The organism is Micromonospora pattaloongensis, from assembly GCF_900107255.1.
In the GTDB taxonomy this organism is placed as follows: domain Bacteria; phylum Actinomycetota; class Actinomycetes; order Mycobacteriales; family Micromonosporaceae; genus Micromonospora_I; species Micromonospora_I pattaloongensis.
The window spans coordinates 287664-631108 of sequence record NZ_FNPH01000003.1 but is presented as its reverse complement, the minus strand read 5'-3'; the positions used below and the strand labels follow the sequence as shown (position 1 = coordinate 631108).

General features: G+C 72.3%; 337 protein-coding genes, 5 tRNA genes, 4 pseudogenes and 2 riboswitches (1 of these 348 only partly in view). Of the genes and pseudogenes, 242 read left to right on the top strand and 104 right to left on the bottom strand.

What is annotated here, in order from left to right; all coding sequences use genetic code 11:
• Nucleotides 1-576, top strand: a 576-nt coding sequence (locus BLW47_RS12465) for a hypothetical protein (RefSeq protein WP_217634830.1), incomplete at its 5' end; no start/stop codon positions are given.
• A 123-nt stretch (nucleotides 577-699) separates the two neighbouring features.
• Nucleotides 700-888, top strand: a complete 189-nt coding sequence (locus BLW47_RS24685) for a hypothetical protein (RefSeq protein WP_139307260.1) — start codon at nucleotides 700-702, stop codon at nucleotides 886-888.
• A gap of 183 nt (nucleotides 889-1071) precedes the next feature.
• On the opposite strand, the gene BLW47_RS12460 is transcribed toward BLW47_RS24685, so the two are convergent.
• Nucleotides 1072-1728 (bottom strand): FMN-dependent NADH-azoreductase, encoded by a 657-nt coding sequence (locus tag BLW47_RS12460; RefSeq protein WP_091555864.1) that lies wholly within the window; start codon nucleotides 1726-1728, stop codon nucleotides 1072-1074.
• 107 nt (nucleotides 1729-1835) lie between these two features.
• On the opposite strand from BLW47_RS12460, the gene BLW47_RS12455 reads away from it, so the two are divergent.
• Together BLW47_RS12455 and BLW47_RS12450 are read left to right on the top strand one after the other, a co-directional pair.
• Entirely contained in the window at nucleotides 1836-2342 is a 507-nt protein-coding gene (locus BLW47_RS12455; protein ID WP_091555681.1) for a MarR family winged helix-turn-helix transcriptional regulator, read from the top strand.
• Between the two features lie 145 nt (nucleotides 2343-2487).
• Complete coding sequence (locus BLW47_RS12450; protein ID WP_091555679.1) at nucleotides 2488-2973, top strand: CAP domain-containing protein; 486 nt, start codon at nucleotides 2488-2490, stop codon at nucleotides 2971-2973.
• A gap of 8 nt (nucleotides 2974-2981) precedes the next feature.
• Here the strand turns inward: BLW47_RS12450 and BLW47_RS12445 are convergent, their stop codons facing one another.
• On the bottom strand, nucleotides 2982-4049 hold the full coding sequence (locus BLW47_RS12445; protein ID WP_091555677.1) for a sensor histidine kinase: 1068 nt from the start codon (nucleotides 4047-4049) through the stop codon (nucleotides 2982-2984).
• Between the two features lie 165 nt (nucleotides 4050-4214).
• On the opposite strand from BLW47_RS12445, the gene BLW47_RS12440 reads away from it, so the two are divergent.
• The 17 genes from BLW47_RS12440 to BLW47_RS12365 all read left to right on the top strand — a co-directional run bounded on the left by BLW47_RS12440 (nucleotide 4215) and on the right by BLW47_RS12365 (nucleotide 22632).
• Nucleotides 4215-4916 (top strand): response regulator transcription factor, encoded by a 702-nt coding sequence (locus tag BLW47_RS12440; RefSeq protein WP_245736595.1) that lies wholly within the window; start codon nucleotides 4215-4217, stop codon nucleotides 4914-4916.
• A 254-nt stretch (nucleotides 4917-5170) separates the two neighbouring features.
• Nucleotides 5171-6028, top strand: coding sequence for a hydrolase (locus BLW47_RS12435; RefSeq protein WP_245736594.1), 858 nt, complete (start codon nucleotides 5171-5173; stop codon nucleotides 6026-6028).
• Nucleotides 6029-6130: 102 nt separating this feature from the next.
• A complete protein-coding gene (locus BLW47_RS12430; RefSeq protein ID WP_091555673.1) occupies nucleotides 6131-8512 on the top strand; it encodes a chemotaxis protein CheW in 2382 nt (793 codons plus the stop codon).
• A 1-nt stretch (nucleotide 8513) separates the two neighbouring features.
• The gene (locus BLW47_RS12425) at nucleotides 8514-8951 is read left to right on the top strand and encodes a chemotaxis protein CheW (RefSeq protein ID WP_091555670.1); all 438 of its coding nucleotides are present in this window, start codon (nucleotides 8514-8516) and stop codon (nucleotides 8949-8951) included.
• 153 nt (nucleotides 8952-9104) lie between these two features.
• Nucleotides 9105-9980, top strand: a complete 876-nt coding sequence (locus BLW47_RS12420) for a hypothetical protein (protein ID WP_091555668.1) — start codon at nucleotides 9105-9107, stop codon at nucleotides 9978-9980.
• 125 nt (nucleotides 9981-10105) lie between these two features.
• Nucleotides 10106-11224 carry a chemotaxis-specific protein-glutamate methyltransferase CheB gene (cheB, locus tag BLW47_RS12415; protein WP_091555665.1) on the top strand — a complete coding sequence of 373 codons (1119 nt, stop codon included), beginning with the start codon at nucleotides 10106-10108 and terminating at the stop codon, nucleotides 11222-11224.
• Entirely contained in the window at nucleotides 11221-12066 is an 846-nt protein-coding gene (locus BLW47_RS12410; protein WP_091555663.1) for a CheR family methyltransferase, read from the top strand. The genes cheB and BLW47_RS12410 overlap by 4 nt, the downstream gene beginning before the upstream one ends.
• A gap of 6 nt (nucleotides 12067-12072) precedes the next feature.
• Nucleotides 12073-12459: a response regulator gene (locus BLW47_RS12405; protein ID WP_091555660.1), complete on the top strand. Its 387-nt coding sequence runs from the start codon at nucleotides 12073-12075 to the stop codon at nucleotides 12457-12459.
• Nucleotides 12456-12941 (top strand): chemotaxis protein CheX, encoded by a 486-nt coding sequence (locus BLW47_RS12400; protein ID WP_091555658.1) that lies wholly within the window; start codon nucleotides 12456-12458, stop codon nucleotides 12939-12941. Before BLW47_RS12405 ends, BLW47_RS12400 begins: the two co-directional genes overlap by 4 nt.
• Nucleotides 12938-13300, top strand: a complete 363-nt coding sequence (locus BLW47_RS12395) for a response regulator (protein WP_091555656.1) — start codon at nucleotides 12938-12940, stop codon at nucleotides 13298-13300. Before BLW47_RS12400 ends, BLW47_RS12395 begins: the two co-directional genes overlap by 4 nt.
• Nucleotides 13301-13347: 47 nt before the next feature.
• Nucleotides 13348-13794, top strand: coding sequence for a hypothetical protein (locus tag BLW47_RS12390; RefSeq protein WP_245736593.1), 447 nt, complete (start codon nucleotides 13348-13350; stop codon nucleotides 13792-13794).
• 34 nt (nucleotides 13795-13828) lie between these two features.
• Nucleotides 13829-15109: an EAL domain-containing protein gene (locus BLW47_RS12385; protein WP_091555652.1), complete on the top strand. Its 1281-nt coding sequence runs from the start codon at nucleotides 13829-13831 to the stop codon at nucleotides 15107-15109.
• Nucleotides 15110-15255: 146 nt separating this feature from the next.
• The gene (gene gsmA, locus BLW47_RS12380; protein WP_091555649.1) at nucleotides 15256-16347 is read left to right on the top strand and encodes a sporangiospore maturation cell wall hydrolase GsmA; all 1092 of its coding nucleotides are present in this window, start codon (nucleotides 15256-15258) and stop codon (nucleotides 16345-16347) included.
• A gap of 192 nt (nucleotides 16348-16539) precedes the next feature.
• Complete coding sequence (locus tag BLW47_RS25090) at nucleotides 16540-16710, top strand: hypothetical protein (RefSeq protein ID WP_175543570.1); 171 nt, start codon at nucleotides 16540-16542, stop codon at nucleotides 16708-16710.
• A 9-nt stretch (nucleotides 16711-16719) separates the two neighbouring features.
• The gene (locus BLW47_RS12375; protein WP_091555647.1) at nucleotides 16720-17346 is read left to right on the top strand and encodes a LysE family translocator; all 627 of its coding nucleotides are present in this window, start codon (nucleotides 16720-16722) and stop codon (nucleotides 17344-17346) included.
• A gap of 167 nt (nucleotides 17347-17513) precedes the next feature.
• Nucleotides 17514-21047, top strand: coding sequence for a DNA polymerase III subunit alpha (gene dnaE / locus BLW47_RS12370; RefSeq protein WP_091555860.1), 3534 nt, complete (start codon nucleotides 17514-17516; stop codon nucleotides 21045-21047).
• A gap of 127 nt (nucleotides 21048-21174) precedes the next feature.
• On the top strand, nucleotides 21175-22632 hold the full coding sequence (locus BLW47_RS12365; protein WP_175543597.1) for a GGDEF domain-containing protein: 1458 nt from the start codon (nucleotides 21175-21177) through the stop codon (nucleotides 22630-22632).
• A gap of 91 nt (nucleotides 22633-22723) precedes the next feature.
• Here the strand turns inward: BLW47_RS12365 and BLW47_RS12360 are convergent, their stop codons facing one another.
• The 31 genes from BLW47_RS12360 to BLW47_RS12210 all read right to left on the bottom strand — a co-directional run bounded on the left by BLW47_RS12360 (nucleotide 22724) and on the right by BLW47_RS12210 (nucleotide 49392).
• Nucleotides 22724-22984 carry a hypothetical protein gene (locus BLW47_RS12360; RefSeq protein WP_175543596.1) on the bottom strand — a complete coding sequence of 87 codons (261 nt, stop codon included), beginning with the start codon at nucleotides 22982-22984 and terminating at the stop codon, nucleotides 22724-22726.
• On the bottom strand, nucleotides 22971-24479 hold the full coding sequence (locus BLW47_RS12355; protein WP_091555642.1) for a hypothetical protein: 1509 nt from the start codon (nucleotides 24477-24479) through the stop codon (nucleotides 22971-22973). Before BLW47_RS12355 ends, BLW47_RS12360 begins: the two co-directional genes overlap by 14 nt.
• Nucleotides 24469-26508, bottom strand: a complete 2040-nt coding sequence (gene flhA / locus BLW47_RS12350) for a flagellar biosynthesis protein FlhA (protein ID WP_091555640.1) — start codon at nucleotides 26506-26508, stop codon at nucleotides 24469-24471. Before flhA ends, BLW47_RS12355 begins: the two co-directional genes overlap by 11 nt.
• Nucleotides 26509-26611: 103 nt before the next feature.
• A complete protein-coding gene (locus BLW47_RS12345; protein ID WP_091555638.1) occupies nucleotides 26612-27703 on the bottom strand; it encodes an EscU/YscU/HrcU family type III secretion system export apparatus switch protein in 1092 nt (363 codons plus the stop codon).
• Nucleotides 27704-27710: 7 nt separating this feature from the next.
• On the bottom strand, nucleotides 27711-28475 hold the full coding sequence (gene fliR, locus BLW47_RS12340; protein ID WP_091555637.1) for a flagellar biosynthetic protein FliR: 765 nt from the start codon (nucleotides 28473-28475) through the stop codon (nucleotides 27711-27713).
• Between the two features lie 3 nt (nucleotides 28476-28478).
• Nucleotides 28479-28754, bottom strand: a complete 276-nt coding sequence (gene fliQ / locus BLW47_RS12335) for a flagellar biosynthesis protein FliQ (protein WP_091555634.1) — start codon at nucleotides 28752-28754, stop codon at nucleotides 28479-28481.
• A 61-nt stretch (nucleotides 28755-28815) separates the two neighbouring features.
• Complete coding sequence (gene fliP, locus BLW47_RS12330) at nucleotides 28816-29712, bottom strand: flagellar type III secretion system pore protein FliP (protein WP_091555632.1); 897 nt, start codon at nucleotides 29710-29712, stop codon at nucleotides 28816-28818.
• On the bottom strand, nucleotides 29712-30122 hold the full coding sequence (locus BLW47_RS12325; RefSeq protein WP_091555631.1) for a FliO/MopB family protein: 411 nt from the start codon (nucleotides 30120-30122) through the stop codon (nucleotides 29712-29714). Before BLW47_RS12325 ends, fliP begins: the two co-directional genes overlap by 1 nt.
• Nucleotides 30123-30131: 9 nt before the next feature.
• Entirely contained in the window at nucleotides 30132-30899 is a 768-nt protein-coding gene (gene fliN, locus BLW47_RS12320; RefSeq protein WP_091555629.1) for a flagellar motor switch protein FliN, read from the bottom strand.
• Complete coding sequence (locus tag BLW47_RS12315) at nucleotides 30896-31852, bottom strand: flagellar motor switch protein FliM (protein WP_245736592.1); 957 nt, start codon at nucleotides 31850-31852, stop codon at nucleotides 30896-30898. The genes fliN and BLW47_RS12315 overlap by 4 nt, the downstream gene beginning before the upstream one ends.
• Nucleotides 31853-31928: 76 nt before the next feature.
• Nucleotides 31929-32375, bottom strand: coding sequence for a flagellar basal body-associated FliL family protein (locus tag BLW47_RS12310; protein WP_091555627.1), 447 nt, complete (start codon nucleotides 32373-32375; stop codon nucleotides 31929-31931).
• A 46-nt stretch (nucleotides 32376-32421) separates the two neighbouring features.
• Nucleotides 32422-33318 (bottom strand): flagellar motor protein MotB, encoded by an 897-nt coding sequence (locus tag BLW47_RS12305; RefSeq protein WP_091555625.1) that lies wholly within the window; start codon nucleotides 33316-33318, stop codon nucleotides 32422-32424.
• 1 nt (nucleotide 33319) lies between these two features.
• Nucleotides 33320-34105, bottom strand: coding sequence for a flagellar motor protein (locus BLW47_RS12300; RefSeq protein ID WP_091555623.1), 786 nt, complete (start codon nucleotides 34103-34105; stop codon nucleotides 33320-33322).
• On the bottom strand, nucleotides 34105-34449 hold the full coding sequence (locus BLW47_RS12295) for a flagellar FlbD family protein (RefSeq protein WP_245736591.1): 345 nt from the start codon (nucleotides 34447-34449) through the stop codon (nucleotides 34105-34107). The genes BLW47_RS12300 and BLW47_RS12295 overlap by 1 nt, the downstream gene beginning before the upstream one ends.
• 79 nt (nucleotides 34450-34528) lie before the next feature.
• On the bottom strand, nucleotides 34529-35728 hold the full coding sequence (locus tag BLW47_RS12290; RefSeq protein WP_091555619.1) for a flagellar hook protein FlgE: 1200 nt from the start codon (nucleotides 35726-35728) through the stop codon (nucleotides 34529-34531).
• 42 nt (nucleotides 35729-35770) lie between these two features.
• Complete coding sequence (locus tag BLW47_RS12285; RefSeq protein ID WP_091555617.1) at nucleotides 35771-36205, bottom strand: flagellar hook capping FlgD N-terminal domain-containing protein; 435 nt, start codon at nucleotides 36203-36205, stop codon at nucleotides 35771-35773.
• A gap of 12 nt (nucleotides 36206-36217) precedes the next feature.
• Entirely contained in the window at nucleotides 36218-37525 is a 1308-nt protein-coding gene (locus BLW47_RS12280; RefSeq protein ID WP_139307256.1) for a flagellar hook-length control protein FliK, read from the bottom strand.
• Between the two features lie 13 nt (nucleotides 37526-37538).
• Entirely contained in the window at nucleotides 37539-38495 is a 957-nt protein-coding gene (locus BLW47_RS12275; RefSeq protein ID WP_091555613.1) for a transglycosylase SLT domain-containing protein, read from the bottom strand.
• Nucleotides 38492-38929: a flagellar FliJ family protein gene (locus BLW47_RS12270; protein WP_139307254.1), complete on the bottom strand. Its 438-nt coding sequence runs from the start codon at nucleotides 38927-38929 to the stop codon at nucleotides 38492-38494. The genes BLW47_RS12275 and BLW47_RS12270 overlap by 4 nt, the downstream gene beginning before the upstream one ends.
• Nucleotides 38926-40251, bottom strand: coding sequence for a FliI/YscN family ATPase (locus BLW47_RS12265; protein ID WP_091555609.1), 1326 nt, complete (start codon nucleotides 40249-40251; stop codon nucleotides 38926-38928). Before BLW47_RS12265 ends, BLW47_RS12270 begins: the two co-directional genes overlap by 4 nt.
• A complete protein-coding gene (locus BLW47_RS12260) occupies nucleotides 40248-40931 on the bottom strand; it encodes a FliH/SctL family protein (RefSeq protein WP_091555607.1) in 684 nt (227 codons plus the stop codon). The genes BLW47_RS12265 and BLW47_RS12260 overlap by 4 nt, the downstream gene beginning before the upstream one ends.
• Nucleotides 40915-41934 (bottom strand): flagellar motor switch protein FliG, encoded by a 1020-nt coding sequence (gene fliG / locus BLW47_RS12255; RefSeq protein ID WP_091555606.1) that lies wholly within the window; start codon nucleotides 41932-41934, stop codon nucleotides 40915-40917. The genes BLW47_RS12260 and fliG overlap by 17 nt, the downstream gene beginning before the upstream one ends.
• A gap of 55 nt (nucleotides 41935-41989) precedes the next feature.
• Nucleotides 41990-43600 carry a flagellar basal-body MS-ring/collar protein FliF gene (fliF, locus tag BLW47_RS12250; RefSeq protein WP_091555605.1) on the bottom strand — a complete coding sequence of 537 codons (1611 nt, stop codon included), beginning with the start codon at nucleotides 43598-43600 and terminating at the stop codon, nucleotides 41990-41992.
• 1 nt (nucleotide 43601) lies between these two features.
• Entirely contained in the window at nucleotides 43602-43910 is a 309-nt protein-coding gene (gene fliE, locus BLW47_RS12245) for a flagellar hook-basal body complex protein FliE (RefSeq protein WP_091555603.1), read from the bottom strand.
• Entirely contained in the window at nucleotides 43910-44305 is a 396-nt protein-coding gene (locus BLW47_RS12240) for a flagellar basal body rod protein FlgC (protein ID WP_091555601.1), read from the bottom strand. Before BLW47_RS12240 ends, fliE begins: the two co-directional genes overlap by 1 nt.
• 2 nt (nucleotides 44306-44307) lie before the next feature.
• Nucleotides 44308-44655 (bottom strand): flagellar basal body rod protein FlgB, encoded by a 348-nt coding sequence (gene flgB, locus BLW47_RS12235; RefSeq protein WP_091555599.1) that lies wholly within the window; start codon nucleotides 44653-44655, stop codon nucleotides 44308-44310.
• Nucleotides 44656-44782: 127 nt separating this feature from the next.
• Nucleotides 44783-45103, bottom strand: a complete 321-nt coding sequence (locus BLW47_RS12230) for a hypothetical protein (protein ID WP_091555857.1) — start codon at nucleotides 45101-45103, stop codon at nucleotides 44783-44785.
• A gap of 5 nt (nucleotides 45104-45108) precedes the next feature.
• On the bottom strand, nucleotides 45109-45516 hold the full coding sequence (gene fliS / locus BLW47_RS12225; protein ID WP_091555597.1) for a flagellar export chaperone FliS: 408 nt from the start codon (nucleotides 45514-45516) through the stop codon (nucleotides 45109-45111).
• A gap of 12 nt (nucleotides 45517-45528) precedes the next feature.
• Nucleotides 45529-47028, bottom strand: coding sequence for a flagellar filament capping protein FliD (gene fliD, locus BLW47_RS12220; RefSeq protein ID WP_091555595.1), 1500 nt, complete (start codon nucleotides 47026-47028; stop codon nucleotides 45529-45531).
• 132 nt (nucleotides 47029-47160) lie between these two features.
• Nucleotides 47161-48405: a flagellin N-terminal helical domain-containing protein gene (locus BLW47_RS25790; RefSeq protein WP_091555593.1), complete on the bottom strand. Its 1245-nt coding sequence runs from the start codon at nucleotides 48403-48405 to the stop codon at nucleotides 47161-47163.
• Nucleotides 48406-48528: 123 nt separating this feature from the next.
• Nucleotides 48529-49392: a sigma-70 family RNA polymerase sigma factor gene (locus BLW47_RS12210; RefSeq protein ID WP_091555591.1), complete on the bottom strand. Its 864-nt coding sequence runs from the start codon at nucleotides 49390-49392 to the stop codon at nucleotides 48529-48531.
• 235 nt (nucleotides 49393-49627) lie between these two features.
• Between BLW47_RS12210 and flgN the strand changes: the two genes are divergently transcribed.
• From flgN to csrA, 5 genes are read left to right on the top strand one after another with little or no spacing between them, the layout of a single operon-like run.
• Nucleotides 49628-50110: a flagellar export chaperone FlgN gene (gene flgN, locus BLW47_RS12205; protein WP_091555589.1), complete on the top strand. Its 483-nt coding sequence runs from the start codon at nucleotides 49628-49630 to the stop codon at nucleotides 50108-50110.
• Nucleotides 50110-51507 carry a flagellar hook-associated protein FlgK gene (gene flgK / locus BLW47_RS12200; RefSeq protein ID WP_091555587.1) on the top strand — a complete coding sequence of 466 codons (1398 nt, stop codon included), beginning with the start codon at nucleotides 50110-50112 and terminating at the stop codon, nucleotides 51505-51507. The genes flgN and flgK overlap by 1 nt, the downstream gene beginning before the upstream one ends.
• 2 nt (nucleotides 51508-51509) lie before the next feature.
• Entirely contained in the window at nucleotides 51510-52403 is an 894-nt protein-coding gene (locus BLW47_RS12195) for a flagellin N-terminal helical domain-containing protein (RefSeq protein ID WP_091555585.1), read from the top strand.
• A gap of 7 nt (nucleotides 52404-52410) precedes the next feature.
• Nucleotides 52411-52869, top strand: a complete 459-nt coding sequence (fliW, locus tag BLW47_RS12190) for a flagellar assembly protein FliW (RefSeq protein WP_091555584.1) — start codon at nucleotides 52411-52413, stop codon at nucleotides 52867-52869.
• A gap of 52 nt (nucleotides 52870-52921) precedes the next feature.
• Nucleotides 52922-53164, top strand: a complete 243-nt coding sequence (csrA, locus tag BLW47_RS12185; protein ID WP_091555581.1) for a carbon storage regulator CsrA — start codon at nucleotides 52922-52924, stop codon at nucleotides 53162-53164.
• Between the two features lie 66 nt (nucleotides 53165-53230).
• On the opposite strand, the gene BLW47_RS25585 is transcribed toward csrA, so the two are convergent.
• Complete coding sequence (locus BLW47_RS25585) at nucleotides 53231-54637, bottom strand: peptidoglycan DD-metalloendopeptidase family protein (RefSeq protein WP_245736590.1); 1407 nt, start codon at nucleotides 54635-54637, stop codon at nucleotides 53231-53233.
• Between the two features lie 205 nt (nucleotides 54638-54842).
• Here BLW47_RS25585 and BLW47_RS12175 point away from each other — a divergent pair, with 205 nt between their 5' ends.
• Both BLW47_RS12175 and BLW47_RS12170 read left to right on the top strand, forming a co-directional pair.
• Nucleotides 54843-56414 carry a methyl-accepting chemotaxis protein gene (locus BLW47_RS12175; protein ID WP_091555579.1) on the top strand — a complete coding sequence of 524 codons (1572 nt, stop codon included), beginning with the start codon at nucleotides 54843-54845 and terminating at the stop codon, nucleotides 56412-56414.
• Nucleotides 56415-56529: 115 nt separating this feature from the next.
• Nucleotides 56530-56796 carry a hypothetical protein gene (locus tag BLW47_RS12170; RefSeq protein ID WP_091555577.1) on the top strand — a complete coding sequence of 89 codons (267 nt, stop codon included), beginning with the start codon at nucleotides 56530-56532 and terminating at the stop codon, nucleotides 56794-56796.
• Here the strand turns inward: BLW47_RS12170 and BLW47_RS12165 are convergent.
• Together BLW47_RS12165 and BLW47_RS12160 are read right to left on the bottom strand one after the other, a co-directional pair.
• Nucleotides 56793-58754, bottom strand: coding sequence for a sensor histidine kinase (locus BLW47_RS12165; protein WP_091555576.1), 1962 nt, complete (start codon nucleotides 58752-58754; stop codon nucleotides 56793-56795). The genes BLW47_RS12170 and BLW47_RS12165 overlap by 4 nt on opposite strands.
• Nucleotides 58755-58870: 116 nt before the next feature.
• Nucleotides 58871-59104, bottom strand: a complete 234-nt coding sequence (locus tag BLW47_RS12160) for a DUF7455 domain-containing protein (protein ID WP_091555574.1) — start codon at nucleotides 59102-59104, stop codon at nucleotides 58871-58873.
• Between the two features lie 220 nt (nucleotides 59105-59324).
• On the opposite strand from BLW47_RS12160, the gene BLW47_RS12155 reads away from it, so the two are divergent.
• From BLW47_RS12155 to BLW47_RS12125, 7 genes are all read left to right on the top strand, one after another.
• Nucleotides 59325-60929, top strand: a complete 1605-nt coding sequence (locus BLW47_RS12155) for a S8 family peptidase (protein WP_091555572.1) — start codon at nucleotides 59325-59327, stop codon at nucleotides 60927-60929.
• Nucleotides 60930-61199: 270 nt separating this feature from the next.
• Nucleotides 61200-63689, top strand: coding sequence for a putative bifunctional diguanylate cyclase/phosphodiesterase (locus BLW47_RS12150; RefSeq protein ID WP_139307252.1), 2490 nt, complete (start codon nucleotides 61200-61202; stop codon nucleotides 63687-63689).
• Nucleotides 63690-63718: 29 nt separating this feature from the next.
• Nucleotides 63719-64147 (top strand): response regulator, encoded by a 429-nt coding sequence (locus tag BLW47_RS12145; protein WP_091555567.1) that lies wholly within the window; start codon nucleotides 63719-63721, stop codon nucleotides 64145-64147.
• A 142-nt stretch (nucleotides 64148-64289) separates the two neighbouring features.
• On the top strand, nucleotides 64290-65996 hold the full coding sequence (locus BLW47_RS12140; protein ID WP_091555565.1) for a sensor histidine kinase: 1707 nt from the start codon (nucleotides 64290-64292) through the stop codon (nucleotides 65994-65996).
• Between the two features lie 91 nt (nucleotides 65997-66087).
• Complete coding sequence (gene nhaA, locus BLW47_RS12135; protein ID WP_091555563.1) at nucleotides 66088-67404, top strand: Na+/H+ antiporter NhaA; 1317 nt, start codon at nucleotides 66088-66090, stop codon at nucleotides 67402-67404.
• 53 nt (nucleotides 67405-67457) lie between these two features.
• Nucleotides 67458-67946: a hypothetical protein gene (locus tag BLW47_RS12130; protein WP_091555561.1), complete on the top strand. Its 489-nt coding sequence runs from the start codon at nucleotides 67458-67460 to the stop codon at nucleotides 67944-67946.
• Nucleotides 67943-69112 carry a zinc-dependent alcohol dehydrogenase gene (locus tag BLW47_RS12125; protein ID WP_091555560.1) on the top strand — a complete coding sequence of 390 codons (1170 nt, stop codon included), beginning with the start codon at nucleotides 67943-67945 and terminating at the stop codon, nucleotides 69110-69112. The genes BLW47_RS12130 and BLW47_RS12125 overlap by 4 nt, the downstream gene beginning before the upstream one ends.
• 110 nt (nucleotides 69113-69222) lie before the next feature.
• Here BLW47_RS12125 and BLW47_RS12120 read toward each other — a convergent pair whose 3' ends face one another.
• On the bottom strand, nucleotides 69223-70854 hold the full coding sequence (locus BLW47_RS12120) for an ABC-F family ATP-binding cassette domain-containing protein (RefSeq protein ID WP_091555558.1): 1632 nt from the start codon (nucleotides 70852-70854) through the stop codon (nucleotides 69223-69225).
• Between the two features lie 45 nt (nucleotides 70855-70899).
• On the opposite strand from BLW47_RS12120, the gene BLW47_RS12115 reads away from it, so the two are divergent.
• The 3 genes from BLW47_RS12115 to BLW47_RS12105 are packed head-to-tail and all read left to right on the top strand — an operon-like array spanning nucleotide 70900 to nucleotide 72357.
• Complete coding sequence (locus BLW47_RS12115; RefSeq protein WP_091555556.1) at nucleotides 70900-71649, top strand: ROK family protein; 750 nt, start codon at nucleotides 70900-70902, stop codon at nucleotides 71647-71649.
• 32 nt (nucleotides 71650-71681) lie between these two features.
• Entirely contained in the window at nucleotides 71682-72053 is a 372-nt protein-coding gene (locus BLW47_RS12110; protein WP_091555554.1) for a tetratricopeptide repeat protein, read from the top strand.
• Nucleotides 72054-72102: 49 nt separating this feature from the next.
• Nucleotides 72103-72357, top strand: a complete 255-nt coding sequence (locus tag BLW47_RS12105; protein WP_013736060.1) for a Smr/MutS family protein — start codon at nucleotides 72103-72105, stop codon at nucleotides 72355-72357.
• A gap of 980 nt (nucleotides 72358-73337) precedes the next feature.
• Here the strand turns inward: BLW47_RS12105 and BLW47_RS12095 are convergent.
• From BLW47_RS12095 to BLW47_RS12080, 4 genes are all read right to left on the bottom strand, one after another.
• On the bottom strand, nucleotides 73338-74279 hold the full coding sequence (locus BLW47_RS12095; protein WP_245736589.1) for an MOSC domain-containing protein: 942 nt from the start codon (nucleotides 74277-74279) through the stop codon (nucleotides 73338-73340).
• A gap of 322 nt (nucleotides 74280-74601) precedes the next feature.
• A complete protein-coding gene (locus BLW47_RS25085) occupies nucleotides 74602-74847 on the bottom strand; it encodes a hypothetical protein (RefSeq protein WP_091555552.1) in 246 nt (81 codons plus the stop codon).
• Nucleotides 74848-75649: 802 nt separating this feature from the next.
• Entirely contained in the window at nucleotides 75650-75862 is a 213-nt protein-coding gene (locus tag BLW47_RS12085; RefSeq protein ID WP_091555850.1) for a winged helix-turn-helix domain-containing protein, read from the bottom strand.
• Nucleotides 75863-76032: 170 nt separating this feature from the next.
• Nucleotides 76033-76278 (bottom strand): winged helix-turn-helix domain-containing protein, encoded by a 246-nt coding sequence (locus tag BLW47_RS12080; RefSeq protein ID WP_091555551.1) that lies wholly within the window; start codon nucleotides 76276-76278, stop codon nucleotides 76033-76035.
• A gap of 275 nt (nucleotides 76279-76553) precedes the next feature.
• Between BLW47_RS12080 and BLW47_RS12075 the strand changes: the two genes are divergently transcribed.
• Together BLW47_RS12075 and BLW47_RS12070 are read left to right on the top strand one after the other, a co-directional pair.
• Complete coding sequence (locus BLW47_RS12075) at nucleotides 76554-76814, top strand: hypothetical protein (protein WP_091555550.1); 261 nt, start codon at nucleotides 76554-76556, stop codon at nucleotides 76812-76814.
• 97 nt (nucleotides 76815-76911) lie between these two features.
• Nucleotides 76912-77124: a hypothetical protein gene (locus tag BLW47_RS12070; RefSeq protein ID WP_091555548.1), complete on the top strand. Its 213-nt coding sequence runs from the start codon at nucleotides 76912-76914 to the stop codon at nucleotides 77122-77124.
• Nucleotides 77125-77132: 8 nt separating this feature from the next.
• On the opposite strand, the gene BLW47_RS12065 is transcribed toward BLW47_RS12070, so the two are convergent.
• Nucleotides 77133-78707 (bottom strand): methyl-accepting chemotaxis protein, encoded by a 1575-nt coding sequence (locus BLW47_RS12065; protein ID WP_091555546.1) that lies wholly within the window; start codon nucleotides 78705-78707, stop codon nucleotides 77133-77135.
• A gap of 153 nt (nucleotides 78708-78860) precedes the next feature.
• Here BLW47_RS12065 and BLW47_RS12060 point away from each other — a divergent pair, with 153 nt between their 5' ends.
• Complete coding sequence (locus BLW47_RS12060; protein ID WP_091555544.1) at nucleotides 78861-79214, top strand: hypothetical protein; 354 nt, start codon at nucleotides 78861-78863, stop codon at nucleotides 79212-79214.
• Nucleotides 79211-79534, top strand: a complete 324-nt coding sequence (locus BLW47_RS12055; protein ID WP_139307249.1) for a hypothetical protein — start codon at nucleotides 79211-79213, stop codon at nucleotides 79532-79534. Before BLW47_RS12060 ends, BLW47_RS12055 begins: the two co-directional genes overlap by 4 nt.
• Nucleotides 79535-79571: 37 nt before the next feature.
• On the opposite strand, the gene BLW47_RS12050 is transcribed toward BLW47_RS12055, so the two are convergent.
• Complete coding sequence (locus BLW47_RS12050; protein ID WP_091555539.1) at nucleotides 79572-80243, bottom strand: enoyl-CoA hydratase-related protein; 672 nt, start codon at nucleotides 80241-80243, stop codon at nucleotides 79572-79574.
• Nucleotides 80244-80287: 44 nt separating this feature from the next.
• On the bottom strand, nucleotides 80288-80896 hold the full coding sequence (locus BLW47_RS12045; RefSeq protein WP_091555537.1) for a helix-turn-helix domain-containing protein: 609 nt from the start codon (nucleotides 80894-80896) through the stop codon (nucleotides 80288-80290).
• A gap of 168 nt (nucleotides 80897-81064) precedes the next feature.
• Between BLW47_RS12045 and BLW47_RS12040 the strand changes: the two genes are divergently transcribed.
• From BLW47_RS12040 to BLW47_RS12005, 8 genes are all read left to right on the top strand, one after another.
• Nucleotides 81065-83398 carry a glycoside hydrolase family 9 protein gene (locus BLW47_RS12040; RefSeq protein WP_091555535.1) on the top strand — a complete coding sequence of 778 codons (2334 nt, stop codon included), beginning with the start codon at nucleotides 81065-81067 and terminating at the stop codon, nucleotides 83396-83398.
• 334 nt (nucleotides 83399-83732) lie between these two features.
• On the top strand, nucleotides 83733-84959 hold the full coding sequence (locus BLW47_RS12035) for a PP2C family protein-serine/threonine phosphatase (protein ID WP_425435387.1): 1227 nt from the start codon (nucleotides 83733-83735) through the stop codon (nucleotides 84957-84959).
• Nucleotides 84956-86584 (top strand): sensor histidine kinase, encoded by a 1629-nt coding sequence (locus BLW47_RS12030; RefSeq protein WP_425435386.1) that lies wholly within the window; start codon nucleotides 84956-84958, stop codon nucleotides 86582-86584. The genes BLW47_RS12035 and BLW47_RS12030 overlap by 4 nt, the downstream gene beginning before the upstream one ends.
• 13 nt (nucleotides 86585-86597) lie before the next feature.
• Nucleotides 86598-87053: a response regulator gene (locus BLW47_RS12025; protein WP_091555533.1), complete on the top strand. Its 456-nt coding sequence runs from the start codon at nucleotides 86598-86600 to the stop codon at nucleotides 87051-87053.
• Nucleotides 87050-87859, top strand: coding sequence for an inositol monophosphatase family protein (locus BLW47_RS12020; RefSeq protein ID WP_091555531.1), 810 nt, complete (start codon nucleotides 87050-87052; stop codon nucleotides 87857-87859). Before BLW47_RS12025 ends, BLW47_RS12020 begins: the two co-directional genes overlap by 4 nt.
• A 210-nt stretch (nucleotides 87860-88069) precedes the next feature.
• Nucleotides 88070-88201: riboswitch (cyclic di-AMP (ydaO/yuaA leader) on the top strand.
• Nucleotides 88202-88207: 6 nt separating this feature from the next.
• The gene (locus tag BLW47_RS12015; protein WP_091555843.1) at nucleotides 88208-89233 is read left to right on the top strand and encodes a VldE C-terminal domain-containing protein; all 1026 of its coding nucleotides are present in this window, start codon (nucleotides 88208-88210) and stop codon (nucleotides 89231-89233) included.
• A 39-nt stretch (nucleotides 89234-89272) separates the two neighbouring features.
• Nucleotides 89273-90805 (top strand): fused MFS/spermidine synthase, encoded by a 1533-nt coding sequence (locus tag BLW47_RS12010; RefSeq protein ID WP_091555529.1) that lies wholly within the window; start codon nucleotides 89273-89275, stop codon nucleotides 90803-90805.
• A 75-nt stretch (nucleotides 90806-90880) separates the two neighbouring features.
• The gene (locus BLW47_RS12005; RefSeq protein WP_091555527.1) at nucleotides 90881-92521 is read left to right on the top strand and encodes a serine/threonine-protein kinase; all 1641 of its coding nucleotides are present in this window, start codon (nucleotides 90881-90883) and stop codon (nucleotides 92519-92521) included.
• A 9-nt stretch (nucleotides 92522-92530) separates the two neighbouring features.
• Here BLW47_RS12005 and BLW47_RS12000 read toward each other — a convergent pair whose 3' ends face one another.
• Together BLW47_RS12000 and BLW47_RS11995 are read right to left on the bottom strand one after the other, a co-directional pair.
• Nucleotides 92531-93199, bottom strand: a complete 669-nt coding sequence (locus BLW47_RS12000; RefSeq protein WP_425435385.1) for a potassium channel family protein — start codon at nucleotides 93197-93199, stop codon at nucleotides 92531-92533.
• A complete protein-coding gene (locus BLW47_RS11995; RefSeq protein ID WP_091555842.1) occupies nucleotides 93192-94526 on the bottom strand; it encodes a TrkH family potassium uptake protein in 1335 nt (444 codons plus the stop codon). Before BLW47_RS11995 ends, BLW47_RS12000 begins: the two co-directional genes overlap by 8 nt.
• 143 nt (nucleotides 94527-94669) lie before the next feature.
• Between BLW47_RS11995 and BLW47_RS11990 the strand changes: the two genes are divergently transcribed.
• The 10 genes from BLW47_RS11990 (at nucleotide 94670) to BLW47_RS11945 (ending at nucleotide 104227) form a co-directional block, all read left to right on the top strand.
• Nucleotides 94670-95779: a glycerophosphodiester phosphodiesterase gene (locus BLW47_RS11990; RefSeq protein ID WP_091555839.1), complete on the top strand. Its 1110-nt coding sequence runs from the start codon at nucleotides 94670-94672 to the stop codon at nucleotides 95777-95779.
• 193 nt (nucleotides 95780-95972) lie between these two features.
• Nucleotides 95973-96395, top strand: coding sequence for a hypothetical protein (locus BLW47_RS11985; protein WP_091555523.1), 423 nt, complete (start codon nucleotides 95973-95975; stop codon nucleotides 96393-96395).
• The gene (locus BLW47_RS11980) at nucleotides 96392-96733 is read left to right on the top strand and encodes a winged helix-turn-helix domain-containing protein (RefSeq protein ID WP_091555521.1); all 342 of its coding nucleotides are present in this window, start codon (nucleotides 96392-96394) and stop codon (nucleotides 96731-96733) included. Before BLW47_RS11985 ends, BLW47_RS11980 begins: the two co-directional genes overlap by 4 nt.
• A 79-nt stretch (nucleotides 96734-96812) precedes the next feature.
• Nucleotides 96813-97070 (top strand): glutaredoxin family protein, encoded by a 258-nt coding sequence (locus BLW47_RS11975; RefSeq protein ID WP_091555519.1) that lies wholly within the window; start codon nucleotides 96813-96815, stop codon nucleotides 97068-97070.
• 160 nt (nucleotides 97071-97230) lie between these two features.
• Nucleotides 97231-98430 (top strand): substrate-binding domain-containing protein, encoded by a 1200-nt coding sequence (locus tag BLW47_RS11970; protein ID WP_091555517.1) that lies wholly within the window; start codon nucleotides 97231-97233, stop codon nucleotides 98428-98430.
• 11 nt (nucleotides 98431-98441) lie between these two features.
• Nucleotides 98442-99185: an ABC transporter ATP-binding protein gene (locus BLW47_RS11965; RefSeq protein WP_091555837.1), complete on the top strand. Its 744-nt coding sequence runs from the start codon at nucleotides 98442-98444 to the stop codon at nucleotides 99183-99185.
• Nucleotides 99182-99913: an ABC transporter ATP-binding protein gene (locus BLW47_RS11960; RefSeq protein ID WP_091555515.1), complete on the top strand. Its 732-nt coding sequence runs from the start codon at nucleotides 99182-99184 to the stop codon at nucleotides 99911-99913. The genes BLW47_RS11965 and BLW47_RS11960 overlap by 4 nt, the downstream gene beginning before the upstream one ends.
• Entirely contained in the window at nucleotides 99910-100800 is an 891-nt protein-coding gene (locus BLW47_RS11955; protein ID WP_091555513.1) for a branched-chain amino acid ABC transporter permease, read from the top strand. The genes BLW47_RS11960 and BLW47_RS11955 overlap by 4 nt, the downstream gene beginning before the upstream one ends.
• Entirely contained in the window at nucleotides 100797-101897 is a 1101-nt protein-coding gene (locus tag BLW47_RS11950; protein ID WP_091555511.1) for a branched-chain amino acid ABC transporter permease, read from the top strand. The genes BLW47_RS11955 and BLW47_RS11950 overlap by 4 nt, the downstream gene beginning before the upstream one ends.
• 170 nt (nucleotides 101898-102067) lie before the next feature.
• Nucleotides 102068-104227, top strand: a complete 2160-nt coding sequence (locus BLW47_RS11945) for a RecQ family ATP-dependent DNA helicase (protein ID WP_091555510.1) — start codon at nucleotides 102068-102070, stop codon at nucleotides 104225-104227.
• A gap of 20 nt (nucleotides 104228-104247) precedes the next feature.
• Here BLW47_RS11945 and BLW47_RS11940 read toward each other — a convergent pair whose 3' ends face one another.
• Nucleotides 104248-105219, bottom strand: a complete 972-nt coding sequence (locus tag BLW47_RS11940; protein WP_091555509.1) for a C40 family peptidase — start codon at nucleotides 105217-105219, stop codon at nucleotides 104248-104250.
• 85 nt (nucleotides 105220-105304) lie between these two features.
• Between BLW47_RS11940 and BLW47_RS11935 the strand changes: the two genes are divergently transcribed.
• Nucleotides 105305-105634 carry a metal-sensitive transcriptional regulator gene (locus BLW47_RS11935; RefSeq protein WP_091555508.1) on the top strand — a complete coding sequence of 110 codons (330 nt, stop codon included), beginning with the start codon at nucleotides 105305-105307 and terminating at the stop codon, nucleotides 105632-105634.
• 11 nt (nucleotides 105635-105645) lie between these two features.
• Nucleotides 105646-106620, top strand: a complete 975-nt coding sequence (locus BLW47_RS11930; protein WP_245736588.1) for a hypothetical protein — start codon at nucleotides 105646-105648, stop codon at nucleotides 106618-106620.
• Between the two features lie 10 nt (nucleotides 106621-106630).
• Here BLW47_RS11930 and BLW47_RS11925 read toward each other — a convergent pair whose 3' ends face one another.
• Complete coding sequence (locus BLW47_RS11925) at nucleotides 106631-107044, bottom strand: helix-turn-helix domain-containing protein (RefSeq protein WP_091555833.1); 414 nt, start codon at nucleotides 107042-107044, stop codon at nucleotides 106631-106633.
• A gap of 355 nt (nucleotides 107045-107399) precedes the next feature.
• Between BLW47_RS11925 and BLW47_RS11920 the strand changes: the two genes are divergently transcribed.
• A complete protein-coding gene (locus tag BLW47_RS11920; protein ID WP_091555507.1) occupies nucleotides 107400-107783 on the top strand; it encodes a hypothetical protein in 384 nt (127 codons plus the stop codon).
• A 54-nt stretch (nucleotides 107784-107837) separates the two neighbouring features.
• Here BLW47_RS11920 and BLW47_RS11915 read toward each other — a convergent pair whose 3' ends face one another.
• The 3 genes from BLW47_RS11915 to BLW47_RS11905 all read right to left on the bottom strand — a co-directional run bounded on the left by BLW47_RS11915 (nucleotide 107838) and on the right by BLW47_RS11905 (nucleotide 111869).
• Nucleotides 107838-108998, bottom strand: a complete 1161-nt coding sequence (locus tag BLW47_RS11915; protein WP_091555505.1) for a class I SAM-dependent methyltransferase — start codon at nucleotides 108996-108998, stop codon at nucleotides 107838-107840.
• A gap of 2 nt (nucleotides 108999-109000) precedes the next feature.
• Nucleotides 109001-109996, bottom strand: coding sequence for an MBL fold metallo-hydrolase (locus BLW47_RS11910; RefSeq protein ID WP_091555503.1), 996 nt, complete (start codon nucleotides 109994-109996; stop codon nucleotides 109001-109003).
• Nucleotides 109997-110219: 223 nt separating this feature from the next.
• Nucleotides 110220-111869: a DEAD/DEAH box helicase gene (locus tag BLW47_RS11905; RefSeq protein WP_091555502.1), complete on the bottom strand. Its 1650-nt coding sequence runs from the start codon at nucleotides 111867-111869 to the stop codon at nucleotides 110220-110222.
• 303 nt (nucleotides 111870-112172) lie between these two features.
• On the opposite strand from BLW47_RS11905, the gene BLW47_RS11900 reads away from it, so the two are divergent.
• A complete protein-coding gene (locus tag BLW47_RS11900; protein ID WP_245736587.1) occupies nucleotides 112173-112832 on the top strand; it encodes a ferritin-like fold-containing protein in 660 nt (219 codons plus the stop codon).
• A gap of 66 nt (nucleotides 112833-112898) precedes the next feature.
• Here the strand turns inward: BLW47_RS11900 and BLW47_RS11895 are convergent, their stop codons facing one another.
• Together BLW47_RS11895 and BLW47_RS11890 are read right to left on the bottom strand one after the other, a co-directional pair.
• Nucleotides 112899-113123, bottom strand: a complete 225-nt coding sequence (locus BLW47_RS11895; protein ID WP_091555500.1) for a DUF3107 domain-containing protein — start codon at nucleotides 113121-113123, stop codon at nucleotides 112899-112901.
• Between the two features lie 66 nt (nucleotides 113124-113189).
• Nucleotides 113190-113816: a TetR/AcrR family transcriptional regulator gene (locus tag BLW47_RS11890; protein WP_091555498.1), complete on the bottom strand. Its 627-nt coding sequence runs from the start codon at nucleotides 113814-113816 to the stop codon at nucleotides 113190-113192.
• Nucleotides 113817-113968: 152 nt separating this feature from the next.
• Here BLW47_RS11890 and BLW47_RS11885 point away from each other — a divergent pair, with 152 nt between their 5' ends.
• The 3 genes from BLW47_RS11885 (at nucleotide 113969) to moeZ (ending at nucleotide 118480) form a co-directional block, all read left to right on the top strand.
• Complete coding sequence (locus tag BLW47_RS11885; protein ID WP_091555496.1) at nucleotides 113969-115975, top strand: hypothetical protein; 2007 nt, start codon at nucleotides 113969-113971, stop codon at nucleotides 115973-115975.
• A 345-nt stretch (nucleotides 115976-116320) separates the two neighbouring features.
• Complete coding sequence (locus tag BLW47_RS11880) at nucleotides 116321-117190, top strand: DUF3152 domain-containing protein (protein ID WP_245736586.1); 870 nt, start codon at nucleotides 116321-116323, stop codon at nucleotides 117188-117190.
• Nucleotides 117191-117259: 69 nt separating this feature from the next.
• Nucleotides 117260-118480: an adenylyltransferase/sulfurtransferase MoeZ gene (gene moeZ / locus BLW47_RS11875; RefSeq protein WP_175543594.1), complete on the top strand. Its 1221-nt coding sequence runs from the start codon at nucleotides 117260-117262 to the stop codon at nucleotides 118478-118480.
• Nucleotides 118481-118537: 57 nt separating this feature from the next.
• Here moeZ and BLW47_RS11870 read toward each other — a convergent pair whose 3' ends face one another.
• The gene (locus BLW47_RS11870) at nucleotides 118538-119782 is read right to left on the bottom strand and encodes a glutamate-5-semialdehyde dehydrogenase (RefSeq protein WP_091555494.1); all 1245 of its coding nucleotides are present in this window, start codon (nucleotides 119780-119782) and stop codon (nucleotides 118538-118540) included.
• 10 nt (nucleotides 119783-119792) lie between these two features.
• Nucleotides 119793-120902, bottom strand: coding sequence for a glutamate 5-kinase (proB, locus tag BLW47_RS11865; RefSeq protein WP_175543593.1), 1110 nt, complete (start codon nucleotides 120900-120902; stop codon nucleotides 119793-119795).
• Between the two features lie 61 nt (nucleotides 120903-120963).
• Between proB and BLW47_RS11860 the strand changes: the two genes are divergently transcribed.
• Both BLW47_RS11860 and BLW47_RS11855 read left to right on the top strand, forming a co-directional pair.
• Nucleotides 120964-121272, top strand: coding sequence for an MGMT family protein (locus BLW47_RS11860; protein ID WP_091555490.1), 309 nt, complete (start codon nucleotides 120964-120966; stop codon nucleotides 121270-121272).
• Between the two features lie 51 nt (nucleotides 121273-121323).
• Complete coding sequence (locus BLW47_RS11855; RefSeq protein WP_091555489.1) at nucleotides 121324-121890, top strand: NADH-quinone oxidoreductase subunit B; 567 nt, start codon at nucleotides 121324-121326, stop codon at nucleotides 121888-121890.
• On the opposite strand, the gene BLW47_RS11850 is transcribed toward BLW47_RS11855, so the two are convergent.
• Nucleotides 121887-122942, bottom strand: a complete 1056-nt coding sequence (locus tag BLW47_RS11850; RefSeq protein ID WP_091555487.1) for a glucose 1-dehydrogenase — start codon at nucleotides 122940-122942, stop codon at nucleotides 121887-121889. The two genes, BLW47_RS11855 and BLW47_RS11850, sit on opposite strands and share 4 nt — an antisense overlap.
• Before the next feature lie 125 nt (nucleotides 122943-123067).
• On the opposite strand from BLW47_RS11850, the gene BLW47_RS11845 reads away from it, so the two are divergent.
• The 10 genes from BLW47_RS11845 to BLW47_RS11800 all read left to right on the top strand — a co-directional run bounded on the left by BLW47_RS11845 (nucleotide 123068) and on the right by BLW47_RS11800 (nucleotide 133616).
• Nucleotides 123068-123673, top strand: a complete 606-nt coding sequence (locus BLW47_RS11845; RefSeq protein WP_091555485.1) for an NADH-quinone oxidoreductase subunit C — start codon at nucleotides 123068-123070, stop codon at nucleotides 123671-123673.
• Nucleotides 123673-124635, top strand: a complete 963-nt coding sequence (locus tag BLW47_RS11840) for a complex I subunit 1/NuoH family protein (protein ID WP_091555826.1) — start codon at nucleotides 123673-123675, stop codon at nucleotides 124633-124635. The genes BLW47_RS11845 and BLW47_RS11840 overlap by 1 nt, the downstream gene beginning before the upstream one ends.
• 90 nt (nucleotides 124636-124725) lie before the next feature.
• Entirely contained in the window at nucleotides 124726-125328 is a 603-nt protein-coding gene (locus BLW47_RS11835) for a NuoI/complex I 23 kDa subunit family protein (protein WP_245736585.1), read from the top strand.
• Nucleotides 125325-125843 (top strand): NADH-quinone oxidoreductase subunit J family protein, encoded by a 519-nt coding sequence (locus tag BLW47_RS11830; protein WP_091555483.1) that lies wholly within the window; start codon nucleotides 125325-125327, stop codon nucleotides 125841-125843. The genes BLW47_RS11835 and BLW47_RS11830 overlap by 4 nt, the downstream gene beginning before the upstream one ends.
• On the top strand, nucleotides 125843-126214 hold the full coding sequence (nuoK, locus tag BLW47_RS11825) for an NADH-quinone oxidoreductase subunit NuoK (protein ID WP_091555824.1): 372 nt from the start codon (nucleotides 125843-125845) through the stop codon (nucleotides 126212-126214). Before BLW47_RS11830 ends, nuoK begins: the two co-directional genes overlap by 1 nt.
• Before the next feature lie 8 nt (nucleotides 126215-126222).
• Nucleotides 126223-128100, top strand: a complete 1878-nt coding sequence (gene nuoL / locus BLW47_RS11820; protein ID WP_091555822.1) for an NADH-quinone oxidoreductase subunit L — start codon at nucleotides 126223-126225, stop codon at nucleotides 128098-128100.
• Complete coding sequence (locus BLW47_RS11815; protein WP_091555481.1) at nucleotides 128097-129638, top strand: complex I subunit 4 family protein; 1542 nt, start codon at nucleotides 128097-128099, stop codon at nucleotides 129636-129638. Before nuoL ends, BLW47_RS11815 begins: the two co-directional genes overlap by 4 nt.
• 28 nt (nucleotides 129639-129666) lie before the next feature.
• Nucleotides 129667-131166: an NADH-quinone oxidoreductase subunit N gene (locus tag BLW47_RS11810; protein ID WP_091555479.1), complete on the top strand. Its 1500-nt coding sequence runs from the start codon at nucleotides 129667-129669 to the stop codon at nucleotides 131164-131166.
• A gap of 112 nt (nucleotides 131167-131278) precedes the next feature.
• A complete protein-coding gene (gene htpX, locus BLW47_RS11805; protein ID WP_091555477.1) occupies nucleotides 131279-132160 on the top strand; it encodes a zinc metalloprotease HtpX in 882 nt (293 codons plus the stop codon).
• 184 nt (nucleotides 132161-132344) lie between these two features.
• The gene (locus BLW47_RS11800) at nucleotides 132345-133616 is read left to right on the top strand and encodes an MFS transporter (protein WP_091555475.1); all 1272 of its coding nucleotides are present in this window, start codon (nucleotides 132345-132347) and stop codon (nucleotides 133614-133616) included.
• A gap of 80 nt (nucleotides 133617-133696) precedes the next feature.
• On the opposite strand, the gene BLW47_RS11795 is transcribed toward BLW47_RS11800, so the two are convergent.
• Nucleotides 133697-134500 carry a hypothetical protein gene (locus tag BLW47_RS11795; protein ID WP_091555472.1) on the bottom strand — a complete coding sequence of 268 codons (804 nt, stop codon included), beginning with the start codon at nucleotides 134498-134500 and terminating at the stop codon, nucleotides 133697-133699.
• A gap of 317 nt (nucleotides 134501-134817) precedes the next feature.
• Nucleotides 134818-135312 (bottom strand): YajQ family cyclic di-GMP-binding protein, encoded by a 495-nt coding sequence (locus BLW47_RS11790; RefSeq protein WP_091555819.1) that lies wholly within the window; start codon nucleotides 135310-135312, stop codon nucleotides 134818-134820.
• Between the two features lie 145 nt (nucleotides 135313-135457).
• Here BLW47_RS11790 and BLW47_RS11785 point away from each other — a divergent pair.
• The 59 genes from BLW47_RS11785 (at nucleotide 135458) to truA (ending at nucleotide 179312) form a co-directional block, all read left to right on the top strand.
• Nucleotides 135458-135541, top strand: a tRNA-Tyr gene (locus tag BLW47_RS11785).
• A 218-nt stretch (nucleotides 135542-135759) separates the two neighbouring features.
• Nucleotides 135760-136035 carry a hypothetical protein gene (locus BLW47_RS11780; protein WP_139307247.1) on the top strand — a complete coding sequence of 92 codons (276 nt, stop codon included), beginning with the start codon at nucleotides 135760-135762 and terminating at the stop codon, nucleotides 136033-136035.
• Between the two features lie 326 nt (nucleotides 136036-136361).
• On the top strand, nucleotides 136362-136565 hold the full coding sequence (locus BLW47_RS11775) for a hypothetical protein (protein ID WP_139307245.1): 204 nt from the start codon (nucleotides 136362-136364) through the stop codon (nucleotides 136563-136565).
• A 147-nt stretch (nucleotides 136566-136712) separates the two neighbouring features.
• Nucleotides 136713-139139 carry a putative bifunctional diguanylate cyclase/phosphodiesterase gene (locus BLW47_RS11770; RefSeq protein WP_091555817.1) on the top strand — a complete coding sequence of 809 codons (2427 nt, stop codon included), beginning with the start codon at nucleotides 136713-136715 and terminating at the stop codon, nucleotides 139137-139139.
• 92 nt (nucleotides 139140-139231) lie between these two features.
• Nucleotides 139232-139304 (top strand) — tRNA-Thr (locus BLW47_RS11765).
• A 26-nt stretch (nucleotides 139305-139330) separates the two neighbouring features.
• Nucleotides 139331-139403: transfer RNA gene (locus BLW47_RS11760), tRNA-Met, on the top strand.
• A gap of 131 nt (nucleotides 139404-139534) precedes the next feature.
• The gene (gene rpmG / locus BLW47_RS11755; RefSeq protein WP_067301359.1) at nucleotides 139535-139702 is read left to right on the top strand and encodes a 50S ribosomal protein L33; all 168 of its coding nucleotides are present in this window, start codon (nucleotides 139535-139537) and stop codon (nucleotides 139700-139702) included.
• A gap of 119 nt (nucleotides 139703-139821) precedes the next feature.
• The gene (locus BLW47_RS11750; protein WP_091555466.1) at nucleotides 139822-140268 is read left to right on the top strand and encodes a MaoC family dehydratase N-terminal domain-containing protein; all 447 of its coding nucleotides are present in this window, start codon (nucleotides 139822-139824) and stop codon (nucleotides 140266-140268) included.
• Between the two features lies 1 nt (nucleotide 140269).
• Complete coding sequence (locus BLW47_RS11745; RefSeq protein ID WP_091555464.1) at nucleotides 140270-140659, top strand: MaoC family dehydratase; 390 nt, start codon at nucleotides 140270-140272, stop codon at nucleotides 140657-140659.
• Between the two features lie 152 nt (nucleotides 140660-140811).
• Nucleotides 140812-140884 (top strand) — tRNA-Trp (locus tag BLW47_RS11740).
• A 227-nt stretch (nucleotides 140885-141111) separates the two neighbouring features.
• The gene (gene secE, locus BLW47_RS11735; RefSeq protein ID WP_091555462.1) at nucleotides 141112-141498 is read left to right on the top strand and encodes a preprotein translocase subunit SecE; all 387 of its coding nucleotides are present in this window, start codon (nucleotides 141112-141114) and stop codon (nucleotides 141496-141498) included.
• A gap of 19 nt (nucleotides 141499-141517) precedes the next feature.
• On the top strand, nucleotides 141518-142246 hold the full coding sequence (nusG, locus tag BLW47_RS11730; protein ID WP_091555460.1) for a transcription termination/antitermination protein NusG: 729 nt from the start codon (nucleotides 141518-141520) through the stop codon (nucleotides 142244-142246).
• 156 nt (nucleotides 142247-142402) lie between these two features.
• Complete coding sequence (gene rplK / locus BLW47_RS11725; RefSeq protein WP_091555459.1) at nucleotides 142403-142834, top strand: 50S ribosomal protein L11; 432 nt, start codon at nucleotides 142403-142405, stop codon at nucleotides 142832-142834.
• Nucleotides 142835-142930: 96 nt separating this feature from the next.
• On the top strand, nucleotides 142931-143641 hold the full coding sequence (gene rplA / locus BLW47_RS11720; RefSeq protein ID WP_091555457.1) for a 50S ribosomal protein L1: 711 nt from the start codon (nucleotides 142931-142933) through the stop codon (nucleotides 143639-143641).
• A gap of 83 nt (nucleotides 143642-143724) precedes the next feature.
• On the top strand, nucleotides 143725-144462 hold the full coding sequence (locus tag BLW47_RS11715; protein WP_091555455.1) for an ATP-binding cassette domain-containing protein: 738 nt from the start codon (nucleotides 143725-143727) through the stop codon (nucleotides 144460-144462).
• Nucleotides 144459-145148, top strand: a complete 690-nt coding sequence (locus BLW47_RS11710; RefSeq protein ID WP_091555452.1) for a hypothetical protein — start codon at nucleotides 144459-144461, stop codon at nucleotides 145146-145148. The genes BLW47_RS11715 and BLW47_RS11710 overlap by 4 nt, the downstream gene beginning before the upstream one ends.
• A gap of 335 nt (nucleotides 145149-145483) precedes the next feature.
• Nucleotides 145484-146029, top strand: coding sequence for a 50S ribosomal protein L10 (rplJ, locus tag BLW47_RS11705; RefSeq protein ID WP_091555450.1), 546 nt, complete (start codon nucleotides 145484-145486; stop codon nucleotides 146027-146029).
• A 60-nt stretch (nucleotides 146030-146089) separates the two neighbouring features.
• Nucleotides 146090-146479 (top strand): 50S ribosomal protein L7/L12, encoded by a 390-nt coding sequence (gene rplL / locus BLW47_RS11700; protein WP_091555448.1) that lies wholly within the window; start codon nucleotides 146090-146092, stop codon nucleotides 146477-146479.
• A 535-nt stretch (nucleotides 146480-147014) separates the two neighbouring features.
• On the top strand, nucleotides 147015-150446 hold the full coding sequence (rpoB, locus tag BLW47_RS11695) for a DNA-directed RNA polymerase subunit beta (protein WP_091555445.1): 3432 nt from the start codon (nucleotides 147015-147017) through the stop codon (nucleotides 150444-150446).
• Nucleotides 150447-150573: 127 nt separating this feature from the next.
• Nucleotides 150574-154461 carry a DNA-directed RNA polymerase subunit beta' gene (locus BLW47_RS11690; RefSeq protein WP_091555443.1) on the top strand — a complete coding sequence of 1296 codons (3888 nt, stop codon included), beginning with the start codon at nucleotides 150574-150576 and terminating at the stop codon, nucleotides 154459-154461.
• A gap of 81 nt (nucleotides 154462-154542) precedes the next feature.
• Complete coding sequence (locus tag BLW47_RS11685; protein ID WP_091555441.1) at nucleotides 154543-154902, top strand: hypothetical protein; 360 nt, start codon at nucleotides 154543-154545, stop codon at nucleotides 154900-154902.
• Nucleotides 154903-155365: 463 nt separating this feature from the next.
• Entirely contained in the window at nucleotides 155366-155749 is a 384-nt protein-coding gene (locus BLW47_RS11680; protein ID WP_091555815.1) for a hypothetical protein, read from the top strand.
• 482 nt (nucleotides 155750-156231) lie between these two features.
• On the top strand, nucleotides 156232-156606 hold the full coding sequence (rpsL, locus tag BLW47_RS11675) for a 30S ribosomal protein S12 (protein WP_007465318.1): 375 nt from the start codon (nucleotides 156232-156234) through the stop codon (nucleotides 156604-156606).
• Between the two features lies 1 nt (nucleotide 156607).
• On the top strand, nucleotides 156608-157078 hold the full coding sequence (gene rpsG / locus BLW47_RS11670) for a 30S ribosomal protein S7 (RefSeq protein ID WP_091555439.1): 471 nt from the start codon (nucleotides 156608-156610) through the stop codon (nucleotides 157076-157078).
• A gap of 113 nt (nucleotides 157079-157191) precedes the next feature.
• Nucleotides 157192-159288, top strand: coding sequence for an elongation factor G (gene fusA, locus BLW47_RS11665; RefSeq protein WP_091555437.1), 2097 nt, complete (start codon nucleotides 157192-157194; stop codon nucleotides 159286-159288).
• A gap of 169 nt (nucleotides 159289-159457) precedes the next feature.
• On the top strand, nucleotides 159458-160651 hold the full coding sequence (gene tuf / locus BLW47_RS11660; RefSeq protein ID WP_091555435.1) for an elongation factor Tu: 1194 nt from the start codon (nucleotides 159458-159460) through the stop codon (nucleotides 160649-160651).
• 370 nt (nucleotides 160652-161021) lie between these two features.
• A complete protein-coding gene (rpsJ, locus tag BLW47_RS11655; RefSeq protein ID WP_007073037.1) occupies nucleotides 161022-161330 on the top strand; it encodes a 30S ribosomal protein S10 in 309 nt (102 codons plus the stop codon).
• A gap of 11 nt (nucleotides 161331-161341) precedes the next feature.
• Nucleotides 161342-161995, top strand: a complete 654-nt coding sequence (rplC, locus tag BLW47_RS11650; protein WP_091555433.1) for a 50S ribosomal protein L3 — start codon at nucleotides 161342-161344, stop codon at nucleotides 161993-161995.
• On the top strand, nucleotides 161992-162654 hold the full coding sequence (gene rplD, locus BLW47_RS11645; protein WP_091555431.1) for a 50S ribosomal protein L4: 663 nt from the start codon (nucleotides 161992-161994) through the stop codon (nucleotides 162652-162654). The genes rplC and rplD overlap by 4 nt, the downstream gene beginning before the upstream one ends.
• Entirely contained in the window at nucleotides 162651-162953 is a 303-nt protein-coding gene (gene rplW / locus BLW47_RS11640; protein WP_091555429.1) for a 50S ribosomal protein L23, read from the top strand. Before rplD ends, rplW begins: the two co-directional genes overlap by 4 nt.
• A 12-nt stretch (nucleotides 162954-162965) precedes the next feature.
• A complete protein-coding gene (gene rplB / locus BLW47_RS11635; protein WP_091555427.1) occupies nucleotides 162966-163805 on the top strand; it encodes a 50S ribosomal protein L2 in 840 nt (279 codons plus the stop codon).
• 12 nt (nucleotides 163806-163817) lie between these two features.
• The gene (rpsS, locus tag BLW47_RS11630) at nucleotides 163818-164099 is read left to right on the top strand and encodes a 30S ribosomal protein S19 (protein WP_020520478.1); all 282 of its coding nucleotides are present in this window, start codon (nucleotides 163818-163820) and stop codon (nucleotides 164097-164099) included.
• Nucleotides 164100-164135: 36 nt separating this feature from the next.
• The gene (gene rplV / locus BLW47_RS11625; protein ID WP_091555425.1) at nucleotides 164136-164603 is read left to right on the top strand and encodes a 50S ribosomal protein L22; all 468 of its coding nucleotides are present in this window, start codon (nucleotides 164136-164138) and stop codon (nucleotides 164601-164603) included.
• Nucleotides 164603-165451, top strand: a complete 849-nt coding sequence (gene rpsC, locus BLW47_RS11620) for a 30S ribosomal protein S3 (RefSeq protein ID WP_091555423.1) — start codon at nucleotides 164603-164605, stop codon at nucleotides 165449-165451. The genes rplV and rpsC overlap by 1 nt, the downstream gene beginning before the upstream one ends.
• A gap of 5 nt (nucleotides 165452-165456) precedes the next feature.
• Complete coding sequence (gene rplP, locus BLW47_RS11615) at nucleotides 165457-165882, top strand: 50S ribosomal protein L16 (RefSeq protein WP_088976120.1); 426 nt, start codon at nucleotides 165457-165459, stop codon at nucleotides 165880-165882.
• Entirely contained in the window at nucleotides 165882-166118 is a 237-nt protein-coding gene (gene rpmC, locus BLW47_RS11610) for a 50S ribosomal protein L29 (RefSeq protein ID WP_091555421.1), read from the top strand. The genes rplP and rpmC overlap by 1 nt, the downstream gene beginning before the upstream one ends.
• The gene (gene rpsQ / locus BLW47_RS11605; RefSeq protein ID WP_091555418.1) at nucleotides 166115-166387 is read left to right on the top strand and encodes a 30S ribosomal protein S17; all 273 of its coding nucleotides are present in this window, start codon (nucleotides 166115-166117) and stop codon (nucleotides 166385-166387) included. The genes rpmC and rpsQ overlap by 4 nt, the downstream gene beginning before the upstream one ends.
• A gap of 55 nt (nucleotides 166388-166442) precedes the next feature.
• Nucleotides 166443-166811: a 50S ribosomal protein L14 gene (gene rplN / locus BLW47_RS11600; protein ID WP_091555416.1), complete on the top strand. Its 369-nt coding sequence runs from the start codon at nucleotides 166443-166445 to the stop codon at nucleotides 166809-166811.
• A 3-nt stretch (nucleotides 166812-166814) separates the two neighbouring features.
• Nucleotides 166815-167129 carry a 50S ribosomal protein L24 gene (gene rplX, locus BLW47_RS11595; RefSeq protein ID WP_091555414.1) on the top strand — a complete coding sequence of 105 codons (315 nt, stop codon included), beginning with the start codon at nucleotides 166815-166817 and terminating at the stop codon, nucleotides 167127-167129.
• The gene (rplE, locus tag BLW47_RS11590) at nucleotides 167129-167698 is read left to right on the top strand and encodes a 50S ribosomal protein L5 (protein ID WP_091555412.1); all 570 of its coding nucleotides are present in this window, start codon (nucleotides 167129-167131) and stop codon (nucleotides 167696-167698) included. The genes rplX and rplE overlap by 1 nt, the downstream gene beginning before the upstream one ends.
• A gap of 1 nt (nucleotide 167699) precedes the next feature.
• Entirely contained in the window at nucleotides 167700-167885 is a 186-nt protein-coding gene (locus BLW47_RS11585) for a type Z 30S ribosomal protein S14 (RefSeq protein ID WP_007073023.1), read from the top strand.
• A gap of 62 nt (nucleotides 167886-167947) precedes the next feature.
• Complete coding sequence (rpsH, locus tag BLW47_RS11580) at nucleotides 167948-168355, top strand: 30S ribosomal protein S8 (protein WP_091555410.1); 408 nt, start codon at nucleotides 167948-167950, stop codon at nucleotides 168353-168355.
• 16 nt (nucleotides 168356-168371) lie between these two features.
• The gene (gene rplF / locus BLW47_RS11575) at nucleotides 168372-168914 is read left to right on the top strand and encodes a 50S ribosomal protein L6 (RefSeq protein ID WP_091555408.1); all 543 of its coding nucleotides are present in this window, start codon (nucleotides 168372-168374) and stop codon (nucleotides 168912-168914) included.
• Nucleotides 168911-169300 (top strand): 50S ribosomal protein L18, encoded by a 390-nt coding sequence (gene rplR / locus BLW47_RS11570; RefSeq protein ID WP_091555405.1) that lies wholly within the window; start codon nucleotides 168911-168913, stop codon nucleotides 169298-169300. The genes rplF and rplR overlap by 4 nt, the downstream gene beginning before the upstream one ends.
• Before the next feature lie 30 nt (nucleotides 169301-169330).
• Nucleotides 169331-169945, top strand: a complete 615-nt coding sequence (gene rpsE / locus BLW47_RS11565; RefSeq protein WP_091555403.1) for a 30S ribosomal protein S5 — start codon at nucleotides 169331-169333, stop codon at nucleotides 169943-169945.
• 2 nt (nucleotides 169946-169947) lie between these two features.
• Nucleotides 169948-170130: a 50S ribosomal protein L30 gene (gene rpmD, locus BLW47_RS11560; protein WP_091555401.1), complete on the top strand. Its 183-nt coding sequence runs from the start codon at nucleotides 169948-169950 to the stop codon at nucleotides 170128-170130.
• The gene (rplO, locus tag BLW47_RS11555; protein WP_091555399.1) at nucleotides 170130-170573 is read left to right on the top strand and encodes a 50S ribosomal protein L15; all 444 of its coding nucleotides are present in this window, start codon (nucleotides 170130-170132) and stop codon (nucleotides 170571-170573) included. The genes rpmD and rplO overlap by 1 nt, the downstream gene beginning before the upstream one ends.
• Nucleotides 170574-170806: 233 nt before the next feature.
• The gene (gene secY, locus BLW47_RS11550) at nucleotides 170807-172132 is read left to right on the top strand and encodes a preprotein translocase subunit SecY (protein WP_091555397.1); all 1326 of its coding nucleotides are present in this window, start codon (nucleotides 170807-170809) and stop codon (nucleotides 172130-172132) included.
• The gene (locus BLW47_RS11545; protein ID WP_091555395.1) at nucleotides 172133-172786 is read left to right on the top strand and encodes an adenylate kinase; all 654 of its coding nucleotides are present in this window, start codon (nucleotides 172133-172135) and stop codon (nucleotides 172784-172786) included. It abuts the gene before it with no gap.
• A 96-nt stretch (nucleotides 172787-172882) separates the two neighbouring features.
• A complete protein-coding gene (gene map / locus BLW47_RS11540; RefSeq protein WP_091555393.1) occupies nucleotides 172883-173731 on the top strand; it encodes a type I methionyl aminopeptidase in 849 nt (282 codons plus the stop codon).
• A gap of 48 nt (nucleotides 173732-173779) precedes the next feature.
• Complete coding sequence (locus BLW47_RS11535) at nucleotides 173780-174319, top strand: DUF1707 SHOCT-like domain-containing protein (protein WP_245736584.1); 540 nt, start codon at nucleotides 173780-173782, stop codon at nucleotides 174317-174319.
• A gap of 219 nt (nucleotides 174320-174538) precedes the next feature.
• Entirely contained in the window at nucleotides 174539-174760 is a 222-nt protein-coding gene (gene infA / locus BLW47_RS11530; RefSeq protein ID WP_007073013.1) for a translation initiation factor IF-1, read from the top strand.
• A gap of 93 nt (nucleotides 174761-174853) precedes the next feature.
• Complete coding sequence (rpmJ, locus tag BLW47_RS11525) at nucleotides 174854-174967, top strand: 50S ribosomal protein L36 (protein WP_091555391.1); 114 nt, start codon at nucleotides 174854-174856, stop codon at nucleotides 174965-174967.
• A 196-nt stretch (nucleotides 174968-175163) separates the two neighbouring features.
• Nucleotides 175164-175544 carry a 30S ribosomal protein S13 gene (gene rpsM, locus BLW47_RS11520; protein WP_091555389.1) on the top strand — a complete coding sequence of 127 codons (381 nt, stop codon included), beginning with the start codon at nucleotides 175164-175166 and terminating at the stop codon, nucleotides 175542-175544.
• Between the two features lie 17 nt (nucleotides 175545-175561).
• Nucleotides 175562-175969 (top strand): 30S ribosomal protein S11, encoded by a 408-nt coding sequence (rpsK, locus tag BLW47_RS11515; protein ID WP_014440747.1) that lies wholly within the window; start codon nucleotides 175562-175564, stop codon nucleotides 175967-175969.
• A gap of 17 nt (nucleotides 175970-175986) precedes the next feature.
• On the top strand, nucleotides 175987-176613 hold the full coding sequence (rpsD, locus tag BLW47_RS11510) for a 30S ribosomal protein S4 (protein WP_091555387.1): 627 nt from the start codon (nucleotides 175987-175989) through the stop codon (nucleotides 176611-176613).
• Between the two features lie 151 nt (nucleotides 176614-176764).
• On the top strand, nucleotides 176765-177787 hold the full coding sequence (locus BLW47_RS11505) for a DNA-directed RNA polymerase subunit alpha (protein WP_091555385.1): 1023 nt from the start codon (nucleotides 176765-176767) through the stop codon (nucleotides 177785-177787).
• A 54-nt stretch (nucleotides 177788-177841) separates the two neighbouring features.
• Nucleotides 177842-178408 (top strand): 50S ribosomal protein L17, encoded by a 567-nt coding sequence (gene rplQ / locus BLW47_RS11500; RefSeq protein WP_091555383.1) that lies wholly within the window; start codon nucleotides 177842-177844, stop codon nucleotides 178406-178408.
• 73 nt (nucleotides 178409-178481) lie between these two features.
• On the top strand, nucleotides 178482-179312 hold the full coding sequence (truA, locus tag BLW47_RS11495) for a tRNA pseudouridine(38-40) synthase TruA (protein ID WP_091555382.1): 831 nt from the start codon (nucleotides 178482-178484) through the stop codon (nucleotides 179310-179312).
• A 110-nt stretch (nucleotides 179313-179422) separates the two neighbouring features.
• On the opposite strand, the gene BLW47_RS11490 is transcribed toward truA, so the two are convergent.
• Nucleotides 179423-180343, bottom strand: a complete 921-nt coding sequence (locus BLW47_RS11490) for a hypothetical protein (protein WP_091555380.1) — start codon at nucleotides 180341-180343, stop codon at nucleotides 179423-179425.
• A gap of 925 nt (nucleotides 180344-181268) precedes the next feature.
• On the opposite strand from BLW47_RS11490, the gene BLW47_RS11485 reads away from it, so the two are divergent.
• From BLW47_RS11485 to BLW47_RS11430, 12 genes and pseudogenes are all read left to right on the top strand, one after another.
• Nucleotides 181269-181880, top strand: a complete 612-nt coding sequence (locus BLW47_RS11485) for a class I SAM-dependent methyltransferase (RefSeq protein WP_091555811.1) — start codon at nucleotides 181269-181271, stop codon at nucleotides 181878-181880.
• 45 nt (nucleotides 181881-181925) lie between these two features.
• Nucleotides 181926-183605, top strand: coding sequence for an ABC-F family ATP-binding cassette domain-containing protein (locus BLW47_RS11480; protein ID WP_091555377.1), 1680 nt, complete (start codon nucleotides 181926-181928; stop codon nucleotides 183603-183605).
• 51 nt (nucleotides 183606-183656) lie between these two features.
• A complete protein-coding gene (locus tag BLW47_RS11475) occupies nucleotides 183657-184601 on the top strand; it encodes an aldo/keto reductase (RefSeq protein ID WP_091555376.1) in 945 nt (314 codons plus the stop codon).
• 82 nt (nucleotides 184602-184683) lie between these two features.
• The gene (locus BLW47_RS11470) at nucleotides 184684-185304 is read left to right on the top strand and encodes a Uma2 family endonuclease (protein ID WP_091555374.1); all 621 of its coding nucleotides are present in this window, start codon (nucleotides 184684-184686) and stop codon (nucleotides 185302-185304) included.
• 58 nt (nucleotides 185305-185362) lie between these two features.
• Nucleotides 185363-185471, top strand: a riboswitch (TPP riboswitch).
• Nucleotides 185464-186114, top strand: a pseudogene (locus BLW47_RS11465) (thiamine phosphate synthase); the annotation flags it as partial. Its footprint overlaps the riboswitch before it by 8 nt.
• A 65-nt stretch (nucleotides 186115-186179) precedes the next feature.
• Nucleotides 186180-187277 (top strand): glycine oxidase ThiO, encoded by a 1098-nt coding sequence (gene thiO, locus BLW47_RS11460; protein ID WP_245736583.1) that lies wholly within the window; start codon nucleotides 186180-186182, stop codon nucleotides 187275-187277.
• A complete protein-coding gene (gene thiS, locus BLW47_RS11455; RefSeq protein ID WP_091555370.1) occupies nucleotides 187268-187468 on the top strand; it encodes a sulfur carrier protein ThiS in 201 nt (66 codons plus the stop codon). The genes thiO and thiS overlap by 10 nt, the downstream gene beginning before the upstream one ends.
• Before the next feature lie 5 nt (nucleotides 187469-187473).
• On the top strand, nucleotides 187474-188244 hold the full coding sequence (locus BLW47_RS11450; protein ID WP_175543604.1) for a thiazole synthase: 771 nt from the start codon (nucleotides 187474-187476) through the stop codon (nucleotides 188242-188244).
• Entirely contained in the window at nucleotides 188241-188900 is a 660-nt protein-coding gene (locus tag BLW47_RS11445) for a thiamine phosphate synthase (RefSeq protein WP_245736582.1), read from the top strand. The genes BLW47_RS11450 and BLW47_RS11445 overlap by 4 nt, the downstream gene beginning before the upstream one ends.
• Entirely contained in the window at nucleotides 188897-189688 is a 792-nt protein-coding gene (gene thiD / locus BLW47_RS11440) for a bifunctional hydroxymethylpyrimidine kinase/phosphomethylpyrimidine kinase (protein ID WP_091555364.1), read from the top strand. The genes BLW47_RS11445 and thiD overlap by 4 nt, the downstream gene beginning before the upstream one ends.
• Nucleotides 189689-189730: 42 nt before the next feature.
• Nucleotides 189731-191314, top strand: coding sequence for a phosphomethylpyrimidine synthase ThiC (thiC, locus tag BLW47_RS11435; protein ID WP_091555362.1), 1584 nt, complete (start codon nucleotides 189731-189733; stop codon nucleotides 191312-191314).
• Nucleotides 191315-191664: 350 nt separating this feature from the next.
• Nucleotides 191665-192075 carry a roadblock/LC7 domain-containing protein gene (locus BLW47_RS11430; protein ID WP_091555360.1) on the top strand — a complete coding sequence of 137 codons (411 nt, stop codon included), beginning with the start codon at nucleotides 191665-191667 and terminating at the stop codon, nucleotides 192073-192075.
• Between the two features lie 21 nt (nucleotides 192076-192096).
• Here the strand turns inward: BLW47_RS11430 and BLW47_RS11425 are convergent, their stop codons facing one another.
• Entirely contained in the window at nucleotides 192097-193191 is a 1095-nt protein-coding gene (locus BLW47_RS11425; RefSeq protein WP_091555358.1) for a uroporphyrinogen-III synthase, read from the bottom strand.
• 341 nt (nucleotides 193192-193532) lie between these two features.
• Between BLW47_RS11425 and rplM the strand changes: the two genes are divergently transcribed.
• From rplM to glmM, 3 genes are all read left to right on the top strand, one after another.
• Nucleotides 193533-193976: a 50S ribosomal protein L13 gene (rplM, locus tag BLW47_RS11420; RefSeq protein WP_091555355.1), complete on the top strand. Its 444-nt coding sequence runs from the start codon at nucleotides 193533-193535 to the stop codon at nucleotides 193974-193976.
• A gap of 20 nt (nucleotides 193977-193996) precedes the next feature.
• Nucleotides 193997-194476, top strand: a complete 480-nt coding sequence (gene rpsI, locus BLW47_RS11415; protein ID WP_091555353.1) for a 30S ribosomal protein S9 — start codon at nucleotides 193997-193999, stop codon at nucleotides 194474-194476.
• Between the two features lie 130 nt (nucleotides 194477-194606).
• Nucleotides 194607-195965 carry a phosphoglucosamine mutase gene (glmM, locus tag BLW47_RS11410; RefSeq protein WP_091555351.1) on the top strand — a complete coding sequence of 453 codons (1359 nt, stop codon included), beginning with the start codon at nucleotides 194607-194609 and terminating at the stop codon, nucleotides 195963-195965.
• Between the two features lie 22 nt (nucleotides 195966-195987).
• On the opposite strand, the gene BLW47_RS11405 is transcribed toward glmM, so the two are convergent.
• The gene (locus BLW47_RS11405) at nucleotides 195988-197169 is read right to left on the bottom strand and encodes a pyridoxal phosphate-dependent aminotransferase (RefSeq protein WP_091555349.1); all 1182 of its coding nucleotides are present in this window, start codon (nucleotides 197167-197169) and stop codon (nucleotides 195988-195990) included.
• A 194-nt stretch (nucleotides 197170-197363) separates the two neighbouring features.
• On the opposite strand from BLW47_RS11405, the gene glmS reads away from it, so the two are divergent.
• Nucleotides 197364-199277 (top strand): glutamine--fructose-6-phosphate transaminase (isomerizing), encoded by a 1914-nt coding sequence (glmS, locus tag BLW47_RS11400; RefSeq protein WP_091555347.1) that lies wholly within the window; start codon nucleotides 197364-197366, stop codon nucleotides 199275-199277.
• A gap of 87 nt (nucleotides 199278-199364) precedes the next feature.
• Here glmS and BLW47_RS11395 read toward each other — a convergent pair whose 3' ends face one another.
• A complete protein-coding gene (locus tag BLW47_RS11395) occupies nucleotides 199365-200927 on the bottom strand; it encodes an alpha/beta hydrolase (RefSeq protein WP_245736581.1) in 1563 nt (520 codons plus the stop codon).
• A gap of 43 nt (nucleotides 200928-200970) precedes the next feature.
• Entirely contained in the window at nucleotides 200971-201264 is a 294-nt protein-coding gene (locus tag BLW47_RS11390) for a type VII secretion target (protein ID WP_091555345.1), read from the bottom strand.
• A 172-nt stretch (nucleotides 201265-201436) separates the two neighbouring features.
• Between BLW47_RS11390 and BLW47_RS11385 the strand changes: the two genes are divergently transcribed.
• From BLW47_RS11385 to ung, 6 genes are all read left to right on the top strand, one after another.
• Nucleotides 201437-201805: a holo-ACP synthase gene (locus BLW47_RS11385; RefSeq protein WP_091555343.1), complete on the top strand. Its 369-nt coding sequence runs from the start codon at nucleotides 201437-201439 to the stop codon at nucleotides 201803-201805.
• Between the two features lie 25 nt (nucleotides 201806-201830).
• Complete coding sequence (locus BLW47_RS11380) at nucleotides 201831-203324, top strand: NAD(P)H-hydrate dehydratase (protein ID WP_091555341.1); 1494 nt, start codon at nucleotides 201831-201833, stop codon at nucleotides 203322-203324.
• 69 nt (nucleotides 203325-203393) lie between these two features.
• The gene (alr, locus tag BLW47_RS11375; protein ID WP_091555339.1) at nucleotides 203394-204512 is read left to right on the top strand and encodes an alanine racemase; all 1119 of its coding nucleotides are present in this window, start codon (nucleotides 203394-203396) and stop codon (nucleotides 204510-204512) included.
• Nucleotides 204509-205663 carry an alpha/beta fold hydrolase gene (locus BLW47_RS11370; RefSeq protein ID WP_091555337.1) on the top strand — a complete coding sequence of 385 codons (1155 nt, stop codon included), beginning with the start codon at nucleotides 204509-204511 and terminating at the stop codon, nucleotides 205661-205663. Before alr ends, BLW47_RS11370 begins: the two co-directional genes overlap by 4 nt.
• On the top strand, nucleotides 205660-206142 hold the full coding sequence (tsaE, locus tag BLW47_RS11365; protein ID WP_091555335.1) for a tRNA (adenosine(37)-N6)-threonylcarbamoyltransferase complex ATPase subunit type 1 TsaE: 483 nt from the start codon (nucleotides 205660-205662) through the stop codon (nucleotides 206140-206142). The genes BLW47_RS11370 and tsaE overlap by 4 nt, the downstream gene beginning before the upstream one ends.
• A gap of 65 nt (nucleotides 206143-206207) precedes the next feature.
• On the top strand, nucleotides 206208-206909 hold the full coding sequence (gene ung, locus BLW47_RS11360) for a uracil-DNA glycosylase (RefSeq protein WP_091555333.1): 702 nt from the start codon (nucleotides 206208-206210) through the stop codon (nucleotides 206907-206909).
• 5 nt (nucleotides 206910-206914) lie between these two features.
• Here ung and BLW47_RS11355 read toward each other — a convergent pair whose 3' ends face one another.
• Nucleotides 206915-207619 (bottom strand): helix-turn-helix domain-containing protein, encoded by a 705-nt coding sequence (locus BLW47_RS11355; RefSeq protein WP_091555331.1) that lies wholly within the window; start codon nucleotides 207617-207619, stop codon nucleotides 206915-206917.
• 135 nt (nucleotides 207620-207754) lie between these two features.
• Here BLW47_RS11355 and tsaB point away from each other — a divergent pair, with 135 nt between their 5' ends.
• From tsaB to BLW47_RS11335, 4 genes are read left to right on the top strand one after another with little or no spacing between them, the layout of a single operon-like run.
• The gene (tsaB, locus tag BLW47_RS11350; protein WP_091555329.1) at nucleotides 207755-208465 is read left to right on the top strand and encodes a tRNA (adenosine(37)-N6)-threonylcarbamoyltransferase complex dimerization subunit type 1 TsaB; all 711 of its coding nucleotides are present in this window, start codon (nucleotides 207755-207757) and stop codon (nucleotides 208463-208465) included.
• Entirely contained in the window at nucleotides 208462-208920 is a 459-nt protein-coding gene (gene rimI, locus BLW47_RS11345; RefSeq protein ID WP_091555327.1) for a ribosomal protein S18-alanine N-acetyltransferase, read from the top strand. Before tsaB ends, rimI begins: the two co-directional genes overlap by 4 nt.
• A complete protein-coding gene (gene tsaD / locus BLW47_RS11340; protein WP_091555325.1) occupies nucleotides 208913-209959 on the top strand; it encodes a tRNA (adenosine(37)-N6)-threonylcarbamoyltransferase complex transferase subunit TsaD in 1047 nt (348 codons plus the stop codon). The genes rimI and tsaD overlap by 8 nt, the downstream gene beginning before the upstream one ends.
• 11 nt (nucleotides 209960-209970) lie before the next feature.
• The gene (locus tag BLW47_RS11335; RefSeq protein WP_091555803.1) at nucleotides 209971-210225 is read left to right on the top strand and encodes a hypothetical protein; all 255 of its coding nucleotides are present in this window, start codon (nucleotides 209971-209973) and stop codon (nucleotides 210223-210225) included.
• Between the two features lie 21 nt (nucleotides 210226-210246).
• On the opposite strand, the gene BLW47_RS11330 is transcribed toward BLW47_RS11335, so the two are convergent.
• The 6 genes from BLW47_RS11330 to BLW47_RS11305 all read right to left on the bottom strand — a co-directional run bounded on the left by BLW47_RS11330 (nucleotide 210247) and on the right by BLW47_RS11305 (nucleotide 216769).
• Nucleotides 210247-211431 carry an ROK family transcriptional regulator gene (locus tag BLW47_RS11330; protein WP_091555324.1) on the bottom strand — a complete coding sequence of 395 codons (1185 nt, stop codon included), beginning with the start codon at nucleotides 211429-211431 and terminating at the stop codon, nucleotides 210247-210249.
• A 32-nt stretch (nucleotides 211432-211463) separates the two neighbouring features.
• On the bottom strand, nucleotides 211464-212726 hold the full coding sequence (locus BLW47_RS11325) for a sugar ABC transporter permease (RefSeq protein WP_091555322.1): 1263 nt from the start codon (nucleotides 212724-212726) through the stop codon (nucleotides 211464-211466).
• On the bottom strand, nucleotides 212723-213541 hold the full coding sequence (locus BLW47_RS11320) for an ATP-binding cassette domain-containing protein (protein ID WP_091555321.1): 819 nt from the start codon (nucleotides 213539-213541) through the stop codon (nucleotides 212723-212725). The genes BLW47_RS11325 and BLW47_RS11320 overlap by 4 nt, the downstream gene beginning before the upstream one ends.
• Before the next feature lie 147 nt (nucleotides 213542-213688).
• A complete protein-coding gene (locus tag BLW47_RS11315; RefSeq protein WP_091555319.1) occupies nucleotides 213689-214783 on the bottom strand; it encodes a sugar ABC transporter substrate-binding protein in 1095 nt (364 codons plus the stop codon).
• A 280-nt stretch (nucleotides 214784-215063) separates the two neighbouring features.
• The gene (gene ybaK, locus BLW47_RS11310) at nucleotides 215064-215543 is read right to left on the bottom strand and encodes a Cys-tRNA(Pro) deacylase (protein ID WP_091555318.1); all 480 of its coding nucleotides are present in this window, start codon (nucleotides 215541-215543) and stop codon (nucleotides 215064-215066) included.
• 11 nt (nucleotides 215544-215554) lie between these two features.
• Nucleotides 215555-216769, bottom strand: coding sequence for a THUMP-like domain-containing protein (locus BLW47_RS11305; protein WP_091555316.1), 1215 nt, complete (start codon nucleotides 216767-216769; stop codon nucleotides 215555-215557).
• 257 nt (nucleotides 216770-217026) lie between these two features.
• Here BLW47_RS11305 and groES point away from each other — a divergent pair, with 257 nt between their 5' ends.
• Both groES and groL read left to right on the top strand, forming a co-directional pair.
• On the top strand, nucleotides 217027-217341 hold the full coding sequence (gene groES / locus BLW47_RS11300; protein WP_091555314.1) for a co-chaperone GroES: 315 nt from the start codon (nucleotides 217027-217029) through the stop codon (nucleotides 217339-217341).
• 72 nt (nucleotides 217342-217413) lie between these two features.
• Nucleotides 217414-219060, top strand: coding sequence for a chaperonin GroEL (groL, locus tag BLW47_RS11295; RefSeq protein WP_091555312.1), 1647 nt, complete (start codon nucleotides 217414-217416; stop codon nucleotides 219058-219060).
• Nucleotides 219061-219174: 114 nt separating this feature from the next.
• Here groL and BLW47_RS11290 read toward each other — a convergent pair whose 3' ends face one another.
• A complete protein-coding gene (locus BLW47_RS11290) occupies nucleotides 219175-219558 on the bottom strand; it encodes a WhiB family transcriptional regulator (protein ID WP_091555801.1) in 384 nt (127 codons plus the stop codon).
• A gap of 261 nt (nucleotides 219559-219819) precedes the next feature.
• Between BLW47_RS11290 and BLW47_RS11285 the strand changes: the two genes are divergently transcribed.
• On the top strand, nucleotides 219820-220794 hold the full coding sequence (locus BLW47_RS11285) for a response regulator transcription factor (protein ID WP_091555310.1): 975 nt from the start codon (nucleotides 219820-219822) through the stop codon (nucleotides 220792-220794).
• A gap of 34 nt (nucleotides 220795-220828) precedes the next feature.
• Here the strand turns inward: BLW47_RS11285 and BLW47_RS11280 are convergent, their stop codons facing one another.
• Nucleotides 220829-221230, bottom strand: a complete 402-nt coding sequence (locus tag BLW47_RS11280; protein WP_091555308.1) for a DUF5319 domain-containing protein — start codon at nucleotides 221228-221230, stop codon at nucleotides 220829-220831.
• Between the two features lie 212 nt (nucleotides 221231-221442).
• On the opposite strand from BLW47_RS11280, the gene guaB reads away from it, so the two are divergent.
• From guaB to BLW47_RS11265, 3 genes are all read left to right on the top strand, one after another.
• A complete protein-coding gene (guaB, locus tag BLW47_RS11275; RefSeq protein WP_425435384.1) occupies nucleotides 221443-223011 on the top strand; it encodes an IMP dehydrogenase in 1569 nt (522 codons plus the stop codon).
• A gap of 74 nt (nucleotides 223012-223085) precedes the next feature.
• A complete protein-coding gene (locus BLW47_RS11270; RefSeq protein ID WP_091555306.1) occupies nucleotides 223086-224204 on the top strand; it encodes a GuaB3 family IMP dehydrogenase-related protein in 1119 nt (372 codons plus the stop codon).
• A gap of 2 nt (nucleotides 224205-224206) precedes the next feature.
• Nucleotides 224207-225619: a M1 family metallopeptidase gene (locus BLW47_RS11265; protein ID WP_425435383.1), complete on the top strand. Its 1413-nt coding sequence runs from the start codon at nucleotides 224207-224209 to the stop codon at nucleotides 225617-225619.
• A 4-nt stretch (nucleotides 225620-225623) separates the two neighbouring features.
• On the opposite strand, the gene BLW47_RS11260 is transcribed toward BLW47_RS11265, so the two are convergent.
• A complete protein-coding gene (locus BLW47_RS11260; protein ID WP_091555301.1) occupies nucleotides 225624-226754 on the bottom strand; it encodes an LCP family protein in 1131 nt (376 codons plus the stop codon).
• 137 nt (nucleotides 226755-226891) lie between these two features.
• Here BLW47_RS11260 and BLW47_RS11255 point away from each other — a divergent pair, with 137 nt between their 5' ends.
• The gene (locus BLW47_RS11255; protein ID WP_091555299.1) at nucleotides 226892-228604 is read left to right on the top strand and encodes an FAD-dependent oxidoreductase; all 1713 of its coding nucleotides are present in this window, start codon (nucleotides 226892-226894) and stop codon (nucleotides 228602-228604) included.
• A 62-nt stretch (nucleotides 228605-228666) separates the two neighbouring features.
• A complete protein-coding gene (gene guaA / locus BLW47_RS11250; RefSeq protein ID WP_091555297.1) occupies nucleotides 228667-230220 on the top strand; it encodes a glutamine-hydrolyzing GMP synthase in 1554 nt (517 codons plus the stop codon).
• A gap of 6 nt (nucleotides 230221-230226) precedes the next feature.
• Here guaA and BLW47_RS11245 read toward each other — a convergent pair whose 3' ends face one another.
• Complete coding sequence (locus BLW47_RS11245) at nucleotides 230227-230493, bottom strand: PspC domain-containing protein (protein ID WP_091555295.1); 267 nt, start codon at nucleotides 230491-230493, stop codon at nucleotides 230227-230229.
• A 167-nt stretch (nucleotides 230494-230660) separates the two neighbouring features.
• On the opposite strand from BLW47_RS11245, the gene BLW47_RS11240 reads away from it, so the two are divergent.
• The 3 genes from BLW47_RS11240 to BLW47_RS11230 all read left to right on the top strand — a co-directional run bounded on the left by BLW47_RS11240 (nucleotide 230661) and on the right by BLW47_RS11230 (nucleotide 233968).
• Entirely contained in the window at nucleotides 230661-231608 is a 948-nt protein-coding gene (locus BLW47_RS11240; RefSeq protein ID WP_091555293.1) for an NUDIX domain-containing protein, read from the top strand.
• Between the two features lie 21 nt (nucleotides 231609-231629).
• Nucleotides 231630-232598, top strand: coding sequence for an NUDIX hydrolase (locus tag BLW47_RS11235; protein WP_175543591.1), 969 nt, complete (start codon nucleotides 231630-231632; stop codon nucleotides 232596-232598).
• A gap of 368 nt (nucleotides 232599-232966) precedes the next feature.
• Nucleotides 232967-233968: a CDP-alcohol phosphatidyltransferase family protein gene (locus tag BLW47_RS11230; protein ID WP_425435382.1), complete on the top strand. Its 1002-nt coding sequence runs from the start codon at nucleotides 232967-232969 to the stop codon at nucleotides 233966-233968.
• An 88-nt stretch (nucleotides 233969-234056) separates the two neighbouring features.
• Here BLW47_RS11230 and BLW47_RS11225 read toward each other — a convergent pair whose 3' ends face one another.
• The 3 genes from BLW47_RS11225 to BLW47_RS11215 form a co-directional block, all read right to left on the bottom strand.
• Nucleotides 234057-235310: a phosphatidylserine decarboxylase gene (locus tag BLW47_RS11225; protein ID WP_091555289.1), complete on the bottom strand. Its 1254-nt coding sequence runs from the start codon at nucleotides 235308-235310 to the stop codon at nucleotides 234057-234059.
• Nucleotides 235311-235479: 169 nt separating this feature from the next.
• Entirely contained in the window at nucleotides 235480-235764 is a 285-nt protein-coding gene (locus BLW47_RS11220; RefSeq protein WP_091555287.1) for a hypothetical protein, read from the bottom strand.
• On the bottom strand, nucleotides 235761-237608 hold the full coding sequence (locus BLW47_RS11215) for a PspC domain-containing protein (RefSeq protein WP_091555285.1): 1848 nt from the start codon (nucleotides 237606-237608) through the stop codon (nucleotides 235761-235763). Before BLW47_RS11215 ends, BLW47_RS11220 begins: the two co-directional genes overlap by 4 nt.
• Before the next feature lie 209 nt (nucleotides 237609-237817).
• On the opposite strand from BLW47_RS11215, the gene BLW47_RS11210 reads away from it, so the two are divergent.
• The 8 genes and pseudogenes from BLW47_RS11210 (at nucleotide 237818) to BLW47_RS11180 (ending at nucleotide 246031) form a co-directional block, all read left to right on the top strand.
• A complete protein-coding gene (locus BLW47_RS11210) occupies nucleotides 237818-239056 on the top strand; it encodes a sensor histidine kinase (protein WP_091555794.1) in 1239 nt (412 codons plus the stop codon).
• Nucleotides 239057-239058: 2 nt separating this feature from the next.
• Nucleotides 239059-239314: pseudogene (locus BLW47_RS26055) on the top strand (response regulator transcription factor); the annotation flags it as partial.
• Between the two features lie 65 nt (nucleotides 239315-239379).
• A pseudogene (locus BLW47_RS26050) lies at nucleotides 239380-239799 on the top strand (LuxR C-terminal-related transcriptional regulator); the annotation flags it as partial.
• Nucleotides 239800-240339: 540 nt separating this feature from the next.
• Nucleotides 240340-241947 (top strand): peptide ABC transporter substrate-binding protein, encoded by a 1608-nt coding sequence (locus BLW47_RS11200; protein WP_245736580.1) that lies wholly within the window; start codon nucleotides 240340-240342, stop codon nucleotides 241945-241947.
• Nucleotides 241948-242084: 137 nt separating this feature from the next.
• Entirely contained in the window at nucleotides 242085-243011 is a 927-nt protein-coding gene (locus BLW47_RS11195; RefSeq protein WP_091555281.1) for an ABC transporter permease, read from the top strand.
• A gap of 16 nt (nucleotides 243012-243027) precedes the next feature.
• Nucleotides 243028-243978, top strand: a complete 951-nt coding sequence (locus BLW47_RS11190) for an ABC transporter permease (RefSeq protein ID WP_245736579.1) — start codon at nucleotides 243028-243030, stop codon at nucleotides 243976-243978.
• Between the two features lie 9 nt (nucleotides 243979-243987).
• On the top strand, nucleotides 243988-245022 hold the full coding sequence (locus tag BLW47_RS11185; protein ID WP_245736578.1) for an ABC transporter ATP-binding protein: 1035 nt from the start codon (nucleotides 243988-243990) through the stop codon (nucleotides 245020-245022).
• Nucleotides 245015-246031, top strand: a complete 1017-nt coding sequence (locus BLW47_RS11180) for an ABC transporter ATP-binding protein (RefSeq protein ID WP_091555276.1) — start codon at nucleotides 245015-245017, stop codon at nucleotides 246029-246031. Before BLW47_RS11185 ends, BLW47_RS11180 begins: the two co-directional genes overlap by 8 nt.
• Before the next feature lie 135 nt (nucleotides 246032-246166).
• Here BLW47_RS11180 and BLW47_RS11175 read toward each other — a convergent pair whose 3' ends face one another.
• Together BLW47_RS11175 and BLW47_RS11170 are read right to left on the bottom strand one after the other, a co-directional pair.
• Nucleotides 246167-246472: a chorismate mutase gene (locus tag BLW47_RS11175; RefSeq protein ID WP_091555274.1), complete on the bottom strand. Its 306-nt coding sequence runs from the start codon at nucleotides 246470-246472 to the stop codon at nucleotides 246167-246169.
• Between the two features lie 303 nt (nucleotides 246473-246775).
• Nucleotides 246776-248611 (bottom strand): bifunctional metallophosphatase/5'-nucleotidase, encoded by a 1836-nt coding sequence (locus BLW47_RS11170; protein ID WP_091555273.1) that lies wholly within the window; start codon nucleotides 248609-248611, stop codon nucleotides 246776-246778.
• Nucleotides 248612-248824: 213 nt separating this feature from the next.
• Here BLW47_RS11170 and pcrA point away from each other — a divergent pair, with 213 nt between their 5' ends.
• Complete coding sequence (pcrA, locus tag BLW47_RS11165) at nucleotides 248825-251230, top strand: DNA helicase PcrA (RefSeq protein ID WP_091555271.1); 2406 nt, start codon at nucleotides 248825-248827, stop codon at nucleotides 251228-251230.
• Between the two features lie 128 nt (nucleotides 251231-251358).
• Here the strand turns inward: pcrA and BLW47_RS11160 are convergent, their stop codons facing one another.
• Nucleotides 251359-252078 (bottom strand): M23 family metallopeptidase, encoded by a 720-nt coding sequence (locus BLW47_RS11160; protein ID WP_091555269.1) that lies wholly within the window; start codon nucleotides 252076-252078, stop codon nucleotides 251359-251361.
• Between the two features lie 390 nt (nucleotides 252079-252468).
• On the opposite strand from BLW47_RS11160, the gene icmB reads away from it, so the two are divergent.
• The 3 genes from icmB to sucD all read left to right on the top strand — a co-directional run bounded on the left by icmB (nucleotide 252469) and on the right by sucD (nucleotide 255664).
• Nucleotides 252469-252873 carry a coenzyme B12-dependent isobutyryl CoA mutase small subunit gene (icmB, locus tag BLW47_RS11155; RefSeq protein ID WP_091555268.1) on the top strand — a complete coding sequence of 135 codons (405 nt, stop codon included), beginning with the start codon at nucleotides 252469-252471 and terminating at the stop codon, nucleotides 252871-252873.
• Nucleotides 252874-253573: 700 nt separating this feature from the next.
• Nucleotides 253574-254770 (top strand): ADP-forming succinate--CoA ligase subunit beta, encoded by a 1197-nt coding sequence (gene sucC, locus BLW47_RS11150; protein WP_091555266.1) that lies wholly within the window; start codon nucleotides 253574-253576, stop codon nucleotides 254768-254770.
• A 6-nt stretch (nucleotides 254771-254776) separates the two neighbouring features.
• Nucleotides 254777-255664 (top strand): succinate--CoA ligase subunit alpha, encoded by an 888-nt coding sequence (gene sucD, locus BLW47_RS11145; RefSeq protein ID WP_091555264.1) that lies wholly within the window; start codon nucleotides 254777-254779, stop codon nucleotides 255662-255664.
• A gap of 57 nt (nucleotides 255665-255721) precedes the next feature.
• Here the strand turns inward: sucD and BLW47_RS11140 are convergent, their stop codons facing one another.
• Nucleotides 255722-255973, bottom strand: a complete 252-nt coding sequence (locus BLW47_RS11140) for a hypothetical protein (RefSeq protein WP_091555262.1) — start codon at nucleotides 255971-255973, stop codon at nucleotides 255722-255724.
• Between the two features lie 161 nt (nucleotides 255974-256134).
• On the opposite strand from BLW47_RS11140, the gene BLW47_RS11135 reads away from it, so the two are divergent.
• Complete coding sequence (locus tag BLW47_RS11135) at nucleotides 256135-257592, top strand: cell division protein PerM (RefSeq protein WP_245736577.1); 1458 nt, start codon at nucleotides 256135-256137, stop codon at nucleotides 257590-257592.
• An 82-nt stretch (nucleotides 257593-257674) separates the two neighbouring features.
• Here BLW47_RS11135 and BLW47_RS11130 read toward each other — a convergent pair whose 3' ends face one another.
• Together BLW47_RS11130 and BLW47_RS11125 are read right to left on the bottom strand one after the other, a co-directional pair.
• Nucleotides 257675-257941, bottom strand: a complete 267-nt coding sequence (locus BLW47_RS11130; RefSeq protein WP_091555260.1) for a hypothetical protein — start codon at nucleotides 257939-257941, stop codon at nucleotides 257675-257677.
• Between the two features lie 78 nt (nucleotides 257942-258019).
• Nucleotides 258020-258496 carry a DUF4190 domain-containing protein gene (locus BLW47_RS11125; RefSeq protein ID WP_091555258.1) on the bottom strand — a complete coding sequence of 159 codons (477 nt, stop codon included), beginning with the start codon at nucleotides 258494-258496 and terminating at the stop codon, nucleotides 258020-258022.
• A 196-nt stretch (nucleotides 258497-258692) separates the two neighbouring features.
• Here BLW47_RS11125 and purN point away from each other — a divergent pair, with 196 nt between their 5' ends.
• The 5 genes from purN to BLW47_RS11100 all read left to right on the top strand — a co-directional run bounded on the left by purN (nucleotide 258693) and on the right by BLW47_RS11100 (nucleotide 264500).
• Nucleotides 258693-259307 carry a phosphoribosylglycinamide formyltransferase gene (gene purN / locus BLW47_RS11120; protein WP_091555256.1) on the top strand — a complete coding sequence of 205 codons (615 nt, stop codon included), beginning with the start codon at nucleotides 258693-258695 and terminating at the stop codon, nucleotides 259305-259307.
• Nucleotides 259304-260872: a bifunctional phosphoribosylaminoimidazolecarboxamide formyltransferase/IMP cyclohydrolase gene (gene purH, locus BLW47_RS11115; RefSeq protein ID WP_091555254.1), complete on the top strand. Its 1569-nt coding sequence runs from the start codon at nucleotides 259304-259306 to the stop codon at nucleotides 260870-260872. Before purN ends, purH begins: the two co-directional genes overlap by 4 nt.
• Nucleotides 260873-261023: 151 nt before the next feature.
• Nucleotides 261024-261884, top strand: a complete 861-nt coding sequence (locus BLW47_RS11110) for a bifunctional methylenetetrahydrofolate dehydrogenase/methenyltetrahydrofolate cyclohydrolase (protein ID WP_091555251.1) — start codon at nucleotides 261024-261026, stop codon at nucleotides 261882-261884.
• A 194-nt stretch (nucleotides 261885-262078) separates the two neighbouring features.
• Nucleotides 262079-263029, top strand: a complete 951-nt coding sequence (gene mdh / locus BLW47_RS11105) for a malate dehydrogenase (protein ID WP_091555249.1) — start codon at nucleotides 262079-262081, stop codon at nucleotides 263027-263029.
• Nucleotides 263030-263282: 253 nt separating this feature from the next.
• The gene (locus BLW47_RS11100; protein ID WP_091555246.1) at nucleotides 263283-264500 is read left to right on the top strand and encodes an NADP-dependent isocitrate dehydrogenase; all 1218 of its coding nucleotides are present in this window, start codon (nucleotides 263283-263285) and stop codon (nucleotides 264498-264500) included.
• Between the two features lie 355 nt (nucleotides 264501-264855).
• Here BLW47_RS11100 and cysC read toward each other — a convergent pair whose 3' ends face one another.
• Nucleotides 264856-266385, bottom strand: coding sequence for an adenylyl-sulfate kinase (cysC, locus tag BLW47_RS11095; protein WP_091555244.1), 1530 nt, complete (start codon nucleotides 266383-266385; stop codon nucleotides 264856-264858).
• A 200-nt stretch (nucleotides 266386-266585) separates the two neighbouring features.
• Between cysC and BLW47_RS11090 the strand changes: the two genes are divergently transcribed.
• From BLW47_RS11090 to BLW47_RS11075, 4 genes are read left to right on the top strand one after another with little or no spacing between them, the layout of a single operon-like run.
• Entirely contained in the window at nucleotides 266586-267503 is a 918-nt protein-coding gene (locus tag BLW47_RS11090; protein ID WP_091555242.1) for an ABC transporter ATP-binding protein, read from the top strand.
• On the top strand, nucleotides 267493-268392 hold the full coding sequence (locus tag BLW47_RS11085) for an ABC transporter permease (protein WP_091555240.1): 900 nt from the start codon (nucleotides 267493-267495) through the stop codon (nucleotides 268390-268392). The genes BLW47_RS11090 and BLW47_RS11085 overlap by 11 nt, the downstream gene beginning before the upstream one ends.
• Entirely contained in the window at nucleotides 268389-269300 is a 912-nt protein-coding gene (locus BLW47_RS11080) for an ABC transporter ATP-binding protein (RefSeq protein ID WP_091555238.1), read from the top strand. Before BLW47_RS11085 ends, BLW47_RS11080 begins: the two co-directional genes overlap by 4 nt.
• Nucleotides 269300-270010 (top strand): ABC transporter permease, encoded by a 711-nt coding sequence (locus BLW47_RS11075; protein ID WP_091555236.1) that lies wholly within the window; start codon nucleotides 269300-269302, stop codon nucleotides 270008-270010. Before BLW47_RS11080 ends, BLW47_RS11075 begins: the two co-directional genes overlap by 1 nt.
• A 117-nt stretch (nucleotides 270011-270127) precedes the next feature.
• Here BLW47_RS11075 and ppc read toward each other — a convergent pair whose 3' ends face one another.
• Complete coding sequence (ppc, locus tag BLW47_RS11070) at nucleotides 270128-272914, bottom strand: phosphoenolpyruvate carboxylase (RefSeq protein ID WP_091555234.1); 2787 nt, start codon at nucleotides 272912-272914, stop codon at nucleotides 270128-270130.
• A gap of 171 nt (nucleotides 272915-273085) precedes the next feature.
• Between ppc and BLW47_RS11065 the strand changes: the two genes are divergently transcribed.
• The 4 genes from BLW47_RS11065 (at nucleotide 273086) to BLW47_RS11050 (ending at nucleotide 279740) form a co-directional block, all read left to right on the top strand.
• Nucleotides 273086-274126, top strand: coding sequence for a S66 family peptidase (locus tag BLW47_RS11065; protein WP_091555232.1), 1041 nt, complete (start codon nucleotides 273086-273088; stop codon nucleotides 274124-274126).
• Nucleotides 274127-274314: 188 nt separating this feature from the next.
• Nucleotides 274315-277953, top strand: coding sequence for a transcription-repair coupling factor (mfd, locus tag BLW47_RS11060; RefSeq protein WP_091555229.1), 3639 nt, complete (start codon nucleotides 274315-274317; stop codon nucleotides 277951-277953).
• Nucleotides 277954-278049: 96 nt separating this feature from the next.
• Complete coding sequence (locus BLW47_RS11055) at nucleotides 278050-278733, top strand: hypothetical protein (protein WP_091555785.1); 684 nt, start codon at nucleotides 278050-278052, stop codon at nucleotides 278731-278733.
• Between the two features lie 14 nt (nucleotides 278734-278747).
• Nucleotides 278748-279740, top strand: a complete 993-nt coding sequence (locus BLW47_RS11050) for a nucleoside triphosphate pyrophosphohydrolase (protein WP_091555227.1) — start codon at nucleotides 278748-278750, stop codon at nucleotides 279738-279740.
• On the opposite strand, the gene BLW47_RS11045 is transcribed toward BLW47_RS11050, so the two are convergent.
• On the bottom strand, nucleotides 279698-280693 hold the full coding sequence (locus BLW47_RS11045) for a DMT family transporter (protein WP_091555225.1): 996 nt from the start codon (nucleotides 280691-280693) through the stop codon (nucleotides 279698-279700). The two genes, BLW47_RS11050 and BLW47_RS11045, sit on opposite strands and share 43 nt — an antisense overlap.
• Nucleotides 280694-280760: 67 nt before the next feature.
• Here BLW47_RS11045 and pdxR point away from each other — a divergent pair, with 67 nt between their 5' ends.
• Both pdxR and BLW47_RS11035 read left to right on the top strand, forming a co-directional pair.
• On the top strand, nucleotides 280761-282158 hold the full coding sequence (gene pdxR / locus BLW47_RS11040; RefSeq protein ID WP_091555224.1) for a MocR-like pyridoxine biosynthesis transcription factor PdxR: 1398 nt from the start codon (nucleotides 280761-280763) through the stop codon (nucleotides 282156-282158).
• A gap of 9 nt (nucleotides 282159-282167) precedes the next feature.
• On the top strand, nucleotides 282168-283784 hold the full coding sequence (locus tag BLW47_RS11035) for a DUF885 domain-containing protein (protein WP_091555221.1): 1617 nt from the start codon (nucleotides 282168-282170) through the stop codon (nucleotides 283782-283784).
• A 3-nt stretch (nucleotides 283785-283787) separates the two neighbouring features.
• On the opposite strand, the gene BLW47_RS11030 is transcribed toward BLW47_RS11035, so the two are convergent.
• Nucleotides 283788-284501 (bottom strand): hypothetical protein, encoded by a 714-nt coding sequence (locus BLW47_RS11030; RefSeq protein ID WP_091555218.1) that lies wholly within the window; start codon nucleotides 284499-284501, stop codon nucleotides 283788-283790.
• Between the two features lie 213 nt (nucleotides 284502-284714).
• Between BLW47_RS11030 and eno the strand changes: the two genes are divergently transcribed.
• The 18 genes and pseudogenes from eno (at nucleotide 284715) to BLW47_RS10940 (ending at nucleotide 298997) form a co-directional block, all read left to right on the top strand.
• Nucleotides 284715-285998 (top strand): phosphopyruvate hydratase, encoded by a 1284-nt coding sequence (gene eno, locus BLW47_RS11025; RefSeq protein ID WP_091555216.1) that lies wholly within the window; start codon nucleotides 284715-284717, stop codon nucleotides 285996-285998.
• A gap of 31 nt (nucleotides 285999-286029) precedes the next feature.
• Nucleotides 286030-286653 carry an FtsB family cell division protein gene (locus BLW47_RS11020; protein WP_091555215.1) on the top strand — a complete coding sequence of 208 codons (624 nt, stop codon included), beginning with the start codon at nucleotides 286030-286032 and terminating at the stop codon, nucleotides 286651-286653.
• 58 nt (nucleotides 286654-286711) lie between these two features.
• Nucleotides 286712-287260 carry a DUF501 domain-containing protein gene (locus tag BLW47_RS11015; protein WP_091555213.1) on the top strand — a complete coding sequence of 183 codons (549 nt, stop codon included), beginning with the start codon at nucleotides 286712-286714 and terminating at the stop codon, nucleotides 287258-287260.
• Nucleotides 287260-287772, top strand: coding sequence for an amino-acid N-acetyltransferase (locus tag BLW47_RS11010; protein ID WP_091555211.1), 513 nt, complete (start codon nucleotides 287260-287262; stop codon nucleotides 287770-287772). Before BLW47_RS11015 ends, BLW47_RS11010 begins: the two co-directional genes overlap by 1 nt.
• Nucleotides 287773-287810: 38 nt before the next feature.
• Complete coding sequence (locus tag BLW47_RS11005) at nucleotides 287811-288746, top strand: Ppx/GppA phosphatase family protein (RefSeq protein ID WP_091555209.1); 936 nt, start codon at nucleotides 287811-287813, stop codon at nucleotides 288744-288746.
• A gap of 36 nt (nucleotides 288747-288782) precedes the next feature.
• Nucleotides 288783-288986 (top strand): FitA-like ribbon-helix-helix domain-containing protein, encoded by a 204-nt coding sequence (locus BLW47_RS11000; RefSeq protein ID WP_091555207.1) that lies wholly within the window; start codon nucleotides 288783-288785, stop codon nucleotides 288984-288986.
• Nucleotides 288983-289360: a type II toxin-antitoxin system death-on-curing family toxin gene (locus BLW47_RS10995; RefSeq protein WP_091555205.1), complete on the top strand. Its 378-nt coding sequence runs from the start codon at nucleotides 288983-288985 to the stop codon at nucleotides 289358-289360. The genes BLW47_RS11000 and BLW47_RS10995 overlap by 4 nt, the downstream gene beginning before the upstream one ends.
• A 204-nt stretch (nucleotides 289361-289564) precedes the next feature.
• The gene (locus tag BLW47_RS10990; RefSeq protein ID WP_091555781.1) at nucleotides 289565-289897 is read left to right on the top strand and encodes a PadR family transcriptional regulator; all 333 of its coding nucleotides are present in this window, start codon (nucleotides 289565-289567) and stop codon (nucleotides 289895-289897) included.
• On the top strand, nucleotides 289894-290892 hold the full coding sequence (locus BLW47_RS10985) for an HAAS signaling domain-containing protein (RefSeq protein ID WP_091555203.1): 999 nt from the start codon (nucleotides 289894-289896) through the stop codon (nucleotides 290890-290892). Before BLW47_RS10990 ends, BLW47_RS10985 begins: the two co-directional genes overlap by 4 nt.
• 77 nt (nucleotides 290893-290969) lie before the next feature.
• Entirely contained in the window at nucleotides 290970-291524 is a 555-nt protein-coding gene (locus BLW47_RS10980; RefSeq protein WP_139307243.1) for an LppU/SCO3897 family protein, read from the top strand.
• Between the two features lie 165 nt (nucleotides 291525-291689).
• A complete protein-coding gene (locus BLW47_RS10975) occupies nucleotides 291690-292382 on the top strand; it encodes a dienelactone hydrolase family protein (RefSeq protein ID WP_091555200.1) in 693 nt (230 codons plus the stop codon).
• Nucleotides 292383-292458: 76 nt separating this feature from the next.
• Nucleotides 292459-293193, top strand: coding sequence for a uracil-DNA glycosylase (locus tag BLW47_RS10970; protein WP_091555198.1), 735 nt, complete (start codon nucleotides 292459-292461; stop codon nucleotides 293191-293193).
• Nucleotides 293194-293237: 44 nt separating this feature from the next.
• Nucleotides 293238-293948, top strand: a complete 711-nt coding sequence (locus BLW47_RS10965; RefSeq protein ID WP_091555197.1) for a DUF4129 domain-containing protein — start codon at nucleotides 293238-293240, stop codon at nucleotides 293946-293948.
• A 22-nt stretch (nucleotides 293949-293970) separates the two neighbouring features.
• Nucleotides 293971-294555: a hypothetical protein gene (locus BLW47_RS10960; protein WP_091555195.1), complete on the top strand. Its 585-nt coding sequence runs from the start codon at nucleotides 293971-293973 to the stop codon at nucleotides 294553-294555.
• Nucleotides 294552-295541 (top strand): annotated as a pseudogene (locus BLW47_RS10955) (AAA family ATPase); the annotation flags it as partial. The gene BLW47_RS10960 and the pseudogene BLW47_RS10955, both read left to right, overlap by 4 nt.
• 68 nt (nucleotides 295542-295609) lie before the next feature.
• Nucleotides 295610-297016 carry a DUF58 domain-containing protein gene (locus BLW47_RS10950; protein WP_091555192.1) on the top strand — a complete coding sequence of 469 codons (1407 nt, stop codon included), beginning with the start codon at nucleotides 295610-295612 and terminating at the stop codon, nucleotides 297014-297016.
• On the top strand, nucleotides 297013-297564 hold the full coding sequence (locus BLW47_RS10945) for a hypothetical protein (protein ID WP_091555190.1): 552 nt from the start codon (nucleotides 297013-297015) through the stop codon (nucleotides 297562-297564). Before BLW47_RS10950 ends, BLW47_RS10945 begins: the two co-directional genes overlap by 4 nt.
• A gap of 92 nt (nucleotides 297565-297656) precedes the next feature.
• A complete protein-coding gene (locus tag BLW47_RS10940; RefSeq protein ID WP_091555777.1) occupies nucleotides 297657-298997 on the top strand; it encodes an NAD(P)/FAD-dependent oxidoreductase in 1341 nt (446 codons plus the stop codon).
• Here the strand turns inward: BLW47_RS10940 and BLW47_RS10935 are convergent.
• A complete protein-coding gene (locus BLW47_RS10935) occupies nucleotides 298994-300835 on the bottom strand; it encodes a hypothetical protein (protein WP_091555187.1) in 1842 nt (613 codons plus the stop codon). The two genes, BLW47_RS10940 and BLW47_RS10935, sit on opposite strands and share 4 nt — an antisense overlap.
• Nucleotides 300836-300968: 133 nt before the next feature.
• Here BLW47_RS10935 and BLW47_RS10930 point away from each other — a divergent pair.
• The 3 genes from BLW47_RS10930 to BLW47_RS10920 all read left to right on the top strand — a co-directional run bounded on the left by BLW47_RS10930 (nucleotide 300969) and on the right by BLW47_RS10920 (nucleotide 302436).
• Nucleotides 300969-301049, top strand: a tRNA-Leu gene (locus tag BLW47_RS10930).
• 116 nt (nucleotides 301050-301165) lie between these two features.
• The gene (locus BLW47_RS10925; protein WP_091555185.1) at nucleotides 301166-302008 is read left to right on the top strand and encodes a Bax inhibitor-1/YccA family protein; all 843 of its coding nucleotides are present in this window, start codon (nucleotides 301166-301168) and stop codon (nucleotides 302006-302008) included.
• Between the two features lie 107 nt (nucleotides 302009-302115).
• A complete protein-coding gene (locus BLW47_RS10920) occupies nucleotides 302116-302436 on the top strand; it encodes a hypothetical protein (RefSeq protein WP_091555183.1) in 321 nt (106 codons plus the stop codon).
• Nucleotides 302437-302533: 97 nt separating this feature from the next.
• On the opposite strand, the gene BLW47_RS10915 is transcribed toward BLW47_RS10920, so the two are convergent.
• The 3 genes from BLW47_RS10915 to BLW47_RS10905 are packed head-to-tail and all read right to left on the bottom strand — an operon-like array spanning nucleotide 302534 to nucleotide 305755.
• A complete protein-coding gene (locus tag BLW47_RS10915) occupies nucleotides 302534-303796 on the bottom strand; it encodes an acetyl-CoA C-acetyltransferase (RefSeq protein WP_091555181.1) in 1263 nt (420 codons plus the stop codon).
• 55 nt (nucleotides 303797-303851) lie between these two features.
• The gene (locus tag BLW47_RS10910; protein WP_091555179.1) at nucleotides 303852-304640 is read right to left on the bottom strand and encodes an SGNH/GDSL hydrolase family protein; all 789 of its coding nucleotides are present in this window, start codon (nucleotides 304638-304640) and stop codon (nucleotides 303852-303854) included.
• Nucleotides 304637-305755, bottom strand: a complete 1119-nt coding sequence (locus BLW47_RS10905) for an SGNH/GDSL hydrolase family protein (protein WP_425435391.1) — start codon at nucleotides 305753-305755, stop codon at nucleotides 304637-304639. The genes BLW47_RS10910 and BLW47_RS10905 overlap by 4 nt, the downstream gene beginning before the upstream one ends.
• A gap of 270 nt (nucleotides 305756-306025) precedes the next feature.
• Between BLW47_RS10905 and BLW47_RS10900 the strand changes: the two genes are divergently transcribed.
• Nucleotides 306026-306382: a YkvA family protein gene (locus tag BLW47_RS10900; RefSeq protein WP_091555773.1), complete on the top strand. Its 357-nt coding sequence runs from the start codon at nucleotides 306026-306028 to the stop codon at nucleotides 306380-306382.
• Nucleotides 306383-306497: 115 nt separating this feature from the next.
• Nucleotides 306498-307868, top strand: coding sequence for a cystathionine beta-synthase (locus BLW47_RS10895; RefSeq protein ID WP_091555176.1), 1371 nt, complete (start codon nucleotides 306498-306500; stop codon nucleotides 307866-307868).
• 371 nt (nucleotides 307869-308239) lie between these two features.
• Here BLW47_RS10895 and BLW47_RS10890 read toward each other — a convergent pair whose 3' ends face one another.
• From BLW47_RS10890 to BLW47_RS10875, 4 genes are all read right to left on the bottom strand, one after another.
• Nucleotides 308240-308749, bottom strand: a complete 510-nt coding sequence (locus BLW47_RS10890; protein ID WP_091555174.1) for a GNAT family N-acetyltransferase — start codon at nucleotides 308747-308749, stop codon at nucleotides 308240-308242.
• Nucleotides 308750-308759: 10 nt separating this feature from the next.
• The gene (locus BLW47_RS10885; RefSeq protein ID WP_091555172.1) at nucleotides 308760-309722 is read right to left on the bottom strand and encodes a ribonuclease Z; all 963 of its coding nucleotides are present in this window, start codon (nucleotides 309720-309722) and stop codon (nucleotides 308760-308762) included.
• A gap of 312 nt (nucleotides 309723-310034) precedes the next feature.
• A complete protein-coding gene (gene msrA / locus BLW47_RS10880) occupies nucleotides 310035-310691 on the bottom strand; it encodes a peptide-methionine (S)-S-oxide reductase MsrA (protein ID WP_091555170.1) in 657 nt (218 codons plus the stop codon).
• Between the two features lie 68 nt (nucleotides 310692-310759).
• The gene (locus tag BLW47_RS10875; RefSeq protein ID WP_091555168.1) at nucleotides 310760-311233 is read right to left on the bottom strand and encodes an HIT family protein; all 474 of its coding nucleotides are present in this window, start codon (nucleotides 311231-311233) and stop codon (nucleotides 310760-310762) included.
• Between the two features lie 61 nt (nucleotides 311234-311294).
• On the opposite strand from BLW47_RS10875, the gene BLW47_RS10870 reads away from it, so the two are divergent.
• From BLW47_RS10870 to ilvA, 3 genes are all read left to right on the top strand, one after another.
• Nucleotides 311295-312437: a cystathionine gamma-synthase gene (locus BLW47_RS10870; RefSeq protein WP_091555166.1), complete on the top strand. Its 1143-nt coding sequence runs from the start codon at nucleotides 311295-311297 to the stop codon at nucleotides 312435-312437.
• A 76-nt stretch (nucleotides 312438-312513) separates the two neighbouring features.
• Complete coding sequence (locus tag BLW47_RS10865; RefSeq protein WP_091555164.1) at nucleotides 312514-313914, top strand: amidase; 1401 nt, start codon at nucleotides 312514-312516, stop codon at nucleotides 313912-313914.
• A gap of 61 nt (nucleotides 313915-313975) precedes the next feature.
• A complete protein-coding gene (gene ilvA, locus BLW47_RS10860) occupies nucleotides 313976-315199 on the top strand; it encodes a threonine ammonia-lyase (RefSeq protein ID WP_091555161.1) in 1224 nt (407 codons plus the stop codon).
• A 154-nt stretch (nucleotides 315200-315353) separates the two neighbouring features.
• Here the strand turns inward: ilvA and greA are convergent, their stop codons facing one another.
• Nucleotides 315354-315869 carry a transcription elongation factor GreA gene (gene greA, locus BLW47_RS10855; protein WP_091555158.1) on the bottom strand — a complete coding sequence of 172 codons (516 nt, stop codon included), beginning with the start codon at nucleotides 315867-315869 and terminating at the stop codon, nucleotides 315354-315356.
• Nucleotides 315870-315964: 95 nt separating this feature from the next.
• Nucleotides 315965-316399 (bottom strand): DUF4307 domain-containing protein, encoded by a 435-nt coding sequence (locus BLW47_RS10850; protein WP_091555156.1) that lies wholly within the window; start codon nucleotides 316397-316399, stop codon nucleotides 315965-315967.
• 195 nt (nucleotides 316400-316594) lie between these two features.
• On the opposite strand from BLW47_RS10850, the gene mca reads away from it, so the two are divergent.
• From mca to purE, 6 genes are all read left to right on the top strand, one after another.
• The gene (mca, locus tag BLW47_RS10845) at nucleotides 316595-317476 is read left to right on the top strand and encodes a mycothiol conjugate amidase Mca (protein WP_091555154.1); all 882 of its coding nucleotides are present in this window, start codon (nucleotides 316595-316597) and stop codon (nucleotides 317474-317476) included.
• A 106-nt stretch (nucleotides 317477-317582) separates the two neighbouring features.
• Nucleotides 317583-317816, top strand: a complete 234-nt coding sequence (locus BLW47_RS10840; protein ID WP_091555152.1) for a hypothetical protein — start codon at nucleotides 317583-317585, stop codon at nucleotides 317814-317816.
• A 157-nt stretch (nucleotides 317817-317973) separates the two neighbouring features.
• The gene (locus tag BLW47_RS10835; protein WP_091555149.1) at nucleotides 317974-320559 is read left to right on the top strand and encodes a putative bifunctional diguanylate cyclase/phosphodiesterase; all 2586 of its coding nucleotides are present in this window, start codon (nucleotides 317974-317976) and stop codon (nucleotides 320557-320559) included.
• Between the two features lie 165 nt (nucleotides 320560-320724).
• On the top strand, nucleotides 320725-322752 hold the full coding sequence (locus BLW47_RS10830) for a thioredoxin domain-containing protein (protein ID WP_091555148.1): 2028 nt from the start codon (nucleotides 320725-320727) through the stop codon (nucleotides 322750-322752).
• 46 nt (nucleotides 322753-322798) lie between these two features.
• Nucleotides 322799-323950: a 5-(carboxyamino)imidazole ribonucleotide synthase gene (locus BLW47_RS10825; protein ID WP_091555146.1), complete on the top strand. Its 1152-nt coding sequence runs from the start codon at nucleotides 322799-322801 to the stop codon at nucleotides 323948-323950.
• 10 nt (nucleotides 323951-323960) lie between these two features.
• The gene (gene purE, locus BLW47_RS10820) at nucleotides 323961-324461 is read left to right on the top strand and encodes a 5-(carboxyamino)imidazole ribonucleotide mutase (protein ID WP_091555144.1); all 501 of its coding nucleotides are present in this window, start codon (nucleotides 323961-323963) and stop codon (nucleotides 324459-324461) included.
• Between the two features lie 5 nt (nucleotides 324462-324466).
• On the opposite strand, the gene BLW47_RS10815 is transcribed toward purE, so the two are convergent.
• Both BLW47_RS10815 and BLW47_RS10810 read right to left on the bottom strand, forming a co-directional pair.
• Nucleotides 324467-329479, bottom strand: coding sequence for an SCO7613 C-terminal domain-containing membrane protein (locus BLW47_RS10815; protein ID WP_091555141.1), 5013 nt, complete (start codon nucleotides 329477-329479; stop codon nucleotides 324467-324469).
• A gap of 163 nt (nucleotides 329480-329642) precedes the next feature.
• Nucleotides 329643-331070, bottom strand: coding sequence for a UDP-glucose dehydrogenase family protein (locus tag BLW47_RS10810; protein WP_091555140.1), 1428 nt, complete (start codon nucleotides 331068-331070; stop codon nucleotides 329643-329645).
• Between the two features lie 244 nt (nucleotides 331071-331314).
• Between BLW47_RS10810 and BLW47_RS10805 the strand changes: the two genes are divergently transcribed.
• Entirely contained in the window at nucleotides 331315-332478 is a 1164-nt protein-coding gene (locus BLW47_RS10805) for an acyl-CoA dehydrogenase family protein (RefSeq protein ID WP_091555138.1), read from the top strand.
• Between the two features lie 44 nt (nucleotides 332479-332522).
• On the opposite strand, the gene BLW47_RS26045 is transcribed toward BLW47_RS10805, so the two are convergent.
• Nucleotides 332523-333329, bottom strand: coding sequence for a hypothetical protein (locus BLW47_RS26045; protein WP_091555135.1), 807 nt, complete (start codon nucleotides 333327-333329; stop codon nucleotides 332523-332525).
• Nucleotides 333330-333352: 23 nt separating this feature from the next.
• Between BLW47_RS26045 and BLW47_RS10795 the strand changes: the two genes are divergently transcribed.
• The 3 genes from BLW47_RS10795 (at nucleotide 333353) to BLW47_RS10785 (ending at nucleotide 336727) form a co-directional block, all read left to right on the top strand.
• Nucleotides 333353-333874: an acyl-CoA thioesterase gene (locus BLW47_RS10795; RefSeq protein ID WP_091555133.1), complete on the top strand. Its 522-nt coding sequence runs from the start codon at nucleotides 333353-333355 to the stop codon at nucleotides 333872-333874.
• A gap of 410 nt (nucleotides 333875-334284) precedes the next feature.
• Complete coding sequence (locus tag BLW47_RS10790) at nucleotides 334285-336285, top strand: acetoacetate--CoA ligase (RefSeq protein ID WP_091555131.1); 2001 nt, start codon at nucleotides 334285-334287, stop codon at nucleotides 336283-336285.
• A gap of 85 nt (nucleotides 336286-336370) precedes the next feature.
• Entirely contained in the window at nucleotides 336371-336727 is a 357-nt protein-coding gene (locus BLW47_RS10785; protein WP_091555129.1) for a hypothetical protein, read from the top strand.
• On the opposite strand, the gene BLW47_RS10780 is transcribed toward BLW47_RS10785, so the two are convergent.
• On the bottom strand, nucleotides 336722-337414 hold the full coding sequence (locus tag BLW47_RS10780) for a TIGR03089 family protein (RefSeq protein ID WP_091555126.1): 693 nt from the start codon (nucleotides 337412-337414) through the stop codon (nucleotides 336722-336724). The genes BLW47_RS10785 and BLW47_RS10780 overlap by 6 nt on opposite strands.
• Before the next feature lie 186 nt (nucleotides 337415-337600).
• Between BLW47_RS10780 and BLW47_RS10775 the strand changes: the two genes are divergently transcribed.
• On the top strand, nucleotides 337601-338746 hold the full coding sequence (locus BLW47_RS10775; RefSeq protein ID WP_091555124.1) for a glycosyltransferase family 4 protein: 1146 nt from the start codon (nucleotides 337601-337603) through the stop codon (nucleotides 338744-338746).
• Between the two features lie 48 nt (nucleotides 338747-338794).
• A complete protein-coding gene (locus BLW47_RS10770; RefSeq protein ID WP_091555121.1) occupies nucleotides 338795-339895 on the top strand; it encodes a mannose-1-phosphate guanylyltransferase in 1101 nt (366 codons plus the stop codon).
• Here the strand turns inward: BLW47_RS10770 and BLW47_RS10765 are convergent.
• A complete protein-coding gene (locus BLW47_RS10765; protein WP_245736576.1) occupies nucleotides 339864-340430 on the bottom strand; it encodes an NUDIX hydrolase in 567 nt (188 codons plus the stop codon). The two genes, BLW47_RS10770 and BLW47_RS10765, sit on opposite strands and share 32 nt — an antisense overlap.
• Nucleotides 340431-340698: 268 nt before the next feature.
• Here BLW47_RS10765 and BLW47_RS10760 point away from each other — a divergent pair, with 268 nt between their 5' ends.
• Nucleotides 340699-341706 (top strand): ArsR/SmtB family transcription factor, encoded by a 1008-nt coding sequence (locus BLW47_RS10760; protein ID WP_091555767.1) that lies wholly within the window; start codon nucleotides 340699-340701, stop codon nucleotides 341704-341706.
• A 49-nt stretch (nucleotides 341707-341755) separates the two neighbouring features.
• Here the strand turns inward: BLW47_RS10760 and BLW47_RS10755 are convergent, their stop codons facing one another.
• Both BLW47_RS10755 and cofD read right to left on the bottom strand, forming a co-directional pair.
• A complete protein-coding gene (locus tag BLW47_RS10755; protein WP_091555119.1) occupies nucleotides 341756-342892 on the bottom strand; it encodes a coenzyme F420-0:L-glutamate ligase in 1137 nt (378 codons plus the stop codon).
• Nucleotides 342889-343445 carry the 3' portion of a 2-phospho-L-lactate transferase gene (cofD, locus tag BLW47_RS10750; protein WP_091555765.1) on the bottom strand. It continues 394 nt past the right edge of the window, so only the last 557 of its 951 coding nucleotides appear in the window; the start codon falls outside the window, past its right edge — the gene reads right to left on this strand; the stop codon is at nucleotides 342889-342891. The genes BLW47_RS10755 and cofD overlap by 4 nt, the downstream gene beginning before the upstream one ends.

Genomic DNA, 343445 nt, shown 5'->3' with positions numbered 1-343445 from the left:
CCGGCCTCGGCCGCGCACGGCGCCACCGAGGCGCCGGCGGTGACCAACGTTGCCGTCGCCCAGCAGGTCGTCGCCCAGGCCGAGAACAAGGAAGCCGCGCCGTCGGTCGAGCAGCTGATGACCAACGGCATGCCGGCTGACCAGTCGACGTATGAGATGACGCCGGAGCGGATGGCGAATGCGAAGGCGATCATCGAGGCGGGTAAGCAGATGAACCTGCCGCCGCGGGCGTGGGTGATCGCGATCGCGACGTCGCTGCAGGAGTCGAAGCTGGACAACCTGGGTCACCTCGGTGACCGTAACGACCATGACTCGCTGGGGCTGTTCCAGCAGCGTCCGAGTTCGGGTTGGGGTAGCCCGGAGCAGATCACCGACCCGAACTACTCGGCGAAGGCCTTCTACGCGGGTCTGAAGAACGTCGAGGGCTACGAGAAGATGCCGCTGACGGTGGCGGCGCAGACGGTGCAGGTCTCGGCGTTCCCGAACCACTACGCGCAGTGGGAGAAGATGGCCGCTGAGATCGTGCAGGGCACCTACGGTGTCGGCCCGTACGCCGGCCTGGCCGCCCAGCACTGACACCGCTGAACAACAGCACAGACACACGCCACGTGGGCGCCTTCCCGACCGGGAAGGCGCCCACCGGCATATCCAGGGTGTTTGTGGGGCCCGAGTGGGTATGGGCGGGAGGTGGGCGAGCCCGTGCGGCAAGACGATGAGCCACCGGGACCGGTGCTGCCGGCCGGCGCGATCGACGCGACCCTTCCCGGCGACGATCGGGACCGGCCGGTGGACGAGCGTCCGCCGCGGCCGGGGCAGACGCGGGCGGAGATGCGGGCGCCCACACCCGGCGGCGAGCCCGGCGAGACCGGGCGCGGGCAGTCCGGCTGATCAGGCGGGCGTCGGCGCGCGCTGACCCCGCCCGGCCGGACCTCCGCCGTCCGCCCCCGTCGGATCAGACGGTGGGTTCCCGACCGGGCGCCGGTCGCCCTCTCCACGGCGGAACCGTAACGGCCCGGTACGACAGAGCAGGGATCCCGGGGAGGGATCCCTGCTGACAGTCGAGTGGCGGCGTCAGGCCGCGTCGCGTACCCGCTTGCCGATGCTGCGGCCGTGCGTCTCGGCGGTGCCGTGCGCGTCGTTGAGCGACTGCTCCGCGAGGCCGCGCAGCTCCGCCATCGCCGGGTTGACCCCGGCGAGGGTCAGCTCGGCCGCCGTCACGTGCAGGTCGAGGCCGAGCACGTCGCCGAAGATGCGCCGCAGGTACGGCGTCGCGTGGTCCCATCCCTCGCGCGGCGTCCCCGGCCCGTAGCCGCCGCCGCGGGCGAGCACGAGGACGGCGGGACGCCCCGCGAGCGGCTGGTCGCCGCCGGGGCCGAGCCGCGGGTCGGTGAGCAGCAGGTCGATCCACGCCTTGACGTGGTGCGGCACGCCGAAGTTGTAGAGCGGGACAGCGAACAGGTACGCGTCGGCCGCGATCAGTTCGTCGGCAAGCGTGGTCGCGAGCCGGGTCGCCTCCAGCTGCGCGCCGCTGCGCTGTTCCGCGGGGGACATTCCCGCGGAGACCGCGGTCAGCCAGGCGTCCGCGGGCAGCGGCTCGGTGCCGAGGTCGCGCCGGTTGACGGCGCCGCCGGGGTGTTCCGCGTGCCAGGCGGCCTCGACGGTGTCGGCGACCTGCCGGGTCACCGAGCCTTCGCGGCGGATGCTGGCGTCGAGTCGGAAGAGGGACATCACGGCTCCTTGGCTCACGGTTTAGGGGGGTGGGCAGAACGTCTGCCGTACAGAACATATACCCGCTTAACCTTCGGTGATGCGGCCGGTCGCCGTACGATGGCGAGGTGACCAGCGCCTCAGGCCCGACCGCCGACGCGGCGGCGGTCTGCCGCGCGCTCGACACCGACCTCGGGTGGGCACTGGGGGTGGTTTTCCGCTCCTACTGCAAGGCCTTCGCGACGGTGGTCGACGATCTTCCTGGCGGGCATCGCGGCTACCAGGTCCTCGCCGCGGCCGTGGGCGACCTGCCCAACACCCAGTTGGCCCTGGCGCAGCAGCTCGGCGTCGACCGGACCGTGATGACGTACCTCCTCGACGACCTGGAGCGGGCGGAGCTGGTCGCGCGCCGGCCGGATCCGAACGACCGGCGCGCGCGCCGGGTGACGGCGACCGATCGGGGGCGTGCCCTGCTGGCCGAGCTCGACGAGCGGCTGCGGCGGGCGGAGGAGCAGGTGCTGTCCGCGCTCTCGGGCGACGACCGGGCGACCTTCCGGACGCTGCTGCAGCGGGTCGCGACGCGCGCCGAGTCGCTGGAGCCGCGCGCCGGCGCGTACGACGCCCCGGCGCGCTGACCGGAACGGGGAGATTCGCCCGTACCGGTGAACCGGGACTCCGGCGGCGAATAGATCTTGGTCGGTGGCCGCGTACGCCGATGGGGAGGGCACAGCCGGCGTTTCGAAGCGCGCCGGCGTGACCACCCCGGAAGGTGTTTCCCCCATGATCGCTGCCCGCCGTCGGGCCACGCTGCTCGCGATGGTCCCCGCCGTCGTGCTCGCCCTCACGCTGACCAGCGCGCCGGCGAGCGCCGCGGTGACCTCCACCGACACGCTGGAGGTCCAGCTGGCGAAGCTGACCAATGCGACCCGCGCCCAGCACGGTTGCAAGCCGGTTCGGGGCGACGCGCGTCTCCGGAAGGCGGCCCGCGCGCACACCGCCGACATGATCCGCAAGAACTTCTTCAGCCACCGCGGCAGCGACGGTAGTCGCTTCACCACCCGGGCCAAGCGTGCCGGCTACACCCCCGCGCTGAGCGAGAACATCGCGTGGGGCTACCGGAGCGCGAACGAGGTCTTCACGGCCCTGATGAAGAGCCCCGGACACCGCCGCAACATCCTGAACTGCTCGGCGAAGGCGGTCGGTGTCGGCGTCGGCCGCAAGGCCGACGGGACGCTGATGTGGACGCAGGACTTCGGTCGGGTCTGACCGGCGGGTCAGATCAGCGGGAGCTGGACCCGCACCCGCGTGCCCTCGCTCGGCTCCGCCGAGGTGGTGACGACGCCCTGATGGCGCATCGCGATGGCGTGCGCGATCAGCAGCCAGAGCGCCACGCTGCGCCGCCGCGCCTCGGCGTCGAGCGTCGGCAGCGTCGCGGCGAGCAGGTACTCGTCGGTCAGCGGCGTGGCGGCCGGCGCCGATGCGGTGACGGTCCAGCCGTTCTGGTCGACATGGGTGGAGACCGAGACGGAGCCCTGGGTGGCCGCGACGATGCCGGCGACCGCGTACAGCAGTTGCCGTAGCAGCCTCTCGTCGCCGTTGAGCAGCGGACCGGCGCCGGGCGCGATCCGGGCGGGAGCCTGGGGGAGCAGCTCACGGAGCCGCGTGCCGGTGTCCTGCACGAGCCGGGCCAGGTCGACCGGCGTGGGTTCCAGTCGCAGGTCCCCGGACTCGATCCGCGACAGCAGCGTCAGATCGTCGACGAGCAGCAGCATCCGCTGCGAGTTGCGCTGGATCGCGTCGACGGTGGTGGCGAGCTCCTGGTGGCTCGGCAGACCGTCGCCGAGCATCTGGGCCAGGGTCGAGATGGTGGTGAGCGGGGTGCGGAGCTCGTGGGAGGCGGTCGCGATGAACCGTGCCTTCAGCTCCGCCAACCGCTGCCGCTCCCGGTCGACCTCGCGGCGCGCGTGCACGTCGGCGGTCACGTCGCGGAACGTCCACAGCTCACCCGGCGCGGCGCCGTCCAGCGGCACGGTGCGATGGCTGCCGTGCACGACGCGCCCGTCGGGCAGGTGCAGCTCCGTGCTGGCGGCCGGCAGCTCCGGCGTGCCCGCCTCGAACATCTCGGCGAAGGCGGCGTTGGCGAGCAGCGGGTTGCGGTCGGCGTCCTCGACGAGGATGCCGATGTCGAGCGAGTGGATCACGTCGGCCATCGCCGCGGCCGGCACGTCGCCGGCCGCGGTCGCGCCGGCCGGGGTGCCCGTTGTTGCTGGTCGCGGGGATTGAGGGCCGGTGACGGCGTCGGTCGGGCGCGGTGGTGTCGCCTTCGCCGGGGGCACCGCCATTTAGTTCCTCCCGGATCGACACGCACGATCAAATCCCACGCTAAAGTATAGCCCTTGCGGCGAAGCGGGATAGAGCACTCAAACCTCCTATTACGAGTGCCCTGCCCGCTGCCGTGGTAAACGGGGGCACCGGAGGGGGGCGGGCTCGTGAGCCGGCTACTGGTAGTGGAAGACGATCCCGACATCACGCTGGCGCTGAAGTTGCTCTTCACGCGGGCCGGCTACGAGGTCGCGCACGCCGGGAGTGGCCGGACGGGTCTGCGGGAGGCGTACGCCGAACGGCCGGATCTCGTGGTGCTCGACGTCGGGCTGCCCGAGATGGACGGTTGGCAGGTGCTGGAGCGGCTGCGCGACATCAGCGACGTGCCGGTGCTGATGCTGACCGCCCACGGACAGGAGACGGAAAAGGTGCGCGGCCTGCGCGCCGGCGCCGACGACTACCTGACCAAGCCCTTCGCCAACGCGGAACTGCTGGCGCGGGTGGAGGCGCTGCTGCGCCGGTCCAGCAACGCCGCGAGCTGGGCGAGTCAGGTGTACGACGACGGCCTGGTGCACCTGGATCCGGTGCAGCGCCGGGTCTACGTGAGCGGCGAGGAGGTGCGGCTGACGCCTACCGAGTTCCGGCTGCTCAACGTGCTGGTGCGGCACGCCGGCGCGGTGCTGAGCCCCAACCAGCTGCTCAGCCAGGCGTGGGACGACCCGACCGGGATCGGCCAGGAGCGGGTGAAGTTCGCGGTCCTGCGGCTGCGGCGCAAGCTCGGGTGGTCGGACCCGGAGGCGTCGCCGGTGCAGTCCGTGCGGGGCTTCGGTTACCGCTACAGCCGGCCGCCCGCCCCGGACCGTCGCGAGGACGCCGCGGCCGGCTAGCACCGCCCTCGGCGTGGCGTCGATCACCCGGCCGGGTGACACCCGTCCGGGGGATCGCCGGCCGCTGCGAGGCGCCCGGCCGGCTCAGGTCGGGCGCAGAGAGTCACCCGCCCGCTGCGCATGGTGACGCAACCATGCCGCACCCGTCCGGCACTGGCCCGGACGCCCCGCAGGACCCATCGTGGGGGCAGGACCATTCGGTGCCCGCGGGGCCGGCCGCCACGGCCGTTCCGGGCATGGCGGTAGGAGCACGCGTGGGGGTGGAGACCGGCATGGAGCGCGGGAACGGCGGAACCGTCGGCGACACCGCGGGCGTGCCCGGGCCGGCGGAGACGTCGGCCATGGCCGAGCCCATGCCGTGGGAGCGGACGCTCGACCTCATGCCGCCGCTCGACCCGGCCGCCGACGCGCACGTGCACTCCGGATTCGCCGCGGGACACGACAGCATCGACCGGATCGTCACCGCCGCCGGCCTGGCCGGACTCCGCCAGGTGACCTTCGCCGACCAGGTCGACTCCGAGACCCCCTGGCTGGCCGCGTACCGCGAGTCGGTGCTGCGCGCCCAGCGGCGCACCGAGCTGGACCTGCGGATCTCGACCGAGGTCGAGGTGATCCGCGCAGACGGCTGGCTCGGATTCCCGCCGGACCTCGCCGGCCTGGACGCCGTCACCGTCGCCGTCTCGCGACTTCCGCTCGGCGAGCGTTTGGTGGGTGCGGCAGAGGCGCGCAAGATGCTCGCGGCCGGGACGCTGCGGGCCACCGACGCGGTGGAGCTCGTCGTCCACGCCACGATCATGGGCGTGGAGCGGGCCAGCCGGTACGCCCCGACGCAGCTGGCCCGGCCGCTGAGCCTGCTGGCCGAGCTCGGCATCGACGACGGCGACATCGACGAGGCGCTGCTGCGCGAGTGCGTCGAGGGCTGCCGCGTCACGAACACCACCGTCGAGGTCAGCGAGGCGTGGCATCGTCCGTCCGTACGCCTGGCCCAGATGTTCGCCGCCTCGGGCGTCGCGCTCGCGGCCGCGAGTGACGCCCGCTACGCCAACCAGGTCGGCCGCTGGCGCTACGTCCGCCAGCTCGCGCCGCAGCTGCGCCTCGCGTCGCACGCCTGACGGCCGGCCGCGCCTTTCATCGCGGCAACTGCGATCCCGCTTTTCTCAGGTCAGGTGCCGGATGGCCGATGAGGGGGGTGGATGAAAGCAGGGAGGTAGCCGGTGGAAGAGCTGGGGGAGATCGTCCACGAGTTCCTGATGGAGAGCCACGAAAATCTCGATCAACTGGATCGCGATCTGGTGGCGCTCGAGCAGGAGCCCGGATCGCGTGAGCTGATCTCACGCATTTTCCGGACGATCCATACGATCAAGGGAACCAGCGGATTTCTCGCTTTCTCCCGGCTGGAGACGCTGACCCACGCGGGTGAGTCGCTGCTCTCCCGGCTGCGCGACGGTGTGCAGCCGGTGACCCCGGAGACCATCACCACGCTGTTGGCGATGCTCGACGGCGTCCGCGCGCTGCTCGCCACGATCGAGGAGAGCGGCGCCGAGGGCGACATCAACGTCGAGGGCGTCATCGCGAGCGTGCACCGGCAGATGTCGGACGCCACGGGGGAGTCCGACGCCGCCGCGCCGCAGCTCGACGCGCCGACCGCCGTGCCGGCACCGGAGTCGTTCGAGTCCGACGACGCCGAGCCGCGGGTGTCGCTCGACGCCCCGCCGGCCCCGACCCGGGAGCTGCCGGACGACAAGTCGGGTCGACGCCCGCTCGGCGAGATGCTCATCGAGAGCGGCGCGATCTCGCAGTCCGATGTGACCTGGGCGGTGCAGCGCCAGGTGGAGGGCGACGAGCGCAAGCTCGGCACCATCCTGCTCGAGGAAGGCAAGGCCGCGCCCGCGGCCGTGGGCGAGGCGCTGCAGGCGCAGAACAAGCGCAGCGTCGCCGACTCCGCCATCCGGGTCGACGTCGATCTGCTCGACACGCTGATGAACCTGGTCGGCGAGCTCGTCCTCGCCCGTAACCAGCTCGTCCGGGGGGTGGCCGAGACCGCCGACCCGGCGCTGATGCGTACCACGCAGCGGCTCAACCTGATCACGAGCGAGCTGCAAGAGGGCATCATGAAGACCCGGATGCAGCCGATCGAGCACCTCTGGTCGAAGCTGCCGCGCGTCGTCCGCGACCTCGCCAACGCCTGCGGCAAGCAGGTGAAGCTGGTCATGGAGGGCAAGGAGACGGAGCTCGACCGCAGCCTGCTGGAGGCGGTCAAGGACCCGCTGACGCACCTGGTGCGCAACGCGGTCGACCACGGCGTGGAGACCGCCGCGGAGCGGCTGGCGGCCGGCAAGGACCCGGAGGGCACGCTCACGCTGCGCGCGTACCACGAGGGCGGGCACGTCACGGTCGAGGTCGCGGACGACGGCTGCGGCATCAACGTCGACCGGGTGGCGCGCACCGCGGTGGAGCGCGGGCTGCTCCGGCCCGAGCAGCTGACCAACATGGACCCGCGCGAGATCATGATGCTGATCTTCCAGCCGGGCTTCTCCACCGCCGCGAAGGTCACCAACGTCTCCGGGCGCGGCGTCGGGATGGACGTCGTCAAGACCAACATCGAGCGGATCGGCGGCGCCGTGGAGGTCGACTCCACGCCGGGCGCCGGGACCACGCTGCGGCTGACCATCCCGCTCACCCTGGCGATCATCCAGGCGTTGACCGTGGAGTGCGCGGGGGAGCGGTACGTGGTGCCGCAGGTCGCGGTCCACGAGCTCGTCTACATCGATGGACAGACCACCAAGATCGAGTACGCCTCCGGCGCCCCGGTCTACCGGCTGCGCGGCAAGCTTCTGCCGCTGGTCCGCCTCGACCGGGCGCTCGACCTGCCCGTCGGCGGCGACCAGAACGCGTACGTCATCGTGCTGCAGGCCGACGGCCGCCGGTTCGGCATGGTCGTCGACCGCGTCCTCAACACCGAAGAGGTCGTGGTCAAGGCGCTGACCGCGCGGTTCAAGGACATCGGCCTCTACGCGGGGGCGACCATCCTCGGCGACGGCAAGGTCGCGCTGATCCTCGACGTGGCGTCGCTCGCCCGCCGGTCGCACCTGGCCGCGGGCCCGGCCGAACGCCACGCCGCGGCGAGCGCCCTGGAGGCGGCGGCCAAGACCGGCCCCGTGGATCGGCTGCTCATCGCCGGCGTCGGCGATCGGCGCGTGGCCATCCCGCTGGACACGGTGACCCGACTCGAGGAGTTCACCGTCGACCGCATCGAGCGGGCCGGCATGCGCGAGGTCGTGCAGTACCGCGACCAGATCCTGCCGCTGGCTCGGCTCTCGCACCTGCTCGGCGTGATGACCGAGCTGGACGAGGAGCGGATCTCGGTGGTGGTCTACACGGAGCGCGGCCGCAGCGTGGCCCTCGTGGTCGACAAGATCGTCGACATCGTCGAGGACACCGTCACCGCCCGCCGCGAGGTGGACGACGACGGCCTGCTCGGTACCGCGGTCGTCCAGCAGCGCGTCACGGAGCTGCTCGACGTGCGCCGGGCGATCCTCGCCGCCGACCCGAACTTCTACACCGAGCTGCCCGACCCGATGTTGGTGGAGGCCTGATATGGCAAGCCGTCAGTACGCCACGTTCGAGGTGGCCGACCAGCTCTTCGGGGTGGAGGTGGAACTCGTCCAGGAGGTGCTCTCCTTCCACGAGTACACGTCCGTGCCGCTCGCGCCCTCGGCGGTCGGCGGGCTGTTCAACCTCCGCGGTCAGGTCATCGCCGCCGTCGACCTGCGGGTCCAGCTCGGGCTGGACCGGCACGTCCTCGACGGTCCGGTGATGAACGTGATCCTGCGCGGCGACGACGAGCCCGTCAGCCTGCTCGTGGACCGGATCGGCGAGGTGATCGACCTCGACGAGTCGGCCTTCGAGCCGCCGCCGGACACGCTCAGCGGCCCGACCCGCGACCTGGTCGTCGGCACCTTCAAGCTCGACGGCCGGCTGATGCTCGCGCTCGACGTGCGCACCGCGGTCGACACCTACCGCGTCCCGGCCTGATCGGCCGCACGCTCATCGCCGTGCTCGTGCGGGGAACCGCCGACCCGGCCCGCCCGGATCACCAGAACTCTGCGCCGGTGTGCCGCCTCTCGGGGCGGCCCACCGGCGCACGGGTGTCAGCGGAGAGAGGATGTCCGGCATGGACGTGATCCCGTGTACAGCCTCGTCAGCGCGCCGGTTCTAGGGTTCGACCTGACCCGGCTGGGCGGCGGGTCGGCGACGGCCGAGGTGCTGCTGCGCGCGCTGTGCCTGAGCCCGCAGGACCTGCCGATCCTCGCCGGCTACCTGCCGGACGAGGGCGTCCGCGGGCCGTTGTGGGTCGCGGTCGAGCAGGCGGCGCTGCGGATGCCGACGCTGCGCGGGGTGGCCGACGCCGCGGACCCGCAGCGGTCGCTCTCGCTGGTCGAACGCGCCCCCATCGGATCCCTGGACGCGTTGCTGCGTTGCGTGCGCTACGACGTGATGTCCTGGACCTGGAGCGGGCAGGGACGCGCCGCGCGGCAGGACCCGGTGGCCGAGCGCGCGACCGCGCTGCTCTGCGACGCGACCGTCGCCAGCTACCTGCGCGACGTGCTCGCCGACACCACCCGGCGGGGGCTGGCCGCCGGCTGGGTCGCGGCGATGCGCAAGCTGCCGGCCGGGCGTCCCGTCGACCTCGGACCGCACCATTACGCGATCTCCCGGCTCCTCGACCGGCTCCGCACGCTGCGCGAGTCCGAGGCGCGCCGGCTGGTGCGCGTCGCCCACGAGGCCCGGGAACAGCGCACCGGGTGGGCGACCGCCGTGCACTCCGCGTCCTGGGGCGCGTACCTCTCCGACCGGGTCCGCACGGCGGCCGCCGCGCAGCTGTTGCTGGTGCAGGCGATGGACACCTCCGCGGTGCCGTTGGCCGACCGGGCGGGCGGGGTGTGGAACCTGCTCAGCGGCGCGGTGCAGGCGCTGGTCGTCCGGGATCTGTTGGACGAGGCGACCGCGCACCGGCTCCTCGCGCCGGTGATCGGGGCGCTCGGGCCCGCGTGGCTCAGCTGACGCCACCGCACCGCGAAACCCGACCCGACCGGTTTGTCCGCACTTCTCAGGTCCGCTCCCATCCGGGCGATAGGGAGTGCGCGACGCCGGCGGCGTCGGGTCCCCGGTTCAGGAAGGCGACGGAAGTGATCTCAGTTCTGGTGGTAGACGACTCCGTCGTCGTCCGTCGCCTGATCGTCGACGCCCTCTCCGGACTACCCGACATCCGGGTCGTCGGAACGGCGGCCAACGGCCGGATCGCGCTGGCCAAGGTCGACCAGCTCACCCCGGACGTGGTGACGATGGACATCGAGATGCCGGACATGGACGGCATCACCGCGGTACGGGCGCTGCGCAAGGTCCACCGCACGTTACCGGTCATCATGTTCAGCACGCTCAGCTCCGCCGGCGCCGCCGCCACCCTGGACGCGCTGGCCGCCGGAGCCACCGACTACGTGACGAAGCCGGCCAACGTCGGCAGCGTCGCGGCCTCGATCCAGGCGGTCCGCGAGCAGCTGGTGCCGAGGATGCGCGCGCTCACCGGCCACGGTCGCACGGCCCCGCCGTCGCGTACCCGACCGGCCGCCGCGCCGCCGCCCACCCGCCCGGCCCCCCACGCCGCGTCCCGGCCGATCGCCCGCACGGCGCCGCCGCGGACCACCATCGACGTCATCGCGATCGGCGCCTCGACCGGTGGACCCGACGCCCTGGCCCGGGTGATCGGCGCGTTCCCGGCGGACCTGCCCGTGCCCGTGGTGGTCGTGCAGCACATGCCGCCGGTCTTCACCCGGATGTTCGCCGAACGGCTGAACCGGATGGCCGCGGTGCGGGTCGTCGAGGCCGAGGACGACATGCCGGTCACCCCCGGCGTGGTCTACATCGCGCCCGGCGACCGCCACCTGGAGGTGCTGCAGCGCGGGACGGCCCGGCTCACCCGGCTGACCGGCGCCCCGCCGGAGAACTCCTGTCGTCCCGCCGTCGACGTGCTGTTCCGGTCGGTGGACCGGGTCTACGGCGCCTCCGCGCTCGCGGTGGTGCTGACCGGGATGGGCCATGACGGGCGCCGCGGCTGCGAGGTGCTGCACGCCGCCGGCGCAGAAGTGATCGCTCAGGACGAGGCGAGCTCGGTGGTGTGGGGAATGCCCGGCGCCGTCGTGGAGGCCGGCCTCGCGCACACCGTGCTGCCGCTCGCGGAGATCGGCACATACCTCAATACCCGAATGACCGCCGGGCGGCAGGCCCGGCCGAAGGTGGTGACCCGATGACTCTTTCCGCTGCGGATTTCGCATTCGTCTCCGCGCTGGTACGCCGCGAGTCCTCCATTGTCCTGGGCCCGGGTAAGGAGTATCTGGTCGAGGCCAGGCTCATCCCGGTCGCCCGCCAGACCGGCGCGGCGAGCGTCGCCGAGTTCCTCGCCGCGATCCAGCGGCATCCGGATCCGGTGGGGCAGAGCCGGATCGTCGACGCGCTCACCACGAACGAGACCTCGTGGTTCCGTGACCAGGATCCGTTCACCGCGCTGACCACTCAGGTGCTGCCCGAACTGATCGCCAATCGGGCGGCCAACCGGCACATCCGGGTCTGGTCGGCCGCCTGCTCCAGCGGCCAGGAGCCGTACAGCCTGGCCATCGCGCTGCGCGAGACGCTGCCGGCGGGGTGGACGTACGAGATTCTCGGCACGGACATCTCCGGCGAGATGATCGAGCGGGCCGAACGGGGTGAGTTCAGCCAGGTCGAGGTGAACCGCGGCCTGCCGGTACAGAAGTTGGTGCACAACTTCGAACGGGTGGGCGCGCACTGGCGAGTGATGCCGGCGCTGCGTCGCACCGTGACGTTCCAGCGGATGAACCTCACCGCGCCGCTGCCGGCGCTGCCGCCGTTCGACGTGATCTTCCTGCGGAACGTTCTCATCTATTTCGACGTCGAGACGAAGCGGTCCGTGCTGCGCAGCATGGGCCGGCTGCTGCGCCCCGACGGGTGGCTGTTCCTGGGCGCGGCCGAGACCACCATCGGCGTGGATGACAACTACGAGCGGGTCGTGGCCGGACGGACGTCGGCGTACCGACTCAGAGCGGCGGTGCCGGTCGGCACCGCGGGAAAGGGGTGATGTCCGGTGCACGCCATCGTGATCGACGACTCCCGGGCCATGCGGCTGATTCTGCGCCGGATCCTCGGGCAGCTCGGCTTCGACGTGGTCGAGGCCGAGGATGGTCAGGCCGCGCTCAACGTCCTTGAGGGGATGGAGCAGAAGCCGGATCTGGCGCTGGTCGACTGGAACATGCCGAACATGAACGGCCTCGAGTTCGTCACGGCGGCCCGTGACAACCCGCAGCTGCGGGAGATGACCCTGGTCATGGTCACCACGGAGAGCGAGCAGAGCCAGATCGTGCGGGCGCTCGCCGCCGGAGCCCACGAATACGTGATCAAGCCGTTCACGTCGGGCGCCATGGTCGAGAAATTGGCCCTACTGGGCCTCGTACCAAGCGGAGCGAGTCTATGAGCGTGCAGTACGTACCCACCGTCGCGGACCTGAACGAGATCGTCGAGCAGGTCTGGGCGTCCTACCTCGACCCGGAGGGCGTCAACCCGCTGATCCCGGTGGAGAGCGCGGCGGACGCGAGCGACATCCACGCGTCGGTGTCGATCACCGGCTCCTGGCACGGTCACGTCGTGGTCGCGTGCTCCAACGCGGCCGGCAAGCTCGCCGCCGCGGCCTTCCTGGCGATGGAGCCCGAGGAGGTCACCGAGGCCGACCTGATCGACGTGCTGGGCGAGCTGGCGAACATCGTGGGCGGCAACGTCAAGAGCATGCTGCCGGCCGGGTGCTTCGTCTCGCTGCCGCACGTGGTGAGCGCGCCCGCGCAGGCCAACCACTGGCCGGCGGCCGTGCAGGTCTGCGAGCTGGCGGGGCTCTGGTCGGGGGAGTCGATCGCGTTCAGCATGTGGCAGAGCCGTGAGCTGACCGGGGAGGCGGCGGCATGAAGATCCTGATCGCCGACGACAGCCGGGTGATGCGTCAGATCGTCACCCGTACGCTGCGTCAGGCCGGCTTCGACGGGCACGACCTCGTCGAGGCGGCCGATGGCCGGCAGGCGTACGACAAGGCCGTGGAGGAGCAGCCCGACCTGGTCATCTCGGACTGGAACATGCCGGAGATGACCGGGATCGAGGTGCTGCGCGCACTGCGCGGCGGCGGCAATGACGTGAAGTTCGGCTTCGTGACGTCGGAATGCACGCAGGAGATGCAGGACCAGGCCGAGGCGGCGGGCGCGCATTTCTTCATCATCAAACCGTTCACGGCCGAGCGTTTCTCCGAGGTATTCACCCCGCTTATCGGATAAAAAGGACCATGCCCCAAAATCTCCCGCCACTGCTGGCAATTCGGAACATGCTGGAAGACCTTCTCGGCCGAGAGGTGACCGTCGCCGACGCCGTTCCCCTGGTTCGTGAGGATCTCCCCACCACCGTCGTCGCGTTGTACGTCGACAACACGTCGCGGATCTCCGGCGTGCTCGGGCTCGATCTGTCGCTGGCCGCGTACGCCGGCGCCGCGCTCGGGCTGCTGCCGCCGGGCGGCGCGCAGGACTGCATCGAGGACAAGGAGCTGTCCCCGGTGCTGGCGGAGAACGTGACCGAGCTGTGCAACATCCTGACCGGCCTGCTCAACCGGGGGGAGGGAACCCCGCGCTCCAAGCTGCACCAGGTCTTCCTCCCCGGTCAGCCGCTCCCGGCCGACGCGCAGGCCCAGCTGCTCGCGCTCGGGCGCCGGGTCGACCTGCGGGTCGACGTGGCCCGGTACGGCGGGGGACGGTTCTCGCTGTCGCTGGCCAACTGAGCGGCCGTAACAACAACATGGGAAAGGGCGTGACGTGGTCGTACTGTTTCAGCGCCGCTTCGCGCCGGGTGACGACGGGGCGGACCTGACGATCGAGGAACTGGTTCGGGGCCGGATGGTCGCGACCCAGTTCCAACCGGTCGTCCGGCTCGACACCCGCGAGGTGGTCGGCTACGAGGCGTTGGTCCGCGGGCCGGCGGGAACCGCGTTCGAGACGCCCGCCCAGATGTTCGCCGCCGCCGAGGCCGCCGGGCTGACCTGGGAGCTCGACCTGGTCGCCGTGGCCTCCGCCTTCACCGCCGCGGTCGAGGCGGGGCTGCCGCCACAGATGTCGCTGTTCATCAACGTCGACCCCACCACGCTGGGCCGGCCGCTCCCCGATGACCTCGCGCGCGCGCTCGTGGGGGCGCACGGCCGGTTCAAGGTGTTCCTGGAGTTCTCCGAACAGGCGCTGCTGGACGACCCGCACGCGACGGTGGCGAGCATCGACAAGGCGCGCGCCTCGGGGTGGGGAGTGTCGCTGGACCACATCGGCGTGGCGCCCCCCGCCCTGGCGCTGATGCCGTTCGCGCGCCCCGACGTGACCAAGATCGACGTATCGCTGGTGCACCGGGACACGCATCCGCACGCGGCGCAGGTGATGAACGCGGTCACGGCGCACGCCGAGCGGACGAAGGCGTCGATCCTGGCGGTCGGCATCGAGAGCGAGGGGCAGCTGCGCACCGCGCGCAGCCTCGGCGCCGTGCTCGGCCAGGGCTACCTCTTCGGGGCGCCCGGCGCGTTGCCGCCCACCTCGTCGCCGCCGGCGAACCCGCTGCCGTTGATCGAGCCGCTGCCGCCCGCCAAGTTCGCCGAGACCCCGTTCCGGCTGGCGACCGCGGCCGAACCGGCGCTGCCGGCCAGCGAGTCGATGCTGGCGGCGCTCGCCGCGCACCTGGAGCGGCGGGTGGCCGCCGACCCGGACCCGATCATGTTCCTGGCCTGTCTGCCCGGCAACAAGCTGCTCTCCGGGGCGCCGCTGACCGAGCTGGAGTCCGTCACCGCCGGCGCCAGCTACGCGGGCGTGCTGCTGCGCCGACCACCCGGTCAGCGGATCCGTGGCGTCCACCTGGCCGCCATGGAGCGCGACGACCCGCTCCAGGACGAACTCTGCGTCATCCTGATCGGTCCGCACTACGCGGCCCTGCTCGCCGCGCAGGAGCGACTCCCGGGGCGCCCGGCCGGCGGGTACGAGTACCGGCTGCTCTACGACCGGATGACGGTGGCGCGTGCCGCGCGCGTCATCCTGCACCGGATCCGCGCCGCCGGCCACTGAGCCCGCCGACCGGCCGCGGGCCGGCATCGCGGCGGCCACCGCCGGGCGCTGCCCGTGCAACCGATCCGCAACCGTCCGACTCCTGGATCGGGACCATGCCCCGCCGATGGTGTTGCTTGACATCGCCATCTGGGGGGCATTTCACCATGCAGCACATCGCACGACGTCGGCTCGTCGCGCCACTCGTGGCATTTCTCGCGATCGGCGTCGGCGTGGTCGTCGCGCCGCCGGCCGCCGAGGCCGCGGTGACCGGGACCATCAAGGTCAGCGGAACCCTGAACGTGCGCGCCGGCGCCACGACCTCCTCGAAGGCGGTCGGGAAACTGCGCAACGGCGCGCGGATCAGCATCGCCTGCCAGGTCATCGGGCAGTCCGTCAAGGGAAACGTGCGCAGGACGACGGCGTGGAACCGGCTGACCAACGGCCGGTACGTCTCGCACGCGTACGTGGTGTCCGCGGCCGTCCCGCCGTGCCCCGTCGCCGGAACGATCAAGGTGAGCGGCAGCGTGAACGTGCGCGTGAGCTCCACGACGGTTGCGAGGACGGTCGGCGCGCTGGGGAACAAGGCGAAGGTCAGCATCGTGTGCCAGATCCCCGGTCAGTACGTCCGGGGCGACGTCCGGGCCACGGCCGCCTGGGACCGGTTGACCAACGGCCGGTACGTCTCGCACGCGTACGTGCTCTCCGGCGCGATCCCGCGGTGCACCACGCCCGCGCCGAAGGTGACGTCCCCGCCGGTGGCGCCGCCGGCGCCGGCCATGACGAACGCCGAGTTCATCGCCGCCTCGGTCGCGGGGGCGCAGCGGGGCTGGCGTGAGCACCAGGTGCCCGCCTCGGTCACGATCGCGCAGGCCATCCTCGAGTCGGGCTGGGGCCGCAGCAAGCTCTCCGCCAACGACCGCAACTACTTCGGGATCAAGTGCTTCAACAACGATCCCGGCCGGTACGCGATCGGCTGCCGCAGCTACCAGACGCAGGAGTGCGACAAGGCCGGCAAGTGCTTCACCACCTCCGCGACGTTCCGGGTCTACGCGTCGATGGCCGACTCGTACCGCGACCACGGCTACTTCCTCCGGAGCAACAGCCGGTACGCGGCGTCGTTCGCGTACAACCGCAACCCGAACAAGTTCATCGACATGGTGTGGAAGGCCGGGTACGCGACCGATCCGGCGTACTACACGAAGATCACCGGCATCATGAAGACCTACAACCTCTATCAATACGACATCTGGCGCTGAAACCGCGTCGATTTCGGCCGCGCCAATTCCCTCATGCGGGGGCCGGAATCGCCGAACGTGACAGTGAGGCCGGCACGGATATACGGGAGTCGGCGGCGCGATTCGGGGCCCGAGCCGCCGTTTGTGCCCGGCCTTCCCGTGTCTGGCGTCGCCGTCCAAGGGGGACGGGCGGCGGCGCCAGGCATCCCCGGCGTGCCCGCCGTCGACGTGCGCTACCTCGACGTGCTCCCGTTGCCCGACGGCGGATACCGGCTGTACTGCGAGGCCCCGCTGCCGGACGGCAGCCACGAGCTGCGTACCGAATTGATCGATCGGTGGACCGTCGCCGGCGTTGTGGATCTTGGTGCCGGGGCCGGCCGGTAGGATCGCACCGTGCTCGCGTTGCTGCCTCTGCTCGGGGTCTGGGTGTTGGCGATCATCAGCCCCGGCCCCGACTTCGTCGTCACGGTGCAGTACGCGTCAGCGCGCTCCCGGCGGCACGGCGTCGCCGTCGGGCTCGGGGTGAGCTGCGCGATCCTCGTCTGGGCGGTCGGCAGCCTGTTGGGGCTGGCGGTGCTCTTCGCTCGGGTCTCCTGGCTGTACGACGTGGTCCGGCTGGCGGGCGCGGCCTACCTGCTCTACCTCGGCGTGCGTACCCTCTGGTCGACCCGCGGCGCCGCGCCGGCGGCCGACCCCGGTCCGGCGCGGGCCGGCGGGCGCCCCGGCGGGCTGGTGCGCGCCTGGCGGGTGGGTTTCCTCACCAACATCGGCAACCCGAAGGCGGCCGTCTTCTTTGGGAGTCTCTTCAGCGCGCTGCTGCCCGTCGACGCCGGCGTGGGCCTACGCGCCGCGGCGGTCGCGCTGATGGTGGCCGTGGCGGTGGTCTGGTTCACCGTCGTGGCCACGGTCTTCGGCCTCGACCCGGTGGCCCGGGCGTACGCGCGGACGCGGCGCTGGATCGACCGGGTGATGGGCGCGGTGCTCGTGGCGCTGGCCGGCCGCCTCGCGTTCGAGCGCTGACGCCGGTTCGCGCAAGATCACCCTGGTGGGCCGGCCGGCGCGCCGGAAACCGTCGATCCCGTGCAGGCCGTCACCCGACCGGAGCGGCGTGAGCCGCGGCCGTCCGGACCTCGATAGTCTGGACCTCCGCCGCCGCAAAACATGATCAAAAAGGGGTGATCGCCGCCATGGGCGACTCGTTCGTGCACCTGCACGTCCACACCGAGTACTCCATGCTTGACGGCGCCGCCCGACTGAAGGACCTGTTCGCGGAGGCGAAGCGGCTCGGGATGCCGGCGGTCGCGATCACCGACCACGGCAACATGCACGGCGCGAACGACTTCTACAAGCAGGCGATGGCGCACGACATCACCCCGCTGCTCGGCGTCGAGGCGTACGTCGCGCCGGAGTCGCGCTTCCACAAGCAGCGGGTGAAGTGGGGCCGACCCGAGCAGAAGAGCGACGACGTCTCCGGTAACGGCGCGATCACCCACATGACCATGTGGGCCCGGAACAAGACCGGCCTGCACAACCTCTTCACGCTCAACTCGCGCGCCTCCATGGAGGGCCACTACGTGAAGTGGCCGCGGATGGACATGGAGCTGATCTCCGAGCACGCCGAGGGGATCATGGCGACCACCGGCTGCCCCTCGGGCGCGGTGCAGACCCGGCTGCGTCTCGGCCAGTTCGACGAGGCGCTCAAGACCGCCGCCGCGTACCAGGACATCTTCGGCAAGGAGCACTACTTCCTGGAGCTGATGGACCACGGCCTCGACATCGAGCGCCGGGTCCGGGAGGACCTCGTCGAGATCGGGCGGCGGCTGGGCATCCCGCCGGTGGTCACCAACGACTCGCACTACACCCACGAGGCGCAGGCCGAGGCGCACGACGTGCTGCTCTGCGTGCAGACCGGCAGCAACGTCTCCGACCCGAACCGCTTCCGCTTCGACGGCGCCGGCTACTTCGTGAAGTCGGCCGACCAGATGCGGGCGGTGGACAGCTCCGACATCTGGCTGGAGGGGTGCCGCAACACGCTGCTGGTGGCCGAGAAGGTCGACACCACCGGGATGTTCGAGTTCCGGAACCTGATGCCGCGCTTCCCCGTGCCGGAGGGGGAGACCGAGGAGTCGTGGTTCCGCAAGGAGACGTTCGCCGGGCTGGCGCGCCGCTTCCCGAACGGCGTGCCGGAGACGCACGTCAAGCAGGCGGAGTACGAGCTCGGCGTCATCATCCAGATGGGCTTCCCGTCGTACTTCCTCGTGGTGGCGGACTTCATCCAGTGGGCCAAGAGCCAGGGCATCGCGGTCGGCCCGGGACGTGGCTCCGCCGCCGGGTCGCTGGTCGCCTACGCGCTGGGGATCACCGACCTCGACCCGCTGCCGCACGGACTGATCTTCGAGCGGTTCCTCAACCCCGAGCGGGTGTCGATGCCCGATGTCGACATCGACTTCGACGAGCGCCGGCGCGGCGACGTGATCCGGTACGTCACGCAGAAGTGGGGCGAGGACAAGGTCGCCCAGATCGCCACGTTCGGGACGATCAAGGCGAAGGCCGCGATCAAGGACTCGGCGCGGGTGCTCGGCTACCCGTACGCGGTGGGGGACCGGATCACCAAGGCGATGCCGCCGGCGGTGATGGGCAAGGACATCCCGCTCTCCGGCATCTTCGACCCGTCGCACCCGCGCCACTCGGAGGCCACCGAGATCCGCGCCCTCTACGAGTCCGACCCGGACGTCAAGAAGGTCATCGACACCGCGCGGGGGATCGAGGGGCTGATCCGGCAGACCGGCGTGCACGCCGCCGGCGTCATCATGTCCGCCGAGCCGATCATCGACCACATCCCGCTGATGCGCCGCGACGCCGACGGGGCGATCATCACGCAGTTCGACTATCCGACCTGCGAGTCGCTCGGGCTGCTGAAGATGGACTTCCTCGGCCTGCGCAACCTGACGATCATCGACGACGCGGTCAAGAACATCGAGATCAACCACGGCAAGAAGGTTGATCTGCTGGCGCTGCCGCTGGACGACAAGCCCACGTACGAGCTGCTGTCCCGCGGTGACACGCTCGGCGTCTTCCAGCTCGACGGCGGCCCGATGCGCTCGCTGCTGCGGCTGATGAAGCCGGACAGCTTCGAGGACATCTCCGCCGTGCTGGCGCTCTACCGGCCGGGTCCGATGGGCGCCAACTCGCACACCAACTACGCGCTGCGCAAGAACGGCCAGCAGGAGATCATCCCGATCCACCCGGAGCTGGAGGAACCGCTCGCTGAGATCCTCGGTCCCACCTACGGCCTGATCGTCTACCAGGAGCAGGTGCAGCGCGCCGCCCAGAAGCTCGCCGGCTACAGCCTCGGCCAGGCCGACCTGCTGCGCCGGGCGATGGGTAAGAAGAAGAAGGAGGTCCTCGACAAGGAGTACATCCCGTTCCGCGACGGCATGCGGAACAACGGCTACTCCGACGAGGCCATCAAGAAGCTCTGGGACATCCTCGTCCCGTTCGCCGACTACGCCTTCAACAAGGCCCACACCGCGGGCTACGGTCTGGTCTCCTACTGGACCGGCTACCTGAAGGCCAACTACCCGGCCGAGTACATGGCGGCGCTGCTGACCAGCGTCGGCGACGACAAGGACAAGATGGCGATGTACCTGGCCGAGTGCCGGCGCATGGGCATCCAGGTCCTGCCGCCGGACGTCAACACCTCCGCCGGCCCGTTCACCCCGGTCGGCTCCGACATCCGGTTCGGCCTGGCCGCGATCCGCAACGTCGGCACCAACGTCGTCGAGGCGATCATGCGGTGCCGCAAGGAGAAGGGCGACTACGCCGACTTCTACGACTTCCTGTCCAAGGTGGACGCGGTGGTCTGCAACAAGAAGACCATCGAATCGCTGATCAAAGCCGGGGCGTTCGACTCGATGGGGCACGCCCGCAAGGGGCTGCTCGCGGTGCACGCGGAGGCCATCGACGCGTACGCGGACGTCAAGCGCAACGAGGCCGCCGGCCAGTACGACCTGTTCGGCGCCGGGTTCGGCGACGACAACGGCGGCGGCACCACGCTGGTGATGCCGCAGATCGGCACCGGCGAGTGGGACAAGCGCGACCGGCTGGCGTTCGAGCGCGAGATGCTGGGTCTCTACGTCTCCGACCACCCGCTCTTCGGCATCGAGCATGTGCTGTCGTCGGCGGCCGACACCACGATCGCCGCCCTCTCCGAGGAGGGCACCGTGCCCGACGGCGCGGTCGTCACGCTCGCCGGCATCCTCTCCGGGGTGCAGCGGCGCGTGACCAAGCAGGGCCGCGCCTGGGCGTCGGCGACCCTGGAGGACCTCGCCGGCGGTGTGGAGACGCTGTTCTTCCCGAACACGTACGAGCTGGTCGGGCAGTACATCGCGGAGGACGCGATCGTCATCGTCAAGGGTCGGGTCGACCGGCGCGACGACACGCCGCGGATCATGGCGATGGACATGTCGGTGCCGGAGATCACGGCACCCGGCACGACCAAGCCGGTGACGCTGACCGTGCCGATCACGCGGTGCACGCCGCCGCTGGTCGACAGCCTCAAGGAGGTGCTCACCCGGCACCCCGGCGACGCCGAGGTGCACGTACGGCTCCTCAACGGCAGCCGCGCCACGCTGCTGCGCCTCAACGCCGTACGGGTCGCGACCAGCACCGCGCTGATGGCCGACCTCAAGACCGTGCTCGGAGCCAGCAACGTCGGCTGACCCCCGTTAACCTCATGTCCAACCCCCACCGACCGATCATGACGTTGCGAACCTATGGGTGACGGCGTGTTCACGGCTGTCCGGCAGCGGCCGGTCCGGTGCCGGGTCGCCGCTGATGGAGGACGGGATGACGGCGAGGTCGGTGGAGGCGCGGCGGCTGCAGGCCGTCGTGGACATCGCCCGCACCATGACGGGTGTGGCGCCGGACCAGCGGCAGGTGTCGGAGGCCGCGGCCCGCGCGGTGACCGAGCTCCTCGGTGACGGCTGCAGCGTCTGGCTGACGGTGCCGGGGGAGCGGACCGGGCTTGCCCGGGCCGGCGCGGCGCACCGCGACCCGCGGGCCGAGCGGCTGCTGCGGCACGGCGGCGACCTGATCGAGGACTCCTGGGGCGCCGACCTGCTCTACGCGGTGCTGGAGGCGGGAATCGACGCGATCCTGGGGCCGGCGGAGGTGGCCGCGCACCTCGACGGTCCGGAACTCGGGGCCGCGCCGTGGAACGCGGTCGACGGCCTCGGCGCCGTGGCGGTCGTCCCGCTCGGCGGTGACGGCTCGGTACGCGGGGTGCTGGTCGCGACGCGCGAGGCGGGGAAACCGACGTACGCCGACGGCGACGTGGCGTTCCTGCACGCGGTCGCCGACACCGCCGCCGCCACGCTGGTGGCGATCGATCGGCTGGCATTCTCCACCGCCGCGGTCGACGACATGCGCCGGCAGGCGGAGCTGGTGGACCAGGTTTCGGACGTGATCATCGCGTGGGACGCCGAGGACCGGGTGGTCAACTGGAACAGCGCCGCGGAACGCGTCTACCTCTACTCGGCGGCCGAGGCGCTCGGCTGCGACGCGCAGGCGCTGCTCGCCACCCAGTTCATCTCAACGGCGACGGGGGAGGCGGTCAGCCGCGCCGACCTGCTCGCGGAGCTCGGCCGGACCGGGGTGTGGAACGGCGAGCTGCGGCAGCGGCGCGCGGACGGCGACGAGGTCCAGCTGCTCTGCTCGATGACCGCGATGACCGACCAGTTCGGTCACGTCTCGGGCGCGATCGCGATCAACCGGGACGTCACGGAGCATCGGCGCGAGGAGAAGCTGGCGTTGCACGATGCGCTCACCGGCCTGCCCAACCGGCGCTTCCTCCTGGATCACCTGGCCCAGGTGCTCAACCGCTGCGCGGCGGGGGCCGGGCTGGTCGCGGTCCTCTTCCTCGATCTCGACGGCTTCAAGCGGATCAACGACGATCTCGGGCACGAGGCCGGCGACGAGGTGCTGCGGGTGACCGCCGAGCGGCTCTGGTCGTCGGTGCGCCGGCACGACGTCGCCGCCCGGCTCGGTGGCGACGAGTTCGTGGTGGTCGCCGAGCAGGTGCGGGATCGCTGGAACGCCGAGGAGCTGGGTCGGCGATTGATCGCCGCGATCGGCGAACCCGTCGTGGTCGCCGGTCGCACCGTGCGGGTCACCCCGAGCATCGGCGTCACGCTGGTCGACGCGGCGTCGGCCCCGCTGCGCGGCCCGGACGAGGTGATCCGGTCCGCCGACGCCGCCATGTACACCGCCAAGCGCGGCCGCTCCGGCGTCTCCTTCGCCGCCTGACCCTCTTTACCCGCCGATCTTGTAGTTGTGGCCCCGTCATATGCCCTTAAAAAGGGGCATAAGCGGGGCCACAACTGCAAGATCGCGAGGATCAGGGGGTGGGTGTGGGGTCGGTGGGGGTGGGGGTGGGCTGGGTTTGGGCTTGTAGTTCGGCGAAGAGGCGCGGGCGTCGACGGTAGCTCTCGGTGATGATGCGCAGCGCGGCGAGCATGATGGCCGCGATCGGCACGGCGATCAGAAAGCGCGTCAGCGCGCTCTGCACGTCCAGGGTCTGGGTGACGAACGCGCGCCACAGGGCCGGACCGGCCATCAGCGTGGCCAGTCCGAGCGCGGCGGGCCTAATGAGTGACATAGCTAACCTCCAACCGGTTCGTGAGCTGTCCCGCGGCGGCGCGCAGGCGTTCGCACAGCAGCGTCGCCCACGCCATAGCCGTGGCAGGGCGGCGCTCCAGCAGCGCCACCGGCACGTTCAGCCCGAGCACCGCGGCCGGGTCCGAGCAGGCGGCCGTGGCGTAGACCGCGGTGGCGTCCACCCGGCCCATGAGCTGCAGGTGCCGCGCCGTATCCGCGAGTTTGCGGGTGGCGTCGACGGCCGCCCAGACCGCGGTCGCGCCGAGCGCGTCGGAGATCGAGCGCACCCAGCCGTCGTCCGAGCTGGTGATCGGGGCGTCGACGACGACGACGTGCGGCACCTCGGCGCGGTGCATGGTCCGGGCACGTCGGTGCGCCTCCGCCGGCCCGGAGATCCGGCGCGATGCGTGCAGACCGGTTCCGCCGGTGGTGGGGGCGACGAGCAGGAGCTTCGCGGGGTCGAGATGCAGCCCCTGGGCGACCTCGCGGGCGATCGGCAAGGCGTGCGCGAGCTCGCCGGCGATCACCAGCACGTCCCCGGCGCGCTTCGGGGCGCGCGGCGGCGCCGGCAGCGCGGCGAGCGCGTCGAGGATCTCCTGGTACGGATCGCCGCCGGTCACGCGTGCGGCGAGCGGCTCGGGCACCCCGAGGTCCACCAGCCGGGCGACGGCCGGAGGGCGCGTGGCCACCGCGGACGAGGCGACCACGGCGGGCGTGGTCACGGCGGATGAGGTGACCACGGCGGGCGTGGTCACGGCGGACGAGGTGACCACGGCGGGCGTCGCCGGGGCGGGCGCGGCCACCGGGGGCGTCGCTACGGCCGGCGCGGCCTGCGGCCGCAGTGCCAGGGAAGCGGCCGTGGTGAGGTTGGCGGAGTTCAGGTCGGCCATCACGTCGGCGAACGCCGGACCGGCCGTGGAGACCAGCGAGGCGCGCGGCACGGGCGGGGTGGACGGGACCGGCCGCGTCAGCGGGATGCCCGCCGTCGCCGGGGTCGCCGCCGGCGGGGCCGGCGTGTCGGCCGCCGGCCTGACCGCCGCGGTTCGGGTGGCGGTGACCGTGGGCGGGACGAACGGGGTGAACCCGCTCGCGCCGGCGCTCGACGGAGCGCCCGGCGTGCGGACGGGTGCCTTCGCCGGCCCCGACGTTCCGGCGGGCGACGTGGCGAGGCCGGGAACGGGCGTGGACTGGCTGGGCGTGATCGTGGACGGCGTCACGGCCGGCTGCTGTTCCTCCTTCGCCTCGGCCAGGTTGAGCAGGTCATCGAGCGACCGCGGAGCGATCGGCCCCGCGCCGGCGGCGTCGGCCGGCGTCGCCGGGGCGGGGGTGGCCACCCCGTCCGGCACCTCGACCGACAGCTCGAAGTGCTCCCGGGCGAAGAAGCCCCCGACGCCACCGACCCGGACCTTCTCGGCGTTGACGATCCGTGCCCCGGCGCCGTACTCCTCGCGGACCTGTGCCAGCAGCGGCTCGATCTCCGGACCCTCAAGCAGCACCCGCGTAGGCACCGTTCACCACTCCCATCGTCTCGATGTGCGACACAGAACCGGAGATCTCCGAGTAGGACAGGACCGGCACCCGCCGGGCCCCGGCGTGCAGCAGACGGCTCAGCGGCGCGCGTAGCTGCGGTGAGCAGGCCACCACCGGGGTGGTGCCGGCCTGTTCGGCCGCCTCGGCGAGGCGGCCGATCTGGCTGACGATCGTCTCGGCGCGGGCGCCGTCGATCGCGAGGAACGCCCCGGTTTCCGCCGGGCGCAGCGCCTCCAACAGCGACTGTTCGAGCTGGGGATCGAGCGTGATCACGGGGAGCGCGCCGCCGATGGCGCGCTGCGCCGCGATCGCCGGGCCGAGGGCGGTCCGGGCGGCCTCGACGAGGCCGTCGGCGTCCGTCGACACCTTGGCGCGCAGCGAGAGCGCCTCGAAGATGCGGACCAGGTCGCGGATCGGCACGCCCTCGTCGAGCAGGGACTGCAGCACCTTCTGGATCTGACCGAGGCTCAGCAGCGCCGGCGTGAGCTCCTCGACGACGACCGGGTGGGTCCGCTTGGTCATCTCCGTCAGCGCCCGTACGTCCTCGCGGCCCAGCAGCCGGCTCGCGTTGCTCCGGACCACCTCGGCCAGGTGCGTGATGATCACGGAGGCGCGGTCCACGACCGTCGCGCCGGTCAACTCGGCCTGGTACTGCAGCTCGGTGGGAACCCATTTGCCGGTGAGTCCGAAGACCGGCTCGGTGCCGGCCCGGCCGGGCAGCGCCTGCAGCCCTTCGCCGATCGCGAGCACCGTGCCCGGCGGTGCCTGACCCCGTCCGACCTCGACCCCGCTGATTCGGATGACGTACGTGGACAGCGGCAGGTCGAGATCGTCGTGGGTGCGCACCGGGGGCATCACCATGCCCAGTTCGAGCGCCATCTTGCGGCGCAGCGCCCGTACCCGGTCGAGCAGGTCCCCGGTCGTGGGGTCGACCAGGTCGACCAGGTCGGGGGAGAGCGCCAACTCGAGCGGGTCGACGCGCATCTCGCCGATCAGCGACTCGGTCGAGTCCGGGGCGGGCCCGGCCACGGTCTCGGTCGGCTCGTCGGCGGTGGCCTCGCGGTTCGGCAGCCGCTGGGCGATCAGCAGCACGGCGCCGCCCACCAGCAGGAACGGCAGCTTGGGCAGGCCGGGGATGACGCAGAGCGCCACGGCCGCGCCGCCGCCGATCTGCAGCGCGCGCTTGTGCTGGCCGAGCTGCTGGCTGACGTTGCTGCCCATGTCGCCGTCGGTGGCGGACCGGGTGACGATCAGACCGGTCGCGACCGACAGCAGCAGCGCGGGGATCTGCGAGACGAGGCCGTCACCGACGCTGAGCAGGCTGTACGTCTGGATGGCCTCGCCGGCCGACATGCCGCGCTGCATCATGCCGATGATGAAGCCGCCGATCAGGTTGACCAGCGTGATGATGATGGCGGCGATCGCGTCGCCCTTGACGAACTTCGAGGCGCCGTCCATCGCGCCGTAGAAGTCGGCCTCGGCCGCGACCTCGGCGCGCCGGCGGCGCGCCTCCGCCTCGTCGATCAGGCCCGCGTTGAGGTCCGCGTCGATCGCCATCTGCTTGCCGGGCATGGCGTCGAGGGTGAACCGCGCGCCCACCTCGGCGACCCGCTCGGAGCCCTTGGTGACCACGACGATCTGCACGATGATCAGGATCAGGAAGATCACCATGCCGACGACGAGCGAGCCGCCGACGACGAAGTGCCCGAACGCCTCGATGACGTTGCCGGCGAAGCCGTCCAGCAGGACGAGCCGGGTGGCGCTGATGTTGAGGGCCAGCCGGAAGAGGGTGGCGACCAGCAGCAGCGCCGGGAGAATCGAGAAGTCGAGTGGGCGCTGCACGAACATGCTCACGAGCAGGATCAGCAGCGCGCCGGTGATGTTCAACGCGATCAGAAGGTCGAGCAGCAGGGTCGGCAACGGCACGACCATCATTACGATGATCATGATTACGCCGACCGGCACCACGAGCTGGCTCAGTCGCCTCGGGTTCACGGCACCTTCCACAGGTGGGAGTTATGCCGGGCCTGTCCATGCCCTCTGCGCTGCCGTCCTGGCGCCCCACCTATCGGACGGCGCGACGGCGAGGTGAGAACTTTTACGACACGGCGGGGGACTCGGCGAATGGCCGGTGCAGGCCGGCCGCGGAACCCCGCGCCTTGAGCCCCATCACGAACGCCAGCACCTTCGCGACCGCGCCGTACAGCTCCGGCGGGACCTCGTCGCCCAGCTCGCAGCTCGCGTGCAGCGCCCGGGCCAGCGGCACGTCCTGCACGAGCGGGATCCGCTGGCCGGCCGCGACCTCGCGGATCTTCGCCGCGACGGCGCCGGCGCCCTTCGCGATCACCCGCGGCGCGCCCTTGGCCGGGTCGTAGCGCAGCGCCACGGCGACGTGGGTGGGGTTGACCACCACGACGTCGGCCTTGGGTAGCTCCGCCATCATCCGGTTGCGGCCCATCGCCAACTGCCGCGCCCGGATCTGCCCCTTGATGAACGGGTCGCCCTCGGACCGCTTGTGCTCGTCCTTGACCTCCTGTTTCGACATCTTGATCTGCTTGTCGGTCCGGCGCCGGACCACGATGTAGTCGACGGCCGCCATGACCAGGCCGGCGACCGCGGCGGTGCGGATCAGCGTGAGCACGGTGCCACCGACGATCCCCATCAGCGTGCTGAGCGGCAGCTGGCCGGCGGTCATGAGCAGCGGGAGCAGGTCCTTGATGGTCCAGTAGAGAACGCCGGCCAGGACGCCGGTCTTGATCGTCGCCTTCGTCGCCTCCCACCAGGCCTGCGGGCCGAGGGTCCGCTTGAACCCCTGCAGCGGGTTGAGCCGGGAGAACTTCGGGATGAACAGTTTGGTGGCGACGTGGATGCCGCCCTGGACGCCCGCCGCGGCGATGCCGATGACCAGCATCGCCCCGGCGAGCGGGGCGACCGCGAGCGCGGCGCCGATCAGGCCGGTCCGGAGCACGGCCATCGCGGCGGCCGGGTCCGGGTTCTCGATCACCGAGGGGACGCGTTCCATCAGCGTCCGCATCGTGCCGGTCGCCATCCGCAGCGTGATCGGCAGCAGGACGGTCGCTGCCAGCATCCCGGCCCACGCCCCCACGTCGGCGGAACGGGCGACCTGCCCTTCCTTCCGGGCCTGCTTCCGCTTCTGCGGGGTGGGCTTCTCGGTCTTCTCCCCGCTCATGCGCTGCTCATCCGCCCGACAGCCCGACGACGGCCTGGACGGCCTTGCGGATCAGGTTGTCCAGCGCGTTCGGCAGCACGGCGATCGCCGTGCCGGCCAGCGCCACGGTCAGGAAGATCTTCAAGGGGAAGCCGAGCGCGAACGCGTTCAGCGCGGGCGCCACCCGGTTGAGCAGGCCCAACGCGATGTCGGTGATGAAGAGTACGGCGATCAGCGGGCCGGCGATCTGCAGGCCCGCCATGAACATGTCGCCCATGCCCTCGGTCAGCAGCCGGCTCAGGTTGGCCAGTGACAGCGTTCCGTCCAGCGGCAGCGTCCGGTAGGACTGCAGGAATCCGCGGAGCACCATCTGGTGTCCGTCGCTGGCGAAGAGCAGGGTGACCGCGACCAGGTTGTAGAAGCGCCCGAAGACGGAGCTGCTCGCGTTGGACATCGGGTCGAACGCGAACGCCACCGAGAAGCCGCCGAACAGGTCGATCAGGTCGCCGGCGAGCTGGATCGCGGCGAAGAAGAGGGCGGTGAGAAAGCCCAGCGCCACGCCGACCACGACCTGTTCGGCCGTGCTGACCAGCAGCGCCGGCGCCGTCGCGGCGGGCGCCTGGTCGACCAGGTCGGGGGTGACCGGCAGCGCCAGCGCCAGCGCGAGCAGCGGCTTGACCTGCGCCGGGATCACCCGCCCCTGGAACGGCGGGCAGACGACCAGCCAGGCCGAGGCGCGTACGGTGGCGAGCAGCAGGGCCAGCAGGCTGGCGGTCGGGACCTGCCAGGTCATGGCTTACGCGGTGCCCAGCAGGCGGGGAATCTGGTCGAACAGGCCGGTGGTGAACGAGACCAGCTCGTGCAGCATCCAGTTGCCGCTGACCAGCAGGGCGATCGCGATCCCGACCGCCTTCGGCACGAAGGAGAGCGTGGCCTCCTGGATCTGCGTCACGGACTGGAACAGCGAGATCGCGAAACCCACGAGCAGCGCGGTCAGCAGGACCGGCGCGCCGAGCTTGGCTGTCATGGTCATCGCCTGCAGGCCGATGTGGAGGACCTGGGTGTCGGTCATCGGGGAACCTTTTCGTGGTTAATTGCCGGAGGTTCGTGGTTAATGGCTTGGATATTCGTGGTCAATAGCTGGCGACGAGGGCGGTGATGATCAGTCCCCAGCCGTTGACCAGCACGAAGAGCAGCAGCTTGAACGGGAGCGAAACGGTGACCGGCGGCAGCATCATCATGCCCAGCGACATCAGCGAGGCGGCGACGACCATGTCGATCACCAGGAACGGCACGAAGATCACGAAGCCGATGATGAACGCCGCGCGCAGCTCGGAGAGGACGAACGCCGGCACGAGCGTGGTGAGCGGCACATCGTCCGGCGTGGCCGGCTGCGGGTCGTTCGCCGCCTTCGTCAGCAGCGCGATCTCGTCCTTGCGGGTGTGCTGCAACATGAACTCGCGCAGCGGCTCGACCCCGTCGTTGAAGGCCTGCGACTGGGTCTTCTCACCCTTGAGATAGGGCTGCACGCCCTGGCTGTTCATGTCGGACAGCACCGGGCCCATGATGAACAGGCTCAGGAAGAGCGCGAGCCCGGCGAGGACCTGGTTCGGCGGCGTGGTGGCGAGGCCCAGGGCGTTCCGGGTGATGCCCAGCACCACGAAGATCTTGGTGAAGCTCGTGCAGAGCAGCAGCAGCGCCGGGGCGACCGAGAGCACGGTCATCCCGAGCAGGATCACGATCGAGCTGCTGGGCTTGCCGTTGCCGCCGCCGACGTTGATCGAGATGTCGTCCGGGTCGGCCGGCGGCACCGGCGCGGCCGGCAGCGCCAGGAAGGAGACCGGGCGGGCGGGCAACGCCGTGACGGGGGCCGGGCCCGGGACTGCGGCGGTCACCGTCGAGGGTCCGACGGTCGTGGTCGTCACGGTCGCGGGGCCGGCGAGCGCCGGCGCCGCGGTCGCGAGGCCGCCGAGGAGCACGGCCAGCATCAGCCCCGCTCCGAGCAGGAGCGTCGTGAGAATCCGGCGCATCAGCGGCGCACCGTCCGCTCGCGCAGGAAGTTCACGGTCCGTGACCAGGTGGCGGGGGAGAGGATCGACCCGTCCAGGCGGCCGGGGGTGACCGGGGCGACCGGGTCGCCCGGCGCGACCTCGACCGCGGAGCGCTGCTCCGCCGGCTCCTGGAGGTGCCGCTCCACGGAGGCCAGGTCGGTCTCGGCGAGCAGGGTCACCTGGTTGTCGGTGATGCCGACGACCAGCGCCCGGTCGACCACGCGCAGCAGCGCCACCGAGGAGCCGCGGGTGAGCTGCTGGCGGGAGATGACGGCGAGCGCCGCCCCGCCCCGGCCGGAGAGCGGGCGACGGGCGAGCCGTGCCAGCCCCCACATCAGGCCGAGGACGATCAGGAGGGAGAGCGTGATCCGGAGGACTAGTTCGATCACACCGATCCCCTAGGCGTGTTCGTTGCCCGGCGCCACGAGCTCGGTGATCCGCAGCCCGAAGTTCTCGTCGATGACGACGACCTCGCCGCGGGCGATGAGCCGCCCGTTGACCAGCAGGTCCGCCGGGGTCCCGGCGCCCCGGTCCAGCTCGATGATCGCGCCGGGGGTGAGGGAGAGCAGCTCCCGGACGCTCATCCGGGTCCGGCCGAGTTCGGCCGAGACCTCCATCTCCACGTCGTGCAGCAGCTCGAGTCCGCCGCGCGGTGCGCTCGCCGCCTTCGGCGGGGTCGGCGCGGGGCTCCAGCCGGCCGGCGCCGGGGCCGACGGCTCGCCGGGCCACGGCTCCAGGCGGAGCGCGACCAGCGCGCGGATCTCGGCACCGTCGGTGAGCGGCACGAGGACGGCGTTGCCCTTGGCGGTCAGCGCGCTCAGCGCCACCGACGGCTCCATCGCCAGGCCGGGGTCGAGCACGACCGGGCCGAACGTGCCGGCGGCGGCCTCCAGCGCCGGACGGACCGCGGTGGTCAGGTCCAGCTCGCCGAGCGGGCTCTCCCGCAGGGCGTCGGCGAGATCCTGGCCGACCACGACCACGACCTCACCCGTGGCGGAGCCGGTGAACCGGGCGGTCACGGCCTGTCCGCGCGGCAGCGGCTGCGGGGTGTCGCCGCGCGGCTCGTCGGCCTGCAGGGCTTCGCTCGTCGGCAGCACGGCCAGCGCCGCGCGGGCGGCGGCCCGGACGAGGTCGAGCTGGGCGTCGGCGAGGGTAGGGGACGTCATGCGTGGTTCTCCTCGGTGGACGAAGGCACGATCAGGCAGGCCAGGCGGGAGCCCTGGTTGCCGGGTACGGCGTGGGCGAAGACGGTGTCGTTGACGGTGACGGCCAGCGGGCGACTGACCGCGTGACCGAGCGGCACGACGTCGCCGGGGCGGAGCCGGACGATGTCGTCGGTCCGCATCCGCACGGGCTGGAAGCGCACCGCCACGTCGAGCGGCGCCGCCGAGAGTCCCTCGGTGAGGTTGCGCCGGGCGGAGCGGCGGGCGGTCTGCTCCTTCTCGGAGAGCACGGCCTCGCCGCCCTCGGCCTCCAGCACGGGCAGGATCGAGGCGAACGGCAGGCAGATGCTCGCCACGCACTCCTCCTGGCCCACCTTCAGCTCGAAAGAGGCGACCACGACGGCGTCGCCGGGGGAGTGGCTGCGGACGAACTGGGGGTTGTACTCGATCGCGCCGATCTTCGGCTGAATCTCGACGAGCTGCTCGAAGGCGTACTGGAGCTCGTCCAGCAGGCGGTCCATCAGGCCACGCAGCAGCGGCAGCTCGATGTCGGTCAGCGGCCGCTCCGGCTGGGGGCCGCCCGGACCGCCGAGCATGTGGTCGATCGCGGCCATCGCCGTGGAGAGCGAGAGCTCGAACAGGATGGAGCCGGGCAGCGGCTCCAGGGTGACGGCGGCGATCACCGTCGGGTTGTTCAGGGACGCGACGTACTCCTCGTACGTCAGCTGCTCGATCGCGAGCAGGTTCATGTTCGAGACGGTCCGCAGCCGGGTGGTCAGCAGCGTGCTGCCGCTCCGGGCGTACGTCTCGAACGCGATCTGCAGCGTCCGGACGTGTTCACGGGAGAGCTTGATGGGCCGGCGGAAGTCGTAGGGCTGCGGGCCGCCGGCCCCGGCGCGGCGCGTCATGGCGCCACGGGTACGGGTGGTCGAGACCGCGGACGGGGACTTGGTCACGGCGTATCCATCGGCGTGGCCGATGGCGGTGTGAGGAAACCAGGCGGGTAAACCGCCATAGTTCATGCTGACGCGGTCACTGCATCACGAACTCCGTGAAGTAGACGTCCATGATCTCGCCGTCGTACGCCTCTTTGATCTTCGCCAGCAGCTCGGCCTTCGCCTTCGCCCGGCCCGCCGCCGAGGAGAGCTCGCCGATCTGCATGTCGGTGTACTTCGTGATCGCCAGGTCCAGCGCCTTGCTCCCGTCGGGCTCGGCGTGCGCGTCCGCGGTGGCCTGCAGCGCGATCCTCATCTTGAGGTAGTGCCCGTCGGCCAGGTTCACCGTCACCGCGTCCATCGCGACCACCGCGCCCGGCTCCGGCGGCGGCGGTGTGTCCGACCCGGAGGCCGGGCCGGCCAGCATGAAGTAGCCGCCGGCAGCGCCGGCGAGCAGCAGCACCACTGCCAGCAGCAGCATCAGCAACTTCTTGGACTTCTTCGGCGTCGCCTCGTCGGCGTCGGACTTGTCGTTCTTGCTCATCGGAACCTCGACTGCTGATCGTGTGGAACGGACGGGGCGCGCCGGGTCAGTTGGCTGCCGACGGCAGCAACGCGCTCTGCTCAGGGGGGAGGGACGACATGATCACGATGTCGACCCGGCGGTTCATGGTCACCGAGCGTGGGTCGTCCGGCGGGATGAGCGGGCGGGTGCCCGCGTAGCCGGCGGCCGCCAGCCGCTTCTGCGGCACGCCCTTCGCGTTCAGGTAGCGGACGACCGTGGAGGCGCGGGCGGTGGAGAGCTCCCACGCGCTCGGGTAGTTGATGGTTGGCGCCGGAAGCTGGTTGGTGTGCCCGTCGACCTGGATGGTGTTGGAGAGCGGCAGCAGCGGCGGCGCGACGGCGTCCATGATCTTCCGGCCGGCCGTCAACAGGTCGGCCCGGTCGCCCGCGAAGACCACCTCGCTGGTCACGACCGTGACGTGCAGGCCCCGCTCGTCGATCGTGAACTGCACGCTCTCCTGCAGCCCGGCGCGCACGAGAGCGTTCCTGATCTCCTTTTCGATCTCCTTGAGGTTTTTCGCCTCCCGGGCGGCGGCCCGCGCGTTCGCCGAGGCCCGCGCGCGTTCCGCGGCGGCCGCCCCGGCCTCCCGGGCGCGCTGCTCCGCGGTGGGCGGCACCCCCCGGCTGACCGCCTGCTCCAGGCCGGGATTGGCGCCCGGGTCGATCGGGAAGACGTTGGAGTCGTTGCCGGAGCCCTCCAGCGGCGCGCTCTGGCCGGAGAAGGCGGCGCTGCGGGAGCCGAAGCCGTCGGCGAGGCTGCTGGCGAGCTTCTCGAACTTCGCCTTGTCGACGTTGCTCATCGAGAACAGCACCACGAAGAGCACGAAGAGCAGCGTCAGCATGTCCGCGTACGACACGAGCCACCGCTCGTGGTTGACGTGTTCCTCTTCCTCGTGGTGCCCGCCGCGCTTCTTGTGCGACATGTCAGGCCGCCTTCTTGGCCTTGTCGCCGTCGGCCTTGGCGGCGTCCGGCGGCAGCAGGCTGCGCAGTTTCTGCGCGACCAGGCGCGGGTTGGAACCCGCCTGGATCGCCAGCACGCCCTCGATGGCGAGCTCCATCTGATCGCACTCCAGCTCGCTGATCCGCTTCAGGCGGGCCGCGATCGGCAGCCAGATGACGTTCGCGCTCATGATGCCCCAGAGCGTCGCGAGGAAGGCGACGGCGATCGAGTGCCCGAGCGTCTCCGGCTTGTCGAGGTTCTCCAGCACGTTCACGAGGCCCATCACCGTGCCGACGATGCCGATGGTCGGCGCGTAGCCGCCCATGGCTTCGAAGATCTTGGCGCTCGTCTTGTCGGCCTTGCGCTTCGCGCTCACCTCCGCGTAGAGGATCTCGCTGAGCTCCTCCGGGTCGGTGCCGTCGATGGCGAGCTGCAGGCCGCGCTTGAGGAACGGGTCGTTGACCTCCTTGACCGTGTCCTCCAGCGCCAGCAGCCCTTCCCGCCGTGCCCGCTCGGCGAGCTTCACCACGCCGTCCACGAGCTCGTTCGGCGGCGTCACCTTGGCGGTGAAGGCCCGCTTGATCTGGCCGAACACGCCGAGGCTGTCCTTCATGACGCCGCCGAGCATGGCGGCGCCGAAGCTGCCCAGGAAGACCAGGACCAGCGGCGGCAGCAGGAAGAGCGAGGCGGGGTTGCCGCCCTCGAGGAGCTGTGCGGTGAAGATCGCGCCGAAGGCGACCACAAGGCCGATGATCGCGGCGAGATCCATCAGCGTTCCTTCCGGTGCAGCCGCAGAACGGTCGCGTCCATGTCCTGCGCGGCGGGGTGCTCCCGCATCGTGGGGGGCTCGGTTTCCATGCGGTGCGCCTGTGCGATCACGGACGCCCGGTACTCGCGCACGAGTTCGATGAAGGTCGGCACCGATTCCGAGATCACGTACTTGGTGCCGTCGACGAGGGTGATGACCGTGTCGGGCGTGCAGTCGGCACGCTCGACCAGGTCCGGGTTCAGAGCGAACGCGGCACCGTTGAGGCGCGTCACGAGTATCACGACTATCCGTCCTTGGGTCGTCACGGCGGCGGGAGCCGTCCGTGGCCCCGTCGCTTTTTCCATCGACCCGGAGTGGGGTTAATTGAGGAGAAAACGCCCGGGGGCGGGTGGCCGAAGCCACCCGCCCCCGCCGGTTCCGCGATCAGCGCTTGAGGTTGACCAGGTCCTGCAGCAGCTCGTCCGAGGTCGTGATGACCCGGGAGTTGGCCTGGAAGCCGCGCTGCGCGATGACCAGGTTGGTGAACTCCTGCGCAAGGTCCACGTTGGACATCTCCAGCGCCATGCCCTGCAGCGCGCCCCGCCCGCCGGTGCCGGCGACGCCGACCTGCGCGACGCCCGAGTTCACCGAGGTGCGGTACATCGAGTCGCCGACCTTCTCCAGGCCGGGCGGGTTGTTGAAGTTGGCCAGGGCGACCTGTCCCAGCGGCTGCTTCTGCCCGTTGGAGAAGACACCGACCAGGGCGCCGTCCGGCGCGATCGTGTACGCCTGCAGCGTGCCGGCCTGCGAGCCGTTCTGGCCGGTGACCGTGAGCGTCTTCTCGCCGGCGTAGCTGCTGACCCCGGCCAGCTCGACGTCGACGGCGAGCCCGTTGACGGTGATGGGGACGGTGCCGCCGGCCGTCGGGGCGCTGCCGTTCGCGGCGAACGTGACGGACTGGGTCACCGGCGCGTCGCCGCCGGTCACCGTCACGTCCCACGTCGGGTTCGGGGCGGTGGCGGTCCGCGTGAACGACGCGGTGAACGTGCGCGTGTTGCCCAGCGCGTCGTACCCGTCGATCGAAACCTGGTACGGGCCGGCGCTCGTCGCGTCCAGCGGCAGGTTGCCGCCGACGGTCACCGTCGACGTGGGGGTGGCCGGCACCGTGGCGCCGAGCGGCAGCCGGATGTCCGCCATCGGACCGCTGGTGTTGATCACACCGTTGACCGCCATCCAGCCCCGCACGACCCGGCCGCCGCTGGCCGTCAGCCGGCCGTCGGTGTCGAAGTTGAACGCGCCGGACCGGGTGTAGAGCTCCTCGTTGCCGGAGCGGACGACGAAGAAACCGTCGCCCTGGATCATCAGGTCGGTGCCGCGGCCGGTGCTCTGCACGCCGCCCTGCGAGAAATTGGTGTTGATGCCGCCGAGCCGCACGCCGAGCCCGACCTGGGCCGGGTTGGTGCCGCCGTTGCCGCCGCCGGGCGCGCCGGCCGCCTGCACGAGCTGGCTGAGCGTGTCCTGGAAGGTCGTCTGGCTGGCCTTGAAGCCGGCGGTGTTGACGTTGGCGATGTTGTTGCCGGTCACGTCCATCATCTGCTGGTGGGCCCGCAGGCCGCTGATGCTGGAGAAGAGGGAGCGGAGCATGCGTTCTTCCTTCTGATCTGTGGGGTCGGTGGTCGGGCGTCGTTACGCCGTACGGCGGATCTCGGTGACGGCGAAGAGCGGGACATCCGTGTCCCCGATCCGCAGGGTCGGTGCGCCGCCGGTGAACGAGGCGGCCGTGACCACCCCGGTGATCGGCTGGCCGTCCGGGCCCGGGTAGCTGACGGTGCGGCCGATGAGGCTGCTGGCGTTGAGCATCAGTTGCCCGTGCAGCAGGTTCTCCTGGTCGGCGGCGATCTGACCCAGCTTCTCGACCTGCGTGAACTGGGCCGTCTGGGCCAGGAACGCCGTGCCGTCGGCCGGGTTGGTCGGGTCCTGGTAGCGCAGCTGCGCGACGAGCAGCTTGAGGAAGGCGTCCTGGCCGAGGCTGTTGCCGCCGCTGCTCTTCGTGGCGCCGGTGGTGGTCGGCATCGTGCCGGTCACCGGTGTGTAGGTCTGCGGCGGAATCGGGCTGGTCATCGTCGTCTCCTGTTACAGGTGCAGGTCGAGTCGGCGGGCGCTGTTCCGGCCGGTGGCGGGCGGCGGCGTGGGCTCCGGCGGCGGGGCGCCGGCTGCGGACCCGCTGCCCCGTTCCGCCTCCGCCGGCGCGGCGGTCGGCGGGCGGAACGCGTGACCGCCGTGCGGCGTGTCCTGCCGCAGGTCCAGCGAGCAGTTCGCGAAGCCCGCCTGCTGCAGTTCCCGGCGCAGGTCCGACAGCGCGCCGCGCAGCGCCTCCCGGCCCGCCTCGGTGGCGCCGGCCAGCTGCAGCTGGATGCCGCCGTCCCGGATCTCCGCGAGCACGGTCACCGGACCGAGGTCGGCCGGGTGCAGGTGGACGGTGAGCCGGTGCACCCCGTCCGCCTCCCGGCGCAGCGGCACGATGTGCATCGCGATCTGGCTCGCCGGCGGCGCGGGCGGGTCCGCCGGTGGCGTGGCCGCGGCGGCGGTCGGCGCGCCGGCGGCCGGGGCGGCCACGGCCGGCGCCGCGTGCACCGTCGTCGGCTCGCCGGCCGGCCCGGCCGGGCGCGTCGCCGCCTCCGGCGCGGTCGTCGGGGACGTCGTCGCGGCGGGGATGCCCTCGCCGGCCGGCTCCCCGTTCGCCGGCGTGCCGGTCGTCGCGGTGGTGGCCGGTGCGGTCTCCTGCGACCCCGCCGTCGCCGGAACCGTGGTCGAAGCGGGAGTGGTCGGCGACATCACGGGCGGCTGCGCCGGGGTCGGGACCGGGGTGAACCCGGCCGGCAGGCCGAACGCGGCGGGCGTGGGGCCCGCGGTCGCGCGCGCGCCGGCGGTGGGCGCCGCCGCCGCGACAGCGCCGGGCAGCGCCGGATCGGCCGGCACGGTGCCGGACGGCGACGCGTTCGGCAGCGCGGCGCCGGCGGGCACGGCTTCGGCGGACACGACACCGGTGGACACGACAACGGTGGACACGGCACCGGTGGACACAACGTCGGCGGGGACGGCGGCCGGCATGGGCAGACCGGCCGGCAACGCGACCGCCGTCGTGCCGGGCGCGGTGACGGCGGCGGGCGCCGCCACCGGAGCGCCGCCGGGCGGGGTCTCGCCGCCCGCGGGCGCGGCGAGCGCGACCGGGACCGTCGGGACGGCGCCGCCGTTGACGAGCATCGCGAGGATCGCGGTGAACTCCTCCGCCGCGCCGCCCTCGCCGCGCTCGCCGTTCTCGGGCGCGCGCCCGGTCACGCCGTCTGCGGCGCCGGCCGTGCCGGGGCCACCGCCGCCGACGCGGACGGTCTCGGGCGCGCCGGCCCGGATCGCCGGGGGCAGCATCGTGGGCATGGTCATGGGGTGCCTTCTCCTAACCGAGGGCGGCCAGCGCCGCCTGCACCTTCGGGACGTAGGCCTGGGTCTCGGCGTACGGCGGGATGCCGCCGTACCGCCGCACCGCGCCACCGCCGGCGTTGTACGCGGCGAGCGCCAGTGGCACGGAGTCGAACTCCTTGAGCAGGCTGGCGAGCATCCGGGCCGCCCCGTCGACCGCCTGCGTCGGGTCGAACGCGTTCGTGACGCCGAGCCCCTTGGCCGTGGCCGGCATCAGCTGCATCAGGCCCTGTGCGCCGGCCGGGCTGACCGCCCGCGGGTTGTAACCCGACTCGACCTTGGCGACCGCGGCGAGCAGCTTCGCGGAGACGCCGTGCTTCGCGCCGGCCCGGCTGAACAGCTCGGCGTACGGGACGCCGGCCAGATCGGTGGCGGTGCGCAGCGCCGCGGGGCGGACGCCCGCCGCGCCGCCCACCGCGGGCACGTCGGGGATGATGCGCCGGATGGTGACCGGCTTCTGGTAGACGTCCTGGATCTTGACGTTCTCGCCCGGCTGCGGCGCCGCGATCATCTTGCCGTCGCCGATGTAGATGGCGATGTGGTCGACCGGGCTGTTGAAGGCCAGCAGGTCGCCCGGTTTCGCCTGCGCCAGGCTCGGCACCTCGGTGCCCACCTTCGCCTGGTCGGCGGCGATCCGCGGCAGCGTGATGCCGAGGTCGCGGTAGGCCCGCTGCACGAGGCCGGAGCAGTCGAGGCCGGTCGCCGGGTCGGTGCCGCCGAAGACGTACGGCACGCCGAGGTACTTGCGGGCGGCCGCGACCACGTCGTTGCCGGTTGCCGCCCCGGTCGCGACGGTCGTGCCGGTCGCGGAGCGGGCCGCGCTGAGCTCGCTGGCGAAGGCGCCGGCGCTGCCGGAAACCGTCCGGCCGGCGACGACACCGAGCTGCTGTTGAATCTGCTGGACCCGGGAGACCAGCTCGACGAGCGCCGTCACGACACCGGCTCCTGCACGACGACCCGCTGCGGGCCCGTCGCGGCCAGCTCGTCGAGGACGCGCTGCTCGGCGGCCTCCGCCAGCCGCCGTTCCTCGGCCGCCTGCCGCTCCACGAGTCGTTCGACAGCCCGGCGGCCCTTCGCCTTCTCGGCCAGCTCGTTGACCCGCTCGGCGGTCTCCCGCTCGGCGTCGGCCACCATCCGCCGCGCCAGCGACAGGTCGGCCGCGAGCGCCTGCCGGGCGGCCAGCGCCGCCGCGACGGCCCGCGCCGTCCCGCCCGGGATCTCGCTGTCGCGCAGCGCCGACTCCCGCTGGTCGGCCAGCTCGGTCGCGTCGCTCGCGGCCCGCCGGACCCGTACGACCTCGGCCTTGGCCGCGTCCTCCTGTGCCTGGCGTGCGCGCAGCACGGCGCCGAGCCGGAACATTCGGCTCATGACAGCCCCTCGTGTGTCGGGTGGACCAGCGCGGTGAGCGCTGCCCAGGAATCGGCGGAGTCCGACCGCTCGTCGAGGCCCTGCCGCAGGAAGGACTCGATGCGCGGCCACAGCGCCTGGGCGCGGTCGGCGTCCGGGTTGGTTCCGGGCACGTACGCGCCGATCTCCACCAGCTCGCGGACGTCGCGGTGCGCGGCGAGCAGCCGGCGCAGCGTGGTGGCGGCGGCCCGCTGGTCCGGCGTGGTGACCGTGTTCGCGAGCCGCGAGATCGATTCGAGCGCGTCGATGCTGGGGAAGTGCCCGGCGGTCGCGAGTCGCCGGTCGAGCGTGATGTGTCCGTCCAGGATGGAGCGGGCGGTGTCGGCGATGGGCTCGTTGTGGTCGTCGCCCTCGACCAGGACCGTGTAGAGCCCGGTGATGCTGCCGTTGGGGCCGGGTCCGGCGCGCTCCATCAGCGCGGCGAGCATCGCGAAGACCGACGGCGGGTAGCCGCGGGTCGCCGGCGGCTCTCCGACGGAGAGGCCGACCTCGCGCTGCGCCATCGCGGCGCGCGTCACGCTGTCCATCATCAGCAGCACGTCGGCGCCGGCGTCGCGGAACGATTCGGCGATCCGGGTGGCGACGAAGCCGGCCCGGAGCCGGACCAGCGGCGGCTGGTCGGCGGTGGCCACGACCACGACCGACCGCGCCAATCCCTCCGGGCCCAGGTCGTTCTCCAGGAACTCGCGCACCTCGCGGCCGCGCTCGCCGATCAGCGCGACGACGTTGACCTCTGCCGCGGTGCCGCGCGTGATCATCGACATCAGCGTCGACTTGCCGACGCCGGATCCGGCGAAGATGCCGATGCGTTGTCCGCGGCCGCACGGCACGAGCGTGTCCAGCGCCCGGACGCCGAGCGACATCGGCGCGACGATCCGCTGCCGGTCCAGCGCCGACGGGGCGGCGGCGTCCACGCCGGCCCATTCGAAGTCGCGCAGCGGGCCCCGGCCGTCCATCGGACGGCCCAGCCCGTCGAGCACCCGGCCGCGCAGGCCCGGGCCGACCGGGATCTGCAGGGGAGCGCCGGTGCTGACCACCGGGCTGCCCGCGGCGATCCCCGCGAGCGGGCCAAGCGGCAGACAGCTCAGCCGGTCACCGTCGATGGCCACGACCTCGGCGAGCACCCGGGACGGTCCGTCCCCGATGTGCACCAGGTCGCCGACGCGCGCGGTGAGGCCCTCGGCAGTCACCCGCAGGCCGACCGCGCTGGTCACCCGGCCGCAGACCCGGGGGCGGGCGGCCTGAATCGCCGCCGTGAGGCGGTTGCGGAGCGTGGTGGTCACTGGCCGAGCACCTCTTTGACCCGCGCCAGCGCCGCGGGGAGCGTGGCGTCGATGGTCGTCGACCCGGCCTCGGCGACGGCGTCGCCGGGCTCGAGCGTCGGGTCGGGGCGCAGCTGTACGGTCCGCCCGTCGATGTGGAACTCCTCGCTCCAGTCGTCGGCGAGCAGGGTCTGGTAGTCGTCGGGGTGGAGCCGGACGGTCACCGGCTCGGCCGGCGGTGTCAGCGACATCGCCCGGGCCAGCGCGTCGCGCGCCCGTGAGTCGACGGCCGCGAGTTCACGACCGAGGAGGGACTGGGTGAGCTCCACGGCGGCGGCGAGGATCAGCTCCTCCATCATGGCGATGGTCGGCGCGCTCCGCTGTTCCAGCTGCGCGGCGGCGCGGCCGAGCGCTTCGAGGGCGCGGGCGAGCTTCATCTCCGCCGCCGCCTCGGCCTCCCTCCGGGCCGCCGCGGCCTGGTCGGCCGCGGCCCGGGCCGCGATCCCGGCCGCCCGCTGGCCCTGGGCCCAACCCTCGGCGTAGCCGGCGGCGCGGGCGCTCTCCCGGGTGCTCGCCGTGGTGTCGGCGGGGGAGTTGGCGGTGCCGCGCAGGTCGGTGTCGAAGCGCGCCGGGGTCACGCCCCGGGCGTGCGTTCCGCGCAGCACCGGGTCGAGCCGGCGCGGATCACGCGACGAACTCATCCTCGTCACCGCCCCGCTGGATCTCGATCTGGCCGGACTGCTCGAGGGAGCGGATCACCTGGACGATCTTGGCCTGCGCCTCCTCGACCATGCGCAGCCGCACGGGCCCGAGCAGCTCGATCTCCTCCATGAGGTTCTCCCGGGCCCGCTCGGAGAGGTTGCGCACGACCTTGTCGCGCACCTCCTCGGCGACACCCTTGAGCGCGGTCGCGAGGTCCGCCATCTCGACCTGCCGCAGCACGAGCTGCACGGCGCGGTCCTCGAGCATCTTGATGTCCTCGAACATGAACATCCGCCGACGCACCTCCTCGGCGAGCTCGGGGCTGCGCCCCTCCAGCCCCTCGAGGATGAGACGTTCGGTGCCGCGGTCCGCGCGGTTGATGATGTCGACCAGCGGCTGCAGGCCACCGACGGTGGAGAGCTCGTTGGGCTGCAACACCGAGGAGAGCTTGCGCTCCAGCGCCGCCTCGACCTGCCGGATGATCTCGGGGGAGGTGCGGTCCATCACCGCGATCCGGTGCGCGACGTCGGACTGCAGGTCCGGCGCGAGGCCGGAGAGGATCGGGGAGGCGAGCGTCGCGGGCATGTGGGCGAGGACGAGCGCGATGATCTGCGGGTGCTCGTGCTGCACGTACGAGAGGACCTGTCGCGGGTCGGCGTGGCCGAGGAACCCGAACGGCATGTCGGTCATGGAGACGGCGAGCCGCTCCAGGATCGCCTTCGCCGCCTCCGGCCCCATCGAGGCCTCCAGCAGGTCGCGCGCGTAGTCCATGCCGCCCTGGCCGACGTAGCGGTGGGTGGTGGCGAGGGTGTGGAACTCCTCCAGGACCTGGTCCGCGAGGCCGACGTCCAACGCGCCCAGCCGGGCGATCTCGGCGGACAGCTCCTCCACCTCGTTCTCCCGGAGGTGGGCCATCAGCCGTACCGAGTCCTCCTTGCCCATCTGCACCATGAGCATCGCGGCCTTGCGCAGGCCGCTGATCGTCGCCGTCGGCGCCGTCATCGGGTCACCTCCCTGGGGTCGGGGTGTCGGTGGGTGATCGGGGTGCGGGGGCGGATCAACGTCGCTCCGCCAGCCAGCCGCGCAGCAGGTTCGCCACGTCCTCCGGCTGCTCCGCCACCATCTCGGTCAGCTCCTTGCGCCGCGCGTCGCGCTGTTCGTCCTCGAAGGTGGGGCCGTTGCGCCCCGGCGCCGGCGGCAGCGCCGCCGTCTCCGCCTCGGCGGCGGCGATCGCCTGGAGCCGCGTCTGCTCCAGCGCGGCCTGCATCTCCTCCAGCTGCGCCAGCTCCTCGGGGGAGAGCCCCGAGCGCTTCGACTTCCGGCTCGCCCGCCAGGCCATGAAGAGCAGGACCAGCACGACCAGGACCAGTGCGGCGGTCTTGGCGTACGAGATCAGCTCCGCCTGCCGGTCCGCCGCCGCCGCGTCCTCCTCGGCCTTGTTCGCCTTGTCCGCGACCGCGGTGTCGAACGGCAGCGCGGTGACCGACATGCCGTCGCCGCGCGCGGTGTTCAGGCCAGCGGCGGCGGTCACCATCTGCTCCACCTGGGCGTTGTCGACGCCGGTCGCCGTCTTGCTGTTGATCAAAACGGAGACGCTGAGCCGCCGGACGTTGCCGGGGGCGGACTTGCGGGTCTCGGTGACCATTCCGACCGCGTTGTTCCGGGTCTCCTTGGTCGAGTTGTAGTTTCCGGTGCCGTTGCCGGCGCCGCCCGGCACCTGGATGTTGTCGGGGCCGAGGACGCCGCCGTTCGCGCCGCCGGTGCCGGTGTAGGTCTCCCGGGAGGTGCTCTGGGACAGCGGCGGGACCGCGGGATCCGCGGTGTAGCGCTGGGTCTTCGTCTCGGTCTGGTCGAAGTCGAGGTCCGCGGTGGTCTGCACCACCGCGTTGCCGGGGCCGACCACGCTGTCCAGCATCCGCTGCAGCGCACCGTTCATGCGCTGCTCGAACTGCGCGGTCTGCTGTGAGCGAAGGTCGCTGTCCGCGGCGAGCGTCTCGCCGCCGCCGGCCGACAGCACCTTGCCGTCCGCGCCCGCGACCGTCACCTCGTCGGGGTTCAGCCCCTCGACGCTGGAGGCGACGAGGTGGACGATCGCCTGAACCTGGCCGTGCGCCAGTGAGCGACCGCTCTCGGAGGCGACCAGCACGGAGGCGGTCGGCTTCTGCTGGTCGTTGGAGAAGATGTCCTTCTGCGGGATGACCAGGTGCACCGTGGCCGCCTTGACGCCCTCGATCGACTTGATCGTCTTGCTCAGCTCGCCCTCCAGCGCCCGCTGGTAGCCGACGTGCTGCATGAACTCCGACGTCGTGATCCCCTGCTTGTCCAGCAGCGAGTAGCCGGTGTCGGCCTGCGCGGGGAGCCCTTCGCCGCTCATCTGCAGGCGAAGGTCGTACACCTGGTCCTGCGGCACCATGATCGTCTGTCCGCCGTCGGCGAGCTCGTACGGGGTGCCGGCGGCGGTGAGCTTCTCGGTGATCGCGGCCGCGTCGCTCGCCGCGAGATTGTTGAACAGCGGGACGTACGCCGGCGTGGCCGCCCAGTTGGCGAAGAGCGTGCCGCCGACGACCAGCGCCAGCACGGCGAAGACCGTGACGGCCTTCTGCCCCGGGGTGAACGAGGCGAAGATGTCGAGGGGACGCCGGAGAACTCGGGGGATCCGGTTTCGCATGTCAGGCCTGCATCCTCATGATTTCCTGGAACGCCTCGACGGCCTTGTTACGGATCGCGGTGGTGAGCTGGACCGCGAGGCCCGCCTCGGTGCTGGCGATCGTGTAGTCGTGCACGTCGGTGAGGGTCCCGGTGGCCGCCTGCACCGCGAGATCGCTGGCCCGGTTCTGCAGGTCCTGGACGTGCTGCAGGCCCTCCGCCAGCTTGGCGGCGAAATCCTCGCCGGAGCCGGCGGCGCCGGTGGCCGGCGTCAGCGACGGCATGGGAAGGGCCGGCAGCGCGGCGCTGATCGGCTCGATCGGTGCGGTCATCAGGCCCTCCCGAGCTGGATCGCGGCCTGGTAGGCGTCCTTGGCGCGGTCGACCACCGCGAGGTTCGCCTGGTAACCGCGCTGCGCCATGATCAGCTGGCTCATCTGGCCGCTGAGGTCGATGTCCGGGTAACGCACGTAGCCCTCGGCGTCGGCCAGCGGGTGCTCCGGCTCGTAGACGAGCCGCCCATCGGGGTTGCCGAGCACGATGCCGCCGACCTGCGCCCCGTTGCCGTCGGCCGCCTCGCGCGCGATGACGTACCGGGCCCGGAACGCCTCCGCGGCGGTCGAGCTGGCGTTGTTGATGTTGGAGATGTTGTCGGAGACCGCGTCCAGCCACTTGCGGTGCACGGTCACGCCGGTGCCCGCGATGCCGATGGCGCCGAAGATCGTCATGATCAGTTCCCCCGGATCACGGTGCGCAGCGTGTCGTACCGGCCGTCGAGGGCGCGCAACGCGAGCTGGTAGCGCAGGCCGGTGTCGATGTTGGAGAGCGTCTCCTGATCGAGGTTCACGTTGTTCCCGTTCAGCCGCGTGGGCTCCAGGGACTGCTCGACCGTGGGCTGCGCCTCGAAGGGGGAACGGCCGGCGGAGATCGCGGTGGAGAGCGCGGCCTCGAACTTCACCTTCCGGGCCCGGTAGCCCGGGGTCTCCACGTTGGCGATGTTGTCCGCGATGGCGCGCTGGCGCATCGCCAACCCGTCCAACGCCACGCGCATGGCCGCCGACGAGACGTCGTCGAACACGGCAGCTCCCTTCAGCTTGTTGCCGGCCGCCGGTCCGTGGCGTGAAGTGAGCGCTCCGTGCTCGTATCCACCGATCGGCGGCCGGAATGGTGTGTTGAGTTTTTTCGGGCCGATTCGGTAGAGCGGGTCAGATCGCGCAGTCGACGTACGCCGGCCCGGTCTGCGACCCGCCGGTCTCGAAGCGCGCCACCATCGCGGTCTGCTGCCGGTTCATGACCATCTGGCGCGCCAACGCCTGCGCGGCGGCGGTCTGCCGGGCGAGGATCGCCTCGGCGCGGGGGCGCAGGTCGAGCGGGAGCGGGCCGATCCCGCCCGGCGGTCGCCACGGGTCGGGCAGCGCGTTGTCGCTGGCGCGGTGCGTCTCCGCGAGCAGCGCCTCGGCGGCCGCGACGTCCAGCTCCAGCGCGTCCAGCGCCGCCGTCCAGGCCTCGTGCCAGTCGACGGACACGGCGATCACGCGACGCGGGCAGGTGCCGCGTTCGCCGCCTCGGCCGCTGCCGCCTCCCGCCACGCGTCACGCAACGGCTCGATCACCTGGCGGACGCCGGCCACCCGCTCGGCGTCGCCGCGGACATTCGCGGCGACCAGCTCGGTGAGGACGAAGCCGTAGAGGCTGGCCAGCCCGGGGGCGCCGTCCCACGCCGACGTGTCCAGCGTGGTGCGCAGCTCCAACACGATCTCCTGGGCGTGGAACAGCTCCGCGGCGGCGGCGGCCCGGTCGCCGCCGGACAACGCCTGCTCGGCGCGGGTGAGGTCGAGCAGGAGCCGGTCGTAGAGCATCAGGAGCAGCTTGGCCGGCGACGCGGTGGCGACCGAGTCGGCGAGGTAGCGCTCGCGCAGGGTGGGGTTCATGGGCGTCATCGGCTCACTCGCTTACTGGGCGGACGGGCTGGGGAGGCTGGCGAGCTGGCCGGAGAGCCACGAGGACTGCTGGCGGAGTTTGCCGAGGGTGACCTCGAAGCCGGAAAACTGCTTCTTCAGGGCCGCCTCGCGCTTGTCCAGCCGCAGGTCCCAGCTCTCGACCTGCTTGTTGAGGTCCTTCACGAAATCGTTACGCCGCTGGATCAGGCCGGTGAGCAGGCCTTCCTTGGGCGTGTTGATCGGATCGGTCGGCAGCGCGATGCCCTCGGTCGCCTTGAGTCCGATGACCTCCAGCTTCCGTGCCAACCCGTGCGCGGTGTCGTGGCCCGGCTCGAAGAGCGTGCTCGCGCGGCCACCGGCGACGTTGTCGTACGAGTCGAAGAACTTCTGCGTCTTGACCGGGTCGGCGGCGTACGAGTCGAGGAACTTCTGCTTGTCGAAGCTGAGGTTGCCCTTCTTGTCGAGCTCGATGCCGACGCTCTTGAAGCTGCCCAGCGCCCCGGCGCCGCGGCCGACCGCGCTGAGGATGTCCTGGGTGAGCTGGCGCACCGCGGGGTCGCCGACCAGCGTCCCCGCCGACGTGGTCTCCGTCTTGGTGGCGCTCTGCATCTTCATCTCGCCGAGCGCGACGTTGATGGACTCGAACAGCGCCTGGACCTTGGCGGCGATGCCGTCCTTGTCGGCCCCGACGCTGACCGTCACGGGTGCGTCCGTGGCGGACTGGACCCGGGTCGCGGTGACGGTGACCCCGGGGATGATGTCGGTGAACGTGTTGCTGGTCGACGTCATCGTGTACGTCGTCGCCGTGCCGACCGTGAGCTTGGCGTCCACGCCCTGCGTGGTGATCGAGGTGCTGCCGAGCTCGTCGAGGCCGGTGAGGACGTACGTGCCGCCGCCATCGGCATCAGCATCGGCGGCGGCGGCCGCGGAGGCGTTGGCGAAGGCCGAGGTGCCGCCGGTCGTGGCGGCGGTCAACTGGAGCGAGTACTGCCCGGGGGCGACCTGCACGGCCGCTGCCTTGTAGGCCGCGTTCGCGGTGCCGTTGATCGCGTTGACCACCGACTGCAGCGACGCGTCCGTGGGGGTGACGGTCGTGGTGGTGCCGTCCGCGCGCAGCACGTCGATGGTGCTGCCCGACATCACGGGCGCCGCCGTCGCGTCGGTGAGCGAGGAGACGCGCCCGCCGTAGGTCATGGTGTGCGCGGCGGCGAGCCGGTCGACCTTGAAGGTCAGGGCGCCGGCCGTGGCTCCCGGTGCGGCGGTGACCGCGGCGGCGTCCGAGGTGGAGGTCGCCTTCATCGCGGTCCAGGTCTTCGGGTCGCTGGCGGCCTTGGCCGCGTTGAGCAGCGACGCCATCTTCGTGTTCACGGCCTGGTACGAGGCGACCGCCTTGTTCTGCACGGCGACCTTGTTCTTCAGCGCCGTCCGCGGCATCGCCTCGATCTGCATGAGCTGCTGAATCAGGCCAGTGGTGTCCATGCCGCTGACGAGGCCGTCGAGACTCAGGGCCATCGGTCGTCCTTCTCTCCGTGGGTGGGGCAAAAAAGCGGTGGGGCGACCGGCCGTTCGCCAGCCGCCCCACCTATTCAGTTGTGGATCCGGTATTCAGTTGTTGTTCTGCTCATGAAGTTGTGTGTGCGGTTATCAGCGGAGGAGCGAGAGCACCGACTGCGGCGCCTGGTTGGCCTGCGCCAGCATCGAGGTGCCGGCCTGGGACAGGATCTGGGCCCGGGTGAACGAGACCATCTCCTGCGCCATGTCGGTGTCACGGATGCGCGACTCCGACGCCGACAGGTTCTCGACCGCCACGTTCAGGTTGTTGATCGTGTGCTCGAACCGGTTCTGGTAGGCACCCAGCGTGGCCCGCTGGGTGGAGACCTGACCGATCGCGGTGTCGAGGAGGTCGATCGCCCCCGACGCGTTGTTCACCAGGTCGACCCCGCCGAGACCGAGCGCGGAAGCGTCGACCTTCGCGATCGAGATCCGGATCTGCTCGGCGGAGTTGTTGTTGGCACCCACCTGGAACGTTCCGCCACCGGTACCGGTGGTGGTCGAGGTGCCACCGTTGGCCATGCCGATCGCGTTAGCGCCCGTGGCGATGATGAACTCCCCGCCGGTGTTGGCGGCGGTCAGCGCCTTGTCCGAGGTGAGCTCGATCTTCCAGACCCCGCCACCGTTGTCGGTGACGTTCGCCTTCATCGTGCCGGCCGAGAACCCGTCGGCGGTGAGCGCCGCGTCCAGTCCGTCCTGCACGGCCTTCTGGTAGGCACCGGCGGAGCTGTAGGTGCCGGCCGCGACGGTGACGGTGAGGTCGCCGCTCGGCGCGGCGAACGTGCCGTCGGACTTCTGGAAGCTGGTGCCGGTCGCCGTGATGGTGAACTCGTCGTCCGTGCCCGCCACGACCGTCACGCCGCTGGTGGCGCCGGTGATCGCGCCGGAGAGGCTCGCCGACGTGTTGCCGTAGGTGCCGTCGAGCAGCTTCGACTTGCCGAACGAGGTGGTCGAACCGATCCGGTCCAGCTCCGAGGAGAGCTGGTTGAACTCGGTCTGAGCCGCCGTGCGGGCCTCGGTGTTCTGCGAACCGGTGTTGTTCGCCTGAACGCCCAGGTCACGCATACGCTGCAGGATCGCGTGCACCTCGGTGAGCGCGCCTTCAGCCGTCTGCACGACGCTGACACCCTCCTGCGCGTTGCGAACGGCGACCTTGAGGCCACCGATCTGGGCGCGCAGGCCCTCGCTGATGGACAGACCCGCCGCGTCGTCGGCCGCCCGGTTGATCCGGAAGCCGCTGGAGAGCTTCTCCAGGGACTTGGACATCTGGCCGTCGGTGACGGACAGGTTCCGGTAGGCGTTCTGAGCGGCGATGTTCTGGTTAATGCGCAGACCCATGGAATTTTCCTCCTTGATTTCGGGTCCCTGCCGGCCCATCCGTGAGCCGTACGCCGAATGAATCGGCGGCAGGTGGTCTGGCTGTAGAAATCTGTGCGGACTTCTTTGCGATCGCGGTCGGCGTCAGGCCGAGACCGCGACCGGGAGCCCGAACTGGTCGGTCATGGCCAGCCGGCTGCGCAGGTCACCGCGGGCGGCGATCTGCGCGTAGTAGGCGGTGCGGCGCCGCGCGACGCAGCCGTCCGGACGCTCCTGCTCGCCGACGAGGTCCGGGTCGAGCTGGGTGTTGAGGCCGTCCCGGAGCAGCTGCAGCGCCTCGGCCCGCAGCTGCGAGACGCGCGAGCCGGTCACCCCGAGCTCCTCGGCGATCTCCGCCATCGGGCGCTCCAGCAGGAAGTACTGCTGGACCACGTACTTCAGCCGCTCCGGCAGCGCCTCGATCGCGTCGTGCAGGTAGCCGACCCGCTCCCGGTGCAGCAGCAGCTCCTCCGGGCCCGAGGTCCGCTCGATCACCATCTCCTCGGCGGCGCCGGCGGTGAAGCCCTGCAGGCTCAGCACCACGGCGCGCTGCACGTCCTCCTCGACCGCCTCGAGCTCGTCCACCCCGATCCCGAGGTACGCGGCCAGCTCGCCCGGCTCCGGCGTGCGGCCCAGCGCCGCGGTCAGCTCCTGGCGGGCGGTCTCGGCGCGGCGGGCGCGGTGCCGTACGGAGCGGCTGGCCCAGTCCAGGCCGCGCAGCTCGTCGAGGAGGCCGCCGCGGATCCGGGTGGTGGCGAAGCGGGCGAAGGGGATGCCGCGCTCCGGGTCGTACGCCCGGGCGGCGGAGACCAGCGCGGCCAGGCCGGCAGAGGTCAGGTCGTCGCGGTTGACGTGTGCCGGCAGCCGGTGGAGCAGCTCGCGGACCAGATGTCCGACAAGAGGCATGTGCGAACGGATCAACTCTTCCCGTTCGCGGTCGATGGGGGTGGCGGCCGAGACAGCGGTCATGGGTTTCCCTCCGTGGCGGGCGACCCGTTTTCGCGGGGCGCACCGAACCTGACTGGGGAAACCCTCGGTGACCGTGGGTTCTAGTCGGTTTCACGTTCCGTTGCCGATGGGTTGCCGTTGTTCACCCGATCCGTGCCCGGACCCGACGAAGTCCTCATAACGGAGGACCGGCTGCCGACCAGAAGCACGACGGAGGGCGCGCGAGTGGGCGCGCCCGTGGCGGCGGAGGCTAAGCGTGAGCCTGACGGAACTGTCCAGCGTTCTGTGGCGTACCCGGGAGCTGTTGGAACTGCTCCTGTTCAAGCTGGAGGAGGAGCAGTTGCTGCTCGCCTCCGGCCGGTCCCGGTGGTTGGCGCACGCCACCCGGGAGGTGGAGCTGGTGCTGGACCAGATCCGGCAGGTGGAGGTGCTGCGTGCCACGCACGCGCAGGCCGCCGCGCTGGAGCTCGGCCTGGACGCGTACGCCAGCCTCGGCCAGCTCGCCGACACCGCGCCGATGCCGTGGTCGGAGATGCTGCACCAGCACCGCAAGGCGTTCCTGACCCTCACCGCGGAGATCTCCGGTCTCGCCGAGACGAACCGCGAGCTGATCACCGTCGGGCAGCGGGCCGTCCGGGAGACGATGCTCGCCGTCGCCGGCTCCGTCGAGACCTACGGCCCGCAGGGCCAGACCGTTCCCGGGGCGCGCCGCGCCCACCTGGTGGATGAGGCGATCTGATGAGCAGCACTTTCTCGGGCATCTCCGGCGCGCTCAGCGCCCTGCACGCCGCGCGGCGCGGACTGGACACCGCCGGGCAGAACATCGCGAACGCCAACACCGCGGGTTACAGCCGGCAGCGCGTCGACCTGCAGGCGGTCGGCGGACAGACCGTCCCGGCCCTCTTCGCCACCGACCCGGGCACGACCGGCGGGGTCGCCGTGCGCGGCGTGGTCCGGCTGCGCAACGACTTCCTGGAGACCCGGGCGCGCGTCGAGCACACCCAGAGCGCCTACCTGGACGCGAAGCGCCAGGTGTACGCCCGGATCGAGGACGTCTTCGCGGAGCCCAGCGACACCGCGCTGCAGTCGCAGCTCGCCGACTTCTGGGCGGGCTGGGACGACGTCGCCAACCACCCCGGTGACCAGGCGGCGCGTACGCAGCTGATCCAGCGCGGCTCGGTCGTCGCGGACGGGCTGCGGTCGGCGCACGAGGGGCTGGAGTCGCAGTGGCGCACGATCCGCACCCAGGGCGACGCCTACGTCCGGGACGTCAACGACAGCGCCGCGACCGTCGCCGGGCTCAACCGGACGATCCAGCGGGCCCAGGCCGCCGGGGTGCCGGTGAACGAGCTCGCCGACGAGCGCGACCTGCACCTGCTCAAGCTCGCCCAGCTGGTCGGCGCCACCGCGACGGCCCGTCCGGACGGCACGGTTGACGTGATCCTGGACGGCTCGGCGCTGGTCAGCGGCGCGAACTCCCGCCGGATCGAGATGGTCGGCGCCGGCCAGCTCGCCGACGCGACCGCCAGCCCGGTGCAGGTGCGCTGGGCCGACACCCAGGGCACCGTCGTTCCGGGCGGCACGATCGCGGCCACCACGGAGATCCTCAACGACATCCTGCCCGGCTACGCCAAGGGGCTGGACGACGTGGCGTTCAAGCTCGCCGACCTGATCAACACGCAGCACCAGGCCGGCTTCGACGTCGACGGCGCCGCCGGCAAGCCGTTCTACACCGGCACCACCGCGGCCACGCTGCGCGTGGGGGTCACCCAGCGCGAGGTGGCGATCGCCAGCTCGTCGGCGGCGGTCCCGGCGGGCGCCCGGCTGGACGGGTCGAACGCCGACAAGCTCAGCGAGATCGGCCGGCGGATCGACGGGGCGGACGCGCTCTACCGCGAGCTCGTGGTCGGCCTCGGGGTCGCCGCCGTCGCCACCGAGCGACGTTCCGAGATCCAGGCCAGCGTGACGGCCAACGTCGACGCCGCCCGCGTGGCCGAGTCCGGGGTGAACCTCGACGAGGAGATGACCAACCTGCTGGGCCACCAGCGGGCGTACGAAGCGGCGTCCCGGGTGCTCACCACCCTCGACGGGATGCTCGACACCCTCATCAACCGCACCGGCCTGGTCGGAAGGTAGTCATGGCCATTAATTTGCGCGTCACCCAGCAGTCCATCGCGACCCGGGTGATGACCGGCCTGCAGGGCAACCTCGGCCGCATCGGCGACCTGCAACAGCAGCTCTCCAGCGGCAAGATCCTGTCGCGCCCCTCCGACTCGCCCACCGGCACCGTCTCGGCGATGCAGTTGCGCGGCGAGATGCGCGCGACCCAGCAGCACGCCCGGAACGCGGAGGACGGCCTGGGCTGGCTGAACACCATCGACTCCACGCTGACCAGCGTTTCGACGCAGGTGAACCGCGTCCGCGACCTGACGCTGCAGGCCAACTCGGCGGGCGCGTCGAGTGCGCCCGAGGCGCGCGAGGCGCTCGCGGTCGAGGTGGAGAACATCCGCGAGGCGCTGATCGCGTTGGCCAACACCCGCTACCTGGACCGTCCCGTGTTCGGCGGTACCACGGCGGGCGGCGCCGCGTACGACGCGAACGGGGCGTACGTGGGCGACGCCGGCCGGGTCTACCGTACGGTCGGGGACGGCACCAAGGTGCGCGTCGACGCCAACGGGCCGGAGGCGTTCGGCACCGGGCCGCAGCAGCTGTTCAACGTGCTCACGTCGATCGCGACGAACATGAGGGAAAACGCGGGATCTCTTGGCGGGGACCTGGACAATCTGGACGGCGTTATTAGTAGCATCAGGACGCAACTCGCCGACGTCGGCGCCCGGGCCAACCGGGTGACCAACATGCGCCAGACCGCGGAGGACAGGCTATTGACGCTCAAGACCCAGCTGTCCGACGTCGAGGACATCGACCTGCCGGAGACCATCATGCAGCTCAAGCTGCAGGAGGTGGCGTACCAGGCGGCGCTGGCCGCGACCGCGAAGGTCGTGCAGCCGTCGCTGATGGATTTCCTACGGTGAGCCGCCCATGGTGATCCCCGCCGCCGCATCCGACCGGTCCGGTGACGTGCCGGTGCAGTCCGGCGCGGCCCCGGCCGCGGACACGCTGCCGACGATCGAGCTGGTCCGTCCGATGCCGGGATTCCCCGGCCACCGCAGGTTCGTCCTCGTCCGCTTGGACGCGGACGGCCTGCTGTACGCGTTCACCTCGGCGGACGATCCGCAGCTGCGCTTCATGGTGGTGCCGCCGCCGGCGTTCTTCCCGGACTACGCGCCGGAGATCGATGATGAGACCATGCACCTGCTCGGGGTCGACGACCCCGAGCAGGTGCTCGTGCTGCTGGTGGTGACGGTCGGGGAGTCGCCCAGCGACGCGACCGCCAACCTGATGGCGCCGATCCTCGTTGACCAGATCAACCGGCGGGCGGTCCAGGCGGTCCTGACCGGGAGCGGGCTGCCGGTCCGCGCGCCGCTCACGACGAGCTGACGGCAAACGGGCCGGGGCGCTCGCGTCCCACGATGCAAGGGGGGGAGCCGTCGTGCTCGTACTGACCCGCCGTACGGGCGAGAGCGTGATGATCGGCGATGACGTCGTCGTCACCGTGCTCGAGGTGCGCGGCGACGTGATCCGGCTCGGGATCCGCGCGCCGCGCGACATCCAGGTGCACCGCGAAGAGGTCTACCGGGAGCTGCAGGCGGCCAATCAGGAGGCGGCGTCGCCGAGCGAGGACGCGGTGCGCAACCTGACCCAGCTGCTGCGCCCACCATCCGCCGGTCGCTGATCCGGCTCTCCAACGACATGGGCCGCACCCGATTTCTCGGGTGCGGCCCATGTCGCGTGGCTCGGATCAGAAGTAGACGCCCCGGGGCGCGAGGAACGTGCGCGGGTTGACCGCGTTCGCCCGCGTCGCCGGCGCGGCGCCGGTGTGCACCTCGAAGTGCAGGTGCGGCCCGGACGAGTTGCCGGAGCTGCCGACGTAGCCGATGACCTGGCCGGCGTTGACCCACTGGCCCACCCGCACCGCGGGCTTACGGACCATGTGGCAGTAGCGGGTCACGACCCGGTTGGCGTGCTGAATCTCCATGTACCACCCGCAGCCGTACACGCTCGGTGAGCCGTCGACGTCGCAGGTCCGACCGGAGGTGTTGCACTCGACCAGGATGACCGTGCCGCTGGCCGCGGCCAGGATCGGCGTGTTGCGCCGGACCGAGAAGTCGACGCCGTCGTGGGTGGGGCGCTCTTTGGTGCGGTACCCGCTGCCGCCCGGCCCCGGCACCGGGTTGACCCAACCTCGCAGGGAGGCGGGCAGCGGTGCGCACTTCGGCGGGGTGTAGTTCCGCTCGACGTACGCGTCCGAGATGTATGTGCCGTTGCTGAGCCGGTCCCAGAGGTCGGTGTTCCGGACGCTGCCGTTGATCTGCTGCCCGACCAGCTGGCACGAGATCGTGACCGAGCTGCCGTCGGGCAGGCTCCCGGTCACCGGCGCGTTGGTGGTGGGTCCGTACCGGACGTTCAGCGTCACGCCGTCGGTGTCGATCTTCGCGGCCGCGGGCGTCCGTGTCGCGGTCGGCGTCGGAGTCGGGGTCGGAGTCGGGGTGGGCGTGGGGGTCGGGGTGGGCTTCGCCACCACGGGCTGGGTGCACGAGGGCGGGGTCACGGAGCGCTTCACGAACGCGTCCGCCACGTAGGCGCCGTTCGGCATCCGGTTCCACATCCTGCTCGTCCGGACGTCGCCCCGGACGTTCTGCCCGGCCTGCTGACAGACCAGCGTGATCCGGCTGCCGTCGCGCAGCGTTCCCTTCTTGAGCGATGTCGTGGTCGCCCCGGCGCGCACGTTGAGCAGGGCCCCCCGCGTGTAGATCTGTCCCACCGTGCTCGCACTCGGGCTGGGGGTGGGGGTGGCAACCTTCTGGTCGCACCGCGGCGGGGTCAGCGAACGGCGGATGAAGGCGTCCGCGACGTATCTGCCGTTCGTCAGCCGGTTCCACATCGTGCTCGTCCGGACGTCGCCGCGGACGTTCTGCCCCGGCTGCTGACAGACGATCGTGACGGTGGCGCCGTGCCGCAGGGTGCCCTTCGCGGCGGTGCCGCTCGACGTCCCGGTTCGAATGTTGAGCAACGCGCCCTTCGTGTTGACCTGGCCGGTGACGTTGCCGGCCGCGACGGCGGCCGGCGCCGCGGCCACGATGCCACCCCCCACGATCGGCCCCGCCATCACGAGCAGGCCGAGGAGGCTCTGATGTCGACGTTTCATGGAGTACGTCCCCTCAATTGCGCGTCCGGTGCGCGCCACAGGGGGACAGGCTGCCGAGCGAGGGCTGACAGTCCGGGTGCCCGACGGTCGCAGGGCGGTTGCAGCGTTGTCCCCGTACGGGTGGTGTGCGGCGAAACGCTCGAAATGCGCTTGACCTGTCCGAATTCATGAGGTGTATCCACTAGCTCCCGTACGGAGGTTTCCCATGAGGCGACTGGCCGATCTCGGTGTCGCGAGGCGGTTGTCACTGATCGTGGCCACCGGTGCGCTCACGGCGGCCACGGTCGCCGCGACGGGCATGTTCTCCCAGCAGTCGCTCACCAACCAGGCGGAGCACGTCCGCAACCTGGAGGCCGCGAAGGGTGCGCTCAACCACCTGGACACGCGGCAGAGCGAGCTCAAGGTCGACGCGTACCGGGCGGTGATCGGCGGGGCGATGGCGACGGTCGTCGGTGAAACCCCGAACGACGTGGCGTCGGCGGCAGCGGCGTTGGCCGCGGTCGAGGCGCTGCCGCTCCCGGCCGCCGTGCGCACGCGGCTCGACGCCGTAAAGCCGGACGTGCAGGACTTCGGCCAGTTCGTCCAGGAGTTCGTCACCGCCGCGCAGACCGACCGGGCGGCGGTGCGGGAGCGGATGGCCGCGATCGCCGAGCGCAACCGCAAGGTCGACGATGAGCTCGGCTCGCTGCGCGAGGCCCTGGACGCGGAGATCGCGCAGGCGCGCGCCGAAATGAGCAGCACGGTCTCGACGGCCCGGATCACCGCGGTCGTTGTCTTCGTCGCCGGAATCGCGCTGCTCCTGCTGCTCTCGGTCCCGCTGACCCGATCGATCATCCGGCCGGTGCGACGGGTCGGCCACGTCGTCGCCGGGCTCGCCGAGGGCGACCTGACCCGGCGGACCGGCGTGTCCAGCCGGGACGAGCTGGGACGGATGGCGGCCGGACTCGATCAGGCGATGGAGCGGCTGAGCTCCTCGTTCCACGAGATGGGCGGCAACGCCGACACGCTGGCCAGCGCGGCGACTCAGCTCTCCGCCGTCAACGCCCAGATCGTCGGCGCGGTGCAGGAGACCAACGCGCAGACCACGTCGGCGTCGGCGCAGGCGGACGAGATCTCGCGGCACGTGCAGACGGTCGCGGCCGGCTCGGAGGAGATGGGGCTGTCGATCCGGGAGATCTCCCGGAGCACCAACGAGGCGGCCGAGATCGCCGGCGTCGCGGTGACCGAGGCGGCACGGGCGACCGGGACGGTGGAGCAGCTCGGCACGTCGTCGGCCGAGATCGGGAACGTGCTGAAGCTGATCACCTCCATCGCCGAGCAGACGAACCTGCTGGCGCTGAACGCGACGATCGAGGCCGCTCGCGCCGGCGACGCCGGTAAGGGCTTCGCCGTGGTCGCGAGCGAGGTGAAGGACCTGGCCCAGGAGACCGCGCGGGCCACCGAGGACATCAGCGCGCGCGTCACCGCGATCCAGAACGACACCGGCGAGGCGGTCGAGGTGATCAAGCGGATCAGCGAGGTCATCGGAAAGATCCACGAGTACCAGACGACGATCGCCAGCGCCGTGGAGGAGCAGACCGCCACCACCCAGGAGATGAGCCGCAGCATCGCCGAGGTGGCATCGGGATCCGCCCGGATCGCCGGCAACATCTCGCAGGTGGCGAGCACGAGTGAGGCCTCGCTGGGTGGGGTCGGTCAGGCCGGCCACGCCAGCGGCGAGGTCGCGCGGACCGCGGAGCAACTGCGGATGCTGGTCAGTCAGTTCCGGGTGGGGTGAGCCGGGGCGGCGGCGTCGGTGCGGCTCGGGTGTTCTGCACCCGAGCCGCACCTTTCCCATACCGCCGGGGAAACGGCCGGGCCGTTGAGTGGTGGGTATCACCAGAGGAGGTCCGATGTCCCGCACGATGCTGTTCACTGCCCGTGCCGAGGCTCTGTGCGCCTCTTCCGCCCCGACCGGCGCCGCCCTCGACCGCACCGCCGCCGACGCCGCGATCGAGGAGGCCGTGCGCGCTCACGGCGTGCGCGGGTGCGCGGCGGAGATGGCGTACGAATACGGCGAGCATCCGGAAATCACCATGCGGCGGATGCGGTGGGCGCTGGAGCTCGTCAACGCGCTCTACGGGCCGGCCGCGGTCGGGGAGCGCCCGCCGGCGTCCTAGCCGAGCGGGCGCGTCCCGGCCGCCGGCTCCAGCCGCAGCACCAGCCGCGCGCCGTGCGGCTCGGCCGCCTCGTACCGGATGGTCCCGCCGTTGGCCTCCACCAGGTGCCGGGCGATGAAGAGCCCGAGCCCGCCGCCGCGACCGAACCGGTCGAACAGCCGGGACTCGGCGTCGGCCGGGACACCCGGGCCGTGGTCCCGCACGCTGAGCGCCACCGTCTCGCCGTGCCGCCGCGCGGTGATCTCGACCGGCGGCTCCCCGTGCCGGAGCGCGTTCGAGACGAGGTGCCGCACGATCTGGTAGAGATGCGATCGGTCGCCGAGCGCGTAGAGCTCCGGGTCGACGGTGACGGAGATCGGGGGAGTGGGCGCGGCGAGCGCCCCGACAACGCTCTCGACGACGTCGGCGACCGGGACGGGGGCGCGCCGGGCGGTGACCGCGCCGGCCTCGAGCTGGAAGAGCAGCGTCAGATCCTGGACCATCGTGGTCAGTCGGCGGGTGTTCTTATCGATCTTCACCGCGAGCTCGAAGCGGGTGTCGTCGGGCAGCTCCGGCCAGTCCGCGGCGAGCAGCTCCGCCAGGCTCGCCATCGAGCTGAGCGGCTGCGAGATCTCGTGCGACACCATCGCCATCAGGTCGGACTTGAAGGCCGTGCCCCGCTCGAGCCGTCGGTTCGCGTGCCGTAGCTCGTCGTTGACCTGCTCCAGCGCGCTCGCGTGCGCGGCGAGGAAGTCCTCGGCGCGCTTCCGATCCGTGATGTCCACATAGGTGGCGACGTAGGCGCGCGGCCGGCCGTCCTCGCCGGGCACCTCGGCGCTCGCCGCGAGCACCGGCAGCGTGGTGCCGTCGGGGCGTACCACCAGCTCGTCCGAGCCGCTCGCGACCTCGGGCTCCCACGGATACGGCGGGCGCTGTCCGATGAGCTCGGTCCGCGACCGCCCGGAGAGCTCGCACCAGCGCCGGTTCACCTCGATGACCGCCCGGTCGGCGTCGAACACCACCACGCCCTCGTTCAGCGACTGCAGCAGCGTCCGGGTGAAGTCCCGCTCGTCGGCGAGGTCGGCGAGGAGCTGCCGGCGGCGGGCGTCGGTTTCGTTCAGCGCCCGCACCGTGCCGGCCACGATGAAGACCAGGATCAGGATGGTCAGCACGGTGCTGATGGTGATCGCGGCGCCCGGGCCGAGCCCGGCCCGGACGGCCGCCATGCTGAGCATGCCGGTACCGAACGGCAGCAGGATCAGCGCGGGGGCGAGCCGGCGCGCGACGACGTTGCCCGGGCCGCCGCCGAAGAACGCCTTCAGCGGGCCCTGCTCGGGGCGGGCGAACATGATGCCCAGCGAAAGCTCGAGCATGGTGAACGAGGTGAGCAGGGGCATCGCGGCCAGCGCCCCCGCGTCGGGCTGGTACGCCTGCTCGAAGACGTACCCCAGCATGGCGACCAGGGCGACACCGGCGGCGGCGGTGAGCAGCGCGCCGGTGAGCAGGACCCGCCACCGCGGTTCGGTGTGGAGGGCGACCAGCGCCGCCCCGTTGAGCAGGAGCGCGACGGAGGCGGCCGCGCCGAGCTGGTCATGCGCGGTCGCGGACGGCCCCAGCAGCCAGCCGGCCGCGGCGTCCGTGGCGGCGTGCGCGACCGGCTGGGCGAGACCGAGCAGGCCGATCGCCGCGGTCAGGGCGCCGCAGACCCGGCCGGCCGATCGTCGCGCGAGGCCGGGGCGCGGCGTGGCCAGCAGCAGCAGGGCGACACCGCCGAGGAGGAGACCGACGGCCACGGACGGGGCCAGCGGAACGACGGTCGGCATGCCGGGGAGCTGTGCCGCGTGGACGGTGCGCCACTCGGCGAGGGCCATCAGACCGATCAGCGCCACGGCGATGCCGGCGCCGATCGACAGCACGGTGCGGAGTCGGGCGTAATCCGCCCAGAAACCGGCCACCGTGGTGCCCTCAGTCCGGGCCACGGGATGTAATTGGGGTCCGATCGCCCGAAACGGCACGAAGTTGATCGTAACAGCGAAAGTCAAAAATAAGCGTTATTGACGTTTTACTTCGACTGTCGCCATTTCCGGCGCCGCGCCTAGCGCGGCGCCGGCTTCGCGCCCGCCCACTCGAAACCGTCCTCCACGCGGACCTGCCGCGCGACGCCCAGGATCCGCACGGCGTGCCGGTTCGCGTGATGCCCACAGAACGCCAGCTCGCCGCCGCTGGTCAGCTGCAGGCTGAGCCGGGCCGCGGCCCCGCACCCGTCGCAGGAGTCCGGTACGGACGCGACCACCTCGACCCGCAGCGACGGCACCAGCACCGGTCTCATGGGCGGCCTCCTTGGCGTACCGATTCAACTCACGGGGCAGATCGGCCGTACCGGCACCGGCGTTAGTGATTGGCGCGGGAACCGACGTGGCGAAGAACTCGTGGACCGGCCCGGCGCCGGGCGGCGGCGTCGGCAACCCCGCGGCAACCGCCAGGCACCCGCGCGGCTCCCGGCGCCCCGCACGATCGGGGCACCGAATCCTCGCCGCGAAGGGAAGCCGATGCTCCACGACCGACGCGTCCGGCCCGCCGCCCGCGCCGTGCTCACCGGCACGGTCACGCTACTGGCCCTGACCGCAGCCCCGGTTCCCGCGCAGGCCCGTCCGGCCGACGGCGTCATCCTGGGCGAGAATGCGCCCGGTGCGGTGAGCGACAGCTACATCGTGGTGTTCCGGGCCGACGCTCCGGAATCGCGCCGCGCGGCCGCCGCGGCGGGGGAGCTGACCCGCCGGTACGGCGGCAGCGTGCGCTCGTCGTTCACCGCGACCGTCCGTGGCTTCTCCGCGCGCATGCCCGCGACCGCCGCCCGGCGGTTGGCCGCCGATCCCGCGGTGGCCTACGTGGAGCAGGACCGGGTGGCCCGGGTCGCGCAGGTGCAGACGGACCCGCCGTGGGGGCTCGACCGGCTCGACCAGACCGGGCTGCCGCTGTCCGGCACGTACGATCCGCCCGGCTCGGACGGTGTGACGGTGTACGTGCTCGACACCGGCGTGCGGATCAGCCACCAGGATTTCGGCGGCCGGGCGCGGCACGGCTGGGACTTCATCGACAACGACGCGGACGCCAGCGACTGCCACGGCCACGGCACGCACGTCGCGGGCACGGTCGGCGGCACGACGTACGGCGTCGCCAAGCAGGCACGGCTGGTCGGGGTCCGGGTGCTCAACTGCAGCGGCTCCGGTCTCTACTCCCAGATCATCGCGGGGGTGGACTGGGTCACCGCGAACGCCGTGAAGCCCGCGGTGGCGAACATGAGCCTGGGCGGTCCGGCCAGCGCCGCCCTCGACGACGCCGTGCGTCGCTCCATCGAGTCCGGCGTCACGTACGCGGTCGCGGCCGGCAACGACAATGTCGACGCCTGCGACCAGTCGCCGGCCCGCGCGCCGCTCGCCATCACCGTCGGCGCGTCGGACCGCACCGACGTACGCGCCTCGTTCTCCAACTACGGGACGTGCCTCGACCTGTTCGCCCCGGGCGTGTCCGTCGTGTCGGCGGGACATGCGGACGACTCCGCGGCCGTGACGAAGAGCGGCACCTCGATGGCGTCACCGCACGTCGCCGGCGTCGCCGCGCTGGTGCTCGCGGCGAATCCCGCCGCGACGCCGGCGCAGGTGCGGCAGGCGTTGGTCGGCGGGGCGACCGCCGGGAAGGTGGGGCAGGCGGGGACGGGGTCGCCGAACCTGTTGCTCCGCGCCGTGACCGAGGTGCCGCCGCCCCCGGTGACGGTCCCCGCCCCGAAGCCGGCCGCGGCGCCGGCGCGCTGCCGGCCGTTCATCGTCGCGCCGAGGAGCAGCATCCGGGACCACCGCACGACCACGAGCGCGCTGCGGGTGTCGAACTGCGCCGGCCGCGCGTCGAAGAGCACAAAGGTCTACGTGCGGATCAAGCACACGCACCGGGGGAGCCTGCAGCTCGACCTGATCGCCCCGGACGGGTCGACGTACCGCCTGAAGAACGTGCGGCGCGGCGACTCCGCCAACAACATCGCCTCCACCTTCACCGTCAACGCGTCGCGGGAGGTCCGCACCGGCGTCTGGCGGCTGCGGGTGCGGGACACCTCGTGGCGGGACCACGGACAGCTGCTCTCCTGGACCTTCACCCCGTAACCAGGGTCGTCCTGCGGCGGCACCGGCGCGGGATAGTGACTTTGCAGCCTGCGGTTCGACTTTCACCGTCCTCGACTGGACTTTCGCGCGGCGCGCCGGGCCGTTCAGTTGATGATCTCAGACCGGAGGTGTGATCCTGATCTGCACCTGAATGCCCAAAATTGACACGCTGACCGTGATTTCCTGTTACCCGGACGTCACGTCCGGCGTTCGCCGACTGATCACTGCGCGCTGCCCCCGGCCGCCGCATCAGTGGCCGTAGGAGGAAGCATGGTTGTCGCGGCATCCGGTCGGCGGGTGCGGGCGGTGACCCGTTGGGCGGTCCCCTCCGGGCCGGTTCGCCGGCTGCTCGCCGTCGAGGCGCTGCTGGGTCTCGTGGCGCTGCTCGTACCGCGGGGGCCGCGGGACCTCCTCGCCCTGACCATGGCCGTGATCGGCATCGTGGCGATGGGTTTCGGTCTCCGGCGGCATCGCCCTACTCCGCTCATCGGCTGGTGGGTGCTGTTCGCCAGCGCGATGACCACCTTCGCCGCGGCGTGCGCCGTGCACGCGCTGCCGCGTGGATCCGCCGTACCCGGCGCACTCTTCATGGTCACGCACGTGCTGGTCATCGCCGGGCTGGCGTTGGTCGGGCGGCCCGCCGGGCGCAACCGCGGTTGCGCCGACCTGCTGGACGCGGCCGTGGTCGCCGCGGCCCTCTTCCCGCTGCTCTGGGTCCTGGTGATCGCGCCGGCGCTCTCCGCCGAGGGTGTCTCGATGACCTGGGCGCTGGTCTTCCCGTTCGCGAACCTCCTGACGATGATCCTGGCCGTCCGACTGGTCTTCGCCGGCGGTCTGCGGCACCGCGCCGCCGTCTGGCTGCTGCTCGGCGCGGGTTCGCTGCTGGCGTTGAACATCAGCCTGCTCGTCGGCCCGCTGCTGCACGGCGCGGCCCAGCCCAACATCGCGGCCGCCCTGTTCTGGGTGGGGCATCCGGTCGCGTTCGGACTCGCCGGGCTGCGCCCGTCGCACGCCACGTCGGCGACCGGTTCGACCGACACGCCGCAGCCGCAGACCGCGATCTCGCTGCCCCGGCTGGTGTTGCTGGGCGCGCTGGCGATGGTGGTGCCGCTGGTCTGCGTGGTCGCGTACTACCGCTCGCCGCGCGGCGGCCTGACCTGGGCCGATTACAACGCGCTGGCGTTCCTCGGCCCGCTGGTGCTGGTGGCGTTCGTGCTGGTGGGCCGGCTGGCCATCATCGCTCGCCTGGCGCAGCGGCGGGCCACCGAGCTCGGCCGGCAGGCGCGCGCGTTGGCCGAGGCCGCCCAGGCCCAGGAGACGCTGCAGCAGCAGCTCACCTACCGGGCGCTGCACGACCCGCTCACCGGCTTGGCCAACCGCGTCGTGCTGGCCGAGCGCGTGGAGTGGGCGCTGTCCCGGCGCACCGGCACCGGCCAGCACGCGCTGCTCCTGCTCGACTTGGACGAGTTCAAGGACGTCAACGACGACCTCGGGCACCCGATCGGCGACGAGGTGCTGATCGCGGCCGCGCACCGGCTGCTCGGCCTGGTGTCGCACGGTGGCACGGTGGCGCGGCTCGGCGGCGACGAGTTCGCGGTGCTGCTGGAGGACGTGGACGGCGCCCAGGCGGCGGCCGCCGCCGAGGAGATTCTCGCGGCCATGCGCCGCCCCTTCGACATCTCGGCCGGACAGCTCTTCCTGACCACCAGCATCGGGTTGTTGCTGGCCGAGACCGCCGACGGCCAGACGACGGCGTCCACCGCGCTGCGCGACGCGGACCTGGCGCTCAACGCGGCGAAGCGCGCCGGCAAGGACCGGATCGTCGCCTTCCAGTCTGCGTTGCGGGAGGCGCGGCTGGGCCACAGCCGGCTCAGCGCCGGGCTGCGACGCGCGATCACCAACGGCGAGTTCACCGTCCATTACCAGCCGCTGGTGGACCTCACGACCCGGCAGACCCACGCGGTCGAGGCCCTGGTGCGGTGGATCCCGCCGGAGGGAACGCCGGTCTCGCCCGCGGACTTCATCCCGGTCGCCGAGGAGACGGGGCTGATCCGCGAGATCGGGGCCTGGGTGCTGCGGCGCGCGTGCCAGGACGCGCGCGCCTGGTACGCCGCGGCCGGCGTCGCGGTCTCCGTGAACGTGTCCGGTCGCCAGCTGGTGGAGCCCGGCTTCGCCGACACCGTCATCGACGCGATCGCGGAGGCCGGTCTGCCGGGGCCGGCGCTGATTCTGGAGATCACGGAGACCAGCCTGATCGCGGCGGCGACGGTCTCGACCGCGGCGGCGCAGCTCAACGAGTTGCGCAAGCGCGGTATCCGGGTCGCGATCGACGACTTCGGCACGGGTTATTCGTCGCTGTCCTACCTCGCACAGCTGCCCGTGGACATCCTCAAGATCGACAGCTCGTTCACCCGGCACGGCGAGCGGCTCGACTTCGGCCCCGACGACTGGCCGTTCGCGCGGGCGATCGTCGCGCTCGGTCACGGTCTCAACCTCACCACGGTGGCCGAGGGGATCGAGACCGTCGAGCAGGCCGAGGCGCTGCGCGGGCTGCGGTGCCAGTTGGCGCAGGGGTACCTGTTCTCCCGGCCGGTCCCCGCCGAGGCGATCGACGCGCTGATCTCGGTGCCGCTGCCGCCGGATCCGGAGACCGCGCCGCAGTTCCGGATCGCGCCGCACGCGCGGCCGGCGCACCGCGTCGGCGACGCAAATGGGAACGATGTTGTGAAAACGCCAGATTCCCTGCTCCGGGGGGCTTAACGTCGTCAGGTATGACCGAAGGAGGGTCGATGCCTGAATCCGCGACTGCCCCGTTCCCGGCGACCGTGCTGGTCGTCGACGACGAGGAGGATCTGCGCGAAGTGATGCGCCGCATGCTGGAGCGGCGGGGCTATCGCACGCTGACCGCCGCGGGACCCGCGGAGGCCGAGGTGCTCTGCGAGCACCATGACGGGGTCATCGACCTCCTGTTGACCGACCTCGGCATGCCGGACGCCTCCGGCGGTGACCTGGCCCGCACCCTGACCCGGATGCGTCCCGACCTGCGCGTGGTCTTCGTGTCCGGGCTGCCGGCGGAGGTGGCGGTCGGCAAGGGGCTGCTCTCCATCGACGATCACCTCGTGCAGAAGCCGTTCACCTCGGAGGCGTTGGTCAGCGCCGTGCGGGACACCCTGCTCGCCGGGGCGCCGCTGACCGAGGGGGTGCTGGAACCGAGCTGACGCGTCCACCACCGGTCCGGCGGGGTGTCGGGTAACGGGTTAGCGCGGATAACGTGGTTATTCTTCGGATGTGCCCCTTCCCGCCAGCCTGAGGCGTATTCGCCCGGAATCGCGTGTCCCGCGTAACTGGGTCGCGTACGGCGTGACCAGCGCGGTCGCCGTGGTGGGACTGGTGGCCTCCGGCGCGCTGGCCGTGGTCCTCCAGCAACAGCAGGACCGGTACGTCGCCCACACGCTGGCCCGGCGCGCCGAGCTCGTCCAGGCGACCGTCGCCGCCCAGACCGAGCGGTACGTGGACATGCTGCAGGACCTCGCCGTCGCCGTGGCCGCGCAGAGCCAGCTGACCGCCACCGACTTCGCGCAGATCACCTCGACGGTCACCCCGCACCGACTCTCGGGGGTGATCGGCGTGTCGCTCGTGGTGCCGGCGGCCGGCGACGAGGTCGCGCAGGTGCAGGCGCGGTGGCGCAGGTGGGGTGCGAAGGGGCTCGTGCTGCGGCCCGCGCTCAACACGGGGCGCCAGCACCGGTTCGTGGTGCTGAGCCGGAACCTGGACGGGGCGTCCACCTCCGCGGGCCAGGACCTGGCCGAGGCGCCGGAGTCCTATGAGGCCATGGACCGGGCGACCCGGACCGGAGAGGTCGCGGTCACCCGCACGTACGTCTTCCTCCGTGACCGCGGGCTCCCGCCCGAGCAGCAGCAGCTCTCCTTCGGCTTCGCCGCCCCGATCTACAACCGCAGCACCGACGAGCTGCGCGGCTGGCTCGTGATGGGCATGCGGGGCCAGGACTTCCTCTCCCAGGCGCTGGAGCGCATCTCGCAGGGTCTGGTCGCCGTGACTCTCTTCGACCGGTCCACCCCGCAGGTGGACGTCCCCGTGGCGCGGTGGCCGAAGGCCCGGATCGAGGACCCGGAGCGCGCGCACACCGTCTCGGTCCAGGTCGCGCAGCGCAACTGGGAACTCGTGACGTACGGGACGGAGCAGCTGACGGACCGGGACTACCGCCCGGTCGCCGCGGGAGCCACCGGTGGTCTGATCACGCTGTTGCTGAGCGGCCTGGTGCTGATCCTGGCGACGTCCCGGCACCGCGCGCTCGCCGGCGTCGAGACCGCGACCGCGGCACTGCGCGCCGACATCGAGCGCCGCCAGGAGACCGAGCAGCAGTTGCGCCAGCGGGACGCGGAACTGCGCGGCTTCATCGCGATGGCCACCCACGACCTCCGCGGGCCGCTGGCCAGCGCGACCGCGCACACCGAACTCCTGACCGACCAGGTGGGCGCCGCGCTCGACGACGACGGCCGCGAGGATCTGCGGCGGATCAAACGGAACCTCGGCCGGATGCGCGAGCTGATCGAGGACCTGCTGATCTACGCGACCGCGGACGTCGCGCCGCTGCGCCGCGCCGAGGTGGACCTCACCGCGCTGGCGCGCGAGGTGGTGCAGGACCGGATCGGCGGCACCGTGCTCCCGGCCGCGCACGTCCGGATCGGCCGGCTGCCCACGGTCGTGGGGGACCCCGGGTTGCTGCGGCAGCTGCTCGACAACCTCGTCGGGAACGCGATCAAGTACTCGCCGGACGGCCACGTGCCGTACATCGAGATCGCGGCTCGGCGCGAACTGGACGGCGGCTACCGGATCGAGATCGCGGACCGCGGCATCGGCATCCCCGAGGCCGAGCGGTCGAGCGTCTTCGACGCCTTCCACCGCGCCCCGGGCAGCGAGCACCGGTCGGGCACCGGGCTGGGGCTCGCGATCTGCCGCCGGGTGGTCACCCGACACGGCGGCGCGATCGGCGTCACCGCCAACGACGGCGGCGGCACGCGGATCTGGTTCACCCTTCCGGCGTGACCCGGCGCGCGGCGGATAGTGTGATCACAGGTGTGCCGGGAAGTCTGGTCGGCGAGAGTCCATGCTGCCCAGTGACGAGGTGCCCCCTGCCGTGAGCGACCCGACCCCGCGCCTGCCCGGACCCGTGCGCCGACTGTTCGCGCGTCCGTCCCTGTCGGAAGCCCGGTACGTCGCCGACATTCTGCGCACCGAGACCGTCGGCGGCGGGCTGCTGCTGCTCGGCGCGGTCGCCGCGCTGATCTGGGCCAACTCGCCGTGGTCCGGGGGCTACGAAGCGCTGGGCCGGTTCGTGCCGTGGCCGGGGGGTGAGCGCTTTCACCTCGACCTCAGCCTGGCGACGTGGGCCGCCGACGGGCTGCTGGCGATCTTCTTCTTCGTCGTCGGGCTGGAGCTCAAGCGCGAGTTCGTCGCCGGTGATCTGCGGGAGCCACGCCGTGCGGTGCTGCCGATCATCGCCGCGGTCGGCGGCATGACCATGCCGGCGGTGATCTACGTGCTGATCAACCTCGGCAGCGGCGGGGACGCGCTGCGGGGCTGGGCGATCCCGACCGCCACGGACATCGCGTTCGCGCTCGCGGTGCTCGCCGTGATCGGCTCGCACCTCCCGCCCGCGCTCCGCGCCTTCCTGCTCACCCTCGCCGTCGTCGACGACCTGCTCGCGATCACCATCATCGCGGTCTTCTACACCACCCATCTCGAGGTGCTGCCGCTGCTCGGCGCGCTCGTGCCGATCGCGCTGTTCGCGCTGCTGGTCCGGCGCGGCCGGACCCGGTGGTGGCTGCTGGTCCCACTGGCGCTGCTCGCCTGGGCCCTGGTGCACGCCTCCGGGGTGCACGCCACCGTCGCCGGGGTGCTGCTCGGGTTCACGGTGCCGGTGCGGCCCCGCCCCGGCGAGTCGACCGGGCGGGCGGAGCACTTCGAACACGTCTGGCGTCCGCTCTCGGCCGGCGTGGCCGTGCCGATCTTCGCGTTCTTCGCGGCCGGGGTCTCACTGCGGGAGGGTGGGCTCGGCGCGGTGCTCACCGATCCGGTGGCGATCGGGGTGGTGGCCGGGCTCGTCGTCGGCAAGCTGGTGGGCGTGCTCGGCTCCACCTATCTGGTGGCCCGGTTCACCCGCGCACAGCTCGCCGAGGATCTCACCTGGACCGACATGCTCGGCCTCGCGCTGCTGGCCGGCATCGGCTTCACCGTCTCCCTGCTGATCGGCGACCTCGCGTTCGGCGCGGGCAGCGGTCGCGACGCGCACGTCAAGGCCGCCGTCCTCATCGGCTCGCTCACCTCGGCGGTGCTGGCCGCGCTCGTCCTCGTCCGACGCAACGCGGTCTACCGCCGCCTGCACGAGGCGGAGACCGCCGACGCCGACGGCGACGGTATCCCCGACGTCTACCAGCGCCCCGGGCACGCGTAAGAAAATCTTGAGCGCGCGCGGTTTGCCGTCCGGCCAGCCCGGTACCCAGCGGCATGAAGTTGGTCAACTGGGGCACCGCGGCGGCCGTCGTCGCGGCGGGCGGGGCCGTGGCGCGTCGATTGCTCGGTGGGGACGGCCAGTGGCCGCCGCGGTCGGTGGCGCCCGCCCGCGCATCCCGCTGGCACGTCGTCACGATCAACCGCCCTATCGACCAGGTGGCGCCGGGCGGTGGCATCCCGGAGCCGCTGGCCCAGCTCGGCGACGCCGTCGAGGTGCAGCTGCGGCCCGCGCCGGGCGGGCGGGGGACGGAGCTCGCCGTGCGGCTGCGACACGGCGAGTCGGCCGGGGTGGCCGGCGGCGCGGCCCGAATCAGCGGCACGGACCCGCGGCGCGCCGTACGCGCGGCGCTGCGGCAGGCCAAGCAGGTCGCCGAGACCGGTGAGGTACTCAGCCCGGATGCGCCCCCGACCGCCCGCGAGACGCTGTTGAACAGCCCGCTGGAGTACGCCACCCGGCACGGACGCGAGGAGGGACGGCTGTGAAGGCGCTCTGCTGGGAAGGGGTGAACGAGGTCGCGGTGGAGCAGGTGCCGGACCCGCAGCTGCTCAACGCGCAGGACGCGATCGTGCGGGTGCGGCGCAGCGTCACCTGCGGATCGGACCTGCACCTGCTCGGCGGCTACATCCCGTTCATGAAGCAGGGCGACGTCCTCGGCCACGAGTTCCTCGGCGAGGTTGTCGAGGTCGGCTCCGAGGTGCGCAAGCACAAGGTGGGGGACCGGGTCGTCGTCTGCTCGTTCGTCTCCTGCGGTCGCTGCTGGTTCTGCGAGCAGGGGCTCTTCTCGTGCTGCGACAACGGCAACACGAACCCCGCGATCACCGAGACGCTCTGGGGCTTCGCCCCGGGCGGCTGCTACGGCTACTCGCACGCGTTGGGCGGCTTGGCCGGCAGCCACGCCGAGTACATCCGGGTGCCCTTCGCCGACCAGGGCGCGTTCGCCGTGCCGGACGGGGTCAGCGATGAGCGTGCCCTGTTCGCCTCGGATGCCGCCCCGACGGGCTGGATGGGGGCGGACATGGCGGGCATCCGCCCGGACGACGTGGTCGCGGTCTGGGGCTGCGGCGGGGTCGGCCAGATGGCGGCGCGCGCGGCGATGCTGCTCGGCGCCGGGCGGGTGATCGTGATCGACCGGTTCGACTACCGGCTGCAGATGGCCGAGCGGGTGCTCGGGGTGGAGACGCTCAACTACGAACGCACCGACGTGGGGGCCGAGCTGCTGGAACGCAGCGGCGGCCGCGGCCCGGACGTCTGCATCGAGGCGGTCGGGATGGAGGCGCACAGCCCGGGCCCGCAGTTCATCTACGACCAGATCAAGCAGCAGTTGCGGATCGAGTCGGATCGCTCGATCGCCGTACGCGACGCGATCTACAACTGCCGCAAGGGCGGGAGCGTGTTCATCCTCGGCGTCTTCGGCGGGTTGGTCGACAAGTTCCCGCTCGGCGCGGTGATGAACAAGGGGCTGACGATCCGCAGCGCCCAGCAGCACGGCCAGCGCTACATCCCGATGCTGCTGGAACGGATGGCGAGAGACGAGCTGATCACCGAGCACCTGGCCACCCACGTGATGCCGCTGAGCGAGGCCCCCCGCGGCTACGACCTGTTCAAGAACAAGAAGGAAGACTGCGTCCGCGCCGTCTTCACCCCCTAACCCTCCCCCCGGATGCTTCTCGTCGATCTTGCAGTTATGGCCGCGACATACTCGCCCACAACCAGACAAAAGCACGGCCAGAACTGCAAGATCGCGGGGGCGAGCGGGTGCTAACGGAGCTGGCCGGCCTTGAGGTGTAGGTGGCGGGTGGTGGGGACGGCGTTGAGCATGCGGCGGTCGTGGGTGACCAGCAGCAGAGTTCCGGGGTACGACGACAGCGCCGACTCCAGCTGCTCGATCGCGGGCAGATCCAGATGGTTCGTCGGTTCGTCGAGGACCAGCAGGTTCACGCCCTTCGCCTGCAACAGCGCGAGCGCCGCGCGGGTGCGTTCGCCGGGGGAGAGGGTCGCGGCCGGGCGCAGCACGTGCGCGGCGCGCAGCCCGAACTTCGCCAGCAGGGTCCGCGCGTCGGCCGGGGCGAGCTCCGGGGTGGCCGCCCGGAACGCGTCGAGCAGCGGCTCGTCCCCGACGAACAGCCCGCGCGCCTGATCCACCTCGCCGACCACCACGCCCGGCCCGAGCGACGCGTGCCCCTCGTCCAGCGGCAGCCGCCCGAGCAGCGCCGCCAGCAGCGTTGATTTCCCGGAGCCGTTCGCCCCGGTGATCGCCACCCGGTCCGCCCAGTCGATCTGCAGGTCGACCGGTCCGAGCGTGAAGCCGCCGCGACGTACCACCGCGCCGCGCAGCGCCGCGACCACCGCGCCGGCCCGCGGCGCGACCGCGATGCTCATCCGCAGCTCCCACTCCTTGCGCGGCTCCTCGACCACCTCCAGCCGCTCGATCATCCGGTCGGTCTGACGCGCCTTCGACGCCTGCTTCTCCGAGGTCTGGCCCCGGAAGTGCTTCACGTGCTTGTCGGGGTCGGTGGCCTTCCGGCGGGCGTTCCGGACGCCCTTCTCCATCCAGGCCCGCTGCGTGCGCGCCCGCTCCTCCAGCGCCGCCTTCGTGTCGGCGTACTCCTCGTACTCCTCGCGGGCGTGCCGGCGCGCGACCTCGCGCTCCTCCAGGTACGCCGCGTAGCCGCCGCCGTAGTGGTTGACCTGCTGCTGCGCCAGGTCCAGCTCGACCACCCGGGTCACCGTCCGGGCCAGGAACTCCCGGTCGTGGCTGACCAGCACCACCCCGGCGCGCAGCCCGGTGACGAAGCGTTCCAGTCGCTCCAGCCCGTCCAGGTCCAGGTCGTTGGTCGGCTCGTCGAGGAGGAAGACGTCGTACCGGCTGAGCAGCAGCGACGCCATCCCGGCCCGGGCGGCCTGCCCGCCGGAGAGCGTGGTCATCGGCGCGTCGAGGTCGACCGCCAACCCGAGCTCCGCGGCGACCTGCTCGGCGCGCTCGTCCAGGTCCGCGCCGCCGAGGTCGAGCCAGCGCTCCAGCGCCGCCGCGTACGCGTCGTCCGCGCCCTCGTGGCCCGCCGTCAGCGCCTCGGTGGCGGCGTCCAGGTCGCGCTGTGCCCGCGCCACCCCGGTCCGCCGGCCCAGGAACGCCCGCACGGACTCGTCCGGCCGCCGCTCCGGCTCCTGCGGCAGGTGGCCGACGGTGGCCGAGGGCGGATTGAGCTGGATCGTGCCCTGCTCGGCCGGATGCAGCCCGGCGAGCATCCGCAGCAGCGTGGACTTGCCGGCACCGTTCGCGCCGACCAGCCCGACCACGTCGCCGGGGGCGACCACGAGGTCGAGCCCGGAGAAGAGGATGCGGTCGCCGTGGGCGGCGGCGAGGTCCTTGGCGATCAACGTGGCGGTCATGAGGAGGCGATGTTATCCGGGACGGCGTTGGGCAGACTCTGATTTATGGTCACAACGCTGGCGATCGACTGCGGGGGCGGGGGAATCAAGGGGTCCGTCCTCGACGAGGCGGGGACGATGCGCGCCCGGCCGTTGCGGGTGCCCACCCCGTACCCGCTGCCGCCCGCGCTCTTCGTCAAGACCCTGCTCGACCTTGCCGCCCGGCTGCCCGCGGCCGACCGGCTCACGGTCGGCATGCCCGGCATGATCCGGCACGGCGTCGTGGTCGCCACCCCGCACTACGTCACCCGCAGCGGGCCGCGCACCCGCGTCGACCCGGAGCTGGTCGCCGAGTGGTCCGGCTTCGACGCGCGGAGCGCCCTCGCCGACGCGTTCGGGCTGCCGACGCTGGTCCTCAACGACGCCGAGGTGCACGGCGCCGGAGTGGTCGCCGGCACCGGGCTCGAACTGGTCCTCACGCTCGGCACCGGGCTGGGCTGCGCACTCTTCGACGGCGGGGTGCTGGCGCCGCACCTGGAGCTGTCGCAGGCGCCGGCGCGGTGGGGGCAGAGCTACGACACCTACATCGGCGAGCACGAACGGCGGCGGCTGGGTGATGCGTTCTGGTCCCGGCGGGTACGTGGGGTCGTGGAGGCGCTGCGCCCCGTCTTCCTCTGGGACCGGCTCTACGTCGGTGGCGGCAACTCGCGACGCGTCCGTCCCGACCAGCTCCTCCGGATGGGTGACGACGTCGTGGTCGTACCGAACACGGCGGGCATCGTGGGGGGCGTGCGCGCCTGGACGCTCAAGCGCTGACACGGGGCGACGGTTGATGAGAGGGTGGGTTGGTGGATCTTCTCGAGGAGTACCGGCGGGCGACGATGTTCTTCGAATCGGGCGACCCGGGCGGGGCCGCCCGGCTGCTCGAACCGATCGTGGCGGCCGAGCCGGAGAACGCCTCCGTGCGTCAGCTGCTCGCCCGGGCGTACTTCGCCTCCGCGCAGCTCGTCCGCGCGGAGGAGCAGCTGCGGGCGCTGCTGGAGATCGATCCGAGCGACCACTACGCCCACCACGTGCTGGGTCGGACGTTGGAGCGGCAGGGGCGGCCGGAGGAGGCGCTGGGGTCGCTGCGCATCGCGGCCGCGATGCGTCCGGACAACGACGACTACCGCGCGGCGCTGCGCCGCGTCGAGGCGCGGACCGGTGGTCGCCCCCGGTGAGCGGCCTACCATTGGCCGTCATGGGACGTGATCACCGGCTGGCCGCGCGATGAAGCTGAAGCTCGACCTGCACGACATCTTCAACAAGGGCCACGACATCGATCGCGCGCTGCGCGGGATCATGGACGAGGCGGTGGCGAAGAAGGCCACGCTCGTGGAGATCATCCCGGGGAAGGGGTCGGGCCAGCTCAAGAAGCGGGTGCTGCGCTTCCTCGACCAGAAGGACGTCAAGCAGCTCTACCACCGCGTCGAGAAGGACTCCAAGAACTTCGGCCGCCTCTTCGTCCACTTCCGCTGGAAGTAACGCCCGGAGCCTTGCTGAGCTGCAAAAACACGTTCCGGCCGGCATCGCAGGCCGTCTCCAGGTCGTCGCCGGTCTGTGGTCCGTAGCCGAGTGCGTTGTGGCAGTCGAATCGGCCCAGCCGACATCGGGAGCAGCCGACGCGATCGGCGCAGCGAGGTCTACAGGGAGGCGCCTCCACGTGGTGAGCAACAAAACAGGGCGAGGAAGGGCGATGCTTTGGCCGGAGCGGGAGCGATTGCAATCATCAGTTCTATGAGGCAGCTCGCTGCCGCACTGCTGGAGACAGGCCACGCGCAGGACCTCGCCTTGCCGGCCGGCTGCCGGCTGTCGTAGTCCCACCACATGCTTGACACTCGCGTCCACCGCATGTTCGACAGCTGACCTAGATGCCTACGGCGTCCACAGGGCGACCAGTGGTATTAGGTCGCGGATCCACACGCTCTTCGCGCCAGCCAAGGTTGGCAGGATCACCCTGATGTCTGGGTGGTAGTCGAACAGCACCTGGCGGTCTCGCCCGCAGGGACTGACGGGACCTCGGCCGACGTTGCCCACCGCCACGATTGTCGTCAGCTCGCGAGCCCCAGAGGCACGGGCGTGACCAAGTGCGACCAGTTCAGCGCAGGGGCCACGGTGAAGTGGTGCAGGTTGATGCCGCCGTACATGCCTCATCGACTCCCCGCACCGCTGCGCCCACGGTGTGGACGCCGTCCACGCCGTCCGTGTTTGCATCCACAATTTGTCGGGCCTACTCGACCAGCTCACGGTCGTCGTCGGTCAGGTCACGCATCGAGGTCTGCATCGGATGAGGCTACCCACGCGGACGGCGAACGACGTATCGATCATGTTAAGCATCTGGTGGGACGCGAGTGTCAAGCATGTCCCGTGACAGGACGCGGCCGGCTGCCGGCATGTCCGGTCTCGGGCCTGCGTGACAAGTCGGTATCAGGACCTGCGTGACACCCGGTGGGCTTGGTGCGGTCTCAGGCCGGGACGACTTCGACCGCGTCCTGCAGCCGGATACGACCAGGGCGTTCGACTGTCGCCCAGACGCCGAACGTCATGTCGTGGTGCTCGGCAACGGTCCGCAAGAGGTGTCCCTGCTGTGGAGCGTCCTCCTGCGCAAGGTCGATCATGACGCATCGGGTAAGCCGCCGGCGTGGTCGCAACACAACCTCGGAACCGATGCGAACGGCTCGCCCGAGCCAGCCATCCTCTGGGAAGTCCCTGCCCGGTACGTCGACGAGCAGATTCGCCCGGAAGCGCACTGGGTCGACCGGCTCCCCTACTAGGTCATGGAGTCGCCGCAGGGCGGCGGTGGTGATGAGACTTACCGGGCCCTCGTCATGGTGCATAACCTCCGCTTCGCGCTCGATCGTCACGCGACGGCCGAGCACCTCGCTGACTGCCCCATGCCCCGCGGGCTTGTCCGCAGCGAAGCGGCTTCCGTCTGGCAGCTCGACGACCGGCACCGGATCGCCAGAATGTCCGCGGAGCGTGAACAGGCCGGGCATCCGCCGGAAGCGACGAGTGTTCTTCCCGCTGCCCAACTTCCCGTCCGTGTCACGCACAGCCCACAAGCGATCACCAACTAGTCCTCGCTGGTCGACCTCGGCTGTTGTGAGCTGCTCACCGAGCAGTGACTTGATCGGATAACAGCGAATCTCGGCTAGCTTCATCGATCTGACCTTAGACGGCCGACCCGAGCAAGATCGTCTAACCGGATGTGTCACCCAGGTGCTCGTCAGTACCGGAAACCGGGCGACCAGCCGCTCCAACTCCGCGCTGAGCTCGGCCAGCTGTCCGGCGGCGTGCTCGGTCTCGGTGACGCCGGCGTTGGTCGACCGGGTCGCGTCGGCCACCTCGGCGATTCCCTTCGTGATGTCGCCGCTGCCATCTGCGGCGGCCACCACGTTGCGGGTCATCTCCGCGGAGGTGGCGGGCGGTCCGCGAGAACCCGCGCGGGAGGCGGTACTGCGCACACCGCACCGATCGGGCCGGACGTCGGGTGGGGGATGAGCCGGGACTCCGACGCTCGACTAGGAGCGGCTCAGTATGTCCGACGTGATCGTCCAGCGCTCGTGGTCGCGCCAGGCGCCGTCGAGGTAGAGGATCCGAGACCTTCGGTCAGGTAGGCGCGACCTCGCTGGGGCGAACGCGTACCCCGAGCGTGCCGTTACCGAGTCGGGAAAGAGCACCTCGACTCCGTCTCGTTGTCCGGGCGGAAGTTGGAAGGGAGCGTTTGGGTCACTGCGTCGTCGTCCGACGTTGCGCGAAGATCGCGTGCAGGATCCAAACCGGAGCCCAGAGTCCGGCCGTGCACACCGTGAGCACCCCGTGTACTGCATGCGCCGACCCGCTGAGCGACGTCTTTGTGACGACATGCTGCGGCGGTGGCGGGGGCAGGTACCCGTACGGCGGGTACGGCTGCTGCACGTAGTGCGGCGGGTACGGCGGCTGCGGCTGCGGGTATGCGCCGGGGTCGGTGTCCACGCTGGGTGATCCTCTCGGGGCGGTCAAGTACGGCTGACGGTAGCTGAACAACTACGGAGGCGAGACCCGCCAGACGGACGACCCGGCATCGACCGGGCGACACGCTACGTACGTATTAGCGCCGTGGTCATTGACGTCAAGTGGCCGTAGTGGGCGCGGCGGCATGACCGAGTAAGCAAGAAGTCAGCGAAGGTAACAGCAGTCGTTGTTAGACGGTGGCGGCGGACGTCTCGCGAGCTGTACCAGGAAGCGCGGCGGGACATCAGGTGACGCCAGACGAGGCCCAATACCCGCGTTGCCACGGAAGAGGTCGAGACAGCAACGCTGACAGCAACGAAGCCGGACGAGAACACCCGTCGCAAGCGGCGTGCGGATGAATGGTCCGAGGTAACTGACCTGTACGGACGCCGCCGGGCGGGGCGCGCAGAACTTGTAAGCGAGACACATCGCAGCACATCCTTAGTTGACGCGAAAGTCCCTCATCCCAGGCCGTGTCGCCTATTCATGGACCACTGCGCCCAGCGGCCGTCTGCCAGCTCGGAAACTCCGTGTCCAGTGATCCCTGCGGCGTCCCGGCCACGTCGGCGACTGCGCGCAAGGCGAGGCGTTCCTCGCTGGAGGTGGGCGAGGGGCGCTGGTATGCCGCATACCCTCCGGGAGCGTTTGTCCATCGGCAGATTCGCTTACTCGGCCGAACGCACCCCAGTTGCGTCCGCGTGTTCTCGATGTGGCCACTTTGCCCGTTGTCGTGAATAGTGCGTCGACAAACCCGCCCCGTAATCGCCGCAGTTCAGCGCGCCTGTTACTCGTCCGGCTCCCGCACGAACACCCCGCGCCTGGGGAAGCCCACCACCAGGCCGCGGATCCGGAGGACACCGATCGCCCGCTGTGCGGTCGCATAGGAAACGCTGTACAGCGTTGCTAGCTGCGGATACGAGGGCAGTTGGGCGCCGGCTGCATACTCGCCGGACTCGATCCGAGCCGCGAGATCATCGGCGATCTGCTCGTAGGTCATTCGTTGGGGCACTGCTTCTCCTGGGTTGGCGCCCCGATGAGATCACGCACCGCGATCGGCGCTCAACAGCCCCGTAGGCCCGGGCATGATACGGGCGTTAGACCCGAATGTCTCCCTGTGGCCGGTTTGCCTGTTGCCGTGGATACTGCACCGACTAGCGCGCTGCGTAGTCAGCTCGTCGCCGTTGACCCCTTACTTTCTGCCTCCGACACGAACACGCCGCGCCCGGACTCGCCGTACACGATGCCCCGCTCGCGCAGGATGCGCACGGCGCGGTGAATGGTCGCGTAGGAGACGTCGTACAGGCGGCCTAGCTCGGTGTATGAGGGCAGCTTCGACTCTGGCGCGTAGTCGCCGACAGAGATCCGTTCGGCGAGATCGTCGGCGATTTCGCGGTAAGTGAGGTGGCGCGGCATCGGGTCGGCTCCTGGGTTGGCTCGCCGATTTGAGCACGCGCAGTGACCCGTTGACCAGTTTCACCAGTTGCACCTACCCTCCAGGTGACGGTTCGGCTCCTGGGTTGGCGCTCGGGGCCGGCCGTCGAGCACCGGGCCGGTGCGGGACGTGAGGGACCGCGACTCGCGCCGGCCTGTCCCACCCCTGCACCGCAGGTCAAGCCACCCCCAGACCGGTGCGGCGGCCCGCGATTCCCCCATGACGGTGCCGCCGCACCTCCCGACGGAGGCCCCTTATGCCACGGTGGAAGTGGTTCATGCGACGCCAGGCGCGTCTCGACGACCCGATCGGTCCGGCGACGGCGTACGTCTCGCGGCGCGGGGCCTACGCCCCCGGCGCCGCCCCGGCTGAGCAGGTTGGCCGGCACCCGGAGCTCCACCTCGCCGAGCAGCCGGACTGGAACGCGCCGACCGTGATGGTGTCGAACGCCCCGCTGATCACGATGGGGATGCGCCAGCTCTACGGCATCCGCCAGCGCCCCGCCGCCCCGTCGTGATCCGCCGGCTGCGGGACACCGGATGGCCCGGCGCGCTTCTCGTCGCGATCGTCGTGGTGGTCGCGGCGAGCCGGTGTTGGAGGTGACGACTGCCGGAATGAGCGACCAGATTCCGGAGAAGCTCATCGCCGACTGGTGGCAGGTGGTCGCGGAGCACCGGACGCGTAACGGGATCTGCCTCGTGTGCGGGGTGCGCAAGTGCCGGCCGCGAGCCGAAGCGTTCGCGCAGCTCGTCGTACACGATCTCTTTCTGCCGGGCGGCGCGGGCCCGTCGTACTCGCCGGCGCCGCCGCCGGCGAGTACGACGTAGCGGAGGCGTCAGTACCGGAACCGGGCGACCAGCCGCTCCAACTCCGCGCTGAGCTCGGCCAGCTGTCCGGCGGCGTGCTCGGTCTCGGTGACGCCGGCGTTGGTCGACCGGGTCGCGTCGGCCACCTCGGCGATTCCCTTCGTGATGTCGCCGCTGCCATCCGCCGCGGCGGCCACGTTGCGGGTCATCTCCGCGGAGGTGGCGGCCTGCTCCTCGACCGCCGACGCGATCGTCGTCTGGAACTCGTTGATCCGGCTGATCACCTGGCTGATCGCGGCGATCGCCCCGACCGCGCCCTCGCTGTCCATCTGGATCTTCTCCACCCGCCGGGAGATGTCCTCGGTGGCCTTGGCGGTCTCCTGGGCGAGGTCCTTCACCTCGCTGGCGACGACCGCGAAGCCCTTGCCGGCATCCCCGGCGCGCGCCGCCTCGATGGTGGCGTTCAGCGCCAGCAGGTTCGTCTGCTCAGCGATCGACGTGATGACCTTGACGACGTTGCCGATCTCGGCGGACGACTCCCCGAGCCGGGCGATCGTCTCGTTCGTGGATTCGGCGGCTGCCGCCGCCTCCGCGCCCACCCGGGCCGCCTCTCCGGCGTTCCGCGCGATCTCCCGGATGGAGGCCGACATCTGGTCGCTGCTGCTCGCCACCGTCTGCACGTTGCCCAGCACGGCGTCCGCGGCCGACGACACCCGCACCGCCCGCTCCGACGTCGACTGCGCCGCACCGCTCATCTCGCGGCTGGCGGCCGACAGGGTGCTGGCCGACGACGACAGCATCGACGCCGAACCGGCGACTGCGGCCACGGTCTCGCGTACGTTGTCCAGCGCTCGCCGCAGCGCGTGTCCCATCCGACCGATCTCGTCGTCGGAGCGCACGTCGACCTCGTGCGTCAGGTCGCCCTCCGCGAGCCGCTCCAGGCTGTCGACCATCGCGGCCACCGGCCGGCGGACGCTGCGGGCGACCAGCACCCCGAGTGCGACGGCCAGCAGTACGCCGACCGCGACGAGCACGATCGTGCGGTTGCGCGACGTCCCGTACAGGTCCTCCATCGCGGCGCGCTGCTGCGTGCTGTCCTGCACCAGCGTGGCGCTCAGCGCGGCGATTTCCTCGTTAACCTTGGTGTAGAGCTTGGTGGTCGTGTCGTTCAGTTCCTTCGCCTTGGCCGGGTCGGTGTTGGCCGCACGCTGCTCGTGGGAGGACAGGAACGTGCGCCACGTCTCGACCAGCCGGTCGACCTGCGGCTTCAGCTCGGCCGGCGCGTCGGCGCGCAGCTTCTGCAGCGCCGGTTCGACGCCGGCGACCAACTGCTGTGCCCGGTCCGTGTAGAACTTCTTCGCCTGCGGGTCCGGCACGACCTCGCGCACCAGGTCCGTCACGGAGAAGTCGTACATCAGTGCCTGCGTCGCACGAAGATCGGCCAGCGGCGTCACGTCCCGCTGCGCCATCGCCGTCGCGCGGTCCTTGAGGTCGCGCTGCTGCAGCGTGTTGAGCAGGCCGACCGCGACCAACAGTGCGGCAACGACGAGAAACGCGGTGATCAGGCGAGCCTGGATGCTCCCACGCAGCGGGTTCTTGTTCATGTACCTGTTCCTGTCCGCGGACAACGCTCGAAAGAACTCGATCGTCTGTCGGCAGGCGCGGGCGGTCCGTGAGAAGAACTGCGGGGACCCCGTACGCTCCGGCCCGCGTTCAACCCGACCCGCACGCGCCGGCTCATCCTCCGGCCGGTTGCGATGGACGAGCTTGACTACGTGCACGCGTATCAGCGCCGGCCGGACGTGTGTCGCTGGATGCTCGGCACCGAGCCGCGCGGCCGGGAGCAGTCGGTGGCGGCGATGGCCCGTGAGGACGAGCTGCGTGCCGAGGGCGACGTCCTGACCTTGGCTGCGGAGATGAACGGACAGGTGACCGGCACCGTTGAGCTGATCTTGTCAGTGAGACGTCGCAGCTACGATCCGAAGTCCGGTTCCCAAGCCCCCCAAACCGGTTGTCACGGCGGCCGGGCCACGGGCCCCTCAGGGAGCAGCCCGGCCCTCGCTCTGAAAACGGCGCCAGCCGTTCGGCACGTGTGGAAGGTAGCGGCATGACGGGAACGGCAAAAGTGATCTACGGAGCGGGTCTGACGGTCACCGTCTTGGCGGTCGGGCTCCTCGATTTGTTTCTCATCGCGCTGCTCCGGTCCGGTTGGGAGCAAGTTGCTAGTGATGGACACCGTGCGTACCTGACTGCGGTGTGCGGCGTGCTTGTCGTCGCGGGATTGGCGTTGTTCGTCCCCTTCGCTTTCGTCAGGACATGGGGCGGGGGAGTCAGGACATGGGTCGGGGTAGTCGTCCCTATCGCCTGCGCGCTGGGGGCCCTGGTCTGGCTCGTCGTGGGCGCAGTGGCGGCTAAGGTCTTCGGTCTGTGAGCAGGGGCGTACCAGCGGGTCCTGCGTGCTGACGCAGTCAGCCGCGGGGGTTGGTGCGGTCGCGCAGCAGGTCGAGGACCGGGCTGTACATGCGGGTCTTGATGGTGGCGAGGGTCGTGCCTGCCTTGCTGACCTGGGCGGCGGCGAGTTGCAGGGCGGTGGAGCGGACGGCGTCCTCGGGAACGGCGTGGTCGACGATGCCGGCGGTCAGTGCGTCGCCGCCGCCGTAGCGGCGCGCGGTGGTCATCGCCTCGTGGGCGGTCTGCGGAGCCAGCCGGGCCTGGATGAGTGCGGACATGCCGCGGGTGAACGGGATGTTGATGTCGGCCTCGGGCAGGCACCAGAAGCCGCGGTCGGCGCGCATCACCCGCATGTCGTGAGCGAGGGACAGCATGGCGCCGGCGGCGAAGGTGTGCCCTTGCAGCGCTGCCACGGTGATCACTGGGAGCGCCAGCACCCGGGCCAGCAGCGCGTGGACGTCGCGGACGTAGCCCTCCTGCTGGTCGGGGTGGGCGCCCAGCCAGTCCAGGTCCAGGCCGTTGGAGAAGAACTTGCCCGTGGCGACGGTGACCAGGGCGCGCGGCCCGTCGGTCTCCTCGACCTCGTCGAGGGCGGCGCCAACCGCGGCCAGCCAGTCGGGGTGGAAGCGGTTCTCGGTGTCGCCGAGGTCGAGGACGAAGACGTCGTCGTGACGTTCCAGCGTGGGCATCGGGGCTCCTCCGGGTGGTGTGGCGGTGCGTGGGTGCTGAGTGCTCAGTGCGGTGGGCCGCAGTCGAGGACGGCGCCGACGGCGGCGGCGAGCTGGGCTCGGGTGTGTGGATGGACGCGCCCGGTGCGGATCTCGCCGAACAGCAGCGCCGCGGGCAGCCGCACCACGCAGACGGTGACGACGTCAACCGTGGCGGCGTCACCGCGGTCCCAGACCGCCCGGGCCAGCCGGCGGAGGGTGGCGACGAGGGTGGTGTCGAGCGCCCGCAGCTTGTCGGCGATCGGTGCGGCCACCGCGTCGGTGAGCACGTCGTCACGCTGCAGGGCGACCAGTAGTTGCGCAGCGCGCAGGTCGTCGTCGGCGAGCCGGGCCGGCGCGTCGGCCGCGGCCTGCACGGCCCGCCGGCCGTCGCCGGCGGCCAGCTCCTGCTCCACGGCGGTGGCCTGCAGGGTGAGGAACTGCCGCGCACGGCGCAGCCAGGCGGCCCCCACGACGGTCTCCAACGAGCCGAAGGCGTGGTAGATGCTGCCGTTGGAGGCGCCGGACCGCTCGGCCAGGACGCGGATGGTCAGCTGCGCGCGACCGCGCTCGACCAGCAGCTCCTCGGCGGCGTCCAGGACGGCGTCGGGCGCGTGGACCCGTGGCCGGGGCATCGGCGTCCTCCTCTGCGGCCCGTGTAGTCGCCCCCATCATAGTGGAGCGGCCGCTCCACTATGATGGGGGATGGCGAGACGAGAACGGCAGCCGTGAGCGTCTATTGACAGCGCGGTAACACGCTGGGAACATGCGGGACAGCTGGGAGCGCTCCCAGTGATCTTTCGATGCACCTCACCCCCGGCCGGCGGCGTCCACCCCCGGGTCGCCGCCCCATCGAAAGGACTCACGTGTTCACACGAACCCGGCGGGCCGTGCCGCTCGCCGTCACGCTGGCGACCACGCTGGCCGTCACGGGCCTGACTGGCACCGCCGCCCAGGCCGACGGGCCGGAGCAGATCGTCAACGGCACCTTCGACAACGGCCACGCCCCGTGGTGGGGCACCGGCAACATCACGCTCGACTCCAGCACCGGGCAACTCTGCGCGGACATCCCCGGTGGCACCGTCAACCCGTGGGACGTGATCATCGGGCACGACAACGTGCCGCTGGTGGCCGGCGAGACGTACCAGTTCCGGTTCTTCGGCCGGGCGACGCCCGCCAAGGTCGGCAAGGCGCTCGTGCAGCTGCCGGTCGACCCGTACACCCAGTACCTCGCGGTCAATCCCGAGCTGAGCGTCTCCGGCAACGACTACACGTACACGTTCACCTCGCCGGTCGATCTGCCGAACGCGCAGGTCGCGTTCCAGCTCGGCGGCAGCGCCACCCCGTGGACCTTCTGCGCGGACAACGTCTCCCTGCAGGGTGGTGCGGAGCCCGAGGAGTACGTCCCGGACACCGGCCCGCGGGTCCGGGTGAACCAGGTGGGCTACCTGCCGAAGGGGCCGAAGAGGGCGACCGTGGTCACCGACGCCGCCGACGCGCTGCCGTGGCAGCTCAGGAACGCGGCCGGCACCGTCGTGGCCACCGGCCGGACCACCCCGCGCGGCCTGGACGCGTCGTCCGGCCAGCGCGTGCACACAATCGACTTCACCGGCTACCGGAGCGAGGGCGCGGGCTACACGCTGGTGGCCGACGGGGAGACGAGCCGGCCGTTCGACATCGGCTCGGCCTTCTACGAGCAGCTCCGCCTGGACGCGCTGAAGTTCTACTACACCCAGCGCAGCGGCATAGAGATCCTCGACCGGCTCCGTCCCGGCTACGGCCGCCCCGCCGGTCACGTGGGCGTGGCGCCGAACCAGGGCGACACGGCGGTGCCCTGCCAGCCGGGGGTCTGCGACTACACGCTGAACGTCGCCGGCGGCTGGTACGACGCCGGCGACCACGGCAAGTACGTGGTCAACGGCGGCATCTCGGTCTACCAGCTGATGAGCGAGTACGAGCGCTCGGCGCTGGCCCGGACGGGCCGGCCGTGGAAGCTGGGCGACGGCACGCTGGCCCTGCCGGAGAGCGGCAACCGGGTGCCGGACATCCTCGACGAGGCGCGGTGGGAGCAGGAGTTCCTGCTCAGCATGCAGGTGCCGGCGGGTAAGCCGCGGGCCGGCATGGCGCACCACAAGATCCATGACGACTCGTGGACCGGGCTGCCGCTGCTGCCGCACCTCGACGCGAAGAAGCGCGAGCTGCACCCGCCGTCGACCGCGGCCACGCTCAACCTGGCGGCCACGGCCGCGCAGGCGGCGCGGGTCTTCGCTCCGTACGACCGGGCGTTCGCCGCCCGGAACCTGGCCGCGGCGAAGGCGGCCTGGGCCGCCGCGAAGGCCAACCCCACGGTGTACGCCGACCCGGCCGACGGCAACGGCGGCGGCGCCTACAGCGACGGCGACGTCAGCGACGAGTTCTACTGGGCCGCCGCCGAGCTCTACATCACCACCGGCGGTACGGAGTTCCGCGACTTCGTGCTCGCCTCCCCGCACCACACCGCCAACATCTGGCGCGACCGCGGCTTCGACTGGGGCAGCACAGCTCAGCTCGGCCGCCTCGACCTGGCCACGCTGCCGAACCGGCTGCCCGACCGGGAGCGGGTCCGTGCCTCGGTGGCGCAGGGGGCCGACACGTACCTGGCGACCCTGCGGGCCCACCCGTACGGCATTCCGTACGCGCCCGCCGACAACACGTACGACTGGGGTTCCAACAACCTGATCCTCAACAACGCGGTGGTCATGGCGACCGCGTTCGACATCACGGGCAACGCCAAGTACCGCGAGGGGGTGCTGGAGACGATGGACTACATCTTCGGCCGCAACGCGCTGAACCACTCCTACGTGACCGGCTACGGCGAGGTGGCCTCCCACAACCAGCACAGCCGGTGGTACGCCCGCCAGCTCGACCCCGCGCTGCCGAACCCGCCGCGCGGGACGCTGGCCGGGGGCCCGAACTCCTCGATTCAGGACCCGCTCGCCCAGCAGAAGCTGCGCAACTGCGCCCCGCAGTTCTGCTACATCGACGACATCGAGTCCTGGTCGACCAACGAGTTGACGATCAACTGGAACTCGCCGCTCGCCTGGGTGGCGGCGTTCGTCGCCGACCAGGGGGCCGGGGACGCGCGCAGCCGCTTCTAGCGGACGGCGTGACGGGCGGGGGAGGCGGCAGCGCGTCCCCCGCCCGTTGCTGTGCGCCGACCCGCCCGGCGGCGACACCGGAGGGCGGGCGCCGAGGGCCGGGCCCGGCCTGGGATCCGGCGGCGATCTCACGTAGGTTAGTTGCCGAACGGCAACCAGAGAGCGCCTAGCAAATTCGGTCGGTCACACTTGTCGTAGGCCGGCCGTTACCACTCGTCGTGTTGTGTGGGAGCGTTGGCTGGTACACGATCGGCCGGACGCCCACGAAGGAGCCCGCAATCACACCACCGCCAGCGCGACGGCTGACGATCGCGCCGCCGACCCGGGTCGCGGCGTGACCGGGGCTTCCGTGGTGCCCCTGCCGGCCCAGCCGCAGCGCGGGCTCGATCGGGGCGTCGTGCTGCCGCAGCCCGAGCGGCTGAAGGTGCTGCTGGTCGAGGACGACGAGGGGGACGCCTTCCTCGTCACCGAACTGCTCGCCGAGGCCGAGGCGGCGGTCGACCTGGTCGTCGCGACGAGCCTCACGCAGGCCCGCCAGCAGATCGCCAGCATGGACTGCGTCCTGCTCGACCTCGGGCTGCCCGACGCACAGGGGCTGGACGGGCTGCGGCTTGTGCTGGCGATGGCCGGCCGGGCGGCGGTCTGCGTGCTCACCGGTCGGCAGGACGAGCACCTGGGCGTGGCGGCGGTCGGCGAGGGCGCCCAGGACTACCTCGTCAAGGGGCAGGTCGACGGGGTGCTGCTGAGCCGGTCGCTGCGGTACGCGGTCGAGCGGAAGCGCGCCGACGAGAACGCCCGCCGGCTGCGCGAGGTCGAGCTGCGGCAGGCCGAGTCCGCGCGGCTGGAGCGGGGCCTGCTGCCGCAGCCGCTGATGCAGAGCGATCAGGTGGCGGTGCACACCTTCTACCGGCCGGGCCGGCACGCGGCGCTGATCGGCGGCGACTTCTTCGACGTGGTGCAGACCGCGCCGGACCGGATCGAGTTGATCATCGGCGACGTGTGCGGGCACGGCGCCGACGAGGCGGCGCTCGGGGTCGAATTGCGGGTGGCCTGGCGGGCCTTGATCCTGGCCGGGGTGCCCGAAGACGAGGTGCTGCCGGCGCTGGAGCAGGTGCTGATGACCGAACGGCGGCTGCGGGAGATCTTCGCGACCGTGGCCGCGGTCCAGCTCGACCTGGCGGAGAACCGGGCGCGGGTGCGGCTGGCCGGGCACCCGCCGCCGCTGTTGCTCTCCGGCGGGACGGTGACCCCGGTGCCGGCGCCGGGCGGTCTGCTGCTCGGCGTGGCGCCGCGCCGGCCGACCGCATTCGATGTGGAGTTTCCGAGCGACGACTGGTCCTTGCTGATGTATACCGACGGACTCATCGAGGGGCGGATCGGCCCCAGCAACGAGCGCCTCGACGTGTCGGGGCTGCAGACCCTGTTCGCGGAGCCGGCCACCCGGCAGGTGCCGCTCGGCGACCTGCCGGCCTGGCTGGTGGGCCGCGCCGAGGAGGTCAACGGCGGTCCGCTCGCCGACGACGTGGCGATGCTGCTGGTCAGCCGGGGTGGCGGCCGGTGATCAAGGCTCAGGAACGCACCCTGCGGCAGCGGGTGAGGCTATTGGCGATCACGGTCGGCACAGTGCTGACGCTGCTCGCCACCGTCGCCGCCGTGTTCGGCGCGGACAACCGCGAGCACCTCAACACGCTGCTGAACAAGACCGGCCCGCTGCGCACCGACGCCCAGGCCATGATGGCGGCGCTCGTCGACCAGGAGACCGGCGTCCGCGGGTACGCCGTCTCCGGCGATCGGGCCGATCTCACGTCGTACAACGAGGGGCTGAGGCGCGAGCGCGAGCTGCTGGCCTCGATGCGGCGGATCTCCGACGGCGACAAGGAGATCGACGGCGGACTGCTGGTGGTCGAAGAGCGGGCGCGGCAGTGGCGGCAGACCGTGGCCGAGCCGGTGATCCAGCGCGTCTCGACGGGCGGCACGGCGGCGGGGCAGGACCTGCTGAACCCCGCCGCACGGGAACGGTTCGACACCATCCGCGTCGCCGTGGAGGGGCTGCAGTCGGAGATCGCGGAGCGCCGCGCCAGCGTCGCCGAGGACGCGCGGCGCGCCAGCGACACGCTCGTGCTGCTGCTGATCCTCGCGGCCGTCGTGGTGGTGCTCGCCGGCGCGGCGCTGCTGATCGCGCTCAACCGGCTGGTTATCGCGCCGGTGACCGCGCTCGCCGGGGAGGTGCGGGAGGTGGCCGGCGGCGACTACCAGCGGGACATCCGGATCGTCGGGCCGCCTGAGCTGGCGGGGCTGGCGACCGACGTCGACGCGATGCGGCGGCGGATCGCGGCGGATCTGGCGGAGGTGCGCGAGGCGCGGAGTCGGATCGAGTGGGTCAACGGCCAGTTGCAGAAGCAGGCGGAGGAGCTGACCCGCTCCAACCGCGACCTGGAGCAGTTCGCGTACGTCGCCTCGCACGACCTGCAGGAGCCGCTGCGCAAGGTGGCCAGCTTCTGTCAGCTGCTGCAGCGGCGGTACGCGGGGCAGCTCGACGAGCGCGCCGACCAGTACATCGCGTTCGCCGTCGACGGGGCGCAGCGGATGCAGCGGCTCATCAACGATCTGCTGGCCTTCTCCCGGATCGGCCGGCTGACGAGCGGCTTCACCGAGGTCGACCTGAACAGGGTGATGTCGGACGTCGCCACCCAGACGGAGGCGGCCCGCCAGTACGCCGGCGGTGAGGTCACCTGGTCGGAGCTGCCGATGGTGCTCGGCGAGGAGCCGCTGCTGGCCAATCTTCTCGCGAACCTGGTGAGCAACTCGCTGAAGTTCCGCCGCCCGGACGTGCCGCCGAAGGTGCACATCTCGGCGCGCCGGGTCGGCGATGAGTGGGAGATCACCTGCCGGGACAATGGCATCGGCATCGAGGCGGAGTTCGCCGATAAGATCTTCGTGATCTTCCAGCGGCTGCACGCCAAGGACGCCTACCCGGGCACCGGCATCGGGCTCGCCATCGCGAAGAAGATCGTGGAGTACCACGGGGGCCGGGTGTGGGTCGATCTGGACGTCGCCGAGGGGGCGTCGATCAGCTTTGCACTCCCGGTGCTCCCCGAGGAGCGTGGCGACGTCACGCGCGACGAGGAGAACGGCCCGGAGCCGCCCGCCGCCGCGGCGGACCAGAACGAACAGATCGTGGCGTGAAGGAGATGCGGGCATGACGGCACCGTCGAACGGACACCAGCCCATCGAGGTGCTGCTCGTCGAGGACGACCCGGGCGACGTCCTGATGACCCAGGAGGCGTTCGAGGAGCACAAGGTCGGCAACCGGCTCAACGTGGTCTCCGACGGCGCCGAGGCGTTGGCCTACCTGCGCCGCGAGGGAAAGTACGCGGACGCGGTCCTGCCCGACCTGATCCTGCTCGATCTCAACCTGCCCAAGCGGGACGGGCGCGAGGTGCTCGCCGAGATAAAGAAGGACGAGGAGCTCGGGAAGATCCCCGTCGTGGTGCTCACCACGTCCCAGGCCGACGAGGACATCCTGCGCAGCTACCAGCTGCACGCCAACGCGTACGTCACCAAGCCGGTGGATTTCGACCGCTTCATCGCGGTGATCCGTCAGATCGACGAGTTCTTCGTCAGCGTGGTGAAGCTGCCGCCGCGCACCGCATGATCGACGAGGTCGCCGCGCTGCTCCGGGACGTCGCCGCGACGGCGGTGCTGCCGCTGTTCGGCGGGCTTTCCGAGACCGACGTCCGGGAGAAGGCCCCCGGAGATCTGGTGACGGTCGCCGACCGGCGCGCCGAGGAGCTGCTGACCGAGGGGCTGACGCGGCTGCTGCCGGGCTCCGTCGTGGTGGGCGAGGAGGCGGTGGCCGACGACCCGTCCCGGCTCGGCCTGCTCCGCGACACCGGCGACGTGTGGATCGTCGACCCGATCGACGGCACCGGCAACTTCGCCGCCGGGCACCCGCCCTTCGTGTTGATGGTGGCGCTGCTGCGCGGCGGGGCGCCGGTGGCGGGCTGGATCTACGACCCGATCGCCGGGACCCTCGCGGTGACCGAGGCCGGTGCCGGCACGTACGTCGACGGCCTCCGGATGGGTCCGCCGCAGCCACCGCCCGGCCCGGCCGCCCTGCGCGGGCCGGCGATGATCCGGTTCCTGTCGCCCGAGTTGCGGGCGCGGGCGGCCGCCGGCACGCGGCGGCTCGGCGCGGTGCTCGCCGGGCAGCACTGCGCGGGGCGCGAATACCTCGACATCCTCGCGGGCCACCAGCACTTCGCGCTCTTCTGGCGCGCGCTGCCGTGGGACCACACGCCCGGCGCACTGCTGCTGCGCGAGGCCGGCGGGGTGGCGGCCCGCTTCGACGGCACCCCGTACGACCCGGCCGACGACCGATCCGGGCTGCTGGTGGCGGCCTCCGACGAGATCTGGCACGCCGTCCACACCGCGCTGCTCTCGGCCGAATCCCCAACGTGACCAACCCCCGGCGTGGATTGAGCAAGGGCCGGGCGGCGGAAAAGGCCGCCCGCGCTGCTGCCGACTCCTTGATCGACGGGGGGCGTGGGTTCGGCGGGTCGGGGCGGGAATTGGGGTCCGGGTGTGCTAATGCGGCGGTGATCCGGGATCGCGGCCGGGTCCGGTAAAGTGACCGACGGTCTTCGCCAGGCGGTGCCCCCCGGGCGCCGGCGGGGACCGCCGCCGGATCGTCCAACGGCGAGCCGGGGAACCGCCACCGTGGGGTGAATCCGCGCCAGCGGTGGCGAGCGTTCCATCGGCGAACCCGTCAGCTGACGTGGTAGGCGGCCAACGGAAGGAACGGCTTTGATCGGCAAGAGGCTCACCCCCCGGCACCGGGCCCTGGCCCCGGTCGTGGCGCTCTTCACCGCCGTGGCGTTCCTCGTCGGGGCGCCCGGCGTCGCCGGTGCCGCCCCCAACACGCCGCCCAACGAGGGCGGCAGCAAGACCCTGCGCGCCAAGCTCGAGGCGGCGGCCAAGGGGCACATCGAGGCGAAGGCGAAGCTGGCCAACTCGAAGAAGCGCCAGCTCGAGCTCGGGGTGGAGCTCAAGCGGCTGGAGCAGCGGCTCGCGGCGCTCAATGTGCAGATGGCCGCGGTCGCGGACAAGTCGTACCGGCTGGGGCGGGTCTCCGCGTTCGCCGTGCTGCTCAACAGCGCGTCGCCGGACGCGTTCATCGAGCGCGCCGCCGGGCTCGAGACGCTCGCCCAGCGCGACGGCCGGCAGCTGCGGGAGCTCACCGAGACGCGCCAGCAGGCGAGGCGGGCCAAGACGGCGATCGACAACGAGGTGCGGGAGCAGCAGAAGCAGGAAAAGGTCATGGCGCGCAAGAAGCGCGACGCCGAGATCGCGCTGGCCTCCGTCGGCGGCGGCGCGGCCGGGGGTTTCATCAACCCCAACTCGCCGCTGGCCAAGCCCGCGCCGCGCAACTCGGACGGCTCGTGGCCGAACGAGTCCTGCACCATCGACGACCCGACCACCTCCGGCTGCCTCACCCCGCGCACCCTGCACGCGCTCAAGCAGGCCCAGGCCAACGGCTTTAACCACCACGTCTCCTGCTTCCGCAGCGGCGGCGGCGGTGAACACCCGAAGGGACGGGCCTGCGACTTCGCCGCCGCGCAGGGCGGGTTCGAGGACGTGGCCGCGTCCGGATCCGACAAGACGTACGGCGACAACCTGGCGTCGTTCTACATCAAGAACGCCGACCGCCTCGGCGTCATGTACGTGATCTGGTACCGCCAGATCTGGATGCCCGGCACCGGGTGGCGCTCCTACAGCGGCGGCGGCAGCCCGGCCGGCGACCACACCAATCACGTCCACCTGTCGATGGTGTAATCCGCCGACCGCGTCCCCGCGCTGCGTACCATCGCAGCGATGGAGACTCCACCGGCCGACGCGGTCGTCGATGTCCGCCCGCTGCCCGACCGGCTCGCGGCGGCGCTGGTCTTCCTGTCCAGCGGGGCCGTGCTGGTGCTCGAGATCGTCGCGCTGCGGCTCGTCGGCCCGTACGTCGGCGTCACGCTGCAGACCAGCAGCTCGGTGATCGGCGTGGCGCTGGCCGCGATCGCGTACGGCGCCTGGACGGGCGGCTGGCTCGCCGACCGGCGCGACCCGCGGCCGCTGCTCGGCCCGGCGCTGGTGCTCGCCGGCATCGCGACCGCGCTCACCCTGCCGATCGTCCGGTACGCCGGCGAGGTGCTGCGCGGCGGCGCCGCCGGCGCCGTCCTGCTGCTCACCGCGCTCGCCGTCTTCGTGCCGGCCGCGCTGCTCTCCGCCGTCACGCCGCTCGTGGTCAAGCTGCAGCTCGGCGACCTGGCCAGCACGGGTCGGGTCGTGGGGCGGCTGTCGAGCATCGGCACGCTGGGCGCGATCACCGCGACCCTCGGCACCGGATTCGTTCTCGTCGCCGCGGTGCCGAGCAGCGTGACCATGGTCGGCCTGGGTGTGCTGCTCGGGGTGTCCGGCATCGCGCTCGGCGCGTACCTGCGGCGGCGCGACCGGCGTCCCGCGGCGGCGGCGCCGCCCCGGACCCGCGTCGTCGCGGCGCTGCTCGGGCTCGTCGCCGCCAGCCTCGCCGCGGTCGTGCCCACCCCGTGCGACGTCGAGACGGAGTACGCCTGCGCCGCCGTCGCCGCCGACCCGCAGCGCCCCGGGGGCCGGGTGCTGCTGCTCAACTCGGCCCAACACTCGTACGTGGACCTCGACGACCCGACGCACCTGGAGTTCGCGTACACGCAGTGGATCGGCGCGGTCGCCGACGTCGTGGCGCCGCCCGGGCAGCGGCTCGACGCGGTGCACCTCGGTGGCGGCGGCTTCACCGTCCCGCGTTACCTGACCGCGACCCGGCCCGGGACCGTCAACACGGTGTACGAGATCGACGGCGAGCTGGTGGCGCTGGGCCGTCGCGAGCTCGGCGTGCGCGACAGCCGGGAACTGCGGGTGGGCGTCGGGGATGCCCGGCTCCTGGTCGCCGGGGCGGCCACCGCCAGTGCCGATCTCGTGGTCGGCGACGCCTTCGGGCACCTCGTCGTGCCGTGGCACCTGGCCACCCGGGAGATGATGGCCGAGGTGCGGCGGGTCACCCGCCCGCAGGGCGTGTACGTGCAGAACGTGATCGACTATCCGCCGCTGCGGTTCATCCGGGCGGAGCTCGCCACCGTGGCCGCCGAATTCCCGCACGTCGCGCTCGTCGCGCCGCCCGCCGCGCTGGCGGAGCGGACCAGCGCCAACTTCCTGATCGTCGCCGGGTCCGCGCCGCTGCCGATGGACGCGCTACGCGCCCGGCTGGACGGGGTCGACGAGCCGGTGACCCTGCTCGCCGGGCCCGAGCTGACCCGTTTCATCGGCGACGCGCGCCCGCTGACCGACGACTTCGCGCCGGTCGACCAGTTGCTCGCGCGCCCCTAACGGTCTTTTCCGAGCGTCACTGACCGATTTCGCCAGCGGAGGTGTAGCTGCGCGAACATCGGGCATTTCCTGGGCATGGGTGGCGTGGACAGCGGCGCCGAGTTGCTCGGCGAGCGGTACCGGCTGGTCGAGCGGCTGGGCACCGGCGGGATGTCGGTGGTGTGGCGCGGGTACGACGAGGTGTTGGGCCGGCAGGTGGCGATCAAGGTGCTCGCCCCGCGGCTCGCCAGCGACCGCGTCTTCCGGCAACGGCTCCGGGTCGAGGCCCAGGCGGCCGCCCGGCTCTGCCACCCGCACATCACGAACGTGTACGACTACGGCGAGACGGTGATCGACGGCGCCCCCGTGCCGTACGTCGTGATGGAGCTGATCGACGGCCTCTCGCTGGCGACGCGGCTGGGTCGGGACGGGGCGCTGCCGTGGCGGGACGCGGCGGTGGCCTGCGCGGAGGTGGCCTCGGCGTTGGCCGCGGCGCACAGTCGCGGCGTCGTGCACCGCGACGTGACGCCGGCCAACGTCATGCTCACCAGCGCCGGCGCGAAGGTCGTCGACTTCGGGATCTCGGCGCTGGTCGGCGAGAGCGACGTCGGGCCGGACGGGAACCTGCTCGGCACGCCCGCCTACCTCGCGCCGGAGCGGCTCAACGCCGGCCAGGTCTCCACCGCCACCGATGTGTACGCCCTGGGGCTCCTGCTCTACCGGGCGCTGACCGGGCGGCTGCCGTGGCAGGCCGCGTCGGTCACGCAGATGCTCCACGCCCACCTGCACGCCGACCCCGGCCCGCTGCCGCCGGTGCCCGGCCTGCCGCTGGAGGTGGCCGAGCTGTGCCGGCGCTGCCTGGCCAAGCACCCGGCGGACCGGCCGACCAGCGCCCAGGTCGCCCGCACCCTGGCCGACGCCGCCGGCGTCGCGGTGCTGCTGCCGGGCTCCCCGCTGCCGGTCGCCGGCCGCCCGCCGGCCGAGGCGGCCGCCGGCACGACGATCCTGCCGTGGACGACCTCGACCGACGCCATTCCGCTGCGCACGCGGCGACGCGCCCGGAACTCGTCGCGCCCGTCGTGGGTGCGGCGGCGCATGCAGGCGGTGACCGTCGGCGTCGGGGTGATGCTGGTGGCCGGGCTGCTCTGGACGGTCAGCGGGCGCACGCCCGCGAACGGCGGGGAGCAGGCGCAGGCGGCGCCGCCCGGGATGGGCGCGGCGGCGCAACCGTCGGTGCCGTGCCGGGTGCGGTACGCGTTGCGGAAGGACTCGGGCAGCGGCTTCGAGGCCGCCGTGACCGTGACGAACACCGGCCGCGCCCCGATGACGGACTGGCAGCTCGACTTCGACTTTCCGGGCACCCAGACGGTGACCGGCAGCGACCAGGCCCAGTGGGAGCAGCGGGAGCGCACGGTGACGTTGCGGCCCACCGCCGGCGACCCGCTCGCCGCGAACGGCTCGGTGACGCTGGCGCTGGCCGGCGCGTACCGGGGCAGCAACCCGCTGCCGGTGGAGTTCGACCTGGACGGTCGGGCCTGTGCGGTCGAGGTGGCCGGGGTGGCGGGTACACCCGCGCCGAAGGGCGGGGTCGCGGCCGGCTCCCGGGCCGCGTCGAAGCCGGCGCCCATCACCCAACAGCCCGCGCCCCAACGGAAGGCCGGCCCGGACGATGACCGCGACAAGAAGCCGAAGAAGCCGGAGGGCAAGCACGGCAAGGGCCGCGGCGACCGCGACTGACCGGCGCCGTCAGGTCGTGGCGGCGAAGCGCTGCACCTGGTCGGTCGTGCCGGCCACGATCAGCAGCCCGTCGGACGGGACGACGGTCTCCGGACGGGCGTACACGAAGTCGTCGCCGGGCCGCTTCACGCCGACCACCGTGACGCCGTAGCGGGCCCGCAGCCCGACGTCCTGCAGCGACCGCCCGACCGCCTCGCGCGGCGCGCGGGTCTTGGCGATCGCGAAGCCATCCTCGAACTCGATGAAGTCCAGCATCCGGGTCGTGATCAGGTGCGCGACCCGGTCGCCCATCGCGGCCTCGGGATAGATGACGTGCTGCGCGCCGACCGCGGCGAGGATCTTGCCGTGCTTGACGGAGACGGCCTTCGCCCAGATCTCCGGGACGCCGATCTCCGCGAGCGTCAGCACCGTCATGACGCTGGCCTCGATGTCCGTGCCGATCCCGACGACCGCGCGAGAGAACTCCTGAACCCCGATCTGCCGCAGCGCGTCGCTGTCGGTCGAGTCGGCCTGCACCACGTGCGTCAGCCGGTCGGCCCATTCCTGCACCAGCCGCGCGTCCTCGTCGATGCCGAGCACCTCGTGCCCGAGCCGCACCAGCGAGTCGGCGATCTGGCTGCCGAACCGGCCCAGCCCGATCACCACGACGTTGTCCGGGTCCCTGCCTCTGTCAGCCAACGATGGGCCGTCCTTCCGCATATCGGTACCGCCGGGTCTGGGTGTTCAACGCCAGCGCCGCGCCCGTCGCGATCGTGCCGACCCGGCCGATGAACATCAGGAGTACGAGGAGCAGCTGCGCGGCCGGCGGCAGCGTCGGGGTGAGCCCCATGCTCAGCCCGACGGTGGCGAACGCCGACGTCACCTCGAACAGGGCCCGTTCCAGCGAGACGCCGTCGGTCAGCGCGATCAGGGCCAGCGTGCCGGTGGCGACCAGCGCGATGCCGAGCAGCGCCACGGTGATCGCCTGCCGCTGTGTCGCCTCGCCCACCCGCCGGTTGCCGACCACCACGTCGGGATCGCCGCGGATCTCGGCCCGGATCACGTACGCCAGCAGGAAGAACGTCGTCACCTTGATGCCGCCGGCGGTGCCACCGCTGCCGCCGCCGATGAACATCAGGGCGGTCGTGACCGCGGTGGTCTCGCTGTTCATCGCCGCGTAGTCGACGGTGTTGAAGCCGCCGGAGCGTGGCATCGCGCTCTGGGTGAGCGCGGCCAGTAGCTTCGTCGGCAGATCGAGCGCCCCGAACGTGCGCGGGTTGCTCCACTCGAAGGCGAGCATCACGACGAAGCCCGCCACGAGCAGCACCACCGAACCCCACACGGTGAGCCGGGTGTGCGTCGACCAGCACGCCGGCTTCCGCAGCTCGCGGGCCAGCTCGAAGAGGACCGGGAAGCCGAGCCCGCCGGCGATCACGCCGACGGTGATCGGGACGCAGATCCACCAGTCACTGACGAATTGCACGAGGCTGTCGCTGTGCAGCGCGAAGCCGGCGTTGTTGAACGCCTGCACCGCGTGGAAGACCCCCTCCCACACGGCCCGCCCGATCGGGTAGTCGTAGCGGGTCGCGAGCCGTACGGCGAGCACCGCCGCGATGGCCGTCTCGAAGACGAGCATGGTCAGCGCGACCCGTCCGAGGATCCGCCGTACGTCGCCGAGCTGCAGGTTGGTCTGCTCGGCCTGCGCCATCAGCCGGCTGCGCAGCCCGAGCCGCTGCGTCACCAGCAGACCGAGCAGGGTGGCCATCGCCATGATCCCGAAGCCGCCGATCTGGGTCAGCACGGTGATCAGGACGTGCCCGAAGGTGGACCAGTAGGTCGGGGTGTCGACGACGTTCAAGCCGGTGACGCAGACCGCGGAGGTCGCGGTGAACAGCGCGGTGACGAACGGCGCGCGGCCGGGCTCGGCCCGCGCCGCCGGCAGCATCATCAGCAGAGTGCTGACCACGACCGCGCCGAGGAACGCCAACGGCACGATCCGCGCGGGGCGTTGCAGCAAGCGGCGCATCAGCACTGTCCTATCACGCGCGACCGCCACCGGATGCTCCCGGGCAGTTCATGATCACGTTAATCCACGGTCGCACCGGCCGTCTTGACTTCCCTGCGACGCGAAACCGACCGTGGATTTCCCGGCGTGAGGAGAAGACCGTGTTGCGACGTACCCTTCCCGCCCTCGGTGTGGCCACCGCGCTGCTGACCGCGGCCGTGGCCGTCCCGCCCGCCCCGGCCGTGGCCCGTAACGACGCCGACCGCGGGCGTCCACAGGCCGCCCCGCTGATCGTCGCGCACCGCGGAGCCAGCGGCTACCGTCCGGAGCACACCCTGGAGGCGTACCGGCTGGCGATCCGGATGGGCGCCGACTACATCGAACCGGACCTGGTGTCGACGAAGGACGGCGCGCTGGTCGCGCGGCACGAGAACGAGATCTCGGGTACGACCGACGTCGCGTCGCGGCCGCAGTTCGCCGACCGGAAGACCACGAAGACCATCGACGGCGTCCGGGTGACCGGCTGGTTCACCGAGGACTTCACGCTCGCCGAGCTCAGGACGCTGCGGGCGGTCGAGCGGCTGCCGCAGGCGCGGCCGACGAACACCGTCTTCGACGGGCGGTACGAGGTACCGACCCTGCAGGAGGTCATCGACCTCGCGAAGAGCGAGAGCCGGAAGCGGGGACGGACGATCGGCATCTACCCCGAGACCAAGCACCCCAGCTACTTCCGGTCGATCGGGCTGCCCCTGGAGGAGCCGCTGGTGCGGGTGCTGCGGGCCAACGGCTGGAGAAGCCGGAAGGACCCGGTGATCATCCAGTCGTTCGAGACCGCGAACCTCCGGGCGCTCGACAAGATGATCGACGTACGGCTGGCGCAGCTGCTCGACGCGACCGGCCGCCCGTACGACTTCACGGTCGCCGGGGACGCGCGTAGCTATGCCGACCTGGCGGCGCCGGCCGGCCTCCGCTGGATCGCGCGGTACGCCGACGGCGTGGGCGCGCAGAAGAACCTGATCGTGCCCCGCGACTCCGCCGGCCGCCTCCGGCCGCCGACCACGCTGGTCCGGGACGCGCACCGCGCCGGCCTGACCGTGCACGCCTGGACGTTCCGGGCCGAGAACCAGTTCCTCCCGGTCGACTTCCGGCTCGGCGCCGGCCCGAACGCCCGCGGCGACATCACCGCCGAGTACGAGCTCTTCTTCTCCCTCGGCATCGACGGCGCCTTCTCCGACCACCCCGACACCGCGGTCTCCGCCCGCGCCGCCCGGTAACCCACGACCGCGCCCGCCCTGCACGGTGCCGCGCGGGGTCTGGGTGCATCTGTTGTTGCTCCGGCGACAACAGATGCACCCACACCCCTGTGGGAAGTCCCACGGGGCGGTTGTTACGCGCGGAGGGACGCCGTCTACTACTCGGGACGGCAACTTGTTGCCAATGTGGCAAGTATATGCCACAGTGGTAGGCGTGAATAACGAACTGACGCCGGAGGCGGCGCGAAACGCGCTTGTCTCCGCGGCCGCCGTGTCGGAGAAGATGCGCGCACGGGCGCGCTGGGCAAGCACGAAGCTCGCAATCTTCGGCATCGGTATCGGCCTGGTCGCGGCCACCGTTGGTCTCGTCGAGTCGAAGGCGGTAGGGGCGGCGGTGTTCGCGGGGTGGATCGCGCTGGTCGTGGGAATGACGATCTGGGAGCGGGGTCGCCTCGCCCACCTGGCCGGCACCCGGCAGCGCATCAACCCGTACTGGATCGGAAGTTTCGCCTGCTACGGCGTGGCACTCGCCGTGGGCACCGGCGAGCTGTCCGGAGTGCCGATGTACTGGATCCCCGCCAGCGTGATCGTCGCATTGCCCATGCTCATCGGCGCGTTGCGGGAGCGACGGGCATGACTGACGAACGGGATGGCGATGGCGGCGAGGGTGCCGGACCGATCCACCCGCGCCGCGATCTGGATGACCTGCTGACACACGCGGTCCGATTCTCGATCGTCGCCGCGCTCGCCGGCGTCGAGAAGGCCGAGTTCGCCGCGGTGCGCGACACCGTGGAGATCAGCGACGCCACGCTCTCCAAACAGGCAGCGCTGCTGGAGAAGGCGGGCTACGTCCGGGTGGAGAAGGGGCGAGTCGGTCGCCGCCCGCGCACCTGGCTTTCGCTCTCCGACGAGGGAACGGCGACTTACGCCCGGCACGTCGCCGCGCTGCGGGCCATCGCCGGCCTTGCCGGCTGACCGGTACGGACCCGCAAGGGGAGGGCAACATGTTCCGATGTGAGTCGACGGCGGTCGACGCGACGGGTCGGGCGGGCCGATGAGCACGGAATCTCCTCGGGTAACTGTCTACACCCGGCCGGGATGCCCGTACTGCTTCGTCCTGCGGCGCGGGTTGCGGCGGTACGGAGTGGCCTTCTCCGAGGTGAACATCTGGCGCGACCCGGCTGCGGCGGCGGCCGTGCGTGCCGTCGCCGACGGCAACGAAACCGTCCCGACTGTCGAGGTGGGCGGGCGGTGGTTGGTCAACCCACGCGCCCGACAGGTCCGGGACCTTGTCGCGGGCCAACACGGTTAGCCACTCCGGGCGAGCCGGCCCGCCGCATATCCCGGCACCTGTCCGTTCAGGCCATCCGATCACCGTCACTTATGGCGTGGGTCCACATAGCCCGTGCCCTCCGTCACTCCTAGCGTGAGCCGACAACGAGTTCCCTCCGAGTTGCTCCAGTGGAGTCGCAATGACGGTTAGGACTTCGCGGCGGGTGTTCGTCACCGCCGCCACGACGATGGCCGCGGCGCTCGCCGTCGCGGCGTGTGGCAGCCCGCAGGAGAGCGCCTCGGGCGGCGGCGACGCCCCCGTCAAGGTCGGCCTGGTGTACTCCCAGTCCGGGCCGCTGGCCACCTACGGCAAGCAGTACATCGAGGGCTTCAAGGCCGGCCTGGACTACGCCACCAAGGGCACCAACAAGATCGGTAACCGTACGGTGGAGGTCACCGAGGTCGACGACGCCGGTGACCCGGCGAAGGCGGTCTCGGCGGCGAAGGACCTGATCGGCAAGGGCTACAAGATCGTCGCCGGCTCGACGGCTTCCGGTGTCGCGCTGCAGGTCGCGCCGCTCGCCGCGCAGAACAAGGTGCTCTTCGTGTCCGGCCCGGCCGCGACCGACGGGGTGACCGGCGTCAACAAGTACACCTTCCGGTCCGGGCGGCAGTCCTATCAGGACGTGGTGACCGCGAGGTCGTTCATCGGCGACGCCAAGGGCAAGAAGATTGTGGTCTTCGCCCAGGACAGCGCGTTCGGCAAGAGCAACGAGGCGGCCGTGAAGGCGGTCATCGGCGGGGCCGGGGCGACCGTCACCAGCGTGCTCGCCCCGGCGAGCGCCACCGACTTCACCCCGTTCGCCAGCCAGCTCTCGGCGGCCAAGCCGGACCTGCTCTTCGTCGCCTGGGCCGGCACCACCGCGCCGGCCATGTGGCAGACCCTCGACCAGCAGGGCGTGCTGACCAGGACCACCGTGGTGACCGGGCTGGACATCCGCGCCTCCTGGCCGACCTTCGGCGCCGCCGGCACGAAGATCTCCTTCCTGTCGCACTTCTTCGACGGGGCCGCCGACAACGACGCCGCCAAGGCCGCGAAGGCCGCGGTCCCCGGTGGCGTGCTCGACCTGTTCCACCCGGACGGCTTCCACGCCGCACAGATGATCGTGCGCGCGGTGCAGGAGGGCGGCGACGACGTCGACAAGATGGTGACCGCGCTGGAGGGCTGGAGCTTCGACGGCGTCAAGGGCAAGCTGACCGTCCGCGCCGAGGACCACGCGCTGCTGCAGCCGATGTTCCAGGCGAAGCTCACCGGCAGCGGCGACCAGCTCACGGCCGAGCTGCAGAAGACGCTGCCGGCCGAGGAGAGCGCCCCGCCCGCCGTACCGATGAAGGGCTGATCGTGACGGCGGTGCTCTCGACCCGCGGCCTGAGCTGGCGGATCGGCGAGGTGGCGATCGTCGACGGTGTCGACCTCGATCTCGCGCCCGGCGAGTTCCTCGGGGTGATCGGGCCGAACGGCGCCGGGAAGACCTCGCTGTTCAACCTGATCACCGGGGTACGCCGGCCGACCGCCGGACAGGTGCTGCTGCACGGGCGGGAGATCACCGACCTGCCGCCGCACCGCCGCGCCCGCCGCGGTCTCGGCCGCACCTTCCAGGCGTCCTCGGTCTTCGGCTCGCTGTCGGTGCGGGAGAACGTGCGGCTCGCGGTACAGGCGCAGCGCGGCGGGTCGCTGCGGCTGTGGCGGCGGGCGGCGGCCGACCGCGAGGTGGTCGCCGCCGCCGACGCGGTGCTGGAGCGGGTCGGCCTCGCGCACCGCGCGGCGGCGCAGGCCGGCACGCTGGCGCACGGCGAGAAACGCAAGCTGGAGATCGCGCTGCTGCTCGCCGGCGAACCGACCGTGATGCTGCTCGACGAGCCGATGGCCGGGGTGAGCGCGGAGGACGTGCCGGAGCTGGTCGCGGTGATCCGGTCGTTGACCGGCGACACCGGGCGCTCGGTGCTCATGGTGGAGCACCACATGGACGTGATCCTGGAGCTGGCCGACCGGATCGCGGTGATGCACCACGGCGCGCTGCTGGCCTGCGACACCCCGCAGACGGTGATGGCGAACGCGGTCGTGCAGGAGGCGTACCTGGGGGAGGAGCTATGACTGCGGTCCTCACCGTGCGGGACCTGTCGGTCCGGATCGCCGGCCTGCACATCCTGCAGGGCGTCTCCTTCGACGTCGCGCCGACCGGCGTCACCGTGCTGCTCGGCCGCAACGGCGTCGGCAAGACCACGACGCTGCGCGCCATTCTCGGGCTCACCCCGCGCGGCGGCGAGGTCCGCGGTGAGATCCGGATGGCAGAGCAGCGCCTCACCGAACGCCCGACGCACCGGCTGGTCCGCGACGGGCTGGGCTACGTGCCGGAGGACCGCTGCGTCTTCGCCGGCCTCACCGTCGCGGAAAACCTGCGGCTCGCCGAGCGCCGGGGGGTCAAGCCGGCGTACGACCGGGTCTACGAGCTCTTCCCCGAGCTGCTGCGGCGTGGGCGGCAGCGGGCCGGGTCGCTCTCCGGGGGGCAGCAGCAGATGCTCGCCATCGGCCGGGTGCTGCTCAGCGACAACAGGCTGCTGCTGATCGACGAACCGACGAAGGGGCTCGCGCCGAAGGTGGTCACCGAGGTCGCCGAGGTGCTGGAACGGGTCGCCGTCACCGTGCCGGTGCTGCTCGTCGAGCAGAACCTCGCCGTCGTACGGCGGCTCGCCAGCGACGCCGTGGTGCTCGCCGCCGGCCGGGTGGCCTGGTCCGGCGACGCCGCGCGGCTGCTCGGCGAGCCCGAGCTGACCCGGTCGCTGCTCGGGGTCGGCTCGCACACCCGGGAGGTATCCGCGTGAGCACGATCGTCCTGCTGACCCTGACCGGGTTGGGGCTGGCCGCCCTCTACTTCCTGGTTGCCTCCGGGCTGTCGCTGGTCTTCGGCCTCGCCGACGTGCTCAACTTCGCGCACGGGCTGTTCCTGTCGGTCGGCGCGTACGGCACCTGGTGGGCGGCGCAGCACCTTCCGGGGGCCGGGGCGACCGGCTTCGGCTTCGTGCTCGCGGTCGCGTTCGGGGTGGTCGCGGGCGCGGTGGTCGCCGCGCTGGTCGAGCTGGTCATGATCCGGCCGCTCTACTCGCGCACCATCGAGCAGGTTCTGGTCACCGTCGGGCTCTCCCTGGCCGGGGTGGCGCTGCTGCAGGCGACCTGGGGCGCCGATCCCCGTCCGTTCCCGCGTCCGGCCTGGACGCAGCGGGTCACCGATGTGCTCGGCGCGAAGGTGCCGAACTCGGGGCTGCTGCTGATCGTCGCGGCCGCGGCCGTGCTCGCGGCGATCCTGCTCTTCCTGCGCTACACCCGGTACGGCCTGGTGATCAGGGCCGGCGTGGAGAACCGCGAGATGGTCACCGCGCTCGGCATCGACGTCCGGAAGGCGTTCACGCTGGTCTTCGCGATCGGCGGGGCCGCCGCGGCGCTGGCCGGCGCGCTCGGCGGCGTCTACTTCGGCTCGGTCTCGCCCGGCCAGGGCGGCTCGTTGCTGATCTTCGCGTTCATCGTGGTGGTGATCGGCGGGATGGGCTCGGTCGTCGGCTCCGCGTACGCGGCGGTCGCCGTCGGGCTGCTGCAGCAGTTCGTGAACTACTACGGCACCTCGGGAGCCGGGGACGTCTGCGTGGTCGCGCTGCTCGCGATCGTGCTGCTGCTCCGACCGCAGGGGATCGCCGGAAAGGCGGCTACGGCATGACGGATCTGGACGTGGCGCCCGCGCCGGCGGCCACCGCCGCCCCGGCCCGGCCGCACCGGTGGGCGGCGCTGCGGCCGTGGACGCCGCTGCTGGCGCTGGCGCTGGCCGCCGTGCTGCCGTACTCGACGCTGCAGCTGCCGGGGGTCTTCGACGGGCCGGTCAACTCGCCCGGCACGCTGCATCTGCTCGCCGTCTGTCTGATCTTCGGCGCGCTGGCGGCCGGCTACGACCTGCTCTTCGGCCGCACCGGGCTGCTGTCGTTCGGGCACGCGCTCTACTTCGCGGCCGGTGTCTACGGCACCGACATCCTGGTGACCAGGGCGGGGCTGCCGCTGTGGCAGGCCGCGCTGCTGGCGCTGACCGGCGGCGCCACGCTCGCCGCGCTGCTCGGCGCGGTGGCGCTGCGCACCGCCGGGATCGCGTTCGCCATGGTCACGCTGGCGTTCGCCCAGGTCGGGGCGATCCTGGTGGCCCGTGACTTCGGCGGGTTGACCGGCGGGGAGGAGGGGCTGCCGCTCGACGTCGCCGGGGTGCCCGCGGTGTTCGTCGGGGTGACGAACACGGTCAACCTCTACTGGCTGGCGCTGGCGTACCTGGCGCTGGTGGTCTTCGTGGTGCACCGGGTCTCCGCCTCGCCGACCGGGCGGGTGCTCGCCGGGATCCGCGACGACGAGCGGCGGATCGGCGTGCTCGGACTGGATCCGTACCGGTTCAAGCTGGTGGCCTTCACCCTCTCCGGGGCGCTCGCCGCCGGCGGGGGAGTGATCTACTGCCTGTTGGTCGGCGGCGCGTCGCCGCACATCACCTCCTCCGAGCTGACCCTGTCGCTGCTGGTGATGGTGGTGCTCGGCGGGCCGGCGACCCGGTGGGGCCCGGTGATCGGCGGGATGCTCTACATGTACCTGGACCACCGGCTGACCGCGTTCGGCTCCTCGTCGACCGTCGACGCCCTGCCCAGCGTGCTGAGCGGACCGCTGTCGCAGCCGCTCTTCGTGCTCGGCACGGTCTTCATCCTGGCGGTCTACTTCTTCCCCGGCGGCCTGGCCGGCCTCACCACCCGGCTGGCCACCCTCCGCCGCGCGCTCTCCCGCCGCTGACCCGCCAGCGCTGTGCAGCGTTGATCAAGGGATCGGCAGCCGGAATCGCCCCTCCGGTCCCGCCGATCCCTTGATCAACCCGCAGTGGGGGGTGCGGCGTGAGCGGGGGGTGGGCGGTGTGTGGCGAGGTAGCATCGCGGGGTGCCTTACCTGCGCGCGGTGGCCGTGCGATGAGCGAGCGTGATCCGGCAACCGACCGGGGCGCGGTGCGCGAGCGGGCCGAGGCGGTGCTGCGGCGGCTGGCCGGCGAGCACGCGCGGCTGCGCGACGACCAGTGGCGGGCGATCGAGGCACTGGTGGTCGACAAGCGTCGGGTGCTCTGCGTGCAGCGCACCGGCTGGGGCAAGTCGGCGGTCTACTTCGTGGCCACCGCGTTGTTGCGGCAGAGCCCCGCGACCGGCCCCACGGTGATCGTGTCGCCGCTGCTCGCGCTGATGCGTAACCAGGTGGAGGCGGCCGCGCGGGCCGGGATCCGCGCCCGCACGATCAACTCCGCCAACCTCGACGAGTGGGACGAGATCACCACCGAGATCCACGGCGGCGAGGTCGACGTCCTGCTGATCAGCCCGGAGCGGCTCAACAACCCCGACTTCCGGGACACCGTGCTGCCGAAGCTCGCCGCCACCACCGGGCTGCTCGTCGTGGACGAGGCGCACTGCGTCTCGGACTGGGGTCACGACTTCCGGCCCGACTACCGGCGACTGCGTACCTTCCTGGCGAACCTGCCCGCCGGCACGCCGGTGCTGGCGACGACGGCGACCGCCAACGAGCGGGTGACCACCGACGTGGCGGAGCAGTTGAGCGGCGGCGAACAGACCGAGACGCTGGTGCTGCGCGGTCCGCTCGACCGCGAGTCGCTGCGGCTGGCCGTACTCGAGCTGCCGACCCCGGCCCACCGGCTGGGCTGGCTCGCCGACCACCTCGACCGGCTCCCCGGCTCGGGCATCGTCTACACCCTCACCGTGGCCGCGGCGACCGAGACGGCCGACTTCCTCCGCTCGCGCGGCTACGCGGTCGCCTCCTACACGGGCCAGGCCGAGGACGCCGACCGGCGCGGCGCCGAGCAGGACCTGCTGGACAACAAGATCAAGGCGCTGATCGCGACCTCGGCGCTGGGCATGGGCTTCGACAAGCCGGACCTCGGCTTCGTCGTGCACCTGGGCGCCCCGCCCTCGCCGATCGCGTACTACCAGCAGGTCGGCCGGGCCGGGCGCGGCGTCGAGCACGCCGAGGTGCTGCTGTTGCCGGGCGCCGAGGACCAGGCGATTTGGCGGTACTTCGCGTCGCTGGCCTTCCCGCCCGAGGAACAGGTCCGGTCCGTGCTGGCCGCGCTGGAGCAGGCCGGCCGCCCGCTGTCGACGCAGGCCCTCGAACCCATCGTCGACCTGCGCCGGGCCCGTCTGGAGCTGATGCTCAAGGTGCTCGACGTGGACGGCGCGGTGAAGCGGGTGCGCGGCGGTTGGATCGCCACCGGCGAGCCGTGGGTCTACGACGTCGCCCGGCTGCGGCGGGTCGCCCAGGCGCGCACCGCCGAGCAGCAGGCGATGCGGGAGTACACCGGCGCCATCGGCTGCCGGATGGAGTACCTCCGGAGCTGCCTCGACGATCCCGGCGCCACCCCGTGCGGGCGTTGCGACCGGTGCGCCGGCCCGCGGTTCGACGCGGAGGTCTCGGCTCCGGCGCTCGCCGCCGCGCAGGCGTTCCTCGGCCGCCCCGGCGTGGAGGTGGCGCCGAAGAAGCTCTGGCCCACCGGGCTGGAGGCGGTGGGCGTACCGCTGCGCGGCAAGATCTCGCCGGCCGAGCAGGCGCTGCCGGGCCGGGCGGTCGGGCGGCTGTCCGACCTCGGCTGGGGCGCCCGGCTGCGCGCGCTCGTCGGCCCGGACGCGGCCGACGGGCCGCTGCCGGACGACGTGGCGAGCGCGGTGGTCGAGGTGCTGAAGGCGTGGGCGCACGGCGACGGCCCGTGGCCGACGCGGCCGGTCGGGGTGGTCGCCGTCGGATCGCGGCAACACCCGCGGCTGGTCGCGAGCCTCGCGGAGCGGATCGGGACGATCGGCCGGTTGCCGCTGCTCGGCACGGTCGCGCCGACCGGCCACGCCCCGTCGCCCGGTGGCGGTGCGCGCGGCAACAGCGCGCAGCGGGTACGCGCGCTGCACGGCGCGTTCGCGCTGCCGGGCGAGCTGGCGGCGGCGATGTCGGGGCTGTCGGGTCCGGTGCTGCTCGTCGACGACCTGGTCGACTCCGGCTGGACGATGGCGATCGTCGCCCGCGAACTCCGCCGGGCCGGCGCACCCGCGGTGCTCCCGCTCGCCCTCGCCGTCGCCGGCTGACCCGGCGTGGTCGACGCGGGTCAGCCGGGGCGGCCGTAGCCGTAGACGGGCTGGAAGTTGACGGCGTTGAGGCGGACCGATTGGCCCTCCTGGGGGGCGTGGATCATCATGCCGGCGCCGACGTACATGCCCACGTGGTGCAGGTCGCCGTAGTAGAAGATCAGGTCGCCGGGTTGCAGCTCCGGGCGGCTGACCCGGGTCACGCTCGTCCACTGCCGCTGGGAGCTGTGCGGCAGCCTGATGCCGGCCGCGGCCCACGCCGCGGACGTCAGCCCCGAGCAGTCGTACGCGCGCGGGCCCGCCGCGCCCCACCCGTACGGCTTGCCGAGTTGCGCGTACGCGAACTTCACCGCGGTGGCCGCGGCGCCCGGCGGCAGGTCGGGCAGGCGGTGGCCCACCGCCCGTGGGTCGGTGGCGACCTGCACGGTACGGCCGTCGCGCAGTCGGACGAGCCGGCTGAGCTCCGCTTCGACCTGCTTCTTCTTGGCGGTCAGCCGTTGCTGCTGCGTCCGCTGCCGGTCGGCGAGCCGCTGCGCGGCGGTGCGGGCGGCGTCGAAGCGGAGTCGGCTGGAGTTGAGTCCGGCGATCGCCTGCCGCTGGTCGCGGCTCAGCCGGTCGAGCACCAGCAGGTAGTCGAGGAAGCCCTGCGCTGACTCGCTGTTCAGCGCGGCGGCCATCGGGCGCAGCCCGCTGGAGCTGCGGTACGTGTTCGCGGCGAGCGCCCCCACCTGGTGCCGCCGCGCCGCCAACTGCTGCTCCAGCGGCGCCATTTTCGCGTCGAGGGCGGTCGCCTGGCGCTGGGTGGCGCGCATGTCCTCGCGCAGGTCGTTGTACTGCTCGACGACGACTTCCAGCTCCCGGCTGGCCTGGTTGATCCGGCGGTCGAGTTCGGCGGCGGAGGGTTCGGCGGCGGCCGGCCCGGACAGCAGGGCGGCGGTGAGGGCGGCGGCGACGAGGGTGGCGGCGCGGCCGGCGTGGGGGAAGATCGGCACGACCGGATAACGACCGATTGGCGACAAAGGCCACGCCCCGCCGTGCCCATGGTCGGGAAATACGGCTGGGGGGTATGCTCGCCGGATGACCGCACAGGAGCAGGCCGCGGACGCCGGCACCGCCGAGCAGCACGGCGCGTACTGGTACGCGGCCGACAAGCAGGCCCTCCTCGGCCGGCTGCGCCGGATCGAGGGGCAGGTCCGCGGGCTGCACCGGATGATCGAGCAGGACACCTACTGCATCGACGTGCTGACGCAGATCTCCGCGGCGACCCGCGCCCTCCAGGCGGTCGCGGTCGGGCTGCTCGAGGGGCACATCGCGCACTGCGTGACGGAGGCGGCCAAAGACGGCGGCGACCCGTCCGCGAAGGTGAAAGAGGCGTCCGAGGCCATCGCCCGCCTCGTCCGCTCCTAGGAGGCCCGCCGATGTCCCTGCCCGACGCCGCCACCGTCCCGCCGCCGGCGCCCGTGCCGCCGCGTCCGCCGGTCGACCGTGCCACGCTGCGGCTCGCGCTCGTCGTCGGCGGGCTCGTGATCGCCCTGATCGCCGGCTTCGGGCTCGGCCGCGTGGTCGACCCCGCACCCGCGTCGGCCCCGCCGGCCGGCGGCGACCAGGCCGCCGACCACACGCACCCGCCCGGCACCGCCCCGCACGAGCACGGCGCCGGCGCGGGGGCCGCCGGCCGGACCGGCGCCGACCCGGTCGGACTCAGCCTCAGCGCCGCCGGGTACACGCTGGCGCCGACCGCCACCCAGCTGGCGGCGGGGGCCCGGCAGGACTTCCGGTTCCGGATCGTCGGCCCGGACGCCAAGCCGGTGACCACGTTCGCGATCGTGCACGACAAGCCGCTGCACCTGATCGTCGCCCGCCGCGACCTCTCCGGCTACCAGCACCTGCACCCCACGATGGCGCCCGACGGGACCTGGAGCGTGCCGCTGACCCTGCCGCAGCCGGGCGTCTGGCGGGCGTACGCGGACTTCACCGTGAACGACGCGACCGGCGGGCAGACCGAGCTGACCCTCGGGGTCGACCTGGCGGCCGCCGGGACGTACGCCCCCCGCCCGCTGCCCGCGCCCGCCCGTGAGGCGGCGGTCGACGGGTTCACCGTCGGGTACGAGGGGACGCCCCGGGTCGGCGCGGTCGCGCCGCTGCTGTTCCGGGTGTTCCGCGACGGCGCCCCGGCAGCGGGGCTGGAGCGCTACCTGGGGGCGTACGGCCACCTGGTGGTGATCCGCGAGGGCGATCTGGGCTACGTGCACGTCCACCCCGAGGCGCAGCTCAGCGACGGGGCGGTGAAGTTCTGGCTCGCCCTGCCCGGCCCCGGCCGCTACCGGATGTTCTTCGACTTCCAGGTGGCCGGCGAGGTGCGGACGGCGGAGTTCACCGCCGTCGTCCCGTAGCGGGGGAGGGTCAGCCGGCCCGGCGGACCGGGCGGCGGGCCAGGTACCGCAGCAGGTCGCGGATCAGCTTCTTCTCCGGCGCCGGCACCGCCGGATCGGCCAGCCGGGCCAGGATCACCCGTACGTCCGCGTCCACCGACGACGGTGGCTCGGCCCGGCGCTGCGCGGGCGGCGACTCCGGCAACCCGAGCGCGCGGACCGCGGCGGACAGGGGCACGTCCAGTGCCCGGCAGAAGTCGCGCACCTTGGCGAGCTCCGGGTAGTCGTGCCAGTCGCCCGCGAGCCACCGGAACACGGTGGACCGCCCGACGCCGGTGTGCGCCGCCAGATCGCTGACCGTCCAGCCCCGTTCGTTCTTGGCGTCGTCGATCGCGCGGCGGACGAATCGCGCGAACGCCGCCTGCGGCGAGTCCGGGGACGCCATCATCCGTCGATGTCCTTCCACGATTCGCGGTCACCTGAGGGTAGTACCGGGAATCAGTGACATACCCTGACCGATCGACCGATGAGTCCCGTTCGCGGGACTGCCTATTGTAAGGCCGTCCGCGCGACCGGCACCCGCCTCCGGGCAACCGGTGCCGGTTCATCGCCAGGGCCGGCCGTCAGCCGCGGCCGCGGGGGTGTCGGTGCGGGATCCCGCTGGCTGGGGGGCAGCGGGAACCCGCATTGACAGAACTCGTCCCGTCACCAACCGGCTACGTCCACTATGCTCGTCGCTTCGACGGGCCGATCGCTTCCGACGCCCCACTGACTCCCACGCCCCACGTGACGAGGACCTGATGGCCGCTCTCGCTTCCCCCGTCCCGCACCGGCCCGGCGCCGTCAGCCTCTTCTTCGTGGCCAAGGCCGCGGTCTTCGCCGCAGGCTTCTGGACCTGGCTGCTGATCCTGGTGGTCAACGGGCGCGAGCCGTCCGGGCTGCACGTGCTGGCCGGCGCCGGGGCCGTCACGACCACGCTCGTCGCCGTCGTGCTCGGGGTCCGGATGGCGCTGCAGCACAGCGCCGCGGAGCGGCACGCGGAGCTCAAGCGGTTGCTGGTGGACATCTCGTGGAACGCCTTCACCGCGGCAGGCAACGCCGCCGGTCCCGGCAACGTCGTGCCGTTCCCGACCGCCGCGGAGCAGCCGGGCCCGACCGCGCGGCGCTCCGGCGACGGCGATTAGCGCGGGGACGACGATCACCGCGGGGACGACCGCGATCACGCCTGGGGACGGCGATCAGGGTGAATCCGCGAGCAGGGTGTGCAGCCGGGGCGTCACGCCCCAGGCGGTGACCAGGGCGTCGTACTCCGTCCGCTGCTGCGCGGTCGGCTCGGCGTCACCGCGCCGGGCACGCAGCAGCAGGTTGCGCGGGGTGTGCTCGGAGCCGACGAACTCCACCACGTCGACGCGGTAACCGCGCAGCCGCAACAGCGCCGCCCGCAGCGAGTCGGTGAGCACGTCGGCGAAACGTTCCCGCAGGATTCCCTGGGCGGTGAGCAGGCTGTACGGCTCCGGGGCGGGGTTGCGCCGCAGCTGGGCGGCGATGTCGTGGTGGCAGCACGGGGCGGCCAGCACCCAGCGGGCCCGCCACCGCACCGCCCGGGCGAGCGCCTCGTCGGTGGCGGTGTCACAGGCGTGCAGCGCGAGCACCAGGTCCGGCGCGGGGTCGACGTGCGCGTCCAGGATCGTGCCGGCGACGAAGCGCACCCGGTCGCCGTACCCGAGCTGCTCGGCGAGCGCGGTGTTGCGCCGCCGCTGGTCCTCACGGACGTCGACCCCGGTCACCTCGACGTCCAGACCGCGTTCGGAGAGATAGCGGTACGCCGCGAACGTCAGGTACGCGTTGCCGCAGCCGAGATCCACCACGCGCAGCGGCTCGGCGCGGGCCTCGGTGAACACCGTCTCCGGCAGGGTCGCGGCCAGTGCCCGCAGGAACGCGTCCACCTGGCGGCGCTTGGCGGCGTTCGCGCCGATAGCGGCGAAGAGCGGGTCGCCGGGGTCCAGCAGGTAGTTCTTCTCCCGGTCGTGCGTCGTCGTCGTCGCGACGCGCCCCGCCGTCGAACGGTGCACCTGGGCGTCGCCCTTCTTCGTCACCCGGACCTGCACCGTCGAGGTGGCGGTCTCGACGTGCCAGTTGCCGAACGGCTCCGCCAGCAGCGCGTCGACCGCTTCCTCCGCCTCCACCCCGGGCGTCACGTTGCGGGTGTGCGGGCGCGCGCCGTCGTTTGTCACGATCTGCAGCCGCGGGCCGGCCTTCAGCGTGACCGGCCGCAGCTCGGCCCGGACGGAGGCGGGCGTGGCGTTGCGTCGGCGTCCGGCGGCGACCGCACGGGTGAGCGCGGGATCGAGGAGCAACGCGCGTACCTCGGCGAGCGCGTCGGTGAGCTGTTCCGGCATACCTACATGATCCGGGTTTCGCCGACCGCCATGTTCCAGAGGTCGTCGCGCGGCCGCCCGGCGGCCTCCCACGCCCTGGTCGCCCGCTCCACCGGTTCCAGCAACGGCTCCGCCGAGAGCACGAACGTGCCCCAGTGCATGCTCGCCATCCGGCGCGCCCCGACGTCGAGGCACGCCTGCACGGCCTCCTCCGGGTTGAGGTGGACGGGCTTCATGAACCAGTTGGGCTCGTACGCGCCGATCGGTAGCAGCGCCAGGTCGATGCCGGGATAGCGGTCGGCGATCTGGCCGAACCAGTGGCCGTACCCGGTGTCGCCGGCGAAGTAGATGCGGGTGCCGTCGTCGGCGGTCAGCACCCAGCCGCCCCAGAGGCTCTTGTTGGTGTCGGTGAGGGTGCGTCGACTCCAGTGGTGCGCCGGCACGAAGTCGAACCGCACCCCGCCCGCGGTCGACCCGGCCGGCGCGATCTCGCGCGACTCCCACCAGTCGAGCTCGGTCACGTCCCGGAAGCCGCGCCGCCGGAACCAGCCGGCCAGCTTCGCCGGGACGAGCACGGGCGTGGCGCGGGGCACCCGGCGGATGGTGGGCGTGTCGAGGTGGTCGTAGTGGTTGTGGCTGATGACGACGGCGTCGATGCGGGGCAGGGACTCCCACGGCACCCCGACGGGGGTGACTCGCGGCCGTACCCCCGGGATCTTGTCCGACCAGACCGGGTCGGTGAGCACGGTCAGGCCGCCGATCTGGATCACGTACGTCGCGTGTCCGACCCAGGTCACCATCGTCTGCCCGGCGTCGGCGCGCGGTAGCGCGGGTGGGCGGGCGACCGGGATCCGGGCCGCCTCGCCCAGGTCGCCGCGCGGCCCGAGCTCGCGGAACATCTGGAACAGCTCGCGGAAGGTGGGCAGCGGCGCGGTCAACCTGTCGTTGAAGTTGTCCGGCCAGTTTCGCCCGTCCCGGGCGGTTCCGGGCTGGTCGGGCGCCTTCGGAAGCTTGAACATCCTCACCTCCTCGCGTTCGCCCTTCTCAGCCTATCCGCGTGGCCGCTCGTCGACGCCACCACGACTCAGCCGCGGAGGGCGCCAGCGAGGGTGTGACCGTCGACTCGTCCTCGTTCGACAGTCGGGTCAGGACGGTGAACCTACGCTCCACTCCAGTTGTGGCCCGGCACGAGCCCCCTTTCGGGGCTCATGTCCGGGCCACAATCGCGCTGTCGCGCAGAGGTCAGCTGTCCGCGGCGGTCGCCCCGCCACGCGAGCCCCGGCCACCGCGCCGCCGGCGGCGGCGCGGCTTGGCGCCGCCCTCGCCGGCCTCCGCCGCGCCGACCTCGGCCGCGGCCGAGACGTCCGGCGTCGCGCCGCCGGCCTCGCCGGCGACGACCTGCCCGGCCCGGCGGCGTCGCCGCTGCCGGGGCGGCCGCTCCGACTCCTCGCCCGCCTCCGCGGCGGACTCGGGACGCGGCGCGCCCTCGTCGTCGGCGCGCTGCCGGGAGCGGGGACGGCGTGCGCCGCCATCGCCGCGGCGTCCGCCGCCCTCGCCGCGCCGGCCACCGCGCGGACGCCCGCCGAGGTCCTCCTCGACCTCCGCCGCCAGCCCGGCGCGGGTGCGCTCGGCGCTCGGCAGCGTGCCCGAGACGTCGGTGGGGATGTCGAGGTCGGTGTAGAGCCAGGCCGAGGTGTGGTACGTCTCCGGCGGCTCCGGCAGCTCCAGCCCGAGCGACTTGTCGATCAGCCGCCAGCGCGGCATGTCCTCCCAGTCGACGAAGGTGACCGCGACGCCGGTGGCGCCGGCCCGGCCGGTGCGGCCGATCCGGTGCGTGTACGTGTCGGGGTCCTCGGGGCAGTCGTAGTTGATGACGTGCGTGACGCCGGAGACGTCGAGGCCGCGGGCCGCCACGTCCGTCGCGACCAGTACGTCGATCTTGCCGGCGCGGAACGCCCGCAGCGCCCGCTCCCGGGCGCCCTGGCCCAGGTCGCCGTGGACCGCCGCGGCCGCGAAACCGCGGAAGTCGAGGTCCTCGGCGACGCGGTCGGCGGCGCGCTTGGTGCGGGTGAAGATCATGGTGAGGCCCCGCTCGTGCGACTGCAGGATGCGCGCCACGATCTCGATCTTGTTCAGCGGGTGCGTCCGGTAGACGACCTGCTTGGTGAGCGGGGACGGGCCGGTCTCGGCGGTGTGCCCGGCGTGGATCGTCACCGGCTGGCGCAGGAAGCGCCGGGCCAGCGCGACGATCGGGTCGGGCATGGTGGCGGAGAAGAGCATGGTCTGCCGGTCCTCCGGCAGCATCGCCAGGATCTTCTCGACGTCGTCGAGGAAGCCGAGGTCCAGCATCCGGTCGGCCTCGTCGAGCACCAGCGCCCGGACCCGGTCCAGCCGCAGGTGCTTCTGCTTGGCGAGGTCCATCAGGCGCCCCGGCGTGCCGACCAGGATCTCCACGCCGTTGCGCAGCGTGTCGATCTGCGGCTCGTACGCCACGCCGCCGTAGATCGGCAGCACCCGCACGCCGCGGGTCTTGCCGGCCGCCGCGAGGTCCTTGGCGACCTGCAGGCCGAGCTCGCGGGTCGGTACCACGACCAGCGCCTGCGGCAGGCCGTCGCCGCCCTCCGCGGGGGCGAGGACCCGGTCGATCAGCGGGATGCCGAAACCGAAGGTCTTGCCGGTGCCGGTCGGCGCCTGGCCGATCAGGTCGGTGCCGCGCAGCGCGATCGGCAGCGCGTACTCCTGGATGGCGAACGCGTGGACGATGCCGATCGCGGCCAGCGCCTCGACGGTCTCCGGACGGGCGCCGAGCTCGGCGAAGGTGGGTGTCTCCGGGCGCACCGGCGCCCGGTCGGCCGGCTGCTCGCCGGCCTGTGTGTCGTTCGTTGTGGTCATAGGGTGTTAGGGGTGCCCTCTCGTGGTGCGCCCCGTGATCCCAAGGGCGCGTCTTCGGTATGGCGCGGGCCACACGCGATCTATGGATCGCGGGCCGCACGCGCGTCGCGGGGAAGCGGTTAAATGATCTCGACGCCCGCGGCAACTCCCACCATCTTACCCGACCCGGCAGAATACGGCCCCACCTCGTCATCGGCCGCGGGACGGCGGGGTGCTGAAATGTGACGCCCGTTACCCCGGCCGCCGTGTTTCCGCCAAACCGGGGTTCTGCGCCCACGTCGGCCCGGACGGTAACCTGCGGGCGTGTCCGAAGCCCCGAATCCGACCGGCCCCGCCCTCGTCGAGTTGCTCGGCATGGTCGCCTACGGCGAGTTGCTCGCCTTCGACCGGATGGCCGCCGACGCCCGGCTCGCCCCGGATCTGCACCGCCGGGCGGTGCTCAGCGAGATGGCCGCCGTCGAGATCGTCAACTACCGCCGGCTCGCGACGCGGTTGACCGAGTTGGGGGTGGAGCCGGCCGAGGCGATGACGCCGTACGTGGCGGCGCTGCACGAGTACCACGACTCGACCGAGCCCAAGGACTGGCTGGAGGCGCTCACCAAGGCGTACGTGGGCGACAGCATCGCCGACGACTTCTTCCGGGAGGTCGCGGCCTGTCTGGCCGAGCCCGACCGCCAACTGGTGCTCGACGTGCTGCACGACTCGCAGTACGCCGACTACGCCTGCCACGAGATCCGGGCGGCGATCGCCGCCGATCCCAAGCTCGCGAACCGGCTGTCGATGTGGGCGCGGCGGCTGGTGGGGGAGGCGCTGTCGCAGGCGCAGCGGGTGGCGGCCGAACGGGTCGCGCTGACCGTGCTGGTCGTCGAGGGAACGGGCGACCAGGCGGGGGTGGCGGCGCTCTTCAAACGGCTCACCGCCGCGCACACCGGGCGGATGACCGCCGTCGGCCTCAACAACTGAGCGGTTCCCCCGCGGGATGTTCCCCGCCGGCCACGGGTGGCCCGTGGCCGGCGCGGCCGCCGCAAGTCAGCGGGCGGTGAAGCCGACCGCCCGGGGTGACGCCTCGGCGATCTCCACGTAGGCGACCTTGCTCACCGGCACGATGATCCGGCGGCCCTTCTCGTCGGTCAGCGAGAGCGTTCCCTCGTTGGCGATGGCGTCGGTGACGATCTGCTCGATCTCGGCCGGCGTCTGCGAGCTTTCCACGACCAGCTCGCGCGGCGCGTACTGCACGCCGATCTTGACCTCCACGGGGCCCTCCTCATCCGGGCGAAAACTGCACCCTTGCGAAGGCTAGCCGATTGTCGGAGGCGACGGTCAGGCTGACTCGCCCTGCAACGGAAAGCTCGCGATACCGCGCCAGATCAGGGCGGCGAGCAACGTCTCCGCCTCGGCCTTCGGCACCTGCCGGCCGTTCGCCAGCCAGAACTGCGCGGCCGTCTCGGCCGCGCCCACCAGACCGGAGGCGAGCAGCTCGGCCCGGGAGCGGCTCACGCCGGTGTCCGAGATGATCGTGTCGGTGATCGCCGCGATGCAGCCCTTCTCCACCCGCGCGACCCGCTCGGCCACGGCCGGCTCGTTGCGCAGGTCGGACTCGAACACCAGCCGGAACGCCTCGTCCTCGTGGTCGACGAAGTCGAAGTACGCCTGGACCGCGCCCTTGACGCGCTCCTTGTTGTCGGAGGTGGCCGCCATCGCGGCGTGGACCCGGGCGACTATCGCGTCGCAGTGGGTCTCCAGCAGTGCGAGGTAGAGCTCGAGCTTGCCCGGGAAGTGCTGGTAGAGCACGGGCTTGGAGACGCCGGCGCGCTCAGCGATGTCGTCCATGGCCGCCGAGTGGTAGCCCTGGGCGACGAACACCTCCTGCGCGGCGGCGAGCAGCTGCTTGCGGCGCGCCGAGCGCGGCAGGCGGGCCGGCCGGCCGGCGGTCTGTGCGCCGGTCATGTGTACCTCCGAGTCTTCGCAATGCGGGCGAATGTCGCCGTAACAGTGGCGATGCTCGCCATATTCCAGGACCGCCGAATTAGCCTGACGTTGCAACTTATCGCCGCTGTCAGCACACGGTAACCTCAGCGGGGGCGACCGAGGAGCGCACGGTGGACGAAACAGGGCAACCCGGGAGCGCCGCGCCGGGAGATAACGGTAACGGACCTGGTCGGGACGATCGGGGCCGGCCGGGCACCGGGTGGGCGGCGTCGGATGCCGCATGGTCCAGCGCCGGTGCCGCTCTCGGTCCGGGACCGGACCCCGTCGTCTCCGCCTGGCGGCAGGCCGAGCCCGGCGCGCCCCGCGGCTGGGCCGATCCGCCCGCGCGCTACACCGAGCTGCTGGGGCCGCCGCCGCTGCCGGAGACGCGGGAGGGCAGCAACGGGGTGGCCCACGCTCCGCGGCGCGCCGACCCCGGTCCACTCGCGCTGCCCGCGCCGGCCAGCGCCCCGCCCTATCCGTACGAGGGGGACCTGGAGGACGCGGCGCGGGATCGCGCCGCGGCCGCCGAACCGTCCGCGCCGCAGCCGCCGTCCGGGGCTCCCGTGCCGGACACCGAGCCGGCGGCGCGGCACGCGCTCGACACCCCCGCTCCGCCCGACGCCGGCGCCGGACTCGCGCGCTGGCGCGAGACCCCGCCCCCGCCGCGTGCGCTCTCCGGTGCTCCCACCCCTGCCGAGCAGCCGACGCCCACTGGACGCCAGGTGCCGCCGGAGTTCCGGGTCCAGCCCGGAACCGAGCGGCCGCGCTTCGACCTGCCCGCCGAGCCGCGGCGGCCGGATCAGCGGCCGGCCGAGGGCGAGGCCGCGCCGCGGTGGCGGACCGGCCTCACCGATCCCGTGCCGGGCCGCGACGTCGACCCCGCGCCGGCCCGCGCCGTCGAACCGGCGCTGCGACGCGACACCGCCGTCCACCCCGAGCAGACGTACCTCGGCGCCGAGACCGGTCAACCCGGCCCGGCGTCGTCCGGCTACGACACCCCGCCGGCCTTCCCCGGCCCCGCCCCTGCGCAATCCGACCGAACGCCGGCCGGGCCGGTCGGTGCCGCCGACGACACGCTGCCGCAGCGGGTTCCCGCCGAACCAGACGTGCCCACCGTGCCGGAGCCGCCAGCCGTGGAGCCCCCTGCCGAAACGCCCGACCTCTCCCGCATCGCCACACACCTGCGGCGCGAGGACGTGCCCCCGCAGCCGCGGGAGCGCTCCGAGGGCTTTGACGTGAACGCGATCCTCGCGGCCGTACGCGGCGTCGCCGGGGTGCGGGACGCGTCGCTGCGCACCACCCCGGCGGGGGCGCACAGCCTCCGCCTCGACCTCGCCGACGGCGCCGATCCGGCGGAGGTGAGCCGGCACGTGGCGCGGCTGTTGCAGGAGCGGATGGGACTCGCCGCGGCGCCGCAGAACCTGCCCGACCAGCCGGTGGCCGGCGGGCCGTACGTGCCCGCGCAACTGAATCCGCAGCGGGGGGCGGGTGCGGTCGGGCACGCCCCGGCCGAGGCGCCGCGCCGTCGGCGCCGCGCGGTGGAGGAGGCCGACGCGACCACGGTGGGCGCCGGCCAGTGGGCGCCCGAGTTCCCCGCCCCGGGCGCCGCGGCGGGGGTGATCGGCAGCGTCGGCGGCGCTCCGGTCAGCGCGGGGGCGTCGTACTCCGGGGCTCAGCTCACCACGACCGAGGTGGCGCCGCCCCGCCCGCTCAACACCAACGGTCGACCGGGTCCGCGCGTCGTCATCGACCACGTCCAGGTCAGCACGTTCGGGATGGACGCCACTGTGGAGGTTCGGCTCGCGGCCGGCCGGCGACGTGCCGCCGGACTCGCCACCGGGCCGGCCGTCGACGGGTACGTCCTGCGGCTCTGTGCGGTCGCGGCCGCCTCGGCGGTCGACGAGTTGCTGCGGGTGGCCGAGAAGAGCGCGGAACGGGGCCGGTGCTTCGTGGAGCAGGCCGCGGTCGTGCCGCTCGGCAGCTGCGAGGTGGCGACGGTGGTGGTCCTGCTGGTCTGCGACGGTTGGGTGGAGCAGCTCGTCGGCTCCGCCCTGGTCGCGGGGGACCCGCGGCAGGCGGCCGTGCGGGCGACGCTGGCCGCCGTCAACCGCCGGCTGGAGGGGCTGCTCGCCTGAGGCGGGGTCGATCGTTCGCGTTCGACCGCGCCGGCGGCCCGCGCATGTGCGCGCCCGCCGTCGGCTCGGCATCGCGATGCTCGTCGGTGCGGATGCGTCGAAGTCTGTGCCCCTGTTTGGACACCGACCGTATCCGTGACCGCTACTGTAAGCACATTTACGGGCTACTTCGGACTACTTGATAGAAGCGCGTAAATTACCTGTTAATCCGGACCGGTTACCGCATCGCGTCGCGCGGGCCGGCCGGGAAACTCGACAGGCTGGGAGGCCATGTCCACACCGGTCACTCACCCCTCCAGCGCCGCGCCCGCCCCCGGCGTGCGCCCTGACCGACCCCGTCGCCCGGTGTCGGACGGTGAGGACCGGACCGGCTCGCCGCGGCGCGACGGGAAACGGCTGGAACTCGCCGCCCGGATCGCGCGGGACCGGATGCGACAACGGCGCCGGCGCGTCGTCGTAATCGTGATCCTGCTGGCCTCGGCCGGCCTGGTCGGACTCGACCTCGTGCGCGGCGCGCCGCCGCAGCCGACGCCGCCGGCGGGCGCGCCGACCGCCGGACCGGCCGACGACCGCAGCGCGCTTCCGGGGTTCGCGCCGGTGATCGCGGCGGTCCGGCCGACGGCAGCCGCCGTGCCCGGCTCCGGCGTCCCGGTGACCGGGCCGGGGACGTTCCGGTACGCCGCCGGGCAGGGGTCGGTGCTCGGCAAGGCGGGGACGCTGCGACGGTTCCGGGTCGCGGTGGAGGACGGGATGGGGCAGAGCGCGGCCGAGTTCGCGGCGGCGGCCGAGCGGATCCTGGGGGACCAGCGGAGCTGGACCGCCTCGCGGCAGTTCCGGCTGCAGCGGGTGCCGAAGTCGGCCAGCGCGGAGTTCACGCTCTTCCTGGCGACGGCCGGCACCTCGGAGCGGATGTGCGCCGCCGGCGGGCTGCGGACCGACAAGTTCACCTCCTGCCGCCTCCCGGGTCAGGTGATCATCAACGTGGCGCGCTGGCTGGGCGCGATCCCCGACTACGGCGCGCCACTTGCGGACTACCAGGCGTACGCGATCAACCACGAGGTCGGGCACCAGCTCGGCCAGGGGCACGAGGCGTGTCCGGGGGCCGGGCAGCGCGCGCCGGTGATGCAACAACAGACGTACGGGCTCAAGGGCTGCCGCGCGAACGCCTGGCCGTACCTGAACGGCCGGCGCTACGCCGGACCGCCCATCCCGTAACTATTCCCGAGTCCCGGATGCCGGGCAGGTGTCGCTCCTCATGGTGACGATCGGGCGGAACGAGCAACAATGGCGCAGCACACCAATGCCGAACCCGGGGAGTCCATCGTGTCGCTGCCCCCGCTCGTCGAACCCGCCGCCGAGCTCACCGTTGACGAGATCCGTCGCTATTCGCGGCACCTGATCATCCCCGACGTGGGGGTGGAGGGCCAGAAGCGGCTGAAGAACGCCCGCGTGCTCTGCGTCGGCGCCGGCGGCCTCGGCTCGCCCGCGCTGCTCTACCTGGCGGCGGCCGGCGTCGGGACGCTCGGCATCGTCGAGTTCGACACCGTCGACGAGTCGAACCTGCAGCGCCAGATCATCCACGGGCAGTCCGACATCGGGCGCTCGAAGGCGGAGTCGGCGGCCAACAGCATCCGGGAGATCAACCCGCTGGTGAACGTGGTGATCCACGACACGGCGCTCGACCGCGACAACGTGCGCGAGATCTTCAGCCAGTACGACCTGATCGTCGACGGCACCGACAACTTCGCGACCCGCTACATGGTCAACGACGCCGCGGTGCTGCTCGGCAAGCCGTACGTCTGGGGTTCGATCTACCGCTTCGACGGCCAGGCCTCGGTCTTCTGGGCCGAGCACGGCCCCTGCTACCGCTGCCTCTACCCGGAGCCCCCGCCGCCCGGCATGGTCCCGTCCTGCGCCGAGGGCGGCGTGCTCGGCGTGCTCTGCGCGTCGATCGGGTCGATCCAGGTCAACGAGGCGATCAAGCTGCTCGCCGGCATCGGTGAGCCGCTGGTCGGCCGGCTGATGGTCTACGACGCCCTGGAGATGTCGTACCGCAAGATCAAGGTGCGGAAGGACCCGAACTGCGTCCTCTGCGGCGAGAACCCGACGCTGACCGACCTGATGGAGGACTACGAGGACTTCTGCGGGGCGGTCTCGCCGGAGGCTGAGGCGGCCGCGGCCGACTCGACGATCACCGCGCGTGAGCTGAAGGAATGGCAGGACGCCGGCAAGGACGTCTTCGTGGTCGACGTGCGCGAGCCCGCCGAGTACGAGATCGTGCGCATCCCCGGCGCGACGCTGATCCCCAAGGGCGAGATCCTCTCCGGCGACGCGCTGTCGAAGTTCCCGCAGGACAAGCAGATCGTGCTGCACTGCAAGTCCGGGGTGCGTTCCGCGGAGGCGCTCGCCGCGCTCAAGGCGGCCGGCTTCAAGGACGCGGTGCACGTCCAGGGCGGCGTGCTCTCCTGGATCAAGCAGATCGACCCGTCGCTGCCGACCTACTGACGTTCGACGTCGAAAGGGCCCGTTCCGGATCGGAACGGGCCCTTCGGCGTACCGGCGTCAGCCGCGGATGTGGCCGTCGCCGGTGACCACGTACTTCGTCGAGGTCAGCTCCGGCAGCCCCATCGGGCCGCGGGCGTGCAGCTTCTGCGTCGAGATGCCGATCTCCGCCCCGAAGCCGAACTCCCCGCCGTCGGTGAACCGCGTCGAGGCGTTCACCATCACCGCGGCCGCGTCGACGCGGGCGACGAAGTCCCGCGCCGCGGCCGCCGAGTCCGTGACGATCGCCTCGGTGTGCCCGGTGCCGTACCGGCGGATGTGCGCGACCGCCGCGTCCAGCGACTCCACCACGGCCGCCGAGATGTCCGCGGAGAGGTACTCGGTCTCGTAGTCCTCATCCGTCGCCGGCACCACCGCGTCGGAGAACGCCGCGACCTCGGGGGAGCCGTGCACGGTCACCCCGGCCTCGGCGAACGCGGCCAGCACCCGCGGCAGGAACGCCGGGGCGACGTCCGCGTGCACCAGCAGCGACTCCGCGGTGTTGCAGGTGGACAGGCGCTGGGTCTTCGCGTTGAGCACCACGGCGAGCGCCTTGTCGAGGTCGGCGGCCGCGTCCACGTACACGTGGCAGTTGCCCACGCCCGTCTCGATCACCGGCACCGTGGACTCCTCGACCACGGTGCGGATCAGCGAGGCCCCACCGCGCGGGATCAGCACGTCGACCAGGCCGCGCGCCCGCATCAGCTCCTTGACCGACTCCCGCGAGGTGGCGTCCAGGAGTTGGACGGCGTCGGCCGGCAGCCCGGCGTCGGTGACCGCGTCGCGCAGCGCGGCGACGATCGCGGTGTTGGAGCGCACCGCCGACGACGAGCCGCGCAGCAGCACCGCGTTGCCGGACTTCAGGCAGATGCCGGCGGCGTCCGCGGTGACGTTGGGGCGCGCCTCGTAGATGATCCCGACCACGCCGAACGGCACCCGGATCTGGCGCAGCTCCAGCCCGTTCGGCAGCGTGCCGCCGCGCACCACCTCACCGACCGGATCGGGCAGCGCGGCCATCTGCCGCAGCCCGTCGGCCATGCCCGCGATCCGCTCCGGGTTCAGCGCGAGCCGGTCCAGCAGCGCCGTCGACAGTCCGGCTTCGCGCCCCGCCGCCAGGTCCGCGTCGTTCGCGGTCACGATCTCCGGGGTACGGGCGACCAGCGCGTCGGCCATCGCCCGCAGCGCGCCGTCCTTGACGGTACGGGTCGCCGTGGCCAGCTCATTCGCCGCCGCACGGGCCCGCCGCGCCTGCTCGGTGACGCTCATTCTCTGCTCCTCACAGCAGCACCAGGTCGTCGCGGTGCACGACCTCACGTTCGTACGCCGGGCCCAGCGCCGCGGCGAGTTCGACGGTGGAGCGGCCGAGCAGCGCCGGCAGCTCCACGGCGTCGTAGTTGACCAGCCCCCGCGCCACCGGCGCGCCCGAGTCGTCGACGAGGTCGACGGGGTCGCCGGCGGTGAACGCCCCGTCCACGGCGGTGATCCCGGCCGGCAGCAGCGACTTGCGGCGCGCCACGACGGCCTGGACGGCGCCGGAGTCCAGGTGCAGCCGGCCGCGCGGTGAGGTGGCGTGTGCCAGCCAGAACAGCCGCGCCGCGGGGCGTTGCGGCACCGGGTGGAACAGCGTGCCGACGGGCTCGCCGGCGAGCGCCGCGGCGGCCAGCGGCGCCCCGGTCAGCACGACCGGGATGGACGCGCCGGTGGCGATCCGGGCCGCCTCGACCTTGGTCACCATGCCGCCGGTGCCCACCCCGGCCTTGCCGGCCCTGCCGATCGCGATGCCGGCCAGGTCCGCCTCGCTGTGCACGTCGGTGATCCGGGTCGTGCCGGGCCTGGTCGGGTCGCCGGTGTAGAGGGCGTCGACGTCGGAGAGCAGGACCAGCAGGTCGGCGTCGACCAGCGCGGCCACCAGGGCGGCGAGCCGGTCGTTGTCGCCGAACCGGATCTCGTCGGTGGCGACCGTGTCGTTCTCGTTGACGATCGGCACCGCCCGCAGGTCGAGCAGCTTCCGCAGGGTGCGGAACGCGTTGCGGTAGTGGGCGCGGCGGGTGACGTCGTCGACGGTGAGCAGCACCTGCCCGACGGTGAGCCCGTGCCGGGCGAAGCTCGCGGCGTAGTGCCCGATCAGTAGTCCCTGCCCGACGCTGGCGGCGGCCTGCTGGGTGGCGAGGTCGCGCGGCCGGCGGGCGAGCCCGAGCGGGGCGAGACCGGCGGCGATCGCGCCGGAGGAGACCAGCACGACCTCGCGGCCGTCGGCGACGAGCCCGGCGAGCACGCCGGTGAGGTTGTCGACCCGCCCGGTGTCGAGGCCGCCGGCAGCGGTGGTCAGGGACGACGATCCGACCTTGACCACGATCCGCCGGGCGGCCGTGACTGCTTCGCGCACCCGCCCATTCTGCGCGGTCGCCCTCGCAAGATCCCTGGCACATCCCATATGGTGGCGCTCCGTGACGCCCGAGGAGTACGTCGAAGAGGTGCTCGCCCTCGTCGAGCGGATCCCGCCGGGCCGGGTGATGTCGTACGGCGCGGTCGCCGACGCGCTCGCCGAACGCTCCGGGCGCTGCTCGGCGCGGCTGGTCGGCACGATCATGGCTCGGCACGGCGGCGGCGTGCCGTGGCACCGGGTGGTGAACAGCGCCGGTCGGCTTCCGCCGGGGCACGAGCGCGAGGCGCGCGCCCGGCTGCTCGCCGAGGGCGTTCCGCTCCGTGGCGACCTGGTCGAGATGCGCGCCGCCGCCTGGTCGCCGGGGCAGTAGCGGCGGTTGTGATTGACTGGTCGGGCCGAAGGCGCGAAACGAGGGGGAGACGTGCAGCTGCCGGGAGTGCTGGGCGAGCCGATCCGGTTCGTGCTCAACTGGGGCCGGCGCTACTCGCTCTGGGTCTTCAACTTCGGCCTCGCCTGCTGCGCGATCGAGTTCATCGCCACCAGCATGGGGCGGCACGACTTCATGCGGCTCGGTGTCATCCCGTTCGCGCACGGGCCGCGCCAGGCGGACCTGATGGTGGTCTCCGGCACCGTGACCGACAAGATGGCGCCGGCCATCAAGCGGCTCTACGACCAGATGCCCGAGCCGAAGTACGTGATCTCGTTCGGCGCCTGCTCCAACTGCGGCGGCCCGTACTGGGACTCGTACTCGGTGACCAAGGGGGTCGACCAGCTGATCCCGGTCGACGTCTACGTGCCGGGCTGCCCGCCCCGCCCCGAGGCGCTGCTGCACGGCATCCTCCGTCTTCAGGAGAAGATCGCCGCCGAGCAGGCCGGCCCCGGCGGGGTGTCGCGCCCCGATCCGCTGCAACCGCCGGTCGACCGGGTCGCGCCGCGCTCCGCCGAGGCGTTGACCGCGCCGCTGGTGCGCCCGCCCGCCGGCCGCTAGCCCCCGGCCGCGAACTCCAGCACGACCTTGATGTCGCCGCCGCCGGTGCCGTCGTACGCCCGGGCGTAGTCCTCCAGCGGATAGCGGCTGGTGATCATCCGCGACAGCCAGCCCGCGTCCGCCCGGCCCAGCGCCTCCGCGGCCTGCGCCCAGTGCCGCCGGTTCGCGTTGACGGAGCCGAAGACGGCGTTGTTGCCGAGGACCAGGTCGCGGGCGAAGACGGTGGTGTCGACGCCGTCGCGCGACCTGCCCGAGCCGACGCCGGTCAGGCAGACCACGCCGTCCGGCGCGACCGTGCGCAGCACGTCCAGCACGACGGTGTCCACGCCCGTGCACTCGACGACCACGTCCGGCTGGAAGTCGAGGTCCAGCACCGACCCGCTGTGATACTGCCCGCCCAGTTCGGCGACGAGCTGCGGCTTCAGCCCCTCGGTACTGCGGGCCAGGACGTGCAGGTCGAGGCCGCGCTGGGTGGCCAGCAGGGCGGCGAGCAGGCCGATCGGCCCGGTCCCGGTGACCAGCGCCGTGCGGGGCTCCCAGCGGGCGCGCCCGCCGATCCGGTCGATGTGCTCCCAGGCCTTCGCCACCACGCTGGTCGGTTCGAGCAGCACGCCGCACCCGCCCAGCCCGGGATCGAGCCGCACCAGGCAGTCCGGGGCCATCCGCCACCGTTCGCGCGCGAAGCCGGGGGCCGCCTTGATCCCGTGCTCCGTGTACCGGCCGTTGCGGCACATGTCCCACTCGCCGACCGCGCAGTTGGGGCAGGGCACCGGGTCGGGCCGCCGGACGATGCCGGCGACCAGGTCGCCGGGGCGCAACGTCCCGGTCGGATCCTCCAGCACGCGGCCGAGGGACTCGTGTCCGAGCACGAGCCCGTCCGAGCCCGGCGGCGCCTCGCCGTACTCGGCGGCGATGATCTCCCGGTCCGTGCCGCAGATGCCGACCGCGAGGGCCTCGACGAGCACGGGACCCTCCGACTCCGGCGGCTCGGGAGCGTCGTCGACGAGGCGCAGCGAATCCTTGACCCCTGGGGTGACCATGACTGCCCGCATCCTGGTCATTGTGGTCCGCCGCCCGCCGGACCGCTCGGCAAACGTCCGCCCGCCGACCGCGCCGGCCCGCGATCCGCCGGGTGCGGTCCGCCGTGACCGGCCGCGCAGGTCCTAGGATCGGGCACATGACCCCCGAGGACGTCGCCGCCCGCCTGGCCGAGGTGCTCGACGTCCCGGAGGTGACGACCGGGGTGTCGGGCGGGCAGGCGTACGCGCGCGGCACGGTCGACGTGCCGCCGCCGAGCTGGCGCGACGCCGTCCGGGTGGCGCGCGACGACGCCGAGCTCGCCTGCGACTTCTTCGACTGGCTCTCCGCGGTCGACGAGCTGGCCGAGGGCTTCACCGTGGTCGCCCACCTGTGGTCGACCCGGCGCCGGCACGGCGTGCTGCTGCGCACCCGGCTGCCCCGCGACGCGGCCACGGTCGCGTCCGTGGTGGACCTGTTCGCCGGGGCCGACTGGCACGAGCGGGAGACGCACGAGATGTTCGGCATCGACTTCGCCGGCCATCCGGGGCTGCGGCCGTTGCTGCTGCCACCGGAGTTCGAGGGGCATCCGCTGCGCAAGGAGTTCGTGCTCGCCTCCCGGGTCGCGAAGCCGTGGCCGGGGGCGAAGGAGCCGGGCGAGGCCGAGGGCGGCGCGGGGCGGCGGCAGCCGATGCGCCCGCCCGGCGTGCCGTTGCCGACGGAGTGGGGCCCGCAGGCCGGGCAGGGCGCCGGGGGCGAGGCCTGATGCCGCTCTGGCTGGAGCTGACGCTCCGGATCGCCGCCGTGGTCGGCGCGTTCCTCACGCTGCCGCTGATCGTCGGGCAGACCGAACACAAGGTGATGGCGCACATGCAGGGCCGGCTCGGCCCGATGTACGCGGGCGGGTTCCACGGCTGGGCGCAGCTGATCGCCGACGGCCTCAAGTTCGTGCAGAAGGAGGACATCACGCCCCGCGCCGCGGACCGGCCGGTCTTCCGGTTGGCGCCCGTGGTCGCGCTCCTGCCGTACCTGCTGGTCCTGCTCGTCATCCCGCTCGGTCCGGGCGACCTGGTGGCGCAGCCGCTCGACATCGGACTGTTCTTCGTGCTCGCCGTGGTCGGCGTCGGCGTGGTCGCCGTGCTCATGTCGGCCTGGGCGTCGGCCAACAAGTACAGCCTGCTCGGCGGGCTGCGCGCCGCCGCCCAGCTGCTCGGCTACGAGCTGCCACTGGTGCTCTCCGCGGCCAGCGTGGCGATGGCGGCCGGGACGCTGTCACTCTCCGGCATCGTCGAGGCGTGGCAGCCGTGGTGGCTGCTCTGGCAGGCCCCGGCGATGGCGGTCTTCTTCGTCGCCGGGCTCGCCGAGATCCGGCGGCCGCCGTTCGACATGCCGGTCGCCGACTCCGAGCTCGTCTTCGGCTACATGACCGAGTACACCGGGCTGCGGTTCGCGTTCTTCCTGCTCGCCGAGTACGTCGGGATCGTCGTGATCGCCGCGCTCACCACGGTGCTGTTTCTCGGCGGTTGGCAGGGGCCCTTCGGCGACGCCCACCTGGGCTGGCTCTGGACCCTGCTCAAGGTCTTCGCCGTCGCGTTCGTGGTGATCTGGCTGCGGGTCTCCTACCCGCGGCTGCGGGAGGACCAGCTGCAGCGGCTCTGCTGGCTGGTGCTGGTGCCCGTGTCTCTCGGCCAGCTGGTGCTCACCGCCGCGGTGCGGGTCGCCCTCTGACATTGGCTGACGGCCGTCACAGCGGGGGGTGGGGTGCTCGCGCCCGCGCGGCGGACGGGGCAGGATGAGGCATATGAGGGAGCGAGCGGCATGAGCGAGGGCGGGCACGGCCAGGGGCTGGTGAAGGGGCTGGCCGTCACGCTCAAGACGATGGTCCGGCCGGCGCAGACCCAGCAGTACCCGGACGTCGCTCCGGAGCTGCCGCCCCGATCGCGGGGCGTGATCGCGCTGCTCGAGGAGAACTGCACCGTCTGCATGCTCTGCGCCCGCGAGTGCCCGGACTGGTGCATCTACATCGACTCCCACAAGGAAGAGGTCGTGGTCCCGGGCGCGGCCCGCCCCCGCCAGCGCAACGTCCTCGACCGTTTCGACATCGACTTCTCGCTCTGCATGTACTGCGGGATCTGCGTCGAGGTCTGCCCGTTCGACGCGCTCTACTGGTCGCCGGAGTTCGAATACTCCGAGTACGACATCCGCGACCTGCTGCACGACAAGCAGCATCTGGGCCAGTGGATGGCGACGGTGCCGCCGCCGCCGGCGCACGACCCCCATGGGGAGGCGTCGAAGGAGGAGACGACCGCGGCCCGCAGGGCCGCCGCCCCGGGCGCCGCCCGCGGCGCTCCGGCCGGCCCGGCGGTACGCCGTGAGCGGCCGGCCCGCCCGGCGCCGGAGCCCGGCGGGGCGGAAGCGTGACGGGGGCGGACCTGCTGCTGCTGGCGCTCGGCGCCGTGGCGGTCGGTGCCGGGCTGCTCGTCGTGACCACCCGCCACCTCGTCCGGGCCGGGCTCTACCTGGTCGTCTGCCTCGCCGCCGTCGCCGGGCTCTACCTGGTGCTCACCGCCGAGCTGGTGGCCTGGGTGCAGGTGTTGATCTATGTCGGCGCCGTGGTCGTGCTGCTGCTCTTCGCGGTGATGCTGACCCGGGCGCCGATCGGGGCCTCCGACGACCTCGACCGGCCGGGGTGGCCGGCCGCGCTGGTCGGTGGGGGCGCCGGGCTCGGCCTCGCGGTGCTGCTCGTCGACGCGTTCCGGTGGTCGACCGTGGAGCTGCCGGAGGCGGGCACCGCCGAGCGGCTCGGCGCCATCGTCTTCGGCTCCTGGGTGCTGCCGTTCGAGCTGCTCTCCGTGCTGCTGCTCGCCGCGCTGATCGGGGCGATCGTGCTGTCCCGGCCGGAGATCGGCGCGTCGCCGGAGGAGGAGCGGCGATGATCCGACCCGTCATCCCGTACGTCACGGCGGCCCTGCTCTTCGGCGTCGGCGTCTACGGCGTGCTGCGGCGCCGCAACGCGGTGCTGCTGCTGATGTCCGTCGAGTTGATGCTCAACGCGGTCAACCTGCTGCTGGTCACCTCCGACACGACGGTGCGGGCGGTGCTGCCGCAGACCGGGCAGGTCTTCACGCTCTTCGTGATCGTGATCGCCGCCGCCGAGGTCGGGGTCGGGCTCGCGATCGTGCTGCACCTCTACCGGCTGCGGGCCAGCGTCGCGCTCGACGGGGTGCCGCTGACCGACGCGCCACCGCTCGACGGCGCCACCGACGCGACGCCGGCCGGCCCGCTCGGGGAGCGGGTGGGCCGGTGACCGTCCAGATGCTCGGGCCGCTGCTGCCGGCCGTACCGTTCGGGCTCGCCCTGGTCGGGCTGCTCCTGCCGCTGCGTGCCCGCCGCGCCGCGGCCGCGCTCGGCATCACCGGCGCGGCCGCCGCGCTGCTCATCGCCGTGCTGCTGGCGCTGCGCCTCGACACCGCGTTCGAGAGCAGCGTCGAATGGATCAGCATCGGCGACCTGCAGGTCACCTTCGGGGTCCGGATCGACCGGCCGGCGGCGCTGGTCGCGCTCGCGGTCGGGGTCGTGGCGCTCGCGGTGCAGGTCTACTCGGTGGCCTACCTCTCCGAGGACGACCGCTACCCGCCGTACGCGGCGCAGGTCGGGCTCTTCACCGCCGCCATGCTGCTGGTCGTGGTCGCCGGCGACCTCATCATGCTGCTGGTCGGCTGGGAGGTCATGGGCATCTGCTCGTACCTGCTGATCGGCCACGACCGCCGGCTGCCCGAGGCGCCGCGCGCGGCGGTGAAGGCGTTCCTGGTGACCCGGGTCGGCGACGTCGGCTTCCTGCTCGGCATCGGTCTGCTCGGCATCGCCGCGGGCAGCTTCCGGATCGCCGACGTGCTGGCCGTCGTGGGCGCAGGCGAGATCGACGGCGCGGCGCTGACCGCCGCCGGGTTGCTGCTGCTGGTCGGGGTGGCCGGCAAGAGCGCGCTCTTCCCGTTGCACACCTGGTTGCCCGACGCGATGGCGGGTCCGACGCCGATCTCCGCGCTGATCCACGCCGCGACGATGGTGGCGGCCGGCGTCTACGTCGTGACCCGGCTGGATCTCGTCTTCCTCGTCGCGGACCCGGCGCGGGCGGTGCTCGCGGTGCTCGCCGCCGTCACGATCCTGCTCGGCGGCCTCGCCGCGATGGCGCAGGACGACATCAAGCGGGTGCTCGCCTGGTCGACGGTGTCGCAGATCGGCTACATGGCGGCGGCGCTCGCGGTCGGCGCCGCCGACGTGGCGCTGTTCCACCTGATCACCCATGCGGCGTTCAAGGCGCTGCTCTTCCTCGCCGCCGGCTCGGTCATCCACGCGGTCGGCACCAACTCGATGGCCGAGATGGGCGGCCTGCGCCGGAGGATGCCGGTCACCTTCTGGTGCATGACGATCGGGCTCGGCGCGCTGATCGGGCTTCCGCCGCTGGCCGGTTTCTGGAGCAAGGAGGCTGTGCTCACCGCTGCGGCCGGCACCCAGGGCTGGACGCAGTGGCTGCTGTACGGCGTCGGTCTGCTCACCGTGGCGGTCACCGCCTGGTACGCGACCCGGCTGTGGCTGCGGACGTTCTTCGGCGCGCCGCGGTCGACGCCCGCGGAGCACGCGCACGAGCCGCCCGCCGCGATGGCCGTGCCCGTGCTGCTGCTCGCCGTGCCCAGCGCGCTGGTCGGTCTCGTGATCGCGCGCGGCTTCGTCGAGTGGGTCACCCCGCACACCGCGCGCGACTGGAGCGCGCCCGTCGCCGAGCCCGGCTTCACCGGGGTCCGGGAGATGGGGCACGTCGACGCGTCGACCCTGGTGCCGATCACCGCGCTCGTGCTCGGCGCCGTCGCCGCGTGGCTGCTCTGGCGGCGGGAGCCGGCCGGTGACCCGGCGCGCGCCCTCGGCCCGCTGCGGCCGGCTTTCGCCCGCGCCTTCTGGCTCGACGAGCTGCAGCACGCCCTCGTGGTACGGCCGGTGCGGGCGCTCGCCCGTCTCGTCCGGCGCGTCGACGAGACGGTGGTGGACGGCGCGGTCGAGCAGACCGGGCGCGGCACCGTCGGGCTGGGCGGGGCGCTCGCCGCGCTGCACCGCGCCGGGCTGCCGCGGGCGGCGACCGCCGTGGCCACCGTTGCTCTGTTGATCGGTCTCGCCGCCGCCCTGGGAGTCCTCACATGACCGCCGGACAGGTCGCGCTCGTCGCGACGCTCGCGCTGCCCGCGCTGGGCGCGGCCGCCGTGGCGCTGGTGCCGGCCCGGGCCGACCGGGCCGGTCGGGTGCTCGGCACGGTCTTCGCCGCGCTGGCCCTCGTCGCGAGCCTGCTCATCTACCGCCCGGACGGCGGCTGGTTCGGGTACGCGCCCGCGAACCGGGCGTCGGCGGTCCGCCCCTGGCACGAGCTGGACCTGACCTGGGTGCCCGGCCTGGAGCTGCGATTCCATCTCGGGGTCGACGGCATCTCGTACCCGCTGGTGGTGCTGACCACCCTGCTGACGCTGCTCTGCTGCGCGTACACCGTCGGGCGCAGCCCCGGCGCGCGGCCGGGGCGCACGCTCGTGGCGCTCCTGCTGGTCATCGAGGTCGGTGTGCTCGGCACGTTCCTCGCCCTGGACCTCGTGCTGTTCTTCCTCTTCTTCGAGGTCGTGCTTTTGCCGATGTACGCCGTGATCGCCGGCTGGGGCGGCGACGACCCGCGTGCCGAGGCGGGGGCCCACCGCGCGGCGGCGCGGAAGTTCGTCCTGTACACGCTCTTCGGTTCCGTTCTGATGCTGGTGGGCGTGTTCACGGTGGTCGCCGCCGCCGGCACCGCCGACATCGTCGCGCTCACCGGCGGCGCCGGACTCTCCCGGCCGGTGCAGCTCGCCGCGTTCGCGCTGCTCGCCATCGCCTTCGCCGTGAAGAGCCCGCTCTGGCCGCTGCACACCTGGCTGCCCGACGCGCACACCCAGGCGCCCACCGTCGGCAGCGTCATGCTCGCCGGCGTGCTGCTCAAGATGGGTACGTACGGGCTGATCCGGGTGGCGGTCGGCGTCGCGCCCGAGGGTGCCCGCTGGGCCGCGCCCGTGCTCGGGGTGCTCGCCGTCGCGGCGATCATCGTCGGTGCGCTCGTCTGCCTGGCGCAGACCGAGCTGAAGCGGCTGATCGCGTACTCCAGCGTCGGGCACATGGGCTTCGTGCTGCTCGGCGTCGCGACGCTGACCGCGACCGGTCTGCAGGCCGCGCTGATCGGCAATATCGCGCACGGCGTCATCACCGGGCTGCTGTTCTTCCTCGCCGGGGCGATCAAGGATCGGTTCCACACCGGCGCGCTGGACGACCTCGGCGGGCTCCGCGAGCGGATGCCGGCGCTGTCCGGTCTGCTCGGCTACGCGGCGATCGCGTCCCTCGGGCTGCCCGGCCTGGCCGGCTTCTGGGGCGAGGCGTTCGCGGTCGTCGCCGCGCTGCGCCGGGGCGGGCCGCTCTGGACCACGCTGGCGGTGATCGCGGCGGTCGGCGGGGCGCTGACCGCGGCGTACTTCCTGCGGCTGCTGCGCCGGGTCACGCACGGTCCCGCCTCTCCGGTGGTGGCCGGCGCCGGTGGCGCCCCGATCGCGGGCGTGGAGTTGGCCGCGTGGGCCCCGCTGGTGGTGCTCGCGCTGGCGGTCGGCCTGGTGCCGACCCTCGTGCTGGGGCTCGCGCAGGGCCCAGTGGGCGCGCTCGTGGAGGCGGTGCGGTGACGGCCCACGGCAACGGAGAGGTGATCGCGTGACGCAGGCCGTCGACAACCTCGCACTGCTCCCGGCGTATCTGGCGGCCGGCACCGCCGTACTCGTGCTCCTCGCCGATCTGCTGGTGGCCCGGCGCGGCGTCACGGTGGCGACCGCGCTGCTCGGGGCGCTCGGCACCGCGACGGCGGCCGGGTTCGCCGCCGCGGGTCCGGTCCGGGCGACCTTCTGCGGCGGGCTGCCGGCGGCGCTCGGCGCCACGCCCCCGGACTGCTCGTACGTGGCGGACCGGCGGGCGGCGTTGATCGCGCTGCTCTTCGCGCTGCTGACCGCCGGGGTCCTCGCGCTGGCGGCGCCCGCGCTGGCGGCCGGGGCGGCGCCGGTCGGGGAGTTCTGCTTCCTGCTCGCGTGCGCGATGACCGGCGGCGTGGTGCTCGGCGCGGCCGGTGACCTGATCACGCTGATCGTGGCGCTGGAGACGCTGACCCTGCCGCTCTACGTGCTGGTCGGGCTGCGTCGGCGGGCGGTCGCTTCGGCCGAGGCCGCGGTCACGTTCTTCGTGGTCAGCGTCGTGGCCACCGCGGTGGCGCTGCTCGGCGCGGCGCTGATCTACGCCGACACCGGCGCCGTCCACCTGGATCTGCTCGCGGCCGGGCCGGCGACGCCGTCGCCCGCGACGGAGCGGCTGGGCCGGGTCGGGGTGGTGCTGCTGTTGGTCGGGTTGGCGTTCAAGGTCGCGGCCGTGCCGCTGCACGCCTGGGCGCCCGCCACCTACGACGGCGCCCCGCTGCCGGTGGCGGCGTACCTGTCGACCGCCTCCAAGCTCGGCGGCGCCGTCGCGATCATCTACGTGGTGGTGGGCGCGCTGCGCCCGTGGGCGCAGGTGTCCGGAGTCGTGCTGGCCGGGCTCGCCGTGCTGACCATGACGGTGGGCAACGTGGTCGCGCTGCGGCAGACCCGGATGGTGCGGCTGCTCGCCTGGTCGTCGGTGGCGCAGGCCGGGTACATCCTGGCGCCGCTGGGCGCGGCCGCGGTCGACGCCGGCCGCACCGGCGACGCGGGTACGACGGCGGTCGCCACCGCCCTGACGTACACCGTCTTCTTCGTGCTGCTGGAGCTGGCCGCCTTCGCGGCGGTGGTGGCGCTGCGCGCGCCCGGCGCCGACGGCGGCCGGATCGCCGACTACCGGGGCGCGGCGCGGCGGCACCCCTGGGTCGGGGCGGCGCTCGTGCTGGCGCTCGTCGGGCTCGCGGGGCTGCCCCCCGGCCTTGCCGGGCTCTTCGCCAAGGTGGCCGTGGTGCGGTCGCTGCTCGGCGGGGGAGCGGGCTGGCTCGCCCTCGCGGTGGCGCTGAACGCGGTGATCGGGCTCGCCTACTACCTGCGCGTCGCCACCACGCTCTACGGGCGGCGGACCGATGATGCGGCGGACGGGCGGGCGCGGGTGCCGTGGCCGGTCGCCGCGACGCTGGGCGCCGCCACGTTGGTCGCGATCGTGGTGGGCTTCGCGCCGCAGCTGGTGCTCGACGCCACGGCCTGGTAGCCGCTGCCCCCGGTGGTTACCAGGCAACTTTCAGCTACATCCGGATCGTTGTGGGTATTCAGGTTGTTGAACCGGTCGTGGGCCCCGGGGTCCGCGTACTGAAGGAGTGACCATGAACCGCCATCACAACGGCCTCAAGACGGCCGCGCTGCTCGGCCTGCTCACCGCCCTCATCCTGGCGGTCGGCTACGGGTTCGGCGGAAGCACCGGTCTGGTGATCGCCGTGTTCATCTCGCTCGCGATGAACGGCGTCAGCTACTTCTGGTCTGACAAGATCGCGCTCCGCTCGATGAACGCGCAGCCGGTGACGGAGGCGCAATATCCCGAGCTCTACCAGATGGTCCGGGAGTTGGCCGCCGAGGCGCGGCAGCCGATGCCGCGGCTCTACATGAGCCCCACCCCGCAGCCCAACGCCTTCGCCACCGGGCGCAACCCGCAGAACGCGGCGGTCTGCGTGACGTACGGCATCACGCAGATCCTGGACTACCGGGAGCTGCGCGGGGTGATCGGGCACGAACTCTCGCACGTCTACAACCGTGACATCCTGATTTCCAGCGTCGCGGCTTCGCTCGCCGGCATCATCACCATGCTCGCCAACCTGGCCTGGTTCATCCCGCTCGGTGGCGGGGACGACGAGGACCGCCCGAACCCGGCCGTCATGCTGGGGATGCTGATCCTCGGCCCGATCGCGGCGACGATCATCCAGCTGGCGATCAGCCGGAACCGCGAGTTCCAGGCCGACGCGTCCGGTGCCGGGCTCACCCGCGACCCGCTCGCGCTGGCCAGCGCGTTGCGGAAGATCCACGCCGGCACGAGCCGGATGCCGCTGCCGGCCGACAGCCCGGCGGCGAGCAGCGCGCACCTGATGATCAGCAATCCGCTGCGCGGCGGCGGCCTGGCCGCGCTCTTCTCCACGCACCCGCCGATGGAGCAGCGGGTGCGCCGCCTGGAGCAGCTCGCCGCCAACGCCGGTCCCGTCCAGTTCCAGCGCTGACCGCGCGCCGCCGCGGGCTGAACCCCGTCGGTCAAGGACACGTTCACGTCCTTGGCCGGCGGGGTTCTCCCTGTATCGACCGCTGCTGTGACGTTCGCTTCCAATGGCCGAGAAAGCGATTGCCGGCGGGCCCCCGCCGTTAGGGTCTGATGGCTGTTCGGTCATTACAAAGGGGGGCGTAGTCGTGGTCGCGTTGCGGCAGTACCTGGGAGTGTGGCGACTTCCCGGCGCCCCCATGCTGCTCATCGCGGGCATCATCGGTCGCCTCGGCATCGGCATGACCCCGCTCGCGCTGCTGCTCGTCGTCGAGAACGTCACCGGCCGGTACGCGCTCGCCGCCGTCGCCGGCGGCCTCTACGCGCTGGCCGGCGCCGCGCTCAGCCCGATCGCCGGACGGATCGCCGACCGGGTCGGCCCGGCCCCCGTACTCCTCGTGACCGGCGTCGCGCACCCGCTCGCGCTCGTCGGGCTACTGCTCGCCAGCCGGGCCGGCGCTGACGCCCTCGCGCTGATCTACCTGACCTCGGCGCTCGCCGGTGCCACGTACCCGCCGCTCACCGCCGCGATCCGCGGCGCCTGGAACGACCTGACCGCCCCCGCGACCGGCCGGTACGGGCTGCGCAACACCGCGCTCGCCGCCGAGACCTCGCTCTTCGAGGTGGTCTTCGTGATCGGCCCGTTGCTCGTCGCGGCGTTCGTGCTGCTCGCCGACGCGGCCACCGCGCTGATCGGGTCCGCGGTGGTGACGCTGTTCGGCACCGCCGCGGTCGCGCTCGGCCGCGCCATGCGCGCGTGGCGGCCACACCCCGGCGACGGGCGGACGAGCGGGCTCGGCCCGCTGCGGATCGAGGGCTTCCCGGCGCTGCTGCTCTGCGTCGCCGGCCTGGGCGTGGCGTTCGGCGCCGCCGGGGTGACCGTCCCGGCGTACGCCGCCGCGCACCGCCCGGGTGACGCCGAGAGCCTGGCCAGCGTGCTGCTCGCCGTGTGGGGGATCGGCAGCGCCGCCGGGGGCATCTGGTTCGGCACCCGGCCCGCCGCCCGGAACGTCCCGCGCCAGTTCGCCGCGCTGCTCGGCGCCGTCGCCGCCACCTTCGCCGTGTTCGCGGCGATGCCGAGCCCGATCGCGCTCGGCATCGCCCTGGTCCTCGGCGGTGCGGTGATCGCGCCGGCGCTGACCGTGGAGAACACGATGGTCGGGCGGATCACGCCGGGCGGCATGCTGAACGAGGCGTACACCTGGATCGTCACGGTCTCGGTCGCGGCCAGCGCGGGCGGTGGCGCCCTCGCCGGCATGATCGTCGACCGGCCCGGCGGCGTGCCGTGGGCGTTCCTACTGGCGGGCGCGGCGGTCGGGGTCGCGGCCGTCGTGGCCGCGCTGCCGACCGGCTCGATCGCCCGCGCCGAGGCGCGCGCCGCCCTGCACGTCGAGCAGGCGCTCGCGCCGGAGCCGGGCTAGCGGCGTCAGGCTGCGCGGTAATGCAGGAAGACGACGCCGGCAACGGGGCGAGGCAGAGGTTCGTCCTCGTACAGCTCGGATCAGCGGTTGTCCGCCCTGGACGAGAACACCACCAACGCATGGTCGACATCGACGTAATACTGCGCGGAGAAGTAGGTTCGCTTACCGACGTAAGCGGCGTCCAGACTCGTGCTCTGCTGCCACTTCGCGTCCTTCGGTATCCACGCTGACAGTTGTTCCAGCGAGGGCCTATCATCTACCGCCAACCCCGCGCCCACTGTAAGCGTGGATACCGGCTTCCAGCCGCTATGGCGATCGATGATGGAGCGCACCGCGTCCGGAGAGAGCTGGACGACGCCGAACTGACGGTCAGGATCGGTGCCCGGAATCGGAAAGAACGAACAGTCGACCACCGGGTCGAGGATCCAGTGGACCTCCACTGCCGTGCCCCCGAGCGGTGCTAGCTCACGCCGGATCAGCGACGTATCGGTCCGCACGGTCTTGCGGGAATCAACGACAGCGCTTTCGCACCGGGCCGTTTCCCACTTGACCCACGCGACGCCACTTACGCAGCACAGAACTGGCAACAAAACCAGTGGTGTGCCGACCAGCCACCAGGTCCGCCGTCGAGGCTTCGCCCACCAGTCAACCAGTTCGTCCGCCATGAAGTCGACATGCTCGTGGTCCAGGTCCAGATCGGGGTAGTGCTGCAGTCCCGTCCACAGGATGTCGCTGATCTCGGTTGGATCAGCGCCGGCGTGCAACCGGGCCAACAGCGGGTCGAGGAGGAACTCGTACGCGTCCGGTCCGAGTTCAGCGACTCCAGCGGGGTCCCATTTTCTGAGAAGGTCGTTCAGGTCGGATCGACGGTTGCGCAGGTCCACGATGGTGATCTTGCCAGCTTGACGGCGTTCGGCTGTACAGCCATTGGTACACCGAGCCGGCCGACGTAGACGCGAGGAGACCCGCACCGGCCGACAGTTCGTGCAGGTCAGGGACACGAACCGACGCCGGCCGACAATCCGCTGCGGAGGTCTGGCCTGCCCGTCCAGGCGTAGGCGAGGGCCCCGGATGTGCAAGATCAGGCCGTCTCCAGGCCGTCGAAGGTCGCAAAATGTCGACCAACGACCACCGATGGAGACGGCCTTTGCCCAGCTCGGCGGCCGTCGGCAGCGACGTGATCAGGTGCCGCTGACAGCGTCTACCGGTAGTTGGTGAACTGCAGAGCGACGCCGAAGTCCTCCTGCTTCAGCAGGGCGATCACGGCCTGCAGGTCGTCCTTCTTCTTGCCGGTCACCCGGAGTTGGTCGCCCTGGATCTGCGCCTGCACGCCCTTCGGGCCCTCGTCGCGGATCTTCTTGCTGATCGCCTTCGCCTTCTCGGCGTCGATACCCTGGATGATCTTGCCGTCGATCTTGTACGTCTTGCCGGACGACCGCGGCTCGCCGGCGTCCAGCGCCTTCAGCGAGATGTTCCGCTTGACCAGCTTCTCCTTGAAGACCTCCAGCGCCGCCTTGACCCGCTCCTCGGTCTCGGCCTGCAGCGTGACGGCCTCTTCGCCCGCCCAGGAGATCTCCGCGCCCGTGCCGCGGAAGTCGAACCGGGTCGAGAGCTCCTTCTCAGTCTGTCGGAGGGCGTTATCGATCTCCTGCCGGTCGACCTTGCTGACGATGTCGAACGACGGGTTGGCTGCCATGCTCATGCTCCTGCTGTCCGGCGATATGAAGCTGTCCCGGCCCGCACGGGGCGGGCCGACAAGCCGACCGTACCCGGTTGCACGTCACCCCGGTGGTACCGCTATCCTTGCTTCCGCTGCCGCGTTCGGTCGTGGCGGTGCCCATGGCGGGTTGCCCGAGCGGCCAATGGGAGCGGACTGTAAATCCGTCGCGAAAGCTACAGAGGTTCGAATCCTCTACCCGCCACCACGTGCACGAAAGAGGCCCCTGACCGGCAAGACGGTCAGGGGCCTCTTTCGTGAGTCTCACGCGGTCCCGCTCCCACCCGTTCGATTCCGCCCGGGTCACACACGTGTCACAGATCAACTCGACGCGGCCGCTGCGGCTGACCCGCGATCATGGTCAGTGACCTTGCTGGCGACACGACCGACCCCGTGTGGGATTCACACACCGGTAGCGTCAGCCGGATGTATGTGGTGATCGGAGAGCAGCGTGGCCTGTCGCCGGATGTCGGCGAGCGGGCGGCCCAGTTCAACCACATGGCGGAGGTGACCCGGCAGAGCCCGGGTTACGTCCGGGGCTGGTGGGGAGCGGACGACACCGATGCGGAGGTCATGCACGTTCTCGTGATGCTGGACTCCCTGGCAAACGCCCAGGCGTTGAAGCAGATGGTGGAGCAGAACGTCACCGGCGTGCGCTTGCGGATCATGGAGGTCGGCCTCGTGGCCCCAGCCGCGGATTGAAGTCGGGGCCGGGAGCGCACGTGAACTGTGGGTTTCCGTCGGGCGGTCGGTGCGGAAAACGGGCGCGTCGGAGGAAGCGGGCGCAGGCGTCTGGGAGCCGTGTCAGAGCGATCCGAGTCGGTGCGAGCACGGCACGAAGGAAATAAACGGACGAACGGGACCTTGCGAAAGAGATTGTTAAGGCGACCCTCATCCGATTGGTTGGATCTCGCTGCGGAGCGCTCAGTGGGCCGCCCGGAGTATGGGCGTCGGGCGGTAGGTGTGGCACCATCATCCGTACCCCCAAGTGTCCGATTCATCTTTCACCCTTTGACGGGAGCATCCTGATGCGCGCACGCATGATCGACCGCTGGGTCGGGCGGGCAATGGTGTTCGCCGCCCTCGGGGTCGGCTTCTTTGCCCTCGCCGGGCTGGCCAACGCCGGTGGCGTCGCCGGGTCTGCGGCGCCCGCGCACACCGCCGTCGACAACGGCTCCGGCTTTTCGGCCCGGGACACCGCCGTCAGCACGATGGACTTCGACTGGAACTAGGCCGGGTCTTCGCGTAAACGCGACGGCTCCCGTCGCTGAGGGGCGAAGGTGGCCACCCAGAGGAATCGCGCGCGCCGGTCTCCCGATCTTGCCTGGTTGATAACCGGGCCATTGGCGCTGGTCGCGTTCGTGTGCACCGTCGTGCTGATGGCGGAGCATCCGAATCCCGCGGGGGACTGGGGCCTGGGATTCCTCTTCTTCGTCCTCTTCGTCTCCGCCAGCCTCGTCGTCCTCATGTTCGAGGTCCGGCGACAGGCGTTCTCCGTCACGCTGGTGGAGATCCCGTTTCTGCTGGGGCTCTTCTTCCTTCCGCCGGTCACGCTGATCCTGGCCCGGGTGCTGGCATCGGTGGTGGCCCAGGCGCGCCGGCGGGTGCCCCCCATCAAGCTCTGCTTCAACACCGCCAGCCATGCGGCGGCCGCCGCGCTCGCCAGCGTGCTGGTGGTCGCGGCCGGTCGACGGGAGGGTGACGACCCGTCGACCTGGCTCGTGCTGTCCAGCGCGGTCGGGGTCAACGTGCTCGTCACGCTGGCCGCGGTCGTCGGCGTGATCACGCTCGTGCAGGGTCGGATCTCCACCGGCGAGCTGGCGCGGACGGCGGTGCCCGGCCTGATCGTGGCCGGCATCAACACCACGCTCGGCCTCGTGGTCCTCGTACTGCTGCAGGCGGGGCCGTGGACCATCTTCATCCTGGCGGCGATGGCGACCTGCTTCGTCGTCGCGTACCGGTCGTACGTGCAGTTCCTGCGCCAGCACCGGACGCTGAGCGAGATCTACGACCTGACGCGGGCGATCGCGGACACCCCGCACGACGGCACGCTGACCGATGTCCTGCTCGCCCGGGTCCGCGAGCTGCTGCAGGCCGAGTACGCGACGTTGTGGATGCCGGTGCTGGGGCGCTACCCGGAGGTGCTGCTCTCGGCGCGGGTCGACGACCGCGGGCTGCTGGATGTCGCCGGCACGCCGGACGTGCTGCGGCGGCGGGTGGTCGCGACCGGCGAGACGATCGCGGTCGGCGCGAAGCTCGGCGACGAGCCGTTCCGGGCGCAGTTGCTCGAAGCCGGGGTGAAGGACGCGATCGCGGTGCCGCTCAAGGCCGGCTCCGCGGTGATCGGTTGCCTGGAGGTCTCGGGGCGGCTCGGCGACCTGACGCACTTCGGTCCGGGCGACGTCCGGCTGCTGGAGGCGGTCGCCGCGCACGCGGCGGTGGCGGTGGAGAATTCCCGGCTGGTGGAGCGGCTGCGCTACGACGCGGCGCACGACGGGCTGACGGGGCTGGCGAACCGGCGCCGGATCACGACGGCGCTGGAGGAGTCGGTGACCGTGCGGGCGCCCGGCGAGGTCGTCGCGGTGCTGCAGTTCGACGTCGACGCGCTGCGGCAGGTCAACGAGTCGCTGGGGCACGCCGCAGGCGACCAGGTGCTGGCGGAGGTGGGGCGGCGGCTGCGGGCCTCCGCGCCGTCCGCGGCGCTGGTCGGGCGGATCGGTGGCGACGAGTTCGTGGTGACGCTGCGCTCGGAGAGCGCCGAGGCGGCGATGGATCTCGCGGCCGCGCTGCGGGAGCAGATCCGGGACCAGATGGTCTTCGGCACGCTCACCCTCGATGTCGACACCGCCGTCGGGGTGGTCGTACACCCGGATCACGGCAGCGACCCCGCGACCCTGCTGCAGCGGGCGGATCTGGCCACGACGGCCGCCAAGAGCATGCCGGGCAGCATTCAGCTCTTCAATCCGGGCCTGGAATCCCGCTCGGTGCGCCGGCTGGGGCTCGCGGGCGACCTGCGGCGGGCGCTGGACAACGACGAGCTGGACGTCTACTTCCAGCCGAAGGTCACCCTCGGCGACCGTCGGCTGGTCGGGGTGGAGTGCCTGGCCCGGTGGGAACACCCGGCGCACGGCGCGGTCTCGCCCGAGGACTTCGTCGCCGTGGCGGAGCACACCGGCCAGCTGAGCCGGCTGACCGAGGCGGTGCTCAAGGAGGGGCTGCGGCGCTGCCGCGACTGGACGATCGGCCAGGAGCCGCTCTCCGTCGCCGTCAACCTCTCCGCCCGAACCCTCAACGATCCGCACTTCCCGAGCCGGGTGGAGGAGCTGCTCAGCGAGTACGGCGTCGCGCCGGAGCGGCTCACGTTGGAGCTCAAGGAGGAGGGCGTGCTGGACGGCACGGACCGTCCGATGCCCTCGCTGCGCCGGCTCCGCGACATCGGGGTACGCCTCTCGGTCGACGATTTCGGCACCGGCTACTCGTCGCTGTCCTACCTGCGGCGGCTGCCGGTGCACGAGGTGAAGGTCGACCGCTCGTTCGTGCAGGGGATGGCGACCGATCCGGGTGATCTGGCGATCGTGAACGCGGTGGTGACGCTGTCTCAGCAGTTCGGTCTGACCGTGGTGGCCGAGGGGGTCGAGAGCGAGCTCACGCTGGAGCTGTTGCAGGACATCGGCTGCCAGATCGGCCAGGGCTTCCTGTTCAGCCGGCCGCTGCCGTACGAGCGGCTCGCGGCCTGGTACGAGGCGCAGACCGAGCCGGAGTCGGCGTTGTCGGTCGAGGTCCGGCGGCTGCGGGCGGTGCCGTAACCGCTGGCCGGCGGGGTGCGGGGGTGCCGATTTCGCCTGAGCGCCGATGCCGTGTACTCTTACCCCTGCGCGTCCTCAGGGAGATCGCGCACGCCCCCTTAGCTCAGTCGGCAGAGCGTCTCCATGGTAAGGAGAAGGTCTACGGTTCGATTCCGTAAGGGGGCTCAGAGGGTCATCTTGGACCCGCCCACGGCGGTGTAGCTCAGTTGGCAGAGCAAGCGGCTCATAATCGCTGTGTCGCCGGTTCAAATCCGGCCACCGCTACTGTCGATCACCGGGTACGTGCCCGGGGATTGAAGCGAGGGCGCCCGACGGCGCCCACTTTGCGTGTCCGCGCAGTTTGCGTCTACGCTGGCACGTCGTAGTTCATCCGTTGACGAGGAAGGCACCCCGCCGTGGCCAAGGCGACCGACGTCCGTCCCAAGATCACTTTGGCGTGTGTGGAGTGCAAGGAGCGCAACTACATCACGCGTAAGAACCGCCGTAACGACCCGGACCGCATCGAGCTGAAGAAGTTCTGCCCCCGGGACGGCAAGCACACGATCCACCGCGAGACCCGCTGACCGTCGCCGGCGACCGCCGGCGTCCCAGCATCCCGATCGCCGTTTCGGCTCCGCGAGGCACGTTCAGCGCCTCCCGCGGCCGAAGCGGCGATCTTTGTTTGTCCGTGTAGTTTCGCGGCATGCCCTTGGACCCGTCATTCGTCGGCCGGAGCTACCCGCCGACCGCCCCGTACCAGGTGGGGCGCGAGAAGATCCGTGAGTTCGCGACCGCGATCGGCGCGACCGATCCCGCCCACCACGATCCGGAGGCGGCCCGTGCGCTCGGGCACCCCGACGTGGTCGCGCCGCCCACCTTCCCGGTCGTGATCACCATGGCCGCCAGCCGGCAGATCGTCGAGGATCCGGAGCTCGGCGTCGACTACAGCCGGGTGGTGCACGGCGACCAGCGCTTCGCGTACACCCGGCCGGTGGTCGCGGGCGACGAGCTGATCTGCGTCAACACCGTGGAGGAGATCACGGCCCGCGGTGGGCACGACTTCCTGACCACGCGCACGGACGTCTCGACGCCGGCCGGCGAGCCGGTGGTCACGGTCTGGTCGAAGATCGTCGTACGGGGGGAGGGCTGACATGGAGCTGCCGGTGAAGACGTTCCGGATCACCCGGGCGGACCTGGTCCGCTACGCCGGGGCGTCGGGTGACTTCAACCAGATCCACTGGAGCGACCGGGTCGCGACGAAGGTCGGGCTGCCGGGGGTGATCGCCCACGGGATGTTCACGATGGCGCTGGTCGGACGGGCGGTCACGGAGTGGGCCGGTGCGCCGGACGCCGTCGTGGAGTACGGGGTGCGGTTCACGCGGCCGGTCGTGGTGCCGGACGACGACGAGGGCACCGAGATCGAGGTGCGGGCGGCCGTGAAGGGCGTCACGGAAGACGGCCTGACGCGGCTGGAGCTGACCGCGACCTGCCAGGGCGAGAAGGTGCTGGCGCAGGCCCGGGCGACCGTGCGGATGGCGTGACCGCGGTGGCCTGCGGGGCGGTCGGCCGGGATGTTTCGACGCGGTGCGGGCGACCGGTTGGGAAAGTCGCGGGTCTACCCGTACACTGGTCCGCCGTGGGGCAGTGACCCCTGCTCGACCGTGCACGGTCGAGCGGGTCGATCCGCCCCCACAGGGGTGTAGCTCAATTGGCAGAGCAGCGGTCTCCAAAACCGCAGGCTGCAGGTTCAAGTCCTGTCACCCCTGCGCCTAAGGCCTGACCGGCCCTGGGGGCCGGTGTCGCTCGTCGCGGCAACCGTCCCGTGGTGGTGGCGTTTGGCGGAGGCCGTCCGGGCGTCACGGCGCCAGGCCCGGCTCTCTCCGTCGGCTGCTCCGGCCGCGGCCCGCCCTCAGGATCGGTGCGGGCGGCCGGCGTGACCAGCGCACGCGCGTCCAGGGACGCGCGGCCCAACCACCCCCCGACGGAGGGCGAAGTGGCCGATCGCAATCGGCGCGGCGAGGACGCCGCGGACGACCGCCTCGAGGACGAGGCGTTCGACGGCGCTGTCGACGATGACGCCGAGGACGAGCCGGTCTCGCGCGGCGGGACCGCTACCCGCGCCCGGCGCAGGGCGGAGTCTGCGGACGACAAGGCGAAGGCGAAGAAGGACACCCAACGGGTAGGGTTCTTCGGCCGGATTGTCCGGTTTATTCGCGAGGTCGTGGCCGAGCTGCGTAAGGTCATCTGGCCGACCCGCAAGGAACTGTTGACCTACACCGCCGTGGTGGTCGTGTTCGTCGCCGTGATGCTGACGATCGTGGCCGGCCTGGACTACGCGTTCGCCAAGGGCGTGCTGTTGGTCTTCGGTAACAAGAGCTGACAGACGGAAGTGAGCAAGCGTGGCTGAGTACGACGAGACCGCCGACAACGCCGAGGAGCAGTCCCCGGTGGCGACGGCGGCCAGTGACGAGTCGGTCGAGGCCGCCCGCGAGCCGGATTTCGCGCCCGTCGCGGAGCCGGAGCCCGAGACCGACTTCGACCCGGTGGCGGAGCTGCGGCAGAAGCTGCGCTACGCGCCCGGCGACTGGTACGTGGTGCACTCGTACGCCGGTTACGAGAACAAGGTCAAGACCAACCTCGAGACCCGGATCACGAGCCTCGACATGGAGGAGTTCATCTTCCAGGTCGAGGTGCCGACCCGCGAAGAGGTCGAGGTCAAGAACGGCAAGCGCCTGCAGGTGCAGAACAAGGTCTTCCCCGGCTACATCCTGGTCCGCATGGACCTGACGCCGGAGTCGTACTCCTGCGTGCGCAACACCCCGGGGGTGACCGGCTTCGTCGGCGCGACCGACCGGGCCGACCGCCCGGCGCCGCTCTCCCTCGACGAGGTGCTGAAGTGGCTCGCGCCCGCGGTGGAGACCGCGGAGCAGAAGAAGGCCAAGCCGGAGATCAAGGTCCTCGACTTCGAGGTCGGCGACTCGGTCACCGTCACGGACGGCGCCTTCGCGTCGCTGCCGGCCACGATCAGCGAGATCAACGCCGATCAGCAGAAGCTCAAGGTGCTGGTGTCGATCTTCGGCCGGGAGACGCCGGTCGAGCTCAACTTCAACCAGGTCGCCAAGATCTGACGCCGTTTGCGCGGCGTAGCGTCGCAGCGACCTCGGGGAATATCCCGATCCGACGCTGCGCTACCCTTGAACGTCGGCCCGTAGGTCTGCGCTGACCGTGCGCGTCCTACGGGCAACGTCAGGTGACATCCACCGGATCAAGTCCCAGGAAGAGACATGCCTCCGAAGAAGAAGCTCGTCAAGACGTTCACGCTTCAGCTGCCGGCGGGCCAGGCCACCCCGGCGCCGCCGGTCGGCCCGGCGCTCGGTCAGCACGGCGTCAACATCATGGAGTTCTGCAAGTCCTACAACGCGCAGACCGAGTCGCAGCGGGGCGACATCGTCCCCGCCGAGATCAGCGTCTACGAGGACCGCTCCTTCACCTTCGTGCTGAAGACCCCGCCCGCCGCGCGCCTGCTGATCAAGGCCGCCGGTGTGCAGAAGGGCTCCGGCGTGCCGCAGGCGACCAAGGTCGGCTCGGTGACCCGCGCGCAGCTGCGCGAGATCGCGGAGAAGAAGATGGCGGACCTCAACGCCAACGACCTGGACCAGGCGGAGAAGATCATCGCCGGCACCGCGCGTTCGATGGGCATCACGGTCAAGGACTGACCGTCGCGGTCGTCGGACCGGACACAAGCAAGATTCACATCGTGGGAGGGTGACGCGCGTCGCGCGCCCCGCCAATGACCACAGGAGTGCACGAAAATGCAGCGCAGCAAGAACTACCGCAAGGCCGTCGACCAGGTCGACCGGTCGAAGCTCTACAGCCCCGCCGAGGCCGTCAAGCTGGCCAAGGAGACCACCAACGTCAAGTTCGACGCCACGGTCGAGGTCGCGATGCGCCTCGGCGTCGACCCGCGGAAGGCGGACCAGATGGTCCGCGGCACGGTCAACCTGCCGCACGGCACCGGTAAGACCGCCCGCGTGATCGTGTTCGCCGCCGGTGCGAAGGCCGACGAGGCCGCCGCCGCCGGCGCCGACGAGGTGGGCACCGACGAGCTGGTCGCCCGGATTCAGGAGGGCTGGCTGGACTTCGACGCGGCGATCGCCACGCCGGACCAGATGGCCAAGATCGGTCGGATCGCGCGGATCCTGGGCCCGCGCGGTCTCATGCCGAACCCGAAGACCGGCACCGTGACCATGGACGTCACCAAGGCCGTCTCGGACATCAAGGGCGGTAAGATCACGTTCCGCGTGGACAAGCACTCGAACCTGCACCTGATCATCGGCAAGGCGTCGTTCGACGAGACCAAGCTGGTCGAGAACTACGCGGCCGTTCTCGACGAGGTGCTCCGCGCCAAGCCGTCCGCGGCGAAGGGCAAGTACCTCAAGAAGGTCACCCTGACCACGACGATGGGCCCGGGTGTTCCGGTCGACCCGAACATCGTGAAGAACCTGAGCGAGACCGAGGCCTGATCCGGCCCCGCACACCGCGCGCGATCGGGGCGTCCCCAACCGGGGGCGCCCCGATCGGCGTCTGGTGTGCAAAGCTCGGCGCCGTGCGACTGGACGAGGTGTGGTTCCGGTACGGCCGGCGGGGTCCGTGGGTGCTCCGGGAGGTCGCCGTGACGGCCGAGCCCGGCCAGATCGTGGTGATCGAGGGGCGCAACGGTGCCGGAAAGTCGACGCTTCTGCAGCTCGCGGCCGGCGTGCTCCGGCCCGGCCGGGGTGCGGTGCGTGACCGTCCTCCGGTCACCGGCTGGGTGCCGGAGCGCTTCCCCGCCGAGCAGCCCTTCACCGTCGCGCAGTACCTGGCGGCGATGGCGCGGCTGCGGGGCCTGCGGGCCGCCGAGGCGACCGCGGCCGTCGACGGCTGGACCGAGCGCCTGGGACTGGCGGCGTACCGGCACGTGAAGCTTCCCGCGCTGTCGAAGGGGACGGCGCAGAAGGTAGGGCTCGCGCAGGCGCTGCTCCGCCCGCCCGGCCTGTTGATCCTCGACGAGCCGTGGGAGGGGCTCGACGGCCCGACCCGCGAGCTGGTGCCCGAGCTGGTGGCGGAGGTCGCCGGGGCGGGCGGGAGCGTACTGGTCAGCGATCACCGGGGCGAGACGGCACGGCTGCCCGACGCGGTGCGCTGGACCGTCGCCGACGGGCGGGTTTCGGTGACCGTCCCGGCGGCGTCTCCGATGTGCGTGGTCGAGCTGGCGGTGCCGGTCGCGGCCGCCGCCGACGCGGTCGCCGCGTTGCGGGCCGCCGGCCACCAGGTGCTCCGGGTACGCCAGCGGGAGGCGTCGTGACCGCGTTGACCCGGATGCGGCTCGCCGCGTTCGTCCGCACCGGCCGCGCGTACGCCCCGCTGATCGCCGGGCTGGTCGTGCTGGGCGTACTGCACGGCGGCGGCGCGGCGCAGGCCGCGGAGGCGTACGGGGTCTCCGCGGTGGTCCTGTTCCCGGTGCTCGCCTGGCAGACGAAGCTGCTGCTGGACGCCGAGCCGGATCTGCAGCGTCGGCTCGCGCTGGTGGCTGCGGGCCCCGGTCGTGAGCTCGCGGCGGGGCTGCTCGCCGGCGCGCTCGCCGGCGCCGCGACCGTGGTGATCGGATTGCTGTCGCCGTGGCTGGTCGGCGGGATCACCGGGCCGCGCGAGCCCGGCGACCTGCCACTGGGGGAGGGGATCGCGCTCGGCGTCTGGGCGCACCTGCTCGCGTTGGCGGCGGCCGTCGCGCTGGGGGCGCTGGCCAGCCGGGCGGTGACCGGCAGCCCCCGCCACGGTCTGGTCGTGCTCGTCGGCGGAGCGGTGGCGGCGCTGGCGTTCGGGATGAAGGCCTCCGTCGCGCCCTGGGCGGTGCCGCCGCTGATGTCCACCGCGCGCGCCCTGACGGGTGCCCCCGGCGCCGGAACGGTCGCGATGCTGACGCTGCACGCGCTGGCGTGGGCCGTGCTGGCGCTCGCCGGGTACGCCCGGCTGCGGCGCGCCCGCAGATGAGGCCCGGTACGTCACGCGGCCGGCGGCCGCGCGGGTGTCCGGGCCCACCTCCGGTGATTTGGCGGTGACGCCCCGGGTCGCGTACTCTTGCCGACGCGTCTGGTCTTCACGGCCGGGCGATGATCGTAACCACCCAGAGACCGCTGGTCACCGTGCTCACGCACGGTTGAAGGTCCCGTCGGAGACGGGCGGCCCGCGCAGGGGGAGACGGTGAAGCGCGTCGGTCGTGTCCGCACGACCGCCTCCGCCCCGTGCGCCCTGCGCCGGGGCGTTTTTCGTTGCCGTGGGTCCTTGCCGACAAGGTAGCCAGCCTGGAGCAACGAGAGAGGAGGGACATGGCGGACAAGCCGATTCGGGCCGACAAGGCCGGCGCGGTCGCCGAGCTGACGGAGAGCTTCCGCAACGCCGGCGCCACCGTGCTGACCGAGTACCGTGGCCTCACGGTCTCGCAGCTGACCCAGCTGCGGCGTGCGCTCGGCCAGACCGCGACCTACGAGGTCGCGAAGAACACCCTGGCGAAGCGTGCCGCGAGCGAGGCCGGCATCGAGGGCCTCGACGAGCTGTTCTCCGGTCCTACCGCGCTCACCTTCGTCTCCGGCGATGTCGTTGAGGCGGCGAAGGGCCTGCGTGATTTCGCGAAGGCCAACCCGCTGCTCGTCATCAAGGGCGGCGTGTTCGAGGGTAAGGCGATCACGGCGGCCGAGGTCACCAAGCTGGCTGACCTCGAGTCCCGTGAGGTGCTGCTGGCCAAGCTGGCCGGCGCGATGAAGGCCAACCTGAGCAAGGCCGCGGCCGTGCTCCAGGCGCCGCTGTCGAAGGCCGCCCGCACGGCGGCTGCCCTGCAGGACAAGAAGCGCGAGCAGGAGGAGCAGGCCGCCTAGTGCGGTCCGCCCCGGCGCAACACCCAGTCATTGAAAGACATTGAGGAAAGGACGCCAGCCATGGCGAAGCTCAGCACCGAAGAGCTGCTCGACGCGTTCAAGGAGATGACGCTGATCGAGCTCTCCGAGTTCGTGAAGCAGTTCGAGGACACCTTCGACGTCACCGCCGCCGCGCCGGTCGCCGTCGCGGCCGCCGCCCCGGGTGCCGCCGCCGGCGCTGCCCCCGCGGAGGAGGAGAAGGACGAGTTCGACGTCATCCTCGAGAGCGACGGCGGCAAGAAGATCCAGGTCATCAAGGTCGTGCGTGAGCTGACCGGCCTGGGCCTGAAGGAGGCCAAGGACCTCGTCGAGGCCGCGCCGAAGCCGGTCCTGGAGAAGGCCAACAAGGAGAACGCCGACAAGGCGAAGGCCAAGCTCGAGGCCGAGGGCGCGAAGGTCACCCTCAAGTGAGCTGACGCACACCGCGTCGAAGCGGGCGGCGATCCGGCACCGGGTCGCCGCCCGCTTCTGCTTTGCGCGCCGCCGACGCGACGCCCGTCAGCAGGCAGTTGCCCGGGCGGCGCGCGGTGACCACCCGGCGCGGGTGGTCCGGTGTCGCCGAAAGACGTGAGGCAACGGCGCGCCGACTCTTGACGCGGCCCGTGCGCCCAGGCACCCTGACATCAGCAAGACCTTCCACGCTTGCAACGGCCCTCGCTCGGGTAAGGGCAGCGGCGACACGAGCCGCCGTCCGGCCCGGCGGAGCCCAGCGGGGAGCGCGCGTTCTGAGCCGCCCGACGGCACCGGTCAGGTGCGTCCGGCGTGTTCCGCAGCGCCCTGCCGGGGTGGGCTGGACAGCGGTTAGCCATGCGGCTACACTGCTAGTTTGCGCTGTCTTCTGACTTGACCCCTGCCCAGAATCTCCGATCCTGGATGTTCAGAGTGGGGTCCATTGGAGTGCACGCGTTACAGCCGTTTGCAGCACCGGTCCTCGGAAGGACGCATCTTGGCAGCTTCCCGCCCTGCGAAGACCAGTCGTACGTCGAGCGCTTTCGCTCCCCGCCGAGTTTCATTCGGCAGGATCACCGAACACCTCGAGGTCCCCAACCTCCTCGCCATCCAGACCGAGTCGTTTGACTGGCTGGTCGGCAACGAGGCTTGGCAGGGCCGGTCGGCTGACGACCCGCACGCACGCTCGGGTCTCGCGGAGATCCTCGACGAGATCAGTCCCATTGAGGACTTCTCCGGCACCATGTCGCTCTCCTTCTCCTCGCCGCGCTTCGACGAGGTCAAGGCCTCGATCGAAGAGTGCAAGGAGAAGGACCTCACCTACTGCGCTCCGCTGTTCGTCACGGCGGAGTTCACCAACAACACCACTGGCGAGATCAAGAGCCAGACGGTGTTCATGGGTGACTTCCCGATGATGACGCCCAAGGGCACGTTCATCATCAACGGCACCGAGCGTGTCGTGGTGAGCCAGCTCGTCCGGTCCCCGGGCGTCTACTTCGACAAGCAGCCGGACAAGACCTCCGACCGCGACCTCTCCAGTGTCAAGGTGATCCCGAGTCGGGGCGCCTGGCTGGAGTTCGACATCGACAAGCGCGACACCGTGGGTGTCCGCATCGACCGCAAGCGCCGCCAGGCCGTCACGGTCCTGCTCAAGGCGATCGGTTGGAGCGCCGAGCAGATCCGCGAGCGGTTCGGCTGGTCCGAGCTGATGATGACCACCCTCGACAAGGACCACATCGCGGGCCAGGACGAGGCGCTGCTCGACATCTACCGCAAGCTGCGGCCGGGTGAGCCGCCGACGCGGGAGAACGCGCAGACCCTGCTCGACAACCTCTTCTTCAACCCGAAGCGGTACGACGTCGCCAAGGTCGGTCGGTACAAGTTCAACAAGAAGCTCGAAGTGGACGTGCCGATCACCACCGGCACGCTCACCGAGGACGACATCGTCGCGACCGTCGAGTACCTCTGCCGGCTGCACGCCGGTGAGGAGGGCTACGAGGCCGACGACATCGACCACTTCGGTAACCGTCGCCTGCGTACCGTCGGCGAGCTGATCCAGAACCAGGTTCGGGTCGGCCTGTCCCGGATGGAGCGGGTCGTCCGCGAGCGGATGACCACGCAGGACGTCGAGGCGATCACGCCGCAGACCCTGATCAACATCCGCCCGGTGGTGGCGGCGATCAAGGAGTTCTTCGGTACGTCGCAGCTGTCGCAGTTCATGGACCAGACCAACCCGCTGGCGGGTCTGACCCACCGGCGTCGGCTGAGCGCGCTCGGCCCGGGTGGTCTGTCGCGTGAGCGGGCGGGCTTCGAGGTCCGTGACGTGCACCCGTCCCACTACGGCCGGATGTGCCCGATCGAGACGCCGGAAGGCCCGAACATCGGTCTGATCGGGGCGCTCTCCACGTTCGCCCGGGTCAACCCGTTCGGCTTCGTCGAGACGCCGTACCGCAAGGTCGTCGAGGGTCGGGTCACCGACCAGATCGACTACCTGACCGCGGACGAGGAGGACCGGTTCGTCAAGGCGCAGGCCAACGCGCCGCTCAAGAGCGACGGTTCGTTCGCCGAGGACCGCGTCCTGGTCCGCCGGAAGGGCGGTGAGGTCGACTTCGTCGCCCCGACGGCGGTCGACTACATGGACGTCTCGCCGCGGCAGATGGTCTCCGTCGCGACCGCGATGATCCCGTTCCTCGAGCACGACGACGCCAACCGCGCGCTCATGGGCGCGAACATGCAGCGCCAGGCGGTGCCGCTGGTCAAGGCCGAGTCGCCGCTGGTCGGCACCGGCATGGAGTACCGTGCCGCGGTCGACGCCGGTGACGTGGTCGTCGCCGAGGTCGGCGGCGTGGTCGAGGACCTGTGCGCCGACTACGTGACGGTGCACCAGGACGACGGCCACCGTCGTACCTACCTGCTGCACAAGTTCCGCCGCTCCAACGCCGGCTCCTGCGTCAACCAGAAGCCGGTCGTCTTCGAGGGCGACCGCGTCGAGGCCGGACAGGTCATCGCCGACGGTCCGTGCACCGACGAGGGCGAGATGGCGCTCGGGCGCAACCTGCTCGTGGCGTTCATGACCTGGGAGGGGCACAACTACGAGGACGCGATCATCCTGTCGCAGCGCCTCGTGCAGCAGGACGTGCTCACCTCGATCCACATCGAGGAGCACGAGGTCGACGCCCGCGACACGAAGCTGGGCCCGGAGGAGATCACCCGCGACATCCCGAACGTCAGCGAGGAGATGCTCGCCGACCTCGACGAGCGCGGCATCATCCGCATCGGCGCCGAGGTCGTGCCCGGTGACATCCTGGTCGGCAAGGTGACCCCCAAGGGGGAGACCGAGCTGACGCCGGAGGAGCGGCTGCTCCGCGCGATCTTCGGTGAGAAGGCGCGCGAGGTGCGGGACACCTCGCTGAAGGTGCCGCACGGCGAGACCGGCACGGTGATCGGCGTGCGCACGTTCTCGCGCGAGGACGGCGACGAGCTGCCGCCGGGCGTCAACGAGCTGGTCCGGGTCTACGTCGCCCAGAAGCGGAAGATCCAGGACGGTGACAAGCTCGCCGGCCGGCACGGCAACAAGGGCGTCATCTCCAAGATCCTGCCCGTCGAGGACATGCCGTTCCTCGAGGACGGCACGCCGGTCGACATCGTGCTCAACCCGCTGGGTGTGCCGAGCCGTATGAACATCGGCCAGGTGCTCGAGACCCACCTCGGCTGGGTCGCCAAGACCGGTTGGAAGGTCGACGGCGACGACGCCGAGTGGAAGACGGCGCTGCGGTCGATCGGGGCGGACGAGTCGGAGCCCGACACCAACGTGGCGACGCCGGTCTTCGACGGCGCCAAGGAGGAGGAGATCTCCGGCCTGCTCAGCAGCACGCTGCCCAACCGGGACGGCAAGCAGCTGATCGGCGCGAGCGGTAAGGCGCAGCTGTTCGACGGTCGTTCCGGTGAGCCGCTGCCGGACCCGATCGCGGTCGGCTACATCTACATCCTCAAGCTGAACCACCTGGTCGACGACAAGATCCACGCTCGGTCGACCGGCCCGTACTCGATGATCACGCAGCAGCCGCTGGGTGGTAAGGCGCAGTTCGGTGGCCAGCGGTTCGGCGAGATGGAGTGTTGGGCGATGCAGGCCTACGGCGCGGCCTACGCGCTGCAGGAGCTGCTCACGATCAAGTCCGACGACGTTCTCGGCCGGGTGAAGGTGTACGAGGCCATCGTCAAGGGCGAGAACATTCCCGAGCCGGGCATCCCGGAGTCGTTCAAGGTGCTGCTCAAGGAGCTGCAGTCACTCTGCCTCAACGTCGAGGTGCTGTCGAGCGACGGCGTGGCCCTGGAGATGCGCGAGACCGACGACGAGGTGTTCCGGGCCGCGGAGGAACTCGGCATCGACCTGTCCCGGCGTGAGCCGAGCAGCGTCGAAGAGGTTTAGGGGTGCGTGAGGTCGGGGGCGGCATGCCCCGCTCCGGGCGGTCAGGTTTGATCCCTCCGCGGGTCATGCCGCCCCCGACCTCCGCCTGAGTGGCAATCAACGGACAACGACACGAGGGACACATAACGTGCTCGACGTCAACTTCTTCGACGAGCTGCGCATTGGCCTGGCCACCGCCGACGACATCCGTCAGTGGTCGCACGGCGAGGTCAAGAAGCCTGAGACGATCAACTACCGCACGCTCAAGCCGGAAAAGGACGGGCTCTTCTGCGAGAAGATCTTCGGTCCGCAGCGGGACTGGGAGTGCTACTGCGGTAAGTACAAGCGCGTCCGCTTCAAGGGCATCATCTGTGAGCGCTGCGGCGTCGAGGTGACCCGCTCCAAGGTGCGGCGCGAGCGTATGGGCCACATCGAGCTGGCCGCCCCGGTCACCCACATCTGGTACTTCAAGGGCGTTCCCAGCCGGCTGGGCTACCTGCTCGACCTGGCGCCGAAGGACCTCGAGAAGATCATCTACTTCGCCTCGTACGTGGTCACGAGCGTGGACGCCGAGGCGCGTCACCGCGACCTGTCCACGATCGAGAACGAGATCCTCGCGGAGAAGCGGCAGGCGGAGAACAGCCGCGACTCGGAGATCGAGAAGCGGGCCGCCAAGCTCGAGGCCGACCTGGCCGAGCTCGAGGCCGAGGGCGCCAAGGCCGACGTCCGCCGCAAGGTCAAAGAGGGCGGCGAGCGCGAGATGCGGCAGATCCGCGACCGCGCGCAGCGGGAGATCGACCGCCTCGACGAGGTGCTCGACACCTTCCGCAAGCTGGAGCCGAAGCAGCTGGTCACCGACGAGCTGCTCTACCGCGAGCTGCGGGACCGGTTCGGTGAGTACTTCACCGGCGGCATGGGCGCCGAGGCGATCAAGGCGCTGCTGCACAACATGGACCTCGACGCCGAGGCCGACAACCTGCGCGAGATCATCCGGAGCGGCAAGGGTCAGCGGAAGATCCGGGCGCTGAAGCGGCTCAAGGTCGTCGCGGCGTTCCTCAACACCCGCAACTCGCCGCTCGGCATGGTGCTCGACTGCGTTCCGGTGATCCCGCCGGACCTGCGGCCGATGGTGCAGCTCGACGGTGGCCGCTTCGCGACCTCCGACCTCAACGACCTGTACCGCCGTGTGATCAACCGGAACAACCGGCTCAAGCGGCTGATCGACCTCGGCGCGCCCGAGATCATCGTCAACAACGAGAAGCGGATGCTTCAGGAGGCCGTTGACGCGCTGTTCGACAACGGTCGTCGTGGGCGTCCGGTGACTGGTCCGGGTAACCGGCCGCTGAAGTCGCTCTCCGACATGCTCAAGGGCAAGCAGGGCCGGTTCCGGCAGAACCTGCTCGGTAAGCGCGTCGACTACTCCGGCCGTTCGGTCATCGTCGTCGGCCCGCAGCTGAAGCTGCACCAGTGCGGTCTGCCGAAGCAGATGGCGTTGGAGCTCTTCAAGCCGTTCGTGATGAAGCGGCTGGTCGACCTCAACCACGCGCAGAACATCAAGTCCGCCAAGCGGATGGTCGAGCGGCAGCGGCCGGTCGTGTGGGACGTGCTGGAAGAGGTCATCGGCGAGCACCCGGTGCTGCTCAACCGGGCGCCGACCCTGCACCGTCTGGGTATCCAGGCCTTCGAGCCGCAGCTGGTCGAGGGCAAGGCCATCCAGATCCACCCGCTCGTCTGCACCGCGTTCAACGCGGACTTCGACGGTGACCAGATGGCGGTGCACGTGCCGCTGTCGGCCGAGGCGCAGGCCGAGGCGCGGATCCTGATGCTGTCGTCGAACAACATCCTCAAGCCGGCCGACGGCAAGCCGGTCACCATGCCCACCCAGGACATGGTCATCGGGCTGTACCACCTGACCCACCTCACGCCCGGCGGCATCGGCGAGGGTCGGGCGTTCAGCTCCGACGCCGAGGCGCGGATGGCGTTCGACAACGGCGATCTGCACCTGCAGACGCCGGTCAAGATCCGCCTGCAGGGCGTGATCGGGGTCGACAACGGGTCCGGCGCGCCGGAGTGGGAGGCGCCCGAGGGGTGGACCCCGGGCGAGCCGCTCACCGTGGAGACCACGCTGGGCCGGGTGCTGTTCAACGAGACGCTGCCGCAGGGCTACCGCTTCGTGAACTACGAGATCCGCAAGAGCCAGCTGTCGGCGATCGTCAACGACCTTGCCGAGCGGTTCCCGAAGGTGGCGCTGGCCGCGACGCTCGACGGGCTCAAGGAGGCCGGTTTCCACTGGGCCACCTGGTCCGGCGTGACGATCGGCATGGAGGACGTCATCGCGCCCCCGCGCAAGCGGGAGATCCTGGAGCGGTACGAGAAGGAAGCCGACCGGATCGACAAGCAGTACCAGCGGGGTCTGATGACCGCCGAGGAGCGCCGCGGCGAACTCATCGAGATCTGGACCAAGGCGACCAACGAGGTCGCCAAGGAGATGGAGACCGCGCTTCCGCAGGAGAACCCGCTGTGGAAGATGATCAACTCGGGTGCCCGCGGTAACCTCCTCCAGCTCCGTCAGATCGCCGCGATCCGTGGTCTGGTGGCCAACCCGAAGGGTGAGATCATCCCGCGGCCGATCAAGGCCAGCTACCGGGAGGGTCTCTCCGTGCTGGAGTACTTCATCTCCACGCACGGTGCCCGGAAGGGTCTCGCGGACACCGCGCTGCGGACCGCCGACTCGGGTTACCTGACCCGTCGTCTGGTGGACGTCTCGCAGGACGTGATCATCCGCGAGGAGGACTGCGGCACCGACCGGGCCATCCCGATGCAGGTCGGCGAGGTTCGCGAAGGCCAGCTCGTCGTGCACGAGCACGCGGAGACCGGTGTGCACGCCCGTACCCTGGCCGACGACATCAAGGGGCCGGACGGCACCGTGGTCGCCGAGCGGGGTGCGGACCTCAACACCGTGCTGGTCGACAGGATCGTGGAGGCCGGCGTCGACACGGTGCGGGTGCGCAGCGTTCTCACCTGCGAGTCGAAGCTGGGCGTCTGTGCGGCCTGCTACGGCCGTTCGCTGCCGACCGGCCTGACGGTGGACGTCGGCGAGGCGGTCGGCATCATCGCCGCCCAGTCGATCGGTGAGCCCGGTACGCAGCTGACGATGCGGACGTTCCACACCGGTGGTGTCGCCGGTGAGGACATCACCCAGGGTCTGCCGCGTGTGCAGGAGATCTTCGAGGCGCGGGTGCCGAAGGGCAAGGCGCCGATCGCTGAGACCCCGGGCCGGATCCGGATCGAGGACGGCGAGCGGTCGCGGAAGATCATCATCGTGCCGGACGACGGCAGCGACGAGATCGTCCACGACAAGATCTCGAAGCGCGTGCGCCTGCGCGCGCAGGACGGGGACCACGTCGAGGTCGGCGAGAAGCTCACCGAGGGCACCATCGACCCGCACGAGCTGCTCCGCATCCTCGGCCCGCGGGCGGTCCAGGTCCACCTGACCCAGGAGGTCCAGGAGGTCTACCGCTCGCAGGGTGTGCTCATCCACGACAAGCACATCGAGATCATCATCCGCCAGATGCTGAAGCGGGTGACGGTCATCGACTCCGGTGCGACCGAGTTCCTGCCGGGCGTGCTCGTCGACCGGGCGGTCTTCGAGTCGGAGAACCGCCGACTCGTGGCCGAGGGCGGCGAGCCCGCGGCGGGTCGTCCGGTGCTGATGGGTATCACCAAGGCCTCGCTGGCGACCGACTCCTGGCTCTCGGCGGCCTCCTTCCAGGAGACCACCCGGGTGCTGACCGACGCGGCGATCAACTCGCGCAGCGACTCGCTCGTCGGCCTCAAGGAGAACGTCATCATCGGAAAGCTCATCCCGGCCGGTACGGGCATCAGCAAGTACCGCAACGTCCGGGTCGAGCCGACCGAGGAGGCCAAGGCCAAGGTCTACTCGATGACCGGTTACCCGGAGACCGACTACGGGTTCGGGCCGGCCAGCGGGCAGGCCGTGCCGCTGGACGACTTCGACTTCGGGTCGTACCGCTAACCAGCTCCATCCAGGGCGCCCGTCGTCTCGCTCGCGCGAGGCGGCGGGCGCCCTGGCCTTTTGTACGCTGGGGGAGTGCCGATGACGTCGCTGCCCGTGTCCGTTCCGAGCGCCGCGCGTCACCCGCTCGATCCGGACCCGGTCCGCTCCACCAAGGCCCGCACCGTGTTCCTGCTCGGGCTCGTCGCGGCGGTGACCGGGCCGTTCCTCGGCGGCGTCGTGCCGGCGACGGTGGCGTTGACGCTGGCCCGGCAGGCGCGCCGGGAGGCGTACGCCTCGGGGGGTTATCTGACCGGCGCGGCCTGGCTGGCGCGCGGTGAGCGACTCGCCTGGGCCGGTCTGGTCCTGGCCGCCACCACCCTGGTCGTCGTCGCCGTGATCGGGCTGTTCGCCCTCGCGACGACCCCGGTCGGGCAGGACTTCGCCCCGACCGTCGACTAGCGCCGCGAAGCGCCCTGGACGTCACCGGTAGCCTGGTTCCTGGCTCGCCGGCACGCGGGTTGCCGTTGAGGTGGAGGGGGAGTCCGTGACGGATGAGGCGCGGCAGCAGCCGGCCGAGGACGAGCCCGTGCGGGAGGCGCCGGCCGGGGCGGCGTCCGACCTCCCGCCGCCGCCCGGCCGGGGCGATCGCGCTGATGACGCCCCGCGGCCGGCCGCGAGCGACCCGAGCCCCCTCGATCACGAGCCGCCGGCGGTCCCGCCGTCCAGTCCGGCGGCGGTCGCCGAGCCGGCGCCCGCGTTCGCCCCGGCGCCGCCGGCTCCGTCCGCGCCGATCCCCGCGACCTCGTACCCGGCCGCCGGGTTCCGGCCCGCGACCCCGGCCCCCTTCCGCACGCCGGGCGCCGGCGCTCCCGGTGCGCCGGTTCCGCCGCCGCCGCGGGACGCGGTCCGGCCGCCGCGCCGGGTGGAGGCCGTCCCCGGCACGCCGTTCGGGCTGGTGCACCTCGACGTCCCGCCGGTCGCCTCGGGGCCGGCGGTCGGGTCGCTCGTCGCCGGGATCGCCTCCATCCTGGTCTCGGTGCTGGTCACCTGCTTCGGGCTGGCCGGTGCCGACGCCGGCTGGGGCGCCTGGGCGGCGGGCGCGTTCGCGCTGCTCAGCGGGCTGGCGGGAATCGCGGCGCTCGCGCTGGCGTTGTTCGGGATGCGACAGATCCGTCGGATCGCTCCGCCACCGGCCATCCGATTCACCGGCCGTGGGCTGGCGATCGCGGGCCTGATCTGCGGCGGGATCGGCCTGACCGTCACCGCCGCGTCGTTCGGGCTCGCGCTGTTCCTGCAAGCCGTCTGACGGGTTCGGCGGGCCGGCGTCCCCCGCGACGGGTTTGTTCCCGGACGTCGCGGTGAAGTCGGCCACGGGGGACCGGACGAGCCGTTCCGGGTGGGTGTGGGTACACTTTCTTACTGGAGTTGCTCTCCATGGGTGGGATGGCGATACGGAAGCGCGGATGAGGCGGGAGCCTCGTCCGGATCTCGTTTTGACCTGCACGCTCACGGTGGGTACTCTTTCCCCTCGTGCCCGGGCCTGCCCGGGCAATGCGTGCGTGCGCCCGATCCGCCCGCAAGGGCGATCGAGCAGTGCCACGACAGAGACGAACACTCCGGTGTGCGTGCGAACGCGTGCCGGGGGCCGCGGGACGGGCGACACGCCCGACCGCGGGTGCCGGGACCTCGACCGAGGGCCCTGGCCGGAGTGTAGGAGAGCAGCCCGCGAGGGCGGCTACGGCAGACGGCGCGGCCGCGAAAGACGGCCGAAGGGAGCGGAGAAACCCGGTGCCCACGATCCAGCAGCTGGTCCGCAAGGGCCGGCAGGCGAAGACGACCAAGACCAAGACCCCGGCGCTGAAGGGGAGTCCTCAGCGGCGAGGCGTGTGCACCCGCGTGTACACCACCACCCCGAAGAAGCCGAACTCGGCGCTGCGCAAGGTTGCTCGCGTCAAGCTCAGCAGCCAGATCGAGGTGACCGCCTACATCCCCGGCGTCGGTCACAACCTGCAGGAGCACTCCATCGTGCTCGTGCGTGGCGGCCGTGTGAAGGACCTGCCCGGCGTGCGCTACAAGATCGTCCGTGGTTCGCTGGACACCCAGGGTGTCCGCAACCGCAAGCAGGCCCGCAGCCGCTACGGCGCGAAGAAGGAGAAGAGCTGACATGCCGCGTAAGGGCCCCGCTCCGCGCCGCCCGTTGGTCGCGGACCCGGTTTACAACTCCCCGCTGGTCACCCAGCTGGTGAACAAGATCCTGCTGCGCGGCAAGCGGCAGCTCGCCGAGACGATCGTGTACGCCGCGCTCGAGGCCTGCCGGGAGAAGTCCGGCACGGACCCGGTCGTGACGCTCAAGCGCGCGATGGACAACGTGAAGCCGACCCTCGAGGTCCGCAGCCGCCGCGTCGGTGGCGCGACCTACCAGGTGCCGGTCGAGGTCCGTCCGTCCCGGGCGACCACCCTCGGGCTGCGCTGGCTGGTGCAGTACTCGCGCGCCCGCCGCGAGAAGACCATGGTCGAGCGTCTGACGAACGAGCTGCTCGACGCGAGCAACGGCCTCGGCGCCGCCGTCAAGCGGCGCGAGGACACGCACAAGATGGCCGAGTCGAACAAGGCCTTCGCGCACTACCGCTGGTAATGACGGTTCCCGGGCGGTCGCGGGGCGCGAGCCCCGCGACCGCACCGGAGCGGTCGTGAAGCGGAACCGCCGCTGGCGACAGCGGACTCCGACGAGACGAAGTAGGGATTGAAGTGGCCGCCGCAGACGCGCTCGCCAAGGTACGCAACATCGGCATCATGGCGCACATCGATGCCGGTAAGACCACGACCACTGAGCGGATCCTGTTCTACACCGGTATCACGTACAAGATCGGTGAGGTCCACGAGGGCGCCGCCGTCATGGACTGGATGGAGCAGGAGCAGGAGCGGGGTATCACGATCACCTCCGCCGCCACGAAGTGCGAGTGGAAGGGTCACACGATCCAGATCATCGACACGCCCGGCCACGTCGACTTCACGGTCGAGGTCGAGCGGTCGCTGCGGGTGCTCGACGGCGCGGTCGCGGTGTACGACGGCGTTGCCGGCGTCGAGCCGCAGACCGAGAACGTGTGGCGTCAGGCGGACAAGTACAACGTCCCCCGGATGTGCTTCGTCAACAAGCTCGACCGGACCGGCGCCGACTTCTTCCGCTGCGTACAGATGATGATCGACCGGCTCAACGCCACCCCGCTGGTGCTGCAGATCCCGATCGGGGCGGAGGCCGACTTCATCGGCGTCGTCGACCTGATCGAGATGCGTGCGCTGACCTGGCGCGGCGAGACCCAGAAGGGTGAGGACTACGCGGTCGAGGAGATCCCGGCCGACCTCGCCGACTCCGCCGCCGAGTGGCGCGAGAAGCTCATGGAGACGCTCGCCGACGTCGACGACGCGGTGATGGAGAAGTACCTCGAGGGCGAGGAGATCTCCGCCGACGAGATCCGGGCCGCGATCCGGCGTGCCACCATCGCCGGCAAGGCCAACCCGGTCCTGACCGGCACCGCGTTCAAGAACAAGGGCATCCAGCCCATGCTCGACGCGGTGGTCGCCTACCTGCCGTCGCCGCTGGACATCCCGGCGATCGAGGGCACCGCGACCGACGGCGAGACGCCGATGCAGCGCAAGCCGTCGAACGCCGAGCCGTTCTCCGGTCTGGCCTTCAAGATCCAGACCGACAAGCACCTCGGCAAGCTGACGTACGTCCGCGTCTACTCCGGCACGCTGGAGTCCGGGTCCCAGGTGATCAACTCCACCAAGGACCGCAAGGAGCGGATCGGCAAGATCTACCAGATGCACGCGAACAAGCGTGAGGAGCGGTCGAGCGCGCAGGCGGGTGACATCATCGCGGTGCAGGGCCTGAAGCAGACCACCACCGGCGACACCCTCTGCGACCCGGCCAACCCGGTCATCCTGGAGTCGATGACGTTCCCGGAGCCGGTCATCCAGGTGGCGATCGAGCCGAAGACCAAGTCGGACCAGGAGAAGCTGGGCACCGCGATCCAGCGTCTCGCCGAGGAGGACCCGACCTTCCGCGTCTTCAACGACGAGGAGACCGGGCAGACGGTCATCGCCGGCATGGGCGAGCTGCACCTCGACATCCTGGTCGACCGGATGCGGCGCGAGTTCAACGTCGAGGCGAACATCGGCCGCCCGCAGGTCGCCTACCGCGAGACGATCCGCCGCGCGGTCGAGAAGGTCGAGTACACGCACAAGAAGCAGACCGGTGGTTCCGGCCAGTACGCGCGCGTGATCATCAGCCTGGAGCCGCTGCCGCTGGGCAACGACGCGCCGACCTACGAGTTCGCCAACGCGGTGACCGGTGGTCGCATCCCCCGGGAGTTCATCCCCTCGGTGGACGCGGGCGCGCAGGACGCCATGCAGTACGGCATCCTCGCCGGCTACCCGCTGGTGGGCGTCAAGCTGACGCTGGTGGACGGCCAGTACCACGAGGTCGACTCGTCGGAAATGGCGTTCAAGATTGCTGGCTCGATGGCGCTCAAGGACGCCGCCCGTCGGGCGGACCCCGCGCTGCTCGAGCCGATGATGTCCGTCGAGGTCACCACCCCTGAGGAAAACATGGGTGACGTCATCGGCGACCTCAACTCCCGCCGTGGCATCATCCAGGCGATGGAGGAGCGCGGCGGTGCCCGCGTCGTCCGCGCCCTGGTGCCGCTGTCGGAGATGTTCGGCTACGTCGGCGACCTGCGGTCGAAGACCCAGGGCCGGGCGAGCTACAGCATGCAGTTCGACTCCTACGCCGAGGTTCCGGCCAACGTGGCGAAGGAGATCATCGCGAAGGCGACCGGGGAGTGATCCCCGGCTCGCCTTCGGGCGAGCTGCGCCGACCGGGCCTGAAGGCTTGACCGCCGTAGGACCCAAGTGTTTCCGGCCGCAACACGCGGGCCGGAAGGCTGTCGACAGAGTCCTGAGCGCCGAACGGCGCGCCGGGCGTACGAACCAAGAAGTCCACAGGAGGACACCAGTGGCGAAGGCGAAGTTCGAGCGGACTAAGCCGCACGTCAACATCGGCACCATTGGTCACATCGACCACGGTAAGACGACGCTGACGGCGGCCATCACCAAGGTCCTGCACGACCAGTTCCCGGACCTGAACCCGTACACGCCGTTCGACGAGATCGACAAGGCGCCGGAGGAGAAGGCCCGCGGCATCACGATCTCGATCGCGCACGTCGAGTACCAGACCGAGGCGCGGCACTACGCGCACGTCGACTGCCCCGGTCACGCCGACTACATCAAGAACATGATCACCGGTGCGGCGCAGATGGACGGCGCCATCCTGGTGGTCGCGGCGACCGACGGCCCGATGCCGCAGACCCGCGAGCACGTGCTGCTGGCCCGCCAGGTCGGCGTTCCCTACATCGTCGTGGCGCTCAACAAGAGCGACATGGTCGATGACGAGGAGCTGCTGGAGCTCGTCGAGCTCGAGGTCCGCGAGCTGCTCTCGTCGCAGGAGTACCCGGGCGACGACCTGCCGGTCGTGCGCGTCTCGGCGCTCAAGGCGCTCGAGGGCGACCCGGAGTGGACCGGCCGGCTCATGGAGCTGATGAACGCGGTCGACACCGCGATCCCGCAGCCGGAGCGCGAGACCGACAAGCCGTTCCTGATGCCGATCGAGGACGTCTTCACGATCACCGGTCGTGGCACCGTCGTCACCGGTCGCGCCGAGCGTGGCGTCCTCAAGCCGAACGAGGAGGTCGAGATCGTCGGTATCCGCGAGAAGTCGATCAAGACCACCTGCACCGGCATCGAGATGTTCCGGAAGCTGCTCGACGAGGCCCGCGCGGGTGAGAACGTCGGTCTGCTGCTCCGCGGCATCAAGCGTGAGGACGTCGAGCGGGGCATGGTTGTCGTCAAGCCCGGCACGACCACGCCGCACACGGAGTTCGAGGCGACCGTCTACATCCTCTCCAAGGAGGAGGGTGGCCGGCACACCCCGTTCTTCCAGAACTACCGTCCGCAGTTCTACTTCCGGACCACGGACGTCACCGGCGTCGTCACGCTGCCTGAGGGCACCGAGATGGTCATGCCGGGCGACAACACCACGATGACCGTCAAGCTCATCCAGCCCATCGCGATGGAGGAGAACCTCAAGTTCGCGATCCGCGAGGGTGGCCGTACGGTTGGCGCGGGGTTCGTCACCAAGATCATTAAGTGATCAGGGTAACCCGATTGGCGTTGCTGCACGGTAGTGCGGCATACTAGTCAGGTTGCGTCCGCGCAGGGTGGCTGACTGTGCTTCAGTCAGCCACCCTCGCTCGGCGTCCGGCCAGTGGTAACACGGCCGGCGCCCGACCCCCGACGGGTCAGCTGTTGTGCACGGGCCGGATCGCCTCGGATTCCTGGGGCGGAGCCTGGTCAGGGAGCGCGACACGCCCGACCGCGGGGGTCGGCCACCGGGGCTCAGCCGGCACGGCGGGGCCAGGTGGAAGGACTGCGAAGGCAGGGCCGAGCGAAAGCGAGGCATTACGCCTTCGGGGGCGGAGCCCCCGTATGAAGCGGCATCGAGAGAAGGAACAGAAGCCATCATGGCGGGACAGAAGATCCGCATCCGGCTCAAGGCCTACGACCACGAGGTCGTCGACTCCTCGGCGCGGAAGATCGTCGAGACGGTGACGCGCACCGGGGCGCAGGTTGCAGGCCCGGTGCCGCTGCCCACGGAGATCAACCGTTTCTGCGTGATCCGTTCGCCGCACAAGTACAAGGACTCGCGCGAGCACTTCGAGATGCGCACGCACAAGCGTCTGATCGACATCATCGACCCGACCCCCAAGACGGTCGACTCGCTCATGCGCCTCGACCTGCCGGCTGGCGTCGACATCGAGATCAAGCTGTAGGGACCGGACTAATGGACAGGCAAGTGAAGGGCATCCTGGGCGCCAAGCTCGGCATGACCCAGGTCTGGGACAACAACCGCGTTGTGCCCGTGACCGTGGTGCAGGCCGGCCCGTGCGTCGTTACGCAGGTACGCACCCCCGACAAGGACGGCTACTCCGCGGTCCAGCTGGCTTTCGGCGCCATCGACCCGCGCAAGGTCAACAAGCCGAAGTCCGGCCACTTCGCGAAGTCCGGCGCGGCCCCGCGGCGGCACATCGTCGAGATCCGGACCTCGGACGCGAGCGAGTACGAGCTCGGCCAGGAGGTCACCGTCGAGGCGTTCGCCGAGGGCGCGCCGATCGACGTGACCGGCAAGACCAAGGGCAAGGGCTTCGCCGGCGTCATGAAGCGGCACGGCTTCCACGGTCTGCGCGCGAGCCACGGTGTCGAGCGCAAGCACCGCTCGCCCGGCTCCATCGGCGGCTGCGCGACCCCCGGTCGCGTCTTCAAGGGCGTGCGGATGGCCGGTCGCATGGGTGGCGTGCGGTTCACCGTGCAGAACGTGACCGTGCAGGCGGTCGACGCGGAGAACAACCTCCTGCTCGTCAAGGGCGCCATCCCCGGCCCCAAGGGCGCGCTGGTGCTGGTTCGCTCCGCTGCTAAGAAGGGCGGTGCGACGAAGTGACGACCGTTGACGTGCTGAACGTCGAGGGCGCGAAGAGCGGCTCGGTCGAGCTGCCCGGCGAGGTCTTCGACACGCAGGCGAACATCGCGCTGATGCACCAGGTCGTGGTTGCGCAGCTCGCCGCCGCGCGGCAGGGCACGCACAAGACCAAGACCCGCGGCGAGGTCGCCGGTGGCGGCAAGAAGCCGTACAAGCAGAAGGGCACCGGCCGGGCCCGTCAGGGCTCGATCCGGGCGCCGCAGTTCGCCGGCGGTGGCGTGGTGCACGGCCCGGTGCCGCGTGACTACAGCCAGCGGACCCCGAAGAAGATGAAGGCCGCCGCCCTGCGCGGCGCCCTCTCGGACCGGGCCCGTGGCGGTCGTCTGCACGTCGTCGAGGGCTTCGTCGCCGGCGACAAGCCGTCGACCAAGGCCGCGCTGGCGACGCTGCGCAAGGTCACCCAGGCCACCCGGGTGCTGGTCGTGCTGAGCAGCGAGGACGAGATCAACTGGCTCGCGCTGCGTAACGAGGCGAGCGTGCACCTGATCGAGGCCGGCCAGCTGAACACGTACGACGTGCTGGTCGCCGACGCCGTGGTCTTCACCACCGAGGCCCTGAACGAGTTCCTCCGGGTTCCGGCGGAGACGGCCGGTGCAGCCGGAAGTGAGGAAGCCAAGTGACCACGATTGCTGACCCGCGCGACATCATCGTGGCGCCGGTCGTCTCGGAGAAGAGCTACGGGGAGCTGAACCGGAACTGGTACACGTTCCTGGTGCACCCGGACGCCAACAAGACCGAGATCAAGATCGCTATCCAGCAGATCTTCAACGTCCGCGTCCTGACGGTTAACACCCTCAACCGCGAGGGCAAGCGCAAGCGGACCCGCACCGGGTTCGGGCAGCGCAAGGCCACCAAGCGCGCGATGGTGAAGCTGGCTGACGGAGACCGGATCGAGGCCTTCGGCGGCCCGGTCAGCTGAGGGGTATAGACAATGGCTATCCGTAAGTACAAGCCGACGACGCCGGGCCGCCGTGGCTCCAGTGTCGCCGACTTCGCCGAGATCACCCGGTCGACGCCGGAGAAGTCGCTGCTGGTCCCGCTGCCGAAGAAGGGCGGGCGCAACGCGCACGGCCGGATCACGACGCGGCACCACGGCGGTGGGCACAAGCGCCAGTACCGTCTGATCGACTTCAAGCGGGTCGACAAGGACGGCGTGCCGGCGAAGGTCGCGCACATCGAGTACGACCCGAACCGCACCGCGCGGATCGCGCTGCTGCACTACGTCGACGGCGAGAAGCGCTACATCGTCGCGCCGAAGGACCTGAAGCAGGGCGACACGGTCGAGTCCGGCCCGGGCGCCGACATCAAGCCCGGCAACAACCTGCCGCTGCGCAACATCCCGGTCGGTACCACGATCCACAATGTGGAGCTGCGTCCGGGCGGTGGCGCGAAGCTGGCCCGCTCGGCGGGCGTCGGCATTCAGCTGCTGGGTCGCGAGGGCGCGTACGCCACGCTGCGGATGCCCTCGGGCGAGATCCGGCGCGTCGACGTGCGGTGCCGGGCGACCGTCGGCGAGATCGGCAACGCCGACCAGTCGAACATCAACTGGGGTAAGGCCGGCCGGATGCGGTGGAAGGGCAAGCGCCCGACCGTCCGTGGTGTGGCCATGAACCCGGTCGACCACCCGCACGGTGGTGGTGAGGGTAAGACCTCTGGTGGCCGGCACCCGGTCAACCCGTGGGGTAAGCCGGAGGGTCGTACCCGCCGGAAGGGCCAGCCGAGCGACCGGCTGATCGTCCGCCGCCGCTACGCGACGCGTAAGCGCGGCTGAGGGAGATAAGAGATGCCTCGCAGCCTGAAGAAGGGCCCGTTCATCGACGACCACCTGCTCAAGAAGGTGGAAGTCCAGAACGAGAAGGGCTCGAAGAACGTCATCAAGACCTGGTCGCGGCGCTCGACGATCATCCCGGAGATGCTCGGGCACACGATCGCCGTGCACGACGGTCGCAAGCACGTCCCGGTGTTCGTCACCGAGGCGATGGTCGGGCACAAGCTCGGCGAGTTCGCGCTGACCCGCACGTTCAAGGGTCACGAGAAGGACGACCGGAAGAGCCGCCGCCGCTAAGGCGAGCCACGGATAGAGGATCAAGGGGTTACAGCGATGCCAGTTAAGGGCGACGCTCCGGTGCTTCCGGGCGCGCGGGCGGTTGCGCGACACGTGCGCATCTCGCCGACCAAGGCGCGCCGGGTGGTCAACCTCGTCCGCGGTCTGCCCGCGAAGGAGGCGCTCACGGTGCTCCAGTTCGCGCCGCAGGCCGCGAGCGAGCAGGTTTACAAGGTGCTCGCCAGCGCGATCGCCAACGCGGAGAACAACGAGCGGCTGGACCCCGATGCGCTGCTCGTCAGCGAGGCGTACGTCGACGAGGGCCCGACGCTGAAGCGGTTCCAGCCGCGGGCGCAGGGCCGTGCCTACCGGATCCGCAAGCGCACCTGCCACATCACGATCGCGGTTGAGGCGGTTGCGCCGAGCGCGCCGGCGAAGAAGGCCAGCAAGAAGGCCGCGCCGGCGAAGAAGGCCGCGCCGGCCGAGGCCGCCGTACAGCAGAGCAGCACGGAGGGTGCCGAGTAATGGGTCAGAAGGTTCACCCGCACGGGTTCCGGCTCGGCATCTCGACCGACTGGAAGTCGCGCTGGTTCGCGGACAAGCTCTACAAGGACTACATCGGCGAGGACGTCAAGATCCGCCGGATGATGTCCAAGGGCCTGGAGCGCGCCGGCATTTCCAAGGTCGATATCGAGCGCACCCGTGACCGGGTCCGGGTCGACATCCACACCGCCCGTCCGGGCATCGTCATCGGCCGCAAGGGCGCCGAGGCGGACCGGATCCGCGGCGAGCTGGAGAAGCTCACCGGCAAGCAGGTGCAGCTCAACATTCTCGAGGTGAAGAACCCCGAGTCGGACGCCCAGCTCGTCGCGCAGGGCGTCGCCGAGCAGCTGTCCAGCCGGGTCAGCTTCCGTCGGGCGATGCGCAAGTCGATGCAGTCGGCGATGAAGAACTCGATCGTCAAGGGCATCCGGGTGCAGGTCTCCGGCCGTCTCGGCGGCGCGGAGATGAGCCGCACGGAGTTCTACCGTGAGGGTCGCGTTCCGCTGCACACGCTGCGGGCCAACATCGAGTACGGCTTCTTCGAGGCCCGTACCACCTTCGGCCGCATCGGCGTGAAGGTCTGGATCTACAAGGGCGACGCCGTGCCCGGTCGGGAAGCTCCGGCCGAGGCGGGCCCGGCGCGTCCGCGCCGTGACCGTGGCGACCGTCCCGAGCGGCCGCGTCGCGGTCGGTCCGGTTCCGCCGGCACCACCGCGGGTGGCACCGAGGCCGGTCGTGCGGCTGCCGCCGAGGTGGCGGCCACGGCCGACGCAAGTAACAGCAGCGCCGCGCCGGCTTCGGCCGCGCCGGCCGAGCAGCAGGAGGGCTGAGCACCATGCTGATGCCGCGTAAGCCCCCGAAGGGCTTCCGCAAGCCGCACCACCCGGACCGCAGTGGCGCGTCCAAGGGTGGCAACCGGGTGGTGTTCGGCGAGTTCGGTATCCAGGCGCTTGAGCCGGCCTACGTCACGAACCGCCAGATCGAGTCGGCGCGTATCGCGATGACCCGCCACATCAAGCGTGGTGGCAAGGTCTGGATCACGGTCTTCCCGGACCAGGCGCTGACCAAGAAGCCGGCCGAGACCCGGATGGGTTCCGGTAAGGGCTCGCCGGAGTGGTGGGTTGCCAATGTCAAGCCGGGGCGGGTTCTCTTCGAGATGTCCTTCCCCAACGAGCAGATTGCGCGGGAAGCGATGCGCCGCGCGATCCACAAGCTCCCGATGAAGTGCCGCATCGTGACGCGCGAAGTGGGTGAATCCTGATGGCAGCGGGCGTTAAGGCCGCCGAGCTGCGTGAGCTCTCCGAGGAGGAGCTGGTCACGAAGCTGCGGGAGGCCAAGGCGGAGCTGTTCAACCTCCGCGTGCAGGCCGCGACCGGGCAGCTGGACAACAACCGCCGGCTGCAGGTCATCCGTCGGGAGATCGCCCGGATCTACACGATCATGCGTGAGCGCGAGCTGGGGCTCTCGGCCGCGCCGACTGAGGTGGCTGCATCATGAGTGAGACGAACGCCGCTCCGCGGGCCCGGCGCAAGACGCGCGAGGGCCTCGTGGTCAGCGACAAGATGGAGAAGACGGTCGTCGTCGAGGTCGAGGACCGGGTCAAGCACCCGCTGTACGGCAAGGTCATGCGCCGTACCAGCAAGCTGAAGGCGCACGACGAGCAGAACGCGTGCGGCATCGGCGACCGGGTGCTGCTGATGGAGACCCGTCCGCTCTCCGCCACCAAGCGGTGGCGGGTCGTGGAGATCCTCGAAAGGGCTAAGTAGCCGCGTTCCGCCAAGCTCCACCGCGGTGGAGAACTGGCAGACATAGGAGATAGACGTGATCCAGCAGGAGTCGCGACTGCGCGTCGCCGACAACACGGGTGCCCGGGAAATCCTGTGCATCCGCGTGCTCGGCGGCTCCGGTCGGCGCTACGCAGGCATCGGCGACGTGATCGTGGCGACCGTGAAGGACGCCATCCCGGGTGCCGGTGTGAAGAAGGGCGACGTGGTCAAGGCCGTCGTCGTCCGTACCGCGAAGGAGAAGCGGCGCCCGGACGGGTCGTACATCCGCTTCGACGAGAACGCCGCCGTCATCATCAAGGAGGGCGGGGACCCGCGGGGTACCCGCATCTTCGGCCCGGTTGGGCGTGAGCTGCGGGACAAGCGGTTCATGAAGATCATCTCGCTGGCCCCGGAGGTGCTGTAGCCCGTGAAGGTGAAGAAGGGCGACACGGTCGTCGTCATCGCCGGCAAGGACAAGGGTGCCAAGGGCAAGGTCATCGCGGCCTACCCGCGGCAGGACAAGGTCCTGGTCGAGGGCGTGAACCGGGTCAAGAAGCACGAACGCATCCGCACCACCCAGCGCGGCGCGAAGACCGGTGGCATCGTCACCCAGGAAGCTCCGATCCACATCTCGAACGTGATGGTCGTGGACTCCGAGGGCAACCCGACGCGGGTCGGGTACCGGTTCGACGAGAACGGCCGCAAGGTTCGCATCGCGCGTAGCACCGGTAAGGACCTCTGATGACCACGGCTACCGAAACCAAGATTCAGCCGCGCCTCAAGCAGCGGTACCGCAACGAGATCGTGGCGAAGCTGCGCGAGCAGTACCAGTACGCCAACGCGATGCAGGTGCCGGGCCTGGTCAAGATCGTCGTCAACATGGGTGTCGGCGAGGCCGCTCGCGACGCGAAGCTGATCGACGGCGCGGTCCGGGACCTGGCCACCATCACCGGTCAGAAGCCGCAGGTGCGGCGGGCGACCAAGTCCATCGCGCAGTTCAAGCTCCGCGAGGGCATGCCGATCGGCGCGAAGGTCACCCTTCGTGGCGACCGGATGTGGGAGTTCCTGGACCGGCTGCTGTCGATCGCGCTGCCGCGTATCCGTGACTTCCGCGGTCTGGACGGGCGCAAGCTCGACGGTCACGGCAACTACACGTTCGGCCTGACCGAGCAGTCGGTGTTCCACGAGATCGACCAGGACCGGATCGATCGCACGCGGGGCATGGACATCACGGTGGTCACGACCGCCAAGACCGACGACGAGGGCCGGGCGCTGCTGAAGCTCCTGGGCTTCCCGTTCAAGGAGAACTGAGATGGCCAAGAAGGCGCTGATCCTGAAGGCGGCCGCGAAGCCGAAGTTCTCGGTGCGCGCGTACACCCGTTGCCAGCGCTGCGGGCGTCCGAAGGCGGTCTACCGCAAGTTCGGCCTCTGCCGCGTGTGCATCCGGGAGATGGCCCACCGCGGTGAGCTGCCCGGCGTGTCCAAGGCTTCCTGGTAACACTCTCTTCGCCGTAGGCCCCGGGCGACCTGGGAACCCCGGCGAGAAAGGCTGACAAACCCATGACGATGACCGACCCGATCGCAGACATGCTCACGCGTCTGCGTAACGCCAACCAGGCGTACCACGACCAGGTGACGATGCCCTACTCGAAGATCAAGGCGAACATCGCCGAGGTCCTCAAGGCCGAGGGTTACATCGCCACCTGGTCGGTCGAGGAGCCCGCTGAGGGCGCCGTCGGCAAGCGACTGGTCGTCGAGCTGAAGTACGGCCAGAACCGCGAGCGGAGCCTGGCCGGCATCAAGCGCGTGTCCAAGCCCGGTCTCCGGGTTTACGCCAAGTCGGACGAGCTCCCGCGCGTGCTCGGTGGGCTGGGCGTGGCGATCATTTCGACGTCCCAGGGGCTGCTCACCGACCGGCAGGCCCGCAAGCGGAGCGTTGGCGGGGAAGTCCTCGCCTTCGTCTGGTAACGGGAGACTGGTAGAAATGTCGCGTATTGGACGTAAGTCGATCCCGGTTCCGGCCGGTGTCGATGTCACGATCGACGGCCAGACCGTCAAGGTGAAGGGCCCGAAGGGCGAGCTGCAGCACGTCCTCTCCGAGCCGATCAAGGTGGAGCGCGCCGAGACCGGCGAGCTGCAGGTGTCGCGCCCGAACGACGAGCGCAAGGCGAAGGAGCTGCACGGGCTGTCCCGTACCCTTCTCGCCAACATGATCGTCGGCGTGACCGAGGGCTACCGCAAGAGCCTGGAGATCGCCGGCACGGGTTACCGGGTCACCGCCAAGGGCAGCGACCTGGAGTTCGCGCTCGGGTTCTCGCACCCGGTTCTCGTGCAGGCCCCGGCCGGCATCACCTTCACGGTCGAGAAGCCGACCCTGTTCCACGTGTCGGGTATCGACAAGCAGCAGGTCGGCGAGGTGGCCGCCAACATCCGGAAGATCCGCCCGCCGGAGCCCTACAAGGGCAAGGGTGTTCGTTACCAGGGCGAGGTCATCCGCCGTAAGGCTGGAAAGGCAGGTAAGAAGTGACCGCCACGCTGCTCAAGCGCCGTCGCGGCGTCGCCGCCAAGCGCGCCATCGGGCGGGCGCGTCGGCACTTCCGCGTTCGCAAGAACGTCAACGGGACGCCGGAGCGTCCCCGCCTGGTCGTCACCCGCTCGCTGCGGCACATCACGGCGCAGGTCGTCGACGACACCAAGGGTCACACCCTGGCGTCGGCGTCGACGCTGGACGCTTCGATCCGCAACGGCGAGGGCGACAAGAGCGCCCTGGCACGCCAGGTCGGCGCGCTCCTCGCCGAGCGGGCGAAGGCCGCTGGCGTTTCCAAGGTCGTCTTCGACCGCGGTGGCAACCGGTACGCGGGGCGGATCGCCGCGCTGGCCGACGCCGCGCGCGAAGCCGGGCTCGAGTTCTAACCCCGTCACGAAAAGGAAGGAAGGCTGCTGATGCCAGGTCAACAGCGCCGTGGCGGCGGGTCCGGTGGCAGCGAAGGTGGTCGCCGCGACAACCGCCGTGAGGGCGGCCGCGGTAACGCGCCCGTCGAGAAGACCCCGCACCTCGAGCGGGTCGTCGCTATCAACCGTGTCGCCAAGGTCGTGAAGGGTGGTCGTCGCTTCAGCTTCACCGCCCTGGTGATCGTGGGCGACGGCGACGGCACCGTCGGCGTGGGCTACGGCAAGGCCAAGGAGGTGCCCGCGGCGATCGCCAAGGGTGTCGAGGAGGCCAAGAAGCACTTCTTCAAGGTGCCCCGGATCGCCTCGTCGATTCCGCACCCGGTGCAGGGCGAGGACGCCGCCGGCGTCGTCCTGCTCAAGCCGGCCAGCGCCGGTACGGGTGTCATCGCGGGTGGTCCGGTGCGTGCCGTGCTGGAGTGCGCCGGTATCCACGATGTGCTCTCGAAGAGCCTCGGCTCCTCGAACCCGATCAACATCGTGCACGCCACCGTGGCCGCGCTGAAGGGCCTCGAGTCGCCGGAGGCGGTCGCGGCTCGCCGTGGCCTGCCGGTCGAGGATGTCGCGCCGGCCGCCATGTTGGCGACCCGCGCGGGTACGGGGGCATGACGATGGCGCGTCTCAAGGTCACCCAGGTCCGGTCCGAGATCGGGGCCAAGCACAACCAGCGCGAGTCGCTGCGGTCGCTCGGGCTCAAGCGGATCAATGACGTGGTGGTCAAGGAGGACCGTCCCGAGATTCGGGGCATGATCTTCGCCGTGAACCACCTCGTGAAGGTCGAGGAGGTCGAGTAATGACGATCAAGGTCCACCACCTCCGTCCGGCTCCGGGCGCCAAGACCGCGAAGACCCGTGTGGGTCGCGGTGAGGGCTCCAAGGGCAAGACCGCCGGTCGGGGCACCAAGGGTTCCAAGGCCCGGAAGAACATCTCGGCGGCGTTCGAGGGTGGGCAGATGCCCCTCCACATGCGCCTGCCGAAGATGAAGGGCTTCAAGAACAAGTTCAAGGTCGTGTTCCAGGTCGTGAACCTGGACCGGCTCGCCGAGCTCTTCCCCAACGGCGGCCAGATCGGCCCGCTGGAGCTGGCCGAGGCCGGCGCGGTCCGCAAGGGCCAGCCGGTCAAGGTGCTCGGCACCGGCGACCTCGGTGGGGTGACGCTCCAGGTGTCGGCGCACGCGTTCAGCGCGTCGGCCAAGGAGAAGATCACCGCTGCCGGCGGCTCCGTCACCGAGCTCTAAGTAGCACTCCGACCGTGGCGCTCGCTCAGTTCACTGCAACTGGCGGGCGCCACGGTCTACAAAGGGACCTTTCCGCCCATTAATATCGGGCACGGTTAATGTGCCAGGGCGCACCTGCCCAGACACCCGCCGGACTGTTAGAGTCCGATCCCAGCATGGACATCGGGCGTTCCCCCGACACCCACCCCGACCCGCCGTGAATCGCGGCGGCCGCCTCGCGCAGGAGGAAGAAGTTGCTCTCCGCCTTTCTCAGTGCGTTTCGCACGCCTGACCTGCGCAAGAAGCTGCTGTTCACCGTAGGCATCGTCGCCATCTACCGGCTCGGCGCTACGCTGCCCAGCCCGGGCGTCTCCTACGGCAACGTGCAGAAGTGCATCGACGTCATGCAGGGCGAGCAGAGCGGCGTCTTCACGCTGCTGAACCTCTTCTCCGGCGGCGCGCTGTTGCAGCTTTCGGTCTTCGCGCTGGGCATCATGCCCTACATCACCGCCTCGATCATCCTGCAGCTGCTCACCGTGGTGATCCCACGGCTGGAGCAGCTCCGCAAGGAGGGCCAGGCCGGTCAGGCGAAGATCACGCAGTACACGCGGTACCTGACCCTGGGTCTGGGGATCCTGCAGGCCTCCGCCTTCGTGGCGCTGGCCCGCTCCGGGCAGCTGTTCAACAACATGTGTGACCAGTTCCCGATCATTCCGCAGACCGACCTGCCCACCTGGCTCACGCTGGTCACGCTCGTGATCACGATGACCGCGGGTACGGGCATGGTGATGTGGCTCGGCGAGCTCATCACCGACCGGGGCGTCGGCAACGGCATGTCGGTGCTGATCTTCACCTCGATCGCGGCGCGGCTGCCCAGCGAGGGCTGGTCCATCAAGACCAGCAAGGGCTGGGGGATGTTCTTCCTGGTGCTCGCCCTGGTGCTGGTGGTCATCACCGCGGTGGTCTTCATCGAGCAGGCGCAGCGCCGGATCCCCGTGCAGTACGCCAAGCGCATGATCGGCCGCAAGATGTACGGCGGCACGTCGACGTACATCCCGCTGAAGGTCAACCAGGCGGGTGTCATCCCGGTCATCTTCGCCTCGTCGCTGCTCTACCTGCCGCAGCTCGCCCTCCAGTTCTTCGACCAGAACAACCCGGGCGACGTGCAGGCATGGGTGCAGAACAACCTCGCGACGCCGAGCAGCCCGACGTACATCGCGGTGTACTTCCTGCTGATCATCTTCTTCACGTACTTCTACGTCTCGATCACGTTCAACCCGACCGAGGTCGCGGACAACATGAAGAAGTACGGCGGTTTCGTGCCCGGTATCCGGCCGGGTAAGCCGACCGCCGAGTATCTCGACTTCATTCTCAGCCGGATCACCCTCCCCGGCGCGCTGTACCTCGGTATCGTCTCGATCCTGCCGAACTTCTTCTTCATCTGGCTCGACAACCAGCAGTACCAGAACTTCCCGTTCGGTGGCACCGCGGTGCTGATCATGGTCGGCGTCGGCCTCGAGACGGTGAAGCAGATCGAGAGCCAACTGATGCAGCGGAACTACGAAGGGTTCCTCCGGTAGATGAGGCTCGTACTGGTAGGCCCCCCAGGAGCGGGGAAGGGGACACAGGCGGAGTTCATCGCCGCCCACCTGGCCGTGCCGAAGATCTCGACCGGGGACATCTTCCGCGCCAACGTCTCCCAGGGCACGCCCCTGGGGGTCGAGGCGAAGCGGTTCATGGACGCCGGCAAGCTCGTGCCGGACGAGGTCACGATCAACATGGTCCGGGACCGGCTCGCCGAGCCGGACGCGGCTGACGGGTTCCTGCTCGACGGCTTCCCGCGTACGACGCCGCAGGCGGCCGCGCTGGACAAGCTGCTGGCCGACCTCGGCACCGCGCTCGACCTCGTGCTGGAACTGGTCGTCGACGACGACGAGGTGATCCGGCGCCTCTCCGGCCGCCGCACCTGCCGCGGCTGCGGGAAGATCTGGCACGTCGAGTTCGACGCGCCGGCGCGTGAGGGGATCTGTGACCGGTGCGGCGCAGAGCTGTTCCAGCGCGACGACGACAAGGCCGAGACGATCGCCAAGCGACTGGTGGAGTACGCGGAGAAGACCGCGCCGCTGGTCGACTACTACGGCGCGCAGGGCAAGCTCGTCGGGATCGACGCCACCGGGCCGGTGGAGGACGTGACCGTCCGGGCTATCGACGCACTGCGGTCGTACGGCGGATAGGCTCGGCTGCGGGCGCGAACGCGCCTCGCGTCAGGGGTCGACAGGGCGAACGCGTGAACGGTCGGCGCGCGCCCCGCAAGTGAAAGGCAAAACGGCATGCGCCGGCAGCAGCTCGACATCCAGCTGAAGACCCCCGAGCAGATCGAGAAGATGCGGGCCGCCGGGCTCGTCGTGGCGGCGGCGCTGTCGCGGATGCGGGAGGCGATCGCCCCGGGTGTCACGACCGCGGACCTCGACGCGATCGCCGAATCGGTGATCCGGGACGCGGGGGGCGTGCCGTCGTTCAAGGGCTACCACGGCTACCCGGCGACGATCTGCTCCTCCGTCAACGAGCAGATCGTGCACGCGATCCCGTCGCCGCGACAGGTCCTCCGGGACGGCGACCTGATCTCGATCGACTGCGGCGCGGTGCTCGACGGCTGGCACGGCGACTCCGCCATCACAGTCGGGGTCGGCGAGGTCCGTCCGGAGCTGCTGAAGATGGCCGCGGTCGCCGACGACGCGATGTGGGCCGGGATCGAGGCGGCGGCGCGGGGCGCGGCGAGCGGGCGCGGCCGGCTGACCGACATCTCGCACGCGGTCGAGACCGCGGTCCGCAAGGCCGGCCGGTACGGCATCGTCGAGGGATACGGCGGGCACGGGATCGGCACCGAGATGCACCAGGACCCGCACGTGCTGAACTACGGGCGGCCGGGCAAGGGCCCGCGGTTGGTGCCGGGCATGGCGCTCGCCATCGAACCGATGATCACGCTGGGCTCGCCGAAGAGCGAGGAGCTCGCCGACGGCTGGACGGTGGTGACCCGCGACGGGTCGATCGCGGCGCACGTCGAGCACTCGATCGCGCTGCTGGACGACGGGGTGTGGGTGCTGACCGCCGCGGACGGCGGCCGGGGGCGTCTCGGCGATCTCGTGACCGCCCGGCAGCCGGCGGGTTCCGCGATCTGAGCCCCTCTTGATCGTCTGCGGTGGTGCCGTGCTGGCATGCTGTGGAGCATGACGGGGCGCGACGAGATGCGGGCGGCGGACGCCGATCGCGAGGCGGTCGCCGAGCGGTTGCGTACGGCGCTGAGCGAGGGTCGGCTCGACCTGCACGAGTTCGACGACCGGCTGCAGCGGGCCTACGCGGCCAGGACGTACGGCGACCTGGAGGGGCTGCTGGCCGACCTGCCCGGCGCCATCCCGGCGCAGCGCGCACCGCTGTCGCCGGCCGGGTTCGAGCCGCACCTGATTCCGGGGCCGGACGGCCGCTATCCGCAGGCGACACGGCGCTGGCTCGGCGAGGTCTGGGGCGCCTACGTCGGGGTGGTCGGGCTCACGACGGGCATCTGGGGCGCGATCTGCGTGATGTCGCAGGAGCTGCTCTATTTCTGGCCGGGCTGGGTCGCCGGGCCGTGGGGCGTCGCCATGGTGTTCGTGACGATCGCCGGCCTGGCGTCGGGGGAGCCGCAGAAGGCGGCGGCGAAGCGGGGCCGGAAGCAGGCGAAGCGGGAACGGTGCCGCGCGGACCGGCCCGGTTCCGACGACGGCGACTGATACATTCCCTTTCGTCCGTTCTGCCGCGCCGCGTCGGATCGCGGTTTGGCGTCCCTGCCTGCGCGCGCGTACACTGGCTGATCGGCGCACAGCGTCCACTCCGGCATGCCCACCCTGCGCTTCGGTGGCGGTCGGAGCCGCGGCTGGCGCGGACGGTCCCCGTCCGTGAAAGACGTTGTGAGCCGATCCCGAGAAACCGACGTCAGGACAGCGGAGGACATGCCGAAAAAGGACGGGGCCATCGAGATCGAAGGCCGGGTCATCGAGCCACTCCCGAACGCCATGTTCCGGGTGGAGCTCGCGAACGGTCACAAGGTGCTGGCTCACATCAGCGGCAAGATGCGGCAGCACTACATCCGCATCCTGCCCGAGGACAGGGTCGTGGTGGAGCTCTCGCCGTACGACCTCACCCGCGGGCGCATCGTCTATCGCTACAAGTAACCGCCTGACGACGGCCGGGCGTCCCGTGTTCGTCTTCACGGTCCGACACCGCGTTCTCGCGTCGCCGGGCCCAGATGGGAAGTAAGGCAAACCGTGAAGGTCAAGCCGAGCGTCAAGAGGATCTGCAACAACTGCCGGGTCATCCGGCGGCACGGCCGGGTCATGGTCATCTGCTCCGACCCGCGCCACAAGCAGCGCCAGGGCTGAGTCCCGGCGGCAGATCCGCACAACAGCACATGCTCGTCCCAGCCACGAGCGGCGAAGCGCATCGCGTTGCGCTCACTCGTGGCCTACCCCCGGTCGGAGGCCGGGGCCCGTCCGGTCTGTTCAGCGACAGGCCAGGGCAGACGGGGTGGGGCGGGTCCACACCTCCGTGACAACACCACGAGGAGTACGCCCGCACATGGCACGTCTAGTCGGCGTGGACCTCCCCCGCGAGAAGCGGATGGAGATCGCGCTCACCTACATCTTCGGGGTCGGTCGGACCCGGGCGCTCGAGACGCTCGCCGCCACCGGCATCGACCCGAACAAGCGCGCCAAGGACCTCACGGACGAGGAGCTCGTGCAGCTCCGCGACCACATCGAGGGCAGCTACAAGGTAGAGGGCGACCTGCGCCGCGAGGTCGCCGCGGACATCCGCCGCAAGGTCGAGATCGGCTGCTACGAGGGGATCCGGCACCGCCGCGGTCTGCCCGTGCGCGGTCAGCGGACGCGCACCAACGCGCGTACCCGTAAGGGCCCGAAGCGGACCGTCGCCGGCAAGAAGAAGCCCGGCCGGAAGTAATAGGAGCGCAGAGACTTATGCCACCGAAGGCTCGCGCCGGGGCCGCCGTCAAGAAGGTCCGGCGCAAGGAACGCAAGAACGTCGCCCACGGGCAGGCGCACATCAAGAGCACCTTCAACAACACCATCGTGTCGATCACCGACCCGACCGGTGCGGTCATCTCCTGGGCCTCGTCCGGCCAGGTGGGCTTCAAGGGCTCCCGCAAGTCGACTCCGTTCGCCGCGCAGCTGGCCGCCGAGGCCGCCGCGCGTCGGGCGATGGAGCACGGCATGCGCAAGGTCGACGTTTTCGTCAAGGGACCGGGCTCGGGCCGGGAGACCGCCATCCGTTCGCTGCAGGCCGCGGGCCTCGAGGTCGGGCAGATTTCCGACGTCACGCCGCAGCCGCACAACGGGTGCCGTCCGCCGAAGCGTCGCCGGGTCTGAGAGGTAGATAGAACACAATGGCTCGTTACACCGGTGCTGACTGCCGCCGTTGCCGGCGGGAGAAGATGAAGCTGTTCCTCAAGGGCAGCAAGTGCGATGGTCCGAAGTGCCCGTTCGAGTCCCGGCCGTTCCCGCCCGGGCAGCACGGCCGCGGCCGGACCAAGGAGACGGAGTACCTGCTCCAGCTCCGCGAGAAGCAGAAGGCCCGCCGCGTCTACGGCGTGCTGGAGAAGCAGTTCCGCGGCTACTACGAGGAAGCCGTGTCGAAGCAGGCGAAGACCGGTGAGGTCCTCCTGCAGATCCTCGAGTCGCGGCTCGACAACGTGGTCTACCGGGCCGGCTACGCCAAGTCCCGGGACATGGCCCGCCAGCTCGTCAAGCACGGCCACTTCACGGTCAACGGCAAGAAGGTGGACATTCCTTCGTACCGCGTGAAGGAGCACGACATCGTCGAGGTCCGCGAGAAGTCCAAGGAACTGACGCCGTTCATCGTGGCGCAGGCCGAGGCCGGCTCGAAGACCGTCCCGGCGTGGCTGGAGGCCATCCCCAGCCAGATGAAGATCCTGGTGCACTCGCTCCCGGCCCGGCAGGTCATCGACACGCAGGTCCAGGAGCAGCTCATCGTCGAGCTCTACTCCAAGTAGTAGGGGGATCGGCCCGCGCGGCCGATCCGGGCGTCGGTTCGCCGGCGCGGGCCGGCGGAGCGTGATGCTCCGCCGGCCCCGCCGGTGACCGCGGCCTCTCAGCTTTTGCTCGGGCGTCATATGGCGGGCGCCCCGACACAAGGAGAAGTAAGTGCTCATCACCCAGCGGCCGACCCTCTCTGAGGAGTCGATCAGCGAAACCCGGTCCCGGTTCACCATCGAGCCGCTCGAGCCGGGCTTCGGCTACACGCTCGGCAACTCGCTCCGGCGTACCCTGCTCAGCTCCATCCCGGGCGCCGCCGTCACCAGCATCAAGATTGACGGCGTGCTGCACGAGTTCACCACGATCCCCGGTGTCAAGGAGGACGTGGTCGAGCTGGTCATGAATGTCAAGGACCTGTGCGTCAGCTCCGAGCACGACGAGCCGGTCAGCATGTACCTGCGCAAGCAGGGCCCGGGCGACGTGACGGCCGGCGACATTCAGCCTCCGGCGGGTGTCTCCGTGCACAACCCGGACCTGAAGCTCGCCACGCTGAACGGCAAGGGCCGGCTCGACATGGAGCTGACCGTCGAGCGGGGCCGGGGCTACGTGAGCGCCTCGCAGAACAAGCAGGCGGGCGCCGAGATCGGCCGTATCCCGGTCGACTCGATCTACTCGCCGGTGCTCAAGGTGACCTACCGGGTCGAGGCGACCCGTGTGGAGCAGCGCACCGACTTCGACCGGCTGATCATCGACGTCGAGACCAAGCCGTCGATCGGCCCCCGTACGGCGCTGGCCTCGGCCGGCTCCACCCTCGTCGAGCTGTTCGGCCTGGCCCGGGAGCTGGACGAGACCGCCGAGGGCATCGACATCGGCCCGTCGCCGCAGGACGCCCAGCTCGCCGCCGATCTGGCGCTGCCGATCGAGGAGCTGGACCTGACGGTGCGGTCCTACAACTGCCTCAAGCGCGAGGGCATCAACACTGTTGGTGAGCTGATCGGGCGCACCGAGGCCGACCTCCTCGATATAAGGAATTTCGGTCAGAAGTCGATCGACGAGGTCAAGATGAAGCTCGCCGGGATGGGCCTGGGGCTGAAGGACTCGGCCCCCAACTTCGACCCGGCACACGTGGTGGACTCCTTCGGCGAGGTGGACTACGACGCCGAGGACTACCGCGAGACCGAACAGCTTTGATATCCGGCTAGCCGAAAGCACCTGGCTACCCGCCACATTTGAGGAGCACCAACAATGCCCACGCCCACGAAGGGTCCCCGCCTCGGCGGCAGCCCGGCGCACGAGCGGCTGATGCTGGCCAACCTGGCCACCGCGCTGTTCCAGCACGGCAGGATCACCACGACCGAGACGAAGGCGCGCCGGCTGCGCCCCCTCGCCGAGCAGCTCATCACCAAGGCCAAGCGCGGTGACCTGCACGCGCGTCGCCGGGTGCTCGGCGTCGTCAAGGACAAGGACGTGGTCTACGCCCTGTTCGACCAGATCGCGCCGCGGTACGCCAACCGCAACGGTGGCTACACCCGGATCGTGAAGACCGGTCCGCGCAAGGGTGACGCCGCGCCGATGGCGATCATCGAGCTGGTCGAGGAGCTCGCGGTCGCGGCTCCGGCGCCGGAGAAGACCGCGAAGAAGGCGGCCGCGAAGAAGGCGGCGCAGCAGGACAAGGTCGAGGCGCTGGCTCCGGAGGAGACCCCGGTGGGCAGCGGCGCCGCTGACCAGGACGCGGAGGCGCCGGTGTCGGCGTCCGGCGAAACCGCCGAGGCGCGTCAGGACAGCGACGAGGCCAACGAGAACAAGGCCTGAGTAGCGGCACCACCGTCGGGCCCGGCATCCCTTCTGGGGTGCCGGGCCCGACGCCGTCAACGGGAGGTACGAGGTGGACGAGCGAACGCGGGTACGGCTGGACATCGCGTACGACGGCACGGACTTCTCCGGCTGGGCCGCGCAGCCCAACCGCCGTACCGTGGCGGGGGTCCTCACCGAGGCGCTGGTCCGGGTCTTCGGCGAGGACAGGGTGTCGGGCCTGACGGTGGCGGGGCGGACCGACGCCGGGGTGCACGCGACCGGGCAGGTCTGCCACGTCGACTTCGCGACCGCCGCCTGGTCGGAGCTGTCCGCCTCACTGGTGCGGCGGCTCGCCGGGCTGCTCCCGCCCGACGTGCGGGTCCGGGCGGCGACCGAGGTCCCCGGTGAGTTCGACGCGCGCTTCTCCGCGACGTTCCGCCGGTACGAGTACCGCGTCACCGACGCGCCGTACGGGGCGGATCCGCTGCGCCGGCACGACACCCTCGGCTGGCCGCGCGGGCTCGACCTCGACGCGTTGAACGCCGCCGCTACCGGGTTGGTGGGAGAGCACGACTACGCGGCGTACTGCAAGCGCAAGGAACACGCCACGACGATCCGGGAGATCACGCGGCTCGACTGGCGGCGCGACCCGGACGGGATCCTGGTGGCGACGGTGCAGGCCGACGCGTTCTGTCAGGCGATGGTGCGCAGCCTGGTGGGCGCGATGCTGGTGGTCGGGGACGGGCGCCGTCCGGCGGAATGGCCGGGCGGACTGCTCAACCTCCGGGAGCGCTCCAGCGAGGTGACGGTCGCGCCCGCGCACGGGCTGACGCTGGTCGCGGTCGGCTATCCCACGGATCCCGCCGAGTACGCCCGGCGCGCCGAGGCCACCCGTCGGCTCCGGCTGCCGGCGACGGCCTGAGGGCCCCGGGTCGCCGAACGCCGGCGCGCCCGTCAGCGGGCCGCGCCCGCACGGCCGGTCAGCGCGCTGCGCCCGCACGGCCGGTCAGCGCGCTGCGCCCGCACGGCCGGTCAGCGCGCTGCCGCCGCCGTCGCCGCGGCCGGGGCGGGCGCCGTGGCCCGCTTCCCCAGCACGTTGCCGCGCAGGTGCACCTCGATCATGTCGAAGAGGATCTGCCGGGCGAACGGGTCGGCGTCGGCGACCGGCTTGCCGTCCGCGCGGGCGACCACGCAGTAGACGAGGTAGTGCCCGCGCACGTGCCAGCCGACCTGGGCGGAGGAGAGCGCCACCGCGTCGGTCCCCGCGCCGGCCACCATGCCCTGGAAGCGGCCCTTCTCGGCGTCGACCAGCGGCTTGATCTTCTCGTGCGCCCACTCGGCGCCGGCTACGTCCTCGAGGTTGAACACGCCGGTCGTGACGAGGTACCCGCCGTTCGGGGAGCGCAGCGTGCCGCGTACGACCTGGCTGCAGCCCAGCTCGGCGAGGAGGTCGCTGATCTCGCCGCTGGTGGCCGCCTTGCAGTTCCGGGTGGCCTGCGTCTTGAGCACCCGGTACGGGGCCTCGTTCGCCTTGATGACGATCTCCCTGGTGGGGAAGACCTCCTGGGCGCTCAACGGCGCGGTGTCCGCGGCGCGGGAGCTGATGTCGCGCGGGACCGCGGTGGGGGCCGCCTTCGCGCCCGCCGCCCGCGCCTCCCGCCCCTTCCGCTCGTCGGCGACGATCAGGAAGGAGCTCAACCCGCAGACCGCGAGCAGCATCAGCGCGCCGAGGCTGCCGATCAACAACTGCCAGCGCCGCTTGTGCTCGTCGAGCGGCACCGGGGCGGGCACCCCGGTGCCGGCGGGCGGGGTGACCGGCGGCCGGGCCGCCGCGACGGCCGGCGCGGGTGTGGATTCCGGGCCCGCGCCGTGCTGCGGGAACGCGATGTCCGGCGAGCGGCCGGCGGGCGGTGACGGCGGGGCCGGGACCGGCGGCTCGGGCAGCGTCGGCAAGCCCGGTGACAATGGTCGCGCCCCCGCCTGTGGGCCCCGAGACAGCTCCGCCGGGTGGGTGGCGGGCTGCGGGCTACGGGGGGCGGGCTGCGGGCTAGCCGGGTGGGTGGCGGGCCGCGGGCTACGGGTGGCGGGCTGCGGGCCGCGGGTGCCGGGCGGGGGCGCCGGGCGCCGGGCAGTCGTCGGTTGCGCGAGCGGCGCGGGGTTCCGTCCACCCAGCGTCGTCCCATGCGGCGGGACGGAGCCCGTCGCGGGCGCCGGCCGTACCGGCGCCGGATGTGCCGGCGGGGGAAGCTGCGGCGACCGCGGCGGCGGCGGCGTCGCGCGCGGCGGCCGGACGTCGCCATCGGGGAACGGGGCCGCGGCACGGTTACGACCCGCTGCCGGCGGGTCGTAGGGGTCGTTGCGCTGCGGGGCGGGGCGGCTACTCGGGGGTGGGGAGTAGTGCTCCTCGGCCGCGGATCGGCGGCGGAGAACGCCCCCGATCGCGCCCGCCGGGGGCGGATAGCTCTCGATCCGGTCCGGCTCCGGCGGTCGGGGACCGGGCGCGGGCCGCAGCTGATCGGCGTCGGCGGCGTGTCGCCCGGTCGTGTGGCCGGTGCGGGGGAGGGGCGTGCCGGGGCGTCGGAGCGACGTCGGGGAGGCGTCGTCGTCCGGCGCGCGGCGTCGTCCGCCGCCGGAGGTCGGCGCCGCGGACGGGACGTCGGCGCGCGGATCGGAACCGCTCGGGGCACGCCGCGCCCGCGGCGGCCAGCCGCCCGAGTCCAAGCCGTGCCCGTGCATCATGTGGCACAGGCTAGTAGAGGCTGGTCAGAAGCCCCGCTAGGCGCGAATCGCGTCAATCGAAAGAGTGGACATATCCCGACCTTTGCTCACGTTCCGCGGTCCGGCCGTCCGGGACGGCCGACCGAACGGGTACGCGACAATGCCAGACGTGACCGACCATTACTTCAGCCCGCAGCCCGGCACGGCCGTTCAGCGCCGCGAGGTGGAGTTCACCGTGGCGGGGCGGGAGTACGAACTGACCACGGCGGGCGGGGTCTTCTCCGCCGCCCGGCTCGATCCGGGCACCGCCGTACTCCTGCGCAAGGCCGACCTGCCCACGGCCGACACCACCGGCCCGCTGCTCGACCTCGGCTGCGGGTACGGGCCGATCGCCTGCGTACTCGCGACCGCGGCGCCCGGTGCGACCGTCTATGCCGTCGACGTCAACGCGCGCGCCCGGGAGCTCGCCGCCGAGAACGCCGACCGGGTCGGCGCCGCCGATCGGGTCCGGGTGCTGGCCCCCGACGACGTACCCGCGGACGTCACGTTCGCGCAGCTCTGGTCCAACCCGCCGATCCGGATCGGGAAGGACGAGCTGCATGCCATGCTCGGCCGCTGGCTGCCGCGGCTCGCCCCGGATGGCGTCGGCTGGCTGGTGGTCGCCCGGCACCTCGGCGGTGACTCGCTGCAGCGCTGGCTCGCCGAGCAGGGGTGGCGCGTCGAGCGGCACGCCAGCCAGAAGGGCTACCGGGTGTTCCGGGTGACCCGCTGAAAAACCCGCTGTCGCAGGTCAGGGCGCGTCGGGCAGGATGCCGGCGTGGGATACGTGGACGTGGCCGGGGTGGGGCACACCCTTGCCGACGGTCGGAAGCTCTTCGCCGACGTGTCGTTCCGGGTCGGCGAGGGTGCCAAGATCGCGCTCGTCGGGCCGAACGGCGCCGGCAAGACGACGCTGCTCCGGATGGTCGCCGGTGACCTGCCGGTGGCCGTCGGCGCGATCAGCCGGGTCGGCGGCCTGGGCGTGATGCGCCAGTTCATCGGGATGATCGGCGACGACCGTACCCTCAGTGACCTGGCGCTCTCCCTCGCGCCGCCGCGGCTGCGCGCGGCCGGCGAACGGCTCGCCGCCGCCGAGACGGCGCTGCACGCCGCCGAGGTACGGGGCAAGTTCAGCAGCGCGGCCGGCAAGGCGCAGCTGGCGTACGCCGACGCGCTCGCCGCCTGGGGCGAGGCCGGCGGCTACGAGGCCGAGGTCGTCTTCGACACCGTCTCCACCATCGTGCTCGACCAGCCGTGGGAGGCGACCCGGGAGCGCCCGGTCCGGACGCTCTCCGGCGGCCAGCAGAAGCGGTTCGCGCTGGAGTTGCTGCTGCGCGGCCCCGACGAGGTGCTGCTCCTCGACGAGCCGGACAACTTCCTCGACGTGCCCGGCAAGCGGTGGCTGGAGAGCCGGCTGAACGAGTCGGGCAAATCGGTGCTGTACGTCTCGCACGACCGGGAGCTGCTCGCCCAGACGGCCGACCGGGTGGTGGCGGTGGAGGGCGGGAGCGCCTGGGTGCATCCGGGCGGCTTCGCCACCTGGCACCAGGCGCGCGTCGCGCGCCACGACCGGCTGGAGGAGCAGCGTCGCCGCTGGGACGAGGAGCACCAGAAGCTGCGCGAGCTGATGCTGATGTACAAGCAGAAGGCGGCGTACAACGACGGGCTGGCCTCGCGTTACCAGGCCGCGCAGACGCGGCTGCGCAAGTTCGAGGAGGCGGGGCCGCCGCCGCTGCCGCCGAAGGACCAGTCGCTGCGGATGCGGCTGACCGGCGGGCGTACCGGCAAGCGGGCGGTGATCTGCGAGCAGTTGGAGCTGGACGGCCTGACGTACCCGTTCGACCTGGAGGTCTGGTACGGCGACCGGATCGCCGTACTCGGCGCGAACGGGACCGGCAAGTCGCACTTCCTCCGGCTGCTGGCCCGCGGCGGCACCGACCCCGACGTCTCGAACGCCCCGGTCGCCGGTGGCGCGTCGCTGCTGCCGGTGGCGCACGACGGCGTCGCCCGACTCGGCGCGCGGGTCCGCCCCGGCCACTTCTCCCAGACGCACGACCGGCCCGAGCTGGTCGACCGGACGCTGGTCGAGGTGCTGTGGCGCGGCGACGACCATCGCGCCGGGCTGGACCGGCACGCCGCGATGGCGGCGCTCGGCCGGTACGAGCTGGCGGCCCAGGGCGACCAGCGCTTCGGGACGCTGTCGGGTGGGCAGCAGGCGCGCTTCCTCGTCCTGCTGCTGGAGCTCTCCGGCGCCACGCTGCTGCTGCTCGACGAGCCCACCGACAACCTCGATCTCGCCTCGGCGGAGGCGCTGGAGGAGGGGCTGCGGGCGTTCGAGGGGACGGTGGTGGCGGTGACCCACGACCGGTGGTTCTCCCGATCCTTCGGTCGTTTTCTGCTGTTCCGCGGCGACGGCGAGGTGGTCGAGGTGCCGGAGCCGGTCTGGGACGTGGGGTGATCCCCACCGGGCGCGCGGCGTGGCCGGCATAGGGTGCGTCATGTGACTGACATGACATATCGCCGGCTGGGCGATTCGGGGCTGGTGGTCTCGGTCGTCGGCATCGGCTGCAACAACTTCGGCCGCAAACTCGACGCCGACGGCACCCGGGCGGTGGTCGACGCCGCCCTCGAGGTCGGGATCAACTTCTTCGACACCGCCGACATCTACGGCGAGCCGCAGGGCGGGTCCGAGGAACAGCTCGGCGCGGCCCTCAAGGGGCGGCGCGACGACGTCGTGATCGCCACGAAGTTCGGCATGGACATGCACGGGCTCAACGGGCGCGACTTCGGCGCGCGCGGCGCACGGCGCTACATCGCGCGCGCGGTGGAGGCGTCGCTGCGGCGGCTCGGCACCGACTACATCGACCTCTACCAGATGCACGAGCCGGATCCGGGCACCCCGATCGAGGAGACGCTCGCCGCGCTGGACGACCTGGTGCGGGCGGGCAAGGTCCGCTACCTCGGCTGCTCCAACTTCGCCGGCTGGCAGATCGCCGACGCCGACTGGATCGCGAACTCCGGCGGCATGAGCCGCTTCATCAGCGCCCAGAACCACTACAGCCTGCTCAACCGGGCGGTCGAGGTCGAGGTGCTGCCGGCGTGCGAGCGCTTCGGGCTGGGCGTGCTGCCGTTCTTCCCGCTGGCCAACGGGTTGCTGACCGGCAAGTACCGGCGCGGGGAGCAGCCGCCGGCGGGCAGTCGGCTGGCCGGGAGCGGCCGGTACGCGGAGCGGCTCGCGGCGGCGCGCTGGGACACGATCGAGGAGATCGAGGCGTACGCGGCCGAGCGGGGACGCTCGATGCTGGACGTGGCGATCGGCGGGCTCGCCGCCAAGCCGGCGGTCACCTCGGTGATCGCGGGCGCCACCACGCCCGAGCAGGTGCGGGCGAACGCCGCGGCCGGCACCTGGCAGCCGACGGCCGAGGACATGGCCGCGCTGAACGCCGTCGAATAGCGGCCGCCGGCGGGCGGGGTCCCATCGTGGACCCCGCCCGGCGCGCCACGGTGGAATACTTGCACCGACGACGGAGGTGGGCATGACAACGGCGGCGGAAGCCGGAGCGGAGATGAGCTGGCCGCGTCCACCGTTCACCGTCGACACCCTCTTCGAGCTGCCCGACACCGGGCTGCGGTACGAGGTCCTGGACGGCGCGCTCGTCGTGGTCCCACCCCCCACTCCTGAGCACAATCTCGCCGCCGACCGACTGCGCGAGCGATTCATCCGGCTGCTATCGCCCGCTGCGGAGGCCATCACCACCGCCGCGGTCCGGCTGCCCGGCGGCAGCGGGCCCGTTCCCGACCTGCTGATCACCACCGCCGACGCGAGCGACCATCCCCGGGGGATCCCCGCCGAGTTCGTGCACACCGTCGTCGAGGTGGTGTCGCCGTCGAACGCCTCGGACGACCGGGTGAAGAAGGCCGCGCTCTACGCCGCCGCCGGCATCCCGTGCTACTGGCGCGTGGAGCTGCGGTCGTGGCGGGAGCACTTCGGGCCGGTGCCGGCGATCGTCGTCCGGCTGCTCGGCGACGACGGCGAGTGGCACACCACGGTGCACGCGGCCGGGGAGACGCGCCGGCTGCCCATTGTGGTCGATCGGAGCCCGGCCGTCGTACCGGTCGAGCTGGATCCCGCGGTGCTGGTCGGGCCGCGACGATAACGGGACAAATCCGCCGGGGGCTTTACGCCACCGTGACCGGCGACGTACCGTCTGCACGGAAGTAACCCACGGGAGCCCGGTGCACCGGGCTGAGAGGGGGGCTGCAGCCCCCGACCGTCGAACCTGATCCGGGTAATGCCGGCGCAGGGAGGAGTGGCTGTGCCGTCCCTGGGACGACTGCATCTCATCACCGACACCCGACCCGGGCGTGACCCGCTCGGCGTGCTCCGCGCCGCCCTGTCGGCGGCCCGCGCGGCGTCCGCCGTGGACCAGCTGGTCGTGCAGGTCCGGGTCGAGGACTCCGCCACCGACCGCGAGGCGTACGACCTCGCGTCGCGGGTCGCGCCGCTCTGCGCCGAGGCCGGGGCGACCTGCCTGGTCAACGACCGGCTGCACGTCGCGCTCGCGGTCGGCGCCGCCGGCGGGCACGTCGGCGCGCTCGACCTGCCGGTCGACGCCGCGCGTCGCGTGCTCGGGTGCGCCGCGCCGGACCGGCCGGCGCTGCTCGGCGCGACCGCGCGTACCCCGGAGGCCGGCCGGGCCGCGGTGGCCGCCAGCGCGGACTACCTCGGCGTCGGGCCCTGCTTCGCCACCGCGACCAAGGACGGGCTGCCCGCGCCGATCGGGGGGGCCGGGGTACGCGCGGTCGCGGACGCGGTCGGGGTCCCGGTCGTCGCCATCGGCGGCGTCACCGTCGAGCGGGTGCCCGAACTGCTCGCCGCGGGCGCGTACGGGGTGGCGGTGGTGGGCGCCGTCTCGAACGCCGCCGACCCGGCGCGGGCCACGACCGAGCTGCTCGCCGCCGTGTCGGAAGCGCCGCCCCGTCATGCTCACCGCCACTCGAAAGGACCCTTCCGCCCGGAAGGAGCGGGGGCGTGAACGCCACCGCCGATGTGGCGGTCGTGGGGGCCGGGCCGATCGGGCTCGCCGTGGCGTGGCGGTGCGCGCAGCGCGGGCTGCGCGTGACCGTCTACGACCCCGCGCCCGGCTCGGGGGCGTCCGCGGTCGCGGCGGGGATGCTGGCGCCGGTCGCCGAGGCGTACTTCGGCGAGGTGGCGCTGACCGGACTGCTGGTCGAGTCCGCCGCCCGGTGGCCGCGCTTCGCCGCGGAGCTGTCGACCGCGACCGGGATGTCGCTGGGCTACCGCACCGAGGGCACGCTCGTGGTCGCGCTGACCGGCGACGACCTCGCCGAGGCGGAGCGGCTCTGGACGTACCAGCAGAGGCTCGGACTCCCGATCACGCCGCTGCGCCCCGCGGCGCTGCGGGAGCGCGAACCGCTGCTCGCCCCCCGCGCGCGCGGCGGCGCCTACGCCCCCGGCGACCACCAGGTCGACCCGCGCCGCCTGGTCGCGGCGTTGCGCGCCGCCCTGGACCGCTGCGGCGTGCCCGTGGTGGCGCGCCACGTCGACGAACTGTCCACAATCGAGGCCGGAACCGTGGTCGTGGCCGCGGGGTGCGGCGCGGGGCCGCTGACCGGCCTGCCGATCCGGCCCGTGAAGGGGCAGGTGCTGCGGCTGCGCACGCCGGGGGGCGGTGCGCCGGGCTTCCGGCACGTGATCCGCGGGTACGCCGACGGCCGGCACGTCTATCTGGTGCCGCGCGCCGACGGTGAGGTCGTGGTCGGCGCGACCGTCGAGGAGCGCGGGGACCGTGCCGTCACGGCCGGGGCGGTGCTGGAGCTGCTGCGGGCGGCGGCCGACCTGATCCCGGAGATCGCCGAGTACGAGCTGGTGGAGGCGAGGGCGGCGTTGCGCCCGGGCACCCCCGACAACGCGCCGGCGCTCGGCCGGCTGCCCGGCCGGCCGGGCGTGGTGGTGGCGACGGGGCATTACCGGCACGGGATCGTGCTGACGCCGGTGACGGCGGAATTGATCGCCGATCTGGTGGCGACGGGCGCGCCGGATCCGGCGCTCGCCCCGTTCGCGCCGGAGCGGTTCGGAGCGCGGGAGGCGGTGGCCCAATGGAGCTGACGGTCAACGGAGTCGGGCGGGCGGTGCCGGCCGGTGCGACGGTGGCGGAGATCGTCGCCGGGGTCACCGCCGAGACCCGCGGCGTCGCGGTCGCGGTCAACGGCGAGGTCGTGCCGCGCGGCGGCTGGCCGGACGCGGTGCTGCGCGACGGCGACCGCGTCGAGGTGCTCACCGCCGCGCAGGGCGGGTGAGCGCGATGTCGTTCCTGCTCGGCGGGGAGAGCTTCGGCTCACGGCTGATTCTCGGCACCGGAGGGGTCGCCAGTCTGCAGGTGCTGGAGGCGGCGATCCGGGAGTCCGGCACCGAGCTGGTGACGCTGGCGTTGCGCCGGGTGGACGCCGCGGCGACCATGCACGGCGGGCTGCTCGACCTGCTCGACCGGTGCGGGGTCCGGCTGCTGCCCAACACGGCCGGCTGCTACACCGCGGGCGAGGCCGTGAAGGTCGCGCACCTGGCGCGGGAGGCGTTCGACACGGCGTGGGTGAAGCTCGAGGTGATCGGCGACGAGCGGACGCTGCTCCCCGACGGCGTGGAGCTGCTGCGCGCGGCCGAGCAGCTCGTGGCGGACGGGTTCACCGTGCTGGCGTACACATCGGACGATCCGATCCTGGCCCGCCGACTGGCCGACGCCGGCTGCGCGGCCGTGATGCCGGCCGGCTCGCCGATCGGATCCGGGCTGGGGATCGGAAACCCGCACCACATCCGGCTGATCCGGCAGAGCGTCGACGTGCCGGTCATCCTGGACGCCGGCATCGGCACCGCCTCGGACGCCGCGCTCGCGATGGAGCTCGGCTGCGACGCGGTGCTGCTCGCCAGCGCGGTGACCCGCGCCGCCCACCCGGCGCGGATGGCCGCCGCGATGCGGCACGCCGTCGAGGCGGGATGGCTGGCCGCGCGTGCCGGGCGCATTCCGAAGCGTTTCCACGCCCTGGCCTCGACGCCCGACGAGGGGCGGCCGGAGCTGTGACCCCCGGCGACCGCGCGATCCCGGCCGGCGTCGTCGTGCTCACCGACCGGCGGCAGACGCGGCGGCCGCTGGTGGACGTGATCGCGGGCGCCGTCGACGGGGGAGCGCGCTGGGTCGTGCTGCGGGAAAAGGACCTGCCGCGCGCCGAGCGCGCCGCGCTCGCGGCGCGGCTGCGGGCGCTGCTGGCCCCGGTCGCCGGCACCCTCGTTGTCGCGGGCCCCGACCCGCTGGACGGGGACGCCGTGCACCTGCCGGCCGCCGGACCCTACCCGCCGCCGTCGCTGCGGCTGGTCGGCCGCTCCTGTCACGACGCGGCGGAACTCCGCCGGCTCTCCACAGAGGACTATGCGATCCTGTCGCCGGTCTTCCCGACCCCCTCGAAGCCCGGGTACGGGCCGCTGCTCGGCCCGCGCGGGCTGGCCCGGCTGGCGCGGCACAGCCCCGTGCCGGTGCTCGCCCTCGGCGGGATCGGCGCGCCGGAGCAGGCCGCGGCGTGCGTCGCGGCCGGCGCCGTCGGGGTGGCCGTCATGGGCGCGGTCATGCGCGCGCCCGATCCAGCTGAACTCGTCCGGGACCTCGCCCGTGCTACCGGGTGTGTCGAGGCCCCCACGGTTCGTGCCGCCGCCGGGGGCAGCCGAGCCAGGGAGGTCCCATGACACCACCGACGGTGCTCACGATCGCCGGATCGGATTCCGGCGCCGGCGCCGGAATCCAGGCCGATCTGAAGGTGTTCGCTTCGCTGCGGCTGTACGGCACCTCGGTCGTCACCGCGACCACCGCGCAGAACACCCGCGGGGTGCAGGACGTCTTCCCGATGCCGGGCAACGTCGTCGCCGCGCAGCTGACATCCGTGCTGGACGACATGCCGCCCCGGGCGGCCAAGGTCGGGATGCTCGCGACGGCGGAGGCCGCCGCGGCCGTCGCCGCGAAGGCCCGCTCCGGGCTGCTGCCGAACCTCGTCATCGACCCCGTGCTGGAGTCCTCCAGCGGGCGCCGGCTCGGCGTGGTCAGCGCGATCGAACGGCTGCTGCCGCACGCGACGGTCATCACGCCGAACCGGGAGGAGGCGTCCGCGCTCGTCGGTTGGCCGGTGGACACCCCGGCCGACATGGCCGGCGCGGCCGCGCAGCTCGCCTCGAACGGCCCGAGGTACGTGGTGGTCACCGGCGGCGACCTGGTCGCCGGGGACGACGCGGTGGACGCGGTCTGGACCGAGGCGGGTGCGCGGTTCCTGCACCACCCCCGGATCGGCACCCGCAACAACCACGGCACCGGCTGCACGTTCTCCGCGGCGATCGCCGCCCGGCTCGCGCTGGGCGACGCGGTGCCGGAGGCGCTGGTGTTCGCCAAGGAGTACGTCGCCCGGGCGCTGCGGGGCGCCCGTGATTGGAACCTCGGCGGCGGTCAGGGGCCGCTCGACCACTTCGGCTGGTCGTCGGCCTAGTTCGGATTCGTCGTTGGCGTGGTCTAGATGAGGGAGGCTGTCATGGAAGCTCGGCGCAAGGTGTACGTGGAAGGACCGCGGCCGGATATCCGGGTGCCGTTCGCGGAGGTGGTGCTGACCGGCGACAACCCGCCGGTGCGGCTCTACGACACGTCCGGTCCGGGCTCCGACCCAGAGGTCGGCCTGCCGCCGCTGCGCGGGCCGTGGATCGCCGCCCGGGGTGACGTCGCGCCGGCGCGCGGGGCCGGCACCCCGCTCGCCGGAGACCGCCCCACCCAGCTCGCGTACGCCCGGGCGGGTGTGGTGACGCCGGAGATGGAGTTCGTCGCGGTCCGCGAGGGCGTCTCGCCGGAGCTCGTCCGCGCCGAGATCGCCGGGGGCCGCGCGGTGCTGCCGGCCAACGTCAACCACCCCGAGTCCGAGCCGATGATCATCGGTAACAGCTTCCTCGTGAAGGTCAACGCGAACATCGGCACCTCCGCCGTCACCTCGTCGGTCGCGGAGGAGGTGGAGAAGCTGACCTGGGCGACCCGGTGGGGCGCGGACACCGTGATGGACCTGTCGACCGGCAAGCGGATCCACGAGACGCGGGAGGCGATCGTCCGCAACTCCCCGGTGCCGATCGGCACGGTGCCGATCTACCAGGCGCTGGAGAAGGTCGGCGGCGACCCGGTGAAGCTCTCCTGGGAGGTCTTCCGGGAGACGGTGATCGAGCAGGCGGAGCAGGGCGTGGACTACATGACCGTGCACGCCGGGGTGCTCATGCGGTACGTGCCGCTGGCGGTCGAACGGGTCACCGGCATCGTCTCGCGGGGCGGCTCGATCATGGCGGCCTGGTGCCTGGCGCACCACGAGGAGAACTTCCTCTACACCCACTTCGCGGAGCTCTGCGAGATCCTGGCCCGTTACGACGTCACCTTCTCGCTGGGGGACGGGCTGCGGCCCGGTTCGATCGCCGACGCGAACGACGAGGCGCAGTTCGCCGAGCTGCGCACGCTGGGCGAGCTGACCAAGGTGGCGTGGGAGCACGACGTCCAGGTGATGATCGAGGGGCCCGGCCACGTGCCGATGCACAAGATCAAGGAGAACGTGGACCTGCAGCAGGAGCTGTGCCACCAGGCGCCGTTCTACACGCTCGGTCCGCTGACCACCGACATCGCGCCCGCGTACGACCACATCACCTCGGCGATCGGCGCCGCGATGATCGGCATGTTCGGCACCGCGATGCTCTGCTACGTCACGCCGAAGGAGCACCTCGGGCTCCCCGACCGGGACGACGTGAAGGCCGGGGTGATCGCGTACAAGATCGCGGCGCACGCGGCGGACCTGGCGAAGGGGCACCCGGGGGCGCAGGCCTGGGACGACGCGCTGTCGAAGGCGCGGTTCGAGTTCCGCTGGGAGGACCAGTTCAACCTCGCGCTCGACCCGGAGACGGCGCGGGCGTACCACGACGCCACCCTGCCGGCCGAGCCCGCGAAGACCGCCCACTTCTGCTCCATGTGCGGCCCGAAGTTCTGCTCCATGAAGATCACTCAGGAGCTGAAGGAGTACGCCGACCGCGGCATGCGGGCGAAGTCCGAGGAGTTCGTGGAGTCCGGCGGCCGGGTGTACCTGCCGCTGGCCTGACGCCGTCGGGCGTGCCGCGTCCGCCGCGCCGCGGACGCGGCACGCCCGTCCCAAAACGCTTCCCAACATGTGGTCGGATGCTCGGGTGAGCCCGCGCACGGGTTCGGCGGAACCGGCCGCATTTGTGCAGTTCATCGAGGCGTAAAAAGTATGTCGCGGTGCCCGTCGTCTCCGATGCCCGTTTCGGGGGCTCACCCCCCGCCCGGTCGAGGCTTCCGCAACCGCTGCGGCGTCTGGTGAAATCGCGGCCGTGCCGCGAGCGGACCGGCGCCGGGAACGGGTCGCAGGCGTAGCGGCCGTCGTCCCGCGGCGAGCGGAACAGCCGCACCTCGACAAGGAGACCACCCCGCATGAACAGGGCACCGTCGGCAATGCAGGACATGGGCTGGCTGCTGAGCAACTTCGCCGACAGCGTGGCGGGCATCGCGCACGTCATCGCCGTCTCCGCGGACGGACTTCTGCTGGCCGCGTCCCGCGACCTGCCGCAGGACCGCGCCGACCAGCTCGCCGCCATCACCTCCGGCGTGGTCAGCCTCACCGATGGCGCGTCCCGGATGTTCAGCGCCGGCGGGGTGCTGCAGACCGTCATCGAGATGGACAGCGGCTACCTGTTCCTGATGTCCATCAGTGACGGCTCGTCGATGGCCGTGCTCGCCGCGCGGAGCTGCGACGTCGGCCAGGTCGGCTACGAGATGGCGCTGCTGGTCGACCGCGTCGGCGCCGCGCTCTCCCCGCTGCCCCGAGAGGCCGTCGGTAGCTGATCGACCGGATCGGCGCGGGTGTCACTCCACCCTGAGCCGGTAGCCGCGTTTGATCACGGTCTGCACGACGCCCGGTGTGCCGAGCCCCGCCCGCAGCCGCGCCACCGCCATCTCCACCGCGTGCTCGTCCGCGCCGCGCGGCAGCGTACGCAGCAGGGCCGAGCGGGACAGCACGCGCCCCGGTGCGCCCGCGAGCGCCCGCAGCACGGCCATCGGGCCGGGCGCGAGCGGCCGGAGCTCCCCGTCGACGACCGCGGCGTGCCCGCGCAGCGTCAACAGGTGTCCGCCGGCCTTCAGCGTGAGCGCGCGCCGGGGAAGCTCCTCGACGAGGGCGCGGACCAGGGTGCCCAGCCCCGCGTGCGTGGGGGTGGCCACCGGCACCCCGTGACCGCGCAACGGCGCGGCCGTCACCGCCCCGACGCCCGCGGCCAGGACGTCGGAGCGGAGCGCGTCGAGCAGCGGCCCGGTACGCGGACCGGCGGCGTCGAGCAGCGCGGTCACCGCGGGCGCGGAGGTGAACGCGACCGCGTCGACGAGCCGGCCGGTGATCAGGTCGACGAGCCGGTGGAGCGGCGCGGGATCGGTCGGCGGCCCCCACCGGTAGACCGGGACCTCGACGACGGTGGCGCCGGCCGCGGTGAGCGCCGCGGTGGACTCCGGCTGCGGGTCGCCGTGCAGCTGTACCGCCACCCGCTGGCCCGCGAGGCCACGCCGCCGGAGGTGCTCCACGATCTCGTCGCAGGTCTCCGACTCCGGCGACCAGCCCTCGTGCAGCCCGAAGGCGCGCAGCGCGCTGCGCGCCTTCGGGCCGCGGGCGACGATGTGGGAGCCGGAGAGCGCGGCCCGCAGCGGCTGGGCCACCCCCCACGCCTGCGCCGCCTCGAACCACCCGCGCATCCCGATCCCCGTGTTCGCGATCAGAATGTGCGGCGGCGTCTCCAGGCAGGCCCGGGTGCCCGCCCGGAGCCCCGTGTCGTCGGGGAGCGGGACGATCCGCAGCGCCGGGGCCAGCACCACGCGGGCGCCGAAGCGCTCCAACGACGTGGCGAGCTCGTCGCGCCGGCAGCCGGCGGTGACACCGACGGTGAAGCCGGAGAGCGGGTGCGTCCTCACCATGGGCGGCCCTGCCTCCGCCGTACGGGCCGTCCGGGTCGGGGTCGCGGCGTCGGGCACCGGGTCGGAGCCGGGTGCTGCGTCGTCGCATCCGCACCGCCTGTCATGTCCGAAGCGTGCCGTGAGTCGGTTTCGGCGCCGGATCCCGACTGTTTCGGGCCTGCTACGAGCGCCTCACACCGCCGGCAGCGCCCTCGTTTTGACCCTCGACCGGGCAAGCGGGTATCGTTGCCTGCTGTTGTGCGACAGCTGAAGGCGTGCTCACCAATCGGGTACGCTTGTCGTTCGTGCGCGTCTGGTGACCGACGCGCGACCCCAGACCGACGACGAGACAAGGTAAACCTGTGCGTACGTACAGCCCGAAGCCGGGTGAGATCGAGCGTCAGTGGCACGTGATCGACGCTTCTGACGTCGTGCTGGGCCGTCTGGCCACCCACGCCGCCACGCTGCTCCGTGGCAAGCACAAGCCCACTTTCGCGCCGCACGTCGACACCGGTGACTTCGTCATCATCGTGAACGCCGGCAAGGTGGCGCTGACCGGCAACAAGCGGCAGACCAAGATTGCCTATCGGCACTCCGGATACCCGGGCGGCCTCAAGCGGGTCGGCTACGAGGAGTTGCTGACCAAGCGGCCGGACCGGGCCATCGAGCTCGCCGTGAAGGGCATGCTCCCGCACAACAAGCTGGGTCGTCAGCTCATCAAGAAGCTGAAGGTCTACGCCGGTGCCGAGCACCCGCACGCCGCGCAGCAGCCGGTGCCGTTCGAGATCAAGCAGATCGCGCAGTGAGCGCGGGCGAAGGAAACAGCATGACCGACACCATCGCGCCCAGCTCGGCCGAGATCGCCGAGTCCGAGGTTCCCGCCGCCGCTCCCGCGCCCGTCGTGCGGGCTCCGCGGGGCGACCGGCCGATCCAGACCGTGGGCCGCCGCAAGGAGGCCATCGTCCGGGTGCGGATCGTGCCCGGCACCGGGAAGATCACCTGCAACGGCCGGGAGCTCGAGGCGTACTTCCCGAGCAAGGTGCACCAGCAGCTCATCAAGGAGCCGCTGCTGACCGCCGAGAAGGCCGAGGCCTTCGACGTCATCGCCAACCTCCGTGGCGGCGGCACCACCGGCCAGGCCGGCGCGCTGCGGCTGGGCATCGCCCGGGCGCTCGTGGCCAACGACGGTGACGACCGTCCGGCGCTGAAGAAGGCGGGCTTCCTGACGCGGGACGCGCGCGTCAAGGAGAGCAAGAAGTACGGCCTCAAGAAGGCCCGTAAGGCGCCGCAGTACTCGAAGCGCTGACCAGCAGCATTTTGTACGTCTGACGAACGGCCGGTCCGCCCCCACGACGTGGTGGCGCTCCGGCCGTTACGTTTCCACGCAACAGCTTCTGCACGATCCTCGCAACAGCGTCTGCACGGAGGTGGCACGGATGGGTCGGCTCTTCGGCACCGACGGGGTACGTGGTCGAGCGAATGTCGACCTCACCCCCGAGTTGGCGTTGGCGGTGGCCGTCGCGGCCGCGCACACCCTCGCCGAGGTCGACCGGAGCCATCCGCCGCTGGCCGTCGTCGGGCGGGACCCCCGGGCCAGCGGCGAGATGCTCGAGGCCGCGGTGGTGGCCGGGCTGGCGAGCGCCGGTGCCAACGTCGTCCGCGTCGGCGTCCTGCCGACCCCGGGGGTGGCGTACCTCGTCGGCGAGACCAAGGCCGACCTGGGTGTGATGCTCTCGGCGTCCCACAACCCGATGCCGGACAACGGCATCAAGCTCTTCGCCGCCGGCGGGCACAAGCTCCCCGACGAGATAGAGCTGAAGATTGAGGCCGCGATCGAGGCGAACGCGGCCGCCGCGTGGAACCGTCCCACCGGCGCCGGCGTGGGGCGCGTGCACGACCTCCTCGACGGCGCCGACCACTACGTGCAGCACCTCGTCGGATCGGTGTCGCACCGGCTCGACGGTCTGAAGGTCGTGGTCGACTGCGCCAACGGCGCGGCGTCCGACATCGCGCCGGTCGCGTACCGCGAGGCCGGCGCCGAGGTGATCGCGATCCACGCGGAGCCCGACGGCCTGAACATCAACGACGAATGCGGCTCCACCCACCTCGACGTCGTCCGGGCCGCGGTCGTCGAGCACGGCGCCCACCTCGGCATCGCCCACGACGGCGACGCCGACCGGTGCCTCGCGGTGACCGCCGACGGCGAGGAAGTCGACGGCGACCAGATCATGGCGATCCTGGCGCTCGCCATGCGCGACGCCGGCACCCTCACCGACGACACCCTCGTCGCCACCGTGATGAGCAACCTCGGGCTGCGGCTGGCCATGTCCAAGGCCGGCATCCGGCTGCTGGAGACGAAGGTCGGCGACCGGTACGTGCTCGAGGAGCTCCGCGCGTCCGGCCTGGCGCTCGGCGGCGAGCAGAGCGGACACGTCGTGATGCCGGCGCACGCCACCACCGGCGACGGGGTGCTGACCGGGCTGCACCTGATGGCCCGGATGGCCGAGACCGGCAAGTCGCTGGCCGAACTCTCCTCCGTGGTGACGAAGCTGCCGCAGGTGCTGATCAACGTGCCGGTCGGCGACCGCTCCGCGGGCGCCGCCGCACCGGCGGTGCTCGCCGCGGCGGAGCAGGCCGAGGCACAGCTGGGCGGGACCGGCCGGGTGCTGCTGCGCCCGTCGGGCACCGAGCCGCTGGTGCGGGTGATGGTCGAGGCGCGGACGGTCGAGACCGCCCGCGAGGTCGCCGAGCGGATCGCGCAGACCGTGCGGGAAGCCAGCCCCGTCCCGGTCTGACCGGGCGTGATCGGCGGAGGGCTCAGCTGGCGCGCAGGCGCCGTACCGCCTCGTCGAGCACCTCGGGGCGCTTGCAGAAGGCGAACCGCACCAGCCGGCGCCCCGCGTCCGCGTCGTCATAGAACACCTGCGTCGGCACCGCCACCACACCGCAGCGCGCCGGCAGCGACCGGCAGAACTCCACGCCGTCGTCGCCGCCGAGCGCCGTGATGTCGGCGGTGACGAAGTAGGTGCCCTCGGAGCGCAGCACCGCGAAGCCGGCGTCGGCGAGCCCCGCGGTCAGCCGGTCGCGGCGCGCCTGCAGTCCGGCCCGGAACTCCTCGAAGTAGCTGTCGGGCAGGGCGAGCGCGACCGCCACCGCCGGCTGCAGCGGGGCGCCGTTGACGAAGGTCAGGAACTGCTTCACCCGCAGCACGGCGGAGACGAGAGCGCGCGGACCGCTCGCCCAGCCGATCTTCCATCCCGTACAGGAGAAGGTCTTGCCGGCGGACGAGACCCGCAGCGTGCGCTCGCGCATCCCGGGCAGCGTCGCCAGCGGGATGTGCGGGCCGGACGCGTCGGTGAACACGAGGTGCTCGTAGACCTCGTCGGTGACGGCGTACACGTCGTGCTCCCGGCACAGCCCGGCGATGAGCGCGAGTTCGCCGGCGGTGAAGACCTTGCCGGTCGGGTTGTGCGGCGAGTTGAGCAGCACCAGCCGGGTACGCGGACCGAACGCGGCCCGCAGCTCGTCGGGGTCGAAGCCGAACCCGCCGTCGTCGGTCGGCCGCAGCGTGACCGGCCGCCGCACCGCGCCGGCGAGGGCGACCGAGGCGGCGTACGAGTCGTAGTAGGGCTCGAAGCAGATCACCTCGTCGCCGGGCTCGCAGAGCGCGAGGATCGCCGCGGCGATCGCCTCGGTGGCGCCGGCGGTGATCAGCACCTCCCCGTCGGGCTCGTAGTCGAGGCCCCAGAACCGGCGCTGGTGATCGGCGACCGCGCTCCGCAGTGCCGGGATGCCCGGACCGGGCGGGTACTGGTTGTGGCCGTCGGCGAGCGCCGCGGCGGCCGCCGCGAGCATCTCGGCCGGCCCGTCCGTGTCCGGGAAGCCCTGCCCGAGGTTCACCGCGCCGGTCCGGGTTGCGAGCGCCGACATCTCCGCGAAGATGGTCGTGCCGAACGGGCGCATCCGGTGGACCAGGGGATCGGCGTCGGTCGTCGTCACGTCCGTCAGCCTAGCCGCGTTCCCGAGCGGCACGTCCGGTCGCCCGTGTCCGCTCGGTCGGGTCCCGTTCTGCCGCGAGCCGGGCGAAATGATGTCCGATTGATTCCCGGCTTCGGCCTATCGATCACCCGGTGTGCTTGATAAGCCGACTTTCGAACACCCGCGTTGCGCGATTTTCGGTTAGGCTGCGGGCCATGTGTGGAATCGTGGGATACGTTGGCGCCCGGCCGGCCCTGGGCATCGTGTTGGACGGACTGCGGCGGCTGGAGTACCGGGGATACGACTCGGCGGGCGTCGCGATCGTCTGCGGCGACGAGCTGCGCACCGAGAAGCGCGCCGGCAAGCTGGCCAACCTGGAGAAGGCGCTCGGCGACGAGCGGTTCTCCGCCGCGGACCGCGGCGCCGGTTCCGCCCCCGGCATCGGTGACGGCACGACCGGCATCGGCCACACCCGGTGGGCCACCCACGGCGGCCCCACCGACCGCAACGCCCACCCGCATGTCTCCGCCGACGGCCGGGTCGCCGTCATCCACAACGGCATCATCGAGAACTTCGCGAAGCTCCGCGCCGAGATCGAGGCCGACGGCGTCGAGTTCGTCAGCGACACCGACACGGAGTGCGTCGCGCACCTGCTCTCCGCCGCCCTCGCCGACCTGCGTGCCAGCGGCGAGCCGGAGGGCCCGCAGCTGCTCGCCGCCGCCATGCGGCGGGTCTGCCAGCGGCTGGAGGGCGCCTTCACGCTGCTCGCCGTCGACGCGGCGCTGCCGGACGCGGTGGTCGGCGCCCGGCGCAACTCCCCGCTCGTGGTCGGCCGCGGCGTGGGTGAGAACTACCTGGCCAGCGACGTGTCGGCGTTCATCGAGCACACCCGCGAGGCCGTCGAGCTCGGCCAGGACCAGGTCGTCCTGATCACCGCGGACGGGATCGAGATCAGCGACTTCGCCGGCCAGCCCGCCACCGGCCGCGACTTCCACATCGACTGGGACGCCTCGGCCGCCGAGAAGGGCGGCTACGACTACTTCATGCTCAAGGAGATCGCGGAGCAGCCGCAGGCGGTCGCCGACACGCTCCTCGGCCGACTGACCGAGGCCGGCGAGATCGTGCTCGACGAGGTGCGCCTCAGCGATCAGGACCTGCGCGACGTGGACAAGATCTTCATCGTCGCCTGCGGCACCGCGTACCACTCCGGTCTGGTCGCCAAGTACGCGATCGAGCACTGGACGCGGATCCCCTGCGAGGTCGAGCTCGCCAGCGAGTTCCGGTACCGCGACCCGGTGCTCGACCGTTCCACCCTGGTCGTGGCCATCTCGCAGTCCGGCGAGACCATGGACACCCTGATGGCGCTCCGGCACGCCAAGGAGCAGAAGGCCCGCGTGCTGGCGATCTGCAACACCAACGGCTCCACGATCCCGCGCGAGTCCGACGCGGTCCTCTACACGCACGGCGGGCCCGAGATCGCGGTCGCGTCGACCAAGGCCTTCCTCACCCAGCTCGTCGCCTGCTACCTGATCGGACTGCACCTCGCCCAGGTCCGCGGCGTCAAGTACGCCGACGAGGTCTCCGCGGTCGTCAACCAGCTCCAGGAGATGCCCGACAAGCTCCGTCAGGTGCTGGCCGCGATCGAGCCGGTCCGCGAGCTCGCCCACGAGCTGCGTACCGCCCCGCAGGTGCTCTTCATCGGCCGGCACGTCGGCTACCCCGTCGCGCTGGAGGGCGCGCTGAAGCTCAAGGAGCTCGCGTACATGCACGCCGAGGGCTTCGCGGCGGGCGAGCTCAAGCACGGTCCGATCGCGCTGATCGACCAGGGGACGCCGGTCGTCTGCGTCGTCCCCTCGCCCGCGGGCCGAGGGGTGCTGCACGACAAGATCGTGTCGAACATCCAGGAGATCCGGGCGCGGGGCGCCCGCACGATCGTGATCGCCGAGGAGGGCGACGAGGCGGTCGTGCCCTACGCCGACGATCTGATCTACGTCCCGCGCACGCCGACGCTGCTCGCGCCCCTGGTCACCACCGTGCCGCTGCAGGTGCTCGCCTGCGAGATCGCGGCCGCCCGTGGGCACGACGTCGACCAGCCGCGCAACCTGGCGAAGTCGGTGACCGTCGAGTGAGCTGAGCCCGATCGACCGGGGCCCTGCCGGCGCGCGCACGCGCCGGCAGGGCCCCGATTGTTTGCGCGCGCCGGCCCGCCGGCTCCGTCATCGTGCGCCGAGCACGACCCGGGCCATGCCGTCCAGCGCGGGATTGCCGGGCTCCCAGTAGCCGACGTGGCCGCGCGGCGCCCCGCCGAAGACCCGCGCACCGAACTCCGCAGCCGTGGGATCACGCCCGAACCACAGCTGATCGTCGGGCTCGGTGAGCGCCAGCAGCGGAGGACCGAGCACCGCCACCCGGAGCAGTTGCCGCGGGCCCGCGAGCCGGATGACGTCGTTGCCCGCCGTGCTCGACCACACCTCACCGGCGGGCATGTGGAGATCGGTCGCGCGGTCCACGCCGACGCCGGGCGAGCCGACGAAGACCAGACTGTCGGCGGCCAGCCCGTGATCGCGGGCGGTCGCGCCGACCACGAGCGAACCGTAGCTGTGCCCGAGCACCGTCTGGTGCGCCGGCGGACCCTCGTGCGTCGCCCGCAGCCCCTCCTGGAAACGGTGCAGCGCCGGGCCGGCGTCGTGCGCCTGGGACGCGCGCGACGCCTCGCCGATGAAGTCCGGCGCGTCATAGTCCAGCCACAGCACCGCCGCCGTCCGCTCGGCCGGCCCGAGCTCCGCGCAGCGCGCCGCCACCCGGTACGCGCGGTCGAGCTCGCCCGCCACGCTGGGCAGGTCGGACGTCATGCCGGGCACATAGGTCAGCACGTTCGCCGCCCGGTCCGGGTCGCCCACCGACACGATCGCCCGCCCGTCCCCGGCGGCGCTCAACCCGAGCAGGTACGCGCGCGGCCCGCCGTCGTGCGTCAGCCGCGCCTCGATCGCGTCGAGCCCGGCCAGTAGCCCGTCCACCCGGGCCAGCCGGCCGTACCGGATCGGCCGCTCGGCGAGCGCCGCCGCGCGTCGCTGGTCCAGCCGCGCCCGCTCCTCGGCGAGCAGCAGCCGGTTCGCCTGGTCGCGGGCGCGGACCGGAACCCCGTCCAGGGACCCGACCAGCGCCGTCTCGTGCCGGATCAGCCAGCGCCGCTCGGCCGGGGTCAGCCCGTCCCACCAGCGACGCACGCCCGCCGGATCGGCCCCGGCCGGCGGACGCGACCCGGTCGGGTGCGCGACCCACCCCTGCGCGGCGGCCGTGGTCAGCGCGCTCAGCTCGCGCGCGGCCGTCCGGTCCGCCGCGGTCGCGACGTCGAGCGCGGCACGGATCTGTCCGGCGACCCGGCGTGCGCCGGCCAGGGTCGGTCCGTCCGGGCGGGCCAGCGCGGGGTCGACGGTGACACCACCGCGCCGATCGACCAGCACCCGCATCCGGTCCGCGGCGGCGACCGCCGCCTCCAGCATCGCCCTGGCCCGCGCCAGCTCCGCGCCGAGCTCCGCGAGCACCTGGTCGACCGCCACGAACGCGAGCCGGCTCCCGTCGACCCGGTCCCGCAGCTCGGTGACGCGCCGCCGCGCGGCGCCGCCCGCCGGACCCGACCACCGCGTGCGCAGCGCGGCCGTCGTCGAGTCGAGCTCCGCGCAGCGGGCGCCGATCACGGCGTCGGCCCCGTGCCAGGCCGCCCCGGCCGCCCGCCACGCGGTCGGATCGGCCGCCCAGAGCTGCTCGTACGTGATCACGACCGGCCCCGCGCTCCGTCGCGCCCCCGCGATCCGGTGTCGCTCACCGCAGCGCCCGCGTCCGCCGGGCAGCCCGGTCGTCGGCCGCCTCGTACTCACCGGCCGCCGCGCGCAGCCGCGCACCGGTGTCGAGCGCCTCGCCACCGAGCCCGCCGAGGTGGGCGTGCATCGCCGCCGCCAGGTCGTGCAGCGCGGTCGCCGCGTGCCATCCGGGGGCCTCGACGGTCAGCCCCGGCCGCGTGCGTAGCCCGTCGGCGAGGCGGTCGCCGGTATCGGCGAGCGCGGCGGCGCCGCGCCGCACGGCGCCCGGGTCGACCTGGATCGGATCATCGCGCATCGGAGAACCTCCACCGGAGATCGATGCGTCGACGCTAGGTGCGCGGCGCCGAGCCGAACCACCCCTGTGGACAGCGGGGAGTCCGGCGTACGCCCGGGTTGTCCACAGCCATTGCCCCGCGCGCCCCGGCGGCCTACCCTGCGCTGCCCCCGCCGACCGCTAGGCTGGGCCGGTGATCGTGGCAGTCGGCATCGACGTCGTTCTGGTCGACCGGTTCACCCGCGCGCTCGAGCGCACCCCGCTGCTGGCGGACCGACTCTTCACCGAGGCGGAGCGTGCCACCGGGTCGGGCAACCCGCGGTCGCCCGAGTCTCTGGCCGCCCGGTTCGCCGCCAAGGAGGCGGTGGCCAAGGCGCTCGGCGCGCCGGCGGGTCTGCGCTGGCACGACTGCGAGATCGTCTCGGACCCGGACGGGCGGCCCTGGCTGACGGTGTCCGGCACGGTCGCCGCGGCCGCCACCGAGCGCGGCATCAACCGGTGGCATCTGTCGCTCTCCCACGACGGTGGGATCGCGTCCGCGATGGTGGTGGCGGAGCGGTGAACGGCGCACGGGGCGAGGTGGCGGCATGAGGCCGGTGTGGCGGGTCGCGGACGTACGGGCGGCCGAAGAGGCGCTCATGGCGACCCTGCCGCCCGGCACGCTGATGCAGCGCGCCGCCGCCGGGCTCGCCCGCCGCTGCGCGCTGCTGCTCGCCGACGACGGCGGGGTGTACGGCGCCCGCGTGCTGCTGCTGGTCGGGGCGGGCAACAACGGCGGCGACGCGCTGTACGCGGGTGCCCGGCTGGCCGGTCGCGGCGCCGCCGTCGCCGCGCTGCTGCTGGCCCCGGAGCGGGTCGATGCGGACGCGCTGGCGATGCTGCGCGCGGCCGGCGGGCGGGTCGTCGGCGAGCCGCCGACCGGGATCGACCTGGTCGTTGACGGGATCGTCGGGATCGGCGGGACGGGTGGGCTGCGACCGGCCGCGGCGGCGATCGTCGCGCGGCTGGCGCAGTTGCGCGGCCGGACCGGCCGGCGGCCGCCGGTGGTCGCCGTGGACGTGCCGAGCGGCGTCGACGTCGACACCGGCAACGTCGACACCGGCGACGTGCCGACGGCGGGGGAGCCGGACGGCGGCCCGGCGCTGCCCACGGCCGTCACCGCGGATGTCACCGTGACGTTCGGCTGCCTGAAACCGGCGCTCGCGGTCGGGGCGGCCGCGGGGCTCGCGGGCCACGTCGAGGTCGTCGACATCGGGCTCGGTCCGTGGTTGCGCGCGGCGCCGGCGCTGCACGTGCCGGAGTGGGACGACGTGGCCGGGTGGTGGCCGCGGCTGGGCCCCGACTCCGAGAAGTACACCCGGGGCGTGGTCGGGATCTCCACCGGCTCCGCGACGTATCCGGGCGCCGCGGTGCTCTCCGTGGGCGGCGCGGTTGCCGGCCCCACCGGCATGATCCGGTACGCCGGCAGCGCCGCGGCGCAGGTGCTGCAGCACTACCCGTCCGTGATCGCGACCGACCGGGTGGCGAACGCGGGCCGGGTGCAGGCCTGGGTCTGCGGATCGGGGCTCGGCGGCGGCGAGGCGGCGGCCACCGAGCTGCGCTCGGTGCTGGCGACTCCGCTGCCGGCGGTGCTGGACGCGGACGCGCTGACTCTGCTGGTCGACGGCGCGATGGCCGATCAGCTCCGGGACCGCGTCGCTCCGATCGTGATCACGCCGCACGACCGGGAGTTCGCCCGGCTCGCCGGCGAGGCGCCCGGCGGCGACCGGGTCGGCGCGGCGCTCAAGCTGGCCGCGTGGATGCGGGCGACGGTGCTGCTCAAGGGGGACCGGACGGTCGTGGCCACGCCGGACGGGCGGGCCTTCGCGAACCCGACCGGCACCCCGGTGCTGGCCACCGGGGGCACCGGCGACGTCCTCGCGGGGCTGTTGGGGTCGTTGCTCGCCGCCGGGCTGCCGCCCGAGCGGGCCGCGCTGGCGGCGGCCTACCTGCACGGCCTGGCGGGGCAGGAGGCCGCGCGGCAGGGGCCGGTGACCGCGTCGGAGGTGGCGGCGGCGCTGCGTGCGGTGGTGCCGGTGTGACCGTCGGTCGCGCCCGTCGCCGGCCCGGTGGGCGGGGCCGGTGGCAAGGTCGATCAGTAGGCTGGCCTCATGTGGCAGGCTGAGGTGCGGGTTGATCTCGACGCGATCCGCGACAACGTCGCCCGGTTGCGTGCCGGTACGAGCGCCGAGTTGATGGCGGTGGTCAAGGGCGACGGCTACGGGCACGGCATGATCCCCTCCGCGCGGGCGGCGCTGGACGCCGGCGCCGACTGGCTGGGGGTCTGCACCCTCGACGAGGCGCTCACGCTGCGCCGGGCCGGTATCACCGTCCCCGTGCTCGCCTGGCTGCTCGCCCCCGGCCTTCCGCTGCACGAGGCGGTCGCGGCCGACGTCGACCTCGGGGCGGGGAGCCTCGGCCTGCTGCACGAGATCATCGCCGCGGCGCAGCGGGCGGCGCGGCCGGCGCGCGTCCACCTCAAGATCGACACCGGGCTGTCCCGCGGCGGGGCGACCCCGCAGGACTGGCCGGCGCTGGTCGAGGCCGCCGCCAAGGCGCAGAGCGACGGCACCGTCGAGATCGTCGGCGGGTGGAGCCACTTCGTCTACGCCGACGCCCTGGGACATCCGACGATCGACCGTCAGCTCTCGGTCTTCCACGACGCCCTCGAACTCGCCGCCCGCGCCGGCGTCCGCCCGCGCTACCGCCACATCGCCAACTCCGCGGCCACGCTCACCCGCCCCGACTCGCATTTCGACCTGGTCCGGCCCGGGCTGGCCGTCTACGGGCTCTCGCCGGTGCCCGGGGAGACCTTCGGGCTGCGGGCCGCGATGACCGCCCGGGCGCGGGTCATGCTGACCAAGCGCGTCCCGGCCGGCGCCGGCGTGTCGTACGGGCACACCTACGTCACCGACCGGGAGACCACCCTGGCGGTCGTGCCGCTCGGCTACGCCGACGGCATTCCCCGGCACGCCTCGAACATCGGCCCGATCCAGTTGGCGGGGCGGGTGCGCCGGATCGCCGGGCGGGTCTGCATGGACCAGGTGGTCGTGGACTGCGGCGACGACCCGGTCACGGAGGGGGAGATCGCGACGCTCTTCGGCAGCGGCGCGCACGGTGAGCCCACCGCCGACGACTGGGCCGCCGCGCTCGACACCATCAACTACGAGGTGGTCACCCGGTTCGGCAGCCCGCGGGTGCCGCGCGTCTACGACGGCGAGCGGACATGACGTCGCCCACCGGCCGGCCCAGGGGCCGGGTGCGGACCCCCCGCCCGGGAGCCGCCCGCAAGGCCGGCATCGTCGGGGCCGTGTTCGGCCTCGCCGCCGCCGGGCTCGCCGCCGGGGTGGCGGTGGAGCGGGCGGTCGTGCGCCGCTCCAAACGCGGGATCGGCGACCGGTACGCGGACGAGAAGTTCGGTGAGCTGCCGTACGACGAGTCCTGCGTGGTGACCACGGCCGACGGCACCGACATCCACGTCGAGATCGTGGAGCCCGCGCGCGGGACGGAGCTGGAGACCGGGGTCGCCGAGCGTGTGACGGAGCCGTCGGGCGCGCAGCCGACCATCGTTTTCGTGCACGGCTTCTGCCTCGACATGGGGACCTTCCATTTCCAGCGCGCCGAACTGGCCCGCCGCGGGGAGTTCCGGATGGTCTTCTACGACCAGCCGGGGCACGGCCGTTCCAGCAAGCTGGAGACCGGGGAGTACGAACTGCCGGCGCTCGGCGAGACGCTGCGCGCGGTGATCGACGAAACCGTGCCGGACGGCCCGGTGATCCTGGTCGGCCACTCCATGGGCGGCATGACGATCATGGCGTTCGCGGAGCTCTACCCGGAGATGTTCGACGACCGGGTCGCCGCCGTGGTGCTGATGGCAACGTCCGGCGGCCTGGTCGAGCAGGCCAAGTTCGGGCTGCCGGCGCTGATCAGTCGGGTCGGGGGGCCGCTGTTGCCGCTGGTCAACAACGCCACCCGGCTCACCGGCCCGATGATCGACCGGGCCCGGGGGGCCGCCTCGGACCTGGCCTGGCTGCTCACCCGGCGGTACGGGTTCGGCGATCCGCGCCCGAGCCCGGCGCTGGTCTCGTACGTCGAGCGCATGAACTCGCACACGTCCGTCGACACGGTCGCCCGTTACCTGCGGACGCTGTTCACCCACGCGCGCTACCCGGCGCTGGTCGCGCTCCGCGACACCCCGACGCTGGTCATCGTCGGCGACAAGGACATGATCACGCCGGTGACGCACTCGGAGGAGATCCTGCGGCGGCTGCCGGACGCCGAGTTCGTGAAGGTGCCCGACAGCGGGCACGTGGTGATGCTCGAACACGCTGACGAGGTCAACGCGGCGCTCGTCGAGTTCCTGGAGAAGATAACGAGATGACTACCGCGGTGGAGCTGCCCGCGCTGGAGGACACCCACGCGTTCGGCGACCGGCTCAGCCGGCTGCTGCGCGCCGGTGACCTGCTCGTGCTGACCGGCCCGTTGGGGGCCGGCAAGACGGCGCTGGTGCAGGGCATCGGCGCCGGCCTGGCCGTACAGGGGGACATCACCTCGCCGACGTTCGTGATCGCGCGGGTGCACAAGCCGGACCCGGCGCGCGGGGGGAGCCTGCCGCTCGTGCACGCCGACGCGTACCGGCTGGGGGCGGCGAGCGACCCGCGGGCCGAGATCGACGACCTCGACCTGGACGCGTCCATGGACGACGCCGTCACGGTCGTGGAGTGGGGCGAGGGGATCGTCGAGCAGCTCGCCGACGCCCACCTGCGGGTGCACATCGACCGGCGCGACGACGACTCCCGGCTGGTGCGGCTCGAGCCCAGCGGCGGCGACTGGGCGGAGCGGCTCGCGGCGCTACGGTAGGAGCCGCGCTGTCGGACCCGCCCCCTAGAGTGCGGCCACCGACCACGATCCGCGAAAGGCCCCCCATGCCGCACGACGCCCCCGCCCTCGACCTGCCGGCGCTGCTGCCGTCGGCCTGGGCCGCCGTACTCCGGCCGCACCTGGACCCGGACCGCACCGCCGAGCTGGGCCGGTTCGTTGCCGCCGAGTACGCCGCGCACACCGTCTACCCGCCGGTCGAGGACCTGCTGTCGGCGTACCGGCTCTGCGCCCCGCAGGACTGCCGCGTGCTGATCCTCGGCCAGGACCCGTACCACCGCGCCGGTCAGGCGCACGGGCTCAGCTTCAGCGTCCGCGACGGCGTCCGGATCCCGCCGTCGCTGCGCAACGTTTTCAAGGAGCTCGCGGAGGATGTCGGCGTGCCGGCGCCACGCAGCGGCGACCTCACCGGCTGGGCCGCGCAGGGGGTGCTGCTGCTCAACGCCGTGCTGACCGTGCGCGAGGGCAACGCCAACTCCCACGCCGGCAAGGGCTGGGAGGCGTTCACGGACGCGACGATCAAGGCGCTCGACGCGCGTGACACGCGCGTCGTGTTCCTGCTCTGGGGCGGTTACGCGCGCAAGAAGCGGGACCTGATCACCAATCCGGCGCACGTGGTGCTGGAGGCCGGGCATCCGAGCCCGCTCAATCCGCGCGGCTTCCTCGGCAGCCGGCCGTTCAGCGCCGCCAACAAGGCGCTCGCCGATGCCGGCCTCCCCACCGTCGACTGGGATCTTTCGGTCGGCTGACGCGGTCACCCGGGTGACCCGCCGCGCTGCCGGCGATACCGGTCGAGCAGCGCGGCGGCCCCGACGTCGGCGATCTCCACCTCGGTCAGCGGCACCACGGGGTAACTCCGGCCGCCGTGCCGCACCTCGATGTGCTCCGGCAGCGCGTCGCCGAATCGCGCCCGAAGCTCGCCCACCATGGTCTGCCAGCGGTGCGCCCCGGGCTCGGCCGGATCCAGCGCCAGGTAGCCGAACTCCTGCCACTTCTCGTTCCACCGGTGCGCGTACTTGGCCGTGAGCCAGTCCGTGAGCCGGTCCGCGTACGGCCAGGTCAGCGCCATCTGCACCGCATCGACGGGGAGCGGCGCGCCCTGCAGCAGCGCCGCGGTGGCGCCGTCCAGCACGAACGGGATGGCGGGAAACGCGTCCAGGAGCTTGTCGATCCCGGCCTCGGCGATCCGGTCCGACACCGACGCCGCGGCCAGCTCGGCGATCGCCGCGTCCAGCTGTGCGTCGAGCGGTTCGAGCCCGACGGTCAGCTGCACGTCCATCGCCATCAAGAGCCGCTCGAGCATCCGCAGACTCGGCTCCCGGTCTCCCCGCTCGATCCGCGCGATGGCTGCCTGACTCGTACCGGCCCGCGCCGCGAGCTGCGCCTGCGTGAGTTCGAGCGCCTCCCGCTGCCGACGCAACGTCGTCGCCACCAACGTGGTCAGTCGACTGGTCGTCACACGCGGATTGTTGGCGTGTCCGTTCGAGCGGTATACCGCACAGTCATAAATATGCCTCTCCGGTATACGGCGCGGAGAACGCATTGCACCCGGAGCGCTCGCGGACCGTCGGCGCGCTCCGGTTAGGGTGCATACGTGCTCGTACTGGTGGTGGATTCCTCGACCCCGGCCGTGACCGCAGCGGTCGCGGAGGTCACGGCGGACGCCGTCGCGCTGCGCGCCGAGCGGCGTTCTGTCGATGCCCGCGCCCACGGGGAGCTGCTCGCCCCCGCCGTGCGCGAGGTGCTCGCGGAGGCCGGGGCGGGGCCGGGGGAGTTGACCGCCATCGTCGCCGGCCTGGGACCCGGGCCGTTCACCGGGCTGCGCGTGGGTCTGGTCACGGCGGCGAGCATGGGCCAGGTCCTCGGCGTGCCCACGTACGGCGTCTGCTCGCTCGACGCTCTCGGTCTGGCGGCGACGCGCGGGCTCGACGCGAGCGCCGCGCCGGACGGCGAGGCCGCCGGCCGTGTGCTGGTCGCCACGGACGCGCGCCGCCGGGAGATCTACTGGGGGGTGTACGCCGCCGGCCGCCGCGTCACCGAGCCCGCCGTGGACGCGCCCGCGGCGGTGGCGGCCCGGGCCGCCGAGTTCGCGGCCGGCGCCGCGGTGGGCGAGGGCGCCCAGCGGTACGCCGACGTGCTCGCGCTGCCGGTGCGGCCGGAGCCGTGCTTTCCGCCGGCCGACGCCCTCGCCGCGCTCGCGGCCGACCGCGTCCGGGCCGGTGCGCCGAGCGAGCCCCTCACCCCCCTCTACCTGCGCCGGCCCGACGCGGTGGCGCCGACCGCCCGCAAGCCGGTCCTGCCGTGACACTGAGCCGGTTCCGGTGGTGGCACATCGATGAGGTGCTGCCGATGGAGGCCGACCTGTTCGGCCCGGAGCAGTGGTCGGCGGCGATGTTCTGGAACGAGCTGGCCGCCGGGCACTTCTACCTGGTCGCCCTCGACGACGCCGGTGCCGTGGCCGGCTACGCCGGGCTCGCTGTACAGCCGCCGGCGGAGGCGTGGGTGCAGAACATCGCCGTGCGGCGCGACGCCCAGCGCGCCGGGGTCGGCCGGGCGCTGCTGGAGGCGCTGCTCGCCGAGGCGGCGCGCCGCGACGTCCGGTCGACGCTGCTGGAGGTGGCGGTGGACAATGCGCCCGCGCAGAAGCTCTACGCCCGGTACGGCTTCGAGCCGGTCGGGATCCGTCGCGGCTACTACCAACCCAGCAACACCGATGCCCTGGTGATGCAGCGCCAGACCGGAGCGATGCCTCATGACTGACGAACCACTGGTCCTCGGAATCGAGACCTCCTGCGACGAGACCGGGATCGGGATCGTGCGCGGGCACACCCTGCTCGCCGACGCGATCGCGTCCAGTGTGGACGAACACGCGCGGTTCGGCGGCGTCGTGCCCGAGGTCGCCAGCCGCGCGCATCTCGAGGCGATCGTCCCGACCATGCAGCGGGCGCTCGACGACGCCGGGGTCAGCCTCGCCGACATCGACGCGATCGCGGTCACCGCCGGCCCCGGCCTGGCCGGCGCGCTGCTCGTCGGCGTCGCGGCCGCGAAGGGGTACGCGCTCGCGGCGGAGAAGCCGATCTACGGGGTGAACCATCTCGCCGCGCACGTCGCCGTGGACACCCTGGAGCACGGCGCGCTGCCGGAGCCCGCGATCGCCCTGCTGGTCTCCGGCGGGCACTCCTCGCTGCTGCTCGTCGACGACCTCGCGCACGGCGTCACGCCGCTGGGCGCGACGATCGACGACGCCGCCGGCGAGGCGTTCGACAAGGTCGCCCGGCTGCTCGGGCTGCCGTTCCCCGGCGGGCCGCCGATCGACCGGGCGGCGCGCGAGGGGGACCCGGAGGCGATCGCCTTCCCGCGCGGGTTGACCGCCCCCAAGGATCTGGCGGCGCACCGCTTCGACTTCTCCTTCTCCGGTCTGAAGACCGCGGTGGCGCGCTGGGTGGAGGCGCGGCAGCGCGCGGGCGAAGCGCTGCCGGTCGCCGACGTCGCCGCGTCGTTCCAGGAGGCCGTCTGCGACGTGCTGACCGCGAAGGCGATCGACGCGTGCCGGGCCCAGGGGATCGGCACGCTGGTCATCGGCGGCGGCGTCGCGGCGAACTCGCGGTTGCGGGCGCTCGCGGAGCAGCGGGCCGAGAAGTACGGCATCCAGGTCCGGGTCCCGCGCCCCAAGCTGTGCACCGACAACGGCGCGATGGTCGCCGCGCTGGGCTCGCATCTCGTCGCCGCGGGCGTCGCGCCCAGCCGGCTGGATCTGCCCGCGGACTCCGCGATGCCGTTGACGATCGTGAGCGTGTAGTGTCCGGCGACGTGATCGTCCGGATGTGGGAGGTGCGCGCGGAGCCGTACGGTTTCGCGGAGCTGATCACGTGGGTCTGCGACACCGCGCTGCCGGAGCTCGAGCACAGCCCGCTGCACATCTCCAGCGAGGTCTTCTCGTCCGCCGACAACCGGCTGGTCGTGATCTCCAAGTGGCGGAGCAGTCCCGTGCCGCTCCCGGACCCGCCCGCGACCCTGGTGGCCCGCCCACCGCACGTCTGGGACTTCACCCAGGTCGACCGCTGACGGCTACGCGCCCCGCCGACCTCAGGGGGCGGCGTCGAGCGGGTCGGACAGGAGCTGTTCGAACGCCAGCTCGGCCGCGCCGAGCAGCGCCGCGTCGTCGCCGAGCTTCGGGGTCCGCAGCCGCACGTGCTCCCGGCAGGCGGCGAGCGCCATCGCGTTCAGCCGGCTGCGTACCTGCGCTGCGGAGGCGATGTAGACGTGCCGCAGCGTGCCGCCGAAGATGACCGTGTCCGGGTTGAAGATGTTGACCAGGTTGGCGACGCCGAAGCCGAGCCAGTCACCGACCTGCCGTACGGCCGCCTGCGCCATGGCGTCCCCGCGCGCGGCCGCGTCCACCACCGTCAACACCGCGTCCGGTCCGGACAACCGCTCCCGCCCGGCCGCGCGCAGCAGCGCGTGCTCGCCGATCTCGCTCTCCCAGCATCCCCGCGATCCGCAGCCGCAGCGCTGTCCGGCGGGGTTGACCGCCATGTGGCCGACCTCGCCGCCGTACCCGCCGTGCCCGCTGAGCGGCCGGCCGCCGGCGATGATGCCCGCCCCGATGCCGACATCGCCGTAGACGTAGATCAGGTTGTCGGAATCGACGGCAACGCCGCGGACGTGTTCGGCGAGCGCGGAGAGGTCGGCGACGTTCCCGACCGCGAACGGACGGTCCCAGCCGAGTTGGGCGCTCAGTACGTCGGCGACCGGCTCGTCGGACCAGCCGGTGTTCGGGCTGAGCCGCACCATGCCGTCCTCGCGCCGCACCATGCCGGCGACCGCGACGCCACCTCCGACGTAGACGGAGTCGAGCGGCACCGACTCGTGCATCTCCTTGACGAATGCGGCGAGCAGGGGGACGGTCTCGACGATGCCGAGGCCGCGCGGACGGGTCATCCCACGCTGGTCGAGCAGCCTGCCGCCGAGCCCGACCCGGGCGGCGCGCAGCTGGTCGACCCCGATGCTCAGCGCGTACGCGTACACCCGGTCGGACTCGGGCCGGACGACCAGCGACGGCCGTCCGGCCCGGCCGGTCTCCCGGGGCGCGCCCTCGCGGACCAGCCCGGCGGCGGCGAGGTCGGCGGTGAGGGCGCCGATGGTGCTGCGGTTGAGCCCGAGCGTGCTGGTCAGCTCCGTCCGGGTGGTGGCCCCGTGGACGTGCACGTAGCGGAGGAGAGCGCCGAGGTTCTGCCGCCGGACCTCTTCCTGGCTCGGCCCTGCCCGCATCGCTCCTCCCTCCGCTACGCGACGTCCACGACCTACCGGTTGCCGGTCGCGGCCGCCCGTCGCCGGGACAGCGCGTCGACGCCGGCCGCCAGCAGCAACACGGAGCCGGTGACGGTGAACTTCACGCCAGAGCTGGCGTCCATCAGGCCCATGCCGTTGTCGATCACGGCGACGACCGCGCCGCCGAGGATCGCATCCAGCACCCGGCCCTTGCCACCGAAGAGGCTGGTGCCGCCGATCACAGCCGCGCCGACCGCGTAGAGCAGGACGTTGCTGCCGCCCGTGTTGGCGTCGACCGAGTTGCCGCGGCTGGCCGCCACGATGCCGCCGACGGCGGCCATCGAAGAGCAGATCACGAAGACGGAGATGCGGATCCGGTCGACGTTGATCCCGGCCCGGCGCGCCGCCTCCTTGTTGCCGCCGACCGCGTAGACGTGTCGGCCGTACGCGGTGCGCTGCAGCACGAAGGTCCACACGACCAGCAGGGCCACGATGATCGGCACCACGATCGGGACGCCCTTGAGCGACGAGATCAGGGTGTTGATGCTGCGCTCAAGGTTGAGGATGTAGACCGCCACGCCGGCGATCACCGCCACCGCGGCGATCCGGAACAGCACCACGCCGGTCGGGTCGGTGGCCAGGCCGCGGCGGCTGCGGTTGCGGTGGCGCAGCAGCTGCACGGCCGCGTACCCGCCGACCCCGACGGCGGCCAGCGCCCAGCCGAGCGCCGTCGGCAGGTTCCGGTTCGCGATCGCGACCAGTGCCTCGTCTCGGACGGAGATGTTGGTGCCGCCCTTGATCAGCAGCAGCACGATGCCCTGGAAGGCGAGGAACGCGGCGAGCGTCACGACGAAGGACGGGATACCGATCTTCGCGACCAGGAAGCCGAGCACGAAACCGATCAAGGTGCCCGTGGCGATCGCCGCGAGCAGCGCGACGTACCAGGGCAGACCCTGCAGCGTGACCAGGACCGCGAGCACCGCGGCGCAGACGCCGCTGGCGAAGCCGGCGGAGAGGTCGATCTCGCCGAGCAGCAGGACGAAGACCAGGCCCATCGCGATCAGCGTGACCGCGGCGCCCTGGGTGAACAGGTTGGCGAAGTTGCCGGCGGAGAAGAACGCCGGACGCACGATCGAGAAGACCGTGCAGAGCACGAGCAGCCCGAGGATGGCCGGCAGCGCGCCGAGGTCGCCGCCGCGGAGCCGGGCGACGTAGTCGCGCACGTGTTCACCGACCGTCCGGGTGGGCGCCGCGATGGTCTGCTGTGGGGCCGGGGAGGTGGTCGGGGCGCTCATTGCGGGGCTCCAGGGGTGACGGTCACGGCCTGCTCGGCGCCGTTCTCCGCGCCGTTCTCGGGCGGGAGGCCGAGGTCGCCGCTGCGCCCGGCCGTGATCAGTTCGACGATCTGGGAGTGGTTGATCTCCGACGCCTTCACCTGGGCGGCCATCCGGCCGAGGTAGAGCGCGGCGATCCGGTCCGAGACGGCGAAGACGTCGTTCATGTTGTGCGAGATGAGCACGACGGCGAGGCCGCGGTCGGCGAGCCGCCGGACCAGCTCGAGCACCTGCGCGGTCTGCGCGACGCCGAGCGCGGCGGTGGGCTCGTCGAGGATGACGAGCTTGCTGTTCCAGAGGACGGCCTTGGCGATCGCGACCGTCTGGCGCTGGCCGCCGGAGAGGCTGGAGACGTGCTGGCGCAGCGACTTCACGGTGCGCACCGAGAGCCCGGCCAGCGTCTCGCCGGCCAGCTGCTCCATCGTCGCCTCGTCGAGGACGATGCCGTTGCGCTTCTCCCGGCCGAGGAACATGTTCTGGACGATGTCGAGGTTGTCGCAGAGCGCGAGGTCCTGGTAGACGACCTCGATACCGAGCCCGGCCGCGTCGCGCGGGCCGTTGACCGTCACGGGCTGGCCCTCGAAGAAGAACTGACCGCCGTCGGTGGGGTAGATGCCGCTGATGCACTTGACGAGGGTGGACTTGCCCGCGCCGTTGTCGCCGACGAGGGCGGTCACCTCGCCGGGATACACGGCGAAGTCGACGTTTCGCAGGACCTGGACGGGGCCGAAGCTCTTGTCGATCCCGCGCAGTTCCAGAAGAGGTGTCGCGGACACGGATGTGTCTCCTTTACGGGTGTCCGGTCGAGTGGTCCGTCGGGCCTGTCCACCGTCGGTGCGCGCCGCCCGGCACGCTGGCGCGTGCCGGGCGGCGCGGTGCGGCGGGGTGCGACCGCCGGGCCGGCGCGACGCCGGCCCCGCGGGTCAGCTGATGCCGCCCGCGGTGCAGGCAGCCGCGAAGGCGCCGGTGCAGAGCTCGGCCTTGGTGACGTAGCCGTCGGCGACGACGTCCTTCACGTTCTCCTTGGTGATGGCGACCGGGGTGAGCAGCACGGCGGGGACGTCGCGGTTGCCCTCCGGGTCCTTGACCGTCTGGCCGGTCTCCTTCTTCTCGCCCTTCGCGACCGAGATCGCCAGCTCGGCGGCCGCCTGGGCCTCTTTCTTGATCGCCTTGTAGACGGTCATGCACTGGTCGCCGGCGAGGATGTTCTGCAGGCCCTGCACGGTGGCGTCCTGGCCGGTCACCGGGACCTTGCCGTTGAGCTTGTTCTTCTTCAGCACGGAGATGGCCGCGTTGCCGAGGCCGTCGTTCGCGGCGAGCACACCGTCGATCTTGCCCCCGCTCTGGGTCAGCATCTGCTCGAAGATCGTCCCGGCCTGGGTGTTGTCCCACTGCGGCACCGACTGGTCCAGACCCTTGGTGTACTCCTTCGAGTCGAACTTCGGCTTCAGCACCGAGTCGTACCCGTTCTTGAACAGGGTCGCGTTGTTGTCGGTGGGGGAGCCGTTGAGGTAGGCCACGACCGGGTTCTTGGCGCCCTTGTCGGTCAGGCACTTGACCAGGCCCTCGCCCTGCAGCTTGCCGACGGCCTCGTTGTCGAAGCTGACGTAGTACTGCGCCGAGCCGCCCAGGGTCAGCCGGTCGTAGTCGATCGTCGCCACGCCCTGCGACTTGGCCTTGTCGAGCACGGCCTTGCCGGTGCCGGAGTCCAGGTTGACGATCATCAGGGCGGTGACGCCGTTCGTGATCATCTGGTCCGCGATCGTCTGGAACTGCGTCTTGTCGCCCTGCGCGTTCTGGATGATGGATTCGACGCCCGCGGCGTCGAACGCCTCCTGCAGGAACTTGCGGTCCGCGGTCTCCCAGCGCGCCGAGGAGGCGCTGTCGGGGAGGATCACGCCGATCTTCGCCTTCTTGCCGCTGCCCGCGTCGTTCGTGCCGGAGTCGTCGCCGCACGCGGCCACGCCACTGACGGTCAGCAGACCGACGGCGGCCAGGGAGAGGATCCCTTTGCGCATTGCACGGGTCCTTTCGGATTGTTCGAGTCTCGTGACTGGATTCGGGTGGTGCGGCCGCGGGGCTGAGGAACGCCGCCGCGGGTAGCGAGGGGCCTCGCTTTTTGTTGTGTCCGGCAACGTATTAGGCGGCGACGGTGTGGCACAAGTCATGCGAGGTCACGGCTTTGTTGTGGGCGATAACAATTCAGCAACGTGGACGACACGTGCCCGACATGCGCCCGGAGCGGACCTGATGGCCCGAACTGTGCGCCGCGAGCTGATCGCGGAGAGTGCCGGATGGTCAGGCGGCGGCGATCGGGGCGACGGTGGCGCCGGTCAACCGGATCAGGTCGGCCGGGGCCAGCTGCACCTGGAGGCCGCGCCGGCCGGCGGAGACGTACACGGTCGGGAACGTCGCGGCCGAGGAGTCGATCACGGTCGGCAGCCGCTTGCGCTGCCCGAGCGGGCTGATCCCGCCCCGGACGTATCCGGTCGTGCGCTCGGCGAGAGCGCGATCGGCGAGCGCGGCGCGCTTGCCGCCGACCGCCGCGGCGAGCGCCTTGAGATCGAGTTCGCCGGTGACCGGCACGACCGCGACGGTCAGCGCGCCGTCGACCTCGGTCACCAGTGACTTGAACAACCGTGCCGCGGGAACCGACAGCGCCGCCGCCACCTCCGCCCCGTAGTTCGGCGAGTCGGGCGCGACGTCGTACGGGTGAAGGGTGTGCGCGACCTTCTGCTTCGCCAGCAGCGCCGTCGCCGGAGTCCCCTGACCTGCCACGGGCGTCGACCCTACCGGCAGAGCAGCACGGTCGGCGTCCCGGCGACCCGGGTCAGCACGACGGTCGCGGCAGCGGTCCCCGTCAGCCGCAGGTCGCGCCGCAGCTGTTCCGGATCGAGTGCGGACCCGCGCTTCATGATCTCAACGCGGCCCACGCCGCGCTCGCGCAGCACCGCCCGCAGCCGTTTGAGCGAGAACGGCAGCGCGTCGGTGATCTCAAGGCGCCGGGCGTACGGCGTGTCGACCGCGGTGTCGGCGTAGACGTACGCGATCGACGGATCGGCGAGCGTGCCGTCGACGCTCGCGGCGAACTCGGCGACCAGGTGGGCCCGGACCACGGCGGCGTCCGGGTCGTACAGGTAGCGGCGGACGGTGGCGACCGGGGCGGTCGCGTCGCCGGTGCCGGTCAGCTGATGGGAGGGGACGCTTTCACGACCGGAGCCGTCAACAGCGGGCCCGTCCTTCTCGCTCAGCAGCGTCGCCCGGCGCGGCGCCTCCGCCAGCGGCCCGCACCAGATCGTGGCCTCGACGAGTTCGCGGTCGACGCTGACCCATTCGCCCTCCGCGCCGGGTGGCAGCAGCCCGTGGTCGATGCCGGGCGCGACCTTCAGCACCGTGCGGGGGACCCGTTCGGCCAGCGCCAGCACGAAATCCCACGGCGGCGAGTAGGCCGCCGGGTCGAAGATCCGCCGGCCGGTGCCGGACCTGCGGCGGGCCGGGTCGCAGAAGACCGCGTCGACGCCGGTCACGTCGACGGTGGTGGCGTCGGCGCACTCCACCGTGAACAGCTCGGCCACCCCGGCCGCCTCCGCGTTCGCGGCGGCCATCGCCGCGGTGACCGGGTCGGCCTCGACGCCGTACACCCGCAGGCCGGCGCGGGCCGCGGCGATCGCGTCCGCGCCGAGGCCGCAACCCAGGTCGGCGAGGCTGCGCGCCCCGGCGGCGCGTAACCGCCGCGCCCGCCGGTCCGCCACCACGGCACGGGTCGCCTGCTCCAACCCCGCGCGGGTGAAGAACATCCGCGCCGCCGCGGCGCCGAACTTCCGGGCCGCCCGGCGGCGCAGCTCGGCCTGGGTGAGGGCGGCGGCGGCGAGCTGCGGGGGAACGCCGGCCGACCGCAACGCGCCGGCCGCGACCAGAGGATCGCCGCCGGCGACCTCGGCGGCCGCGGCGAGCGCGTCCGCCCCCGCCGGGGTACGCAGCGCGGCCAGCCCTTCGAGATCCACGGCGTCATTGTGTCCGGGCGAGGCGGCCACCCCTCCGCCGGTGCCGTAGTTGGCACTCTGGTTGACGGAGTGCTAGCGACGGGCATAATCTTCCGTTAGCACTCTCAGCCTGAGGGTGCCAGCTCCGGCGGTACGGCCGAGGAGCGAAACGCCAGGCGGACCGGCACCCGCGACGACGGACCCGCCCGGTGGCATGAGGCAGATTGACGCCGGCCGACCCGTTCGACCGGCAACGAGACCAAGTACCCCAGGAGGGTATGCCCGTGACTACCGCGACGAAGGTTGCGATCAAGCCGCTTGAGGACCGGATCCTGGTCCAGGCGAACGAGGCTGAGACGACCACGGCGTCGGGCATCGTGATTCCCGACACCGCCAAGGAGAAGCCGCAGGAGGGCACCGTCCTCGCTGTGGGCCCGGGCCGGGTCGACGACAAGGGCAACCGGATCCCGGTTGACGTCAAGGTCGGCGACACGGTCATCTACTCGAAGTACGGCGGCACCGAGGTGAAGTACTCGGGCGAGGAGTACCTGGTGCTCTCCGCCCGTGACGTCCTCGCGGTCATCGAGAAGTGACCTACTGACAAGTGTTGACGGCCCCGGTAACCCCACGCGGGGTGCCGGGGCCTCATCCGTGAAGGGACTTTCATGGCGAAGATCCTGAGCTTCTCGGACGACGCCCGACACCTGCTCGAGCACGGTGTCAACGCGCTCGCTGACACGGTCAAGGTCACCCTCGGCCCGCGTGGGCGCAACGTCGTGCTCGACAAGAAGTTCGGTGCTCCGACGATCACCAACGACGGCGTCACCATCGCCAAGGAGATCGAGCTCACCAACCCGTATGAGAACCTCGGCGCGCAGCTGGTCAAGGAGGTGGCGACCAAGACCAACGACGTCGCCGGCGACGGGACCACGACCGCGACCGTGCTCGCCCAGGCCATGGTCCGCGTGGGCCTGCGCAACGTCGCCGCCGGGGCCAACCCCGCCGGCATCAAGCGCGGCATCGACGCGGCGGTGGAGAAGGTCTCGTCGGCGCTGCTCGACAAGGCCGACGAGGTCGCCAGCCGGGAGTCGGTGGCGCACGTCGCCACGGTCTCCGCGCAGGACCCCACGATCGGCGACATGATCGCCGAGGCGATGGAGCGGGTCGGCCGCGACGGTGTCATCACCGTCGAGGAGGGCTCCGCGCTCGCCACGGAGCTGGACGTCACCGAGGGCATGCAGTTCGACAAGGGCTTCATCTCCCCGCAGTTCGTGACGGACACCGAGGCGCAGGAGGCGGTGCTCGACGAGCCGTACATCCTGATCACCACGCAGAAGATCTCGGCGATCGAGGAGCTGCTGCCGCTGCTGGAGAAGGTCCTCCAGACCGGCAAGTCGCTGCTGATCGTCGCCGAGGACGTCGAGGGCCAGGCGCTCTCCACGCTCGTGGTCAACTCGATCCGCAAGACCATCAAGGTCTGCGCGGTGAAGGCGCCCGGCTTCGGCGACCGCCGCAAGGCGATGCTGCAGGACATGGCGATCCTCACCGGCGGTGAGCTGATCGCGCCGGAGCTCGGCTACAAGCTCGACACGGTCGGGGTGGAGGCGCTCGGCAGCGCGCGGCGCGTCGTGGTCGACAAGGAGACCACCACCATCGTGGACGGCCGGGGCCGTGCCGGCGACGTCACCGACCGGGTCGCGCAGATCCGCAAGGAGATCGAGGCGTCCGACTCGGACTGGGACCGGGAGAAGCTCTCCGAGCGGCTCGCGAAGCTCTCGGGCGGCATCGCGGTCATCAAGGCCGGCGCCGCGACCGAGGTCGAGATGAAGGAGCGCAAGCACCGCATCGAGGACGCGATCGCCGCCACCAAGGCCGCGGTCGAGGAGGGCACCGTCCCGGGCGGCGGGGCCGCCCTGGTGCAGATCGCCTCGGTGCTCGACGGTGACCTCGGGTTCACCGGCGACGAGCAGGTCGGCGTGTCGATCGTCCGCACGGCGCTCGACGAGCCGCTGCGGTGGATCGCCCAGAACGCCGGCGAGGACGGCTACGTGGTCGTGCAGAAGGTGCGCGACAGCGACTGGGGCCACGGCCTCAACGCCGCCACCGGCGAGTACGTCGACCTCGTCGCGTCCGGCATTCTCGACCCGGTCAAGGTGACCCGCAACGCCGTCAGCAACGCGGCCTCGATCGCCGGCCTGCTGCTGACGACGGAGACCCTGATCGTCGAGAAGCCCGAAAAGGCCGAGCCGGCCGCCGCCGGCGGGCACGGCCACTCGCACGGCCACGGCCACCAGCACGGCCCGGGCTTCTGACCGCTCCGCGCCATCCCCCAAAGATCCGCGTGATCAGGGACCAACTTCGTACGCACCGCGCCAGCGGCGCGTACGAAGTCCCTGATCACGCGGATCTTTCGTGTTCGGGCTGACTCAGGCCGAGAGGGGACGTTGGGCGGGGACCGTCGACTTATGCGGGCGGAGGCGGGCCTCCAGGCGGGGGATGTCGACGCGGGTCTGCCGGCGGTCGGCCAGATCCTCCCAGCCCATCGCGAGCAACCGCAGCCGCTCGGACTCGCTGAACCCGCCCCACACGCCGTACGGCTCCCGCACCGACAGCGCGTGCGCCGCGCACTCGGCGCGCACCGGGCAGGTGCCGCAGACCGCCTTGGCCTGGGCCTCGCGACGATTGCGGGAGGAGCCGCGCTCGCCGTCGGGATGGAAGAACTGGGCACTGTCCCGGCCCCGACAGGCACCCAGCCGCTGCCATTCCCACAGGTCGACGATGGGTCCGGGCAGTCTGCGTACGTTCGACATCAGCACCCTCCTTCCGCGCGGCACCGCGGCGGTCAGTCCACGGCAGTCGGACCGGGGCGGCGGGCCGCGCAGGCGCACCGATCTCCCGACCAGACACACCCGTACCCTGCGCACCACCTACTCACACTTGCTTCAGCAAACAGTTAGGGTCAGCTGACAACGAGGGGATGACCGGTCCGGAACTTTCCTCTCCTTTCGCGGGAAAGCGCGTAATGATCAGACCGTTCCGTGGTCTCCTCCTTTGAGGAGAGGAGGATGACTGTGCGTACCGTCCTCGTGTGCGTTCGGACAACATTTGCCGCGCAGAACGTCGCGTCCGCTGCCACGCGGCTCGGGATGGCCGCGGCCATCCGGACCGCCGTGTCCGAGGCCGAGGTGATGCTCCGGCTCTCCGAGCGGCCGGCGGAGATCGTGCTCGCCGACACCGCGCTGACCCGTCCGGACAGCGTGGGCTTCACCCGGCGGGTGCTGGCCAAGGCGCCCGGCGCGGTGATCGTGCTGTTCGGTGCGGAGGACCCGCGGGTCGCGGCGGCGGCGATCGCGGCCGGCGCGCGTGGTCTGATCCACGGTGGCGACCAGGACATGGTCAGCGTCGTCGCGAAGACCCTGCTGCTGCTCTCCACGCCGGGCCGGGCCGCGGCCAACGTGGGCCCGGCGCAGTCCGCCGCCGTCGCGCCCCAGCTCGGCCGCGGCGCGGCGGCTCCCCGGTCCGGCGCGCCGGTGGCGCCGTCCCGGCTGCCCGGCGGTCGACCCGGCGCGGGGATGCCCGGCGCGGGGATGCCCGGCGCGGGGATGCCCGGCGCGGGGCTGGGCGGTGCGCCGCTGCCGGCGCAGCCCGGCGGACCCGCTGTCGTGCCCGTGCAGCGCGGCGACGACCTCGGCCCCTACCAGCCGGGCGCCGTCCGGCCGTCGGGGGAGGGCGAGCACCGGTTGCCGACCGGGCTGGACCGCCGGGGCAACGCCGTGCGCGACGGGCGCTTCGCGGCCGGGCCGCGGCCGGGCGAGTCGCCGGCGGGTTACCAGGGCGCGCCGCTGCGCCGGATCACGCTGACCGAGCGCGAGCTGCAGGTGCTGCGCGGCATGGCCGAGGGCAAGAGCAACGCCGAGATCGGGCGTGACCTGTTCGTCTCGGAGGACACGGTCAAGACGCACGCCCGGCGGTTGTTCCGCAAGCTGGGTGCGCGGGACCGGGCGCACGCGGTCGCCGCCGGCTTCCGGGCCGGGCTGGTCGCCTGAACGAGGGCGGCGGGGGTCGGGCCGGTCTCCGGCCTCAGACCTCCGCCTCGTCCGTCCCCTCGGCCAGCGTGTCGTGCACCCCGTCGGCGTAGCCGCGGGCGTACTCCCACGTCACGTAGTGGTCCGGGTCGGGGTCGAAGGCGGGCTCGTGCACCCGGGGGCGTCCGGAGTTGAGCAGGTGGCGCAGGTTGCCGCGGAGCAGATCCCAGTCGAAGTAGTGCGGCTCGTGGCAGTCCTCGCACTCGATGACGAGGCCGCGTACCCCGATGGGACTGAGGAGGGCCTGGTAGATCTCCAGGTCGGCCAGGTCCTCCAGCACGTCCTGCCGCTCGACCTCGGTCAACGGGTCGAGCTGCGCGTCCCCGGCGGGGTCGTCCAGACCCGCGGACGGGTCGGCGGGGTCGCCGTTGAACGGGTCGATGGGCTCGTCGTGCACCCCTCCACCGTAGTCGCACCACCCGTGGTCCCGCCCGCCCGCCGCACCGGCCGGATCGGGCGGCGCGGACGATACCGGGCAGGGCGACGCGCCTGGTCGGGGGCGACGACCGGATGGGTACGATGGGACATCGCGCCGCGCGCCGGGGTGGGTCGATCACTCCGCCGCGCCTGCCAGGCGGATCCCGTCCGACCAGTTCAGGGGAACAAGTCGTGGATAACTCGCCCGCCCAGGACCGTCCGATGCTGTCGGTCGACACCGACCCGCACGCCGACCGAGTGACTCCGGAGCACGTGGCCGGGTCCGCGCGGCTGGTCCCGCTCGGGCTCACCTTCGACGACGTGCTGCTGCAGCCGGGCGAGTCCGACGTCGTGCCGAGCCGGGTCAACACCGTCACCCGGATGACCCGCAACGTCGAGCTCTCCATCCCGCTGGTCTCCAGCGCCATGGACACCGTGACCGAGGCGCGGATGGCGATCGCGATGGCGCGCCAGGGCGGCATCGGCGTGCTGCACCGCAACCTGTCGATGGAGGACCAGGCGCAACAGGTCGACCTGGTGAAGCGCTCGGAAGCCGGCATGATCACCAATCCGGTGACGGCGCGGCCCGACGACCGGCTGCGTGACGTGGACGCGCTCTGCGCGCGGTACCGCATCTCGGGCGTCCCGGTCGTGGACGCCGCCGGCGCGCTCGTCGGCATCGTCACCAACCGCGACATGCGTTTCGAGTCCGACCCCGACCGCCTGGTCCGCGAGGTCATGACGCGGATGCCGCTGGTGACCGCGCCGGTCGGGGTCTCCAAGGACGAGGCGCTCGCGCTGCTGCGCCAGCACAAGGTGGAGAAGCTGCCGCTGGTCGACGAGGCGGGTCGGCTGCGGGGGCTGATCACGGTGAAGGACTTCACCAAGAGCGAGCAGTTCCCGCTGGCCACCAAGGACGACGCCGGTCGGCTGCGGGTGGCGGCGGCGGTCGGTGTCGGCGACGACGCCTACAAGCGGGCGCGGCTGCTGGTCGACGCCGGGGTGGACGTGCTGATCGTGGACACGGCGCACGGGCACCAGCGCGCGGTGCTGGACATGGTCCGCCGGCTCAAGAAGGAAACGGCGATCGACATCGTCGGCGGCAACGTCGGGACGTACGCCGGCGCGAAGGCGCTGGTCGAGGCCGGCGCCGACGCGGTGAAGGTCGGTGTCGGCCCGGGCGCGATCTGCACGACCCGGGTCGTCGCCGGCGTCGGTGTGCCGCAGATCACCGCGATCATGGAGGCGGCCCGCGCCGCCGCCCCGGCCGGCGTGCCGGTGATCGGCGACGGCGGCATCCAGTACTCGGGGGACATCGCCAAGGCGCTGGTCGCGGGTGCGAGCACGGTCATGCTCGGCAGCCTGTTCGCCGGTTGCGAGGAGAGCCCCGGCGAGCTGGTCTTCATCAACGGCAAGCAGTTCAAGTCGTACCGGGGGATGGGCTCGCTGGGCGCGATGCAGTCCCGGGAGCAGGCGCGCTCCTACTCCAAGGACCGCTACTTCCAGCACGACGTGCTCAGCGACGACAAGCTGGTGCCGGAGGGCGTCGAGGGGCAGGTCCCGTACCGGGGCCCGCTGTCGGCCGTCGCCCACCAGCTGGTCGGCGGGCTGCGCGCGGCGATGGGGTACGTCGGCGCGGAGAGCATCCCGGAGCTGCACCGGCGCGGCCAGCTCATCCGGATCACCGCGGCGGGACTCAAGGAGAGCCACCCGCACGACATCCAGATGACCGTCGAGGCGCCGAACTACCACAGTCGCTGACCGTCGGCCGCGGGCCGACCCGCCGTTCCGCCGTTCCGCCCGGCCGGGGCGGGCCCTTCTACTTTGGAGTGACCATGCGTGACGTGGTGGAGATCGGGCTCGGGAAGACCGCGCAACGCGGCTACCACCTCGACGACATCGCCATCGTGCCCAGCCGCCGCACCCGCGACGTCGACGACGTGTCGACGGCGTGGCAGCTCGACGCGTACCCGTTCCGCATCCCCTGCGTCGGGCACCCGTCGGACGCGACGATGAGCCCGGACTCGGCGATCGCGCTCGGGCGGCTCGGCGGGCTCGGCGTGCTCAACGTCGAGGGGCTCTGGACGCGCTACGAGGACCCGGCGAAGGTCCTCGACGAGCTGTCGGCGCTCGGCGACGACCCGCGCGCGACGCAGCGGCTGCAGGAGGCGTACGCGGAACCGATCCGGCCCGAGCTGATCGCCGAGCGGGTCCGGCAGATGCGCGATGCCGGCATCACCGTCGCGGTTCGGGTCTCGCCGCAGCACACGCTCGCGCTGGCGCCGGTGATCCTCGACGCCGGGGTCGACATCCTGGTCATCCAGGGCACGATCGTCTCCGCGGAGCACGTCTCGACCACCGACGAGCCACTGAACCTCAAGGAATTCATCGCCGATCTGGACCTGCCGGTCGTGGTCGGCGGGTGCACCGACTACAAGACGGCGCTGCACCTGATGCGGACCGGCGCCGCCGGCGTGATCGTCGGCGTCGGCGCCGACGAGTGGTCCACGACCGACACCGTGCTCGGCATCCGGGTGCCGATGGCGACCGCGATCGCCGACGCCGCGGCGGCCCGCCGCGACTACCTCGACGAGACCGGCGGCCGGTACGTCCACCTGATCGCCGACGGCGGCCTGCAGACCTCGGGCGACATTGCCAAGGCGCTCGGCTGCGGCGCGGACGCGGTGATGCTCGGCGAGCCGCTGTCGCTCTGCGACGAGGCGCCGGCGGCCGGGGCGTGGTGGCACTCCGCGGCCAGCCACCCGAAGCTGCCGCGGGGCGCGTACGGCGCCGCGGGGGAGTCGCTGGGCTCGATGGAGAAGCTGCTCTACGGCCCCGCCGACGACCCCGACGGCCAGCTGAACCTCTTCGGTGGCCTGCGCCGGGCGATGGCCAAGTGCGGTTACCGCGATCTGAAGGAGTTCCAGAAGGTCGGCCTCGTTCTGGACCGGTAGGCGTGCGACGGGGGAGGGGACGCGCGGCGCTCGCCGGCGCGTTGACGGTCGCGCTGGCCGCGGGCTGCACCGGGTCGCGGCCCGAGCCGCAGCCGGAGCCGACCCGGGATTTCCGGCCGGGTGCGAGCGGCGTCGGTGACCCGTACTTCCCGAGCTACGGCAACGGCGGCTACGACGTGGCCGGCTACGCGCTCAAGCTCCGGTACGACCCGGCCGACGACCGGCTCAGCGGCACCGCGACGATCACCGCGACGGCGACGCAGGACCTGTCCCGGTTCAATCTCGACCTCGTCGGGATGACCGTCTCCGGGGTCACCGTGAACGGCGCGCCGGCTGACTCCGCCCGCGAGGGCGCCGAGCTGGTGGTCACCCCGCGCAGCGGCCTGCCGCGCGGCGTGCGCTTCACCGTCGAGGTCCGGTACGCCGGCGTGCCGCAGCAGCTCACCAGCTCGGACCTGGGCCGCAACGGCTTCTTCGCCACCGGCGACGGCGCGTTCGCCCTCGGCCAGCCGGAGTCGGCGAGCACCTGGTTCCCGGTGAACGACCACCCGATCGACAAGGCCGGCTACGACATCGAGATCACCGTGCCGGACGGGCTCAGCGCGTTGAGCAACGGCGTGCCGGGCGGCACCACGAAGGCGGACGGCTGGACGACCTGGAAGTGGTCGACGCGGTCGCCGATGGCGAGCTACCTGGCGACCGTCGTGATCGGCAGGTACCGGGTGAAGACCGGGACGCACGACGGGAAACCCCTGGTCACCGCGGTCGCGGCCACGCTGCCCGCCGGCGCTGCCGACGCGGCGATGGCGCGCACCGGCGAGATCGCCGACTTCCTGGCCACGAAGTTCGGGCCCTATCCGTTCGAGGCGTACGGCGGGATCGTCGTCGACGACGACCGCGTCGGGTACGCGCTGGAGACCCAGACCCGTCCCGTCTACGGTGACGTCTTCTTCCGGGGCGGCTCGGGGACCTGGGTGGTGGCGCACGAGCTGGCGCATCAGTGGTTCGGTGACAGCGTCTCGATCCAGCGGTGGAGCGACATCTGGCTCAACGAGGGCTTCGCGACGTACGCCGAGTGGCTGTGGGAGGAGCACGACGGCGGCCGGTCGGCGCAGGCCAGCTTCGCCGCCGAGTACGCCGGCACCGACTGGTCGCGGCCGACGCTGGATCCGGGGCGGTCCGGGATCTTCGGCCGGGCGGTCTACAAGCGTGGAGCGCTGGCCGTGCACGCCCTGCGGCGCACCGTCGGCGACGACGCCTTCTTCCGGATCCTGCGGACCTGGACGGCGCAGAAGCGCGACGGCAACGCCATGACCGCGGAGTTCATCACCGTCGCGGAGCGGGTCTCCGGCCGGTCCCTGCGGTCGTTCTTCGACGCGTGGCTCTCTGGCCGCACCGCGCCGCCGCTGCCCTAGCCGCTCACCTCTGCACGACCAGCGTCGGGTGGGCCGCCAGGAAGGCGTCGGTCCGCCCGGCGCGCAGCGCGGCGAGGAACTGCCGCCCGGCCGGCTGGAGTTCCTCGCCGAGGTACCCGTCGCCGCTGCCCACGCCGCCGCCGGGCAGCCCCACCAGCGTCAGCGTCTGTGGACGCAGCCGCCGCAGCGCGTACGCGTACTCGATCGGGCGTCGCCCCCGGCCGTCGAAGACGAGCGTCTTGCCGAGCGCGCGCAGCACCCGGTCGGCCGCGACCGGGTCGGTGGCGAGCCCCCGGGCCAGCACCTTCTGCAGGATCGCCTCGATGAGCTGCTGCTGGTGCCGCTGCCGCGCGTAGTCGCCGCCCGGGATGTACCGCTGCCGCGCGTAGTCCAGCGCCTGCCAGCCGTTGAGGTGGCGCTGGCCCTTCTGGTAGACCATCTGCGGCCCGTGGTAGCCGTTCTCGCCGCCCGGTGCGCGCATCTTGCCGTCCGGTCGCCGGTGGATGGAGGCGACCCGCTGGTCGATGTAGAGGTCGACGCCGCCGACCGCGTTGACGAGGGTGCTGAAGCCGCGGAAGTTGAGCACGGCGCCGGCGTCGAACGTCTTGATCCCGGTGTACGCGCCGACGGTTCGGGCGAGCAGTTGGAAACCCTGCGCGACGTCCGGGCGGGGCGTGCCGGCCCGGCGGCTGCCGTACGCCATCGCGTGCGTGAGTTTGGTGCGCCCGCCGCCGTAGCCCGCCTTCGGGAACGGCGGGATGTCGACGATGAGGTCGCGGGGAAGTGAGAAGAGGTAGGCCCGGCCGAGCCCGGCGGGCACGTGCAGGATCATCACGGTGTCGGCGTGCGGCTCCCAGCTGGGCACGCTCTCCCGCGGGTCGATGCCGACGAGCAGGATGTTCAGCGGTCCGGTGATGTCGGCGCCCGGCGGCCGGGTCGGGCTGGGCGTCGGTGACGGGGTCGGCGACGGGCTCGGTGAGCCGAGCAGATCGGCGGTGGGCACGTCGTACCGCGCGCGCAGTAGTTGGGTGCCGAGCGCGGCTCCGCCGGCGAGCACGGCGACGACCAGTGCGATCACCGCGCCGCGGATCATGCGGCGGCGTCTGGTCGCCGGCTCCGTGCCCGTGTCGCCCATCCGGGTGCTCCCTTCGTGACCCTGCTATGGAAACGTCCCGGTCACGCTACGGGTTGCGTCGTGGTCGGCGGGGGCGATCGGCGAATTCGGAAACTTGCCCGTAGCGCAGAAGCTACCCGTCGGTAATGATGACGCGTATGCGGTACGACGTGGTCGTGATCGGGTCGGGCTTCGGTGGCAGCGTCACCGCGCTGCGGCTGGCGGAGAAGGGTTATTCGGTCGGGGTGCTCGAGGCGGGCCGGCGGTTCGCGGACGACGAGTTCCCCCAGACCTCGTGGCGGACCCGCCGATTCCTGTGGGCCCCGAAGCTCGGCTGCTACGGCATCCAGCGCATCACGCTGCTGCGCTCGGCGGGGCGCAAGGCGGGCGGCGCGGGGGCCGGGGTGCTGGTGCTCTCCGGCGCGGGGGTCGGCGGCGGCTCCCTGGTCTACGCCAACACCCTCTACGAGCCGCTGCCGGCGTTCTACGACGACCCACAGTGGCGCGAGATCACCGACTGGCGAACCGAGTTGGCTCCCTACTACGACCAGGCCAAGCGGATGCTCGGGGTGACCACGTACCCGATCCACACCGCCGCCGACCGCGCGATGCGCGCCGTCGCCGAACGGATGGGGGTGGCCCACACGTTCCACTCCACCCCGGTCGGCGTGCACATCGGACGCCCGGGCGAGGTGGTCGCCGACCCGTACTTCGGCGGGGTGGGACCGGACCGCACCGGCTGCCTGCACTGCGGCGGCTGCATGACCGGCTGCCGGCACGGCGCCAAGAACACCCTGGTCAAGAACTACCTGTGGCTGGCCGAACGGCTCGGCGCGACGGTGCATCCGCTGACCACCGTGACCGCGGTACGGCCCGCGCCCTCCGGCAACGGCTACGAGATCGAGACGGTCCGGACGGGCGCCTGGCTGGGCAAGCGGCGCCGGGTGTTCGAGGCGGACCAGGTGGTCTTCGCCGCGGGGGCGCTGGGCACGCAGCGGCTGCTGCACGGGATGCGCGCGAGCGGCCGCTTCCCCGGGCTGTCGCCGCGGGTCGGGGCGCTCACCCGCACCAACTCCGAGGCCATCCTCGGCGCCGCGGTGCTGCGTCCCGACGCGCGCCGCCGGGGCATCGACTTCACCGAGGGCGTCGCGATCACCAGTTCGTTCCACCCCGACGCGCAGACCCACATCGAGCCGGTCCGGTACGGCCGCGGCTCGAACGTGATGGGCTTCCTGCAGTCCGCGCTCGTCGACGGGGGCCCGCGCCGGGTGCGGCGCTGGCTCGGCACGATGGCCCGCACCCCGCTGACGTACCTGCGGCTGCTCTCCGTGCGCGAGTGGTCGCAGCGGACCGTCATCGCGCTGGTGATGCAGTCCGCCGACAACTCGCTGACCACCCACTACCGGCGCGGCTGGTCGGGCCGGCGCCGGCTGGCCGCCACCCAGGGGCACGGCGCCCCCAATCCGACCTGGATCCCCGCCGGCAACGAGGCGGTGCGGCTGCTCGCCGAGGAGATCGGCGGGATCCCGGGCGGGGCGATGACGGAACCGTTCAACATCCCGATGACCGCGCACATCCTCGGCGGAGCCGCGATCGGCGCCTCGCCGGAGACCGGGGTCGTCGACGCGTACCACCGGGTCTTCGGACACCCGGGGCTGCACGTGGTGGACGGGGCGGCGGTCTCGGCCAACCTCGGCGTCAACCCCTCGCTGACGATCACGGCGCAGGCGGAACGGGCCATGTCGTTCTGGCCCAACCGCGGCGAGGCCGACCCCCGGCCGCCGCTCGGCGACGCGTACGCCGCCGTCCCGCCGGTGCCCCCGCGCCGGCCCGCGGTGCCGGCGCACGCCCCCGCGGCGCTGCGCTGGTAACCGGGGCGCGTCCCTTCCGCACCGCCGTCCGGCGTGCCGGTCATGGTCGGTAGGCTCGCGGCATGAGCACGCCGCGACCCGTCCTCGTCGTTGACTTCGGCGCCCAGTACGCCCAGCTGATCGCCCGCCGCGTGCGCGAGGCGCGGGTCTACTCGGAGGTCGTGCCGCACTCGATGCCGGTGGCCGAGATGCTGGCGAAGGACCCGGCGGCGATCATCCTCTCCGGCGGCCCGTCCAGCGTCTACGCGCCGGGCGCGCCGCAGGTCGACCCGAAGCTCTTCGACGGTGACGTGCCGGTCTTCGGCATCTGCTACGGCTTCCAGGCGATGGCCCAGGCGCTCGGCGGGACGGTGGCGCGGACCGGCGGCAGCGAGTTCGGCGGCACGCCGCTGACCGCGCGCCCCGAGGCCGGCGTGCTGCTGCGGGAGCTCCCCGCCGAGCTGCCGGTGTGGATGAGCCACGGTGACTCGGTCACGGCGGCGCCGGCCGGCTTCACCGTGACGGCGGAGTCCGCGGGGGCGCCGGTGGCGGCGTTCGAGGACCTCGCCGGCCGCCGCGCGGGCGTGCAGTTCCACCCGGAGGTGGCGCACACCGCGCACGGCCAGGACGTGCTGAAGCGGTTCCTGTACGACATCGCGGGGATCGAGCCGACCTGGACGCCGGCGAACATCATCGACGAGCAGGTGGCGCGGATCCGCGAGCAGGTGGGCGACAAGGAGGTGATCTGCGGGCTCTCCGGCGGGGTGGACTCAGCGGTCGCCGCCGCGCTCGTGCACAAGGCCGTCGGCGACCAGCTCACCTGCGTCTTCGTCGACCACGGCCTGCTGCGTGCCGGCGAGCCGGAGCAGGTGGAGGAGGACTACGTCGCCGCCACCGGCATCAAGCTGAAGGTGGTCGACGCCCAGGAGCGCTTCCTCGGGGCGCTGGCCGGGGTGACCGACCCGGAGCAGAAGCGAAAGATCATCGGCCGGGAGTTCATCCGGGTCTTCGAGTCGGCGGCGCGCGAGGTCGCGGCCGCCGGCGACGTGGAGTTCCTGGTGCAGGGCACGCTCTACCCGGACGTGGTCGAGTCCGGCGGCGGCACCGGCACGGCCAACATCAAGTCCCACCACAACGTGGGCGGGCTCCCGGACGACCTGCAGTTCAAGCTGGTCGAGCCGCTGCGCACGCTCTTCAAGGACGAGGTACGCGCGCTCGGCCTCGCGCTCGGCCTCCCCGAGGCGATGATCTGGCGCCACCCGTTCCCCGGCCCGGGTCTCGCGATCCGGATCATTGGCGCGGTCGACCAGGAGCGGCTGCGGGTGCTGCGCGCCGCCGACCTGATCGCCCGCGAGGAACTGACCGCCGCCGGGCTCGACCGCGACGTCTGGCAGTTCCCGGTGGTGCTCCTCGCGGACGTCCGCAGCGTCGGCGTGCAGGGCGACGGACGCACCTACGGGCACCCCGTCGTGCTGCGCCCGGTCTCCAGCGAGGACGCCATGACCGCCGACTGGTCGCGGCTGCCGTACGACGTCATCGCGCGGATCTCGACGCGCATCACGAACGAGGTGCCCGAGGTGAACCGCGTTGTGCTCGACGTGACCAGCAAGCCGCCGGGCACCATCGAGTGGGAGTGACCGGGCTCAGCTGACCGGCGGGGTCGGGCCGGCCTGGGGCTGCGCCGGCCATGCGGGCGCGGTCGGCGGCTCCTCCGGCATGAGGAACCACATCACCGGGTACGCCAGCAGCGCCAGGCCGCCGGTGAGCACCGCGCTCACCGCGAAGAGCACCCGGACCAGGGTGGGGTCGATGGTGAAGTAGCGGCCCAGTCCGCTCGCGACCCCGGCGATCATCCGGTCGGTCGTCGGGCGGCGGAGCTGCCGGTACGGCGGGGTGGCATCGGTTGTCATGCCTCCACGGTCCGCGCCGGCCGGCCCGCCGACCTCGGTGACCGCCCGGATCCCTACCCTGACCGTCCCCCGATCGGCAAGCCCCGACCCGCCGCTTCCGCCGCCAAGTGTCGCCAATCCGACACTTTTCCGCGCCATCTACGGTGATCCGGGCAGAATTCGGCCCTGTGACCCCCGCGCTGGAGCCGCTTCGCAGGATCGCGGCGTACGCAGTCTGCACCGATCCCGAGGACCGGGTGCTCCTGGTGCGGGCCTCGCCGCGCTCGGGCACCCCCGGCGTCTGGTCGTTACCCGGCGGCGCCGTCGACCACGGCGAGGACCCGCAGCACACCGTCGTGCGGGAGACGGCGGCCGAGACCGGGCTGTCGGTGACGGTGACCGGGCTGGGCGACGTGCTCGCCGACATGCGCTCGCTGCCGCACCGCGGGGTCACGATCCACACCGACCGCGTCATCTACCGCGCCTCCGTCCGGGGCGGCACGCTCGGCGACCGCATCGGTCACCCCACCGACCTGGCCCGCTGGCACACCCGTGAGGAGGCCAAGGGGCTGCCGCTGCGGCCGTTCACCGCGAGCGCGCTGGGACTCACCCCGGACCGACTCGACCTGCGCCCCGACGAGGCCCCCGAGTTCCCGTCGTTCCACGCGGTGCCCGGGCCGGACGGTCTGCACCGCGCCCAACGCTTCGCCGCGTACGCCGTGGCGACCGATCCCGCCCGGCGCGTGCTACTGACCCGGATCGCCGCCGGCTACCCCGGCGCCGGCCGGTGGCACCTGCCCGGCGGCGGCACCGACTACGGCGAGCAGCCGGGCGCCGCGCTGATCCGGGAGCTGCACGAGGAGACCGGGCAGGCGGGGCGGCTGATGGAACTGCTGGGGGTGGCGAGCCATCGCGACGCGGCCTCGCTCGGCCCCGAGGGCTATCCGATCGACTGGCACGGGGTGCGCGCCTTCTACCGGGTCGCCGTGGACGCCCCCGCTCCGATCGCGGTCGGCGACGTGGGGGGCTCGACCTGCGACGCCCGCTGGTTCGCGCCCGAGGAGCTGACCGCGCTCGCCGCCGACGCGCTCACCGAGGTCACCGCCGAGGCGGTGCGAGCCGCCCGCCTCCGCTGATCGTCGCGGCCACCGTCCGGCATGCTGGAGCTGCGGCGCGCCGGGCGCCGCGGGTACGAGGGGGTGGCCGGGTTGGAGCGGCGTCGACGCATCGCGGCGTACGGGATCTGCCGTGACGACGACGGCCGCGTGTTGCTGACCCGCGGCTCCCTCCGGGCGGCCCTGCCCGGTCTGTGGCAGCTCCCGGGCGGCGGGATCGAGCACGGCGAGCACCCCGCGCACGCGGTGGTGCGGGAGTTCGTCGAGGAGACCGGGCTCGCGGTGGAGGTGGCCGGCCTGCGGGACGTGCTCGCGGACGTGCTCGCGCTGCCGGAACGCGGGGTCCAGGAGCACACCGACCGAATCATCTACGACGTGACCGTGACGCGTGCGGGGGTGACCCGGCACGAGACGGACGGTACGACCGACCGCGCCGAATGGATCGCCCCGGACCGGCTGGCCGAGCTGCCGATGATGTCCTTCACGGCCGAGTTGCTGGGCCTGCCGGTGCGGCCCGGGCCGCCGGCCGCGGCGAGCCCGGTGCGGCCGGCGCCGCCGGGCCCGGAGCGGCCCACGCGGGGGCAGCGCTTCGCCGCGTACGGGCTGGCGACCGACCCGGCCGGGCGCGTGCTGCTGACCAGGATCGCGCCGGGGTATCCCGGCGCGGGGCGGTGGCACCTGCCCGGCGGCGGGACGGACCACGGCGAGCAGCCGGCGACCGCGCTGCTGCGCGAGCTGGCGGAGGAGTCCAACCAGGTGGGCCGGATCACCGGGCTGCTCGACATCTCGCACCACCGCAACCCCGCCGCGGTGGGACCGGAGGGCTATCCGATGGACTGGCATGCGGTGCGGGCGACATACCGGCTGATCGTGGACGCCCCCACGGAGCCGCGGGTGACCGAGGCGGCCGGCGGCTCGACGGAGCGGGCCGGGTGGTTCACCGCGATCGAGCTCTCCGGGCTCCGGCTGACCGACGTCGCCGTGCGGGCCCTGGCGCACCTCGGGCGGTGACCCACCCCGCCCGGGGTGATCATCCCTCCCGCCCGGGCCGGTGAACGCCTCCCGCGACGACCGTCCGTCCCCGCGCGTCCCGGTCCGTCCCTGCGCGTCCCGGTCCGTCCCGGCGGTCGTGGTCCGGCCTGCTGTCGTGCTCCGGACGAGAGACCGGCGTGGATGAGGTCGGGTAGAATCGGGGGTTGAGCGAGCGACCGGGTCGGCTCGGGAACCGGGATGGGAATATCTGCGCGGTTCGTACTGTTCTAGGAAGAAAGCTCCGCACGCAGCTATCGCCAAGTCAAATGATCTGTGCGATGGTGTAGGCCGCAAAATCGGGCGGCCGCCGTGGCGGCGGATAAACCGATCCGGTGTTGGAGGGATACGTGCCGAGAGCCCCTTGGCGTCGGCGTCGTACGACGGACAGCCCGCGCCCCGCAGGGCGTCAGTGGGCGGGACGGTTGCGCCGCGGCGGCACGTTCGCCCGCCAGGTGCTGCTGGTCCGAGTCGCTCGACGCCACGACGAAATGGCCCTCCCGGCCACGGTCGTCCGGCAGGCCCGGCGTGACAGCGACGGGATGGATGTGGCGCGATTCGGCGTGGACGCCGTGACCGCGCGGGAGATCGAGTCGATCGCCCCGGTCAGCCCCGCCGTCGGACCCGCCGGTCCGGCCCCCGACGCCGACGCCGGCATCTCGGTCCCGCTGCTGCCGGGTGAGCGCACGCTCGCGCGGCGGGCCAAGTTCGCGCTGGTCAACGCGTGCACGCTGGCGAGTCTCGGGCTCGGTCTGCTGGCCATCTTCCTGGCCATGCAGGGCGACGTCCGACTGGCCGCCGCGTTCCTGATCGCCTGCGTCATCTTCGACGGCCTGGACGGCGCGCTCGCCCGCAAGCTCGGCGTGTCGAGCCCGTTCGGCGCTCAGATGGACTCCCTGGCCGACATGTGCTCGTTCGGGCTGGCCGCCCCGGTGGTGGTGTACGCCTCGCTGGCCGGCACGGTCCCGACCGCGGGCGCGGCGGTGGCGTGCGCTCTGGTGGCCGGCTGCGCGGCGATCCGGCTGGCCCGGTTCAACGTCTCGCCGAAGGACGGCCGCTTCTTCTGCGGCGTCCCGACCACGATGGCGGCCGCGGTGCTGGCGCTGGCGGTGCTCATCGGCCTGCCGCTGCCGGGGCTGGCGAAGCTCGCGGTGGTGGCGCTGCTCGCGTTCGCGATGGTCTCCAGCTTCCCCTATGCCAAGCTCGCCCGGCTGATCAAGCTGCCGCCGTGGCTGTGGCTCCTGCCGCTGGTGGGTGCGCTGATCGACATCCGGCTGACCTTCGTCATGATCGTGGTCGGCTACCTGGTCAGCGGTCCGCTGCTCTGGCTGCGTCAACGCCGCGCGGTCTGACCCGAGCAACGGAAAAGGGCGGTCTCCCTCGGGGAGGCCGCCCTTTTCCGTGAACAGGCGTCCGGTGTCGGCGCTGTGGAAGCGCGCGTCAGAGCCAGCGCGCGATGACCGTCGCTCCGCCGACCACGCGGTCGCCGGGGGCGACCAGCGGCTCGGCGGCGTCCGCGGGGAGGTAGACGTCGGTGCGCGAGCCGAACCGGATCAGCCCGAACCGCTCGCCCTTGGCCAGCAGGGCGCCGACCGGGGCGCGCTGCACGATCCGGCGGGCGATCAGACCGGTGCGCTGCGCGACCACCACCGTCCCGTGCGCCGTGTCCAGCACGGTGTAGGCGGCCACGTTGTGCTCGGCGTCCGGCTTCATCGCCGCGGCGAACCCGCCGTCGACCACGAAGTAGTCCACCACCTTGCCGGCGACCGGGGTGCGGTTGACGTGCACGTCGAGCACCGACAGGAACACCGCGATCCGCAGGAACTCCTGCTCGCCGAAGCGCTCGTCACGCAGCCGCTCCACCGACAGGACCCGGCCGTCGCTGGCGGCCACCACGGCCTCGTCCTCGTGCGGCACGTCCCGCTCCGGGTCCCGGAAGAACGCCGCGACCGGGGCGGCGGCGAGCGCGGGTAGCAGCCAGAGCTTCGACTTCGGTCGGGCCGCGCGGGTCATTGCGGCCAACCCCAGCGCGATGCCGGCCGCGGCCACGCCGTTGGAGTCGATGTGCATGGTCCGGGTGACCGGCACGCTCGACGGCCGGTACGCCGGACCGAGCCGGTCGGCGACCGCGGCGTCGGCCGGGGTGAAGCGCAGCCGGTGGATCCGGACCGGCGGGGTGTTGCGGAGCACCAGGTCCGCGCCGACGCCGAAGAGCGCCCCCTGCCGCTCAAGCTCCGACGTCGCGCCCTGGGTCATGGCCGGCAGCGCCGGCACGGCCACCGCGAGCACACCGCCGTCGGCGAGGTACTTGGTGAGCCCGTCGATGACCGCCCGCGCCTCCTCGCCGGTGCCGGTGAGCGGCTCGGCGAGCATGAGCACGTCGGCGGGGTCCGCCTCGGCGACGGAGTCGACGACGCGGACGCGGTCGGCGACCCAGCTGCCCTGCGCGGTGATGTGGTCGCGGAGCGCGCCGGCGGTGGTTGTGTCCGCGGGGACCGCGGTGAGCGCGTCACCGGGCAGCAGCGCCTCGATCGCCGCGGCCAGCACCGTCGACTCGGCGTCGACCCCGACCAGCAGCGCGGTCTTGGCGCCGTGGCGCCGGGCCAGCTCGGTGGTCAGGGTGCGGGCGGCGCGGTCGCCGAGCCGGACGGGGCCGCGCGGGCCGGCCGTGCGCACGGCGGGGGACTGAGTCATCTCGTACGGGCTCCTCGCGGTGAAGACGGGACGGGCCGGGACGACCGTCGGCTGGATGGCAGCGTCGGGTCGGGCGGAACGCAAACCGGCCGGTGGAGCCGAAACTCCACCGGCCAGCATATGCGGCTCCGCGGCACGGCCGCAGGGGCCGGCGTCGGCTCGTCCCTCCTCACCCGGTCTCGGCCGGCGCTCCGCTGCGCGGTGCGTCCTCCGGCGCCGTGCCGCTGGCCGGCGTCGCCTCCGGTGTCGCGCCCTCCGCGCCGGCGGGGGAGCGGCTGGAGCGGAGCGCTCCCAGCAGACCGAACATGCCGATCACGATCAGTCCGCAGGCGACGAACCAGCCGACCGCGGGCAGCTCGAGGTGGACCAGCTGCGCCGCCGTCCACCAGGCCGCCATAGCGAGGAAAATCACGGCGAAGGCGAGTGAGACTCCGTCCGTACGGTGCCGTTTCATCGGTGGACCTCCACGTTGCCGGCGTTCACCTGGATCACGAGCCGCAGCCTCCCGCCGCCGACCCCGTCCGGTCCGTGGTCCTTGACCGTCCGGGCGGGCTGCTCAAAACCGCTCCAGCTGGAGTCGAAGACGCGGGCGTCGCCCGCCCGTACCTCCACCCAGGCGTCCACATCCACGTTCGGGGGGAGGATCACCTCCAGCTGGCCGAACTGGACCTCCGCGGCCACCTCGGGGTTCCTGCCGGTGAAGTCCACCGACCGCAGGTCGAGCACGGCGTCGCCGAACCGGTTGGCGTAACGGTCCGCGAGGTCGTCGTAGCTCGCCGGCTGCCAGTTGACGTCCGCGGTCTCGCTGCGGACCTGGTTGTACGACTCCGTCATCGTCGAGATGCCCAGGGCGGCGGCCGCGACCAGGCCGAGCGCGATGAGCCAGCGGGCGCGGCCGAACCACGCGCCGACGAGCAGGCCCAGCGCGATCGTGACCAGCGGGGCCGCGAAGTACGCCGACGTGGTCACCGGGAGCGCGTTCGTCAGGTCGACCATGGTGACCAGGCCGAGCGCCACGAAGATCATCGAGAAGGTGGCGGCGCCGAGCGGCGAACGTTCCTTCGGCGGCCTGGGCGGTTTCGGCGACGTCGGCGGCGGGGGCGGGTAGGGACCGCGACCCGCGTACGGACCGTGCGGCGCGAACGGCGGTCGGTAGCCGCCGGAGGTCGGCGGGTGGGGCGCGGCCGGCGGGATCGATCCGGCGTACGGCGGGAACGGGGCCGGCGCGCCGAAGCCTCGCGGGTGCGACGTGGGCGGGACCGGGGGCGGCGCGGAGACCGGGTACGGCGCGGCGGGCGCCGCGTACGTCGCGGCCGCCGGGCCGCCCGTGCCGCTCTGCCAGGTCGGCGGGTACGGCGCCGTCGGGGCGCCGGGCGGCGTGCCCGGGGCGGCGAAGCCGGCGGACGCCGCGGTCCACGGCGGGACCCCGCCGCCCGGAGGCGCGCCCGGCGGCCCGACGGCGGGCTCGAATCGCGCGGGGCGCGGCCCGTTGTTCCGGTTGAGCAGCAGGGCGCAGCCGACCAGGATCGCCGCGCCGAGCACGATGGCCCGGAACTTGTCCGTGACGATGAGTCCGAACATGACGGCGACCAGCACGCTCAGAATGATCACGAGGATCGGCGACATGCTGGACCTGCCCCGTCCGAGCATCGCCTCCACCGGAGAGGCGGTGTCGCCCTCGTTGGGGATGATCAACCACGCGGCCAGGTACACGAGGATGCCGATCCCGCCGGCGAAGCCCAGGACGGCGAGGAGCACCCGCCACAGGATCGGGTCCGTGTTCGTGGCCCGACCGATCCCGGCGCAGACCCCGGCGAGGTAGCGGCCCTGGCGCGGGCGCACGAGGCCGTACCGGGACGTGAAGGCCGACCCGGGCGGCGGGGGCGCGCCCTGGCCCCAGGGCGGCGGCGTGGCGGCGCCGGGCGGCGGCGGCCCACCGCCGGGCCCGCCCGGTCCGCCGGGTCCGCCGGGCCCGCTCGGCCCGCCCGGTCCACCGGGTCCGGCCGCGCCGGACGGGTCCGCCGCGTCACCGGCCTGCCACGGCCCCGCGCCGGGCGGGAATGCGGAGGTCGTTTCGGTCGCGGCGGCCGGGGCGAACGGGCGGGTCGGGTCGGTGTCCCGGGCCGGTGGCAGCGGGGTGGTCGGCTCGTCCAACGTGGCGGTCGGTTCGTCGAACGCGGTGGTCGGCTCGTCGGCGCCGGACGGCGCGGAAGATGCCGGGTCGGGCAGCGGGAGCCGCGTCGTGCCGGCGTCCTCCGGAGTCGCCGGTCTGCGCGACTGGGCAGCTTCGTCGGTCATGGTGTCGATCCTGCTCCGTCACCAGCCCGAGTGGCCTCCGGCGCCGACCCTGAGGCCACCCTGAGATCGTGTTGGCGGCAATGTCCGGGGCGCGCCCCGTGGCCACGGCGGTCGGCGGCATGTGACGATCGAAACCGGCGGTACCTGCCGGTCTCGACCGTCCGACGGCGCCGCCACCGATACGACAGGAGTCAGTGATCAGCACCCCGATGGAGCCGCCCCGGCTGTACCGTGCCCGCGACCAGCGGGCGGTCGCCGGCGTCGCCGCCGGCATCGCGCACCACCTGGGCATCTCGGTGGTGCGGATCCGGATCGCCTTCGTGGTGCTGCTCGGCCTGAGCGGCCTGGGCGTGCTCCTCTACGCGGCCTTCTGGGCCGTGCTGCCGCCGCAGCCGTCGACATCGGAATCGCCGCCCCGGCGCGACCTCGGGCAACTGGCGCCGTTCGTGGCCATCGGGCTCGGCGTGATGCTGCTGCAGATCCTCGTCTTCGGCTCGGCCGGGGTGAGCGCGACGGCCGGCTGGTTGGTCGCGATCGTCGCGGTCGGCGCCGGCATCATCTGGCACCAGTCGGCGCCCGAGCGGCGGCAGGCATGGCACGAGGCGATGCCGCAGGTGCCCTGGCTCGCCGCCGTGGTCGACGAGACCGGCCGCCGTTCCTTTCTGTTGCGCTTCATCGGCGGCGGGGTACTGGTCGCGGTCGGCGTCATCGGGGTGGTCGCGGTCTACTCGCCGCAGGCCAACTTCGACGCCGTGCTCAACGGCGTGATCTTCGCGCTGGTCGGACTCGCCGGCGTGGGCGTGGTCGCGGCGCCGGTGCTGTGGCGCACGTACAACCAGCTGCGGGCCGAACGGGAGGGGCGCATCCGGGAGCAGGAGCGCGCCGAGCTCGCCGCGATGGTGCACGACCAGGTGCTGCACACGCTCGCCCTGATCCAGCGCAACGCGTCCGACGTGAAGACGGTGCAGCGGCTGGCCCGCGGGCAGGAGCGCTCGTTGCGCAATTGGCTCTACAAGCCGACCGCCTCCCCGACGGAGCGGTTCGCGGCCGCGCTGGAACAGGCGGCGGCCGAGGTCGAGGACACCTATGCGATCACGGTCGAGGCGGTCGTGGTCGGCGATCACGAGACCGACGAGCGGGTCGCGGCGCTGGTGGCCGCCGCCCGGGAGGCACTGGTCAACGCGGCCCGCCACGCCAAGGTGCAGACGGTGTCGCTCTACGCCGAGGTGGAGCCGGAGCAGCTCAGCGTCTTCGTCCGGGACCGCGGCGCCGGCTTCGACCTGGCCACGGTGGAGGATCACCGGCACGGCGTACGCGGCTCGATCATCGGGCGCATGAAACGACACGGCGGACGCGCGGAGATCCGCAGCGAGCCGGGGGACGGGACCGAGGTGCGGCTGATCCTGCCGATCACCCGGAGTGCCGCCGCCGCAGGGAAGGACAGGTAGTGATGAACGACCAGCCAATCGGGGCCGGCGCGGAGACCGGCACGACCGGCGAGCGGCGGCTGCGGGTGTTCCTCGTGGACGACCACGCGATGTTCCGGGCCGGCGTCCGGGCCGAACTCGGCGCGCACGTCGACGTGATCGGCGAGGCGAGCACGGTGGCCGAGGCGGTCACGAGGATCGCCGCCACCGACCCGGACGTCGTGCTGCTCGACGTGCACATGCCCGACGGTGGTGGGCGGGCGGTGCTGGACGCGGTGCTGCGCGGCGGGCGCAACCGCGCGGGCGCGCCGGTCGCGGCCGGGCCGGGCGCCGCCGCGCCGTCGACCGTACGCTTCCTCGCCTTGTCCGTGTCCGACGCCGCCGAGGACGTGATCGGACTGATCCGGGCGGGCGCCCGGGGGTACGTCACCAAGACCATCTCGCCGGAGGAGCTGGCGACCGCGATCCGGCGGGTCGCGGACGGGGACGCGGTCTTCAGCCCGCGGCTCGCCGGCTTCGTGCTGGACGCGTTCGCGGCCCGGCCCGACGCGCCGGTCGCCGACCCGGAGCTCGACCAGCTCACCAACCGGGAGCGCGAGGTGCTGCGGCTGCTGGCGCGGGGGTACGCGTACAAGGAGATCGCCAAGGAGCTGTTCATCTCCATCAAGACGGTCGAGACACACGTCTCCAACGTCCTGCGGAAGCTGCAGATGTCGAACCGGTACGAACTGTCCCGCTGGGCGGCGGACCGACGGCTCGTCTGAGCCGGCGCCAGCCCCGAACGGGTGGCCACGCCCCGTGCCGGGCGGGTGTCGTTCCGTGGTGGAGCCGCTGACGGGTGCCGCGTGGGGGCTGGGGTATTGTTGCCAGCCGGCGATCCGAAAGCCCAGGTCAGAGCGGTTTCCTCGCGAGGGGGAAGCGTCCCTGATCCGTCTCGGCATCGTCCCGGCACCGTATCGGCTTGATAACGGCACCTTCACGTAACCAGCGAGTCGGTGTCACAGTGGCACTCACCTCACCAGGCTGTGTGAGCGCTCAGGAGGACCCGCGTACAACGGCATAACGGTTGTGCGGTGAAATGTCTCTTCCTGGCGCGCCATTGCGGTCGTGGTGGCGCGTCTGAGCGGATCATCAAGCGTCAGGGTTCCACCGTTCGCGCGGTGGTCCCGCCGGCGGCGCGCCGGGGCGGCGTCGGACCAATGGCCGACGCTGGCCCGGGGGCTGTCCGGATAGCAGGAACAGTGGTAATCACTCGAGGGAGGCCCCCGAAAATGAGAGTCTCGAAGCGGGCGGGTGCGGTCGCGATGACCGCTGCCGCTGCGCTCGTCGTCGCCGCTTGTGGCGGCGGCGACAGCGGCGAGAAATCCGGCGGTGACACCGCCAACGGCGCCATCACGATCGACGGCACCCAGCCCGAGGTGGGGCTCGTCCCGGCCAACACCACCGAGACCGGTGGCGGCAAGATCATTGACTTCATGTGGACCGGCCTCGTCCAGTACCCGAACGACGGTGGCGCGCCGCAGAACGCGGTCGCCGAGTCGATCGAGACCACGGACTCCAAGGTCTACACGATCAAGATCAAGAAGGGCACCAAGTTCCACGACGGTACCGAGGTGAAGGCGAAGAACTTCGTCGACGCCTGGAACTGGGGCGCCTACTCGCCCAACGGTGCGCAGAACGGCAGCTTCTTCAGCGACATCGAGGGCTTCGCCGACGTCCACACCGAGGACCCGGACGGCGAGGGCCCGAAGAAGGCCCCGCAGCCGAAGGTCGACAAGATGTCCGGCCTGAAGGTCGTCGACGACTACACCTTCACCGTGACCCTGTCGGCGCCGTTCTCGATCTTCCCGGTGAAGCTCGGCTACAGCACCTTCATGCCGCTGCCCGACGCGTTCTTCAAGACCACGCCGGAGGAGTTCGGCAAGAAGCCGATCGGTAACGGCCCGGTCAAGTTCGTGTCCTGGCAGGACAACGTCGAGATCAAGCTGGCCCGCTTCGACGACTACACGCTCGCCGACAAGGTCAAGATCAAGGACGTCACCGTCAAGCTGTACCAGGACGACACCGCGGCCTACAACGATCTGCTGTCGAACAACCTCGACTTCCAGCAGCAGATCCCGGTCTCGGCGCTCGCCGGTGACAAGTGGAAGAGCGACCTGGGTGAGCGCGGGCTGAACGTGCCGATCCCGGTTTCCCAGATCATCGCCTTCCCGCTGTACGACAAGCGCTTCCAGAACGCCGACCTGCGCAAGGCGATCTCGCTCGCGGTCAACCGGCAGGAGATCGCGGACAAGATCTTCTTCGGCTCCCGCAAGCCGGCCAACACCTGGTCGAACCCGCTCACCGCGGGCGGCAAGGAGGGCGACTGCACGGTCTGCACCTTCGACCCGGAGCAGGCCAAGCAGCTGCTCGCCAAGGCCGGTGGCTTCAAGGGCGAGCTGGTCTTCTACTACAACGCCGACGCCAGCCACAAGGAGTGGATGGAGGCCGTCGCGCAGAGCGTGAAGAACACGCTGGGCATCAACGCCCGCGCCGAGGGCATCCCGACCTTCGCGGTGTTCCGTCAGATGATCAACGCTGGTCAGATGAAGGGCCCGTACCGCGCCGGTTGGCAGCAGGACTACCCGGACGTCGAGAACTGGATCGGCCCGCTGTACGTGACCGGCGGTTCGTCGAACGACGGCAAGTACAGCAACCCGCAGGTCGACGCTGCCTACAAGGCGGGCACCCAGGCGGCGGACGCGGACGCGGCGCACGCCAAGTTCGCCGAGGCGACCAAGATCATCGACCAGGACGTCCCGTCGATGCCGATGGTCACGGTGAACCAGCAGTCCGGCACCTCCGAGCGGGTGAAGAACGTTCAGACCACCAACGTCGGCGAGATCGACCTCTCGTCCGTCGAGCTCAAGTAGCTGACTGAACCTCAGGTCCGGTCCACCTACCCGGTGGGCCGGACCTGAGGCGGTCCGGTGGGGGTGCGAACCGCGCCCGCGCCGCTCACCAAACCCGTGTCGGGCGCTCCACCGCCGCGCCTGTGTCTGGAGGACCCATGGGCCGTTACGTGCTGAGACGGCTGCTCCAACTGATCCCCGTCTTCTTCGGGACCACGTTCCTTATCTACTACCTGGTCTGGGCCGTCCCCGGAGACCCCTTCGCCGGCAAATGCGGCGACCGCCGATGCCCCGACTCGTACATCCAGTTCATGACCGAGAAGTACCACCTCGACGATCCGATCTGGATGCAGTACGGCACCTACATGAAGAACCTGCTCCAGGGCGACTTCGGGCAGAACTTCAGCGGCCGCGACATCAGCGACATTCTCATCACCGCCTACCCCAACACGCTGAAGCTGGCGCTGGTGGCGCTCGCGATCGAGGCGCTGATCGGCCTCACCGCCGGCGTGCTCACCGGGTTGCGTCGCAACGGTTTCCTGGACAATCTCGTCCTGGTCTCCACGCTCTTCCTGATCGCGCTGCCGACGTTCGTCACCGGCTTCGTGCTGCAGTACCTCTTCGGCGTGCAGTGGAAGATCATCAACCCGACCGTCTCGAACTCGCCCACTTTCGCAGAGCTCCTCGTGCCGGGGTTCGTCCTTGGCAGCATCTCGATGGCCTACATCGCCCGGCTCGCGCGCACGAGCATCGCCGAGAACCGGCGCGCCGACTACGTGCGGACCGCGATCGCCAAGGGTCTGCCCCAGCGCCGGGTGGTCGGCGTCCATCTGCTGCGCAATTCGCTGATCCCGGTCGTTACCTATCTGGGCACCGATCTCGGCGCGCTCATGGGTGGCGCGATCATCACCGAGGGCATTTTCGGCATCAACGGCATCGGTCGGACGGTCTACCGGTCGATCGTCACGAAGGAGGGCGCGGTCGTGGTCTCGATCGTGGTTGTCCTGGTGCTCGTCTACCTGCTCATGAACCTGTTGGTCGACCTGCTCTACGCCGCCCTGGACCCGAGGATCCGCTATGAGTGACCCCACCATGGGATCGATGGTGACTCCGCCGGCGGAGCAGCCCACCGTCCCCGCCACGACCGTTGCTCCCGACGCCGGTACCCCGCGGCGTAAGGAGAAGCCGCGCGGTCTGCTGGGCGACGCCTGGTACGACCTGCGCCGCAAGCCGCTGTTCTGGATCTCGACGGCGTTCATCCTGCTCTTCGTGCTGATGGCCGCATTCCCCTCGCTGTTCACCTCGGTCGACCCGTCGCACGGCGAGCTCTCGCGCAGCCGCGTCGAGCCCAGCGCCAATGGGTGGTTCGGCTACGACGTGCAGGGCCGGGACGTCTACGCTCGGGTTATCCACGGCGCCGAGGCGTCGATCGTGGTCGCCGTACTCGCCACCATCGGCACCGTGCTGCTCGGCGGCACGATCGGCATGCTCGCCGGTTACCGGGGCGGCTGGGTGGACGCGATTCTGTCCCGGGTCGCCGATGTCTTCTTCGGTATCCCGTTCGTGCTCGGCGCCATCGTCATCCTCTTCGCGCTGAACCCGCCCGGCTCGACCCGGGATAAGTACTCGATCATGGGGATCGTCGTGGCCTCGCTGGTGATCCTCACCTGGCCGGTGTCGATGCGGATCATGCGTTCCGCGGTGCTGTCGACCAAGGAGGCCGACTACATCGTGGCGGCGCGGGCGATGGGCGCGGGACCAGGACGGATCATCCTGAAGCACCTGCTCCCGAACTGCCTCGCCCCGGTGCTCGTCTACTCGACCATCCTCATCGGGTCCTTCATCGGCGCGGAGGCCACGCTGTCGTTCCTCGGCGTCGGGCTGAAGTCGCCGGTGGTCTCCTGGGGCATCATGATTAACGAGGCGCAGCAATTCATCCGTGTCTCGCCGTTCCTGCTGCTGTTCCCCGCCGGTTTCCTTGTCGTCGCTGTGCTGAGCTTCGTCATGCTCGGCGAGACGGTGCGCGAAGCCCTCGACCCGAAACTGCGGTAGGAGATCCAGGTGTCTGACGTAACCGTGTCCGAACCTCAGGTCGACACGTCCGGGCGGCCGACCGGCCGCCTGCTCGAGGTCGACAACCTGCGCGTCGAGTTCCGTACCCGGGACGGCGTCGCGAAGGTCATCAACGGCGTGACGTATCACGTCGACGCCGGGGAGACGCTTGCCGTGCTCGGCGAGTCCGGCTCCGGCAAGAGCGTCACCGCCCAGACCATCATGGGCATCCTCGACACCCCGCCCGGCTTCGTCACTGGTGGCGAGATCCGGTTCCAGGGCCGCGACATGCTGGCGATGTCGGCGGAGGAGCGCCGGCGGATTCGCGGCGAGGGCATCGCGATGGTCTTCCAGGACGCGCTCTCCGCGCTGAACCCGGTCTTCAACGTCGGGTTCCAGATCGGCGAGCAGTTCCGGGTCCGGCGGGGGATGAGCCGCGCCGACGCCAAGAAGCGCGCGATCGAGATGCTCGACCTGGTCAAGATCCCGAACGCCAAGCAGCGGGTCAACGAGTATCCGCACCAGTTCTCCGGCGGCATGCGGCAGCGCGTGATGATCGCGATGTCGCTGGCGCTCGACCCGCAGGTGCTGATCGCCGACGAGCCGACCACCGCGCTCGACGTCACGGTCCAGGCGCAGATCATGGACCTGCTCGCCGAGCTCCAGCGGGAGCGGCAGATGGGCCTGATCCTGATCACGCACGACCTGGGCGTGGTCGCGGACGTCGCCGACCGGATCGCCGTGATGTACGCGGGCCGGATCGTCGAAGAGGCCGACGTCCACGAGCTGTACGCGAAGCCGGCGCACCCGTACACCATCGGGTTGCTCGAATCGATCCCGCGGATCGACGAGAAGGGCCAGCAGCTGCGGACGATCCGCGGACTCCCGCCGAGCCTGCTGAAGATTCCGTCCGGGTGTCCCTTCCACCCGCGTTGCCCCATGGCGCAACCGGTATGCGTGGAGAAGGTGCCGCCGCTGCTGCAGCTCGGCCCCACGCGGGCGAGCGCCTGCCACTTCGCCGAGGAGCTGGTGAGCCGTGACTGAGAAGATTCTCGAGGTCCGGGACCTGGTCAAGCACTACCCCGTGACCCGTGGCGTGGTCTTCAAGAAGACCATCGGCCACGTCAAGGCGGTCGACGGCGTCTCGCTCGACCTGCACCGTGGCGAGACGCTCGGCGTGGTGGGTGAGTCCGGGTGCGGCAAGTCGACGCTCGCCCGGGTGCTGATGAACCTGGAGAAGCCGAGCGCGGGCTGGGTGAACTACCGCGGGCAGGACATCTACGCGCAGCGCGGCGCCGACCTGCGCCGGCTGCGGCGGCAGATCCAGCTCGTGATGCAGGACCCGTACACGTCGCTCAACCCGCGGATGACGGTTGGCGACCTCATCGGGGAGCCGTTCGAGATCCACTCGGACGTCGCCCCGAAGGGGAGCCGGCGGCAGAAGGTGCAGGAGCTGCTGGAGGTGGTCGGGCTCAACCCCGAGCACATCAACCGTTACCCGCACCAGTTCTCGGGTGGTCAGCGTCAGCGCATCGGCATCGCCCGCGCGTTGGCGCTGCGGCCGGAGATCATCGTCTGCGACGAGCCGGTCTCCGCGCTGGACGTGTCGATCCAGGCCCAGGTGATGAACCTGCTGGAGAAGCTGCAGAACGAGTTCGGCCTCGCGTACATCTTCATCGCGCACGACCTGTCGGTGGTGCGGCACCTCTCCGACCGGGTCGCGGTCATGTACCTCGGCAAGATCGTGGAGACGGGCACCGAGGAAGAGATCTACGAGCGCCCGACGCACCCGTACACCCAGGCGCTGCTGTCGGCCGTGCCGGTGCCGGACCCGACCAGCCGGGAGAACAAGACGATCATCCGGCTCACGGGCGATGTGCCCAGCCCGGCGAACCCGCCGTCGGGGTGCCGGTTCCGTACCCGGTGCTGGAAGGCGCAGGAGATCTGCGCCACGGAGCCGCCGGCCCTGGTGACGCGGCCCGGCTCGGACCACCCGAGCGCGTGCCACTTCGCGGAGAAGCGGGAGATCGTCGCCACGCACGAGGCGGCCTAGCCGTCACGCTTGCCGGAGCCGCCCCGCGGCTCCGGCAAGCCGCCGCGCCCGCGAAGATCGCGGTGATCAGGGCGCTATTCGCACGCCTCGCCGGAGACACGCCGGAGTTGGTCCCTGATCACGTGGATCGAGGGGTCAGAGGGGGCCGCGGCCGGCGCGGAGCAGGAGCAGGGCGAGCTGGGTGCCGTCGGCGCCCAGCGCCTCGCGGAAGCGCTCCAGGATCTCCCGCTCGCGGGACAGGACCAGGCGGGTTCCGCCGGATTGCAGACGCGTCCGCCCCACCTGCTGCGACAGCGCCGCGCGTTCCTGCCAGAGCGCGATCAGCGCGTTGTCGATCTCGTCAATGCGCTTCCGCAGGTCGACGATGCGCTCTGCGGCGTCCGGCGCGTCGGTGCCGGTCTGTGCCGAACCGTCGGTCTGCTCCACCACGTTCGCCTTCATTCGGTGTGCTCCTGTGTGTCGGTGCCCGGCTGCCCGGCGCCCGAAAGCCGAAAAGCCCCGGGCTCCTGCGAGCCCGGGGCTTTTCGTAGGTCCTGTGATCAGGCGCGACCTACGGCTGCCGGACTCCCGTAGCCGTAGTAAAAGTAAAAGCGCACCTGGCGGATCACGTCGTCGAGTATGCCGACCTTGACGCAGGGTGCGCAAGCGTCCGCCATCTGGTGGGACGGGGGCGCGGGCGGGCGGTCCGCCCGCCCGCGCCCCCGTGATGCCGCGCGCTCCGCCCGCCGCGGCGACCGCGTGCGGTCAGCCGAGCCGGGTGATCCGGTCGCCCGGGCCGGGCGCCACCGGCGCGCCGGCGCCGAGGTACGCCACCAGCGCGTCCACGTCGAACCCGGGCGCGGTGGTCCGCGCCGTCCCCGCGCTGAGTCGGGTGAAGCCGTCGCCGCCGTTGGCCAGGAAGTCGTTCGTGGTCACCCGGTAGGTCCGGGCCGGGTCGATGGCGGTGCCGTCGAGCGCCATGTCGCTGACCCGCTCACCGGCCGGCCGCGTCGTGTCGTACGTGTACGTGAAGCCGGCCGACACCTGCAGCACGCGCTGGCTGGTCTGCCCCGCGAAGCCCACGAACTGCTGCTCCAGCACCTCCTTGAGCTGGGCGCCGGTGAAGGTCTGCGTCACCACCAGGTTGTTGAACGGCTGCACGGTGAACGCCTCCCCGTACGTGATCTGGCCGGGCGCCTCGCCGCCGCCGGACGCGGCGTAGCTGAGCGAGGCGCGGATGCCGCCGGGGTTCATCAGCGCGATCTGCGCGCCCTCACCACGGGTCCAGCCGAGCTGCGCGTCGGCGATGACGTCGCCGAGCGGGCTCTCCAGGTTGGGTCCGGTGTCCCGCACGATGTCCGCGGTGATCGCGCCGACGACGCGGTTGGCGATCGGCGCGACCGCCGCGCGGTAGTGGTCCGCGAGCGCCTTGGCCTGCGGGTCGAGCAGGTCGGGGTTGCGCACGTAGCTGCCGGGCGCGCTCTGCTGCCAGGTGCCGTCGGGGTTGCGTACGCCGTTCTCGACGATCACGTTGCGGGCGGAGATCTCCGCGAACCGACCGGTGCGCCGGTCGATCGTGTAGTCGATGTCCGTGATCAGTTGACCGTTGCTGCCGGCGCTGGTCACGACCGTCGACGCGCCCGACGAGTTCGGCAGCGCGCAGGAGTAGAACCGGTGGGTGTGGCCGGAGACCACCAGGCCGAACTCCGGCCGCAGCCCGGCGACGATCGGCACGACCGGGCCGGAGAAGTTCGCGCAGTCGGAGACGCCGGGCGTGCTCGGCGGCGGCGACTGCTGACCGCCCTCGTGCAACAGCAGCACCAGCGACTTGACGCCCAGACCCCGCAGCAGGCCACCCCACTTGTTCGCGGTCTCGACCTCGTCGAGGAAGTCGACCGAGCCGATCCCGGCCGGGTTGACGATCCTCGGGGTGCCCTTGAGAGTCAGCCCGACGAAGCCGACCGGCACGCCGTCGACGAAGCGCACGGCGACCGGCGGCAGGATCGGCAGGCCCGTTCGCTTGCTGACCGTGTTGGCGCCCAGGTAGCTGAACCGCGCCCCGGCGAACTCGTGGCCCGCGCGGCAGCCGTCGACCGGGTGGCAGCCGCCCCGGGTCAGCCGCAGCAGCTCGTCGACGCCCTCGTCGAACTCGTGATTGCCGACCGAGCTGATCTCCAGCCCGACCAGGTCCATCAACTCGATCGTCGGCTCGTCGTGGAATGCCGCGCTGACCAGCGGACTGGCTCCGATCAGGTCACCGGCGCCCACCGTGGTCGTCTTCCGCCCCTGGGCCGAGGCCTCGGCGCGCAGCCGCTTCAGCCAGGTGGCGAGGTATTCCACGCCGCCCGCGGGGGTGCCGTTGACGGTCGCGCCGCTGCCGGTCGGCGGGTCGATCGCGCCGTGGAAGTCGTTGTAGCTGAGAAAGTTGCCCTTCACCGTCGCGGCCGGGCGGCCGTGGGACACGGTCACCGTCGCCGGCGCGGAGGCGTCGGGCGCAGTGGTGGGGGTCGGCGCCATCGGTATCGCGGCGATGACGGCCAGGGCGAGGGTGGGCGCGGCGAGGTGACGCAGCGCCCAGCCGCGCGGACGCGGTCGGCTCATCGGTTTCTCCGAATCGACTGGGGGACGGCCGTTCGCCTCGTACGGGCCGGCGGGGCCGTCATGGGGGATCACTGGACATAGTTCTCGACCGGACACGAACGCGCCAGACCTGCCGGGTGACGGGTTGGCGTCCATCGCGGGGGAGCGGGGCCGCCGACGCGCGTGCGGTGACGGGGTGGGGATGTCGGCATGGCGGCATAGACTCGCCGTGCGATGCATGCTCTCTTCGAAACCCCGCCGGTCCAGTCCACGCCGCCGCGCCGATCCCACGGCGCCGGCCTCGATCCCCAGGCGCTGCTGGCCGGCCTCAACGGCCCGCAGCGGGACGCGGTCACCCATTCCGGGTCGCCGCTCCTGATCGTCGCGGGCGCCGGTTCCGGCAAGACCCGGGTGCTGACGAACCGGATCGCCTATCTCCTCGCCGCCCGCGACGTGCACCCCGGCGAGATCATCGCGATCACGTTCACGAACAAGGCCGCCGGCGAGATGAGGGAGCGAGTCGCTGCGCTGGTCGGGCCGCGCGCCCGGCTGATGTGGGTCTCGACCTTCCATTCGGCCTGCGTGCGGATCCTGCGCGCCGAGCACGAGCACGCCGGGTTGAAGTCGACCTTCTCCATCTACGACGCGGACGACTCGCGGCGGCTGATGCAGATGGTCGCGCGCGAGCTGGATCTCGACCCGAAGCGCTATCCGGCCCGTGCGCTGGCGACGCAGGTGTCGAACCTGAAGAACGAGCTGGTCGACCCGGAGGAGTTCGCCGGCCGGGCGACCGGGCCGAACGAGCGCGCGCTCGCCGAGGCGTACGCGCTCTACCAGCGCCGCCTGCGCGAGGCGCACGCGCTCGACTTCGATGACCTGATCATGACGACGGTGCACCTGCTGCAGTCGCACCCGCACGTCGCGGAGAGCTACCGCCGGCGTTTCCGGCACGTGCTCGTGGACGAGTACCAGGACACCAACCACGCGCAGTACGTGCTGGTCAAGGAGCTGGTCGGCGCGGCCGGCGAGGACCAGCCGGTGCCGCCGGCCGAGCTCTGCGTGGTCGGCGACGCGGACCAGTCGATCTACGCGTTCCGCGGCGCCACGATCCGCAACATCCTCGAGTTCGAGCGCGACTTCAGCGACGCGCGGACGATCCTGCTGGAGCAGAACTACCGCTCCACCCAGACGATCCTCAACGCCGCCAACGCGGTGATCAACAACAACACCTCGCGCAAGCCGAAGCGGCTGTGGAGCGAGGAGGGCGCCGGGGAGCAGATCGTCGGCTACGTGGCCGACACCGAGCACGCCGAGGCCGACTGGGTGGCGCGCGAGATCGACCGGCTCTGCGACGAGGGAGCGGCGCGGCCGGGCGACGTGGCGGTCTTCTACCGCACCAACGCCCAGTCCCGCGTCTTCGAAGAGGTGTTCATCCGGGTCGGGCTGCCGTACAAGGTCGTCGGCGGGGTCCGCTTCTACGAGCGCAAGGAGGTGCGCGACGCGCTCGCGTACCTGCGCGCCGTGGTCAACGAGGACGACACCGTCAGCGTCCGCCGGATCCTGAACACGCCCCGGCGGGGGATCGGTGAGCGGGCGGAGGCCTGCCTGGAGGCGCTGGCCGCGCGGGACCGGATCTCGTTCGGCGCCGCGCTGCGCCGCGCGGGCGACGCGCCGGGGATCTCGACCCGCGCCGCCAACGCGATCGCCGAGTTCGTGACGCTGTTGGACGGGGTGCGCGAGCTCGCCGCGACGGGCTCGCCCGAGGAGGTGCTCGAGGCGGTGCTGCTGCGGTCGGGTTACCTCTCCGAGCTGGAGGAGAGCCTCGACCCGCAGGACGCCGGCCGGGTGGAGAACCTCCAGGAGCTGGTCAGCGTCGCGCGGGAGTACACCGAACGGGTCGAGGCGCAGAGCGAGGAGGGCGAGGGCGGCGCGACGCTCGCGGGCTTCCTGGAGCAGGTGGCGCTGGTCGCGGACGCCGACCAGATCCCGTCCGACGACCCCGACCACCAGGGTGTGGTCACGCTGATGACCCTGCACACGGCGAAGGGGCTGGAGTTCCCGGTCGTGTTCCTGACCGGGCTCGAGGACGGCGTCTTCCCGCACCTGCGCTCGCTCGGCGACACGCGCGAGCTGGAGGAGGAGCGCCGGCTGGCGTACGTCGGCATCACCCGCGCCCGGCAGCGCCTCTACCTGTCGCGCGCCGTGACCCGCTCGGCCTGGGGTCAGCCCGCCTACAACCCGCCATCGCGCTTCATGGAGGAGCTTCCGGTCGAGCTGGTCCGCTGGGAGCGCACGGAGGGCTCGTACACGTCGTGGTCCGGCACGGGCGGCGGCGTGGGGGGTCGCGCGGGCGCCGCGGACCGGTCGGCGGGCGCGCGGGGTGGCGGCTTCGCCGGGGGTACGCCGAAGGCCGCGCGGCTGGCCGAGCGGCTCGGGATCGACGGCAGCCGGCTGTCCACCGCGAGCGAGCTGCGCCAGGTCCCGAAGGTGGCGGCGGGGGACCGGGTCAACCACCAGCGGTACGGGCTGGGCCGGGTGCTGGCGGTCGAGGGGCACGGGCCCGGGGCGCGGGCACAGATCGACTTCGGCGACCAGACGATGTGGCTCGTCCTGCGGCACGCGCCGATCGAAAAGATCTGATCCCGTCGCGGCCCCGACCCGCCCGGGTGGGGGCCGCGACGGTGACGGTCAGTCAGCGGCATCCGGGGGTCGGCACGAAAAAGTCGCCCGGGCCTCAGCGGCGCGGGCGACTTTTGGTGTCGCGAAGATCACTGCACGCCGTAGGCGTTGTCCAGCTGCATCTTGATGTCGACGTCCTTGTCCCGCAGCCACGGGATCGGGTCCTTGGCCTCTCCGTTGACGTGCACCTCGAGGTGCAGGTGGGCGCCGTACGAGTGGCCGGTGTTGCCGACCGCACCCAGCACGTCGCCGGCCTTGACCTTCTGGCCGACCTTGACGTTGATCCGGGAGGAGTGGCCGTAGACCGACTCGGTGCCGTCGTCGTGCCGCACGATGACGCAGTAGCCGTAGCCGCCGTTCCAGCCGGCGAGCGTCACGGTGCCGGCGTGGATGGCGCGGTAGGGGGTGCCCTCCGGGGCGGCGAGGTCGATGCCGCCGTGGAGCTTGCCCCAGCGCATGCCGTACGGGGAGGTGAAGGTGTAGCCCTTCAGCGGCAGCAGCCAGACGTCGGGCGCGGCCTGCGTCATCGAGGTCGCGAGCGCAGCGCGCTCCGTGTCACGCGAGGCGCGGCCTGCGTCGTCTCCGCGGGAGGCGACGTCGGCGCTGGTCGCGGCGGCGTTCTCCAGGTCGGCCAGGGCCGACGGGCTCATCGTCTTGGCGTCCGGGAGCGCGGCCCCGGCGCCGAGGGCGACCACACCGGCGCCGACGAAGGCGGTGGTCACGACGGCGGCGTAGCGGCTGCGCGGCGGGGTGGGTACGCGGCGGCGCCCGCGATATCGGTCGGGCTCAGACGACAGGCGCTGGCGCACGCACACCCTCCGTTGTCGGGTCAGTCAGGCGGTATCGCGAGCGTCGGTGAACCGGTGATGAACGCTTGCTGGCCGCGTCGTCAACCAATCGGAGACCGGATGACAACCGTGGGACACGGTAGCCAACCCCTAGGCGCGTTACAAGTTGAACCGCCAAATTAGTGATGGTCAGTGCGACTGTCCGCTGTAGAATGCCGGGATTCATAACCATTTGTGCGTACGCTCGTTAGTGACCCTCAGTTACATAGAGTGGGACGGATCGTCAGCTGGGGTGGCTCGGGCGCGAGACGCTCAGGGCGTACCCCTAGGGGCGCTCTCCCCGCGCCCGCGCCGCCTGGGTTACCGTTCGTTCAGGTGAGCCCACGGTCGTCCTCGGAAGGTGTTGCGCTGATGAGTTCTCGGATTCGGGTCGTCGTCGCGAAGCCCGGGCTGGACGGGCACGACCGAGGCGCCAAGGTCGTCGCGAGGGCGCTGCGCGACGCCGGCATGGAGGTCATCTACACCGGGTTGCACCAGACCCCGGAGAAGATCGTGGAGACCGCGATCCAGGAGGACGCGGACGCGATCGGGCTCTCCGTGCTCTCCGGGGCGCACATGACGCTCTTCCGCCGGGTCATCGAGCTGCTCGCCGAGCGCGACGCCGAGGACATCGTGGTGTTCGGCGGCGGCATCATCCCGGACGCCGACATCCCGGAGCTGACCAAGCTCGGCGTCGCCAAGATCTTCACCCCGGGCGCGACCACCCAGTCGATCGTCGAGTGGGTCCGCGGCAACGTGGCCGCCCCCGTCGCCTGAATCCGACCCGCCCGCAGGGGCCCGGATCCGGCAGAGTGCGTGATCCGCGGCGCGGGAGAGCGGGATCGCGCGGCCGCGCAATAGCGCGGACGCGGAATCGCGGTCAGCGCGGAATAGGTGAGAGGCCGGACGCACCCCTCACACGTCCGGCCTCTCCATGCACGATGCCCCGCCGCCACCCCTCGACCGACAGGGCATCGGCCGTCTTCGTCGTCCCGCCGTAGCGCTCCGACATTTCAATCAACGACGCCCCCGCGCGGGGGTTACGTGGACGCCGGCAAACTTTCCCGGCATTGCCGCCGTCCGGCATTCCGCCCGGCGGGGCCGGAGGGCGGGGCCGCGCGCCGGCGAGCCGGCTGCCCTGGGAAGCGGTCGAGCAGGTGTGTCAGGCGCCGGCGGCCGTAAGAGATCATGGGCGCGCTCGCGCGCTTCCCCGCGGGGACGCTGCCCGGTCCGCTCACCGCGGCGGTGTCGGCGCGAGCGGGCGCCGCCGCGCCGACGAAACCGGGAAACGCGCCGCTGATCGCCGGAAATGGCGCTGTGCATTACCGCACATGCCCCGCCCGGCCGGTTGCCACCGGTGCCCGTGTCGCTAGGCTGCGCCAGATGGCCCCGTCACATTCTGGGACGGATGCCATCCACATTTCTCGCTGGCGGCGGCGCGACGTCGCGCCGCGGAGACGGAACGGGACGCGCAAACGTGGACCTGTACGAGTACCAGGGGCGCGACATGTTCGAGCGACACGGCTTGCCCGTGCTCGCCGGCGGCGTCGCCACGACCCCGGAGGAGGCCCGCGCGATCGCCGAGCGCCTCGGCGGCCGCGTGGTTGTCAAGGCTCAGGTGAAGGTCGGTGGCCGGGGTAAGGCCGGCGGGGTGAAGCTCGCCGAGGGGGCCGACGAGACGGTGGCCCGCGCCACCGACATCCTCGGCATGGACATCAAGGGACACACCGTCCACAAGGTCATGATCACCGTGACCGCGGACATCGCCGAGGAGTACTACCTCTCGTACCTGCTCGACCGCGCGAACCGCACGTTCCTGTGCATCGCCAGCGTGGCCGGCGGCATGGACATCGAGCAGGTCGCCGCGGAGACGCCGGATCGGGTCGCCAAGATCGCGATCGACCCGATCGCGGGCGTCGACGAGGCCAAGGCACGGGAGATCGTGACCGCCGCCAGGTTCCCCGCCGAGGTCGCCGACCAGGTCGCGGACATCGCGATCAAGCTGTGGCAGACCTTCGTCGCCGAGGACGCGACGCTGGTCGAGGTCAACCCCCTGGCCAAGACCGCCAGCGGCCAGGTGCTCTGCCTCGACGCCAAGGTCACGCTGGACGGCAACGCCGCGTTCCGGCACCCGGACCACGAGGCGCTGGTCGACCAGGCGTCGGTGGACCCGCTGGAGCAGCGCGCCAAGGAGAAGGACCTCAACTACGTCAAGCTCGACGGTGAGGTCGGCATCATCGGCAACGGCGCGGGTCTGGTCATGTCGACGCTGGACGTGGTCGCGTACGCGGGCGAGGCGCACAGCGGCGTGAAGCCGGCGAACTTCCTCGACATCGGTGGCGGCGCGAGCGCGGCCGTGATGGCGAACGGGCTGGAGATCGTGCTGTCCGACCCGTCCGTGAAGAGCGTCTTCGTCAACGTCTTCGGCGGGATCACCGCGTGCGACGAGGTCGCCAACGGCATCATCCAGGCGCTCGCCCTGCTCGAGCAGCGCGGCGAGACCGTGACGAAGCCGCTGGTCGTACGGCTGGACGGCAACAACGCCGAGGCCGGACGGGCGATTCTCAACGATGCGGCCAACCCGCTCGTCGAACGCGTTGACACCATGGACGGGGCGGCGGAGCGCGCCGCGGAGCTGGCTGCGGCTGGTCTGAGCCGGCCGGAAGGGCAGTGATCTGACATGGCTATCTGGCTGACCAAGGACTCCAAGGTCATCGTGCAGGGGATGACCGGCTCCGAGGGCTCGAAGCACACCCGGCGCATGCTCGCCGCCGGCACCAACGTCGTCGGCGGCACCAACCCGCGTAAGGCGGGGCAGACCGTCGACTTCGACGGCACCGCGCTGCCGGTCTTCGCGACCGTGGCCGAGGCGATGAAGGAGACCGGTGCCGACGTCACCGTCATCTTCGTGCCGCCGCAGTTCACCAAGGCCGCGGTCATCGAGGCGATCGACGCCGAGATCCCGCTCGCCGTGGTGATCACCGAGGGCGTTCCGGTGCACGACACCGCGGCGTTCTGGGCGTACAACGTGTCGAAGGGCAACAAGACCCGGATCATCGGGCCGAACTGCCCCGGCATCGCGTCGCCCGGCGCCTCCAACGCCGGCATCATCCCGGCCGACATCACGCCCGCCGGCCGGATCGGCCTGGTGAGCAAGAGCGGCACGCTGACCTACCAGCTCATGTACGAGCTGCGGGACTTCGGCTTCTCGACCTGCGTCGGCATCGGCGGCGACCCGGTCATCGGCACCACCCACATCGACGCGCTCGCGGCCTTCCAGAACGACCCGGAGACCGACGCGATCGTCATGATCGGTGAGATCGGTGGCGACGCCGAGGAGCGGGCCGCGGAGTTCATCAAGGCCAACGTGACCAAGCCGGTGGTCGGCTACATCGCCGGCTTCACCGCGCCCCCCGGCAAGACCATGGGGCACGCCGGCGCGATCATCTCCGGCTCGGCCGGCACCGCGGACGCCAAGAAGGCGGCGCTGGAGGCGGCCGGCGTCAAGGTCGGCAAGACGCCGAGCGAGACGGCCCGGCTGATGCGCGAGGTCATGTCCGCCATCTGAGGCGCAGTACGACGCCAAGGGGCCGACCGCGAACGCGGTCGGCCCCTTGGCGTTGCGCTACCTGCCCGGGTAGCGCCCGGTCGCCGCGAGCACGGCGGACGCCACGATGTTGAGCGCGCTCAGCACGACGGCGATCCAACCGAGGGTCGGGGAGCGGCCGCAGCGTTTGGCGTTCTGGATCGACAGCACGCCGAAGATGACCCCGAGGATGCCGCAGCAGAGCATCCCGACCACGATGCCGAGCACTCCCCACAACCGCGTGTGATCATTTCCGGGCGCCGCCGCCGGCGGCGGGAACGGTGCGCTCACCGGGCCTCCCCACCTGCGCGGCTGGCGGACCGTCGGGCCGGGGCGCGCAGCCCAGACGCTAACGCCCGACGCGGATCGAATATCGGAATATCCGCGAAGTGTGATCGCCGATGGTGGTGTCGCGCTCCACGCGTCGCGCCGACGTGCCAAAGTAGGGTCTGATGCCACCCACCACCCCTGACCTGCCGCCGCGGTCCGCCGATCCCCGATCGGACAGCGACCTGCCGCTCGACCTGCTCGGGACCGGCGATCAATGGGTGGAACCGGCGGCCGCGGACCAGCTCGGATCCGTCCGGGACCGCGCGCCGGCGGGGGACCGGCCGGCGGCGCCGCGAATCGAGCCGCGCGCCGACGCGGCGGGCCGCGACCGGTCGGTAGACACGGCATCGGCCCGGGGCCGCGCCGGCGGGGAGCCGCCTCGCCATCCGCGTTCGACCGGCGCTGCGGTGACCCGTCGCCGCGGTCGCGCTCCGCTCGCCGTCGCCGCCGTCGTGGCGGCCTGCTGGGCGGCGCTCGTCACGTACCTGCCCGTCACCCTGGTCCTCTGGTTGACGCAGATCGCCGGGCAGACCGGTGGGCTGACCGGCGCCGCCCGGATCGGGCTCGCGGGCTGGCTCCTCGGTCACGGCGTTCCCCTCGACACCTCCGCCGGCCCGCTGGGCCTGCCGCCGCTGGCGCTCGGCGCGCTCGCCGCCTGGCGGGTCGCGCGGGCCGGCGTGCACGTCACGCGCGCGATCGGCGCGCGGGAGTCGGGCTCCGCGGGCGCCGCGTTCACCGTCGCGGGCGCGGTCGGGCTCGGGTACGGGCTGTTGGGCGCCGTCGTCGCGCTGGTCGCCGGCACCGCCACGACCACGGTCGCGCCGCTGCGCGCCGGGCTCACCCTCGCTGTCTTCGGCGCCGTCGCGGCGTTCGTCGGGGCGGTGCGCACCACCGGAGCGCTCTGGTCGCTGGCCGGTCGCACCGCGGCGCCGCTGCGGCACGGCGTACGTACCGGAGTGGTCGGCGCGCTGCTCGTGCTCGGCGCCGGCGCCGGGGCGGCCGGGCTCGCCGTGGCGACCGGGGGCGGCGACGCCAGCGACATGATCGGCGCCTACCGCACCGGGGTCGCGGGGCAGGCCGGCATCACCGCGATCAGCGTCGGTTACGCGCCGAACGCCGCGATCTGGGCCGCGTCCTATCTGCTCGGTCCGGGGTTCGCCGTGGGCGCCGGGACCGTGGTCAGGACCACCGACGTCACCCTCGGGCCGCTGCCGGCCGTACCGCTGCTGGCCGGCCTGCCGAACGGGCCGACCGGTGGCGTCGGCGCGGTGCTGCTCGCGGTGCCGGTGGTCGCCGGAATAGGGGCGGGCCTGCTGCTCGGCCGGCGCTGGCGGCGGGCGGCCCAGCGCGACGGGACGCCGGTGGAGTGGGGCGGGCTGCTGTCGTCGGCCGTGATCGCCGGTCCGGTCGCCGGTGGCGTGCTCGGGCTCGCCGCGATGGCCTCCGGCGGGCCCCTCGGCGGTGGCCGGATGGCCGAGATCGGTCCCGTTCCGTGGCAGGTGGCCGCGGCCGCGGCCGTGCTCGTCACGGTGGGCGCGCTGGTCGGCGCCGCCGCGAGTCGCGTCTTCGCGGGCTCGTGACACGGCCGGTTCGTCCGACGGCCCGAAACAGCCGGTGGGGCGCTTCCCGGATCGGGAAGCGCCCCACCGTTGTGCCGGTCGATCAGGGGGCGGTGCTGCTGAAGCCCGGCAGGTTGCCGCTGACCGCCAGGATGATGTTGAGCACGAGGAGCAGGGCAGACAGGCCGAACGCGACGTAGGCCAGCGTCGGCTGCTTGCCGGACTTCTTCGCCTCGTTCAGCGACAGCACGGCGAACACCACGCCCAGCGGCAGGCAGCAGAAGGCGAAGACGATGCCGAGGACGCCCCAGAGCGTCGTCTTGTCGTTGCCGGCGGCGGCGGGCGGCGGGGGCGGCGGGTAGGCGGTCACGGATATTCCTCCAGTTTCATACCGTTATCTGACGTGCAGCATGGTTGCCATGCTGATCATGACCCATCGAGGCCGTTCTTAAAACTGGTAAACCCCACCGAGGTTGACCACGATGCCGAGGATGCCGGTGCCGACGCCGATCACCGCGCCGATCACGCCGCAGATCAGACCCGCCTGCGCCTGGCCGCGGTTGCCGGCCAGCCCCTGATCGGCCTTGGTGCGCCCCATCACGCCGAGCACGATGCCGGCGATGCCGAGCGGCAACGCGAAGAAACCGCAGCAGAGCCCCAGCACGATCGAGGTGATGCCGACGATCATGCCGATCAGTCCGAGGTTGTTGTTCTGCTGCGGGACCGGGGCGCCGTACCCCGGCATCGGATAGCCGGGTGCCGGCGGGGCGTACGGGTCGTGCCCCGGGTGGCCGTACATCGGCTGGCCGTGGGCCGGCTGCCCGTACGGCGGCTGCGCCTGGGCGTACGGGTCCTGGTAGGGCGGCGCGGTCGGGTCCGACGGCTGCTGGCCGTAGGGATCCTGTCCGGGATAGCCGGGCTGCATGAAAGTCGCGCTCCTGTGGAGATATCTGCCGAGTTTCGATCGAACGGGCAGTAACGCCCGAGCGCCGGCAGCGTAGCTGCTCCGCGCCAATGCCCGGCTCCATCGAACAGTCGACATGTCCCGGCTGGCCGGTCGTGGGCCGGACGCGGGCGGCGAACGACCGCGTCCGGCCGCCCGGTAGGGTTCTGGCGTGACTGTGCCCCCGCCGGCCGCCCGCATCGTCGTCCTCGTCTCCGGCTCCGGGTCCAACCTCCAGGCGCTGCTCGACGCGGCCGCCGACCCGGCGTACGGGGCCCGCGTGGTCGCCGTCGGCGCCGACCGCGACGGCATCGCGGGGCTGGACCGGGCGCGCGCCGCCGGGGTGCCGACGTTCGTGGACCGGGTGTCCGACTATCCGACGCGTGACGACTGGGACGCGGCGCTCACCGCGCACGTCGCCGAGCACGAACCCGACCTGGTGGTCTCCGCCGGATTCCTGAAGTTGGTGGGCGCGCACTTCCTGGCCGCCTTCGGCGACCGTTACATCAACACCCACAACGCGCTGCTGCCCGCGTTCCCGGGCATCCACGGCCCCCGCGACGCCCTCGCCTACGGGGTGAAGCTCGCCGGGGCCACGCTGTTCTTCGTCGACGCCGGTGTGGACACCGGGCCGATCGTCGCGCAGGTCGCGGTGCCGGTGCTCACCGACGACACCGAGGAAACCCTGACCGAGCGGATCAAGGAAGCCGAGCGCGCGCAGCTCGTCGAGTACGTGGGCCGTCTGGTGCGCGAGGGCTGGACCATTACGGGAAGAAAGGTCTCCATTCCATGAGCTCCCCGCTGTCCGACCGGCGTCCGCTGCGGCGCGCGCTGGTCAGCGTCTACGACAAGACCGGGCTGACCGAGCTGGCGCAGGCGTTGCACGGTGCGGGCGTGGAGATCGTCTCCACGGGGTCCACGGCCGCGACGATCGAGGCGGCCGGGGTGCCGGTGACGCGCGTCGAGGACGTGACCGGCTTCCCGGAGTGTCTGGACGGCCGGGTCAAGACGCTGCACCCGAAGGTGCACGCCGGGTTGCTCGCCGACCTGCGTCAGCCGTCCCACGCCGATCAGCTCGACCAACTCGGCGTCGCCCCCTTCGACCTGCTCGTCTCCAACCTCTACCCGTTCCAGCAGACCGTCGCGTCCGGCGCCGACCTGGACGAGTGCGTGGAGCAGATCGACATCGGTGGGCCGGCGATGGTGCGCGCCGCCGCGAAGAACCACGCCTCGGTCGCGGTGGTGACGTCGGTGTCGGCGTACCCCTTGATCCGGGAGGCGCTCGACGGTGGCGGCTTCACCCTCGCGCAGCGCCGCGCGCTCGCGGCGCGCGCCTTCGCGGACATCGCCGAGTACGACGTGGCGGTGGCGAACTGGTGCGCGACGGTGCTGGACGCGTCCGCGCCCGAGTGGCCCGAGTTCACCGGGATGGCGCTGCGCCGCTTGGCGGTGCTGCGCTACGGCGAGAACCCGCACCAGGACGCCGCGCTCTACGTCGACCCCGCGGCCCCGCCCGGGCTCGCCCAGGCCGAGCAGCTGCACGGCAAGGAGATGTCCTACAACAACTACGTCGACGCGGACGCGGCCTGGCGGGCCGCGAACGACTTCGCCGAGCCGGCGGTGGCGATCATCAAGCACGCCAACCCGTGCGGCATCGCGGTCGGCGCCGACGTGGCCGAGGCGCACCGCAAGGCGCATGCCTGCGACCCGGTCTCCGCGTTCGGCGGCGTGATCGCCCTCAACCGGGAGGTCTCGGTCGAGCTGGCCAAGCAGATCGCCGAGATCTTCACCGAGGTGGTGGTCGCCCCCGGCTACGCCGACGGGGCGGTCGAGGTGCTCGCGGCGAAGAAGAACCTCCGGCTGCTGGTCGCCCCGGCCTGGGGTCCCTGGCCGGCCGAGTTCAAGCAGGTGAGCGGCGGCGTCCTCGTGCAGATGGCGGACCGGGTCGACGCGCCCGGCGACGATCCGGCGAGCTGGCGGCTGGCCGCCGGCGAGCCCGCCTCGGCGGAGACGCTGCGCGACTTGGCCTTCGCGTGGCGCGCGATCCGCTCGGTGAAGAGCAACGCCATCCTGCTCGCGACCGACTCCGCGACCGTCGGGGTGGGGATGGGGCAGGTGAACCGGGTGGACGCCGCGCACCTGGCGGTCTCGCGCGCCGGCGCCGACCGGGCCCGCGGCGCGGTGGCCGCCTCCGACGCGTTCTTCCCGTTCCCGGACGGGCTGCAGGTGCTGATCGACGCCGGCGTCCGCGCCGTGGTCCAGCCCGGCGGCTCGGTCCGCGACGACGAGGTCATCGCCGCCGCCGCAGCGGCCGGCATCACCATGTACCTCACCGCCACCCGCCACTTCTTCCACTGACCCCACCGCTCGCAAGATCCGCGTGATCAGGATGCTCCGCACGCGACGCGCCCGCGACTCGCGGGAGTTGCTCCCTGATCACGCGGATCTTGAGGTGGGGGGCGGGCTACCGGGTGGGGGTGGGGGTGGGGGGCGTGAGACGATCGAGTCCGTGACGGCGACTCTCCTGGACGGTAAGGCCGCCGCGGCGGCGATCAAGGACGACCTGCGCGCGCGGGTGAAGGCGCTCGCCGAGCGGGGCATCGTGCCGGGGCTCGGCACGGTGCTGGTCGGCGAGGATCCGGGCTCGCAGGCGTACGTCAACGGCAAGCACCGGGACTGCGCCGAGGTGGGGATCGCCTCGATCCGGCGGGAGCTGCCCGGCGACGCGACGCAGGAGCAGGTCGAGGCGGTCGTCGCCGAGCTGAACGCCGATCCCGCCTGCCACGGCTACATCGTGCAGCTGCCGCTGCCCCCGCAGATCGACACGCAGCGGATCCTGGAGCTGATCGACCCGGACAAGGACGCGGACGGGCTGCACCCGATCAACCTGGGGCGGCTGGTCCTGGGCTACGACGGCCCGCTGCCCTGCACCCCGCGCGGCATCGTCGACCTGCTGCGCCGCTACGACGTTCCGCTGCGCGGCGCCGAGGTCGCGGTCGTCGGGCGCGGCAACACGGTCGGGCGTCCGCTGGGGCTGCTGCTCACCCGGCGCACCGAGAACGCCACCGTCACCCTCTGCCACACCGGCACGCTCGACCTGGGAACGCACACCCGGGCCGCCGACATCGTGATCGTCGCCGCCGGCGTGCCGGGGCTGCTCACCGCCGACATGGTCAAGCCCGGTGCCGCGGTCGTCGACGTCGGCATCACCCGCGTCGTCGGGGAGGACGGCAAGGGGCGCTACACCGGCGACGTGTCGGCGGAGGTCGCGGAGGTCGCGGGCGCGATCGCGCCGATGCCGGGCGGGGTCGGCCCGATGACGCGGGCGATGCTGCTGACAAATGTCGTGGAGCGCGCGGAACGCGGCTGACGGCGTGGACCGCGCGGAGCGCGGCTGACGGCGTGGACCGCGCGGAGCGCGGCTGACGGCGCGGAGCGCGCGGAACGGTCGACGGAGCGACGGTGATCACCGTCAAACGTGCGGCGGCCCTGACCGGGCCCGCCGTCATCCGGCTGATACCGTCCGGGACGGAACCCCGCCCGGTAACAGGGAGTGAGACGATCATGGGCAAGAAGGTCACTGTCGTAGGCGCCGGCTTCTACGGCTCGACGACCGCGCAGCGCCTGGCCGAATACGACATCTTCGACACGGTCGTGCTTACCGACATTGTCGAGGGCAAGCCCGAGGGCCTCGCGCTGGACATGAACCAGTCGCGGGCGGTCGAGGGCTTCGAGACCAAGGTCGTGGGCGTCACGACCGGCCCGAACGGCGAGGGCTACGAGGCCATCGAGGGCTCGGACATCGTGGTCATCACCGCCGGCCTGCCGCGCAAGCCGGGGATGAGCCGGATGGACCTGCTCGAGGTCAACGCGAAGATCGTGCGTGGGGTCTCCGAGAACGTCGCCAAGTACGCCCCGAACGCCGTCGTGATCGTGGTGTCGAACCCGCTCGACGAGATGACCGCCCTCGCCCAGCTCGCCACGCAGTTCCCGAAGAACCGGGTGCTCGGCCAGGCCGGCATGCTCGACACCGCCCGTTTCACCAACTTCGTCGCCGAGACCCTGGCCGTTCCGGTCGCCTCGGTGAAGACGCTGACCCTGGGCTCGCACGGCGACACCATGGTGCCCGTTCCGTCGCGCTCGAGCGTCGACGGCAAGCCGCTGGCCGAGGTGCTGCCGGCCGACAAGATCGAGGAGCTGGTCGTCCGGACCCGCAACGGTGGCGCCGAGGTCGTGGCGCTGCTGAAGACCGGCTCGGCGTACTACGCCCCGTCCGCGGCCGCCGCCCGGATGGCGAAGGCCGTCGCCGAGGACAGCGGCGCGGTCATGCCGGTCTGCGCGTGGGTCGACGGCGAGTACGGCATCTCCGGCGTCTACCTGGGCGTCGAGGCGGAGATCGGCGCCGAGGGCGTCAAGCGCGTCGTCGAGACCGACCTGACCGAGTCGGAGCTGGCCGCGCTGAAGGAGGCCGCCGAGGCGGTCCGCGCCAAGCAGGCGGACGTCGCCGGCCTCTGACGGCTACCGTTCCACACGCCTGATCGCCGCTCCCCGTCGGGGGAGCGGCGATCACGCTTTCGGCAGGGTGAACGGGTCGCTCAACTGCGGCGTGGGCGTCCAGTTCGGCGCGCCGCAGGGCGATCAGGATGGCGGCACGGACGCGGCGGCGGTGCCGCATCCAGAGATCTTGGCATGCGGGCTGCGTGCCCCCCAGCTGCCTGCAGTACGCTCGTACTGCTTAAGCACCTGTTCCCGAGAGGAGCGCCGGCGGATGGCGAAGATCAAGGTAAACAACCCCGTCGTCGAACTCGACGGCGACGAGATGACGCGGATCATCTGGAAGCAGATCCGCGAGCAGCTGATTCTGCCCTACCTCGACGTCGAGCTCGAGTACTACGACCTGTCGATCCAGTACCGCGACGAGACCGACGACCAGGTCACGGTGGACGCGGCGAACGCCATCAAGCGGCACGGCGTCGGCGTGAAGTGCGCGACCATCACCCCGGACGAGGCCCGGGTGGAGGAGTTCGGCCTCAAGAAGATGTGGCGGTCGCCGAACGGCACGATCCGCAACATCCTCGGCGGCGTCGTCTTCCGCGAGCCGATCATCATGTCCAACGTCCCACGGCTGGTGCCCGGCTGGACCAAGCCGATCATCATTGGCCGGCACGCCCACGGCGACCAGTACAAGGCCACCGACTTCGTGGTCCCCGGCCCCGGCACCGTGACCATCACCTACACCCCGGCCGACGGCGGCGCGCCGATCGAGATGGAGGTCGCCAACTTCCCGGGCGGCGGCGTCTCGATGGGCATGTACAACTTCGACGAGTCGATCCGCGACTTCGCCCGCGCCTCGATGCGCTACGGCCTCGACCGCGGCTACCCGGTCTACCTGTCGACCAAGAACACGATCCTCAAGGCGTACGACGGCCGCTTCAAGGACATCTTCGCCGAGGTCTTCGAGGCGGAGTTCGCCGAGGAGTTCAAGGCCGCCGGCATCACCTACGAGCACCGGCTCATCGACGACATGGTCGCCGCGGCGCTCAAGTGGGAGGGCGGCTTCGTCTGGGCCTGCAAGAACTACGACGGTGACGTGCAGTCCGACACGGTCGCGCAGGGCTTCGGCTCGCTGGGTCTGATGACCTCCGTGCTGATGACGCCGGACGGCCGGACCGTCGAGGCCGAGGCGGCGCACGGCACCGTCACGCGGCACTACCGGCAGTGGCAGAAGGGCGAGAAGACCTCGACCAACCCGATCGCCTCGATCTACGCCTGGACCCGTGGCCTGGCCCACCGCGGCAAGCTCGACGGCACCCCCGCGGTCACCGAGTTCGCCAACACGCTCGAGCAGGTCATCGTCGAGACCGTCGAGGGCGGCCAGATGACCAAGGACCTCGCGCTGCTGATCTCGCGCGACGCTCCGTGGCTGAGCACCGACGAGTTCATGAACGCGCTGGACGAGAACCTGGCCCGCAAGCTCGCGGCCTGACCGTCCACATCCGATGAGGCCCGCCGGCGTGATCGCCGGCGGGCCTCGCCGTTTCCGCAGCCCGGACGGGAGCCGTTTCCGGAGCCGTTTCCGCAGCCCGGACGGGAGCCCGGTGGCGCCGACCTTCGGCGCCCGCGGCGCGGTCGACAACTTCTGACCGTCACCGGTATCCGAGGTCGTCGTTGACCCAGGTGGACGTGGTGTCAATCGCGTTCGCTGGAGACTGACGCCGGTCGCGGTTGCCCCCGAGACCTCGGCGCCGACCGGCCGGTCTTCGGCTGCGGCAGCAGCCTGCCGTCCCTTCCCTGCGGGGGGCCCTGTCCCGGGCCCCCCGCGCCCCGGGCACGTACCCGCCCTAGGCGGGCTGCAGGCGTGGCTCCACCCAACCGCTGTCGATCAGGTGCTGCAGGACGATCTCCACGCCGTCCTCCACGCTGATCTCGCTCGTGTCCAGCACGATGTCCGCGTCGGTCGGCTCCTCGTACGGATCGTCGATGCCGGTCATGCCGCGCAGTTGGCCCGCCCGGGCCTTCGCGTACAGGCCCTTGCGGTCGCGCAGCTCGCAGACCTCCAGGGGCGTCGCCACGTGCACCAGCACGAACCCGCCGCCGGCGGCGTGTGCCATCGCCCGGGCCGCGCCGCGCGCCTTCGCGTACGGCGCGATCGGGCAGGCGATCGCGACCCCGCGGTGCCGGGCGACCTCGGCGGCGACCCAGCCGATCCGGCGTACGTTCAGGTCGCGGTCGGTCTTGCTGAACCCGAGCCCGGCGGTCAGCTCCCGGCGCACCACGTCGCCGTCGAGAAGCGTCACGGTCCGGTCGGTGCTCTCCCGCAGCGCGTCGGCGACCCCGCGCGCGACCGTCGACTTGCCCGAACCGCTGAGCCCGGTGAAGAAGACGACCAGACCGCGGTGCCGCCGCGGCGGTCGCGCCCGCACCAGCTCCTTGGCCACGGCCGGCGGGGTGTGCCACTCCGGCAGCGGGAAGCCGCGGTCGAGTAGATCGTCGATCTCGTCCGCGCGCAGCGCGAGCCGGCGGTTGCGCGGCGGGATGTCGTCGCGCCAGCGCCACTGGCCGTCGCGGTTGTCGTAGGCGAGCTCGCGCGGCACCAGCACCCGGGGCCCGCCGCCGGAGAGCATCTCGCCGGTGGAGAGCAGGTGCGTCACGCCGTACGCCGCGGCGACCCGGGCGCGCAGCAGCGCGTCGCGGATCTCGTCGCCCCGCCGGGTCAGCGGCACCGCGACCAGGGTGGCCGGCGGCATCCGATCGCGCGCCGCGAACACGGCGCGCACCAGCACCTCCGGCGGCAGCCCGTCCGGGCCGAGGTCGGTGACCGGGATCAACACGAGCAGGTGCGCGGCGAGCGTGCGGGCCGCGTGGGCGAGCTGCGCCAACTGCGGGCGGTGCAGCGGCCGGTCGGCGACGATCCCGAGCACCCGGCCGGGCGGCAGCAGCGCGCGGATCTCCTCCGGTGTGCGGCGCAGCCGCTGGAACGGGCCGTGACCGCCGTCGCCGACCCGCCGGACACTGCCGCCCACCCCGGAGAAGCCCTCCCGGGTCGGCCAGACGTCGGCGACGTCCAGCGCCGCGATCGGCGCGCCCTCCGGGTCGGCGAGGATCAGCGCCCGCTGCAGCGGGTTTCCGAGGTCGAAGTCCGCCACCAGTTCGGTCGGGACCTCCAGGGTCACCGGGGCCGGCCAGGGCGTGCCGTCGGCGAGGCGTCCGCGCCGGTTCAGCGCGGCCAGGTCGTCGCGCGTGAGAAAACCGGTGAGCGGCGCGTACGCACCGGTCAGGAGTAACTCCAGGTCGGCCAGCTCGTACGGTCGCGGCGTGTACGCCGGCGCGTCACGCAGCACTTCGTCGGGCAGCACCCACCCGTTGCTCATCACACCCCCAACAGCGGACCGGCACACAGTTTCGCAGCCGAGGAGTCCATCGGTCGAGAGTGGCACGAGGATCGGGTTTTCCGGCGTGAAGTATGACGCGTCTGACCGATCGACTCAGGGTCGGCCATTCGGCGGGATCAGGGGAGGGTCAGGGTCGCGCCTGATCCCGCCGCGAGCCCCGGTTCCCTACGCTGAGGCGCGTGACACTCATCGCGACCCAATCGCTGACAAAGACGTACGGCGGTCGGGTGACCGCGCTGTCGGACCTCACCGTCACCGTCGAGCCGGGCGTCGTCGGGCTGGTCGGCGCGAACGGGGCCGGCAAGTCCACGTTCATCAAGATTCTGCTCGGGCTGCTCGCCCCGACCCGCGGCCGGGCAAGCGTGCTCGGTCTCGACCCGACCACCGACGCCGCCGCGGTGCGGGCCCGGGTCGGCTACATGCCGGAGCACGACTGCCTGCCGCCGGATCTCTCCGCCGCCGAGTTCGTCACCCACCTCGGCCGGATGAGCGGTCTGCCGAAGACCGTGGCCCGGGAGCGCGCCTCCGAGGCGCTGCGGCACGTCGGGCTCTACGAGGAGCGCTACCGGCAGATCGGCGGCTACTCGACCGGCATGAAGCAGCGGGTGAAGCTCGCCCAGGCGCTCGTGCACGACCCCGACCTGCTGCTGCTCGACGAGCCGACCAACGGGCTCGACCCGGCGGGCCGGGACGCCATGCTCGCGCTGATCCAGCGGATCGGCGCCGAGTTCGGCATCTCCGTGGTGGTCTGCTCGCACCTGCTCGGCGAGGTGGAGCGGATCTGTGACGCGCTGGTCGCGATCGATGGCGGCCGGCTGCTCCGCTCCGACCACATCTCCGCGATGACCAGCGCGACCGATGTGCTCGCGGTCGAGGTGAGCGAGGGAATCGACCAGCTCGCCGCCCGGCTGACCGAGCTGGCGCTGCCGGTGCGGCGCGACGGCCGGCTGCTGCTCGTGCCGCTCGCCGACGACCAGACGTACGACTCGATCCTGCGCGCGGTGGCCGAACTGGACCTGCCGCTGCACCGGCTCGACCAGCGGCGGCACCGCGTGGCCGAGCTCTTCGCCCCGAGGGAGACCGCCAGTGTCCACTGAGACGACGACCCCGGCGCCCGCCGGGGTCATCCACGACATCGGGTACCAGCGGTACGCCGGCGCGCGGCTCGGCCGGCGCTACGTCGCCGGCTCCCTCTACGTGCACGGGCTGCGCACCGCGTTCGGGTTCGGGCGCAGCGCCAAGGCGAAGATCTTCCCGTGGCTGATCGTCGCGATCGTCGCCGTGGTCGCCGCCGGGCTCGCCGCGGTCCGGTCCCAGATCGGCCAGGTGGTGCTCACCTACGCGCAGTTCGCCGACGCGATGAGCTGGCTGGTGATCTTCTTTGTTGCCGTGGTCGCCCCCGAGCTGGTCTCGCGCGACCTGCGCAGCGGCGTGCTCCCGCTCTACTTCTCCCGGCCGCTGCGCCGCGCCGACTACGCGCTGGCCAAGCTGGCCGCGTTGGTCACCGCGGCCTGGCTGCTGCTCGGGGCCCCGCAGCTGCTGATGTTCGCGGGTGCGGCGTTCACCACCGACAAGGGGATGGGCGGGGTCTGGGACGAGCTGCTGGACCTGCTGCCCGGCCTGGCGTACGCCGCGATCTGGGCGCTGGTCTTCGCCTCGGTCGCGCTGCTGGTGGCGTCGCTGACCGGCAAGCGGGCGTTCGCGGCCGGCGGGATCGTCGCGGTCTTCCTGATGACCACGCCGATCGTCGGGGTGCTGATGGTGATGCCGTCGACGACCGTCAACCGGCTCGCCGGCCTGGCCTCCCCGTCCAGCCTCGTGCAGGGCGTCGGCGTGTGGCTCTTCGAGGAATGGCTGGTCACCGACACCGCGGCCGGGATCGGCATCGGCCGGTTCGGCCCCGTGTACGGCGCCGCCGCGCTGCTGTTGATCGCCGCCTGCGTCGGGCTGCTGCTGGCCCGCTACCGGAAGGTCGCCTCCGCATGACGACTGTGGACCTGAGCGGGGTCTCCCGCTGGTACGGCAACGTGGTCGCCGTCAACGACATCAGCATGACCCTCGGCCCCGGCGTCACCGGGCTACTCGGCCCCAACGGCGCCGGCAAGACCACGCTGCTGCACATGATGGCCGGCTTTCTCGCCCCGTCCCGGGGCACGGTCACCCTGGACGGCGCGCCCACCTGGCGCAACCCGGACGTCTACCGCCGGCTCGGGCTGGTCAGCGAGCGCGAGGCGGTGCACACCTTCCTCACCGCGTACGAGTTCGTGCTGGCCAGTGCCCGGCTGCACCGGCTGCCCGACCCGGAGGACGCGGCGCGCCGCGCCATCGAGCTGGTCGAGATGGCGCCGGCGCAGGACCGCCGGATCGGCACGTACTCCAAGGGGATGCGGCAGCGCACCCGCGTCGCCGCCGCACTGGTGCACGACCCGCAGGTGCTGCTGCTCGACGAGCCGTTCAACGGCATGGACCCGCGGCAGCGGCTGCACATGATGGAGCTGCTGCACCGGCTCGGCGACGCAGGGCGCACCATCCTGTTCAGCTCCCACATCCTCGAAGAGGTAGAGCAGGTCTCCGGCACCGTCCAGGTGATCGTCGCCGGCCGGCTCGCCGCCTCCGGCGACTTCCGGACCATCCGGCGGCTGATGACCAACCGCCCGCACGTCTTCGCCGTGCATTCGAGCGACGACCGGCGGCTCGCCGTGGCGCTGATGGCGGAGCCGTCCGTGACCGGTGTGGAGATCGACCGGACCGGGCTGACCGTCCGCGCCGGCGACTACGGCAGCTTCACCCGGGCGCTGCCCAAGGTCGCTCTCGCCTCGGGCATCCGGGTCCGCCGGCTGCTGCCCTCGGACGAGTCCCTGGAGAGTGTGTTCTCCTACCTGGTGGAGGCGTGATGTCGACGATTTCCTGGCTGACCGCCCGCGGGCTCTTCGGCCGCCGCCGGTTCCTGTTGCTGCTCCCGCTGCCGCTGCTCGTCGTCGGGCTGGCCGTGCTCGCCCGCTGGGCCGGCGTGTCGCCGACGCACTGGGGCGGGCCGGTGCTCGTCGGCCTCGGCCTCGCCGTCGTGTTGCCGGTGGTCGCCCTGATCGTCGGGACCGGCGTGCTCGGCTCCGAGATCGACGACGGCACGATCGTGCACATCCTCACGAAGCCGCTGCCCCGCTGGCAGATCGTGCTGCCGAAGCTCGCGGTCGCGATCGGGGTCACCGCGGTCACCGTCGCGATCCCGCTCTACGTCGCCGGGGTGCTCGCGCACTCCGTACGGCTCGGGCTGGCGCTCGCCGCGGCCAGCGCGGTGGGCGCGGTCGCGTACTCGGCGCTCTTCCTGGCGCTCAGCCTGGTGACCCGGCGGCCGGTGCTGCTCGGCCTGGTCTACGTGCTGATCTGGGAGGGCCTGCTCGGCAACTACGTGTCGGGGACCAAGGTCCTCTCGGTCCAGCAGTACGTGGTGACGATCGCCGACAGGATCGCCCCGACGTCCATGCTCAGCGCCGAGGTCTCGGTCCCGGTCTCGATCGTGATGACCGTGCTCATCGCGGCAGGCTTCACCGCCCTGGCCATCACCCGCCTCCGCACCTTCAGCATGGCCGGCGAAACCAGCTGACCAAGATCCGCGTGATCAGGGAGTACGTCCGGCGTGTCGCCGGCGTGCCGCGCGAAACCGTCCTGATCACGCGGATCTTGCAATCCGGCTACTCCCTGATCACGCGGATCATGGGGGTCAGCCGGTGTTGCGCATGCCGGCGGCGATGCCGTTGACGGTGGTGAGGAGGGCCCGCTCCAGGGCGGTGCCGTCGCTGGGGGCGCGGCGCCCGCCCGGCGCCGTGGCGACCGCCCGGCCGGCCAGGCCCAGGTCGCGGTACTGGCGCAGCAGGGCGACCTGGAGGTGGTGCAGGGGCTCCAGGTAGGTGTCCCGGACGGCGAGGGTGCGCTGCAGGACCGCGTTGTTCTCCAGCAGGCCGGTCTCACCCGTGATCGCCAGCATCTCCCGCACCGTGCGCACGTACTCCTCCTCGATCGTCGTGAAGATCGGCTGGAGCGGCTCGGGGACCAGCGTCTCGACGTAGCGCCGCGCGATGCTCAGATCGGTCTTGGTCAGCATCATCTCGACGTTCGACAGGAACGTCCGGAAGAAGTGCCAGCGGCCGTGCATCTCGGCCAGCACGTCCGACAGCCCCGCCTCGCGCGCGGCCGCCAGCCCGGAGCCGACCCCGAACCAACCCGGCACGATCTGCCGCGACTGCGTCCAGCCGAACACCCACGGGATCGCCCGCAGCCCGCCCAGCCCCGCGCCGGTGTTCGGGCGCTTCGCGGGCCGGGACCCGATGTTGAGCGCGCCGAGCAGCTCCGTGGGGGTGGAGGCCCAGAAGTACTCGGGCAGATCCGGGTCCTCGACCAGCGAGCGGTAGGACCGGAACGCGGCGTCGGAGACGACGTCCATCGCCGAGTCCCAGCGCTCCAACATCTCCTCGGGCTGGCGCGGGGCGGTGTGCAGCAGCGTCGACTGCAGCACCGCGGCCACGGTCAGCTCCAGGTTCTCCCGGGCCAGGGCGGGGATCGTGTACTTGTCGGAGATGACCTCGCCCTGCTCGGTCACCTTGATCGCGCCGTCCAGGGTGCCGTACGGCTGGGCCAGGATCGCCTCGTGCGTCGGCCCGCCGCCCCGGCCCACCGTGCCGCCGCGGCCGTGGAAGAGCCGCAGCCGTACGCCGTGCCGCGCCGCCACGTCCCGCAGCGAACGCTGCGCCCGGTGGATCGACCACTGCGAGGTCGTGATGCCCGCCTCCTTGTTGGAGTCGGAGTAGCCCAGCATCACCTCCTGCACGTCCCCGCGGGCCGCCACGATCGCCCGGTACGCGGGCAGCGACAGCAGCTCGTCGAGGAGTTCGCCGCCGGCGTTGAGTTCGGCCGGGGTCTCCAGCAGCGGCACGAAGCCGATCCGGGCGCGACCGCTCTGCACGTCGATCAGCCCGGCCTCGCGGGCCAGCACCGCGGCGGCCAGCACGTCGTCGACGCCGAGCGTCATCGAGATGATGTACGACTCGATCACCTCGGGTCCGAAGCGCTCCTGCGCCTCCCGGATCGTGCCGAACACGTCGAACGTCTTACGGGCCGTGTCGGTCAGCGGGGTGTCGAGGCGGGCGAGCGGCCGACGCCCGGACAGCTCCTGGGAGAGCAGCTTGACCCGGTCCGGCCGGGACAGCGACGCGTACTCCTCGACCTCGCCGATCCGCTCGTAGAGCTGCGCCAGCACCGCGTGGTGCGCCTCGGCGTGCTCGCGGACGTCCAGCGTCGCCAGGTGCAGCCCGAACGCGGAGACCGTGCGGATCGCGGAGGCGAGCTTGCCGACCGCGGTGAGCTGCCCGGAGTTGCGGGCCAGCGACGCGCGCATCAGCTCCAGGTCGGCGAGGAGCTCCGCGGAGCCCCGGTAGTCGCGGCCCGGTACGTGCGCGGTGCCGTCGGCCAGCCGCTTGCGGGTGTTGGCGAGCTTCGCCTTCACGCACCGCGCCTTGAGCCGGTACGGCTCCTCCGCGTTGACCCGGCGGAACCGCGGCGCCACCTCGGGCAGCGCGTCGAGGTCCTTGGCCAGGCTGGCGGACAGGTCCAGAGACACCCCGCGCAGCCGGCGCGACACCGAGACCTCCTGGATCAGCGCGTCCATCGCCGCCTCGGTGGCCTGGATGCCGTGCTCGTGCTGGATCAGCAGCACGTCGCGGGTCACCGCCGGGGTGACGAACGGGTTGCCGTCCCGGTCGCCGCCGATCCAGCTGCCGAAGGTCAGCGGCCGGGCGGTCGGGGAGGTCTCCACCCCGAGCGAGCGCAGCGTCTCCGCGAGGTCGTCCATCACCTGCGGCGCCGCGTCGGCGTACAGGTCGCGCAGGTAGTAGACCGCGTTGCGCGCCTCGTCCGTCGGGTCGGGCCGGTCCAGCCGCAGCTCGTCGGTCTGCCAGAGCAGGTCCAGCAGCTCGGCCAGGCGCCGGTCCGTCGGGCCGGTGTCGGTCGCGCCGTACAGCGTCGAGTTCGCCATCTCCAGGTCGAGCTCGTCGGCCACGGCCCGCAGCTTCGACAGGATCGACCGCCGCGCGGCCTCGGTGGGGTGCGCGGTGAAGACCGGGCGTACGGCGAGCCGCCGGGCCGCCGCGGCGATCTCGTCGGCCGGCACCCCCCGCTCGGCGATCAGCTTCGCCGCCTGGTCCAGCCAGCCACCCTGGGTGGCCCGCTGCCGGCGCAGGTCACGGGCGCGGTGCACCTGCTCGGTGATGTTCGCCAGGTGGAAGTAGGTGGAGAAGGCGCGGGCGAGCTTGGTGCCGGTGGTGACGTCCAGCGCGCCGAGTCGGGCGGCGGCGGTCTCGGCGTCCGAGCGGACCAGCGCGCGTACCTCCTCGACCAGGTCGAGCAGCGGGCGGCCCTCCTGGCGGGCGAGGGTCTGCCCGAGCAGAGTGCCGAGCCGGCGGATGTCGGCGCGCAGCGCGGCGTCCGGGCCTTCGTGGTCGGACAGGTCAGTCACCTGACGCTCCTTACCTTGAGTACGGAGGACGGCGCTGTCCGACGGGATTGATGCTATCGGCGGCCCTCGGGCGCAGGTCAGGGTGGTGACCTACGTCTCACGTGGTGGATGTACCGACACCCGCCGGAAACACGTCGCGGGGGCGATCGGCCGGCCGGTAGCGTCCGCACCATGCCCCCGCATGCCTATCCGCCGAAGCCGAGACCGGGGGACCGGGTCGCGGTCCTGTCGCCCTCCGCCGGGCTGCCGGCGATCTTCCCGCACGTGTACGAGCTCGGGCTGCGCCGGCTGCGCGACCTCTTCGAGCTGGAGCCGGTCGAGTACCCCACCACCCGGGTCATGAACGCCGATCCGCGTGATCGCGCCCGCGACCTCAACGCCGCGTTCGCCGACCCGTCGATCACCGCCGTGCTCGCGACCGTCGGCGGCGAGGACCAGGTGAGGGTGGTGCCCCACCTCGACGAGACGGTGCTGCGCGCCAACCCGAAGCCGTTCTTCGGCTACTCCGACAACACCAACCTGCTGACGCGCCTGTTCGATCTCGGCGTGGTCGCGTACCACGGCGGGTCGGTGCTGGTGCACCTCGGCCGGCCCGGCTCGCCGCACCCGTTGTCGATGCAGTCGCTGCGCGCGGCGCTCTTCACCCACGACTGGCACGAGCTGACCGCCGCCACCGAGTACGGCGACGAGCCGAACGACTGGCGGGACCCGGCGTCGCTCGACCGCCCGCCGGTCATGTTCCCGGCGACGCCGTGGAGCTGGCTCGGTCCCGAACGCGTCGTCGAGGGCCCGCTCTGGGGCGGCAGCCTGGAGGTGCTCTCCTGGATCCTGCAGGCCGGCCGGATCGGGCCGAGTTCGGCGTACGCCGGTTGTGTCTTCGTGCTGGAGACGTCGGAGGCGCTGCCGACGGCGGTCGAGGTCTACCGGATCCTGCGCAACATGGGGGAGCGGGGGCTGCTCGCGGGCTTCCCGGCGGTGCTGGTCGGGCGGCCGAAGGCCTGGGAGTTCGACACGCCGCTCGCACCCGAGCAGAAGCGCGAGTACGCGGCCGCGCAGCGCGCCGCCGTCACCCGCGCGCTGGCCGAGTACGCCCCGGACGCGGTGGTCGTTTTCGACCTCGACATCGGCCACACCGACCCGCAGCTGATCCTCCCGATCGGCGGCACCGCCCGCGTCGACGCCATCCAACAGCGGATCACGGTCCGCTACTGACCGCTGAGCCGGCGGTGTGGGTGCAGCTGTTGCTGCCAGGGCGACAACAGCTGCACCCACACCCCTGGGCGGCCGGGCCGGTGGTCCGGTGGGCGGTGGGTCGCCGGCGGACTAGGCTGGGGACAAACCCCCCGTCCGAGCTGGGCGCGGGGTCCTCGTCGCGCGCCTGTGCAAGGAAGTGAACCCGCATGCAGCTCGCCGGCCTGCTCACCGCCGCCCTCGGCGACCCGGGGCTGGCCCGCGCCCGTGATCTGGCGCGCGCCGGTGGCGCCGACGCCGACGGGCTGAACCTGACCGCGCCCGCGGCGCTGCGCCCGTTCACGGTCGCCGCGGTCGCCGCCGCGGCCCAGGCACAGGGAGCGGGCCGACCGGTGCTGGCGGTCACCGCCACCACGCGGGAGGCCGACGACCTGGCCGCCGCGCTCGGTTGCCTGCTGCCGGGCGAGCAGGTGGCGGTCTACCCGTCGTGGGAGACGCTGCCGCACGAGCGCCTCTCGCCCCGCTCCGACACCGTCGGCCGGCGGCTGGCCGTGCTGCGTCGACTGGCGCACCCCGACGCCGAGGCCGGAGACGGCGCGACCGGCCCGCTGCGGGTGGTGGTCGCCCCGGTCCGGTCGGTGCTGCAGCCGCAGCTGAAGGGGCTCGGCGACCTGGAACCGGTGCGGCTCGCACCGCGCGCCGAGGCGGAGCTGGAGGAGGTCGCCCGCCGGCTGACCGACATGGCGTACGCCCGCGTCGACCTGGTCACCAAGCGCGGTGAGTTCGCGGTCCGCGGCGGCATCCTCGATGTCTTCCCGCCCACCGACGAGCACCCGTCGCGGGTGGAGTTCTGGGGCGACGAGGTGGAGGAGATCCGCACCTTCGCCGTCGCCGACCAGCGCACCATCGAGTCGGTCGAGCGGCTGTGGGCGCCGCCCTGCCGCGAGCTGCTGCTCACCGACGAGGTGCGCGAACGGGCACGAACGCTGGCGCACCAGCACCCGGAGCTCGCGGAGATCCTCGACAAGCTCGGCGAGGGCATCCCGGTCGAGGGGATGGAGTCGCTGGCCCCGGCGCTGCTCGGCGGCGGCGACTCGCTGGAGCTGCTGCTGCACTGCATGCCCGAGGGGACGCACGTGCTGCTCTGCGACCCGGAGCGGATCCGCACCCGGGCGCACGACCTGGTCCGTACCTCCGCGGAGTTCCTGGAGGCGAGCTGGGCCGCGGCCGCGGCCGGCGGCCAGGCCCCGATCGACCTCGGCGCGGCGGCGTTCAAGAGCCTGGCGGAGGTCCGTGCGACCGCGCTGGAGCTGGGCCAGCCCTGGTGGTCGCTGTCGCCGTTCGGTCTGACGGAGGCGGGGCCGGCGCGGACCGAGGAGCCGTGGCGGGACGAGCCGGAGCTGCCGACGACCGTGACCGCCGACCGGGGTGAGGCGATCACGCTCGCGGCGCAGGCGACGCCGCTCTACCACGGCGACACCGGCCGCGTGGTCGACGACCTGAAGCGCTGGGTCGGCGACGGCTGGTCGGTGGCGCTGGTCTTCGAGGGCAAGGGCCCGGCGCAGCGCGCCGTGGAGGTGCTGCGCGACGCCGGGCTGGGCGCGACGACCGCCGAGGCGATCACGACGCCGCCCGGGCCGGGCGAGCTGATCGTCACCTGCGGCTCGCTCAACCACGGTTTCGTCGACGAGGGTTCCCGCTTCGCGATCGTCACCGGCAACGACGTGACCGGCGGGCGGGGCTCGTCGACCCGCGACATGCGCAAGATGCCGAGCCGGCGGCGCAACACCATCGACCCGTTGGAGCTGCGGGCCGGCGACTACGTGGTGCACGAGCAGCACGGCATCGGCCGGTACGTGGAGCTGGTGCAGCGCACCGTCAACGGCGCGGACCGCGAATACCTGGTGATCGAGTACGCCGCGTCGAAGCGGGGGCAGCCCGGTGATCGGCTCTTCGTCCCCACGGACCAGTTGGACCAGCTGTCCCGGTACGTGGGTGGGGAGGCCCCCGCGCTGCACAAGATGGGCGGCTCGGACTGGCAGAAGTCCAAGGCGCGGGCCCGCAAGGCGGTGCGCGAGATCGCCGCCCAGCTGATCCAGCTCTACGCGGCGCGCAAGGCGTCGAAGGGACACGCCTTCGGGCCCGACACGCCGTGGCAGCGCGAGCTGGAGGACGCGTTCCCCTACACCGAGACCCCCGATCAGCTCGCCGCGATCGAGGAGGTCAAGCGGGACATGGAGCAGTCGGTGCCGATGGACCGGCTGATCTGCGGCGACGTCGGCTACGGCAAGACCGAGATCGCGGTGCGCGCGGCGTTCAAGGCGGTGCAGGACGGCAAGCAGGTGGCGGTGCTGGTGCCGACGACCCTGCTCGTGCAGCAGCACTACAACACGTTCGCCGAGCGGATGAGCCAGTTCCCGGTGGAGATCCGGCAGCTGTCGCGCTTCCAGACCCCGCGGGAGGCCACCGAGACGGTCGAGATGGCCGCCGAGGGCACCGCCGACATCGTCATCGGCACCCACCGGATCCTGCAGAAGTCGACCCGGTTCAAGAACCTCGGCATGGTGATCGTCGACGAGGAGCAGCGCTTCGGCGTCGAACACAAGGAGCACCTCAAGCAGCTGCGGGCCGCGGTCGACGTGCTGAGCATGTCCGCCACGCCGATCCCGCGGACGCTGGAGATGGCGATCACCGGAATCCGGGAGATGTCGACGATCGCCACGCCGCCGGAGGAGCGGCACCCGGTGCTGACCTTCGTCGGGGCGTACGACGACCGGCAGGTGGCCGCGGCCATCCACCGGGAGCTGCTCCGCGACGGGCAGGTGTTCTACCTGCACAACAAGGTGGACACGATCGAGAAGGCGGCGCGGCGGATCCGGGAGCTGGTGCCGGAGGCGCGGGTCGCGGTCGCGCACGGCCAGATGAGCGAGGAAGCGCTCGAGAAGGTGATGGTCGGCTTCTGGGAGAAGGAGTTCGACGTCCTGGTCTGCACCACGATCGTCGAGTCCGGCATCGACATCCCGAACGCCAACACCCTGATCGTGGAGCGCGCCGACATGCTGGGTCTGTCCCAGCTGCACCAGATCCGCGGCCGGGTCGGCCGCGGCCGGGAGCGCGCGTACGCCTACTTCCTCTACCCACCGGAGAAGCCGCTGACCGAGCACGCCCACGAGCGGCTGGCGACGATCGCCCAGCACACCGAGCTGGGCGCCGGCATGTACGTGGCGATGAAGGACCTGGAGATCCGCGGCGCCGGCAACCTGCTCGGCGGCGAGCAGTCCGGCCACATCGAGGGCGTCGGATTCGACCTGTACGTGCGGATGGTCGGCGAGGCCGTGCAGGCGTTCAAGGGCGAGCGCCCGGAGGAGCAGCCCGAGGTGAAGGTCGATCTGCCGGTCGACGCGCACCTGCCGCACGACTATGTCGGCGTGGAGCGGCTGCGCCTGGAGATGTACCGCAAGCTGGCCGAGGCGCGCGACGAGACGGCGCTCAAGGAGATCGTCGCCGAGATGACCGACCGGTACGGCGAGCCGCCGGAGCCGGTCGCCAACCTGGTCGCGGTCGCCCGGTTCCGTCTGCTCGCCCGCACGTACGGGCTGACCGACGTGTCGGTGCAGGGCAAGCACGTGCGGTTCGGCCCGATGCCGCTGCCGGACTCCAAGCAGATGCGACTCAAGCGCTACCACCCGGACGCGGTCTACAAGTCGGTGACCGACCAGGTGAGCGTGCCGCGGCCGATGACCCGGCGGGTCGGCGGGGAGCCGCTGCGCGACCAGGCGCTGCTCGACTGGTGCGCGCAGCTGCTCCGCGACGTGCTCGGCGACCCGGTGCCGGCGCTCTCCGCGTAGGTTGCCGCCGGGCCGGTTCCGCGTCGCGCATGATGGAGCGCGGGAGGGGGACACCCGACCCGGAACCGGTCAACGGCCCATGAGAGAGTGTCGACCATGCAGCGTGCCCGTCGTCTGGCGTCGATCCCCGTCATCACGGCGGTCGGCGTCCTCGCCCTGACCGGTTGCCGTTCCGAGCCCGGCGTCGCCGCGTACGTCGGCGATACGAAGATCACCGAGGACCGGGTGACCGCGATCGTCGACGACGTGGCCGAGCAGCTCGGCGACAACGCGGAGATCAAGCCGCCCTCGCGCGGCGTGGTCGTGAGCACGCTGGTGCTCGGCGAGGTGTGCAAGCGGCTGAATCCGCAGCCCGCGCAGCCGGGGCAGCCGGCGATCACGCCCGAGCAGATGGCGCAGGCGCTGCAGGTGCCGCCGACCACGACCTTCGCGGAGGAGTCGGCGCGGCTGCAGACCTGCCTGATGCGCGTTCGGGCCGGTGCGCCGGTCACGCCGACGGCCGAGGAGCTGGCCGAGCTGGTGCGCCGGGGCCGGGAGGCCGGGGCGATCCCGGCCGAGGTCACCGACGAGCAGGCGGTGCAGCGCCTCGACGGCGAGACGCTCCGCGGCGAGCTGGCCCGGCGTAACGCGCTCAACGAGGCGGTGGCGGACCACGACGTCACGGTGAACCCGCGGTACCGTCCGCTGGAGTTCCCGTTGCTGCGCTTCCAGGACAACGCCGCGGCGGTCGGTGTGCCGCTGGGTGAGCCCGGCGCCGACTCGGTGATCGACCGCCGCTGAGCGGGCCTCCGCCCATGACCGGACGAGTCGTCCTGCTGGTCACCTCGCCCCGGCTGCCGGCCGGCCTGCTGAGCGCGGCCGCCTGGGACGCCGTACGCCGGCATCCCGTGCTGACCGCCGCGGAGAGCGAGCTGACCGCGGCGCTGCGGACCGCGGGCGCCGCCGTCACCGTGGTCGGGCCCGGGCCCGTCGATGAGCTGCTGGACGCGGTCGCCGCGCACGGCACCGTCGTCTGGCTCGCCGGCCCGGCGGGCGACGAGGAGCTGGCGCGCCGGCTCGGGCTGCGGCTGGCGCGCGAGCCGGGCCTGGCCGAGCTGGAGTTGATGTACGGCTCGTGGGATCCGGCGGGGGCGCGGCTGCTCGACGCGGTCGCCGTGATGGACCGGCTCGTCTCGCCGGGTGGCGACCCGTGGAAGCGGGCGCAGACGCACTCGACGTTGGCGCAGTTCCTGCTCGAGGAGGCGTACGAGGCGTACGACGCGATCGCGGCCGGCGACCTCGCGGCGCTGCGCGAGGAGCTGGGGGACGTGCTGCTGCAGGTGGTGCTGCACGCCCGCCTCGCCGAGGAGCTTCCGGAGGATGAGCGCTGGAGCGTCGACGACGTCGCCGGCGGGCTGGTCGAGAAGATGATCCGGCGCAACCCGCACGTCTTCGCGGGGGCGCCGGCGGGCACGGTCGAGGAGATCACCGAGAACTGGGATCAGATCAAGCGCGCGGAGAAGGCGCGCGGCTCGGCGATGGACGGGATCGCGCTGACCCAGCCGGCGTTGGCGCTGGCGGCGAAGATCCTGCAGCGCGCGTCCCGGGCCGGGGTCGAGCCGCCGCGGCCGGCGCCCCCGCCCGGCCTGCCGGAGGTCCGCCTGGAGACCGAGGAGACCCTCAGCGCCGCCCTGCTGTCCATCGTCGCCCGTGCCCAGGCGGCCGGGATCGACGCGGAGGCGGCGCTGCGTCGCGCCGCCCTCTCCTACGCCGACGCCGTGCGCGCCGCCGAGCGCTCCACCGACTGACCGCCGCCGCGGGTGGTGAGGCCGAGCGCCAGCCCGAGCGCCACCACCAGGACGCCGAGGGTCTGACCGGGGTCCGGCAGCCGGCCCGCCTGCACGGCGGCGGTGGCCAGCGTGGCCAGCGGCATCACCCCGACGATCATGCCGGCCCGCTCCACGCCGAGCCGGCGCAGCCCGGTGAACCAGGCCAGGAACGCGAGCACCGTCATGAACGCGGCGAGGTAGCCGAGCGTCGCCGCCTCCACCGGGGTGGGCAGTCGCCACCGACCCGGCTCACCGGCCGGGACCGCCGCCACCAGCAGCAGGGGTACGGCGAGCGCGCAGCTGTGCGCGGCCACCCGCACCGGACCGAGGCGCGGGAGCACGGCCGCGGCGAGCAGCGAGAACGCGATTTCGCCGCCGAGCGCCCCGAGCGCGGCGAGCAGGCCGACGGCGTCGGTCCGGCCGGCGCCCTGCACGGCGGCGGTGCCGGCGACCACGATGCCGGCCGCGGCGACCAGCCGGAGCGTCGGGCGCTGACCGCGCAGCAGCGGCCCGAGCAGCGCGAGGCCCAGCGGCGCGGCGCCGATGACGGTCCCCACGGCGGCCGCGTCCGCGTGCGGTAGCGCGACCAGAATGCAGGCGTTGAAGGCGGCCAGCCCGGTCGCCGCGAGCAGGGCGAGGATGCCCCGCTCGCGCGGCGTCGGGCGGGTGCCGGACGGGCGCGGCCGCAGCGGCGCCCGGCGGCCGGCGCGCGGCCCCGGCGGCGGGGTCGGGTGGGCGGCCGGCGCGGCCGCGCCCAGCCGGGGGAATACCCGGGCGATGCCGAAGAGCGCCAGCGCGGCCAGCGCGTACCGGGCCGCCTGCCCGGTCAGCGGCGGATAGTCCAGGATCAGTTGGCTGAGCGAGACCGAGCTGCCGACGATCACCATGCCGAAGACGCAGAGCAGGGTGGCGCGAAGATTCTCCGAGGTCACGGGTCGACGCTAGGGTCGACATTGGTCCGCAGGGCAGGGCCATCCGCGGCGCCTTTTGGAGGACCAAATGTCGGTGCTGGAGGCGCTGGTCGCGCTGGACCGTACCCGGCCGCTGGCCGCGCAGCTCACCGCGGAGCTCCGCGAGGCGATCGCCACCGGCCGTCTGGCGCCGGGGACCCGGCTGCCCTCCAGCCGCGATCTCGCCGCCGACCTGCGGGTGTCGCGCGGCGTGGTGGTCGAGGCGTACGAGCAGCTCGTCGCGGAGGGGCGGGTGGTTGCCCGTCGCGGGGCCGGCACGACCGTCGCCGGGGTCCCCGAGATCCCCGTGATCAGGGGCGACAGCACGCGCCACGCCGACGACACGCCGGAGCTGGTCCCTGATCATCGGGATCGGCGGGTGTTGCGGCCGGGGGTGCCGGACCTGTCGCGGTTTCCGCGGGGCTGGTGGGTGCGGGCGTACGAGCGGGCGGTGCGGGGAGTGCGGGACGACGAGCTCGGGTACGGGGATCCGGCGGGGGCGCCGCGGCTGCGCGGGGAGTTGGCGGGCTATCTCGGGCGGGTGCGGGGAGCGCGGATCGCGCCGGATCACCTGGTCGTGACGACCGGGGCGGCGCAGGCGTTCGGGCTGCTCGCCGCGGCGTTGCGCGCGGACGGGCACGACGCGGTCGGCGTGGAGGAACCGGGCAGCGTCGGGGTGCGCGACGAGCTGCACGGGCACGGGTTGCGTACGGTGCCGCTGCCGGTCGACGCCGACGGTCTGGACCCGGCCGCGCTCGACCGTGCCGGCCTGCCCGCGGTGCTGGTCACCCCGGCGCACCAGTTCCCGACCGGGGTGGTGCTCTCCCCGGCGCGCCGCTCGGCGCTGCTGGCCTGGGCGCGGCGCACCGGCGGCCTGATCGTCGAGGACGACTACGACGCCGAGTTCCGGTACGACCGCGACCCGGTCGGCTGCCTGCAGGGGCTCGCGCCCGAGCACGTGGCGTACGTGGGATCGGCCAGCAAGGGGCTCGCCCCCGGGCTGCGGTTGGGGTGGCTGGCCGTGCCGCCCCGACTGCGCGCGGCGGTGCTCGCCGGCAAGGAGATCGCCGACCTGGGCGGTCCGGTCCTGGAGCAGCTCGCCTTCGCGGAACTGCTGGCCGCCGGCGGCTACGACCGGCACCTGCGGCGGGTGCGCCGGGTGTACCGGGCGCGTCGCGACGCGCTGGTCGACCAGCTGCGCCGGCACCTGCCCGCCGCCCGGGTCTCCGGGGTCGCCGCCGGGCTGCACCTCGTCGTCGAGCTGCCGGACGGGGTCGACGACGAGGCGCTCGCCCGGGCGGCGTACGCGGTCGGGCTCGGGCCGCTGCCGCTGCGCCGACTCCGGATCGTGCCCGGCGGCCCGCCCGGTCTGGTCCTCGGGTACGCCGCGCACACCCCGGACGAGCTGTCCCGCGCGGTGCGCGCGCTCGCCGCGCTCGTCCCCTAGATTCTCCTCATGCCGCAGTTCGTGCCGCTCGCCGAGCGGATCGTCGACGCCCTCCTGGACAGCAGCCCGGCGCTCGCCGCCGACGCCGGCGACCACCGCGGCGACGACCGGCTGCCGGACCTGTCCGCCGGCGCGGTCGCCGAGGAGGTGGCGATGCTGCGCGACGCCGCCGGCGCGCTCTCCGGGGTGGACGACGACGCGCTCGACCCGCAGGAGCGCGTCGACCACGCGGTGCTGACCGCCATGGTGGAGCGGCGGCTCTTCGAGCGGACCGAGGTGCGCGAGCACGAGTGGAACCCGCTGGCGCACAACCCGGGGCCGCTGCTGCACGCCCTGATCGCGCGGCCGTTCGCGCCGGTCGACGTCCGTCTGGCCAGCCTCGCCGGTCGGCTCGCCGCGGTGCCCGACGCGCTGGCCACCGCCCGGGCCACGCTGCGCGACGTGCCGCGGATCCACGCCGAGACCGCGCTCGGCCAGTTCGCGGGCACCGCGGCGTTGATCCGGGACGAGCTGCCCGGGCTGCTCGCCGCGGCCCCCGGGCTGCGGGCCACCGTCGAGCCGGTGGCCGCCGACGCGGTCGCCGCGCTGGACGGTTTCGTGGCGTGGCTGCGCGCGGGGTTGGCCGCCGGGAAGCCGGGGCGCGACCCGCGGCTCGGACGGCGGCTCTGGGAGGCGCGGCTCTGGCACACCCTGGACACCGAGCTCTCCGCCGCGCAGGTGCTGTCCCGCGCCGAGATCAACCTGGAGCGGGTGACCGGCGAACTCCGGGAGGCGGCCGCCGAACTGGCCGACGGCCCGGCGAGCGACGAATCGGTCCGCCGCGCGCTCGACCTGCTCGCCGCCGAGCACCCCGACGACGCCTCGATCGTGGAGCTGGCCCGGCACACGATGGAGGAGACGACGGGGTTCGTCGACGAACACCAGCTGGTGTCGCTGGTCGACGATCCGTGCGTGATCCAGGAGATGCCGGAGTTCGCGCGTGGGGTCGTGGTCGCCTACTGCGACCCGCCCGGCCCGTTGGAGACCGCGGCCGTGCCGACCTTCTACTGCATCGCGCCCACCCCGGCCGACTGGCCGGCGCAGCGCGTCGAGTCGTTCTACCGCGAGTACAACGACCACATGATCCGCAACCTGACCGTGCACGAGGCGATGCCGGGACACTTCCTGCAGCTCGCGCACGCCCGGCGGTTCGCGGGCACCACCCGGGTGCGGGCGATCGGCTACTCCGGCCCGTTCGTCGAGGGCTGGGCCGTCTATGCCGAGGAGCTGATGACCCGGCACGGGTTCGGCGGGCTGCCGGTGCGGTTGCAGCAGCTGAAGATGCAGCTGCGGATGAGCATCAACGCGATCCTCGACCAGCTCGTGCACTGCGAGGAGCTGCCGGAGGCGGAGGCGATGGCGTTGATGACCGGGCGCGGCTTCCAGGAGGAGGGGGAGGCGGCCGGCAAGTGGCGCCGGGCGCTGCTCACCTCGACGCAGCTCTCCACGTACTTCGTCGGCTACTCCGAGGTCGCCGAGATCGCCGCCGCCCGCCCCGCGGGCACCACGCAGCGGCAGTGGCACGACGCGATGCTGGCGCACGGCTCGCCGCCGCCGCGCCACCTGTGGACGCTGCTCAACACCTAGGCGCTACCGCGCGGCCCCCGCCCGGCGGTCGACGATCCGCGCGTCGCCGGGCGGCTCGAAGGCCGCGGCGTCGACGGACTCCCGGTAGCGGCTCATCGCGATGTCGACGTGCTTCCCGCCGACCACCCCGGCGAAGCTGCCGAGGACGCCGTCGGTGGTGATGCAGGCGTCGAAGCTCGACGCCGCCGCGTTCTTCACCTGCTGCACCTGCACGCAGGTGGCGTGCCGGCCGGCGATGGTGGTGTCGTGCTGCTTGATGATCGCGTCGGCGTCGAGGGCGGCGGCGGTCAGCAGTCCGATCACCACGGTCGGGGTGACGAGACCCTGCTGCGCCGCGTCGGCGAAGACCGTCGCCGGGGGCCTGGCGCCCGGCGACGGGGGTGGCGTCACCGTGCAGGTGCTGCCCGTCCCGGCGCCGCGGCACTCCGTGGTCCCCTCGTCGGTGACGATCACCCGGCCGCCGGGGTAGATGTAGGCCGAGCGCGGTGGCTGCGGCGTACGGGCGATCGTCGCGGTGGCCGCCCCGGCGAGCTGGTAGTCCGCGGCGTACGTGAGCTCGCCGGAGTGGTCGAGCCGGGCGGCGAGGTCGTTGACCAGATCTGCGCGACCGATCACCTGACCGGCGTCGTCGAGGGTCTGACAGCCCGCGCCGGCGATGAGCGTCCCCGCGGCGGCGCACAGCAGCAGGGTCCGGGTCAGGCGTGACGGAGCAGGCATGCGGATCAGCCTTGTTCATGGCGTCACGTCGGCGCAATCCGGTTGGCAATCTCCGGGTGGTTGGTCTGGAATATCCGTCAGTACGCAGTGCGGCCGCGCCGACGGTGCGGTGTGGAGGCAGTGACCGGCGCCACGGGCCGGCCCGATACGCTGACCACCGGTAACGGTCGCACCGTCGCGACCCGGAGAACGACCACGAGGAGCGACACGACAGTGGCCACCATTGAGGGAATCGTCGCCAGGGAGATCCTCGACTCGCGCGGCAACCCGACCGTTGAGGTCGAGATCGGGCTCGACGACGGCACCATCGCCCGCGCCGCCGTGCCGTCCGGCGCGTCGACCGGCGCGTTCGAGGCGATCGAGCTGCGCGACGGCGACACCGAGCGCTACAACGGCAAGGGCGTCGAGCGCGCCGTCGCCAACATCGAGGACCGGATCGTCGACGAGCTGATCGGGTACGAGGCCAGCGAGCAGCGCCTGATCGACCAGCGGATGCTCGACATCGACGGCACCCCCGACAAGTCCGCCCTCGGCGCGAACGCGATCCTCGGCGTGTCGCTCGCCGTGGCCAAGGCGGCCGCCGCCAGCGCCGAACTGAGCCTCTTCCGTTACCTGGGCGGCCCCAACGCGCATGTGCTGCCGGTGCCGATGATGAACATCCTCAACGGCGGGGCGCACGCCGACTCCAACGTCGACGTGCAGGAGTTCATGATCGCGCCGATCGGCGCGCCGACCTTCCGGGACGCGCTGCGCTCCGGCGCCGAGGTCTACCACAAGCTCAAGTCCGTGCTGAAGAAGAAGGGGCTCGGCACCGGGCTCGGCGACGAGGGCGGCTTCGCCCCCAACCTGCCGACCAACGCCGCCGCCCTGGATCTGATCGCCGAGGCCGTCGAGGCCGCCGGCTACCGGCTCGGCGCCGACATCGTGCTGGCGCTGGACGTCGCCGCCACGGAGTTCCACTCCGACGGCGCGTACGTCTTCGAGGGCGCCAAGAAGTCGTCCGAGGAGATGACGGACTACTACGCGAAGCTGGCCGAGACGTACCCGATCGTGTCCATCGAGGACCCGCTCGCCGAGGACGACTGGGCCGGCTGGGCGACGCTCACCGCGGCGCTCGGCGACAAGATCCAGATCGTCGGCGACGACCTGTTCGTCACCAACCCGCAGCGGATCAGCCGCGGCATCGCCGAGCGCGCCGCCAACGCCGTCCTGGTCAAGGTGAACCAGATCGGTTCGCTGACCGAGACCCTCGACGCGGTCGACCTGGCCCACCGCAACGGCTTCCGCTGCATGATGAGCCACCGTTCCGGCGAGACCGAGGACACCACGATCGCCGACCTGGCGGTGTCGACCGGCTGCGGCCAGATCAAGACCGGCGCGCCGGCCCGCTCCGAGCGGGTGGCGAAGTACAACCAGCTGCTGCGCATCGAGGAGGAGCTGGCGGACGCGGCGCGCTACGCCGGCGCCTCCGCGTTCCCGCGGTACCGTTCCGCGTAAACCTGGCGACGGGGGAGGGGGTGCCACGGCGATGACGCAACGCCGTACGCCGAGCGGGCAGGGTCCGGCCCGCCGGCCGGGACAGCCCGGCCGCGGCGGGACCCGCGGCGCCGTCCGCGGCTCGCGGGTCGAGCCGCGCGCCGCCGCTGGTCGCACCCCCGCGTCCGGCCGCTCCGCCGACGCCGTGCGCTCGGCGAGCCGCCCCGCGGCGGCCCGCCGGGCGGCGGCCGGTGGCGCAGCCAAGCGCACCTCCGCCCCCCAGCCACGCCGCTTCACGGGCCGGGCCACCGTCCTGATCGCCGTCCTCGTCACGCTGGCCCTCGGCTACACCTACCCGGTGCGGCTCTACCTGAGCCAGCAGTCCGAGATCGCCCGGATGGAGGCCGCCCAGGAGGCGCAGCGCCAGAAGATCGGGGAGCTGACCGAGGAGGCGGCGAAGTGGAAGGACGACGAGTACGTCCGCATCCAGGCCCGCAAGCGCTTCTACATGGTCTACCCGGGTGAGATGCCGATGGTGGTCCTCTCCGACCCGGAGGGGGCGGCGCGGGACGCTGGCATCGACCCCGCCGCGGCCAGGACGCAGCCCCCGGAGCCCTGGCGGGACACGCTGTGGTCGAGCATCCAGGCCGCCAACACCGAAAGGCCCAACGGGTGATCGTGAACGCGAGGCGTGCGCGGAGCGGGCCCCGCAGTCGCGAACGGAGATCAACCGTATGACCGTCGTACCGCCGGAGCAGCCGGCCGCTGAGGTCGTACCTCCGCCGGAGCGGCAACCGGCCACGGAGCGGGACCTCGCCGCGGTGGCCGAGCAGCTCGGACGCCCGCCGCGCGGCACCCGGGCCGTCGCGCACCGCTGCCCCTGCGGCAACCCCGACGTCGTCGAGACCACGCCGCGGCTGGCCGACGGCACCCCGTTCCCGACGCTCTACTACCTCACCTGCCCCCGCGCGACCAGCGCGTGCAGCCGACTGGAGTCGGCGGGGGTGATGAAGGAGATGGCCGACCGGCTCGCCGCCGACCCCGAGCTCGCCGCCCGGTACCGCGCCGCGCACGAGGACTACCTGGCGCGGCGCGAGGCGATCGGCGAGGTCCCGGAGATCGCCGGCATCTCGGCGGGCGGGATGCCCGGCCGGGTGAAGTGCCTGCACGTGCACCTCGGGCACGCGCTGGCCGCGGGCCCCGGCGTCAACCCGTTCGGCGACGAGACGCTCGCGCTGATCGAGCCGTGGTGGCTGGCCGGCCCGTGCGTGGAGCCGGGCTAGTGGGGTCCGCAGTGGCGCTGCGGCGGGCCCGCACCGCCGACGTGCGCGGCATCCGCCGGCTGGTCGACACCTACCGCGGTCCCGGACCCAAGCTGCTCGACAAGGCCACCGTCACGCTCTACGAGGACATCCAGGAGTTCTGGGTGGCGGTCCGGGAGTCCGATGGCGCGATCGTCGGCTGCGGGGCGCTGCACGTGATGTGGGAGGACCTGGCCGAGATCCGCACGGTCGCGGTCGACCCGGAGTGCCGGGGCATGAAGATCGGGCACCAGATCGTCGCCGAGCTGCTCGCGGTGGCCCGCGACCTCGGGGTGGCGCGGGTCTTCGTGCTCACCTTCGAGACCGGGTTCTTCGGCTCGTTCGGGTTCGTCGAGATCGACGGCGCCCCGGTGCCGCAGCCGGTTTACGAGCAGCTGCTGCGCTCGTACGACGAGGGGGTCGCGGAGTTCCTGGAGCTGGAGCGGGTCAAGCCCAACACCCTCGGCAACACCCGCATGCTCCTCCACCTGTAGCCGCGATCTCTCGTAGGGTTGGCGGCGTGACGACCAGAGTGGCGGCGATCGACTGCGGAACGAACTCCATCCGGCTCCTCGTGGCCGACCTGCCCCCGGCCGGGGCCGGTCCGGACGCGCCGCTCGTCGACGTCGTCCGGCGCATGACGATCGTGCGGCTCGGCGAGGGGGTGGACCGGACCGGCCGGCTCTCCGCGGCCGCGATCGAGCGCACCCGGGTCGCGCTGGCCGCGTACGCGGCGGAGATCGAGTCGCTCGGGGCACGGCGGGTGCGGATGTGCGCCACCTCCGCCTCGCGCGACGCGGAGAACGCCGAGGAGTTCCGGGCGATGGTGTCGGCGACGCTCGGCGTGCCGCCCGAGGTGGTCACCGGCGACGAGGAGGCGCGGCTCTCCTTCACGGGTGCGGTGCGCGGGCTGGCGGCCGACGCCCGCCCGCCCTACCTGGTGGTCGACATCGGGGGCGGCTCCACCGAGTTCGTCCTCGGCGACACGACCGTGCACGGGGCGATCTCCGTCGACATCGGGTGCGTCCGGATGACCGAGCGGCACCTGCGCAGCGACCCGCCCACCGCCGAGGAGATCGCCGCTGCCGAGGCGGACGTCACCGCGGTCGTCGACCGGGCGCTCGCCGCCGTGCCGGGGCGCGACGCGGCGACCCTGGTCGGCGTCGCCGGGTCGGTCACCACGGTCGCGGCGATCGCGCTCGGGCTGCCGGCGTACGACTCGGAGCGGATCCACCGGGCGCGCGTCTCGTACGACGAGGTGGCGAAGGTGACCGCGGATTTGCTCGGGCGGTCGGTGGCGCAGCGGATGGAGATCCCGGTGATGCATCCGGGGCGGGCCGACGTGATCGGCGCGGGGGCGCTGGTCTTGCGGATCATCATGGAGCGCGCCGGCATGACGTCGATGGTCGCCAGCGAGCACGACATCCTCGACGGCATCGCCTGGAGCCTCGCGGAGACCGCAGGATAGGTAGTTTTCCCAGCGTGTGGCCGGTATGATTTCCATATGGTCACCACGGTCAATCTGCCTGAAGGGCTGCACGAGCGGCTCAAGCAGCTCGCCGAGCGGGAGCACCGGTCGATGAACGCCACCATCGTCGTGGCGCTTGAGGAGTACGTCTCGGCGCACAGCCGTCGCGCGAAGGTGCGGGATCTTGCGCGGGAGGTTGCGCTGCGCGACGCCGAACTGTTGCGGCGGTTGGCGGAGTGATCAGTTACCTCGAGGTCGACGACCTCGTGGAGATCGCCTCGATTGTGTTGGGTGAAGCACCGCAGGTCCGTGACTTCGGTTTGCTCTCCTCGGCGGTGGTCCGCCCGGCCACCGTGGCGTTCGGCCAGGAGGCGTACGCCGACCTCTGGAGCAAGGCCGCCGCGCTGCTCCACTCGGTTTGCATGAACCACGCGCTGATCGACGGAAACAAGCGTCTCGCCTGGGCGGCGGCGCGCGTTTTCCTGGCTCTCAACGAGGTGCCGGTTCAGGACGTTGATGTTGACCAAGCCGAGGCTCTCGTGATGTCGGTGGCCAGCGGAACGCTCACCGAGGTGCCCGACATCGCCCGGGAGCTCCGCAAGCTTTATGTCTGATCCATCCGCACAGATCCTGTCGCAGATGCCGGACGGCATCGCCTGGTCGCTCGCCTGACTGTTCTCTCTCCCGCGCGCCTTTCGATCAAGGGATTCCCCGTCGATCACGGCTCGTTCACGCGATCGAAGATCGACGCTGATCCCCGCGTATCGCAAGTACTGTGCTCTTGACGCTACCTCGCATTGCGAAGTAGCGTGTCCGACGTGGACACCACCCAGTTGCTCAAAGGGGTGCTGGATCTCGCGGTCCTCGCCGTCCTGCGTGCCGAGGACGGCTACGGATACGACATCATGCGCCGCCTGCGCGCCGCCGGTCTCGAAGAGATCGGCGACGCCTCCGTGTACGGGACGCTGCGCCGGCTCTTCAACGCCGGGCTGCTGACGACCTACGTGGTCCCGAGCGAGGAGGGGCCGCACCGCAAGTACTACGCCCTCAACGCCGCCGGCCGGGACCAGCTCGACCGCTCCGGCAAGGTGTGGCGGGCCTTCGCATCCACCATGGACAGTCTGCTCGACGATCGGGGGGTGGCGGCGTGACCGTCACGGAGCAGTCAGAGATCGCGCGCTACGTCGAGGCCGTCCGCGCGGCCCTCGCCGACCTGCCGCCGGCGGCCCGCGACGAGCTGTTGGAGGAGCTGCCCGAACACCTCGCCGAGGTGGCGGCGGAGACCGACGGCCCGCTGGCCGACCGGCTCGGGCCGCCGGAGGCGTACGCCGCGGAGCTGCGCGCCGCCGCCGGCATCGCGCCGCCGGACGCGCCGGCCCGCGACCTGGACGCCCGGATCGCCGCGCTCGTGGCGCGGCTGCGCCGCCGGGCGCGGGCGGTGGACGTCAAGGCCGGCCCCCTCATCGGGTACGCCACGGCCAGCGAGTACCTGCGCCTGCTCCGGCCGGCCTGGTGGGTACTGCGCGGCTACCTCGTGGCGCTGTTCGTGTCGGAGATCAGTGGCGGCCACTCGGGTCTGCTGCCCCGGCTGGGCGACAGCGGGCTCGCGGGGCTGCTGCTGCTCGTCGCGTGTGTGCTCGGCTCGATCTGGTTGGGCCGGCGCACCGGCCGGCTGACCCGCTGGCCGCGGTACGCGCTCACCGTCGGCACCGTGTTCCTGGCCTTCTTCGCCCTCGTCGCGCTGGCGCAGGTGGACGGTCGGGCCCGCTCCGGCGGCTACTACACGCCGTCCTTCAACGACAACCCGTACTCGCACGTCCAGGACGTCTACGTCTACGACGGCGAGGGCCGGTTGGTGGAGAATGCGCGGCTCTTCGACCAGAACGGTGAGCCCATCCGGCTCGGATACCCGTGGTGTCCCGAGGCGGACATGGGGGCCTTCGACAAGATGCGGCATCCGGGTTATCCGTACTGCCCGGCGCAGGCGCCGTTCCGGGTCGGCGGCGCCGCTCCCACCGCCACGGCTCCCGCGGTCCCGCCGGCCGCCCCGGGACCGCCGTCGGTCCCGGTCGCTCCATCCGCGACCCCGGCGCCGTCCGGGAGCCCGACACCGGCCGCCACGCCGACGCCGTCGGCCACTGGCTGAAACCCGACACGGGGTAGCGGGGCGGAAGTCCGATCGCTACGGTGGCCTGCGCTGAAAGTTTCCTGAGAGGATTATTCGTGTCTGAGCAGGTCACCCCGCCCCCGTCCACGCCCGCGGCTCCGGTGCCGCCGCCCGGCGCGCCGGTCCCGCCGCAGGCCGGGGGCCCGGTCCCGCCGCAGCCCGGCGCTTTCCCGCCGCCGGGCGCGCCGGTGCCGCCGGGCGCTCCGGTCCCGCCGTACACCGCGGGGGCGCCGGTCGAGCCGCCGCACAAGTCGGGCGCCGGCAAAAAGCTGGCCGGCATCCTGACCGCGGTCGTGGCCTTCGTGGTCGTCGCCGCGCTGAAGTTCGGGCTCGCCAGCGCGATCGGGGCCGTCTTCTTCGGCGACAAGTTCGAGGACGCGAAGGCGGGCGACTGCCTGGCGGTGAAGTCCGAAGACGACACCGAGCTGGTCGAGTGCGGCGACGCCGCGGCGAACAACAAGCTGCTGGGCAAGGTGGACGGCATGACGCAGGCCCAGTTCGACCTCAGCGACAACCCCTGCACGGCCTACCCGACCGCCGAGTCCGCCGTGTGGAGCGGCAAGGAGGGCAAGAAGGGCTACGTGCTGTGCCTGGAGCCGATCAAGAAGTAACCGGTTCCCCCCTAAAACGGCGGCGTGGCGTATGCCAGATCAGAAGGAGGCGTACGCCACGTCGCCGTCGCCTTCCCCGTCCCGCTCGGCCGTGGCAGGCTACCCGCACACACGAGCGCCACTGTGCGACCAGCCAACGATGACTGACCGACAGGAGGACGGCCGATGGGCGAAATGGTGACCTATCGCAGCAACGGGGGCACCAGCCAGGGATATCTCGCGCTGCCGGCCGTCGACAGTGGCGCGGGGAGCCCGGCGGTCATCGTGATCCAGGAGTGGTGGGGGCTCGTCCCGCACATCACCGCGGTGGCGGACCGCTTCGCCGCCGAGGGCTTCGTCGCGCTCGCCCCCGACCTGTACCGCGGGGCGCGAACCGGCGAGCCCGACGACGCGCGCCGGCTGCTGATGGGACTGGCCATGGATCAGGCCGCGCGGGACATCGCGGGCGCGGCCGACTACCTCGTACAGCGGCCGGAGGTGAGTGGCAACGTCGGCGCGGTCGGGTTCTGCGCCGGGGGCAGCCTCGCGCTCTGGTCGGCGACGCTCTCCGATCGGATCGTCGCCACCGTCGGGTTCTATCCGGCCCTGCCGTGGGAGCGGATGCGGCCGGAGTGGTCCGACTACGCCGGCAAGGCCGCGCTGATCCACTGCTCCGAGGAGGACGGCACGTCCGCCGCCGAGGGCATCCGGACCGCGAAGGAGTGCATCGAGAAGGCCGGCGGCGAGTGCACGCTCTACGACTACCCGGGCACCCGGCACGCGTTCTTCAACGACGATCGGCCGGAGGTCTACGATCGGTCGGCGTCCTCCAGCGCGTGGGCGCGGACGCTGGAGTTGCTGCGGACGCGGCTCGGCTGACCGCGCCGCCGGTCGGATCGGCACACGCGCTACCCGCCCGGGGGCGCGCCGACGCGTGAGCGAGGTGAGAAATCCGGTGAGCCGTACCGCGGCCGACGTCGCCGCCCGGGCGCGGCTCGCGAGCGATCTCACGGAGCTCGACGGTGCCATCTCCGGCTGTTACGCCTGCCCGCGCCTGGTCGCGTGGCGGGAGGAGGTGGCCGCGACGCGGCGGGCGGCGTTCCGCGACCAGGAGTACTGGGGCCGGCCGCTGCCCGGATTCGGCACGGCCGACGCGCGGATCGCGATCCTCGGGCTCGCGCCGGCCGCGCACGGCGGCAACCGCACCGGCCGGATCTTCACCGGCGACCGCTCCGGCGACGTGCTCTTCGCCGCACTGCACCGCGCCGGGCTCGCCAACCAGCCGACCAGCGTCGCGCTCGACGACGGGCTCGCGCTCCGGGACACCCGGATCTTCGCGGCCGTCCGGTGCGCCCCACCGGCCAACAAGCCGACGCCGGTCGAGCGCGACACCTGCGCGCCCTGGTTCCACCGCGAGCTCGAATTGATCCGCCCGACGCTGCGCGTCGTGGTCGCGCTCGGCGCGTTCGCCTGGGCGGCGTGGTGGCCCGCGATGGCCGCCGCGTACGGCGTACGGCCGCCGACGCCACGCCCGGTCTTCGGGCACGGGACGCACTGGTCGGAGCCGGGGCTGCCCGTGCTGCTGGGCAGTTACCACGTGAGCCAGCAGAACACGTTCACCGGCCGGCTGACCCCGGCGATGCTGGACGAGGTGTTCGCCCGGGCGAAGACGCTCGCCGGGGTGCCGTGATGGCGCCGCCTCCCCGTCCGCCGGCGTCCGGGTCGTAGTCCACGATGGATTTCGCCGCTCTCCGTCGCCTCTGGCCGTTGACCGCGGTCGCGCTGCTGCTCGGCCTCGCCGCCGTCGCGGCCGCGCACTCGTCGCTGCGCTTCACCCGCGTCGAGCGGCCGATCGAGGAGGTGCCCGCGCTGCCGGACTACGCGGAGCCGCCCACCGCGCCCACCGCGTCGCCGCAGGCCGTGGCCGCGGCCGAGCAGACGGAGCTGCCGGACTGGATCGCAACCGCCGCGATCGCGCTCTGCGTCGCGGCGGTGATCGTGGTCATGGCGCTGGTGCTCCGCGCGACCCTCCGCGACCTGCTCCGGCGGCGCGACCGGGCACGCTCCGCCCGGAGCTCGGCGACCCGTACCGCCGCGGACGTGGTCGCGGCGCTCGACGCCGGCCTGGTGGACCTGTCGGACTCCGACGCCGATCCGCGCCGGGCGGTGATCGCCTGCTGGGTGCGGCTCGAGCAGGCGGCGGCCGCCGCCGGCACGCCCCGCAAGATCGGGGACACCCCGACCGACCTCGTCACCCGGCTGCTCTCCGGGCACGGACCGGACGGCGGGCCGGCCGTGGTCAGCGCCGAGGTCCTCGCCGCCTTCGCGCACGTCTACCGGGAGGCGCGGTACGCCACCCACGCCGTCGACGAGCGGATGCGGGCGCAGGCCCGTACCGCGCTGCAGCGGCTCCGCACGGAGCTGACCGCGGGAGCCGCGTCGTGACGGGGCGCGGCGGGGCGGTGGCATGAGCGAGATCGCGAGCATCGACGACCTGCTGCACCACGAGGAGGAGCCGCCGCCCGCGCGGCACGCGCCGCGCCGGGGACTGGGCCCGTGGGTGTGGACGGTCCTCATCGCGCTGGGCCTCACCGCGGTCACCGTGGTCGGGCTGCGGATCGTCGGGGTGGGGCTCCCGGTCGTGGTGGTGTTCGCCGGGTTCCTGGCCCTGCTGACGTTGCGGCGGTTCACCGCACAGGTGGCGGCGCCGCCGCCCGGACGCGCGGGCGGCTATCGCCGCTCCGGCGGCGATCCGGCGGGCTACGACTGGGGCCCGGAGGACGGGTTGCGGACGGCGGTGGCCGGCTGGGAGCGGCGGCTCGGCGGCGTCGGTGGGGAGACCAGGGACCTGTCCCGGACCGTGCAGGCGCTGATCGGCGAGCTCGCGGACGAGCGGCTGCGGCAGCGGCACGGGTGCACCCGGTCCAGCGACCCGGTTCGCGCCCGTACGCTGCTCGGTGATCTGTTGTGGAAGTTCCTGACCGCCGCGAGACCGCGCAAACCGACGCCCCGCGACTGCGCGGCGATCGCCGCGCGATTGGAGGAACTATGAACGAGACCGTGTCCGTTCCGACCGTCGAGGTGGGACGGCTGGCGCGCGCGGTGCTCGACGCGGTCGGCACGGTCGTGGTGGGCAAGCGTGAGGCGCTGGAGCTGGTGATCTCCGGCATCCTGGCCGGCGGCCACGTGCTGCTGGAGGACCTGCCGGGCCTGGGCAAGACGCTCACCGCCCGCTCGTTCGCCCAGGCGCTCGGGTTGGACTTCCGGCGGCTGCAGTTCACGCCCGACCTGCTCCCCGCCGATGTCACCGGCTCGTTCCTCTACGACCAGCGTCGCGGCGACTTCACCTTCCGGGCGGGTCCGGTCTTCACCAACCTGCTGCTGGCCGACGAGATCAACCGCACCCCGCCGAAGACCCAGGCCGCGTTGCTGGAGGCGATGCAGGAGAAGCAGGTCTCGGTGGAGGGCGTGACGTACCGGCTTGACGCGCCGTTCCACGTGCTGGCCACCGCCAACCCCATCGAGTACGAGGGCACCTACCCGCTGCCCGAGGCGCAGCTCGACCGGTTCCTGCTGCGGGTCTCGTTCGGCTATCCCGGCCGCGAGGAGGAGTGGGACGTCCTCCGTCGCCGGATGTCGCGGCGGCAGGAGGAGGCCGAGCTGGAGCCGGTGGTGGACGCCGCGACGCTGCGCGCCATGCAGGCCGCGCTGGAGAACGTGGTGGTGGAGGATTCCATCGGCCGGTACATCGTCGAGCTGACCGCGGCGACCCGCGAGCACGGCTCGGTGCTGGTCGGCGCGTCCCCGCGCGGCTCGCTCGCGCTGCTGCTGCTCTCCCGCGCCCGCGCCGCGCTCGCCGGCCGCGACTACGTGATTCCCGAGGACGTCAAGGAGTCCGCGGTGCCGGCCCTGGCGCACCGGATCACGCTGCGCCCGGAGATGTGGCTGCGCCGCGTCGACCCGTCCTTCGTGGTCGCCGAGGTCCTCGAGCAGACGCCCGCCCCGGCCAGCGGCGCGCTGCCCACGTACGCCGGTGGGTTCGGGCCTTCGCCGCGGCCCGGCGGTGACTACCTGACCGATCCCGAGCCGTCGCGGCGCCCGGCGCCATGACCGACGCCGCGACGCGGCTGCGGGCCGCGGTGCCGGGCCCCGACGCGGGCGAGCCGGAGGCGTTGGCGCCGGAGTGGGCGCCGACCCGCGCACTCGGCCGGGCGGTGCTGCTGACCGGGCTGCTCCTGATCGCCGGGGTGCTGCTCGGCCGGGTCGACCTGGTCGTGCTCGCCACCCCGTTCGCGCTCGGCACCGCGTACGCGATGCGGCGCCGCCCGTCGGCCGCGCCGCTGGTGCGGCTCGACGCCGACGACGCGCAGCTGGTCGAAGGGGGAGTCGTCACCGCGACGGTGACGGTGGGCAACCCGGATCGCGTCCACTACGACCTGGTGGTGGTCCGCACCCTGGTCTCCCCGTGGCTGCGGGTCGACGCCGCCGGTCCCGCCGGCCACGCGCGCCCGGCCCGGGGTGTGCCGGACCGGCCGTTCGCGGTGCGGGTGGAGCGGGACGACGAGGTGGGGCTGGAGTTGCGCGGTACCGCGCTGCGCTGGGGGAGACAGCCGATCGGCCCGGCCGCCGCCCGGGTGGCCGCCTGCGACGGCCTGCTCGCCGGCCGGTCGATGCTGACCGGCGCCCGGGGGGTCCGCGTCTACCCGGTGACCGAGCCGTTCGACGCGGACGAGGCGATGCCGCGGGCCGCCGGGCTGGTCGGCGGGCACCGCTCGCGCCGGCCGGGAGAGGGCGGCGAGCTGGCCGGGGTGCGGATCTTCGGCCCCGGCGACCGGCTGCGCCGTGTGGACTGGCGGGTCTCGCTGCGGACCCGGCAGCTGCACGTGGCCGCCACGCTCTCCGACCGGGACGCCGAGGTGGTGCTCCTGCTCGACGTGCTCGCCGAGGCGGGGCGCTCCGGCGGCGTGCACGGCCGCGCGTCCGTGCTGGACACCACCGTGAGGGCGGCCGCGGCGATCGCCGAGCACTACCTGCACCGCGGCGACCGGGTCTCGATGCTCGAGTACGGGCCGGCCGCGCGCCGGCTGCGTCCCGCGACCGGCCGACGGCAGTACCTGACGGTGCTGGAGTGGCTGCTCGACGTGCGGGTCGAGTCGTCGCCGTACGAGCCGTACGACGAGGTGTTCGGGCCGCATCTGCTCTCCTCCAACGCCCTGGTGGTGGTGTTGACGCCGCTGGTCGACCCGCGTTCGGCGGCGATGCTGGCCCGGCTGGCCCGCTCCGGCCGGTTCGTCGTCGCGGTCGACACGCTGCCCGAGCAGAGCGCGCCGCCGCGTCGCGGACAGTGGACGGAGGTCGCCCACCGGATGTGGCGACTGGACCGGGAGAACACGATCGGGCAACTCCGCGAGCACGGGGTGCCGGTCGTCGCCTGGGCCGGCGCGGGGAGCCTCGACCTGGTGCTGCGCGACGTGGCGCGGCTGGCGTCCGCGCCGAAGGCGGTGGGGCGGTGATCGACCGGGTGCGCCTGCTCCGTACCGCGGCGAACCGCGCCACCCTCGCGCCGGTGCTGGTACGGGTCGCGGTCTTCCTCAGCGCGCTGCTGAGCTTCGCGTTCGCGTACCCGGTGCCGCTGCTCACCGGCCGGTCGCTGCTGCTCCTGCTGGCGGTGGCCGCGCTGCCGGCGCTCGCGCCGCGCCGCGCGGCGCCGACGGTGGTCGTGCTGGTCGCGGTCGGCGGGTGGCTGCTCGCGACCACCGGGTACGGCGAGCCGGTGGTGCTGTGGCGCCTGCTCGGCCTGGCCGGGTTCCTCTACCTCACGCACACCCTCGCGGCGCTCGCCGCGGCGCTGCCCTACGACGCGGTCGTCGCCCCCGAGATGGTCGGCCGCTGGGTCGCCCGGGCGCTCGGCGTGCTGCTCGGTTCGGCGGTGCTGGCGGTGCTGCTGCTCTTCGTCGCCGGTCGGGGCGGCGACCGTCCGTTCCTCGCCGCGGCGCTGGCCGGCCTGGCCGTGGCGGTCGCCGTCGCGGCGCTGCTGGCCCGGTTGCTGCGTCGCGGATAGCGGGCCAGTCGCGCAGCTCACACCGGCGTCCTCGGTCACAGAAGCCCCTCTGGATGGGGTAGGCGACGGCCCCCAGGGGAAAGATGCTTCACGTGACTCCTCAGCGGATCCTTGTCGTCGGTGCCGGGCATGTCGGGCTCTACGCCGCCCTGCGTCTGTCCCAGAAGCTGCGGTCACGGGAGGCGCAGGTCATCGTCGTCGACCCGCAGCCGCACATGACCTACCAGCCGTTCCTGCCCGAGGCCTCGGCCGGGAACATCTCCCCCCGGCACTCGGTCGTGCCGCTGCGTCGCGTGCTGCGCAAGTGCCAGATCGTGTCGGGCACGGTCACCCGGATCGAGCACGCGCGCAAGGTCGCGACCGTGCAGCCGATCGTCGGCCCGGCGCGGGAGATCGAGTACGACCACGTGATCGTGGCGCCCGGCTCGGTGTCGCGGACCCTGCCGATCCCCGGCCTGCGCGAGCACGGCATCGGCTTCAAGACCATCGGTGAGGCCATCTATCTGCGCAACCACGTGCTGGACCGGCTCGACGTCGCCGCCGCGACGCGGGACGCGGCCACCCGGCGGCGGGCGCTGACCTTCGTCTTCGTCGGCGGCGGGTACGCCGGCATCGAGGCGCTGGCCGAGATGGAGGACATGGCCCGGGACGCGCTGCGCTACTACCCGGAGCTGGCCCCCGAGGACATGCGCTGGGTGCTGGTCGAGGCGACCCAGCGGGTGCTGCCCGAGGTCGACCGGGACATGGGCGCGTACACGGTGCAGGAGCTGCTCAAGCGGCGCATGGACATCCGGCTCGACACCCGGCTGGAGTCGTGCGTCGACGGAATCGTCACGCTCTCCGACGGCGACTCCTTCCCGGCCGACACGATCGTCTGGACGGCCGGCGTCAAGCCGTCGCCGATGCTCGACGCCACCGATCTGCCCCGCGACGAGCGGCGCCGGGTCACCTGCCTGCCCACGCTGCAGGTCGTCGACGGCGACCGCGTCGTGGATGGGGCGTGGAGCGCCGGTGACTGCGCCGCGGTGCCCGACCTGACGAAGGCGCCGGGCGCCTACTGCTCGCCGAGCGCGCAGCACGCGGTCCGCCAGGCGGCGCAGCTGGCCGACAACATCCGCCGGGTGATCCGCGGCAAGGCGCCGCTGCCGTACAAGCACAAGCACGCCGGCAGCGTGGCCAGCCTCGGCCTGCACAAGGGCGTGGCCCAGGTGTACGGCGTCAAGATGACCGGCCTGCCCGCCTGGTTCATGCACCGGACCTACCACATGAGCCGGATCCCGTCGTTCAACCGCAAGGTCCGGGTGGTCGTCGACTGGTCGCTCGCCTTCCTGCTCAAGCGCGAGGCGGTCTCGCTCGGCCAGCTGCACGATCCGCGCGAGGAGTTCCTCGAGGCGACCCCGGAGCTCAAGCCCAAGGCCGGGGCGGGCCGCTAGCGCACCTTCCAGGTCCAGGCGTCCGCGACGCGGACGCCTGGACCGAAGAGGGAGTCGAGGGTGGCGCGCAGGTTGTCGCCGTACGGGGTGCCGTCGGCGAGCACGAAGCACGACGCGTCCCAGAAGGCGATGTCCTGCTGCGCCTGCTGACGCTCGAAGTCCCCGACCGTCCGGGTGCCGCCGGTGCCGACGTCGTTGAGCAGCAGCGACGTCGGCTGCTTGTACGTCCCCATCGACGCCTTCCCCTGCGGGGCGTACGGGCCGATGAAGAAGCCCTCGGGAAGGCGGAACTCGGCGTCGGCCGCCGCCGCCCAGCGCATCGGCCACGGGTCCTTCGGCGTCGGTAGCGGCACGGGCACCAGCACGCCGCCGGGGCGCACGCAGGAGCGCCAGTGCCCGGCCGAGATGAACTCCGGCAGCGGCGGCCGGTCGGCGGTGGGCAGCGGAGCGGGGACGATCGGCGCCAGCGCCGCGAGCACCGCCGCCGGCACCAGCAGCCGGGCCGGCTGCCAGCTCGCCCGCCGCGCCTCGTCGACGGCGAGCACCAGGATCGTCGCGACGATCGGGATCAACGCGAGCGCGAACCGCATCGGCAGCGCGCCGTCCACCACCGGCAGCCCCACCAGCAGCGCGTACGGGCCGGGGATGTCGGTGCGGTGGCCGTCGATCACCATCCGTGGCCCGGCCGACAGGGCCGCCATCGCCACCGCCGCCAGGGTGCACGCCACCACCAGCGGCCGGCGGCCCAGCCAGGCCACCGCGGCGATCGCGACCAGCAACAGCGGCCAACCGAGGAACGTGTTGTACTCCGCCGGCCCGGTGCTGAGCCGGGCGGATTCCGGTGCGCCGGCCACCGACAGCGGGGAGACGGTTCCCCAGCTCGCGAGGTCGGCGGAGAAGTAGTGCGGGCTGAAGACGCCGTTCGGCACGCTCTGTGGGCCGGCGAACTGGAACCACAGCGGGTACGCGAGCACCGCCACCGCCACCGCCACGGCGATCAGCATGCCGGCCACGAAGCCCGGCAGCACCCGTCGCGCGTACGACGGGCGGGCGACCGCGTACCCGATCGTCATCACGACGAGGGTGAGCGCGGTGAGGAACAGCACCTCCTCGCCGATGAAGACCTGCGCCGAGACGGTCAGGGCCAGCCCGACCCCGGAGGTGACCAGCCGACGCCGGTCCCGGCCGGGGGCGTCGGGCCGCCGGAGCGGGTCGGCGGCGCGCAACATCCGGACGATCAGCCACACCATCACCGGCACCAGCCACAGCGCGGTCATGTGCAGGTGGCTGTTGGACTGCGAGACCATGCCGGGCGCGAAGCCGCAGAAGCCGCCGCCGAGCGCCGCGGCCAGCCGGTGCGCGCCCAGGGTGCGCGAGTAGAGCAGGTACCAGGCGATCGCGCTGAGCGCGAGATTGCCGCCGGCGATCACCGCGAACGTCACCGGCGCTCCGAGCAGGACGCTCACCGGCGAGAAGAGCGCGCCGAGCGCGATGACCGTCGTGTTGGCCATCATGTTCACGCCGTCGGGGGCGTTGAGCCGGTCGGTCAACAGCGCGAAATCGCCGAAGAGGACCCGGCTGTCGGCGGCGAGGAACCACTCGTACAGCGTCTGGTCCTCGGGGTTGAGCGCAAGGACCCGGGTGTTCGGATCCGGCCACAGACCGTGCGTGACCCAACCGGCCAACAACACGAAAAGCAGGCAGATCCCGAGGTCGGGGGCGTAGGGGCGGAGTGCGGCCAGGGCGCGGCCGGCACGGGACGGCACGGCGTCCGGGTCGCTGTTCGTCGTTGCCATATCGGGCTCGGCGTCCTGCGCGGCGGGGGCGGTGCTGCTCACGGCTTACGACCCTAGTGCCGAAGCGCCGCCGGGTGCGCCCCGGTGGGCCCCGACCCGCTACCGTGGCAGTCTGCGGTCGCGTACCCGATGCTCCGTCACGCCCGTTCCCGGCGCGTGGGCGCGCCGGCCGCGGGCCCGGGTGGTGGAACGGCAGACACGGCCGCCTTAAAAGCGGCTGCCGCAAGGCGTGCGGGTTCGAGCCCCGCCCCGGGCACACAGCTGATTCTCAGGTCCATGCGGTTGCGGGGAATCTCCACAATGTCGATGGGGCGGTTTACCCTTGACGGGCACGCCCATCGTGCACTAACCCCCTGAGGGAGGCTAGAGACAGTGAAGACTTCAAACCCGGTGCTGGCCCGGCTCGGCCAGGCGGCCGAGCGCGAGCGGGCCGCCGGGTACGCACCGGCGGGGCCGTACGGCCAGCCCGGATACGCACAGCCCGGCCCGTACGGCCAGCCCGGTTACCCGTCGGCGGACATGTACCCGGCGGCGCCGCCGACCGTACAGCCGATGACCATCGACGACGTCGTCGTCAAGACGGTGATGCTGCTCGGCATCACCGGCCTCTCGGCCGTAGCGGCCTGGAACGTGGTGCCCGACGCGCTGCTCGGCGCGGCCTGGATCGGCGCCGCGATCGTCGGGCTCGTACTCGGCCTGGTGATCTCGTTCTCCCGGATGGCCAACCCGGCGCTCGTGATCGCGTACGCCGTGGTCGAGGGCGTTTTCGTCGGCATGGTGAGCAAGTTCTTCACCAACATCGCCGGCTACCAGGGCATCGTGCTGCAGGCCGTGATCGCGACGTTCGGCGTCTTCTTCCTGATGGCGGCGCTCTACAAGGCGCGGGTCATCCGGGCGACGCCGAAGTTTGTGCGCGGCATGGTCGCGGCGATGGTCGGCGTGTTCGCCGTCATGATGATCAACCTGGTGCTCTCGCTCTTCGGCGTCGAGACCGGCCTGCGCAGCAACGGCGGGCTCGGCATCATCTTCAGCCTGGTCTGCATCGTGATCGCGTCGCTCAGCTTCGTGCTGAGCTTCCACGAGGTGGAAGAGGGCGTCCGGATGGGGCTGCCGCAGCGGTACGCCTGGACCGCGGCGTTCGGCATCCTGGTGAGCCTGATCTGGCTCTACCTGGAGATCCTGCGCCTGCTGAGCTATTTCCAGGGCGACGACTGAGTCTGATCCCAGGGCGACGACCCGTCGTCGCGCCGGCGTTTTCCGACGCCCGTCCCCGCCGCGTGCGGGGGCGGGCGTCGCTCGTTGCGGCCCTACACTGACTGCCCATGACCGCCGAGGAGTTGCAGCGCCAGGTCGAGCTGTTGATCCGCCAGGTCGCCCACTGGGAGGCGCCGCGCTGGGCGGCGCGGGCCGGGACCGGGGACGTGTCCCGGGCGGAGCTGATGCACGCGCTCGTGCAGCGGCTGGCGGACCGGGCGGCCGGTGCCGAGGGCGAACCGCACCGCCGCGTCCCGCGCCTCGACAACGACCTGGTCCTCCCCGACCAACTGCGCGTACTCACCGCCGACCTAGTAGCCGCCCACCCCCCACCCCCCGTCCTGGCAACGTCGGCCGCCGACGTAGTAGAAACCCGCCGCGCCCTCTAACCCCAAGATCCGCGTGATCAGGGACCGGCTCGCGCGTGTCGCCGGCGCGCCGCGGTGTGGGTCCCTGATCACGCGGATCTTGTGAAGGTGGCGTCGGTCAGGAGAGGCGCTCGAGGACCATCGCCATGCCCTGGCCGCCGCCGACGCACATGGTCTCCAGACCGATGGTCTTGTCGTGCCAGTCGAGCGAGTTGATCAGCGTGCCGGTGATCCGGGCGCCGGTCATGCCGAACGGGTGCCCGACGGCGATCGCGCCGCCCATCACGTTGAGCTTCTCCAGCGGGATGCCGAGCTGCTGGTACGACGGGATCACCTGCGCCGCGAACGCCTCGTTGATCTCGACGAGGTCGACGTCGTCGATCGTCATGCCGGCCCGCTTGAGCGCCTGCCGGGACGCCTCGACCGGTCCGAGCCCCATGATCTCGGGGGAGAGGGCGCTCACGCCGGTGGAGATGATCCGGGCCAACGGCGTGATGCCGAGGTCCCGGGCGCGTTCCTCGCTCATGATCACAACGGCGGCGGCGCCGTCGTTGAGCGGGCAGCAGTTGCCCGCGGTGACCCGGCCGTCGGGACGGAACACCGGCTTGAGCCCGGCCACCGCCTCCAGCGTCACGCCCGCCCGCGGACCGTCGTCCGCGCTGACCACCTCGCCGGACGGGAGCGTCACGGGCGTGATCTCACGCGCCCAGAATCCGTCGGCGATCGCCTTCTCCGCCAGGTTCTGGCTGCGTACGCCGAACTCGTCCATCTCCGCGCGGCTGACGTCGTACGCCTGGGCCAGATTTTCCGCGGTCTGCCCCATGGTCAGGTAGATGTCGGGCAGCTCGCCGTCGAGCCGCGGGTCGCGCCACACCTCGGCGCCGCCCTCGGCGCGGGCGGTCGAACGGGCCTGCGCGGCGGCGAAGCGCGGGTTGGTCCACGGGCCGCCGACGTGCTCCTGGGCCTGCGGGGGCAGGGCGTCGGAGTTGCCGCGGGCGTAGCGCGACACGCACTCCACGCCCGCCGAGATGAACACGTCGCCCTCGCCCGCCTTGATCGCGTGGAACGCCATCCGGGTGGTCTGCAGCGATGAGGCGCAGTAGCGGGTCAGCGTCGCTCCGGGCAGGTTGTCGAGCCCCATCAGCGTGGCGACCACGCGGGCCATGTTGAAGCCCTGCTCGCCGCCGGGGAGGCCGCAGCCCAGGTAGAGATCGTCGATCTCGGTCGGGTCGAGCTGCGGGACCTTGTCCAGGGCGGCCCGGACGATGGTGGCGGCCAGATCATCGGGGCGGAGCTCGCGGAGGGATCCCTTGCCGGCGCGGCCGATGGGGGAGCGGGCGGTGGCGACGATGACGGCGTTGCGGGACGACTCAGTCGGCATGAACCAACGTTAACTCGCCAGTAACTTACGGCGGAAGCGGGTGCGCCCGCCGAATTCACCGCCGGGTGGCCACCGCCGCGGCGTTGGCGACGGCGGGCAGCAGCGCGTGCGCCCACACGCGGTAGCCGTCCGCGGAGGGGTGGTAACCGTCGTAGCAGAGCGTGCCCGCGTCGGCCCGGAAGACCGCCCCGGTCCGGGCCGCCAGATCGACCACCGTGCCGCCGGCCGCGACCGCGGCCCGCGCCTGTGCCCGCGCCGTACGACGGCCGAGCCATCCGGCGACCCCCCGCAGCGGCTGGGCGATGGCCCGGACGGCCCCCAGGTCGGGGCACGTTCCCACGACGACCTGCACCTGCGCCTCGCGCAGCCGGCGCACCGCCGCGCCGAGGCACGCCGCCGACTCGGCCGGCCGCCGCAGCGCGGTGGCGTCGTTCGCGCCGATCAGGATCACCGCGACGTCGGGGCGCCCGCCGAGCAGTGCCCGTGCCACCTGGGTGGCGAGATCGGTCGAGCGGGAGCTGGCCACTCCGACGCTGGAGAGGTGCACCTCGAACTCCCCGGCGGTCTCCTCGGACAACAGCTCGGCGAGCTGGCCACCGACCGTGTCGGCGAACCGGTCGACGCCGACGCCGAGTGCGGAGGAGTCGCCGAGCAGCACCAGCCGCAGCGGCGGCGCGCCGGTCCGGCCCACGGTGGCGCGCAGCCCGAGCCCGAGCTGCGGCTGGGCGTACCGCCGGTTGCGGGCCAGCACGGCCTCACCGGCCAGCAGGGCGGTGCCGCCGACGGTGCCGGCGATCAGGGCTATCGCGGCGGCGCGCCCGATCCGCCCGGCGAGGCTGCTCATGCTTTCTCCTCCACGATGGATGGCCGTCCGCCCTCGGGGGCCGACGGGTCGGTGTCGGGCTGCGGCGCCTCGGCGCGCGGCGGACCGAAGAGCCACCCGACCGCGCCCGCCTGCAGCGCGATCCGGTGTCGCCGCAGCTGTGCCCAACGCCCGGCGGGGCCGCGGTCGCGGCCGCCCACCTGGGCACGGCTGACCTCGGTGCCCGCGTTGCGCGCCGCCTCGTGCGCGGCCTGCGGCAGCGACCGCACCTCGCCGACGCGGGGCGGCGCGGCCGGCGCCCGCTCCGCCGCGGCCAACGCGGACAGCGCGGTCGGCAGCAGCGCGGCGGCGGCGACGGCGTAGCCCTCGGCGGAGGGGTGGAACCGGTCCCAGGCGAACATCCGGGCGGGCTCGGCGGCGAACCGGGGCCCCAGCATGTCGCCGAGCGACACCGTCCAGCCGCCCGCCTCGACCACCGCCACCGTCTGCGCGGCCGCGAGCTGTCGGCTCCAACGCCGGGCCAGCCACCGCAGCGGCGGCTTGATCGGCTGGATCGCGCCGAGGTCGGGGCAGGTGCCGACGACCACCTGGGCGCCCGCCGCGCGCAGCTCGCGCACGGCGTCGACCAGGTGGCGCACCGCCGTGCTCATCGGGGTGCGGTGGGTGACGTCGTTGCCGCCGATCAGAATCACCGCCAGGTCCGGTTCGCGTTCGAGCGCCGCCTCGACCTGGAACGGCAGCCCGGCCGAGATCGCGCCCACCACGGCGAGCCGGTGCAGTCGCACCGGACGGTGCAGCCGGCGGGAGATGCCGGTGGCGAGCAGCGCGCCCGGGGTCTCCCGCGGCCGGTGCACGCCGTAGCCGGCCGCCGACGAGTCGCCGAGCACGACCATCGTGATGGGACGGCCGGGGAACTTCGCGCCGTAGACGCCGTCGCCGCGCGGTGGCGGCGCCTCCGCCATCGGGATGATCCGGCGGGCCCGCTGCGCCTGGGCGAAGAGCACGGCGGACCCGGCGACCGCGGCCCCCGCGGCCGCGCCGGCGCCGAACGCGAGGACCTTCGCGGCGCCGAGCGCGATCTGCCAGCGTGTCCGCCGGGTCACCGAAGCGGCCACGAACGAACCGGCGTCACCCACGAACGAACCGGCCTTACCCGTCAAGGAACCGGTCTCACCCATCAAGCGCCCCCCCGGCCTGCCACGCGGTCACCCTGTCGCGAGGTTATCGCGGCCGGGTGACAACCGAGCGCTACGCGCCGCCGGGCGCGCGGGCGCGTGGTCTGAATGTCGTCGCCGATGGGTACGTTGGAGAGGGTGAATGCCACGGCGCCGTTGGCGGCCGACTGCACCATGGCGAGAGGGGACCATGGCGGCGCGCGCCACCATGGCGATCGGGAGGTGCCGGAGATGGCCAGGACATTGAAGCGGACCGCCGCCTTCGCGGCGCTGGGACGGGCGTTGACGGCCGGGGCGCGCGGCGGACCGTCGCTCGGCAAGCGGCTCGGCGCGCTGCCACGGATGATCAGGGCGACCGCGCGCGGAGAGTACGACGGCGGGCTGCGGTTGGCGCTGATGGCGGCCGCGACGGCGTACGTCGTCTCGCCGATCGACGTCGTGCCCGAGGCATTCCTGCTGCTCTTCGGCCTCGCCGACGACGCCCTGATGGTGACCTGGCTGGCCGGCAGCGTGCTGTCGGAGACCGAGCGCTTCCTGGCCTGGGAGGCGGCGCGCCCGACGGTGGTCCCCGGCCACGTGGTGCGGTGACGGCACGTAGGCTTGCCGACGGAGCATGGGACACCACCGCCGGTCCGCCCTGCGCCGGCCGCGGTGTCGCGGACGGCGGTAGCGGCGGCCGGCGCCTTGAGAAGGGCACAACGAGGTGCGCTACTACGACAACGTCGTCGAGTTGATCGGCAACACCCCCCTGGTGCGGCTGCGCAACGTCACCGAGGGCATCTCCGCCACGGTGCTGGCGAAGGTCGAGTACTTCAACCCCGGCGGGTCGGTGAAGGATCGGATCGCGCTGCGGATGGTGGAGGAGGCCGAGAAGGCCGGCCTACTGCAGGCGGGCGGCACGATCGTTGAGCCCACCAGCGGCAACACCGGCGTCGGGCTGGCCCTGGTCGCGCAGCTGAAGGGATACCGCTGCGTCTTCGTCTGCCCGGACAAGGTCAGCGAGGACAAGCAGAACGTGCTGCGGGCGTACGGCGCCGAGGTGGTGGTCTGTCCGACGGCGGTCGCGCCGGAGGACCCGCGCTCGTACTACAACGTCTCCGACCGGCTCGCCCGCGAGATCCCGGGCGCGTGGAAGCCCGACCAGTACTCGAACCCGGCGAACACCCGTTCCCACTACGAGGCCACCGGGCCCGAGCTGTGGGAGCAGACCGGCGGACGGATCACGCACTTCGTGGCCGGCGTCGGCACCGGCGGGACGATCTCCGGCACCGGCCGCTACCTCAAGGAGGTCTCCGGCGGCGCGGTCCGGGTGATCGGCGCGGACCCGGAGGGCTCCGTCTACTCCGGCGGCAGCGGACGCCCCTACCTGGTCGAGGGGGTCGGCGAGGACTTCTGGCCGGAGAACTACGACCGCACGGTCTGCGACGAGATCATCGAGGTCTCGGACAAGACGTCGTTCGAGCTGACCCGCCGGCTGGCCCGCGAGGAAGGGCTGCTCGTCGGCGGATCCTGCGGGATGGCCGTGGCCGCGGCGCTCGAGGTCGCCCGTCGGGCGCAACCCGACGACGTGATCGTGGTGCTGCTGCCGGACGGCGGCCGCGGCTACCTGTCGAAGATCTTCAACGACAACTGGATGGCCCGCTACGGCTTCCTCGACTCCAGCGGCGCGGAGCCGACCGTGGCCGACGCGCTCGCCGGCAAGCCCGGTGGGATGCCCGAGCTCGTGCACGTGCATCCGACGGAGACGGTCCGCGACGCGGTGGACTACATGCGGGAGTACGGCGTCTCGCAGTTGCCGGTGCTGAAGGCCGAGCCGCCGGTGGTGACCGGCGAGGTGGCCGGTTCGATCTCGGAGAAGGCGCTGCTCGACGCGCTCTTCAGCGGTCAGGCCCAGCTGCACGACACCATCGAGCGGCACATGGCCGATCCGCTGCCGGTGATCGGTGGCGGCCAGCCGGTCAGCGAGGCCGTCGCGCTGCTGGAGCGCTCGGACGCGGCGCTGGTGCTGGTGGACGGCAAACCGAAGGGCGTGCTCACCCGCCAGGATCTCCTCGCCCACCTCGGCTCGCGCTGATCGCGGGGCGGATCACCGATTTTTTGTTCCCCGCGGTCGCACAGCCTGTCCGATCGGCGGCCGCCACGCGGCGTTTGACTCTGTGTGCGTAGCGTCCACCCGAATGGCGTCGGGCCGAGGTGGACGCTCCGGCGCACCGGACAACTACAGACGTCGCACAGCGGTGAGCCACCGGTGCCCCGCCAGCGCCACGGCCCGCCGCACCGCACCCATCCGACCCCGGTGACCGGATGGCCTCCACCGGTCCGACGCCTCCGGCCAGGCGTTTCCCCCGGTCTGGATGGGTCGGCGGGCGAGGGTGCGTGGCCAGACGGTTTCCCCCGGCAGATCACGGTCACGCACCCTCGCCGTCGCCGCCGGCAGCGGCGGCGTCACAGCGGCCGGCTGTACCGCACCATCCGGGTCACCGCGGCGCCGATCCGGTCGTCGCGTTCGACGCCGTCGGCCACCCAGCCACCCCGCTCGTAGAAGCGCCGCGCGCGGGTGTTCCCGGCCAGCACCCACAGCGCCGCCCGCGACCAGCCACGTTCGCGCAGCGTCGCCAGCGCGTCGATCATCAGTAGCCGCCCGACCCCGCGTCCCACCTCGTCGGGGTCGAGGTGGATCGCGTAGAGCTCGCCCAACCCCGGCTCGTCCTGCTCGTACGGGCCGACGTAGGTGAAGCCGGCCAGCGCGCCGTCCCGCTCGGCGACCGTCAGCACGTGCGAGTGCCGTTCCCAGCTCCACCGCTCGATCCACCAGGCGCCCATCGCCCCCGGCGGGACGGCGGCAAGCGCGTCCGCGGGCACGATGTCCCGGTAGGCGTCGACCCGGGACCGGTGGTGCAGGGCTCCGACCGCGGCGAGATCGTCCGCCGTCGCGCGACGCAGGAAGACGCTCACGCGGGCGAGCCTAGTGCGGTGCCGGGCTGGAGGCGGTGCGGCGGGCCGGCACCGGGACGCGCGTCAGGTCCTCGGCCACCACGAGATCACCGGTGAAATGTTCCCGCGCCTCCGCCGCGATCCGGGCCGGGTCGTCGTACCGCTGGGAGAAGTGCGTGAGCACGAGCCGGCGTACCCCGGACTCGGCCGCGACCCGCGCGGCCTGGGCCGCGGTCAGGTGCCCGACCTCGGCGGCGAGCGCGGCCTCGGTGTTCAGGAACGTCGCCTCGATCACCAGCAGGTCCGCTCCCTCGGCGAGTGCGAAGACGTTGTCGCAGAGCCCGGTGTCCATGACGAACGCGAAGCGCTGTCCGGGGCGGGGTTCGCTCACCGCGTCCAGCGGCACCCGGCGCCCGTCCACGGTCACCTCGCCGGCGCGCAGCAGCTCGCCGACGGTGGGGCCCCGGACACCGTGCCGGGCCAGCGCCTCGGGCATCATCCGGCGGCCGTCCGGTTCGACGAGCCGATAGCCGTACGTCTCGACGGGGTGGCGCAGCCGGCGCGCCTCCAGCGTGCCGACCGGGAGGTCGAACCGTTGCCCGTCGCGTTCGACGGGCTCCTCGCGCAGCTCGGCGGCCTCGTGGAACAGGCTGGCGTGGCGCAGCCGGGCGAAGAACCGGGCGTCGCCGCCGGGGTAGTGCGCCGTCACCGGATGGCCGACTCGGTCGAGCGACAGGCGCTGGACCACACCGGGCAGGCCGAGGCAGTGGTCGCCGTGGAAGTGGGTGACGCAGATCCGGGTCAGATCGCTGGCGGCGAGCCCGGCGTGCAGCATCTGCCGCTGGGCGCCCTCGCCGGGGTCGAAGAGGATCCCCTCGACGGCCGTGGTGCCCGAGCCCTGACTGTCCCAGCGCAGGAGGTAACCGTTGTGGCTGCGGCGGCGGGTCGGTACCTGGCTGGCCGTGCCGAGCACGACGAGTTCGCGGAGAGACACGGTTGATCGTTCCCCATGGGGATGAAAAAGCGACCCCCGGGGCTTCCGCGCGAACGCGGGCCGGCTGGACTGGGCCGGCACCCCGGGGGTCGGGTGGCTGTCGTGGATTCGCCGCACCGCTGCCACACGGTCTCGACGAACGGAACTGTCAAGGACAGCGGCTAGCGGACAGCCACCTCACGAGTCCGATTGCTATACAAAGCTTGGACCACCTCCCTTCCCGTGTACGGCCAAACTATCCAGCTGCGGGAGGCGGCGGCAACGGTTTTTTCCAGGATCTATGTGACTTTTCACCCCGCCGTATCGGGAAGATCAGTCGCCGGTCCGGGCCACGCCGATGGGGCAGCTCATCCCGTTCGGGCCGTGGTTGCAGTAGCCGCCGGGGTTCTTGTGCAGGTACTGCTGGTGGTAGTCCTCGGCGTAGTAGTAGTCGCCCAGCGGCGCGATCTCGGTCGTGATCTCGCCCCGTCCGGTCGCCGCCACCACCGGGGCGAACGCCTCCCGCGACGCCTGCGCGGTCGCGAGCTGCTCCGGTGTGGTGGTGTAGATCGCCGACCGGTACTGCGTGCCGATGTCGTTGCCCTGGCGCATGCCCTGCGTCGGGTCGTGGTTCTCCCAGAAGACCTTGAGCAGGTCCTCGTAGCTGATCTCGTTCGGGTCGTAGACCACCTGCACCACCTCGGCGTGGCCGGTGAGGCCGGTGCAGGTCTCCTCGTACGTCGGGTTTGGCGTCTGCCCACCGGCGTAGCCGGCCGAGGTGGAGAACACTCCCGGCAGCGTCCAGAACAGCCGTTCCGCGCCCCAGAAGCAGCCCATGCCGAAGACGGCGATCCGCGCCCCGGAGGGCCACGGTCCCTTCAGCGTGGTGCCGAGCACGGCGTGCCGGTCCGTGACCGGGATCGGGGTCTGGCGTCCGGGCAGAATCTGCTCGTGGGAGGGCATGGTTGGCGTGATGCGCCGCAGGAACACGGTGTCTCCTCTCGTACCTTTCCAGGATGCACCTCTGCCGGTGTGCAACGCCGGGCCGGGGGCGATCCTTACCGGGCGGCGAGGGCGGCGGCGATGCGCTCGGCGTAGCAGCGGGCCTCGTCGTCGGACTCGTACCGGTGGCGCGGCCAGAAGAAGCCGCGCAGGCCGTCGCCCTTGGTCCGCGGCACCACGTGGGTGTGCAGGTGCGGCACCGACTGCGACACCTTGTTGTTCATCGCGACGAAGGTGCCGCCCGCCCCGAGACCGGTCTCGACCGCGGCCGCCAACCGCCGGACCAGCCCGAAGTAGCTCCCGACCGACTCGGCCCTCCCGACCGACTCGGCCCTCCCGACCGACTCGGCCCTCCCGACCGACTCCGCCGGCAGGTCGGTCAGGGTCGGCACGTGCGACCGGGGCACAACCAGCACGTGCCCGCGGAACACCGGCCGGATGTCGAGGAACGCCATCCCCGCGGGCTCGTCGGCGACCAGAAACGCCGGGAGCTGCCCGGACACCACGCCACAGAACACGCACGCCTTCACCGGGAAAGCCTATGCGGCGAGCCCCGGCGCTCCCCATCGGCGATGCCCTAGCCTCGGACCCATGACATACGGCTTCGACACGCTCGCCATCCACGCCGGGCAGGCGCCGGAGGCCCGGACCGGCGCGGTGGTGCCGCCGATCTACCAGACGAGCACGTACGCGCAGGACGCCGTCGGCTCGCCGCGGGAGGGCTACGAGTACAGCCGGTCGGGGAACCCGACCCGGGACGCGCTCCAGGAGTGCCTGGCGGCGCTCGAGGGCGGGCGGCGGGCGCTCGCGTTCGCCAGTGGCCTCGCCGCCGAGGACACGCTGCTGCGCACCGTCTGCCGTCCCGGCGACCACGTGGTGATCCCGGACGACGCGTACGGCGGCACCTACCGGCTCTTCGCCCGGGTCGCCGAGCGCTGGGGCGTGAGCTGGACCGCCGCGAAGGTCTCGGACGTCGAGGCGGTGCGGGCCGCGGTCGAGCCCGGTCGTACGAAGATCATCTGGACAGAGACGCCGACGAACCCGCTGCTCGGCATCGCCGACATCGCCGCGCTGTCGTCGCTGGCGCACGACGCCGGCGCCCTGCTGGTGGTCGACAACACCTTCGCCTCGCCGTACCTGCAGCAGCCGATCGCGCACGGCGCCGACGTCGTGGTGCACTCCACCACGAAGTACATCGGCGGGCACTCCGACGTGGTGGGTGGGGCGCTGATCGTGGCGGACGCCGGGCTCGGCGACGAGCTGGCGTACCACCAGAACGCCATGGGCGCGATCAACGGGCCGTTCGACGCGTGGCTGACGCTGCGGGGCGTGAAGACCCTCGGCGTACGGATGGACCGGCACTGCGACAACGCGGAGCGGATCGCGGACTACCTGAGCCGGCACAGCGCGGTGGCGCAGGTGATCTATCCGGGGCTGCCCGACCACCCGGGGCACGAGACCGCGGCCAAGCAGATGCGGCGGTTCGGCGGGATGATCTCGTTCCGCGCGGCCGGCGGCGAGCAGCGGGCCGTGGAGATCTGCAACCGCGCGAAGGTCTTCGTGCTCGCCGAGTCGCTCGGCGGGGTGGAGTCGCTGATCGAGCACCCGGGGCAGATGACGCACGCCAGCGCTGCCGGGTCGCCCCTTGAGGTGCCGGCCGATCTCGTGCGACTGTCGGTCGGCATCGAGACTGTGGACGATCTCCTCGCCGACCTGGAGCAGGCGCTCGGCTGAGCTGATGGATCATTGGTCCGGGCGGGGCGCGAGCCCCGCCCACACGTAGCTACACAGGCATAGGCCCAATGGGGAGGTGGCCGTGCAGGAGATCGTGCCGAGCTGGGTGGGCGCGACCGCGAAGCAGATGGCCCGGGCGGTTCGTCGTGGCGACACGTCGGCGACCCGGGTCGTCGCCGACCACCTCGATCACGTCGCGGTCGCCGACCCCGCGCTCTCGGCGTTCCGCGCGGTCCGTGCCGGCGAGGCGATCGTCGAGGCCGAGAAGGTCGACGAGCAGGAGGACCTGGCCAACCTGCCGCTCGCCGGGGTGCCGGTCGCGGTCAAGGAGAACATCGCGGTCGCCGGGCTGCCCACCTGGAACGGGTCGGCCGCGGCCCGCACGCCGGTCGCCGGATCCGACCACGAGATCGTGCGGCGGCTGCGCGGGGCCGGCGCGGTGGTGCTCGGCGTCACCCGGATGCCCGAGCTCGGGGCCTGGGCGCTCACCGACGACGAGACGGCGGTGACCCGCAACCCGTGGCGCACCGACCGTACCCCCGGCGGTTCCTCCGGCGGCGCGGCCGCCGCGGTGGCCGCCGGCATGGTGCCGATCGCGCACGGCAACGACGGGTTCGGCTCCGTGCGCATCCCGGCGGCCTGCTGCGGCCTCGTCGGGCTCAAGCCGGGGCGCGGCGTGGTGCCGGCGGAGATCGGCGCGGACAGCTGGCTGGGCATGTTCGAGAACGGCATCCTCGCCACCACGGTCGCCGACGCGGCGCTCGGCTTCTCGGTGCTCGCCGGCCGCCGCCCCGACAAGCTGGTCGAACCGCCGCGGCTGCGGGTCGCCGTGTCGCTGCGCAGCGCGGTGCCGGGCGTCCGCCCCGACGGACCCAACCGGGACGCCGTCGCCGCGGCGGCGCGGCTGCTCGCCGCCGCCGGCCACGGCGCGGTCACCGCCGACCCCGCCTACCCGCCCTCGCTCGGTCCGCGCGGCGTCGCCACCTGGCTCGCGGGGGTGGCGCACGACGCGCAGGCCGCCCGGCTGGACCGGCGTGCGCTGCAGTCGCGTACCCGGTGGCACATCGCGCTGGGGGAGTGGGCGGAGCGGCGGGGCTTCGTCCGCGAGGCCGACCGGGCCGCCTGGCGGGACCGGGCCGTGGGGTTCTTCACCGACCACGGCGTCGACCTGCTGCTCACCCCGGCGCTGGCCGCCGCGCCGCCGCCCGCGCTGCACTGGTCCCGCCGCTCCTGGCTGGCGAACATGGTCAGCAACATCCGGTACGCGCCGTACGCCGCGCCGTGGAACATCGCCGGATTGCCCGGGATCGTAGTGCCGATGGGGCTCCGACCGGACGGGCTGCCGCTCGCCGTGCAGCTGATCGGCCCGCCCGGCTCCGAGCTGCTGCTGCTGGCCGTCGCGGGACAGTTCGAGATGGCCGCGCCGTGGCCGCGGCACGCGCCCGGCTGGCCGCGGGTGTCGACGCCGACCGGCTGACCGGCATGACGATCGCCGCACCGGTTGGGGCGTCGACCGGCGGTGATGCGACGATCGGGGCATGACTGACCTGGTGGGTCTCGCTGATGTCCGGGCCGCCCGCGAGCTGCTCGCCGGCGTGGTGCGCAGCACCCCGCTGGAGCCGTCGCGGCCGCTGACCGCCGCGCTCGGCGGTCCCACGTGGCTGAAGTGCGAGAACATGCAGCGGGCCGGGTCGTACAAGGTGCGCGGCGCGTACGTGCGGATCGCCCGGCTCTCCACCCAGGAGCGGGCCCGCGGGGTGGTGGCGGCCAGCGCCGGCAACCACGCGCAGGGCGTGGCGCTCGCCGCCGGGCTGCTCGGCGCGGCCGCGACCGTCTTCATGCCGGTGGGCGCGCCGCTGCCGAAGGTCGCGGCGACGAAGGGGTACGGCGCCCGGATCGAACTCGTCGGCGCGACGGTCGACGAGTCGCTGGTCGCGGCGCAGGAGTTCGCCGAGCGGACCGGCGCGGTCTTCATCCACCCCTTCGACCACGCCGACGTGATCGCCGGCCAGGGCACGGTGGCGTTGGAGCTCCTCGAACAGTGCCCGGACGTGCGGACGATCGTCGCGGGGGTCGGCGGGGGCGGGTTGATCTCCGGCATCGCCGTCGCGGCGAAGGCGTTGCGTCCCGACGTACGGGTGATCGGGGTGCAGGCCGCCGATGCGGCGGCGTATCCGCCCTCGTTGCTCGCGGGGCGGCCGGTGCGGCTGGCGTCGTACGCGACGGTCGCCGACGGCATCGCGGTCGGCTGCCCCGGCGAGCTGACGTTCGCGCACGTGAGCAAGCTGGTCGACGACGTGGTGACGGTCTCCGAGGAGGACATCTCCCGGGCGCTGCTGATGCTGCTGGAGCGCGGCAAGCAGGTGGTCGAGCCGGCCGGCGCGGTCGGCGTCGCGGCGCTGCTCGCCGGCGCGGTGCCGGTGGAGACGCCCGCCGTGGCCGTGCTCTCCGGTGGCAACATCGATCCGCTGCTGCTGCTGAGGGTGATCGAGCACGGCCTCGCGGCCGCCGGCCGCTACCTGCGGTTCACGGTGCGCTGCGTCGACCGGCCGGGGCAACTGGCCTCGCTGCTCGGTCAGATCGCGGAGCACCGGGCGAACGTCGTGGACGTGGAGCACCAGCGGCAGAACCCGCACCTGCGGCTCGGCGAGGTGGAGGTGGCGCTGTCGGTGGAGACGCGCGGCGCGGAGCACTCCGAGCGGCTGATCAGCTCGCTGCGGGGCAGCGGCTACGCGGTGACCTTCGCCGAACAGTCCCGGTGACGCCGCGCGGCCGCGCCGCGCCGCGATGGCACAGCGCGGGCCGCCCGGACCGAGCTGGGCACAGCGCGGGCCGCCCGGACCGAGCTGGGCACAGCGCGGGCCGCCCGGACCGAGCTGGGCACAGCGCGGGCCGCCCGGACCGCGATGCGACGGCTCAGCCGCCGAAGGGCTCGAACTTGACCACGGTCACCTTGATGTCGGCGCCGCTGGGGGCGGTGTAGGTGACGGTCTGGCCGGTGCGCGCGCCGAGGATCGCCTTGCCCAGCGCCGACTCGGGGCTGTAGACGGTGACGTCGGTCGTCGCGGCGATCTCGCGGGACCCGAGCAGGAAGGTCTCGGTGTCGTCGGGGTCGTCGTCGAAGTAGATGGTGACGACGGTGCCGGGGACGACCTTGTCCGCCTTGGGCGCCTCGCCCACGTGCGCGGTGCGCAGGAACTCCTGCAGGTAGCGGATGCGCCCCTCCTGCTTGCCCTGCTCCTCGCGCGCGGCGTGGTAGCCACCGTTTTCCCGCAGGTCGCCCTCCTCGCGGCGGGCGTTGATTTCGGCGGCGATCGCCGGACGGTTGGCGATCAGCTCGTTGAGCTCGGCCTGCAGCCGGTCGTACGCGTCCTGGGACAGCCACGTGGTGGGGGCACCGTTGTCAGTCGTGGACACAGACGATCTCCTCATTGCGGGTTACGCGGTGAACAAAGCGAATTACCAACGTACCAGTGACCTACACCACCCAGCGGCGATGATTTCTCCCGCACTGGCCGTTCGGTTGATCAACGCACCGGTCCGCACCGAACCACCTCGCCGATCAGCGGACGGGCGGTGGTGGCGAGGCGGTGTGAGACCACCGGGTGCTTCTCGCCGGGGGCCGCGGTCACCCGCACCTGTTCCCGCCCGACCTCGGCGCCGTCGCGTGAGCGCGCCCGCAGCACGCAGTCGGCCGCGCCGCCGGAGGGCACGGTGACCCGGAAATCGACCACGATCTGCGAATCGGTGATCTGCGTGTACGTGATCACCTTGGCCTGGTAGGTCGGGTCCCCGTACTGCCGGTAGAGCCGGACGCTGACCGTGGCGGCGACCGCGAACGCGGGCACCAGCAGCAGCGCCAGCAGCCACGGGCGGCGTCGCCGCGGCTCGCGCCGGCGCCCGTACCGTCCCGGCGGGAACACCGGCCCCCGCGGCGGGGTTGTGGCGTGCGTCTCTGTCACCGGCTCCGGCCTCCTGCGTTTCTTGTCGGCTCCATCGGTGAGAATGGCGGGGACCATCTTCGCAGCCGGTCCCGGGGCACGGTTCGGCAGCCACCAGGTTGGTGGGGCACGGGTCCGGCACACGCCGGGACCGGACCCGGCAGGTCAGCCGCCGGTCGTCGATCGGCGGCCGCGGCACGGATGAGGGAGCAACCGTTGGCAGAGCAACTGCGCCTCATGGCCGTTCACGCGCACCCCGACGACGAGTCGAGCAAGGGCGCCGCGACGACCGCGAAGTACGTCGCGGAGGGCGTCCAGGTGCTGGTGGCGACGTGCACCGGGGGCGAGCGCGGCAGCGTGCTCAACCCCAAGCTCGATCGCCCCGACGTCTGGGAGAACATCGCCGAGATCCGGCGGGCGGAGATGGACGCGGCCCGCGCCATCCTCGGGATCGAGCAGGCGTGGCTCGGCTTCGTCGACTCCGGGCTGCCCGAGGGCGACCCGCTGCCGCCGCTGCCGGAGGGCTGCTTCGGTCTGCAGGACCCGAAGGTCGCCGCCGGCCCGCTCGTGCGGCTGATGCGCGAGTTCCGTCCGCACGTCGTCACCACGTACGACGAGGACGGCGGCTACCCCCACCCCGACCACATCATGTGCCACAAGGTCACTGTGGAGGCCTTCGAGGCGGCCGGCGACCCGACGCGCTTCCCGGAGCTGGGCCCGGTGTGGCAGCCGCTGAAGCTCTACTACGACGTCGGCTTCTCCAAGGCCAAGGTGATGGCGCTGCACGCCGAGATTCTCGGCGCCGGTCTCGAGTCGCCGTACGAGGAGTGGCTGAAGCGGTGGGAGGACCGCCCGGACAAGAGCCCCCGGATCACCACCCGGGTGCCCTGCGCCGAGTACTTCCCGGTCCGCGACGACGCGCTGCGCGCCCACGCCACCCAGGTGGACCCCGACGGGTTCTGGTTCCACGTGCCGATGGAGGTGCAGCAGCGGGCGTGGCCGACGGAGGATTTCCAGCTGGCGCGCTCGCTGGTCGAGACCGAGCTGCCGGAGTCGGACCTGTTCGCGGGGGTGCGCGGGACCGCTCGCGCGGTCTGAGCCACCGCGGGACCGCTCGCGCGGTCTGAGCCACCGCGGGACCGCTCGCGCGGTCTGAGCCACCAGGGGCGTACCGTGGAGAGGACGCGCACATCGGAGGATTCCCATGCTGACCGCCGCGCAGGTGCTAGCGGTAAACAATTTCGGTGACACCCGCTCGGGCGGGCTGGCCGGCCCGATGGGGCTCTTCCTCATCCTGCTGCTCGCCGCCGCGACGGTGTTCCTGATCCGCAACATGAACGGACGGCTGCGCCGGCTCCCCGACCGTTTTCCGGGGCAGGCCCCGGAGGAGCAGGCGGACGGCGCACAGCCGCGTGCCGCCGACGACGTGCGGGGCTGATCGGCCGCAACCCGCGTTGACCTGCGGCGCTAGGGGCACGAAGGGCCGTGATCTGGCTAATCGACCCCGGTGGCCACTGTTGCGGCAACCGGGTTTGGCTTAGCCTTCCGCCGGGGGGACCAAAAGTTCCCGCGACCGCGCGCGGAAGGGGGCGACGATGGATCCGGTCGGCGCCGCCCCACCCGTTCCCGCCCGTCCCGGCGCCCCGCCCGATGCCACCGGCCCGGGTCATCCGAAGCTGCTCACCGCGGTCCTGCTGACCGTCGCCGTCTGCGCCGCCGGTCTCGGCGCCGCGGTCACCGCGCTGCCCTCGAACGGCGTGCTGCCGCCCGTCGCTCAGTTCGGCGCGGTCGCGGGCCTGATCGTGCTCGCCCAGTTCGCCGCGCTGCGGCTCAAGATCGCCTCCGGCAGCGTCAGCGTGACGTGGAACGAGGCCGCGTTCATCGTGGGGCTCTATCTCGCCCCGGGCGGCTGGCTGCCGGCGGCCACCCTCGTCGGCGCCGCGCTGGCCTGGACACTGCTGTCGATCTTCGGGGAGCGGCGCGCCGCCGTCGAGGTGGTGCACACCGCCGCGTCGCTCACCGTCGCGGTCGCGCTGGCCACGGCCGTCACCAGCGCTTTCGCCCATCCGTACCGCGTACCGCCGGACCCCGTGCTGGCCGTCGCGCTGATCGCCGGCGCGCTCACATACCTGGTGGTCAGCGCGGTGCTCGCCGCGCTCACCCTGTCATTGCGGCACGCGCTGCCGATCTGGCCGATCCTGCGCCGCGCGGTGCAGAGCAAGCTGTTGATGTTCGTCGGCAACCTGGTCGTCGGCATGGTGGTCGTCGCCATGGTGCACCACGACCCGCGGTGGCTGCTGCTGCTCCCGCCGGTGCTGTGGCTGCTGCAGCAGACGTACGGGCACCGGCTGCGCGCCGACGACGAGCGGCGGGCCTGGCACGAGTTCGCGCGGGCGACCGGGGCGCTCAACCAGCTCGACGAGCGGAGCGTGGCGGCGGCCGGGATCTCCGGGGCGCTGACGCTGTTCGGGGCGGAGCAGGTCGAGGTCGACGTGGTGCGCGCCGACGGGGTGCCGCACCGCTACACCGGCCGACCCGACGGCGTGATCACCGACGCGGCCGCGCCGGCCGGGTCGTCGCGGGAGACCGGTGACAACGTCCTGGTCCGGTCGCTGCTCGTGGGCGGCCTGCCGGTGGGCGAGCTGCGGGTGTGGCTGCCCCGGTCCGCGCTGCCCGGCGCCCGCGAGCAGAACGCCCTGTCGGCGTTCGGCGACGCGCTCGGCGCGGCGCTGCACGACGCCGCCACGCACCGCGAGCTGCGGCTGATCACGGCGCGTTCGTCGTACGAGGCGGTGCACGATTCTCTGACCAACCTGCTCAACCGGGCCGCGATGCTGAGCCGCGGCGACGCCGCGCTGCACCAGTTGCCGCACGATCACCCCGTCGCGCTGGTGCTGCTCGACCTCAACCACTTCAAGGAGGTCAACGACACCCTCGGGCACGTCGCCGGCGACGAGCTGCTCCGGGTGACCGGCGCCCGGCTCGGGGCGCTGACCCGGCCGGACGAGCTGCTCGGCCGTCTCGGCGGCGACGAGTTCGCGCTGCTGGTGACCGCGCTGCCCGTACGCGGGGAGCCGGCCGCGGTGCCACCGGGCGGCGGGCCCGCCGGCCCGGCCGAGGTGGTGGGTTCGCTACCGGCGGCGGTGCGCCGGGCCCGAAAGATCGTCGACGGGCTGGCGGCGCCGACGGAGGTCGCCGGGGTGAAGATGTCCGTCGAGGCCTCGGCGGGCGTGGTGGTGGCCGGCGCGGGGGCCGCCGACATGACCGAGCTGCTGCGGCGGGCCGACATCGCGATGTACCAGGCGAAGACGGGCGGCAGCGGCGTCGCCGCGTACGACAGCGCCACCGACGCGGCCAGCACCGATCAGCTCGCGCTCCTCGCCGAGCTGCGCGAGGCGCTCGACGCCGACGACCAGCTGGTGCTCGCCCTGCAGCCCTCGGTCGACCTGACCACCGGGGCGCCCACCGGGGTGGAGGCGTTGATCCGGTGGCAGCATCCGCGCCGCGGGTGGCTCAACCCGGCGGACTTCATCCGCGCCGTCGAGCACAGCGAGCTGCTCGCGCCGTTCACCCGGTACGTCGTGGACCGGGCGCTCGACATCGCCGCCGAGTGGGCCCGGCACGGCCTCGACGTGCCGATCTCGGTCAACGTCTCCGCGCGGAGCCTGCTCGACGCGCGGCTTCCCGCACAGATCGGCGAGCTGCTCCGCCGCCACCAGGTGCCGGCCGACCGGCTCGTGCTGGAGATCACCGAGACCGTGGTGATGAGCGAGCTCGAGGTCATCGACGAGGTGCTCGGCGCGCTGCGGGAGCTGGGGGTGCGGCTGGCCGTCGATGACTTCGGCACCGGCTTCTCCTCGCTCACGTTCCTGACCCGGATCTCCGTCGACGAGCTCAAGGTCGATCGCTCCTTCGTGGTGCGGATGGCCGACTCGCCGCAGGCCGCGGCGATCGTCCGGACCACGATCGACCTCGGACGGCAGCTCGGGCTGCGGGTCGTCGCGGAGGGGGTCGAGACGGCGGACCAGCGTGCCGCGCTCGCCCAACTGGGCTGCGCGGCCGCCCAGGGCTACCACTTCTTCAAGCCGATGCCCGCCGACAAGATCGTGGCGGTGCTGCGGTCGCTGCTGGACTCCGCCCAGGCCCAGATCCTGCCGCTGCGCGCAGACGGCGCCTCCTGAGCGGTGCCGCCGCGGCGCTCGGCCTCGCCGGCGACCCTCTACCGTGGACGGCCGGTACCGCCGCCCGGGGCGACGACGCCGCCGACGTTGGAGTAGCGGTCGGCCGTGCGGGGCACCGGCGGAGCTGAGAGGCTAGGGGAGTCCCGCACCGAGGAGCGCACGCACATGAACCGGCTCGCCGACGCGACCAGCCCGTACCTGCAGCAGCACGCCGACAACCCCGTCGACTGGTGGCCGTGGTGTGCGGAGGCCTTCTCCGAGGCGCGCCGGCGCGACGTGCCGGTGCTGATCTCGATCGGCTACGCCGCCTGCCACTGGTGCCATGTGATGGCGCACGAATCGTTCGAGAACGAGGCCGTCGGCCAGCTGATGAACGACGACTTCGTGTCAATCAAGGTCGACCGCGAGGAGCGGCCGGACGTCGACGCCGTCTACATGACCGCGACGCAGGCCATGACCGGGCAGGGCGGCTGGCCGATGACCGTCTTCGCCACCCCGGACGGCACCCCGTTCTTCTGCGGCACCTACTTCCCCCGCGCCAACTTCGTCCGCCTGCTGCAGTCCGTGGCCGCCGCCTGGCGCGACCAGCGGGAGGCGGTGCTGCGCCAGGGCGCCGCCGTGGTCGAGGCGATCGGCGGTGCCCAGGCGGTCGGCGGGCCCACGGCGCCGCTCAGCGCGGAGCTGCTCGACGGCGCGGCGGTCCAGCTCGGCAAGGAGTACGACTCGGTCAACGCCGGGTTCGGCGGCGCGCCCAAGTTCCCGCCGCACATGAACCTGCTCTTCCTGCTCCGCCACCACCAGCGCACGGGCGAGCAGCACAGCCTGGAGATGGTCCGGCACACCTGCGAGGCGATGGCCCGCGGCGGCATCTACGACCAGCTCGCCGGCGGGTTCGCGCGGTACTCGGTGGACGCCACCTGGACCGTGCCGCACTTCGAGAAGATGCTCTACGACAACGCGCTGCTGCTGCGCGTCTACACCCAGCTGTGGCGGCTGACCGGCGACGCGCTCGCCGGCCGGGTCGCCCGCGAGACCGTCTTCTTCCTGCGCGACTCGCTCGCCGTCGCGCCCGGCGGCTTCGCCTCGGCGCTCGACGCCGACACCGAGGGGGTGGAGGGGGCGACCTACGCCTGGACGCCGGAGCAGCTCGTCGAGGCGCTCGGCGCCGACGACGGGCGCTGGGCCGCCGACCTGTACGAGGTGACGTCGGGGGGCACGTTCGAGCACGGCACGAGCGTGCTGCGGCTGGCCCGGGACATCGACGACGCGGCCCCCGAGATCGTGGCGCGCTGGGCGAGGGTGCGGGCCGCGCTGCGCGAGGCGCGTTCCCGCCGCGCCCAGCCCGCCCGGGACGACAAGGTGGTCTCCTCCTGGAACGGGCTGGCGATCACCGCGCTGGCGGAGTTCGCCCAGGTGGCCTCGGCGGTCGACGAGCCGGCGGACGCTGAGGGGCGGCAGGCCGCCGGGCTGGCCCGTGAGCTCGCCGTCGGCGCGGGCCGGTACCTGGCCGACGTGCACCTCGTCGACGGACGGCTGCGGCGGGTTTCCCGGGACGGCGTGGTCGGCGAGCCGGCCGGGGTGCTGGAGGACTACGGCTGTGTCGCCGAGGCGTTCTGCGCGCTGCACCAGCTCACCGGCGAGGGGCGGTGGCTCGAGCTGGCCAGGCAGTTGCTCGACGCCGCGCTGGCCCACTTCGGCACCGGCGCCGGCGGCTTCTACGACACCGCCGACGACGCCGAGCAGCTGGTCGCACGCCCGGCCGACCCGACCGACAACGCCACCCCGTCGGGGCTCTCCGCGCTGGCGGCGGCGCTGACCACGTACTCGGCGCTGACCGCCGAGCCGCGCTACCGGGAGGCCGCGGAGGCGGCGCTGGCCACGATCGCCCCGATCGCCGCCCGGCACGCCCGGTTCACCGGCTACTCGGCCACCGCCGGCGAGGCGCTCCTCTCCGGCCCGTACGAGATCGCGGTCGTCGCCGATGGCGCGGCCGCCGATCCGCTGCTGCGCGCCGCGCACCGGCACGCCCCGCCCGGCGCGGTGGTGGTGGCCGGCGCGCCCGATCAGCCCGGCGTGCCGCTGCTGCGGGACCGGCCGTTGCTGGAGGGGCGGCCCACCGCGTACGTCTGCCGCGGCTTTGTCTGCGACCGCCCGGTCACCACGGCGGCCGACCTCGTCGCGCAGCTGGGCTGACCTGCCGTGATCGCGCGTTCGCCGCGCCGCTAGGCTGGCGGCTGCCATGGATACCCGTACCGGTCTGCCCGTTGTCGGCATGGTGGGTGGCGGCCAGTTGGCCCGGATGACCCATCAGGCCGCGATTGCCCTTGGTCAGTCGCTGCGCGTGCTCGCGCTCTCCCCGGACGACGGCGCCGCGCTCGTCGCCCGGGACGTGCAGTACGGCGACCACACCGATCTCGGCGCGCTGCGCGCCTTCGCGAAGGGCTGCGACGTGGTCACCTTCGACCACGAGCACGTGCCGGGGGAGCACATCCGCGCGCTCGCCGCCGAGGGCGTGGCGCTGCACCCCGGCGCCGACGCGCTGCTGTACGCGCAGGACAAGCGCGCGATGCGGGAGCGGCTCGCCGCGCTCGGGGCGCCGGTGCCGCGGTGGACGCCGATCGGCGACGTGGCGGACCTGACGGCGTTCGGCGCCGAGGTGGGGTGGCCGCTGATCGTCAAGGCGGTCCGCGGCGGCTACGACGGCCGTGGCGTGTGGCTCTTCTCCGCGCCCGAGGAGGCGGCGGAGCTGCTGGCGGCCGGCACCGAGCTGATCGCCGAGGAGCGGGTGCCGCTGCGCCGCGAGCTGGCGGTGCAGGTGGCGCGCTCGCCGCTCGGGCAGGTGGCGGTCTATCCGGTGGTCGAGACGGTGCAGCGCGACGGCATCTGCGTGGAGGTGCTGGCGCCCGCGCCGGAACTGCCGGAGGAGCTGGCCGTGGCGGCGCAGCGGCTCGCGATCGACGTCGCCACCGAGCTCGGCGTGGTCGGCCTGCTCGCCGTCGAGCTCTTCGAGACCGATCGCGGTCTCGTCGTCAACGAGCTGGCGATGCGCCCGCACAACTCGGGGCACTGGACGATCGAGGGGGCCCGGACCTCGCAGTTCGAGCAGCACCTGCGGGCGGTGCTCGACTACCCGATGGGGGACACCGGGCTCGCCGCGCCCGCCGTCGTGATGGCGAACGTGCTCGGCGGCGCCGACGGCGGCATGTCGATCGACGAGCGGTTGCACCACCTCTTCGCCGCGGACCCCGGGGTGAAGGTCCACCTCTACGGCAAGCAGACCCGACCGGGCCGGAAGATCGGGCACGTCACCGTGCTCGGCGACGACCTGCCCGAGCTGCGCGTCCGCGCCGCGCGGGCGGCCCGCTGGCTGCGCGACGGCGTGGACGACTGAGAGGCACGCGATGACCAGCGTCGGTGTGATCATGGGTAGCGACTCCGACTGGCCGACCATGAAGGCGGCCGCGGAGGCACTGGACGAGTTCGGCATCCCGTACGAGGTGCGGGTGGTCTCGGCGCACCGCACCCCGGTCGGCATGATCGAGTACGCCCGTGCGGCCGCCGGGCGCGGCCTCCGGGTGATCATCGCGGGCGCGGGCGGCGCCGCGCACCTGCCGGGCATGGTCGCGTCGGCCACGCCGCTGCCGGTGATCGGGGTGCCGGTGCCGTTGAAGTACCTCGACGGGATGGACTCCCTGCTGTCGATCGTGCAGATGCCGGCCGGCGTGCCGGTGGCCACGGTCTCGATCGGCGGCGCCCGCAACGCCGGCCTGCTCGCCGTGCGGATCCTCGCCGCCGCCGACGAGGATCTGCGCACCCGGATGTTGACGTTTCAGGACGACCTTGAGGCGCTCGTCGCCGAGAAGGACGCGGCGCTGCGCGCCTCCCTGCCGGTCCGGGACTGATCCGGTCACCGCAGGCCGCGCAGGGCGCCGCGGAGGCGTTCCTGGGTGCGGCGTCGGCGCTCGTTCGTCGCGCCGAGCGCCAGCAGCACGATGCCGACCGGGATCAGCGCCAGCCACGGCCCGACCAGCGTCAGCACGTGTATCGCGGTGATCGCGGTGACGATCGCGCCGACCACCACGGGTGCCTGCTGTTGCCGCATCGAGCCGGCGATCAGCGTGGCGACCGCGCCCAGCAGAAGCAGCAGTTGCCGCAGGTCGCCGCTGTTCGTGGCGAGCACGATGACCAGGGTGGGCACGAACGCCGCCAGCAGCGCGGGCCCGTACGCGGTCCAGCTGCTCAGGTCGGGGCGGTAGCGCAGCTCGAGCACCCCGACGAGCAGGGCGAGCGCCGCGAATGGCAGCGTGTACGCCTCGGTCAGGGCGACGTCGCTCAGCGCCATCAACAGCCACCACGCGGTGATTTCGCAGGCGACCGCCGCCCAGAAGATCACGCGGCGTTCCACGGGCTGCCGCCCGGGGCGGGTGGCGACCACCCCGAGCACCGCGCCCCACGCGGCGAGCAGCGCGGCCACGTGCCGCGGCGAGTCGAAGGCCAGGGCGAGCGCGAGGAGCGCGGCGGCGTACCCGCTCCACTCCACGACGGCGGATTCCCGGACCGCCTCCGGACGCCGCAGCCGGGGCAGGCGGGTCGCGGTGACCAGCAGCGCCGCCCCGACGGCCAGCACCCCGAACGCCGACGTGGTCGGCGGGAGGCCGGCGACGAGCCCGACGGTCAGCACGAACAGCTGCGCCATCACGGCGGCGAACAGCCAGCCGAGGATGCGGGCGTTCTGGGCGCGGCCGAAGTACGCCGCGACGGCGCCGACGGCCACGGCGCCGCCGAGCGTGAAGAGCGTGAGCGGCCGGGTGGCGAGGCTGCCGACGAGCCCGGCGCCGCCGGCGGCGAGCCCGATGACGAACACCACGACGCGGGCGATCCGGGCCGGGCGCGCCCGGTCGGTGTCCGGTGGCGGCGGCGTCAGCGCCAGGCCGAGCATCGCGATCGTGAAGACCGCGAGCGCCGCCATGGTGCCGTCGGGCCAGCCGCGGCCGAGCGAGATCGGCGCGATCAGGAGGGTGATCGCGACCCCCGGCAGGACAACCGGGACCGCCTCGCTCGCCCGGCTGCCGCTGAACCCGGTCGCCGCGAGCGCGGCGGCGACGGTCAGCAGGAGCGCGGCCAGCACGTTGGTCGGGTCCATCGCGTCCCGTGGCGGGTCGAGCAGCTCCGGCGGCGGACCTTGCCAGATCCGGCCCAGCACCTGGTACGGCCCGACGAGCGCGGCGAGCAGCGCGGGCGCGATCGCCACCGCGGCGAGCGCGGTCGGCAGCGCGGTGGCGACCACGACGCCGCGGCCGGGGCTGACCAGCCAGCGGGCCTGCGGCTGCGCCGGGGGCAGCCGGTCGGCGGCCGGACCGAGCGCGGACCAGTGGTGCGCCGGCTGGGCCGGTCCGCCGGGCGGCGTGGTGTTGGCCCGCAGCAGCTCGGCGAGCACCCCGAGCAGCGTGGCGCCGGCGGCGTACAGGCCGGCCGGCAGCGCGGTGGGCAGTGCCGCGAGCCCCGTCACGGTCGCGCCGCCGACGATTCCCACGGTCGCGTACGGCAGGTAGTGCGGCACCTGCTGGCGGGCCAGGGCCAGCACGGCGATGCCGGTGCAGGAGGCCGCGAGCGCGCTGGTCAACACGATGGCGGCCGGCCAGCCGAGCTGGGCGGCGAACGCGGCGACGGCGCCGGGAAGCGCGAGGAGCGCGCCGCCGGTCGCGGGGCCGCCGATCTGCGCCAGATGCGCCGGCATCAGGTCGGTCGGCGGGGCGGGGCCGTCGCCGGCGCCGCCCCGCGGTCCGGGACCGGCCTGCTCATCGGGAAGGCCGGCGAGCACCCGTGCGAGGGTGGCGACGACGGCGCCGAGCAGCGTCACCACCGCGAGCGCGGCGGCGGTGGTCCAGGGGCGGACCAGACCGCCCCCGGCGGCGAAGAGCGCGACGGTGCCGGCGACGACGGTCCGGCTCAGCCCCGCGCGGGGGTCGGCGGCCGCGACGCCGGCCAGGGCGTAGACGACGGTGACCGCGGAGCCGACCAGGATCGGCGACCACCAGGGCAGACCGAGGGCGACCGGGGTGGCGACGGTGGCCAGCGCGGCGAGCGCCCCGGATACGTCGTACGACCAGGGGCGCGGCAGCAGCACCGCCGCGGCCACGGCGAGCAGCACCAGCGCGCCGGGAACCTGCCAGCCGACCGCTCCGGCCCCGACGGGCCAGGCGCCCAGGTCGCCGTTCCACAGTGGTCCCGGGGTGGCGAGGGCACGCAGCGCGTGGCCGACCGCGGCGTACCCGGCGATCAGCGCGACGACTCCGCCGCTGACCGCCGCGCCGAGCACCGGCCCCCGCCGCCACTGCTCCGGCATGGCCCGTACCGCGACGGCGACGAGCAGGACCAGCGCGGCGGTGGCGGCGAGCTCGATGCCGGGCACGACGATCGCGGCGATCCGGGCGAGGGTGCCGACCAGCGCGGCGGTGGCCGCGGCGGCGGCGAAGTCGGGCCCGTCGAGCAGCCGGTCGGCGCGCCGCCCGGCGTCGATCGTCGGTGCGAGGAAGAGCAGCACCGCGGCGGCCAGCAGCAGCGCCCCGACCCAGGTGTCGGCGACGGTGGCGCCGGGCGCGGCGAAGGCGGCGCCGGCCACCAGCAGGGCGCCGAGGCCGGTGCCGAGGGTCAGCGGCAGGCTGATCTGCCGCTCGGCGACCTGGGTGACGGCGGCGTAGCCGAGGGTCGCGCAGACGGCGAGGAAGCTCGCCGCGAGGACGGAGACGGTCGCGGCCTGCTGCGCGGTCGCGCTGGTCTGCGCGCCGGCCGGGGTGGTGGCGGCGACGAGCGCCGCGACCGCGCCCGGCAGCGCGAACGCCGTGGCGCCGGCGGCCCAGGCCGCCATGGTCTCGGCGGGTGGATCGGCCCGGAACTCGGGCAGCCGGGCGGCGAGCGCGATCAGCACCCCGGCGGTCGCGAGCGCGATCAGCACGCCGGCGGTCAGGCCGGGCCGGACCAGCGCCGCGCCCGCGGCGGCGAACCCGACGATCGCGGCGCCGGCGGCGTGGACGTACGCCGCCCGCTCGGTCCGCGCGAAAAGCCCAGCGGCGCCGATGCCGGCCGCGGCCAGGGCCGGCGGCCAGGGCGCGGCGTACCAGGGCAGCGCGAACGCCGCGGGAACGGCCAGGGCGGTCAGCGCGGCCCCGGCGACGGCGGACTCCCGACGGGCCGCCGGCGGCAGCGCGAGCACGGCGGCGACGGTGAGCAGCAGCGCGGCGACCGCGAGCTGCCAGTCGATCGGACCGGCGGCCGCCGCCACCGTGCCGGGGTAGGCGGCCAGGTCGGCCTCCCACACCGGCTGCGCGGCCCGCACCGACGCCAGCGCCGCCCGCAGCGCGCTGCCGGCGACCAGGGTCCCCAGTACGGCGAGCGCGGCGGCCGAGGCCAGTTGCGGCCCGCGCCGGGCCTGGTCGGGGATCGCGCGTACGGCCAGGCCGGTGACCGTGACCACCGCCGCGACGATCAGCAGGGCGTGCCCCGGCAGCGCGACCGCCGCGACCCGGGCGACGGATCCGATCACGGCGAGCGTGAGCACCCCGGCCGCGATGTCGGGCAGCGGGCGGTGACCCATGCTCAGGGCGCCGGCCAGCGCCACGACCGCGGCCAGCAGCAGGATCAGCGCCGACCGCGCCGCGGCGGGGAGCGTGTCGGCGCCGAGCAGCGCCGCGACGGCGTAGACCAGCGCCGCGCCGATCGCCACGCCGTGCAGCGTCCAGATCAGTTCCCGGAGCCAGATGCCGGGCACGATCGGGGCCGGGGGCGCCGCGGCCGGCGGCGGCTGCCCGCCGCTGCGCGGCCCGTCGGGCTCGGCGGCGACGACCGCGTCGGTCTCCTCCGGCGCGCTCTCCGGCCGATCGACGCCCACCGGCTCCGCGGCGCCGGTCGCGTCCGACCCCGCGTCCCGCCGTGACGGCGCGCCGACGCGACCCGGCGGGCTCAGCCGCCCGTGCTCGGCGAAGAGCCGGCCGAGGTAGAGGTCGATGCCGGCCACCACGGCCAGCGCCAGCGCCCATCCGCCGGCGTCACCGATCCAGTCGTACGCGAACAGCGGCAGCACGGGCTGCACGGCCACGACGGTCGCGTAGCGCGGCACGCTCAGCCGGGTGGCGGTCGCGTAGCTTCCCGCGATCACGGCGGTGATCGCGAAGATCAGGCCGGCGAAGACCCCGCCGGAGAGCGGCGCGCCGCGGAGCGCGTCGACGCTCCAGACCGCGTACCCGATCAGCGGGACCAGGAGCAGACCGATCGCGGCGACGGTCTCGGCGGTGGAGATCAACGATCGGCGGGCCAGCACGGGCGCCGCGGCGAGCATGGCCACGGTCGCGGCGACCAGGATCGCCACCCGACTGGCTGCCTCGAGCGAGCTGACCGCGAGGCCGGCGAAGACGACCGCCGCGACGGCGAGCAGCAGGGCGCTCAGTCCGAGCAGGACGTTCTGGATCTCCCGGGACGAGGCCTCGGGCCGGACGCGGGGCTCGGGCTCGACCGGGGGATCGGCCGGTGGCGTCGGGATGTCGGTCGCGCGCGCGCCCGCGGACGGCGCGGCGGGGTCGGGCTCGGGAGCGGGCCGGCGGGCGCGCGGCGGCCCCGGACGCCCGGCCGTCGGCGGCCGCCGACCGACCCGGCGCCGCAGGGTCATCCGGGGTCGGTTCGCGCGGCGGAGCCGTTCGGCGTTCGCGTGCGCCAGGATGTCGCGTTGAAAGACCGCCGCCTGCAGCTTCGCGGCGAGCGTCTTCTGCTCATTGGCGATCGCGACGTCCCGCGCCTTCATCTCGGCGATGGAACGCTCCACGGCCGCCAGTTCGTCGGCGAACTCGCCCTGCTCCGCGCCGCAGTACGGGCACCGGGCGGCGGGCGGCATGTCGCGGCCGCACACGGTACACGGGTAGGTGTTCACGGCACCTCCGACAGGCCGGCGGCCCAGCATTGTGGACTCTTCCCGGAAGCATGCCCAAAACAGGCATCGCTTGAACAGTCCCCGGAGGAGGCGAGATCACAGAATGGCATCGGCCGCGGACCCGTGGCGGGGTCCGCGGCCGATCGGCCTCACGCGTGCGGCGTCAGGGGCGGCCCATGCCGCGGTACTGCCAGCCGGCCTGGGTCCAGAGTGCGGAGTCGAGGCAGTTCCGGCCGTCGATGACGCGGCGGCCCCTGGCGAGTTCGCCGAGGGCGACGGGGTCGGCGTTGCGGAAGTCGGCCCATTCGGTGAGCACGCAGACGAGGTCGGCGCCGGCCACCGCATCGTTCATCGACTTCTCATACCCGAGGTCGGGCAGGGCGCGCTTGGCGTTCTCCATGCCCTGCGGGTCGTAGATGCGCACGTCGGCGCCGGCCTTGGCGAGCATCGCGGCGACGGCGAGGGAGGGGGCGTCGCGGACGTCGTCGCTGTTGGGTTTGAAGGTGGCGCCGAGCACGGCGATGCGGGTGCCGGACAGGTCGGGTCCGGCGGGGCCGGAGCGGCGGCCCAACAACTCTGCGGCCAAGGTGAGGACGCGGGTGCGGCGGCGCAGGTTGATCAGGTCGACTTCGTGCAGGAAGCGCAGGGCCTCACCGGCGCCCAGCTCCTGCGCGCGGGCCTGGAACGCCCGGATGTCCTTGGGTAGGCAGCCGCCGCCGAAGCCGAGACCGGCCTGCAGGAACCGGTTGCCGATGCGCGGGTCGTAGCCGATCGCGCGGGCCAGCTGGGTGACGTCCCCGCCGGCCGCCTCGCAGACCTCGGCCATCGCGTTGATGAACGAGATCTTGGTGGCCAGGAACGCGTTGGCCGCGACCTTGACCAACTCGGCGGTGGCGAAGTCCGTGATGACCAGGGGAACTTCGCGGTCCTCGGTGGCGGCGAGATCGAAGACGCCCTTGTGCGCGGCGTAGAGCATGCCGTTGGCCCAGTCGCTCTTGACGCCGACCACGATCCGGTTGGGGCGCAGCACGTCGTCGACGGCGAAACCCTCCTGCAGGAACTCCGGGCTCCACGCCACCTCGACCCCGAGATCGGCCGCGGTGTGCTTGCCGACCAACTGCTCCACCCACTCGGCGGTGCCCACCGGCACGGTGGACTTGCCGACGATCAACGCCTTGCGGGTCAGGTGCTGGGCCAGGCTCGTCACCGACGCCTCGACGTAGGAGAGGTCGGCGCCCATGCCGTCGGCGCGCTGCGGCGTGCCCACGCAGATGAAGTGCACGTCACCGAAGTCCGCGGTCTCGGCCATGTCGGTGCTGAACCGGAGCCGCCCGGCGGCGAGATTGCGCCGGAGCAGCTCGTCCAGGCCGGGCTCGTGGATCGGCACCTGCCCGGCGTTGAGCATCGCGATCTTGTCGGCGTCGACGTCGAAACCGAGCACCTCGTAGCCGAGCTCGGCGTAGCAGATGGCGTACGTGGCGCCCAGGTAACCGGTGCCCAGGAACGTCAGCCGCGGCCGCGCCGAACCCGACGGCGGGGTCACCGTCGTGATCGACGGCACGGGCTGGCTACTCGGGTACGGGATCGTCACGCCTGTGGTCTCCGCTCGCGTCGGCGGCGCGCTGTGGGTGCGTCGCGGTCTGGTGCGACGTCGGATCTCGACGCCGTCATCGGACAGTTCACATTTTGGGGCCGCGGGTCGGCTGCGTGACCCGGCTGAAGCCGCCGAGGTGCGCAAGCGACGATAGTGGTTCAGCCTACGTGGGCGGAACGGGCAGTCGCTCGTCGGTCGGTATCCTCACATCCGCGCAGGCTATCGCCAAGGGGAGGCCGTCATGTCGACAGCGACGTCGTTCGACGTTTATCAGGTTCCGGAGGAGCACGAAGCGATCCGGGAGGCCGTGCGGGCGGTGTGCGACGCGAAGGTGGCGCCCAACGCCGCCGAGGCCGACGAGACCGGTGAGTTCCCGAAGGCATCGTACGAGGCGCTGCGGGCGGCGGACTTCCACGCGCCGCACATCCCGGTCGAGTACGGCGGGGCGGGCGCGGACGCGCTGGCCACCGCGATCGTGATCGAGGAGGTGGCGCGCGCCTGCGCGTCGTCCTCGCTGATTCCGGCGGTCAACAAGCTCGGCACGATGCCGCTGCTGCTGGCCGGCTCGGAGGAGCTCAAGCGCCGCTACCTGACCGCGGTCGCGGCCGGCGAGGCGATGTTCTCGTACTGCCTGTCGGAGCCGGAGGCCGGCAGCGACGCGGCCTCGATGAGCACGCGGGCCGAGCGTGACGGCGATCACTACGTGCTCAACGGTGCGAAGCGGTGGATCACCAACGCCGGCGTCTCCGAGTACTACACGGTCTTCGCGGTGACCGACCCGGCCGCCCGATCCCGCGGCATTTCCGCCTTCGTGGTGGAGAAGTCCGACCCGGGGGTGAGCTTCGGCGCCCCGGAGAAGAAGCTCGGGATCAAGGGCTCGCCGACCCGCGAGGTGTACTTCGACAACGTGCGGATCCCCGCGGACCGCATGATCGGCGAGCCGGGGACCGGCTTCGCCACCGCGATGCGCACCCTGGACCACACCCGGGTGACGATCGCCGCGCAGGCGGTCGGCATCGCGCAGGGCGCGCTGGACTTCGCCAAGGGGTACGTCCAGGAGCGGCAGCAGTTCGGCAAGGCGGTCGCCGAGTTCCAGGGCATCCAGTTCCTCCTCGCGGACATGGGGATGAAGCTGGAGGCGGCGCGGCAGCTGACGTACGCGGCGGCGGGCAAGTCCGAGCGCGGCGACGTCGATCTGACCTACTTCGGCGCGGCCGCCAAGTGCTTCGCCTCGGACGCCGCCATGGAGATCACCACCGATGCGGTGCAGCTGCTGGGCGGGTACGGCTACACCAAGGACTTCCCGGTCGAGCGCATGATGCGGGACGCCAAGATCACCCAGATCTACGAGGGCACGAACCAGGTGCAGCGGATCGTGATGGCACGTCAGCTCCTGAAGGGCTGATCATCGGGGCGGGCCGCGCGGCGGTCCGCCCCCGCTTCTCGACGTCAGTCGGTCGTGGTCTCCTGCTTCGTCGCGCCCGGCGGGGTGGACCACGGCGACTGGCTGTCCCGCCGGCGCGGCAGCGCGTTCGCCCGCTCCGTGGCGTCGCCGTCGCGCGGCGACGGCACGACGGCCGGGGGAGCGCCCGCCGCCGGGGGAGCGCCCGGCTCCGGCGTCGCCGCGCCACCGCGCTCCGCGTCGCCCACCCCGGCACCCGGTTCCGCGTCGCCCGCGCCGGCACCCGGCCCGGCACCCGGTTCCGCGTCGCCCGCCCCGTCGACCGGCTCCGTGGCCACCGTCGGCGCCTCGCCGTCGCCGTCCGGCCCCGGCGCGCCCGCCCCGGCCGGACGGGCGGCGATCGTCGCGCCGTCCGCGGCGGCGGACGTGCCCGGCCACCGCCGCCAGCGCTGCGCGCTGAACGTTGCCATCAGCAGCAGCGCGCCGAGCAGGAACAGCGTCCCGTTGTCCAGCGGCAGCTCCAGCGGGAGCGGCCGGCCGAGGAGCTGTTCGTTGTCGGGCAGGCTGTCGTGGATCACGAACGGCGCCGCGAACATCCCGGCGTACGCCCCGACCAGCAGCAGCCCGGCGGCCAGCGGGCCGAGCGGCGAGACCCGCAGCGTGCCGAGCAGGCCGAGCAGGATCCCGGCGGCCACCAGGTAGGCGGCCGGCTCGATCAGCCGGGCCGTGTCGTAGCGACCGTCCTCGACCCAGCCGGCCACCGTGCGGCTCGATCCACCTTGGCCCAGCGCGATGAGCAGCCAGGTGATCGGTGCCACCACGATTCCGGCGAGCAAGCTCCAGAGATGACGCATGGCGGCACCGTACCGTGTCCGGTATGACCGAGCAGTCCGTCGCCGCGCCATCCGGAAAGCCCACCTCGTACTCCCGGGTCACCCTCAGTCGGATCATGACCGCCGTCGATGTGAACCTCTACGGAACGGTGCACGGCGGGGTGCTCATGAAGTTCGTCGACGACGTGGCCGGCGCCGCGGCCGCCCGGCACAGCGGGGGTACGGCGGTCACCGCCGCGATCGACGAGATCATCTTCGTGGAGCCGGTGCGGGTCGGTGATCTGGTGCACGCGCACGCGCAGGTCAACTGGACCGGCCAGACCTCGATGGAGGTCGGGGTGAAGGTGGTCGCGGAGCGGTGGGACACCGCGGACGCCGAACCGGTCCGGGTCGCCACGGCGTACCTCGTGTTCGTCGGGGTGGACGTGGCCGGGGCGCCGCGTGAGGTGCGGCCGGTGCTGCCGGAGACGCCGACGGACGAGCGCCGCTTCCGGGAGGCCGAGATCCGCCGCGAGCACCGCTTGGCACGCCGCCGCGCCATCCAACACGCCCGCGCAAACCCCTGACCCACCCCCCGCCCCGCCCCGCCCCCCGCCCCCCCCGGCCCCCCGCGCCCCCACCGCCCCCCGCCGATCTTGCAGTTGTGGCCGCGACAAATCGCCCCAAAGAGCCATCAACGGGCGGCCACAACTGCAAGATCGCGGGGGCGGGGCGCGTCGCGGGGGCGGGGCGCGTCGCGGGGGCGGGGCGCGTCGCGGGGGTGGGGCGCATCGCGGGGGCGGGGCAGATCGCGGGGGTGGGGCGCGTCGCGGGGGTGGGGCACATAGGGGCGGGGTGGGGGGTGTGGGGTGGGCACGCGGTTTTCGGGACTGCGGGGTCGGGAGAATGCGGGGGCGGAGAAGCGGGGTGGGGTACGGCAAGATGGCGGCCGGGACCACCACAGTGTCGTGGCGGTCCGCCGGGAGGGGTGAACACAGTGGGTGACGTGCTCTGGACGCCGCCGGCCGACGTCCGTGAACGTTCCCGGATCGGGCACTATCTGCGCTGGCTGCGGGCCGAGCGCGGGCTGGACTTCGCCGACTACGACGCGCTGTGGCGCTGGTCGGTGACCGATCTCGAGGCGTTCTGGGGCTCCATCTGGGACTACTTCGACGTCATCGCGCACACGCCGCCGCAGCGGGCGCTGGCGGGCCGCGCCATGCCGGGGGCGCGGTGGTTCCCCGGCGCCACGCTCAACTACGCCGAGCACGTGCTGCGGATGCCCGGCCTGGCCGACGACGACCCGGTGGTGCTCGGCTACAGCCAGACCCGGGCGCCGGTCACGCTGACCGCCCGCGAGCTGCGCGAGCAGGTACGCCGCGTGCGCGCGGGGCTGCGCCGGCTCGGCGTCGGGTCCGGCGACCGGGTGGCCGCGTACGCGCCGAACATCCCCGAGACCTTCGTGCTGATGCTCGCGACGACCAGTCTGGGCGCGATCTTCTCGTCCTGCGCCCCCGAGTTCGGCACCCGCAGCGTGGTTGACCGCTGGCAGCAGATCGAGCCGACCGTGCTGGTCGCGGTCGACGGCTACCGCTACGGCGACAAGCCGGTCGATCGGCGCGCCGAGGTGACGGCGATCCGCGCGGCGCTGCCCTCGGTCGTACACACGGTGATGCTGCCCTATCTGGACGGGCAGGCCGCCGCGGCGGCGAACCCGGCCGACATGGCCGCGCCGACGTCGGCCACGACGACCTGGGCGGAGCTCGCGGCCGAGACCGACGAGCCGCTGGAGTTCGCCCCGGTCGCCTTCGACCATCCGCTCTACGTGCTCTATTCCTCGGGAACGACGGGGCTGCCCAAGCCGATCGTGCACGGGCACGGCGGCATCCTGCTCGAACACCTGAAGATGCTGGCGCTGCACCACGACCTGGGGCCGGGGGACCGGTTCTTCTGGTTCAGCACGACCGGCTGGATGATGTGGAACTTCCTCGTCTCCGGTCCGGCGGTCGGCGCGGCGATCGTGCTCTTCGACGGCAACCCCGGCCACCCCGATCTGGGGGCGCTGTGGCGGCTGGCGCAGGAGTCGAAGACGACGTACTTCGGCACCTCGGCGCCGTTCCTGCTGGCCTGCCGCAAGGCCGGGGTGCTTCCGCGCGCGGAGGCGGACCTGTCGGCGCTGCGCGGACTGGGTTCGACCGGCGCGCCGCTGCCGGCGGAGGGCTTCCGCTGGGTGTACGAGGCGGTCAACCCGACCGTGCAGCTGCAGTCGCTCTCCGGTGGCACCGACGTCTGCACCGGCTTCGTGGGCGGGGTGCCGCTGGTGCCGGTCTACGCCGGCGAGATCGGCTGCCGCTGCCTCGGCGCGAAGGTGGAGGCGCGGTCCGCGGACGGGGCACCGGTGCTGGGCGAGCTCGGCGAGTTGGTGATCACCGAACCGATGCCGAGCATGCCGGTCGGGTTCTGGAACGATCCCGAGGGGAAGCGGTACCGCGAGGCGTACTTCGACCACTATCCGGGGATCTGGCGGCACGGTGACTGGATCACCGTGAGCGAGCGCGGCACCTGTGTGATCACCGGACGGTCGGACGCCACGCTCAACCGCGGCGGCGTCCGGCTGGGCACCGCGGAGTTCTACTCGGTGGTGGAGGCCCTGCCGGAGGTGATCGACTCGGTCGTGGTGCACCTCGAGGACGCCGAGGGGGGCGCGGGGGAGCTGCTGCTCTTCGTCGTGCTCGCCGACGGGCTGGAGCTCGACGACGCGCTGCGCCGGAGGATCGCCACCGAGCTGCGCACCGCGCTGTCGCCGCGGCACGTGCCCGACGAGATCCATCAGGTCCGCGCGGTGCCGCGCACGCTGTCGGCGAAGAAGCTGGAGGTGCCCGTGAAGAAGATCCTCACCGGCACGCCGCTGGACTCCGCGGCCGCGACCGGGGCGCTCGCCAACCCCGAGTCGCTGGTGGCGTTCGAGCGCTACGCGAGGGAGCGGACCGACCGCTGAGCCGAGGCGACGCCGTCCGCGCGGACGGTATGAATCGGCCGCACGTCTGGCAACGGGCGTGGATGGGATCGGCGTTTCAACGGTCGTGGGCGTCTACCTCCGCCTGACCATCACCGACACGCTCGCCGTGCGGGTCGAGGGCGCCACCGCCGTCGACCCGTTCGCGAAGATCACCCGCACGTTCTGGTGCCGGCTGCCCGCCGACTGGGTGACCGACGGCGCGCTCTGCGCCCGGCGTCGCGAGTCGCTCGTGGACCGGCTCTACGGTCCGGGCTGGCGCACCGGCGATCCCGACGGCTCCCGCTACGTCATCCTGGACATGCAGGAGAAGGTGCTCTCCGAGCGGGAGGCGCGGGCCCGACCGTGGCTGGGCGACCGCGCCAACTTCTATGTCTGCGAGCCGGACGGCACGCTGCGCGGGGTGGTCCCGGGCGGGCTATGACAGCGACAGCGTGACCTTCTCGACCGCCGCGCGGTCGGGCAGTCGGGCCGGGTCGGCGTGGCCACACAGGACGATGCTCGCGCCGGCGGCCAGCGGCGCCAGCAGCCAGTCCAGCGGGTTGGCGTGCCGCGCCGCGTCGACCAGCACGCGGGCGCCGCCGGTCAGGCCGAGCTCCGCGCCGCGCCGGGCCGCGCGGGCGATCAGGTCCGCGTCCTGCGGCCCGCCCTGCGTGTACGGCGTGAAGTGGTCGCCGTGGCCGCGCACCTCCACCACGTAGTCGGCGAAGCCCGCGGGCACGTCCCGCAGCGGCGCGGCCATCGGGGCGAGCGAGAGAAGGTAGCGCTCGCCGGCCGGCCACGCCGTCGCCTCCTCGGCCCGGTCGGCGGCGGCGAAGAGCACCTCGACCGGCCGGGCCGGCTCGGTTTCGACCAGCAGTCCGGCCGACCACGCGCCGAGCAGCACGGCGGCGGTCTGCCAGTGCGGCGGCAGCAGCACGCCGACGGCGTCGCCGGCGGTGACCCCGGCGGAGTCGACGAGCAGGTTGGCGGTCTTGGACACCCAGTTCGCGAGCGTCGCGCCGGAGAGTTCGGTGCGTTCCCCGGTGGCGTCGTCGTACCACGTCAGCAGCGGGCGGGTCGGATCCTGCGCGACCGCGGCGGCGAAGATCCGGGCAATGTTGTGGGCCATCCGTGGCGACGATACCGGGTGGGGTACGCACCGTGACGACCCGATACCGGCCCGCTGAATCGGCGGCCACGGGATGGGGAAAGACCCCCCAACGGTCGCGTCGCAGGCATCGGCGGGTGTCCGGCGCGGCGTAGGCTGGGCGGTGCGTGTTGTTCCCCACATCCCCCGCCTCCGAGGAGTTGCCCAGTGACCGCCGGTCGCCCGCCCCGCGTGCTCATCGACGCCACGAGTGTCCCCGCCGACCGGGGTGGCGTCGGTCGATACGTCGACGGTCTGCTCGGCGCGCTGGGCAAGGTCATCGGGTCGGGGGTGGAGCTGGCCGTGGTCGCGTTGCGCACCGACGTCGAGCGCTACACCCGGATGCTGCCCGCCGCCGAGGTGATCGCCGCGCCGGCGGCCGTCGCGCACCGCCCGGCCCGCCTCGCCTGGGAGCAGACCGGCCTGCCGCTGCTGGCCCAGCAGGTCGGCGCCGACGTGCTGCACTCGCCCTTCTACACCTGCCCGCTGCGGGCCGGTTGTCCGGTGACGGTCACCGTGCACGACGCGACCTTCTTCACCGAACCGGAGCACTACGACAAGTCCCGCCGCACGTTCTTCCGCAGCGCGATCAAGACGTCGCTGCGCCGCGCCGACCGGGTGATCGTGCCGAGCAAGGCGACCCGCGACGAGCTGATCCGGCTGCTCGACGCCGACCCGACCCGCATCGACGTCGCCTACCACGGCGTCGACCCGAACGCCTTCCACGCGCCGACCGACGAGGAGAAGGCGCGGGTGCGCGCCCGTCTCGGGCTCGGCAACACCGGTTACGTCGCGTTCCTCGGCGCGAAGGAGCCGCGCAAGAACGTGCCGAACCTGATCCGGGGCTGGGCGCTCGCCGTCAAGGACCGGCCGAACCCGCCCGCGCTGGTGGTCGCCGGCGGCCAGGGCCACGACGACGACATCGACCGGGCGGTCGCGGAGGTTCCGGCGCACCTGCGGCTGCTGCGCCCCGGCTACCTGCGCTACGCCGACCTGCCCGGGTTCCTCGGCGGCGCCCTGGTCGCCGCCTACCCGTCGTACGGCGAGGGATTCGGCCTGCCGATCCTGGAGGCGATGGCCTGCGCCGCCCCGGTGCTGACCACGCCCCGGCTCTCCCTGCCCGAGGTGGGCGGCGACGCGGTGGCGTACACGAGCGAGGATCCCGCCGAGATCGCCACGGACCTGGCGGCGCTGCTGGACGACGAGTCGCGGCGGCTGGCGCTGGCCAAGGCCGGTTTCGACCGGGCCAAGGAGTTCACCTGGGAGTCCAGCGCCGAGGTCCACATCGCGGCGTGGACGCGGGCCGCCGCGTGATATCTCGGTCCCGCACAGCCGTTGCGACCGGACAGGCATGATGGGCTGATGCTCTTCGCCGTCATTCCGGCCGGCGGCAGCGGCACCCGCCTGTGGCCGTTGTCCCGCGCCGGCAACCCGAAGTTTCTCCACCCCCTCACCGGCACCGCCGCCTCGCTGCTGCAGGCGACCGTCGATCGGCTGGCGCCGCTGACCACGCCGGAGCGGACGCTGGTGGTGACGGGCGTCGCGCACGCCGCGTCGGTCGCCCGGCAGCTGGCGGCGGTGCCGCAGGAGAACATCCTGGTGGAGCCCTCGCCGCGCGACTCGTGCGCGGCGATCGGGCTGGCCGCCGCCGTGATCGCGCGGCGCGACCCCGACGCGGTGATGGGCTCGTTCGCCGCCGACCACCTGATCCGGGATCCGGAGCGGTTCGCGGAGACCGTCAGGCAGGCGGTGGTCGGCGCCGAGCAGGGGCTGCTGATGACCGTCGGGATCACGCCGACGCGTCCGGAGACCGGCTACGGCTACCTGCGGTGCGGCGGCCCGATCGGCTCCGGGCCGCTGCGCAGCGTCGAGGAGTTCGCCGAGAAGCCCGCGTACGACGTGGCGGAGGGCTACGTGAACTCCGGCCGTTACCTCTGGAACGCCAGCATGTTCGTGTGGCGGGTGGAGGTGTTCCTCGCGGAGCTCGCCCGGCAGCAGCCGGAGCTGCACGCCGGCCTGATGCGGATCACGGAGGTCTGGGACTCGCCGGAACGCGACGAGGTGCTCGGCGAGGTGTGGCCCACGCTGACCAGGATCTCCGTCGACTACGCGGTGATGGAGGGGGCCGCCGCCGTGGGGCGGGTCGGCACCGTGCCCGGCGATTTCGGCTGGAACGACGTCGGTGACTTCCACACCCTCGGCGAGGTGCTCCCGGCCGACGCGGACGGCAACGTCGTGCTGGGCGCGCCGGCCGCCGAGGAGAAGCCGGGCGTGCTGCTGCACGACAGCGCGGGGCTGGTCGTGGTGCCGTACTCGGGACGGCTGGTCGCGGCGCTGGGCGTCCGGGACCTGATCGTGGTGGACACCCCGGACGTGGTGCTGGTCTGTCCGCGGGAGCGGGCCCAGGACGTCAAGAAGCTGGTTGACGGCCTCAAGGAGCGGGGCGAAGAGATCTACGTGTGACCGCCGCGAGCGCGGGTGCCACCAGCTGCGCGGTGGCATCCGCCAGCGGCTCGGGCAACGCGTCCGGGGCGAACCATCCGAGCGCGGCGGACTCCGCGCTGACCCGCTCGATCGCGCCCGCCGGCGCGACCGCGGCGAAGCGCACGTCGTAGTGGAGCGACCCGCCGCCGCAGCCGACCGGATGGATGTCGAGGTCGATCGGGACCGGATGCAGCTGCAGTCCCGTGATCCCGGACTCCTCGGTCGCCTCGCGCAGCGCCGCGTCGGCCAGCGTCGGGTCGCCCGGCTCGCAGTGCCCGCCGAGCTGCACCCAGCGGTGGAATTTCCCGTGCAGGCAGAGCAGCACGCGCGCGCCGTCGGCGTCGACCACCAGCGTGCTGGCGGTCACGTGGCCGGGCTGATGGTCGCGGGTCAGCGCCACCGGGCCGGCGTCCAGCAGGCGCAGGGTCCGTTCGCGTGCGGCCGTGGCCGTCGCCGTCGGCGGTTGCCAGGCGCTGAGGACGGCGACCACGTCGGCATGCAGCTTCTCGAGCACGCGCCCACTGTACGGACGGTCCGTCGCTCCGCCGCCGGGCACCGGCGCGGCGCGCCCGGGCACCACCCCCGCGGAAGCGAAGGCCGCGAGCCCTCGTGGCGGTCGCCCGGGCGCTGCCGGTCCCCCCGGCTGAGTGACGAGCATGCCGGGCGCCGCCACCGGGCGTCGAGTCATTTCAGCCCTCGATTAAAGACACAGCTCAGAGCGGCCCGATAAGGTGCCGATGGCCCCGCCCGACCTCCGCCCGCAGCCGCCCCGGGAGTGCGCCGTGCTGAGAATCTTCTTCTCCGGCGAGGACATCGCCCGGACCCGGGTCGCCCCCGCCGACCCGGTCTGGGAGCTCGTGCTGAGCCTGCACCTGCTGCAGGGGCGCAGCGGCGACCCGGTCATGGCCGGCTGGCGCCGGGACGTGTCCCGCGCGCTGCGCCGCGACAGCGGCAGCCGCGACCTGCGCCTGCTCTTCGCCCTCAACCCGCCGCGCGGCTACTTCCCGGATTTCCTGACCCCGTACAACAGCCTGCAGGGGTTCGAGGCGGGGTTGGCGGCGGTCCGGGCCACCCCACCGGAGATCCTGCACCGCGATCTCACCCTGCTCGCCGCCGAGAAACCGCTGCCCCCGACCGCGTCCGCGCTGGCGCGCGGCGAGCCCGAGATGCTGCAACAGCTGACCGACTCGATGGAGCACTACCGCGATGTGGCGATCGCGCCGTACTGGGAGCGCATCCAGGCGGCCGTCGAGGCGGACCGGACGCGGCGGGCGCGGGCGCTGCTCGACGGGGGCGCGGAGGCGCTGCTGACCAGCCTGCGCCCGGCGATGCAGTGGGAGTCGGGGGTGCTGCGGGTGCTCGACTACCCGGCGCGGCGCGAGCTGCACCTGGACGGTCGCGGCCTGCTGCTGGTGCCCTCGTTCTTCTGCGCCCGCACCCCGGTCGCGCTCGTCGACCCCACCCTGCCGCCGGTGCTCGTCTACCCGGTCGATCGGCTGCGCGGGCTGGCGCCCTCGCCGGAGGCCGGTGCGGGGCGCGCGTCGGCGCCGGCCGGTGGGCGGGACGCGTTGGCGGCGCTGCTCGGCCGCACCCGCGCCGCCGTCCTCGAGGTGGTCGACGGGGGCTGCTCGACGGGGGAGGTGGCGCGTCGGCTGGGCATCTCCGCGGCGGCGGCCAGCCAGCACGCGACCGTGCTGCGCAACGCCGGTCTGCTGGTCAGCCACCGGGACCGCAACACCGTGCTGCACACCCTCACCCCGCTCGGCCGGGCCATGCTCGACCAGTCCTGACCGCAGGCTCCGGGGGGCCGGCGGGGCCGGCGGGGCCTGCGCAGGGCGGTCAGACGGCGAGGAGGGCGGCGAGGGGGCGGTCGTCGTCGGAAGCCGGGACCGCGAGCGGGGTGCTGGCCACCGCCTCGGCGGCGAGCGCGGCGCGCAACCGGTGCAGGTCGGCGCCGAGGCGGATCAGATCGCCCGGCGTCGCGGGCGCGGGCAGCCGGCACAGGATCAGCCCGGAGGCCCCGCGGGGGGCCTGCGGCGCGAGCCGCTGGCGTACCTCGGGGTCGGTGGTGTGGGTGAACGCCGTGCCGGGCGCGATCACCGCGGCCACGGCGGCGATCGCGCGGGCCACCGCGGCCGGATCGACCGGGGCGTGCGGCGGGGCCGTCCCGTCGGCCAGCGTCGCGGCCGCGAGCAGACCGGCCGCGGTCGCCTCGGCGGTGCCGAGCGAGAACAGGTCCTGGGCGGCGTCGCGGACCAGCGCCACCGCGCCGGGGCCGTCGTCGGGCTCCGCGGCCGCGAGGTAGCCGCGCACCACCGCGACCGGCACCTGGTCGCACTTGCCCTTGACCAGCTCGCCGGCGCCGGCCAGCTCGTCAATCACGGCCATCTGGGTGATGGACAGCTCGTTGCCGTACGGGTCGGTCTCGCCGCGGTGGTCGCGGATCGGCCCGATCCCGGCCGCCCCGAGCGCCACGTCGGTCAGGCCGTTGCGCCACGGCCGGCCCATGGTGTCGGAGACGATCACCGCCACGTCGACGCCGTGCCGTTCCCGCAGCGCCGCCCGCAGGGCGCGGGCCGAGGCGTCCGGGTCCTTCGGGAGCAGCACCAGCCGGGACGCGTCCACGTTGGACGCGTCGATCCCGGCCGCCGCCATGACGAAGCCGTGGTGGGTCTGCACGATCCGGGTCGGACCGCGTCGCGCCACCGGGCGGGCCGTCTCCGCGGCCAGCACCTCCTCGCGCGCGGCCGCCCGCTCCGGCTCCCCGGTCGGCACGTCGACCAGCCGGCCCTCCGCCTTCGACACGATCTTGCTGGTGACCACGAGCACGTCACCGTCGCGCAGCCACGGCGCCGCGCCCCCGATCAGCGCCGCCAGGTCGTCACCGGGGGTCACGTCGCCGATGCCCCGCACCGGCAGGATCTCGAGCACCCGCTCGGCGTTCTGCGGCTCCGGCGCGCTGTGCCGCCCGCTCATCGCGTCAACTCCATCGCGTCCCGCACCATCGCCGTCGTCGCCGCCTCGTCGGACATCCACAGTGGCGCCGACCGCACCGTCACGCCCGGCACCTCGGCGCCGGCGTCGGTGGTGTCGACGAGCCAGCCGTCCAGCAGCCCGCCGTCGCGGCGCGCCCCGTACAGCCGGCCCACGCCGGCCGCGCTGCACTCAGCCCCGATCACCGACAGGCATTTGTCGGCCATGCCGCGCACGGGCGCGCCGCCGATGATGGGGGAGACCCCGACGACCGGTGCCCGGTTGCCGGTCAGCGCCTCCCGTAGCCCCGGCACGGCCAGGATCGGAGCGATGCTCACGACCGGGTTGCTGGGCGCCAGCAGCACCACGTCGGCGCCGGCGAGCGCGTCGAGCACGCCGGGCGCGGGCCGGGCCGCGTCGGCGCCGACGAACACGAACCGGCGGGTCGGGATCTCACCCCGGTACCGCACCCACCACTCCTGGAAGTGGATCGCCCGCTGGCCGTCGTTGGTCTCGACCACCACGTGCGTCTCCAGCCGCTCGTCGGTGGCGGGCA

Bases quoted from the DNA above. Each gene is read 5' to 3' on its own strand.
- BLW47_RS11920 (WP_091555507.1), top strand. From the start codon at position 107,400: ATGGCCGCTCTCGCTTCCCCCGTCCCGCACCGGCCCGGCGCCGTCAGC.
- BLW47_RS11545 (WP_091555395.1), top strand. From the start codon at position 172,133: ATGAGGCTCGTACTGGTAGGCCCCCCAGGAGCGGGGAAGGGGACACAG.
- fliS (WP_091555597.1), bottom strand. From the start codon at position 45,516: ATGACGCCCATGAACCCCACCCTGCGCGAGCGCTACCTCGCCGACTCG.
- rplF (WP_091555408.1), top strand. From the start codon at position 168,372: ATGTCGCGTATTGGACGTAAGTCGATCCCGGTTCCGGCCGGTGTCGAT.
- BLW47_RS12445 (WP_091555677.1), bottom strand. From the start codon at position 4,049: ATGGCGGTGCCCCCGGCGAAGGCGACACCACCGCGCCCGACCGACGCC.
- BLW47_RS11315 (WP_091555319.1), bottom strand. From the start codon at position 214,783: ATGCGCAAAGGGATCCTCTCCCTGGCCGCCGTCGGTCTGCTGACCGTC.
- BLW47_RS12395 (WP_091555656.1), top strand. From the start codon at position 12,938: ATGAAGATCCTGATCGCCGACGACAGCCGGGTGATGCGTCAGATCGTC.
- BLW47_RS12020 (WP_091555531.1), top strand. From the start codon at position 87,050: ATGATCGACGAGGTCGCCGCGCTGCTCCGGGACGTCGCCGCGACGGCG.
- fliG (WP_091555606.1), bottom strand. From the start codon at position 41,934: ATGACGGCGCCGACGGCGACGATCAGCGGCCTGCGCAAGGCCGCGATG.
- BLW47_RS26045 (WP_091555135.1), bottom strand. From the start codon at position 333,329: ATGCGTCATCTCTGGAGCTTGCTCGCCGGAATCGTGGTGGCACCGATC.
- BLW47_RS11390 (WP_091555345.1), bottom strand. From the start codon at position 201,264: ATGCGCGATGATCCGATCCAGGTCGACCCGGGCGCCGTGCGGCGCGGC.
- BLW47_RS11200 (WP_245736580.1), top strand. From the start codon at position 240,340: ATGACCGCTGCCGCTGCGCTCGTCGTCGCCGCTTGTGGCGGCGGCGAC.
- BLW47_RS12115 (WP_091555556.1), top strand. From the start codon at position 70,900: ATGGTCACAACGCTGGCGATCGACTGCGGGGGCGGGGGAATCAAGGGG.
- BLW47_RS12260 (WP_091555607.1), bottom strand. From the start codon at position 40,931: ATGAGTTCGTCGCGTGATCCGCGCCGGCTCGACCCGGTGCTGCGCGGA.
- BLW47_RS11125 (WP_091555258.1), bottom strand. From the start codon at position 258,496: ATGCAGCCCGGCTATCCCGGACAGGATCCCTACGGCCAGCAGCCGTCG.
- fliQ (WP_091555634.1), bottom strand. From the start codon at position 28,754: ATGACCGACACCCAGGTCCTCCACATCGGCCTGCAGGCGATGACCATG.
- BLW47_RS12460 (WP_091555864.1), bottom strand. From the start codon at position 1,728: ATGTCCCTCTTCCGACTCGACGCCAGCATCCGCCGCGAAGGCTCGGTG.
- BLW47_RS11890 (WP_091555498.1), bottom strand. From the start codon at position 113,816: ATGACCGGCGCACAGACCGCCGGCCGGCCGGCCCGCCTGCCGCGCTCG.
- BLW47_RS11330 (WP_091555324.1), bottom strand. From the start codon at position 211,431: ATGCGGGCAGGGCCGAGCCAGGAAGAGGTCCGGCGGCAGAACCTCGGC.
- cysC (WP_091555244.1), bottom strand. From the start codon at position 266,385: ATGAGCAACGGGTGGGTGCTGCCCGACGAAGTGCTGCGTGACGCGCCG.
- BLW47_RS11915 (WP_091555505.1), bottom strand. From the start codon at position 108,998: ATGCCGGAACAGCTCACCGACGCGCTCGCCGAGGTACGCGCGTTGCTC.
- guaA (WP_091555297.1), top strand. From the start codon at position 228,667: ATGAGCACGCCGCGACCCGTCCTCGTCGTTGACTTCGGCGCCCAGTAC.
- groL (WP_091555312.1), top strand. From the start codon at position 217,414: ATGGCGAAGATCCTGAGCTTCTCGGACGACGCCCGACACCTGCTCGAG.
- rpsH (WP_091555410.1), top strand. From the start codon at position 167,948: ATGACGATGACCGACCCGATCGCAGACATGCTCACGCGTCTGCGTAAC.
- BLW47_RS10795 (WP_091555133.1), top strand. From the start codon at position 333,353: ATGACCGAGCAGTCCGTCGCCGCGCCATCCGGAAAGCCCACCTCGTAC.
- BLW47_RS12345 (WP_091555638.1), bottom strand. From the start codon at position 27,703: ATGAGCGGGGAGAAGACCGAGAAGCCCACCCCGCAGAAGCGGAAGCAG.
- rplJ (WP_091555450.1), top strand. From the start codon at position 145,484: ATGGCGGACAAGCCGATTCGGGCCGACAAGGCCGGCGCGGTCGCCGAG.
- nuoL (WP_091555822.1), top strand. From the start codon at position 126,223: ATGCTCGGGCCGCTGCTGCCGGCCGTACCGTTCGGGCTCGCCCTGGTC.
- BLW47_RS11780 (WP_139307247.1), top strand. From the start codon at position 135,760: ATGTATGTGGTGATCGGAGAGCAGCGTGGCCTGTCGCCGGATGTCGGC.
- BLW47_RS11970 (WP_091555517.1), top strand. From the start codon at position 97,231: ATGACGGTTAGGACTTCGCGGCGGGTGTTCGTCACCGCCGCCACGACG.
- pdxR (WP_091555224.1), top strand. From the start codon at position 280,761: ATGTCGGTGCTGGAGGCGCTGGTCGCGCTGGACCGTACCCGGCCGCTG.
- BLW47_RS11770 (WP_091555817.1), top strand. From the start codon at position 136,713: ATGGCGGAGCATCCGAATCCCGCGGGGGACTGGGGCCTGGGATTCCTC.
- BLW47_RS12050 (WP_091555539.1), bottom strand. From the start codon at position 80,243: ATGCCCACGCTGGAACGTCACGACGACGTCTTCGTCCTCGACCTCGGC.
- rpsC (WP_091555423.1), top strand. From the start codon at position 164,603: ATGGGTCAGAAGGTTCACCCGCACGGGTTCCGGCTCGGCATCTCGACC.
- BLW47_RS11910 (WP_091555503.1), bottom strand. From the start codon at position 109,996: ATGTTCAAGCTTCCGAAGGCGCCCGACCAGCCCGGAACCGCCCGGGAC.
- fliP (WP_091555632.1), bottom strand. From the start codon at position 29,712: ATGCGCCGGATTCTCACGACGCTCCTGCTCGGAGCGGGGCTGATGCTG.
- BLW47_RS12305 (WP_091555625.1), bottom strand. From the start codon at position 33,318: ATGTCGCACAAGAAGCGCGGCGGGCACCACGAGGAAGAGGAACACGTC.
- BLW47_RS11840 (WP_091555826.1), top strand. From the start codon at position 123,673: ATGCCGCTCTGGCTGGAGCTGACGCTCCGGATCGCCGCCGTGGTCGGC.
- BLW47_RS12365 (WP_175543597.1), top strand. From the start codon at position 21,175: ATGACGGCGAGGTCGGTGGAGGCGCGGCGGCTGCAGGCCGTCGTGGAC.
- BLW47_RS11380 (WP_091555341.1), top strand. From the start codon at position 201,831: ATGAGGCCGGTGTGGCGGGTCGCGGACGTACGGGCGGCCGAAGAGGCG.
- BLW47_RS11245 (WP_091555295.1), bottom strand. From the start codon at position 230,493: ATGACAACCGATGCCACCCCGCCGTACCGGCAGCTCCGCCGCCCGACG.
- rpsQ (WP_091555418.1), top strand. From the start codon at position 166,115: ATGAGTGAGACGAACGCCGCTCCGCGGGCCCGGCGCAAGACGCGCGAG.
- sucD (WP_091555264.1), top strand. From the start codon at position 254,777: ATGGCTATCTGGCTGACCAAGGACTCCAAGGTCATCGTGCAGGGGATG.
- BLW47_RS10915 (WP_091555181.1), bottom strand. From the start codon at position 303,796: ATGCCGACTGAGTCGTCCCGCAACGCCGTCATCGTCGCCACCGCCCGC.
- fliN (WP_091555629.1), bottom strand. From the start codon at position 30,899: ATGACGTCCCCTACCCTCGCCGACGCCCAGCTCGACCTCGTCCGGGCC.
- BLW47_RS11075 (WP_091555236.1), top strand. From the start codon at position 269,300: ATGTCGACGATTTCCTGGCTGACCGCCCGCGGGCTCTTCGGCCGCCGC.
- BLW47_RS25790 (WP_091555593.1), bottom strand. From the start codon at position 48,405: ATGGGTCTGCGCATTAACCAGAACATCGCCGCTCAGAACGCCTACCGG.
- BLW47_RS11950 (WP_091555511.1), top strand. From the start codon at position 100,797: ATGACGGATCTGGACGTGGCGCCCGCGCCGGCGGCCACCGCCGCCCCG.
- BLW47_RS12295 (WP_245736591.1), bottom strand. From the start codon at position 34,449: ATGGAAAAAGCGACGGGGCCACGGACGGCTCCCGCCGCCGTGACGACC.
- tsaD (WP_091555325.1), top strand. From the start codon at position 208,913: ATGACTGACGAACCACTGGTCCTCGGAATCGAGACCTCCTGCGACGAG.
- rplV (WP_091555425.1), top strand. From the start codon at position 164,136: ATGCCAGTTAAGGGCGACGCTCCGGTGCTTCCGGGCGCGCGGGCGGTT.
- BLW47_RS11210 (WP_091555794.1), top strand. From the start codon at position 237,818: ATGGAGCCGCCCCGGCTGTACCGTGCCCGCGACCAGCGGGCGGTCGCC.
- BLW47_RS11035 (WP_091555221.1), top strand. From the start codon at position 282,168: ATGCCGCAGTTCGTGCCGCTCGCCGAGCGGATCGTCGACGCCCTCCTG.
- BLW47_RS10965 (WP_091555197.1), top strand. From the start codon at position 293,238: ATGGATTTCGCCGCTCTCCGTCGCCTCTGGCCGTTGACCGCGGTCGCG.
- BLW47_RS12095 (WP_245736589.1), bottom strand. From the start codon at position 74,279: ATGACCCGCAACGTGGTGGCCGCCGCAGATGGCAGCGGCGACATCACG.
- ung (WP_091555333.1), top strand. From the start codon at position 206,208: ATGCCGCACGACGCCCCCGCCCTCGACCTGCCGGCGCTGCTGCCGTCG.
- BLW47_RS12410 (WP_091555663.1), top strand. From the start codon at position 11,221: ATGACTCTTTCCGCTGCGGATTTCGCATTCGTCTCCGCGCTGGTACGC.
- rplQ (WP_091555383.1), top strand. From the start codon at position 177,842: ATGCCCACGCCCACGAAGGGTCCCCGCCTCGGCGGCAGCCCGGCGCAC.
- BLW47_RS11485 (WP_091555811.1), top strand. From the start codon at position 181,269: ATGCCAGACGTGACCGACCATTACTTCAGCCCGCAGCCCGGCACGGCC.
- infA (WP_007073013.1), top strand. From the start codon at position 174,539: ATGCCGAAAAAGGACGGGGCCATCGAGATCGAAGGCCGGGTCATCGAG.
- rpsI (WP_091555353.1), top strand. From the start codon at position 193,997: ATGACCGACACCATCGCGCCCAGCTCGGCCGAGATCGCCGAGTCCGAG.
- BLW47_RS10770 (WP_091555121.1), top strand. From the start codon at position 338,795: ATGCTCTTCGCCGTCATTCCGGCCGGCGGCAGCGGCACCCGCCTGTGG.
- icmB (WP_091555268.1), top strand. From the start codon at position 252,469: ATGAGTTCTCGGATTCGGGTCGTCGTCGCGAAGCCCGGGCTGGACGGG.
- BLW47_RS12450 (WP_091555679.1), top strand. From the start codon at position 2,488: ATGATCGCTGCCCGCCGTCGGGCCACGCTGCTCGCGATGGTCCCCGCC.
- moeZ (WP_175543594.1), top strand. From the start codon at position 117,260: ATGGCGCAGCACACCAATGCCGAACCCGGGGAGTCCATCGTGTCGCTG.
- BLW47_RS10835 (WP_091555149.1), top strand. From the start codon at position 317,974: ATGGATCCGGTCGGCGCCGCCCCACCCGTTCCCGCCCGTCCCGGCGCC.
- thiS (WP_091555370.1), top strand. From the start codon at position 187,268: ATGGAGCTGACGGTCAACGGAGTCGGGCGGGCGGTGCCGGCCGGTGCG.
- rplC (WP_091555433.1), top strand. From the start codon at position 161,342: ATGGACAGGCAAGTGAAGGGCATCCTGGGCGCCAAGCTCGGCATGACC.
- BLW47_RS11850 (WP_091555487.1), bottom strand. From the start codon at position 122,942: ATGCGGGCAGTCATGGTCACCCCAGGGGTCAAGGATTCGCTGCGCCTC.
- BLW47_RS12195 (WP_091555585.1), top strand. From the start codon at position 51,510: ATGGCCATTAATTTGCGCGTCACCCAGCAGTCCATCGCGACCCGGGTG.
- BLW47_RS12290 (WP_091555619.1), bottom strand. From the start codon at position 35,728: ATGCTCCGCTCCCTCTTCTCCAGCATCAGCGGCCTGCGGGCCCACCAG.
- map (WP_091555393.1), top strand. From the start codon at position 172,883: ATGCGCCGGCAGCAGCTCGACATCCAGCTGAAGACCCCCGAGCAGATC.
- BLW47_RS10755 (WP_091555119.1), bottom strand. From the start codon at position 342,892: ATGAGCGGGCGGCACAGCGCGCCGGAGCCGCAGAACGCCGAGCGGGTG.
- BLW47_RS12075 (WP_091555550.1), top strand. From the start codon at position 76,554: ATGCCACGGTGGAAGTGGTTCATGCGACGCCAGGCGCGTCTCGACGAC.
- BLW47_RS11835 (WP_245736585.1), top strand. From the start codon at position 124,726: ATGAGCGAGGGCGGGCACGGCCAGGGGCTGGTGAAGGGGCTGGCCGTC.
- BLW47_RS11215 (WP_091555285.1), bottom strand. From the start codon at position 237,608: ATGACCGACGAAGCTGCCCAGTCGCGCAGACCGGCGACTCCGGAGGAC.
- BLW47_RS12160 (WP_091555574.1), bottom strand. From the start codon at position 59,104: ATGAGACCGGTGCTGGTGCCGTCGCTGCGGGTCGAGGTGGTCGCGTCC.
- BLW47_RS10975 (WP_091555200.1), top strand. From the start codon at position 291,690: ATGGGCGAAATGGTGACCTATCGCAGCAACGGGGGCACCAGCCAGGGA.
- BLW47_RS11195 (WP_091555281.1), top strand. From the start codon at position 242,085: ATGGGCCGTTACGTGCTGAGACGGCTGCTCCAACTGATCCCCGTCTTC.
- BLW47_RS11815 (WP_091555481.1), top strand. From the start codon at position 128,097: ATGACCGCCGGACAGGTCGCGCTCGTCGCGACGCTCGCGCTGCCCGCG.
- BLW47_RS12280 (WP_139307256.1), bottom strand. From the start codon at position 37,525: ATGACCATGCCCACGATGCTGCCCCCGGCGATCCGGGCCGGCGCGCCC.
- BLW47_RS12145 (WP_091555567.1), top strand. From the start codon at position 63,719: ATGCCTGAATCCGCGACTGCCCCGTTCCCGGCGACCGTGCTGGTCGTC.
- BLW47_RS11030 (WP_091555218.1), bottom strand. From the start codon at position 284,501: ATGCCTGCTCCGTCACGCCTGACCCGGACCCTGCTGCTGTGCGCCGCC.
- thiD (WP_091555364.1), top strand. From the start codon at position 188,897: ATGACACCACCGACGGTGCTCACGATCGCCGGATCGGATTCCGGCGCC.
- BLW47_RS11325 (WP_091555322.1), bottom strand. From the start codon at position 212,726: ATGAGCGCCCCGACCACCTCCCCGGCCCCACAGCAGACCATCGCGGCG.
- rplL (WP_091555448.1), top strand. From the start codon at position 146,090: ATGGCGAAGCTCAGCACCGAAGAGCTGCTCGACGCGTTCAAGGAGATG.
- BLW47_RS12240 (WP_091555601.1), bottom strand. From the start codon at position 44,305: ATGACGATCTTCGGCGCCATCGGCATCGCGGGCACCGGCGTGACCGTG.
- gsmA (WP_091555649.1), top strand. From the start codon at position 15,256: ATGCAGCACATCGCACGACGTCGGCTCGTCGCGCCACTCGTGGCATTT.
- BLW47_RS11020 (WP_091555215.1), top strand. From the start codon at position 286,030: ATGACGCAACGCCGTACGCCGAGCGGGCAGGGTCCGGCCCGCCGGCCG.
- BLW47_RS10805 (WP_091555138.1), top strand. From the start codon at position 331,315: ATGTCGACAGCGACGTCGTTCGACGTTTATCAGGTTCCGGAGGAGCAC.
- rplP (WP_088976120.1), top strand. From the start codon at position 165,457: ATGCTGATGCCGCGTAAGCCCCCGAAGGGCTTCCGCAAGCCGCACCAC.
- BLW47_RS10900 (WP_091555773.1), top strand. From the start codon at position 306,026: ATGGCCAGGACATTGAAGCGGACCGCCGCCTTCGCGGCGCTGGGACGG.
- BLW47_RS11745 (WP_091555464.1), top strand. From the start codon at position 140,270: ATGGAGCTGCCGGTGAAGACGTTCCGGATCACCCGGGCGGACCTGGTC.
- BLW47_RS10840 (WP_091555152.1), top strand. From the start codon at position 317,583: ATGCTGACCGCCGCGCAGGTGCTAGCGGTAAACAATTTCGGTGACACC.
- BLW47_RS11685 (WP_091555441.1), top strand. From the start codon at position 154,543: ATGACGTCGCTGCCCGTGTCCGTTCCGAGCGCCGCGCGTCACCCGCTC.
- BLW47_RS11235 (WP_175543591.1), top strand. From the start codon at position 231,630: ATGCTGGAGCTGCGGCGCGCCGGGCGCCGCGGGTACGAGGGGGTGGCC.
- BLW47_RS11585 (WP_007073023.1), top strand. From the start codon at position 167,700: ATGGCCAAGAAGGCGCTGATCCTGAAGGCGGCCGCGAAGCCGAAGTTC.
- BLW47_RS11430 (WP_091555360.1), top strand. From the start codon at position 191,665: ATGAACAGGGCACCGTCGGCAATGCAGGACATGGGCTGGCTGCTGAGC.
- BLW47_RS12210 (WP_091555591.1), bottom strand. From the start codon at position 49,392: ATGACCGCTGTCTCGGCCGCCACCCCCATCGACCGCGAACGGGAAGAG.
- BLW47_RS11050 (WP_091555227.1), top strand. From the start codon at position 278,748: ATGACCGGACGAGTCGTCCTGCTGGTCACCTCGCCCCGGCTGCCGGCC.
- BLW47_RS10960 (WP_091555195.1), top strand. From the start codon at position 293,971: ATGAGCGAGATCGCGAGCATCGACGACCTGCTGCACCACGAGGAGGAG.
- BLW47_RS11000 (WP_091555207.1), top strand. From the start codon at position 288,783: ATGGTCACCACGGTCAATCTGCCTGAAGGGCTGCACGAGCGGCTCAAG.
- BLW47_RS11845 (WP_091555485.1), top strand. From the start codon at position 123,068: ATGACCCCCGAGGACGTCGCCGCCCGCCTGGCCGAGGTGCTCGACGTC.
- fliD (WP_091555595.1), bottom strand. From the start codon at position 47,028: ATGGCCCTGAGTCTCGACGGCCTCGTCAGCGGCATGGACACCACTGGC.
- BLW47_RS12300 (WP_091555623.1), bottom strand. From the start codon at position 34,105: ATGGATCTCGCCGCGATCATCGGCCTTGTGGTCGCCTTCGGCGCGATC.
- BLW47_RS12150 (WP_139307252.1), top strand. From the start codon at position 61,200: ATGGTTGTCGCGGCATCCGGTCGGCGGGTGCGGGCGGTGACCCGTTGG.
- BLW47_RS11290 (WP_091555801.1), bottom strand. From the start codon at position 219,558: ATGTCGAACGTACGCAGACTGCCCGGACCCATCGTCGACCTGTGGGAA.
- BLW47_RS11975 (WP_091555519.1), top strand. From the start codon at position 96,813: ATGAGCACGGAATCTCCTCGGGTAACTGTCTACACCCGGCCGGGATGC.
- BLW47_RS12360 (WP_175543596.1), bottom strand. From the start codon at position 22,984: ATGTCACTCATTAGGCCCGCCGCGCTCGGACTGGCCACGCTGATGGCC.
- BLW47_RS12270 (WP_139307254.1), bottom strand. From the start codon at position 38,929: ATGAGCCGAATGTTCCGGCTCGGCGCCGTGCTGCGCGCACGCCAGGCA.
- rplO (WP_091555399.1), top strand. From the start codon at position 170,130: ATGACGATCAAGGTCCACCACCTCCGTCCGGCTCCGGGCGCCAAGACC.
- rplA (WP_091555457.1), top strand. From the start codon at position 142,931: ATGCAGCGCAGCAAGAACTACCGCAAGGCCGTCGACCAGGTCGACCGG.
- BLW47_RS12060 (WP_091555544.1), top strand. From the start codon at position 78,861: ATGGACGAGCTTGACTACGTGCACGCGTATCAGCGCCGGCCGGACGTG.
- htpX (WP_091555477.1), top strand. From the start codon at position 131,279: ATGAACCGCCATCACAACGGCCTCAAGACGGCCGCGCTGCTCGGCCTG.
- BLW47_RS11255 (WP_091555299.1), top strand. From the start codon at position 226,892: ATGCGGTACGACGTGGTCGTGATCGGGTCGGGCTTCGGTGGCAGCGTC.
- BLW47_RS11930 (WP_245736588.1), top strand. From the start codon at position 105,646: ATGTCCCTGCCCGACGCCGCCACCGTCCCGCCGCCGGCGCCCGTGCCG.
- rpsD (WP_091555387.1), top strand. From the start codon at position 175,987: ATGGCTCGTTACACCGGTGCTGACTGCCGCCGTTGCCGGCGGGAGAAG.
- BLW47_RS10870 (WP_091555166.1), top strand. From the start codon at position 311,295: ATGACATACGGCTTCGACACGCTCGCCATCCACGCCGGGCAGGCGCCG.
- BLW47_RS11220 (WP_091555287.1), bottom strand. From the start codon at position 235,764: ATGAAACGGCACCGTACGGACGGAGTCTCACTCGCCTTCGCCGTGATT.
- BLW47_RS12130 (WP_091555561.1), top strand. From the start codon at position 67,458: ATGAAGTTGGTCAACTGGGGCACCGCGGCGGCCGTCGTCGCGGCGGGC.
- BLW47_RS11775 (WP_139307245.1), top strand. From the start codon at position 136,362: ATGCGCGCACGCATGATCGACCGCTGGGTCGGGCGGGCAATGGTGTTC.
- rpmC (WP_091555421.1), top strand. From the start codon at position 165,882: ATGGCAGCGGGCGTTAAGGCCGCCGAGCTGCGTGAGCTCTCCGAGGAG.
- BLW47_RS10950 (WP_091555192.1), top strand. From the start codon at position 295,610: ATGACCGACGCCGCGACGCGGCTGCGGGCCGCGGTGCCGGGCCCCGAC.
- BLW47_RS12390 (WP_245736593.1), top strand. From the start codon at position 13,348: ATGCTGGAAGACCTTCTCGGCCGAGAGGTGACCGTCGCCGACGCCGTT.
- BLW47_RS12170 (WP_091555577.1), top strand. From the start codon at position 56,530: ATGTCCCGCACGATGCTGTTCACTGCCCGTGCCGAGGCTCTGTGCGCC.
- BLW47_RS11960 (WP_091555515.1), top strand. From the start codon at position 99,182: ATGACTGCGGTCCTCACCGTGCGGGACCTGTCGGTCCGGATCGCCGGC.
- BLW47_RS11055 (WP_091555785.1), top strand. From the start codon at position 278,050: ATGCAGCGTGCCCGTCGTCTGGCGTCGATCCCCGTCATCACGGCGGTC.
- BLW47_RS11905 (WP_091555502.1), bottom strand. From the start codon at position 111,869: ATGACCACAACGAACGACACACAGGCCGGCGAGCAGCCGGCCGACCGG.
- rplB (WP_091555427.1), top strand. From the start codon at position 162,966: ATGGCTATCCGTAAGTACAAGCCGACGACGCCGGGCCGCCGTGGCTCC.
- BLW47_RS12070 (WP_091555548.1), top strand. From the start codon at position 76,912: ATGAGCGACCAGATTCCGGAGAAGCTCATCGCCGACTGGTGGCAGGTG.
- BLW47_RS11475 (WP_091555376.1), top strand. From the start codon at position 183,657: ATGACATATCGCCGGCTGGGCGATTCGGGGCTGGTGGTCTCGGTCGTC.
- groES (WP_091555314.1), top strand. From the start codon at position 217,027: ATGCCCGTGACTACCGCGACGAAGGTTGCGATCAAGCCGCTTGAGGAC.
- fliW (WP_091555584.1), top strand. From the start codon at position 52,411: ATGGTGATCCCCGCCGCCGCATCCGACCGGTCCGGTGACGTGCCGGTG.
- BLW47_RS11190 (WP_245736579.1), top strand. From the start codon at position 243,028: ATGGTGACTCCGCCGGCGGAGCAGCCCACCGTCCCCGCCACGACCGTT.
- BLW47_RS11425 (WP_091555358.1), bottom strand. From the start codon at position 193,191: ATGGTGAGGACGCACCCGCTCTCCGGCTTCACCGTCGGTGTCACCGCC.
- BLW47_RS12175 (WP_091555579.1), top strand. From the start codon at position 54,843: ATGAGGCGACTGGCCGATCTCGGTGTCGCGAGGCGGTTGTCACTGATC.
- fliE (WP_091555603.1), bottom strand. From the start codon at position 43,910: ATGACCGCACCGATCGAGCCGATCAGCGCCGCGCTGCCGGCCCTTCCC.
- ilvA (WP_091555161.1), top strand. From the start codon at position 313,976: ATGACTGACCTGGTGGGTCTCGCTGATGTCCGGGCCGCCCGCGAGCTG.
- rpsG (WP_091555439.1), top strand. From the start codon at position 156,608: ATGCCGCGTAAGGGCCCCGCTCCGCGCCGCCCGTTGGTCGCGGACCCG.
- BLW47_RS12005 (WP_091555527.1), top strand. From the start codon at position 90,881: ATGGGTGGCGTGGACAGCGGCGCCGAGTTGCTCGGCGAGCGGTACCGG.
- BLW47_RS12105 (WP_013736060.1), top strand. From the start codon at position 72,103: ATGAAGCTGAAGCTCGACCTGCACGACATCTTCAACAAGGGCCACGAC.
- mdh (WP_091555249.1), top strand. From the start codon at position 262,079: ATGGGCAAGAAGGTCACTGTCGTAGGCGCCGGCTTCTACGGCTCGACG.
- BLW47_RS11225 (WP_091555289.1), bottom strand. From the start codon at position 235,310: ATGACTCAGTCCCCCGCCGTGCGCACGGCCGGCCCGCGCGGCCCCGTC.
- BLW47_RS12085 (WP_091555850.1), bottom strand. From the start codon at position 75,862: ATGACCTACGAGCAGATCGCCGATGATCTCGCGGCTCGGATCGAGTCC.
- BLW47_RS12040 (WP_091555535.1), top strand. From the start codon at position 81,065: ATGCACCTCACCCCCGGCCGGCGGCGTCCACCCCCGGGTCGCCGCCCC.
- BLW47_RS25585 (WP_245736590.1), bottom strand. From the start codon at position 54,637: ATGAAACGTCGACATCAGAGCCTCCTCGGCCTGCTCGTGATGGCGGGG.
- purH (WP_091555254.1), top strand. From the start codon at position 259,304: ATGAGCTCCCCGCTGTCCGACCGGCGTCCGCTGCGGCGCGCGCTGGTC.
- BLW47_RS11980 (WP_091555521.1), top strand. From the start codon at position 96,392: ATGACTGACGAACGGGATGGCGATGGCGGCGAGGGTGCCGGACCGATC.
- rpsK (WP_014440747.1), top strand. From the start codon at position 175,562: ATGCCACCGAAGGCTCGCGCCGGGGCCGCCGTCAAGAAGGTCCGGCGC.
- rpmD (WP_091555401.1), top strand. From the start codon at position 169,948: ATGGCGCGTCTCAAGGTCACCCAGGTCCGGTCCGAGATCGGGGCCAAG.
- BLW47_RS11450 (WP_175543604.1), top strand. From the start codon at position 187,474: ATGTCGTTCCTGCTCGGCGGGGAGAGCTTCGGCTCACGGCTGATTCTC.
- alr (WP_091555339.1), top strand. From the start codon at position 203,394: ATGTGGCAGGCTGAGGTGCGGGTTGATCTCGACGCGATCCGCGACAAC.
- fliR (WP_091555637.1), bottom strand. From the start codon at position 28,475: ATGACCTGGCAGGTCCCGACCGCCAGCCTGCTGGCCCTGCTGCTCGCC.
- BLW47_RS10920 (WP_091555183.1), top strand. From the start codon at position 302,116: ATGACCGCCGAGGAGTTGCAGCGCCAGGTCGAGCTGTTGATCCGCCAG.
- greA (WP_091555158.1), bottom strand. From the start codon at position 315,869: ATGAGGAGATCGTCTGTGTCCACGACTGACAACGGTGCCCCCACCACG.
- BLW47_RS11935 (WP_091555508.1), top strand. From the start codon at position 105,305: ATGACCGCACAGGAGCAGGCCGCGGACGCCGGCACCGCCGAGCAGCAC.
- BLW47_RS12080 (WP_091555551.1), bottom strand. From the start codon at position 76,278: ATGCCGCGCCACCTCACTTACCGCGAAATCGCCGACGATCTCGCCGAA.
- BLW47_RS10825 (WP_091555146.1), top strand. From the start codon at position 322,799: ATGGATACCCGTACCGGTCTGCCCGTTGTCGGCATGGTGGGTGGCGGC.
- BLW47_RS12285 (WP_091555617.1), bottom strand. From the start codon at position 36,205: ATGACCAGCCCGATTCCGCCGCAGACCTACACACCGGTGACCGGCACG.
- BLW47_RS12010 (WP_091555529.1), top strand. From the start codon at position 89,273: ATGGAGACTCCACCGGCCGACGCGGTCGTCGATGTCCGCCCGCTGCCC.
- BLW47_RS11135 (WP_245736577.1), top strand. From the start codon at position 256,135: ATGCCACCCACCACCCCTGACCTGCCGCCGCGGTCCGCCGATCCCCGA.
- glmS (WP_091555347.1), top strand. From the start codon at position 197,364: ATGTGTGGAATCGTGGGATACGTTGGCGCCCGGCCGGCCCTGGGCATC.
- BLW47_RS11370 (WP_091555337.1), top strand. From the start codon at position 204,509: ATGACGTCGCCCACCGGCCGGCCCAGGGGCCGGGTGCGGACCCCCCGC.
- BLW47_RS11945 (WP_091555510.1), top strand. From the start codon at position 102,068: ATGAGCGAGCGTGATCCGGCAACCGACCGGGGCGCGGTGCGCGAGCGG.
- BLW47_RS11470 (WP_091555374.1), top strand. From the start codon at position 184,684: ATGACAACGGCGGCGGAAGCCGGAGCGGAGATGAGCTGGCCGCGTCCA.
- BLW47_RS12055 (WP_139307249.1), top strand. From the start codon at position 79,211: ATGACGGGAACGGCAAAAGTGATCTACGGAGCGGGTCTGACGGTCACC.
- BLW47_RS11260 (WP_091555301.1), bottom strand. From the start codon at position 226,754: ATGGGCGACACGGGCACGGAGCCGGCGACCAGACGCCGCCGCATGATC.
- tsaE (WP_091555335.1), top strand. From the start codon at position 205,660: ATGACTACCGCGGTGGAGCTGCCCGCGCTGGAGGACACCCACGCGTTC.
- BLW47_RS12425 (WP_091555670.1), top strand. From the start codon at position 8,514: ATGGCAAGCCGTCAGTACGCCACGTTCGAGGTGGCCGACCAGCTCTTC.
- rpsS (WP_020520478.1), top strand. From the start codon at position 163,818: ATGCCTCGCAGCCTGAAGAAGGGCCCGTTCATCGACGACCACCTGCTC.
- BLW47_RS11995 (WP_091555842.1), bottom strand. From the start codon at position 94,526: ATGCGCCGCTTGCTGCAACGCCCCGCGCGGATCGTGCCGTTGGCGTTC.
- thiC (WP_091555362.1), top strand. From the start codon at position 189,731: ATGGAAGCTCGGCGCAAGGTGTACGTGGAAGGACCGCGGCCGGATATC.
- BLW47_RS11080 (WP_091555238.1), top strand. From the start codon at position 268,389: ATGACGACTGTGGACCTGAGCGGGGTCTCCCGCTGGTACGGCAACGTG.
- BLW47_RS10780 (WP_091555126.1), bottom strand. From the start codon at position 337,414: ATGGCCCACAACATTGCCCGGATCTTCGCCGCCGCGGTCGCGCAGGAT.
- rplE (WP_091555412.1), top strand. From the start codon at position 167,129: ATGACCACGGCTACCGAAACCAAGATTCAGCCGCGCCTCAAGCAGCGG.
- rplK (WP_091555459.1), top strand. From the start codon at position 142,403: ATGCCTCCGAAGAAGAAGCTCGTCAAGACGTTCACGCTTCAGCTGCCG.
- BLW47_RS12120 (WP_091555558.1), bottom strand. From the start codon at position 70,854: ATGACCGCCACGTTGATCGCCAAGGACCTCGCCGCCGCCCACGGCGAC.
- rpsJ (WP_007073037.1), top strand. From the start codon at position 161,022: ATGGCGGGACAGAAGATCCGCATCCGGCTCAAGGCCTACGACCACGAG.
- BLW47_RS11270 (WP_091555306.1), top strand. From the start codon at position 223,086: ATGCGTGACGTGGTGGAGATCGGGCTCGGGAAGACCGCGCAACGCGGC.
- BLW47_RS11170 (WP_091555273.1), bottom strand. From the start codon at position 248,611: ATGAGCCGACCGCGTCCGCGCGGCTGGGCGCTGCGTCACCTCGCCGCG.
- BLW47_RS11750 (WP_091555466.1), top strand. From the start codon at position 139,822: ATGCCCTTGGACCCGTCATTCGTCGGCCGGAGCTACCCGCCGACCGCC.
- BLW47_RS12065 (WP_091555546.1), bottom strand. From the start codon at position 78,707: ATGAACAAGAACCCGCTGCGTGGGAGCATCCAGGCTCGCCTGATCACC.
- glmM (WP_091555351.1), top strand. From the start codon at position 194,607: ATGGGTCGGCTCTTCGGCACCGACGGGGTACGTGGTCGAGCGAATGTC.
- BLW47_RS11925 (WP_091555833.1), bottom strand. From the start codon at position 107,044: ATGGCGTCCCCGGACTCGCCGCAGGCGGCGTTCGCGCGATTCGTCCGC.
- BLW47_RS11535 (WP_245736584.1), top strand. From the start codon at position 173,780: ATGACGGGGCGCGACGAGATGCGGGCGGCGGACGCCGATCGCGAGGCG.
- BLW47_RS10910 (WP_091555179.1), bottom strand. From the start codon at position 304,640: ATGAGCAGCCTCGCCGGGCGGATCGGGCGCGCCGCCGCGATAGCCCTG.
- dnaE (WP_091555860.1), top strand. From the start codon at position 17,514: ATGGGCGACTCGTTCGTGCACCTGCACGTCCACACCGAGTACTCCATG.
- fliF (WP_091555605.1), bottom strand. From the start codon at position 43,600: ATGCGAAACCGGATCCCCCGAGTTCTCCGGCGTCCCCTCGACATCTTC.
- BLW47_RS12045 (WP_091555537.1), bottom strand. From the start codon at position 80,896: ATGCCCCGGCCACGGGTCCACGCGCCCGACGCCGTCCTGGACGCCGCC.
- BLW47_RS11790 (WP_091555819.1), bottom strand. From the start codon at position 135,312: ATGGCAGCCAACCCGTCGTTCGACATCGTCAGCAAGGTCGACCGGCAG.
- BLW47_RS10830 (WP_091555148.1), top strand. From the start codon at position 320,725: ATGAACCGGCTCGCCGACGCGACCAGCCCGTACCTGCAGCAGCACGCC.
- BLW47_RS11870 (WP_091555494.1), bottom strand. From the start codon at position 119,782: ATGAGCGTCACCGAGCAGGCGCGGCGGGCCCGTGCGGCGGCGAATGAG.
- BLW47_RS12310 (WP_091555627.1), bottom strand. From the start codon at position 32,375: ATGAGCAAGAACGACAAGTCCGACGCCGACGAGGCGACGCCGAAGAAG.
- BLW47_RS12025 (WP_091555533.1), top strand. From the start codon at position 86,598: ATGACGGCACCGTCGAACGGACACCAGCCCATCGAGGTGCTGCTCGTC.
- BLW47_RS11175 (WP_091555274.1), bottom strand. From the start codon at position 246,472: ATGAAGGCGAACGTGGTGGAGCAGACCGACGGTTCGGCACAGACCGGC.
- pcrA (WP_091555271.1), top strand. From the start codon at position 248,825: ATGCATGCTCTCTTCGAAACCCCGCCGGTCCAGTCCACGCCGCCGCGC.
- BLW47_RS11100 (WP_091555246.1), top strand. From the start codon at position 263,283: ATGGCGAAGATCAAGGTAAACAACCCCGTCGTCGAACTCGACGGCGAC.
- rpsM (WP_091555389.1), top strand. From the start codon at position 175,164: ATGGCACGTCTAGTCGGCGTGGACCTCCCCCGCGAGAAGCGGATGGAG.
- BLW47_RS11065 (WP_091555232.1), top strand. From the start codon at position 273,086: ATGCCCCCGCATGCCTATCCGCCGAAGCCGAGACCGGGGGACCGGGTC.
- mfd (WP_091555229.1), top strand. From the start codon at position 274,315: ATGCAGCTCGCCGGCCTGCTCACCGCCGCCCTCGGCGACCCGGGGCTG.
- rpsE (WP_091555403.1), top strand. From the start codon at position 169,331: ATGCCAGGTCAACAGCGCCGTGGCGGCGGGTCCGGTGGCAGCGAAGGT.
- BLW47_RS12155 (WP_091555572.1), top strand. From the start codon at position 59,325: ATGCTCCACGACCGACGCGTCCGGCCCGCCGCCCGCGCCGTGCTCACC.
- purE (WP_091555144.1), top strand. From the start codon at position 323,961: ATGACCAGCGTCGGTGTGATCATGGGTAGCGACTCCGACTGGCCGACC.
- flgK (WP_091555587.1), top strand. From the start codon at position 50,110: ATGAGCAGCACTTTCTCGGGCATCTCCGGCGCGCTCAGCGCCCTGCAC.
- BLW47_RS12400 (WP_091555658.1), top strand. From the start codon at position 12,456: ATGAGCGTGCAGTACGTACCCACCGTCGCGGACCTGAACGAGATCGTC.
- BLW47_RS11015 (WP_091555213.1), top strand. From the start codon at position 286,712: ATGACCGTCGTACCGCCGGAGCAGCCGGCCGCTGAGGTCGTACCTCCG.